Genomic DNA, 461,373 nt, shown 5'->3' with positions numbered 1-461,373 from the left:
CTTCGCAATGAGTGTCCTGTTCAAGAAGCGTCAGTCGCTGTTGCCCGGCGACACGGGCAAGTTCGCCGGCATCCTTTCCGGGTTCATTCTGCTGCTGGCGGTGTTGCCGATCCTGACCATGATCGTGATGTCGTTCAGCGGTGCGTCGAACCTCGATTTCCCGCCGAGCAGCTACAGCCTGCAATGGTACAAAGCGGCCTGGCACACCTTTGTCTCGCCGGACGCCAGCGATGTGCTGAGCCTCGGCCAGGCCATGGGCACCAGCCTGCTGGTGGCTTGCCTGACCATGATCTTCGCCACGCTGATCGCGGTGCCGGCCGCCTATGCACTGACCCGTTGCGAATTCCGCGGCAAAGCCGTGGCGCTGCAACTGATGTCGCTGCCGCTGGTGTTTCCGATGGTGGTGTTGGGGCTGGCGTTACTGTTGGTGTTCGACAGCCTGCCGTTCCACATGACCACCTCGCGGCTGGTGATTGCCCACGTGATTTTGGCGTTGCCGTTTGTGGTGAAGAACTGCACCGCCGCGATGCTTTCCATCGGCAGCGAAGTCGAAGAAGCGGCGCAGATGCTCGGCGCCTCACCGTTGCGGGCGATTGTCGATGTGGTGGTGCCGTTGATGAAGTCGGGGATTCTGGCGGGCATGCTGCTGGCGTTCATCGTCTCGTTCAACGAATTCACCGTGACCTATTTCCTCTACACCATCGACGTCATGACCGTGCCGATCTGGATGTACAGCCGCACCGTGTCATCGCTCGACCCTACCGTGTTCTCGTTTGCCGTGCTGATCGTGCTGATCGACTTCGTCCTGATCTGGGCGCTGGAGAAGCTGGTGGGCGAGGGCGGCGTTTCCTTTTGATTTGAGGTGCAACATGACTGGTCTGATTCTGGAAAACGTCGAGAAATTCTACGGCTCGGCTTGCGCGGTCAAAGACGTCAATCTGCATTTGCCGGAAGGCAAACTGGTGTGTTTTCTCGGCCCTTCGGGCTGCGGCAAAACCACTTTGCTGCGGATGATCGCCGGGCTGGAAACCCTCACCAGCGGCGAGATTCGCCTGGACGGCGAAAACATCGCCCACACCCCGGCGCACCTGCGCAACTTCGGCATGGTGTTCCAGTCGCTGGCGCTGTTCCCGCACATGACTGTCGGCGAAAACATCGCTTACCCGCTGAAACTGCGCGGCGTCAGCAAGGCCGATCAGCAGGCACGGGTGGTTGAACTGCTTGAGCTGATCCAGTTGCAGGCGATGATCGACCGTCCGGTGGCCAAACTCTCCGGCGGCCAACGCCAACGCGTGGCGATTGCCCGGGCGATTGCCTCGCACCCGAAAATCCTCTTGCTCGACGAACCGCTGTCGGCGCTCGACGCCAAGCTGCGCGAATCGATGCAGGTGGAAATTCGCCAACTGCAACAACGCCTGAACATCACCACGATCATGGTCACCCACGATCAGCGCGAAGCGATGACCATGGCCGACATCGTCGTGGTGCTGGGCGAGCACAAGGTGCAGCAGGTCGGTACGCCGATTGAAATCTACCGGCATCCGGCCAACGAATTCGTTGCCGACTTCATCGGTTCGGGCAACATTTTCCCGGCCACCGCGCTGGGCGACGGCATGGTCAGTTTGCCGGGTGGTGACGCATTGCAAGTGCCGATCTGCAGCAGCATCGTGGTCGGGCAGAAGTTGAAAATGCTGATTCGTCCGGAAGACCTGCAACTGTCGCCAGCGCAGGCAACGGCGGGCAACCGGTTGCTGGGCAAAGTGACGTTTGTGCGCGATATCGGCGCGACCATCGAAACCACGGTGGAGTGTTCGGGGGTGACGTTTACGGCGTTGAGTACACCGTGTCAGGGGATCGGGTTGGGGATCGGGCATCCGGTGTCGGTGACGTTGCCGGTGGAGGCGTGTCGGGTGTTGCGGGCTTGATCCAGTTTTTTTACTGTTTATACCGGCCTCTTCGCGAGCAGGCTCGCTCCCACAGGGGATTTGTGTCGATCACAGATTCAATGTGGGAGCGAGCCTGCTCGCGAAAGCGTCGGTCGATACAGCGCAATGTCTGGATCAGACTGACTGCCGCAACCGCGCCAGATCCCGCAATGGCGGCGCACCAAACAACCGGCTGTACTCACGGCTGAACTGCGACGGACTCTCATACCCCACCCGATACCCCGCCGCCGAAGCCTCCAGCCCTTCTGCCAGCATCAAGCGCCGCGCCTCTTGCAGGCGCAGTTGCTTCTGATACTGCAGCGGACTCATCGCCGTCATCGCCTTGAAGCGGTGATGCAATGTCGACACGCTGAGGTTCACTTCTTTGGCCAGATCATCAATGCGTAGCGGTTGTTCGAAGTTGCCGTTGAGCCATTTGATCGCTTGGCTGATGCGATGGCTCTGGCTGTTGGCAATCGCGATTTCATACAAACGATGGCCCTGCGGACTGCGCAGCAGGCGATAGAGGATCTCCCGGCGAATCAGCGGCGCGAGCATGGCGATGTCTTTTGGCGCATCGAGCAAACGCGCCAGGCGCAGCACAGCGTCGAGCATGGCGCTGTCGATTTTTTCGACGTACAAACCGCGTCCGGTCGGCCGGGTCGGCACGCCCAGGGGACCAGCGTCGGCGATCAGTGCGGTGATTTCCGCCGGGTCGATATCCAGGCGCACGGCGAGGATCGGGTCCTCTGGCGAGACATTGACCACGCGCCCGCTCAACGGCATCGATACCGAGACCACCAGGTAATTCAGTGGGTCGTAATTGAAGAACTCATCCGCCAGCCGCACCTCTTTACGCCCCTGGGCCATGATGCACAGCGCCGGTTGCGCCAGCACCGGGGCGAAGTCGTGGGATCGGGTGTGGCGCGACATGAACAGCGAACCGACAGCGGTGGCGTAACTACCATCGTCCGTGGTGTTGCGGCGGATGATCTCCGCGAGTTCCGCGCGCTGCTTTTCCATGTCTGCGGTGGGTTCGGCTTGAAAACGATCGAATGACGTCATGCACGGCATCCTCGGCAAGGGAGGTGGAATGGAGCAGAGCATATGTTTGTGCAATCGAGAGCGGTAGACACATTCTGTGAAATGCTTGCCTGATTCTGCACGGGGTCGCTGATGTGCCCAGGCATAGCAGGACACAGGCCGCCTAACTTGCTTGAACCTCGTATGACAGCCGTGTGACCGCAATTTACAGGTTGTTACAGGTCTTGCGTGCAGTCTCGCAGGATTGTGCAACGCGACGGCAGGAATCGACTAACGGCGTCTGGCGCGCGGCCCTTAACCTTTGATCCTGTCGCAGCCCGTCCGCTGGCTGCCACGCGACTCCCTGGGAGGGTTGAACAATGTCCAAGCAGATTCCCGTCAGTCATATGGCCTTCGTCCGAGCGCGTGCCGGGCGCTCGGCGGAACTCGGTGTACGCCTGAGCGCGCTGATCGAACCGTCTCGCGCCGCCCCCGGTTGCCTGAGCTTTGCCTTGCAGCATTCGCAGTGTGATCCCGAGTTGTGGCTGGTCTCCGGTTTCTGGAGCAATCAACAGATGATGACCGCGTACTTCAATAGTCCGTCGATGGAAATCTTCGCCGAGCTGGTGCAGGAGCTGGTGGTCAACAGTCTGGATTTCCACACTTTCAAAGAAGTCTCTGCGGCGCAGGCTCTCGGCCAGTGTTCGGCACCGGTACACAAACTCGCCGGTTGAGGGTTTAATATCCGGCTTATTTGTCTGAGCCGGGATGTATGACATGGCACGTAAAGAGTTCGAACACTTCGAAGCAGTCTCCGCAGTCGTCCCCGTCGAGTTGGGTGGCAACAAGGGCTATCACGCGGCAATCGCGGTCAAGGCCCTGGTCGATGGCGGTGCGCCACGCTTTCACAAACTGCTGGGTGACCAAGTGTTTCCCGGCGCCATCGCTGCCGATGAGGCCGCCATCAATGAGCTGGACCGCCTCAAGGGCGTCACTGAAGACGCCGAGCTGATCTGGTAATCAGTTATTTGACGGCACCCGGTCGCCACATTTTGAACAGGGCTTCAGGCCCCAACTGAAAATAGTCCGCCGGCCCACCGCCGCGCAGAATCGGTTCTGCCGCGGCGGTGTCGTAAATCCCATCCTTCAACAGCCACTTGGCGATATGCACGGCGACCACTTCGCCGAGGATCAGCCAGCTCGGCACCGTCTCGCCATCGGCGCGCTGCAACTGAATGATCTGGGTGACCTTGCACTCGAAGGACACCGGGCTTTCGGCGACCCGTGGCACTGAAATCACTTTTGACGCCACCGTCGTCAGTCCTGCCAATTCAAACTCGTTGACCTCAGGCGCGACCATCGCACAGCTCTGATTCATCTGCTCGGCCAGCGGGCGGGTGGCGAGGTTCCAGACGAATTCGCCAGTCTGTTCGATGTTGTTCAGGCTGTCTTTGCGCCCGACGCTGGAAAAACCAATGATCGGTGGAATGTAGTTGAAGGCGTTGAAGAAACTGTACGGCGCCAGGTTCAACTGGCCGTTGGCATCCTGTGAAGAGATCCAGCCGATAGGACGGGGGCCGACGATGGCGTTGAACGGATCGTGGGGCAGGCCGTGGCCGTTGGCGGGTTCGTAGAAGTGGATGTCATCGGGCATGGCTTGGAATCCAGGAAGGGCATTGGTCAGAGAGCAATAGTGCAAGTCCGGCCGTTGAAGATCAATTGTGGGAGCGAGCCTGCTCGCGAAGACAGCTCTTCAGTCGACATCAATGTTGAATGGGCTACCGCCTTCGCGAGCAGGCTCGCTCCCCACAGGGGATCGTGTGCATTCCAGACCTTTTCCATTCCCCAGAAATGACTAAGCCCGGCCGAAGCCGGGCTGTGCGCTTTACAACAGCAATCAGCTGATCGAAGCGGATTGGGTGCGGTCGTAGCCGTCAGCGGCGAAAGTGGCGGAACCGGTGCGGTCGTAACCATCTTCAGCGAAGGTAGCGGAGCCGGTGCGATCAAAGCCGTCTTCAGCGACAGTGGCCGAGCCGGTGCGGTCGTAGCCATCAGCGGCGACAGTGGCGGAACCGGTGCGGTCATAACCATCGGCAGCAACGGCCGAGCCGGTGCGATCAAAACCGTCAGCGGCAAAGGTGTTGGCGGCCAGTACGGACAGGGTCAGGGCGAGGATCAGTTTGGTTTTCATGTTCGTTACTCCAGATTCGTTGGCGGGTGTGTCTTGCATGGGTTTAATGCTACGCCAACTAAATTGATTAAAAAGCGCAAATTAATGCTAAAAACTATCGATTAACTAGATGTTAAGGGCGACGCATTAATTGGCTTCCATCATCAGGAGCGAACGTCGCGCAGGTAATCGATCAGGTGAGCACAGGATGCAGAGGCAGCATTAACCGGTGATTAATCGGCCATAAAACAAAAATCGCAGCCCCGACAGCCTCCTGTAGGAGCTGCCGAAGGCTGCGATCTTTTGATCTTGCGTAACTATCAGTCAGTCACGATCCGCGAATGTTTCTGGGTGTCTTTCATGGTGATGTACACCAGCAACGACACTGCGATGCATGCGGTCACGTACCAGTAGTAACCGGTTTCCATGCCAATGCTCTTGAACCACAGCGCGATGTATTCGGCGGTGCCACCGAAGATCGACACGGTCAGTGCGTACGGCAGGCCGACGCCCAGGGCGCGGATTTCGGTCGGGAACAGTTCGGCTTTCACCACTGCGTTGATCGAGGTGTAGCCACTGACAATGATCAGCGCCGCCATGATCAGGAAAAACGCACCCCACCAGGTCTGGATGGTGTGCAGGGTCATCAGGATCGGTACGGTGAAGATCGTCCCCAACACGCCGAAGGCGATCAGGATCGGACGACGGCCGATTTTATCGGACAGGCCACCGATGATCGGTTGCAGGCACATGAACAGGAACAGCGTGGCGGCAGAAATGGTGGTCGAGTCGGAGATGCTCATGCCGACGGTGTTCACCAGGTATTTCTGCATGTAGGTGGTGTAGGTGTAGAACGCCAGCGTACCGCCCATGGTCAGGCCGACCACGGTCAACAGTTCTTTGGGGTGGCGCATCAAGGTGCGCATGGCGCTTTCCTTGGCTTTCTCTTTTTTGGTGAACGATTCGGTCTCTTCCATACCGCGACGCAGGTACAGCGCAACGACTGCGCACAGTGCGCCGATGGCGAACGGAATACGCCAGCCCCACGCATACAGCTCTTCGGTGGTGAGGAAGTTCTGCAGCACGATCAGTACGCCGAGGGCGATGAGCTGGCCGGAGATCAGCGTCACGTACTGGAAGCTGGAGAAAAAGCCGCGACGTTCCTTGGTCGCCATCTCGGACAGGTAAGTCGCCGAGGTGCCGTACTCGCCTCCGACCGACAGGCCTTGTAGCAAGCGAGCGAACACCAGGAGGATCGGCGCGCCGACACCGATGGTTTCATAACCTGGGCTCAGGGCGATGATCAACGAGCCGAAGCACATCAGGTAAACCGAGGCCATCAGCGCTTTCTTGCGTCCGACCTTATCGGCATAAAGCCCCATCAGCCAGCCGCCGATCGGGCGCATCAAAAAGCCCACGGCGAAGATCGCGGCGGTGTTCAGCAGTTGGGCGGTGGTGTCGCCTTTGGGGAAGAAGGCTTTGGCGAAGTACAGCGAGAAGGCGGCATACACATACCAGTCGTACCACTCGACCATGTTGCCGACGGAACCGCTGAAGATCGATTTGATCCGGCTGGCGGTGGTTCTTTCTTTGGCCGGCACGGCAGCCGACCCAAGTGGCAGGGCGTTGGAGTTATCCATTGAAGGATCCTTCGTATAATTGTTTTTGTGGAGCGCGTCGAAACGCAGCCTGCGAGGGCTATAGCAGGAGCTGTGCCAACGGGGGGACGCCCGGTTTAGAGGGGCCGGGGAGATCGAGTGAGCGGAAATCCGCTTATGGCTGGATTGTGGTGAGCGGAAAATTGCTCATTCAGGCAGATGGATAATGGTTGGCTGTAACGGACCCTTCGCGAGCCTGCCATCAGCGACAACGAAAAACTCAGCTGTCCGGAACAAACATCTCCCGACTCAACCCATGCCGCTGCATCTTTTCATTGAAGGTGCGACGCGGCAGTTGCAGCTCTTCAAGCACCGCTTTCACATCGCCTTTGTGCCGGGTCAGCGCTGCACGCAAGCATTGCGCTTCAAACGCCTCTTGCTGCGCCGCCAGCGACTGGCCCGGATCAATCCCCGGCGCCGGTTCATCCAGCCCCAGCACCTGGCGTTCGGCGACGTTCGCCAGTTCGCGCACATTGCCCGGCCAGTCATGGCTGAGCAGGTGACTCAACTGCGCACCCGTCAACGGTGGGAAGGTGCGGCCAAGACGCTGAGCCGCGCTCTGGGCAAAGTTTTCGAACAGTAACGGAATGTCTTCGCGACGATCACGCAGCGGCGGCAAACGCAGCTCGGCAACGTTCAAGCGATACGCCAGGTCTTCACGAAAGCGTCCGGCCCGCGCTTCGTCGAGCAGGTCGGGTTTGGTCGCCGCGACGATGCGCAAATCCACCCGAATACTCTGATTCGAACCCAGGCGTTCAAGCTTCTGCTCCTGCAACACCCGCAGCAGTTTGACCTGCTGGGCCAGCGGCATGCTTTCGATTTCATCGAGAAACAGCGTGCCGCCATCGGCATATTCCAGCTTGCCGATGCGCTTGCCAGAGGCACCGGTAAACGCGCCGCTTTCATGGCCGAACAGTTCCGCTTCGAACAGCTGCTCAGGGATCGCCGCGCAGTTCAACGCCACGAACGGCTTGTCCGCACGCGGGCCGAAATCATGCAGGCAACGGGCAACCAGTTCCTTGCCGCTGCCGGTTTCGCCACGGATCAACACGTTGACCGGTAACGTCGCCAGATCCAGCACCTGCCGGCGCAAGGTCTGCAAACCACGGGACACGCCCAGCAGCGTTGCGTCGAGTCTGGCGCGGTGGTCGGCCTGCTCGTGCAGGGCACGGTTTTCCAGAATCAGGCGGCGCTTTTCCAGTGCCCGGCGCAGGCTGCCGAGCAGGGTTTCCGGGCTGAAGGGTTTTTCCAGAAAGTCGTAGGCGCCGTCGCGCATCGCTTCGACCGCCATCGGCACATCGCCGTGACCGGTGAGCAGGATCACCGGCAGATCGGCGTCGCGGCGCTGCACTTCGGCCAGCAGCTCCAGACCACTGAGGCCGGGCATGCGCACGTCGCTGACAATCACCCCGGGAAAGTGTGCGGGCAGGGCGGCGAGGCATTCTTCGGCGCGGCTGAACAGCTGCACTTCGAAGCCCGACAGGCTTAGCCATTGCTCGACTGCATTGCGAATGCTGCTTTCGTCATCGACCACCATCACCGAATTGAGCATCAGATGTGTGCCTCCAGATCGATTGGCAAGGTCAGGGCGAACACCGCGCCGTTCTCGCCATTTTCCACACTCAGGCGTCCACCGGATTCATGGACGATGGCGAACGACACCGCCAGCCCCAGGCCCAGCCCGTCACCCACAGGTTTAGTGGTGAAGAACGGATCGAACACCTGACCCAGATGTTCTTCGGCGATGCCGCCGCCATTGTCGCTGATGCTCAGCCGCCATAGTTGTTCATCGGCTTGCAGACGGATTTCCAGACGTTTGCACGGTTTGCCCTGCATCGCATCGAGGGCGTTGCGCAGCAGGTTGATCAGCACTTGTTCCAGGCGGATCGCGTCACCGCGTACCCACGCCGGACGCGTCAGGTGCAGCACCAGACTGACCTGTTCGTCACGCAGTCGCGCATCAAGCAGTTGCAAGGATTGATCAACCACGGTCGCCAGATCCAGACGCTCGCGCAAACCGCTGGGGCTCTTTCGCGCAAAGGTTTTCAGGTGACCGGTGAGGGCGGCCATGCGCGTGAGCATTTCGTCCACCGGTTTGAGTGCCTTGTAGGCATCATCGACGCGGCCATGGTCGAGCAGCAGGCGCAGGGTCGCCAGTTGCATGCGCTGGGCGGTCAGCGGTTGATTGATCTCGTGGGCGAGCGCGGCGGACATCTGGCCGAGTGCGGCGAGCTTGGCCGACTGCACCAGACCGTCCTGGGCGGTGCGCAGGTCGCGGGTGCGCTCCTCGACCAGTTGCTCCAGTTCTTCGCGGTTGCGTTGGCGGATTTTCGACAGCCGCCAGCGCTGATTGAGGAACAGCAGCAGAAACACCAGCGCCAGCCACACCCCGGCGGCTGCGAGACCGGCGTTACGCAAGTCTTCGAAGGCCACTTGCGGACGGCGCAACAGGTGCAGCGTCCAGCCTTCGGCCGTCAATGGCAGCGACTCCCAGAGATAGTCCGCCGTGCCTTGCGGGCCCTCGACCCGGCGCAGATCGCTGTTGTCATCGAAGCGGCGCAGTGACAGGTGGGTCAGTGGCTGCAGAGATTGCTTGTCGTACTGGCGCGTGGTTTTGATCTCTGCCAGATCGCTGGCACTCAACGGCCGCAACGCGCGATAGCGCCAGCCAGGCTGGTTGGCGATAAAGATGATGCCGCGCGCGTCGCTGACCAGCAGCGTGTCGCTGCCCTGGCTCCATTCGCGTTCCAGTTCGGGGAATTCCAGCTTGACCACCATCGCCCCGAGGAACTGCTCGTTATCACCGAGCACCGCACTGGACAGGAAATAACCGGGAATCCCGCTGGTCACACCGACCGCGTAGAAACGTCCGGTGCCCTGGGTGCGGGTCTGGCTGAAATAAGGACGAAAACCGTAATTGTGGCCGACATAGCTGCTCGGCAGGCGCCAGTTGCTGGCGGCCACGGCAAGGCCGGTGTGATCGAGCAGTTCAAGGGTCGAGGATTGCGCCGCACCGTTGATCTTTTCCAGCTTCAGATTCAGTGCCCGTTGCTGCTCGGCATCGACAGGGCCGGCCAGCGCCGAGCGTAACTGCGGGTCCAGTGCCAGCACGGCGGGGAGGGCGCGGTAGCGGTCGATCAGGGTGTGCAACGAATTGGCGTAGAGCGCCAATTGCTGGTTGGCGCGAGCGGCGTCCTCTTCCAGCGCCTGACGTTCGGCGTGGCGGATGGCGAGCGTTGCGGCAACAGCTGCGCCGGCGATGATCAGCAGGGTATACAACGACAGACGCAAGGTACGGGAAGTCGGCAGCATGCTGGGCAAACGGATGGCAGTCGGGCGGGCACGATAGCATGGGCGAGCGTGGCCCGGCGCGCTGTTCGGTCAGGCCATGGCGGTCACACGTATGTTTCGCCGACCGACACGCGACGAATGAATTTCGTCCGGGGTTTGGGCACGGGCCTTGGCCTCGGTTCTTCAATGATCGAGCGCTCTAGTTGTTGCAACCGGTCGTTGGCCTGTACGGCCTCGCTGACAATGCCTGGCACGTTCTCAATGACACTCTTTGCCTTTTCCATCGCCTGGAACGGCGAGACATTGTCTTCCAGCAGGCTATAGAATTTGAGTTTCTGCTCGTTCGTAAGGGCCTTCAATCCTTCGTTGAAGGTATCGCGCGCGTCCTGAGAGTATTCCTTTAGGGTGTCGGGAAGGTTCTTGAGACCATTGAACACTTGTGCCCCTCCTCGAAGCAGATCTCTTCCTGCCTCCATCGCGCTGGAAACGGCATTGCCCGCCGCGCTCACGCCGTCCTTGAGCTCCTGGGTGTGCAGCGTTTGTGCAAGCTTCAAACCTTTCTTGAAAAAGTAATAACGCAGCAACGGGAAAACGATCGCACCGACGATCGCACCCACGCCTGTACCAATGGCATTGCCAATCCCCGGCACCGCCGTGCCAAGAACGCTGCCGATCGCGGCCCCTTTCCCCGCGCCATAAAACGCGGATTTGATCCCGTGCCTGGACTTGAGAAACTTGCCGAGCGTCATGTTCTTGCGCAGCTCTTCGATATCCGCGCCTTCGGGAATCAGTCCGTCGAATTCGGAAGTCAGATTGTGCAACTGATCTGTCGCGGTTTTGGCTTTGTCGAAGATGCCGACAGCTCTTTTCGCCAGATCGAAAAGGATCCTGGAAGTACCTCTCTGGTCGACATAAACCATCGGGTTGTTGCCGACAAATCCATACAGATTCAACCCGTCTGCATCTCCCGCCGGGTCAGGGCTGACCCAACGCTGCAACCACGGCGCGTAATAGCGTGCGCCGTAGTAATACAGACCGCTGATATCCAACTCCTTGCCCGAATAGTGGATGAACCGGTAATCGACCTCGATTACTGATCTTGCGGCCATCCACGCGGTGGCGCCGAACGGATAATAGCCTTCGCTGCTGATGACCCGGGCGTCTTGATCCAGCTCCATGATGCAGGAACCCAAGTGGTCATCGAGGCTGTAGCGCAGTTGATCGTTTTCGATGTCCTGGGGCGGATTCTTTGCCCAGTGCAGGCAGCGCGCACCGCCAACACTGATCACGTGCAGTTCTTCGCCGTTGTCCTTGTCGCGAATTTCCAGCCCCGGCAGGTAACGTACTTGATGGAAATGTTCGGCGCTGTCGGTGAAGGTTTCATGGCGTTTGAACACCCGCACGCCCTGGCTGTAGTGGTAATACTCGGCGTCATCGCGATCATCTTCTCGGGCAATCAGCGTTACGCTTTGCAGTTCGTCGCGGGCGCTCCATCGCATGGCCTGTCCCGGTTGCGTCACCTGCTGATTACCGTGACGGTCGAACAGTTTCTCGAACTCCGGTGGCGGATCGCCCGGTTTCCAGCGCACGCCGCGGTTGCTGGTCGAGTCAATGCACATCTGGACGGTGTGACTGGCGCCATCGCGTACGTGGACAAGTTTTTCCAGATTGCCGCCAGCGTCGTAGGTGTAAGTCTGGGTGTAGTTGAGGCGGTTGTTCGGATCGGTCGGTTGAGGCAGGCCCGGAATGTCCGAGAGCGGGCCGTCGTCGTAACCGGTGGCGCAGGCCAGTCGATACAGTGAGTCATAGGTGAAATCACGGTGGCCATCGACGAGCTGATTGGCGAACCAGGCCGGTTGAAAAACGTGGTCTTCAATGCGGATGATGTTGCCGACCGAGTCGTGGAAATATTCCAGGCTTTGCAGCAGCGGGCCGGCGTCTTTCTGGTTGGACTGGGTGCGCAGCCGGCCATCGGCCTGATCGTAAGTCCAATGGCTGCGCACTCCATTGCCAGCCTGCTGTTCGATGATCTGGTCGGCAGCGTTGTATTGTGCGTCGAGTAAAACTGCCTGCCAGTCGGACTGTCCACTGACTAGCAGTTGTACATGCTTGAGCTGACCGGCGAGGCCGTAGCGCGATTGCTGCCGATGCCCACCAGCGTCGGTCTGTTCCAGCGTCGCGCCGAGGGGGCTTAACACTCGATGACTGGTGAACGTTTCAGCATCGCGAAAGGTGCGGGTTTCTGTCAGCGATTGGCCAGGCAGGGCGAAGCTGTCTGTACGCAGGGTGCCTGACCGGTCTTTCAACTCCCGCAACTGCCCACGCAGATTGTGTCCGGGGTCGGCCAAGCCATCGGCGTAGGTAAACACATCGACGTCGGCCTCGTCGTTTTCCTCAACCGCCACCACGCGCAACTGATTGTCGAACGTCGTGCGCCAGTGGTTGTCACGTTCATCCCAGCGCTCCAGTGTCTCACCGCCCAGGCCCGGCAAACTCAGGCGCCAGCCGGCATCGACGCTGTCGGACTTCAGCACGGCGCCACCCAAACCGTAAACCGTGGTCAAGCAGGGACCCGGCAGGCGTGGGTCCCACTGGGCGATCAAATGACCGATGGGATCGTGGCGCTGGCGGGTGATCTGGCACTCAACATCGGCGCCGGCGACTTTGCGTAAGTAGGCGACCTGGCTGACCGGCAGATCCCTGGCGTCATGCACTCGCAGGGTCGGCGTGCGCCAGTGGACTGTCTGAGTCATGACCGGATACTTGCGCACGTGATCATTTCAGCCGGCCTTTTTCTTCGCCGCACGCGCCTGCTTGAGCAAAAACTGATTGTCCGTGGTGCCCATTTCTTTGTATTGGGCAACCATAGCCTGGGTGCGTGCAATGTTGCTCAGTGTGGCGCTGTGCAAATCGCGCATGCCTGAGCGAGTGATGGGGGTAAGGGTTTCTCTGGATGTCAGGTTGTTGACGTTGGGCAGTAATCTGGCTGGATTGACGGTGTCTGTACCGTGCGCATCAAAGGCATTTTCGGCCCAGGCGAAACGTTGCTCGACCGCCGCTTTCCAGTCGGTCAGCATTTTTTCGATTTTTTCGATCTTCACCGGATCCAGTCGGTTCTTGATGTCCTCAGCCTCAATGGCTCTCGAAAACAGATTCAGGAAGTGGGGGATGATCGATATCCATGAGGCCATGACACGGTTCATGACGAATTCAGGATTGAGTACGGAATTGAGCGCCGGGTGAATCAGTTGCTCTTTCATGTCTGTCCACGAATTGATCTCGTTGACGGCATCACCGATGCCCAATCGCTCGTCAATTGCGCTCACTGACATTTTTGAGGTTTGCGGTATGAGCGGACCGAGCCCCAGTCCGACACCTTCCATCACCGGAGCGATCATGCCGCCGCCGATTTCGCCGCCCAGGTTGCCCCCGATTATCCCTCCACCCGTCAGATAAGGCGTTGGTTGAGGCAAGCCGGGTACTGCGAGGTCGAACGCTTCGGCACCGGCATTGCCTGCCTTGTAGGTCGCGCCAAACCAGTTAATACCTTCGACAACGGTGTTCAGCACCATTGTTTTGAAGTAGCTCTGGGGGGGATGAAGGATGTTATGGAATTGATCCATGGTCTGCTGGGAGTGCCCATTGACGGCTTCCAAGAACTGCGACGTCAACATGATCACGGCTTCCGCTCGGGTATTTCCGTCAGGATCGATAAATCGCATCGGGTTGTTCCCCACAAACCCATAAAGGTTCAAGCCATCGGCCTGCGATGGGTCGGCGCTGATCCAGCGCTGCAGCCAGGGCGCGTAAAAGCGTGCGCCGTAGTAATACAAACCGCTGACATCCATTTCCTTGCCCGAATAGCGGACGAATTTGTAACTCACCTCAATGGCCGATGCTGTGGCCATCCACGCCGTGGCGCCGAATGGGTAATAGCCTTCGTGGCTGATCACCTGTGCGCTCTGATCCAGTTCCATGACGCAGGAACCCAGGTGATCGTCGAGGCTGTAGCGCAGCTGATTGTCGTCGATGCCGCGCGGCGGATTTTTTGCCCAATGCAGGCAGCGTGCGTTGCCGACGCTGATGACGTGCAGTTCTTCGCCGTTGTCTTTGTTGCGAATCTCCAGGCCCGGCAAGTAGCGCACCTGATGAAAGTGTTCGGCGCTATCGGTAAAGAATTCATGCCGTTTGAACACCCGTGCGCCCTGGCTGTAGCGGTAATGTTCGGCATCATCGCGACCGCCTTCGCGGTGTATCAGGGTCACGCCTTGCAGTTCGTCGCGGGCGTTCCATTGCAGGGGCTGGCCGGGTTGTCCGGCTAGCCAGTTGCCGTGGCGGTCAAACAAGGTGTCGAACACGGGATCGGGGTCGCCCGGTTTCCAGCGCACCCCGCGATTGCTTTGCGGATCAATGCGCATCTCCCGTGTCTGGTTGGCGCCAGCACGTACGTGGCTCAACTCGATCAGGTTGCCACCGGAGTCGTAGTGGTAAGTCTGGGTGTAGTTGAGGCGGTTATTCGGGTCGCTCGGCTGCGGCAGTCCCGGAATGTCCGAGAGCGGGCCGTCGTCATAACCGCTGGCGCTGGTCAGTCGGTACAGCGAGTCGTAGGTGAAGTCGCGGTGACCATCGACCACCTGGTTGGCGAAGTAAACCGGCTTGAAGGCGTGATCCTCAATACGCAGAAGGTTGCCGACGCGGTCGTAAAAATATTCGAAGTCTTGCAGCACCGGCCCGGCGTCTTGGCGGCTGGACTGCGTGCGCAAGCGGCCATCGGCCGGGTCGTACGCCCAGTAGCTGTGCACATGGTTACCGGCCAGTTGCTCGATGATCTGTCCGCTGGCGTTGTACTGCGCATCGAGCAACGGCGTTTGCCAGTCTGGCTCGCCATTGACCAGCAGCTTCACCTGCTGAAGCTGCCCGGAGCGACCGTGGAACGATTGCTGGCGATGCCCGCCGGCGTCGATCTGTTCCAGCGTTGCGCCGAGCGCATTGAAAGACCGGCGACTGGTGAACGCTGCGCCATCGTGAAAAGTGCGGGTGTCTGCCAGTGGCTGGCCGCCCAGGGCAAAGCTGTCCGTGCGCAGCGTACCGGAGCGATCTTGCTGCTTTAGCAACTGCCCGCGCAGATTGTATTGCTTGTCGGCGGTGGCATCGGCATAGGTAAAAAGATCGACGCCTGCTTCGCCGTTTTCCTCGAGCGCCACCACCCGCAACTGAGCGTCGAAAGTCGTGTGCCAATGGTTGCCGCGCGCGTCCCAGCGCTCCAGCGGTTCACCCGCCAGCCCCGGCAGATTCAGGCGCCAGCCGGCGTCGACACTGTCGACTTTCAGCACTTGGCCAGCCAACCCGTAAACCGTTGATAGGTTCGGCTCGGACAAGCGCGGGTCCCATTGCGCCACGCTGCGTCCATTCACGTCGTGACGCTGACGGGTTATCAGCGCAGTCACGGGTTCACCGGCAACGCTGCGCAAATATTCGATCTGACGAACTGCCAGACCCCGGCCCTCACTCACCGTGAGTGAGGGCGTGCGCCAATGCACGGAGGCGTTCAACGCCGTGATGTCCGCTTCGGCGGCACCGGTTCAGCGGTGTCGTTGAAGTCTTCGCTGGCGTGGTACCACGGATGATAGGTCTCGCGAGAGAAGTCGCCCTTGGCGTTGAGCAATTTGACCGCACGCCCCAACGGGTCATAGAACAGCTGATCGAAGTACCCCAGATCGTGCAGCGACTGGTCGTTGATGTAACCGTGGGCATTGGCAATAAACGGCCGGAACTGGCGCACCGCCAAGCCTTTGTTGTTGTATTCGACACGCTCGCTGACGCGCCACCGTGGATTGGCTTGTACTTCAACGAACTTGCCGTCTTCAACGATCAGCGAGCCGTCGGTGTCCACCGCATAGGCCAGGCCGGGTTCAACCAACTGCTGGGATTGCAGCGCTCGACCAAAGCCGTCGACGCAGGCCTTGGTGATGTGGATCTGTGCCGGCACGGCGTCATCGGGGTAGCGGTCGGCGCTGAGGACGACGCTGTGTACCGGTTCGCGTCGGGTTGTTGCGATCGCCTCGCGCAAGTTCTGTTCTGTCGCCGTCAGATTGCCGATTCGCGCGAGTCGCCGGCGGGCGCTGGCACGAATATGGCCGCTGGGCAGGAGGTAACCGTTGGCGATCCATTCGCCGCTGGCGCGGTTGTCGGGCGGGATCTGCCCCATCCAGCTGAACAAGTCCTTGCGCAAGGTGCTGGCGGCTTTTTGCAGCGCCTCTTGCGGATCGTCAATCGCGGTATCCGGTCGATGGTCTTCGGGGCGGCGGTATTCGCTCAACGGTTTGAAACCGGCAGGCATCCCGTTTTCCGTACCGTGGAAACTGGTGGCCAGTGGTTGGCCGGAGGGTTCGTAAATCGCCTCCTCGACATTCTCGTTGGCATCGATGATACGCAGCGGTTGCAGCGCGTGGTAGTCGTATTCGACCTGGGTGGTGCAACCATCCGGCAACTCGACGCGGGTGATCGCCAGCCGATAGTCGTCGTATTCGGCGAGGGTTACGCCATGGCTCGGGGTTTCGTGGTAGCCGTGTACCTGGTGAAACCCTTTGAGGTCGGCGTACTCGGCGTAGCCGAATGTCGATGACCATAGATTTTCTTCGGCATCGTCCGGCTCTACCTCAAACAGCAACTGCATGGCGGTGTAACCGATTTTTTTCAGTTCGACACGGATATCGAACGGCGGCGGCAGCACGTTGTAGGCGTCCAGTGCGGTCTTGTCCAACTGCGCCAATTCCAGTGGCCCGGCCAGTGCTTCGAACTCGGCGACACCGTCGTCCAGCGGCGAGCCGTCCGCCTGCACATAACGCTGCACCGACTGTGTCGTCAGGACTCGTTGAGTGTTCCAGTGCGGCGAATCCTGATGCAAAGCCAGTTGCTCGAAACACACCTCACTCGCGGACAGTCCCTCAGGCAGTGGGCCTTTTGGCAAGACCAGCGCGTTGCCACGCTGTTGCCAGGGCAGGCCCAGTCGCCACTGTTGGGGATTACTGTCGAGGTTGATGTATCGCGCGCGGGTTTCGCTGATGTAGAAGGATTGCTGCGCCTCGTCATGAGCGTCGCGCCACCACTGTTGTTCATCGGGATCGCTGAACGGCGGCGTGTCCGAGTCGACAAGCCTGCGGGCGTAGCTCACGGCCAACGCATGGGTCGACAGACCGAAGTCGTTCCAGCGCAGATTGACCTCATGACGGCACAGCGGATCGTCGATAAACCGGTCGTACTGGTAGCTGATTTTTTCCAGTACCAACGGCAGCAATACCGCGGCCGCATATGGCCCTTTGGGCCGGACTTCGCGCACCAGATAACGTAGCTCTTGCACCGCATAAGGCGTGGCAATGCCAGGCTGATCCATATCCGCATCGGCATAGGTTTCGATGCGGGTGATCGAGCCGACCAGCGCTCGGGCTATCTGGTATTGACTGTCAGCGTCATGCGGCGAGATGGGCTCATCGATTTCGTCGCCGGCGTGGTAACGGCTGAACAGTGTGGTGCCCAGTGCGACGGCTTGCGCATCCTCATTGAAATAGCTATCACGCGCCCGATCCATTGACTGCCCGGTGTGGAACCAGGTGCAGACCCGAACCGGTTCGCTGAAGCCGACGTCATCATCGCCCGTGGCGCTTTCACTATCGGTTTGCTGCAACAGTCCGAAACCGCGGAACTCGCGTTCCTGGCCGTCGTAAACCCCTTCGCACCAAGTGAAAGACTGGGTCAGGCAGTTGCCGGTGACTTCATCCAGTTGCAGTTGTTTTTTGACCACCGCCACCGGGAACGGCAAGTGCGAAACCGGCAGACGCTTGAGCTTGAGCATCCGCTGTTTTTCATCCAGCCATTCCTGGGCGGAACTGCGATACACCACACTGGCGCTGCAACCCATGTTGTTGTTGCTGGCCGTCAGCAAATAGGGTTTGGCCGCGACGAAATCGTAGCGCCAGTGCTGCGGTGCGAGGTGCGGCACCGTCAGTATCAGGCTGGCACAGCCCAAACCTTGCAGGTCGGCGAAGCTCACCTGGCACAGGCGGTCATAACGCACACCTTGCGGCCAGGGCACGATCACCGGGATCTGTTCCAGCCCGTTGCCGCCGCGGTTCAGATAGATCTCGAACACATCGGACTTCAGATAGATCAGCGCCGGTGCCCCACAGCCATCGAGGTCGGCGAGGCGTACCCGCGATGAATCGAATTGCTCGTATGTGAAGGGCAGGTCACTGATCTTGTGACCTTCACCAAACCGGCCGTGACCCAGGTTCGGCCAGCAGCGGATTTCGTCATGACGAATGCGGCACAGTTCGGGCATGTCGCTGCCCAGCAGATTGCCGAGCAGCACCAGTTCAGTGGGCGAGTCGCTGAATAATGGCAAGCGGTCATCGGGTGGTGAATGCGGCACCTCTTCGGCCCGGGCGAACCCTTGCTCTCGCTGGTTGGCGTACAGGCGCACCGAGTTCGGGCCGATCAGGGCAATCGAGCTGAGGCCGTCACCGCTGAGATCCGCCAGTTGCACCAGCGTGTGGAAAAACTCCAGCGGAAACGCGTTGAACGGCACGAAATCGGCGAAGTTGCGTTGCGCATTCAGCGTGCGAAACCCGCTGGCGCCTGGTTGTGCGGTGATCCAGTCGAGACGTCCGTCACCGGTCAGATCGGTCAGCCATTGCATTACCGGCCGATTGCGATCAGCCAGCGGAATCCTGTCCAGCGCAGTCCATGGTCCATAGCTGATTTCATCACCACCTACTTTTGCGCGTAGCGGTTCGCGGTAGTACCAGCCTTGGTCATAGCGGCAGAGAAACCCCGGCACGCCTTCGCCGTAGAGGTCAACGCACTGGTAGAACCCGCCGTCTTCGACGCCCGGTTGCGTGTCTGTTGCCAGCAGGCGTGTCGGGGTTTTATTGATTTCGAAGGCTGAGTAGTCGAACTCCACCGGCGGCGTGTTTTCCACGTAACCGCTGGCATCGAAGGCTTGATAGTGGGCGGCGCTGATCTGACTGAACGCCCACTGCGTCATTCTTTGAAGGTCGTGATATTCCAGCAGCAGACGCCGAACCAGCAGAGGTTTGTCGCCCGGGGCTGTGGGGAAGTGATGAAACATCAGTACTTGCCGACAGAGCCGACGGGTGCCCACTTCAAAGCCCTGGCCATAGGTTGAAAAGGGATCCGGGCGCAGAGGCCACGGCAACAGTGTGGCGCCGTCGTAAACCGGGACTTCAGTCAGCGACGTAGTGCGCTCGCCGTAGTCGAAGATCAGCTGAAAATGCCAATCCGGTTGGGCCGCGTCCTCCGCCTCCCAGGCATACAATTTCTTGCTCGCCGTGAAGTTGCCGTAGCACACCCGCTCCAGATAGCGCTGGGCGCTGTAGTCATGGATCGGGTCGGGATCCTGATCATCGGCCTTGTACCGATAACAGATGTGTTCGCCGCGCGTGTTCATGCTTTCGCAGAGTAGCCAGGCGCCGACACGGCCCTGAGCCTGTGGGTCTTCACGGCGTGAGGCGGCTGTTTTGCCGTAGACGTGCAACGAACCATCGGCACCGTGTATCAGCCAGAAACCAGGCGTTGCGGCCTCCTTCGAAGCAGGCTCTCGTTGCCAGTATTCACGCAGGGAAAAGTCCGCTTCAACCCGTGGCCAGTAGCGCACCACACGGTGTAGGCCGATGTTCTCGCCGTCATAAGTGGATTCATGGCGGGACTTGATTGTGCCGTCGGCTTCCAGCTCCGGCATCCACACTTCGCCGTCATGGCCGATGATCTCGTCGTGTTCGGTATAGCGCGGTACGCCCTTGTTGGTGCGCCGGCTGATCTGACTGAGGGCAAGTCCCCAGCCAATCCCGAACGAGCCGTTACCGGTCTGGCTGCTGTAAGTCAGCGACAGTTGCGGATCCCAGCCACGCCCGGCGGACAGTGGCATCGGCAGCTCGAACGACGCTGCGCCGGTCGGCCCGACGGCCCCCCAACTTTTGCCGATGGTGGCAATCGACGAACTCTTGGCAATGGAAGGTGTGGTGATGTTCAGTTCCTGATCGGCCATGGTCTTGTCCGTTGCGCACGCGGAGGGCGAGGGTGGATAGACGCTAGCAACAATCAGGCGCGAGGTAACCTGTCAGACCTGACAGGTGCGCAAGACCGATTTGTATGCATGGGCGATGTTTTTATCGCCAAATCATTGAATAAACAAAAAGGCCGGCCCGTCGTATGACGGGCCGGCCTTTTTTACAGCGTTAAAGCGCTTACTGCACTTCGACCGCCAGGCTTTCGCTGATCTTCTGTTGCCAGATCGCAGGACCGGTGATGTGTACCGACTCACCGTTGCTGTCCACCGCTACGGTGACCGGCATGTCCTTGACCTCAAACTCGTAGATCGCTTCCATGCCCAGTTCGGCGAATGCCAGCACCTTGGACTTCTTGATGGCCTGGGCCACCAGATAAGCGGCGCCGCCAACGGCCATCAGGTACACAGCCTTGTTGTCCTTGATCGCTTCGATTGCGGTCGGGCCGCGCTCGGACTTGCCGATCATGCCCAGCAGGCCGGTTTGTTCAAGGATCTGACGGGTGAACTTGTCCATCCGCGTGGCGGTGGTCGGGCCAGCCGGGCCAACCACTTCGTCACCGACCGGATCAACCGGGCCGACGTAGTAGATGAAGCGACCTTTCAGATCGACCGGCAGGGTTTCACCTTTGTTGAGCATCTCGACCATGCGCTTGTGCGCCGCGTCGCGACCGGTGAGCATCTTGCCGTTGAGCAGCACGGTTTCGCCCGGCTTCCAGCTCTGCACGTCTTCCGGGGTCAGCGTGTCGAGGTTGACGCGACGGGCCGACGGGCCGGCTTCCCAGACGATTTCCGGGTAGGCGTCCAGCGGTGGCGCTTCCAGCGAGGCCGGGCCGGAACCGTCGAGCACGAAGTGCGCGTGACGGGTGGCAGCGCAGTTCGGGATCATGCACACCGGCAGCGAAGCGGCGTGGGTCGGGTAATCCATGATCTTCACGTCGAGCACGGTGGTCAGGCCACCGAGGCCCTGGGCGCCGATGCCCAACTGGTTGACCTTCTCGAACAGTTCCAGACGCATTTCTTCAATGCGGTTCTGTGGGCCACGGGCCTTCAGCTCGTGAATGTCGATGGATTCCATCAACACTTCTTTAGCCATGACAGCGGCTTTCTCGGCGGTGCCGCCGATGCCGATGCCCAGCATGCCCGGTGGGCACCAGCCGGCGCCCATGGTCGGAACGGTCTTGAGCACCCAGTCAACGATCGAGTCGGACGGGTTGAGCATGGCCATTTTCGACTTGTTCTCGGAACCGCCGCCCTTGGCCGCTACGTCCACTTCCACGGTGTTGCCCGGGACGATGGAGTAGTGGATGACCGCCGGAGTGTTGTCCTTGGTGTTTTTACGAGCGCCCGCCGGGTCGGCGAGGATCGAAGCACGCAGGACGTTTTCCGGCAGGTTGTAGGCGCGACGCACGCCTTCGTTGATCATGTCGTCCAGGCCCATGGTGGCGCCATCCCAACGCACGTCCATACCTACGCGGACAAACACGGTAACGATACCGGTGTCCTGGCAGATCGGCCGGTGGCCGGTGGCGCACATGCGCGAGTTGATCAGGATCTGCGCCATCGAGTCACGGGCCGCTGGCGATTCTTCGCGCAGGTAGGCTTCGTGCATCGCCTGGATGAAATCCACGGGGTGGTAATAGGAAATGAACTGTAGGGCGTCGGCAACGCTCTGAATCAGGTCGTCTTGCTTGATCACGGTCATGAGTCGCGCTCCTCTAAAAGACGGGAACATTCAATAAGGTGCCTGCGGCTTGGGTGTATCGGTCGGTCGCAAGCACCTTTCAAGGCACGCCGGGGCTGCTGGCGCGACGCTAAAAAGGCGCGGCAGTATAACGCGCATCAAAGGGGCGTACACGCGCAGGTAGTCATTCGTTGGTCGCATGGTTGGGCGAATATCGGACATCGGGTTTCACGTCTACATCGCCCGCTCAGCCCAGCCCTCTCCCTTGGGAGAGGGAGCCGATCCTCATGCTGTTCAAAAATGTGAGTCGGGCTCAGACAACTTGGGGGGAAGGGGAGCCGATTTGTGTCGTTTTCAAAACCTCGATTCGGCTCGGTATTTCAGGTCGGTGTAGCTTGTGAGAACCACGCGATCAGTCCCCTCTCCCACCGGGAGAGGGCTAGGGTGAGGGGCTTTTGAGGCCACACTTTTGACGTCAAATTTCGAGCCCGAAAATCGGTGGTCATTTATCGACTACGCCACTAAAGTGGCAGCCGGTCTGTAGAGTAGGACACTCGGTCAGCCTCCAATCGCACGGTGAGTCAACGATTGACCCATAACGCCATTCAACGTCTTTTGCTCAAACGCTTTGCCCTCGCTGCAGCCACCTATGGATTGGCTTTGGTGCTGTTGTGGCTGGCGTTTTTCACCGGGCATTACGACCAATCCTTGAGCACAGTGACCATCGGCAGCGCGCTGGTGGTGATCACTCAGGCCATCCTGTTCGGCCTGTTCTGGTCCGGCCGTAACCTGCGTTTTGCCGATCCCAGCCTGACCGAAGCGCAAGTGCTGCTCGGGCTCGGCTGGCAGACCTGGCTGATCGCCCATCTGGATGAAGCACGCAGCGCGTTTCTGGTGTTCTACGTGCTGATCCTGTTATTCGGTCTGTTTCATCTGAGTCGGCGGGCGTTTATTCGCTGTGCGCTGCTGGTGTTCTTCAGTTTCTGCGCAATTACCCTGTGGGACGGCTATCACATGCGCTTGCCGGAACCGGCGCTCGCAGCCTTGCAAGTGTGCGTCCTGGCGATGGTGCTGGCGTGGCTGGTGATTTACGCACGTTTCGTCCAGGTCTCGCGCCAACGCATGCGCCAGCGTCGCTTTGCCTTGCAGGCGCATCAGGACACCCTGCGCGGGATGATGCGCCAGCTTGAAGACCTGGTCGCCACCGACGAACTGACCGGCCTGTTCAATCGCCGGCATTTTCTGCGCCTGGCCTCGCGTGAACTGAATGCGATGGACAGCGACGTGTTGCACGGTCTGGCGCTGATCGACCTCGACCATTTCAAGCGCATCAACGACCTGCACGGCCATGCCGCCGGCGATCAGGTGTTGCAAGCCTTTGCCGGCGTTGCTCAAGCATGCCTGCGCGACGGCGATGTGCTGGCGCGTTATGGTGGTGAGGAATTCGTGGTGTTGCTGCCCGACTGCGACGCCGAACGCCTTACGGCTTGTTGTGAACGGCTGCGCATCGCCTTTACCGACGTCGAACTGATCGGTCTGAACGTGCGAGATCTCAGCCTCTCGGCCGGCATGACCTTATTGGCGCTGGACGATGATCTGGACGACGCCTTGCAGCGCGCCGATCAGGCGCTCTATCGAGCCAAGCGTGACGGGCGCAACCGCTGTGCGGCCGCGTGGGAGAACGTCGATGCCTGAACTTCGCGTCGGTGAACGGCACTGGTCGGTGGCGGCGGGCAGCAATCTGCTCGATGCACTCAACCAGAACGGCGTGGCTGTGCCCTACAGTTGTCGCGCCGGCAGTTGCCATGCCTGCCTGGTGCAGTGCGTACAAGGCCTGCCGGCAGATAACCGCCCGGATGCCTTGAGCGCCGAACAGCGTGAGCAGGGTTGGCGGCTGGCCTGCCAGTGTCAGGTGATCGAAGATTTGCAGGTGCACACCTTTGACCCGATCAAGGACGGTCGCCCGGCCGTCGTCGAAGCGCTGGACTGGCTCGGTGACAACGTCCTGCGTCTGCGCCTGACCCCGCAACGGCCCTTGCGCTACAGCGCCGGCCAACATCTGGTGCTGTGGATCGATCACATCGCGCGGCCGTATTCGCTGGCCAGCCTGCCGGAAGAAGACCGCTTTCTTGAGTTTCACCTCGACTGCCGCCAGCCCGGCGAATTCAGCGATGCGGCGCGGCGCTTGCAGATCGGTGACCCGATCCGCCTCGGCGAACTGCGCGGCGGCGCGCTGCATTACGACCCCGACTGGCATGCAAGACCGTTGTGGCTGCTGGCCGCCGGTACAGGTCTGGGCCCTTTGTTCGGTGTGCTGCGTGAAGCCTTGCGCCAGGATCACCAAGGCGCAATCCGCGTCATTCACCTGGCCCATGACGCCGGCGAGCACTATCTGGCCAAACCCCTTGCGGCACTGGCCGCGCAGCGGGAAAACCTGACCGTCGAACGCTGGACGGCGGCCGAGTCGCCCGCCGCTTTGGCGCAACTGCGCCTTGTTTCCCGGCAAACCCTGGCCTTAGTCTGCGGCTCACCGACCAGCGTAGACGCCTTTGCCCGGCGGCTGTACCTCGCTGGACTGCCGCGCAATCAACTGCTGGCCGACGTCTTCCTCAGCCGTGGTTGAGCGCTGATCCATCAGACGCGAGACACGCCATGCCCGAAGCCATCCTGCTGGAACGCGAACGCGGTTTACTGACCCTGCGCCTCAACCGCCCTGACAAGAAAAATGCCCTGACCCGGGCGATGTACAGTCGTCTCGCCGAGGCGCTGAAGAAGGCTGACAGCGATCCTGAAATCAACGCCGTGCTGATCACCGGCAGCGCCGAGTGCTTCACCGCCGGCAACGACATCGCCGACTTCATCCAGCAACCGCCGAGCGATCTCGACAGCCCGGTGTTCCACTTCATGCTCAACTTGCTTGAGTTCCGCAAACCAGTGATCGCTGCCGTGGCCGGGGCGGCGGTGGGGATTGGCACCACGCTGTTGCTGCACTGTGATCTGGTCTACGTCAGCCGTGATGCGCGCCTGCGCATGCCGTTCGTCAACCTTGGTTTGTGCCCGGAGTTCGGCTCCAGCCTGATCCTGCCGCGCTTGCTCGGCCAGGCCAAAGCAGCGGAGTTGTTGTTGCTCGGTGAAGGCTTCAGCGGTGAACAAGCCGCCGAGTGGGGCATTGCCAGCGAAGCGTTGGGCAGCGGCGAAGCGGCACTGGCCAAGGCGCGGGAAATGGCCCTGCGCTTCGATGAGTTGCCGCCCGAAGCCGTGCGCATCAGCAAGCAACTGATGAAAGCGCCGGATCGCGAGCTGATCCGCAAAGTGATCGAAGCGGAGGGCGCGTTGTTCACCCAAAGGCTGCGATCGCCCGAAGCGCTGGCGGCGTTGACCGGGTTTATCAAACGGCACTGAATCTTCGCGGCCTTGCCAGCGATGAGGGCCGAACAGGCGCCGCACCTGTTGGATCAGAATGCAAAAAGCCCCGCCATTCACATGGCGGGGCTTTCGCTTTTCAGCAACCGGTCACTCAGACCTGCGGGTCGCCCACGTGCAGGATCTTCATGCCGTTGGTGCCGCCGGTGGTGTGGTAGCTGTCGCCCTTGGTCAGGATGACCCAGTCGCCTTTTTCCACAACGCCGCGCTTGACCAGTTCGTCGATCGCCTTCTGGCTCACTTCGTGCGGCGGTAGCGATGCCGGGTCGAACGGCACGGTGTACACGCCACGGAACATGGCCGCACGGGCCTGAGTTTCACGGTGCGGAGAGAACGCGTAGATCGGCACCGAAGAACGGATGCGCGACATGATCAACGGCGTGTAGCCACTTTCGGTCAGGGCGATGATCGCTTTGACACCCGGGAAGTGGTTGGCGGTGTACATGGCTGCCAGCGCGATGCTCTGGTCGCAGCTTTCGAACACTTTGCCGATGCGGTGGCTGGAGGTTTTACCGGTCGGATGCTTTTCAGCGCCGACGCAGATGCGCGCCATCGCTTGCACGGCTTCCAGCGGGTACAGGCCTGCGGCGGATTCGGCCGAGAGCATCACGGCGTCGGTGTAGTCGAGCACGGCGTTGGCCACGTCGGACACTTCGGCGCGGGTTGGCATCGGGTTCTGGATCATCGACTCCATCATCTGGGTCGCAACGATCACAGCCTTGTTGTGGCGGCGTGCGTGCAGAATGATTTTCTTCTGAATGCCCACCAGTTCGGCGTCGCCGATTTCCACACCGAGGTCACCACGGGCAACCATCACTGCGTCGGACGCCTTGATCAGGCCGTCGAGGGTTTCGTCGTCGGCCACGGCTTCGGCGCGTTCGATCTTTGCCACCAGCCAGGCAGTACCGCCGGCTTCGTCGCGCAGTTGACGGGCGTATTCCATGTCGGCGGCGTCACGCGGGAAGGACACCGCGAGGTAGTCGACTTCCATTTCGGCGGCGAGCTTGATGTCGGCCTTGTCTTTTTCAGTCAGGGCCGGCGCGGTCAGGCCGCCACCGCGACGGTTGATGCCTTTGTGGTCGGACAGCGGGCCGCCGATGGTCACAGTGCAATGCAGTTCAGTGGCAGTGGCGGTATCAACGCGCATCACGACGCGACCGTCGTCGAGCAGCAGCTCGTCGCCCACGCCGCAGTCTTTCACCAGATCCGGGTAGTCGATGCCGACCACTTGCTGGTTGCCTTCGGTCAACGGATGGCTGGTGGAGAAGGTGAACTGGTCACCGATCTTCAGCTCGATCTTTTTGTTGGCGAATTTGGCGATACGGATTTTCGGGCCTTGCAGGTCACCGAGCAGGGCGACGAAGCGGCCGTGCTTGGCAGCGAGGTCACGCACCAGTTTCGCGCGAGCCTTGTGCTCGTCGGGGGTGCCGTGGGAGAAGTTCAGACGGGCAACGTCCAGACCAGCCAGAATCAGCTGTTCGAGAACTTCCGGCGAGTTACTGGCCGGGCCAAGGGTAGCGACGATTTTGGTACGACGGACGGACATGCAAAGACTCCTGAGTTCAAGCGCTAGCGAAGGCTACTATGCTCGAGGGGTGTAGTCATTGTTCGTTTGCACTACTTTCTATTTTCTTTATTGAACGCGGTAACTTTGGGACAAACGCGCCTGAAGATTTCCGACCAGGGGTCGATACAGAGCACAAGACAGGAGAACCCCCATGCGATTGTTGCCCATTGCCGCCCTTGCCCTCAGCGTCCTCGCCGTCACGGGCTGCACCCGTTGGTCGATGAACCATCATTTGAACAACGCCTACAGCGCCTATGATCGCGGCAATTGCGAGCAGGTGATGCTCGAACTGTCCAAGGTCGAACGCGCCAGCCGTGCCCGCCCGTATGTGTGGCCGGAAGTGTCGATGATGCGCGGCCAGTGCCTGGAACGGCAGAAGCTGTTTGTCGATGCCGCGCAGACCTACCAGTTCATCATCGCCTCGTACCCCAACAGCGAATACGCCTACCGCGCCCGCGCGCGCCTGGAAACCTTGCAGAGCCTGGGCCATTACCCGACCCGCAGTGCCGCAGCCGTGGTGCGTCCGACCCGTTTTTGATGGTGGTTGTCATACAAAAGCTGGCCGGTTGTACAAGCTGAGCTATAGTCGAATGAATCGGGTTTAGAGCCGTGTCTCTAATACCGTGCAACACCTGCGACTGGCCAGTTGTCAGGTGACGGCGATTTAGCGACCGTCACACCGGAAGCGGGGAGAGCGTGCCTGCCATACAGGTGCGTTCCGAAGCAAAGGTGCGGCTCTGTGATGGAGCCTTGCATGGCGAACTGCGCATGTTTACCGACCGCCGGATTGAACGGCATCAGCTGCCGTACTTCCTCAGAGTGTTCAACAGCGTCACCGACAAACCCATCGGCTTTCTCGGCAATGTGTCCGAAGACGGGCTGATGCTCATCAGCCAGTTGCCGATGATGATCGGTGCGGATTTCCATTTGCGTCTGAAGATCCCCTGCGGCGATGGCTGCCAGCAGGTGATCGATCTGGCTGCCTGCTGCCTTTGGTGCCACGAAGACGCGACCCCGCTGCACTACGACGCCGGCTTCAGCCTGCAACGACCGCCGGTGGAATACGGGCAACTGGTCGAGGCGCTACGGCAATACTTCAGTTTTCAGCCGTTGCCGGCTTCGGCCTGAGTTCTGCGGCGCCTTCACCATTGCAATCGCTGGCAAGCCAGCTCCCAAAGGGTTTGCGTCGTTCACTGATGTTGTGTCCGCTCGCTGAACCTGTGGGAGCGGGCTTGCCCGCGATGGCGTCAGTTCAGGCGCCGCATGGTTAACGATCAGGTAACGGCAATCGCCCGCTCGTTATCCAGCGCCTGCTCCGCCAGCAACAACCCCATTTCGCTCAATTGATAAATCGCCATCGCCAGATGTCGCGGCTTGTCGTCCAGGCTGTCCGCCAGATCCAGCAGCAGAATGCTCACCGACGAAAACGTCTCGTACGTCTGAATGGCCACGGCTTCGGGGTTGAGGTCGGGGGCGACCCTGAACATTTGCATGCCGCGATCAACGGAATTGCGCGGGTCGGGTTTCGGTTTGAGGTAATGGTCGAGGGCTTTTTCGGCGGCCTCGTGGAGTTTTTTTGATTCGGCGGATTTGTAGGGTGAAACCGAGTCGGTTTCGGGGGGATTCGGCGTGTCTTTGAACATGATCGTATTTCCTTTTAATGGAGCTGCCACCGTCTCGCGACTAAACGAGGGGGTGGCGGCTGGACGCAGGTTAGTCGACCGGGAGGAATACGAAAAAACCGGCGCGCCCGAGGGCGCCCTGCGCACAGCCACCATCGAGTGCGGGGATAGGGATTACCCGACTTGATGACGCTTATGCACCTTCATATACCTACCGGGCGACTAAACCCGACCACTGATTGGCAGCGGCACGGATCAAGTTACGGGGCATCAGCAAGGCGCACAAGCCGGCGGATTCTGAGGGATCTGTAGGCAATGGCGCAAGGCGCTGTAGTTTGCTGCGAGTGTCGGCGTAGGCTCGCGAAGTGGTATAGGTTTTGGTTATCAAATGGCCGTTTGCTAGATGAAACAGGTCTTTTGAACTGTCAGATCTGACAGTGGTTGGTCTTTGGGAAGGTAAGTATGTTTAGCGCAACGCGTCAGCTATCCATTGCCCGGAACCACTGAAATGAACGACAACATTGATGATGGCGGAAACAGTAAAGCCCTGCCGGATGGGGAAAGCACCCAGATAACCGGCGAGGCGGACACTGCTGCATTGGGAAACGGCGCCATTCAGGAAACGGGCGAGAGTGCGCAATTTTCAGAGGTTTTTTGGGCCAATGCCAATACCACCACTCTCCATCAGACACACCCCCGTGTACCGTCGTTGAAAACCGAAATGGTGTGTCAGTACAAGTTCGAAAACGGCCGGCTTTATGTAAGGACGTTGAAGTACAAGATGACCACGCGTGGTGACAACAAGTACAGGGCAAACATAGATGTTGCCCTTCATGCGCTTGAGTATGTACGTATTAACTCACCGGACAGCATGTCGCAAGACACACAGTGGCACGATTACGTGATTTATCTTGAGTCTCCCTATGGCCCGGCAGCTCAGTTGGGCGGGGGAAACAGAATGCATATCCGGGTCGACTATGACGGCTCGAACAACGATGTCGAGCCGCATGAGGGATGGGGCAATTTCGTATTTCCTGCAGCTCCACCGATCATCGAAGTACCGCGACTCAATACCGTGATTGGCAAGCAATTTGACGTCTCGGGGAGAAACGGCCTCGTGGGTGCCCGAGTGTATGTGAGGTATCTGTTGAGCGGCATGGAGAATACGATCGGATTTTCTGACGTAGGAAACTATGGGCAATGGCAAACGAATGTCAGTTTGCCGAGTCACGTCACGACCTTTTACGCTGTACAAATCGCTGGCAATGAAGTTTCCGTGCGGTCGAATGCCGTCACCATTCGTTTTCGCCCTCCACTGATCAAAGCACCGGCAAACGGCGTGTTGATCGCACTCAAGTCTGGTATGGAAATTACGTTAAGCGGGGAGGGTACGCACGGGCGAATCATCGACATCATGACGCCGGACGGTGCTGTTTTACACGGATCTACCACCGTCAAGGACAACGATACCTGGGAAGCATTGTTCAATCTGGCGAACTACCCCAGCGGCGGTCTGGTTGAAATGATGGCGGGCCACCGGGGCATGAATGACTGGTCACAACTGCATACCTTCACCTTGCTGGCTGCACCTCCCATCAGTCTCCCGATTTCCGCAAGTGTTACCGATCCGCGTGGCCCCATATCCGGCACCGGTTTCAAAGGCGCCATTGTCGAGGTGCTCAGAGACACGCAACACACATTCAAGATCGGTCAAGCCACGGTAGAACCCGACGGAAGCTGGGAGATCAAGACCTTCGACAATGAAATGCCGCCCGGCCCTTTTTCGATTGTCGCCCGCCAAACCTTTGCCAACGTCACGACTGACGTTGGCACCGCAAGAGGTTTCAAAGTTCGGCCATCTGCAATGGTCAAACCCGATACCACCTTCCCCACAGACGGCAGCATTAAGTTCTCGGGCACCACTGCCCATCCCGGCGCCACAGTCGTGATCACGGCCCCCGGTTCGTCTGTCACGCCGCCTGCGCCTGTTGTGGCGACGGGTGGCAACTGGACTACCACCGCTACCGCTTGGCCGTTCGGCACTTACAGTCTGCAAATCGTGCAAAAGGTGGGCGACGGTGCCAGTGGCTGGATCGAGTCGTTACCGTTTGAGTTTACGGTCGAAAATAGATTGCCTGATGTGAGTGAGTTGGCCTTCACCCCGGAATATCAACCGACCTTCAGCGGCAAGGGCAATGCTCGTGCGACCGTGTGGCTGTGGAAAATCGACAAGGACGAGGCGGTGGCGCCTCATGTGCCGCTGACGGTCAGTGGCAAATGGTCGAGCAAGGCCTCGGAAATCTGGGGGCCAACGCACAATCGACGAGTTCGTATCAAACAGGCGGGAGACGGGCAGGAAACAGAGTGGGTCTATCTGGATGTGACCATCCCGCCCTTGGCCCCCGGCCTGAACGACCCGGTGGAAGATGGTCTTTCCCCAAAGCTCAGCGGTACTTGCTGGCCAGGTGCAGCGGTCAAAATTCGGTACAGCGACGAAGAACAGGTCGAGCATGACGGGATTGTCAGTGGTGGTACCTGGCAGTTCCGGCGGGACAAGGAATTTGCGCCGGATGTGTCACATACCGTCACCGTCACCCAATTCGCCGCCGAGCAAACCTCGCCGCCGGTGTCAAAGACCTTCACTGTCAAAATACTCATGCTCCAACCGCTGATTACCCAGCCCGAGGACGGGGCGAAAGTCGGTCGCGTTGTCACGATCCAGGGTAAAAACGGTATGGAGGGCGCCACGATGCAGTTGCGTGACGTGCGTTTCGACCGCCCGCTCGGCAGTCCCAAGGTACTGGATAAGGACGGTGACTGGTCGATTGACCTCAGCGCTCTGGAGTTCAGGCTCTATACCTTCGACGCGCAGCAGACCCTGCTGGGCAGGCCTTCGGCTCGCAGTGATGCGCGCACTTTTGAAGTGGTGTTGCTGCCCCCGGAATTTCTCCAGCCGACGCAAAACGGCAAGCTGCCCCGCATGGCGAAGCTGGAGGGGCGCGGCATGGCGAACGGGCATGTCGAGATTTTTCTCGAAGGCCTCACCGAGCCTCTGCTCACGGATGTTCCGGTGAACCGGGAGGGCCATTGGGAAGCTGAAGTGACGTTGCCGGTAGGACATAAAACCATCTGGGCGCGGCAAACGTTCATGGATGAAACCGGCAAATTGCAGGAATCAGAAGACACGCCACTGCTGCAATTTGACCTCGTGCCGGCGGCGCCGTTTGTAGAGTCCCCAGTTGAAAATGACCAGGTCGGCCAGCAGGTCGTGGTGTCCGGCTTCGGTGTGCCGGGCGATACCGTCACTGTGCAGTTGAATCTTGGCACGCAAAGCACCGTCGTGCTGGAGGATCGCACCTGGTCGGTGAAGGTGACCTCCGGTGTGAGGAGCGGCTTTCACGTTTTGCAAGCGACGGCAATGTACAACAACTTCGAGTCGGATCCCGCGCAGCGAACGCTCGAACAGAGCACTTATCGACCCGTCATCGACGAGCCGGCAGCCGGGCGCTGGCTCAGTGATCCGGTGACGCTCGCCGGCAAGGGGCGCGCGGGCAGCGTGCATGTGGTGAGCTGGTTCAACCCGGACGTGAAATGGTCGCCGCCACTGGCTGTGTCCGGCGACGCATGGCGCGGCGAATCCGAAGTGCCACTGTCACCCGGAGGCAACTGGTGCCGCGTCGGGCAAACGCTTGTCGACGATCCTGCCGGGGTAGAGGCTTCGGACTGGGCGTTGAGCGCGCGCTTTGAGATCAAAAACTCAAAACCGACCTGAGCCAGACCATCCGACGAACGGTCAATAGACCTGTCAGATCTGACAGTAGACGTTGATCTTTTCAAAGCGCCAAATCGTACTCACTCAATACGCAGTCTGCCGGAAGCGGCAGGCTGTTCGGGCCAGTTGTCGCCTCAAGGAACCTGATCATGGTCGATTCGCGCCGCCCAGTCCTGCAACTGTTCGATCAGTTGTTTGCTGAGGAGCAACAAGTACAAAACATCGGGCTGGGAAACCTGAAAGCCTACCTCGAGAAGGGCGGATCGATTTTTCCTTTGGTGGAGAAGGGCGTTCAAGGCTTGGTCAGGGAACAGCGGGTAACCCCCGATGACGCGCGGCGGTTTCTGCGCTCGGCCAACAGCATGGCCACGTTTTTGCGTCGCCAGTTTATCGAGCAAACCCTGACCGGCGAAAAGACGACTGCAACACGTAGTTCAAGCGGTTTGTTATCAATGGTTGACGGCCCCAGTTATGAATATCTGATCGGTACACGTTTTGCAGCACTGTGTCCGCCGAATGCACTGGAGTCACTGTTGTCGCCAGTGGCTTATCTGATTGAACTGTTGCGCTGGATTCGAGACCGTATCGAGTCTGTAGACAATCCGCCGACGGAATTTCGACTGCATAACCGCCGTACTGATTTGCTGCCGTTGTCTGTCGACTTCAATGCGGTTTATCAGTCGATATCTTCGGTCGACATCATTGTCTCGGTGCTGGAAGCTTTCATTGTTGCGAACACGGAAAGCGAGAACAGTGCGTCGATTGAAGACGCGTTGATCGAAGCCCGCTACCCCAATGGCCTGCCGTACTACCAGCATTGGGTCACGCTTGATGGCATTGCCCAGTCTCATGGCCTGTCGGTGGGCGATTTCGAGCACAGGGTTGATCTAGCGTACCCGTATTTTCTGCAAGCCAGTGCCCGTGGCCCCAATACCGGTCCCGGTTTTGCTCATGCGTCGCGGCTAGGCCCTTATCAGCGGCAAATATTGACAGAGCCGCGTGCGGGGCTCGATGAGGCCGAGGCTTTCTACGCGCACAATTTCGGTACTGATAATCTCGATAAGTATCAAAACCTTAATCAGTTTGCGTTTTTAGGCCAGCGGACAAAGTTGACCAGTACGCAGATCGAAGCCTTGCTGTCGATTCGCGATTTTGCACCGGTACGTTCAGCCAATGTGACCTACCCGGATGAGGCGCCCGAGATACCGCAAAGCGAGCGTTCAGGATCGGTCTACATCAACAACAACACCTTTCCGCCGGTGCGTATCGACGACGAGTCATTGTTACTCCCTCGCCTGACAGCAAATCCCGACGACGAAACTGGCTTCAACCGCTATGACCGGATGAATCAGATGGTGCGTCTGGCCAATTGGGTCGGATTGCCTTTTGACGAGGTGGATGCAGTGTTGGTGGCAGCCATCAGGGCGGTGCCGCGCGGCAGTGGACCGAAAATCGATTTGCAACAAATGAACATGTCGAGCGGCGTCGTGCATGCACTTGGCCTGTTTCAGACCTTGCGCGAGCGCTACGAATGCACCGCCGCCGACTTTGCTGTGTTTATGGGCGAACTGGCGGTTTATGGCCGTGGCGACGCGCTCTCGCAGTTCGACCGGATTTTCAATAATCAGGTGGGCTATCGCGAACCCTTGAGACTCGACAACGGTGAGTTTGCACTGGCGCCGGTGCCGGGCGAGGTTGATTTGACGATCAGCCAGTTGTGCAGCGGTCTGGCGATCGACCTGCAGACTTATTACTACCTGGCAATGACGGTGGCCAACGCGCACGGCCTGACGGAAAAACTGACGCGCAGTCCGGCGATTATCAGCGCCTTTTACCGCCTGGTGAGACTGCCCCGACTGTTGAACATTACTCCCGTCGAAGGTGTGCTGATGCTGTCGTTGATGGGTGGGGATTCGTGGGTCAAAGGCGTGGCGGGTGTTCCTTATATCCACACCGTGCCGGCTGGTTCACCGGATGTGCTGGAACTGATCGAAGCCATGCAAAGCTGCGTTCAATGGTGCGCGCAAAGCAATCTGCCGGTGCTGTGGGTGTTGCAACACGCCGTCGCTGCGCAACCGGCGCTGGAACCGACTGAGCAGGACCTGCAGTTTTTCGAGCAACTGCGCAATTTGCTGCCGACGGCACTGTTGTCCAATAGCGCTTTTCTGATGGCGGGTGTGCCGCCTGCCGGGGCCGCCAACTGGCTGGAATTCCTCGCAATACATGCCAATAACCTGAGTCCGATTGTCGATACCTATGGTCTGGTATTGCCATATGTCGGAACTGCCGAGCAGTACCTGGTCTTTGTCCACGCAAAAATCGAGTGGGCGGTCGACAGTGCCTTGGGCGTGATCGAACCACTGTTGCGCCAGAACATCATCGACATCATGACCCGAGTGCTGTTGCAGGTCCGGGATGCTCAGACGTCGCTGGTGAAAGAGACGCTGGCCGTGTATGCCGGCGTGGGTGTGGAACAGGCAATACCGATCCTTAACTGGGCAAATGCCACGGTTCATCAGTTACTGCAACAAGTGCTTGAGCTAACAGACGCGAGTTCGGAGCAACCCGAACGAACGCGCATCCGCAATGCCAACCCGATGCTCGATCTGTTGGCGGAGGTACGACGCCGCAGCGAGGTAGTGACGACGCTGGGACTGAGTGCCGCGCTGTTGCTCGATTATCTGGATTACGGCTACAGGGATTGGCTCGCTCAGACCAACAAGCATGAGTTGTCGCTGCGCACGCTGTATTACCTGACGACGCTTACCCGGGCCTTCGGCTTGAGCGAACAGCCGGCGCAGAAGCTCTTGGACTACCTGCGCCAGGTGAATGCACTGCCCACCGTCACGGGGGATGCGATGAAGCTTGCCCAACAGGCTGCCGCCATCAAACTGGCCGACTTTTTTGGCTGGAGCGTGCAGGAAGTACGTGAGTGCGTCAGTCGCATTGATCCCACGGACCTCAAGGTGCTGAAAAACCTCAGTCAACTTGATCTGTTGATGCGGATCCGGGTGCTGTCCGCGGAAACCGGAATGGATGCGTTGACGATCTTCCTGATCGGCAGCTTGCCCGAGACCGTCGACAAACAAGCTTATGAAATCGCTGCCGAACTTGCCCTGTTGGGCGAGTCTCATACGCGCGCGCCAACGGTGCATGTGCCGGGCGACCTCAAGGCGCTGGTCACGACCACGTGCGAAGTGCAGGGTGACAACAACGTGGTGGCCAACAAGCCTGGCGAACACATCACTTATAAGGTGACCCTGTGCGATGCCAAAGGGGCTGCGCTCAGTGGTGTCAACGTTTACTGGCAGACCACCTTGGGCCGCATGGAAACAGGCGCGACCCAGATAGACGGAACGCTGTTGGCCGAGTTCATCCCAGGCAAGGTCATGGGCACCGAAACGCCAATCTTCTGGCTGGACTTGTTTGACCCGGAGTACGCCCCTCCTTTGGTGATCGGGTTCGAAGTCCAATCACTGTCTTTTCCGCTTGCGGAACTGTCGCCAACCCCCTTGGGGGATGTGCCGCAAGGCCAGGAAGTCGAACTCTATGCCCTGCTTGAGGACAGGTACGCAAACCGTGGAAAAAACTCGCTGGTCGAATGGTTTGCAGAGAGCGTCGGCCCCGAAAAAAATGCACTGGCGACGATACGGCCATCGCAGGGGTTCACCGACCAGCAGGGGCTCACACGGGCCTTTGTCTCCAGTTCGACGGGCGGCACCTTCATCTTCTCGGTTCGCACTCAAGGTGGAGATGCCGAAAGAACATTCGTCGACTCCATCACCTTTGCGAGTGGTTCGACACCGGGGTAAGCGATGTTGCTTGGCGAACGTTTGTCCCCGGGTTCTACCCCAAGGAGCTGAATCATGGCACTGAGTAATATTGGCGGGCTGCTGGAAAAGCGCCGTTCGGCGCTGCTCGAATACTGCATCGGCCAGGTTGGCAATGCGAAATACCCTTTTGTGAAAACGCCGACCGATTTGTTCGAACTGCTGCGCATGGATCCGCTGGACACCTATCAGGTGCAGAGCTCCTGGGTGGCCGAAGCAACAAGTTGTGCGCAGCAGTACATTCATGCGGTGTATCGCAAGCTTGAGCCAGGCTTTGAAACACAGCGGTTCGACAAGCGGCATCTGGAGGAGTGGGAGCTTTGCAACAACTACCCAGACTGGGCGGCGGTGCAGATGATTTCGTGCTACCCGGAAAACTTCATCAATCCCTTTGTGCGTCTGCGCAAGACCAGTCTGTTCAAAAACCTGGAAAACAACCTCAACCAGGCGCGTTTGAACAACGATTCCGTTCAGGCTGCCCTGCAGGACTATTTGCAGGACTTCGAAAAGACCTGCGATCTGGACGTGATCAGTTGCTACATGGAGGGCACAACGCCTGCCCGCGCCGATTATTACTTTGTCGGGCGTCAACGTGTGCAGCCGTTCCAGTATTTCTGGCGCAAGGCCGAAATTGAACTAGGCGCCTCCACCGTTGCAGTCAATCCGGCCGCCTGGAGTGAGTGGCAAGCCGTGGAGATTCCGTCCGGCAACCGCGTGCTGGATATTCGCCCGGTGGTGTGGAATGGCCGGTTGTGTCTGGTCTGGGCCGAATGGCGTGACAAGGTCGCCAGCAAAGAAGCGGGCGAATACACCCCGAACAAACTTGAAATCAATCTGGCGTTCATGGCGCAGAACGGCCAATGGTCGGCACCGTTGAACCTGCACAGTTCGGAGTATGACCGTGCGCTTTTGCCGGACACGCGGTTGATTGCGAGCGTGCGCACCGACTATCTGGATCCCAAGGGCAAGCTGGGTGTTTTGATGTCGGGCAAGTTCGTACCGGCAGGGTCTGAACCTGATGATCTGAGGGTTTACGCCGTATATGACGTACTGATGCGCCCCATCAGCGGCGACGGCGGGGGCTGGCTGGATTTGGCGCTGCAACACCGATTCGTCAGCAACGAAACGGTTCAGCACCCGCTGAGCAGTCAGGTGACGGTTGTTCCACGGGTGCAGGTACCGGGCGTCATGACGCCGTATCTGGATGTGCAGGTCATGGCTCTGCGGGTGGATGAAAGCGATCTACTGATGGTGCAGGGTTTTTGCCGGCCCACGGGACGTGACAGTGCCTTGCAAAAAATGACGTTGGGGATAAACCAGGCAGGCGGGGACCCAAGCCCGATAGTCCAGGATGTTGATGAGGCGGGCGGCTGGGTCACGGCGCCGTGGATAAGCAGTCGAGCCAAAGGATCATGGCCGAACCCGACCACGTTCTCATTAGGTTTTCCCAATTGGGCGGGGGGAGAAGTGTTGTTTGACCTGAGGATTGTCGACCTCATGGACTTCACCCCGCCGACCCTGCACAAAAATACCGTTGATGCCGCGCAGTTTCTTTCCTTCAACCAGACCGGACTTGCATTGAAGTTCACCCGGCTCAACTCATTGTTTGGGCCGGAACTGGTGCAGCGCTCGAATATTTCCGTGGATGCCGTACTGGACTGGGAAACCCAGTTCTTGCCGGAGCCACCGCCCACCGGTGTGGTGTTTGATGAACCCAACGGTGCGTTCAACGGGGCCAACGGCCTGTTTTTCTGGGAACTGTTTTTTCATCTGCCGCATTTGATGGCCACGCGCTTGCGCGATGAAGAGCGCTTCCGTGAAGCACAAAACTGGCTGCATTACCTGTTCGATCCTCAGGCACCTGCCGATCCTGTCACAGATCCACCCACTGCCAATCCGAAACCGAGGTATTGGCGCTGCCGCCCTTTGGACACCGTTCAAGGCGAGCCGGGTTGCGAAACGCAAGACCCCACAGACCCGGATGCCATTGGCTACGCCGCCCCCGCGCACTTCCAGATTCTGGTGTTCACCGATTATGTGAAAAACCTGATGGCCTGGGGTGACTGGTATTACCGGCAACTGACCCGTGACAGTCTGGTGGCGGCCAAGTTGTGCTACGTCCAGGCCGGGTTTCTGATGGGCGAGGCGCCCTCCGCCAGCACGGCAACCCGTTGGCAAACCAATACAGTCGAAAGCCTCTTGAATCAGAGCGCTTCGCGGCCCAGGCTCGAAGCTTTTGAGCAGACGCTGAATTTCAGCCTGGCGGATTTTCCGCTCGCCTCGGATACCCCGCCCATGCTCGGCCTGTTGGCGTGCGGGCCTTTTGAAATTCCGATCAATCAGTCGTTGCTCGACCTGTTCGAAGCCCCCCATCGACGGATGTATGGCCTGCGCAACAACCAGACCATTGATGGCAAACCGCTGGATATCCCCCTGTTCAGCCCCGCCACTGATCCCAATCAATTGTTGCGTGACCTGGCGTCCGGTGGCGTGGCCGGGCCTAGACCGATGGGCGGGCGGCTGGTGGTCAATGCGTTCCGCTGGCGCGTGACGTTCGAAGTCGCGCTGCGCGCGGTGCAGGCGTTGCAGGATTACGGCAGTCAGGTGCTGAATTTGCTTGAACGACGCGATCGCGCCGAGCAGGAAGAGTTGCAGCAAAACCATCTGGTGGAGTTGGGCAGCTACGCCGAGACGGTGCAGGAACAGTCCATCGCTCAGTTGGAGGCCAGCGTGACGGCGCTGCAGCATAGCCGGGCAGTGGCGCAGGAACGGGCCGATGCTTACGCAGCGCGCTACAACGACAACGTCTCGGCGATTGAGTATCAGGTCATGGCAAGCCTGAAACAGTCGAAAACATTCACCTTGCAGGCCAAAGTCGTCAAAACCGCAGGCGGGGTCATTGCGGCATTGCCAAAAATCTATGGTATGTCCAATGGTGGTTTCAAGCCCGAAAATGCATTCGATGCAGTCGCTTTCGGCCTGGAGGTTGCCTCTTCGCTATTGCAGATCGACGCCGATAGTCAGGCCACTACCGAAGGTTACCGTCGCCGCCGTGGCGAATGGGGCCTGCAACGCGACCAGGCGCTGGCGGAGGTGCGGGCCATCGATGCGCAGATCGTAGCGCAAACCCATTCAGTCACCGCTGCCCGATCCAACCTTGAGCAAACCCTCAGGGGCAACGCTCAGGCATTGACGGTTTACAACTACCTGAAAAAACGCGCCAGCAACGCCGAGCTGTTCGGCTGGATGCTCGGTCAGCTCAAGGCGCTGCATTATCAGGCTTACGATGCGGTGATCAGCCTGTGCCTCAGCGCCCAGGCTTCACTGGCTGCCGAAACCGGCGATTACGATGCGCAGATCCCCTTGCCCCAGGTCTGGCTCGACCACCGCCATGGTCTGACCGCCGGTGAGCAGTTGCGTGGGCATCTGCTGCGTCTGGAACGTGAACACCTGCAACGTCAGGAGCGACGGCTGGAACTGGTCAAAACCGTCTCCTTGCGGCACTTGTTCAGTGACGAAGTTGAGCGCCAGGTGGGGGTTGCCGACTGGGCGGATGCCTTGGAGCAATTGAAAGATACTGGCGTGCTGGAGTTCAAGCTGACCCAGTTGCTGTTTGATCGTGATCATCCGGGCCACTTCTGCCGGCAGATCAGTTCGGTGGAAGTCGATCTGCCGGTACTGACCGGACCCTTCGAAGATGTCCGCGCGACCTTGCTCCAGATCAGCAGTATGACGGCGACCCGATCGACCACGCAGTCGGTGCAGTACTTGCACAATCCGATCGGGGTCGCGCCATCGGATGTGGTGATCAATCTGCGTAGCGCTCAGCAAATAGCGTTGTCGCTCGGGCTTGCCGACAACGGCCTGAGCGCCATGAAGCCCGATGAGGGGATGCTTAATCCGTTTGAGAACACCGGTGCGATCTCCAGTTGGCAACTGAAGTGCCCGTGGCCGGAAAAACAGCCGCAGGCAGCAATGCTCGCCTCGTTGACCGACATCATTGTGCGCATCCGCTACACCGCCAAGGCTGGTGAGCAGACCTTCATCCAAAAAGTCATGGATCTGGTCACCGAGGCTGAAAACGCCAGGCTGGACAAACCGTTCAAAGGGGCACGCAGTCATGAATGATCCAGTCATCCAAGCGAATGAAAGTCTGGTGCGTAATGGCGATTTCAATGACCGGCTGAACGAGTGGACTCGAAAAGGCCAAGTAGGTTTGGCAGCGGAAATGTATGAGGGCTGGCTCACCAATTTTATGGATGTCGGGGTTGGAAGCTTTGCCACACAGGCCTTTGCGATCCCTAAAAAACCCGACGCCAATGCCCGGTACGAATTGTCGTTCCTCTGCGAACTGCGGCCCGGAGTGTCTTGGTCAGGCGATTCCGGCTGGTTGCGCATCCTTAAGGGCAACGACGTGTTAATGAGCATCGAGCTCAGGAAAGGGGATTCACGCAACCTTGAACAGGATCAAGCCCGGCTGGCGGCAGGGCAGCCGTTGGAGTTCCTGCCGATTGCCTATAGAGCGTCACTGGATGAGTTGGCGTTTGATAGTGGGGAGGAGCTGAGTGTTCAGGTCAGTGGTGTCGCGGCCAACCCTTTAGATACCCGTTCGTCTGTCTGTATCACCCGCATTGACCTCCAATTGCATCTGGAACCATTGAGGCTGCAAGAGATGCGCCTCGATGATCAGACTCTGGCGCCAGGCGCTGCGTTACACCTGTGCCTGGGAACGACGATCCTTGGCACTCCACATCGGTTGACGTTCTTGCCTGAGCCGGGAAATGCCTGGGAAAACACCGAGGCTTCGTTGAGCAGCGTCGGCAACCCTCGGGAAGCAATCATCGCGACACCTGATTGGGGTGTCGATCAATCGCTGGAATCCGAATGGCTGCTCGATTGCCCGTGGGTGGGGGATGAGGAGCGCTATGAGTTTGCGTTGACCTTGCGCAACCGGTACGCCGCCGAACCTTTCACTATCCCGATTTCACTGGGACATCACCGTCTGGCATTTCGTGATGAGCAGCAAGCCAGTCATTATCCGGTGCTTGAGTATGAAGACCAGGGCGTATGGCTGGGTGTGCGTGTGGTGTCGTATTACACCAGCCAGGCGATTGCAGACCAAACGGTGAACTGGTCGGTTGCAGGGCAAGGCGTCAAAGCCGCTTCGGTTACCAATGAGCAAGGCTGGGCCGAGTTCTATTACCAGCCGGAGGCGGCGGGTGATGTTGTTGTCACCGCAACGGTTGCCAGTCCTTACTACACCGAAGGCGAAGTCAGCATGCCGTTTGAGGTGAAGGTCCTGGCCACGGATCCGTGGAACGACCTGAAGGAAATCATTGGCGGAGCACCGACAGACTGGGACACCCCCGGGTACCCGAACCGGGGCTCGACTCATGAATTGCAGGTACGCCTGCCCGCCGACAGTCCTTTGCTGAACACCACGATGGCGTTGCGCTGGAGCGGCGATGGGCATGAGCAACTCGGTGTGGTTGTCGAACCGCCCGTCGGGTCCCCGGTGCTTGTTGAAACACCCGACATGGGCTGGACGCTGACCTGCGAGGATCGGCTGGACGGCCGGTTCAAACTGTCACTGGTTTGCTCAATGCTCAAATTGCCGGCTCCCGAAAAAATCATGTCGCTGGCGCGCAACATCGTACGGATTGCCGACGTGCGCGAGGCCAACAAGTATCCGGTGGTGGCGGATAGGGAAATTGTGGTGTTGCGCCTGCAAGTGGTGCATGTCACAGCAAGCGGCGACGGCGAGGGTGTCATCGACGCTCGGGTCGACTGGGACACCCTCGATGGCCCGTTTTCGACCCGCACCGGCACCGGTGGCTGGGCGAGTCTGTCTTTCGTGCCAAGACAGGTCGGCGAGCAGGTCGTCACCGCCAGCGTCAAGGCCTACGAAGGTGCGGTGGGCATTGAGCGCAAATTCGATGTGAAAGCGATTGCGACCAGTTCCTGGAAAGACAAGGTGGAGATCAAGGTGGATAACCTATCCATCCCCCATATCAAGGGAGTCGTGTGTTACCGAGGGGAGACACACACCTTGCAAGTCGAGGCGTTACCCGGCAGCCCATTGATTGGCCAAAACATTACGCTCGAGTGGCGGGGTAGCGAGCCGGGTATCGGCCTGGTGGCGAGTGACATCGGAACACCCAAGACTTTGCCCGCCGAGGGCGGCCTGAGCTGGACACTGGAGTCTGATCTTACGGGCAGCATCAGCAGCATGTTTGAGATGAGATTGACTTGTGCAGGGCTTGAAGATCGAGAATTTTTCGGGCGCCTGATGAAGCGTGATTTTCAGGATGAATTGTCCGTGGTACTGGATCAGATGACCACGACGAGGGGGCAGCAACTCTACCCATGTCTAGGGGCCAGGCACCGCTACACCCTGAGGCCTCACGCGTTGAGTCCTTTGGTGGGGTTGAATATCGCTCCGTTGTGGGTGAGTGGCGACACACCGGACAAGCTGGGTATCACGATCGAGCCTGCTTTGATAACTGAGCAGTGGCTGGAGGATGGTGGCGCAACCTGGACACTCGATTGTTCAAGCGCTCCGGCACCGGCTGATTTTTCCCTCCTTTTCCAGACGCCTTTGGGTCGAGTCGATGCCAACCAGATGAAGATGGGTCACAACAAATTCAGGATCGAGGCGTCGCACGAGTCAGCGGTGGATCCGGTTGTCGGGCAGGATCCCGCGTGGATGTGGGTGCAGCTGGTGTCTCATTTCACAGACCTTGCCGTGGATCAGGTACCAGTGAACTGGACCGTGGATGAAAAAAACCAAGAGCACAAAACCGCTGCTGACGGTTGGAGTGGCTTCCCCTTTGTGCCCGCCACGGGAGGTGGCAAAACGGTCGAGGCCCGGGTGATCAGTCCGTATGACGGCTTCGAAGAATCCCGTTCGATGACGGTCAATGCGCTGGCGAGTGATCCGTGGGAAGAGGTGACGCTCAATTTTGATGGGCAAGTGGAACAGTCATTGGGAACACAGGCGTTCTTCCCGCGGCGCAATGGAGAACACAGACTTGACGTGAAAGCCCCGCAGGGCAGTGCCTTGTTTGGCAAGTATCTGACGCTGGGCATGATGGACACCGGGCCAACGGAACTGGGCATACGCTTTGAAGAACCCAGGCTTGGCGAACCCAGGTATTTCAGCGAAGCAGGATTGACCTACCAATTCAGGGTAGGCGATCTCAAGGACGGAAGCTTTGGCCTGGGCCTCTCGTCCTCTCGGCTGGCGCGCCTGTCACCGGTCAACGCATTTTCGGTGGGTCAAGGCTCGCAGGTGGTGAAAATCGCCGAGCGCCAGCGGATCAACAAGACGCTGCTGTGGAGGGAGGTTGTGTCGGAACAGATCACCGTCATCTCGGTGGTCAGCGGCAAGCCGATGGTCGGGGTGACGGTGACGTGGCGCAGTCCTGATCTGGGTGTCGTGACGTCGACCACCAATTTTTACGGCGTGGCGAAAATAGCCTTTGTACCGACCACACCCGGGGCGTTTGCACTGACGGCAACGGTGGGGGATGAGCTGTATTCGGATTCGGTTTCGATGGCGTATTTTCTGAGCGAGCCTCGGCAGATCAGCGCGTTGGTCATTGATGAGCCCGGCGGCTATCCCGGCCAGCAAATGACCGCACAGGCATGGGTTGTTTCGGCAAATACCGGGGAGCCTATGGCAGATGTCGAGGTGATGTGGGAGCACGACAACACATCGATACCGGCAACACTGACGGATGCCGATGGCAAGGCAACGTGTAGTTTTACCTTCGGGTCATCGGGTGAGGCTGCTTTGTGGGCGTCGGTAAAGGGCGGTTTGGCTGGCTGGGATGTGAAAACGCTGTGGTTGACCGTCATTGAACGTCCAGCGGCAGTGGCCTCCGTTGTCGCTTCGCCCAATCCGGTTCCCTTGCAGACCTATGTAACGATGACTGCATTGATCGTGGGTAAGGAGTCTCGAGAGCCGATGCCTGACAGAAAGATCCAGGTCTCAAATAATGGAGCACCATTCTTCGAAACCACTACCGATCACAAGGGGCGATATCAGAGCCATTGGAGACCGATGGCTATAACGGATAACGTTTCCCTCGCCGTCAAGCTCGACAACCCAGATGGCACCTCGGACAGTGGTGCCGTGTATGTCACGGTCGTGAGCTGATCGACAGTTTAAAGCGCGGCACTTCGTTTCCAACTGAGATACCGCGTCACCAGTTCGGCCCCCAACTCCGCAGGCCGAACATCCACCACCGGAACTCCGTGAGCACTCAACCGCTCATGGAGTTCTGCCCGTTCATTCAGATAGCTCACCGTCCCGCAGTAGGTCAGTGCCTCAGGCAATGTTTGCACCGGCGTATGGCGCAGGGTATCGAGTATTTCCTCACGCAAACTCGCCACCAGTACTCGGTGTTGCGTGCTCAAGCGTTTGACGGCGCCGAGCAGTTCTTCATCGTCCTCATCGCGCAGGTTGCTGACCAGTACCACCAGCGCCCGGCGCTTTTGCCGGGCCAACAGCTGATTGGCGGCTGCCTGGTAATCGGCGGGGCGCTGGCTGCTGTCGAGGTCGTAGACACTGTTGAGCAGCGCGTTCAGTTGGCCGGTGCCTTTGACCGGCGCGAGATAGCGAGGTTGATCGCAGGCGAAAGTCATCAAGCCAACGGCATCACCCTGGCGCAAGGCGATGTAACTGAGCAGCAGACAGGCGTTGAGTGCGTGATCGAAGTGCGACAGTTCATCGTCCTGGCTGCGCATGCGCCGGCCGCAGTCGAGCAGGAAGATAATCTGCTGATCGCGTTCGTCCTGATACTCACGGGCAATCGGCGTGCGCTGGCGTGCCGTGGCTTTCCAGTCGATCTGGCGCAGGCTGTCGCCTTCACGGAATTCGCGCAGTTGATGGAATTCCAGGCCCTGGCCGCGACGTTGCCGCTGGCGCACGCCGAGTTGGCTGAGCCAGTTGTCCACCGCCAGCAACTGACCGCCGTATAGCCGGGCAAAGTCGGGGTAAACGCGGGTGCTATCGCTAACCTGCAACAGGCGTTTGCCTGACCATAGACCCAGCGGACTTGGCAGGTTGACTTCGCACACATCGACGCTGAAATGACCGCGTTTGAGTGGCCGCAGGCGATAACCGATCTGGCTGGTTTGACCGGGCCGCAACGCGACGCTGAGTGGCAGGTTTTCAACGCTCAGCCCATCGGGGACATGGTCGAAGATCTGAATGTTCAGGGGTTCGGCAAAGTCATGCTCAACCTCAAGCTGCACGTCTCCCCAGCGCCCAAGCGCAAGGCTGCCGGGCATCTGCCGTTTGATCCGCAGTGCCGGCAGGCGTTTGAGGCGCAGCGCGTCGAGCATTGCCAGCGCCAACAATGCCAGCAGCAATCCCCAGTTGATCGATAGCACGCTGGCCGGGATGTCGACCTCCAGTGCCCGCAAAGTGCCCAGCACCATGCCGATGACCAGCAGCATGGCCAGCCAGATCAGCAGCAGGCGTGCGGGTTTCACAGGCGCGGCGCCGGGATCTGGTCGAGGAGTTGCTGCAGCACCTGATCGACTTGCAGGCCTTCGATGTCCAGCTCCGGAGCAATGCGTACGCGATGGCGCAGCACGGCCAGTGCGCAGCCCTTGATGTCATCCGGGATCACGAACTCGCCGCCGCGCAACAACGCCCGTGCGCGGGCACAACGCACCAGTGCGATCGAGGCGCGCGGCCCGGCACCGAGGATCAGGCCTGGCCAGGTGCGGGTGCTGCGCGCCAGACGCACGGCGTAGTCGAGCACCTGATCGTCCAGCGGCAAATCACTGGCAATACGCTGCAAGGCTTGCACATCCTTGGCTTGCAGCACGGTGCGCAGTGGTTGCACATCGAGCATGTCGGCGCGGGTCGAACGGCTGACCTGTCGCACCATGTTCAATTCCTGATCCGCGTCCGGGTAGTCCATGCGCACCTTGAGCATGAAGCGGTCTAGTTCAGCTTCCGGCAGTGGATAAGTGCCTTCCTGTTCGATCGGGTTCTGCGTGGCCAACACCATGAACGGCTGAGCGATTGGCAGTGCGCGGCCTTCAAGGGTGACCTGGCGTTCCTGCATGGCTTCGAGCAGCGCGGCCTGAGTTTTCGCCGGGGCGCGGTTGATCTCGTCGGCCAGCAACAGATGGGTGAACAACGGGCCTTTGCGCAGCTTGAACTGCTCTGTCTGAAGGTCGTAGACCGCGTGGCCGGTGATGTCGCTGGGCATCAGGTCCGGGGTGAACTGAATGCGTGCGAACTCGCCGCCGAAGCACCGCGCCAATGCGCGTACCAACAGGGTTTTACCAAGTCCGGGAACGCCTTCAAGCAACACGTGGCCGCCGGCGATGAGTGCAGTGAGCACGTCGTCGATCACCGCGTTCTGGCCGATCACGGCTTTCTGCAATTCGCCACGCACCGCTTGGGCCAGTTGACTGGCACGCTGGCGTTGCTGGGCGGCGTGGCTGGCGCTGCCGGGCTCGATCTGTTCAGTCATAGCGTGTTCCTCAAGGTTTGCAGGTGGGCGACCTGGCGGCAGAAGTCGGCGCTGGACATCCGCCGGTTCGGCACCGGGCTCAAGGCCTGGCTGATGGCACGGGTGGGTTGCCGTGTCAGGCGCGACAGCGCCAGCCATTGTTCGGCGACGTTCAATTGATCAAAACCGGGATGCCGTCGCCGGGCACGACGCAATACGTCCTGTTGCAACGCCTGCAATAGCGACTGCTGTCCGTTGTGCCGGAGCATGAAATCGGCACTGGCACGCAGGTGTTCCTGCAACTGCCGACGGCCAGCCGAGGCGGGCGCCTGAAGCGGGCCGTGGCGTACGCCGGCTTGCCACAACCACAGGCCAATCAGTGCAAGCAGGGCGACGATGGCTTGTGGGAAATAGCGCCAGAGTAGCGTCAACAGGCCATCGTGCTCGGTGTTGTAGATCAGCGTGACGTCGGTGTCGGCGCTCAGATACCAGAGCAGCCAGGCGTTGTCGTACTGGGCGATGGCCGGGGTTTTCCACAACTCGGCATCGGTAACCACGGTGATCGAACCGAGGCTGTAGGGCAGTTGCATCATGTGCGTGGCCTTGGCGCTGTTGGCCCAGGCCTGGGCAAGATTTTTCGGATCATCGAGGTGAAAGTCGGTGTCGAACCCCGCATAGGCCGGCGCGTCTTCATCTTCCATATACAGCTTGGTCAATTTCGGAAAAGGGTCTTGTTCCTGATCGGTGGGTGGATCCTTCAGATCCTTGCTCAGGGATTGGTGCAGTTGCACATGATCAAGCAACAGGTCGTTGCTTTGTTTCGCCTGCTCATCCCAGAGCGATTCGGCGACAAACACCAGCCGCCCACCGGCCCGCGTCCAGTTCAACACTTGATCGACCTGACGCGGCGTCATTCGCGAACGATCGTTGAACAGCAGCAATGTGTGGCCCCGTGGATCGGTGTCCGGCAGCACCGCCAGACTTTCGGCATGGGCGACTTTGATGCCGCGCTCGCGCAAAAACATTTCTGCCGCCAGATAGGGATTGGCCTGCGCGGCTGGTGAGGGGCCGTGATCGATCTGCTCCTGATACGGCTTGGCGTTGAGGTACAGGAATATGCTCAGCGCAGCCAGCAGCGCGACGATCAATGCGCCAATCCACCACAGCGTGCGCCGGTTCAACGGCTGACTCCATGGCCGAACAGGGCGCGCCAGCCATCACACAACTCCTGTTGCAGATGCGCCGCCGGTATCCGATGCCCGTAGGCCATGCTCTGCCAGTGCGTGGTCAGCGTGCGGCTGAAGGCGAGCAATTCCGGACGCTGCAACTGTTCGACACGCGCCAGCACCTGGCTTTCGGTGTCGGCGTCTTTCAGGGGCAGAGCAAAGTCGTGCAGCAAATGGCTGAGCAGGCCCCGATAGAGCAAACTCAAGGCTGCGCGGGGCTGGCTCTGCCAGAGTTGTTCGGCGTGGGCGGCGATATCGTCTGGCAGGGTGTCGCGGTTCAGATCCAGGCCGAAGGCTTGCTGCGGGGGTGGTCGCTTGGCGCGGGCGGGCAGTTTCGGCCGGCTGACGAAGGTTTGCAGAAACTCCCGATAGCGCCAGACCAGCCAGCCGAGTCCCGCAATCAATGTGCCCCACAACACCACTTCGATCAGCGTGGCCAAGGTATTGAAGTGGCGGCCGTCGAGCCAGCCGAGCAGGGTCTTCAGCCACTGCGGAGCTTCACCGTCCTTCTCGGATTTGGCCGGGGCCGCCGGGTCGTCACCAAAGCGATAACGGGTAACGGACTCCTTGTTCTTGAATGGCGCTTGTTCAAGCAGGGCCTTGACGCTGTCACGTGATTCCTGACTGGTCAGCGGCTGATTCAACAAGCGCGGCGCATCCGGGCTGCTGACGGGCTCGGCCGCCCAGACCTGGGGCACATTCGGCAGCAGCAGACACACCGCCAGCAGCACGCCGACCACGCTGCTGTTCAGGCGTTGGCGCAAGCGGCGGAACACCAGTTCAATGTCCCATGCCTCCAGTTGTGTGCGCCGATTCAGATAGAGACTGAAACCGCAGGCCACGTAAATCGGCTCCCACACCACCAGCACCAGTGCATAAAAGGCGTTGGTCAGGTGCTCCAGCCAGCGCCAGTCCTGATCCGCCACGAGGATCAACGACTGCCAGTCCCAGTCGGTTTCGATCTGTTGCGGTAACAGCAGGTAGAACAGCACCATCAGGCCAATCCACAGCGCCGTTTCCAGATGCACGCCGATGATCGTCAGCCACTGCGCGGCGCCGGCGTTGCGTTGCAGCAACACCTGCAAACGCTGCTGACGGGCGTCGCCATCCAGACTTTCAAGTTGCACCACGGGCATGAGGAAACTGCGGCTCAAACTCAGGCGTCGCCAGGTCAGGCTGGCCAGCAGTTGCGGTTTGAGCAGGCGCGGCCACTCACGCAGGGCTTGTCTGAGCGTCGGCGTCTCGCCGAACAGCGCTTTGGACAGGATGTACAGTGGCAGGCGTTCATAGGCCGGCTTCAGCCACCAGAAAATAAACACCGCCAGTGACGGCGAATCCCACAGCAACACGCTGAGCAAGGCGAACAGCGGCAGGGTGACGATGGCCCAACTGGTCATCAACAAGCGTCGATGCTGCTGACTCATGAGCACGCCAAGATCCATGGCTTCCCAGGTGGTACGCGGACGGATGACCACGGTCGCGTCACTCAGGCGCATGGCGTGTCCTTCCGGCGAACAGCAAATAGCTCGCCACTAACATCCACAGAGCGGCACCGACCAGATATTTGGTGAGCGGAGCGACGCTGGTTTTCGACGACCAATAGGCTTCTATAAACGCGGCGATCAGCAGGAACAACATGACCCCACAGATCAGCAGCACGCTTTTGCGCGCGGCGCGTTTCAACGCTTCGGCACGGGTCAGGCGTCCCGGTGCGATCAACGCCCAGCCCAATTGCAGACCTGCCGCGCCGGCCAGGGCAATGGCTGTCAGTTCAAAGGCACCATGGGCGACCACGAATGACCAGAAGGTCTGGCCGTAGCCGATTTCACTCAGATGCCCGGCCACGGCGCCGATGACCAGGCCGTTGTAGAACAGGAAAAACGCACTGCCCACCCCCATCAGCAAACCACTGGCGAAGGTCTGAAAGGCGATGCCGATGTTGTGCATCACGTAGTAGCCGAACATCACCCAGTCTTCGCTGGCCGCGCGTTCGGCCGGGCGCCCGAGGTGACCGGCCACCGGGTCATACATGCCTTGCATCTCGCGCACCTGATCGGCGGGGAGCAGGTTGTAGACCAGTTCGGGAAACACATAGACCAGCACACCGACGCCGATCAGGCTGCCGAAAAACAACAGGCCGGCGGCCAGCACGAAACGCCATTCGGCACGCACCAGACGCGGGAAGTCGGCGAGGATGAAGCTCAACAGGTTGGCGCCCAAACGACTGCGATGCCGGTAAAGCTGTTGATGACCGCGCAATACCTGTTGTTGCAGCGAGTCGATGAGAAAACTGCTGTAACCGCGTTCCTGCGCCAGTGCCAGATGTTGGCAGAGGTGCCGATACGCTTTGGGGAAGCCTGCCACTTGTGAGGTTTCCTTACCCCGTTCGAGACGTTCAAGGGCCAGCGCAAAACGCTCCCATTCGGCCTTGTGTCGATTTTCGAAAAGGCTTTGCTTCATGTCGGACCCAACAAGCCGCGGGCGATGCCGTTGAGTTCGGTGACTGCCCTGGGCGCAGAAATATGCAGCGGCTGGGCCAGCAACGCCGCCAGTTCATTGACCCGCGCCGGTGTCAGCTCGGCCTGCCGCTCGGCGAATCCGAGCAGCGCTCGCTGTTCGCTGAGGGTGAGGGCAATCGGCGCGCGGCGCGGTTCGGCGGCGGGCAGTTGCGGGCGGGTTAGTGGGCGTTCGCTGTAGACCACCAGCGTGCCGGCGGCGATGTCGCCCAGACGCTTGAAGGTCGGGTGATTAAGGCAACTGAGGGTGCCGAGGAAATAACCGAATGGCAGCAGATCGACAAAGCGCAACAGGTTGCGCAGCAAGGACGCCGACCAGCCAATCGGCGTGCCGTCATCGTGTACCACGCGCAGGCCCATCCATTGCTTACCCGGCGAGCGTCCCTGGCGCAGCACTTCGAACAGCACCATATACCACCAGCTGACCGCAAACAGCAGCAGCGAGCCGAGGCCCATGCCGAGCTTGCCGAAAAACGCCAGGACGATGAACAGCACGCCCATGACCGCGCCGCGAATGCTCAGGTCAATCGCGAAGGCGATGGCCCGCACCATCAACCCGGCGGGTCGCAGCGGCAAGTCGATGCCTTCCGGCGTTTCGACCTGATGCCGCGTATCCAGCGGTGCTTTCCTTGGCGGTGCTGTGGGCTCGAGCATGGGCTTCCTGATGTTCGCCTGTTCGGGATGCAAGTGGGGCCGATGCTAGCAGCCTCTCGGGGGGAAACGACATAACTATGTATTGCACATCGTGTGACGCCAGGTGTTTGAATGACGCGAGGCTGGCCGCGACCGCGGTTGAACGCCTAGACTTCGCCGATCTTCAGTTCAGGAACCGCCCGTGACTTCCATCTTTTGGTACGACTACGAAACCACTGGCATCAATCCCCGCAACGACCGCCCGCTGCAGGTTGCCGGGATTCGCACCGATCATGACCTCAACGAAATCGATGAACCGGTCAATCTCTACTGCCAACCCAGCGAAGACATCCTGCCGCATCCGGCGGCATGCGTAATCACTGGCATTACTCCGAGCCAGCTCGCCGACAAGGGCTTGAGCGAGGCCGATTTCATGACCCGGGTGCATGCACAACTGGCGGCTCCCGGTACGTGCGGCGCCGGTTACAACACGTTGCGGTTCGACGACGAGATGACGCGCTACAGTTTGTACCGCAATTTCTTCGACCCATACGCGCGTGAATGGCAGGGTGGCAACAGTCGCTGGGATCTGATCGATGTGGTCCGCGCCGCGTATGCACTGCGTCCGGACGGGCTGGTCTGGCCGACCGATGACGAAGGTCGGGTAACGCTCAAGCTCGAGCGCCTGACGGCCGTGAACAATATTGATCATGGCCACGCCCACGAGGCCTTGTCGGACGTGCGCGCGACCATCGCGCTGGCGCGGCTGATCCGCGAGAAGCAGCCAAAACTGTATGACTGGTTGTTCCAGTTGCGCAGCAAGCAAAAGGTCATGGATCAGATTCGTCTGTTGCAGCCGCTGGTGCACATTTCAGGGCGCTTCTCGGCGGCGCGCAGTTATGTCGGCGTGGTGCTGCCGTTGGCCTGGCATCCGAAGAACCGCAACGCCTTGATCGTCTGCGATCTGCATCTGGATCCCCAGGGCTTGCTCGATCTCGATGCGCAGACCCTGCGCCAGCGCCTGTACACCCGCCGTGACGATTTGCTGGAAGGTGAGTTGCCGGTGCCGCTCAAACTGATTCATATCAATCGTTGCCCGGTGGTGGCGCCACTGTCGGTATTGCGTGCGCAAGATCAGCAGAGACTGGGGCTGGACATGGCGCTTTATCAGGACCGAGCGCTGCGACTAACTGACGCACAAGAAGTTTGGAAAGATAAAGTTGCGGCGATTTATGCCAGCGAAGACTTCACCCCGAGCGAGGATCCGGAACAACAGTTGTACGACGGATTTATCGGTGACCGCGACCGACGTCTATGTGAGCAAGTGAGAACGGCCGATCCTGCGCAATTAGCGCAAGAGCAATGGCCTTTCGATGATGAACGTTTGCCTGAATTACTCTTTCGATATCGAGCGCGTAACTTTCCCGACACCTTGAATTTTGAAGAGCAGGAACGTTGGCGAATATTTTGTCAGCAGCGTTTGTCCGCGCCTGAATGGGGGGCTCCAAATACCCTGACATCTTTTACAGAGGCCGCAGAGAAATGGGCGATTAGTGCGACGCCGGTGCAGAGTGCGGTGCTCAATGAATGGCAGAATTATGTCCAGGCATTACGCAAACGTTTGAATCTTTGAAATCGAACATGACCGGGTTAATTCCGGACATAAAAAAACGCCAGCATTCGCTGGCGTTTCATTTTCACCGCAGATCAGTCTGCGGCAGGCGTTGCAGCTTAGCCCAGCAGGGTAGCCCAGCCTTCAACCACGTCACCGCCCCACTTGGCTTTCCACTCTTTCAGAGTTTTATGGTTGCCACCTTTGGTTTCGATGACTTCGCCGTTGTGCGGGTTTTTGTATTGTTTAACTTTGCGAGCACGCTTGGTGCCGGTAGTTTTTACTGCGCCGCCGCGTGGAGCCTTGGTTTTGGATTCTGGATCCAGCAGGGCGATGATGTCACGCAGGGATTTGGAGTATTCGCCCATCAGGGTGCGCAGTTTGCCTTCGAATTCCAGCTCGGTTTGCAGTTTGTCGTCTTGCGACAGGTTCTTCAAACGGGCTTGCAGCTCTTTGATAGCTTCTTCGGTGGCGCGATATTCGTTGATCAAGGACATGATTACTACCTTAGTAGAGTGCTGAGTGGCAGGGGACAGTGCCGCAATAATAGTCAGGCTGTTTCATCAAGTAAACATTTAACCGGTGTTTTTATTTAAATTAGTTACAAGAATTAGCGGCAAATTGAATGTTCGGTTAAATAGTGTGATGCAGTCATCACAGATACTCACAGTTATCTGATCTAGCAGTACCTCCGAATCGCCGTCCCGTTGACGGTTGTCCCCGTCAAAAAGCTGTACGCCGGGGTGGGGCGAACGCCCCCGAGCTCATCAATACTGCAGTTTTGCTGCGCAGTCGCTAGAATGGCGGCCTTTGCGAAGTTCTGGAGTTTCCCCCTCATGCGCACTTTTCGGCTGGTGATTTCTTGCCCGGACCGCGTTGGCATTGTTGCCAAAGTCAGTAATTTTCTGGCATCCCATAATGGCTGGATCACCGAAGCGAGCCACCACTCGGATAATCAGATCGGTTGGTTCTTCATGCGTCACGAAATTCGTGCCGATTCGCTGCCGTTCGGTATTGAAGTCTTGCGCGAGAAGTTTGCACCGATCGCCGAAGAGTTCTCGATGGACTGGCGCATCACCGACACCGAGCAGAAAAAACGCGTGGTGCTGATGGCCAGCCGCGAATCCCATTGCCTGGCCGATCTGCTGCACCGCTGGCACAGCGATGAACTGGATTGCGAAATCTCCTGCGTGATTTCCAACCACGACGATCTGCGCAGCATGGTCGAGTGGCACGGCATTCCTTATTACCACGTCCCGGTCAATCCGCAGGACAAGGAACCGGCCTTCGCCGAAGTGTCGCGTCTGGTCAAACAACACGATGCCGAAGTGGTGGTGCTGGCGCGCTACATGCAAATCCTGCCGCCGGCGCTGTGCCGCGAATACGCGCACCAGGTCATCAACATTCACCACAGCTTCCTGCCGTCGTTCGTCGGTGCCAAGCCTTACCACCAGGCCTCCCTGCGTGGCGTGAAACTGATCGGTGCGACCTGCCACTACGTGACCGAAGAGCTGGACGCCGGTCCGATCATCGAGCAGGACGTTGTCCGCGTCAGCCACAGCGACAGCATCGAAGACATGGTGCGTTTCGGTCGTGACGTCGAGAAGATGGTGTTGGCGCGTGGCCTTCGTTATCACCTCGAAGATCGTGTGCTGGTACATGGCAACAAGACTGTAGTGTTCTGATCGAACCACTTCATGCTTGAAAAACGAAGGGCTTGGGCGTTGAATCGCCCAAGCCCTTCGCCGTTTCAGAATCAGAGGACATGCAGATGAGCGATCCACTGGACAAAGCCACTTCCAAAGCACCCGCGACATTGGGCGAGGGCTGTTTGAGTCGGTATGACCCGGATGACCTGAGTCCAGACGACGGGACGGAGTTTCCCGGTGCTGCCGAGTTGTGGGAGCAACTCAAGGATGAACAGAGCGAGCCTAAGAAGCCTGCCTGACCTTCAGCAGCTTTCTGAGTAGCGGCCGTCCGAGCATCAGCAGAAACACCGGCCCGCCCACCACCAGATAAAAGTAGAACGTCACCACCCGCCAGATCAGAATCGCCGCCGCGGCAGTGGATTTGCCGACCATCGGTGCCAATAGCGCCGCCGAGGTCAATTCTGCGGCACCTGCGCCGCCCGGCAGCAGGCTGAACTGGCCGGCGCCCAGCGAGAGCATCTGCACCAGAAAACTCCACGCCCACTGCAAATCCGCCCCCAGCCCACGCAGCGCCAGATACAGCACGCTATAGCGCAGTAGCCAGTGCACGCAGGTCAGGGCGAAGACTTTGCTCAAGGTCTGCCAAGGCAACTTCAGCGTATCGATGAACGCGGCAAGAAAATGCAGCAGCTTGCGTGCCCAACGGCGGCGGGTGCTGGCGCGCACGTTCATTCGGGCCAGCAGCCGTCCGCTCAGTCGAATCAGTTGGCGGTGGTAGCGCGCCAGCAGTACGCAACTGCACAAACCGCCGAACAGCGACACCGCGCTGACGATCAGCAGCCATTCCATGCGATCGCTGAGGTGCTGGAACAGTGCGTAAATCAGAATCCCGCTCAGGGCGCAGAGAAAAAACAGCAAATCGCTCAACTGATCCATGGCAAACACCGCGCTGCCCCGCGCCGGGCGCACGCCGCTGCGGGCCAGCAACGCCATGATCGTCAGCGGCCCGCCGCTACCGCCGGGTGTCGCGCAGTAGGCGAATTCGGCGGCCATGACCACGCCGAGGCTTTTCATCGGCGTGACGCGATCCCGTTGATCGCCGAGCAACAAACGCAGGCGCAAGGTGTTGATGCCCCAGCACAGCAGGATCATGCCGAACATGATCAGCAGCCATTGCAACGGAAAGCTCTGCAGGCGCGCCCAGATTTCGCTGCCGCCGAGCAGCAGCGGGATCGACACCGCCGCGAGCAGGCCGATCAACAACACAATGCCGCGACTCATGCGGCGTGTTCCTGTTGACCGCGCTGTTGGGCGAGCCAGTTCACTTTGGTCATCGGTACTCGTCCTTCATTCAGCAATCGTTCGAGAGTGTTCAGCCAGTAATGGCGGGAGAATTCGTGGCGCATGTCCACCGGGTGCAAGCCTAGCCGAATCACCGGCGCCTGGCGCCAGTGCTGTTCACGCTGGTCGCTGATGATCTTCGACAGGCCGCGACGCCATGCACTGCGGGCGCTCCAGACCAGCCCCGGCGCATCGATGGAGGTGAAGTCCGGTAAACGATAAAGATGCTGCGGGTCGCTGGTGTAGCTTAGCGGCAGTTCGCGCAGGGCCTGCCGTGTGCCGTCGCTCATCAGCCAGGCGGGGGCGACGAAACCCTGCAGCGGCCAGTCGTAACGCCGGAACAGGTCAATGCCGGCGCGCAGTCTGGCGAGAGCGGCTTCGCGAGACAAGTGATAAAACTCGCCTTCATGGGTATAAATGCGCCGCATGAACCAATCGCGCGGCGTGGTCGGGCCTGGCTCCTGGTCGTCGTGAAAGTAACCGTGCAGAGCCAACTCATCGCCGCGGGCGACGCGTGCGCTCAGCAGCCGGCGAAAGTCCTTGTGAGCATCGAGGTTGTTGTGGCGATGAAAATTCGGTACCACCAGCCAGGTCATTGGCACGTCACCCAAAGCATCGACGGCTTCAATAAAGGGTCGGTAATCCGTCCAGGTCGATGGGGCCACGTCGTGCAGCACCAGCAGCACGGCGGGCCGATTGAGCGAGTCAGCCATTAGCCACCCGTGGTATCGCATGGCCGAGGACGGCGTGATAGTGACTGAGCAGACTGTCGACCACCGTGTCCCAGGCGTAATGCCGTTCGACATGCTGGCGCGCTTGCTGGCCAAGTTTCACGCTGCCGCGACTGAACAATTCCCGCACGGCATTGGCCATGGCCTGGGGATTGTTCGGCGCACACAGCAGACCGCACGACTCAGTGACGATTTCTTCGAACGCTCCGGCCGCCACAGCGACCACTGGAATACCGCTGGCCATCGCTTCGAGGATCACCAGACCGAAGGTTTCCTGATCGCCGGCATGCAACAACGCATCGGCACTGGCCATCAGGCGTGCCACGGTCGGTGCCGGGCAGAACTCATCAATGACGCTGACGTTGTCCGGCACCGCGGCCGGCATTGCCGAGCCGACCAGCAACAAGTGATAGCGCGAGCCAAGGCGCTGCATGCACTTGAGCAAGACCGGCAGGTTTTTCTCTTTCGAACCGCGCCCGGCGAAGATCAGCAGGCGGGCGTCTTCGGCAATGCCCAGTTCGGCCCGCAAGTCCGGGTCGCGGGCGCCGGGGTGAAAGGTTTGCAGATCAACGCCCAACGGCTGTACGAAGACGTTGCGCACGCCCAGGCCTGTGAGCTTGTCAGCCATCACCTGACTGGGCGCGAGAACCCGGTCGAAGTTGCCATACAACTTGGTGACATAGGCCTCGACGTTGGGCGTGACCCAATGCCCCATGCGGTTGCTGACCAACAGCGGCAAGTCCGAGTGATAGAAACCGATCACCGGCACGTCCAGCTGCCGCCGGGCATCCAGAGCTGCCCACGCGGTGAGGTACGGATCGCCGACCTCGATCAGATCGGGCTGCAAATCCTGCAGGACATTTCGCCAGGGAGCCAGGCGTACCGGAAAGCGGTAGCCCTTGCCGAAGGGCAGGGCGGGGGCGGGAACCGTGTACACGCCATCGTGTTCACCGAAATGCGCGCCGGGGATCAGCAAACTGTGACGAATCCCGGGTTTGACGCTCAACCGACGGTGTTTTGCATCCAGATAAGTACGTACGCCACCGCTGGCCGGGGCGTAGAACATGGTGATGTCGGCGATATGCACGGTGATCGTCCCTCCGCAGCGTTGCTCTCCCTTGGTTGACCTTTATCCAGAATAGATGTTCGGTCGGGATTGCGCGGGGTAGGGTCGATGCGAAAAGATCGCAGCCTGCGGCAGCTCCTGCAGGGAAAACACATTCCAACTGCAAGAGCTGCCAAGGCTGCGATCTTTAGATTTTCAGATGCGGAAGCTGCCCACCAACTGCTTCAACCGCGAAGCCTGCTGTTCGAGATCCGAACAGGCACGCAATGTCGCGTGCAGGTTCTCCACCCCTTCCTGGTTCAGCGTATTGATCTCGGTGATATCGACGTTGATCGACTCGACCACGGCGGTTTGTTCCTCGGTCGCCGTAGCCACCGACTGGTTCATCCCATCGATCTCGCCAATGCGTTGGGTCACGCTGTTCAAGCGCTCGCCCGCGAGGTTGGCGATTTCCACGCTGTCCTGGCTGTGACGCTGGCTGTCGCTCATGGTGCTCACCGATTCCCGGGCGCCGACTTGCAGCTCCTCGATCATGGTTTGTACCTGCTGCGCCGATTCCTGGGTGCGGTGGGCGAGGTTACGCACTTCGTCCGCCACCACGGCAAATCCGCGCCCGGCCTCACCGGCACGCGCGGCTTCAATCGCCGCGTTGAGCGCCAGCAGGTTGGTTTGCTGGGAAATACTGGTGATCACTTCGAGAATCTGCCCGATGTTCACGGTTTTGCTGTTCAGCGACTCGATATTGCTGCTCGACGCGCTGAGCATGCTCGACAGTTGATTCATCGCCTTGATGCTGCGATCCACCACTTGCTGGCCGTCTTCGGCGAGGCCGCGGGCGTCGCTGGCCTGGTTCGAGGCTTGCGCGGCGTTGCGGGCGATTTCCTGGGCGGCGGCGCCAAGTTGGTTGATCGCGGCGGCGACACTGCTGGTGCGCGACGCCTGCTGATCGGAGTTGTACATCGACGAGTTCGACGCCGCGACCACACGCAGGGCGACTTCGTTAACCTGCCCGGTGGCCGACGACACTTCGCGGATCGAGCCATGAATACGCTCGACGAAACGGTTGAACGCGGTACCGAGTACACCGAATTCATCGTTATTGACGATGGTCAGGCGCTTGGTCAGGTCGCCTTCGCCATCGGCGATGTCTTCCATGGCGCGGATCATGACGTGCAGCGGCTGGATCAGGATGCGGATCAGCATGCCGAGCAGGGCAATGATGATCGCCACGGCAATCACCGTTGCGATTACTGCCGAGGTGCGGAACTCGCTGAGCATGGCGAACGCCTGGTCTTTGTCCACCGACAGGCCGATGTACCAGTTCACCGAGGGCAGGCCCTTGATCGGGGCGAAAGTGACGATGCGGGTCTTGCCATCGACAGTGACTTCACTGAAGTCGCTGCTGATGCGCGGAGTGTCCTGCGGATAGGCCTCCTTCAGTGATTTCATCACCAGGGCTTTGTCCGGGTGCACGAGGATCTTGCCATCGGCGCTGACCAGGAACACATAACCCATGCCGTCGAAATCCCGGGCGGCCAGGGTGTCGACCAGTGATTGCAGGCTCAAGTCACCGCCGACCACGCCAACGCTCTGACCAGCCTTTTTCGAGGCGGTGGCGATGGAGATGATCAACTGGCCGGTCGCGGCGTCGATGTACGGTTCGGTCAGGGTCGGTGTGCTGCTGCTCTCGGCACCTTTGTACCAAGGACGAACGCGTGGATCGAAACCGTCCGGCATCTTCACGTCCGGGCGGATGGTGAAGTGGCCGGTGGCATCGCCCAGATAGGTCGCCATGAATGTCGAGGTCAGGGACTTCTGTTCCAGCAGGCTGGCGACATTGGTCGCTTCCGGGTTGATGGCGATATTCTGGGCAGCGTTCTCGACCAGCAGAATGCGGCCATTGAGCCAGGTCTGGATATTGTCGGCGGTGACCTCGCCCATCTCGTTGAGATAGTTGTTCAGGTCATCGCGGATTGCGTTGCGCTGTAGCCAGTCGTTGTACAGCGTGAACGAGGCGAAAGCGGCGATGACGATGAGGGCGGCGGCAAGCAAAATTTTATGGCTGAAGCGCAGGTTTTTGTTCATGGCTTGGGGTTCCGCTAAGGTCTTAATGTCCTGGGCGTGCTTTTATAAAGACGCTCAATATGGGCAAGGGTGAAAAAAGCTGATATTTCCGTCTCTCCTTAGGGAAATGTCCGACCCGACTTTTCAGTCAGGTTCACGCCTTTATTTATCGGCCATCGCGAATTAAAGATTAACCATTGGGTGACAAAATGCCTGACTCATCGCAACTCGTAATCGGCGCCGATCTCGCGGGGCAACCGATAGCCCAGGCCATGCGCCTGGCCAACCGACATGGACTGGTTGCCGGCGCGACCGGCACCGGTAAAACCGTGACTTTGCAACGTCTGGCCGAAGCCTTCAGCGACGCGGGCGTCGCGGTGTTTGCCGCTGATATCAAGGGAGATCTGTGCGGCCTCGGTGCTGCCGGCAACCCGCAGGGTAAGGTCGCCGAGCGCATCGCCGGCATGCCATGGCTCAATTACAAACCGCAGGCTTATCCCGTGACCTTGTGGGACATTCACGGTCAGTCCGGTCATCCACTGCGCACCACGTTGAGTGAAATGGGGCCGCTGCTGATTGGCAGCCTGCTCGAGCTGACCGACAGTCAGCAGTCGGCGCTCTATGCGGCGTTCAAGGTCGCCGATCGCGAAGGCCTGTTGTTGCTGGATCTGAAGGATCTGAAAGCGCTGCTCAATCACCTCAAGGACAATCCACAGCTGTTGGGCGAAGACGCCGCGCTGATGACCACCGGTTCCAGTCAGGCACTGTTACGCCGCTTGGCAACGCTGGAGCAGCAGGGTGCCGAAGCCTTGTTTGGCGAGCCGGCGCTGCAACTGGAAGACATCCTGCAACCCGCTGCCGATGGCCGTGGGCGCATTCATCTGCTCGATGCCAGCCGTCTGGTACACGAGGCGCCGAAGGTTTATGCGACGTTTCTGTTATGGCTGCTGGCCGAACTGTTCGAGCAGTTGCCGGAGCGCGGCGATGCCGATAAACCGCTGCTGGCGCTGTTTTTCGATGAGGCGCACTTGTTGTTTGGCGATACGCCAAAGGCGTTGCAGGAGCGGCTGGAGCAGGTGGTGCGGTTGATCCGTTCCAAGGGCGTGGGTGTGTATTTCGTCACCCAGTCGCCGACTGACCTGCCGGACGACGTGTTGGCACAGTTGGGGCTGCGCATCCAGCACGGCCTGCGTGCATTCACTGCAAAAGAGCAGAAATCCCTGCGTGCCGTAGCCGATGGGTTTCGGCCTAATCCGGCGTTCGACAGTCTGTCGGTGCTGACCGAGCTTGGGATCGGTGAGGCGTTGGTCGGTACGCTTGCCGAGAAAGGCACGCCGGAAATGGTTCAGCGCGTGTTGGTCGCACCGCCGCAATCGCGGATCGGGCCGTTGACCGAAACCGAGCGAACAATGCTGATTGCCGGATCGCCGTTCAAGGGGCGCTATGACAAACCGATCGATCGGGAGTCGGCTTATGAAATCCTGATGGGGCGTAAAGGGTTGGCCCCGGAGGCTGAAGCGCCGGCAGCTACTCAAGAACCGAGTCTGGCGGACAGGGCTGGCGAGTTCCTGGGGACCGCGGCAGGGCAGGCGCTGAAGTCGGCGATGCGCCAAGCGGCCAACAACCTGGGCAAGCAACTGGTGCGTGGCCTGATGGGTTCGCTGCTCGGAGGCAGCAAACGCCGCTAAAAGCAAAGATCGTCCGATCGCGGCCCGAGCCTGCGGCACCTCCTACAGGGGATGCATTCCAGCTGTAGAAGCTGCCGCAGGCTGCGATCTTTTCAGGGCTTGGCTTTGGCGTGCGCCGCAAGGCGCTCCAGCGCCGCCCGCAGATTCGGATCACTGATCCCGTCCGCCGTGGCCTGAATGGTCGCCGCTGCATCCGTTGAAAGATCCATCGTATGCCCGGTTGCTCCACGCTGAACCGTCGGTGGTTGAACCTTGAACAGAATCCGCGTCAGGCTGGCGAACTCGTCGAACATCTGCAATTGCCGTTGCAAGCGCTTTTGCTGATAGCGCAGGCGAGTGGCCCAATGACCATCGGTGACAATTAACAGGAGACTGCCCTCACGCCACGACGCCACATGGCAATGTTCGCGGGCGGCGGGTTGCAGTTGGCTTTCGAGCAGGCGTTGCAGATGGCCCAGTCGCTGGGCATGGCCGAGGATGGCTTTGAGCGGCTTGGCTTCGCGTAGCAAAACGGCGGGTGCTTTGGCCGTAAGAGGGCGAAACGCCATGATCGAACACCTGAAAGTACAGAGGCGCCATGGTAGCAGAAAGCACCGAATTCACTCGCCCATTGCTTTTGCCCCTGCTTTGCCCATTAAATCAACGACTAACTTCTTTTGCGTACGACTTGAAGTTGAGCAAAACGCCCCTATTTTAAGTGAGCCCCGTCAAAGCGCAGTGCCAGCATCGTGGAACATCGCCACTTTCCTCACCACCGTTTCCGGGTAGAATGCTCGTTCGCATGCGGCCATGAGGGCTGCACGGGCGACTCACGGGGCCGCCCTCCATCCCTTTAGTGTGGAAGATCCTGCCGATATGTTTGCGCCTTTGTTAAAGAAACTTTTTGGAAGCAAGAACGAGCGTGAAGTCAAACGCATGCTCAAGACGGTGCAGCTCGTCAATGCCTTCGAAGAGCAAATGGTGGCCCTTTCGGACGATCAATTGCGCGCCAAGACCGATGAGTTCAAGGCCCGCATCGCCAAAGGGGAAACCCTCGACAAGCTGTTGCCAGAAGCCTTTGCGGTCGCCCGCGAAGCCGGCAAGCGCATCATGGGTATGCGCCACTTCGACGTGCAACTCGTCGGCGGCATGACCTTGCATGAAGGCAAAATCGCCGAAATGCGTACCGGTGAGGGTAAAACCCTCGTGGCTACCCTGGGTGTTTACCTCAACGCACTGTCCGGCAAGGGCGTGCACGTTGTGACGGTGAACGACTACCTGGCCCGTCGTGACGCCAACTGGATGCGCCCGCTGTATGAATTCCTCGGCCTGACCGTCGGCGTCGTGACGCCGTTCCAGCCGCCGGAAGAGAAGCGTCTCGCTTACGCCGCCGACATCACCTACGGCACCAACAACGAATTCGGTTTCGACTACCTGCGCGACAACATGGCGTTCAGCATGGAAGAGAAATTCCAGCGCGAACTCAATTTTGCCGTGATCGACGAAGTCGACTCCATCCTCATCGACGAAGCGCGTACCCCGCTGATCATTTCCGGTCAGGCCGAGGACAGCTCCAAGCTGTACACGGAGATCAACAAACTGATCCCGCAGCTGGAACTGCACGTCGAAGAAGTCGAAGGGGAAGTCACCAAGGCTGGCCACTACACCGTTGACGAGAAGACCCGTCAGGTCGAACTCAACGAAGCCGGTCATCAGTTCATCGAAGACATGCTCACCCGTGTCGGCCTGCTGGCTGAGGGCGAGAGCCTGTACTCGGCGCATAACCTGGGTCTGCTGACCCACGTTTATGCCGGTCTGCGTGCGCACAAGCTGTTCAATCGCAACATTGAATACATCGTGCAGGACGGTCAGGTCGTACTGGTCGACGAACACACCGGCCGTACCATGCCGGGCCGTCGTTTGTCCGAAGGTCTGCACCAGGCCATCGAAGCCAAAGAAGGCTTGAACATTCAGGCCGAGAGCCAGACCCTGGCATCGACCACGTTCCAGAACTACTTCCGTCTGTACACCAAGCTGTCCGGCATGACCGGTACCGCTGACACCGAAGCGTTCGAATTCCACCAGATCTATGGTCTGGAAGTGATGGTCATTCCGCCGAACAAGCCGTTGGCGCGTAAAGACTTCAACGACCTGGTGTTCCTGACAGCCGAAGAGAAGTACGCGGCGATCGTGACGGACATCAAGGAAAGCATGGCCGCTGGCCGTCCGGTGCTGGTGGGTACTGCGACCATCGAAACCTCCGAGCACATGTCCGCACTGCTCGTGAAGGAAGGCATCGAACACAAGGTTCTGAACGCCAAGTTCCACGAAAAAGAAGCCGAGATCATCGCGCAAGCCGGTCGTCCGGGCGCATTGACCATCGCCACCAACATGGCCGGTCGTGGTACCGACATCCTGTTGGGCGGTAACTGGGAAGTTGAAGTCGCATCGCTGGAAGACCCGACCCCTGAGCAGATCGCCCAAATCAAGGCCGACTGGCAGAAGCGTCACCAGCAAGTGCTGGAGTCCGGCGGTTTGCAGGTGATTGCATCCGAGCGTCACGAATCCCGTCGTATCGACAACCAGCTGCGTGGCCGTGCCGGCCGTCAGGGTGACGCCGGTTCCAGCCGCTTCTACCTGTCGCTGGAAGACAGCCTGATGCGTATCTTCGCCTCTGACCGGGTGAAGAACTTCATGAAAGCCCTGGGCATGCAGCCGGGCGAAGCGATTGAGCACCGCATGGTGACCAACGCGATCGAGAAGGCGCAGCGCAAGGTTGAAGGCCGCAACTTCGACATTCGTAAGCAACTGCTTGAGTTCGACGACGTTAACAACGAACAGCGTAAAGTGATTTATCACATGCGTAACACGTTGCTGGCCGCCGACAACATCGGTGAAACCATCGCCGACTTCCGTCAGGACGTACTCAACGCGACTGTCAGCGCCCACATTCCGCCGCAATCGCTGCCAGAACAGTGGGACGTCGCCGGTCTGGAAGCCTCGCTGCAGAGCGACTTCGGTGTGGCGTTGCCGATCCAGCAATGGCTCGACGAAGACGATCACCTGTACGAAGAAACCCTGCGCGAGAAGCTCATGACCGAGCTGATGGCCGCGTACAACGAGAAAGAAGATCAGGCCGGTGCCGAAGCACTGCGCTCCTTCGAGAAGCAAATCGTTCTGCGCGTGCTGGACGACCTGTGGAAAGACCACCTGTCGACCATGGATCACCTGCGTCACGGCATCCACCTGCGTGGCTACGCTCAGAAGAACCCGAAGCAGGAATACAAGCGCGAGTCGTTCACGCTGTTCTCCGAGCTGCTGGATTCGATCAAGCGCGACTCCATCCGTGTGCTGTCGCACGTTCAGGTTCGCCGTGAAGATCCGGAAGCCGAAGAGCAACGTCTGCGTCAGGAAGCCGAAGCACTGGCCGCCCGCATGCAGTTCGAACACGCCGAAGCCCCTGGTCTTGATCAGCCGGAAATCCTGGGTGAAGAGGTCGATGTGGCCCTCGCCACCGCCCCGGTTCGCAATGACCAGAAGCTAGGCCGCAACGAACTGTGCTACTGCGGTTCGGGCAAGAAATTCAAGCATTGCCACGGGCAGATTCAGTAACACCCGTTTCAATCGCTGATGTACCCGCGCCGCGACCGGCATAAGCCGTCGCGGCGTTTTGCCATTTAAACCACCGCTTTCAAATGGCGGTGCTGACTTCATTGAGTAAGGAGCGCATTCATGGCTGTTGGTCTTGGTCCTTTGCCAACGTTGCACCCGGTTGCCGGTTTTGAACTCGGTATCGCCTCGGCCGGCATCAAGCGCCCCGGGCGCAAGGATGTCGTGGTGATGCGCTGCGCCGAAGGTTCGACCGTGGCGGGCGTGTTCACTCTGAACGCCTTTTGTGCAGCACCGGTGATTCTGGCGAAAAAACGCGTGCAGAATGCTGTGCGCTACCTGCTGACCAACACCGGTAACGCCAACGCCGGTACCGGCGAACCAGGCCTGGCCGCTGCCGAGCGCACCTGCGCCAAACTGGCCGAACTGACCGGCGTTGCTGCTGAACAGATCCTGCCGTACTCAACGGGTGTCATCGGCGAGCCATTGCCGGTCGAGAAAATTGAAGGTGCCTTGCAAGCCGCACTGGACGATCTGTCGGAAAACAACTGGGAAGCGGCCGCCACCGGCATCATGACCACCGACACCCTGCCCAAAGGGGCCAGCCGCCAGTTCCAGCATGACGGCGTGACCATCACCGTTACCGGCATCAGCAAAGGCGCGGGCATGATTCGTCCGAACATGGCGACCATGCTCGGCTACATCGCCACCGACGCCAAAGTCTCCCGCGATGTCCTGCAAAACCTGATGCTCGACGGCGCCAACAAGTCGTTCAACCGCATCACTATCGACGGCGACACTTCGACTAACGACTGCTGCATGCTGATCGCCACCGGCAAGGCTGCACTGCCGGAAATCACCCGCGCGGAAGGCGAACTGTTCGCCAAACTCAAGCAAGCGGTGTTCGAAGTGTGCATGGACGTGGCCCAGGCCATCGTGCGAGACGGCGAAGGCGCAACCAAGTTCGTCACTGTTGAAGTCAACGGTGGCGGCAATCACCAGGAATGCCTGGACGTCGGCTACACCGTGGCGCACTCGCCGCTGATCAAGACCGCGCTGTTCGCCTCCGACCCGAACTGGGGACGCATCCTGGCCGCTGTCGGCCGTGCCGGCGTGCCGGATCTGGACGTGAGCAAGATCGACGTGTTCCTCGGCGATGTGTGTATCGCCAGCCGTGGCGCCCGCGCTGAGACCTACACTGAGGCGCAGGGCTCGGCGGTGATGCAGCAGGAAGAGATCACCATCCGTATCGAGTTGGGTCGCGGCGATTGCAGCGAAACCATCTGGACCACTGACCTGTCGCATGAATACGTGAAGATCAACGCCGAATACCGGACCTGATCCGAGACCGAGTCGCTGCCATCGCCAGCAGTCTGGCTCCCACAGGGTTTGTGTTCACTGAACATCTACCGTGGGAGCTAGCTTGCTAGCGATGGCGTCGGTTCAGGCATCGCAAGTCCCAAAGCTTTTCCACTGACGAAAAGGCGCCAAAACCATGTCTCTGCACCTGATCATCGGCGACAAACTGCTTTCCTCCTGGTCCCTGCGCGCCGCCCTGGCGCTCGAATTGACCGGCGCTCCCTACACCGAAGAGTTGATCAAACTCGGCAAGCCCGACACCCGCGAGCGTCTGCTCAAGCATTCGCCGACTGCCAAAGTACCGCTGCTGAAAACCGCACGCGGCACCGTGGCTGATTCCTTGGCTATCGCTGAGTACCTCGCCGAGCAGTTTGCGTCCGAGCAGCTTTGGCCAACCGACCTCTTCGCCCGCGCCCAGGCGCGATCCGCCTGTGCGCAAATGCACAGTGGCTTCTTCGCCATGCGCAACCACATGCCATTCAACCTGAGCCACAATGCGCCGCTGAACCCGGTGCCGCCGGAAGTGAAGGTCGATATCGAACGCATGCTCGCCTTGTGGGCTGAATGCCGTGCTGTCGCCACCGAGAGCGGGCCGTACCTGTTTGGTCGTTTGAGCCTGGCCGATGCGTTCTTCGCACCGATTGCCGTGCGTTTGCGCACCTATCAGGTGAAGCTGCCGGCCGCCGACGAAGCCTATGTTGAAACCGTCTACCAATGGCCGGCCTTCAAGGCATGGCAGAAGGCTGGACTGGAGGAGATGAACCCGTGAAACGTGTACACGTCGCGGCTGCCGTCATACGTGACGACAGTGGCAAAATTCTCATCGCCCGCCGTGCCGACACCCAGCATCAGGGTGGTTTGTGGGAGTTTCCCGGCGGCAAGGTCGAGGCTGACGAGTCGGTCGAAACCGCGCTGGCCCGTGAGCTGCACGAAGAGTTGGGCATTGCCGTTGGCAGCGCCCGCCCCTTGATCAAAGTGCGTCACGATTACCCGGACAAACAGGTGTTGCTGGATGTCTGGGAAGTCTCGGACTTCAGCGGCGAACCCCACGGTGCCGAAGGTCAGCCATTGGCCTGGGTAACCGCGAAGGAGCTGGCGAACTACGAGTTTCCGGCGGCCAACCAGCCAATCGTCGCAGCGGCACGTTTGCCAGCCGAATACCTGATTACTCCGGAAGATCTTGAAACCCCGGCGTTGTTACGGGGCATCCAGAAGGCGATTGCCGGCGGGATCAAATTGATCCAGCTGCGTGCGCCCAATGGCTATGACCCGAAGTACCGTGATCTGGCGGTGGATGCAGCGGGTCTGTGTGCCGGCAAGGCGCAGTTGATGATCAAGGGGCCGTTCGAATGGCTCGGTGATTTCCCGTCCGCCGGGTGGCACATCACCTCCGCGCAACTGCGCAAGTATGCGGCGGCGGGGCGACCGTTGCCGGCGGAGCGTTGGTTGGCGGCGTCTTGCCATAACGCCGAAGAACTGGCGCTGGCCGAACAGATGGGCGTGGATTTCGTGACCCTGTCGCCGGTGCAGCCGACGTTGACTCATCCGGATGCGCAGCCGTTGGGCTGGGAGCAGGCTTCGACGTTGATCGAGGGCTTCAGCAAACCGGTGTTCGTGTTGGGCGGGGTTGGCCCGGCTGAGCGTGAGAAGGCCTGGAGCTTTGGGGCTCAGGGTGTGGCAGGGATTCGGGCGTTCTGGCCAGAAGCCTGATTCTTTATTTAGGCTAAAGGCCCCATCGCGAGCAGGCTCACTCCTACAGTTGACCGCGTTTTGTCAGTAGACATGCGGTCAACTGTAGGAGTGAGCCTGCTCGCGATAGCGTCATATCTGGCGCTATTGATCTGAAGGCTTCGCCGCCGGCTGCCACAAAATCTCCGCAACCCCCTGCCGCCGCGCAATCACTCGCGCCGCCACAAACAACAGATCCGATAACCGATTGATATAGGCCAAACCAACCCCGGCCAACGGCTCGATCGCATTCAAATGCTGACAGCGCCGCTCGGCACTCCTCGCCAGACTCCGGCACACATGGGTCTGAGCAATCAGCATCGAGCCCCCCGGCAGAATGAAATTCTCCAGCGGCCCCAACTCCTCATTCCACACATCGATCGCCGCTTCCAATCGTTCGATTTCCGCCTCGTTCAGTGCCTGATATTCCGGCATTGCCAACTCGCCACCCAGATCGAACAGCCGATGCTGACACGGCGCCAACACCTCAATCAGCTCAGTCAAGCCAGGCGTAGCTTCACGTTCGGCAAGCAGCCCGGCCAACAACACGCCGACCTGACTGTTTAGCGTATCGACTTCACCAATCGCCTCGATACGCGGGTGATCCTTGGGCACACGGCGGCCATCGCCCAGGCCGGTTTCGCCTTTGTCGCCGGTGCGTGTGTAGATTTTCGACAGGCGAAAGCCCATGGGTTACCTCGATAATTGATTGGTTTCTGGAGCGATGGCAGTGGGTTGGGCCAGCGGCAGGCGCAAGGTGAAACATGTGCCTTGCCCGGGCGCTGACTGCACTTCCATCTGCCCTTTGTGGTTGTTGGTGATAATGAAGTACGACACTGACAAACCAAGTCCTGTGCCCTGACCGATTTCCTTGGTGGTGAAGAACGGTTCGAAGGTGCGTTTGCGCACGTTCTCGCTCATGCCGATGCCGTTGTCCTCGACCTGAATCTCGGCCCACGGCGGATTGAGTCGGGTACGCAGGATGATCCGCCCCGGTTCGCTGTCGTCTTCGCGCTGATGAATGGCCTGTGCGGCGTTTTTCAATAGATTGAGCAGCACTTGTTCCAGCTCGTTGGCGGTGCCCGGCACCGGACCCAGCGCCGGGTCGAATTGGCGGATGATCGCCTGACCCTTGAAATCAAAACCGATGGCCAGATCGAAGTCGTTGCCGGCGATTTCAACCGCTTGATCAATCAGTGCCGGCAAATCGCACGGGGCCATTTGCCGGGTGCTGCGGCGGCTGAAACTGAGCATGTGAGTGACGATTTTTGCTGCCCGCGCTCCGGCCTGTTGAATGCCATCGAGCAGTTTCGGGACTTCCCGGCCTTGCAGATAACGGTTGACCGTGTCCAGTTCGATGCCCAGTTGCTCGGCGGTTTCGAGGTTCTTCGGCAGATCCGCTGACAGGCGCCGGCGGATGTTCTGCACGTTATGCAGGATCGCGCCCAGCGGGTTGTTGATTTCGTGGGCCATGCCCGCTGCGAGGCCGCCGACCGAGAGCATTTTTTCCGACTGCACCATCATCTCTTCCAGCGACAGACGCTGGGTGATGTCGTCGATGCGGATCACCACACCACGCCCGGCGCCGCCCATCAGCGGGTAGAACGTCAGTGCGTAATGCTTGGGTTCGTCGTCCTTGAACCAGGTCACGCGTTCGATTTTCGCCACGGTGTGTTGCTCGACAGTCTGCTTGAGCTGCGGCAAAAACGGCTTGAGCGGTTCGAAGGCGAGGAAGATCGGCTGGTTCAGCGCTTCGTCGAGCCGGGTGCCGGAGAGGGCGCTGGCTTCCTGGTTCCATTGGGTGACGTAGAGCTGTTCATCAAGGGCGATCAGCGCCGACGGCATTGAGTCGATGATGCTGTTGAGGTAGTTCTGGAAACCGGTGAGTTTCTTCTCGATCTTGCTGCGTACCTGGACTTCCAGCTCCAGCTTGCGGTTGGTGTGGCGGGTTTCCTCGGCCAGGCCCTGGGCCTGATCGTAAGCCGCTTGTGAGTCGTCGCGGGCACGTTTGAGTTGCTGTTCGCGGGCTTCGATGCGCGACAGCATGGTATTGAACGCCTCGGCGAGGCTGCCGATTTCGTCGTGGTTGCCGCGTGAAGCGCGCAGTGCGTAGTTCTCTTCACGGGTCACCTGACGCGACAACTCTTCAAGTTGATGAATCGGTCGGGTGATCAGCCGCTTGATCTGCCGGGCAATCACCAGCCACAGCAGCACGCTGAAAATCAGGATGCCAAGACTGGCCGTCAGCGTGCCGGTGTAGAACGCCATGGGCAATTCGCTACTGGCGACCAGCAATAGATGACCCGGCGCTGTGCCGGGGCGGGGCAGTGTGATCAACTGGTTGCTGCGAAACTCGGTGAGTTGCCAAGCCTCAATGTGCCGGTAACGTTCCGGCAGGTCGAGTTTGTCGCCGTGCTGCACTTGCGCGAGCCTTTCGCCCTTGCCGTCATACAGGGCGGCAGCGCGCAGTGGAGAATAGCTGTCGAGCTCCTTGAGCAGACGTTCTGCACTCTGCGGTGATTGCAGGGCTTCGCTGACAAGACTTGGGTTGGAGATCAGTCGGCCGATGGTCTGCAAGGCCTGAGGGGCCATGCTTTCCTGGGAGATGTAATAGGCGGCGCTGATAAAGGTCAGGTTGGCGACCAGCAAGACAGTGGTCAACAGCACCAGCAGGGCGGCCAGCAGTTTCTGGCCGACCGGCAGGTTTTCGAGGCGCTGGCGCAATGGCATCAGGTTTATCGCAGCAAAGGAACAAGTGGCCAGCGTAGCCGCTGCTCAGTCGCTGGGCAATCCGAGGCTGTGCAGATGAGCGATCAGACGTTGCTGCAATTGACTGAGGTGCGGCAGGTTCAACTGGTGGCGCGCAGCGACTTTGCAGGCGTGGCCCAATAAATAGCTGATCTCGGTGCGGCGCTGGTTGGCCACGTCTTGATACATCGATGAGTAATTGGCCGCAGTGGCCTGAATCACTCGCTCGACTTCCTGTTGCAGATTGTCGGCGGCTGATGGTTGGCCGCAGCGCTGCAGCAGTTCGGTCAGTTCGACGCACAGCGTGGCGACTTCGCAATGATGCGCCTGCAATCCGCCGTTGCGGCAGTTATGCAGCACGGTCAGCGGATTGATCGCGCAGTTGAGCGCCAGTTTGCGCCACAGCCGGGTGAGGATGTCGGTGCTCCATTCGTGGGGGATTTTTGCGGCTTGCAGATCATCCAGCCAGATTGGCGCGACCGGATGCGCGACATCGCCGAGCCAGGTGTAACCGTGACCGGCAAACACCACGCGCCAGTCACCGTCGCGGAAGGCGCCTTCGGTACTGGAGGCGCTGATGCAGCGCGCCTGGGGCACTTGCGCGGCGACAGCGTCCTGACTGCCGAGGCCGTTTTGCAGCAGGATCAGTTCGGCATCGGGCGCCAGGCGTGGGGCGAGGCGGGCGACCGCGCTTTCGGCGTCGTAGGCTTTGCAGGCCACCAGCAGGCGTCGGATCGGTTCGGGGTTGTCCGGGGTTTCGCCGGGAACTGCATAGGTGCGGGCTTGTCCCTGTTCCACAAGGGTCAGTCCACCTGCCGCTTCATAGCTGTGCAAGCGCTCGGTATCGCGCACGATCAGCCTGACCGGTAATCCGGCCCGGGCCAGCCGCGTAGCCCAGAGTGTGCCGAGACTGCCGGCGCCGAGAACATGCCAAAGGGTGGACATCAGTTTTTTGCTCGAATGGGTGCAGGCATGTGCGGCTCGCCGTGTCGTCAGGAAAAGACCCGTTATAATGAGCCCGATTTTAACCGCAAGCCAAGCGCGCTCCATCCTCATCGAGCGCGCCTTTTTTATTGGAGAGATTACATGCCGTCGTTCGACGTGGTATCCGAACTGGACAAACACGAACTCACCAACGCGGTCGAGAACGCCGTGAAGGAACTCGATCGTCGTTATGACCTGAAAGGTAAAGGCAGCTTCGAGTTCAAGGAAAAAGACCTGACCGTCAACCTGACCGCTGAAGCCGATTTCCAGCTGGAAGCGATGATCGAGATCCTCAAGCTCGCCCTGGTCAAGCGCAAGATCGACGTGCAGTGCCTTGAAGTCAAAGACGCTTACGCATCGGGCAAGCTGATGAAGCAGGACGCCGTGCTCAAGGAAGGGATCGACAAGGAGCTGGCGAAGAAGATTGTCGGCCATATCAAGGATGCCAAGCTCAAGGTGCAGGCCGCCATTCAGGGCGAGCAGGTTCGTGTCACCGGCAAGAAGCGTGACGATCTGCAAGAAGCCATCGCGGCCCTGCGTGCCAAGGAATTCGGCATGCCACTGCAGTTCAACAACTTCCGCGACTAAGCTTTCTCATGCGGAACCTGTGGGAGCGGGCTTGCTCGCGAAAGCGGTGTGTCAGTCAACTTCATTATTGAATGGCACACCATTTTCGCGAGCAAGCTCGCTCCCACTTTTTATTTGTTTATAGCCCGGGTAGCCGGAAATCAGGAGATAGAACATGGATTTGAATGCTGAGGTGGACCACCTGGTCAAGGCATCCCAGGCGTGGATACCGATGATCATGGAATACGGCAGCCGCGTGCTGCTGGCAGTGATTACCCTGGCCATCGGCTGGTGGCTGATCAACAAGGTCACGCAAAAACTCGGCGGTCTGCTGGCCCTGCGTAACGCTGACCTGGCGCTGCAAGGCTTCATCAGCAGTCTCGCCAACATCATTCTCAAGGTGCTGCTGATTGTCAGCGTCGCTTCGATGATCGGTGTTGAAACCACCTCGTTCGTTGCGGCGATCGGTGCTGCCGGCCTGGCCATCGGTCTGGCCTTACAGGGCAGCCTGGCGAATTTCGCCGGCGGCGTGCTGATTCTGCTGTTCCGTCCGTTCCGTATCGGTGACTGGATCGAAGCCCAAGGTGTGTCAGGTACCGTCGATAGCATCCAGATTTTCCACACCGTGCTGCGTACCGGCGACAACAAGACCATCATCGTGCCGAACGGTAACCTGTCGAACGGCATCATCACCAACACCAACCGTCAGCCAACCCGCAAGGTTGTCTTCGATGTGGGCGTGGATTACGAAGCGGATCTGCAAAAGGCCCGTCAGGTGCTGCTGGATCTGGCCAAGGATGAGCGTGTTCTGCAGGACCCGGCACCGCAAGCCGTAATCTCGACACTGGGCGACAGTTCGATCACGGTTTCCCTGCGTGTTTGGGTTAAAACTGCAGACTATTGGGATGTGATGTTCATGTTTAACGAGCAGTCCCGCGATCGTTTAAAGACCGCAGGCATTGATATTCCGTTTCCGCAGCGGGTTATTCGTGTAGTTCAGGAAACAGCTGCACAGTAACAACATTGATACCTGGCCTCGCGGTCAGTTAATTAATGTCAGACCCAAGAGATGTTCACACTCTTGGGTTTTTTTATGTCTGTTGTGAAAGTTTGCTGGCTAATAGATAGCTGGCTAATGTTTTATGTCTGCAAACAAGTTAATGAGTGCATAAAAAAACCGCTCACCTGAATCCAGGTGAGCGGTTCTTGTTAGAGCAGGGCTCTAGTACGTCATCCTTACATCCCTATTAGAGGATGTTCAGAGGGTACTCAACGATCAGACGGGTGTCGTTATTGTCAGACGAGTAGCCGCTGTATGCGCCGTTGGAGCGGTACATGGCATAACGCAGACGGAACGACAGGTCTTTGGCTGGACCTTCCTGGATCACGTATTTGGACTCGGCGTTCCACTCGTTTTCCTTGCCTTCGCCCAAGCCGTTGGTGGTGATGTGGTCACCCATCACGTAACGGGTCATGAAGCTCAGGCCAGGTACGCCGTAAGTCTTCATGTTCAGGTCGTAGCGAGCTTGCCAGGAGCGCTCGTCGCGGCCCACGAAGTCGGAGATCTGAATGGAGTTGGCAACGAAGATGGTGCTGTTACCGTCAACGCCGTAGTAGTAAGCGTTGTCGCCGCTGGAGCGCTGGTGAGCGAGGGTAAACTTGTGAGCACCGATGCTGTACGCAGCAGCCAGGGACCACAGGTTGTTGTCCACACCAGTGGTGCCGTCGCCGATCGCGTCAACCAGGTCACCGCGGCTATCGCCTTTGGTGTGGTAGCCGTTGAAGTCGAAGTTCAGCGACTGCTCGTCGTTGATTGGCAAGGTGTAGTTCAGGTTGACGTAGTACTTCTTGAAGTAGTCGTCAGCGTCGGAAGCAGCCAGGGCACCGGTGAAGTTATCGGTGAAGGAGTAGCTGGCACCGAAGATGTTGATGTTGGTCAGGCCTTTGCCGCCATTGCCATCTTCATCTGGCAGGCCGCCGATGCTGTCACGGCCCATGCCTGTTTGCTTGCTCAGCGCTGTGAAGCGACCTGCGCTCAGTTCCAGACCTTTGATCTCTTTGGAAGTGATCAGGGTACCGGTGGCTACTTCTGGAATCAGACGGCTGTCGTCAGTGGCGAACACTGGGCTTGCAACAAATTGTTGGCCGTATTTCAGCACGGTGTCGGATACGCGGAATTTGACTGCGCCGCCGATTTTACCTTGGGATTTTTCAGGGTTGCCATCGCTGTCGTTGGCGAACAGGCCATTACCACGACGGCCCGAACCGCCGTCCAGTTTGACCGAACCCATGGCCATGGCATCGAGACCGAAACCTACGGTGCCTTGAGTGAAGCCCGACTCGTAAGTCAGCAGTTGGCTTACACCGGTGTCCTGGCGATAGCCACTTTTGAAAGTGCCGTCACCGTTGGAAACGTTACCCGCGCCGTTTTTGTAGTCGCGGTTCATGTATTCCATACGAGTCTTCAGTTTCAGACTCTGGTCTTCCAGGAAGCCTTTGGACTCGTCTTGGGAAGACGCCATTGCGAACTGCGAGGTGCCTGCTGCAACAGCCAGGGCGATCATGCTCCACTTCATCACGCGCATCGTGATTTGCTCCTTTGGTTTTTAGAAGAGTACTGCCGTCCCACCTGTTTTATTATCTGGGCGGCTCTTTCTTTTTGTGTCGGCGCAAACTTATATCACGCCGACATTGTTGGCGATACTTGCGAATCTAACCTTTCACCTTCTTTACGACGCTGTCGCAGATGGCTTGGTAGATGTCGCAAATTCACAGTACCGATGCAATCGGACCGGCAACTTTCTCGCTGTTTTTGTAGCCTTTTGCATCGCTAAAAAAGAGTCCCTGGCAAAACACTTGAATCTCCATCGGGCAACCCTGCCACTGTTTTTGTTGGGCTTAAGGCTCCCACTTCCCGTGGTGCGCTTATAGTCCATATGAGTACGAATGCAACAAACGTGCACAAACCGCGATATCGCTGCGGTTATTTTTCTGTGCACCTGTCTCTACCTGTAAAAACCTCATAAATACGGGGCGCCAAGCCGCTTTCTATCGGGGCTTGACGCGACTGTTCGTATGGTGTTGTCACACCGTGGCTGGCGCGCGACAACCAAAAACGTTACCGGTTCACCCCGCCAGTGAGTATTCGGCGGATGCCTGCCGCACTGAGCGTAGACGCACTGTGCGGTTTTGGTGCAAAAAAATTTACAGGCTGTACCGGATTCATACAGTTGAAGCATTGGGTGATTGTGAGCGGATCAGGGTTTTTCGGTCATTTGAGCTTGCTGCTCGCTCGTTCTGGTTCTGTGCTGGTGCAGGTTGTCGATAAATGTCACATGTCGGGGCGTTCGCCGGGTGACAAATGGGCGCTGTCGTCGTGAAGGTCGGCGCATTCGCAGGTATGCTGCCGGTCTGTCGCTTGGTTCGCCGCTCGGTATGAGGGCCGCTAAGCTAATTATTCGATCAGCCGGGAGTGCGCGCGGTGTTTGCTCTAGATTCACGACTTCAACAGGACACGCTGACCATAGGCGACTTCCCGCTCTGCCGGCTGCTGCTGTCCAACGACGCCAACTACCCGTGGTTCATCCTGGTGCCACGTCGGGACGATATCAGCGAGTTGTTTCAGTTGGATGTCGCCGATCAGCAGCAGCTCTGGCTGGAAACCACCGCGCTGGCGGAGTTGCTCAAGGACTTGTTCGATGCTGACAAGATGAACGTTGCGACCTTGGGTAATGTTGTCAGCCAGATGCACATGCATGTGATTGTGCGTAAACGCGATGATGCAGCGTGGCCGGCGCCGGTATGGGGCAAGCACGCGGCCAAACCTTATAGCGACGAACAGGTGGCCGCCATTCGCGAGCAATTGCGCGTGGTGCTGACCGAAGATTTCACATTTGTGGAGGGCTGAATCATGAGCCTTGAAGATCGCGTTACCGATCTGGAGAGCCGTCTGGCGTTTCAGGATGACACCATTCAGGCGTTGAACGACGTGCTGGTGGCGCAGCAGCGCGTGGTTGAGCGCCTGCAATTACAGATGGCTGCGCTGCTCAAGCGTCAGGAAGAGATGGTCGGCCAGTTCGAGTCCTTTGAAGAAGAAGCGCCGCCACCGCACTATTGAGGCGAGCGCTTTTCTTCGGGCATAAAAAAACCGCGAACAGCACGCTGCTCGCGGTTTTTTTTGGCCTTGGATCAGCGACGCGGCAGAGCGGCGATCACGTCCTCGGCTTGCAAACCCTTGTCCCGGTTCATCACCGAGAACTCGACGCGCTGGCCTTCGACCAGAACACGGTGGCCTTCGCCACGGATCGCACGAAAGTGCACGAAAATATCATCGCCGGAATCCCGGGAGATAAAGCCGAAGCCTTTGGAAGTGTTGAACCACTTGACGGTGCCGGTATCGCGGTTGGTCATGTCGTAGTTGGTCGGTGCGGCAGCCGGTGAAGATCGATAGAAGCTGACGGCCAGGTGCAGGATCACCGCAACCAGGGCAATCACCAGACTGAACAACACGGCGGGCTGGCCGGCGATGACAGGCATCGGTGCGATCAGGGTCAAGGTTTGCAGGACTACAGTCAGCACCAGAAGAGCGCTGACAAGGTTTTGCAGATGCTGGCGCGGGCCTTTGTTCCAGTAAGGAATCACTGGAGCGATCACCAGGTTCAGCAGGCCGAAAAAGGCCAGGTAAAGTGCATCGGGTTGTTGCAGGTAGGGAACGGCTTCGGATTTCAAACTAGGTATGAACGACAGCAGCAAGGCCGCTGCGCCCATTAGCAGGTGGACGATTTTCAACATTTTGATTGGCTCACGTTATGACGGCTCACAAGGAAGAGCTGAAGGCGCACGGTTCGCTTCGGAACAAAATAAGAGGCGGTGGACACGTACACGGCATCAGCCTATGCGCAACACCCCGGAAAATGGGGCATGGCGACACACTGCCTATTTAACAGCAAAGCCTGCAGCTACTCAAATCAGCCCGGCCAGCGGCAGCGGTACGGGCGATTTGTCGCAGCCTGTTCAGGTTTTCGGGGCTGCGGGGTGCCGGCAGCCTTGCTAGAGTGGGATTGCACCTGTTGGATGAATTCAATCGCCGCTAGGAGGTAAACATGGCAATCGATATCGGTATCAGTGAAGAGGATCGCAAGTCCATCGTTGAGGGGCTGTCGCGGCTGCTGTCGGACACCTACGTGCTGTATCTGAAAACCCATAACTTCCACTGGAACGTCACAGGCCCGATGTTTCGTACGTTGCACTTGATGTTCGAAGAGCAATACAACGAACTGGCGCTGGCCGTGGACTCGATTGCCGAGCGCATTCGCGCGCTGGGCTTTCCGGCGCCGGGCGCTTATGCGACTTACGCACGTCTGTCTTCTATTAAAGAGGAGGTGGGCGTACCAAGCGCCGAGGACATGATCAAGCAATTGGTCGACGGTCAGGAAGCTGTGACCCGCACCGCGCGCGGTATTTTCCCGCTGCTCGACAAGGTCAGTGATGAGCCGACGGCCGACCTGCTGACCCAGCGTATGCAGGTTCATGAGAAAACCGCGTGGATGTTGCGCGCTTTGCTGGAAGCGTAACCCGTAAGCGCGGGCTTGCCTGAGGCCGGCTCGCGCGCTGTCCGCAATCTTACCGCTATCGTTGGCTTATCCTACGGTGATGGTCAAAAAGTCATCTGGATATAACTTTGCGTCTGCGCTTTTATGAAGTCACAGCTTGTGGCTTCCAAAACAGGCAGAGATGACAAAGGAGTGTCACCGATATGGTAGAGGGAGACAGGCGAGGCGACAGGATTGTCGGCTTGCAGCATGAATTGAAATTCGATCCGTTCGTCAACGATTTCGACATGACATTGGTCCAGCCGCTTTCGCGATCCGTGCGTTTGAACGGATTCGCGACCTGCCTGCGACTGGAACAGGTTTATTGGAACATCCTTGGCAACATGGCAGCAGACAATTGTTGTTCGGTCAGTTCGTTATTGTCCCACGTCGACCGTGAAGTGCATCTGCGTCACGGCGGGGTGAAGAATTTCAGCGCGCTGGTGCGGGTAGTGTGCGTCATGAACAGCACCAAGGAAGCACTCCCATTGAAACAGCGGTTGTAAACGAGGTCGCGGCCTGTGCAGTCTTACGGCTGCACAGGCCGCATTTAATGGATATAATCCCGCTCTTTCGCCGCAAAGCCCTGCGCGCGGTGGCAATCTGATCGCAGAGACACCCCAATGCCGATGTACGATTACCAATGTGCTTCCTGTGGTCATCAGTTGGAAGCCATTCAAAAGATCAGCGAAGCACCGTTGGTCGACTGCCCTGCCTGCCAGGCGCCAGAGCTCAAGAAACAGCTGTCCATGCCGGGCTTTCGCCTCAGCGGCAGCGGTTGGTACGAAACCGATTTCAAGACCGGAACCAAGAAGAATCTGGCCGGTGGCGACAAATCTGACTAGGGTTCAAACCCAGGTCGAACGACACGCGTGAGTTTTCCGCACTACTTCAGTGCGCCGGGATCTCCACCGAATTTCGAATTACGAGAAGCGAACCACTACCATGATGCGCAGCCACTATTGCGGCCAACTGAACGAAAGCCTGGAAGGCCAGGAAATTACCCTTTGCGGATGGGTTCACCGTCGCCGCGACCACGGCGGGGTGATTTTCCTCGATATCCGTGATCGTGATGGTCTGGCTCAGGTAGTGTTCGATCCGGATCGCGCCGAGAGCTTCGCCGCCGCGGATCGCGTGCGCAGCGAATACGTCGTGAAGATCACCGGCAAGGTTCGCCTGCGTCCGGCCGGTGCCACCAACGCCAACATGGCGTCGGGCATGATCGAAGTGCTGGGCTACGAACTGGAAGTGCTGAACGAGTCGGAAACCCCGCCGTTCCCGCTGAACGAGTTCTCCGACGTCGGCGAAGAAACCCGCCTGCGTTATCGCTTCCTCGACCTGCGTCGTCCGGAAATGGCCGAGAAGCTGCGTCTGCGTTCGCGCATGACCACCAGCATCCGTCGCTTCCTCGACGAGAACGGCTTCCTCGACGTTGAGACACCAATCCTGACCCGCGCGACCCCGGAAGGTGCCCGTGACTACCTGGTGCCAAGTCGTACCCACGCCGGTTCGTTCTTTGCCTTGCCGCAATCGCCACAGCTGTTCAAGCAACTGCTGATGGTCGCTGGCTTCGACCGCTACTACCAGATCGCCAAGTGCTTCCGTGACGAAGACCTGCGTGCCGACCGTCAGCCGGAATTCACCCAGATCGACATCGAGACCAGCTTCCTCGATGAAAAAGAGATCATGGGCCTGACCGAGCAAATGATCCGCAACCTGTTCAAGGAAGTGCTGGGTCTGGAATTCGGTGATTTCCCGCACATGACTTTCGAAGAAGCCATGCGCCGCTACGGTTCCGACAAGCCAGACCTGCGTAACCCGCTGGAACTGGTAGACGTTGCCGATCAACTGAAAGAAGTCGACTTCAAGGTGTTCAGCGGCCCGGCCAACGACCCGAAATGCCGCATCGCCGCACTGCGCGTTCCAGGCGGGGCGAGCATGCCGCGCAAGCAGATCGACGACTACACCAAGTTCGTCGGCATCTACGGTGCCAAGGGCCTGGCGTACATCAAGGTCAACGAGCGTGCTGCCGGTGTTGAAGGTCTGCAATCGCCGATCGTGAAAAACATCCCGGAAGCCAACCTGAACGTGATCCTTGATCGCGTCGGCGCGGTTGATGGCGACATCGTGTTCTTCGGCGCCGACAAGGCCAAGATCGTCAGCGAAGCTTTGGGCGCACTGCGCATCAAGCTCGGTCATGACCTGAGCCTGCTGACTTGCGAATGGGCACCGATGTGGGTTGTCGACTTCCCGATGTTCGAAGAGAACGATGACGGCAGCTTCTCTGCGCTGCACCACCCGTTCACCGCGCCGAAGTGCACGCCGCAAGAGCTCGAAGCCAACCCGGCTGGCGCCCTGTCTCGCGCGTACGACATGGTGCTGAACGGCACCGAGCTGGGTGGCGGTTCGATCCGTATCCATCGCAAGGAAATGCAGCAGTCGGTGTTCCGTCTGCTGGGTATCAATGAAGCGGAACAGGAAGAGAAGTTCGGCTTCCTGCTCGACGCGCTGAAGTACGGTGCTCCGCCGCACGGTGGTCTGGCCTTCGGTCTGGATCGTCTGGTGATGCTGATGACCGGCGCCCAGTCGATCCGTGAAGTGATCGCCTTCCCGAAAACCCAGAGTGCTGCCGACGTGATGACGCAAGCACCGGGTGTGGTGGACGCCAAGGCACTGCGCGAGCTGCACATTCGTTTGCGCGAAACGCCAAAGGCTGAGTAAGACGGGCCTGAAGGCGCATCTTCGGATGCGCCTTTTTTCTTTCTATAGAGAAGAGAGCAGGTCGAGATTTTTTGGTTGCTGGCCGATGCATGAGCAGGCGGGCAACGTTTCAAAGAGAATTCGGAGCGAGTTATGGCAGGTCATTCCAAGTGGGCGAACATCAAGCACCGCAAAGAACGTCAGGATGCCAAGAGAGGCAAGATCTTCACCAAGTGGATCCGTGAACTGACCGTTGCGGCCCGTCAGGGCGGCGGTGATCCGGGCTCCAATCCGCGTCTGCGTCTGGCCCTGGACAAGGCGCTGAGCGCGAACATGAGTCGCGACATCATCGACCGTGCAGTGGCGCGCGGCGCCGGTGCGACAGAAGCGGACAATGTCGAAGAACTGACCTACGAAGGTTACGGCCCGGGCGGCGTGGCGGTAATGGTCGAGTGCATGACCGATAACCGCAACCGTACCGCAGCCGCTGTGCGCCATGCGTTCAGCAAGTGTGGCGGCAACCTTGGCACCGACGGTTCGGTCGCGTACCTGTTCGAGCGCAAGGGCCAGATCAGCTTCGCCCCGGGCATCGACGAAGACGCTCTGACCGAGGCGGCGCTGGAAGCCGACGCCGATGACGTGGTTACCCACGAAGACGGTTCGATCGATGTGTTCACCTCGTTCACCAGTTTCTACGCCGTGCGTAACGCCCTCGAAGCTGCTGGTTTCAAGGGTGATGATGCTGAGATCGTGATGCAGCCGACCACCAGCGCCGAGCTGGACCTGGAAGGCGCGGAGAAAGTCCTGAAGCTGATCGACATGCTTGAAGACCTGGATGACGTGCAGAACGTCTATTCCAACGCAGACATTCCGGAAGACGTGGCCGCTCAGCTCGGTTAAGAGCGACTACGATTCAATGTGGGAGCTGGCTTGCCAGCGATGGCGTCGGCACATCTGTTGAAGATGTTGCCTGACACACCGTCATCGCTGGCAGGCCAGCTCCCACATTTGTTATTCGTTGTATTGAATTTCGTGCTTTTTCCGAATCCGCAGGCGTTATGACTTTAATTCTTGGTATCGACCCCGGTTCGCGTATCACCGGTTACGGCATTGTTCGCGATACCGGCCGCGGTGGCTGTATCTACGTGGCCTCCGGTTGTATTCGCACTGGCGCGGGCGAGCTGCATGAGCGTCTGCAAATCGTCTATCGCGGCGTACGCGAAATCATTCAGACCTACGGCCCGGTCACCATGGGCATCGAAAAGGTGTTCATGGCGAAAAACGCCGATTCTGCGCTGAAACTGGGGCAGGCCCGCGGAGCCGCCATCGTCGCTGGCGCCGAAGAGAGTCTTGAAATCGCCGAATACACCGCGACCCAGGTCAAGCAGGCCGTGGTCGGTACCGGCGCAGCGAATAAGGAGCAAGTGCAGATGATGGTCATGCACATGCTCAAGCTGACCAGCAAACCGCAAATCGATGCTTCGGACGCTCTGGCGATTGCCATTTGTCACGCGCACACCCGTTCCAGCCTGCTGCCGCATGGCTTGGGAACGGCACGCAGTCGTGGCGGGCGCCTGCGTCTCTGATAGCATCAGCAATCAAATTTCCCGGAAGGTGGGTTTTGCGCCTGTGTCGTCGGCCTGAAGCTCGCCTTCCGTCAGTCGCCAGCCCACGGCTGGCCAACGCTCAAGGATCTGAAACGTGATTGGACGCTTGCGCGGCACCCTGGCTGAGAAACAGCCGCCGCACCTGATTCTGGATGTAAACGGCCTCGGATATGAGCTGGAAGTGCCCATGACCACTCTCTATCGGTTACCGTCGGTCGGTGAGCCGCTGACCCTGCACACCCATTTGGTCGTACGCGAAGACGCGCAATTGCTCTATGGTTTTGCCGGCAAGCGTGAGCGAGACTTTTTTCGCGAGTTGATCCGTCTCAATGGTGTGGGGCCGAAACTGGCTCTGGCATTGATGTCGAGTCTGGAAGTCGACGAGTTGATCCGCTGCGTGCAATCCCAGGACACCTCGGCCCTGACCAAGGTGCCGGGCGTTGGCAAGAAAACCGCCGAGCGTTTACTGGTCGAACTGAAAGATCGCTTCAAGGCCTGGGAAACCTCGCCGGCCATGTTTGCCCTGGTGCCGAACCAGCCGGACGGCCCGGCGCCGGTCAACACCGCCGAGAACGATGCGGTCAGCGCGCTGATTTCCCTGGGTTACAAGCCGCAGGAAGCGAGCAAGGCGATTTCCGCGATCAAGGACAAGAATTTGAGCAGTGAAGACATGATCCGCCGTGCCCTGAAGGGAATGATTTAAGTGATTGAAGCTGATCGTCTGATCGCCGCCGCGCACAGCCCGCGCGAGCGCGAAGAAGTCCAGGACCGGGCCATTCGCCCGGTCAGTCTGGCCGACTATATCGGCCAGCCGACCGTGCGCGAGCAGATGGAACTGTTCATCCAGGCCGCCCGTGGCCGTAGTGAATCCCTCGACCACACGCTGATCTTCGGCCCGCCTGGGCTGGGTAAAACCACGTTGGCCAATATCATCGCTCAGGAAATGGGTGTATCGATCAAGAGCACCTCGGGGCCGGTCCTCGAGCGTCCGGGTGATCTGGCGGCGTTGCTGACCAATCTTGAGCCGCACGATGTTTTGTTCATCGACGAAATCCATCGTCTGTCGCCGATCGTTGAAGAAGTGCTGTACCCGGCGATGGAAGATTTCCAACTCGACATCATGATCGGCGAAGGGCCGGCAGCGCGTTCGATCAAGCTCGATCTGCCGCCGTTCACGCTGGTCGGCGCGACCACTCGCGCCGGCATGCTGACCAACCCGTTGCGTGACCGCTTCGGTATCGTCCAGCGTCTTGAGTTCTACAGCACGGCTGACCTGTCGACGATTGTCAGTCGTTCGGCGAATATCCTCGGTCTGCCGCTGGATCCGGAAGGTGCCTTTGAAATCGCTCGCCGCGCCCGTGGTACGCCGCGGATCGCCAACCGTCTGCTGCGCCGGGTGCGCGATTTCGCCGAAGTTCGCGCCAAGGGGCACATCACCAAGTCGGTTGCCGATCTAGCGTTGAACCTGCTGGACGTCGACGAACACGGCTTCGATCATCAAGATCGGCGTTTGCTGCTGACCATGATCGAAAAGTTCGATGGCGGCCCGGTGGGGATCGACAGCCTCGCCGCTGCGATCAGCGAAGAGCGCCACACCATTGAAGATGTGCTTGAGCCATACCTGATTCAACAGGGCTACATCATGCGCACACCACGGGGCAGGGTGGTGACGCGGCATGCGTATCTGCATTTCGGTTTAAACATTCCGTCACGAATGGGTGAAATGCCCGTGGCAGACGAGTTTCTCGATGCTGTGGACGATTAATACACATTTGTTGTCGATTTATTCAGGGTTTGTACTGTCTGAGGACGGTACTTTTGCGGTAAAGCCTTTGAACAATGAAAAACAGTTGCCTGGCCGGATTGGCAACCTGAGGAGTAAGCACTAGAGTATGCGCGCGCAAAACGGGCTTGAGCCGTTCGCACATCGTTGTCGCGTTTATTACGAGGACACCGATGCGGGCGGCATCGTGTATTACGTTAATTACCTCAAGTTTATGGAACGGGCTCGAACCGAGCGGCTCCGCGAGCTGGGCTTTGCCCAATCGCAGCTGGCAGGGGAGGATCTGTTGTTTGTCGTGCATTCCAGCGAAGCGCGCTATCACGCGCCGGCGCGACTGGACGACGAGCTGCTGGTAAGCGCTGAAGTAATCGAATTGAACCGTGCCAGCCTGCGCTTTAAACAGCAGGTCAGGCGGGCTACGGATAATGTGCTGCTCTGCGAAGGGCAGTTTTTGGTGGCCTGTGTGCGCACTAACAGTTTGAAACCCCGGGCCCTTCCCGAAGACCTGCGTGCGGCCTTCGCCGACGCGGGCGGCCCGGGTACACACTCAAAGCAGGAGATAAAGCGTGGAAGCTAACGTCGTCGACCATTCCTCCATGTGGAGCCTGGTCAGCAATGCCAGCATCGTGGTGCAGTTGGTAATGTTGACTCTGGTGGCCGCATCGGTGACCTCATGGATCATGATCTTTCAGCGCAGCAACCTGCTGCGTGCCGGTCGACGCGCCCTGGAGAGCTTCGAGGAGCGCTTCTGGTCGGGTATCGATCTGTCCAAGCTGTACCGTCAGGCGGGTAGCAACCCGGATCCGGATTCGGGCGTCGAGCAAATCTTCCGCGCCGGTTTCAAAGAGTTCTCCCGTCTGCGTCAGCAGCCAGGCGTCGATCCTGAGGCGGTGATGGAAGGCGTGGCCCGTGCCATGCGTGTGGCCATCTCCCGCGAAGAAGAGAAGCTGGAGCAGAGCCTGCCGTTCCTCGCCACCGTTGGTTCGGTCAGCCCGTACATCGGCCTGTTCGGTACCGTGTGGGGCATCATGAACTCTTTCCGCGGTCTGGCCAGCGCCCAGCAAGCCACCCTGGCCACCGTGGCCCCGGGTATTGCCGAAGCACTGATCGCCACGGCGATCGGCCTGTTCGCGGCAATTCCTGCAGTAATCGCTTACAACCGTTTTGCAGCTCGCAGCGAAACCCTGCTGGGCCGTTACTACACCTTCGCCGATGAATTCCAGGCGATCCTGCACCGCAAAGTGCACACCAGCGAAGAATAAGCAGGTAATTTCCAATGGCTTTAATCGCTCGAGCTCGCAAAAAGCGCAAGCCGGTCGCCGAGATGAACGTGGTGCCTTACATCGACGTGATGTTGGTGCTGCTGGTCATCTTCATGGTAACCGCGCCGATGCTCAATCAGGGCGTGAAAGTTGATCTGCCCAAGGTTTCCAGCGAAGCCTTGCCGCAGGACAACAACACCCAGGTCCTGACCATTTCGATCAAGGCTGACAAGACCTATTACTGGAACCTTGGCAGCGAAGTCGACACCGAAAAGCAACAGGACAGGGCCATGACCCTGCCGCAGATGACCAGCGCGGTGACAAAAATCATCGCTGCCGGCAACGGTAACGGCAAGCGTACCCAGGTCTTCATTCGTGGCGACAAGACTGTCGATTACGGTTCCGTCATGGGCGCCATGGGCGGGTTGCAGAAAGCCGGGGTCGGGAATGTTGGCTTGATTACCGAGGCCCCCTGATGCAGCCACTGCGAGAGCCGTCTGCCTCGGAAAGCTTCTTCTGGCCTAGTGTCTGGGCGATTGTCTTGCACGTGCTGGTGTTCGGCATGCTGTTCGTCAGTTTCGCTTTTACACCTGAGCTGCCGCCGGCCAAGCCGATTGTCCAGGCGACCTTGTATCAACTGAAATCGAAAAGTCAGGCGACCACCCAGACCAATCAGAAGATTGCGGGTGAGGCGAAGAAATCCGCCGCGCGTCAGACCGAAGTCGAGCAGATGGAACAGAAAAAGGTCGAGCAGGAAGAGATCAAGGCCGCTGCGGAACAAAAGAAAGAAGAAGCGGCTCAAAAAGCCGAGGAAGCCAAGAAGGCCGACGAGTCTAAAAAAGCGGACGAGGCGAAAAAGGCTGATGAAGCCAAAAAAGCCGATGAAGCGAAGAAGACCGCCGAAGCCAAGAAGGCAGAAGAGAAACAATTGGCTGATATAGCCAAGAAGAAATCTGAAGAAGAAGCCAAAAAGGCTGCTGAAGAAGAGGCCAAGAAAGCGGCCGCTGAAGAAGCCAAGAAGAAGATTGTCGAAGACGCGAAGAAGAAAGCCGCCGAAGACGCCAAGAAGAAAGCTGAAGCTGAAGAGGCGAAGAAGAAAATCGCCGACGAAGCGAAGAAGAAAGCTGCTGCCGATGCTGCGAAGAAGAAAGCGCAGGATGCGGCACGTAAATCTACCGAAGACAAAAAGGCTCAGGCCCTGGCAGATTTGCTTTCCGACACGCCACAGCGTCAGCAGGCCTTGGCCGATGAGCAGGGTGACGAAGTCGCGGGCAGTTTCGATGACCTGATTCGTGCGCGAGCAGCAGAAGGCTGGGCTCGCCCACCTTCAGCACGCAAAGGCATGACGGTGGTGCTGCAAATCGGCATGTTGCCGGACGGTACGGTGACTTCGGTCAGCGTGGCCAAATCCAGTGGCGACGGTCCGTTCGATGCTTCGGCAGTCGCAGCGGTCAAGAATATTGGACGTTTGACAGAAATGCAGGGAATGAAGCCGAGCGATTTCGCTCCGTATCGTTCATTCAAGATGACATTCACACCTGAGGATCTAGCCTTGTGAGAAACCTTCTTCGAGGAATGCTGGTCGTGATCTGCTGCATGGCAGGGATCGCGATGGCTGATGAAAAGAACATTCTGGTCACCAGCGGCAGCGATCGGGCTACTCCGATCGCCGTTGTACCGTTCGGCATGCAGGGCGGTGCCGTGCTGCCGGACGACATGGCTGAAATCATTGGTAACGATTTGCGCAACTCGGGCTATTACTCGCCGATTCCAAAGCAAAACATGATCAGCCAGCCAAGCCAGCCGAGCGAAATCATCTTCCGTGACTGGAAGGCGGTGGGTGCTCAATACATGATGGTCGGCAGCATCGTTCCAGCGGGCGGTCGCTTGCAGGTGCAGTGGGCGCTGTTCAACGTTGCCACCGAACAGAAAGTGGCTGACGGCAGTGTTTCCGGCACTACCGAGCAATTGCGCGATATGGCGCACTTCATCTCGGACCAGTCGTTCGAAAAACTCACCGGTATTCAAGGTGCGTTTTCGACCCGTCTGTTGTACGTAACGGCTGAACGCTTCTCCGAGAAGAACACCCGTTACACCCTGCAGCGTTCGGACTATGACGGTGCGCGCGCCGTGACTCTGTTGCAATCGCGTGAGCCGATCCTGTCGCCGCGTTTCGCACCGGATGGCAAGCGCATCGCCTACGTGTCGTTTGAACAGAAGCGTCCGCGGATCTTCATGCAGAACATCGACACCGGTCGCCGTGAGCAAATCACCAACTTCGAAGGCCTGAATGGCGCACCCGCCTGGTCCCCGAATGGCGATCGTCTGGCGTTCGTGCTGTCGAAAGACGGTAACCCGGACATCTACGTGATGAACCTGGCTTCGCGTCAGATCAATCGTGTCACTGCGGGCCCGGGCATCAACACCGAACCGTACTGGGGCAAGGATGGTTCGACCATCTACTTCACCTCGGACCGTGGCGGCAAACCACAGATCTACAAAACCAGCGCCAGTGGCGGCGGTGCGGAGCGAGTGACCTTCATCGGTAACTACAACGCCAACCCGAAACTGTCGGCTGATGAAAAGACTTTGGTGATGATCCATCGTCAGGATGGTTTCACCAATTTCAAGGTGGCGGCCCAGGATTTGCAGCGAGGTAGTGTAAAGATCCTCACTGATAGCACTCTGGACGAGTCACCCACTGTTGCGCCCAACGGCACCATGGTAATCTACGCCACCCGCCAACAGGGCCGGGGAGTCTTGATGCTCGTGTCCATTAATGGACGCGTTAGGCTCCCGCTTCCTACCGCTCAAGGCGAAGTCAGAGAACCGTCCTGGTCCCCTTACCTGAAGTGAGCGGGCGCTACACGTTTTACTTAACACACTGGGGTTCATTAGGAGTTTCACGATGGAAATGCTGAAGTTTGGTAAATTTGCTGCGCTGGCTCTGGCCATGGCTGTAGCTGTAGGTTGCTCGTCCAAAGGCGGCGACAACGCCGGTGAAGGCGCTGTTGATCCAAACGCTGGTTACGGCGCAAACACTGGTGCCGTTGACGGTTCCCTGAGCGAAGAAGCTGCTCTGCGCGCAATCACCACCTTCTACTTCGAATACGACAGCTCGGACCTGAAGCCAGAAGCCATGCGCGCTCTGGACGTTCACGCCAAAGACCTGAAAGCAAACGGCGCTCGCGTTGTTCTGGAAGGCAACACCGACGAACGTGGTACTCGTGAGTACAACATGGCACTGGGCGAGCGTCGTGCGAAAGCCGTTCAACGCTACCTGGTACTGCAAGGTGTTTCCCCAGCTCAGCTGGAACTGGTTTCCTACGGCGAAGAGCGTCCAGTTGCTACCGGCAACGACGAGCAGTCCTGGGCTCAAAACCGTCGCGTCGAACTGCGTAAGTAATTCGATATGCGAACGTGCCGTCGTGCTGTAACTGTTCTGGCTCTCAGCCTCGCGCCGCTTGCGGCGTGGGCTGCGGTTCCTGTGGTCGATGACAACTCCGGTTATAACAATAGCGGGAGTAGTTATCCGCCTGCGGGTTACGGTACGAACGGCGCCTATGCCGGGGGAGCGGCTTCGGCCCCTGCCTCGGCACAAGGCATGCTGTTCAACCAACTGCAACAAATGCAGGATCAGATTTCGCGCCAGCAAGGTGTGATTGAAGAACTGCAGAATCAGGTTGCGCGCATGAAGCAAGAATCCCTGGAGCGATACCAGGATCTTGATCGGCGCATAGGATCCGGTGTTGCACCTGCCGCGACTCCTGAGAATTCTTCTACCGGTGGCGATGCAAGTGGTGCTGCCGGTGCTGCCGCTGGCGCCGGGGCTGCTGCCCAGGCACCTGCTGCGAGTAGCGAACCGGGTGATCCGGCCAAGGAAAAGCTGTATTACGATGCCGCTTTCGACCTGATCAAAGCCAAGGATTTCGACAAGGCCAGCCAGGCTTTCGCCGCTTTCCTGCGCAAATACCCGAACAGCCAATATGCGGGCAACGCCCAGTATTGGTTGGGTGAAGTGAACCTGGCCAAAGGTGATCTGCAAGGTGCAGGTCAAGCATTTGCCAAGGTTTCGCAGCTGTATCCCAAGCACGCCAAAGTGCCGGACTCGCTGTACAAGCTGGCTGATGTAGAGCGCCGCCTCGGTCATAACGACAAGGTAAAAGGCATTCTGCAGCAGGTTGTTGCCCAATATCCGGGCACATCTGCCGCTCAGTTGGCCCAACGCGATCTGCAACGCATGTAAGTTGCTTGACCCTTTGGAAGAAACCCGCGCCTGTCGCGGGTTTTTTCGTTAGAATTCACGCCCTTTTTCTGAAACACGCTTCTTGTGGTCTGCGCGTTGGCGGGATTGCCTGAAGTGCCTGACGGAGGCGGACAGCCTGTTTAGCTGTTACGCCCGTGGCGACTATGCAAGACACATTGAGAATCACCGAAGTTTTCTACTCTTTGCAGGGGGAAACGCGGACTGCCGGGCTGCCCACTGTTTTTGTGCGTCTGACCGGCTGCCCTTTGCGTTGCCAATACTGCGACAGTGCCTATGCGTTCAGTGGCGGCACCGTCCGCACCCTCGACGATATCCTCGAGCAAGTAGCCGGATTCCGTCCGCGCTATGTATGCGTCACCGGCGGTGAGCCGCTGGCACAGCCTAATGCCATTCCTTTACTCAAGCAGTTGTGTGATGCCGGTTACGAGGTCTCGCTGGAAACCAGCGGTGCTCTTGACGTTTCTGCTGTCGATCCGCGCGTCAGTCGCGTAGTCGACCTGAAAACACCGGGCTCGAAAGAAGCGCATCGCAACCGTTACGAGAATATCGAACTGCTGACTCCCAACGATCAGGTGAAGTTTGTCATCTGCTCGCGGGAAGACTACGACTGGGCCGTTTCCAAGTTGATCCAGTACGGACTCGACCGACGTGCCGGTGAAGTCCTGTTCTCGCCAAGTCACCACGACTTGAATGCGCGGGATCTGGCAGATTGGGTCGTAGCGGATAACCTGCCGGTACGCCTGCAATTGCAGCTGCATAAATATCTTTGGAATGACGAGCCGGGGCGCTGATATGACTGAGCAACTGAACACCACCGACAAACGCGCAGTCATTTTGCTGTCTGGCGGCCTCGACTCTGCGACTGTCGTAGCCATGGCTCGCGCCGAGGGCTATAGCTGCTACACGATGAGCTTCGATTACGGTCAGCGTTCGCACGCCGAATTGCACGCTGCTGCACGTGTTGCCCGCGACCTAGGTGTGATCGAGCACAAGGTGATCGGTCTGAATCTGAACGGCATGGGTGGTTCGGCCCTGACGGACACCAGCATCGAGATTCCTGAAGAGCTGGGCGAGGGCATCCCGGTGACTTACGTGCCGGCGCGCAATACCGTTTTCCTGTCGCTGGCACTGGGTTGGGCTGAAGTGCTTGGCGCCCGTGACATCTTTATTGGTGTGAATGCGGTGGATTATTCCGGTTATCCGGATTGCCGTCCCGAGTTTATCGAATCCTTCGAGCGCATGGCCAATCTGGCGACCAAGGCGGGGGTTGAAGGCAATGGCTTTCGCATTCAGGCGCCATTGCAGAACCTGAGCAAGGCGCAGATCGTCCAGGCGGGCGTGAAGCTCGGCGTCGATTATGGCCTCACCGTTTCCTGCTATCAGGCCGATGATAATGGCCGTGCATGCGGTAAATGCGACAGCTGCCGCCTGCGTGCGGAAGGCTTTGCGGCGGCCGGCGTGAGCGATCCAACACCTTATTTTTGATTATTTTCAAAAAGGTGTTGAATAGTCCTTAAAAATCAGTATTATACGCGCCATCACACAGCGGGTCGTTAGCTCAGTTGGTAGAGCAGTTGGCTTTTAACCAATTGGTCGTAGGTTCGAATCCCACACGACCCACCATATTTGGCGGTTTAGAAAATCCGGAAGGCCCACGAAAGTGAGGATTTCCGGGTTTTTTTTTTGCCTGCGATTCGGGTGCGCGTTCGATCGGTGCTGCCGGCGCTGACACAGGTCAGAATCATCTTTTGTATCAACCGGATATTCTGTAGCCTTGCGCAGCTTCAACGCTGTCCGTGCCTGATAAAACTCACTCTCCCGGCGGTACCCACAAGGGGTCCGGAGCCGGGTGTATACTCGACTTTCGCGCGAAAGCGCCTGCAGGTCTTGCGAACATGACGCAGATTTCCGAACGCCTTCTGGTTCAAGCTCACCTCGACGCGAAACAGCCCAAACCGCTGACCGCCGAGGAAGAGGCTTATTACCGTTCTGCCATCGCCGCCGAGCTCAAGGCTCAGGACGCGGTGCTGGTGGCCCACTTTTATTGCGATCCGGTGATTCAGGCTTTGGCCGAAGAAACCGGCGGCTGTGTCTCCGACTCCCTGGAAATGGCCCGCTTTGGCAACGCTCATCCGGCCAAGACCGTGGTGGTCGCCGGCGTGAAGTTCATGGGTGAGACCGCGAAGATTCTCAATCCGGAAAAACGTGTGCTGATGCCGACCCTGGAAGCGACGTGCTCCTTGGATCTGGGTTGTCCGGTAGACGAGTTCTCGGCGTTCTGCGATCAGCATCCGGAACGCACGGTGGTGGTTTACGCCAACACCTCTGCCGCCGTGAAAGCCCGGGCCGACTGGGTGGTGACGTCGAGTTGCGCGCTGGAGATCGTCGAAAGCCTGATGGACAACGGCGAAACCATCATCTGGGGGCCGGACAAACACCTGGGCACCTACATTCAGCGCAAGACCGGTGCCGACATGCTGCTCTGGGACGGTGCCTGCATCGTCCACGAAGAGTTCAAATCCAAACAGCTCGAGGACATGAAGGCGTTGTACCCGGATGCAGCGATTCTAGTGCACCCGGAGTCGCCGACATCGGTAATCGAACTGGCGGACGCCGTTGGTTCCACCAGCCAATTGATCGCCGCTGCGCAGTCCTTGCCGAACAAGACTCTGATCGTCGCCACGGACCGCGGCATTTTCTACAAGATGCAGCAGCTATGCCCGGACAAGGTCTTCATCGAGGCGCCAACGGCCGGTAACGGCGCAGCGTGCCGCAGTTGCGCACATTGCCCGTGGATGGCCATGAACACCCTTGAGCGCACGCTCAAGAGCTTGAAGGAAGGGACGAACGAGATCTTTGTTGATCCGGCGTTGATTCCGCAGGCGATTCGGCCTTTGAAGCGCATGCTGGATTTCACTCAGGCTGCGCGAATGAAGCTGGCCGGTAACGCTTAAGCGCAAAAAAGCAAAAGATCGCAGCCTGCGGCAGCTCCTACAGAAATCGTTGTAGGCGCTGCCGCAGGTTGCGATCTTTTTTATGTGCGCTACTTTTGCTTCTTCGGAACCCGGACGACCCGAGTATCGGAATAGATGTCATGCCACGTGCGCTTCTGCTTGTCATAGAGCGACCAGAAGAATCCCAGGCCGACGCACAGCCATGAAGCAATCGATACCATAAACCGCAACAGCGCCTGCCACAGGCTGATCGCCGTGCCGTTGGCGTTCTGCACACGAATGCCCCACACCTGCATGCCCAGCGTCTGACCGCCATGGGTCCAGAATTTGGCGAAGAAGGCAAACAGCACCAGGAGCAATACGGTGGAATACAGCGGATCGCCGTCCAGTTGCCCGGCATCGGTCATCACGCGCAGACGTTCTTCGCCGATGATCGCCGCCTGGATGAGCTTGTAGATGAAGCCGGTCACGATCAGAAGGGCGGTGCACAACAGAAAGTCATAGAACATCGCGGCCAGACGACGGCCAAGGCCAGCGGGAGGAAAGTCGCCTTGGGGCGTGAGCAGGTGTTTCGACATGGCGGCCTCTGGACGCGAAATGAAGCGCCATTTTACGGATTCGCGCGCACAAAAAAGCCCCTGATATCAATATCAGGGGCTTTTTCGTTACAGAAGGATCAAGCTTCTGCTTGTACTTCGTCAGCCTGCATGCCTTTCTGGCCTTGCACAGCAACGAAAGTCACTTTCTGGCCTTCTTTCAGGCTTTTGAAGCCGTTGCCCTGAATGGCGCGGAAATGCACGAACAGATCCGGACCGCTTTCTGGAGTGATAAAACCAAAACCTTTCTCGTCGTTAAACCACTTGACGGTACCGCTCTGACGTGTGGACATTTCTTATTTCCTTTGACGCATAAATTGATGACAGTCTCTTTCTCATGAAAGAGTACTGGGGCTGGTTGCAGGAGAGTAAGAAGACGTCGAACGGGATGTAGCTAACTTGTAGGCTACTGCCCAGGTCACGATTCAAAGCTGACCCATGCAAACACAGTGGATAAACTCTACGCCAACTACGGGAGAAAAAACAAGCCCCGTGAGGGCCCCGGTTTTGTTGCGCTTGCTGGCAGTTAGTCAGTTCACTAATGCGGCTTGGACGATTAGCTTTTTCAAAAGTTTTCGAACGTTATAAGCAAAGTTCATATTCGAATCAGTTGTTAGAAAATGCACTTTTTTGTGGCGATTGCGTTACACATTAGTGCACGCATAACGCAATCGCGTTACTTATAGAAACAGCCAATCAACCACGATAGTAGCGTTGTGGGACAAATGGCATTTTGCTTACAAGCATTTGCACCTTTTTCCCACGAACGATGGCCCAGACTGGCGTTTCGAGAGTGACATAAGCGCTGTCGAGGTAACCCATCGCCAATGGGCCGCCCAGTGTCGGGCCGAAGCCGCCGCTGCACACGCTGCCGATGATCTCGTCGGCTTCGTTGACGATTTCTGCGCCTTCACGCACCGGCGTGCGTTCCTGCGGCAGCAGGCCGACACGTTTGCGCGCGACGCCGTTCTGTTGTTGAGCGAAAACCTGCTCCGCCCCAGGGAAACCGCCGGCCCGCGCGCCGTCTGCACGGCGCGGCTTGGAAATCGCCCACAGCAGGCTGGCTTCGATTGGCGTGGTCTCGGTGTTCATGTCGTGGCCGTAGAGGCACAGGCCGGCTTCCAGACGCAGCGAGTCGCGCGCGCCGAGGCCGATGGCCTGGACTTCCGGTTCGGCCAACAGGGCGCGAGCGAGTTTTTCCGCATCGGCGGCCGGCACCGAGATTTCGAAACCGTCTTCACCGGTGTAGCCAGAACGGCTGACAAAGCAGTCCACGCCCAACAGGTTCACGCGGTTGAACTGCATGAAGGTCATCTTCGCCACGTCAGGAGCAAGGCGCGCCAGCACGGTCACTGCGGCCGGACCTTGCAGGGCGAGCAGGGCGCGCTCTTCGAACAGCGCCGTAATGGTGCACTGATCGCCGATGTGTTTTCGCAAGTGAGCCAGATCCTGATCCTTGCACGCAGCGTTCACTACGAGGAACAGCTCATCGTTACCGAGGTTGGCGACCATCAGGTCATCGAGAATGCCACCGCTCTCGTTGGTGAACATCGCGTAACGCTGCATGCCCACTGGCAGGTCGATGATGTCCACCGGCACCAAGGTTTCCAGGGCTTTGGCGGCGTTGGCGCCGGTCAGGCGGATCTGGCCCATGTGCGAAACATCGAACAGCCCGGCTTGCTCACGGGTGTGCTGGTGCTCCTTCATCACGCCGAGTGGGTATTGCACCGGCATGTCGTAGCCGGCGAACGGCACCATGCGGGCGCCGAGTTCGATGTGCAGAGCGTGCAGCGGGGTTTTCGACAGTTGTTCGGTGGACATGCGGAACTCCTTGATTCACACCAACCCTCTCCCGGAGGGAGAAGGGGCTAATTAGCATTCGATAATGTTGACCGCCAGACCGCCGCGAGCGGTCTCTTTGTATTTGCTTTTCATGTCGGCGCCGGTCTGGCGCATGGTGCGGATAACTTTGTCGAGGGAGACGAAATGTTGACCGTCGCCACGCATGGCCATGCGCACCGCGTTTATCGCTTTCACCGAGCCCATGGCATTGCGCTCGATGCACGGCACTTGCACCAACCCGCCAATCGGGTCGCAGGTCAGGCCGAGGTTGTGTTCCATGCCGATTTCCGCCGCGTTCTCGACTTGCTGCACGCTGCCACCGAGCACTTCGCACAACGCCCCGGCAGCCATTGAACAAGCCACACCGACCTCGCCCTGACAGCCGACTTCAGCACCGGAAATCGAAGCGTTTTCCTTGTACAGAATGCCTATGGCGGCGGCGGTCAGCAGAAATCGCACGACGCCGTCATCGGTGGAACCGGGGATAAAACGCATGTAGTAATGCAGCACGGCCGGAATGATCCCGGCCGCGCCGTTGGTTGGCGCGGTGACCACGCGCCCGCCGTTAGCGTTTTCTTCGTTGACCGCCAGCGCGTAGAGATTGACCCAGTCGAGCACCGACAGCGGATCGCGCAACGCCGACTCCGGGTTCTTGCACAGTTGCCGATGCAGCGCTGCCGCGCGACGTTTGACTTTCAAACCGCCCGGCAAGATGCCTTCGTTACGACAACCAGCAGCCACGCAGTCCTGCATCACTTGCCAGATCTTCAGCAGACCGGCACGGGTTTCCGCTTCCGGGCGCCAGGCGCTTTCGTTGGTCAGCATCACTTGGCTGATCGACAGACCGTAAGTGCTGCAATGCGTGAGCAAGTCCTTGGCGCTTTTGAACGGAAAAGTCAGCGGCGTGGCGTCTTCGACGATGCGGTCGGCACCGGCCGCGTCCTCATCGACAACAAAACCACCGCCGACCGAGTAGTACTCGCGGCTGCGGATCTGAATGCCCGCCGCGTCGAACGCGCGGAAAATCATGCCGTTGGGGTGATAGGCCAGCGGCTTGCGGATCATCGCCAGATGTTCTTTTTCGTTGAACGCGATGCTGTGTTCACCGAGCAGATTCAAGCGGCCGCTGCCGCGAATGTCTTGCAGACGGGCAGCGACGGTTTCGGTGTCGACGGTGTCCGGGTGTTCGCCTTCAAGGCCGAGCAACACGGCTTTGTCGCTGCCGTGCCCCTTGCCGGTGGCTCCGAGCGAGCCGTACAGCTCGACTCGAACGCTGGCGGTGGTGGTCAGCAGGTTTTCACGACGCAAGCCTTCGGCGAAGCGCGCGGCTGCGCGCATCGGGCCGACGGTGTGGGAACTGGAGGGGCCGATGCCAATCTTGAACAGGTCGAACACGCTTAACGACATGAGTGGTTCTCCGGTTTCTTGTTATAGGAATTGGCGCAATATCAGGCTGGTTACATCCCCCTGTAGGAGCTGCCGAAGGCTGCGATCTTTTGATCCTGATCTTTCAACAGCAAGATCAAAAGATCGCAGCCTTCGGCAGCTCCTACAGGTGAAGCGGTAGGGGCGAGTGGTTCGCCCCTTTCCGGTTTAAGCGTAGCTTTCGATCGACGGGCAGGCGCAGACCAGATTGCGGTCGCCGAACACGTTGTCGACGCGACCGACCGGCGGCCAGTACTTGCCTTCGATCAACGAGGCCACCGGGTACACGGCTTGCTCGCGGCTGTACGAGTGAGTCCACTCGCCAACCAGTTCGGCTGCGGTGTGCGGCGCGTTTTTCAACGGGTTGTCGTCCTTGTCCAAGGTGCCGTTTTCCACTGCGCGGATTTCTTCGCGGATGCGGATCATGGCGTCGCAGAAGCGGTCCAGTTCTTCCCTGGATTCGCTTTCGGTCGGCTCGATCATCAGCGTGCCGGCGACCGGGAACGACATGGTCGGGGCGTGGAAGCCAAAGTCGATCAGGCGCTTGGCAACGTCATCAACGCTGATGCCGCTGCTGTCTTTCAGTGGACGCAGATCGAGGATGCACTCGTGTGCCACCAGACCGTTGCTGCCGGTGTACAGCACTGGGTAGTGTTCTTCCAGGCGACGGGAAATGTAGTTAGCGTTGAGGATCGCCAGTTGCGAAGCGCGCTTCAGACCGGCGCCGCCCATCATCCGAATGTACATCCAGGTGATCGGCAGAATGCTCGCGCTGCCGAACGGTGCCGCGCAGACCGCGCCTTCTTTACGCTCCATGGTGCCGTGACCCGGCAGGAACGGCGTCAGGTGCGACTTGACGCCAATCGGGCCGACGCCCGGGCCGCCACCGCCGTGGGGGATGCAGAAAGTTTTGTGCAGGTTCAGGTGCGAGACGTCGCCACCGAACTTGCCCGGGGCGCAGAGACCGACCATTGCGTTCATGTTGGCGCCATCGATGTAAACCTGGCCGCCGTTGTCATGAATGATCCCGCAGATTTCGCGGATGCCTTCTTCGAACACGCCGTGAGTCGACGGGTAGGTGATCATCAGCGCAGCGAGGTGTTCGCGGTGCTCAATGGCTTTGGCGCGCAGGTCTTCGATGTCGACGTTGCCGCGAGCGTCGCACGCGGTCACGACCACACGCATGCCAGCCATGTTGGCGGTGGCCGGGTTGGTGCCGTGGGCGGACGACGGGATCAGGCAGATGTCGCGACGGTCATCGCCACGGCTCTGGTGATAGGCGCGGATGGCCAGCAGGCCCGCGTATTCACCTTGCGAACCGGCGTTCGGTTGCAGCGAGATCGAGTCGTAACCGGTGGCGGCGCAGAGCATCGCTTCCAGTTCATCGGTCAGTTGCTGATAGCCGGCGCTTTGCGCGGCCGGAGCGAACGGGTGCAGGGCACCGAATTCAGCCCAGGTCACCGGGATCATTTCGCTGGCAGCGTTGAGTTTCATGGTGCACGAACCCAGCGGGATCATGGTGCGATCCAGTGCCAGATCCTTGTCCGCCAGTTTGCGCAGGTAGCGCATCAGCTCGGTTTCCGAGTGATAACGGTTGAACACCGGGTGGCTGAGGATCGGCGACTGACGAACCAGCGCAGCTGGGATGGTGCTCTGCACCGAAGCGGCGAGGGCGGCGAAGTCCGGCAGGGTCTTGCCGTCGGCAAACACGCTCCACAGAGTTTCGATGTCAGCCTGCGTGGTGGTTTCGTCGACAGACAGACCGACACGCTGAGCATCGACGACGCGCAGGTTGATCTGCTGGGCGTGAGCCTTGTCGTGCAGCGCAGCGGTTTGCGCGCCGGTGGCCAGCGTCAGGGTGTCGAAGAAGCTTTCCTGCTCGACGTTCAAGCCCAGCGCGGTCAGGCCCTTGGCCAGAATCGCGGTCAGGTGATGCACGCGGTTGGCGATCTGGGTCAGGCCTTTCGGGCCGTGGTAGACGGCGTACATGCTGGCGATGTTGGCCAGCAGCACTTGCGCGGTGCAGATGTTCGACGTGGCCTTCTCGCGGCGGATGTGTTGCTCTCGGGTCTGCATCGCCAGACGCAGGGCCGGCTTGCCGAAACGGTCAACCGACACACCGACCAGACGGCCCGGCATGTCGCGCTTGAACGCATCTTTAGTCGAGAAGTAAGCCGCGTGCGGGCCACCGAAGCCCAGCGGCACACCGAAGCGTTGTGCGCTGCCGATGGCGACGTCCGCGCCGAACTCGCCCGGAGCGGTCAGCAGGGTCAGGGCCAGGAGGTCGGCAGCCACGGCCACCAGAGCGTTGGCGGCGTGGAAGCGTTCGGTCAGTTCGCGGTAGTCGAACACATCACCGTTGCTCGCCGGGTATTGCAGCAGGGCGCCGAAGAACGGGGTGACGTCGGTCAGTTCACGCTCATCGCCGACAACCACGTCGATGCCCAGCGGCTCGGCACGGGTGCGCAGCACGTCGAGGGTTTGCGGGTGGCTGTGGATCGAGGCGAAGAACTGGTGGCTGCCCTTGTTCTTGCTCAGGCGTTTGCAGAAGGTCATGGCTTCGGCAGCGGCGGTGGCTTCGTCGAGCAAGGATGCGTTGGCGATCGGCAGGCCGGTGAGGTCGCTGATCAGGGTCTGGAAGTTCAGCAGCGCTTCGAGACGGCCCTGGGAGATTTCTGGCTGGTACGGCGTGTAAGCGGTGTACCAGGCCGGGTTTTCCAGGAGGTTGCGCAGGATCGGCGACGGCGTGTGGCAGTTGTAATAGCCCTGGCCGATGTAGGTCTTGAAGAGTTGGTTCTTGCCGGCGATGGATTTGATCATCGCCAGTGCGTCGGCTTCGCTCAGGCCATCGTCCATGCCGAGTACGCTGGTGCCCTTGATGCTTTCCGGGATGACGCTGGCGCTCAGGGCTTCGAGCGAATCGAAGCCGAGGCTGTTGAGCATGGCTTGCTCGTCACCGGCGCGCGGGCCGATGTGACGGGCGATGAATTCGTTGGCGGTGCCAAGGTTTACTTGTGTCATGTCGGCTCTCCTCAGGCTTCGGCTTGGGCTTTGATCAGACGGTCGTAAGCGTCTTGATCCAGCAGTTTGCCGACAGCGGCGGCGTCGGATGGCTGGAAGCGGAAGAACCAGCCTTCGCCCAGCGGATCTTCGTTGACCAGTTCAGGGCTGTCTTCAAGCGCCGGGTTCACTTCCAGCACTTCGCCGTCGAGGGGCATGTACACGCCGCTGGCGGCTTTTACCGATTCCACGGTGGCGGCTTCGGCGCCTTTGTCGTAGGACTGCAGCTCAGGCAGTTGCACGAATACCACGTCGCCCAGGGCGTTCTGCGCAAAAGCGGTGATGCCGACAGTAACGCTGCCATCAGCTTCAGTGCGCAGCCATTCGTGATCTTCAGTAAAACGCAACTCGCTCATGGAAACTCCTCAGGGGCCGGACTCGTCCGGTGGACGCGGTGGAAAGCGTGGGCAGGGAAGCCCTTATTTATGAGCGGTTGATTAGCAAGAACGCGGCCAAGGTTTATTTATTGTTTTAAATCAATGGCTTGAGTGTTTATTTAGAAAGGGTGATTGATGCGTGCGTAGCGAAATCGCTACAGCATAGGGCGAGGAAAAAAGCTGAAGCGGATCAAAGCCTTGCACAGCGGTGGCTTGAACGGTGTGTATCGATATCGTTCCGCTGTAGCGCTTTCAGTACAGAAAGAGGTCGTTTTTGAACGGATTTCGAATCCGTTACATAACCGTGTTCAGGGTTTGTTGGGAATGCCGTATTTGCGCAATCGGTGGGCGATGGCTGTATGCGACGTTTGCAGGCGGCTGGCCAGTTGGCGGGTCGAGGGGTAGCTGACGTAGAGTTTTTCCAGCAGCGATCTTTCGAAGGACTCGACGGCTTGTTCGAGGCTATCGACATCGCTGTCGGTCTGTCGGGCCACCGAGGTGCCGGCGATGTCGAGGTCGCCGATGTCGACGAGGCTGCTTTCGCAGATCGCAGCGGCGCGGAAGATCACGTTCTGCAATTGCCGTACGTTGCCCGGCCAGCGGTTGCCGAGGAGTGCCGGATAGGTGCCGGGGGCGAGGCGGCAGACCGGGCGCTGGATCTGCGCGCAGGCCTGCTGCATGAAATAACGCGCCAACAACAGAATGTCCTGACCGCGTTCGCGCAGCGGCGGCACTTCGACGTTAAGCACGTTGAGGCGGTAGAACAGGTCTTCGCGGAACAGGCCTTCGCTGACCATTTTCTCCAGATCGCGGTGGGTTGCACTGAGGATTCGTACGTTGACCTTCACTTCTCGATCACCGCCGACCCGGCGGAAGCTGCCGTCATTCAAAAAACGCAGCAGTTTGGCCTGCAAGTACGGCGACATCTCGCCGATCTCGTCGAGAAACACCGTGCCCTGGTTCGCCAGCTCCATCAGCCCCGGTTTGCCACCGCGTGCGGCACCTGTGAAGGCGCCGGGGGCGTAGCCGAACAGTTCGCTCTCGGCGAGGTTCTCCGGCAGGGCCGCGCAGTTCAGGGCCAGAAACGGCGCACTGTGCCGCGTACTGATGGCGTGGCAGGCGCGGGCGACCAGTTCTTTACCGGTCCCGGTTTCGCCTTGAATCAGCAGCGGTGCATCGAGTGCGGCAACGCGTTGCGCGCGGGCCTTGAGGGTGCGGATCGCCGGGGATTCGCCGAGCAACGCATCGAAACCTTCGGCGTGGTCATGGTGCAGCGCCGAGAGTTGTTCACCGATGCGGTTCGGTTGATACAGGGTGAGCAGGGCGCCGGCGTCGGTAATCGGCGTGGCATCGAGCAGCAGGGTCTGGCCGTTGACGGTGATCTCGCGCAGCGGCAGGCGGAAACCTTGCTCAAGCAGGGTGTCGAGCAGGCCGGAGTCATTGAACAGTTCCGCGACACTTTCGCCCGCCGGTTCGCGACCGTACAGCGCGATCAATGCCGGGTTGGCCAATAGCACCTTGCCGGCGCTGTCGAGAGCGAGCACCGGGTCGGTCATCGCCGCGAGCAAGGCGTCGAGCTGCAAGTGCCGACGCTGGCCGGGGAGGATGTCGACCACCGTCACCGCTTCCACGCCGAGCACGCGAAACAGCGCATCCTTGAGTTCTTCGAGCACTTGCGGGCTGAGCGTTGGCGCGTCGATGTAGACGTTCGGCGGGATCATTTCCACCGCATCCAGATTGAGGTTGCGCCCACCGAGGATAGCCAGGACTTCCTGGGTGATGCCGACGCGGTCGATGAAGCTGACGTGGATACGCATGGGGCGGTTTAGTGTTCTGCAGTGCGGAGGGTGGCAAGTATGCCTTAAATCAAAAGCACCCTCACCCCAGCCCTCTCCCAAGGGGAGAGGGAGCTGACCGAGGTGTCTCGGGTTTGACATCGACCTGGAAGAGACAGTCGATTATGGATTCGGTAAAGCAGGATCAGGTCGGCGTAACTCTGCAGCATCCCCCAATCAATCCCCTCTCCCTTTGGGAGAGGGCTAGGGTGAGGGGCTTTTGAGGGTTATTCGAAGTGCTCAAGATTGACCGGGTCGCCGGATTTCATGTCCAGCTGCTTACGGATGTCTTCAAACATCATGTCGTAATGCTTGTGCACCGAACCGATCTGACTGTGAGTCTTGGGAATGCCGTACTGCTCGGCGATTTTCGTCACGTTGTTGGCAAAGTTGTAGGCCTCCTCCTTGGGCAGGAAGAAGGTCTCTTTCATGTCCTTTCCCTGAAGGTTGCCATGCATCGTGAACTGGATGCCTTTGCCTTTTTGCGGATCGGTGAACACTTCATAGTCGAGGTGCACGTTGTAACTGACATCGTCCGGGGTCAACGCATGTCGCTCGATGTGCAAATGACCGGGTTCAAACTGGGCCATGGGTTTCTCCTTTCAAGGCATGGGAGAAGGGCAGACCCTACATCTGCCCTCGGAGTTTCTAATTATCGATAGGTGATACCAGGCTTGGCAGTACTGACCCGTGTGCCGGCAGTACCCTGGACGATCGCTTCGATGTCCGCCAGCGAACCGATCACCGCGACCTTGCCAGTATGGCGCGCGAATTCACAAGCTGCCTGCACCTTCGGCCCCATGGAGCCGGCGGCGAAGCCGAGGCGTTCGAGTTCGTCCGGGTGCGCCTCAGCGATGGCTTTCTGGCTTGGTTTGCCGAAGTCGATGAAGGCGGCGTTGACGTCGGTGGCAATCACCAGCAACTCCGCTTCCAGTTGTTCAGCCAGCAGCGAGGAGCACAGATCCTTGTCGATCACCGCCTCGATGCCCTTGAGGTGGCGGTTCTCGTCGTACATGGTCGGAATGCCGCCGCCACCGGCGCAGATGACGATGCTGCCCTTGTCCAGCAGCCACTTGATCGGGCGGATCTCGAAGATGCGCTTCGGCCGTGGGCTGGCTACTACACGGCGGTACTTGTCGCCGTCAGGAGCGATGGCCCAGCCTTTTTCAGCAGCAAGTTTTTCCGCTTCAGCCTTGTCGTAGACCGGGCCGATGGGTTTGGTCGGGTTCTTGAACGCCGGGTCGTTGGCGTCGACTTCGACCTGGGTCAGCAGGGTGGCGAACGGCACTTCGAAGTCCAGCAGGTTGCCCAGTTCCTGTTCGATGATGTAGCCGATCATGCCTTCGGTTTCGGCGCCGAGCACGTCCAGCGGGTAAGGGGTGACGGAGGTGTAGGCTGCCGCTTGCAGCGACAGCAGGCCGACTTGCGGGCCATTGCCGTGGGCGATGACCAGTTGATTGCCGGGATGGATCTTGGCGATTTGCTCGGTGGCGATGCGGATGTTGGCGCGCTGATTGTCAGCGGTCATCGGTTCACCACGGCGGAGCAGGGCGTTACCGCCCAACGCTACGACGATACGCATGGTGCATGTCCTTCTGGAAAACAGTGATTTGTTGATCGTTCCCGCGCTCAGCGTGGGAATGCCGCCACTGACGCTCCGCGTCCGCTTTGACGCAGAGCGTCACGGGATGCATTCCCACGCGGGAGCGTGGGAACGATCACGGGTCAGTAGTGGTTAAAGATCAGCCAGCGCCGACACCAGAATTGCCTTGATGGTGTGCATGCGGTTTTCCGCTTGCTCGAAGGCGATGTTGGCCGGGGATTCGAACACGTCCTCCGTCACTTCGACGCCATTGGCCAAGTGTGGATAGCGTGCGGCAATGTCTTTGCCGACCTTGGTTTCGCTGTTATGGAACGCCGGCAGGCAGTGCATGAATTTCACGCGTGGGTTGCCGGAGGCTTTCATCATTTTGCTGTTGACCTGGTACGGCAGCAGTTGCTCGATACGCTCGTCCCACGCTTCGACCGGCTCGCCCATCGATACCCAGATGTCGGTGTGAATGAAGTCGACGCCTTTGACCGCTTCTTTCGGATCTTCGGTAATGGTGATGCGCGCGCCGCTTTCTTCGGCGAATTCTTTGCATTGCGCGATGAAGTCAGCGTGCGGCCACAGGGCTTTCGGTGCAGCGATGCGCACGTCCATACCGAGTTTGGCGCCGATCATCAGCAGCGAGTTACCCATGTTGTAACGGGCGTCGCCGAGGTAGGCGTAGCTGATGTCGTGCATCGGTTTGTCGCTGTGTTCGCGCATGGTCAGCACGTCGGCGATCATTTGTGTCGGATGGAATTCGGCGGTCAGACCGTTGAACACCGGCACTCCGGCGAACTTGGCCAGCTCTTCGACGATTTCCTGTTCGAAGCCACGGTACTCGATGGCATCAAACATCCGGCCGAGTACGCGGGCGGTGTCTTTCATGCTTTCTTTGTGGCCGATCTGCGACGACACCGGGTCAATGTAGGTGACGTGAGCGCCTTGGTCGTGCGCCGCGACTTCGAAGGCGCAACGGGTGCGGGTCGAGGTTTTTTCGAAGATCAGCGCGATGTTCTTGCCTTGCAGGTGTGGACGCTCGGTGCCGGTGTATTTGGCGCGTTTGAGGTCGCGGGACAGGTCGATCAGGTAGTTGATCTCGCGAGTGGTGTGGTGCATCAAACTCAGCAAGCTGCGGTTGCGCATATTAAAAGCCATGATGGATCTCCTTGCCCGACATTGTGAAAGCTACTGCAGGCTGTGCGCCTTCGGCGCTACGCTTTCACAGCGTCGGGTCGTCATTAGTCAAAAAATCAGTAATCGATCGGGTCGCGGATGATCGGGCAGGTCATGCAGTGGCCGCCGCCACGGCCACGGCCCAATTCCCCGGCGCTGATGGTTATGACCTCCACGCCAGCCTTGCGCAGCAGGGTGTTGGTGTAGGTGTTGCGGTCGTAGCCGATGACCACGCCCGGCTCCACGGCGACGACGTTGTTACCGTCGTCCCATTGCTCGCGTTCGGCGGCGAAGCTGTTGCCGCCGGTTTCCACCACGCGCAGCTTCGGCAGGTTGAGGGCGGCAGCCACGGTGTCGAGGAAGCTCGATTCTTCGCGGCGGATGTCGATGCCGCCCTGTTTGCTTTCGTCAGGTCGCAGGGTGAAGGCGACGATCTGGTTGACCACTTCCGGGAAAATCGTCACAAGGTCGCGGTCGCAGAAGCTGAACACGGTGTCCAGGTGCATCGCCGCGCGAGACTTTGGCAGACCGGCAACGATGACTTTTTCCACGGCTTTGTTCTTGAACAGGTTCAGCGCCAGTTGGCCGATGGCCTGACGGGATGAGCGCTCGCCCATGCCGATCAACACCACACCGTTGCCGATCGGCATCACGTCGCCGCCTTCAAGTGTGGAGTTGCCGTGATCCTTGTCCGGGTCGCCGTACCAGATCTCGAAATCGGCGTTGGTGAACTGCGGGTGGAATTTGTAGATGGCCGTGGCCAGCAGGGTTTCCTGACGACGCGCCGGCCAGTACATCGGGTTCAGCGTCACGCCGCCGTAGATCCAGCACGTGGTGTCGCGGGTGAACTGAGTGTTCGGCAGCGGTGGCAGGATGAAGCTGGAGTGGCCGAGGAAGTCGCGGAACATCTGGATGGTCTTGCCGCCGAAGCTGTCCGGCAGGTCATCGGCGGAGACGCCGCCAATCAGAAACTCGGCGATGTGCCGTGGTTCAAGGCTTTTCAGCCAGGATTTCACCTCGCTGATCAGGCCCAGGCCCACCGAATCGGCGGTGACCTTGCGATCGAGAATCCAGTCCAGTGCCTCAGGGATGGCGACGATGTCGGTCAGCAGGTTGTGCATTTCCAGCACATCGATCCCGCGTTCACGCATCTTGGTGACGAAGTCGAAGTGGTCGCGCTTGGCCTGGGCGACCCACAGCACATCGTCGAACAGCAGTTCATCGCAGTTGTTCGGGGTCAGGCGCTGATGGGCCAGACCAGGGGAGCAGACCATGACTTTGCGCAGTTTGCCGGCTTCGGAATGTACGCCGTACTTAACTTTTTCCGTGGTCATTGCAGTGATCCTCCAGATAACTAATCAATCAGGTGTTACAGAGTCAGGAAGCCGTCATACAGTCCGTAGGCCGCGACCAGCGCGCCCACAACCACTGCGGCGAAAATCAGCTTCTCGACGTTGGTGAAAACCGCTTGCTTGAGTTCGAGCTTGGCCTTGGCGAACAGGAACGCGCCGGGGGCATAAAGCAGGGCCGAGAGCAGCAGGTATTTGATGCCGCCGGCGTACAGCAGCCAGATCGCGTAGATCAGGGCGATCCCGCCGATGATCAGATCCTTGCGCCGCTCGGCCGCGAAGCCTTCGTAGGTTTCGCCGCGCACCGCCAGCAGTACGGCATAGGCCGCCGACCACAGGTACGGCACCAGAATCATCGAGGTGGCGAGGTAGATCAGCGACAGGTAAGTGCTGGCCGAGAACAGGGTGATGATCAGGAAAATCTGCACCATCGCGTTGGTCAGCCAGAGGGCGTTGACCGGCACGTGGTTGGCGTTCTCCTTGCGCAGGAACTCCGGCATGGTGTGGTCTTTGGCGGCGGCAAACATGATCTCCGCACACAACAACACCCACGACAACAGCGCCCCCAGCAGCGAGATGATCAGACCGACGCTGATCAGCACCGCGCCCCAGTGACCGACCACATGCTCAAGCACGGCGGCCATCGACGGGTTCTGCAGTTTGGCCAACTCTGGCTGAGTCATGATGCCCAGCGACAGCACGTTCACCAGCACCAGAAACAGCAGCACGGTGATGAAGCCGATCACGGTGGCCTTGCCCACGTCGGAGCGTTTTTCCGCCCGGGCCGAGAAGATGCTCGCGCCTTCGATGCCGATGAACACCCACACGGTGACCAGCATCATGTTGCGCACCTGATTCATCACACTGCCCAAATCAGGGTTTTTCACGCCCCAGATGTCAGCGGTGAAGATATCCAGTTTGAACGCGAAGAACGCGATCATCACGAACAACAGCAGTGGCACCACCTTGGCGACCGTGGTCACCAGGTTGATGAATGCCGCTTCCTTGATCCCGCGCAGCACCAGGAAATGCACGGCCCACAGCAGCACGGAGGCGCCAATCACCGCAGCGACGGTGTTGCCTTCGCCGAAAACCGGAAAGAAATAACCGAGGGTGCTGAACAACAGGACGAAGTAACCGACGTTGCCCAGCCAGGCACTGATCCAGTAACCCCAGGCCGAAGAGAAACCCATGTAATCGCCGAACCCGGCCTTGGCGTAGGCGTACACGCCGCCGTCCAGGTCAGGCTTGCGATTGGCGAGGGTTTGAAAGACAAAAGCGAGGGTGAGCATGCCGACAGCGGTGATGGCCCAACCGATCAGTACCGCGCCGACGTCGGCGCTGGCGGCCATGTTTTGTGGCAAAGAGAATATCCCGCCACCGATCATTGATCCGACGACCAAGGCAACCAGTGCACCTAATCGTAGTTTTCCGGGAGCTTCAGACATTGCATGACTCCATTGCAGGAGAGAAGAGTTCACAGCGTAGTTCTGTTGACTGATCAAACTACTGACTTAGATCAGTGCATAGGCACATTCCATTGTTAATGAATGACTTATGAAGCGCCTGATGGCATAAAGCGACTGCCTGAAAGGCCCATTCCAGAGGCTTTCGGCGATGGATTTGGGAATTGATCCTATTACTTTCGAACTATCACCCTAGTTCTTTTTCAGGTTTTGGCAAATTTCCTCATCTGTTTTCAGTACAGAATCGAATAATCAGGATCAGCAAATAAAGCGACTATCCGTGTTAGGCATTAGCGTCATTGGCTATATATAACGGGCATTAATTGGCGTTATTCAATAAACGTACTTACGCTTTATCCGTTTAGTTAAAAGCAACATCTTTTTGATAATTGCCAGAGCAGGAGAAGGGAGACTGGAATGTCGCAACCGACGCAAAAGCTGCGACTGGGTGCGTTGATCGCCCTGGTGGTGGGGTCGATGATTGGCGGGGGGATTTTCTCCCTGCCGCAAAACATGGCGGCACGGGCCGATGCCGGGGCGATTTTGATCGGTTGGGGCATCACCGCGATCGGCATGTTGACCCTTGCTTTCGTGTTCCAGACCCTGGCCAATCGCAAGCCCGAACTGGACTCGGGGGTCTATGCCTACGCCAAGGCCGGGTTTGGCGACTACATGGGGTTCTCGTCGGCGTGGGGTTACTGGATCAGCGCCTGGCTGGGTAACGTCGGCTATTTCGTCCTGCTCTTCAGCACCCTCGGCTACTTCTTTCCGGTGTTCGGCCAGGGCAACACACCGGTTGCCATCGGCTGCGCGTCGGTGCTGCTGTGGGCCGTGCATTTTCTGGTGATGCGCGGGATCAAGGAGGCGACGTTCATCAACCAGGTGACCACCGTGGCCAAGATCGTGCCGCTGATCATGTTCATCGTCATCGCTGCCGTGGCGTTCAAGGCTGACGTTTTTACCCGCGATATCTGGGGCCGCAGCAATCCGAGTTTTGGCGGGGTGATGGATCAGGTGCGCAACATGATGCTGGTGACAGTGTTTGTGTTCATCGGCATCGAAGGCGCCAGCGTGTACTCGGCACGGGCGCAGAAGCGCAGTGACGTCGGCCGTGCCACGGTGATCGGATTTATCGGCGTGCTGGCGTTGCTGGTGCTGGTCAACGTGCTGTCGCTGGGGATCATGAGCCAGCCGGAACTGGCCAACCTGCAGAACCCGTCGCTGGCGGCGGTGCTGGAACATATCGTCGGGCCGTGGGGCGCACTGCTGATCAGCCTCGGGCTGGCGGTTTCACTGCTGGGGGCGTTGTTGTCGTGGGCGTTGTTGTGCGCCGAAATCCTTTTCGCTACGGCCCGAGACAACACCATGCCGGCGTTCCTGAAAAAGGAAAACGCCAATCATGTGCCGGTCAATGCGTTGTGGCTGACCAACGTGATGATCCAGATTTTTCTGCTGATCACGCTGTTCTCGGCAGGCACTTACACCAGCCTGATCTACCTCGCCTCGTCGATGATTCTGGTGCCGTATCTGTGGTCGGCGGCGTACGCCGTGCTGTTGAGTGGGCGCGGCGAAACCTACGAACACGCCTCGGCCGAACGCACCAAGGATCTGCTGATCGGTGGCATCGCCCTGTGTTATGCGGTGTGGTTGTTGTACGCCGGCGGGGTGAAGTATTTGCTGTTGTCGGCGTTGCTGTATGCGCCGGGGGTGATCCTGTTTGCCAAAGCCAAGCATGAACAGGGTGAGCCGCTGTTCACCACGGTGGAGAAGGGTATTTTTACCGGCGTGATCATTGGGGCAGGGCTGGCGGCTTATGGGTTGTACAGCGGGGTGTTGTCGTTGTGAGGTTTCTCGCGTCGCGGCAGTGGTCGGCATAGACGGCGGATCTGGTGTGAAGGTGTTGTGGACGTCTTTGAACCGGGCTGATTGATCAGGTTTTTGTGCCCCGAACTGACCTCTTCGCGAGCAGGCTCGCTCCCACATTTGAAATGCGTTCCTCCTGTGGGAGCGGTGTAGCGATTAGACGCGGAACTGGTCCATCAACTTCATCTGCTGACTCGCCAAGGCGTTGAGCTGGCTGCTGATCGCTGCCGACTCAGTGGCTTGCTCGGTCAAGGTTTCGGTCACGGTACGAATCGCCGAAACGTTGCGATTGACCTCTTCAGCCACCGCGCTCTGCTGTTCGGCGGCGCTGGCGATTTGCAGGTTCATGTCGCTGATCACCGTGACCGCATCGCTGATCTTGCCCAGCGCATCCACGGCCTGACGGATCTGCCCGGCGTTGTTGTGCGCCTGGGTCTGGCTCGAATGCATGGTCGCGACCACGCCACGGGTGCCGGTCTGAATCCGCTCGATGACCACGCGAATTTCCTCCACCGAATCCTGCGTGCGCTTGGCCAGATTGCGCACTTCGTCGGCGACCACGGCAAACCCGCGACCGCTTTCACCGGCACGGGCTGCTTCAATGGCGGCGTTGAGAGCGAGCAAATTGGTCTGTTCGGCGATGCTGCGGATCACTTCCAGCACCGAGCCGATCTGCTCGCTGTTGACTGCCAGCGCTTCGACTTCGGTCACCGCTTTGCTGACTTCATCGGCCAGTTGATTGATGTCGCGGGTGCTGCGCTCGATGATCGACATGCCGTCCTTGGCCGACTGGTCGGCACCCTTGGCGGCGTTGGCCGCGTTCGATGCGCTGTTGGCAACGTCGTGGGCAGTGGCGCTCATTTCGTTGGAGGCGGTGGCAACCTGGTCGATTTCGCGGAACTGCACCTGCATGCCTTCGCTGGTCTGGCGGGCGATTTCCGAAGACTGGTCGGCGGTGCCGCGCGCCTCGGTGATGCTCTGTTTGATCTGCGCGATGGTCGGTTGCAGCTTGTCGAGGAAACGGTTGAACCAGTTCACCAGTTCGCCCAATTCATCTTGCTTGCTGTAGTTCAAGCGCTGAGTCAGATCGCCTTCACCGCTGGCGATGTTCTTCAGCATATCGGCGACGCTGTTGATCGGACGCGTGACGCCGGAAGCCGTGAGCCAGATCAGCAACAAGCCAATCAGCCCGGCAACAACAGCCACCGCCAGTGCGGTAAACACGCCGGTTTCCTGTGCATCGTCGAGCACCGCTTGCAGTTTGACCGAGTCGGCCAGCAGCACCTGTTTCGGCAGGTCGATGACCACGCCCCAGGCCCGCGAATTGCCAATCGGATCGACCGGGTACACGGCGCGGATCAGGTCGCCCTGTTCAAGAATCTTCGGCGTGCCACTGCCGAGCAGCTGCAGCACATCCTTGCCATCGGCACCGAGAGTGTCGCCGATCTTTTTGCCAACCTTGGCAGCATCCGAACTGTCCGCAGCCAACACGCCGCTGCCCGAGACGATAAGCATGTGCCCGGCGTTGTTGAACAGATTGCGCTGCGAGTCCACAGCCGCCGCTTGCAGGGCGTCGAGGGCGATATCAACACCGGCCACGCCGATGGCTTTACCATCGACGATCAACGGCACGGAAATGGTCGTCATGAGCATTTCCTTGCCACCGACGGTATCGGCATACGGGTCGAGCAGGCAGGTGCGCTTGTTGTCGCGAGGGCAGGTGTACCAACTGTTGTACGGCGTGCCGCTGACGCTTAGGGTGGTCTTGGTCAGGTCATCTTCGACCATGATCGTGTTCAGCGAGGCACCGCCGGCGCGGCTCCAGTAGGTGGAAAAACGTCCGGTTTCGTTGGACTGGCGGGCCGCGTCGTTGGCGAATTCGCTGTCCTTGCCGTCCAGCCCATTGGGTTCGAAGGCGAGCCAGATGCCGAGCACTTTGTCGTTGCGCTCGAACGCGGTTTTCAGGCTCAGGTTCAACTCTTCACGCAGAGCGCCAGCGTCCAGCGAACGCTTGCCCGCCATCACGCGCATGTCCTTGATCTGGTCGGCCACTGCGGTGATGACCGTCAGGCTTTCGCCGAAGGTCTTCTGCACCCGCACCGCTTGTTCGGCGGCCTTGGCTTGCAGCAGGTTCTGCACACTGGCGGTGAGCATCTTGCTGCTGGAGTTGCTGACCAGTTCGTCGTTCTGGTTGGTCTGGTAAATGTTCATGCCGACGATCAGCGCAACCACACCGAGCAGGCACAGACCGGAGAGCAGGACGATTTTCAGGCGAATGGAGAGAGAGTCGAACATGGGCGTTCTCGCGAATGAATAAACGGGTGGCTGTCGGGCATGAACTACCCGGTTCGCCAAATCCATTCAGCGCCATGCAATGCTCATCGGCGCGGAGCGAGGGCGCATGAGCGGCTTGCCGACGAACGGTCAGTGCTAAACGTTTGCGCAGGGGAATGTGCTGAAAAGGCGATTAATTACAGGGAAGTTTCAGTGTTGTTGCGCGGGTTCAGGAAGGGTTGGGCAAGGTTTCCGGTCGCGACCAGATCCACAGATTACCCAGGCTCATCCCGGCAATCGCCAGATAGACCGGCCAGCCGTGATCGAGCATCAGCAGCATCAGCGTCGCACACAGCAGCATGCTCACTGTGGCGCTGATTTTGGCTTTGCGCGCGATGATCTTACCGTTGCGCCAGTTGCTCAGGATCGGCCCGAACAGGCGATGGTTTTCCAGCCAGGCACTCAGGCGCGGCGAACTGCGGGTCGCGGCCCAGGCAGCGAGCAGGATGAACTCGGTGGTCGGCAGGCCGGGCACGACGATGGCAATCAGGCCAATCCCGAGGCTGACGTAGGCCAGCAGGCCGAACAGCAGACGGGCGAGTTTGGAGGAGGCGGGTTGCGGCATGGGCTCAGCGGTGGCTTCTGAAGCGGAATGGAGATCTTACAGGTTGTTGCAGTTCCCATGTGGGAGCGAGCCTGCTCGCGAAAGCGGTGGATCAGTCACATTAATGTTGAATGTGCTGCCGTCTTCGCGAGCAGGCTCGCTCCCACAAGGAATAGGTGTTGCTTCAGGCCAGTTCTGCTTCGGTGGCATAAGCCTGTTCCAGCAACACGGTGAAGCGGTTGAACGCGTCAATCGCGCCTTGCTCCACTTCAGCTTCTTCCTCGGCGCTGAACTCCAGCGAGTCGAGAGTTTTGACAAAGCGCTTCCAACCCTCGGCGCGTCCACCTTCAGGTTCACCCAAATGACGCGCACCAAAGGTTTCGCTCAGCTCCAGCGCCACGGCGCGTTTGATCAGGAACGCAGCACCGAGCTTCGAACCTTCAGAGACGAAGATCCAGCCCAGCGCCCGGGCCTTGCTCGGATTTTTCACTGCGCCGGCAACCGGCGCCGGGACCTCGGTGTCCAGATCCGCCAAGTCGGCCTTGGCGGCTTCAGCGCGGCAGCGAGCCGGCAAGTCCGCGACGATCTCTGTCAGCTCGGCATCGTTGTACAGACCGACCAGTTCCGACTGGAACAAGTATTGCGCTACGACGAACCGGGCGAAGTTGGCGCGGGTTTCGAATGGCGCGTGGGCTTTGACCAGGGCGTCGAGCTTGCTGTGCGGCTCGTGGGTGATCTGGTTCAGACGTTGCGAACGCAGGGCTTTTTGCGAAGTGGTCATGACATGTCCTTGATAAAAGAGGCGCTTGATAACGAGACGAACGGGATAGCGCCGGACAGTAAAAAAAGCCTCACTGCGCGGCGTATCAACACGCGCAGTGAGTTCGACGGGATCAGATGTCCCAGATCAGGTTGATCGCGAAGTTGCGACCCGGTTGGGTCAGGCGATCGAGGTTGGCCGGTTGCGTCACCGAGGCTTCGCCGACGCTGTCGTAACCGCGCACGTCATCCCACAGCCAGTATTTCTTGTCGGTCAGGTTGTAAATGCCGCCGCTGACGGTGACGTCGTCGGTGACTTTGTAGAACCCGGTCAGGTCAAGAAGGCCGAAGCCCGGCGACTTGAACTGGCTGCTGACGCCATCCGGCGACTTGAAGTTGGTGTCGTCGACGCGATCCTTCTTCTTCACCAACGTCCAGCTCAGCAGGCCACCGTAGTTGTCCTGGTCGTAACCCAGGCCGAACACGCCGGTCAGCGGATTAACACTGTTGAGCGGCTCGCCGCTGTCGTCGTTGCGACCGTAGGCGTAGGCGATCGAGCCTTGGGTGTACAGGCCTTGCGGCGCGCCGAACGAGTCCAGGTTCAGACGTCCTTTGACTTCGGCACCCTTGATGGTCGCGTGCTTGATGTTGTTGCTCTGGAAGGTCAGTTCGTCATCGCCCGGCTTCACCGCGTCTTCATTAATGAAGTCGCGATACTTGTTGTAGAACACCGCCACATCGAACGAGCCCGACTCGAAATTGCCGCGCAGACCGGTTTCATAGCTTTTGCTTTTTTCCGGTTCCAGATCCGGGTTCGGCGCCACGGTATAACCAGTGGTGTTGTTCTCGAAGCGACCGTACAGCGCTTTCGCGGTCGGGGTGCGGAAGCCTTCGGCGTATTGACCGTACCAGGTGTAGTTGTCGTTAAAGGCGTAGGTCAGGCCGAATTTCGGCGAGACTTTGTGCCAGGTCTTGTTCTTCTCGCTGACCGTGTCCGTGCCGTCAGCGTTCACGGTGTTGAGAAATTCCTGGGTGATGTGCGGCTTGAGCTGGGTGTAGTCGTAGCGCAGGCCCGGCAGGAAGGTCCAGTTGTTCCAGCTGATCTGATCCTGGGCGAACAGGCTGTAGGTGTTGATGGTCGGGTCCGGGAAGTCAGTGGCCTTGGCCAATACGTCAGCGGTACTGGTTGCACCAATCGCCGTGCAGCCACGACCGACCGCCAGACACGTGCCGTCGCCGCTGCGCGAGCCGGTGACTTTCTGCTGCTTGATGGTGGTGCCGTAAGTCAGCACGTGATCGGTGTCAGCGATGGCGAACGCCTTGTCCAGTTGCGCATCGAATACCCACTGCTTTTCCTCGTAAATCGTGTCGCGGGTGCGCAGCACTTTTCGGGTGATCGGGTAGTAATACTCTTCGGTGCTCTGGTCGGTTTTGGCGATCTGATGGTTGAGGCTCCACTTCACGTTGTCGACCAGCAGGCTGTCGAGGGCGAAGCTGTGTTCAATGCCAAAACGCTCACGGGTGATGGTGTCGTTACCGGTGCGCCACTGGTACATGCCGCCGGGCAGCACGCTGTTCGGAATGGTCGGGGCGCCATTGAAGTACGGGCCGCCGTAGGCACTTTTCTGATCGGTGTCGCGATCATCCTTGTACTTTTCGTAGGTCAGGCCAAGGCGCGAGTCGTCGCTGTAGTTCCAGCCGATCTTGGCCAGCACGTTGGTTGCCTTGACGTCTTCCGGGTTGGCGGCGGTGCGCTCAAGGCCTGTGCCGTTGTTACTGCCATAGGAGTCGGTTTCGTGGCCGTCGCGCTGGCTGTAGTGGAGCAAACCGTCGAACTGATCGGCACGGCCGGCGACGGTGGCGGATTTCAGCCAGCTGTCATCGGCCGAGCTGTAACCGGTTTTCAGGCGGGCGCCGACGTCTTTGCCGGGTTTGATGATGTCGTCCGGATCGAGTGTGTAATAGCTGACGGCGCCGCCGATGGCGTTGCTGCCGTACAGCACCGAGGCCGGGCCACGGAGAATTTCCACGCGTTTGACGATTTCCGGGTCAACGTAATTGCGCTGGGTCTTGGCGTACGGGCCGTTGAAGAAACCGTCCGGTACTTCGACGCCGTCAACCTGCGTGAGGATGCGGTCGCCGTCGATGCCACGGATGTTGTAGCCGCTGATGCCGCCACGCTGGCCGGCGCCGCCGACGGAAACACCTGGCTCGTAGCGCACCAGATCCTTGATCGTGTTGACGTTGTTACGATCCAGTTCTTCACGGGTGTGCACGGTGACGGTACTTGGCACGCTGTTCACCGACTGTTCCTGACGGGTGGCGCTGATGGTCACCTGATCCAGATTCAGTGCGCCGCTGCTACTGCGTTTTTCCAGCACGACGTTGTTGTTGCTCAGTTTGCGGAAGCTCAAGTTGGTCCCCACCAACAGGCGCTCAAGGGCTTTTTCCGGTGGCAGCGAGCCGCGCACGCCCGGCGACGATACGCCCTGACCCAGTTCTGCCGGCAAGCCGACTTGCCAGCCAGTGACGGTGGTGAAGGCGTTGAGTGCCGACACCAGCGGTTGCTGACCGATAGAGAACGAGTAATCGCCCATGTTGCGCGTCGGTTGCTCGGTGGCAGCCAGCAGCGGTGCCGTGCCGGCCATGAGGATGGCAGCGGTCAGCAGCGACAATACGCGGGAAGGGGAAGAGGTCTGGCGGGTAAGGCGTGAGGACATCGATAGCGCTCCGTGTCGCACGAATCTTTATAGGTGCTGATTAGCGTCCGAAGATGCGAATCAATTGCATTGGCTATAACTAGACGTACGTGCTTCGGCTATCGAGTAAAAATAATTCTCATTTAGTTCAGGATCACCAGCGCGGGGAATTCCTGCAGCCGCGCCGAGGTGATGTGGGCGAGGGAGCGCACCACGTCGAGGGGTTGATCGAGGCGGTAGTTACCCGTGACGTTGACGTCGGCCAACTGCTCGTTGGTGTTGATGATCCAACCCGGATAGTAGCGGCGCAGCTCGGCCAGCACCTGATTCAGCGGGCAGTTCTCGAACACCAGTCGACCTTGCACCCAGGCCAGATCGGTATTTGCGTCGAGCTTGGCCGGGCGGTCGAAACCGTTGGGGCCGATGCGGATGCTTTCCCCGGCGGAGAGACGCACCCGGGCATCGTTATGGGTGGCGCGCAAATCGACATCGCCGCGCTGCACATTGACCTGCGCAACGCCGTCCAGATAACGCACGGCAAATGCAGTGTCATGCACGCTGGCCTTGACCGGGCCGGCATCGATTTCCAGCGGCTGGTTGCGATTGGCCGCCACCTCGAAAAACGCTTCGCCCTGATACAGCCGTGCGAAGCGCTGCTGATCGTTGATGGTGCTGGAAAACGCCGAATTGGTATTGAGCAGGACTTTCGAGCCGTCCTCCAGTTGCAGGCGCTGGCGTTCGCCGACCACGGTCAGGTGATCGGCCTGCAAGCGCATCGGCAAATTACTGAAGCTGAACAACCCGAGCAGCAGCACCGCAGCGGTGGCCAGCGGTTTCCAGTGCGGACGCAGACGCTTGAGGACGGTAACTTTCGCAGGTCGCAAAGCCAGGGTTTGCGCGCATTGGGCGATTTGCGGGCCATCCCAGATCGCCTGTGCCTTGGCAAACGCCTCGGCATTCAACGGATCAGCCGACAGCCACGCGTGAAACTGCCGGGTCTGCTCTTCATTCGGACTGCCGAGTACGATGAGCCAGTCCAGTGCCTGGTCCATTGCAAGTGCAGCATCCTGCGCCGATTCGGGCGAAGGCGAGCGGTGGGTGTCCGTCACGGTGATTCCTCGGCAGTGTCTGCGCACGGCTGTTTTTTTTAGTGAAGCGTAAAAGTCGGGCAAGGGTAACAAAGCCCGATGATCAGTGCAGTCGAACCTGGCACTTACAGAAAGAGCCTACAGTCTCAGTCGCCATTCAAGCGCTCGGCGACGCCTATGCAAATGGTCATGATCAGTTTCAGTTCTTTCTGCACGGTGCTGAGCGAGACATTCAATTCGTCGGCGATTTCCTGGTAGCTGTGCCCGTGCAAACGGCTGAGGATGAAAATCTGCTGCTGACGCGGGCTGAGTTCACTGAGGCTCACGTTCAGGCGCTCCAGCAATTGTTCGGCGTGGGCGGCGTCTTCGGCGCTGCTGGCGGGGGCGGCGACGCTGTGCACCACGTCCTGCGGCACGTCATCGACCATGGTGCGCGAATGGATCTTGCGCGCACGCAAATGATCCAGCGCCAGATTGCGTGCGGTCTGGAAGACAAAGGGTTCGAGATGATCGATGGCCCGCTCGCTCAGCGCCCGCGTCACGCGCAGGTAGGTTTCCTGCAACAGGTCTTCAGCGGTGCTGTGATTGTTGACCATCCGTTCCAGCGTACGCAGCAGCGAGAGGCGCTGGGTGAGGAAGACGTGGTTGAAGTGTGATTGACTCACGGGGTGACCTGATCGATTTCAAGCGAATGATAATGCTTATCATCCGCCCGTATGGTCAAGCCTTGATTTCAAATTGAAATTGAAACCTGTGGGAGCGAGCCTGCTCGCGAAAGCGGTGTATCTGCCAACATAAATGTTGAATGACACATCGTATTCGCGAGCGGGCTCGCTCCCACAGGGATAGGGGATTCTTTGGATTACTCGGCGTTGCACAGCGCCAGGCAGTTATCCAGCATGCGGTTGGAGAACCCCCACTCGTTGTCATACCAAGCCAGCACTTTCAGTAGTTTGCCGCTGGATTTGGTGTGGTTGGCGTCGAAGATCGACGACAGCGGGTTGTGGTTGAAGTCACTGGAGACCAGCGGCAACGTGTTGTAACCCAAAATTTTCGAATGCTGGCTCGCTGCTTTGAGCAGGGCATTCGCTTCCTCGGCAGTGGCTTCTTTCTTCAACTGCACGGTCAGATCCACCAGCGACACATTGATCACCGGCACCCGCACGGCCATGCCGGTCAGTTTGCCTGCCAGTTCCGGCAGCACCAGGCCCACCGCTTCAGCGGCGCCGGTCTTGCTCGGGATCATGTTTTGCGTGGCCGAACGCGCGCGGTACGGGTCGGTGTGATAGACGTCGGTCAGGTTCTGATCGTTGGTGTAGGCGTGGATGGTGGTCATCAGGCCGCTTTCGATCCCCAGCTCGCGGTGCAGCACTTGCGCCACAGGCGCCAGGCAGTTGGTGGTGCACGAAGCGTTGGAGATGATCTGGTGCGACTGGCGCAGAATGTCGTGGTTAACACCGTAAACCACGGTGGCGTCGGCACCTTTGGCCGGGGCCGAGATGATTACTTTGCGTGCGCCGGCAGTAATATGCGCGGCGGCTTTGGCACGGTCGGTGAACAGACCGGTGCATTCGAAGACCACATCAATCTTTTCGGCAGCCCATGGCAGTTCGGCCGGGTTACGAATGGCGCTGACCGCAATGCGGTCGCCGTTGACAGTCAGGCTCTCGTTGTCATGCTCGACCTGTGCATCGAAAGTGCCGTGAACGGTGTCGTATTTAAGCAGATGCGCGTTGATCGAGCTGTCGCCCAGATCGTTGATGGCGACAATCTGCAAATCCTGTCGATAGCCTTGGGTATACAGTGCGCGCAGGACATTACGGCCGATGCGGCCAAAACCATTGATTGCGATTCGAAGAGTCATGAAACAGCGCCGCCGTCGTTTTGTTGTTGGAATTACAAGATTATTCGCATAAAAATAGAAAACAAGCCTTTTTAGTGGCAATATTTTGTTTTATCTACAACGAGTGACCTGAATCAACTGGTCCGAATGGTCAAAAAAGCCGTCTGTCATTCCAACAACAACGGCGTTTGATCAGCATAGACAATCAGGTCGCCACATCCGTTAGCCTGGAGTTCTACACATGCATCCCCGCGTTCTTGAGGTCACCGAACGGCTTATCGCCCGCAGCCGCGCTACGCGTCAGGCTTACCTTGCACTGATTCGCGGCGCCGCCACTGACGGCCCGATGCGCGGCAAGCTGCAATGCGCCAACTTCGCCCACGGCGTGGCCGGGTGTGGCAGCGAAGACAAGCACAGCCTGCGGATGATGAATTCGGCGAACATCGCCATTGTTTCTTCCTATAACGACATGCTCTCGGCGCATCAGCCGTACGAAGTCTTTCCTGAACAAATCAAAAACGCCCTGCGCGAAATCGGCTCGGTCGGCCAGTTTGCCGGCGGCACTCCGGCGATGTGCGACGGCGTGACCCAAGGCGAGCCGGGCATGGAACTGAGCCTGCCGAGCCGCGAAGTGATCGCCATGTCCACGGCGGTGGCGCTTTCCCACAACATGTTCGACGGCGCGCTGATGCTCGGCATCTGCGACAAGATCGTGCCGGGCCTGATGATGGGCTCCCTGCGTTTTGGTCATCTGCCGACAATTTTCGTCCCGGGCGGGCCGATGGTCTCGGGGATTTCCAACAAGGAAAAAGCCGACGTGCGGCAGAAGTACGCCGAAGGCAAGGCGACCCGCGAAGAGCTGCTGGAATCGGAGATGAAGTCCTACCACAGCCCGGGCACCTGCACCTTCTACGGCACCGCCAACACCAACCAGTTGCTGATGGAAGTCATGGGCCTGCACTTGCCTGGCGCATCCTTCGTCAATCCGAACACGCCGCTGCGTGATGCCTTGACCCGCGAAGCCGCACATCAAGTCACGCGACTGACCAAGCAGAACGGCAACTTCATGCCGATCGGCGAAATCGTCGACGAGAAGTCGCTGGTCAACTCGATTGTTGCGCTGCACGCCACCGGCGGTTCGACCAACCACACCCTGCACATGCCGGCCATCGCCATGGCCGCAGGCATTCAACTGACCTGGCAGGACATGGCCGACCTCTCTGAAGTCGTGCCGACCCTGAGCCACGTCTACCCGAACGGCAAAGCCGACATCAACCACTTCCAGGCCGCTGGCGGCATGTCGTTCCTGATCCGCGAACTGCTCGCGGCGGGCCTGCTGCACGAAGACGTCAACACCGTGCTCGGCCACGGCTTGAGCCAATACACCAAAGAACCGTTCCTCGATAACGGTCAACTGGTGTGGCGCGAAGGCCCGATCGACAGCCTCGACGAAAACATCCTGCGTCCAGTCGCTCGCGCATTCTCGGCGGAGGGTGGCTTGCGGGTAATGGAAGGCAACCTCGGTCGCGGTGTGATGAAAGTGTCGGCTGTAGCGCTGGAAAACCAGATCGTCGAAGCGCCGGCCATGGTGTTCCAGGATCAGCAGGATCTGGCCGATGCGTTCAAAGCCGGTTTGCTGGAGAAGGATTTCGTCGCTGTGATGCGCTTCCAGGGCCCGCGCTCCAACGGCATGCCGGAGCTGCACAAGATGACGCCGTTCCTCGGCGTGCTGCAGGATCGCGGCTTCAAAGTCGCGCTGGTGACCGACGGACGCATGTCCGGCGCCTCGGGGAAAATCCCGGCGGCGATCCACGTCAGTCCTGAAGCTTATGTCGGTGGCGCTTTGGCGCGAGTGCAAGAGGGCGATATCATCCGCGTCGATGGCGTCAAAGGCACTTTGGAACTCAAAGTGGACGCCGAAGAATTTGCCGCGCGCGAACCTGCCAAAGGCCTGTTGGGCAATAACATTGGCAGCGGTCGCGAACTGTTCGGCTTCATGCGTTTGGCCTTCAGCTCGGCGGAGCAGGGCGCCAGCGCCTTCACTTCTGCCCTGGAGACGCTTAATTGAAACTGGCTTTGGTCGGTGACATCGGAGGCACCAACGCGCGGTTTGCGTTGTGGAAAAATCAGCAACTCGAATCGATTCAAGTGCTGGCCACGGCCGACCACGCCAGCCCGGAGGAGGCGATCAGCCTCTATCTGAGCGGGCTCGGTCTGGCGCCAGGCTCGATCGGTTCGGTGTGCCTGTCAGTGGCTGGCCCCGTCAGCGGCGATGAATTCAAGTTCACCAACAACCACTGGCGCCTGAGTCGCAAGGCATTCTGCGAAACCTTGCAGGTCGAGCAGTTGTTGCTGGTCAACGACTTCTCGGCGATGGCGTTGGGCATGACCCGTTTGCAGCCCGATGAGTTTCGCGTGGTCTGCGAGGGCACGCCGGAGCCGTTGCGTCCGGCGGTGGTGATTGGGCCGGGTACTGGCCTTGGCGTCGGTACTTTGCTCGACTTGGGTGAAGGCCGTTTTGCCGCGTTGCCGGGCGAGGGCGGTCATGTCGATTTGCCGTTGAGCAGCCCGCGTGAAACCCAGCTCTGGCAGCACATCCATAACGAGATCGGCCATGTCAGCGCGGAAACCGCGTTGAGCGGCGGCGGCTTGCCGCGGGTTTACCGGGCGATCTGCGCAGTGGATGGCCATGAGCCGACACTGGATACCCCGGAATCGATCACCGCTGCGGGGCTGGCCGGTGATCCGATTGCCCTGGAAGTGCTGGAGCAGTTCTGCTGCTGGCTCGGGCGAGTGGCCGGCAACAACGTGCTGACCACCGGCGGGCGAGGTGGGGTGTACATCGTCGGTGGCGTGATTCCGCGCTTTGCCGATTTCTTCCTTGAGAGCGGTTTCGCCCGCAGCTTTGCCGACAAGGGTTGCATGAGTGATTACTTCAAGGGCATTCCGGTGTGGCTGGTGACGGCGCCGTATTCCGGTCTTGTGGGTGCCGGCGTTGCGCTGGATCAATCCATCCCGACCTGAAATGCAATCAAACTGTAGGTGTGACCCTTTGTGGTGAGGGGATTCATCTGTGGTGAGGGGATTTATCCCCGATGGCCTGCGCAGCAGGCCCAGCTTTTTGGGGACGCTGCGCGACCCATCGGGGATAAATCCCCTCACCACAGGTTTTGTTCCCACATTGGTTCTGTGGTGTTTGTAAGTTCGATGCTTAAGGCATAATCCGCCCCAATTCCAACAACAAGGATGCCTTCGAAGTGAGCTCAGTCAACAAGTCGATATTGTTGGTCGATGACGACCAGGAAATACGCGAGTTGCTGGAAACCTACCTGACCCGCGCCGGGTTTCAGGTGCGGGCCACAGCCGATGGCGCCAGTTTCCGTCAGGCGCTTAACGAGGCGCCAAGCGATCTGGTGATCCTCGATGTCATGCTCCCCGACGAAGACGGCTTCAGCCTCTGCCGTTGGGTGCGTCAGCATCCGCGTCAGGCGCAGGTGCCGATCATCATGCTCACCGCCAGTTCCGACGAAGCCGACCGGGTGATCGGTCTGGAACTCGGCGCCGACGACTACCTCGGCAAACCCTTCAGCCCCCGCGAACTGCAAGCGCGCATCAAAGCGCTGCTGCGCCGTGCGCAATTCGGTCAGGAACGCAGCGGCAGCGATGTGCTGGCATTCGATGAATGGCGACTGGACATGGTCAGCCATCGGCTGTTCCACACCGACGGCGAGGAAGTGATTCTCTCCGGCGCCGACTTCGCCCTGCTGAAACTGTTTCTCGACCACCCGCAGGAAATCCTCGACCGCGACACCATCGGCAACGCCACCCGTGGCCGTGATCTGATGCCGCTGGATCGCATCGTCGACATGGCCGTCAGCCGCTTGCGCCAACGCCTGCGCGACACGGAAAAACCGCCACGGCTGATCCGTACCGTGCGCGGCAGCGGCTACCAACTGGCAGCCAACGTGGTTGCCGGCAATGGTCACTGAGTCGCTGCGCAAACTCGCCGCCAAAGTACCGGTGCCACGTTCGCTGCTTGGGCGGATGTTGCTGCTGACCTTGCTCGCGGTGTTGTTCGCGCAAACCTTGTCGAGCGTGATCTGGGTTTCGCAACTGCGCGCCACCCAGCTCGAAGGGCTGGTTACCAGCGCCCGCAGCCTCGCCCATTCGATGACCGCCAGCGTCAGTTACTTTCGTTCGCTGCCGGTAGCGTATCGGCCGCTGGTACTCGACCAGTTGCGCAGCATGGGCGGCACCCGATTTGTCGTGACCCTCAACGACAAACCGTTGGGCATGGACGTGCTGCCGGTCACACCGCGTAAAGCGGCAGTGATGAAAGCGGTCGACGAAGTGCTGCGTCAATCCCTCGGCCATGACACTGATATCTCGGTGACCTTCGTCAGTCCGGAGGACCTGCGGATCTTCAACGCCGGCCTGAAGCTCGATGAGCTACCGCGGTCCTGGGCGCACTATGCGCTCACTCTTGAGCCGGTGAATCCACCGGTGCTGGTCACGCAGATTCAGATGGCGCCGGGCGAATGGCTGTACATCGCCTCGCTGTTGCCCGAGCCCTACACCAGCCTTGAAGAGCAGGGCCTGCCGTCGCAGCAGGTGTGGTTTATCGTCCTCACCAGCGGTTTTCTGCTGCTGTTTATCGGCTTGCTGGTGCATTGGCAGAGCCGACCGCTCAAGCGCCTGGCCCGCGCGGCGCGGGATCTGTCGCTGGGGGCCGACGTCGAGCCGGTGGCCGAGGGCGGCGGCAGTGAAGTGGTCGAAGTGGGCCGTGCGTTCAACACCATGCGCGAGCGCATCAGCCGTTACCTGACCGAACGCAGCCAGTTGTTCAGCGCGATTTCCCATGACCTGCGCACGCCGATCACTCGATTGCGCCTGCGCGTCGAACTGCTGGAAGACGAACAACTGCAAGCCAAGTTCGGCCGCGATCTGGACGAACTGGAGTTGCTGGTCAAAGGCGCGCTGCAATGCGTGAAAGACACTGACATCCACGAGAACATCGAACCGGTTGACCTCAACCATGTGCTCGATTGTCTGGTGGAGCCTTATCTGGCGCCGAACGGCAATGGCCGCGTGACTCAGCACGGGCGGGCACTGGCGGCGTATTCGGGCAAGCCTTTGGCGTTGAAGCGTTGCATCGGCAACCTGATCGACAACGCCTTGAAGTACGGGCAGAACGCACATCTGCACATCGATGACGATGAGAGTGCGTTTGTTCTGCATGTCGACGATGAAGGGCCGGGCGTGCCGGAGCAGCGGTTGGAGCAGGTGTTTGAACCGCACTTCAGGTTGGCGGGGCAACAGCAGGGGTATGGGCTAGGCCTCGGGATTGCGCGCAACATTGCTCATAGCCATGGCGGTGAGGTGACGTTGCAGAATTTGCGCGAGGGTGGTTTACGGGTCACGTTGCAACTACCCCGTTCGATGGACTGAAAATCAAAAGGCTTTGCTTTTAAATGTCACTGACTCGTGACAAAACCCGTCCCCTTCGTTACAAGCCCATCCCGGCCCGTTGTTTAGACTCCCCGCAGTCATAACAACAAAAAAGGCCACCCATGGATCTCTTCAACCCAGGCTTCAGCAGTTGGCTGAACGCCCCTGCCCACCAGCAATGGCTCGCCGCCGAAGGCCTGCGTCTGCTGGATTTCGCCAAGGCTTCAAAACTGCCTCAAGGCTTCGGCAACCTCGACGAACGCGGCCAGTTGCCAGCGAGCGCGCAGGCCGAAACCATGAACACCGCGCGCATGACCCACAGCTTCGCCATGGCCCATATTCAGGGCCTGCCGGGGTTTGCCGAGCTGATCGATCACGGTATCGCCGCCCTGCGCGGGCCGTTGCGGGATGCCTTGCACGGTGGCTGGTTTGCGGTGGCCGAACATCGCGACGACAACACCGGCAAGAACGCCTATCTGCACGCGTTCGTTGCACTGGCGGCGAGTTCTGCCGTTGTCGCGCAACGTCCCGGCGCCCAGGCTTTGCTGGATGACGCGATCGACATCATCGACACGTATTTCTGGAGCGAAGAAGAGGGCGCCATGCGCGAATTCTTCAACCGCGACTGGAGCGAAGAAGAAGCCTATCGCGGCGCCAACAGCAACATGCACGCCACCGAAGCCTTCCTCGCGCTGGCCGATGTCACTGAAGACCCGCGCTGGCTGGTACGCGCGCAACGCATCGTCGAGCGGGTGATCCACGGTCACGCTGCCGCCAATGATTACCTGGTGATCGAGCACTTTGATCGGCACTGGCAGCCGCTGCGCGAGTACAACCAGGACAATCCCGCTGACGGTTTCCGCCCTTACGGCACCACGCCGGGCCATGGTTTCGAGTGGGCGCGGCTGTTGCTGCACCTCGAAGCCGCGCGGGTCCAGGCCGGCATGCTTACGCCGGGTTGGCTGGCGACCGACGCGCAAAAGCTTTTCGACAACAACTGCCGTCATGGCTGGGACGTCGACGGCGCGTCTGGCATTGTCTACACCCTCGACTGGGACAACAAAGCCGTGGTCCGCCATCGCTTGCACTGGACTCACGCCGAAGCCAGCGCCGCTGCCAGCGCGTTGCTCAAGCGTACTGGCGATCAGCAATACGAAACCTGGTACCGGCTGTTCTGGGAGTTTTGCGAAATGAATTTCATCGACCGCTGCAATGGCAGTTGGTACCACGAACTCGATCCGCAAAACCGCCCAAGTGCCGATATCTGGCCGGGCAAGCCCGATCTCTATCACGCTTGGCAAGCGGTGCTGATTCCTCGTCTTCCCTTGGCACCGAGCATGGCTTCTGCCTTGGCGCAGTTGTCCCAGAGCGCTGCCATGTGACCAGCATGTGTAACCATGTGGTGACATTCGCGCGTCCCTTCGTTACCTGCGAAGGCAAACGTCCTGTTTAAACTCCTGTGCAGCGCAAGCACCAGACTTGCAATGCATAACAACAAGAAAGGTACATCTCAGATGAATGCGATTTCTCGCCTCGCTACTGTCATTTCTGTCGCCTCCCTGTTCCCGCTCGCAATTCTGCCTCTCAGTGTTTCCGCTGCCGAATCCAAAGGTTCGGTCGAAGTCGTGCACTGGTGGACGTCCGGTGGCGAAAAAGCTGCCGTTGATGTGCTCAAGGCTCAAGTCGAAAAAGACGGTTTCACCTGGAAAGACGGTGCTGTCGCCGGTGGTGGCGGTGCAACTGCCATGACCGTGCTGAAAAGCCGTGCCGTTGCAGGCAACCCACCGGGCGTTGCCCAGATCAAAGGCCCGGACATCCAGGAATGGGCGTCGACTGGCCTGCTCGACACCGACGTCTTGAAAGACGTTGCCAAAGAAGAGAAGTGGGACAGCCTGCTCGACAAGAAAGTCTCCGACACCGTGAAGTACGACGGTGATTACGTGGCCGTGCCGGTGAACATTCACCGCGTGAACTGGCTGTGGATCAACCCGGAAGTCTTCAAGAAAGCCGGCATCGAAAAAGCGCCAACCACCCTCGAAGAATTCTACGCCGCTGGCGACAAGCTCAAGGCTGCGGGATTCATTCCGTTGGCCCACGGCGGTCAGCCATGGCAGGACAGCACCGTGTTCGAAGCCGTTGTGCTGTCGGTCATGGGTGTTGATGGCTACAAGAAAGCCCTGGTCGATCTGGACAACAAAGCGCTGACCGGCCCGGAAATGGTCAAGGCCCTGACCGAGCTGAAGAAAGTCGCGACCTACATGGACGCTGACGGCAAAGGTCAGGACTGGAACCTGGAGGCGGCCAAAGTCATCAACGGCAAGGCCGGCATGCAGATCATGGGTGACTGGGCCAAGTCCGAATGGACTGCCGCGAAGAAAATCGCCGGCAAGGATTACCAGTGCGTAGCTTTCCCGGGCACCGACAAGGCGTTCACCTACAACATCGACTCCCTCGCTGTGTTCAAGCAGAAAGACGCCGGCACTGCCGCGGGTCAGAAGGACATTGCCAAGGTCGTGCTGGGTGAAAACTTCCAGAAGGTCTTCAGCATCAACAAAGGCTCGATCCCGGTTCGTATCGACATGTTGAACGACATGGAGAAACTCGGCTTCGACTCCTGCGCGCAGACGGCTGCCAAGGACTTCCTGGCAGACGCCAAGTCCGGTGGTTTGCAACCGAGCATGGCGCACAACATGGCGACCACGCTGGCGGTGCAGGGCGCGTTCTTTGACGTAGTGACCAACTACATCAACGACCCGAAAGCCGACCCGGCCGATGCGGCCAAGAAACTCGGCGCGGCGATTCAGTCGGCCAAGTAATGCTTGGCCCCTGTAGGAGTGAGCCTGTGGTGAGGGGATAAATCCCCTCACCACAGGCGGGCTCCCACAGGGAACCCAAATGCAACCCTAATCCCCTGTACTGGATTCCCCCATGAGTTCTGTTGCTGTGTTCAGCAAGGCCTCGCCGTTCGATGCATTGCAACGCTGGCTGCCAAAACTGGTGCTGGCGCCGAGCATGTTCATCGTGCTGGTGGGCTTCTATGGCTACATCCTGTGGACGTTCATTCTGTCGTTCACCACTTCGACGTTCCTGCCCAACTACAAGTGGGCCGGCCTGGCGCAGTATCAGCGGCTGTTCGACAACGATCGCTGGTGGGTCGCGAGCAAGAACCTCGCCCTGTTCGGTGGGATGTTCATCGGCATCACCCTGGTGATCGGCGTGTTGCTGGCGGTGTTCCTCGACCAGCGTATCCGCCGCGAAGGTTTCATCCGCACCATTTACCTGTATCCGATGGCGCTCTCGATGATCGTCACCGGTACCGCGTGGAAATGGCTGCTCAACCCGGGCATGGGCCTGGACAAATTGTTGCGTGACTGGGGCTGGGAAGGCTTCCGTCTCGACTGGCTGATCGACCCTGATCGCGTGGTCTATTGCCTGGTGATTGCCGCTGTCTGGCAAGCCTCGGGCTTCATCATGGCGATGTTCCTCGCCGGCCTGCGTGGGGTTGATCAGTCGATCATCCGTGCCGCGCAGATCGACGGCGCGAGCATGCCGACGATCTACTGGAAAGTGGTGCTGCCAAGTCTGCGTCCGGTGTTCTTCAGTGCGGTAATGATTCTGGCGCACATCGCGATCAAGAGCTTCGACCTGGTTGCCGCGATGACTGCCGGTGGCCCGGGTTATTCCTCTGATTTGCCGGCGATGTTCATGTACTCGTTCACGTTCAGTCGCGGCCAGATGGGCATGGGCTCGGCCAGTGCGATTCTGATGCTCGGTGCGATTCTCGCGATCATCGTGCCTTACCTGTATTCCGAGCTGAGGACCAAGCGCAATGACTAGTCTCGCTGCCAAACCTGCGATCAGCCTGAGTCGCATCGCGATTTACGCGGTGCTGATCTTCGCCGTGTTCCTTTATCTGGTGCCGCTGGTGGTCATGTTGCTGACCAGCTTCAAGACCCCGGAAGACATCAGCACCGGCAACCTGCTGAGCTGGCCGACCGTGGTCAGCGGCATCGGCTGGGTCAAGGCCTGGGCCACGGTTGATGGCTACTTCTGGAACTCGATCAAGATCACCGTCCCTGCCGTAATCATCTCCACCGCCATCGGTGCATTGAACGGTTACGTGCTGTCGATGTGGCGTTTCCGTGGCTCGCAACTGTTCTTCGGTCTGTTGTTGTTCGGCTGCTTCCTGCCGTTCCAGACCGTGCTGCTGCCGGCCTCGTTCACCCTCGGCAAGATGGGTCTGGCCAGCACCACTACTGGTCTGGTGTTCATCCACGTGGTTTACGGTCTGGCGTTCACCACGCTGTTCTTCCGTAACTACTACGTGAGCATTCCCGATGCGCTGGTGAAAGCCGCACGCCTCGATGGCGCGGGTTTCTTCACCATTTTCCGCCGGATCATTCTGCCGATGTCGACGCCGATCATCATGGTCTGCCTGATCTGGCAGTTCACTCAGATCTGGAACGACTTCCTGTTCGGTGTGGTGTTCTCCAGCGGTGATTCGCAGCCGATTACGGTGGCGCTGAACAACCTGGTCAACACCAGCACCGGCGCCAAGGAATACAACGTGGACATGGCAGCGGCGATGATCGCCGGCCTGCCGACCCTGCTGGTCTATGTGGTCGCAGGCAAGTATTTCGTGCGCGGGCTGACGGCCGGCGCAGTCAAGGGGTAATCATGGCTACGCTCGAACTTCGCAACGTAAACAAGACCTATGGTGCCGGCCTGCCGGACACCCTGAAGAACATCGAACTGTCGATCAAGGACGGTGAGTTCCTGATCCTCGTCGGCCCGTCGGGCTGCGGCAAGTCGACCCTGATGAACTGCATCGCCGGCCTGGAAACCATCACCGGCGGCGCGATCATGATCGGCGACCAGGACGTCAGCGGCATGAGCCCCAAGGATCGCGACATCGCCATGGTGTTCCAGTCCTACGCGCTGTACCCGACCATGAGCGTGCGCGAGAACATCGAGTTCGGTCTGAAGATTCGCAAGATGCCGCAGTCGGCGATCGACGAAGAAGTCGCCCGCGTGGCCAAGCTGTTGCAGATCGAACACCTGCTCAACCGCAAGCCGGGCCAGCTCTCCGGTGGTCAGCAACAACGTGTGGCGATGGGCCGTGCGTTGGCGCGTCGGCCGAAGATCTATCTGTTCGACGAACCGCTGTCCAACCTCGACGCCAAGCTGCGCGTCGAGATGCGCACCGAAATGAAACTGATGCACCAGCGCCTGAAAACCACCACGGTCTACGTGACCCACGACCAGATCGAAGCGATGACCCTGGGCGACAAAGTGGCGGTGATGAAGGACGGCATCATTCAGCAGTTCGGTACGCCAAAAGAGATCTACAACGACCCGGCCAACCTGTTCGTGGCGAGTTTCATTGGTTCGCCGCCGATGAACTTCATCCCGTTGCGGCTGCAACGCAAGGACGGTCGTCTGCTGGCGCTGCTCGACAGCGGCCAGGCGCGTTGCGAGTTGCCAATGGGTATGCAGGACGCCGGTCTCGAAGATCGCGAAGTGATCCTCGGCCTGCGCCCGGAACAGATCGTACTGGCGAACGGCGAGGGCAATGGCCTGCCGAGCATTCGCGCTGAAGTTCAGGTCACTGAACCGACCGGTCCGGACACTCTGGTGTTCGTCAACCTCAACGACACCAAGGTCTGCTGCCGTCTGGCACCGGACGTGGCACCGCAGGTGGGCGAGAGCCTGACGCTGCAATTCGATCCGTCGAAAGTTTTGTTGTTCGATGCCAAGACTGGCGAGCGGTTGGGTGTTGCCGGCCAACCGCAGACCGATGCGCGGTCTGCGAACGTTGCCCAGTTCAAAGGCCGCTGAATATCAACATGTGTGAGCAAACTTTTGTGGTGAGGGGATTTATCCCCGATGGGTCGCGAAGCGGCCCCAGAAGCCGGGTCTGCTGCGCAGAACATCGGGGATAAATCCCCTCGCCACAGGGTTCGATGCTGCACTTTATGTAAACCGCGTTAGATAAAAACAGTTAATAAAAATAAAGACGAGGATGTAGGGATGAAAAAGAAACACGTCAATGCCCGGTTGATCTGCCAAGTGTCAGCTGCGGCGGCATTGGTGCTGGCCGGCAATGCGATGGCAGCGGATGCCTTCAGTTCCGATTCGAAATGGATGACCGGCGACTGGGGTGGCGAGCGGACCAAGCTGATCGAGCAGGGTATCGACATCAAGGCGGACTACGTCGGTGAAATGGGCGCCAACCTGAACGGCGGCTACAACGACGACAAGACCGGCCGCTACAGCGACCAGTTCGGTCTGGGCGTGGCACTGGATCTGCAAAAGCTGTGGGGCTGGGACAACACCCAGGCCAAGATCCAACTGACCAACCGTAACGGTCAAAACATCTCCAACGACCGCGTGGGCGATCCGCGTGCCGGTACCTTGAGTTCGTCTCAGGAAGTTTACGGCCGTGGCCACATGGTACGTCTGACCCAGTTGTGGATTCAGCACCAGTTCTTCGACAACAAGCTCGACGTCAAGGCCGGTTACTTCGGTGAAGGCGAAGACTTCAACACCTTCCCGTGCGAATTCCAGAACCTGGCGTTCTGCGGTTCCCAGGTCGGTAACTGGGCCACCAACATCTGGTACAACTGGCCTGTCAGCCAAGCCGCGATCCGCGTGAAGTACAACATCAACGACGAGCTCTACGCGCAGATCGGCGCGTACAACCAGAACCCGTCGCAGCTGGAACACGGCAACGGCTTCAAACTCAGCGGCAGCGGCACCAAAGGCACCGTGTTGCCGGTCGAGCTGGTCTGGTCGCCGAAGGTCAACAGCCTGCCGGGCGAATACCGCGTCGGTTACTACAAGAGCACGGCGGATGCTGATGATGTTCGTGAAGACATCAATGGTTTCGACGCTGCCACTACTGGCAACGCCTACAAGACCCACAGCAGCAAAAGCGGCTACTGGTTCGTGGCGCAACAGCAACTCACCAGCCACAACGGTGACGCCTCGCGCGGTCTGAACATCGCGGCGAACGCCACGTTCCACGACAAGGACACCAACTTCATCGACAACTACCAGTCGGTGATGTTTGTCTACAAAGGCCCGTTCGACGCCCGTCCGAAGGATGACATCGGTATCGGCGCCGCCCGTATCCACGTCAATGATGACGTGAAGAAAAACGCCGAGCTGCTCAACGTGTCTAACGGTGTTTCGGACTACGACAATCCGGTGTTCTCGCCGATTCGTGAAACCGAATACAACTACGAGCTCAACTACGGCATCCATGTCACCAACTGGCTGACCGTACGTCCTAACCTGCAATACATCACCCATCCGGGCGGTGTGGATGCCGTGGACAACGCTTTGGTCGCCGGTCTGAAAATTCAGACCGTGTTCTAACGCGTCTGCGGTAAGCTCCTCTCTATGTGCGCATATTTGCGGACAGCCAAGGCTGTCCGCTTTTTTTTGCGATAGCCGTCCGGTGATATACCTGTGGCGAGGGGATTTATCCCCGATGGGTTGCGAAGCGACCCCAGACCTGCAACCGTTTTCACCCTGACATACCGTATGCAATTGGTTCAGGGCCGCTCCGCGCCCCATCGGGGATAAATCCCCTCGCCACAGTGTTCACTCTCACTGGGCACAAAGGTAATTGAGTACCCCAATGATTTTCAGGATCGTGGCCAATGCATGAGCATCCGCTACAACGCTTTTTCAAATCCCTGCGCGAACAACCGGTGTTCGCCTGGGAGCGCTATCAGATGCGCGACGTGTTGGTGATCGATCACCCGCTGTGTCAGGCGGTGTTCAGTCGTCAGGGCGCGCAGTTGCTGCACTTTCAGCCGCGCGGGCAAAAACCGTGGTTGTGGTGTGCGGCGAAGTGGCCGCATGTTGGGGCCATTCGTGGTGGTGTGCCGGTCTGCTGGCCGTGGTATGGCCGCCATCCGAGCGAAAATGCCTGGCCGTCCCATGGTTGGGCACGATTGCTCGACTGGAAACTGCTCGACAGCAGCAGCGCCGAGGATGGCGTGCGACTGCACTGGCAATTGCAGTTATGCGACTGGCAGGTCGACCTGCACGCTCACCTCGGTGAGCGCATGGAATTACGTCTGAGCACCGAGCATCAGGACGACATGCCTTGCCAGTTGAGCCAGGCTTTGCACGCTTACTGGCGTATTGGCGATGTTGGTGAGATAGCGCTGTCTGGCCTCGAAGGCGCGCAGGGTTATGACCAATTGAACCGCCAGGCTTGCCAGCAGGAAGGTGAGTTGCGGGTCGATGGCGGCTGTCAGCGGGTGTTCCAGCATGACGGCGAATTGCAGCTCAAGGATCACGCCTGGCAGCGCGAGTTGTGCATTGATACTGGCGACAGTGGCGATACGGTGGTGTGGCATCCCGGGTCGCGGCCGTTGTTGGGCGTGAGCTGGGATGAGGTCACGGAGTTTGTCTGTGTTGAGGCAGCCGCGGGTGGGACCGATAGCCTGCATCTGGCGCCGGGGGAGAAGGCGCATTTGAGTTTGCAGGCGTGGGCTGCGGCCTGATCCGAAGCCATGCGGTGAATCGGCTGGCCTCTTCGCGAGCAGGCTCGCTCCCACAGGGAAATGCATTCCAAATGTGGGAGCGAGCCTGCTCGCGAAGAGGGTGGATCAGTCAGCCGAGATTTTGGATCAGTTGAACTCATCCCCCACCGGATACCTGCTCGCATTCAAGCTCTCTTTGATCTTGCGCAAATGCGGCTGGAAATCCACCCCGCGACGCAGCGTCATCCCCGTCGCCAGCACATCCAGCACCGTCAACTGAATGATCCGCGAAGTCATCGGCATATAGATGTCGGTGTCTTCCGGCAGCGGAATGTTCAGGCTCAAGGTACTCGCCTTGGCCAACGGCGAATTCTCCGCCGTCAGGCCGAGCACCGAAGCACCGTTCTCCCGAGCAATGCGCGCCACTTCCACCAGCTCACGGGTGCGGCCGGTGTAGGAAATGATCACGAACAACTCGCCGGTGTGTGCCACCGAAGCAATCATTCGCTGCATCAGCACATCGGCATGCGCCGTCACCGCCAAGTTGAAACGGAAGAACTTGTGCTGCGCGTCGAGAGCCACTGGAGCTGACGCACCGAGGCCGAAGAAGTGGATCTGTCGGGCCTGAATCAACAGGTCGACGGCGCGGCTGATCAGGTTCGGGTCGAGTGCCTGGCAGGCGCTGTCGAGCGAAGCGATGGCGCTGCCGAAAATCTTCTGTGTATAGGCTTCGGGATTGTCATCGGCCTCGACCGCGCGGCTGACATACGCCGCGCCGCTGGCCAGGCTCTGGGCCAGTTGCAACTTGAGTTCGGGGTAGCCGCTGACGCCGAACGAACGGCAGAAACGGTTGACCGTCGGTTCGCTCACCGAGGCTGCCTGGGCGAGGGCGGCGATGCTGAAGCGGGTGGCCTGCTGCGGGTTGAGCAGGATCACTTCGGCGACTTTGCGTTCGGCCTTGTTCAGGTCTTCAAGGCGACTCTGGATCTGTTCCAGTAAATTTCGCACGCGGTCCATATGGAATTCCTAATTCACCTGCGCAAAGTGCGCCGGGCTATGCAAATTGGGCCTTTGATATGGCCGGTAACGGTGGCCTATCCTACTGATGGCTCCGACCGACCACCACTCGGAATCTGTATTTTGCGAAAATGTTGTGGTTATTACTACATTTTCCCTTGAGTGATGCCTTGAAAAAAGGTATTTGTAGCTTAACTTGATAAAAGAACAAACATCATGCCTTCGATTACGGTTGAACCGTGCACCTTTGCCTTGTTCGGCGCTCTTGGCGATCTCGCCCTGCGCAAGTTGTTTCCAGCCCTTTATCACCTTGACGGCGCCGACCTGCTGCACGAGGACACGCGCATCATCGCGTTGGCCCGTGAAGCGGGTTCCGAGCAAGAGCACATGGCGTTCATCGCCGCCGAACTGCGCCGCTACGTCGGCAAAGAACTGAACGAAGCCGTTGCCGAGCGCTTTCTCGCTCGCCTGACTTACCTGCACGTCGACTTCCTCAAGGCTGATGATTACGTCGCACTGGCCGAAATGGCCGGCAGCGCGCAACGCATGATTGCTTACTTCGCCACTCCGGCGGCGGTATACGGCGCGATCTGCGAGAACCTGGCGAAAGTCGGTCTGGCGGAAAACACCCGCGTAGTGCTGGAGAAACCGATCGGCTCCGATCTCGAATCCTCGCGCAAAGTGAATGATGCCGTGGCGCAGTTCTTCCCGGAGAACCGCACCTACCGTATCGATCACTACCTGGGCAAAGAGACCGTTCAAAACCTGATCGCCCTGCGTTTCGCCAACAGCCTGTTCGAAACCCAGTGGAACCAGAATTACATCTCCCACGTGGAAATCACCGTGGCCGAGAAGGTCGGCATCGAAGGCCGTTGGGGCTACTTCGACAAGGCCGGCCAGCTGCGCGACATGATTCAGAATCACCTGCTGCAACTGCTCTGCCTGATCGCCATGGACCCGCCGGCCGACCTGTCCGCCGACAGCATCCGTGACGAAAAAGTAAAAGTGCTCAAGGCCCTGGCGCCGATCAGCCCGGAAGGTCTGACCACCCAAGTGGTGCGCGGTCAATACATCGCTGGCCACAGCGAAGGCAAATCCGTACCGGGTTACCTCGAAGAACCGAACTCCAACACCCAGAGCGACACCGAAACCTTTGTCGCCCTGCGTGCCGACATCCGCAACTGGCGTTGGGCCGGTGTGCCGTTCTACCTGCGGACCGGCAAGCGTATGCCGCAGAAACTGTCGCAGATCGTCATCCACTTCAAGGAACCGTCGCACTACATCTTCGCCCCCGAGCAGCGCCTGCAGATCAGCAACAAACTGATCATCCGCCTGCAACCGGACGAAGGCATTTCCTTGCGCGTGATGACCAAAGAGCAGGGCCTGGACAAAGGCATGCAACTGCGCAGCGGCCCACTGCAACTGAATTTCTCCGACACCTGGCGTAGCGCGCGGATCCCCGATGCCTACGAGCGGTTGTTGCTGGAAGTGATGAACGGCAATCAGAACCTGTTTGTCCGTAAAGATGAAATCGAAGCCGCGTGGAAGTGGTGTGACCAGCTGATCGCCGGGTGGAAAAAATCCGGTGACGCGCCCAAGCCGTATGCGGCCGGGTCGTGGGGGCCGATGAGCTCCATTGCATTGATCACGCGGGACGGGAGGTCGTGGTATGGCGATATCTGATGTGAAACTGCCTGCGGGCGTGAACGCTCACGAATTCAAGAGCCCGGTGCTGTTGGCCGAAGGTCTGGCGCTGAACGTTGCCAAGCAGCTCGGCGATGCCATTGCGGCACGCGGCAACGCAGTGCTGGTGGTGTCCGGCGGGCGCAGCCCGGTGGCGTTTTTCCAGCACTTGGCCAAACAGGAACTGGACTGGTCGAAGGTCGTCGTGACCCTCGCCGATGAGCGCTGGGTACCGGTCGAACACGCCGACAGCAATGCCGGTCTGCTCAAGCAGTATCTGCTCAAAGGTCCGGCAGCCAAGGCACAGTTCCTCAGCCTCTACAGCGCTGCGGCGAATGTGGAACAGGCAGCGGAAAACGCCGACCGCTTGCTCGCGGAACTGCCAGCGATTGACGTACTGGTGCTGGGCATGGGCGACGACGGTCACACCGCTTCGCTGTTTCCTGACAGCCCGAACCTCGCTGAAGCGCTGCAAGCCGACGGCACGCGCCGTTGCTGGCCGATGCTGGCACCGAGCGTGCCGCGTCAGCGCCTGACCATGAGCCGTGCGCTACTGGCTTCGGCCAAGCACAAGATTCTGTCGATTTCCGGTCAATCGAAACTGACCACCCTGAATGCCGCGCTGGCGTCCGACGACGTCGCTGCCATGCCGGTTCGCGCGTTTCTGCAACCCACGTTAGAGATTTACTGGTGCCCATGAGCCAAGGAACAGCCGCTATGACAACCCCATCCCCGACCGTTTCCATGGCGGACAAAGTTGCCCTGATCGACAGCCTCTGTGCCAAGGCGCGGATCCTGCCGGTGATCACCATCGCTCGCGAACAGGACGTGCTGCCACTGGCCGACGCTCTGGCCGCCGGTGGCCTGACTGCACTGGAAGTGACTCTGCGTTCGCAATTCGGCCTCAAGGCGATCCAGATCCTGCGCGACCAGCGCCCGGAACTGATGACCGGCGCCGGCACCGTGCTCGATCGCAACATGCTCGCAGCGGCCGAAGCGGCGGGTTCGCAATTCATCGTTACCCCGGGCATCACCCGTGACCTGCTTGAAGCCAGCGTCGACAGCCCGATTCCGCTGTTGCCGGGTATCAGCAACGCCTCCGGCATCATGGAAGGCTACGGTCTGGGTTATCGCCGCTTCAAGCTGTTCCCGGCTGAAGTCAGCGGTGGCGTGGCAGCGATCAAGGCCCTCGGCGGCCCGTTTGGCGAAGTGAAATTCTGCCCGACCGGTGGCGTTGGCCCTGCCAATATCAAGAGCTACATGGCGCTGAAAAACGTCATGTGCGTGGGCGGTAGCTGGATGCTGGATCCGGAGTGGATCAAGAACGGCGACTGGGCCCGCATTCAGGAATGCACCGCCGAGGCGTTGGCGCTGCTGGACTGATTTTTATCCGACACTTCGTTGTGTGTTCTACGGCTTTACGGTGCGCTTGGTCGGTGCACCGTTTTTTTTTGCCCTGAAAAAGTTGCGGATACATTGCTCGATACATAGTTACCGCACGCTGACTTTTCCCCGCCGCTAATCTGCGCTCTTCTTATGGAAGAGAGCATGTGTCATGGATCGAGATCCCGCTTCACCCTCAACGCAATCGGTGTACCAACTGGCCCCCGAGCAAATTCCCGGGCCGTATTTTCGCAATCCAAAACTGTTGCGTCGCAACATCAGCGAAGGAGCCGAAGGCTTGCCGCTGGTCCTGCGCCTGACCATTGTCGATGCCATGACGGGTGAGCCGGTGAGTGGCGCCCTGGTGGACATCTGGCACTGCAACGCGCGAGGCGCTTACTCGGGTTGGAGTCGGATCAATCCGGATCTGGAAGCCGATGCCGAAACAATCGGTTCGATCCCGCGCACCGACGATGACACTTATCTGCGCGGCAGTCAGTTCTGTGACCATCGAGGGCAGGCGCGATTTACCACGATTTATCCGGGGTTCTATGCCGGTCGTGCGCTGCACATTCATGTCGCGGTGCGCATCGCGGCCGGTAGCGAATACCTGGAAGAGCGCAATGTGGCCTGGGTCGGTCAGCTGTACTTTCCCGAGGTCGTCTCTCGCTCGGTGCTCAATGCCAAAGCCTATCGCGGCCGTGCTTCGTTGCCACGCAACAACGCCGAGGACGACCTGTATGCCAGCATGAACGGTGAAGCGTCGACACTGACTGTCTGGCCCATTGGTCGCGATTCTTACGATGATGGGTTCTTCGGCCACCTCACCATCGGCATCGATACTTTTGCGGCGTCGTCGCAGATCAAACCCGAGGATTTCGACAAATACACCGTATAAGCGGCTCAGCGCAGTGCGTTGAGCGCACGGGTCAGCAACTGCATGTCGTCGGCTGTGGTCGTCAGTCCCGGCGTGATGCGGATGCATGGGCCGCACGCTGCACCGTTGCGCACTACGGTGAACAGGTTGTAGTCGTTGAGCAAACGTTCTGCCATCGCCTGTTGATTGTCGTGGCGGGTGAAACGCATTGACGTGATCCCGCAATACAACCGTGGATCGTCCGGGGTCATGACGTCGATGCCCGGCAAGTGCCGCACGGCGCTGACCCACAGATTGCGCAGGTAATTGAGCCGCGCACCTTTGGCTGCGGCGCCGCCCAGGGAGCGGTGCTCCTCGAACACCAGCGGCAAGGTCATCAGTGCTGGAATGTTCGGCGTGCTGTAAGACGTACGCGCACGGATGTCATTGGCTGGATAGTGCATCTCGCCCATGTCCGGATCGATATCGGCCAGACGTTGCGGGGCGATATAGAGAAAGCCGAGAGTCAGCGGTGCACCAATCCATTTGTGCAGGTTGTAGCCGGCGAAGGTAATGCCCAGCGCTTCGAGATTGAACTCCATCTGGCCGAGGGCGTGGGCGCCGTCAAGGATGATGTCCACGCCGTGTTCCTTGGCCAGTGTTGCGATTGCCTGCACCGGCATCACCAGGCCGGTGCGATGGGTGACATGGGTCAGCGCCATCAACTTCAGTTTCGGATGGCGGATGAATGTCTCGCGATACGTCTCCAGCAGGCTGTCGAAACTGGCCGGGTGCGTGTGGCTGATCTCGATCACCTCGACGCCGCGCTGCCGTGCCAGCCAGCGCATGGCGCCCTTGACCGTGTCGTATTCGAGATCGCAGATCAGCACCTGGTCGCCCGGCTGCAAGCGGTTGTAGTTGCGGATCAGCGATTGCAGGCCTTCGGTGGCGTTGCGGGTAAAGGCGACGCTTTGCGCGCGCACACCGATCAGTTCGGCCAGTTGCGCGCGAATGTCGAGGTTGTCGTGTTGTTCGAAGCGTTGGCGCACATACACCGAGTTGCTGTTGTTGATCAGTTCGATGTTGCGCTGGTACTCCTCGATCACCGTGCGCGACATGCGGCCGAAGTAACCGTTTTCCAGGTTCACTGGGCCGGGATGAACGTCGTAACGATCGGTGAACGTCTGCCAGAAGGCTTCGTCACGGGCGCGGCGGGTGTTATCGGGCATGATCGGGCTGAACTCTATAGAGGAGGGCGCTTCAGTGGCGCGGAGCAGGTTTGCCGTGTTTGGCGCGCAGCGGTTCAAGCAGATCAGACAAGCCGTTGTGGTCGATTTCCTGCATCAATGCCAGCAAGCCACCGAGTTCACCGTGGGGAAATCCCTCGCGGGCGAACCAGTTCAGGTAAGGGCCTGGCAGGTCGGCAATGATCCGGCCTTTGTACTTGCCGAAGGGCATTTCGCGGGTGATCAGCAGTTCGAGTTTTTCAGGATTCATCGAGTTTCGGTCTGGATTCAATTCAAACTGGAAAATACAGGCATTCTGCATGCAGGCCAAATGACAGATCATGCAAATAACCGTGATACAGATAGTTCCTTTATATTTAAGCTATTGATAAATAACGAATTATTTCAGAATAAAAAGCTGGCACGCTCACTGCAATATCCCTTGCATCTTCCATCGATCGCAAGGAATTGAAAAATGACCGACATGAATAAAGAAGCCATCTCTGTACTCAATGACCTGATTGAAACCAGCAAGGACGGTCAGGAAGGGTTTAAGACTTGCGCTGAAGACATTAAGCATCCAGAACTGAAAACCCTGTTTGTGTCCCGCTCTGCCGATTGCGCCACTGCCGCTGCTGAACTGCAAGCTGAAGTGCGTAAACTCGGCGGCGATCCGGAAACTTCCACCAGCGTCAGCGGTGACCTGCATCGCCGTTGGGTAGACGTCAAAGCCATGTTCACCGGCAAGGACGAAGAGGCTGTACTGAACGAAGCCGAGCGCGGTGAAGACCATGCGCTGAAGGCTTATCGTGAAGCCATGGAGAAAATCAACAAGCACAACCTGGTGGGTATTCGTGACCTGGTTGAACGCCAGTATCACGGCGTACAGCGCAATCACGATCAGGTGAAAGCCCTGCGTAACCAGGCTCGCGCACGCTCGTAAGCGTCACTGAAAAAACTGTGGGAGCGAGCCTGCTCGCGAATATGGTGTGTCATGCAACGATGATGTTGCTGACACGACCTCTTCGCGAGCAGGCTCGCTCCCACTTTTGTTTGACGCAATCAATCAGCCAATACTGATCGCCGGCAACGTCGGCAGCGTCACAGTTTGCTGCTTGCGTGGCGCAAGAATTTCCGCCTCGCCATCCACCACCAACTCATCACGCTGATTGAACACGCGAGTGGCAATGCGCACGCGAAATTTCGGCAGCTTCTCGAGAATTTCCAGACGCACCGTCAGTGTGTCGCCAATCTTCACCGGCTTCTGAAAGCTCATCTGCTGACCGATATAAATAGTGCCCGGCCCAGGCAGTTCGCAAGCCACCGCAGCACTGATCAGCGCGCCGCTGAACATGCCGTGGGCGATGCGTTCCTTGAACATGCTGGCGGCGGCGAATTCGGCGTCCAGGTGCACCGGGTTGTGGTCGCCGGACATCGCGGCGAACAACTGAATGTCACGCTCTTCGACAGTCTTGCTGTAGCTGGCGGTCTGGCCGACTTCGAGGGCTTCGTAAGGGATGTTGGTAACCTGGGTCATCGGTCTTGATTCCTGTGATGGATCAAATGAATCCACAAAAAATTATTCGCTACGTTGAGGGCGCGGATGGCTCAGGGCCTGGTCGATCCAGGCCAGCACATCGGTGATCACTTCGTCGCGATTGGTTTCGTTGAACAATTCGTGCCGCGCCTGCGGGTAGATCTTCAGTTGCAGGTTCTGGCTGCCGGCGGTGCGCAAGGCATTGGCCAGATCTGTCAGACGCTTGCCCTCGCTCACCGGATCACATTCACCACCAATCACCAGCAGCGGCAGGCCCGGGGCGATCTGGGCGAGAGTGGACGCTTTGCTGATTTGCTGCAAGCCGCCGAGCAAGTCGATCCACAGTTGATTGGTGCAGCGAAAGCCGCACAGCGGGTCGGCAGCGTACTGGTCGACTTCGGCCGGATCGCGGCTTAGCCAGTCAAACGGCGTACGCACCGGTTTGAATTTTTTGTTGAACGAGCCGAACGACAACCACTCGATCAGCGCGCTGCGACCCTTGCCACCCTGGCGCAGTTTTTCCAGGCGGGCGATCTGCCGCGCAGCGCCATAAAGCGCCACCGGTTGAAAGTTCGAGCCACTGAGAATCGCCCCGTGCAGGCTGGCGCTGTGGTGCAACAGATAGCCTTGGGCGAGGTAGCTGCCCATGCTGTGCCCGAGCAGAATGATCGGCACGCCGGGGTGCTGTTGGCCTATGTATTGATTGAGGCTGGCCAGATCACCGACGACTTTGCACCAGCCGTCATCGTCAGCGAAATGCCCGAGAGTGCCGTTATCGGCAGTTCTGCCATGTCCACGCAGGTCCGGGGCGTACACGCCGTAACCTTCGGCGCAGAACCGCTCTGCCAGCCGCTGGTATCGCGCGCTGTGCTCGGCCATGCCGTGGGCCAGCAGGATCACGGCCTTCAGCGGAGTGGCCGGCAACCACTGATTGACGAAGAGGCGACTGCGGTCACTCGCGTCCAGCCATAGGGTGTCGTGGATCATGGCGATTCCTTTGCTCATAGTCGAAACAGTGTATAGCGCATCTGTCGTCCGCCGTCTGATCAGCCCACGCCACGGCAGGAAGATTCACACGATCAATGACGGCTTTAGCCGTATTTGCCTGATTGGCCATAACTGCTAGTGTCCGTGAAGCTCCGCTTTTTGCTTTCTGTATTCAAGGGATGAACGAGAAATGACAGAAACGCGGCCCCGGATCGGCTCAGGTAAAGAGGACAAGAACAATGCAACCTGATTTCTGGAATGACAAACGCCCGGCCGGCGTACCGCTGGACATCGACATGGCTGAGTTCAAGTCGGTGATCGAGGTGTTCGAGCGTTCCTGCAAGAAGTTCGCGGATCGCCCGGCGTTCAGCAACATGGGCGTGACCCTGACTTACGCCGAACTCGAACGCCAGAGCGCCGCTTTCGCCGGTTATCTGCAAGCACATACCGATCTGGTGCCGGGGGATCGCATCGCGGTGCAGATGCCCAACATCCTGCATTACCCGATTGCCGTGTTCGGCGCCTTGCGCGCCGGGCTGATCGTGGTCAACACCAACCCGCTCTACACCGCGCGGGAGATGCGCCATCAGTTCAAGGACTCCGGCGCACGGGCGCTGGTGTACCTGAACATGTTCGGCCAGAAAGTCCAGGAAGTGCTGGCCGACACCGATATTCAATACCTGATCGAAGCGAAGATGGGCGACCTGATGCCTACCGCCAAAGGCTGGCTGGTCAACACCGTCGTCAGCAAGGTGAAGAAGATGGTGCCGGCGTATTCGCTGCCGCAGGCGGTCTCTTTCAAAAGCGCGTTGCGTCTGGGTCGGGGGCAGGGCATCAAGCCATTGAAAGTCGGTCTCGACGACATCGCCGTGCTGCAATACACCGGCGGCACCACCGGGCTGGCCAAGGGCGCGATGCTCACGCATGGCAATCTCGTGGCGAACATGCAGCAAGTGCGCGCCTGTCTCGCGCAACTGGGGCCTGATGGCCAGCCATTGCTGCGTGAAGGCCAGGAAGTGATGGTCGCGCCACTGCCGCTGTACCACATCTATGCTTTCACCGCGAACTGCATGTGCATGATGGTTTCCGGCAACCACAACGTGCTGATCACCAATCCGCGAGACATTGCCGGGTTCATCAAGGAGCTGAAGAACTGGCGCTTCTCCGCATTACTCGGCTTGAACACGCTGTTTGTCGCGCTGATGGAGCACCCGGATTTCAAGACCCTGGATTTCTCCAGCCTGAAACTGACCAACTCCGGCGGCACTGCGCTGGTGAAAGCCACGGCCGAACGCTGGGAGCAAATCACCGGTTGCCGTATCACCGAAGGCTATGGTCTGACCGAAACATCGCCGGTTGCCTGCACCAACCCATACGGCGACCAGTCGCGTCTGGGCACGGTTGGCTTGCCAGTGCCGGGCACGCTGTTGAAAGTCATCAACGATGACGGCGTCGAGCAGCCACTGGGCGAGCGGGGCGAGTTGTGCATCAAGGGCCCGCAGATCATGAAAGGCTACTGGCACAAACCCGAAGCCACCGCCGAAGTGCTGGATGCCGAGGGCTGGTTCAAGTCCGGCGACATCGCGGTGATCGAACCGGACGGCTTTGTGCGCATCGTCGATCGCAAGAAGGACATGATCATCGTCTCCGGTTTCAACGTGTACCCCAACGAGATCGAAGACGTGGTGATGGCCCACCCGAAAGTCGCCAACTGTGCGGTGATCGGCGTGCCGGACGAACGTTCGGGGGAGGCCGTGAAGCTGTTTGTGGTGGCGCGGGAAAGCGGTGTCAGTCTTGAAGAGCTGAAGGCTTACTGCAAAGAGAATTTCACGGCGTACAAGGTGCCGAAACACATAGTGTTGCGTGAGTCGTTGCCGATGACGCCTGTAGGGAAAATTCTGCGGCGTGAGTTGCGCGACATCGCCTGAAGATCAGAAGCGAAAAGATCGCAGCCTTCGGCAGCTCCTACATTGGAATGTGTTCCCTGTAGGAGCTGCCGAAGGCTGCGATCTTTTGCTTGGACGACCCGGAAAACCGGGGTTTCCAAGGTGATATAGGATTTTTGCTCTAAAATGACTGCTAGATAGTCTTGAGTCATCAATGTGACTGTAGGGGCCGCTTTTGGCTCTAGGCGACCCTCGGCAAAGCTGCTACTCTCGGCGCGCTTTGTGACTTCTCGGCCTCTGTAAAAGCCAGATTCACCAATACAAAACACACACCAATAATAATCGCATCAAATGCGGTGAAGAATTCGCGTTGCTGAGGAGTGGGCTTCCATGATCGAAGACTTTTGGAAGGATAAATACCCGGCTGGCATTGCTGCCGAGATCAATCCAGACGAGTATCCGAACATTCAGGCAGTGTTGAAGCAATCCTGCCAACGCTTCGCCAACAAACCGGCTTTCAGCAACCTGGGCAAGACAATCACCTACGGTGAGTTGTACGAATTGTCCGGTGCATTTGCCGCGTATCTGCAACAGCATACCGATTTGCAGCCCGGTGATCGAATCGCCGTGCAACTGCCCAACGTTCTGCAGTACCCGGTCGCTGTCTTCGGTGCGATACGCGCCGGGCTGATCGTGGTCAACACCAACCCGCTGTACACCGCGCGGGAAATGGAACACCAATTCAACGACTCCGGTGCCAAGGCGCTGGTGTGCCTGGCGAACATGGCGCACCTGGCCGAAGCCGTGGTGCCGAAAACCGGCGTCAAACACGTCATCGTCACTGAAGTCGCCGACTTGCTGCCGCCGATCAAGCGCTTGCTGATCAACAGCGTCATCAAGTACGTGAAGAAGATGGTGCCGGCCTATCACTTGCCAAAAGCCGTCAAGTTCAACGATGTGCTGAGCAAGGGCCAGGGTCAGCCTGTGGCTGAAGCCAACCCGGACAGCGGTGACGTCGCGGTGCTGCAATACACTGGCGGCACCACGGGCGTTGCCAAAGGCGCAATGCTGACCCACCGCAACCTCGTCGCCAACATGCTGCAGTGCAAGGCGCTGATGGGGTCCAACCTCAATGAAGGTTGCGAGATCCTGATCACGCCACTGCCGCTGTACCACATCTATGCGTTCACCTTTCATTGCATGGCGATGATGCTGATCGGCAACCACAACATCCTGATCAGCAACCCGCGTGATCTGCCGGCGATGGTCAAGGAACTGTCGAAGTGGAAGTTCAGCGGTTTCGTCGGCCTGAATACACTGTTCGTGGCGCTGTGCAACAACGAAGGCTTCCGTAAGCTGGATTTCTCCGCGCTCAAGGTCACCTTGTCCGGCGGCATGGCCCTGCAACTGGCCGCTGCCGAACGCTGGAAAGACGTGACCGGTTGCGCCATCTGCGAAGGTTACGGCATGACCGAAACCAGTCCGGTGGCCACGGTCAACCCGATCCAGCACATCCAGATCGGCACCATCGGCATTCCGGTGCCGTCGACCCTGTGCAAAGTCATCGACGATGCCGGTGTCGAGCAGCCGCTGGGTGAAATCGGCGAACTGTGCGTCAAGGGCCCGCAAGTGATGAAGGGCTACTGGCAGCGTCAGGAAGCCACCGATGAAATGCTCGACAGCGACGGCTGGCTGAAGACCGGTGACATTGCACTGATCCAGCCGGACGGCTACATGCGCATTGTCGATCGCAAGAAAGACATGATTCTGGTCTCCGGTTTCAACGTCTATCCGAACGAACTGGAAGACGTGCTGGCGACCTTGCCGGGCGTGTTGCAGTGCGCGGCCATTGGCGTCCCGGACGAGAAGTCGGGCGAGGCAATCAAGATCTTCATCGTCGTCAAACCGGGCGTAACGCTGACCAAAGAGCAGGTGATGGATCACATGCGCGCCAACGTCACCGGCTACAAGGTGCCGCGCTCGGTGGAGTTCCGTGATGCGCTGCCGACCACCAACGTCGGCAAGATCCTGCGCCGTGAGTTGCGTGATGAAGAGCTGAAGAAGATCAAGGCGAAGAACGCCGCGTAAAACAAGAAGCCCCGCAGATGCGGGGCTTTTTATTGAAGATCTTTGATCGTTCCCACGCTCCGCGTGGTAACGCATCCCGGGACGCTCTGCGTCCCTGCAGTGGTGGTCGCGGAGCGCCCGAGGCGGCATTCCCACGCAGAGCGTGGGAACGATCAAGTCTCACTGACGAAACGGCGCGAAGTTCACGTTGGTCCCCGCCGGACGCATGTCCTGCAGATACGAATCCTTGTCCGCACTCAACTCCAGGCTCAGCGCGGCTTTGCGCTTGCCCTCGTTGCGAATCACCAGACCCTCAAGCTTTTCACGCAGAAACACCGTCGGCACTTTCAAGTGCAGCAGTTCGTCGGTGGCCGGCGTGTGCATCAGCAGGTGAATCCACTCGTACTGACCAACGGCCAGGCGCGTCACCGGCAGGTCGAACCACCAGATGTTGCGATTGCGGTTCAGTTCGGCGAAGTGGCAGTTGTTGCTGCCGAGCACAGCGCCGCCCAGTTCCTGGTTTCGACGGGCAATGGCCTGCTTTTTATCGAGTTTCATAACATTCCTGCGGGATCGGTTCTCTGGCGCATGGCGCCCATATGGAGCGCATTCTCAAGGCAACGCTCGCAAACATAAAGCCCAACCTGCACGCCGCGACGAAATGAGCCGCTGAAAATAAATGAAACTCGCCGCAAACCCCGCCGGTCAATCATTACGTACTGACTTTTCCCCCTAATTGCACCAAGGAGAAACACCATGAGTAGCACAGGCGATAAAGTAAAAGGCATGGCCAACGAAGCAGTCGGCAACGTCAAACAAGGCGTCGGTAAAGCCACCGACAACACCAAGCTGCAAGCTGAGGGCAAGATTCAAGAGAAAAAAGGCGAAGCCCAGCAAGCCGTTGGCAAAGCCAAAGATGCAGTGAAGAAAACCGTCGACAAGGCGTAATTGCGTTGTGAACGAAAAACAGAAGCGGCCATCCAAGGATGGCCGTTTTTGTGTCTAAGCCCTGCGCTGGCCCACCACTGGTCGCCAAGTAGGCTACCGTGATGTAAAAACGGCCCCTGAGTCGCCACGACTTCAACCTGTATTGCGGCGAAAGGAGACGCGAATGATATTTCCGGACATGAAAGGTCTGCCCCTGCACCGGGTGATGGTGCGCACGGTCACTGAGTTCGTCGACGACGAGATGTCGACGTACGCCTCGGCTCTGGCTTACCAGATGCTGTTCTCGCTGTTCCCGTTCATTTTGTTCCTGATCGCCCTGATCGGTTTCCTGCACCTGCCGGACTTTTTCTCCTGGCTGCGCCTGCAATCGGAGCTGGTGCTGCCACCGCAGGCGCTGGAGCAGGTCAACCCGGTAATCGATCAATTGCAGCAGTCCAAGGGTGGGTTGCTGTCAGTGGGTATTGTCATCGCCCTCTACACCGCTTCCGCCGGTGTGCGCCTGATGATGAGCGCAATGAACGCGGCCTACGATGTGGTCGAGGGGCGCCCGATCTGGAAGCGGTTTCCACTGTCGATTTTCTATACCGTCGGCATTGCCGGCATGCTCCTGGTGGCTGCCGCGCTGATGGTGCTTGGGCCGCAGGTGATGGGCTGGATCGCGGCGCAGGTGGGGCTGGAAGAATTCATCGTCACCCTATGGACCATCGCGCGCTGGCCGGTGATCGTGATTCTGATGATGGTTGCCGTGGCACTGATCTATTACGTGATGCCCGACGTCAAACAGGAATTCCGCTTCATCACACCCGGCTCGGTATTGGCCGTAGTGGTGTGGATCATCGCTTCGTTGGGTTTCGCGTTCTACGTGAAAACCTTCGCCAACTACAACGCAATGTATGGCAGCATCGGTGCAATCATCGTTCTGTTGCTGTACTTCTACATCTCCGCTGCGGTCCTGTTGCTCGGTGCCGAGATGAATGCGGTGATTGAGCACATGTCCAGCGAAGGCAAGGATTCGGGTGAGAAAGTCCCCGGCGAACTCGATGAACATCCCAAACAACACGTCTCGGGCCTGGGCCGCGATCACTCGCTCAAGCCGGACACTGACGAAGTCTGATCAATGATCCGTGAAATCCTCAAAATGGGCGACGAGCGCCTGTTGCGTATTGCCCCACCCGTGCCAGCCGAGATGTTCGACAGCCCTGAGCTCTGGCAACTTATCGACGACATGTTCCAGACCATGGAAAGTGTCGGCGGTGTCGGCCTTGCCGCGCCGCAGATCGGTGTCGACCTGCAACTGGTGATCTTCGGTTTCGAGCACAGTGAACGTTACCCGGACGCCGAAGCGGTGCCGCAGACGATTTTGATCAACCCGCTGATCACACCGTTGAATCCATTGACGGAAGAGGGCTTCGAAGGATGCCTGTCAGTGCCGGGATTGCGTGGTGCGGTGGAGCGTTATCAGCAAATTCGCTACGAAGGTTTTGATCCGAAAGGCCAGCCGATCGTGCGCGTGGCTGCAGGTTTTCACGCGAGGGTGGTGCAGCATGAGTGCGATCACCTGATCGGCCGGTTGTATCCGTCGCGCATAACCGACTTCAGCAAGTTCGGCTTTACCGAAGTGATGTTCCCGGATCTCGATCCAGCCGCAGACGACTAGCAACAATCAAAAGATCTTATAAACGCCCCATCGCAATCATCGGCTTGCTCCGCGCATACCGGCTCAAGCGCTCCGCCATCGCCTGGGGCAGGGCAGGGTCGATACTGAATCCGCGTCGCTCATAAAACCCACGCAAATCCGGATGACAGAACAGCCACACCGGTTCTGTCACATCCTTCACTGCCGCCGTGATCAACTGCGCGGCAAGCCCTTGCTCACGACACGTCGGATCGACAAACAACCCGGTCAACCAACGCCCACCCGCCACCGGCCGCAAGCACAACGCCGCAACAATGTCGCCACGTCGCGCCACCCACAATTGCGCCTCGCGCACGGCTTTCATCGAGGATTGGTGGCTGCGGTAAAACTTGTTCATCAACGGCCAAAGCGACTCGTCGAGCAGTGTGTATTGGGTATCGGGCATGGGATCGGACTGGCGGTGAGGGAAGCGGCGATTATAAAAGAACGCGCGCCTTGGGATAGGTGTATACCTGAGCCTACAGCCCTGTGAGTGGAGACCCATCATGTCCAAAGGTATGGATTCAAAGAAAGCCGCGAAGAAGAAACCGGCCAAGACTGCGATTGAAAAACGTGCGGAAAAGAAAGCCAAGAAAGTCGACATTTTCGGCCATTGATCACGCCCCTCAGGAGCTCGATTCTCGGGCTCCTGCCTGAACCTGAAAATAATCTGCAAGATTTACCGCTGCCGTTGCACAGAGGGAGAAGATTCCCGTTCCGAGCAACGACATGGCCCATTACTTCGACGCCACCCATCGCCAACACATAGAAACCCTGCGTCAACGCTTTACCGCCCGCACCGAATGGCCGACCTGGCTGTTGCTGATCGGCGTGTATGGCGGCTGGTTCGCCATCATCTTCAATAGCGAATGGCTCGGTCGCGGCTTGACCACGGTGTTGCTGATCCCGCTGCTGGTGTTGTGGCTGTCGGTGCAGCATGAGTTGCTCCACGGTCATCCGACCCGCTCGACCCTCTTCAATAAAATCCTCGGCTACGCGCCATTTGCGGTGTGGTATCCGTACACCTTGTATCGCGACAGCCATTTGTTGCATCACCACGATGAGGATCTGACGGTTCCCGGTGTCGATCCGGAAAGTCGTTACCTGACGAGTGCAGGCTGGCAGGGCAGTTCTTTGTTCGAGCGCAGCCTGCACTGGTTGAACAAAACGGTGATCGGCCGTTTCGTGATTGGTGCACCGCTGGGACTTTTTGCACTGGCCGGCGAAGAACTGCAACGGTTGAAAAACGGCGAACGCCAAGCCTGGATAATGTGGCTGACCCATGGTGCCTGCACGCTGCTGATGCTCTGGCTCATCGCCCGTTACAGTGTGTTACCGGTGTGGCATTACCTGTTGCTGATCAGTGTGCCGGCGCTGTCGATCGCAATGATTCGCTCCTACTATGAACACCGCCCGCACGCTCCACCGGAGCGCCGCACGGTGCTCAACGAGGCCGGGTGGCCGTGGCGCTGGCTGTTTCTCAATCTCAACTTTCATCTGGTGCATCACGACTTGCCGGGGCTGGCGTGGTACGACTTGCCGCAGGTTTATCGGATGCATCGCGAGCAGTGGATCGCGCGCAGTGGCGGCTTTCTGGTGCAGGGGTATGGGCAGTTGTGGCGGCAGAACGGGTTGAGGCCGATCGACAGTCCCGAGCATCCGTTTCACTGATTTCAAAAGCACCACCGCTCCCACATTGGAAATTTGTTGTCCGGGAAGAATGTGCATGACCCAACGCCACATCGAACTGCTGATGTACACCGCCCCGGAGCCAATCCGGGCGGCCAATGACCGCTGGATCAAACGCATCCTCGACCATTTGGGCCACTCGCGTCTGAGCGCCGAAAGCCTGTCGTTGCCCGAACTGTGGTTATCACCGGATCTACTGCTGACCCAAACCTGCGGCTATCCCTTGATGACCTTGCTGCGCGGTCAGGTCCGCATCGTCGGTCGCCCACGCTACGAACTGCCCGACGCCAGCGCGGGCAACCATTGCAGCCTGATCCTCAGTCGCGCCGACGACTCACGCAAAACCCTGGTGGACTTTCGCCACAGCCGCGGGGTGATCAACAGCGAAGACTCCAACAGCGGCATGAACCTGCTGCGTCAGCGTCTGGTGTCATTGCAGCAGGACGGGCGTTTTTTCGCCTCGGTCGGCATCAGCGGCGGCCACCGCGAGAGCTTGCGCTGGTTGCGGGACAGTCGCGCCGATCTGGCGGCCATCGACAGCGTCACCTACGCCTGTCTCGCCCATTACGCGCCCGAGGAGGTAAGCGGATTGCGCGTGGTGGCGCGCAGTGCGTTGAGTCCGACGTTGCCGTTCATTACCGTCGCCGCCGCAACAGACAAACAGGTTGAACGGTTGCGCCAGGTCATGAACCTGTCTCTGAGCGAACTTCCCGACGTCGCACAGACCCTGGGTCTTGCCGAGGTGCTGCCAGCCAGCGAAAGCGACTATCAGATCGTGCTCGATTACCAGCGAGAGGCCGAGGCACTGGGCTACGGCCAATTACGCTAATTCGATAATCGAATATAAAAATAATATTTAAATATTATTAATGCATAAGGCGCCTTGCTAGGATCGCGCCACCGGACGACCGGACATTCAGCGACCCCTAACCCAGGAGCCCCTATGTCCGGCGCCGACGTATCCCATCGCAATCACTTGGACGGCCTCTTCCGCAGCCATTACCACTGGCTTTGCACGTACCTGCGCCGTCATTTGCACGATGCGGCAAGCGTGGAAGACATCGCCGCCGAAACCTTCGTGCAATTGCTCGAAGCGACCGGCCTGACCGCGCTCCGTGAACCCAGAGCCTTGCTCACCACCATCGCGCAGCGTCTGCTTTATCAGCGCTGGCGCCGCGCGGATCTCGAGCGTCAGCACCGACAGCAGATCGATGTGGAGTACGCCACCTCGCCCGAAGACATCGCGCAACTGACGCAAACCCTGAGCCGTCTCGACCGCAGCCTGCAACGGTTGCCGGGCAAAGTCCGCTCGACCTTCCTGCTCGCGCGCATCGACGGCCTGACCTACCCGCAAATCGCTGCCGAACTGGGCATCTCCCAGCGCTCGGTCAGCGTGTACATGACCCGTTCCCAGGCGCTGTGCGATCGCCACAGCGCCAACCAATTCCTACAAGACAAGAGGTCTGCATGAGATCGATCAAAACCCTGCTCGGCGGTTCAATACTGGCGTTGAGCCTGAGTGTCGGCGCGGTCTCGGCGGCGGAGAAAACCACGCCGATCCACTTCGGTGACATCACTTGGGAAAGTGGCAGTTTCATCACTGAAGTGCTGCGCCTGATTGTCGAGAAAGGCTATGGCTATTCGACCGATACGCTGCCGGGCAGCACCGTCAGCCTAGAAGCGGCGCTGGCAAAGAATGACATTCAGGTGATCGGCGAAGAGTGGGCGGGGCGCAGTCCTGCGTGGGTCAAAGCGGCCGCCGAAGGCAAAGTGTTTGGCCTCGGTGATACGGTCAAAGGTGCCACCGAAGGCTGGTGGGTGCCGGAATACGTGATCAAGGGTGATCCGGAACGCGGCATCAAACCTCTGGCGCCGGAACTGAAATCGGTAGCCGATCTGCCGCGCTACAAAGACGTGTTCCGCGATCCCGAAGACCCGAGCCGAGGGCGCTTTCTTAACAGCCCGACCGGCTGGACGTCAGAGATCGTCAACAGCCAGAAGCTCAAGGCGTATGCGCTGAATGACAGCTTCGTCAATTTTCGCACCGGCTCCGGCGCGGCGCTGGATGCCGAAGTGGCATCGTCGATTCGTCGGGGTAAGCCGGTGCTGTTCTACTACTGGTCGCCGACGCCGCTGCTCGGACGCTTCAAACTGGTGAAGCTCGAGGAGCCGCCGTTTGATGCCGAAGCCTGGAAGTCCCTCGCCGATGCCAATAACCCGAATCCCAAGGGCACCCGCTCGATGCCGGCAAGCTTGGCGATTGGCGTGTCGGCGCCGTTCAAGGCGCAGTATCCGGAACTGGTGACGTTCTTTGAGAAAGTCGATTTGCCGATTGATCTGCTCAACCAGACGCTGGCGCGGATGAGTGAAAAACGCCAGCAACCGCGGGCGGTGGCCGAGGCGTTTTTGCGCGATCAGCCGCAGGTCTGGAAACTTTGGGTGCCCGCAGAAGTGGCTACCAAGGTGAGCTCCCACCTCTAATCCGTCTGCCAACCCCCTGTAGGCGCTGCCGCAGGCTGAGATCTTTTGACTTTGTTTTTCAATAACAAGATCAAAAGATCTCAGCCTACGGCAGCGCCTACAGGGGCTTTTTTGTTTCTGGCTGAACCGTTTCTTGTGCAAAAAGTGCCAGATACTGGCCGACTAGTGGCCTTGCGCTAGGCTTTGCGATGGCTATGCTGACACCTAACTAACCATGTCGACCGTAATGTCACTGTCGGTCGGTTAGTCCGTGATTCATGCTGCCAGAGTGCGCAACCCGAGGCACCGACACTGAACCAACAAGGAGCGTCGTTTAAATGGAAGTTCTTCAACACGTTAGGGCTGGCCCGCGTGCGGGCTATCAAGAGAAGGATGTCTTGATTAGAACGTCGCTGCATGGACGCTCCGATTAATCATCATTTGTCACCTGACAACTTCCTCCTGTGGAGGAGTGCGTGTGCCTGTTCTTCGGAACGTAGTGGTGGATTCTGAAAGACCTGAACTTTCATCAAATCAAAAATCCGCGCGGAAGGTGATACAACCATGTTCAACCTACATCACAAGGCTGACCTGCAGGAAATCGAGCGATTCAGCTGTGCCCTGACCGAGACCAACGCCAAGCTGGATGCGATCAGCCGTTCAATGGCAATGATCGAGTTCACGCCCGAGGGCATCGTTCTGGATGCCAACGAAAACTTCTGCAAGACCATGGGTTATGGCGCCGAGGAAGTTCGCGGCAAGCATCATCGAATCTTTTGTGAAGAAGCGTTTTACCGCAGCGAGGAGTACGCCAAATTGTGGCGCGATCTGGCCCGTGGCGAACCCATCGGCGGAACGTTTCTGCGTCTGAACAAGAGTGGCAAAGAGGTCTGGCTCGAAGCCAGTTACATGCCGGTGTATGGCCCGGACAAGCAAGTCAGAAGTGTGATCAAAGTCGCCGCCGACATTACCGTGCGGATCAACAAGGAACACGAAGAGGAAAGCATGCTGGCGGCGATCGGCCGCTCCATGGCGGTGATTGAGTTCACTCCGGAAGGCAATGTGATTACTGCCAACGAAAACTTCCTGAAGACCATGCAGTACTCACTCAACGAAATCGTCGGCCACCACCACAGTCTGTTTTGCCATCGCGCCGATGCCGAATCAGCGCAGTACAAAGCATTCTGGGCCTCACTCAATCGCGGCGAATATCACTCGCACCGTTTCGAACGCAAGAACAAGTCCGGGCAGATGGTGTATCTGGAAGCCTCGTATAACCCCCTGTTTGATGCCAAGGGCCGGCTGTACAAAGTGGTGAAGTTCGCCAGTGATATCACCCATCAGATGACCACCCTGCAAAACGCCGCGGAATCGGCCCACAGCACATCGGTACAAAACGACGCCTGCGCGCAAAAAGGCTCACTGGTTGTGCAGCAAACGGTGCAGATCATTCAGGACATTTCCCGCGATCTCAACGAAGCGGCGGTGAGCATCGATGCGGTCAGCAAGCAGTCGGACATCATTGGCACCATCGTTCAGACCATTCGCGGCATCGCCGATCAGACCAACCTGCTGGCGCTCAACGCCGCCATCGAAGCAGCGCGGGCCGGTGAGCATGGACGCGGCTTTGCCGTGGTCGCCGATGAGGTGCGCAGTTTGGCGGCCCGCACCAGTCAGGCAACCCTGGAAATTGTCGAGGTGGTGCGCAAGAACCACGACTTGTCGTTGAGCGCCGTGTCGAGCATGCAATCGAGTCTGAGCCGCACCGGGCTCGGGGTGGAACTGGCGAACGAGGCGGGGGAGGTGATCCTGGAAATTCAACAGGGCTCGCGGCATGTGGTGGATGCGATCAGCCAGTTCAATGAGACGTTGCAGTTGAACTAGCAGCACATGACAACTGCAGGAGCTGTCGAGTAAAACGAAACTGCGATCTTTTGATCCTGATCTTTAAACCAAGATCAAAAGATCGCAGCGTACCGCAGCTCCAGCATTGGTTCTTATGCTGCCTTGAGATCAGAGCGCAGCGAGAAACTTGTCGGCCAGTTTGTCGCTGTCCTTGACGTCGTTGACGTTCTCTTTCTCCGACTGCGCCAGTTGCATCTTGTCCTGCAAGCGCTGGGCGATCTCTTTGCCGATGGCCAGTTGTTTCTCCGGCGGCATGTTCTTGATGTCTTCTTCGGTGATGCCCAAGTCCTTGAGGATACTGTCGCGCAGACGCTGTTCCGGCGTCTTGCTCATGTAGTCCTTGAACTCGTCGGTGGCGGAACCGGTGGCTTTGGTCGCATCCGAAGTATCGGTGGTTTGCAGGCCGACACGGGTCTTGGCGAACGCTTCGTCGACGTTGTCGCTGATGCGCGTGGCTTCGCTGACTTGCTGAGTGGCAATCTGCGTGGCCGAGTCCTGCACCTTGGCGGTGGCTTCGCTGTTTTGCGTCTGCACCTGGTTTTGCAGCGTTTGCAACATCGCGCCGTGCAGGCCGCCTTGCAGACCGGCAGCCGCTGTGGCGGTCGCGTCTTCTGCCAACCGCTTGGGCAGCGGCAGCATTTCCATTTGTTTGGCACTGACCAACATGATGAATTGACCTGTAGTTATGACTGACCGTCATAAAGGAGCAATTACTGTGCCTGAACAATAAAGCCTTTTATTTCATAGAGTTGTTGGATTCAGGCGATTGAGAAAGCGGTCATCCTTTGCCGATGAGCGGCAGTGGGTGACCGCCAAGCGTCAGCGATGGGCAATCCTCTCCAGCGCCAGATTCGTGTGCACGGCCAGTGCGGCGAATCGGGCAGACGCTTGCGCGGCCACCCGATAAACCAAATTACGAATTAGCGATTTATGCCGCAGCGGCAGAATCCGGCAACGCCGAGGCCGGTAAGCCGAACACCCGATCAAACAGCCAGTTGAAGGCAAACGTATAGCAAGGGATGAAGATGATCAGCGCCAGATCCAGCAGAAACGCCTGTACCAGACTGATGTTCATCCACCCCGCGATCAACGGAATCAGGAACACGATCAACGTCAGTTGAAAACCGACGGCATGGGCGATGCGTCGCTTGACTGTGCGGGTACGCGACTCCTGCCGACTTTCCCAGTGCTCAAACAGCGAGGTGTAGATGAAATTCCAGGTCACGGCGATGGTGGTGATGATCACCGCCAATGGCCCGGTGCTGCCCGGCGAGGTGCCGGACAACAAGGCCAGACCAAGGGCGGAGAAGGTCATGCCGATTACTTCGTAGAGCGACACATAGACCAGTTTGCGTTTGACGCCTTGCATGCAGATTTGCCTCTTATTTCAGATTCGATGGCCAGCGGGACTGGCGGAGGCGGCGAAAGATAGCTTCAATAGAGCTGACAGAAAAAGTCAGTAGCTTTCAGTTTTATTGATAGGTTGGGAATTGAACTTCAACAGCGACAGCATCGAACTGTTTCTCGCCGTGATCGAGCGCGGCTCCTTTTCCGCCGCCGCCCGGGCGTTGGGCAAAGTCCCGTCGGCGGTGAGTATGGGCATCGGCAACCTTGAGGCCGAACTGGGTTATCAACTGTTCGACCGTAGCCATCGCGAACCGCAACCGACGGCGATGGCGATGTCGCTGGTGCCTCACGCGCGGCTGATCGCCGAACAGCTCAAGCAACTGCAAGTACACGCGGTGGAATTGTCGCTGGGGCTGGAGAGCAAATTGTCGATCGGCGTGGTGGCGGACATTGATCGCCGACGTCTGCTGGCGGCAATCAAGGTGATTGCCGAGCGTCATCCGCTGCTCGACATCGAAGTGCTGACCGCGCCGCAGGATGACGTGCTGGCGATGTTGCACAGCGGTCGGGTCAGTGTGTGCCTGGCGTTCGCCGGACTGAGCGTGAACGTGCTCGAGCGTTTTCAGTTTGTCGGCAATGAACGAATGATCGCCACGCTGGCGGCGGACAGTCCGTTGTTGCAGGGCCAGGATCTGTTTCTTGAAGACCTGGTGCATGTGCGGCAAATTTTCGTCGCCAGCCGTGATTTGCCGATCAGCGAGACCCGGCCATTGGTGGCTGAGTCCTGTTGGCGAACCGACAGTCTGGAAACGGCGATGGAGATGGTCGAGGCGGGATTGGGCTGGGGCAACTTTCCGTTGTCGGTGGTGCAGTCGCGGCTGGATTCGGGGCGCCTTAAACGCCTGAATTTCCGCAACATCGAAAACGGCCTGGTGCTGCCGGTGCATGCGGTGTGGCTCAAGAGCCAGCCGTTGCAGAAGGGCGCGTTGGCGCTGGTCGAGTTACTCGGCCACTGACCCAATGATCGTTCCCACGCTCTGCGTGGGAATGATCAGCAAGGGAAGGGTGGTGTCAGGTACTTTCGCGGATCTTCAGTTCGAAGCCCATGTCTTCCACTGGCCGCGCCACGCTGTTGCCCGCCATCAAGGTCAACATCTGCTCCGCCGCCCGCCGGCCAATCGCCTCTCGCGGGGTATTGATGCTGCTCAGACGCGGCACCATGTGCTCGGACATTGGCAAGTCGTTGAAGCCCAGAATCGCCACTTGCTCGGGAATCTTGATGCCATTGCGCAGCGCCTCAAGCAAAGCACCCTGCGCCAAGTCGTCGTTACCAAAGAAGATCGCATCGACATCCGGATGCGCTGCCAGCAATTGCAGAAACAACTCCCCGCCTAAGCCAACAGAGGAGGAGCGCGGTGTCAGCACTTCCAGATCCGGATCGTAGCGCCCGGCCTTCTGCAACGCTTTGCGGAAACCTTCGCCACGCAACAAGGTGCGCTGATCAAGCTGTGCGCCGATGTACGCCAGACGCTTGCGCCCACGAGAGAGCAAATGCTCGGCGGCAGTTTCACCAGCGCTGAGCTGCGAGAAGCCGACGCAGTTCACGCCAGCGGCGCTGTCCAGTTCCATCATGTACACGCAGGGGATGTTGCTCGCTTCGATCATCCGCCGCGAACTTTCAGTGCGATCAAACCCGGTCAGCAGAAAGCCACGCGGCTGATAGGCCATGTAGTTGCGCAGCAGTTTTTCTTCTTCATCGCGCGAGTAGTGGAAGTTGCCGATCAGCACTTCGAAGCCCTTGGGCGTCAACACCCGATGAATGGCTTCCAGTGTGTCGATGAACAACAGGTTGGATAACGAAGGCACCAAAACCACCACCGAATGGCTCTGGGCAGAGGCCAGGGCACGGGCGGCGGGGTTGACCACGTAGTTGAGTTCGAGCGCAGCTTTCTGGACTTTCTCCACCAGCTCAGTGGCCACGGTGCTGACGCCGCGCAAGGCGCGGGAGGCGGTAATCGGGCTGACGCCGGCCAGGCGGGCAACTTCATTGAGGGTGGGACGGCCGGTGGTGCGGGTATTTTTATCGTTTTTAGAGGTGGTCATCGGGCGGCTTGCCAAACAAAAATCAAGGCACTAAGGTAGCGCTGTCCTGATGCAGCTGCAAATGCGTAAGCGAGGTCCTGCCTGATCTTCGCTTTTTGGCGTCGGGAACAAACCTGCTGCAACCCAAAAAAACGACAAGAAGGCGTCGGCAACTTCTACCTGTGCACTAGAGTCATAGCTAGCAAAGGTAGCGCTGTCTGCGCGCTGAGGTGTTATATGAGTCATCCCATCACCGCCCTGGTCATCATGGGCGTTGCCGGTTGCGGCAAGACGTGCGTCAGCGAGGCCCTGTGCCAATTGAGCGGCGCCACTGCCATTGAAGGCGATACTTTTCATCCGGCCGCGAACATCGAAAAGATGAGCGCGGGGATCCCCCTGAACGACGACGACCGCGCCGGCTGGCTCGACAGCCTGTGCGATGAATTGCGTCGCGTCGATGCCTCGGGCCAGCGCCCGGTGCTGACCTGCTCGGCCCTCAAACACAGTTACCGCGAAGTGCTGCGCAGTGCCTTGCCGGGCCTGGGCTTCGTGTTCCTGGAACTGACGCCTGAAGTGGCCGCCGAGCGTGTATCCCACCGCCCGGGCCATTTCATGCCGGCCACGTTGATCGAAAGCCAGTTCGCCACCCTCGAATCGCCCAAGGGCGAGCCGTTGACTCTGGCGTTGAATGCATCGATCCACAGTGTTGAAGAACTGGCTGAACAAGCTCACGTCTGGTGGCAGGCCAACGGCCTGAAACAGGCGGTATGAGTGTGTCCATGCAGATAGCGCTGTCCTCACGACTTCTGATTAACCCGCTTTAATAACAACAACAAACCAGGAGACACCCCCAATGTTTGGCATGTCCCACGACGCCTACCTGCTGCTTGATGCAGTGGTCACGGTGATCGGACTCATCATCCTGATCACCAAGTTCAAGATTCACCCGTTCATTGCCCTGACCATCGCCGCCGCGTTCCTCGGCCTGACGTCCGGCATGCCGATCGGCACCATCATCAAGGCGTTCCAGGACGGCTTTGGTGGCGTGCTGGGTTTCGTCGGCATCATCCTCGCGCTGGGCACCATGCTCGGCAAAATGATGGCCGAGTCGGGCGGGGCAGACCAGATTGCCCAAACCCTGATCCGCGCGTTCGGTAAAGACAAAGTCCAGTGGGCAATGATGTTCGCCGCGTTCCTGGTGGGCATTCCGCTGTTCTTTGAAATCGGCTTTGTATTGCTGATTCCGCTGGTGTTCATCGTTGCCCGCCGCACCGGCGTGTCGATCATCAAGATCGGTATCCCGCTGCTCGCCGGCCTGTCCGCCGTGCACGGTCTGGTGCCACCGCACCCGGGTCCGCTGCTGGCCATCGGCGTGTTCGGCGCTGATATCGGCAAGACCATCCTGTACGGTCTGATCGTTGCGCTGCCGACCGCCATCATTGCCGGCCCGATCTTCGGTACGTTCATCGCCAAGCACATTCCGGGTCACCCGAATCAGGAACTGGTTGATCAACTGGCCCGCGAAAACGATTCCGCCGTCCTGCCGAGCTTCAGCATCACCCTGATCACTGTGCTGCTGCCGGTGTTCCTGATGCTGCTGAAAACCTTTGCTGACGTGGCGCTGCCGGACGGTAACTTCTTCCGTACCTGGATGGACATGATCGGTCACCCGATCTCGGCACTGCTGCTGGCGTTGCTGCTGTCGCTGTACACCTTTGGCTACAAGCAGGGCATCGGCTCCAACCAAATGCTCAAGTGGCTTGATGCGAGCCTGGCGCCAACCGCGGCGATCATCCTGATCATCGGTGCTGGCGGCGGCTTCAAGCAGATGCTGGTGACCAGCGGCGTGGGCGACGTGATCGGCCACATGGCAGTCAGCGCGCAAATCTCGCCGATCCTGCTGGCGTGGCTGGTAGCGGCGGTGATTCGTATTGCTACCGGTTCGGCGACTGTGGCGACCATCACTGGCGCAGGCATTGTGGTGCCGGTGGTGGGGATGATTCCGGGCGTTAACCGTGAGCTTCTGGTGCTGGCCACCGGTGCCGGTTCGTTGATCCTGTCCCACGTCAACGACGCCGGTTTCTGGCTGGTGAAGCAATATTTCAACATGACCGTGGCCGAGACGTTCAAGACCTGGACCGCGATGGAAACCATCCTCTCCATCGTCGCGCTGGGCTTTATCCTGCTGCTGTCGCTGTTCGTTTAAGCGACTTTTTGCAGACACAAAAAAACCGCAGCGATGCGGTTTTTTTGTGCCTGGATCGTTCCTCAGGTAGTCGTTTTCGGTGCCAACCCGTCCGCCCGGAACATCCCGCGAATGCCGCGTACAGCCTGACGAATCCGGTCCTGGTTTTCGATCAGCGCGAAGCGCACATGATCGTCGCCATACTCACCGAATCCCACGCCCGGCGAGACGCAGACCTTGGCTTCGGCCAGCAGCTTCTTGGCGAACTCCAGCGAGCCCAAGTGCGCGTATGCCTCGGGAATCTTCGCCCAGACATACATCGACGCTTTCGGATTCTCGACCATCCAGCCCAGCTCATGCAGGCCTTTGACCAGCACGTTACGCCGCTGCCGATACTGCTCGGCGATGTCGCGCACGCACTGCTGATCGCCTTCCAGCGCAGCAATCGCTGCCACTTGCAGCGGGGTGAACGTGCCGTAGTCGTGGTAACTCTTGATCCGCGCCAGAGCGTTGACCAGTTCTGGATTGCCGACCATGAAGCCGATACGCCAACCGGCCATGTTGTAACTTTTCGACAGGGTGAAAAACTCTACGGCGATGTCCTTGGCGCCCGGCACCTGCATGATCGACGGGGCTTTCCAGCCGTCGTAGACGATGTCGGCGTACGCCAGGTCGTGGATCACCAGCACGTCGTATTGCTTGGCGAGGGCGATCACCCGTTCGAAGAAATCCAGCTCCACGCACTGCGCGGTCGGGTTGGACGGGAAGCCGAGGATCATCATTTTCGGCTTGGGGATCGAACCGCGAATCGCCCGCTCAAGCTCGGCGAAGAAGTCCACACCGGGCACCAGCGGCACCGAACGCACCTGGGCGCCAGCAATCACCGCGCCGTAGATATGAATCGGGTAGCTCGGGTTCGGCACGAGTACGGTGTCGCCCTGATCCAGCGTGGCCAGCATCAGATGCGCCAGGCCTTCCTTGGAACCGATGGTGACGATGGCCTCGCTTTCCGGGTCGATATCGACCTCGTAGCGTTGCTTGTACCAATTGGAAATAGCCCGGCGCAGGCGCGGAATGCCCTTGGACGTGGAATAGCCGTGGGTGTCTTCGCGTTGAGCAACTTGTACAAGTTTTTCGACAATGTGCGGCGGCGTAGCGCCGTCGGGGTTGCCCATGCTCAAGTCGATGATGTCTTCACCACGACGCCTGGCGGCCATCTTCAGCTCGGCGGTGATGTTGAAAACGTAAGGGGGGAGTCGATCTATGCGCGCAAAGCGGCGCGGCGAACCTTGTTCGGCCATTGTTGCCTCGGATAACGTAAGCGCCCGGAACCGTCCGAGCGACGCTGGTCACTGCGGTGACCTGTTGGCGAAGATAAGGGCAGTGATGGCAGACTGTCCAGTCTGTGCGTAAACAAATTTTTCCCAAGGAAATCGGTAGATGGAATTCACCAGCGGCTTCTTGCTGAGCCTTTCGCTGTGCCTGGATATCGGCGTGGCCAACATCGCAATGATCACTTTGGCGATGCAGCGCGGTTACTTTCAAGGCTTCGCGCTGGGCCTTGGCACTTGTGTCGGCGACTTGATCTACGCGGTGCTGGCGCTTGCCGGGATGACCGTGCTGCTGCAATACGAAACCGTGCGCTGGGTGCTGTGGATCGGCGGTTCGGCGCTGCTGATCTACTTTGCCGCGAAGATGATTTATTCGGCGATTCACCACGAAGCGCTGCTGGCTGAAACCGCCGAAGTGGGGCACAACTCCCATCGCAAGGAGTTCTTTCGCGGGATCTTCCTGGCCATGTCCTCGCCCAGTGCAATTCTGTGGTTCGCCGCAGTCGGTGGCACGCTGATCGCCCGTTCCGGTGGCGGTGGCCCAGTCAGTTCGGCGCTGTTCCTCGGTGGTTTTCTCTGCGCCGGGCTGCTGTGGTCAGCCGGTTTGTGCTTCGTCGCCAGCCACGGAGGCAAGCTGCTGGGCGACAAGCTGTTGCGCTACTCCTATATGGCATCTGCGGCGATCTTCTGCTATTTCGCGGTTTACGTGATCGTATCCGGCTACAACGAGTTTGTCGGCTCCGGTGCCGTCGAGCAGCTGCACGCACTGTAATCGTGCGAATCGGCATGGGCTTTCTATACTCACCAGCCGAACCCCTTTTTTGTTCCAGGAGTCGAGTCATGGATGAGCAAACACGCGTCGAAGTGGCTGAACCTCGCTTCGAACATGGACACTTTCTGCTGATAGCAGGTTTTCGCGGTCGATTTACCCAAGAGACCGCCAAGGATATCCCGGCGCTGTGGGAAAAATTCCTGCCGCACCTGGGGCGCATTCCTGGCCAAAAAGGCGAAGTGACCTACGGGGTCTGCTGCAATTTCGACGGCAAGGGTGGCTTCGATTACATCGCCGGGGTGGAAATCAGCAAGCTCGATGATCTGGATCAGAAGTTGTATCAATGGGTCGAAGTGTTACCCCGCCAGTACGCGGTGTTCGAACATACAGGGCCACTCGACCAGTTGCCGCAGACCCTGCAGTACATCTACAAAACCTGGCTGCCGAGCTCTCACTATGTGGAGCTGAACGCCCCGGAGCTGGAGCGCTACAGTGCGGACTTCAATCCGAAACTGCATACCGGCAAGCTGGAAATCTGCGTACCGGTCGACAGCAAATCCTGAGCCGACAACGCTGAGGCGGATCACTGATCCGCCTCTTGTTTTCAACGCTGTTTACGGCGCGCCCGCATCAGGTCGATGCCCAAGGTGATAAAGCCGAATGTACTGATGCCCAACACCATCAACAGGCCAATCTCAACGCTGCTCATAAGCGGTTCCCCCAAGGGTAGTCAGAGACACCCCACAGAAATAGCCCCGCGCGAACCCGAAGAAAAGCGCTTATACGCAGGCTTTACGCCGCCCGCGCGGATCGATATGCACACCTTATTCCTTTATGCTTTGCGCACTTTTCCCCGCTGATTTTCGAGCTGCCATGAACACCGTCATTCGCAACGTCACCGCCGCCGACCTGGATCGCTGCTACGCCATCGAAACCGTTGCCTATGAAGGCGACGAAGCTGCCACTCGCGAGAAGATCGCCACGCGCATTGCGACCTGGCCGGAGGGTTTCATCGTTGCCGAGGTGGACGGCGAGGTCGCGGGTTTCATCAACTCGGGCGCGGCGTTTGACGTGCAGATGTCGGACGAGGCGTTCAAGGAACTGATCGGCCACGACCCGGCCGGGCCGAACGTGGTGATCATGTCAGTGGTGGTGCATCCGGACTATCAGGGCCAAGGCCTGGCCAAGCGCTTGATGGCCGAGTTCATCGAGCGTATGCGAGGGATGGATAAAGCGACGATTCACTTGATGTGCAAGGAAAAGCACATCCCGCTGTATGGCGGGTTTGGCTTTGCCTACATCAAACCGTCTGAGTCGGACCATGGCGGCATGGCGTGGCACGAGATGATCCTGACCCTGTAAACACGTCCCCTGTAGGAGCTGCCGAAGGCTGCGATTTTTTGATTTTGGGTTTTAAGATCTAGATCAAAAGATCGCAGCCTTCGGCAGCTCCTACAGGGGATGGTGTCAGTAGAGGGTGTCTTGCACCCGCTTCGGCGCTTCGCGGTCGTAGCTGTCGGCATCGAACTGGCCGTCGTTGGATACGTTCGTTGTCCTTTTCTCTGTGCTGCCAGTGCCGGATCAACATCTAAAAAAATTACGAAGTCAGGTTTTCTAATCGTTGAGAACATTGCCAACGCATTCTCAGCCAAATCAGTACTCTTAAGCAGGAAGCGCGCTAGGTATTTATAGTGCCAACCATCGGAGATGCAGCTTGCGCCAGAATTGATCAAAGGTGTTATAGCCGCATGATCTGTGGCCTGAAACCACGCAGTGATGAGGCTCATCCAGTGTTTGTCACCTAATTGTTCAAGGGGAGCGTTGTCCGGATAATCCCATAAGACTTCACGTAGCCGAGACATATGAAACTCTGTATAGCCTGTAGGCACTGGAGGACGATTTTTGTCTATATAGTGCAATGCAGAATGGGACTGAAAAATTCTGTCATATGTTGCTCGCGCAACCGTTGATTTTCCTGCGCCATCGGTACCTTCGAATGCAATAAATACTCCCTTATCCAAAGAATAATTCATGCAAAACCTCCTAGGTAAGCTTCAGTATCTAAAGAGTTTCTTCCACTTCCTTCTATTAGCGGTCTAAAGCCTTCTCTTTGATAAATTTCTGACATTTTTTTACCGAGTGTATTTAGAAAGTCGACGGAAGGACGCGCTTTTGTGGAGTAGTGTGAGCCGGCGTCGGGGTGGAATACTGCAACCGCAGGCACCACTCCCATGTTTCCGAAATACTCGATTCCTTCAATTATTGACTCTAAAGGTTCCATGCCAGCTACAAAACCCGCGTAAGGCAAATGATGCGGCACTCAGCGAGTCGACAATGTAATGACCAATAAAGGAGAAGAAAATCAGTGATCCAATCATATCTCCCAATCTGGAAAATATTAGCGGTGCAGATAGTTTTAATATTTCCATACGATGGACCGCTTGTGGCATTCCAAGGGGAGCTAACTGTGAGTGTTTAATCCCATTCTTTGAGTAAGGTTGTTAGGCTTGGGGTCTGGGAAGCAGCAAAGTATTTTTTTCTGAAGTAGTACTCACACATTGAGGTTTTATGTTTGGTCTGTTTGCGCTCGTTGAACTCATTGTCTAGTGCGGCAAGAGAAGTTTTTGTCGTTGGATAGATGTCTTTTGTTTTTAGCAGGTCCTCAATTGCTAGGAATACCAAGTCCATGTAGTCCAGTATCTCTTGGATGTAGGATCTGCATTCCGTCTCTGTAGTTGCTCCTTGCCTGGCCAAAACAAAAAACTTGTTTTTGATGGTTTCGAATCCTTCAACTCGATACATATTTGAGTATACCCACTTATAGTGCTTGTTCGAAGTACCAGTGAGGTAGGTGAAACTCATGGACGTCTTTAGCATCATGTCTCTGGCTATCTCACAACCCATCCATAGATTTCCCGACTGCCAACAGCCTTGAATGTCCTGAAACGCGTAAAAGACGGGGAGTTTCTCACGATGTGCAATGTAGATATGCTTGTCTAAAGGGATTCTTGATTTTATAGATTTGAATCTTTCTTCGTTTGTAATGGCATGTCCGATAATAGAACGATGAATGATGTTGTTTTCTGTATTTGTTAGTATCGGGTTATATAGGAAGCGCTGATCAGAAATTACCTCGGTAAACGCCTTGTCGATTTTTTTGTATATGTCTTCAATTTCCGAGAAGGTGATGTAGTCAGCGTCAATGTGGATGCTGGTGTCTCCATAGAAGTCGGTTGTGTTGTGGACTTCTTCGTTTTTCGTGATATGGCGATAATCTTCGTCTGTGACAAACGCGTGTTCGATATCTTTAATGCTTCTCGCTGTAGGGCGTTGCTCGCAGAGAATGATGCAGTCGATGTCAGAGTGAATAGTTCCTATGCCCTCTATTAGAGAGCCAGAAACAATTAGAATGCTTGTCGGTTCTAAAAAAGCTTTCTCTAGAAGATAGTTTTTCGGTATGGAAGTTTTTCCATCCAGTATGATTATTTCATTATTGGTGATTTCTGATTTTGAAGTCTTAATTAGAGTGTTTGTCACACGGTGCTCCCCGGGGATATCGAGTGCTGCTGTGCTTTAAGTGTCGGTCTCCATGTCGGAGTCCGTTTTTCGAAAATGGTAATCTATTGAGTAATTAATAAATTGACTCATGGCTAAAACCTAGAGTGTTTGACAGTGGGTCGTCAATCTCTAGAATAAAAATCAGAATTTACTTACAGGGTTTTATAAGTTTTGGTGAGTTGAGGTTTTTTGCGTGGGATAACTCTTACAGGGTGATTACAAAATCCTGTAAGAGAACATCAGATCTGGTTTTTCAATAGAGGCTGTCACGCACTCTGGTCGGCGCCTCGCGGTCGTAGCTGTCGGCATCGAACTGGCCGTCGTTCAAACGCTTGTGAAAGGCTCCGGTCGTGGGCAGCGCCGAGCGCGGCAGATGCGTTTCAGGATTCCACGCATCCGAGCGCACAAACGCTTTCGAACAATGGAAATACGCCGCTTCCACCTTTACCAGCAACACGGTTTTCGCCGGTTTGCCGTTCACTGCAAAACTCTCCAGCAACGCCGGCTCGGCACTGATCGACGCCGTGCCGTTGACCCGCAACGTCTCGCCTATCCCCGGAATGATGAACAGCAGCGACACCCGTGGATCGTGCAGCACATTGCGCAACGTATCGATGCGGTTGTTGCCCGGACGATCCGGCAGGGCCAGGGTGCGTTCGTCGATGATCCGCACAAACCCCGGCGCATCACCGCGTGGCGAATTGTCGAGGCCATCAGCGCCCACCGAGCTGACAATCACCAACGGCGACACGCGCACCATCGCCTGATAGTCCTCGTTGAGAAAGGTGATCTGCTTGCGCACCGCACGCTCGTGGGGCAATCCGTAAATAGCTTCCAGTGCTTCAATTGAGTCGATCATCGTGCTTCCCTCGATGACTTAGAAAAACAGGCCCATGCGCCGCTCGTAGCCGATTCGGCCCTTGTAGGCTTCGCCGCTGTCGACGTAGCCATGTTTGGCGTACAGGGCGATGGCGGCGTCATTGTCGGCGTCCACCGACAATTCCAGCCCTTTGATCTCCGGCCATGCCTGGCGTGCGACTTTCGGCAGTGCTTGCAGGCATGCCTTGCCATAACCCTTGCCCTGCGCCCGGCGATCCACCTGCAATGCATGCAGCGTGGCGCTGTGTTCATCGGCCCAGGCCGGTAACACCGGCGGGCGCTTGAGCAGCAGGAACGCCACTGGCACTTCATCCGCCAGCAGCGCAAAACCCTTCACGCCGGGGCCGGGTTTCGACAGCAAGGTGTGCAACGCGCCATGAATGTCGCCGGAAAACTTGATCTGCTCGGGATGGATTTCAATCGCCTCGACTTGCTGACGCTGCAATGCGTTCAGGTTGTCGTACGGCACGAGTTGGGCTGACACGGGAATTTCCTTTTTCCTACAAAGATGAGTCCGGATTCTAGCGACTTTGCTTCCTTCGGAAATTTTTTGTTTCGTCTGTCGATCTGCCGATTGGCCGAACGACTAAAGGTGTCTTCACAACAACAATCACGGAGAACACCATGAGCGCACAGACTGAAATCCAGACCCTGATCGACACCTATCGACAGGCCGTCATGGCCAAGGACGTGGAGAAAGTCATGGCGTTGTACGCCGACGACATCGTCTCGTTCGATGCGATCAAGGCCCTGCAATTCAAGGGCAAACCGGCCTACCGCGCGCACTGGGTGGAATGCATGGAAATGTGCCCCGGCCCGCACATCTTCGAATTCCACGAGATCGTCATCGAGAGCGCCGACAACATTGCCTTCGCCCATTGGGTGGCCAATTGCGGCGGCACCAACGAGAAGGGCGAAACCCAGAGCTGCTGGATGCGCGTCACCGCGTGCTATCGGCAGGTCGGCGGGGCGTGGCGCATTGTCCACGAGCACTGGTCGGCACCGTTCGATCCGATGAGCGGCGCGACGCTGTTCGATGTGCAGCCCTGATCTTCAGCCATAGTTGATCCGTTCGTTTCAGGAGAACGCCATGAAATATCTCTGCCTGGTCTACAGCGATGAGCGCTTGCTGCATTCGTCGCCCGATAGCCCCGAAGACGCTGAATGCTGGGCCTACGCCGAGTCGATCGAGGGCAGCGGGCGGATGGTCGCGGCCGAAGCGCTGGAGTCGGTGCAGACCGCCACCACAGTGCGGATGCGCCACGGCAAACTGTCGATCACCGATGGCCCGTTCGCTGAAACCAAGGAGCAACTGGCCGGCTTCTACCTGATCGATGCCAAGGATCTCAACGAGGCGATCCAGATCGCCGGCAACATCCCGGCGGCCCGGGTTGGCAGCGTTGAAGTGCGTCCCGTGCGCCAGTTGAATGTCTGAAGTCAGGGCGCGGGTCGAGCAGGTCTATCGCGAAGACTCGCGGCGGATTCTGGCGACGCTGATTCGTCTGCTCGGTGATTTCGATCTCGCCGAAGAGGCCTTGCACGAGGCTTTTTTCGTCGCGGTCGAACGCTGGCAGCGCGACGGCGTGCCGGACAATCCGCGCACCTGGCTGGTGTCGACCGGGCGCTTCAAGGCCATTGATGTGTTGCGTCGTCGTGCACGGTTCAAGGCCTCGCAGCCGTTGTTGTTGGCGCAGCTGGAAGAGCTGGAGCAGGCCGACTGGAGTGACGAAGACGTGGAAGACGATCGCCTGCGGCTGATCTTCACCTGCTGTCACCCGGCGCTGGCGGCAGATGCGTAAGTGCCGCTGACCTTGCGCGAAGTCTGCGACCTGACCACCGAAGAAATCGCCCGCGCCTTTCTCTCGGCGCCGGCGGCGATTGCCCAGCGCATCGTACGGGCGAAAGCCAAGATCCGTGACGCGAAAATCCCTTATCAAGTGCCGAGCCTGAGCGAACTGCCCGAACGCCTGGACAGTGTGTTGCGGGTGATTTATCTGGTGTTCAACGAGGGCTATTCGGCGTCGATGGGCACTGAGTTAACGCGGGAAGATCTGACCCGTGAAGCGATCCGGCTAGGGCGGTTGTTGATGGAGTTGCTGCCGGAACCGGAGGTGATGGGGCTGTTGGCGCTGATGCTGCTGCACGAGTCGCGACGGCCGGCGCGCACCTCGCCGACAGGGGAGCTGGTGCTGCTGGATGATCAGGATCGCTTGCAGTGGGATGCCGGTTTGATTGCTGAAGGTTGTGCGCTGGTAGAAAGGGCGCTGACCACGCGGCGGTTCGGGTCGTACTGTCTGCAAGCGGCGATTGCGGCGGTGCATGCCGAAGCGCCGACCGCCGAGGACACCGATTGGGAGCAAATCGTTGGGCTGTATGACGTGCTGTCGCGGGCGGTGCCGTCGCCGGTGATCGAGTTGAACCGGGCAGTGGCGGTGGCCAAGCGTGACGGGGCGTTGGCCGGGTTGACGTTGATCGAGGGGATATTGGCGCGAGGGGAGTTGCAGGATTACCACCTGGCGCATTCGGCGCGGGCGGAGTTTTGTCGGCAGTTGGGCCGGGTTGAGGAGGCGCGGGCGAGTTATTTGCGGGCGCTGGAATTGACGCGGCAGGAGCCGGAGCGGCGGTTTATCGAGGCGCGGTTGAGCGAACTCGATTGATCTGAAATCTTCAATGGCAGCGCCGGCCTCATCGCTAGCAGGCTAGCTCCCACAGGGTTCGGGGTTGAACACTGCATTTGTGACCGACATCAATCACTGTGGGAGCTAGCCTGCTAGCGATTAAGGTCCGAAGGACCTTCGGCGTTTTGTCAGGCCTGCTGGCGGGTCGCAGCCATAACGATTTCGCGGATGCAAACGTTCTGCGGCTGCTCATACGCATAAGCAATCGCCGTCGCCACATCCTCGGCACTCAACACCGTCCCGCCCATTTCCTGCTTCCAGGCCTGATACCCGGTCTTGATCGCCTCATCCGTGGTGTGGCTCAACAATTCAGTCTCCACCGCCCCTGGCGCAATCGTGGTCACGCGCACGTTATGCGGCGCCAGTTCTTCACGCAGGTTTTCCGACAAACCATGCACGGCAAACTTGGTACCGACATACGCCACATGATTCGGGAAGGTCTTGCGCCCGGCCACCGAGCTGACGTTGATGATCGTCCCGTGTTTACGCTCGACCATCCCGGCCACCACCGCGTGCACACCGTTGAGCAAACCCTTCACATTGACGTCGAGCATCTGGTCCCACTGCGCCGGGTCCTGCTCTGTCATCGCGCCCAGCAGCATCACCCCGGCGTTGTTGATTAGCGCATCGGCCGGCCCGAATTGGGCCTCGGCTTCTGCCACCGCTGCGAGCAAAGCGGCGCGATCGGTGATGTCGACTTTACGGCTGAGGGTGTTCGGCAGCTCCAGCGCTTCAAGACGCTCAACCCGCCGCGCCAGCAACAGCAGCGGATGGCCGGCAGCACTCAAGCGGCGGGCGGTGGCTTCGCCGATGCCCGAACTGGCCCCGGTGATGATGATCAATGGCTTGCTCATGGCTGCACTCCTGAAATAAGAATTTAAAATGACTAAAGAATGGGCGCAGTATATTTAGCCCTGCCGAGGCTGAAAAATGCCTTATTCCTCTGTCTGTCATCGGAATTGCCTATGGATATCCGCCATCTCAAAGCCTTTCTCGCGGTGTTTGAGGAGCGCAACATCACTGCAGCCGCGCAGCGATTGTTCATCAGTCAGCCGACGCTGTCGGTGACCATCAAGCAGCTTGAAGAAGAACTCGGCGCTCCGCTGTTTGTCCGCCAGCCACGCGGGGTCGAGGTCAGCGATGAGGCGCGGTTGTTGTACCCGCAAGCGCGGCGCATGGTGGCGGAAGCCGAGGCCTTGAGCCGGATGTTTCGCGGTGGCGAAAACCGCCTGCCGTTGACCCTGGGTATCGAGGGCGATATTGCCGCCAGCCATATCGAAGCGTTCGTGCGCATGGCCCATCTGGCATTGCCGAATCTGTTGCTGACGCTGGAGGAAGGTTGCAGCGGTGAGGGTCGTTTGGCGGTCGAGGAGATGTGCTGCGAAGACGAGTTGTTCCTGCCGCTGTGGGAAGAACCCTATGTGATGGCGCTACCGCTGGATCATCCGATGGCGGCCGCGCAGGCCGGTTGGGCACCGATTGAAGACTGGATCACTTGCCCGCAGCATCCGTCGCATCAGCGTTTGATGGCGCTGTACGGGCGCTCGCCAGACGCGGTGGCGGGGCATGCCGGCTCGTTGCAGCAGGCGTTGCATATGGTCGCGGCGGGTGTCGGCGTGGCGATGTTGCCGCAGTCACTGGTGAACGGACATGGACGGGTGGTGGTGCGCGCGTTGCATCTGCCGGCGCCGACGCGGCGGGTGGGGTTGTGTTATGCGGCACAGGCGCTGGAGTTGCCGGCGATGCGTGGGTTGCATGAGTATTTTCAGGTGAATCGGCCGGCGGATATTGCTGCCGCCTGATCGGCCGCTATTCCAGCATCTTGCTCAGCAGCCAACTCCCCGCCGGCCCCGGCGGATAGAGCCGTGACCACAGGGCATCGACAAACACCGGTTTCGGCCAGCCGCGCACGTTCAATTCCACTAGCGTGCCATTGCCGAAACGTCCCACTAGCCAGCGCGGCAGTGGCGCCCAGCCGAAGCCCATCTCAGCCATTTCCATCAACATCAGATAACTCGGTGCCGACCACACGCGGCCCTGGGCGCGACTCTCGTAGGGATTGATGATCGTTGCCAGGCGCAGTTCGCGATGCTGTTCGAGGATGGCTTGATCGACATTTTTCAGCGTCGCCAGCGGATGTTCGCGGCTGACGAACAAGGCGATATCCGTGCGCTCGGCGACGGTCGAGGTCACCAGATCCGGCGGATACGTTTCCTGCATCTCGGCAAAGGCCAGATGCGCTCGACCGCGTTGCACCAGTTCGATCAAGTCATCGCATTCGGCGATCAGGCATTCCAGCTCCAGATCCGGATAACGCTGCTCGAAGCCCATCAACGCCGCTTCGAAACGCGCCGATTGGTAGGTGTCGGAAATCGCCACGGTCAGCTTGGGTTCGACACCTTGGGACAATTGTCGTGCGGTCATTTCCAGACGGCTGTTGGCTGCCAGAATCGCCTCGGCCCGTTGCAGCATCACGTGGCCAGCGGGGGTGAGGGTCGGTTTGCGGCTGCTGCGATCAAACAGGATCAGATCCAGATCAATCTCCAGACTCGCCACCGCCGCGCTGATGGTCGACTGACTGCGCCCGAGTTTGCGCGCCGCCGCCGAAAACGAACCCTGGGTTGCCGCCTGGACAAACGCCAACAGCACTTCTTGCGAAGCCATGAACTATCGCCTTGATCGATGGTTATTGGTTATGAAGTATCGGTGCGGGGGTGGATCATGGCAACCATCTTCACTCAAGGAGTCAGGCCATGACTGCCCCTAAATCCATCACTGAACGTATTTTCCAGGCCATCGGTTTCGAACTGCTGGCGATCCTGATTTGCACACCATTGCTGGCGTGGATCATGCAAAAACCGCTGCTCGACATGGGCGCGGTGACGGTACTGATCGCGATGCTGGCGCTGGGCTGGAACGTGGTGTTCAACCGTTTCTTCGACCGCATGCTGGCGCGCATGAACGTCGCGCACAACGCCTGGGTGCGGGTGGTGCATGCGTTGTTGTTCGAAGGTGGCTTGATCGTGATGGGTGTGCCGCTGATTGCCTGGTGGTTGTCGGTCAGTCTGTGGCAAGCGTTGTTGCTCGACATCGGCGTGTTGCTGTTCTTTCTGCCGTACACCTACGTGTATCACTGGGGCTATGACGTAATGCGCGAGCGCTTCCTGACCCGCAGCGCTTGTCAGGGTTGACCCCCATTCCCCTGTAGGAGCTGCCGAAGGCTGCGATCTTTTGATTTTGCTGTTTATAAGATCAAAAGATCGCAGCCTGCGGCAGCTCCTACAGAGGGACGTGTTAACTGTCAGAGAAACATCCCGCCCGACGCCTCAACCCGCTGCCCATTGATCCACTGCGCACCCGGCGACAGCAGCAGTGCCAGCGCTCCGCCAATATCGTCCGGCTGCCCCGCACGACCCAGCGCCGTATTGCTGGCAACCATCGCATTCACCGCCGGGTTGTCGCGCACAGTGCCGCCGCCAAAGTCGGTTTCAATCGCACCCGGCGCCAGCGTATTTACGGTGATCTGCCGTGAGCCCAGTTCCTTGGCCTGATAGCGGGTCAGTACTTCAATCGCGCCTTTCATCGCCGCATAAGCACTGGCGCCCGGGATGGTGAAGCGAGCAAGCCCGCTGGAGATGTTGATGATCCGCCCGCCATCGTTAATCAGTGGCAGCAGTTGCTGAGTCAGGAAGAACGGCCCTTTGAAATGCACGTTCATCAGCAGGTCGAATTGCTCCACGGTCGTTTCGGCGAAACCGACATGCAAACCGACCCCGGCATTGTTGATCAGGAAATCAAATCGCTGCCGATCAAAGTGCTGCAACGCCTGCTCGACCCGCGCGGCGAAGTCGGCAAAGGCTTCGCTGCGGCCGACATCCAGTTGCAGCATCACGGCTTTGCCGCCGAGTGCTTCGATTTCGCTTACCAGCGCCTGAGCTTCATCGGCGCGGCTGTTGTAGGTGCCGATGACGTCGATGCCGAGGGCTGCGAGGTGCAGGGCGGCGTTTTTGCCAAGGCCACGACTGGCGCCGGTGATCAATGCGATTTTGCGGTTCATGGGACTTCCTCGGTTGCGGTGAGTGGTGATGGATCTAAGTTTATTTATCCGCCGCCAGGTGATAAACAGACTGAAATCGGAATCACTGTTCGGATGATTCGAACAGTCAGAGAGTGGCCCCATGAACAAACTGGAACTGCTGCGCACCTTCGTCCGGGTCAGCGAGTTATCAAGTTTCACCCTCGCCGGAGAAAACCTCGGCCTGCCACGTTCAACGGTGTCCGAACATGTGCAGGCGCTGGAAGCCCTGCTCGGTACGCGTCTGTTGCAACGCACCACACGCAAGGTGCAAGCGACGCAGGACGGCCTGGTTTTGTATGAGCGCAGCAAGGATCTGCTCTCGCACATGGACGAGATCGAAGGCTTGTTCCGTCAGGACGAAGCGTCGCTGACCGGGCGAATTCGTGTCGACATGCCGAACATTCTCGCTCGGCGTGTAGTGATGCCACGGCTCCCGCAGTTCATGGATCGCCACCCGAACCTGGAACTGGAAATCAGCAGCACTGACCGCCGCGTCGATCTGCTCAGCGAAGGTTTTGATTGCGTGCTGCGCGTCGGCGCGCAACCGGATCAGTCGGTGGTGGCGCGGCACCTGTGCGACGTCAGCATGATCAACTGCGCCAGCCCTGCTTACCTTGAACGCTATGGCGTGCCACAGACCCTGGAAGATCTGGCGCAGCATCGACTGGTGCATTACGTCGGCGTGCTCGGTTCGCGTTCGGAAGGGTTTGTGTATGAGGAGGAGGGGCAGATACGGCGCGTGCCAATGGCCGGCAGTGTCACGGTCAACAGCACCGATGCTTACGAGTCGGCGTGTCTGGGCGGCTTCGGGATTGTGCAGGTGCCCAATACCGGCCTGCGCTCGCATCTGCAAACCGGCGAACTGGTGGCGGTGCTGCCGCAATACAACGCGCCGGCAATGGGCGTTTCGCTGTTGTACGCGCGGCAGCGGCATTTGCCGTTGCGGGTGCGGGCGTTTATGGATTGGTTGGGGGAGGTGATCCGTTCCACTCTCTAGCCCACTACACCAATCAAAATGCAGGAGTAAGGCTGCTCGCGATAGCGGTTCATCAGTCTAGATCTGCACCGACTGACGCTGCTTCATCGCAAGCAGGCTCGCTCCCACACGTTTGCTCACGGCATGATCAAACGTGGAAGTAACCCACGCACGAATCAAACGGCAGGCGCTTGAGTTCGATTTTGTTCAGGTCCAGCACTTCACGCAGCGCTTTGGTTTCACCCGGGAAGTTGCGATAAGCCACTTCGTCCAGTACCACGATCGCGCCTTTAGGCATGTAGGGCAGGAAAGTTTCCAGCGCGACCTTGGTCGACTCGTACAGGTCAGTGTCGAGAATCAACATGGCCACGACCAGGTCCGGACGCGTCTTGACCCACTCCGGCACGGTCTTGACGATGTCGCCCTTGACCAGTTCGCAACGCGGAATACGGTTGACCGGACGCAGCAAGTCATTGGCGTCGATCATGTCCTGGATCAGCGACTGGTCGGTATCGGCGAACATGGTTTCGTTGACGTCGGCCGGATCGTCGGTCTTGCTGATGCTCTGGAAGCCTTCGAAGGTATCGAAACCCACGATCGAACGGTTGATCGCGTAGGGTTCCAGAATCATCGACAGGTGCATGTAGAGCATCAGCGAGTTGCCCTTGTACACGCCGCACTCGATGATCGCGCCCGGAATCTCTGCGACTTTCTTGAACAGCTCCATCCGCGACAGGGCAGCGGTCACACCGATGCGGTTGGCGAATACAAACGGTGCGTCCGCTACGTACTCGGCATCCACGCGCTTGAGGACATTGGCGCGGGTTTCGTTGTACTGAGCCTCGGCTGGGGTGATGCGACGCTTGGTCATTGCTGGATTCCTTGGAAATTCGAAAAATCGTGGGCGTGGAAATAATCTTTGAAACCGGCACCGACATCCGGACAGGCGCTGTCGACATTGATCGCGCCGCGCTGATGTTTGAGGTCATCCAGGTGCATCAGGCGGAAATCCACGCTGAAGCGGGTTTGCTGAGTGTGATTGGCCACGGTGCCGTGCAGGTGTGAGCCGGAGAAAATCAGCATTTCGCCGGTATTGCCGGCGATACGCAGTTCGGACGCGGTATTGATCTCTTCCTGCGGCACCGGATGCACGCGGACTTCGTCCTTGAGGTTGTCCTTGGCCTTGTGCCGCTGGTTGCTGATCCAGTCCGACAGGCTCCACTGACTGGAGGTGTTTTTCACCGGCACATCGAAGTAGCCGGTGTTGATCATCATCGTTTGATCCGGGGAAATGGTGTGCACCGGCATCCAAGTGTTGATCTGGCAATCGACGCTGCCATACCAGGTGTCGCGATGCGGCTTGTAGGCGTAGCTGACCCCGGCGTGCAGGTAGTCGTAATTGGGTACGACGCGGATGCGCGGCACGTCGAAGATGTATTCACGCGGATCGGCGCCGATCTCTTCGATAAAACTCAAAATCAGTTCTTTGACGCGCAGGCTGTTGGTGAACTGGCCCTTGAGGCGAGTCACCAGCACGACGAACTCTTCCACCGGCATCAGCGTGTGCAGCGCCTGGTGTTGGGTTTCACCGTTGAATGCAGCCGTGATGCTCTCTTGAGCAAAGGCACACAGTTGGTGGGCAGCGCGCAGTTGCGTGTTCAGAAAGATATCGCCGGCGTAGATGGCTTCCTTGAAGTCAGCTCGTTGTTGAAGCTGATTGATGTACAAATTCACTGTTGCCCTCCTGGAGACGTCGAGTGACTTAATAATCGGCACCCGACCGACAAACTGAAGCGTTTTTTGACCACTGGCGCTTTGCGGCGAGGCTGGCAAGTTTCAAACCGACAAAAGAAATCCCGGTGTGCGCGGGGCCAGCCGGGATCTTTCGAGCGAATGTGAGCTTAGAACAATTGGGTGAACAACCAGTACAGGCTGCCCGACAACAAAATCGCCGCCGGCAACGTCAGCACCCACGCCATCAACAAATTGCGGATGGTCTTCATCTGTAATCCGCCGCCATTGGCAACCATGGTCCCGGCCACGCCCGAAGACAACACGTGCGTCGTCGACACCGGCAAACCGAACATGTCGGCTGCGCCAATGGTCAGCATTGCCACGGTTTCCGCCGACGCGCCTTGTGCGTAAGTCAGGTGGGTCTTGCCGATTTTCTCGCCGACCGTCACCACAATCCGCTTCCAGCCAACCATGGTGCCTAGCCCGAGCGCGATGGCCACGGCGATCTTCACCCACAGCGGAATAAATCGCGTCGCGTTATCGATCTGCTGCTTGAACAGTTGCAGTTTGCCGCTGGTGTCGGCGTCGAAGTTGCCGACCTTGTTCTTGTCCATCAGGCGAATGGTTTCGCTGGCCAGGTACATGTCGTTACGCACGTTGCCCATGGCTTCGGCCGGGACTTTCGCCAGCGAGCCGTAGCCTTTGACTTCTTCACCGATGTGCCCGGTGAGGGCGGCGAGGGCGGGGACCAATTGCGGCGAGGCTTCCTTGCTGCGCATGTAATCCGAGAGGATTGGGCGCGGATCGGCCGGCGCCGGCAGCGGTGAACTTTTGACCAGCGCTTGCTGGGTGACTTGCGCCACGGCGGCGAACTGCAGTGATTGTTCTTCCGGCATGGTGCGATTCAAGGCGTAGGCCATCGGCAAGGTGCCGACCAGAATCAGCATGATCAGGCCCATGCCTTTCTGCCCGTCGTTGGAGCCGTGGGCGAACGATACGCCGGTGCAGGTCAGGATCAGCAAACCGCGAATCCACCACGGTGGCGGGGTGTTGCCTTCAGGTGCCTTGTACAGCGAACGGTTCTTCACGAACGCGCGCAGCGCCAGCAGCAACAACGCCGCAAAACCGAAACCCACCAGCGGCGACAGCAGCAAGGCGTAACCGATCTTCGTTGCCTGCGCCCAGTCCACGCCAGAGGTGCCGTCGCGCCCGTGCATCAGCGCATTGGCCACGCCGACGCCGATGATCGAGCCGATCAACGTATGCGACGACGAGGCCGGCAAGCCCAGCCACCAGGTGCCGAGGTTCCACAGGATCGCCGCAATCAGCAGGGCGAAGATCATCGCGAACCCGGCGGACGAGCCGACCTGCAGGATCAGCTCCACCGGCAGCAACGCGATGATGCCGAACGCCACCGCGCCACTGGACAGCAGCACACCGAGGAAATTGAAGAACCCCGACCAGACCACCGCCACATTCGGCGGCAGCGAGTGGGTGTAGATCACTGTGGCCACGGCGTTGGCGGTGTCGTGGAAACCGTTGACGAACTCAAAGCCGAGCGCAATCAGCAGTGCCACGCCGAGCAGCAGGAACGGCGTCCACGTGGTGACCACGGTGCCGAGTTCGTGCATGTCGTGCATCAGGCTATAGGCCGTGAACAGCATCCCCATGGCCAGCACTGCGAAAAAGATCACGTAGGTGAACGGGCCGGTTTTCTTGTCGAGGGCGGGCCTGCCGCTGGGGGCAGACGTTTGGCGGGCGGTCAGGGAGGGAGTAGCCATGAGCGGACAATCCTGAGCGAGGGAAGGAATGTCGCCCATGATCGTTGCAGAATGTTACAGAGAGACTGCTTCAGGTCAGTGTTTGGTCTGTCAGCCGATTGATCACGACAACTGATGAAGTTCCCGGTGGCGAGGGGATTTATCCCCGATCGGCTGCGCAGCAGTCGTAAATACGGTGACCACTGTTTAACTGATAAACCAAGGTGTCGGGTTTTGGGGCTGCTTCGCAACCCATCGGGGATAAATCCCCTCACCACAAAAGCTGATGTCGCCCTGTAGAAGTTGCCGCAGGCTGCGATCTTTTGCTCTTAATAATCCCCGCGTTTGCGAAACGCCCAGCGCCCGGCAATCACGGTAAACGTCGCCACCAGCGCGACCAATATCCAGAACCCCTCCGGATCTTGCGACAACGGCACGCCCCCCACATTCATCCCGAAGAAACCGGCAATGATATTGATCGGCAGCGCCAGCACCGTCACCACGGTCAGGGTGAACAGTGTGCGGTTGCTCTGTTCGTTGAGGTTGGCGGCGATTTCTTCCTGAAGCAGTTTGATCCGCTCGCCGAGGGCAGTGAGGTCGTTGATGATCAGCGCAAATTCCTCGGTGGATTTGCGCAACTCCTTGACGTCCTCCTTCTGCAACCACGGCGGCGGGCGATTGAGCAGGCGCAGCAACGAACCCGGCTCCAGCGCCAACAGCCGCTGCAAACGCACCAGCACCCGTCGGTGGGCGCCGAGTTCGGCACGGTTGGTCGACAGCCGCGATGAGAGCAATTCGTCCTCGATCTGATCGACGCTGAGGCTGGTCTTGCGCACGATCTGCGTCAGCACTTCGCCCTGATCGCGCAGCAGGTGCACGAGCAATTCCGAGGGCGAGCGAAAGCGCTCGCCGGCCTTCACCGACGAACGCAATTTATCCACCGAATGCAGCGGTTGCAGGCGCGCACTGACGATCAGTTTGCTGCGCACGCACACCCACAGCGTCGACACATCAGAAGAGACCATGCTGCTGAGGTTGAACACCACGTCGTTGACCACCGCCAGCAATGCCGAGTCGACATGTTCGATGCGCGTCGAACGCGAGCCTTCGTGCAGCGCCTCAAAAAACTCGTCGGGCAATTGCAGATGGCTTTTCATCCAGCGCTCGCACGCCGCGTGCGCCAGGTTCAGGTGCAGCCAGAGGAATTCGCCGCTGTCGCTGTCGTCCTGCAGGCAGCGCAGTGCCGTCGCCGAATCGACCTCGCGGCCACGCTCACCGGGCAGAAAACGAAAGCCGTAGAGCAAGCCAAACAGGTCAGGATCGCGATGACTGATATCGAGGCTGTGGTTCATGAAGGCTCGCTGCGAGGTTGGCGTGAGACAGGGAATTCACAGATTCACCTGAACCGCATCATCGCAATGTCACATGACGTTTGTGTGACGGCAAAATGACGTCAAATCAGCGACTTACCGGCGGTCGGATTTTTCTCAAGAAGCGCTCTGGAACGCCGATCACAGGTGCATTAGGTTGCGCGCCATTGGCCACAGGCCAAGGTTCGCTGACAGGGAAGTCCGCACCATTTCACGCTCGTTTCGGGCGTGCCTCATCCCTGTCTTGAGTACCTGCGATGCTGCAAAAATCCCTGAGAGCGCAAATTCTCGCCCTGCTGAGTGGCAGCCTGTTGGCGATGCTGTTGATCGCGCTGGCCTGTTTCCATTTCCTGTCCAACGGCGTGCAAAGCTACAGCCAGTTGATCGCAGGCCCCTTGCACACTTCGCAACTGATCGACGAAGCCAACCTGCAATTCAAGGTGCAGGTGCAGGAATGGAAAAACGTCCTGCTGCGCGGCAAGCAACCGGCAGACCTGGCCAAGTACTGGGGCCAGTTCGAAGACCGTCAGCGCGATGTGCAGAACATTCTCGGTGAACTGGCCAGCCAGAAAGGTATCGAGCCAAGTCTGAAAAACCGTATCGATCGTTTGCGCGACGAGCACCGTCAGTTGGGCGCTGCTTACCAGAAGGGTCGCGACGCCTATGTAGCGGCGGGCGGCGATCCAACGGCGGGCGACGCCGCTGTCAAAGGCGTCGACCGCGCGACCAGCGAGCAGATGAGCGAACTGGTGACCGAGTTGCGCAAACAGGGCACCGAGCAGTCGGCGCTGATCAGTGCCGAGGCTGATCGCACGGTATTGCTAGGCACCCTGGTGATGCTTGCTTCAAGTTTGCTGATTGGTCTGCTCAGCTTGTGGCTGGTCAACCGCAATCTGGTCGATCCGATCCGTAAGCTGATTGATTACGTGACCCAGTTGAGCCGAGGCAAATTGGCCGAGCGCGTGTCCAGCGACCGTCAGGATGAATTGGGCAACCTCGCCGCCGCCGCCAATACGCTGCGCGATTTCCTCGCTGAAACCTTCACCCGTTTGCAGCGCAGTGCCAGTGACCTGGACAGCGCCAGCGGCGAGTTGAACGCCATCGCCACCACTATGGCCGGCGGCACCAACGAGCAATTCAACCGCACCGATCAAGTGGCCACGGCAATGAACGAAATGTCTGCCACCGCCCAGGAAGTGGCGCGTCACGCCGCCGATGCGGCGCGCGCTGCCGACGATGCCGACCAGTCCGCCCAGCAGGGTGAAAAGGTCATGCAAAGCACTATTCACACCATCACGCAGATGCGCGGCGAAATCGCCAACACCGCCACGGTGATCCGTCGTCTGGAAGCCGACAGCGGCCGTATCGGCAAGGTGCTGGAAGTGATTCGCGGCATTGCCGAGCAGACCAACCTGCTGGCGTTGAACGCCGCCATTGAAGCGGCGCGGGCCGGTGAGGCCGGGCGTGGTTTTGCTGTGGTCGCCGACGAAGTGCGCAACCTGGCGCAGCGTACGGCGGAGTCGATCATCGAGATCAACCAGATCATCCAGAGCGTGCAGACCGGCGCGGTGGACGCCGCTCAAGCCATCGATAGCGGCCAGACCCGCAGCGATGAAAGCGTCGAGCAGGTCACCCAGGCCGGCGCGATGCTGGAGCGCATCACCCACGCGGTGGAAGCGATTCGCGACATGAACCGCCAGATCGCCACCGCCGCCGAAGAGCAGACGTCGGTAGCCGAGGACATCTCACGCAATCTGACCGAGATCACCTCCATCGCCAGCACCAACCTCGAGAGCGTCCAGCGCACCGAAAGTGCCAGCCAGAACCTGCATGGGCTGTCGGGGCAACTGAACGAAGTCACCGCGCGCCTGAGCGCCTGAGCCGTTGACTGTGTACCGGTTCGGATACCGAGTCGGTACACAGTCGATCTCAATTCAATGCGGCCATGGTCGATGACCGGTTATCCATAACCGGCATTGGAGCATTCCCATGGTCAGCATCACCTCTGTTTCGATCAACCAGACCCTCACCACAGCGACCAGCAAGACGTCGATCAAAGACGTCAGCGAAGACACCTCGACCAGCGCAACGACGAGCAGCGAGGTAGCGGCCGATACCAGCACAGTCGCTGCGGGCGGCGGCGCGGCGCCGGCGGGCGACAGCAGTTCCAGCAGCAGTGAAGAATCGGACTCGGTGAAAGAGCTGCGCAAGCAGATTGCCGAGTTGCAAAAGCAATTGCAGGAACAGCAACAGGCGCTGCAAGCGGCGCAGGCGAAGCAGGAAAGTGCTGAGGCGAAGGCTGCGGATGTTGCGGCGGCACAGGCGCAAATCTCCAGCACCTCAGCCTCGTTGCAAACCGCCACGGCGGCGTTGTTGCAAGCGTTGCAGGATTCCGACAGCAGCACCTCCGGCTCACTGGTCAGTACCTCGGCCTGATCATCAGCGCACTTCCTGTGTGGGGGCAGGCTTTAGCGTCGTTCACCCGATCCTGTAGGAGCTGCGGCACGCTGCGATCTTTTGATTTTGTTTTTAAAGATCAAAAGATCGCAGCCTCGTTTCACTCGACAGCTCCTACAGGGATTTATGTCGCGCACAAAAAAGCCGCGCGATCGTTAGATCGCGCGGCTTTGGGTACGCGGTGTATCAGGTGTCTTGCTTGTTGCTCAGTACCTTGCCGGTGGTGGCGTCGAAGTCCACGTCGAACTCTTTGCCATCAGCGGTTTTCAATTCAACTTCGTACTCATAACCGTTGAAGTGGTTATCCAGGTCGGTGTCGGTGATGGTCGCACCCGGGTGCAGCTTCAGGGCTTCGGCGTTCATCGACTCCAGCGACTTGATCTTGCCGGACTTGACCAGCTCAGGGATCTGGTCGACGCGAACATCAGCCTGGGCCAGGCCAGCAGTCAGCGTCAGGGCAGCGGCGGTAAACAGGGCAGTCAAAGTTTTCATCGGTTCGTTCCTTGGGTTGCTTAAGTGCGTGTTCTGTTGAAGTGGGTTCAGATTAACCAGCGCAACTTAATTCACCCTTAAAACCCCGCATCGCGTGCAGGGCTCCTGTAGGAGTGAGCCTGCTCGCGATGCGGACAACCCGGTTTACCGATCAGAACCCGTTGTTCTTCAACACCTGATCAACGCTGGCAGCGGCCGGGCGTTTATAGAACTTCAACAGTTCGCTGGCGCGGTTGGTGAAGATACCGTCGACACCAGCAGCCATTACTTTTTCGAAGTCCACCGGCTCATCGACGGTATAGACGTGCACCAGCATGCCTTGGTCGTGGGTGTACTTGTTCATCCACGGCTGCACCAGATCGGAATAGCTCTGATCGCCACCCTTGGTCAGCTTCGCCGAAGGGCCGGTACCGATGGCGCCCTGAGCCTTGGCGTAATCGACCCACTGTTTGAACTCAGCTTCGGACTTCGGCTCCTGCTTGCCGTAGAAAGCGTTTTTGTCCTTCTCGCCCGACTCGGCAAACGTCACTTTGGATTTCGGCTCGATGCTGCCTTCGCCGACCCACAACAGCAGAATCTTCGGCACTTGCGGCATTTCCTTTTGCAGCAGTTCTAGGCTGTTCTTCTCGAAGGTCTGCAAAATCACCTTGCCTTTGCCCTGACCGACGCCCAGTGGGCTTTTCGCCAGTTTAGAACCCGCCGGGCTCAGCCAGCCGCGATCCTGCAGTTTGTCTTTCAGGTCTTTCTCGATCCCCGGAAACAGTTGCGGCTCCTTGGTTTCGATGTACAGGCCCGGCTTGTGCTGCGGGTTGGCCTGGGCGATGTCGATGATTTCATCCAGCGTCAGAATTTTCAGGCCCGCGTAGGAAGGGCGCGCGCGATCCGGGTAAGCCTTGTTGTACCAACTGCCGGCGTCGAGGGTTTTCAGTTCGGCCATGGTGAAAGCCGTGGCCGGGCTGTCCTTGCGCTCCGGGAACTTGGTGGCGACGTCGGTGGTGCGTTGCAGGTTGTTGTCGTGCAGGGCGAACAGCACGCCGTCCTTGCTGCGTTGCAGGTCCATTTCCAGGTAATCGGCGCCCAGATCGCGGGCCAGTTTGTAGGCCGCAGCGGTGGATTCCGGTGCATCAAAGGACGCGCCACGGTGGGCGATTACCGCCGGGTGCGGGATGCCATGCGTCGCAGCCACGGCGTCGGGCGTTGTCTGGCTGGCGGCATGCGCCTGACCGAAACCGAGCAACAGGCTCAGCATGAGGGCGCTTTTGGTGAAAGTGGCGGGCATGTTCGAATTCCTTTCGCAGGGCATTTTCAAAGACGTACCTTTTAACAACTGAATCGATTGCGTGCTATCGCGAGACCGACATAAACGTATTAAAAGCGATTTTTCCTGCACTTTTGTGGCGCTGTTTGCAGTACGCTTGCCCACGGCAGACGTCCCGGCAGAGGACGCGCCCACTGTTGCGCCCTGCGTGTAAACCATCGATCAACATTTCGTGAGGTTTACCATGCGCATCACCTCCCAACTCATCTGCCAGGCCGCCGACGACCTCAAGGGCTTTGTCGGCCTCAACCGCAAGACCGGTCAGTACATCGTGCGTTTCAGCGAAGATTCCTTCGGCATGGACGTGGCGGATGACGGCATCATTCCCACCAGCGAATTCGTCTGGGCCCGGGTTTCAGACACGACCATGACGTTGAAGCGCGAGTTGATTCAGTTGCTGCTGGATCAGAACATCGATGACCGGATCAACATCACCGAGCCGTTGCGGGTGTATATGCACAAGCAGGACGTGCCGGAGATTGTGGCGGTGCGCAGTCTGGTGCGCGGCTGAAATTTGCAGTGACCCTATTGCCGCCATCGCCAGCAGGCTGGCTCCCACATTGGATCTGTGGCGCTCACACATCCCCTGTGGGAGCCAGCCTGCTGGCGATGAGGCCAGTGAGTGCGCCGCCGCACTCACTGCCCAAACCGATACTCGCGCTCAACCTTGCACACCCGCGTTTGAAACGCCGAATACCAGATCGACCGCCCACGCTGCTGAATCACCTTATGTTCGGGATGCTCCCGCCACGCCAGAATCGCCGCCTCACTTTCCCAATAAGAAACAGTGATGCCGATGCCGTCCGCCCCGCGAATCGAGTCAATGCCCAGAAAACCCGGTTGTTTGGCAACCAGTTCCATCATGCGCTCAGCCGCCTCGGCATAGCCGTTGTCACCCTCGGTTCGAGTCGACGTAAAAATCACCGCAAAGCACAAAGTCATCAACGTGCCTCCGCACAAGCTTCGACAAACGCGCGCACCAGCGGTGGCATCTGCCCTATGAGCGCCGCACGTTCCGGTTGAAACAACGTGGCGACAAAAAACCGATGATCCCTGAGCTCGATTGCCCTCAAGTCGCCCGCTGAGTCATGACCCACCGCCTGTAGCCGATGTTTGAAAAGCTCCCGTTCGAACTGCGGATTCACACCGTAGCGGCAGCGATAGCCTTCGCGAATTTCAGACGTTTCGTACGCCTTGGCGATCAACGAACCCGGCACCAGATCAATGCTGTCCACGGTTTCCACCAGCGAACAGGTGAGCGGGGTGAGCACGGCTCTTTCGGATTCGGGCGAAGTCTCGCCATGTTCCGCATCAGCCCAGCCCAACACATTGCGGGAAAATTCCAGCACCGCATGCTGAAAACCGCCACAGGTGCCGAGGAAGGGGCGCTGTTGCTCGCGGGCAAAACGGATCGCTCGCAATGCGCCGGCTTCACTTTTGTAAGGGCTGGCCGGCACGCACCAGAAACCGTCGAAGCTTTGCAGCGGTGTATCGGCGTGGATTTGATCCGTGGCCAGCCATTGGTATTGCACATCGCGGCCGGTCTGCTCGGCGATCATGCCGAGCGCAACAGGGATCGCCTGGTGGGCGGTGACTTGCGGGTCGTAGTCGCCGATCAGGGCGATGGAAATGGCGTCCATGGATTTCCTTTATTTGAAAGCAGTGATGAATCTTTGTGGTGAGGGAATTTATCCCCGATGGGGCGCGAAGCGGCCCTCAAACATGGCCTGCTGCGCAGTCCATCGGGGATAAATCCCCTCGCCACAGTAAATGTGTGCAGTTGTCGATCACTGGAGCTCACTATAGATTGGCGTTCACGCACTCAATATTGGCGTTTCTCCAAGTGATCAATGCACCGACGCACTATCGGCTCGACTACCCGGATCTGGCGCTGATTCTCGCTTTGGTACGTGGCGGCTCTCTGGCCCGGGCTTCACAGCTGTTGAAGGTCGATGTCTCGACGGTGTTCCGTGCCGTTCGACGCCTTGAGGCTGCGCTCGGCCAGCAACTGTTCGAAAAAAGCCGCGCCGGTTATTTGCCAACGTCGCTTGCGCAGACACTGGCCGAGCAGGCCGAACGCGCCGAGCAGGCACTGGACGCCGCGCGGATCGGCGTGGAGCAGGGCGGTGAAGTCGTCAGCGGCACGGTGCGGCTGACCTGCACCGACTCGGTGTTGCAGGGCTTGCTGCTGCCGGCGCTGGCGCAGTTCATGCCCAACTATCCGGCGCTGACCATCGAATTAAGCACTTCCAACGATTTCGCCAACCTCAGCCGCCGCGATGCTGACATTGCCCTGCGCCTGACACGCACACCGCCGGAGCATTTGGTCGGACGGCAATTGGCGAAGATTTCCTACCGCGTCTGTGCCAGTGCGCGCTACTTGCAGAACGTGGATGCATCGGATCTGGCCGCACTGACCTGGATCGCCCCGGACGATTTCCTGCCCGATCACCCGACCATCGCCTGGCGCCGCCAGTACCTGCCCGGTGTGACCCCGGGTTATCGCTGCAACAGCATGCTTTCGGTGACAGAGTTGGTGCGCGCCGGCCTCGGCGTGGCGGCGTTGCCCGACTTTTTGATCAACGATGGCTTGCAGGCGTTAAGCGAACCGCTGCACGGCTACGATACGGCGCTGTGGTTGCTGACCCGTCCGGATTGCCGGGCATTGCGTTCGGTGGTCACGTTGTTCGATGAACTCGGGCGGGCGCTGCGTTTGCCGTGATCAGCGCTGTGGGTTCTGGCACACGTGCGCGTGCAACTCGCTGGTCAGGCCTTCGATGCGTTCGGTCAGGCTTTTGGTCATCTCGGTGAGGCGCGTGTTCTGTTCCAACAGCTCAAGCAGTTGCGCGGTGTTCTGCGCTGCCTGTGCCTGGCGTTCGGTGTTGGCTTGCGCCAGGGCTTCGCGGTGCAGGGCGTCGGCGTCGGCTTGTGCTTTGTCGCGCGCGGCCTGGCGGGTTTGTGCGAGCAGGATCAGTGGCGCGGCGTAGGCCGATTGCAGGCTGAACGCCAGGTTTAAGAGGATGAACGGGTAAACGTCGAACGTGGTCACGCCAAACGCGTTGAGACTGATCCACAACACCACGATCAGGGTTTGCGCGCCAAGAAAGGTTGGCGTGCCGAAGAACCGCGCAAAGGCTTCGGCGCGCAGGGCGAAGGTGTCGTTGCCGAAGGTTGTGTTCAGGTGGGCGTGGGGGCGGTGGAAGCGCAGGTGATCGACGGGGGGCGCGGATGGTCCGGGTTTTTCGTTGTTCATGGTGTGCTCGGCAGGGCTTGGGACTGAAGGCCACTATAGTCCTGCATTGCCGCTGACACCGCCTTCGCGAGCAGGCTCGCTCCTACATTGAAATACAATCCACTGTGGGAGCGAGCCTGCTCGCGATGGCCGCGACTCGGTTTCCAGCCTCAGCCAGGCGCCCGCTCATTGGCAAACATACTCACCGCCTGCACCGCCTCACTGGCGCCATCACGAATCTGCAGGATTACCGTGCCGGCCTGATCCGCCAGTTCCACGCCCTGCGCCGCGCGATCGCGGGTGCCGTCCATGCTCTTGATCGCCTGGCGAGTTTCGGTCTGGATCAACCCGATCATGTTGGAAATCTCCGCTGTCGAGCCGCTGGTGCGTGCCGCCAACTGCCGTACTTCATCGGCCACCACGGCAAAACCGCGGCCCTGTTCACCGGCGCGGGCGGCTTCGATCGCCGCGTTGAGCGCCAGCAAGTTGGTTTGATCGGCGATCCCACGGATGGTGTTGACGATGGCCGTGATCTGCTCGGAGCGCTCACCCAGTTGTGCGATCAGTGTCGAAGACTCGGCAATGTCCTGGGCAATTTCACGCATCTCGCTGGCCGCTTGCTGAATGACCTGAGTGCCTTGTTCGGCGACTTTCCGCGTCTCTACCGAGATGTGATAGGCGGCGCTGGCACTGCGCGCGTCTTGCGCGTGTTGTTCGACCCGAGCGGTGACGTCCGAGGCGAATTTCACCACTTTGCACAGACGTCCGGAAGCGTCGTAAACCGGGTTGTAATTGGCCTCCAGCCAAACAGTCTGCCCGCGCTTGTCGACGCGTTCGAACTGGCCTTGAAAGAACTCACCCTGATTCAGCCGTCGCCAGAAATCCTGATAGGCGCTGCTGTTGACCAATTCTGCGGTGCAGAACAAACGGTGATGTTTACCTTTGAGCTCGGCCAGTGAGTAACCCATGCGCGTCAGAAAATTCTGGTTGGCGGTGATTACGCTGCCGTCGAGGTTGAATTCAATCACCGCCATCGCCCGGTCGATGGCTTCCAACTTGGCGTTGACCTCGCTTTCCTGCTGCACCTTGGTCGTCACGTCCATGGCGTACTTGACCACTTTCACCACCCGTCCGGAGGCATCCTTGATCGGGTTGTAGCTGGCTTCGAGCCAGACTGGCTGGCCTTTGCTGTCGACCCGTTCAAACGTCCCTGACTGAAACTCCCCGTTTTTCAGGCGCGACCACAACTCGCTGTACCGAGCGCTGCGACCAAACTCAGGGGTGCAGAACAACCGATGGGGCTGGCCGATCGCTTGTTCGGCGCGGTAACCCATGGTTTTGAGGAAGTTGTCGTTCGCACTTAAAACCACACCGTCGAGATCGAATTCAATCACCGCCATGGAGCGGTTGATGGCATCGAGCAGGCCACTTTGTTGAGTGAGGGTGTGTTGAAGGTCATCGAGGGCGGCTTTGTGGCGATTAAAGAACATGTCGCAGTACCTGGAAGTAGGGAAAGACTGGGGTTGTGTCCCTGTTTCCGCGGGGGCAGGCCAAGCCGATGGATGTATGCATTGACCGCAAAGTGCCAGCATCCAGGCTGACGGCTGAATCTTATACAGACTTATTGGTTCTGTACAAGAAACTGCTGTTTCGAAATTGTACGAAAGTGCTCATATGCCCAGCGCCAGATTCATCCTGAAATACTTTGCCGTATTTTTTTCGGACGGATCTTGCGTCGGACATTGTCATTTATTCCAACGGAATCGCTGCCGGGGCATTCAATCGAAGGAGCGCGCAGGAGAGTGGCGATTCAGAGCTGATAACGCGCCAGAAACATCTCCAGTGCCGAGTCGGCCACGGTGTTTTGCGTCGCGGTGTCGAGCGGTGGCTGACCCATGGAAATCTGCGGCCAGAAACCGAACGACTTCAGCAGGCCCTGCACCTGTTGCGCGGCGAAAACCGCGTCCACCGCTTTAATCCGGCCATCAGCCTGAGCGGCACGGATCCAAACGGTCAGGCCTTCTTCCCGCTCGCCCATGCGCGCGACCATGTTCTGCGCACGCTCCGGTGAGTGGATGGTCGCGGCAATCGCCACGCGCGCCAGGCTGAGGAAGTTGTCATCGGCCATCAGTTGCAGTTTGGCCAACAACATCTGTCGCAACTGATCAGATAACGGCTGATCAGGGCTGTACGCGACCGACTGCTCGGCGCTGATCCGCGCCCATAACTGGTTGAGAATTTCGGCGAACAGCTCTTCTTTGCTAGGGAAATGGTTGTACACCGTGCGCTTGGACACACCGGCGGTGGCCGCGATTTTGTCCATGCTCGTGATCTCGAAACCGTTGGCACGGAATTCGGCAATCGCCGCTTGAATAATGGCTTCGCGTTTACGGTCGGTGAGGCGCTGTGGAGCTGTCATAAGTACGCTTCGGTAGGAAGAGGGTGAAATTACACTTGGCAGTTTACTTGTCATCTCGTTTGATGCAACCTAGAAACTACACCGATGAGTGTAATGTTGCGTTAATCCTCGCAACCTAAAAAACAGACAGTTCGGCTAATGCGTGCGTGCCTTGGCCATTTATCGTCCCACCTTGGAAAACCGTAAATTGCGCGGTTTTCTGGAGTCATTCAGTCATGGCCAATCCAGTTTCTGTTACGGACAACACCTCCACGCCTGAAGCCTCTCGACAGGATCAAGGCCTGTTCCGCAATCATGCGCCAGTTCAACGCGAAGGCGTGCGCAAAATGCTGCGCATCATGTGGAACATGATCTTCCACAAACCGCGCAACACCCGGCCGGCCGCAGCGATCCCGGTACAACCGCTGACCCGCGAAGACCTGCTGGCAGCGCCTGACCACAGCGTCTGGCGCCTCGGTCACTCGACCCTGTTGCTGAAGATGCAGGACAAGTTCTGGATCACCGACCCGGTGTTCGCCGAACGCGCTTCGCCGGTGCAATGGGCCGGTCCGAAACGCTTCCACCAGCCGCCGATCAGCCTCGACCAGTTGCCGCCGATCGAAGCGGTGATCCTGTCCCACAACCACTACGACCACCTCGATTACGAGGCCGTGCTGCGGCTGGCGGTGAAAACCAATCTGTTCCTGACCCCGCTGGGCGTCGGCGACACCCTGATCAAATGGGGCATCGACGCCAGCAAGGTTCGCCAGTTCGACTGGTGGGAAGGCACGGAAATCGCCGGCATCCGTTTCATCGCCACGCCGTCGCAACACTTCTCCGGTCGTGGCCTGTTCGACAGCAACAGCACCTTATGGGCGTCATGGGTAATGATCGACGGCGACACCCGCATTTTCTTCAGCGGCGACAGTGGCTACTTCGACGGTTTCAAACGCATCGGCGAACAGTACGGCCCCTTCGACCTGACCCTGATGGAAACCGGCGCCTACAACGTCGAATGGCCGCACGTTCACATGCAGCCCGAACAAACCCTGCAAGCCCACATCGACCTCAAGGGCCGCTGGCTGTTTCCGATCCACAACGGCACCTTCGACCTGGCGATGCATGCCTGGCATGAACCGTTCGACCGGATCTTGGCGCTGGCCTGGGAACGCAGTGTTTCGATTACTACGCCGCAGATGGGGGAGGCGTTCAACATCGCTCAGCCCCAGCGTGGGAATGCGTGGTGGTTGGGGGTTGAAGGGGAGAGTGAGGGGGTGGTTCAGAACGCTTAACGAGTTTTAGGTTAAGCAAACACCACTTCAATTCGGCCCTCTTTCCGTGATCGGGGGGCCGATTTCACTACGATTTGCACGTCTCGCCCAAGATGTGAAAGACATTCCATCATTTTGGCTTCACTGATCCCTCGAAATTTCCCGCGCAGCATTTCGGAAAGTTTTGGCTGGGATAATCCAAGAATTTCAGACGCCTGAATCTGAGTAAGATGGCGAGCTTTGATGATCTCGCCGATCTTTGCCGCGAGCTGCGACTTAACCTGCATTTCACTGGCATTGGGCAGTTCGAGGTCTTGGTAGACGTTCCCGATACCTTCTTCAATTTCTATCATGTTGTGATCCTTTCGCGTGATCCTGAGCGGCTCGAAGTCTGTTTCGGATCAGATCAATGTCGGACTGAGCCGTTTTGATTCCAGCAGTCGACTTCTTCTGAAAGCAGTGCAATACATAAATGGCACTGCCGAAACGAACCGTATAAATGGCACGGTAGGTGTTGGTGTCGAAGTCTTCGATCAGCTCCAGTACACCTGCGCCTCCAAACCCTTTCAGGGGTTTTGCATCTGGGTGCTTCAAGCCACTTTGAGCCAAGTCCAATGCATAACCAAAAACATCCTGTACGTCTGTGGGCATCTGCTTGAGATCTTTCTTGCTACTGCAGACCCAAAAGAGCGGCTTCCTTGCACTCATGCGAAAATATACCTATTTAGGGATAAAGATCAACTTGCCTTTTCAATCAGCCATGGCGTAGTCCCCATGCCCCACAGACTCCGATGCTGAGTTCGTAACACTCACTGATCGCCCCGGCGCAAACCCCGGAAAGAACACCAACCCCCGCGACTCAAACCGATACGCCAGCGCCAGACGCGCCGCATCCGCCACCTCTTGCTGTGCCTCGAACCGTTGAATGTCGGCTACCGAAACTTCAGCTTCCCGCGACAGCTGTTCCACGCTCCAGCCCAGCATCGCTCGGGCCTGGACGCAGTGGGTCGGGGTGAACTGGAAAAGGGCAATGCGTTCGAGGATGTGGTTCATCGCAAGAGAGGCCATGGTGTGCTCCGGGCTCAAGAGTGCTGATTGAAAATGTACTGTGTTTTTGTACAGTTGTTTTCGGCCGGGATCAAACGTATTTTTTGATTTGCCCTAATTCGCCGCCTCCAACCAGACGGACGGTGCCTGACCGAGGATGCGCCGGAACATTGTCGAGAACGCTGCCGGGCTCTCGTAACCGAAATCCAGGGCAATCCGCGTCACTGCTTCACCCGCCGCCAGCCGCGCCAGTGCCAGCACCACGCAAGCCTGCTGGCGCCATTGGCTGAAGCTCAATCCGGTTTGCTGCCGAAACATTCTGTTGAATGTACGCAAGCTTATGTGTAACTGGTCAGCCCAGTGCTGCGGCGACTGGTGGGCGTTCGGCTGATGCAGAAAGTTCTGACACAACGCGAGGAGCTTTCCGTCAGACGGCAACGGAATGTGCAACGGCAGCGGGGCACTGCGCACAACTTCATGCAGCAACAGATCGACCAGCGCGCCGTCGCGGCCGCTCAGGTCATATTCCAATGGCACTTCCACCGCTTCCATCAGCAAGTGCCGCATCAACGGCGAGACATTGATCACCTGGCAGCGCTCCCCCAAATCCACCGCCCCGGGTTCGATGTACACACTGCGAGTGCTTACGCCCAGCATCAACACCTCATGCGCCACCCCCGGCGGAATCCACACCGCGCGCTGTGGCGGCACCACCCAATTGCCGTCATGGGTGCTGACCTGCATCACCCCGGTCGCGCCGTACAACAATTGCGCGCGCCGATGTGTATGAAACGGCAACAGGTGACCGTGGGAATAATCCGTACCGATCGCCACCACTGGGCGCGGCGTGTCATCCAGCAGATTGATCGAAACATTGCGCATCGAGCGGCACCGAGTGGTTGGCGTAAACGCAAACATTATTGGCTGACTTGCTGAAGCAGGCCAAGCCAAGTCTCACTATCGTCGACCGCTCCACCCGAACGGACGACGCATCATGTTCTATCTCCTCCTGACCCTTTTCGGCAGCCTCACCGGCATAACAGCCGTGCTCTTCGGCTTCGGCGGCGGCTTCGTCGTCGTGCCATTGCTCTATCGCATGCTCACCGCCAGCCACGGCGCCGACGACCCCATCAGCCAATCGGCCATGCACATCGCCGTCGCGACCTCGACCTGCGTGATGATCGTCAGCGCCCTGATCGCCACCGACAAACACCGCCGCGCCGGAAATCTCGTCCGTCATTATCTGTGGCCGCTCGGCGGCTTCATCGGTTTGGGTGCAATCGTCGGTGCAATCGCGGCGGTGTGGGTCAGTGGCGAAGTCATCCGCTACGCCTTCATCGCCTACCTCGGGCTAGCCATCATCGACTGCCTGCTACGGCGCGGATTTATCACGCAATCGGCCACTGTCATCCCACGCCGACTGGGCAGGGCGGAAACATCCGCCGGCGGTGCAGGCATCGGCGCCATCGCGACGTTTCTCGGCGTAGGAGGAAGCGTCATGACCGTGCCGCTCCTGAGACGCTGTGGACTGAGCATGTCCCAAGCGACGTCCATGGCCAATCCGCTGAGTGTGCCGGTTGCATTGGCGGGAACGCTGACCTACATGGCGCTGGCAGGATTCAGCGAGACAGATCTGGGCGCATGGTTTGTCGGCTATGTGGACCTGCTGGCGTTTGCGGTGCTGACGGTTGGATCACTGATAGGGATACGAATTGCTACGCCGTGGATTGGGCGGATTCCGGATCGGGTGCATGCTTGGGTGTACATCGGACTACTACTGATGGTGATGATCAGCATGTGCTTGAGCTGAGGGCAAAGACGCTCGATTCCCCAGCGCAACCTCGACATAATCCGCGACGTTTTCTCCGGGCAACCACCCGCTCACTCAAGGACGAAATGATGTATCGCGCACTGATGCGTCTCTGCGGCATGTTGATGCTCGCCAGTTTGTTGATCTCAACCCGGACATGGGCTGATGAAAGCAAGCAGGTGTACACCGGCACTCTCGGCAAAGCAGCTATTGTTCTGGAACTGGACTCTCGCTACAGCGAGGGTCGTTACTTCTACAAAAAGTACCGCACAGACCTGGCGCTTGATGTCAGCAAAGAGGGCGACATACTGGTGATGATTGAAGGCGCGGCCATGGATGGTGATTCGCGTCCGACCTTACGCTTGCAGCCCAAACTCAATGGTTGGAGCGGCGAGTGGAGCAACCCGGCCGGTAAAACCCTGAAGGTGGAATTACAGCGCGCCACGCTTCCAGACGTCCCCGCCGGTGCCTTGCCGTATCTGTTCGAGCTTCATGACAAGAACCCATACGAGTACTTGCGATTACAAGGTCTGCAACTGAAAAAGGGAAAAACCGAAACCTTCATGGGCTACACGCTGCAATGGTGGAGCGAGGAGCAATCGCAGGCTTCACTGTTTGAAGTGATATCGGGATATTCCCCGCAAGCGCGGGAGCTTATCAATCAGCACTTGATGGCGCGTTTGTGGGGATATGTGTCGGGTTACTACAGCTGCTCGGGTGGTTATTCGCAATCCAGTCAGCCGCTTTGGATGACGCCGACATTGATGAGTGCGCGCATTTCCAACGAATTTTACTGTGAGGGCGCTGCGCACCCGAATGAAGATATTGAATCGCTCAACTTTGATGCCCAAACAGGGAAGTTGCTGACCCTTGAGGATGTTCTATGGGTAGAGCAGGGCAAGCCAATACACCAACAATATGAGCCCGAGGATTCGTCCGGGTCTTACTACCACTACCGCACCAAAGTGTTTGCCCCGTGGCTGGTTGCACAACTGTTGAAACTGTACCCGAAAGAAATGACCCTCACGCCAGAAGGCGAGAACGACTGCGGCTACGATGAAGAGAGTCCTTGGCAATTCCCCTCCTGGTACTTCACCGATAGAGGCATCAAGCTGATGCCCACGTATCCGCATGGCGCGGCAGTGTGCGGATATGTCGATTGGGGCATCCTGCCCTATAAGCAGGTCAGGCAGCATCCCGGCGGCGTTGCGCTGCAACTGCCCTGACTCGCGGAGCAAACAGAACCTCGATTCCTGCAAGCATCCCCGCCATAATCCGCATTGTATTTTTCCAGCGTCAGTCGCGAGACCTCGGCGCTGCCAACGCCTCCTTCAAGGATTGATTCATGCTCAAGGGACTGCTGCGCCTGGCACCTTACGCCGCTGCGCTGTTCACACTGATTTCCACCGCCCACGCCGAAGATGGCCGGCAGGTATTCACCGGTACTTTGGGCAAAACCCCAATCGTGGTGGAGTTGAACACCGAACAGCCGGGCGAAGTGACCGGCCGTTATTTCTACGAAAAATACCATCGCGACCTGCCCCTCAGCGGTGCGTTGCAAGGCAACACACTGACCCTGACCGAAGGCAACAATCGCTACGGCGACGACAAACCGCTGCCGACCTTGAAACTGCAAGAAACCGGCAACGGCTGGCAGGGCGAGTGGCAAAGTCCGAAGGGTAAAAAACTGCAGGTGAACCTGACCGAGGCCAAACTTCCGGCGCTGCCTGCCAATGCCGTGCCCGTCATTGCCTCACTGCCCAATGGCGAGGCGTATGAATACTTGCGCCTGCAAGGGCTGAAGCTCAAACCCACCAAGAAAGAAAACTTCATGGGCTACACCCTGCAATGGTGGACCGAGCCTGAAACGAAGATCTCTCTGTTCAGCGTGGAATCCGGCCTGCCGAAAGATGATCAACAGCGGGTTAACCAGCAACTACTGGGCAGACTCTGGCTTGAAGTCATCAGCTATCACGGCTGCCAACTTCAGGGCGGAGAAAACGTCGAGTTCATGCAACAGGCAGAACCGAAAATGATCTCGCCAGCCGTGGTCAGCCTGAACATCTCGACCAGCTATTACTGCGGCGGCGCGCATCCGGACTTCGGTGATTCCCCGCTCAACATCGACGTTAAAACCGGCCACCCATTGTCGCTCGAAGATGTGCTGTGGGTCGGTGAGGGCAAGCCACTTCTGCATGCCGAGCGTGACAGCCTGGGTGACAAACCTCTGAGCGAGGCCGAAAGTGACGCGCGTTATCAGTATGAAAGCAAAGAGTTGGTGCCATGGATCATCAAGCAACTCACCGCCCTGTACCCCACAGAAATGAAGAAACCGACGCAAGAAGACGACTGCGACTTCACGGATGAAAGCATCTGGGGTTCTTCGCCGTGGTACTTCACCGAGAAAGGCTTGTACCTGGGTGCCTACTTCGCTCGCGTACAACGCTCTTGCGACAGACCAGACTGGTCGGTCTTGCCGTACTCGCTAGTCAAACAACACCCCGGCGCCGTCAAACTGCAACTGCCCCAAGGCTGACCGTCACGCCAAACCCGGCGCTTCACGAATGATGAAGTGATCCAGGTTCTCGATATCGGCATTGAAGACCTCGAAAGGCTTTTCGGGGTTCTTCTTGCCCGGCACCTGTTTCAACTCCGGCGTCACGCCATAGAAGAAACAGAACAACTCCTTATCACTGTCGACCGCCTGCTTGATCTCTTCCAGAAACGCCTTGCGCTTGCGGTAGTTGTCGATCAGCTTCTTGTTCAGATAGACGCTCACCGGATAAGGCTTCTTCTTGCTGTCTTCAGGCTTCTTCCACCAGACCCTGTCCTCGAAGTCGATACGAAAGCTGACCCCCCCGTGAAAGTCCTCGATCTTCTTGATCCGGCCCCAGTAAATCAGCCCCTTGTTGTCCATCAAGTACTCAACTTTCTTGAAGAACGAACTGTACGGCGCCGTGTGCTCGCCAATCTTCAACGGCATACGCTTGAGCAACTCCTTGTCGGCGAAGTTCGACACAAAACACTCCACCGGATGCGCGAACACACTGGTCTTGTCCGGCGCCGTCTCACGACTCGCCGACTCCTTACCACTCACCGCCGCCGCCCGCACCGGATCATCGCGCAACACATCCGCTTCAACCGCAGGCGCGGCAGGCTTACGCACATACTCACGCCGCGTCAGCAACAACTCCGACGGAAAATGCTCCTCCCGCCCGTCGTCCCCCTCGCCATCCGCCGTCTCAACGCCAGACGCCGACGCCTTCAAACTCACATACGGACAACCCGCCACATGCTGCGTGCCCGGCAGATTCTTGAAGTGCGGCGTGCGCACGTAATTCACATTCTTGGCGTTGAACGTCCCCAACTCGTTCGACGCATCGAACGCCGAACGACAGGCATCGTTGGGGCACTGGAACTGTTCCTTGGCAGAATCGAACGCCACCGTCTCATCGAAATTGAGATCGCGAACGTCATAGATCGACAACTTGTCGTCGAGGCTGAGGCAGTAGGCGAGATCGAATTTCATGGTGGGGCTCGGATCCTTGAGTGGGGGAGGGGTATTAATAGCGGGAGGCGGCGCGGGTTGCACTGATTGTTTTCAGGATGATGCAAAAGCTGTGGGAGCCAGCTTGCTGGCGATTGGTGGGATCAACTCAATCTCGAATCCAGACACCCACCCAGCAGCAACACCTCTCAATTGTGGTGAGGGGATTTATCCCCGATGGGCAGCGAAGCTGTCCCAAATCCAGCAAATGCGGTTATCCAGACAAACCGCAATTATTCTTTTTCGAGTCTTCCAACGTTGTCATACAGCCAAGCAGTGAAAGCCTCTTTGTCGTCCGAATGGTGGCAACGTTGGTGACAGTTGGGACACAGCGCCACGACATTCGAAGGCTGGTCCGATCCTTCTTGCGACATATGCTTAACGTGATGCACTTCCAGAAACGGCTTCCCATCCTTTTGAAATGGAGCGGGTTTGCCACAGCCTTCGCACTTGCCGTTTGTCTGCTGACGAACCCACCCCCTCAATTCGGGGTCACGAAAGTAAGTCTTTCTGGTGGACTCGGTCCAAACAGGATTCTTTATCCCTTTTGGGATGTACAGAAATGGTTGCCGCTCAAATTTGGCTGCTCGTTGTTCCAGCTTTGCATCGTCCGCTGTGGGATTTGAATCCTCAGGAGTAACAACGTTTGAACCATCGAGTGCCTTACGAATGCTGAGCGCAACATTCGCGCCGACATTCTTGGCAGGTTTGTAACCCTTGATAGGCGCACGGCCCAATTCGACCATGACAGAAGAAATGTTCTGCATCCGAAATTCGATAGAACTCTTGGTTCGGTCAGCCAGTACGCCCTCGCGAAGTACGCGATTCTCGTGTGCCTTGTTGTATGCCTGTTCTTTCTGTTCACACGACCACATACGGAGATAGGCATCGACCGCCGCCTGAATCTCTACGTCACTCCAGTCGCTGTTACTTTTTTCCATAACCATACAGTCGCCGAGGGTTGAAAACCCTCGGACGATACTGAGTGGCCATTACTGCTGTCTACGAAAATTCCTACAAAAAATAGCGACGGATCTCGCATGTGATCCTACAAGCGTATCGCTTACCCCATCGAATGCTTCGACGACTGAAACGCCTGAGCCACCCTTCGCCACCAAGGCTTCGTGCCCATCGCTTTTCGTGGTGTCTGATCGCTCAACAGATAGGGCATGTCTCGCAGCCGAATCCAACCCTCGTTCTGCCAATGCAACAGACTCAACGACATCTCCGGCCAATCCAACAGACTTAACATCGGCCTATCTGAATGTCCCGAGGGCTCCGCATCGCGCAGGGCTGGCACAACCTGATGAGTAAGCCACTCACGCAGCAACCGATTGCCCGGGACGTAGTGATAAACCAGCAGCGCATAGACGCCGGATTCACTGAGCATCAGTTGCTTTTCGGGTTGCCGGAAATACTCAATCGACAGAACGCGACGTTGATCCTTGTCTAGCTTGTTGACCATGCGTTCGCTCAGATGCACACCCATCAAGCGACCGATGTCGCGGGCGCAGAACCATGGTTGGTTTTCAAGGAGAAGGGCGTGGAGAGAGAGGTTGTGGCGGGTGAAAAGTGTGGGGTTGTGTGAGTCAGACATTGCATGCCTCCATACCTAGAAGCATGCAGAATGTGGAGCGTGTGGAGCCGATTACCTTCGTACAGAAGGAGACATTCTTAGGCATATCCTTTACCTCTGTGTGATGTCAGCTTTCTTAGGGCTGGGTGCCGGGAGCTAAGAAACCCCACACAGAGGGCCGGACATATTCCCCTTTCGGGTCTTGTATTCGCCCACTCCCGGCATAACAGAGTTTTTTGATGCGCACGGGGAAACCGTAGGCACAAAAAAGCCGCGACTGTCGGGTGCGGTGAGTCCGCTGTGTGAGGTGTTTCTTAGGCACCAGGCAGCGAGCGTATGGGGATGAGCCTCAGTTGTCCAGCCAGCGATTCCCATTGTTGTAACCATACGTGAGAGGGGGATTTGCTCTATTAGCCCGTATGATTTCTCCCGTATCATGCGATCTTCTATAAATCTTTGAAAGGGAACTCAGATGCTCAACTGGACTAAGCTCTTGAATGAGAGTCGTAGAAAGGACAGGTTGAAGGCCGTAGATGTATCTGCTACTGCAAATGGTAGATTTGAAATTGAGCGGGATTATGATCGGATTTTATTTTCCGCACCGACAAGAAGGCTGGCAGATAAAACACAAGTTTTTCCTTTAGATAAAAATGACAGTGTTAGAAATAGACTCACGCATTCACATGAAGTCGCCACTTTGGCGAGAAGTATTGGGCTGCGTTTAGTGTATGAAAACGAAGGGATTTTTTGTAAAGCTGGGTCGAGTGAGTTTTTGCAAAGAAGCATTCCTGCATTACTCGCTGCTATAGGGCTAGTGCATGATATGGGCAATCCGCCCTTTGGTCATCAGGGCGAGTACGCGATCAGAAATTGGTTTGTAAAAAATAAGTCGGAAATTTTTGGTGAGAGTGATGATGGAGCGTCCGATTTTTTAAATTTTGATGGTAATGCGCAGACCGTGCGACTTGTTTCAAAATTACAGATTTTGAATGATCAGTTTGGCCTTAATTTGACATATGCCACACTTGCGGCTTTGATAAAGTACCCGGTATCGACAGAGGGAATTGATAAGGGAAAGTGGAAGAAACAAGGTTTCTTTAAATCGGAAGCTGAAATTGTCGCGGAGGTCTGGGAGGCTACCGGTTTGTCAGCGGGTATTAGGCATCCGTTAACCTATATAATGGAAGCCTGCGATGATATTGCTTATTCCGTTCTGGATGCAGAGGATACTGTGAAGAAGGGGCTTGCGTCCTATTATGATCTTCTTAGGTATCTAGAAAAAAATTGTTCTGAAGATCCCGTAGCTCAAGGAGTAGTCTTTGCAGCGAGGAAACATAGCTCTGAGTTTGAGCAAGGCTCGCTTAGTCCTCAAGAGTTAAATGATTGCTCGATGCAGATGTTTCGAGTTCATGCAATTACGGCAATGGTCAAGGCAGTTGTCGAGCAATTCTCTATATTGTCAAATGATTTTGTGGGCGGGCAACAAATTTATAAGGGGATTATGAGTGTGTCCTCGGCGGCGAAATTCTGTAGTGTCTTAAAAGATTTTGATATGGCATACGGCTTCAAACATAAAAGTGTGCTGGAGTTGGAGTTGAGAGGTAATAATTACATTGAAGAAACGATGGATATGCTGTGGGTAGGGATACACGGTAGGTTGAACAAGGGCTTTAAATCTGAAACTCCATTTGGGAAATATGTGTATTCAAGGATTTCTGAAAGCTACCGCCGTATATTCTCTGATCCGGGCAACGATTTGTCTGTAGGTTATAAAGAAGCTCAACTTCTTGCGGATGCAATCTCTGGTATGACGGATAGTTATTTAATTACATTGCACTCAGAATTAAAGCCACTCTATGATAGACATTGCAGCTAACAATCAGGCTTTTAAGAAGCGAGTCTTAAGATTTTTCGACTCACAAAAAAGAGCTGATGTGATTGATTTTATTGAGCGCCTTTCCGACGTTGGAGAGGTGCTGGTTTTTGGCGGCCTTCTGAGAGATATCGCACTTTTTGGGGCTAAAGATTTTAACTCAGATATCGATTTGGTTGTAGATTGCTCCGTTGATTCATTAACGGTTTTTTTCTCACGCGAAATTGAAGAGTTCCATAGAAATAAGTTTGGTGGTTATCGGCTTGAGGTAGGTGGGTGGACAGTTGATGTGTGGCCTATTCGTGAGACTTGGGCCTTCAAGAATAATTACGTTGCATACACTGGTCGAGATAGTTTGCTTCTTACGACTATAACCAATTGGGATGCTGTAGCTTATTCTTTTAAAGAAAAAAAAATAATCTCGTCATCTTCTTACTTGGAGTGTCTTAGGTTAGGTGAGTTGGATATTGTGTTGGCCGACAATCCTAATGAGGCGGGGGTTTTGATGCGAGTGATTCGGGCTATATGTGACAAGCATGCGAGAATTTTGATGCCCAGGGTTGTTAAGTATTTAAAACAAGAGTTGCCAAAGTGGAGTGCCGATGAGATTGCCGCAACCCAAGATAAAGTACTAGGTAGAATATATTTATCTCGGCAAGATTTTTATAATTTTAGAGATGAGATTTTTTCCCTTAAAGAAGATTTGTTTGGGAGCCAAGTTTTGATCAAGGGGCGAAACTTTTCTCTTGCTTTTGATGAGTGATGGTTTGACGTTGGGCGGGGGTATTCCAGTTTGGGGATTTTAATTTGAAATTTGGTAGGAGGGGTGATGTATTTAACCGGAAGGGGGCGTAAGCCTTTTTTAGAGTTTTTGAGGAACTTAACTCCACAAGCGCTAATGTTGTCGATATCATTTGTCGCATTTTTGAAGGTTCGTGAGTTTGGTGTGCAGTTTGATAATCCTACATTTGCAAGGGTTTTTACTGGTGTATTTTGCTTTGCAATGTTTGTGGTTGCTGCTTATGCAAATGCCTCATGTTTTTTGGAGGATGCATTTAAAGTCGATGAAGTAAGAAAGGTAGAGAAGCTATCGCTAAAAGATCAGTTGAAGAGTGTTGTCGAAAAAATCAGTCGAGCTTGGCGAACTAGTCGATTTCTTTTTGTTGAAATCGTGCTTATGACTTTGGTGGTTGAGTTTGGGTTGGTTGCGGTTTTGTATATGTCTGTAGTATCTGCTCTGAAAATGTCTAGTAGTTAGCTGTGGTGGGTGTCTAAGACAAGATCTTGAGCGACTTAGGTTGGGTATGTTTCATAAAAAAACCTCGCACATGGCGAGGTTTTTATACTAAAAATCTGAAAGACTAATCAATCCCAGCTCAACGCCCCACCAGTCTGATACTCAATAACCCGCGTCTCAAAGAAATTCTTCTCTTTCTTCAAGTCCATAATCTCGCTCATCCAAGGGAACGGGTTAGTCGTCCCTGGGTACTCTTCCTTCAAACCAATCTGGCTCAAACGACGGTTAGCGATGAACTTCAGGTAGTCCTCCATCATCGCCGCGTTCATGCCCAGTACGCCGCGAGGCATGGTGTCGCGGGCGTATTCGATCTCCAGTTGCGTACCCTGCAGGATCATCTGGGTCGCTTCTTCCTTCATTTCGGCATCCCACAGGTGTGGGTTTTCGATTTTGATCTGGTTGATCACGTCGATGCCGAAGTTCAGGTGCATGGATTCGTCGCGCAGGATGTATTGGAACTGCTCGGCGACGCCGGTCATTTTGTTGCGGCGGCCCATGGAGAGGATTTGGGTGAAGCCGCAGTAGAAGAAGATGCCTTCCAGAACGCAGTAGTAGGCGATCAGGTTGCGCAGCAACTCTTTGTCGGTTTCGACGGTGCCGGTTTCGAACTTCGGATCGGAGATCGAGCGGGTGTATTTCAGGCCCCAGGTGGCTTTTTTCGCGACCGATGGGATCTCGTGGTACATGTTGAAGATCTCGCCTTCATCCATGGCCAGCGATTCGATGCAGTACTGGTAAGCGTGGGTGTGGATCGCCTCTTCGAAGGCCTGGCGCAGGATGTACTGGCGGCATTCCGGGTTGGTGATCAGGCGGTACACGGCCAGCACCAGGTTGTTGGCAACCAGGGAGTCGGCGGTGGAGAAGAAGCCGAGGTTGCGCATGACGATGCGGCGCTCGTCGTCGGTCAGGCCTTCCGGGTCTTTCCAGAGGGCGATGTCGGCGGTCATGTTGACTTCTTGCGGCATCCAGTGGTTTGCGCAACCATCCAGGTACTTCTGCCAGGCCCAGTCGTACTTGAATGGCACGAGTTGGTTGAGGTCGGCGCGGCAGTTGATCATGCGCTTTTCGTCAACGGCGACACGGGCGGAGGCGCCTTCGAGTTCGGCGAGGCCTTCGGCGACGTCGAGGGAGTTCAGTGCAGCCTTGGCGCGGGCCACGGCGGCCGAGTCAGCGGCGGTGACGGCGCGGGCTTCCAGCGCTGCGGCACCGCCAGCGTTGTCGAGGCGGTCCATGTTGGCTTCAGTAGCGTGGCCGGCGTTGGCGCCTTTCACTGCTGCTACTTCACTGTCTTCTTTGTCGAATTCGTCCCAGCTCAGCATGACGTGTCGTCTCCTGCGTGAGGGCCTGTCGCCCCGTGTGAAACCTGATTGGTTGGTTTTTCACACGGTCGTACAGACCGCGTTGGATCTTAAGGAATCGTTTTTTGCAGCAGCTAAGGCAGGCAATAAAACAGAATTTTGTACGGGGTTCCGAGAGCCTCTGACGGGCGCAGCTCGCGTTGAACGCTGCTGCGGGGCTTCAGATTGGCTGTTCATCCCTGTAAGGGAATATTGCTGTCCCGATTAGGGCGGCATTATAGGGAAAAAAAACGGGCCGTGCTGAGGCGAATCCGCGCATGGAGCGGTCGGGGAGGGTGGTTTTTCAGTGAGAGCGTTGGTTTACAGGGCTTTGCCGGGGAAAGATTTTTTTTCGAAGAAATTTCGTATTTGTGGATTTGCTCAAAAAATAAACAAAAAATCGCGTTTTTCACTACATCTAGTGTTTTGCAAGCATTTTTGACGGCTCCAGACACAACTGAGCCCGACCGAAGTCGGGCTGGAATCGACCCTCATTGATGCGCTGAGAGATCCAATTCGGTGCAGTCTGAGCTCATCAATTGGTGCAACCGTTGCCCATGACGCTGTAACGCAGGATGTGACGCTGGCCTGTGGAGTCGTCGTATTCCATTTTCATCGGAACCACTTCGCAGACGTTTGGCACTTCGCTCATGGAAACAACGTTGGCGATGTCCAGGTGGGTGGAGTAGGTGTACTCCTCAATAGCCGGTTGTTGCTGTGCGACATCAGTCGGGCCCTCGTTTGCCATGGCGGTTGCGCACAGACTGCTGAGGGCCAGAACCAATAAAGCTTTCATTTCAAATGTACCTTTTTGAGGTCGAGTGGGGTCACGCAACCTTTTTGGGGTTGCGTGTGGAACTTCAGTGCTTTGTTTCATTACTTGGAGAGCGGGATTAACGGCCTTCGTGGGGGCTGTAACGTTGTTAATCGCTTTGCCTTGTCGGCGAGGTGAATTTTAGGGAGGTGGGGCGGGGGTAAACAGAGCGGGTTTTGATAAACACCTTTGGCAGATTTGGTAACAATCGCCGGAAGATCAAAAGATCGCAGCCTTCGGCAGCTCCTACAAGGGCCGTGGGGCGTGGGGTTGAGGGTTTTGGTCCGGTAACGCCACGACTTGTAGGGGCTTGTTACTACCATCGTCGAATGGTTCTATGGGGCCGCTCCGGCTACAACGGGGTCATACAAAAACAACTATTACACCGAGGTAGGAAAGATGAGTGCGGCTTCTCTGTATCCCGTTCGTCCCGAGGTTCTGGCTAATACGCTGACTGATGAGGCGACCTACAAAGCCATGTACCAGCAGTCGGTCGTCAACCCTGACGGCTTCTGGCGCGAGCAAGCCAAGCGTCTTGACTGGATCAAGCCTTTCACCACGGTGAAGCAGACTTCTTTCGACGATCACCATGTCGACATCAAGTGGTTCGCCGACGGCACCTTGAACGTTTCCTACAACTGCCTCGACCGTCATCTGGCCGAGCGCGGCGATCAAGTCGCGATCATCTGGGAAGGTGACGATCCTTCCGAGAGCCGCAACATCACCTACCGCGAACTGCACGAGCAAGTGTGCAAACTCGCCAACGCCCTGCGTGGTCAGGACGTACACCGCGGCGACGTGGTGACTATCTATATGCCGATGATTCCCGAAGCCGTGGTCGCCATGCTGGCCTGCACCCGGATCGGCGCGATTCACTCGGTGGTGTTCGGTGGTTTCTCGCCGGAAGCCCTGGCTGGTCGCATCATCGACTGCAAATCGAAAGTGGTGATTACCGCTGACGAAGGCATTCGTGCTGGCAAGAAGATTCCGCTCAAGGCTAACGTCGACGACGCGCTGACCAATCCGGAAACCAGCAGCATCCAGAAAGTCATCGTGTGCAAGCGCACCGGTGGCGACATCAAGTGGAACCAGCATCGCGACATCTGGTACGAAGACCTGATGAAAGTGGCGGGCACCGTGTGTGCGCCGAAAGAGATGGGCGCTGAAGAAGCGCTGTTCATCCTTTATACCTCCGGCTCGACCGGCAAGCCGAAGGGTGTGCAGCACACCACCGGCGGGTATCTGCTGTATGCGGCGATGACTCACGAGCGCGTTTTCGATTACCGCCCGGGCGAAGTCTACTGGTGCACCGCCGACGTCGGCTGGGTCACCGGCCACAGTTACATCGTCTATGGCCCGCTGGCCAATGGCGCGACCACGCTGCTGTTCGAAGGCGTGCCGAACTATCCGGACATCACCCGGGTGGCGAAAATCGTCGACAAGCACAAGGTCAACATCCTCTACACCGCGCCGACCGCGATCCGCGCGATGATGGCGTCCGGCACCGCTGCTGTTGAAGGCGCGGACGGCAGCAGCTTGCGTCTGCTCGGTTCGGTCGGTGAGCCGATCAACCCGGAAGCCTGGGACTGGTACTACAAGAATGTCGGCAAGTCGCGTTGCCCGATCGTTGATACCTGGTGGCAGACCGAGACGGGCGGCAACATGATGAGTCCGTTGCCGGGCGCCCATGCGTTGAAACCGGGTTCGGCGGCACGGCCGTTCTTCGGTGTGGTGCCGGCGCTGGTCGACAACCTCGGTAACATTATTGAGGGCGAGGCTGAAGGCAATCTGGTGATTCTCGATTCGTGGCCGGGTCAGGCGCGCACGCTGTATGGCGACCATGACCGTTTCGTCGATACCTACTTCAAGACGTTCCGTGGCATGTATTTCACCGGTGACGGCGCGCGGCGTGACGCCGATGGTTACTACTGGATCACCGGGCGTGTGGATGACGTGCTTAACGTGTCTGGCCACCGCATGGGCACGGCCGAGATCGAAAGCGCGATGGTTGCTCACCCGAAAGTCGCCGAAGCGGCGGTGGTCGGGGTGCCGCACGACATCAAGGGGCAGGGCATTTATGTCTATGTCACGTTGAAGAATGGCGAGGAACCGAGCGAGCAATTGCGTCTGGAGTTGAAAAACTGGGTGCGTAAAGAGATCGGGCCGATTGCTTCGCCGGACGTGATCCAGTGGGCGCCGGGGCTGCCGAAGACCCGTTCGGGCAAGATCATGCGCCGGATTCTGCGCAAGATCGCGACCGCTGAATATGATGGGTTGGGGGATATTTCGACCCTGGCGGATCCGGGTGTGGTGCAGCATTTGATTGATACGCACAAGACCATGAATGTTGCTTAAGCGTTAGAAGCATAGGAGCCCTGTCCGGTTTTGCCGGGCGGGGCTTTTTTGTGTCTGGTGGATTTGTGTCGATCGGGCCGGCCCCTTCGCGAGCAGGCTCGCTCCCACAGTTTGACCGAGTACCTTCAGACAAAATGCAGATCCCTGCGGGAGCGAGCCTGCTCGCGAAGGCAATTTGTCGGACGCCGAGGTAGTCCGCTGTCGGAACGCGGACTCACCCAACCAATAATTATCGATTTCAGCCGTAGGGCATTTCCCGCTGTTACCTCCTGCCTTCCACGTAACCGAATGTGTAACCGCCCGCGCCAAACCGGGGCAAAGGGAAACGCATCGCCCCGTTTTAGCGCCTTTAAACACCTCGTGAAAAATAAGACACAACGCTGCGCTTGCCGGATTAGAAGGGTTTGCGAATAATAGGCCCGCAATTTGCAGCATAGATCGGTTTACAATCTTTCGCTCCTGCATGAATTTGCAGGGCTGTCAATGTGCTCAAGTCGCTTTCTCTGTGCATCTGTAATTAGTTGTCGCATTGAAGAAATATCGGCTTCGGGCCTGTCGTTAGAATGCCGATCACTCGCTCATCGTTGCTTACGTTGAAACCTCCGACGGTTTCAATAGGAAATTTCCCACCGATGCAGCAACCGATTTCCGATTCACCATTCGCATATTGGGCTGTTGCTCACTCTGCCGTTTTTGCCCTTTACCGATGGAGTCCCAAGATGAAGAAACTTGTGCTGCTTGGCGCCCTGGCACTGTCCGTGCTGTCGCTGAATTCCTTCGCGGATGAAAAACCTCTGAAGATCGGTATCGAAGCGGCTTACCCTCCGTTCGCATCGAAAGCGCCGGATGGCAGCATCGTTGGTTTCGATTACGACATCGGCAACGCGCTGTGCGAGCAGATGCAGGTCAAGTGTGTATGGGTCGAGCAAGAGTTCGACGGTCTGATCCCGGCACTGAAAGTGCGCAAGATCGACGCGATCCTGTCGTCCATGTCGATCACTGAAGATCGCAAGAAGTCCGTGGACTTCACCAACAAGTACTACAACACCCCGGCTCGTCTGGTCATGAAGGCCGGTACTCAGGTCAGCGAAGGTCTGGCTGAGCTGAAGGGCAAGAACATCGGCGTGCAACGTGGTTCGATCCACGAGCGTTTCGCCCGCGAAGTCCTGGCCCCGCTGGGTGCCGAGATCAAGCCATACGGTTCGCAGAACGAAATCTACCTCGACGTGGCTGCCGGTCGCCTCGACGGCACCGTGGCTGACGCTACGCTGTTGGATGACGGTTTCCTGAAAACCGACGCTGGCAAAGGTTTCGCCTTCGTTGGCCCGGCATTCACCGACGTCAAATACTTCGGCGACGGCGTAGGCATCGCAGTGCGCAAGGGCGACGCTGTGAAAGACAAGATCAATGCTGCCATCGCGGCCATTCGCGAAAACGGCAAATACAAAGCTATCCAGGACAAGTACTTCGCCTTCGATATCTACGGCAAGTAAGACGTCTCTGCGACAAGTCCGAAATGGCGCAAGCAACAGAATCTCTGCGGTTTGCGCCATTTTTTCATCCCAACTTTCGAGGACCTGAATCATGTTGAAAGGCTACGGGGCTGTCATCCTCGATGGCGCATGGCTGACGCTTCAGCTCGCCTTGTCGTCCATGGCTCTGGCCATCGTTCTGGGGCTGATCGGTGTCGCGCTGCGCCTGTCGCCGGTGCGCTGGCTGGCATGGCTGGGCGATCTGTATTCCACGGTGATCCGCGGGATTCCCGATCTGGTGCTGATCCTGCTGATCTTCTACGGCGGTCAGGACTTGCTTAACCGCGTGGCGCCGATGCTCGGCTATGACGACTACATCGACCTGAACCCGTTGGCCGCCGGTATCGGCACCCTGGGTTTCATCTTCGGTGCGTACCTGTCGGAAACCTTCCGGGGTGCGTTCATGGCCATTCCGAAAGGTCAGGCCGAAGCGGGCATGGCGTACGGCATGAGCAGTTTTCAGGTGTTCTTCCGGGTGATGGTGCCGCAGATGATTCGTCTGGCGATTCCCGGCTTCACCAACAACTGGCTGGTACTGACCAAGGCCACTGCGCTGATTTCCGTGGTCGGTCTGCAAGACATGATGTTCAAGGCCAAGCAGGCGGCAGACGCCACCCGCGAGCCTTTTACCTTCTTCCTCGCAGTGGCGGCGATGTACCTGGTGATCACCAGCGTTTCGTTGCTGATCCTGCGTCAACTTGAGAAGCGCTACTCGGTAGGCGTAAGGGCGGCTGATCTATGATCTTCGACTACAACGTCATTTGGGAGGCTCTGCCGCTGTACCTCGGCGGCCTGGTGACTACCCTCAAATTGCTCGCGCTGTCGCTGTTTTTTGGTCTGCTGGCGGCACTGCCGCTGGGCCTGATGCGCGTCTCGAAGAACCCGATCGTCAACGGCGCCGCGTGGTTGTACACCTACGTGATTCGCGGCACGCCGATGCTGGTTCAGCTGTTTTTGATCTACTACGGTCTGGCGCAGTTCGAAGCCGTACGTGAAAGCTTCCTCTGGCCGTGGCTGTCCAGCGCCACGTTCTGTGCGTGCCTGGCCTTCGCGGTCAACACCAGCGCCTACACCGCAGAAATCATCGCCGGCAGCCTCAAGGCCACGCCGAACGGTGAGATCGAAGCGGCCAAGGCCATGGGCATGTCGCGCTTCAAACTGTACAAACGCATCTTGCTGCCGTCGGCCCTGCGCCGGGCGCTGCCGCAGTACAGCAACGAAGTGATCATGATGCTGCAGACCACCAGTCTGGCGTCCATCGTGACCTTGATCGACATCACCGGCGCGGCCCGTACCGTCAACGCGCAGTACTACCTGCCGTTCGAGGCGTACATCACCGCTGGCGTGTTCTATCTGTGCCTGACCTTCATTCTGGTCAAGCTGTTCAAGCTGGCCGAGCGTCGCTGGTTGAGCTACCTCGCTCCGCGGAAGCACTGATATGGAACGCATCGACCACGTTTTGCCGTGGAGCCACTTAGGCAGCGAGCGCAAGATTTCGGTCTTCCGTTTCGGTAGCGGTGAGCGCAAGGCCTACATTCAGGCCAGCCTGCACGCTGACGAATTGCCGGGCATGCGTACGGCCTGGGAGCTGAAAAAGCGCTTGGGCGAACTCGAAGCCAAAGGCCTGCTCAACGGTGTGATCGAGCTGGTGCCGGTGGCCAATCCGTTGGGTCTTGGGCAATTGCTGCAAGGCAATTTCCAGGGCCGTTTCGAGGCAGGCAGCGGTAAGAATTTCAACCGTGATTTCGTTGAACTGAGCGCGCCGGTAGCGGCAGCGTTGGCGGACAGCCTCGGCGATGATCCGCACGCCAACATTCGTCTGATCCGTCAGGCGATGGCTGATCACTTGGCCGCATTGCCGCCAGCGAGCAGCCAGTTGCAGGGCATGCAGCGCGTTTTGCTCAGTCATGCCTGCACCGCCGACGTGGTGCTCGACTTGCACTGCGACGCCGAAGCCGCGCTGCACCTGTATGCGCTGCCGCAGCACTGGCCGCAGTGGCGTTCGCTGGCCGCGCACCTGAATGTGAAGGTTGGCTTGCTGGCGGAAGATTCCGGCGGCAGCTCTTTTGATGAAGCGTGCTCACTGCCGTGGCTGCGTCTGTCGCGGCAGTTCCCGGATGCGCAGATTCCGCTGGCGTGTCTGGCGACGACCATCGAGCTGGGCGGTCAGGCTGACACTGGCCGTGCCGAGGCCGAGGCGTATGCTGAAGGCATTCTGGCGTTCCTCGCCGAGCAAGGTTTGATTACCGGCGAGTGGCCCGATCCTGCCAACGAGCCGTGCGAAGGCATGCCGTTCGAAGGCACCGAATTGCTGCTTGCGCCGCACCCTGGCGTGGTGAGTTTTCTGCGTAAACCCGGCGAGTGGGTCGAGGCCGGTGACGAGATTTTTGAAGTGATCGACCCTGTGTCCGATCGGGTCAGCACGGTATGTGCTGGTACGTCCGGGGTGCTGTTTGCCATTGAACGGCTGCGCTATGCCCAACCCGGTTTCTGGCTGGCCAAGGTGGCGGGGCGCGAAGCGCTGCGTCACGGGCGCTTGCTCAACGACTGACTGACTGTTTTTGTGAGAACCGACCGCATGTACAAACTTGAAGTCCAAGACCTGCATAAACGCTATGGCAGTCACGAAGTGCTCAAGGGTGTTTCCCTGAAAGCGGCAGCCGGCGATGTGATCAGCATCATCGGCTCCAGTGGCTCCGGCAAAAGTACTTTCCTGCGTTGCATCAACCTGCTTGAGCAGCCGCACGCGGGCAAGATTCTGCTCAATAACGAAGAGCTGAAACTGGTGGCCAACAAGGACGGCGCGCTGAAAGCTGCTGATCCGAAACAGCTGCAGCGCATGCGTTCGCGTCTGTCGATGGTGTTCCAGCATTTCAACCTGTGGTCGCACATGACCGCGATTGAAAACATCATGGAAGCGCCGGTCCACGTACTGGGCGTGTCCAAGGCTGAAGCCCGCGAGAAAGCCGAGCACTACCTGAACAAGGTTGGCGTGGCTCATCGTAAGGATGCGTTCCCGGGGCACATGTCCGGTGGCGAGCAGCAGCGTGTGGCGATTGCCCGTGCGCTGGCGATGGAGCCGGAAGTGATGCTGTTCGACGAACCGACTTCGGCGCTTGACCCGGAACTGGTGGGCGACGTGCTCAAGGTGATGCAGGCGCTGGCTCAGGAAGGCCGCACCATGGTTGTGGTGACGCACGAAATGGGCTTTGCCCGTGAAGTGTCGAACCAGTTGGTGTTCCTGCACAAAGGTGTTGTTGAAGAAAGCGGCAACCCGCGCGAAGTGCTGGTTAATCCGCAGTCGGAGCGCCTGCAACAGTTCCTCTCGGGTAGCCTCAAGTAATCAGGACTGCCGGTATGCACCGGAATAGTGCATGCTTCGCCGACCGGGTTCCCCTGTAGGAGCTGCCGCAGGCTGCGATCTTTTGATCTTCAAAAACCAAAATCAAAAGATCGCAGCCTCGTTTCACTCGACAGCTCCTACAGGTGATCTCCGTCAGACTCAAGATTTGTGTTCATTTTCGGGCTAGCATTGGCCCTTGCCTTCATCACCGTTCCTCGTTTCGGATTGCCCGCCCATGACTGCCCATCGAATTGGTTTCCTGATTTGGCCCAGCACTAAAGCGTTGACGCTGGCGCTGGCGGAGGAGGCCTTGCGTGTTGCGCAGCGGGTGCACCCGGACGTGGTTTACGAACTGTCGTTCTTGCAGGCCGAGCCGCCCGTCGAAGGCGCCTGGCAATTACCCGGCGAACCGTGGGCCGGCAAGCTCGAGAACTTCCAGAAACTGTTCCTGCTTGCCGATGAGCCGCCAACTTCGCTGGCCTCGCCACTGAGCAGCGCGCTCAAGCAACTGGTGCGTGCCGGTTGTGTGATCGGCGGTCTGTCGGCCGGCGTGTATCCGTTGGCGCAGCTCGGTTTGCTCGATGGTTATCGCGCCGCCGTGCACTGGCGCTGGCAGGACGATTTCGCCGAACGCTTCCCGAAAGTCATCGCCACCAGTCATCTGTTCGATTGGGATCGCGATCGCCTGACCGCGTGCGGCGGCATGTCGGTGCTCGATTTGTTGCTGGCAGTGCTGGCCCGTGACCACGGTGCGGAGCTGGCCGGTGCGGTGTCGGAAGAGCTGGTGGTCGAGCGCATCCGCGAGGGCGGCGAGCGTCAGCGTATTCCGTTGCAGAACCGTCTCGGCTCTAGCCATCCGAAGCTCACGCAAGCCGTGTTGCTGATGGAAGCCAACATCGAAGAGCCGCTGACCACCGACGAGATTGCCCAGCATGTGTGCGTATCCCGTCGGCAATTGGAGCGGATCTTCAAGCAGTACCTCAACCGCGTGCCGAGCCAGTACTACCTGGAACTGCGCCTGAACAAGGCCCGGCAGATGTTGATGCAAACCAGCAAGTCGATCATCCAGATCGGCCTGTCGTGCGGCTTCTCCTCGGGGCCGCATTTCTCCAGTGCCTACCGCAACTTCTTCGGCGCCACACCGCGGGAAGATCGCAACCAGCGGCGCAGCAGCAGTCCGTTTGAATTGTCGTCGGTGCCGCCCGAGCGCGGCTAGACGCTAGTCGACGACCAGGTCACCTGAACTCTGCGAAGAGTCGATGTAAGACCTGGCTTCAGCGCCACTGGAAAACGAGTCGTCTTCGAACTCTTCGAAATGGCGACCAATTCTTTGTGGGATCTGCAGTCTGACAGCCCTTCTGCTGGCATAAACACTCAGTGCTTGCTGGCTACTAGGGGAGAGCAGATCGCCGCTGAAGATGAATTCGGTGGTGTCGGCCTCCATTATCTCGATGGGCAATTCGACAATGGAGTTGTTGGCCAGGTCGGCATACACAAGGTCCGGGCGATTGAACAAGCCCGGCGGAATTTCCGTAAGTCCTGTGTTGTTCAAGTTCAGTCTGGCCAGTGACGTCATCTGACTGAGGTCGGGGGTTCGGCCCAGCGCGTTATCCCTCAAGGCGAGTCGCGTGAGGTTACTCATGCCGCGCAACGCATTCGCGCTTTCCTGAGTGAGGGTGATCTGACAATTGACCAGGCTGAGTTCCGTCAAACTTTCCATGGCTGGAATGGCGCCAGGAATGTCGCCCAGATGATAGCTCTCTATGGTAAGCGAACGCAGATGGGGGAAGCGCTCCAGGAATCGACCGACGCGAGGGAGCTTGAATCTGTTACCCGCCAGGATCAGCGTGCGAATATGCCAAAAATCCGCCGACAGCGTTGGTAGTTCGCCTGTAATTGGCAGATGGAACGTAAAGTCGAACTCGGATCGGCCTTCCCTCACTATCCGGCGCCAGCATTGTTCGAGACTTTCCTTGAATCGCATTCTGCAATCTTGTTCCTCGATCAGGCTATCGCCCGTCAAGGGTGTGTTGGTGCCGGGGGCGAGGGGAATTTCATTCGTCCACGCCTCAAGATCATTGATCAGTGTGGTGATCTCTGTTTGTCTGCGGATCAGTTCCAGATGCCCATCGGCCAAAGTACCGGGCAGGCCGTAGACGATTTCGTCGAGGCGCGCGTCGGTCAGATGCGGATACAACGCACGGGCCAGCAAACTATCTTCCTGAGGTACGGAAACGCCAAAATCAATGCCCAGCGCTTGATGATGGGTTTTTATCCGTTCGCGCGTGGCTGGCAACAGCGGGTTGCGATTCAAGTCAAAGCCATTGCTGGCGTCGGCGGGCAGTTGAAAAAGTGCCTCTGGCAACTCGCTGATGAGGTTTTCATGGAGTATCGCCGTTTCCAGAACCGGCAGTTCGAGTAGGCTGGGCGGTAGATGGTCGATCCCGGTTCGGGATAGATCGATGAACGTCAGTGCTCTCAGCGCCGAAACGTCTGGGGCGCTGCCCAGCGGGTTGTTGTACATATCCAGCATTGTCAGTCGGGATAACGAGGACAAGGCCGCTTGCCCCGATTCATCAAAAGCAATGCCGCAGCTGCTCAGTACCAGGGTTTTGAGTTGGGGCATGCGGGACACGGCCAGGGGGAATTGATCCAAGGCAAAGCGGCGCATTTCCAGTGCCTCCAGCCCGGTAAAGCAATTCAGGAAACCCTCGACCCCCGTCAGCTTTTCGCTACCCTGCAAGGTCATTTGGGTGACGTGACTGAAATCAGCACTCAGCGCTGGCAGATCACCGATCACCCTGAGGTGGGCGTCGAAAGCGTTGAGCCTGAGCTCTGTTTTGCTGTTTTGTCTGCTGCGCCAGAAATGTTCCAGTTGTACGCTGAACGCTCGGCGCTCGAACCGCTGTGTCGCTCTGTCAGCGGCGGTCATGTTCAAACCCGCCAGACCCGCAGGTGCGCGATCGGACCATTCGGTAAGGTCACTGACCATCTGCGTGAGTTCAGCCTCCCAGTGCGCCAGTTGGGCGCTGCCGTCTGCCAGCGTTCCAGGCAATTCATAGATCACGTGCGTGACATCTTCGATGTCCAGATCGGGAAACAGTGCTTGTGCCTTGGCGATGTCGGCCAGGTCGGGGAGTACACCGAAGTCATAGCCGATGGCAGCGTAGTGGGACTTGATACGCTCACGCGTGGACGGGGACAAAGGATTGTTTGCCAGATCTATGCCGTCAGCCAGATCAATGTCCACCGCGAAAAACGATTCGGGCAGATCCGTGATCGCGTTGTCGTTGAGCAGTGCATTGCGCAGGTTCGGATGAGAGCTCAAACCATTGGGTACGTTGCCAATGCCGGTGTTGGTCAGGCGAACATCGTTCAGCATGGGCAGCGCCGCCAGATCTGGAATCTGCACCAGTGTGTTATGGCTCAGGTTCAGGAGTTCAAGTTCGTTCAGCGATTGCAGAAGGGTCTGCCCCTCGGCCGTGAGGGTAATGTTGCAGTGGGTCAGCATCAGCTCCTTGAGCTGCGACAGGTGTCCGAGGTTGGCTGGTATTTGTCCCAATTCGAAGTTGCGCATCTCAAGGACGTGCAGGTTGGGAAACAGTTCCACGAACGAGGCGATGTCATTCACCGACGCAGTGCCCATCAGGTTCAGACTCGACACATGGCTGAAATCTACGTTCAGCCGTGGCATGTCCCCCGTGAAGGCCAGGTTCGCGATAAAGTGATCGTCGCGCATGCTGGAGGTGGTCGAACGACTTTGCCAGAAATCCTGCAGCCGCTGGGCAAACTCCGATCGGGCCGTGTAGTTGTTGAACATTTCGACAGCATCGATCGCCGCCCCCGTCACAGGGTTCTGATGTGGTACCTCAACGGCCCATGTGCGCAGATCCTGCTCCAGCCCGCTCAGCTCCATTTGCCAGATATTGAGCTGAATCCGACTGTCCGCCAGGGTGCCGGGCAGGTCATAGATCACTTCACTGGCTTCGACGGTATCCAGCGTCGGGAACAGCCGCTTCGCCAAGGCGATATCTGTTGGATCTGCCAGCACGTCGAAATCATGCCCGGTTTTGCGGTAATAGTTTTTTATCTGGTTGCGAGCGTTCGAGGAGAGCCTCGGATTCTCGGCCAGATCAATTCCGTCACTGCGCTCGGCCGGCAGATCGAACAAGGCATCGGGCAATTCGACAATATTGTTTTCACTGAACAATGCGGTTGCCAGGTTGTGATTGTCGGTGATTCCGGCTGGAAGCTCGGAGAGTCCGGTGTCTGACAGGTCGAGGTGCTTGAGCGAGGGCAGCAGATTCAGATCAAAGAAGGATCCGAGCGGGTTGCCGCGTAACTCGAGTATCTCCAGTTGGCTCATGGCGCAGAGTGCTGCTTGATTTTCCGGGGTGATCACGACCCCGCAGTTCTTGAGCCGCAGTGTGACCAGTTGCTGGGCATTGATGGATTCCAAGGTGGCCGGTTCCAGGTCAAAAAAACTCAGCTCCAGGTCGGTCAGATTCTGGAAACGTTGCAGGAAGGGCAGTACGGTCGAAACGTTTTTGTTGCCATCGAGCGTCAGTTCAGCAACGTGGCTGAAGTCAGCGTCGAGTACTGGCATGTCTCCGATAAACTCGACGCTCGCTACCAGACGGCTACTGCGAGAGTTGGGGGATACAGGGCTTCTTTCGTGCCAGAACTGTTCGAGTTTGATACTGAATCGCTGCCGGGCGAGACGCTCGTTCACCCGCTCACTGATAGTCAGCGCCTGGCCGGTTTCGGGGTGGTGGTCAGGAACGTTATTGGTCCATTGCGCCAGGTCGTTTTGCATTCGGTGGGCTTCGGTTTCCCATCCGGCGAGGTGGACGCGACCGTCAACCAGTGTGCCGGGCAGTTGATAGAGCAACTCGGCGGCCTGCTCGGTGTCGAGGGCAGGAAAGAGGTTCATGGCCCGATTCATATCGGCTCGCTCCGGCAAGATGCCGAAGTGTTTTCCGGTTTGCTGGTAGTACGCTTTCACCCGCTCCCGACTGATTGGAGACAGTGGGTTGTTGGCAAAACTGAAGCCATCGCTCAGCGCCGGGGGCAAGTCGAAAAAAGCCTTGGGAATGTCAGTGATCTGATTGCCGTCGAATCTGCCATTGCTCAGCCGTGGATGATCCAGCAGACCGTCTGGCAGCTTCGTGATTCCCGTGTTTTCGAGATTGATGTAGCGCAACGAAGGTATCGTGTGTACCTCGGGCGCAGCGCCTAATCGGTTGCCTTGCAGGTCCAGGATAAGGAGTTCGGACAAGGGTGAAAATAGCGCTCGGCTGTCGGCGGGCAGAACAATGCCGCAGTTGCGCAGGATCAGATTTCGCAATCGTGGCATCGAGCGAATGGCGGGCGGCAGATTCGGCACATTCAGGTTTTGCATGTCGAGGTAAAACAGTTGCGGGAATTGCTGCAAAAACCCATCGACGGCGCCGGTGCGGGCGCTGCCATTGATGCTCAGCAAGGTGACATGACTGAAGTCTGCATTCAACACAGGCAGGTCGCCAATGATCGGCTCCCTGATCTGCAGCGTGTAACCGGTAGAGCTGCGTAGCTCCCTGCGCCAGCAGCGTTCAATGTCGACCCTGAGTCGCGCTCGGCTTTGCCTTGCAGCCCGCAGTTCAATCACCGTCAATGGAAGGCCGGTGTCGGGATTGTTCACGGGGATCCGGGTTTCCCACAGCCGCAGGTCATCCTGAAGTTGACTGAGTTCACCCCTCAGACGGGTCAGTTCGTTTCTGATTGCTACCGGGTCCTGATTGAATCGGGTCGCAAAGTCTTCGGCCTCCTGAGTGGTGTAGCCGCGATAGATCACCTGAACAGGATCCAGTGGCTGGGGCTCTATGATTGCGCCCGGATGCACGTAGGCGTCAGGCAGACCGAATGTTGGCTGGCGACCGCCACGCCCGACCAGGCGCAGAGTATCCAGTTGCGGTTGCGGAGCCGGGGGCAGTGATATCGCTACGCGCAGATCCTCCCGAGCCAGTGGCCGGGCGCGGATCGCACTTTTCAGTTGTTCCGGCTGGCCAATCTGAATGTTCAGGGCCTGACGTTCGGTATCCGGCAGGGCGTACAGAATGCTGGAATAAATATCGGTGGCCGAATGCAGTTCCTGGCCGCGGTCGTCGAACGGCTGATAGAGGTCATCGGTTTGTCTGACCAGAATTTTTTGCACCGGCGCATCCACTCGCCCGGTGCTGTCGAGCACCTTGCCCTCATAGGCGCCGTCGCGAATTTCCAGGCGCACATTACCGCTCCAGCCAGGCACTTGCCTGAGGCTGTGCAGTACCAAAGTGTCGGTATCCGGATTACTCACCGAGCCCATCTCCAGTCCTTCATATGCGCGCGCGACGCGTACCTCTTCGCTGGCAATCTGGATAAGGTTTTGCTGGCGCTGGGGTAACTGCCCTTCACTGATCAGCAATAGCTCATCGCCGGTGGCGTTGTTGAGCAGTTCCTCCGTGATGCGCCGGGGGAGCGTTGGTTCGTGCTGCGTAAGGCGGCTGATCAGCGGATCGTCGGGCGTTTCGAGAGCCTGGTAGCGTGCTTCGAACAGTGTCCCGCGTTGCGTTTTGGCATGGTGCAGCAGTTGCTTGCGCAAATGGCGGGTGCGGACCTCCAGTGTCAGATCCGGACCGGCGAAGTCTTCGCCCAGCAGCGCTTTGGCGTCCTGTTCGTCCAGGGTTTGCAGCAGTGTCTTCAGGACATCGCCGTCCACCAGTCCGTCCGAGCGAATATCGGTGAGGGGAAGCGTTTCGTCTGCTGAGGACTGCCAGGTGACAGCCTGTTGTTGGTCCATCAGGCGCAGGCGTTTGTTGCCAGGCCAGCGTCCGTAATCATTGAGCAGTTGCAGTTGCGTCAGCGGGTCGGCACTGCGTTGCTGTTCGGGCAACTCGCTGCCCATTTGCTCGATTAACAGTTGCAGATCCTGGTCGATCTTGAAGCGCGCAATACTGTCCGCCAGCAACGGCGGTAACGGCTCCTGGTCGGCATGCATGTGACGAAGAGCGTTGTGGTCGAAGCCGCTGATCTGAAGGACTCGTTCACGTTGAACGGGTGAGAAGGACTCGACCGAGTGGCCAATCCGCCGCAACGCCGTGGGGGCGTCCCACTCCAGCGGCTGTTCGACCTCGGTGTGCCACGCACCGTCGCCGTTATGGCGCACCAGCGGCTTATAGGCGTCGGGCCGGGTTGGATGATCGATTCGATATTGGCCGGGAATCGGAGTTTCTTTGACGGCATAGTGGCCTTGATCAATGGGTAGCAATAGCTTGCCCTGATGTTCGTGCAGGCCCAGTCGCGAAGGGGATGAACCTGGCGTCGGCAGGTTTTTTTGCTGGTAGGCGGACAGATCCGGTTTCCAATAAAGGGTTTTGCCGTTGGGCATCTGTACCGGTTTGAAACTGTCGATGAAGGCGACTATTTCTTTGGGCAGCACGTTGCGGAACTCGCCCAGGGCAACGACACCGCCGGCGACAAATGCGCCGAGTTGAACCAGCGACTCAAGGCAGCCGAACAGGTGCGTCAGCGCTTCGGTGTTCTGGCCTTGCGTCCACTCGACAATGCCTTCGAACATTTCGTCGAGAAACTGGTAGGCCATGTACGCCATCATCATTTCGCCCAGAACCGGCACGAACGGCGCAATGATGAATGCGGCGGTCTGCACAATCGTCGAGGCGATACCGACGAACGAATCCCACAGTGCCCAGCGCACTTTTGAATCGACTGTGGCGGTCGCGACGGCAATGACTTGGGCGTCATTGAGGATCTTGTTCAGTTTGCCTTGATAGAGGTGCTCCCATAACTCGGCGCTGATTGGCGTGGCGGCCAGTTGCAGGTCCGGTTTGTCGAATGGTTCGTCTCGCCACACCGGCTGCGTGCTGCCCGGCACGGGTTCGTGCCACGTCACCCGGCTCAGGCGAGCGTTCAGGCTGGAGAAGAAAAAGCCACGCTGTTCGTGGTTGACGAAGCGACTGAAGAATTTCTGATAGTCGCGTGAGCGCAGTTGCCTGGTCAGTTCGACTTCCAGCTCTGCTGAGGAGGCGTATTCCTTGATCGGATGTTCAGGGTCATCCGGCACCCAGGCCACCACCCGCGCCACGTTTTGCGGTTCATCTGCCGGCGGGGCGAACACCGCGATGCCGGTGAGTGGGGCCTCCATCATCGTCAGGCTGTTACACAGCAGGGACTGGCCATTGATCCGCAGGTGCGGTACGCCTTCGGCCAGTGCGGTGATCGTACGAAAGTAGCCCTCGCTGATATCGTCGTTCATGCGGGCGAGTTGCAGGGCGGCTTTCAGGGCGGCTTGCTGGCTCTTGTCGACCTTGAGGCGCAGCGCCGAGGCTTTCGCTTCATCGCCAAACCCCAGATGGTCTTCCAGCCAGGTTTTGTACTGCGCGCCGATATCCAGCGTTCGGCAGAGCCGGGTGAATGCGGCGATGCTCAGCGTTTGCTTGATCGCAGGCAGGGTGTCGAACTGGCCGGTCGCCGAGGGTTGGGTAATGAAGGTGGATTCGGCTTCATAGGCATCGTCCTCGGTTTCCTTCTCCTCGAAGTTATGCAGCGCGGCGTCCAGTAGCGACACCGTCCAGGTGCGGGCGCCGGTCTTGATCGAAAACAGTGGCGTGGTGGCCGGGATGTACAGGTGCAGGTACGTGGTTCTGACGTCCAGATCCAGAGCGAACTGTTCTTTCAACGCGGCTTTGAGCAGGGGCTCGGCGAAGGTGCTGGCATCCTGGAAATGTTCGAGCTGTTGGTCGACATCGTTTTGGGCGGTCCAGTGCGCGGCATTGAGCGCCTTCAGCGCCTGATGGTGGGCGACCGATACCGCTCGCAGCTTGGAGGGCAGTGCGGGTTGCGTGGTCTTGAGGGCGTTGCGCCTGGCCGCCGAAGCGTTGCCCAACCAGTCGGGCATGCTGGCTTTGAGGTGCAGGTAATGGACGTCGGGCTGCTGTGAATCGACGTTGTGACTGGTGGCGGTGTGCTGCTCGTCGGTCGGATGCATCGGGCCAATCCTTGGCGTTTGAAAGCGCCAATCAAATCAGAGCGATGCACCGTCGGTGCGGTACATATTTATACCGGTGGGAAGGTCTTAAGTTGATATCCTTGCCCGCCTGCCGCAAATCGGCAGCGCCGGTTTAAACTGCGCCTTTGCGACGCTATATGTCGCATTGCCGTAAACCCGGGAAAATCCGGGGTTTGCGCTATAAGAAGTTGTCGCTTGGCGGCAAGGCCGGGCTGAAAACTGTCCTTACAATCCCCCCATCGCTCGCCAGTTTCAGGCGGGTGGCCCTCATCAGGAGACTCCGATGTCCGTTGAGCACGCTGCGGTACAACGCGCCGATTTCGACCAGGTTATGGTTCCCAACTACGCGCCTGCCGCTTTCATTCCGGTGCGTGGCGCCGGTTCCCGCGTCTGGGATCAGGCCGGCCGCGAGCTGATCGACTTTGCTGGCGGCATCGCCGTCAACGTATTGGGCCACGCGCACCCGGCGCTGGTCGGTGCCTTGACCGAGCAAGCGAACAAGCTGTGGCACGTATCGAACGTGTTCACCAACGAGCCGGCCCTGCGTCTGGCGCACAAGCTGATCGACGCCACGTTCGCCGAGCGCGTGTTCTTCTGCAACTCTGGCGCCGAAGCCAACGAGGCCGCGTTCAAGCTGGCCCGTCGCGTGGCGTTCGACCGTTTCGGCAGCGAGAAGTACGAAATCATCGCCGCGCTGAACAGCTTCCACGGCCGTACCCTGTTCACCGTTAACGTCGGTGGCCAGTCGAAGTACTCCGACGGTTTCGGCCCGAAAATCACCGGCATCACCCACGTTCCTTATAACGACCTGGCTGCGCTGAAAGCTGCGGTTTCCGACAAGACCTGCGCGGTCGTGCTGGAGCCGATCCAGGGCGAGGGCGGCGTACTGCCGGCCGAACTGGCTTACCTGCAAGGTGCCCGCGAACTGTGCGACGCAAACAACGCGCTGCTGGTGTTCGATGAAGTGCAAACCGGCATGGGCCGCAGCGGCAAGCTGTTCGCCTACCAGCATTACGGCGTGACTCCGGACATCCTGACCAGCGCCAAGAGCCTGGGCGGCGGTTTCCCGATCGCGGCGATGCTGACCACCGAAGCGCTGGCCAAACATCTGGTCGTCGGCACCCACGGCACCACTTACGGCGGCAACCCGCTGGCGTGCGCCGTCGCGGAAGCGGTGATCGACGTGATCAACACCCCTGAAGTGTTGAATGGCGTGAATGCCAAGCACGACAAGTTCAAGACGCGTCTGCAGCAGATCGGCGAGAAGTACGGCCTGTTCACTCAGGTGCGTGGCCTTGGTCTGCTGATCGGTTGCGTACTGAGCGATGCCTGGAAAGGCAAGGCCAAGGACATCTTCAACGCCGCTGAAAAAGAAGGCCTGATGATTCTGCAAGCCGGCCCGGACGTAATCCGTTTCGCCCCGAGCCTGGTGGTGGAAGACGCCGACATCGATGCCGGCCTGGACCGCTTCGAACGTGCTGCAGCGAAATTGACGCAAGCTTGATAGACCTTTCGACGCCTGAGCATTTCAGGCGTCGAAGCCAATTTTTGTTTCGGGCCAGATTGATTTGGGAGTGAGCCCCTGTGGCGAGGGGATTTATCCCCGTTGGGTGGCGCAGCCGCCCTAAATCCAGTCACCGCGCACGCAATTGTGCGGGGACGGGTTCAGGGGCGCTTCGCACCCCAACGGGGATAAATCCCCTCGCCACAAACAGCTTTTCCCCTGTTTCCCCTGGGAAGTGGCCCGAGATTTTCATCTTCTGTGAATTGATAAGAGAAAAGGAGTGACACCATGCTGGTGATGCGCCCCGCGCAAATGGCTGATCTGGGCGAGGTACAGCGTCTGGCTGCGGACAGCCCGATTGGTGTCACTTCCTTGCCGGATGACGTGGAACGTCTGAGCGACAAGATCGCCGCGAGCGAAGCCTCGTTCGCCGCCGAAGTGAGCTTTAACGGTGAAGAGAGCTACTTCTTCGTCCTTGAAGACACCGCCACCGGCAAACTGGTCGGCTGCTCGGCCATCGTTGCCTCGGCGGGTTATTCGGAGCCGTTCTACAGCTTCCGCAACGAGACCTTCGTCCACGCATCCCGCGAATTGAAGATCCACAACAAGATCCACGTGCTTTCGCAATGCCACGACCTGACCGGCAACAGCTTGCTGACCAGTTTCTATGTGCAGCGCGAGTTGGTGGGTTCGCCTTGGTCGGAGCTCAACTCCCGTGGCCGTCTGCTGTTTGTCGCCAGCCACCCGGAGCGGTTCGCTGATTCGGTGGTGACCGAGATCGTCGGTTACAGCGACGAGAATGGCGACTCGCCGTTCTGGGACGCCATTGGTCGCAACTTCTTCGACCTCAACTACGCCGAGGCCGAGCGCCTGTGCGGGCTGAAAAGCCGTACGTTCCTCGCCGAGCTGATGCCGCATTACCCGATCTACGTGCCGCTGCTGCCGGATTCCGCTCAAGAAGCGATGGGCCAGGTGCACCCGCGTGCGCAGATCACCTTCGACATCCTGATGCGCGAAGGCTTTGAGACCGACCACTACATCGACATTTTCGACGGTGGCCCGACCCTGCATGCGCGTGTTTCGGGGATCCGTTCGATCGCCCAGAGCCGCGTGGTGCCAGTGAAGATCGGCGAGCCGGTCAAAGGTGCCGGGCGCCAGTATCTGGTGGCCAACGCCCAGTTGCAGGATTACCGCGCCGTGTTGCTTGAGCTGGACTACGCGCCGGGCAAACCGGTGACGCTGGATATGGAAGCGGCCGAAGCCTTGGGCGTCGGTGAAGGTGCCAGCGTGCGCCTGGTGGCGGTTTAACGCCTTAGCGAGTTTCACGGGTGGCGAAGGCGGCCCGTTTGAGGAGATAGCATGATTGTTCGTCCCGTACGCAGCAGCGATTTATCCGCGCTGATCGACCTGGCCCGCAGCACCGGCACCGGCCTGACCACATTGCCGGCCAACGAAGAGCGCCTGACCCATCGGGTCGGCTGGGCCGAGAAGACCTTTCGCGGCGAAGCCGGCCGTGGCGACGCGGACTACCTGTTCGTGCTCGAAGATGACAACGGCCGCGTGGTGGGGATTTCTGCCATTGCCGGCGCGGTCGGTCTGCGTGAGCCCTGGTACAACTTCCGTGTCGGCCTCACTGTCAGCGCTTCGCAAGAGCTGAACATCTATCGCGAGATCCCGACGCTGTTCCTCGCCAACGACCTGACCGGCAACTCCGAGCTGTGCTCGCTGTTTCTGCACGCCGATTACCGCACTGGCCTCAACGGCCGCATGTTGTCCAAGGCGCGGATGCTGTTCATCGCCGAGTTCCCGGAACTGTTCGGCAACAAGATCATCGCCGAGATGCGTGGTGTGTCGGATGAAGCCGGTCGCTCGCCGTTCTGGGAAAGTCTGGGCCGGCACTTCTTCAAGATGGAATTCAGCCAGGCCGATTACCTGACCGGTGTCGGCAACAAGGCCTTCATCGCTGAACTGATGCCGAAATTCCCGCTGTACACCTGCTTCCTGTCTCCGGACGCACGCAATGTCATCGGTCAGGTTCACCCGGACACCGAGCCGGCGCTGGCGATGCTCAAGAGTGAAGGTTTCAGCTATCAGGGCTACGTCGACATCTTCGACGCCGGCCCGGCCATCGAATGCGAAACCAGCAAGATCCGCGCTGTGCGTGACAGCGAAGCGCTGGTGCTGGCCGTGGGTACGCCGGGCGACGACGCCACGCCGTTCATCATCCATAACCGCAAGCGCGAAGACTGCCGCATCACTGCCGCGCCGGCACGTCTGGCCGCCGGCACTCTGGTGGTCGATCAGCAGACCGCCAAACGTCTTCAACTCAACGCTGGCGATCAAGTGCGCGCCGTGGCGTTGTCCGCTGCTCGGGAGTCGAAATAATGAATTCGCTATACATTGCAGGTGAATGGCTGGCCGGTCAGGGTGAAGCTTTTCAATCGCTGAACCCGGTGACCCAGCAAGTGCTGTGGTCGGGGGAGGGCGCCACCGCGGCTCAGGTCGAGTCGGCCGTGCAGGCTGCGCGTCAGGCATTTCCGGGCTGGGCTCGTCGTTCGCTGGAAGATCGCATCAGCGTTCTGGAAGCTTTCGCCGCCGCGCTGAAAAACCACGCCGACGAACTGGCCCGCACCATCGGTGAGGAAACCGGCAAGCCACTGTGGGAAGCCGCGACTGAAGTCACCAGCATGGTCAACAAGATCGCGATCTCGGTGCAGAGCTACCGCGAACGTACCGGCGAGAAGAGCGGCCCGCTGGGCGACGCCACCGCCGTGCTGCGCCACAAGCCCCACGGCGTGGTCGCGGTGTTTGGCCCTTACAACTTCCCGGGTCATTTGCCGAACGGCCACATCGTGCCGGCGCTGCTGGCCGGTAACAGCGTGCTGTTCAAGCCAAGCGAGCTGACCCCGAAAGTCGCCGAGCTGACGGTCAAGTGCTGGATCGAAGCCGGTCTGCCGGCCGGCGTCCTGAACCTGCTGCAAGGTGCCCGCGAAACCGGCATCGCGCTGGCGGCGAACCCGGGCATCGACGGTCTGTTCTTTACCGGCTCCAGCCGCACCGGCAACCATCTGCACCAGCAATTCGCCGGGCGCCCGGACAAGATTCTTGCGCTGGAAATGGGCGGCAACAACCCGCTGGTGGTCGATCAGGTCGCCGATCTGGATGCGGCGGTTTACACGATCATTCAGTCGGCGTTCATTTCTGCCGGCCAGCGCTGCACCTGCGCCCGTCGCTTGCTGGTGCCGCAAGGCGCGTGGGGCGACAGCCTGCTCAAGCGTCTGGTGGAAGTCAGCGCGACCATCGAGGTCGGTGCATTCGATCAGCAACCGGCACCGTTCATGGGCTCAGTGATTTCCCTCGGCGCGGCGAAAGCGCTGATGGATGCCCAGGAACATCTGCTGGCCAACGGCGCCGTGTCGCTGCTGGAGATGACTCAGCCGCAGGCGCAGTCGGCGCTGCTGACTCCGGGCATTGTTGATGTGACGGCTGTGGCCGAGCGCCCGGACGAAGAACTGTTTGGCCCGTTGCTGCAAGTGATCCGCTACACCGATTTCGCTGCCGCGATCAGTGAGGCCAACGACACCGCTTACGGCTTGGCCGCGGGTCTGCTGTCCGATTCCGAAGATCGCTATCAGCAGTTCTGGCTGGAAAGCCGCGCCGGTATCGTCAACTGGAACAAACAACTGACCGGTGCTGCGAGCAGCGCACCGTTCGGCGGTGTCGGTGCCTCGGGCAACCATCGCGCCAGTGCCTACTACGCGGCGGATTACTGCGCGTACCCGGTGGCGTCGCTGGAAACACCGAGCCTGGTGTTGCCTGCCACCCTGACGCCTGGCGTGAAGATGGCGTGATATCCATTCGCGAGCAGGCTCGCTCCCACAGGATTTGTGTCGTACACAACATGTATGTCACCGCCAAACCTGTAGGAGTGAGCCTGCTCGCGAAGGCCGCACCTCGGTCGCACTGAACAGTTAGTTACTGAAGCCTATAACAACAGATTCTCGTGGAGCCTCGCTGATGAAATCCTATGAAGTCAATTTTGACGGTCTAGTGGGGCCGACCCATAACTACGGCGGTCTGTCCTACGGCAACGTGGCGTCCCAGAGCAACAGCCAGCAATCCTCGAATCCGAAGGAAGCCGCGCTGCAAGGCCTGGCGAAAATGAAAGCGCTGATGGAAATGGGCTTTCAGCAAGGTGTGCTGGCGCCACAGGAGCGTCCGGACGTGGCCGCTCTGCGCCGTCTGGGTTTCAGCGGCACCGACGCTCAAGTGATCGAGCGCGCCGCCAAAGAAGCCATGCCGTTGCTGGTTGCCAGTTGCTCGGCGTCGAGCATGTGGGTGGCCAACGCCGCCACGGTCAGCCCGAGTGCCGACACCGCTGACGGTCGCGTGCATTTCACTGCCGCCAACCTCAACTGCAAATATCACCGCAGTATCGAGCACCCGACCACCAGCCGTGTACTCGGCGCGATGTTCGCCAATCAGCAACACTTCGCCCATCACGCGGCATTGCCGGCGGTGGCGCAGTTCGGCGACGAAGGCGCGGCCAACCACACGCGTTTCTGCCGCGAGTACGGCGAGGCCGGTGTCGAGTTCTTCGTGTTCGGTCGCAGTGCTTTCGACAATCGTTTCCCGGCACCGCAAAAGTACCCGGCCCGTCAGACCCTCGAAGCCTCGCAAGCGGTTGCGCGTCTGCACGGTCTGCGTGACGAAGGCGTGGTTTACGCCCAGCAAAACCCGAACGTGATCGATCAGGGTGTGTTCCACAACGATGTGATCGCGGTGGGCAACGGCGAGGCGCTGTTCTATCACGAGGACGCGTTCCTCAACACCGAGCAGATGCTGGCCGAGTTGCAAGGCAAACTGGCCAAGGTCGGCGGCAACTTCCAGTCGATCTGCGTGCCGCGTTCGGCGGTCACCGTGGATGACGCGGTGCGTTCGTACCTGTTCAACAGCCAGTTGTTGTCGCGCCCTGATGGCTCGATGCTGTTGATCGTGCCGCAAGAGTGCCAGGCCAACGAGCGCGTGTGGGCCTACCTGCAAAGCCTGACCAGCTCCGGCGGTCTGATCCGCGAAGTGAAAGTCTTCGACCTCAAGCAAAGCATGCAGAACGGTGGTGGCCCGGCGTGCCTGCGTCTACGCGTCGCGCTCAATGAAACTGAACTGGCGGCGGTCAACCCAGGCGTTATCATGACGGCCCCGTTGTACGGTTCGTTGACCGCATGGGTTGAAAAGCACTACCGCGACCGCCTGAGCGAAACCGATCTGGCGGACCCGCAATTGCTGCTTGAATGCCGGACGGCACTGGATGAACTGACGCAAATCCTTAAACTGGGCGCGGTTTATCCATTCCAGATCAATTGATGGCCGGCGCGTCGCCTGAACGCGGCGCGCGGTTTATCTCCCCAAGAGAGTAAAAACATGAGCGATTCCCTGCAGCTGATCCTTGAAGATACCGACGGCACGCAACTGCAAACCTCGTGCACCCGCGTCGCGGTCATGTGGCAAGGCAAAGAGCTGTGGATCCAGCAGGACGGCCGTGGCCAACTGCTGATCGGCGTGGACGTCGAAGAAGGCGACGCCGAGTACGCCAACCTGCTGCTGCGCCCATTGGCGACTAATCTGGTAAGTCTGCAACTGGAAATGGAACCGGCTGACGTCGGCGACGACGAAGACCACGTGCACGGCCCGGATTGCAACCACGACCACTAAGGAAACCGCTCTATGCTCGCCCTCGGCAAACTGCTTGAACTGACCCTCGCCGGCCGCGAACCGGCGGAGAAGACTCAACTGACTGTCGAAGGCGTGCGGATGCGCTGGTTGAGCGAAGGTGCGCTGGAAGTCCGGCCACCGGAAGCACGCGACAATGGCCTGGATCTACTGCTATCGGCGGGGATCCATGGCAACGAAACAGCGCCGATCGAGTTGCTTGACCGGCTGCTGCACGACATCGCACGCGGCGATTTGAAACCGCGCGCACGCATTCTGTTCCTGTTCGGCAACCCGGAAGCGATTCGCAAGGGTGAGCGCTTCGTCGAGCAGGACGTCAATCGGCTGTTCAACGGCCGTCATGAACAAACCAGCGGTTCTGAGGCCATACGCGCCTGTGAGCTGGAACGACTGGCGGCGAGCTTCTTCAGCCTGCCGGATCGTCAGCGACTTCACTATGACCTGCATACGGCCATTCGCGGTTCGAAGATCGAGCAGTTCGCTTTGTACCCGTGGAAGGAAGGTCGCCAGCATTCCCGCCGCGAACTGGCACGCCTGCGCGCGGCCGGCATGGAGGCGGTGCTGTTGCAGAACAAACCGTCGATCGTGTTCAGCTCATACACCTACGACAAGCTCGATGCCGAGGCCTTCACGTTGGAACTGGGCAAGGCGCGACCGTTCGGGCAAAACGACGGGGTCAATGTGTCGCTGCTGGAAACCCGCCTGAAGCAGATCATCGAAGGCAACGAACCGGCCGCCGAGGAGGGCCTGGACGGTTTGCAACTGTTCAGCGTGGCGCGGGAAATCATCAAGCACAGCGATGCGTTCCGCCTGAACCTGCCGCAGGACATCGAAAACTTTTCCGAGCTGGAAGTGGGTTATGTGCTGGCCGAAGATCTGGCCAATACCCGCTGGATCATCGAGGAAGAGGGCGCGCGGATCATCTTCCCCAATCCCAAGGTCAAGAATGGCCTGCGGGCGGGCATCCTGATCGTCCCGGCCACCGACGAAAACCTGGCCTGATGTGATGATCGTTCCCACGCAGAGCGTGGGAACGCCTCAATGGAGGGTCAGACCGCTACTGCACGCGGCTCTGTGCGACGCAACGCACGAACCTTCTGCAACGTATCCGCGCAAGTCTTCGCCGCTTCCTGGCCCTTGTGCACAAAGTGCTCCAAGAAGAACTTCTGATGTTCTTCACCGGCATGGAAGTGATGCGGGGTCAGGGACACCGAGAACACCGGTACTTCGGTTTCCAGCTGAACCTGCATCAGGCCGCTGACCACCGACTGGGCGACGAACTCGTGACGATAGATGCCGCCGTCCACTACCAGGGCTGCCGCGACGATACCGGCATAACGACCGGTCTTGGCCAGTAGCTTGGCATGCAAGGGCATTTCAAAGGCGCCGCCGACTTCGAAAAAGTCGATGTCCGATTCCTGATAACCATGAACGAGCATTTCAGCGACGAAGCCTTTACGGCTCTGGTCGACGATTTCCTTGTGCCAGCAAGCCTGGATGAACGCGACGCGCTCGCCGTGAGGGTGTTTGGTTTTGCTATCGAAAGCGGTGGGTTGCATGTTCTGACTCCTGTTTGTGTGAAAAACAGGGCGTTATGAATCGAATGGGATTCAAGGGTGCGCACGCTCGCACGAATGCACGCGGACGGCCCTTTAGCGTCAATCCCGTTCTCTCTTCATCCGGACTATGACCGTCGGCCCCGGAATCACACCGGGTCTGCTGACCTTGCCGCCATCCACCGCCGAAGCCGTGGCCGCCGCCAAGCGCTCGCGGGCTATGCGCATTGCGCGCAATTACCGCCGGTGGGGAATTGCACCCCGCCCTGAGAACGTTTTGCCGCCCTTTTGTGGGCGGCGCAGCGTTTTTAACACAGATTGTGTGTCTGCGCATTGCGCCTTTGCGATGATTGCTATCGAGTTTTTTGAACGCTCTTTGGGTGTTTTCCTGCGCCAAGGGTTGATTAATCGGTGCGATGACCGCAGTAATTCACCTCCATAAAGGGATTTCCCCTGCTGACTTGAGGCCAGGTTCATGAGCGTTATCGATCTTCGCAGCGACACCGTCACTCAACCGACTCCCGCCATGCTCGACGCGATGACTGCGGCGGACACCGGTGATGACGTGTACGGCGAAGATCCGACGGTCAATCGTCTGGAGGCCGAATTGGCGAAACGGCTGGGTTTCGCCGCTGCGCTGTTTGTGCCGACCGGCACCATGAGCAACTTGCTCGGCTTGATGGCGCATTGTGAGCGGGGTGACGAATACATCGTTGGTCAACAGGCGCACACCTATAAGTACGAGGGCGGTGGCGCGGCGGTGCTCGGTTCGATCCAGCCACAGCCGCTGGAGGTGCAGGCCGATGGCTCGCTGGATCTGGATCAGGTCGCCGCCGCGATCAAACCGGATGACTTCCACTTCGCCCGGACGCGATTGCTGGCGCTGGAAAACACCATGCAAGGCAAAGTGCTGCCGCTGGAGTATCTGGCGCGGGCGCGCAAGTTCACGCAGGACAATGGCTTGCAACTGCACCTGGACGGCGCGCGGTTGTACAACGCAGCCGTCAAGCTGGGCGTTGATGCCCGGCAAATCACTCAGCACTTCGATTCGGTGTCGGTGTGCCTGTCCAAGGGCCTTGGCGCGCCGGTCGGTTCGGTGTTATGCGGATCGGTCGAGTTGATCGGCAAGGCGCGTCGCTTGCGCAAGATGGTCGGCGGCGGCATGCGTCAGGCCGGATTGCTGGCTGCGGCGGGGTTGTATGCGCTGGATCACAACGTCGAGCGCCTGGCCGATGACCACGCCAACGCGCACTTGCTCGCCGAAGGCCTGCGTGAAGCCGGTTTCACTGTCGAACCCGTGCAGACCAACATGGTTTACGTGCAAATGGGTGATAAAGCGGAGGCGCTCAAGGCGTTTGCGGCCGAGCGCGGGATCAAATTGAGCGCCGCCTCCCGTCTGCGCATGGTCACGCACATGGACGTCAATCGCTCGCAAATCGATCAAGTGATCGCGACATTCGTCGAGTTTTCGCGCAAGTGACAGCGTTAGCCGTCCAATTGACCGTTTCTATCGTATAAACACGCTGTACCCCGCGCGCTGGGCCGATATAATGCGGCCCTTTGCCGTCGCTTCGTCTGTTGACGTTTCGCACAGGCCTTTGGCCGCAGCCTCCGTGGAAGAACCTAATGAAAAGCGCAGAAATCCGTGAAGCCTTCCTTCGCTTCTTCGAAGAGCAAGGCCACACCCGTGTAGCCTCCAGCTCTTTGATTCCGGGCAACGACCCAACCCTGCTGTTCACCAACGCGGGGATGAACCAGTTCAAGGACTGCTTCCTGGGCCAGGAAAAACGTGCGTACACCCGTGCGACCAGCAGCCAGAAATGCGTGCGTGCCGGTGGCAAGAACAGCGACCTGGAAAACGTCGGTTATACCGCTCGTCACCACACGTTCTTCGAAATGCTCGGTAACTTCAGCTTCGGTGACTATTTCAAGCACGACGCGATTACCTTCGCCTGGACCTTCCTGACCGGCGTTCTGAAACTGCCGAAGGAAAAACTCTGGGTCACCGTCTACGCCTCCGACGACGAAGCGTATGACATCTGGACCAAGCAAATCGGTGTGCCAGTCGAGCGCATGATCCGCATCGGCGACAACAAAGGCGCGCCTTACGCCTCCGACAACTTCTGGACCATGGGCGATACCGGCCCTTGCGGCCCGTGCACCGAGATTTTCTACGATCACGGCGACCACATCTGGGGCGGCCCACCGGGTTCGCCGGAAGAAGACGGCGACCGTTACATCGAGATCTGGAACAACGTGTTCATGCAGTTCAACCGCACCGCCGATGGCGTGTTGCATCCGTTGCCAGCGCCGTCGGTGGATACCGGCATGGGCCTGGAACGGATCAGTGCGGTGATGCAGCACGTCAATTCCAACTATGACATCGACCTGTTCAAGAACCTGTTGAAAGCTTCGGCTGAGGCAATCGGCTGCGAAAATGGCGATCAGTCTTCGCTGAAGGTTGTTTCCGACCACATTCGTTCGTGCGGTTTCCTCATCGCCGACGGCGTGCTGCCGTCCAACGAAGGTCGTGGTTACGTGCTGCGCCGGATCATTCGTCGCGCCTGCCGTCACGGCAACAAGCTCGGCGCCACCGGCAGCTTTTTCTACAAGATCGTTGCGGCGCTGGTCGCCGAGATGGGCGAAGCGTTCCCGGAGCTGAAGAAGCAGCAGAGCAACATCGAGCGCGTACTTAAAGCCGAAGAAGAGCAGTTCTCCAAGACCCTGGAGCACGGTCTGAAGATTCTCGAGCAGGATCTGGCCGAACTCAAAGGCACTGTGGTGCCGGGCGACGTCGTGTTCAAACTCTACGACACCTACGGTTTCCCGATGGACCTGACCGCGGACATCGCCCGCGAGCGCAGCCTGACCGTCGACGAAGCCGGTTTCGAGCGTGAGATGGAAGCCCAGCGAGTGCGCGCACGTTCGGCCAGCTCGTTCGGTCTGGACTACAACACGCTGGTCAAGGTTGATGTGGCCACCGAGTTCACTGGCTACAAAGACACCAGCGGTTCGGCAAAAATTGTCGCTATTTATAAAGATGGCCAGTCGGTTGACGTCTTGAATGAAGGCGAAGAGGCGGTGATCGTTCTGAACCAGACGCCGTTCTACGCTGAATCCGGCGGCCAGATTGGCGACTGCGGTTTCCTGCAGGCGGGCAACGCGCGTTTCGACGTACGTGACACCACCAAAACCGGTGGCGCATTCCTGCACCACGGTGTGCTGGATTCGGGCAGCCTGACCATCGGTGCTCCAGTGGAAACCCACGTGGATGCCGAGGTGCGTCACGCGACTTCGCTGAACCACTCGGCCACTCACTTGCTGCATGCCGCATTGCGTCAGGTACTGGGCGAGCACGTTCAGCAGAAAGGTTCGTTGGTCGACAGTCAGCGTCTGCGTTTCGACTTCAGCCACTTTGAAGCGATCAAGCCTGAACAAATCAAAGCGCTGGAAGATATCGTCAACGCCGAGATTCGCAAGAACTCTGCCGTTGAAACCGAAGAAACCGACATCGAAACCGCCAAGAACAAAGGCGCCATGGCGCTGTTCGGCGAGAAGTACGGCGACAACGTGCGCGTGCTGAGCATGGGCGGCGATTTCTCCGTCGAGCTGTGCGGCGGTATCCACGCCAACCGTACTGGCGACATCGGCCTGCTGAAAATCATCAGCGAAGGCGGTGTGGCATCGGGCGTGCGTCGTATCGAGGCAGTCACCGGTGCCGCGGCACTGGCCTACTTGAACGCGGCAGAAGAACAACTCAAGGAAGCGGCCAGCCTGGTCAAGGGCAGTCGCGACAACCTGATCGACAAGCTGTCGGCAGTGCTCGAGCGCAACCGTGCGCTGGAAAAGCAACTCGAGCAGTTGCAGGCCAAGGCTGCAAGCGCCGCGGGCGACGATCTGTCGAGCTCGGCGCTGGACGTCAAAGGCGTGAAGGTTCTGGCCGCACGTCTGGATGGTCAGGACGCCAAGGCGCTGCTGGCGCTGGTCGATCAGCTGAAAAACAAACTCGGTCGCGCAGTGATCCTGCTCGGCAGTGTCCATGAGGAAAAGGTCGTTCTGGTTGCAGGCGTAACCAAAGACCTGACTGGCCAACTCAAAGCCGGTGATTTGATGAAACAGGCTGCTGCGGCAGTGGGCGGGAAGGGCGGTGGTCGTCCGGACATGGCGCAGGGCGGCGGTGTCGACGCCGGCGCGCTGGATGGCGCACTGGCGCTGACCGTTCCATTCGTCGAGCAAGCTTTATAAGGCGGCGCGCCGGGCCCGCAGTCTAGTGGCGGGCCCGACGGCTGTTTGAGTGATTATTTGGGCGCCCTTCATGGGCAGAGGCGGCTTTGAAATGGCTTTGATCGTACAGAAATTTGGAGGCACCTCGGTCGGCACTGTCGAGAGAATCGAGCAGGTCGCCGACAAGGTTAAGAAATTCCGCGATGCCGGCGATGACCTGGTGGTCGTGCTGTCTGCAATGAGCGGTGAAACCAACCGTCTGATCGATCTGGCCAAGCAAATCAGTGGCGACACTCAACCGGTTCCGCGTGAACTGGACGTGATCGTTTCCACCGGTGAGCAGGTGACGATTGCCCTGTTGGCCATGGCGCTGATCAAGCGCGGTGTGCCGGCGGTGTCGTACACCGGTAATCAGGTGCGGATCCTGACGGACAGTGCGCACAATAAAGCGCGTATCTTGCAGATTGATGACCAGAAGATCCGTGGTGATCTGAAGGCCGGTCGCGTTGTTGTAGTCGCCGGTTTCCAGGGCGTCGACGAGCACGGCAACATCACTACGCTGGGTCGTGGCGGTTCCGACACTACCGGTGTGGCACTCGCTGCTGCGCTGAAAGCTGACGAATGCCAGATCTACACTGACGTCGATGGTGTCTATACCACCGACCCGCGTGTGGTGCCGGTCGCTCAGCGTCTGGACAAGATTACCTTCGAAGAGATGCTGGAAATGGCCAGCCTCGGCTCCAAGGTGTTGCAGATCCGTGCGGTGGAATTCGCCGGCAAGTACAACGTTCCGCTGCGCGTACTGCACAGCTTCAAGGAGGGTCCGGGCACCCTCATTACTATTGATGAAGAGGAAACCATGGAACAGCCGATCATTTCCGGCATCGCTTTCAACCGCGATGAAGCCAAGCTGACCATCCGTGGCGTGCCAGACACCCCGGGTGTGGCGTTCAAGATTCTCGGCCCGATCAGTGCCGCGAACATCGAAGTCGACATGATCGTGCAGAACGTTGCGCACGATAACACCACCGACTTCACCTTCACCGTGCACCGCAACGACTACCAGGCCGCACAGACCGTGCTGGAAAACACTGCTCGCGAGATCGGTGCCCGTGAAGTGGTTGGCGACACCAAGATTGCCAAGGTCTCGATCGTCGGCGTCGGCATGCGTTCCCACGCAGGCGTGGCCAGCCGCATGTTCGAATCCCTGGCCAAGGAAAGCATCAACATTCAGATGATCTCGACCTCGGAAATCAAGGTTTCCGTGGTGATCGAAGAGAAGTACCTGGAACTGGCCGTGCGCGCTCTGCACACGGCTTTCGAACTGGATGCTCCGGCCCGTCAGGGCGAGTAATTCGGTTTCTTGAAGGGCGCGGTCTGACCGCGCCCTTTATTTTTGAATGGCGCGAGCCCTGAACTGTTCTTTTGCTCGCGCTGGTCAATACTCAGGCATGTAGGGCTACGATCGCTCCGGTTGTAGGTCGGGTGCCTTTTTTTTGCAGACTGTTGTCCCTGAAATGAAATGCGTGAGGAGAAAGGTATGCTGATTCTGACTCGTCGGTGCGCAGAAAGCCTGATTATCGGTGATGGCGAAATCACCGTGACCGTGCTCGGCGTTAAAGGAAATCAAGTGCGTATCGGCGTCAATGCCCCGAAAGAGGTTGCCGTGCACCGTGAGGAAATTTACCTGCGTATAAAGAAAGAGAAGGACGAAGAACCAAGCCATTAATTTTTATCGTTTTTTATGTTTGCAAACGGGGAAAAGGTTGGTTAAGATACGCCCCGTGTTGCGGAGAGCTGGCCGAGTGGCCGAAGGCGCTCCCCTGCTAAGGGAGTACACCTCAAAAGGGTGTCGGGGGTTCGAATCCCCCGTTCTCCGCCATTATTTGCTTAGTACGTCGTAATCTGGCTTTTTCGGTAAGTTCTTGAATTTACTAGAAAAAGTTGTTGGAATAGAGATTAGACGGGCTATAATGCGGCGCAACAAATGCACTCGTAGCTCAGCTGGATAGAGTACTCGGCTACGAACCGAGCGGTCACAGGTTCGAATCCTGTCGAGTGCACCATTTAAGAGTTACTTATAGCAATATAAGTGGCTTTGCTTTAGCCAGTTGTGATCTGGTTTAAAAACACAAATGCACTCGTAGCTCAGCTGGATAGAGTACTCGGCTACGAACCGAGCGGTCACAGGTTCGAATCCTGTCGAGTGCACCATTTAAGAGTTAGTTGCAGCAATGCAGGTAGCTTTGCTTCAGCCAGTTGTGATCTGGTCTAAAAACACAAATGCACTCGTAGCTCAGCTGGATAGAGTACTCGGCTACGAACCGAGCGGTCACAGGTTCGAATCCTGTCGAGTGCACCATATACCAAGAAGCCCGCGTTTAACGCGGGCTTTTTGCTGTCCGGGGTTTGGCTTTTCCTTTCACGCATCCCTTCTCGTCGAAGTCGACTTGGGCACTACGGCCGCGCTTGAGGTCGTATCGATAGCTCGTCGTCGAAGTCCGGATATTCACCTTGTCCGGCTTGCCCAGCGCGCTTTCAACATCCTGCTGGCTCATGCCGGCGATCACGCGTTGATTGATGATTGCCTCGCGGCGTTGTCTGGCGTCGATCAGGTTGCCGCATTTGTCTTCTACTCCGCCCACAAGGCCTGGTTCTGCGCTTCTGATTTTCATACCGGATATTTCTTCGTGGTTGTGTTCCGGCATGATTGCCACAACCGATCCGGGCAAATAGGGGTGTACTTCCTGCACTGAAAGTTGCTCGCCGAGCGCACAGCTCATGCTGGTAAACGTTATGCCGCCATCGGGCGCTTCGCAACGATGAAGGCTGGTCGCAGCCCCGGCGGGCGGCAGGCAAAGCAGGCTGGTGAGTAAAAAACGAGTGGTTTTTGATGGCATTCGACGTCCTCCATGACGATCTATGCTCAAGGGTAGTCGCTGCATTTTTCATTGCCGGTGTGTTTTCTTTTCAGGATGAGTCGTCGCATCTGCATGGGTCAGGACAGCGCTCAGGTTTGTTTCGCAAGCGCTTGTTTCGGCCGCGATTTTTTAACGTTTAAAACCGTCAGGCGGTGTATCATTGCGCCCGTCAGCCCCGCCGGGGCTTATGGAATACCTCCATGGACTTACCCAGTAGTTACTCAGTAACCCGTTTCACCAATCATGAATTGACTGATTGATCCTTCCGGCGTGCCCCGCTGCTGGGAGTGGAGTTCGCCTATGTCTGAAATCGAAGTAAAGAAAACACAGGAAAGCCTGCAGGATCGCCTGGCTCAAGTCGTTGAGCTGCTGCAGCGTCAACGGGTTGTTGAAGACCTGACTCATCGCCAGGAAGGCGCGCATCACGACCGGGTGGAAAACCTGGTTCACCGGCAAAATCTGGTCGAGCTGCAACGCAAGCTCGATGATCTGCACTCCGCCGACGTCGCCTACATTCTTGAAGCCTTGCCGCTGGACGACCGTCTGACGCTCTGGCAACTGGTCAAGGCCGATCGCGACGGCGACATTCTTCTCGAAGTATCCGATTCCGTCCGTGAAACGCTGATCGCCGACATGGACGATCACGAGCTCCTGGCTGCCGCCAAGGACATGGATGCCGACGAACTCGCTGACCTGGCCTCCGAGCTGCCGCGAGACGTCGTCCATGAGCTGATGGAGAGTCTGGATAACCAGCAGCGCGAGCGCGTGCGTTCGGCCCTGTCCTATGACGAGGAACAGGTCGGTGCGCTGATGGACTTCGAGATGGTGACGATCCGTGAGGATGTCAGTCTCGAGGTGGTTCTGCGTTACCTGCGCCGTCTCAAAGAGCTTCCTGGTCACACCGACAAACTGTTCGTGGTCGATTACGACGGCGTGCTCAAGGGTGTGCTGCCGATCAAGCGTCTGCTGGTCAACGATCCGGATAAGCAGGTGGCTGATGTCATGGCCAGCGATCCGGTGAGTTTCCATCCCGACGAAGACGCCTACGACGCCGCTCAGGCGTTCGAGCGTTACGACTTGATCTCCGCCCCGGTGGTCGACAAGAACGGCAAGCTGATCGGTCGTCTGACCATCGATGAAATGGTTGACCTGATCCGTGAGGAGAGCGAAAGCGAAGTCCTCAACATGGCCGGTTTGCGTGAAGAGGAAGACATCTTCGCTTCCGTGTGGAAATCGCTTCGCAACCGTTGGGCGTGGCTGGCGATCAACTTGATCACAGCGTTCATCGCTTCCCGGGTGATCGGCCTGTTTGAAGGCTCGATCGAGAAGCTGGTAGCGCTCGCGGCTTTGATGCCGATCGTGGCCGGTATTGGCGGCAACTCCGGTAACCAGACAATCACCATGATTGTGCGCGCCATGGCGCTCGATCAGGTCAGTACCGGCAACACTTCGCGCCTGATGCGCAAAGAGCTGGCAGTGGGGCTGATTAACGGTCTGGTCTGGGGCGGGGTGATCGGTGTGGTCGCTTACCTGCTCTACGGCAGTTGGTCACTGGGCGTAGTGATGACGGCGGCGATGACGCTTAACTTGTTGCTGGCGGCGCTGATGGGGGTGTTGATCCCGATGACCCTGGCGAAGATGGGTCGCGACCCGGCGATGGGTGCCAGCGTGATGATCACCGCGATGACGGACAGCGGTGGTTTCTTCATCTTCCTTGGTTTGGCGACCATCTTCCTGCTCTGATCGGCCGTAAACAAACAGCCCGCCAATCGGTGGGCTTTTTTGTGTTCGCGAAAACTCAAATTCCAGGCAAAAAAAAGCCAGCAATCATGCTGGCTTGAGATGCTCGGTATGACTCAGGACGCGTCTGCGGCCATTTCGGCGTCGTGGGCGATCAAGGACACCAATGCGTTCTGCTGACGGTGAGACAGCTGACGGAAGCGTTGCAGCAGCTCGCGTTCGTGCAACGACAGCTCGGGGCTGTCCAGGCGCATGCTCAGCTCTTCGCCCAATGCACCTTCCTGAATAAGACTCTGCTCAAGGCGCGCAATGATCTCGGAGTTCATGCTGCGATGATGATTGCGAGCCACCTCGGCAATGCGTTCACGCATTCCGTCTGGCAGACGTACGACGAACTTGTCAGCCGTACGGCTGGAATAAATTGCCTGTTTCAATGGGCGCATATATTTAACCGGTTAGTTCAGGGGAGCGGTTCTCGGGATTGGCCGCAGGATGTGTGGTAGGACAAGCATCCGCGCCAAATGGTTCAACCTGAATTGTTAAGAGGCCCGCATCATGCCTCAAAATTGCCAGATCATTGGCGTCAATTCTGTGACAAATATTGATCCGGGTAAAGGCGTAATGCCAGCACCAATTATCAGAAATGCGGACTGGTTTGAAAACTTTGCCTTCGCCCGCATCATTGTCCGCTTACTGGTACACATCAATTGATGTCCGAAGACCTCAGAACGTGCATCCTATGCGGCGTTCGATCCGTGATCCTTATCTGTACAGGATAGTGGCAATTTGCCGATTTACTAGCGTTGAAGCAGGCCGGAGGGCGTTTTCAAGATGGATGGCAGGCTTATTTATCTGATGGGACCGTCCGGGTCAGGCAAGGACAGCCTGATTGACGCTGCGCGCGAGCCACTGCGCGAATTGAACTGTTCAGTGATGCGCCGGGTAATCACGCGCTCGGCCGAATCGGTAGGCGAGGACGCGATCGGTGTAACGCCAGAAGAATTCGAAAAGCGTAAACGCAGCGGTGATTTTTCCCTGGCATGGCAGGCCAATGGACTTGCCTATGGCATCCCGGTGGAAATGGACGAATGGTTGAAAGCCGGAAGGCATGTATTGGTGAACGGCTCTCGCGCCAACCTGCGCCAAGCGCTTGAGCGGTACCCGACACTGCTGCCGGTTTTGTTGACGGTGAAGGATGACGTATTGCGTGAGCGCCTACTCAGACGCGGCCGAGAAACGATTGACCAGATCGACGCAAGGCTTGCCCGCAACGGGTTGTTCAAGGACAGGAGATCAAGTGATGCTCCTGTTCACCTGATCGACAACTCGGGCGCGTTGACTGACGCCGTCAATCAATTGCTGGATTGGGTAAAAATCAACGCAATACCGGATCAAACTTGATCCTGCGCCCGGCAACCAGTGCCAGCACGAACAACACCGCAAACACGCCGCAGCCAACCAGGGGCAGGGTGACTTCGGTTTCCTCGAACAGCGAAAAATGCACGACGCCACTCAATAAGGCGAGGATCAGAAATCCTGCTGCTGATTTGGACATGCTGTACTCCTGAAGATATTTCAAAAAACCAGACGTTCGGTAGCAAGTGCTGGCAAAGCCTGCTGAGGTTCGCTGACCGCTTGCGGTGCGAAGCTCTGATCGCTCAACACCGCCAACTGCGGTGCCCTCTGCACCTGCAAGTAGTGCGGCATGCGCTGGGCGACCGGCTCAGCACCCTCGGGGATAAAGTGGAAGCCCACCAAAACGGCCAATGCGATTGCGTTTGCAAGCAAGAGAGTGCTGTTCATGGGACGGTGCTCCGGTTGTTCTTCTATGGAACAGACAAAGCAGCCGTCGTGCCAACAGTCTAACCGCTGTTAAGTCCTTTAAAAACAAGCATTTGGAAGGGATTTTCGGAAGGTTCGGGTTGCAATCTGCAATGATGGCGTTTTGCAGGAGTGCAAAATGCACGGTAAATTTTCCCGCAGCATTGCAAGGTGCCTGCCTACACTTAAAAAGCCCCACGGACGACATGACAAATCAGGGCTCGGCCGTTAACATGCACGCCGTCCGTCGCGCAGCGTTCAGCCCGTGATAACTCAGTGTCTCAGTAGCTCAATTGGATAGAGCATCCCCCTCCTAAGGGGAAGGTTGGCAGTTCGAACCTGCCCTGGGACACCATCAAATTCAAACAGAAAGCCCCGGTGCAATTTCGATTGCACCGGGGCTTTTTGCAAACCGTGTGTTTCCAGCTTCAGATTGCTGTTGGCAGCGCGCGCCTTGTGATTTGGCTAGTTGTCACCGTTCTCCTCGAACGTGCCAATCGAAGTGCTTACCTCGGCCTTCGAAGCTTTCGTGCAGTCCATTCCGGCCGCCGCTACGTGCTGGATAAACAGCAGCGCACAGGCGGACACGATGTAGCGTCCTTTGATGTACACGAGGTCAGCCTTGTATTGAGCAGTGGGCAGACGCGCAGGGTAATCGCAGTGAGAGGAATCTTGAAGCGCCCGCTTCAGAGAACGCCACTTGTGGCCGATAACCCAAACGGTGAGTTCAGACTCGCGCGAAATCGCTTGATGGCATTTGGCCGGCGGCTATCATCTGCGCGCCTGAATTTTGCCTCGGTTCATCTACTTCAATTGCCTGGAAATCCTCGATGCTGTCGTATCACCAAAAGAGTTTTCTGATCGTCGATGATTTCTCGGATTTCCGCAGTTCCGTGCGCTCGATGTTGCGCGAGCTGGGGGTCAAGGACGTGGACACCGCCGACACCGGTGAGCAGGCGCTGAAGATGTGTGCGCAGAAGTCCTACGATTTCATCCTGCAGGATTTCCATCTCGGCGATGGCAAGAAGAACGGCCAGCAGGTTCTTGAAGACCTGATGTCGGAAAAGCTCATCAGCCACGAAGCCGTGTTTGTCATGGTGACGGCCGAAACCAGTCAGGCGATGGTGCTCAGTGCTCTGGAGCACGAGCCGGATGCGTACCTGACCAAGCCGTTCAACCGTTCCGGCCTGGCCCAGCGGCTGGAGCGTCTGGAGCAGCGCAAGACGTTGCTCAAACCGATTCTGCAAGCCCTCGACCGTGGCAAGCCGGCCGAGGTGCTTAACGCCTGCATCGCTCTGTGCAAGCAGGACATCCGTTATTCGCCGCTGTGCCTGCGCTACCGCGCCGATGCCTTGCGCGACATGAACCAGAACGAAGCACTGGAACGTCTCTACGACAGCATCATCGCTGACCGACCGTTGCCGTGGGCGTTTGCCGGGTTGGGCAAACTGCTGTTCAAGCGTGGGCAAGTGGCGCAGGCCAAAGGCGTCTACGAAAAAGCCTTGAAGGTGTTCCCGATGATGCCGGCGCTGTATGACGGCATGGCCGATGTGCTGGTTTCCGAGGGCGACACCAAAGGCGCGCAGCGGGTGCTGGAAGAGGCAATTCGCCTTTCGCCGCTAGCGGTGCGTCGGCAGGCATTGCTCGGCAAGCTGGCGATGGCTAACGAAGATTTTGATACCGCCTCGCGGGCTTATCGCCAAGCCGTGTCGCAGGGCGCGCAGTCGCGCTTTAAAGACCCGGAAAGCAATCTCGGCCTGGCCCATGCGCTGATCAGCAAGGGCAGTGAGCGCGGTCTCGACACGCGGACCCGCCTGGAGATCAACACAACGCTGAGCGCCGTGGCCAAAGAGAACCCGACCGACCCCGGTTTGCAGATTCGTGCGCGTCTGATGAAAGCCACCAGCCTGCTGCTGAACGATGCTGAAACCGCCGACAAGCTTACCGAGCAAGCCATGATGCGTCTCGACGGCATGGAGCAGTTCATGAGTCCGGAAGCAGCGCTGCTCGTCGCCAAACAGTTGCAGATGCTCGGTCAGGCCGAGGCGGGCACGTCGATGCTCAAGAGCTGTGCGGAAATCTACGGCGATGATCCGGCGGTGATGAAAGACATCGCCAAGCTCACTGATGACCCGACGATTCTCAGTTCCAGCAATGCCGCCGCCGACCTCAACCGTCAGGGCGTGCGCGTGTACAAGACCGGCAACCTGGTGGAGGCCCGCGAGGTGTTCCGCAAGGCGCTGAAGATGCAACCGAAGAACATCAGTATCGCGCTGAACATGGCCCAGTCGCTGCTGCACGGCACCGACACCAGTGTGCTGTCGGCGGAACTGGAAGAATGTCGGGCCTGCCTGAAACTGGTTGGCCTGATGCCCGATACCGACGCGCGTTACTCGCGTTATCAGAAGCTGAAAAGCAAGGCGTTTGGCGAATGAACCACTCTGATCCGGCTTTGGATTTTTCCACGGTGATCGCCTCCACCGTTCATGACATGAAGAACTCGCTGGCCATGCTGATGCAGGCCCACAGCCAATGGCTGGCGCGCTTGCCCCAAGAGCTGCGTTCCGGCACGGAGCAGGGCGTGATCGACTTCGAGTTCGCCCACCTCAACGGCATGCTGGTGCAGTTGCTCGGGCTGTATAAGCTCGGCGTCAACCAGATGCCGCTGCAACCGGCCTATCACGAACTGGATGATTTCATCGAAGCACAACTGGCGGCGCATCAAGAGGTGTTCGCCAGTCGCGCAATTGTCGCGACATATGAAGTCGATCCGCTGAGCCCGCTGGGTTTCTTCGACCGTGAACTGATCGCGTCGGTGCTGGGTAACTGCATCAACAACGCCATTCGTTATGCTCGTGAGTCGCTGCTGATCACCGTCAGCGACGAGGCCGGGCAATTGGTGTTGAGCATCAACGATGACGGCGACGGTTACCCGGCCGAGATGCTCGAACGTCAGGCCGATTACGTGCAGGGCATCAATCACAGCAGCGGCAGCACCGGGCTCGGCTTGTATTTCGCGGCTCGTATTGCGGCGTTGCATCAACGCAATGGTGTTGAAGGGCGCACGGAAATCCGTAACGGCGGCCCGCTGGGCGGTGGGGTATTCAGTCTCTACCTGCCGTGATGCGGGCTTTTTGCATGACGCCGCTTGATATTCCGAACAGGCGGAGCCTATTTTGTTCGGGTCGCCGTTCGCGGCTCGCACAACAACAAGGATTGCGTCATGACAACCGATGGCCAGCGTTCACTCGCGCAGCGATTGACGGGCATTGATGAGATTGAATGTGTCACGCCGGATTTGAATGGCGTACCGCGCGGCAAGGTGATGACTGCCGAAGGTTTCCTCGAAGGGCGGCGTTTGCAGTTGGCGCGGGGAGTGCTGCTGCAATGCATCATGGGTGGATATCCTGCGGCGCGGTTTTACGGCAGCGATGATGGCGACCTCGCATTGGTCGCCGACCCTGGGCAGATTCATCCGTTGCCATGGAGCGACGAGCCACGCGCCCTGGCGATTTGCGATGCCGACGAACTGACCGGCGAAAGCTCCAACCTGTCGACCCGTGGCCAGCTGAAGAAAGTCATCGCCCGTTACGCGGCGCGAGGCCTGGCGCCTGTGGTGGCGACCGAGCTGGAATTCTTTGTTTTCGCCCCGAACACCGATCCGACTCAGCCGTTCCGCCCGCCAGTTGGCCTCGACGGCCGCCGCGAGGATGGCTTGTCAGCCTTCAGCGTCAGCTCCAACAACGGTCTGCGGCCGTTTTTCAGCGAAGTTTATAAATGCATGGCGGCCCTCGGTTTGCCGCGCGATACCTTCATGCACGAGATGGGCGTCAGCCAGTTCGAGATCAACCTGTTGCACGGTGATCCACTGTTGCTGGCCGATCAGACGTTCCTGTTCAAGCATCTGCTCAAGGAGGTCGCGCTCAAACATGGCTTGACCGTGGTGTGCATGGCCAAACCGCTGGCGCACACGCCGGGCAGTTCGATGCACATTCACCAGAGCCTCGTCGAAATTGCTACCGGCAAGAACGTTTTCAGTGACGAGAAAGGTGAGCCGACCGCAATGTTCCGCCATTTCATTGGTGGGCAGCAGGCGGGCATGGCCGACTTCACTGCGCTGTTTGCACCGAATGTGAACTCTTATCAGCGTCTGTGTCACCCGTACGCTTCGCCGAATAACGCTTGCTGGTCGCACGATAACCGCGCTGCAGGGCTGCGGATTCCGGCCAGTGCGCCGGTTGCCCGGCGGGTCGAAAACCGTTTGCCGGGCGCTGACGCCAACCCATATCTGGCGATCGCCGCCAGTCTGGCCGCGGGTTTGCATGGGATCGAGCATGAGCTTGAACCGAGCGAAGCGATTCAGGGCGAGTTCGCGGTGCCGGATAATCTTTCGTTGCCGTGTACCTTGCATGCCGCGCTCGAACGTCTGAAACGTAGCCAATTGGCCAGGGAACTGTTCGGACAGGAGTTCATCGAAGGCTACATCGCTTCGAAGACCATGGAGTTGACCAGCTTCTTTGATGAGATAACTCCCTGGGAACGGCGTGTTCTAGCAGCCCAGGCCTGACGAACCGTCGCCATAGGGCTATCGTTTTGGTAGCCCGATATTCACTGCAAGGAGCCGCTCGGAACGCCGATGCGCCAAATCTGGAAATCCTTTCGAGCGCTGTATTTCGCCTCGCTGATGATGTTGATCGGCTCGGGCCTTTTGTCTACTTATCTGGCTTTGCGCCTGGCCGCTGACAATGTCGATGGACTGTGGGTCGGTGCGCTGATGGCGGCCAACTATTTCGGTCTGGTACTGGGCGGCAAGATCGGCCACCGGCTGATCGCCCGGGTTGGGCATATCCGTGCATATTCCGCGTGTGCCGGGATCGTCGGCGCGGCGGTGCTGGGCCACGGTCTGGTGGACTGGCTGCCGGCGTGGCTGGTGCTGCGGACGATTGTCGGTCTGGGCATGATGTGCCAGTACATGGTGATCGAGAGCTGGCTCAATGAGCAGGCCGACGCCAATCAGCGCGGCCTGGTGTTCAGCGGCTACATGATCGCTTCGTATCTGGGGCTGGTGCTGGGTCAGTTGATTCTGGTCATGCACCCGGGCCTGGGCCTGGAACTGCTGATGCTGGTCGCCCTGTGCTTTGCGCTGTGTCTGGTACCGGTGACGCTGACCCGGCGGATTCACCCGGCGCCGCTGCATCCGGCACCGATGGAGCCGCGTTTCTTCATCAAGCGTGTGCCGCAATCGTTGAGCACGGTGCTCGGTGCGGGTCTGATCATCGGCTCGTTCTATGGTCTGGCGCCGCTGTATGCCTCGCAGCAGGGGCTGTCGACCGAGCAGGTCGGTCTGTTCATGGGTAGCTGCATTTTTGCCGGATTGCTGGTGCAGTGGCCGCTGGGCTGGTTGTCCGATCGCTATGATCGGGCGCTTTTGATCCGCTGCTTTGCCGGGTTTCTCGCGGTGGCGGCCTTGCCGCTGGCGATCCTGCCGCAGGTGCCGCTGGAGGTGCTGTTTGTGGTCGGCTTCCTCTGTTCGCTGGTGCAGTTCTGTCTGTATCCGCTGGCGGTGGCGTTTTCCAACGACCACGTAGAGGGTGATCGCCGGGTGTCGCTGACGGCCATGTTGCTGGTGACTTACGGGGTTGGCGCCAGTATCGGCCCGCTGGCCGCTGGTGTGTTGATGAAATTCTTCGGCAGTCAGAGCCTGTACGCGTTCTTCAGCTTCTTTGCGCTGGTGCTGGTATGGCGGATACGGCCGAAAGCCGTCACCAATCTGCATCAGGTCGACGACGCGCCGCTGCATCACGTGGCAATGCCGGACAGCATGTCCAGCTCGCCGCTGGTGGCGGCCCTCGACCCGCGTGTTGATGAGCAGGTGGTGCAGGAGCAGATGCAGAATACGGTCACGCCGGAACCAGAACCAGAACCTGAGATAGAACCGGAGTCTGAGCCGGCAGCAAGTCCGGATGACGACAGCGACAAACCCACCCCGGATATCAGTGGCGCCAGGCCTTGAAGCATCGCCGGAAGTAAAAAAGGGCAGTCCCGCCAAGGACTGCCCTTTTCATTTGCATGTTCGAATCACATGTCGTCTTTATCGAAACGCCGTGCTTCACGCTGCAACTGATAGACGAAGCGTTCAACGTTACGTGCCGCCTGACCACTGATGTTGTGGAAGCGCAGACCGGCAAACGTGATGTTGAGTTTTTCTTCGAAGTGCAGATAACGCAGTTCTACGGAGACCGGCTGATTGCCGAACAGCGGCGGGGCGATCATGCGGTCGTAGACTTGGCCCAGTTGCAGGCGCTCGGTGATGTCACCTTCGAAGCGCAGTTTGCAACCGGTGGCGGAAATATCCAGCAGCTTGCCGTTGATTGGCGCCTTGAGCTTTTCACCGCCCAGTTCGACGCCGACCAGGTCGGTCAGCTTCAATGCGGCGCGGAAGGCGTTGCGGCGTTGGTGGTAAACCACCTCGGTCGGCAGCTCGCCAGTGTAAAAGCGGTCGCCGTCGGATTCTTCGATGTTCAGCGTGCCGGTGCATTCCCAGGCAATGCGTACACCTTCATGAAAACCTTCGATCTTGAACGGTTCGCCGGCGAGCAGGAAGCGCTCGCCATCGCGCGGGATCATTTCGTCCAGAGCCATTGATGCGGTGTCGCGGTCGACTTTGATCAGGTAGGTCTGGAAACGCTGGCTGCGTTCATGGAACGTGATGATCAGCGGGTCGTGGCTATCTTGCAGCTGGCGCAGGTTGCTGGAGATTTCCAGTGGCGTGGTGAGCACCTTTGGGGGCTGCGGAGCATCATCCGCGCTTAGCGTGTTGGACACGGTTTATCACTCTCCAGACAAAATATGACGACTGGCCAGTATTTTGCCAGTATGTTTCGCGAGTTGATAGGGCTGGCGCATCAACGGCTCATGCCTGGCTGAATGTACGCGGCTTGGCGGGTTTGGCAAAAGTGCCGCTGGCGTCATACAGCGCTGGCGGTTCGCCCCCGTTGAGGATTTTCAGCTGATTGGCCGTGGCGGCCTGCTGTACCTGGATCGACTGGCCATTGTTGACGTTGGCCGCCTGGCATTGGGCGATGAGGTCAGTCAACAAGTCGCTCTTGCTGAGCAACTGCTCGCCGATGCTCGACTGGCTGGCGAGTTGCTCAAGACCCTGCCGATTGGTCGGCAGGTTGAGGCTGGCGAGGATTTCGCTGCGTTTGCGGCCATGCTGTTCAAGCAGAATGATCAATGCCTGTTTGCGCGCCAGAATTTCTTCCAGCAGTGGCATGTCGCGACCGTGCAAGGCGAGGGATTCGGTTTGCAGTAACTCCAGCAATTGTTGAGCTGGAGCAAAGTCGTCGATGATCAGTTGCAGTAAATTAGTGTCGTGCATGGCTGGCCTTGGGTTTTAAGCGTCCAAAAGCCTGGCGCAGGCAAAAGCCTAGCGCTGGGCTTCGAAGTTGAGCAGTTTGCTGGCTACACGGTTGCTGTCGACTTTATAGCTGCCATCGGCAATCGCGGCTTTCAACTCGGCCACACGGGCTTTGTCGACAGCAGGTTGATCGCGCAGCTTGTCAGTGACCTTCTGCAACTGTTGAGCCTCATTGCTGAGGTGTACCGATTCCCCGCTCTTTGCGGTACTGGCCGATTCGGCCTGGGTATTCAGCGGCGCGGAGGTGCCGGTTTCGGCGGTTTCCTTGGCGTTGCTGGTACGTGTACTGCCCGTAAGTGACGAGGAGCTGTTCAAACGGCTGAAATCGATGACCATGATAAAAACCTCTGGGAATTTGGACGCTTGCCATGTTTTCGGCCATCCCCTGGAAAACTTTAGGCCCATTTATCAATGAGCTTGCATGCGCCGGCGCGCGTCCTGCTGCGGCACAGTTTAGGGAAGCGACGGGGTCCGCGCCAGTTTTCTCATCAGCGTTTTACATGGCCACTTCCACCTGGCCCGGCGCGGTGACCTGCGCCTTGATGACTCGTTGGGAGTTAAGGTTTTTCACCCGGATCTGTTCTTTCAGGCCGCCATTGGCCAGGGCTTCACCGGGCATGCGCACGGCGAGCGTGCCGCTGCGGGCGGTGATGACCACTTGATCACCCTTGCGCACGACTTCGGCCTGTTCCAGATGCACCAGGGTAATGACCTGATCAGCGACCGTTGGTCGGGTTAATTTTTGCCCGATCGCTTCGTCCACCGACGTCAAGAAACCTTGATTGATCACGCTGACGTCGCGCTCGCGCAAGGTCACGTCCTGAGGTTCGATTATCCCGGCGCGTTTGAGCGGTCGGGTGGTGGTCACAATCTCGCGAAACAGGCGGACTTGAGCGGGCACGAACACCGTCCAGGGCGAGGCGCCTTCACAGCGAACCTTCACGGTTACCCGGCCCAGCGGACGTGCCGGACTCTCCAGAGACGCTGTCAATTCCTTGTCGCACATAGGCATGCGCATACGGGGGTCGAGCTGGTTGACTTCGATTTCGTAGCGGCCTTCCGTTTGACTGGTTGCCAGATAGTCTTCTACGGTGAACTCAAGAAAGCCCTGAGTGACGCCGATAAGCATGTCAGGCAAGGTAACCGCATCAGCAATGGCAGGGCTGCCGGCGAAGAAGAAGCAAACGGCGGACACCGCGCAAAGCCCTCTGCGAAGGGGAGATGTCAGGCGTCGGAAAAATGTCGTTTGAGCGTTCATACGAGTTAAAAAGCAAGCGCCGTGCCGTTTAGCAATGAATGTGCGTCGCAACAACACTTGGCGTTGGTGTAGGAGTCTGGGCATGGCTGGTGTAATGGATTCGGTGAACCAGCGCACGCAACTGGTAGGGCAGAATCGCCTGGAGCTGTTGTTGTTCCGTCTCGACGGCCAGCAGCTCTATGGAATCAACGTGTTCAAGGTGCGGGAAGTGCTGCAATGCCCGTCGCTTACGTTGATGCCCAAGTCCAGTCCTGTCGTGTGCGGGGTGGCGAATATCCGGGGGGCGACCATTCCGATCCTTGATCTGGCAATGGCGACCGGTTCCGGGGCGTTGAAAGACAAGAAAAATCCGTTCGTGATCATCACGGAGTACAACACCAAGACCCAGGGATTCCTGGTCCGCTCGGTGGAGCGCATCGTCAACATGAACTGGGAAGAGATCCATCCACCGCCCAAGGGCACGGGTCGCGATCATTACCTGACCGCTGTGACTCGGGTGGACAATCAGTTAGTCGAAATCATCGACGTCGAGAAGGTACTGGCCGAAGTTGCGCCAACGCCGGAAGCGATCTCGGTGGGTGTGGTTGATGTCGAGACGCAGACCAAGGCGTTGTCGCTGCGGGTGCTGACCGTCGATGACTCGTCGGTGGCGCGCAAGCAGGTCACGCGTTGCCTGCAGACGATCGGCGTCGAAGTGGTGGCGTTGAACGACGGCAAGCAGGCGCTGGATTACCTGCGCAAGCTGGTCGACGAGGGCAAGAAGCCGGAAGAAGAGTTCCTGATGATGATCTCCGACATCGAGATGCCGGAGATGGACGGGTACACCCTGACGGCGGAAATCCGCGGCGACGCGCGCATGCAAAAGCTTCATATCATCCTGCATACTTCGTTGTCTGGGGTATTCAATCAGGCGATGGTCAAGAAAGTCGGTGCCGATGACTTTTTGGCCAAATTCCGTCCTGATGACCTGGCATCCCGGGTAGTCGACCGGATCAAAGCAGCAGATATCAGCTAGGGGCCTTTTGTCCCTGGCGGTCAACACGATTTAAGAGGCGGCATCATTGTCTACGGGTAATTTGGATTTCGAACAGTTCCGGGTCTTCCTGGAAAAAGCCTGTGGCATTTTGCTCGGTGAAAACAAGCAGTACCTGGTCTCGAGCCGTCTCAACAAACTGATGGAGCAGCAAGGCATCAAGTCGCTGGGTGAACTGGTCCAGCGCATCCAGACCCAGCCGCGCAGCGGTTTGCGCGAGCAGGTGGTCGATGCCATGACGACCAACGAAACCCTGTGGTTTCGTGACACCTATCCGTTTGAAGTCTTGAAGAACAAGGTGCTGCCCGAGGCCATTAAGGCCAGCCCCAACCAGCGTCTGCGGATCTGGTCGGCGGCCTGCTCGTCGGGTCAGGAACCGTACTCGCTGTCGATGTCGATCGACGAGTTCGAGCGGACCAACCTCGGCCAGTTGAAGATGGGCGTGCAGATTGTTGCCACGGACTTGTCCGGCCTCATGCTGAACAACTGCAAGACCGGCGAGTACGACAGCCTGGCGATCGGGCGCGGTTTGTCCCCCGATCGTTTGCAGCGTTACTTCGACCCGAAAGGGCCGGGGCGCTGGGTGATCAAGGCGCCGATCAAGAACCGGGTGGAGTTTCGCTCGTTCAACTTGCTCGACAGCTATGCCGCGCTGGGCAAGTTCGACATCGTGTTCTGCCGCAACGTGCTGATCTACTTCTCCGCCGAGGTGAAGAAAGACATCCTGTTGCGCATTCACAGCACGTTGAAGCCGGGCGGTTATCTGTTCCTTGGCGCTTCCGAAGCGCTGAACGGTTTGCCGGATCATTACCAGATGGTCCAGTGCAGCCCGGGGATCATTTACCAGGCGAAATGATTGCATCGGCAACACAAAAAAGACGGGAGGCCCTCAAAGCCTCCCGTTTTTTTATGCCCGATGATTCTGCTTCATGTAGGAGCTGCCGAAGGCTGCGATCTTTTGATTTTGTTTTTGAAGATCAAAAGATCGCAGCCTTCGGCAGCTCCTACAGGGCAAGGGCAGGGCTGAGAGCGGCAGAAAAGCGGCATCTGGCGGAAACCGGTTGCCGCTTTTCTGGCATTGCCGCTTTGCCGATGCCCGGCAAAGCCCCGGTTTACGGGGACTTCTCGCATTGGCACGCCGCTTGCTAAAGCTCAGTTACGAAAAACCGGTCACCCGAAGGTTCCCGACATGAGCATCAGCTTCGATAAAGCGCTCGGCATTCACGAAAAAGCCCTGGGCTTCCGCGCCCAGCGTGCCGAAGTCCTGGCCAACAACATCGCCAACGCCGATACCCCGAACTACAAGGCGCGGGATCTGGAATTCTCCAAAGTGCTCGAAGCACAGACCGAGAAAAACAAGAGCGGTGGCACGTTTGCCCTGAACATGACCAACAGCCGTCACATCGAGGCTGAAGGACTGGGCAACGGCGACGAGTCGCTGATGTATCGCACGCCGATGCAACCGTCGATCGACCAGAACACCGTGGATGCACAACTGGAACAGTCGAATTACGCGGAAAACGCCGTCGGCTTCCAGGCCAGCTTCACGCTGCTCAACAGCAAATTCAAAGGGCTGGTATCAGCCCTGCGCGGAGAGTAATCCATGTCCCTGTCCAGCGTTTTCAACATTGCCGGTAGCGGCATGAGCGCACAAACCACGCGTCTGAACACCGTGGCTTCGAACATCGCCAACGCCGAAACCGTCTCTTCGAGCATCGACCAGACCTACCGCGCCCGTCACCCGGTGTTCGCCACCATGTTCCAGGGTGGCCAGAACAGCGGCAGCAACTCGCTGTTCCAGAGCCAGGATGCGGCCGGTCAAGGCGTGCAGGTACTCGGTGTGGTCGAAGACCAGAGCAACCTCGAAGCGCGTTACGAGCCGAACCATCCGGCCGCTGACGGCAAAGGCTACGTCTACTACCCGAACGTCAACGTGGTGGAAGAAATGGCTGACATGATTTCCGCGAGCCGTTCCTTCCAGACCAACGCCGAAATGATGAACACCGCCAAAACCATGATGCAGAAGGTACTGACCCTCGGTCAGTAATAAGGGGCGACTGCCATGAGTGTTTCCGATTCCACCAGCGGCGTAAGCATCAAAGACGTTCTGGCCAATTCTTCGGTCAAGACCGGGACGACCACTGATGGTCTGGCTGCGGCCACCAACAGCGCCACCGGCAAGCAGGCTTTGGGCAAAGATGCCTTCCTGCAACTGCTGGTCACCCAACTGAAGAACCAGAACCCGCTCGATCCGCAGGACAACAGCGAGTTCGTCGCTCAGTTGGCGCAGTTCAGCAGCCTGGAAGGCATCACTACGCTGAACGACACCGTCACCGGCATTGCCGGCAACTACAACTCCTCGCAAGCATTGCAGGCGTCGTCGCTGGTTGGCCGTTCGGTCATCGCGCAGACCGACAAGGCTGTAGTCGACACCAGCAAAAGCCTCAATGGCACCGTCGTGGTTCCGGCCTCCGGCGCAGTTTCGCTCTCGATCAAAGATGCCGATGGCAAAGTCGTGCGCACCATCGACATGGGCACCCAGAAAGCCGGCAACGCCAGCTTCATCTGGGACGGCAAGGACGCTTCCGGTGCGGTCGCGAAGGCGGGCACTTACACGTTCACCGCCAGCGCCACTTACGACGGCAAGGCCACTTCGCTGGTGACTTACCTGCCAGCGACCGTCAACAGCGTGACCATCAGCCAGACCGGCGGTGAGTTGATGCTGAACCTGGCGGGCCTGGGCAGCGTTGCGCTGTCCAAAGTACAAACCATTGGTATATAGAGCCGACTAACCGGCACAAAGGAGTGGAATATGTCTTTCAATATCGGCCTTAGCGGTCTCTATGCTGCCAACAAGCAACTGGACGTGACCGGCAACAACATCGCCAACGTTGCGACCACCGGTTTCAAATCGTCCCGTGCAGAATTCGAAGACGTGTACTCGGCCACTCGCCTGGGTACCGGTAGCAAAACCGTCGGTAACGGCGTGCGTCTGGCCAACGTTTCCCAGCAGTTCGGCCAAGGTGATGTGAACAACACCGGCAACGTGCTGGACATGGGTATCCAGGGCAACGGTTTCTTCATCCTCAGCGACAACGGTTCCCTGAGCTACACCCGCGCCGGTGCATTCAAGACCGACGCTGAAAACTACGTGGTCGATAACAACGGCAACCGTCTGCAAGGTTACGGCGTTGATGCCAACGGCAAGATCATGACCGGCGTGCTGACTGACCTGAAGATCGATACTTCGGCCCTCAAACCGAACGCGACGTCCAAGATCGATCAGACCATGAACGTGAACTCGGAGGACACCTTGCCTACCGTGACCACGTTCAGCCCGACTGACCTGAACAGCTACAACAAGCTCATTTCCACGCCGGTCTACGATACTCAGGGTAACGAGCACCGCATGGATCAGTACTACGTGAAAACGGGTACCAATGCCTGGCGCGTCTACACCTACATGGATGGTCGTACCCCATCGGATCCGGCCAACAACACCCTGACACCGATGACCCACGACCTCACGTTCAACTCTGATGGTTCCATCGCGACCCTGACGGCGGGCGCTGGCTGGACCAAAACCGGCAACACCCTGACCATGAGCGGCTGGATTCCAGGTGTGGTGACAAACGCGACGACCTCGCCAGTGACCTGGGGCCCGAACGGTTCCAAGGCCAACTCGACCGGTATCGCGTTCAACACCGCGTTGACCACGTCCTATAACGCTCCGACCGCGCGTACTGCGCAGTATCAGGACGGTTATGCGACTGGCCAGATCTCCAGCCTGACCATCGATTCGACCGGTGTGATGACGGCTAACTTCAGCAACCAGCAGACCAAGGCGATTGGTCAGGTGGCGGTGGCGAGCTTTGCCAACGAGCAGGGTTTGCAGCCGATTGGCGGTACGCGCTGGAAGGAGACGTTCGCGTCGGGTGTGGCCGGGGTTGATTCGCCGAAGACCGGTACGCTGGGTTCGATCGTGTCGAACTCGCTGGAAGAGTCGAACGTTAACCTGACCAATGAGCTGGTGGATCTGATCAAGGCGCAGAGCAACTATCAGGCGAACGCCAAGACCATCTCCACCCAGAGCACCATCATGCAGACCATCATTCAGATGACTTGATGCTGGTTGGCGCTGCATAAGAAGCCCCTCGTCAGAGGGGCTTTTTTTTGCCTGGTGGAATCAGGATCAAAAGATCTTAAAAGGCAGGCAAAAGAAAACCCCCGACAATCCAGAGGACTGATCGGGGGTTTCAGGTCAGCGCCTTGCAGCGCTCACCGGCTCAGCTTATTGGCAAGCTTCGCAATCCGGCTCGTCAATCGCGCAAGCCTTTGGCACTGGAGCGGGACCGGCCGGAGCTGCCAGAACCGAATCATCACCATGGTTGCCGCCGCTGGAAACAGCGTTCAGCTTGCCGGTGTTGATGGTCGACTTCTCGGTGCTGGTCGCGGCCAGGGCACGGAGGTAGTAGGTGGTTTTCAGACCACGGTACCAAGCCATGCGGTAGGTCACGTCGAGTTTCTTGCCCGATGCGCCGGCGATGTACAGGTTCAGCGACTGGGCCTGGTCGATCCACTTCTGACGACGGCTGGCCGCGTCAACGATCCACTTGGTGTCCACTTCGAACGCGGTCGCGTAGAGCTCTTTGAGTTCTTGCGGGATGCGCTCGATCTGCTGAACCGAACCGTCGTAGTACTTCAGGTCGTTGATCATGACCGAGTCCCACAGACCGCGAGCCTTGAGGTCGCGAACCAGGTACGGGTTGATCACGGTGAATTCGCCCGACAGGTTCGATTTCACATACAGGTTCTGGTAGGTCGGTTCGATCGACTGCGATACGCCAGTGATGTTGGCGATGGTCGCGGTCGGTGCGATGGCCATGATGTTGGAGTTACGAATGCCTTTCTGTACACGGGCGCGAACCGGTGCCCAGTCCAGGGTTTCGTTCAGGTCAACGTCGATGTACTTCTGGCCGCGTTGCTCGATCAGGATCTGTTGCGAATCCAGAGGCAGGATGCCTTTGGACCAAAGCGAACCGTTGAAGGTCTCGTACGCGCCGCGCTCGTCGGCCAGGTCGCAGGACGCCTGGATCGCGTAGTAGCTGACCGCTTCCATCGACTTGTCTGCGAACTCGACGGCAGCGTCGGAGCCGTAGGCGATGTGCTGCAGGTACAAAGCGTCCTGGAAGCCCATGATGCCCAGACCTACCGGACGGTGACGGAAGTTGGAGTTCTTCGCTTGCGGCACCGAGTAGTAGTTGATGTCGATCACGTTGTCGAGCATGCGCACGGCGGTGTTCACGGTGCGTTGCAGCTTGGCGGTGTCCAGCTTGCCGTCGACGATGTGGTTCGGCAGGTTGATCGAGCCCAGGTTGCAAACAGCGATTTCATCCTTGTTGGTGTTCAAGGTGATCTCGGTGCACAGGTTCGAGCTGTGAACCACGCCGACGTGCTGCTGCGGGCTACGCAGGTTGCACGGGTCTTTGAAAGTCAGCCATGGGTGGCCGGTTTCGAACAGCATGGACAGCATTTTGCGCCACAGGTCTTTGGCCTGGATGGTCTTGAACAACTTGATCTTGCCCGGGTACTCGGACAGCGCTTCGTAGTACTCGTAACGCTCTTCGAAGGCTTTACCGGTCAGGTCGTGCAGGTCCGGTACTTCGGATGGCGAGAACAGGGTCCACTTGCCGTCATCGAAGACACGCTTCATGAACAGGTCAGGGATCCAGTTGGCGGTGTTCATGTCGTGGGTACGGCGACGATCATCACCGGTGTTCTTGCGCAGCTCGATGAACTCTTCGATGTCCATGTGCCAGGTTTCCAGGTAGGCACACACAGCGCCTTTGCGCTTGCCACCCTGGTTAACGGCTACAGCGGTGTCGTTCACGACTTTCAGGAACGGAACAACGCCTTGCGACTTGCCGTTGGTGCCTTTGATGTACGAACCCAACGCACGGACAGGCGTCCAGTCGTTGCCCAGGCCACCGGCGAATTTCGACAGCATGGCGTTGTCGTGGATCGCGTGGTAGATGCCCGACAGGTCATCCGGAACGGTGGTCAGGTAGCAGCTCGACAGCTGTGGACGCAGGGTGCCGGCGTTGAACAGTGTTGGAGTCGAGGCCATGTAGTCGAAGGACGACAACAGGTTGTAGAACTCGATCGCACGGTCTTCTTTGTTCTTCTCTTCGATCGCCAGGCCCATGGCCACGCGCATGAAGAAGATCTGCGGCAGTTCGAAACGCACGCCATCCTTGTGGATGAAGTAACGGTCGTACAGGGTTTGCAGACCCAGGTAGGTGAATTGCTGATCACGCTCGTGGTTGATCGCCTTGCCCAGTTTTTCCAGGTCGAAGGTGGCCAGCACAGGGTTCAGCAGTTCGAACTCGATACCTTTGGCGATGTAGGCCGGCAGGGCCTTGGCGTACAGGTCGGCCATTTCGTGATGGGTGGCGCTTTCGGCGACTTCGAGGAAGTTCAGGCCTTCGGCACGCAGGGTGTCCATCAGCAGGCGGGCGGTCACGAACGAGTAGTTCGGCTCACGCTCAACCAGGGTACGGGCGGTCATCACCAGGGCGGTGTTGACGTCGGTCAGGGCCACGCCGTCGTACAGGTTTTTCAGGGTTTCGCGCTGGATCAGGTCGCCGTCGACTTCTTCCAGACCTTCGCAGGCCTCGGTGACGATGGTGTTCAGGCGGCCCATGTCCAGCGGCGCCAGGCTGCCGTCGGCACGGGTGATGCGGATCGACGGGTGCGCGTTGACCGCTTCTTCGGCCGGCGCGTGGGCAGCGCGTTCTTTCGAACGGCCGTCACGGTAGATCACGTAGTCGCGAGCGACTTTCTGCTCGCCGGCACGCATCAGGGCCAGTTCGACCTGGTCCTGGATTTCTTCGATGTGGATGGTGCCGCCCGAAGGCATGCGACGCTTGAAGGTCGCGGTGACTTGTTCGGTCAGGCGGGCAACGGTGTCGTGGATTCGCGACGAGGCGGCAGCGGTGCCGCCCTCAACTGCGAGAAACGCTTTGGTGATAGCGACGGTGATCTTGTCATCGGTGTAAGGAACGACAGTGCCATTGCGCTTGATCACGCGCAGTTGACCAGGCGCGGTAGCTGCCAGATCCGAATTCGAATCGGCGGCCTGCGGCAAGGTGCCCTGCGGGTTCTCGCGAGTTGTGTCGGTTTGCATGGGGGATTGTCTCCACATTCTCTATGTTTGTTTGAGCACCATCATGGTGCTCACCGTTCTGTCCCGAAGCACTACAACCGACGAGCGTCGGCCTAACAACTTCGGAGCAGTAGGAAAAAGGCTACATCGCCGCGTCCCTGCCGAAGTTTTGGTTGCGAGCCTGCGCTCGAACCGGATTCCTTCCCGGGTGACAGTAATGACTGCAACACCCATACCGTTCTTTGCCATTTGGAGCTAAAAAAACGGTGCCATCCGCAAGCGCGGTTTGGGCTTCAAAAAACTTGTTTCGTTCAACCCGAAACTTGCCATAAAGCGCTTGAGTTTCAGGTCTGAAATGTGGTTGGGCGTTTCAGTCGAAAACCCCATATGTAGGGTCTCCGTTTTCGCCGTGCTACAAGATAATGCGTTTCAGGGGAGGAATGCAACGGACAGCCTGTGGATAAACCTGTGCGTAAATTGTGTAAGAAAGCAGGAATTCACGTGTAGGCCGCGAACCCACTGAGCTAGACCGTTTGTCACTGTTCTTTCAACCGGAAAAACGCTTCAGCGGATTTTTAAGGGCGCGAACCCTATCACAAAAAACCGCCTTGTCCGAACGCATTTACCGACTTGTGTTCTGGCTGTACGCCGTTTATACAATCGGCCCATGCGCAGGCATTCTTATCCTCCAGAAAGATGACAAAAAGACCGGAGGATCCCTTCTTTTATTAGTAAACCTGGCAAGCAGAGGTCACCCGTGGAGCAACAAGCCTTTCAGGTATTGATAGTCGAGGACGATCAGCGTCTGGCCGAACTCACTCGCGACTACCTGCAAGCCAATGGATTGCGCGTCGGAATCGAAGGCAACGGTGCGCTGGCGGCGGCGCGGATTATCCAGGAACAGCCGGATCTGGTGATCCTTGATCTGATGCTGCCCGGTGAAGATGGTCTGAGCATTTGCCGCAAGGTGCGTGACCGTTATGACGGCCCCATCCTGATGCTCACCGCGCGCACCGATGACGCCGACCAGATCCAGGGGCTTGATCTCGGCGCCGACGATTACGTGTGCAAACCGGTGCGCCCACGGCTGTTGCTGGCGCGGATTCAGGCGTTGCTGCGACGCAGTGACACACCGGAGCCGAGCGCGGAAAAAAGCCGCCGTCTGCAATTCGGCCCGCTGGTGGTCGACAACGCCTTGCGCGAAGCCTGGTTGAGCGACAACGGCATCGAACTGACCAGCGCCGAGTTCGACCTGCTCTGGTTGCTGGTGTCCAATGCCGGGCGAATCCTCTCCCGCGAAGAAATCTTCACGGCGTTGCGCGGCATCGGCTACGACGGCCAGGACCGCTCGATCGATGTACGCATCTCGCGCATCCGCCCGAAAATCGGCGATGACCCTGACCATCCGCGCCTGATCAAGACCATCCGCAGCAAAGGCTATCTGTTCGTCCCTGAAGCCTGCGTAGACCTGACGTTGTGAACTCGATCTTCCTGCGCATCTACGGCGGCATGTGCGCCGCGCTGATTCTGGTGGCGGTGCTCGGCGTGCTGGCGCTGAACCTGCTCAACCAGGTGCGCAGCGAGCAATACCGCGAACGGCTGGCCCATGGCACGTTCTCGCTGATGGCCGACAACCTGCAACCGATGAACCAGACCGAGCGCCATCGTGCGCTGCTGGTGTGGGAGCGGTTGCTCGGGATTCCGCTGGCGCTGAAGAAGTTTGCCGAGACCGATCTCGACCTGACCCAGCGCACCCGCGTGCTGCGCGGTTCGGCGTTGGTGGAGCAGACCGGCCCGCACGCGGCGAAGGTTTACCGACTGGTCAGTGACAAAGAACAGTTGGTGCTCACGGGCGAGGTGCAGCAGATCAGTGAGCAATTGGCCCGCGCGACTATTTACCTGTTGGCCGATGAGCTGGTGCGCGTGCCAGTGGCCGAGCAGCCCAAGCGGTTGGCGCAGATAAAGGAAGACAAGGGCTTCGGTTTCGATCTGCGTCTGGTCACGGTGAACGACGCCGACATGGACGAAGACCAGAGCCGTCGCGTGGCCGAGGGCGACACGGTGATGGCGTTGGGCAAGGGTGGTGATTCGATCCGGGTGTTTGCCGGCATGGTCGGCACGCCGTGGGTGCTGGAAATCGGTCCGTTGTATCAGATGAATCCGTATCCACCGGAGTGGCTGGTGTTGATCGCTGCGCTTGGCCTCAGTTTGATCGGTCTGATCGTTTATCTATTGGTGCGCCAACTGGAGCGGCGCTTGCGCGGCCTCGAAGCGGCGGCCACGCGGATCGCCAAGGGCAGTCTGGAAACCCGCGTGCCGGCGCGCGGTGCCGACTCGGTCGGGCGGCTGGCTTCGGCGTTCAATGGCATGGCGGAGCACTTGCAGCAATTGCTGGCGATCCAGCGCGAACTGGTGCGCGCGGTGTCCCATGAGCTGCGCACGCCGGTGGCGCGGTTGCGTTTTGGCCTGGAGATGATCGGCTCGGCGACCACACCGCAAGCGCTGGAAAAGTACCGTGAAGGCATGGATCACGACATCGAAGACCTCGATAAGCTGGTCGATGAAATGCTCACTTATGCACGACTGGAGCAGGGTTCGCCGGCGCTGACATTCCAACGCATCGACCTTGATGCGCTGGTCAATCAAGTGATTGAAGAGTTGGCGCCGCTGCGTGCCGAGGTCACGGTGCAGCGCGGCTTGTGCCTGTCGGCCGCCGACAATGACGATGCCTGGGTCGAGGCCGAGCCGCGTTACCTGCACCGGGCGCTGCAGAATCTGGTGAGCAACGCCATGCGCCATGCAGGCTCGAAGGTCACGGTGAGTTATCAGGTCGGCCAGTTGCGTTGCCGGGTAGACGTCGAGGACGACGGGCCGGGTGTGCCGGAAGTGGCGTGGGAGCGGATTTTTACGCCGTTTCTACGGCTGGATGACAGCCGCACGCGGGCGTCAGGCGGGCATGGATTGGGCTTGTCGATTGTGCGACGGATCATCCATTGGCATGACGGCCGGGCGATCATTGGCAAGAGCAAAAGTCTGGGTGGGGCTTGTTTCAGTTTGAGTTGGCCGAGGAATCAGGAGCGCCGCTGAGCCCCGCAGTGGCTGGACGATAGCTTTCGCGAGCAGGCTCGCTCCCACAGGTGAAATGCATTCCAAATGTGGGAGCGAGCCTGCTCGCGAAGAGGGCTGCACAGGCGCCGAAAATCTTCAGGCTTTGATGCTGACCAGACTCAGCAACTGCCCATCCTGCACACCAAACTGCGCATCCAGCTCCGTCCCGTTGCGCCATTCACTCGACAGATCCGTCAACAGGCGCAACCGCACCTCACCCTGTTCAGTCCACTCCAGCACTTCGGCGTGCTCAAAGTAAAAGCGCTTCTGCACGATCGGGTACAGCGCCTTGAACAAACTCTCTTTCACCGAAAACGTCAGCGTCACCCACAGCGCCAACTGATCCCGCGAACCCGCCGCCATGCGTTGCATCTCCGGCGGCGTGAGGATTTCCCCGGCCAGTCGTTCGGCACGTTCGGTATTGAGCAGGTTTTCCAGATCCATACCCAGACCGCGCCAATGTTGCTTGTTGGCGACAATCGCCGCCGCGCGGCCGGTGCTGTGGGTGATCGAGCCGCAGATGTGCGCCGGCCATACCGGCGCGCGATCTTCGCCAATCGCCGGGATCGCCCCCTTGCCTTCCAATTGCTGCAACGCCGCACGGGCGCAGACTCGCCCGGCGAGAAACTCCGCCTGTCGCTTGGCCACGGATCGCTGAATACTCGGCGGCGGCTCGATGGCGCTGCGTTGGAAATCATCGCCGAGCAGTTGTGACGGATCGAAATGGGTGCTGAGCAGCACCGTGTCAGGCAACACCGTCGGCAACGGCCAGTGGGCATCGAACGGGGTGCAGCAGGCGGGGAGGGCAGGGGTGAGATTCATGGCGGGCATTTTGCCGGTTAGTCGAGACAAGGTCGAGATCAGCGGTGCGGCTTTCGCGAGCAGGCTCGCTCCCACACTGGATCAATGTCGCACAGAAGATCCTATGTGGGAGCGAGCCTGCTCGCGAAGGCCGCGCCTCGGTTTCTACAGACTCAACCAAATATCTTCTGAAAGAACGCCTTCATATCCGCCCAGGATTTTTCATCGGCTGCCTTGTTGTAGCCGATATCCGGGCCACCGTGCTCACCATGACCCAAGCGATCCGCATCCGGATTGGTAAAACCATGCTTGGCCCCATCCAGGCTGACGAACTTGTAGTCCGCCCCGGCCTTGTCCATTTCGGCTTTGAACGCGCTGACGTTTGCGGGTGTGACCATGCTGTCCAGTGCGCCATGCTCCACCAGAATCTTCGCCTTCACACTGCCGGGCGTGGCCGGTGTCTTGGTCGCCAGTGCGCCGTGGAAACTCACCACGCCCGCCAGTGGCTCCCCCTGTCGCGCGGCATTCAGCACCACGGCGCCGCCGAAGCAATAACCGATGGCGGCGAGTTTGTTCACGTCGGTCTGCGGTTGTTTCTTCAGCAGGTTCAGCCCGGCCTCGAAGCGCTTGCTGGAGGCGGCCGCGTCCTGCGTCGCCGCCTGCATGAACGCCATCGCATCTTTCGGGTGCTCGGTGTTCTTGCCCTCGCCGTACATATCAATCGCCAATGCGCTGTAGCCGAGTTCGGCCAGATCCCGCGCGCGGCGCTTGGCGTAGTCGTTCAGGCCCCACCATTCGTGCACCACAACGACTCCCGGGCGCTTGCCTTTGATAGCGTCGTCGTAGGCGTAGTAGCCGATCAGCTTGGTGCCGTCGGCACTCTGGTAGGGGATTTCTTCGGTCTTGATCGCCGCCTGGGTGAGGCTGCTGACGGCCAGCAAGGTGAGGGCGAGGAACAGGCGCATGGTCGTTGTCCTTATCGAAAAGTGGTCAGAACAGCCTAGTCGATTTGGTTCAGGTCAGGTTCAGAGAGCGTTCAGGGTCGGTACAGGGGAGGGTCAGTAACCTTGCGCCATACCCAAACAGCACTGTGAAAGAGGAAATACCCATGACTCGTTTAAACAAACTGCTGCTGGCAATGACCGTTATGAGCGCCAGTATCGCGGCCCAGGCCGACACCACTTCGAACTTCGCCGGCCTGACCTTCGGCCAGACCAGCAACAAAATCGACAAATCCCATGCTCTGAACAACAACCTCGATCACCCTAACGCCACTGGCGCGATCGACGGCAACAACACCTACGGCGTACGCCTCGGTCAGCAAAACTCGCAAGGTCGCTACTACGCCACCTACGACAACGTGTCCGGTTCGCACAATGGCATTAAACTGCGCCAGGAAAACCTGCTGGGCAGCTACGATCTGTTCTACCCGGTGGGCAGTACCACCAAACTGTTCGGCGGTGCGACGGCCGGTCTGACCAAACTGACCCAGGAGTCGCCAGGCTATAGCCGCGACAGTGACATCGGTTACGCCGTCGGCGGCCAGTTCGGTGTGTTGCAGCAAGTATCGCAAAACACCTCGGTGGAACTCGGTTACCGTTACCTGATGAGCAACGCGAGCACCGAGATGAGCGAACGCGGTGGCAGCAAGCAAGGCTCGCTGGATCTGAACAGCAGCGCGCAGACTTACCTGTCGGCCAACTACAATTTCTAAGGAGTTGCCGCCAAATTCAATGTGGGAGCGAGCCTGCTCGCGAAGCGATGTGTCAGTCGACATCTTCATTGACTGACTCACCGCTTTCGCGAGCAGGCTCGCTCCCACAGATGTGTAGTCGGAGATGTTTGATTTGCCCGGGAGAGCAATATGAAACTGTTGGTCGTCGAAGATGAAGCGCTGTTGCGCCATCACCTGCAAACCCGTCTGACGGAGAGCGGTCACGTGGTCGAGTCCGTGGCCAATGCCGAGGAGGCGCTGTATCAGACCGGACAGTTCAACTTTGACCTGGCGGTGATCGATCTCGGCCTGCCGGGCATGGGCGGCCTCGACCTGATCCGTCAGCTGCGTTCGGGCGGCAAGACCTTCCCGATCCTGATCCTCACCGCGCGCGGCAACTGGCAGGACAAGGTCGAAGGTCTGGCTGCCGGCGCCGACGATTACGTGGTCAAACCGTTCCAGTTCGAAGAACTCGACGCGCGCCTGAATGCCTTGCTGCGTCGCTCCAGCGGCTTCACCCAGTCGACCATCGTCGCCGGCCCTCTGTTGCTCGATCTCAATCGCAAGCAAGCGAGCCTCGACGAGCAACCGCTGGCGCTGACCGCCTACGAATACCGCATTCTTGAATACCTGATGCGTCATCACCAGCAGGTGGTGCCCAAGGATCGCCTGATGGAACAACTCTATCCGGATGACGACGAGCGCGATCCGAACGTGATCGAAGTGCTGGTCGGCCGCTTGCGCCGCAAACTCGAAGGCCCCGCAGGGTTCAAGCCGATCGACACCGTGCGTGGCCTCGGCTACCTGTTCAATGAGAGCTGCACTTGATTCGTTCCCTTCGCGTCCGTTTGATGCTCGCCGCCACTACGTTGGCGGTGTTGTTCATGCTCGCCTTGCTGCCGGCGATGCAGGGCGCGTTCAGCCTCGCGTTGCAGGACTCGATCGAGCAACGTCTGGCGTCGGACGTCACCACGCTGATCTCTGCCGCGCGTATTGAAAACGGCAAACTGGTCATGCCTTCGCAGTTGCCGGATGAGCGTTTCAACCTCACCGACTTCCGTCTGCTGGGTTACATCTACGACCGCGAAGGTCATCTGGTCTGGCGCTCGAAAGCCACTCAGGAAGAGCAGATCAACTACAAGCCGCGCTACGACGGGCTCGGTAATGAGTTCGCGCGGATTCGCGAGAGCAACGGTCAGGAATTCTTCGTTTACGACGTTGAAGTGAAACTGCTCGGCGGTAAGAGCGCGGCATTCAGCATCGTCGCCCTGCAACCGGTGCGCGAGTACGAAACCACCCTCGAAGGCCTGCGCGAGAATCTGTATCTGGGCTTTGGCGCAGCCTTGCTTGTGCTGTTGGCGCTGCTGTGGATCGGCTTGACCTGGGGCTTGAAGGCCTTGCGCCAACTCAGCCAGGAACTCGACGAAATCGAGGGCGGCACCCGCGAAAGCCTCACGGAAAAACACCCGCGCGAATTGCTGCGTCTGACTGGCTCGCTCAACCGCTTGCTGCTCAGTGAGCGCCAGCAGCGCAGCCGTTATCGCGACTCTCTCGACGACTTGGCCCATAGCCTGAAAACGCCGTTGGCGGTGTTGCAGGGTGTCAGTGAGGACATGGCTCAGCGGCCCAAAGACATCGATCAGGCGTGGGTGCTGCAAAGTCAGATCGAACGGATGAGTCAGCAGATCAGTTATCAGCTGCAACGGGCGAGTTTGCGTAAAAGCGGTTTGGTGCGACATCAGGTGCGGCTGCGTCCGGTGCTGCAAAGCCTGTGCGATACGCTGGACAAGGTGTATCGCGACAAGCGTGTGCAGGTGGCGTTTGATCTGCCGGAGCATTGTTATGTGCCGATCGAGCAGGGTGCCTTGTTGGAGATGATGGGGAATTTGCTGGAGAACGCTTATCGGCTGTGTCTTGGGGAAGTGCGCATTAGTGTGCGTGAGACGCTCGCCGGGGTTGAGTTGTGTGTTGAGGATGATGGGCCGGGGGTGCCGCCGGATCAGCGGGCGCGGATTCTTGAGCGCGGTGAGCGTTTGGATCGGCAGCATCCGGGGCAGGGGATTGGGTTGGCGGTGGTCAAGGACATCATCGAAAGCTATAACGCCAAGCTGACCTTGGGCGATTCACCGATGGGCGGGGCTGCGTTTCGGATTCATTTTCCGGCTGTGTGATTTGGTTTTGGGTGTATATCCGTTGCTGCGGGTGTTGCTGATTAGGGTTCCGCCCTTACGGCGGGTCACTTTTGGCAAACGCCCCAAAAGTAACCAAAAGGTCTGTGCCCTGACGTTCGGCCCCTCGCTGAGGCTCGGGGTTCCTTCGTTCCGGGATTGATCCGGGGGCATCGCCTCCGGTTTGCTTCGCTGCACCTCCTCTCGATGTGTTCGACTTCGTCGAACGGTCGCTGCGCTCCCACCCCCGGATCAATCCCTCCACTCAGCCTACCGACGGGCGCTTTAGGATCAAAAGCGGTACTCGAGCTAACGCTCATTGTGATGAGTGGTGCGGCTTTGCCGCTTGGGTTGTACGCAGTTAAAACTGTAGGAGCCAGCCTGACAGCCGACCAATCTCTGGCAGGTGCACCCATTCCAATTGTAGGAGCTGCCGAAGGCTGCGATCTTTTGATCTGTTTTGGCTTTGGCTTTGGCTTTGGCTTTGGCTTTTGATCTTGCTCTTGATCTTGCTCTTGCTCTTCAGCCCATCGGCAGGCCGAGCGTAGGTGTTCATCCGGGGGGTAGGCGCGCAGCGCCGTGTGGCGAAGCCGCATACATCGAGAGGAGGTGCAGCGCAGCAAACCGGAGGCGATGCCCCCGGATGGACACCGTAGCGAGGGAACACTGAGCCTCAGCGAAGTGCCGTACGTCAGGGGGCAGCCTTTTTGGTTACTTTTTCGGCGTCTGGAAAAAGTGACCCGCCGTAAGGGCGGAACCCTAATCAGCAACACCCGCAGCAACGGATATACACCCAAATCCAACCCCAACCCCAACCCCAACCCCAAAAAATCCCAGACAAACAAAACCACCTCAGGAATCTACGGCGATTCAGAGGGCGGGATCTTTAAGCCGCCTCACTGCTCCTGCGCCCGATAAGCCCCCGGCGTCAGCCCCGTCCACTTCTTGAACGCCCGGTGAAACGCCGACGGTTCGGAAAACCCCAACTGCTCGGCAATCTGTTGCAACGACAGATCCGCCCGCCCCAAATGATAGATGGCGATATCCCGCCGCAGTTGATCCTTCAGCTCCTGAAAACTGGTGCCTTCGTCACGCAAGTGCCGGCGCAGGGTCTGTGGGCTGATGTGCAGATGAGCGGCCACCGCTTCCAGATCCGGCCAGCGCGCACTGTCGCGGCTGAGCAAGCGGCGCAGGCGACTGCTGAGGCTGTCGCCATCATCCGGGCGTGACAGCAAGTCAGCGGGGGAGCGTTCGAGGAAGTGTTTGAGAGTGCGTTCGTCCTGCAAAAGTGGCATGTGCAAGTAGCGGCTGTGGAACAGCAGGCTGCTTTGCTGCGCTGAAAATTCCAGAGGGCAGGGGAATAGCAGATCGTATTCAGCGCCATGCGCAGGTTTTGCATAGCTGAAGGTTGCCTGCTCCAGACGGATTCGCTGGCCGATCAGCCAACTGCCGAGGCGGTGCCAGATCACCAGCAGGCTTTCGCTGAGAAAGTGATCCGGGTCCCATAACTGCGAATCGTCGAGGCTCAGGCGCACCCATTCGTCTTCGCGGGTGAGGCTCAAGCGGGGGGCTTCGGGGAATAGGCTATAAAACATTAAGCCGCGTTGCAGGGCCTTCTCCAGATTGCGGCAGTGAATCGAGGCATGGCACATCATTGCGAAGCTGCCGGGTTTGCTCGGTGCCTTGCCAAAACCGAGGTATTCGTCGTCCAGCGCCAGCCACAGGCCCTGGATCAACCGGGTGAACTGCTCCGGGGCGATGCGCGCACGAGGCTCATCGAGCAATTCAGGGCTGATTCCCAGGTGCTGCAACAGGCCCGCGTAGTCGAACCCCAGGCGGCGTGCGCCACCGAGGGCGGCACGGGCGAAATGACTGGCAATGGTGCGTTCGCGCATAAGCGGCAAATCCTTCCTCAAGCGCCGGATGGTAGCCGTGGGTGGCATGGGCAACAAGGCGGATTTCCGCCAAATTGTAGGACGAGACTCGGTGAGTTGGCGGAAATCCGCCATACGTGGGTAACCGGACGGTGACACAAATGAACCTGTAGTACCTGATATCAAAAGGCTGGCAGTGAATTGCACCAATGTGGCACGAGGTTTGCGATAAGAGCGACAGAAGCGTGCGTTTATCCCTCAGGAGAAAGCGCCGTTCCAACAACAAATCCCTCCAGTGCAGGAGGGTTCGCAATTTAAGGTTTCGCGGACAACAGATGGATGTTGCCCCGTGGGACTCTTGAGGAAATTTGCAATGACGACTCGTCAGCCACTCTACAAATCCCTGTACTTCCAGGTGATCGTTGCAATCGCCATCGGCATTCTGCTCGGTCACTTCTACCCACAGACCGGTGTGGCCCTCAAGCCGCTGGGTGACGGGTTCATCAAACTGATCAAAATGGTCATCGCCCCGATCATTTTCTGTACCGTTGTCAGCGGCATCGCCGGCATGCAGAACATGAAATCGGTGGGCAAGACTGGCGGCTACGCGCTGCTGTACTTCGAAATCGTTTCCACCATCGCCTTGCTGATCGGTCTGGTCGTGGTCAACGTCGTGCAACCGGGCGCCGGCATGCACATCGACGTGACCACCCTGGACGCTTCGAAAATCGCCACTTATGTGACGGCCAGTAAAGACCAGAGCATTGTCGGCTTCCTGCTTAACGTGATCCCGAACACCATTGTCGGTGCATTCGCCACGGGCGATATCCTGCAAGTGCTGATGTTCTCGGTGATCTTCGGTTATGCCTTGCATCGCCTGGGCTCCTACGGCCGACCGCTGCTGGACATGATCGATCGCTTCGCCCACGTGATGTTCAACATCATCAACATGATCATGAAACTGGCGCCACTCGGTGCGTTCGGTGCCATGGCGTTCACCATCGGTGCCTACGGTGTCGGCTCGCTGGTGCAGTTGGGTCAGTTGATGATCTGCTTCTACATCACCTGCGTGCTGTTCGTGGTGGTGGTGCTGGGCGCGATCTGCCGCGCGCACGGTTTCAGTGTTTTGAAACTGATTCGCTACATCCGCGAAGAGCTGCTGATCGTACTGGGCACTTCGTCCTCTGAATCGGCACTGCCGCGCATGCTGATCAAGATGGAGCGTCTGGGTGCGAAGAAATCGGTAGTCGGTCTGGTGATTCCGACCGGTTACTCGTTCAACCTCGACGGTACCTCGATCTACCTGACCATGGCGGCTGTGTTTATCGCTCAGGCGACCGACACCCAAATGGACATCACTCACCAGATCACCCTGCTGCTGGTGCTGCTGCTGTCCTCCAAAGGCGCTGCCGGTGTGACCGGTTCGGGCTTCATCGTGCTGGCGGCCACTCTGTCGGCCGTAGGTCACTTGCCGGTGGCCGGTCTGGCGCTGATCCTGGGTATCGACCGCTTCATGTCCGAAGCCCGCGCGCTGACCAACCTGGTGGGTAACGCCGTTGCGACCATCGTTGTTGCCAAGTGGGTGAAAGAGCTGGACACCGATGTACTGCAAGCCGAACTGGCTTCTGGCGGTCGCGGTATCTCTGATGAGCGTGAAGAAGACGACCTGGGTGTGGCTGAAGGCCCAACCCCGAGCAATGTGAAGTAAGCATCGCTTGAAAGAAAAAACCCGCTTCGGCGGGTTTTTTCTTGCCCGGGATTTGAGCGCAACGGTCACTGCGCCTGATGGATCCGGTGATTGCTGTAAGCGCCATCGCTGCCTAGGCTGGGTGCATCGCACAAGGAGTTCGCCCATGTCCGCACCGCTGGCCTCACTCAAGATTCTGGATTTCTCGACCCTGTTGCCGGGGCCGTTCGCCTCGCTGCTGTTGGCGGACATGGGCGCCGAGGTGCTGCGCATCGAATCGCCGACGCGCCTGGATCTGCTGCGGGTGTTGCCGCCACATGATCAGGGAATGTCGGCCAGTCACGCGTATCTCAACCGCAACAAGCGCAGTCTGGCGCTGGATCTGAAACAGCCCGAAGCACTTGAAGTGGTCAAGCAACTGCTCGCCGATTACGACATCGTCCTGGAGCAGTTTCGCCCCGGCGTGATGGAGCGCCTGGGCCTGGGTTATGAGGCTCTGAAAGCAATCAACCCGAAGCTGATTTACGTGTCGATCACCGGTTACGGCCAGACCGGCCCGTACAAGGATCGCGCCGGTCACGACATCAATTATCTGGCGCTGGCCGGGCTTGCCAGCTACACCGGCCGGGCTGACAGCGGGCCGCTGCCACTGGGCATGCAGGTGGCGGATGTCGCTGGCGGTTCGCTGCACGGGGTGATCGGCTTGCTGGCGGCGGTGATTGCTCGCCAGCAGAGCGGGCAGGGCACGCATCTGGATGTGAGCATGACTGATTGCGCGTTCAGCCTGAACGCCATGGCCGGCGCCGGGTATCTGGCCTGTGGTGAGGAGCCGGGCTGGGAAGACCAGATGCTCAATGGCGGCAGCTTTTATGACTACTACCGATCTCGCGATGGGCGCTGGATGTCGGTGGGCAGTCTTGAGCCGGGATTCATGCAGCCATTGTGTGCGGCGCTGGGCCGGCCTGAGTTGGCGGCGCAAGGCTTGTCACCCAAACCGGAGCAACAGCAGGCGCTGAAGGAGGCGTTGAAGGTCGAGTTCGAGAAGCATGACTTTGCAGAGCTGTGTACGTTGTTTGCCGGGATTGATGCGTGTGTCGAGCCGGTGTTGAGTCTGAGCGAGGCAGTAAAACATCCGCAATTGCAGGCGCGGGAGCTGGTGACGCAGGTGCCGCGGGGTGATGGGACGATGCAGGCGCAGATTGCTTGTCCGTTGAAGTTTTCCGAGGATTTGCCTGCTCCCCGGCATGTCGGGGCGGGGTTGGGGCAGCATACGGATCAGGTGTTGGGGGAGCTGGGGTTTAGTGCTGAGCGGATTGCCGAACTGCGCCGAGCCAAGGTCATTCTCTAGTGTCTGTACCTGCCCTTTCGCGAGCAGGCTCGCTCCCACAGGTGACTGAATTCCAGGGTGGGAGCGAGCCTGCTCGCGAAGAGGTCAATGTGAAGGACACAAACCTCAATTATTCGACCCGCATCTCACCACTGAACACCAAGGTATTCCGGCAGCGGCGACACAAATACCGCCGCCCCTGCCTGACCAGGCTATGGCGCTGCGCCGAAAACGGGAAATCACTGTCCGCGCATGGGCACTTGTAGATGTAGCGCGTCACGCTGCGGCGTTTGATTGCGTAGGTGTGGCAGCGATCCGGCGGCAGTTCGTAAACGCCGCGCATGATCAGTTGCCACTCCTCGCCGTGGGGCTGGATGCGGTCGCCGAACAACTGATGGGCGATCAGGTGCGCGACTTCGTGGGCCACGGTCTGCTTGAGGAAGTGTTCGGTGTTTTCCCGGTACAGCTGCGGGTTGAAGCGCAGCAGGTTCTCGTGCAGATGCGCGACCCCGGCTTTTTGCCCGCGCAGCTTGAGACTCACCACAGGGCGTTGGAAATGACGTTTGAAAAAGGATTCAGCGAGTTGGTAACAGTCTTCGACGCGGGTATTGAGTTGCTCGGGCATGCTTGATGGATCTCCAGAGGCGTCGAGTATGCCGCAACCCTCGGGACTTGCGAATCGCTGAACTGCCGAATGGTCATCCTCCACACGAGAAGGCCGCCTTGCGGCGGCCTGTATTGGCAGATCTTGTTTTTCTCGGTGAGTCATTGCGCTAGTTGGTATAGACGGGCCCCACGCCCAGTCCCCAGACGATCACGGTGAACGCCATGATGGCCACCAGCACCACCAGACCCACCGCCAGCACTGAGCTGGAAAACAGAAAGCCTTCATCTGACGGAATATTCATGAAGGTCGGCAACCCGACATACAGTAGATACACCGTGTAGCAGATGGCGGCCGTGCCGACGATCATCCCCAGCCACATGTGCGGATATAGCGCTGCCAGCCCGCCGACAAACAACGGTGTCGCGGTGTAAGTGGCAAACGCCACGCAACGGGCCAGGCTCGGGTTGGCGTCATAAGTGCGGGCCATCCAGTGCACAAAGGCGCCCATGACCGCGACACCGCCGAGCATTGCCAGGTACGACATGACCGTCATCCAGATGGCGCTTTCAACGGTGAGCATGACCGGCGCGCGGTTGCCGATCACCCAACCGACCTGCGTGGTGCCGATGAAGGCCGACACGGCCGGGATTGCCGCCAGAATCAGCGTGTGCGTCAGATACATGTGGCTGATGCTTTCCTCTTGGTCGCCACGGATTTCCTTCCATTCCTGATCGGGGTGGGTAAAAAGTCCCACTACGTGATGGATCATGCCAGTCACTCCTCTTGTTATTGCCGTCGCCCCCCAGCGGAGCGCTTTCGGGCCAATGAGGCCGAGCAAATTCAGGTCTTCAGATGTATGCGACCTTATGTCGCAGTATAGAAAGGTCTTAACCGCACAGGCACTAGGGGCTTAGAGCAAATCGCGCTGTAAACGCTGGGCTTAATCGCCGCAGGGTCTTGGCATCAGCTCTGTTTTATCTTTGAAATGCATTTGTGGTGAGGGGATTTATCCCCGATGGGGTGCGGAGGAGCCCTAAAACCTCAGAACTCTATTTTCCCGATACTTCCCGTTGGATGGCTTGACGACTGCTGCGCAGCCGATCGGGGATAAATCCCCTCGCCACAGACGGTAATGCAGACCTCGGAAGAATGGGACAGACCCGCGGCCCTTCGCCCCCACGACGTTTTTGCGTAAAATGCCCGCCTTTCGTCACACCTCACGGATTTCGCGTCATGGGCACTCTTACGGTCAACCAGAACAAACTGCAAAAGCGCCTGCGCCGCCTGGCCGGCGAAGCTGTTGCCGACTTCAACATGATCGAAGACGGCGACAAGGTCATGGTCTGCCTGTCCGGGGGCAAGGACAGCTACACCATGCTCGACGTGCTGATGCACCTGCAGAAGGTTGCACCGATCAAGTTCGAGATCGTCGCCGTGAACATGGACCAGAAGCAGCCGGGCTTCCCCGAGCACGTGCTGCCGGCCTACCTCAAAACGCTGGGCATCGAGTACCACATCGTCGAGAAAGACACCTACTCGGTGGTCAAGGAGCTGATTCCGGAAGGCAAGACCACGTGCTCGCTGTGCTCGCGTCTGCGTCGCGGCACGCTGTACACCTTTGCCGACGAAATCGGCGCGACCAAAATGGCCCTCGGTCATCATCGCGACGACATCGTCGAGACGTTCTTCCTCAACATGTTCTTCAACGGCAGCCTCAAGGCGATGCCGCCGAAGCTGCGCGCCGATGATGGCCGCAACGTGGTGATCCGTCCGCTGGCGTACTGCAACGAGAAAGACATTCAGGCTTACTCGGACTTGAAGGAATTCCCGATCATCCCGTGCAACCTCTGCGGCTCGCAGGAAAACCTGCAGCGTCAGGTGGTCAAGGAAATGCTCCAGGACTGGGACCGCAAGACCCCGGGCCGTACCGAAAGCATCTTCCGCAGCCTGCAGAACGTGGTGCCGTCGCAACTGGCCGACCGCAACCTGTTCGACTTCACCAGCCTCAAGATCGACGAAACCGCGGCGTCGCGCTTCGTCAATGTCGTGAACCTCTGACGGTTTCGGCAGCTCTGACTTACGGCGCTTGCGGGCGCCGTTTTTATTTTCATTTCAAGGAGAGGGCATGCGCGATTACAAGTGGCTGCACGAATACTGTCTGAACCGCTTTGGTTCAGCGGCTGAACTGGAAGCCCATCTGCCCGTTCCCAAGACCCCGGCACAACTGCGCAGGATCAGCGACGACCGTTACCTCTCGACCATGGCCCTGCGTGTGTTTCGCGCCGGGCTCAAGCACAGTCTGGTGGACGCCAAGTGGCCGGCCTTCGAAGAAGTGTTCTTCAAGTTCGATCCGGAAAAAGTCGTACTGATGAGTGCCGAACATCTTGAGCGGCTGATGCAGGATGCGCGGATTATTCGTCACCTGGGCAAGCTCAAGAGTGTGCCGCGCAATGCGCAGTTCATTCTGGATGTGGAGAAAGAGAAGGGCAGTTTCGGCGCGTTGATCGCCGACTGGCCGGTGACCGATATCGTCGGCCTGTGGACATACCTGAAAAAGCACGGCCATCAATTGGGCGGGCTGTCGGCGCCACGGTTTTTGCGCATGGTCGGCAAGGATACGTTTGTACCGAGCTACGACGTGGTCGCTGCACTGAATGCGCAGAAGATCGTCGACAAGGCGCCGACCAGTCTGCGCGATCTGGCGATTGTGCAGAACGTGTTCAACCAGTGGCATGAGGAGAGTGGCGGGCGGCCGATGAGCCAGATTTCGATGATGCTGGCCTACACCGTCAATCACTGAGATCGCGTCGCCCCATTCGCGAGCAGGCTCGCTCCCACAGGGGGAATACATTTCAAATGTGGGAGCGAGCCTGCTCGCGAAGGCGTCAGATCAGGTGGCGCTGATCTCGCCTTCACCCGCCAACTTGCGATTCAACTGGTACCGCCACCGCACATACAGCAGTGCCGAGCAGAACACCGCCAAACTCGCGAGCATCTCCAGCACACCAAACCAGTGTCGGTTCGGGTCATACGCCGCCAGTGCGCCTTTGATGAAGTACAGATTCACCACAAAACACATCCACGAATGACCGCGGGCACTGCCCATGATCATCGCCGGGGCGAGGACGAGCCACGGGATCAGTTCGACCAGCAGAATCACCCACGGTCGCGCGCCATGCAGGTCGGCGAATATCAGGTAGTAAGCGGCGAGCAATCCGGCCAGGGCAAAAAAGCTCAGCAGGCTGAGCACCCGCATCGCTTTTACCCGCGGCTCAAGCCACTCGACGGAGGGCAGGACTTTCGGCTTCTTCGCCACGTCAGCCCTCCAGTTTCTGTGCAGTCTTGGCCAGACGCAGGCCAAGCGCTCGGCACAGCGCCACTTCGTGCTGATCGAGACCGCTTTTGCCATCCGCCCCGGCGTGATGGCTGGCACCGTAAGGCGTACCGCCGCCCTGGGTTTCCAGCAGCGCCGACTCACTGTAAGGCAGGCCGGTGATCAGCATGCCGTGGTGCAGCAGCGGCAGCATCATCGATAGCAGGGTGGTTTCCTGGCCGCCATGCAGGCTGGCGGTGGAGGTGAACACCCCGGCCGGTTTGCCGACCAGCGCCCCGGTCAGCCACAGGTTGCTGGTGCCGTCGAGGAAGTATTTGAGCGGCGCGGCCATGTTGCCGAAGCGGGTCGGACTGCCCAGCGCCAGACCGGCGCAGTTTTTCAGATCATCGAGAGTGGCGTAGAGCGCGCCTTCGTCCGGTATGTCCGGGGACACCGCTTCGCACTCGGTGGAGATCGCCGGCACGGTGCGCAGACGCGCTTCCATGCCTGCCTGCTCAACGCCGCGAGCGATCTGCCGCGCCATCTCGTTGGTCGAGCCGTTGCGGCTGTAACACAGAACGAGAATGTACGGCGCGCTCACGGCAGCAACTCCAGGATCTGCTCAGGTGGACGGCCAATGACGGCTCTGTCGCCGACTTCAAGAATCGGACGCTCCATCAGCTTGGGATGGGCCGCGATCGCTTCGACCAATTGTTTCTCGGTGAGACTGGCGTCTGCCAGGTTCAGGGTTTTGTATTCATCTTCCCCGGTGCGCAGCAGTTGTCGCGCAGTGATCCCGAGTTTGCCAAGCAGGGCCTTGATTTGCGCGGCATCCAGCGGGGTTTCGAGGTAGCGCACGACGGTCGGGGTCAGGCCGCGGGCTTCAAGCAGTTCCAGTGCGCCGCGGGATTTCGAGCAGCGCGGATTGTGATAAAGCGTCAGATCGGTCATGGCGGGTCGCTTCTGGCGTAAAGTGGCGGCTATTCTAACTGTGCAGCGCGCAATCCAGAACCTTCAGAGGCGATAGGTCGCAGGCGCATTCAAATTTTCACAAGGAACACGACATGACACGGCGATTGGCAGCAGCATTGACGATAATCGGGGCGTTGATGCTGGGGGGCTGCGGCAACGACTATGGCATTGACCAGAACGGTCAGAAGGTTGCGTCCGAGCGCCTCGACAAACAATGGGTGGTGCTCAATTACTGGGCTGAATGGTGTGGACCGTGCCGGACCGAGATCCCGGAACTCAATCATCTGGCCGATGAGCTCAAGAGCAAAAACGTCGGTGTGTTCGGGGTCAACTTCGACAACGTGCAGGGTGAAGAACTGAAGAGCGCCAGCGAGAAACTGGGCATCAAGTTCACCGTGCTGGCGCAGGATCCGGCAGAGTTGTTCGACTTGCCGCGCAGTGAGGCCTTGCCGGTGACGTACATCATCGACAACAAGGGCAAGGTGCGGGAACAGTTGTTGGGCGAGCAGACGGCGGCGGGAGTGATGGCGAAGCTAGAGGCGTTGCAGTCGATCCAGTAGGCCATGAAAAAAAGATCGCAGCCTTCGGCAGTTCCTACATGGATTGAGTACACCTTGTAGGCGCTGTCGAAGGCTGCGATCTTTTTTGTGGCTGAATGATCAACCCTCTTCCAGCCACCACCGCAAAGGCTTGCCTTGGGCCGGCCAGAAGCGCATCTGCTCGATCGGCGAGATGTCCCAGCGCTGCACGCCTTCCAGCGCTTGCAGGAAGCGTTCTTCCTGCTCCATCAACGCCGGCGCGCACAGCTTGCGAGTCTTGCCGATTTTGCCGAAAGTCAGCTTGTCGCCATCCAGCGTGTACGGCGCGAACCAATGGTTGCAGCCGCCGTTGCCGTAGGCGCGACCATCATCGCCGAGGGTCACGGTCAGATGGCTGTAATCCATCAATGGCCGCTCGCCGATCCACTCCAGAATGTAGCTGCGGTTCTGTTGCAGTTGCACAGGCTCTGCGGCGCAACCCGCCAGGCCAACACCGACCAGAACGGTCAGGGCAAGGCGTTTCATCACGCAGGCTCCTGGCATTTCGGGCACAGGTGCTTGTCGCCAACGGCTTTCCAGCCCAGCTCGGCGATACGCGCAGTGGCGGCCGGTTTTTCTGCGTTTTTACCCAGTTTGGCGTCCACGGCGAATTCAAAGCTGAGCTCTTTGGCGCAGCTGTCGCAGTTGACCTGCCAGGTATGAATGGCCAGTTCGCCGAACACCGGGCCTGTGGTCATCGCGGTCCATTGGCCCGGCGGATTGATCAGGTGGCGGACGGTTTCGACGGTCAGGCGCATGGACAAGTCCTTGCTGCCTTTGAGGGTGACCAACAGGGCGTCACCGATGCGGATCGAGCCACCGTTGCCGGTGACCTGATAGCGGCCCGGAACGAGGGCGCGGCATTCGGTGAGGGTGTGTTGCGGGTTCATCAGGTTGTAGCGGAAATCGTGTTCGACCATGGGTCCTCCAAATATGCGCGACATGCTAGCACGGGCCACGTTGCAGAATGATGTGCGCTTGCGACCTTCGATCCGGTTCAAATCGACCGGCGCACATGGCAAACTGCCGCCCTCGACTCTGAAGGAACGGAACATGGCGCTGATCGAATGTTATGAATGCAAGCGGAGCATCAGCTCCGAAGCCCAAGCGTGTATTCATTGTGGAGCTCCGATGGCGGAGCAGCCGGCCCACGCACAAGCGCAGGCAGCAGCGGCACCGGCTCAGGCGTCGACGATTTCCTTCGGCAGTCTGCCGCGCAACCGGGCTGTGCCCGAGGCGGTTGTCCCTCACGCGCCAGAGCCTTTACCGAAAGTCATGCCGGCCGCAGCGGGGCGTCGGCGTCGGCAACAGGCCGAAACGGTTGCGCCGCAAATCAATGAGGATGGCAGCCGTCCGGTGGAAGGCTGGCTGAAGATCATGGTGTTTCTGCTGCCGATGGTGTTCGTCTGGTTCCTGCTGCGCAGTGGTCACTCGGCGAAGCAGCGTTTGTTCGGCTTCGGCTGGCTGGCGCTATTGATTCTGGCGTCCTCGCTGTCGCCGAAATAAGCGTCAACCCTCGACTTGGTTCTGCGGCGACCCCGCCGCCCAGGTCGCGATGTTGTGCAGGGTGGTCGCGGCAATCGCGCCCAGCGCCTCGTGGGTCAGAAAGGCCTGGTGCGCGGTGATGATCACGTTGGGAAAGGTCAGCAAACGCGCCAGCACGTCGTCCTGCAATGGCAGGTCGGAACGATCCTCGAAAAACAGCTGCGCCTCTTCTTCATACACATCCAGCCCCAGATAGCCGAGCTGACCGTCCTTCAACGCGTCGATCAGTGCCGGCGTATCGACCAGTCCGCCGCGACCGGTGTTAATGAGCATGGCACCCGCTTGCAGGTGCGCCAGTGAATCGCGGTTGATCAGGTGTTTGCTCTGCGCGTTGAGCGGGCAGTGCAGGCTGATGATTCGCGACTGCGCGAGCAATTCCGGCAGGCTCAGATAACGCGCGCCCAATGCCAGAACGTCGGGATTCGGATACGGGTCGTATGCCAGCAACTCACAGCCGAAACCGTGCATGATTTTCGCGAATGTGGCGCCGATCTGCCCGGTGCCGACGATGCCGACAGTTTTGCCCACCAGATCGAAACCGGTCAGCCCGTGCAGCGTGAAATCGCCCTCACGGGTGCGGTTGTAGGCGCGGTGCAAGCGACGGTTGAGGGCGAGAATCAGCGCGACAGCATGTTCGGCAACGGCATGGGGTGAGTAAGCCGGGACACGCACCACGGCCAGTCCCAGGCGTTTCGCGGCGAGCAGATCGACATGGTTGTAACCGGCCGAACGCAAGGCGATCAATCGCGTGCCGCCGGCGGCCAGACGTTCCAGCACCGTAGCACTGAGGTCGTCATTGATAAAGGCGCAGACCACTTCGTGTTGGTCGGCCAGTGCCGCGGTGTCGAGACTGAGCCGGGCCGATTGAAAGTGCAGTTCGATACTGGCAGGGCAATCGGCGCCGAGGAAACTGTCTCGGTCGTAGGCCTGGCTACTGAAAACGATCGTACGCATGACATCCTCCTGGAACATGGACTCGGGTGGCATCACCCGAGTCCACTGTAGCCGGATCGGCGTTGGCCGGCATTGCGCTGGGTCAGGCGCTGATCTTCGCCTGCGCGGCGAGGCGGTTGATTGCCCGCTCCAGCTCATCCAGCGCTGTCGACGCTTTCGGATCTTCCTGTTTGAGCAGGGTTTCACTGCGCTGACAGGCCGCACGCAATTGCGGCACGCCGCAGTAACGCGTGGCGCCGTGCAAGCGATGCACACGTTCAATCAGGGCATTCTGGTCGTGGCTGTCGCGGGCGCTGCGAATGGCTTCGCGGTCGGCTTCCAGCGAAGCCAGCAACATCGCCAGCATGTCTGCTGCCAGATCCGCTTTACCGGCAGCCAGACGCAAGCCTTCCTCGTGATCGAGCACCGGCAATTCGTTGCTGCCCGCCGCGCTGTCGCTGACCCGCTCCGGTGCCTGATTGCGCAGGGCCAGGCCGGTCCACTTCAGCACCACTTGCGCCAGTTGCCGCTCGCTGATCGGTTTGGTCAGGTAGTCGTCCATGCCGCTTTGCAGCAGCGCACGTTTTTCGTTGGCCATGGCGTGGGCGGTGAGGGCGACGATCGGCAGCGGCGTGCAATGCCGCTCGCTCTCCCACTGGCGGATGGTTTCGGTACTCTGGCGGCCGTCCATGCCCGGCATCTGCACATCCATCAGCACCAGATCGAAGGACTCGGTCTGCACAGCTTTCACCGCCGCATATCCGCTTTCCACGGCAAGCACTTTGGCGCCCATGTCTTCGAGCAGGGTCTGCACCAGCAAAAGGTTGGCCGGGTTGTCGTCGACGCAAAGCACTCGCGGCGCGCGACTCGACAGGGGTTCGCCGGGTTCGTTGCGTGGTTGGCGCGGGTTGGCCAGATCCGACAGCGCGCGGCGCAGTTTGCGCGTGCAGGCCGGTTTGGCCTGCAACTGGCTGTGGGGATTGGGTACCGACAAATGGAACAGCGTCTGCTCGGTGGTCGGGCACAGCACCAGCACTTTGCAGCCGAGGTGTTCGAGATCCCAGATGTGCTGGTTCAGGCGCTCCGGCAACATGTCGTTGCTGGTGATGCCGATGACCGCCAGATCAATCGCCTGATCGGTCTGGTGCGCGCCAGTGACGCCATTGGTCAGGGTTTCCAGTGTATTGAACGGCGTGACAATGAGGCCACAGTCTTCCAACTGATGCTGCAAGGCCTGACGTGCCAGTTCGTGGTTTTCCAGTACCGCCACCCGACGTCCGAGCAGTGGCGCCGAAGGCAGGTCTTCGGCGTCGTCGCGGGTTTTCGGCAGGCTCAGGCTGATCCAGAATTCCGAGCCTTCGCCCGGCGTGCTGTCGACGCCGATCTCGCCGCCCATCTGTTCGATCAGACGCTTGGAAATCACCAGCCCCAGACCGGTGCCGCCGGGCTGGCGCGACAACGAGTTGTCGGCCTGACTGAAGGCCTGAAACAACGCACGCACGTCCTGATTCGACAGGCCAATGCCGGTGTCCTGAATGCTGATGCGCAGTTGCACGCTGTCTTCGTGTTCTTCTTCGAGCATCGCCCGGGCAACGATAGTGCCTTCGCGGGTGAACTTGATCGCGTTGCTGACCAGGTTGGTGAGGATCTGCTTCAAGCGCAGCGGGTCACCGACCAGCGACAGCGGCGTATCGCGATAGACCAGACTGACCAGCTCAAGCTGCTTGGCGTGAGCGGCGGGGGCGAGAATGGTCAAGGTGTCTTGCAGCAAGTCGCGCAGGTTGAACGGGATGTGGTCGAGCACCAGTTTGCCGGCTTCGATTTTCGAGAAGTCGAGGATCTCGTTGATGATCCCGAGCAGGCTGTCGGCGGACTTTTCAATGGTGCCGAGATAGTCGAGCTGGCGCGGGGTCAGTTCGCTTTTTTGCAACAGATGGGTGAAGCCGAGAATGCCATTGAGCGGCGTGCGGATCTCGTGGCTCATGTTGGCGAGGAACTCGGATTTGATCCGGCTCGCCTCCAGCGCCTCTTTGCGGGCCAGATCCAGCTCGATGTTCTGGATTTCGATGGTTTCCAGATTCTGGCGCACATCTTCGGTGGCCTGATCGACGCTGTGCTGCAATTCTTCGCGGGCGTTCTGCAAGGTACCGGCCATGCGGTTGATGCCCGATGCCAGTTCATCCAGCTCCTGACTGCCGAGCGGCGGCAGGCGGGTTTCCAGATGACCGTCCTTTAATTGCGCGACGGCCTGCTTGATCTGGCCCAGCGGCCGATTGATCGTGCGGCCCATGCGCAACGCGAGCAGCGCGGCACCGGCCAGGCCTGCGGCGATCAGCAACAGGCTTGCGAACAGGCTGCGATAACCGCGCAGCAGCATGCCGTTGTGCGACAGCTCCAGTTCGACCCAGCCGAGCAGGCGGTCTGACTCTTCGGGGATCAGTTCGCCGGCGAGGTTGCGATGCTTGCCGAAGACCGGCATCAGATAACGGGTCGCGTCATTGCCGCTGCGCCGTTGCAGGTGCGCGCTGTCACCGCTTGGCGCCTGATTGAGCATGGTCGGGCCGGCGTGGGCCAGCGGCGTGCGATCCGGCGCAAGGAAAGTCACCGCGCGCATGTCCGGTTGTTCGAGGGACTGGGTGGCAATGCGCTCAAGCAGTTCGCTGTTGCCATGGCCCATCGCGGGCGCCACCAGCGGCGCCAGTTGCTCGGCGATCATCTCGCCGCGCTGCATCAATTGGCTCTGCAAGTCGGCCTGCTGCGTCCAGGTGAAATAACCACCCAGCACCAGCGCCATCAGGCTGGTCGGCAACAAGGTCAGCAACAACACGCGACCTTTGATTCCCAGTTTCTTGAGCACGCCTATCTCCTGCATCCCGCTGATCTGTTGACTCATGCGTGCATCCGGCACGCGACATGGGCGCAGTGTAGCGATTTGCTCGCAGGCAATCTCCGGAAAAATGGTGACGTTGTCGGTCCTTGTGCAGACGCGCGTTCGTCCGGCCGCTCAACCATGAGTTGCCCGATGCCTGGCAATCTTGAATAATCGCGCTCAACTGAGAATGACTTGCAGATACTCATGACTCCTGTTTCCGTTGGCCAGCCACGCATACTTTCCATTGAGGACGATCCGATCCTCGGTGCCTATGTTCACGAACATCTGGGCCGCAGCGGCTTTCAGGTGACCTGGTGCCAGAACGGTCAGGAAGGCTTGAGCATCGCCAAACGCCAGCCTTTCGACGTGGTGTTGATGGATATTCTGCTGCCGGGCCTGGACGGTCTGAACGTACTGACGCAATTGCGGCAGAGCCATTCGACGCCGGTGCTGCTGATGTCGGCGCTCGGTGCCGAGGCGGATCGCATCAGCGGTTTTCGTTTGGGCGCCGACGATTATTTGCCCAAGCCGTTCAGCATGGCCGAGCTGCATGTGCGCATCGAAGCGATCCTGCGCCGGGTGGCACTCGACCGCCGCCCGGCTGCCATTGCCGTGCCAGTGGCGACAGGCACACTGCATTTCGACGATGAGCAATGCGACGTGTTTTTCCGTGAGCAAGCGGCCGGCCTGACCCGCAGCGAATACCGTCTGCTGGAAACCCTCAATCGCAACGATGAAGAAGTGCTGAGCAAGGCCTTCCTTTATCAGCACGTCCTGCAACGCGGTTATGCGGCCCATGATCGCAGTCTCGACATGCACATCAGCCAGATCCGCCGCAAACTCAAGGCCATTGGTTACACCGAGCGCGAGGTGCGCACGGTGTGGGGCAAGGGTTACGTGCTGAGTGGCGCTGATGAAAGTGTCTGAATTGCCCGGGCGCCATTCGCTGTTCTGGAAACTCGCCTGTCTGCTGGTGGCGTTCTGTCTGCTGATGATCTGGCTGAGCTGGTCGTGGGGCCGGTATATGGAGGAGCGCAACCAGTTCCTCTCCGATGAAGCTCGCGGCACCCTCACACGTTATGCCGCTGAAGCCGAGCGGGCGTGGCAGCGCGGTCAGCGTGACGGCGTCGATAGCTGGTTGCAGAGCATGGAATTGCGCGAGGCTGCTTGGGTCGGTGTGATTGGCGGTAATTTGCAGTCGCTGAGCAATGAGCCGCTGAACGAGCAGGAAGTCCAGCGCCTGACTTTTTTGCGTGGGCTCGATTGGCCGATTCACAAACAAGGTCGGCCATGGCTGCGTATCCCGTTTCCCGAGGAACCGGCCGCCGGCAGTCTGGTGATCGAATTGCCCGAGCGCTTCTTGCCGGGCAAGTATCGAGTGTTCTGGCGGGTGATTACCAACGGCGTGATTCCCGGTCTATTCACCCTGTTGCTGTGCGTCGGCTTGTATCGCTTGCTGGTGGTGCCGCTGAACAACTTGCGTGAGCAGGCCAACGCCTGGCGCGCCGATCAACTGAATGTGCGCTTGTCGAGTGGCATCACTCAGCGACCGGACGAACTCGGTGAACTGGCCCGGGCGTTCGACTCGATGTCCGAACGCCTGCAAAGCACCGTCGCGCTGCAGCAGCAATTGCTGCGCGACCTCTCCCATGAACTGCGCACGCCACTGAGCCGATTGCGCGTGGCCAGTGAAAGTGAGCAGGGGCTTGTGCAATTGCGCGAGCGCATCGGTCGCGAGGTCGACGGCATGCAACGGTTGGTCGAGGACACCCTGCAACTGGCCTGGCTCGACACCGACCGCTCGCCACTCCCCGATGAAGCAATCCAGATTCAGGCCCTGTGGGAAATGCTCACCGAAAACGCCTGCTACGAAAGCGGTTGGCCGAGTTTGCAATTGCAGTGCGCGGTCGACTCGTCGTGCTGGGTGCGCGGTAATCTCAACACCCTGGCGCAGGCGCTGGAGAACATTGTGCGCAATGCCATTCGTCATTCGCCTGAGGGCGGGATCGTGCGGCTGGATGGACGGCGGGAGGGCGATTACTGGCATCTGTGGCTGGAAGATCAGGGCGGCGGGGTGGCTGACGGGGATCTTGAGCGGATCTTCTCGCCATTCACTCGACTGGACGGCTCGCGGCCGGGGGATGGCGGGTTCGGGTTGGGATTGAGCATTGCCCGCAATGCGGTGCAGCGCCAGGGCGGGATGTTGTGGGCGGACAACAGCGGGGCGGGGTTGCGGCTCAATCTGCGACTGCTTGCTGATGACAGCGCTGTCAGTCCCGACACCATCGCTGGCTTGCCAGCGATGAGGCCAGTCGCATCGCCTCAACTCAAAAGTCTCACCGCTGGTGAGACTTTTGCTGCTTATTCCCATAAACCATAAGCACCGCACTTTGCGTGATATGGCCTGCGCGGGTTTGCCGGTATGATAGGCGCCCCCGCACGTCTGGATTGCGAATACGCCATGACCCTGCAGTACCCAACCATCGCCGATTGCGTCGGCAACACTCCGCTGGTGCGTTTGCAGCGCCTGCCCGGTGCCACCAGCAACACCCTATTGCTCAAGCTCGAAGGGAATAACCCGGCGGGTTCGGTCAAGGACCGTCCGGCGCTGTCGATGATCACCCGTGCCGAGTTGCGCGGGCAGATCCACGCTGGCGACACCTTGATCGAAGCGACCTCGGGCAATACCGGGATCGCCCTGGCGATGGCTGCCGCGATCAAGGGTTACAAGATGATCCTGATCATGCCGGACAACTCCAGCGCAGAGCGCAAGGCGGCAATGACCGCTTACGGTGCCGAGCTGATTCTGGTCAGTCAGGAAGAGGGCATGGAAGGCGCTCGCGATCTCGCCCAACGGATGGAAGCCGAAGGCCGTGGCAAGGTGCTCGATCAGTTCGCCAATGGCGACAACCCTGAAGCGCATTACACCAGCACCGGCCCGGAAATCTGGCGCCAGACCCAGGGCACCATCACCCATTTCGTCAGCTCCATGGGCACCACCGGCACCATCATGGGCGTTTCGCGCTACTTGAAAGAGCAGAGCGACACCGTGCAGATCGTCGGTCTGCAACCGATGGAAGGCTCGGCCATTCCCGGCATTCGCCGCTGGCCGCAGGAATACCTGCCGAAGATTTATCAGGCCGACCGCGTCGACCGCATCGTCGACATGGCACAAAGCGAAGCCGAGGACGTCACCCGGCGTCTGGCTCGCGAAGAAGGCATCTTCTGCGGCGTGTCCTCGGGCGGTGCGGTGGCAGCGATGCTGCGCCTGTCCAAAGAAGTTGAAAACGCGGTGATCGTCGCGATCATCTGCGACCGTGGCGACCGTTATCTGTCGACCGGCATTTTCGACGCGCCCAACTGATGGCCAAGCACGAGAGAGGCCTGCGCTTCCAGCCCACCGGCGGCAGCAAGGCCCCGCAAATCCCGACCGGCAAAAAGCAGCGCTTGAGCATTGAGCGACTGGCCAATGACGGTCGCGGCATCGCGTTTTTCGAAGGCCGCACCTGGTTCGTCCTCGGCGCCCTGGCCGGTGAAGAGATCGAGGCACGGGTGCTCGGCACCCATGGCAAAGTGGTCGAAGCGCGCACCGAGCGCGTATTCACCGCCAGCGAACTGCGCCGTCCGGCGCCGTGTCAGCACGCCGGCCGTTGCGGCGGCTGCAGCGTCCAGCATTTGCCCCACAGCGAACAGCTTGCCCTGAAACAGCGCATGCTTGCCGAGCAATTATCGAAGGTCGCCGGTGTCGAACCGCAAGAGTGGGCAGCCCCGTTGACCGGCCCCGAGTTCGGCTATCGCCGTCGTGCCCGCATCGCTGTGCGCTGGGACATGAAAGCCAAGACGCTCGAAGTCGGTTTCCGCGCCGCCGGCAGTCAGGACATTGTCGCGATCAGTGAGTGCCCGGTGCTGGTACAGCCCTTGCAACCGATCATGACCCGTTTGCCGGAGATGCTTCGCCGTTTGAGCAAGCCTCAGGCGCTGGGCCATGTGGAATTGTTCAGCGGTTCATCGCTGGCAGTGTTGCTGCGGCACATGGCGCCGCTGTCCGAGGCGGATCTGACGATTCTCAAGGACTTCTGCCAGTTCCATGAAGCGCAACTGTGGCTGCATGGTGAAGGTGAGCCGCAACCGGTCGACGCCGCGCAGTCGCTGGGCTATCGCCTGGAACAGTGGGATCTGGATCTGGCTTACCGGCCGGGGGATTTCATTCAGGTCAACGCCGGCGTCAACGAAGCAATGGTCGCGCAGGCGCTGGATTGGCTGAAACCGACCCGCGACGAGCGTGTGCTGGACCTGTTCTGCGGTCTTGGCAACTTCGCTTTGCCGCTGGCCAAAACCGCACGCGAAGTGGTGGCAGTGGAGGGCGTGCAGACCATGGTCGAGCGCGCCGCTGCGAACGCCGCTAGTAACAATTTGCATAACACAAAGTTTTTTCAAGCCGATTTATCCCAGCCTCTGGCCGATGCCGAGTGGATCGCAAACGGCTTTTCTGCGGTACTCTTGGACCCACCGCGTGACGGTGCTTTCGAGGTGGTGCGCAAGCTCGCGACCCTGGGTGCCAAGCGGCTGGTTTACGTGTCGTGCAACCCGGCAACGCTGGCGCGCGATACGGTCGAATTGTTAAAGCAGGGCTACCGGTTAAAACGTGCCGGGATTCTCGATATGTTTCCACAGACGGCACATGTCGAGGCCATGGCGTTATTTGAAGCGAGCCAGGATGGCTCGTCTGAATCCGTCTGATCTGTCCGTGCCGCGCTCGCAATAGCCCCGCGAGCGCAAACGGGCGTTGAAGATCAGCGATTTGACGCATTGAATCTGCGTCGTAGGGAAGGTAAAGCAAGATGGTACAGGTGAGAGCACACCAGCCGATCAACACTGACGGCAGTATCAATCTCGAGGCTTGGCTCGATCACGCGGTCAGTGTCGATCTGGCACTGGATCGCGAAGCCTTGAAAGAAGCCTGCGAGTTCGCTCGCGAGGCCGAACAACAGTCCAATGCCAAGAAGAATCTGTGGGCCGAAGGCTCCGGCAGTTTCAGCGCCGGCCTGGAAATCGCCGAGATTCTCGCCGACCTCAAGCTCGATCAGGATTCGCTGGTCGCGGCGGTCCTCTATCGTGGCGTACGCGAAGGCCAGATCGAGCTGGCGGCAATCAGCCAGCGCTTTGGCCCGGTGGTTGCCAAGCTGATTGACGGCGTGCAGCGCATGGCCGCCATCAGCGCCAGTCTCAGTCCGCGTCAGTCGATGGTCATGGGCACGCAAGGGCAGGTGGAAAACCTGCGCAAGATGCTCGTGGCGATGGTCGATGACGTCCGCGTCGCGCTGATCAAGCTGGCCGAACGCACCTGCGCCATTCGTGCGGTGAAAACCGCCGACGACGAAAAACGTAACCGTGTCGCCCGGGAAGTCTTCGACATCTATGCGCCGCTCGCGCACCGGCTCGGCATCGGTCATATCAAATGGGAACTGGAGGACTTGTCCTTCCGGTACCTCGAGCCTGATCAATACAAACAGATCGCCAAGCTGCTCCATGAGCGACGGCTGGATCGTGAGCGTTTCATCGCCGATGTGATGACCCAGCTCAAGGATGAATTGCAGGCTACCGGCGTGGATGCGGATATCAGCGGCCGGGCCAAACACATCTATTCGATCTGGCGCAAAATGCAGCGCAAAGGTCTGGAATTCAGCCAGATCTACGACGTGCGCGCCGTGCGTGTGCTGGTGCCGGAAATGCGCGACTGCTACACCGCGCTCGGCATCGTCCACACCCTGTGGCGGCACATTCCGAAAGAGTTCGACGACTACATCGCCAACCCCAAAGAGAACGGCTATCGCTCGCTGCACACCGCCGTGATCGGCCCGGAAGGCAAAGTGCTGGAAGTGCAGATTCGCACCCACTCCATGCACGAAGAAGCCGAACTCGGGGTTTGCGCGCACTGGCGCTACAAAGGCACCGACGTCAAATCCGGCTCCAATCATTACGAAGAGAAAATCTCCTGGCTGCGTCAGGTGCTCGAGTGGCATGAAGAGCTGGGCGATATCGGTGGTCTGGCTGAACAGTTGCGGGTCGATATCGAGCCGGATCGGGTTTACATCTTCACTCCCGACGGTCACGCCATTGACTTGCCCAAAGGCGCAACCCCGCTGGACTTCGCCTACCGCGTGCACACCGAAATCGGTCACAACTGCCGTGGCGCGAAGATCAACGGGCGCATCGTGCCGCTCAACTACAGCCTGCAGACCGGTGAGCAGGTCGAGATCATCACCAGCAAACATGGCACGCCAAGTCGTGACTGGCTGAACTCGAACCTGGGTTACGTCACCACGTCGCGGGCGCGGGCGAAGATCGTTCACTGGTTCAAGTTGCAGGCCCGTGACCAGAACGTTGCCGCCGGTAAAACCCTGATCGAGCGCGAACTGACGCGTCTCGGTCTGCCAGCGGTGGATTTCGACAAGTTGGCGGACAAGGCCAACATGAAAACCGCCGAAGACATGTTTGCCGCACTCGGTGCCGGCGATCTGCGTCTGGCGCAACTGGTCAACCTCGCGCAGCAGTTGGTCGAGCCGGAACGCGGCAACGAACAGTTGGAACTGATCCCGCGCAAAGCCACCGGTTACAAACCGGGCAAGCGTGGCGACATCCAGATCCAGGGCGTCGGCAACCTGATGACGCAAATGGCGGGCTGCTGCCAGCCGCTGCCGGGCGATGCGATTGTCGGTTACATCACTCAGGGGCGTGGCGTGAGCATTCACCGTCAGGATTGCGCTTCGGTGCTGCAACTGGGCGGGCGCGAGCCGGAGCGGATCATTCAGGTCAGCTGGGGCCCGGTGCCGGTGCTCACCTATCCGGTGGATATCGTTATCCGCGCTTACGACCGTTCCGGTCTGCTGCGTGACGTCTCGCAGGTGCTGCTCAACGAGCGGATCAACGTACTGGCGGTCAACACCCGCTCGAACAAGGAAGACAACACCGCGCTGATGTCCCTGACCATCGAGATCCCGGGTCTGGATGCGCTGGGGCGGCTGCTGGGGCGGATTTCCCAGTTGCCGAACATCATCGAAACGCGGCGTAACCGCACCCCTTGAAGATTGATCGTTGATCGTTCCCATGCTCCGCGTGGGAACGATCAAGATCGCAAAGGGTTGAGTGAGATTTTTTATGTACAGCCTCGAAGACCTGCTCCATCTGATGAGCCGCCTGCGCGATCCTCAGTACGGTTGCCCGTGGGACATCAGACAAACCTACGCGACCATCGTCCCGCACACTCTCGAAGAAGCCTACGAAGTGGCCGATGCCATCGAACGCGGCGACTTCGATCACTTGCAGGGCGAGTTGGGAGATCTGCTGTTTCAGGTCGTCTATTACAGCCAGTTGGCTCGCGAAGAAGGGCGCTTCGAATTCGCCGGGGTGATCGACAGCATCACCCGCAAGCTGATTCGCCGTCATCCCCATGTTTTCCCTAGCGGCGATCTGTATGCGCCGCTGGATGTGCCGCGTTTGACCGAAGAGCAGGTCAAGCAGCGTTGGGAGGAAATCAAGGCCGAAGAACGTGCCGAGAAATCCGCCGCACCCGAGCAACTGTCACTGCTCGACGACGTGCCTGCCACGTTGCCCGCATTGTCGCGCTCGGCCAAATTGCAGAAGCGTGCAGGGCAGGTCGGTTTCGACTGGCCGGATGCCTTGCCGGTGCTCGACAAAGTGCGCGAAGAGCTCGACGAAGTGCTCGAGGCCATGTCTGAAAACGATCCCGTCGCGGTGGCTGACGAGATCGGCGATCTGCTGTTTTCCGTGGTCAATCTGGCCCGGCATTTGAAGGTCGACCCGGAAACCGCACTGCGTGGCGCCAACGGCAAGTTCGAAAGACGTTTCCGATTTATCGAACAGGCATTGCGCGACACCCACCGTCCCATAGAAGATTGCACCCTCGAAGAGTTGGACGCCCTGTGGGGTGAAGCCAAACGTCAGGAAAAGAATTTGCCTAGCTGCGGCTGAGCAACTGCCCAAGTGAGTAAGCACCATGAGTATTTCCCTTCGCGATCAGTTGCTCAAAGCAGGCCTGGTCAACCAAAAGCAGGCCAAACAGGTCAGCAAGGACAAGCAGAAACAGCAGCGTCTGGCCCACAAAGGTCAGATCGAGCTGGATGACTCGCAGCAGCGCGCCGCCCAGGAAGCCATGGCCGAGAAGGTCAAGCGCGACCAGGAGCTCAACCGTCAGCAGAAAGAGAAAGCCGAGGCCAAGGCCCGTGCCGCGCAGGTCAAGCAGTTGATCGAAGTCTCGCGTCTGCCGAAGCTGACCACCGAGGATTACTACAACTTCGTCGACGACAAGAAGGTCAAGCGTATCTCGGTCAACACGCTGATGCGCAACAAGCTCAGCAGTGGTTCGCTGGCGATCGTCCATCATGCCGGCGGCTACGAAGTGATCCCGCGTGAGGCGGCCCTGAAGATCCAGGAGCGCGACCCGCAACGCATCGTGCAGCTCAACGTGCAGACCGAAGAAGTCAGCACCGAGGACGATCCGTACGCGGCCTACCAGATCCCTGACGATCTGATGTGGTAAATCGATAAGCTCTAACAACGACAAACCCCGCTCATGGCGGGGTTTGTCGTTTTCAATGCTGTGGTTGCTTCAGGCGGAGCATAAATCCCGTTGCTGTTCTTGCAGTTCCAGTTCGGCCTTATAGTTGTGGGCGTCGTTCTCGTTATGGAACATCCCGACCAGCAGGTCTTGTTGATGCACGTCCCAGATCCGGATACCGGCGGCTACGCCTTCATGGGACATGTGTGAATCGTCGCGTTCAGTTACTTTTACAGTCATCTGCTAGCTCCAAATCTCAAGTTATCTGCAGCAAGGCGTGTGCAGGACTCTGTTATAGAATTTGTTAGGAGGCTAAGTAAACGGCTGATTCGCGCAAGGTGTTGTTGCGTTTTTTGCAACAGTGCTGCAGGCCGCTAAATCCGCGACATTCGGTCGCAGGGCGGTAAGTTGCATGACAGAAGTTTCATTTTCCGCCTCACACAATCCCATGTAGGAGCTGCCGAAGGCTGCGATCTTTTGATCTTGTCTTTTAAAAATCACAGTCAAAAGATCGCAGCCTTCGGCAGCTCCTACATGGGGGATTTGTGTCGGCCATGAGTTTTCTGCAGACCAAAAAAAACGCCCCGAACCAGTCGGGGCGTTTTCAGGTGTGGCTCAAGCCAGGGGAATTACTTGCCTTCCCAGCGCTTCAGTACCAGCGTGGCGTTGGTGCCGCCGAAGCCGAAGCTGTTGCTCATCACGGTGTTGATGGTGGCGTTCTCGCGGGTCTTGGTCAGCACCGGCAGATCGGCCACTTCAGGGTCCAGCTCGTCGATGTTGGCGGAACCGGCAATGAAGTTGCCTTCCATCATCAGCATGCAGTAGATCGCTTCGTGAACGCCGGCGGCGCCCAGGGAGTGACCGGACAGGCTCTTGGTCGAGCTGATCGCTGGAGCCTTGTCGCCGAACACTTCACGCACACCTTTCATTTCCGCAACGTCGCCGACCGGAGTCGAAGTGCCGTGGGTGTTCAGGTAGTCGATCGGGGTATCAACGGTGGACATCGCCATCTGCATGCAGCGGATCGCGCCTTCGCCACTCGGGGCAACCATGTCGTAGCCATCGGACGTCGCGCCGTAGCCAACGATTTCGGCGTAGATCTTCGCGCCACGGGCCAAGGCGTGTTCCAGCTCTTCAACCACGACCATGCCGCCACCGCCAGCGATGACGAAACCGTCACGGTCGGCGTCGTAGGCGCGGGAGGCTTTTTCCGGGGTGTCGTTACGCTTGCTGGACAGAGCGCCCATTGCGTCGAACAGGAACGACTGGCTCCAGTGCTCTTCTTCACCGCCACCGGCGAAAACGATGTCCTGCTTGCCCATCTGGATCTGTTCCATGGCGGTACCGATGCAGTGAGCACTGGTGGCGCAGGCAGAAGCGATGGAGTAGTTCAGGCCTTTGATCTTGAATGGCGTGGCCAGGCAAGCGGAAACGGTGCTGCTCATGGTCCGCGTTACGCGGTATGGGCCGACGCGCTTCACGCCTTTCTCGCGCAGGATGTCCAGCGCTTCCATCTGGTTCAGCGTGGAAGCACCGCCGGAGCCGGCAACCAGGCCGGTACGCGGGTTGGACACTTGCTCTTCGGTCAGGCCGGAGTCAGCAATGGCGTCTTTCATGGCCAGGTAGGCGTAAGCCGCTGCGTGGCCGACGAAGCGATAGATCTTGCGATCGATCAGCTCTTCAAGGTTGAGGTCGATGGAGCCGGAAACCTGGCTACGCAGACCCATTTCGGCATATTCCGGGTTGAACCGGATGCCAGGGCGGCTTGCACGCAGGTTAGCGGAGACGGTCTCTTTGTCATTGCCCAGGCACGAAACAATGCCCAGACCAGTGATAACGACGCGGCGCATGCGAATAACCCTTAGAAGTTGTCAGTGGAGGTGAACACGCCGACGCGAAGGCCTTCGGCGGTGTAGATTTCGCGACCGTCGACAGTCACCGAACCATCGGCGATGGCCAGGTTCAGCTTGCCTTTGAGGACGCGTTTGATATGAATGTTGTAGGTGACTTTCTTGGCGGTCGGCAGCACCTGACCGAAGAACTTCACTTCGCCCGAACCCAGCGCACGGCCGCGGCCCGGCAGGCCTTGCCAGCCCAGGAAGAAGCCGACCAGTTGCCACATGGCATCCAGACCCAGGCAGCCCGGCATCACCGGATCGCCTTCGAAGTGGCAAGCGAAGAACCACAGGTCAGGGTTGATATCCAGTTCGGCGACCAATTCACCTTTGCCGTACTTGCCGCCTTCTTCACTGATCAGAGTGATGCGATCGACCATCAGCATGTTCGGGGCGGGCAGTTGCGCGTTACCTGGGCCGAACAGCTCACCGCGACTGCAGCGCAGCAGATCTTCCCGAGTAAAGGCGTTTTGTTTGGTCATGCGAGCTCCTCAATAATCCCATGCGGCAGGTGGGGCAAATCTTCCCGACCGTTCGAAGCGTTCATGCCTCGAACCGGCAGCCTACTCATAGACTATTGCGTTGTGGTGAAAGTCACAGCACCAAGGACATGAATGTACACTTGTGCACTGAAATTTTTATTCAAGCCTCTTTTGAGGCTCGTTCGGGTGCCTAAGACTGCCGCACTTTCGCTTTTCACGCCAGTCGCAGATGGTCGAAAAGCCGTCACTACGACACCCATCGCTGCAGAATCTGCTGCAAGTCATTGCGTTTGAACGGCTTGGCCAGATAATCGTTCATGCCCGCCGACAGGCAGGTTTCCCGGTCACCCTGCAAAGCGTTTGCCGTCAATGCGATGATCGGTACATCGCTGCGTCCGTGCAGACAGCGAATCTGCCGCGTCGCCTCGTAGCCATCGATGATCGGCAGGCGACAGTCCATCAGGATCACTTCGAAATCACTGCTCTCGGCACTGCGCACCGCTTGCGCGCCATCAGTGGCGACACTGACAGTAAAGCCCAGACTGCGCAGCATCGCTTCAATCACGGTCTGGTTGACCGGATTATCTTCCACCAACAATACTCTGCGCCCCTCGCCATGGTCGTTGCCATTCAGTGCCCGTGGTGCGGCCAGTTGTGGTAACGCCTGCTTATATAAGGCCAGTGGAATTTCCAGGGTGAACACCGAGCCACGACCTTCTTCGCTCTGCGCACGCAAGGTGCCGCCCATGCGTTCGGCGAGGGTGCGGGCGATCGGCAGGCCGAGACCGGTGCCGCCGTAGCGTCGCGAGATCGAACTGTCGGCCTGCTGGAACGCGTTGAACATCAGCTCCAGGCTTTCGGACGAAATGCCGATGCCACTGTCGCGTACCGAGCAGGTGAACCACAGCAGTTCGTGATCCAGCGATTGCCACTGCGCTTCGATACTGACCCGGCCCTGTTCGGTGAACTTCAGGGCATTGCCGACCAGGTTCACCAGAATCTGCCGAATCCGCGTCGGGTCGCCCTGCACCTGCAAGCCGCGCATGTCCTCGGGAATTCGCAGATCAAGCGCCAGACCACGCTGCACCGCGCTGTGTTGGAACGACTGCGCGCAGGCCCCGATTACTTCAGCGAGATTGAACGGAATGTGTTCCATCTCAAGCTCGGAACGTTCGATGCGCGAAAAGTCGAGGATGTCGTTGATCACCTTGAGCAAGTGCTCGGTGGATTCCGAGGCTAGCGCGGCGTATTCGATTTGCTCCTCGGTCATTTCTGTTGTTTCAAGCAGTTGCAGCATGCCCAACACGCCATTCATCGGCGTGCGCAGTTCATGGCTCATCATCGCCAGAAAATCGGATTTGGCGTTGTTGGCCTTTTCCGCTTCCTCGCGGGTCTGGATCAATTGCGCCATGGCCTGCTGCTGTTCACGACTGGCCTGCTCCAGCGCCTGAGCGAGGTTGTTGATGTGCTGCGACAGGGCACCCAGTTCGGTGTCGTCGACAATCGGCAGCGGTGTTTTGAAGTCGCCGTCCTGAATCGCCTTGACCGCATTGCCGATATCGCGGATCGGCTGCGACAGACTGCCCGCCAGGCGTCGCGCCACGACGAAGGTGAAGAGCAGGGCGAACATCGCGAGAATCCCGGCCTTGAGCAGGATTTCCTGCTGACGCTGACTGAAGGCATCGTTGGAAAGACCGACGATCACACGCCCCAGATAATCCTCGTTGGCCGCACCACTGCTGGCTTTTGCGTCCTGAAAAAAATCATTGTTCAAAGCGATTCGTTGCAACCGCACCGGCGCCTGGAACACTTCGACCTGATGCGGGCGACGGTGTACATCCGCCGGTTGTTCGACGTACGCCAGAATTCGGTTGGCGCTGTCCTGTACCTCAAGAAACCGCACGTTGGGCGTTGCCAGCGTGGCCTTGAGCAGGCTTTCCAACACTTCGTTGTTGCCGGAAATCACTCCGTATTCGGTGGCGGGGGCCAGTTGGTTGGCGATCAGTTGGCCGGTGTGGTTCAGCTCCTGACGCAAATCCTGAATGCGTACAAAGGTGAAGAAACTGATCAGCATTAAGGTCAGCAACAGCGCCGGGCCCAGGCTGATCATCTGGGTGCGGGTGTTGATGTCCCAACGGCGACGAAAACTCATGGGCGGCGTTCTCCTTCAGCCAAAGCGCTGGCGACAGACGCGTCATCAAGCGGTTCGATCCCTAAGGAACGAGCCACCTGCGCATTACTTGAGACTTTAAAGTGTGCGGGATAGAGCGTTCTCGGCCAATTGGCAGGCGCTTGGTCGAGCAAATGGTCGAGCACGCTCAGCCAGTCGCTCTGGTCGCTGTAAGTGCTCGCCAGGCTGCCAGCACGGACAAACGCGGCGTTGGGGCCGACCAGCGCCAATTGCCTTGAGTAACTGCTGAGCAGCAGGTTTTTCGCGGTTTTCGGGTTGTACAGATCCGGGTCGTCGAGGCCCAGCAGCACGTCGCTGTTTTTCAGCACCTCTTGCAGTGGGCGGCTGTCGTGGGTGTTGTCCCAGCGTTGACTGACGATTTCCAGGTCCAAGGGGCGGGCTGCCAGTTGCAGTTCTTTAAGGAGGAACTCGCTGTGCTGATCGAACAACACGCCAACCCGTCGGGCCTGGGGCAGGATTCGCCGGATCAGTTGCAACTGCCGGCCCAGAGGTGGATCGCTCCACAGCAAGCTCAGGTGCGACGGCAGTGCCGAGCCAAGACGTTGCCGGGCTTGCAAACGGCTGATGCGCAAGACTAGCGTGGGCGGGCCTTGCGACTCTTGCAGACGCCAGTCGAGGCTCGGCAGGTCGAGCAAAATCAGGCGCAGGCTGGAGGGGAGTTTGCCCGGCACCGGCAGACTGGCCAATGGCTGGAAACGCACATTATCGGTCGGGCGCAACTCACTCAGCGCCTGAGCGAAGGCCTGCACGCCGGGGCTTTCTTCGGCGCCGGTCAATAGAATGTCGGCCGCCTGCACCGCCACGCCATGCAGCCATGCGGTCAAAAACAGGCACAGCACGGCCAGCCAGTGGCCAAGGGTCGGCGTCTTCCGTGACAGGCCGAAGCGCATCCTAGAACTCCAACTCGGCGCTGAAGTACATCACGCGGCGTTCGTCATAGTTGTTGTCGACGAACGTGGTCGGTTCGTTGTCGAGCCGCTGTTGCAACACGCCGGCCAGTTGCAGTTGGGCCTTGCCCAAAGCGATGCGTTTGGCGATGCGCGTGTCGACCCGTTCGAAGCGGTAGCCGTTGAGGGCGTTGTCGCCGTAATAGAAGAGGGCGCTGTTCCAGCCGTGCCCCCAATCGCGCAGCCAGCCGGCGGAACCGCTGTTGCTCGCGGTGAATTGCTGATCCAGCGGATTGCTCGCTTCGGCGTCGACGTAGGCGTAAGTGAAACGCAAGCGGTCGACCCTGCTCACGCGCCAGTCGAGTTGTGCTTCGCTGCCGCGAAACCGTGAGCTGTTGGCGTTGCTGGCGATGTATTGGTTGTTGCGCAGTGGCTCACTGATCATGCCGGTGATTTCGTCGTAGAACAGCTTCACATCCAGCGCTAGGCCTTGCTCGGGGAAATAGCCGTTGTAGCCGAGTTCGCGCGAACGCATATGTTCCTTGTCGAGATCGCCAGGGCCGCGAGTCTTGACGAAATAGCGCGCCGACGACTGGCCGTAGGCCGAAGGCCGCAGCTTGGTCACCTGATAGCTCCAGTTGACGTTGTTCTCGAACATGTCCGGCGAGCGGATCGCCTCCGAGTACACCGCACGCAGGCCGTGGCGCGGATTGATCAGGTAATTGACGGCGAAGCGCGGGGTCAGCGAACTGCCGATCAGTTGGGTGTCTTCGAACATCGCTCCGCCCTGCAACAACCAGTGTTCAGTCGCGCGCCACTCCAATTGGCCGAATGCACGCCAGGTGGTGTCATCCAGCGTGCCGTTGAAGTAGGTCTCGGAATCGGCCCGGTCGTAACGATAGTTCATGCCGCTGACCAGACGCAGGCTGTCAGACAGGCTGAGGGTGTCTTGCAGTTCGAGGTCGTAGCGCGACTCGCGGGCACTCTGATCGATATCGCCGCACAGGGTTTGACTGGCGCCGTTGCGCCACTGATCGAGCACACGATTGGCCAGCGCCATTTGCTGCGGCGTGCCGGATTCCGGGCCGGGGCCGAGGAAACGGTTGATATTGCGTGCCAGGCGTTCGGTGTAATTCGGGTCGATTTGCCACAGTTGCGTCAACTCGGGGCTGAACGACACCTCGGCGTCGCAGGCGCGCCAGGTTTGCTGGCGATCCCAGTGTTGCGCCGAGCCTTGGATATAGAGGCTGTGTTCGGGATTGATGTCGAGGTTCCAGCGCACCGAACCGGCGTAGTCCTTGGCTATCACGTCGGAATTGTTCCCGGCGGCGGTAATCCCCGAGAACACCGGGCGGTAGGTGTAGGGCCGCTGGTTGGTGCCGTCCTTTGCGTTGACCTGCCAGTCGATACTCTGGTTGTCACTGAGGGTTTGGCTGACGGCGAGACTGAAACGATTCAAGCGACGATTGTCACGGTAATCGGCACCGGTTCGATCGGTGTCGAACCCATCATCTTCCTGACCGGACAGCGACAGGCGCAGGTCGCCGCCATTCCATCCCGTGCCCTGGCTGGCATAGAAGTCATTGATGCCGCGCTGGCCGCGAGTAATCTTCAGCCGCGTGCCGTGGCTGTCCGCCGGGTTGCGGGTGATGATGTTGACCACCGCCATCAACGCGTTGGCACCGTAGCTGACGGTGTTAGGGCCACGAAAGACTTCGATGCGCTCGATGTCCTCGATGGCCACCGGAATATCGCTCCAGTCCACCGTGGCCAGGCCTGCGCGGTACACCGAACGACCATCGATCAACACCTGCATGCGCCGTGCTTCGCTGGCGTTGGTGCCGTGATAATTGACCGCTGCCTGATTGCCGCTGATGTTGCCGACCATCATCCCCGGCACCAGACGCAGCAGTTCGCTGATGTCGCGGGCGCCGCTGGCGGTGATCAATTCGCTGTCGAGCACGGTCATGCTCCCCGGCACTTCCGAAGGCGTCTGTTTCAACCGAGTGGCCGTCAGCACCTGTGGCAGCGCTTCGCTGTCCATGAACAGATCGTCCGCCTGCAACAAAGGGCTGAACAGCAGCGCCAGCAGCAGAGAGGAACGTGATGGGGAAGGGCCAGAAAACACGACACAGCCTATAGAGTGAAGAATTGGCGCGCATGTTAACCGAGGGCTGCGACTTTTCCAGTCACGTTGCAGGCATTTTCCTAGGTTTTATTGGTCTTCTTCCTACAAGTGTCGGTAATTGACGTGGGGGCTGGCCGCGACCGGGTCGCCCCGTATAATGCCGCCATCGCCACTGGTATGGATTAACGGATTGCATATGACTGAACAGCGCCCGATTGCGGTCCTGGGAGGCGGAAGTTTTGGTACCGCCGTGGCCAATCTTCTGGCCGAGAACGGCCATCAAGTCTTGCAGTGGATGCGTGACCCGGAGCAGGCCGAGGCCATCCGGGTCAATCGCGAAAACCCGCGTTACCTCAAAGGCATCAAGATTCTGCCGGGCGTGACTGCGGTCACTGACCTGCAAGCCACTCTCGACGCCTGCGACCTGTGCTTTGTCGCGCTGCCGTCCAGCGCGTTGCGCACGGTGCTGGCGGCTCACGCCGAGCGGCTGAGCGGCAAAATGCTGGTCAGCCTGACCAAAGGCATCGAAGCCCACACCTTCAAACTGATGAGCCAGATCCTCGAAGAGATCGCCCCGCAGGCACGCATCGGCGTGTTGTCCGGGCCGAATCTGGCGCGGGAAATCGCCGAACACGCGCTGACCGCCACGGTGGTTGCCAGTGAGGACGAAGAACTGTGCAAGCAGGTGCAAGCGGCGCTGCATGGCCGCACCTTCCGCGTTTATGCCAGCGCCGACCGTTTCGGTGTCGAGCTGGGCGGGGCCTTGAAAAACGTTTACGCGATCATCGCCGGCATGGCGGTGGCGCTGGAAATGGGCGAGAACACCAAGAGTATGCTGATCACTCGCGCCTTGGCCGAGATGACCCGGTTTGCGGTCAATCAGGGCGCCAACCCGATGACCTTCCTTGGCTTGGCCGGCGTTGGCGATCTTATCGTCACGTGCTCGTCGCCCAAGAGCCGCAACTATCAGGTCGGATTCGCCCTCGGTCAGGGCCTGAGCCTTGAAGAAGCGGTATCGCGCCTCGGTGAAGTCGCCGAAGGGGTGAACACCCTGAAGGTGCTCAAAGCCAAATCCCAGGAGGTTGGCGTGTACATGCCGCTGGTCGCCGGGCTGCACGCCATTCTGTTCGAAGGACGCACGCTGGAGCAGGTGATTGGTCTACTGATGCGGGCCGAGCCGAAAACCGACGTCGACTTTATTTCCACCAGTGGTTTCAACTGATTCACAGGAAACGACATATGAACGATCCGAAAACCGAAGCCAAGTACGAATCCATCCTTCTGCGGGTGTTGTGGATGATCGTCTACGTGCTGGTCTGGCAAGTGGCGCAGTTCATCCTCGGCGCGGTGGTGCTGGTGCAACTGATCTATCGTTTGATCTATGGCGCCCCGAGCGCCAGCCTGATGAATTTCGGCGACAGCCTGAGCCAGTTTCTGGCGCAGATCGGCCGCTTCGGCAGCTTCCACAGCGACCAGAAACCCTGGCCGTTCGCCGACTGGCCAACGCCGCGTACCCCGGAAGGTGAAGCGCCGCACGCCGTGCCGCCAGCACCGCATCCGGCCCGAGATGAGGAACCCAAGCTATGAAACTCTGGGTGTTGCGTCACGGCGAGGCCGTGCCTTATGGCTCGCGCCCCGATTCCGAGCGCGAGCTGACCCAGCACGGTCGCAAAGAAGTCCTGCGCAGTGCGGCCCACCTGAAGGGCAAGCCATTGACCGCGATCTACGCCAGCCCTTATCTGCGCGCGCAGCAGACCGCACAGATTGTCCGCGAGGTGCTGAAATTCGAGCCGGAGATTCGCACGGTCGAGTGGCTGACGCCGGAAGTTGATCCGGACAAGGTCACCGATCAGCTGGTGTCGGTGAGCAATGTACTGCTGGTCAGTCACAACCCGTTGGTGGGCAATCTGTTGAGCTATCTGCAACATGGCGCCGGGTATCCGCCGGAGCGGGTCAGCACGGCGGGGTTGGCTGAGCTTGAGAGTCCTGAACTGCTGATCGGCTCGATGACCCTCAACAGCCTCAAGCACCCATAACGCTGATCCCTTTGTGGGAGCGAGCCTGCTCGCGAAAGCGGAGTGTCATTCACAACTTATGTGCCTGACACCCTGCATTCGCGAGCAGGCTCGCTCCCACATGTTCTCTGTGTCGTCGGAAATTATTTGTGTGAATTTTCCAACCAAGCACTTGCTTGGTTGACTACGCTTGCTCCAGACCAAAAAAACAGGAGCGAGTCGCATGTCTGCCGCATTCCGTTTGCCGCTGGACGTGTTTTACGAACGCGAGGGCCGGCACCCGCGCCAGCGCTTCCTCGTGCAACCTGTCGGCGGTGGGCAGGTCGAGACCCTGACCTGGGCCGACGTCGGTCATCAGGCCCGCTGCGCTGCGCACTGGCTGCGTGCCCGGGAATTGCCGCAAGGCAGCCACATCGCCCTGATCTCGAAAAACTCCGCACACTGGATCATTGCCGATCTGGCGATCTGGATGGCCGGGCACGTTTCGGTGCCGCTGTATCCCAACCTCACCGCCGACTCCGTGGCTCAAGTACTCAATCACTCGGAAAGCGTCTTGGTGTTCATCGGCAAACTCGATGACTGGCCGGGCATGTCCAAAGGTGTGCCGGCAGATCTGCCGACCATCAGCCTGCCGCTGCATCCGCCCGGCGAGTTCGATTTCAGTTGGGATGACCTGCAGCGCAGTTCGCCAATTCAAGACGACCCGCGTCCCGCCGCCGAGCAACTGGCGACCATCATCTACACCTCCGGCACCACTGGCCTGCCCAAAGGCGTGATGCACAGCTTTGCCAATCTCGGGTTCGCGACGACCCGGGGCACGCAGTTGTTCGGGCTCAACGAGAGTGATCGACTGCTGTCGTACCTGCCGTTGTGCCACGTCGCCGAGCGCATGTTCGTTGAGCTGGCTTCGATCTACACCGGGCAGACCGTGTTCTTTGCTGAAAGCCTCGACACTTTTATCACTGACCTCAAGCGTGCGCGGCCGACGGCGATGTTCGGCGTGCCGCGGATCTGGACCAAATTCCAGATGGGCGTCTACAGCAAGATCCCGGCCAAGCGTCTGGATTTCCTCCTCGGCCTGCCGTTCATTGGCAAACGGGTAGGGCACAAAGTGCTGGCAGGCCTGGGGCTTGATGCCTTGCGCGTTGCTCTGTCCGGCGCAGCACCGGTGCCGCAGACTTTGCTCACCTGGTATCAGAAGCTCGGGCTCGATGTGCTGGAGGTCTATGGCATGACCGAGAGTTGCGGCTACTCGCACATCTGCCTGCCGGGCCAGTACAAACAGGGCTGGATCGGCAAACCGTGCCCGGATGTCGAGGTGCGCATCGATGAGTCAGGCGAGGTGCAGGTGCGCAGTCGGGCGAACATGCTCGGCTATTTCAAGGAACCGCAGAAAACCGCTGAAACCCTCACAGAAGATGGCTTCCTGCGTACTGGCGACAAGGGCGAGCAGGATGCCGAGGGACGTCTGCGATTAACCGGGCGGTTGAAGGAGATTTTCAAGACCAGCAAAGGCAAGTACGTGGCGCCGGCACCGATCGAAAACCGTCTGGCGGTGCATTCGCGAATCGAGCAGGTGTGCGTGGTCGGTGATGGCCTGAGTGCGCCGCTGGGCTTGTGCGTACTCTCAAGCGTCAATCAGGAGGAGCCGCGTGCGAGTCTGCATTCGAGCCTGGAAAAACTTCTGGAAGACGTCAATGCCGTGCTCGACAAACACGAACGCCTGCGTCGGTTAGTGGTGGTCAAGGACAGTTGGGCGGTGGAAAACGGCTTTCTCACGCCGACCCTGAAAATCAAACGCAACGTCATCGAAGACACCTACGGCGCCCGCTTCGAAGAATGGAGCGAGCGCAGTGAGGCAGTGCTGTGGCAGGATTGAGCGACCACTAAAAACAACAAAGGAAGTCTGCGATGAGTCTGTGGCGCACCATCCCGAACATCGAGCAGTTGAACGCGATCCAGAAAAACACCATCGGCGAAGTGCTGGATATCCGCTTCGAAGCGTTCGATGAAGAATCGCTGACCGCGAGCATGGTCATCGACCATCGCACTCACCAGCCTTACGGATTGCTGCATGGCGGCGCATCGGTGGTGCTGGCGGAAACCGTCGGTTCGATGGCCAGCTATTTGTGCATCGACGCGAGCAAGTTTTACTGCGTGGGGCTGGAGATCAACGCCAACCATTTGCGCGGCTTGCGCAGTGGTCGGGTGACGGCGGTGGCCAAGCCGATTCATATCGGCCGCACGACGCACGTGTGGGATATCCGTCTGACCAGCGATGAAGGCAAGGCCAGTTGTGTGTCGCGATTGACCATGGCGGTGGTGCCTTTGGGGCAGACGCCACCTTCGAGTTGAGTCATACGCTACCTCGTCTGATCACACTCATGGGCAGGTCGCCCGCGTTCGGTGTTTCCGGGTGATAACCGGCGGGTGTCGCATCTCTCCAAATCCGGTTCGCTGGAGTGAAACGATCCAGAGTGAAGTCCCCATCATCGTGCCTGGCCAGCTCGAAGGCGCCACGCTGCACATGCTGTCCCACGTATGTCCGGGCCTCGGTGGGAGTGGCCAGGCTTGTGATGACGGCTGAGCGCAAGTGGGCATTGTCGATGGCGCTTGTCAGAGGTTCGGCGAGCAATGTCAGTGATGCGGTCAAGGTCGAGCCGGCGGTGCGCGTCACTACGCCATATAGCCATTCCGCGCCGTTTGGCAGAGAAAGCTCAGAGTGTTCCGGACTGCGATACTCCCCCCCACGCAATGAATTGATCGTGGTGATGGATACGCCATCCACACCTTCGACGACAGCACTGATCATGAAATCAACGCCGGGGGCGAGCCCTGCCGTGAGCGCACCGTCTGCCAAAAGAACACCCCCATAGAAGGCCGTGCGCCATGCCGTTGTGGTGCCGGAAGGAGCAATCGTAACGCTGGGGCCGACGTTGGCGAGCGCGCGTTGGCCTGCTTCCCTAGTCATGCCCCCCGGCACGCTGGCAAGAATACTGATGGCTGTGAGATTTAAGGCTTCCCCGTCGGCCAGGTACGCATAAAGCGGGGCAGCCGCTCCCGCCGCAGCGCCCGCCAGCCCCAAGATGCCGGCCATGACTTTCTGTGTGGTGCGGCTGTAGTTACGGCTGCTGGCAATACGACTGCCTGCTCCTATCCCCATGGATCCACCGGCCAATGCACCCGCCATGCTGCCCGCTATGGTCAATCCCAGATTGACACCCGGGTCTGGCGGTGTGTGCGGGTCGTCGCTTGCCCATCCCTCCAGTCCTTTTGCTGCAAAATATTTAATCGCCCCCCCGGCCAGTGCACTCAGACTGTCGCGGGCAAAGGTTGCGAGCGCCGCGCCCGTGCCCTCTCTTACAGTGACCAGCCCCTGAAAGTCGATATGCCCTATAGGGTTGCCGTGCACCATGGCAAACAGATTCAGGCCATCGGTTGCACCTAGTGGGTCTGCATTGATCCAGCGTTGAAACCAAGGCGGGTAGTAACGAAAACCGTAGTAATACAGTCCGCTGGCATCCCGTTCTTTTCCTGAATAGCGCTGGGTCTTGTAGTTCGCTTCGACCAGGCTTCGGCCCGCCCACCAACAGGTACCGCCAAAGGGGTAGTAGCTTTCGCGCGAGATAATCTGTGCCTGTGCGTCCAGTTCAACGGTGCTGGAGTTCAAGTGATCGGTGAAGCTGTAGCGTTGCTGATCTTGCTTCATGTCGCCTGGTGGAGTTTTTTCCCAGTGCAGCACCTGGACTGTCGCGCGACCGGCCTTGATCGTCATGACGTGGACTATCTGATCCGGCTCTGTGCGAATTTCCAGACCGGGCAGGTAACGGGTTTCATTGAAACGTTGCACTGCGCCAGTGTAAGCCTGACGGATTTTTCGCTGGCGCTGACCGCCGCTGTCGTAAACGTAAAATTCGAGATCATTCGGCTCATCCTCACGAACCACCTGATCGACCTGCTGCAACTCATTGCGTGGATTCCACTGCAGGACTTGTCCGCGTTGCAGAAACACGCGGTTTCCATTGGCGTCGTAAGCGGCGGCAATCGCCTGCTCATCGGGCAACTGGCCGTCGGGAGGGGCCGGCAGGCTGCGATTGCTGGCGCTGGCCACAACCGTGCGCTCGGTGCGGTTTCCACTGGCGGCGCGGTGCTCCATCAATAGCAGATTGCCGGCCGGATCATAGGTGTAGGTACGCGTATAGTTTTCCAGTTGTCCCGGATCGGCGGGAGAGATAAATGCGGGTAACTGTGGCCCACCGGGAGCGTTACGGATCTGCCGGCCACTGGCTTGGATCAAGCGCGAGAGACTGTCGTAACGGTAGCTGCAGATCGCCTCGGATCGCTGGTTGCGGTGATAGGTCACCGCTTCTGCAGTATCGGTGATGCGGGTGATGTTGCCGATCGCATCATACGCGTAGGACAGATCCTGCAGGATCGAGCCATTGCTGGTCTGACTCGTCAGATGTTGCAGGCGACCATCGTCGAGGCTGAATGTCGCGTGGGAGATCACGTCATTTCCAGCGCGCTGCTGTTCAATAAGCCCGAAGGCGTTGTAGCGGATATCGCTGACCAGCATCTGGCTGTCGTCGTTTGCAGCCAGTGTCAGACGGGTTTCTTTCAATTGGCCGGCCAGGTCTTGCAGCAGCGTTTGCCGATTACCCATGGCATCAGTCTGGCCAATCAACTCGCCCATGGCGTTGTAGCTGAAATGGGTCGTGGCGGGGAGAGCTTCAAGAAATACATCCCGCTCGGCTTCCATTTTCGGCCAGTTCACTGGCCAGCCGGGGTCGGCGCTGAAGGCGCGATGAAGTTGCAGTGGCTGGCCACTCATGTTGAATTCGGGGAAGTGCAGGGTGCCTGCAGTGTCATCATGGCGAATCAATCGGCCCAGGCGGTTATGGTCGTCTTCAGCCGTTCCGTCGAAGTAAGTGAAGCGCTCCGTGCAGTGTTCAGGCTCGCCCGCAGACTGCTCGAAAGTGGCGCTCGGTCGTCGCAAAGGATCATGGTGGGTACGGCTGTGGTTGCGCTTCTGATCCCAGCCTTCAACATGGGCGCCGTCCTCTGCGAGCAAGCTCGAGCGCCAGCCGGCGTCGGTATTTTCGCTCGACAGCAAGGCTCCCGACAGGCTGAACACATTGCTCTGATTCGCAGGGCCCGGCTTTTCAGATGTGTGCTCGCGGAACAGTCGTGGGTCGCGGCTGAATACCGTGCGGCCAGCCGCGTCATGCGTATGGTGAATGATGTAACGCTCAGGCGCCGAGGTCTCATCGCGACGATGGTAATTCACGCCGCGCAGTACCAGGCCTCGAGCGTCAAAGGCTTGGATGGCAGGTGTATTCGCGTGAGTCATGGGCGCCGGCAATGTTAATGAGGATGATGTTCTTATCAGCCTGAACGCGGATTGGGTCAACTGACAGAACTGACAGTTGACAACAGCACCCTCGCGGCGACGGCTGAGCTATAGCCATGGCGTGACTGTCATCATTCCTGGCAGTTACGGTCATTGCCGCCGGCTTCGGTCTTACGGACAATCAACGCCACGTTTCCCGCTCATGGATTTACCGGTATGTCGCAACCGATCTTTTTCGCCCACGCCAACGGTTTCCCTTCGGGCACCTATGGCAAGTTGTTCGCGGCGCTGGCGCCCGAGTATCGGGTCGCGCATCTGGAGCAGCATGCCCATGACCCGCGTTTCCCGGCGGATGACAACTGGTACAACCTCGTTGACGAGTTGATCCACCATCTCAAACAGCAAGACCAGCCGGTGTGGGGCGTCGGTCATTCCTTCGGTGGTGTGCTGCATTTACACGCGGCGCTGCGTTGCCCTGAGTTGTATCGCGGCGTGGTGATGCTCGATTCGCCGGTGCTGACCCGCACGGATCAATGGGTGATTCGCGCCGCCAAGCGCTTTGGTTTCATCGATCGATTGACTCCGGCCGGCCGCACACTCGGGCGCCGCGAAGAGTTCGCCGACCTCGACAGCGCGCGCAGTTACTTCGCCGGCAAGAGCCTGTTTCGTGGCTTTGACCCGGAATGCTTCGACGCTTACCTGCAACATGGCCTGCACAAGGTCGGCGACAAGCTGCGTCTGCGTTTCGATCCGGCCACCGAGATCAGCATCTATCGCGGCGTGCCGCACACCAGCCCGGGGCGCACTCGTCAGTTGCAGGTACCGCTGGCGGTGGTGCGTGGGCACAAGAGTCGCGTGGTGATGCGCCATCACACCCACTTTGTTTCACGCCTTGCCCAGGGAGAGGCGCTGAGTATGCCCGGTGGCCATATGTTTCCCCTTGAGCGACCGCAAGACACCGCGCGGCTGCTGAAGAATCTGTTCACTCGCTGGGAAAACCGTCAGGACAAGGATTGCGCATGAGCCAGACAGTCGAAGAGGTGCGCCTGAGCCTGCCGCATATCGAGTTGGCAGCGCATTTGTTCGGCCCTGAGGATGGCTTGCCGGTGATCGCCCTGCATGGCTGGCTCGACAACGCCAACAGCTTCGCGCGCCTGGCGCCCAAGCTCAAAGGCCTGCGCATTATTGCGCTGGACATGGCTGGGCATGGGCATTCCGGGCATCGACCGAAGGGCGCCGGTTATGCGCTGTGGGACTACGCCCATGATGTGCTGCAAGTTGCCGAACAACTGGGCTGGAAACGGTTCGGCCTGCTCGGGCATTCGATGGGCGCCATCGTTTCACTGGTGCTGGCGGGCTCGCTCCCGGAGCGTATCAGCCATCTGGCTTTGATCGACGGGGTGATTCCTCCTACAGACAAAGGCGAAAACGCTGCCGAGCGCATGGGCATGGCCCTGCAAGCGCATCTGGATCTGCGCGAGAAGCGCAAACCGGTCTACAACACCCTCGACCGTGCCATCGAAGCGCGAATGAAAGGCTTGGTGGCGGTCAGTCGTGAGGCTGCAGAGTTGTTGGCTCAACGCGGTTTGATGCCGGTGCCCGGCGGTTACACCTGGCGCACCGACAATCGCCTGACCCTGCCTTCGCCATTGCGCCTGACTCAGGAGCAGGCGATGGCATTCGTCCAGCGCATCGGTTGCCCGGCGCAATTGGTGGTCGCGGCCGACGGCATGCTGGCCAAACATCCGGAGCTGCTGGAGCGTCTACCCTTTAGCAGGGAACAGCTGCCGGGCGGGCACCATTTGCACCTCAACGACGAGGCCGGTGCCGACCTTGTCGCAGACTGTTTCAATCGGTTCTTCGCCATTCCTTGACTTGCAGCGGGCAACTGTCGAGGCTGGGCGGGTTGAAATGGGAGACAACCACGATGGATTTCTATACCGCTGCGACCCCGAATAGCCAAGTCATGCCGATCCGATGAGCCTGACTATGCGGTCACTCAGTCTGTTGGCGCTGTGCTGTTTCAGTTCCGTTTCGTTCGCCGCCGATGTGCCCGGCAGTCAGGATTTGCAGATCGTGCCGCGTCTGGCCGATGCGCAAATCGTCGACTATCGCCCGCCCGTGGAGCTGGAGCGAATCTACCCGCTGGGCTCGATTCGCAAGATCAGCGGCCAGTTGCGCTTTGACGGCCAAGTCACTGCCCGTGGACAGACCACCTCGGTCACTTACGAGTTGCCGCCCGAACATTCCGCCACCGAAGCCTTCACCGCTGCCCGCGAGGCCCTGCAAAAGCAGGATGCCGAGTTGCTGTTCTGGTGTCAGGCGCGCGACTGTGGCGAAAGCAGTCTGTGGGCTAATGAGGTGTTCGGTAATGCCAAGCTGTATGGCTCCGACGAGCAACAGGCCTATCTGTTGCTGAGGTTGGCGGCACCGAAGGACAACACGCTGGTGGCGCTCTACAGCATCACGCGCGGCAATCGCAAAGCCTATCTGCATGTTGAACAGTTCGATGCGGGGGCGCCATTGGGCGAGTTGCTGCCGACTTCGGCGACCTTGTTGCGCCAACTCAAGAGCACCGGCGAGCTGGATTTCCCAAAACTCGTCAATGATCCGGATGACACCTGGTTGCGCTTGATTTCCCGTGGCTTGAACCTCGATACCACTCTGCGAGTCACGGTGTCCGGCCCTAAAGCCGAGGCCTGGCGCCAGGCGCTGATCAATCAGGGCGTACGCGCGGCGCGGATGGAAACCGGCAATGTCGACGGCGTTGGCCTGCGCATTGATCTGTTGCGATAAGCTCTGGCGGGCGAGCATGCGCGGCATGTTCGCCTACTCTTGGCCTGACTGACTTTTTCGAGACTTTACATGCTCAATAACGATCGACTGCTGGTGCAGATCCTGCTGCTGGTGTTGTTTGGCGCCAGCCTGTGGGTGATGGCGCCGTTCTGGTCGGCGCTTTTCTGGGGGGCAGTGCTGGCGTTTGCCAGTTGGCCGCTGATGCGTCTTTTGACTCGGCTGCTCAATGGTCGTGAGTCGCTGGCTGCCGCGATTCTGACGTTGGGTTGGATGCTGCTGGTGGCAGTGCCGCTGGTCTGGCTGGGGTTCAACCTGGCCGATCATGTACGCGATGCCACGGCGTTCATCAAGGATGTGCAGGTTGATGGTTTGCCGGAGGCGCCAGCCTGGCTGGGCGCTGTGCCGTTTGTGGGCGGGCGGCTGCTCGGGATCTGGAACAGCATCGATCAGCAGGGCGCGGCGTTGATGGTGTCGATCAAGCCTTATCTGGGGCAAGTCGGTAACTGGTTGCTGGCGCGCAGTGCGCAGATCGGCGGCGGGATTCTCGAGCTGACGTTGAGCATTGTCTTTGTGTTCTTTTTCTATCGTGACGGGCCGCGTCTGGCGGCGTTCGTGCACGGTCTGCTGGAGCGTTTGATCGGCGATCGTGCCGGGTACTACATCGAGCTGGTGGCCGGTACGGTGCAGCGGGTGGTCAACGGGGTAATCGGCACGGCGGCGGCACAGGCGGTTCTGGCGTTGATCGGGTTTTTGATTGCCGGGGTGCCGGGTGCATTGGTGTTGGGGATCGTGACTTTCCTGCTGAGTCTGATTCCGATGGGGCCACCGTTGGTCTGGGTACCGGCAACGGCTTGGCTGGCGTGGAAGGGTGAGTATGGGATGGCGGTGTTTCTCGGGATCTGGGGGACGTTCATCATCAGTGGCGTGGATAACGTGCTGAAGCCTTATCTGATCAGTCGTGGCGGGAATTTGCCGTTGGTGATTGTGTTGCTTGGGGTGTTTGGCGGGTTGATTGCGTTTGGGTTTATCGGGTTGTTTATCGGGCCTACGCTTTTGGCGGTTGCTTATAGTTTGTTGACGGATTGGAGTAAGAGTCAGGCTCGGGTTTAGGTTCGCTGTTGGGGTTTTTGATTGGGGGTATATCCGTTGCTGCGGGTGTTGCGGCTTGCGGTTCCGCCCTTACGGCGGGTCACTTTGGCAAACGCCCCAAAGTAACCAAAGGTCTTTGCCCTGACGTGCGGCCCTCGCTGTGGCTCGGGTTCCTTCGCTGCGGGATTGATCCGGGCGCATCGCCTCCGGTTTGCTTCGCTGCACCTCCTCTCGATGTGTTTGGCTTCGCCAAACGGTCGCTGCGCTCCCACCCCCGGATCAATCCCTCCACTCAGCCTTCCGACGGGCGTTTGAGATCAAGAGCTTTACTCGAGCTAACGCTCATTGTGTTGAGTGGGGCGGCATGCGCCGCGTGCGGGGTGTACTCATTTTCATGTGGGAGCTGGCTTGCCAGCGATGGCGGCCTGATAGCCGACCAGGCTCTGGTAGGTGTACTCACTCCTTTGTAGGAGCTGCCGAAGGCTGCGATCTTTTGATCTGCTTTGGCTTTGGCTTTGGCTTTGGCTTTGGCTTTGGCTTCGGCTTCGGCTTCGGCTTTGCTTTTGTTCTTGATCTTGCTCTTCAGCCCATCGGCAGGCCGAGCGTAGGTGTTCATCAGGGGGGAGGCGCGCAGCGCCGTGCGGCGAAGCCGCATACATCGAGAGGAGGTGCAGCGCAGCAAACCGGAGGCGATGCCCCCGGATGGACACCGTAGCGAGGGAACACTGAGCCTCAGCGAAGTGCCGTACGTCAGGGGGCAGCCTTTTGGGTTACCTTTTCGGCGTTTGGAAAAGGTGACCCGCCGTAAGGGCGGAACCCTAAGCAGCCGTTACCGCAGCAACGGATATGCCCCCAACCCCCAACCCCCAACCCCACACACACATGCAAGAACCGCCAAACGCCACGATCTGTTGATCTTGCTAATAATTCAAAAAGCAAAATCAAAAGATCGCAGCTTCGTTGCACTCGACAGCTCCTACAACAGGCGGGTTACGTAGCGACGTTGAGGTACTTACCCACCGGCGCCGCATTATCCAACGAGTACTGCTTGCTCAAGTTCGCAATCATGCGGTTCAGCGCTTCTGCGCTGGTCTGAGCGCTGGCGGTCTGCTCCTCATCCAGACGTTCACGTCCAGACTGCAAAGCTGCCTTCAACTCATCGCTGCTGACGCCACCGCTACTGTCGCTATCCAGAACCTTGAGCAGCGCGGCGCTGGTGTCGGTGCTGGCGGTCGAGGTGCTGTCGCTGGCCTGCAACACGCTGCTCAGTTCGGTCGCGGTTACGCTTCCGTCACCGTCGGCATCAAGCTGGCTGAACAGTTCATCGCTGTTCACTTGTGGCGGAGGCGGTGGCGGCGGGGTCAGGCTGGCGGTGAGTTCGTCCTGGCTGACGACGCCGTCTTCGTTCTTGTCCAGTGCCGAGAAGATTTCGTTGCTGTCGGCGGTGCTGCCGGCGCTGGTCAGGCCGGTGCTCAGTTCGTCGCTGCTGATGGCACCGTCGCCGTCAATGTCGAGTGCGCTGATCAGGGCGTCGGCCAGGTCGGTATTGGGCGCTTGATCTCGTGGCGGTGGGGGCGCCATGGCGGTCATTTCTTCGGCACTCAGGCTACCGCTGCCGTCGCTGTCCAGATCACCGAACTGTTTGCTCAGGTTGACCAGCAGGCCGTCATCGGATTTTTGAGACAGGGCGCTGTTCAGTTCGTCCTGATCCACCGCGCCGTCGCCGTTGCTGTCGAGTTTGGCGAACAGTTCTTTTTGCAGTTGCTGGCTGCGGGCGTTTTGCGTAGTGGTGCTGCTGGTGCTGGTATAGCTCGTGTAGTTGCTGACGCTACCGATCATCGGACTCACTCCCTGGAATGGAAAGCCGGTGGGTGTACCGGCTTATGCAGCCTCAAGGCGTAAGTTGTCGTGGGTATGTGGGGTTTGTACCGATTGGTACACAGATGTGTTCTCAGGTGCGGGGCAAACGGATGATTGCCGTCAGGCCGCCACCCGGTGTTTCTTCCAGGTTCAATTGCCCACCCAAACGCTGCGCTGCCTCGCGGGCGATGGTCATGCCCAAGCCCACGCCACCGGAATTGCGGTTGCGCGAACCTTCCAGGCGATAGAACGGTTCGAACACCGCCTCGCGCTTGTCCTCGGCAATCCCCGGCCCGTGGTCGATCACGCGGATCAGCAGTTGCTCGCGCTGATCCTGCAATTCGATGCGCGCCTGCCCGGCATAGCGCAGGGCATTGTCCATCAGGTTGTTGATACACGAACGCAGCGCCATCGGCTGCACCTGCATCGGTGCGCAATGGCCGCTGACTTGCACGTCAGCGCCTTGATCCTGAGCGTTTTCGCACAACGATTCGACCAGCGCCTGCACGTCCATCAGTTGCAGCGCTTCGCTGGTACGTTGTTCGTGCAGGTAGGTGAGGGTGGCGTCGAGCATGCCGATCATGTCGTTCAGATCCTGACGCATCTGGCTTTGCAACTTGTCGTCGCTGATGTTTTCCAGACGCAGTTTCAGGCGTGACAGCGGTGTGCGCAGATCGTGGGAGACGGCGCCGAGCATGCGTGCGCGCTGTTGAACCTGTTCGCGAATGCGATGCTGCATCAGGTTGAAGGTGTGCGCCGCTTGCCTGGCTTCGCGCGGGCCGGATTCGTCGAGCGGTGGGCTGTCGAGGTCTTCGCTGAGGCGTTCGGCCGCGTCGCTCAGGCGCTGGATCGGCCGACTCAGCAGTTTGGCGCCGTACCACGCGGCAATTATCAGCGAGACAAACTGAAACGTCAGCGGCACGATCGGCCCACCAAACCACGGGCGAGGCGGGCGTGGCGGGTATCGCGGATCCTGGGGCGGACGTTGCCCCTCGGCGTTCTGGGAAAACTCCGGTGGCGGCGGAGGCGGTGGCGGGCCGTAGAGGCGAAACCAGGTAAACGCCAACAGGTGCGCCAGGACGATCGCCGCGAACAGCATGCCAAACAGGCGGCCGAACAGCGTGTCGAAGCGCGCCCGCATCAGCCGATGTCCCTGGCGTCGAACAGGTAGCCCTCACCGCGAACGGTCTTGATCAACTGCGGGGCTTTTGGATCGTCGCCGAGTTTTTGCCGCAGGCGCGAGACCAGCAGGTCGATACTGCGGTCGAACGCTTCGATCGAGCGCCCGCGGGCGGCGTCGAGCAATTGTTCGCGGCTGAGCACTCGGCGCGGGCGTTCGATGAAAACCCAAAGCAAACGGAATTCGGCGTTGGACAGGGGCACCACAAGGCCGTTGTCGGCGATCAGTTGGCGCAGGACGCTGTTCAGGCGCCAGTTGTCGAAGCGGATGTTCGCCCGCTGTTCGGTGCGATCATCGCGTACGCGGCGCAGAATGGTCTGGATCCGCGCCACCAGTTCACGCGGTTCAAACGGTTTGGCCATATAGTCATCAGCGCCCAGTTCCAGGCCGATGATGCGGTCAGTGGGCTCGCAGCGGGCGGTGAGCATCAGGATCGGGATGTCCGATTCGGCGCGTAGCCAGCGGCACAGCGACAAGCCGTCTTCGCCTGGCAGCATCAGATCCAGCACCACCACATCAAAATGTTCGGCCTGCATCGCCTGGCGCATCGCCGCGCCGTCGGTGACGCCGCTGGCGTGAATGTTGAAACGGGCGAGGTAGTCGATCATCAACTCGCGGATCGGCACGTCATCGTCGACGATCAGGGCCCGGATGCTCCAGCGCTTGTCGTCTTTTTGCTCATCATTCACGGTGGTTTGGTTGTTGTGCATGGGGCTGTTTATCTGCCAGTAGGCCGCCAACCACAAAGATGGGCTGCGAGGTGGTGGTTTCAGCATAGGCGTCCGGCCGTGGGGCGGGAAGTGCTGATGTAAGGACGTGTTGCGGCTGGCGAGGCTAGCGCGGGTGCTTGTTGGTGGCGTGTCGGTTGTGTATCGGAGTCGACACAATAGCAGCGAGCGCTATGCTGATCACGGTTGGCGCGACGAATTACCGATCATCGGGTGCCGCGCCGCCGCCGGTTCCGCTACAATGCGCGCCGATTTCGACCTGCCTGAGAGCCCATCCATGTCCGTCTGCCAGACTCCTATCATCGTCGCCCTGGATTTCCCCACCCGTGACGCCGCACTGAAGCTGGCCGACCAGTTGGACCCGAAACTGTGCCGGGTCAAAGTGGGCAAGGAACTGTTCACCAGTTGCGCCGCGGAAATCGTCGGCACCCTGCGTGACAAGGGTTTTGAAGTGTTTCTTGACCTGAAATTCCACGACATCCCGAACACCACGGCGATGGCCGTCAAAGCCGCTGCCGAGATGGGTGTGTGGATGGTCAACGTGCATTGCTCCGGTGGCATGCGCATGATGGCTGCCTGCCGTGAAGAGCTGGACAAGCGCAGTGGCCCGCAACCGCTGCTGATCGGCGTGACGGTGCTGACCAGCATGGAGCGCGAGGATCTGGCCGGTATCGGTCTGGATATCGAACCGCAGGAGCAGGTATTGCGTCTGGCGGCACTGGCCGAGAAGGCCGGGATGGACGGACTGGTGTGCTCGGCACTGGAAGCCCAGGCCCTGAAAACCGCACATCCGTCGCTGCAACTGGTGACCCCGGGGATTCGTCCGGCGGGCAGCGCGCAGGACGACCAGCGTCGCATTCTGACCCCGCGTCAGGCGCTGGATGCCGGTTCCGATTACCTGGTGATCGGCCGCCCGATTAGCCAGGCGGCGGATCCGGCCAAGGCGTTGGCCTCCGTAGTGGCCGAAATCGCCTGAAAGCCCGAACGCAAAACCCTGTAGGAGCTGGCGCAGCCTGCGATCTTTTGATCTTGCCCGTGTTTTTTGAATAGGCCGGTATCGCCAAAAGATCGCAGCCTTCGGCAGCTCCTACAGTGGTTGTGAGTTAAACCTTCAACACCAACTTGCCAAAGTTCTCACCGCTGAACAGTTTCATCAGCGTCTCCGGGAATGTCTCCAGTCCTTCGACGATGTCTTCCTTGCTCTTGAGCTGCCCCTTGGCCATCCACCCGGCCATTTCCTGCGCGGCACTCGCGTACTGCGCCGCATAGTCCATCACCACAAAACCCTCCATGCGCGCACGATTGACCAACAACGACAAATAGTTGGCCGGGCCTTTTACCGCCTCTTTATTGTTGTACTGGCTGATGGCGCCGCAGATCACCACCCGCGCTTTCGGGGCCAGGCGACTCAGCACCGCATCGAGAATGTCGCCGCCAACGTTATCGAAATACACGTCCACACCTTTCGGACATTCACGCTTGAGCCCGGCCAGCACGTCTTCGTTTTTGTAGTCGATGGCGCCGTCAAAGCCCAGTTCATCTATCAGGTATTTGCTCTTGTCGGCACCGCCGGCAATGCCGATCACCCGGCAGCCTTTGATCTTGGCGATCTGCCCGGCGATGCTGCCCACCGCACCGGCCGCGCCGGAAAGCACCACGGTGTCACCAGCCTTCGGTGCACCGACGTCGAGTAAGGCGAAGTACGCGGTCATGCCGGTCATGCCCAGCGCGGACAAATACACCGGCAACGGCGCCAGTTTCGGATCGACCTTGTAGAAACCTCGCGGCTCGCCGAGGAAATAATCCTGCACGCCGATCGCGCCGTTGACGTAGTCCCCGACCGCGAACCCCGAATTGTTCGAAGCGATGACTTTGCCGACGCCCAAGGCGCGCATGACTTCACCGATGCCGACCGGCGGGATGTAGGACTTGCCTTCATTCATCCAGCCACGCATGGCCGGGTCGAGGGACAGGTATTCGTTCTTCACCAGTATCTGTCCCGCCGCCGGTTCGCCCACCGGTACTTCCTGATAAGTGAAAGTCTCGCGAGTCGCAGCACCCACCGGGCGTTTGGCGAGCAGGAACTGGCGATTGGTCTGGTTGGTCATGGCAGGCACTCGAGCTGAATGAAGCCTTGTTGATAGACCTTCAGCGGCGATGTCGCAAGGTTGGCTGATGCGGCGAATGCATTCCAATCCAGTGCAGTGATAGTTATTGGTGGGGTTCTATCACTGCGGCGCATGGGGGCATAAACAGCCTTCTGATAGTGCTGACGTCCGTCCACGCCCAATGGCTATGCTGCAAATCTCCAACTCTCTCCCTGCATCATTCCCTTCGAGGACATAACAATGAGCATGACGTTTTCCGGTCAGGTTGCTGTAGTCACCGGAGCCGCCAACGGCATCGGCCGAGCGACCGCCCAGGCATTCGCCGCCGAAGGCTTGAAAGTGGTGGTGGCCGATCTGGACGCGGCCGGGGGCGAGGGCACGGTGGCGCTGATTCGTACAGCCGGTGGCGAAGCGACTTTCGTGCGTTGCAACGTTACCGTCGAAAGCGAAGTAAAAGATCTGATGGACGAGGTGATCAATACCTACGGCCGTCTCGACTATGCCTTCAATAATGCCGGTATCGAAATCGAGAAAGGCAAACTGGCCGAAAGCTCGATGGATGAGTTCGACGCCATCATCGGCGTCAACGTCAAAGGCGTCTGGCTGTGCATGAAGTATCAATTGCCGCTGTTGCTGGCGCAGGGCGGCGGGGCGATCGTCAACACCGCATCGGTGGCGGGGCTCGGGGCGGCGCCGAAGATGAGTATTTACGCGGCGTCGAAACACGCGGTGATCGGTCTGACCAAGTCGGCCGCCATCGAGTACGCGAAAAAGAAAATCCGCGTCAATGCGGTGTGCCCGGCGGTAATCGACACTGACATGTTCCGCCGTGCCTACGAGGCCGATCCGAAGAAGGGCGAGTTCGCCAACGCGATGCACCCGGTAGGCCGCATCGGCAAGGTCGAGGAAATTGCCAGTGCAGTGTTGTACCTGTGCAGCGACGGCGCGGCATTCACCACCGGACATTCGCTGGCCGTGGATGGCGGCGTGACCGCGTTCTGAAAGGTTGCTGCTGAACAAAGCCCGCATTCGTGCGGGCTTTTTTTGCGCCGCTTTCAGTTCCCTTAAACGGCTAAACAATGTGTATCAAAGGATTAGATCGGTCGCTTTTGGCGGCGTTGTCGCACAGCCTGTGCGACGTGGCTGTGATTTACTGCCGCCAGCAAAACGGACAGGAGTTTGCTTGCTCATGGAATTGAGAATTGATCGACAGGCAATGGTGCCGGTCGTGCAGCAGATTGTTGACGGACTGACTGACTGGATACTGCAAAGCGGAGTACCACCGGCCACCCGTTTGCCCTCCGTTCGGCAGATCGCCCGGGGCAATCTGCTCAGCCAGTCGTGTGTTGTCGAGGCTTGTGAGCGGTTGGTGTCGCAGGGCGTTCTGAGCACGCGTCAGGGTGCTGGTTTTATCGTGGCAGCGTCGCCTTCCAGGGAGGGCGCGGAGGACGAGTTGCTGTCAATCGAGGGGCGACATGCCTGGTGCGATGCGGTGTGCGGCGCAACAAGCGGATTGAAACTCGGTGGTGGTGGTTTGCCGGAGAGCTGGCGCGAGCCCGACGATCTCAGCTACGCATTGCGTGAAGTGGCGCGTACCGACATGGCCAGTCTGTTCAACTACAGCACGCCACTGGGCCTCGCGGCGTTGCGCGAGCAGATCGTCAAACGCCTCAAGCTATTCAGTATCGAGGCCCGCAGCACGCAGTTGTTGAGCACATGTGGTGCCAGCCACGCGCTGGATCTGATCGTCCGTACGTTGTTCAAGGCCGGCGACTGCGTGGTGGTCGAGACGCCCGGTTATGCGCCGCTGTTCGACCTTTTGCGCCTGCATGGCGTGCGCATGCTCGAAGTGCGTCGTACGCCCAGCGGGCCGGATCTCGAGGCGCTCGAGGTTTTGCTGCAACAGTTTCAGCCCGGCGCATTCTTCATCAACAGCCATCATCACAATCCCACCGGCAGTTGCCTGACGCCGGCGGTGGCTCAGCGGGTCATGCAACTGAGCAAACTCTACGATGTGCGCCTGATCGAAGACGATGTCTACGCTGACTTGCACACGGGTAACGGTGCGCGTCTGGCCGCACTGGATGACGATGGGCGTGTCATCTATGTGGGCAGTTTTTCCAAGACACTGAGTAGTTCGTTGCGGGTCGGTTTTGTGAAGGCCGACAGTAAGCTGATTGAGCGGCTGGCTCAGGTGAAGATGATCAGTGGCCTGGGAGGCTCGAGGTTTTCCGAGGCGGTGTTGACCAGCCTGTTGGCGACGGGTGCTTACCGCAAACTCGTAAACCGTCAGCGGCAGCGCCTGAATGCCGATCGCGCCGCCGCGCTGCAGGCGCTGGAGGACGCCGACTGGGAAGTATTCGGCAAGCCGACTGGCGGGTTGTTCATCTGGGCTCGTTCACGAATGACCGATCAGGCACAGGTGTATCAGTTGGCTCAACGTTGCGGCGTATTGCTGTCGACCCCTGATGCCTTCAGTCCCAATGGCGAAGCCGGCGATTGGCTGCGCATCAACGTGGCTTACGCCTGCGATCCGCGTGCCCGACAGTTTTTTCGCAATACCCGTTCGGATCGACCTCAAGTGTTCTGAAAACGACGCAGGCGTAGCTTTTTGCCATTATTCCGACGCCAGAGACTTGTGCTGGTTCATGGCCATTGCGACTCTTCGTCAACAGACTTTGGCAGGGGACTACGCGCAATGATTTCAGCCGTGCAAGGACGTTTTGCCAACCTCGGTATGGCGAAAAAACTGGGTATCGGGTTTGTGCTGGTTTTGCTGCTGACCGCGCTGGTGGCGGCCATTGGCGTCTGGTCCCTGCAAACCATCAGTCTGCGCTTCGACGGGCTGAAACAGATGTCCTCGCTCAATAGCAGCCTGCTCAAGGTTCGTCTGCTTGAGCAGGAATACGCCTTACGCGGTAACCCGAAAACCGCCGATGCCTTGCGCGAAGGCGTGGATGGTTTGATGGCTCAGGCCAACGCGCTCAAGGCACAATCGCCGGCCAACGTCCCGGTAATGACCGATGTCGAGCAATCGCTGGGTGCCTATCGCAAGTCGTTCGATGAGTTCGTCTCGTTGACCCAGGCCAAGGATCTGGCTTTGGAAATGGCCAGTTGGTCGGTCTCCAGTGTGGCCAACAACCTCGACGTGTTGCAGGCCGGGTTGGCCGATGACGGTGCGTATACCTTGAAGGACAGCGAGGGTAAGGACGGTGCGCAGTTCATCGAGCAGGCCAATCAGGTCAGTCAGGTGTCGAGGCTGATGCTGCAAGCGATGAATGAGGCGCGGATTCGTCTGGATCAAAGCCGCAAGGGCGATACCGACAGTGCGGGCAAGGGCAATATCGAACAGGCCGCCCAGGCACAGACTCAAGCCGAAGAGTTGAAATCCATGGTCAAGGATGAGGGTTATCTGACGGTGCTTAATGAGGTCTCCGGGCATATCGCCGGCTTCAACGACAAACTGGCCGAGTACACCGGGTTGCTGGATCAGGAAAAGACGGTGTACGAACAATTGCACCAGCGTGCTGCGCAAGTGGTGAAAAGGGTGGATCAGGCTTACGTTGCCGAAGACGCAGCCATGCAGGCGGAACTGAAAAAGAATTCGGTGTTGATTGTGGGCTCTTCGGCGCTGGCACTGCTGGTCGGGTTGATTGCGGCGTGGGTGATTACTCGACTGATCGTCGCACCGTTACGCAGTGTGATCACTGTTGCGCAGCGGATTGCGGCCGGGGATCTGAGCGCGACTGTCGAGGTGACCCGGCGTGACGAGATTGGCCAGTTGATGTTGGCGATGCAGCAGATGGGCGCAGGCCTCAGCACTATTGTCAGCGGCTTGCAGGCCGGTATCGAGCAACTGGCCAGTTCTGCGCAATCACTGTCGGCAGTGACCGAACAGACCAATCTTGAGGTCAGCAGTCAGAAGGAGGAAACCGAGCAGGTGGCCACGGCGATGAATCAGATGACCGCCACCGTCCACGATGTTGCGCGCAACGCTGAAGAGGCGGCGTTGGCGGCGCAGACTGCGGACGACAAGGTCGAGAGCGGTCAGCAGGTGGTGCGCCAGAGCATGGCACGGATCGAACAGCTGGCGGATTCGGCGACGTCGGCCAGTTCCAGCATCGAGAGCCTCAGTGCTGAAATCCAGAATATCGGTACGGTGCTGGAGGTGATCAAAAGCGTGGCCGAGCAGACCAATCTGTTGGCGTTGAATGCGGCGATCGAGGCGGCGCGGGCAGGGGAGCAGGGCAGGGGCTTTGCTGTGGTGGCGGATGAGGTTCGTGCGCTGGCCAGACGCACGCAACAATCGACCGAGGAGATCGAGCGGTTGGTCAGTGCGTTGCGCTCAGCGGCGCATTCGTCGGTGCAGCAGATTCAGAGCAGTGGTGAGTTGGTGAAGTTGGCGGTGAGTGATGCGTTGCAGACGGAAAGTGCGTTGGGGAGTATTGCGGCGGCGGTTTCGTTGATTCAGCAGATGAATCAGCAGATTGCGGCGGCTGCCGAGGAGCAGAGTTCGGTGGCCGAGGAGATTAATCGCAGTGTGACGAGTATTCGCGCGAGTGCGGATCAGTCTTCGATTGCGATGCGCGGGAATGCGGCTTCGAGTATTGAGCTGGCGCAGTTGGGGGGGGAGTTGCGGGGGATGGTTGGGCATTTTCGGCTTTGAGCCTTGGCGGCCTTAGGGCCGACCAGGTTCATGGTTTTTTGTGAATATCCGTTTTTTGTGGTGTTGCGGATTACGGTTCCGCCCTTACGGCGGGTCACCTTTTCCAAACGCCGAAAAGGTAACCCAAAAGGCTTTACCCTGACGTTCGGCCCTCGCTGTGGCTCGGGTTCCTTCGCTACGGGATTGATCCGGGCGCATCGCCTCCGGTTTGCTGCGCTGCACCTCCTCTCGATGTGTTTGGCTTCGCCAAACGGTCGCTGCGCTCCCACCCCCGGATCAATCCCTCCACTCAGCCTTCCGACGGGCTTTAAGATCAAAAGCTGCACTCGAGCTAACGCTCATTGTGTTGAGTGGGGCGGCTTTGCCGCATGGGGCGCACACAAATTGAAACTGTAGGAGCCAGCCTGCTGGCGATGGCGGCCTTACAGCCGACCGGTCTCTGGCAGGGGGCATGCAGTTCACTGTAGGAGCGAGCCTGCTCGCGAACCGGTTTATCAAACAACCCATCTCTTTCAGTCTTCCCCAATCAAGAGCCACAAAAAAGCCACCTCTCGGTGGCTTCTCTTTCAGCATCTTTGATCAGTCGTAGATCGCTTTCTTCTTCCAGTCTGCATCGGCTTCAACATCTTTGAGCCCTGCAGTCAGTTGGTTTTCTTCACCTTCAACCGGTGCAATCTTGTCCATGACCTGGGCGTTGGCGCGGGCCAGCAGTTTTTCCAGGTATTGAAGTTGTTCGGAATAGATTTGCGGGTCCTGCTGTTTGCGCAGGTATTGCACGCCGCGTTCGAAAGCGAGGCGGGCCTGGCCGGGCTGGTTTTGTTGCAGGGACTGCTGGCCGAGGTTGTTGAAGAACTCGATGTGCAGCAGGACCAGAATGTGGCGGACTTCACGCACCCAGTGTTTGGCTTCGTTCGGCGGCAGGAAGCCGTCGTGCGCGGCGCGGGTGATCTGGCCGTGGAGGGCTTCGAGCAGGAAGCGTACATCTTTGGCTTTGGCTTCGGTCAGGATCGGCGCCGGCGGATTGTTGACCGGGATCGATTCGCCCTGGGCCACCAGCGCGTTGAGTTCGGTGATGCGTGCTTTGGTTGTAGCGCTGGTTTTTTCCAGGTTCAGCAGACGCTGGCAGACGTTCAGTTCCAGTCGGGTCAGCAGCAGCTTGAGTGCCGGGGTCATGAACTGGCCGGGGAAGGTCTCGGTCAGTTCGCCGCAGCGGCGCAGGCGGTCGTTGAGTTCGACCTTGGTACGGATCTTCTCTACCTTGTTGTTTTCCACCACATGGTTCATGTAGCCAATGGCGATCAGAATTGCGATCCCGGCTATGACAAGCAGGGTGATCATGAGTGGTGTCACCGGTAAGACCTCTTTATAGGATTCGCATGCGAGTGTAGTGGCTGGGCATTTGTGCGCCTAGCGCCGCTCGACGAGTTGGATCGGTTGGTTCAATCTGTATCGGCCGCGCACTGCTTATATGAATGCTGGCGCTTAATGTTCAAATTGCCATCACTGTGTTGCGGACTATAGCGTCTTGGCGAGTGTCGGAATATAGGCGTCAAACCTCAAGCGACGGAAAAGCTTGCGAGGGCCCTTAAAGCAGGTCGAAGTCATTGATTTAAATAAATTTATATCAGGGGGTTGACGACCTCCCAATCCATCCATAGAATGCGCGCCACTTACAGCGTAAAGCACACAGCGAAACGCGGTAGGGAGTGAATGTTGTAGCGTGTCCCCTTCGTCTAGTGGCCTAGGACACCGCCCTTTCACGGCGGTAACAGGGGTTCGAGTCCCCTAGGGGACGCCAATGCGGGAATAGCTCAGTTGGTAGAGCACGACCTTGCCAAGGTCGGGGTCGCGAGTTCGAGTCTCGTTTCCCGCTCCATTTTTAAACAGCACTGCTTTAGGGCGGGGCTGAGTGAAACCAGAACCAAGTCTTCGGACGCGGATCTGGACACCGAAACACACACCATGTGTTCCGGGTAGCGTGTCCCCTTCGTCTAGTGGCCTAGGACACCGCCCTTTCACGGCGGTAACAGGGGTTCGAGTCCCCTAGGGGACGCCATTTGCGGGAATAGCTCAGTTGGTAGAGCACGACCTTGCCAAGGTCGGGGTCGCGAGTTCGAGTCTCGTTTCCCGCTCCAATTTCACAAAAACGCCGCTCATTCATGAGCGGCGTTTTTGTTTGTGCGTTTTTTGTATTTTCCCTGCCCGTTTCATCCATAGCAGTCGGCTCAGGTTCGTGGCTGTCAGTTGAAAAAAAGGCCCGCCGATGAAAATCGGCGGGCCTTTTGCTTTGTGGGGAAAATTACCAGGACATCATCAATCGACCGGCAAACAGAATCAGCACGACGCCCATGGTGCGCTCGAACCAATGGCCCATGCGCATGAACAGCAAGCGCACTTTGTTGCTGGAGAAAAACAGCGCAACGATCACGAACCACAACGCGTTTACAAAACACATCCACAAGCCATAGAGCGCCTGGATTTGCAGCGGCGTATTGGCGCTGATGATCGTGGTGAAGATAGCCAGGAAAAACAGTGTGGCTTTGGGGTTGGTGGCATTGGTCAGAAAACCGGTACTGAAGGCCTTGAACAGGGTTTGCTCGACGATCGGTTCGTCTTTGTTTTTATCCCCTTCAAGTGTCGATTTCGGTTTGCTGCGCAGCAGGCTGACACCCAGGTACAAGATGTAAGCGCCACCAATCACCTTGGCGACAGTCAACAACCACGGCGTTGTATGCATCAAGGCGCCGACGCCCAGCAGGGTGTAGAGCACGTGCACGGAAATGCCCGCGCCGATGCCCAGCGCCGTGCAAATACCCACAATTCGGCCAAAACGCACACTCTGGCGAATGGTCACGGCGAAGTCAGGGCCAGGAGCGACCACAGCCAAAAAGTGAATGGTGGCCAGCGCCAGAAACTCGCCCAGGTAATTCGATAACATCTCAGCTCCAGAAGGTCAGGGGTGAAGCATTGCCGCGATAGCCGACAAAGAAGGAAAGGCTCAAGCGCGGATCCGCCACACCTGGCGTCACCGAGTGCATGCAGCGCGAATTGAACATGATGAAATCGCCGGGCTCGGGCCGCACTTCAAGGGTCGGCGGGCCAAGCAGTGCGGGGTCGATGCCGTAACTGTCGCCGCGCATTTCGTCGAACTGATCGGGAGAAATGTCGTCGTCCCACATTTGCAATGCGCCGCCCTCGGTCGGCATGTTCAAGTAAACGTTGCAGGCAAATTGCGCTTCGAGGCTGCGGGCCTGAAAGCTCTCCGGTGCGTCCTTGGCGAAAATGTCGTGATGGGCAAGGAAGCACACGCCCGGCTTCACCACCCGCGACAGGCCGATATACATCTTGCGACCGTAGAGGTTTTCCAGATGGGCACCGGCCGGCCAGGATTCGTCGAGCATGCAGCGCAAGGTGTCGACCGGCGAGGAATAGGGCGCACAGCGATTACGCAATTCAGCGATGTTGCTGGTGGCGCGTTCGAAGTAATCCTCGATCAACAGCGGTTGGTTTTCTGCCTCGTAAAACGCCATGCCGATGCGGCCGATACTCGGTGCGTTGATGTAGCCCTCAAAGCCTGGAGCGAGAATCTTGTCGCCAATCTGGATCGCCAGCGGCTCGGGCAAAAAGCCTTTGACGCGGATGGCGAGGACTTCTTCGTTGGCCAGTTTTTTTATGCACGTCTCATCGAGACGCTCGACGTCTAGCATCATTTTTTTAGGTCCATCTATCGATAGTCAACGGAACCGGCGAGTGCGGTTCCCCGGCGCCGGACGCTGCGCAGGGCAGCGTCCGAAATGCTCAATCCACGCTGTAGTGGACGGACAACGTGCCTTTCTTCTGCGAAAGGGACGCGATCGTGACTGTGCCCAGATCCTTCAGGCTGCGTACATGGGTGCCACCGCAGCCATAGGCCGGCAGTTCACCAAAACCGATTTCCCGCGCGCCTTCGCGCAGCGAGGTCAGGCGCGGCAGATCGTCTTCGATCCACTGGCCGATGCCGTGTTGAACGGTTTGTGCATCAACTTCTTGAGCCGCATCGCCCGGCTTGAATTGCACCCGGCCCTCATCCGGCCAGTGGTGCGCCTTGATTGGCATCCAGCCCATGGCCTGGACGAAATGCCCGATCAGGTGCCCGGCCGAATGCATGCGCGTGTTGAAGCAGCGGCGTTGTTCATCGACCCGGATACAGGTCATGCCAAGTTTTACCGGTCGGTCGACAAAATGAATGATCCGGTCCGGTTCCTGTACGACGCGCAGCACCTGGCTTTCGCCAATCCAGCCGGTGTCGCAGGGTTGGCCGCCACCTTGCGGGTGAAACAGAGTGGCGCGCAGCACTACGGCAAATTCGTTCTCGTAGGGCGTGCAGTCGAGGACTTCCACATTGGCCTTGAGGTCATCACTATGGAAAAAGAGGCGAAGCGTCATATTCCATGCCCTTATTAAAGTTTCTATTTTTATTATATGAATCGTGCAATAACGTGATAATCCGTTCAAACATCAAAGGACTTGTGCGCTGTGAGCATCAATCTTCCCTTGCCATTGCTCGGCGAAATGGCGATTTTCGTCAAGGTCGTGGAGACCGGCAGCTTTTCTGAAGCGGCTCGCCAACTGGGTTCGTCGCCGTCGGCGATCAGTCGCAGTATTTCGCGACTGGAAAAGGCCTTGGCCACTCGCTTGTTGCAGCGCACTACTCGCAAGTTGCGCCTGAGTGATGGCGGGGAAGAGGTGTTCAAACGCTGTCAGGAGATGGTCAGCGCTGCCAAGTCAGTGATGGAAATCAGCGGGCAATTCACTCATGAAGCCGAGGGCCTGGTGCGGGTCAGCGTGCCGAAGGCGGTGGGGCGTTTTGTCATTCATCCACACATGCCCGAGTTTTTGCGGCGTTATCCCAAGGTTGATGTGGAGTTGCTGCTGGAGGATAGGCAAGTCGATCTGATTGACGACCATGTCGACCTGGCGATTCGAATTACTGATCGGCCGCCAGCCGGGTTGGTCGGGCGGCAGTTGCTGACCATTGATCATTTGCTCTGCGCCACTCCGCAATATCTGGCCGAACACGGCACGCCGACGCATCCTCATGATTTGCTCAATCACAGCTGCATTTATCTGGGCGAAACCCCGAGTGATGCGCGCTGGAAATTCAAGAAAGGCAGCAAAGCGGTGACGGTTGGTGTGCGTGGTCGATATGCCGCCAACCACACTGGCGTGCGCCTGGGGGCGGTGTTACAGCACATCGGCATTGGCAGCCTGCCGTATTTCACTGCGCGTTATGCGCTGGAGCAAAAGTTGGTGGTGCAGGTGCTGCCGGACTGGACGTTCCTGGCTTCCTACCACGGTGGTCTGTGGCTGCTGCATTCGCCTACGCGCTACTTGCCGCCAAAACTGCGGGTGTTTATCGATTATCTGGTGGAGTGTCTGGACAAAGAGCCGACCTTGAGCAAACCGGGAAAGGCAGGCAATACCAGTAATGCAGCGATGGCCTACGAGCTGCCGGAGAGCGAGGGATTGCTTTAAAAGCTGAAGATCAAAAAAAGGCCCGCATGAATGGTCATGCGGGCCTTTTCATTACTCGATGAGTATCAGTGCTTGCTGTCCTGAGCGGACATCGCCAACAGCTGCTTTTCCTGGTTCCAGTCGAACGGCTCATCGTTCTGTTCAGCTTCAAAGCGACGTTCTTCCAGCGCCTGATACATGTCGATTTCTTCATCGGCCAGGTAGTGCAGGCAGTCGCCGGCGAAGAACCACAGCAGATCCCGCGGGATCAAGTGGGCAATTTGCGGGTAACGGGTAATCACTTGAGTCAGGATGTCCTGGCCCAGGTATTGGCTTTCGATCGGATCGATCGGCAATGACGCCAGCAGTTCGTCGAAGCGCTCCAGGAACAAGGCATGGCTTTCTTCGGGAACCTGTTCGGCCTCACCTACGGCGACCAGGATACTGCGCAGGTGGTCGAGCAAAACAAGATGATCGGCAACGACGTTGGACACGAGATAAGTCCTCAAGAGCAAAACGGACGCGGGAGTATAAAGCGCCCGCGCCCATTTTTCACAAATAAACAGCTATACGCTGGAAGGGATCAGCGGACTTTCCCCTCAGCCAGCGTCAGCTCCTCTTTGTCGAAGTCATCGACGTCGATCACCTTGCGCCGCGCCGCTTCGGCATCGCGCAAGCTCTGCGCTTCCACCGGTTGCAACACGCCGGCCTCCAACGCCGCATCGATAGCATGTTCGCCTGCGGCCGTTTTGACCTGACCGCTTTTCAGCGACGTGTGCAGTTTTTTATGCAGCGGTTGCGCGGCGTGCAGCAAGTCGCTGGCGTGCTGCAGGGCACCCACTGCATCGTTTGCCGATTGCGGGCGATAGCAGCCGGCAAGCAGTTCTTCCAGTGCCGGATCACCCTTGGCACGGCCAATGACACCTGCGACCTCGGCACCGAGTTTGTCCGACGGACCTTTGTGACGACGACCGAACGGGAACACGATGACCCGCAATACACAGCCGAAGACTTTGTTCGGGAAGTTTCTCAGCAGTTCATCCAGTGCGCGTTCCGACTGGCCGAGGCTTTCTTCCATCGCCCAGCGGAACAGCGGCTCCATGTAAGCCGGCGAATCCAGATCGTGATATCGCTTGAGCGCGGCGGAGGCCAGATACAGGTTGCTCAATACATCGCCCAGACGTGCCGACAAGCGTTCGCGACGTTTCAGTTCGCCACCCAGCAACATCATGCTGAAGTCGGCCAGCATCGCGAACGCCGCGGCCTGACGATTGAGTGCGCGGAAGTAGCCTTGGCTGATTTTGTCCCCCGGCGCGTGTTCGAAGTGGCCGATACCCAGGTTCAGCACCAGCGTGCTGGCGGCATTGCTCACGGCGAACCCGATGTGTTTGAGCAGCAGGCCGTCGAACTCTTTCAGCGCCTGATCCTTGTCCTCGCGACCGGCGAGGGCCATTTCCTTGAGCACGAACGGATGGCAGCGAATCGCGCCCTGACCGAAGATCATCAGGTTGCGCGACAGAATGTTCGCACCTTCCACGGTGATGAAAATCGGCGCACCGTTCCAGCTGCGCCCAAGGTAGTTGTTCGGGCCCATGATGATCGCCTTGCCACCGTGCACATCCATGGCGTGGCTGATGCACTCGCGACCGCGTTCGGTGAGGTGGTACTTGAGGATCGCCGACAGCACCGACGGTTTCTCGCCCAGATCCACCGCGTTGGCGGTGAGCATGCGTGCGGCGTCCATCATCCAGGCGTTGCCGCCGATACGCGCCATCGCCTCTTGAATACCTTCGAAGGCCGACAGCGGCACATTGAACTGCTCGCGAATCTGCGCATATTGCCCGGTCACCAGACTGGTGAACTTGGCCGCGCCGGTGCCGACCGCCGGGAGCGAGATCGAACGCCCGACCGACAGGCAGTTCATCAGCATCATCCAGCCTTTGCCGAGCATCTCCTGACCACCGATGAGGAAGTCCAGCGGGATGAACACGTCTTTGCCCGAGTTCGGGCCGTTCATGAACGCAGCGCCCAGCGGCAGGTGCCGACGGCCGATTTCCACGCCCGCGGTATCAGTCGGAATCAGCGCCAGGCTGATACCGAGGTCTTCCTTGTCGCCCAGCAGGTGATCCGGGTCATACGCTTTGAAGGCCAGGCCGAGCAGGGTGGCCACCGGGCCGAGGGTGATGTAGCGCTTTTCCCAGTTCAGACGCAGGCCAAGGACTTCCTGACCCTCCCACTGACCTTTGCAGATGATCCCGGTGTCGGGCATTGCGCCGGCGTCCGAACCAGCGAGCGGGCCGGTGAGGGCGAAGCACGGGATGTCATCGCCACGGGCGAGCCGCGGCAGATAGTGATTGCGTTGCTCGTCAGTGCCGTAATGCAGCAGCAATTCGGCTGGGCCTAGCGAGTTGGGCACCATGACCGTGGACGCGAGATCGCCGCTGCGGGTGGCGAGTTTCATCGCTACTTGGGAGTGAGCGTAGGCGGAGAAGCCTTTACCGCCGAATTCCTTGGGAATGATCAGGGCGAAGAAGCCGTGTTCCTTGATGTGCGTCCACGCTTCTGGGGGCAGATCCATCGACTGGCCGATCTGCCAGTCAGTGACCATCGCACAGAGTTCTTCGGTCGGGCCGTCGATAAAGGCCTGCTCTTCTTCGCTCAATTGCACCTTGGGATAGGACAGCAGTTTGTCCCAGTCCGGACGGCCGCTGAACAGTTCACCGTCCCACCAGACCGTGCCGGCATCGATCGCGTCGCGTTCGGTCTGCGACATCGGCGGCAGGGTTTTCTGGAACCAGTTGAACAGCGGCGCAGTGAAGTGTTTACGACGCAGGTCGGGCAGCAGCAGCGGCGCGGCAACCACCGCCAGGACGACCCAGAACACCAGCAGCAGCCAGCCCGGCGCGTGACTGAAAATCCCCATTGCCAGCAGGTAGACGGCAACGATGCCCAACGCGGGCAGCGGGGCGATGCGCCGGTGGGCGAGATACGCCACGCCAACGATCAAAACCAGTATCCACAACAACAGCATATTTCAGTCCTCCGTGAACCAAGGCAAATCGACCCTCCAGAGCTTAGACGGCATCTGCAAAAGCGGGTGGTCAGAGCAAGGTGATTGAAATCGTGGGAAACCCCGGACGGTTTTCGTAGGTTCGGTGGGCAACGCGTGTGGGAAATCGTTCGCCAGTCCCGCGTCTTTGCGTCCAAGTTTGGCCGAAACGTCGTTATCTCTGTGCTTGAGCTGTCGCTAGACTCGGGGCTCACCCAGGAGATCTGTCGTCATGCACGAGTATCTGAGTCCCGGCCGCTTCATCGATAGTGACCACCCGGCGGTGGTGGAGTTCGCCGAAATGCATCGTGGTGCCAGCCGCGATCCACTCGCGCAGGCGGTCAGTCTGTATTACGCGGTGCGTGAGGCGGTGCGCTACAACCCTTACACCTTCAGTCGCGATCCGCAAACGTTGCGCGGCAGCTATGCGCTGGCGACAGGGGAAAGCTACTGCGTGCCGAAAGCCACGCTGCTCGCCGGGTGTGCTCGACATTGTGGAATCCCGGCGCGCATCGGTCTGGCCGATGTCCGCAATCATCTGTCGACCCCGCGTCTGCTTGAGCTTCTGAAAAGCGATATGTTCGCCATGCATGGCTATACCGAGTTGTTTCTCAATGGTCGCTGGGTCAAGGCAACACCGGCGTTCAACCAGAAACTCTGCGAATTGTTCAATGTGGCACCGCTGGAGTTCGACGGCATCAACGACAGCGTTTTCCACCCGTTCAACCGTGACGGTGCGCAACTGATGGAGTATCTGGTCGATCACGGCCAGTTCGCCGATGTGCCGGAAACCTTCTTCTTTGAACACCTGGAGAAGTGCTATCCACACCTGTTCGGTGATCATCAGCCGCAACTGTTGGGTGACATGCACAGTGATGTCAGGCTCGTCTGATCCGGCGTATGCTGCCTGCCCACTCATTTGCAAAGAGGCGGTCATGCTGAAGATCTGGGGACGGAAAAACTCATCGAATGTCAGGAAGCCACTGTGGGCTGCCGAGGAATTGGGCCTGGCTTACGAGGCGATTGATGCCGGTGGTGCGTTCGGCGTGGTCGACACGCCCGAGTACCGCGCGATGAACCCGAACGGTCGGGTGCCGGTGATTGAGGATGACGGCTTCGTGCTGTGGGAATCCAACGCCATCGTCCGCTATCTGCTGGCCAAACATGCGCCCGATAGCGCGTGGTATCCGGCGGATGCGCAGGCCCGGGCAACCGCCGACAAGTGGATGGACTGGACCACCTCGAGTTTTGCCGGGCCGTTCCGCACAGTGTTCTGGGGCGTGTTGCGTACCCCGGTGGACAAACAGGACTGGCCCGCCATCAATGCGGCGATTAAAGAATGTAATGAGTTGCTGAGCATGGCCGATCAGGCACTTGCCAGCCAACCGTACTTGTCCGGCAACGAAATCGGCATGGGCGATATTCCGCTCGGCAGTTTCATTTATGCCTGGTTCGAGATGCCTATCGAACGCGCGGCACAACCGAATCTGCAAGCCTGGTACGAGCGCCTGAAACAGCGTCCGGCGTATCAGAAAGCAGTCATGACCGCGTTGACTTAATACCTACTATCGACACACTTGACTGTACTTGTGCGGCGACGGCAAGCACCATTGCGCTCGTGCGCCGCGGTTGTATCCCTCGCCGCCCGCCCTTATTTATGTCTTTCTTCCCTTCACCATGGTGCGTAAATCAGATATGAGTTCCGCTCTGTCCATCCGGCAGCTAACCAAAACCTACGGCAACGGGTTCCAGGCCTTGAGTGGTATCGATCTGGACGTCGCCGAAGGTGACTTCTTCGCCTTGCTCGGCCCCAACGGTGCCGGCAAATCCACGACCATCGGCATTCTCTCGACCCTGGTGAACAAGACCAGCGGCACGGTGAATATCTTTGGCAATGACCTGGACAAGAACCCGGCAGCGCTCAAGCGCTCGATCGGCGTGGTGCCCCAGGAATTCAACTTCAACCAGTTCGAAAAAACGTTCGATATCGTCGTGACCCAGGCCGGTTACTACGGCATTCCGGCGAAGATCGCCAAGGAACGCGCCGAGCAGTACCTGACCCAGCTCGGCCTGTGGGACAAGCGTGATGTGCCGTCGCGTTCGCTGTCCGGCGGCATGAAGCGTCGCTTGATGATTGCCCGTGCGCTGGTGCATGAACCGCGCCTGCTGATCCTCGACGAACCGACTGCCGGGGTCGACATCGAGCTGCGCCGTTCGATGTGGACGTTCCTCACCGAACTGAATCAGAAAGGCATCACCATCATCCTCACCACGCACTATCTGGAAGAGGCTGAGCAGTTATGCCGCAACATCGGCATCATCGACCACGGCACGATCGTCGAAAATACCAGCATGAAACAACTGCTGGGCCAGTTGCACGTTGAAACCTTCCTGCTGGACCTGAAAAACGACTTGAATGCCGCGCCGCAATTGATCGGCTATCCCGCCCGGTTGATCGACAGCCATACCCTGGAAGTCCAGGTCGACAAGTCCATGGGCATCACCGCGCTGTTCGGCCAACTGGCCCTGCAGAGCATCGAGGTGCTGAGCCTGCGTAATAAAACCAATCGCCTCGAGGAACTGTTCGTGTCCCTGGTGGAGAAAAATCTGTCGAAGGTGGCGGTATGAGTTCCGAATTCCGTCCCAACCTAGTCGCACTCCAAACCATCGTTTACCGCGAGGTCAAACGCTTTACCCGGATCTGGCCGCAGACGTTGCTGCCGCCGGCGATCACCATGGTTCTGTACTTCGTGATCTTCGGCAACCTGATCGGCCGGCAGATCGGCGACATGGGTGGCTTCACCTACATGGAGTACATCGTGCCGGGGCTGATCATGATGTCGGTGATCACCAACTCATACGGCAACGTGGTGTCGAGTTTCTTCGGCAGCAAATTCCAGCGTTCCATCGAAGAGTTGATGGTCTCGCCGGTGTCGCCGCACACGATCCTGATTGGCTACACCTGCGGTGGCGTGCTGCGCGGGTTGATGGTCGGCGTCATCGTGACCATCCTGTCGCTGTTCTTCACCCATTTGCAGGTGCATCACCTGGGTGTGACCATTCTGGTGGTGGTACTGACGGCAACAATCTTCTCGTTGCTGGGTTTCATCAACGCCGTGTTTGCACGCAACTTCGATGACATTTCGATCATCCCGACGTTCGTGCTGACGCCGCTGACCTATCTGGGGGGCGTGTTCTACTCGATCACTCTGCTGCCGCCTTTCTGGCAGACCGTATCGCTGGCCAACCCGGTGTTGCACATGGTCAACGCCTTTCGCTACGGCATTCTTGGGGTGTCGGATATCCGCATCGGCATTGCGATCACCTTCATGCTGGTAGCGACCGTGGTGCTGTATTTCGGTTGCGCGCGGTTGCTGGTGAGTGGGCGCGGGATGCGTACTTAAGAGCGCACAATATCCCTGTAGGATTGATGGCGTCAGTCCAGGCAGCACAAAAAAACGGCCTCCCATTGCGGAGGCCGTTTTGCATTCACGACATTCGTTTCTTTTTGCGCCGTGCCCATTGCCGCGCTACCCACCAGCGCCAATACATCATCACCGCGCAATAGGCGAGGGCACCAAGCACCAGCCCTACTACCACCGAACCCAGCAAAAACGGTTGCCACAACGTCGACAGCTCGCCGCTGATCCATTCCCACGTCAACTCATCCGGCAGATGCCGTGCCGGCACATCCATCAACCACGCCCCGGCCTGATAGGTGCAGAAAAACACCGCGGGCATGGTGATCGGATTAGTCAGCCAGACCAGGCTGACGGCGATTGGCATGTTGCCACGCACGATGATGGCCAGCGCTGCTGCAACCAGCATCTGCGCCGGAATCGGCAGAAACGCAGCAAACAGCCCGACCGCCATCGCGCGAGCCACCGAGTGACGATTGAGGTGCCAGAGGTTCGGGTCATGCAGCAACTTGCCGAGAAAGCGTAAGGATTTGTGTTCCCTGATGCTCGTCGGGTCGGGCATGTAACGTTTGAATAAGCGCCGGGGCATAAGGCTTCTCGGTCGGTTAAGGCGGCAAGTATGTCTGGATTCTACGAAGCCCCCATTCAGACTTTGTGACAATTGTTGACGACGGTCGTGCGAAAGAGCCGCTATGCCTAAGAGCGGGACTCTCAAGGACGGGCTTATGCGCACAGGGATGATGGCGCTGGCAGTCGGTCTGCTTGCCTCTGTTTTTATGCCGGCGTTACCGCCGGTCTGGTTGTTGCTGTTGTTGCCGATCGCCGGTTTGATGTTGCTGCCGTTTCGCAGCTATCCATTGGCTTTTTTGCTGTTTGGGTTCACTTGGGCCTGTGTCGGCGCGCAATGGGCATTGAATGATCGATTGCCGGTCAAACTCGACGGTGAGACCCGCTGGCTTGAAGGGCGGGTGGTCGGCTTGCCGCAAATCAGCGAAGGTGTGGTGCGTTTTGAATTGGCTGATGCGCGCTCGCGTCACGGCAAACTGCCGCCGCTGATGCGTCTGGCGTGGTACGCCGGGCCGCCGGTCAACAGTGGCGAACGCTGGCGCCTGGCGGTCAAGCTCAAGCGTCCTGGCGGTTTACTCAATGCTGATGCCTTCGATTACGAAGCCTGGTTGCTGGCGCAACGCATCGGCGCAACCGGCACGATCAAGGATGGCCAGCGCCTGAGCGAAGCGCGATGGGCGTGGCGCGACAGCATTCGTCAGCGTTTGCTTGAGGTGGACGCCCAGGGGCGGGCAGGCGCGTTGGCGGCCTTGGTACTGGGCGATGGCTCCGGGCTCAGTCGCGAGGATTGGCAGATCCTGCAGGACACCGGCACCGTGCATTTGCTGGTGATCTCCGGCCAGCACATCGGCATGTTGGCGGCGGTGATGTACTTGCTGGTCGCCGGGTTGGCCCGATATGGGCTGTGGCCGTTGCGTTGGCCTTGGCTGTCGTGGGCCTGTGGTCTGGCATTCGCTGCCGCGCTCGGTTACGGGCTGCTCGCCGGATTTGATGTGCCAGTGCGCCGGGCCTGCGTGATGGTCGGGCTGGTGCTGTTATGGCGCCTGCGTTTTCGCCATCTCGGCGCGTGGTGGCCGCTGTTGTTGGCGTTCAACTGCGTGCTGTTGCTCGATCCGCTAGCCAGTTTACGGCCCGGTTTTTGGCTGTCCTTCGCGGCGGTGGCGGTGCTTGTCTTCATTTTTGGCGGTCGCCTCGGGGCGTGGCGCTGGTGGCAGACGTGGACGCGGGCGCAATGGCTGATTGCGATCGGTTTGTGTCCGGTGCTGATGGCGCTGAACCTGCCGATCAGTCTCAGTGGGCCGTTGGCGAATTTGCTCGCAGTGCCCTGGGTCAGCCTGGTGGTGTTGCCACCGGCACTGCTCGGAACGTTGTTGCTGCCGGTGCCGTATGTCGGTGAGGGGCTGTTGTGGCTGTCCGGTGGTTTGATCGACTGGCTATTTCAGGGGCTGGCGGTAATCGCCGGGCACTGGCCCGCGTGGATTGCGCCGTCGATTCCCATGTGGGCGTTGGCCATCGGCAGTCTCGGTGCCGTGCTGCTGCTATTGCCCCGTGGGGTGCCGCTGCGTCCGCTGGGTTGGCCCTTGCTGATAGTCCTTGTGGTACCGCCAAGAGAGCGACTGGACGCAGGATTGGCCGATATCTGGCAGCTCGATGTTGGTCAGGGGCTGGCGATTCTGATCCGCACCCGGCATCACACCTTGCTTTACGACGCCGGGCCGCGTTTCGGTGATTTCGATCTCGGTGAGCGTGTTGTGCTGCCGGCCTTGCGCAAATTGAGGGTCGAGAAACTTGATTTGATGCTGCTCAGCCACGCCGATGCCGATCATGCCGGTGGGGCCCTGGCAGTGGCGCGCAGCTTGAAGGTGGATCGAGTCATCAGTGGTGACCCACCGGGATTGCCCGCCGAATTGAATGCCGAAGCCTGCGAAAGCGCACGCCAGTGGCACTGGGATGGCGTCAGTTTTCAGCTCTGGCAATGGTCGGATGCCCACGACAGTAATCAGCGCTCCTGCGTATTGCAGATCGAGGCTAATGGTGAGCGCCTGCTGTTGACCGGTGATATCGACACCCATGCCGAGCGCGTCTTGCTGGAAAGTCCATTGGCGGTGCCTACGCAATGGCTGCAAGCGCCGCACCACGGCAGTCGCAGTTCCTCTTCAATGGCCTTGCTCAAAGCCTTGAACCCCGACGCTGTGCTGATTTCTCGAGGCCACGGCAATTCCTTCGGGCATCCGCACCCCACCGTGCTCGCCCGCTATCGCAAACAGGGTCTGCGCATCTACGACAGTGCCGTGCATGGCGCCATTCATCTGCAACTCGGTACCTTCAAACCGCCCAGGACAATGCGCCAACACCGACGCTTCTGGCGTGATCCGCCCGCTTTTGCCCGTTGATCGGGGGGCGCACGAATGCGGCATCACGGTCGTCGGAGCGGCGGGTCTTAATCGCGAACCGGTATGGTAAAGTGGCGCACTTTTTCGAGGGGACTGTCACTGTGTGGGAATTGGTCAAATCCGGCGGCTGGATGATGTTGCCGATCATTCTGAGTTCCATCGCGGCCATGGCGATTGTCGCCGAGCGCCTGTGGACCCTGCGCGCCAGCCGCGTTACCCCCGAGCATCTGCTGGGCCAAGTCTGGGTCTGGATCAAGGACAAACAGCTCAATAAAGAAAAACTCAAGGAATTGCGCGCCAATTCGCCGCTGGGTGAAATCCTCGCGGCGGGCCTGGCCAACTCCAAGCATGGTCGCGAGATCATGAAAGAGTGCATCGAAGAAGCCGCCGGCCGGGTGATCCACGAACTCGAGCGCTACGTCAATGCACTCGGCACCATTGCTGCCATGGCGCCGTTGCTGGGTCTGTTGGGTACGGTGTTGGGCATGATCGATATTTTCAGTGCTTTTACCGGATCAGGCATGACCACTAATGCTTCGGTGCTGGCCGGCGGTATTTCCAAAGCGCTGATCACCACTGCGGCAGGCCTGATGGTGGGTATTCCGGCGGTGTTCTTCCACCGTTTCCTGCAACGTCGCATCGATGAGTTGGTGGTGGGCATGGAGCAGGAAGCAATCAAACTGGTTGAAGTGGTGCAGGGCGACCGTGACGTCGACCTGGCCGAGGGCCGCGCGTGAAATTCCGTCGCAAGCCCCGGGAAACCGTGGACATCAACCTCGCGTCACTGATCGACGTGGTGTTCATCCTGCTGCTGTTTTTCGTCGTGACCACCACGTTTACCCGCGAGACCCAGTTGCGTGTCGATCTGCCGGAAGCGGTCAGTGGTTCGCCGGCCGAAGATCAGCAGGTCAAGCAGATCGACGTCGCCATCAGCGCCGAGGGCGTGTTTTCGGTGAACAACAAGATTCTGCCGAAAAACGATCTGCCGACTTTGATGGAAGCCATGCAGAAGGAATCCAACGGTGACACCAATATGCCGTTGTCGATCAGCGCTGATGGCAAGACTCAGCATCAATCGGTGATCACCGCCATGGACGCGGCCGGCAAGCTCGGTTTCAGCCATCTGCGCATGACCACGGTCGAGGCGGCGCCCAAATCCTGATGAGCCTGTCTGATCGTTTGCTCGCCGCGTGGTATCAGGGGCACCCGGCCCTGACGCTGTTGCGGCCGCTGGAAATGCTCTATCGCCGCGTCGTCGTGGGCAAGCGTCAGCGCTTTCTCGATGGCGAGGGCGAAATCTATCAGCCGCCAGTGCCGTTGATCGTGGTGGGCAATATCACTGTCGGCGGCACCGGCAAGACGCCAATGATCCTCTGGCTCATCGAACATTGCCGACGCCGCGGTTTGCGCGTCGGTGTGGTCAGCCGTGGCTACGGCGCCAAACCGCCGCAACTGCCGTGGCGGGTCGAAGCGGAGCAAAGCGCTGACATTGCAGGCGACGAGCCATTGCTGATCGTCCAGCGCACCGGCGTGCCGCTGATGATCGATCCTGATCGCAGCGCGGCGGTCAAAGCCTTGCTCGCCAGCGAACCGCTGGACCTGATCCTGTCCGACGACGGTATGCAGCATTACCGCCTAGGCCGGGATCTGGAACTGGTGTTGATTGACGCCGCCCGGGGTCTGGGCAATAAGCGTTGCCTGCCCGCCGGGCCTTTGCGCGAGCCGATCGAACGTTTGCAAAGCGTCGACGGCGTGCTGTTCAACGGCGCGACGGACGATCGCGAGGACGGGTTCGCCTTCCGCCTGCAACCCACCGCGCTGGTCAATCTGCGCAGTGGCGAGCGCAAGCCGCTCGATCATTTTTCTGCCGGTCAAAGCGTGCATGCGGTCGCCGGGATTGGCAATCCGCAACGTTTCTTCAATACCCTCGAAGCGCTAGACTGGCGCCCAGTCCCCCATGCGTTTGCCGACCACGCCGAGTACAGCGTGCAGGCCTTGAATTTCACGCCGTCATTGCCGTTGGTGATGACCGAAAAGGACGCGGTGAAGTGCCGTGCCTTCGCTGCTGCCGATTGGTGGTATCTGGCGGTCGATGCGGTGCCGTCGCCGGCCTTTGTGGCCTGGTTCGACATCCAACTGATGCGTCTGTTACCGGACCGGCTTTTGCCTTAACTCTTTATTCCAGGGAATGTTCATGGACACCAAATTGCTCGATATCCTCGCGTGCCCTATCTGCAAAGGCCCGCTCAAGCTCAGCGCCGACAAGACCGAGCTGATCAGTAAGGGCGCCGGTCTGGCATATCCGATCCGCGACGGCATCCCGGTGATGCTCGAAACTGAAGCCCGCACCCTGACCACCGACGAGCGCCTGGATAAATGACCACAGCCTTCACCGTTGTCATCCCGTCGCGGTACGCCTCCACTCGGCTGCCGGGCAAACCGTTGCTGTTGATTGCCGGCAAGCCGATGATCCAGCACGTCTGGGAACAGGCGAGCAAAAGCAGCGCCAGCCGCGTAGTCGTCGCGACCGACGATGCGCGTATCGTCGAGGCCTGCAAGGGCTTTGGTGCCGAAGTGGTGCTGACCCGTGAAGATCACAATTCCGGCACCGATCGTCTGGCCGAAGTCGCGGCGAAACTGGGCCTTGAGGCCGACGCGATCGTGGTCAACGTGCAGGGCGACGAGCCGTTGATCCCGCCGAGCGTGATCGATCAGGTCGCCGCCAACCTTGCCGCCCACACCGAAGCGCGCATGGCCACCCTGGCCGAGCCGATCGAAGACGTGGAAACCCTGTTCAATCCGAACGTGGTCAAAGTTGTCAGCGACGTTAATGGTCTGGCGCTGACCTTCAGCCGTGCAACCTTGCCGTGGGCGCGCGATGCGTTCGCCAAGAATCGCGAGCAATTGCCAGAAGGCGTGCCTTATCGTCGCCACATCGGCATTTATGCCTACCGCGCCGGTTTCCTCCAGGATTTCGTGAGCTGGGGCCCTTGCTGGCTGGAAAACACTGAATCCCTGGAGCAACTGCGTGCCCTGTGGCACGGCGTGCGGATTCATGTCGCCGACGCGCTGATCGCACCGCCAACCGGTGTCGACACCGTCGAAGACCTCGAACGCGTTCGTCGCCTGCTGGAGGCCTGATGCGCGTTTTGTTTGTGTGCCTGGGCAACATCTGCCGGTCACCCACAGCGGAAGGCGTGTTGCGCCAAAAACTGCGTGAAGCGGGGCTGGCGGATCAGGTCGAAGTGGCCTCCGCCGGCACTGGTGACTGGCACGTCGGCAATCCGCCGGACAAACGCAGCCAGGCCGCAGCCAAAGTGCGCGGTTATGACTTGTCGGCGCAACGCGCGCAGCAGGTCAGTCGTGCCGACTTCGCCAGTTATGACCTGATCCTGGCCATGGACAACAGCAATCTGCGCAATCTCAAGGCGTTGCAACCGTCCACCGGCAAGGCGGAGCTGGATCTGTTCCTGCGTCGTTATGCCGGGTTGGTCGATGAAGTACCTGATCCGTATTACGACGGTGATCAGGGGTTCGAGCAGGTCCTGGACCTGATCGAAGCGGCCTGTGACCAACTGTTGATCGAAGTGAAGGGGCGGTTATGAGTTTGTTGGTACAACCGCAGGTTTCCCTGAAACCGTTCAACAGTTTTGGTGTGGAGGTTCGCGCGCAATTGTTTGCCGAAGCCCACAGCGATGATGATGTACGCGAAGCCTTGGCGTATGCCGAGTCCCGCGATGTGCCATTGCTGGTGATCGGTGGTGGCAGCAACCTGCTGTTGACCGCTGATATCCCGGCGCTGGTACTGCGCATGGCCACTCGCGGTATTCGCGTGATCAGTGATGACGGCAACCGCGTGGTGATCGAAGCCGAAGCCGGCGAACCGTGGCATCCGTTCGTGCAACACACCCTGGCGCAGGGGTTGTCCGGGCTGGAAAACCTCAGTCTGATTCCCGGCACCGTCGGCGCTGCGCCGATGCAGAACATCGGTGCCTACGGTGTCGAGATCAAGGATGTGTTCGCCGGGCTCACGGCGCTGGATCGCCAGACCGGCGAGCTGCGCGATTTCAGCCTGGAGGAATGCAACTTCGCCTACCGCGACAGCCTGTTCAAGCAGGAGCCGGGACGTTGGTTGATTCTGCGGGTGCGCTTCAAGCTCGACCGCGTCGCTCATTTGCATCTGGAATACGGTCCGGTGCGTCAGCGTCTGAACGAGCAGGGCATCGAACAACCGACGCCTACTGACGTCAGCCGCGCAATTTGCAGCATCCGCAGCGAAAAACTCCCGGACCCGGCGGTGCTCGGCAATGCCGGCAGCTTCTTCAAGAACCCGCTGGTGTCGGCGGCGCTGGTTGAGCAGATCAAGGCTCAACACCCGGATCTGGTGGCCTATGCGCAGCCGGATGGGCAGATGAAATTGGCCGCCGGTTGGCTGATCGAGCGCGCAGGCTGGAAAGGTTTCCGTGAGGCCGATGCCGGCGTGCATAAATTGCAGGCGCTGGTGCTGGTCAATTACGGCGCGGCGACCGGGCTGCAATTGCTCGATCTGGCGCAGCGTATCCAGAAAGATATTTCCGAGCGTTTCAATGTCGAACTGGAAATGGAGCCCAATCGTTATTGAGGCTAAGCTTTCAAGGCGCCATCCAAAGCCCTGCACTGATAAAAAGTGCAGGGCTTTTTTGTTAATGCTGGGTTAACTTAGCGAGCTAACGATACCAGCCATTTGCTCCACCAAAGGCCCGGTGCAGACGTTTTCGTCGTCGCAAGAGAGCCTGACTAGCCTGAGTCGATCTGCGAACCCACCGCTGATGTTTCCGGCGGCAGATTGCTCGACCCCATAACCTCCAAAAATATGCGGGCGTGCCCATGATTACCCTGAAACTCAACGGTCAAGACCATCCCCTCGATGTCACTGAAGACATGCCGCTGCTCTGGGCAATTCGTGACGTCGCCGGTTACAACGGCACCAAGTTCGGTTGCGGCATGGGCCTGTGCGGCGCCTGCACCATTCATATCGACGGCTTGCCCGCGCGCAGTTGCATCACGCCGATCGGCTCGGTGGTCGGGCAGAACGTGACCACCATCGACAACCTTCATGCTGACCCAGTCGGGCAAGTCGTCCAGCAGGCCTGGCTCGACAGCGCCGTGGCCCAGTGCGGTTTCTGTCAGGGTGGCCAGATCATGTCTGCCACCGCGCTACTGAAAACCAATCCGAACCCTAGCGACGAGCAGATCGAAGAAGCGATGGTCGGCAACATTTGCCGCTGCGGCACCTACAACCGGATCAAAACCGCGATCCGTCAGGCTTCCACTCATCTGAAGGAGGCCAAGGCATGAGTCGCCTACCGAATGATTTCGCCCTGAGCAACCTCAGCCGCCGTGGGTTTCTCAAAGGCGTCAGCGCCACCGGCGCGCTGGTGCTGGCGGCAAGTTGGGGCTGGCAGGATGCGTTGGCCGAAGACAAACCGAAGAAATTTGGCGCCGATGGCATGCCCAACGGCTGGATCGATGATCCTAAGGTCTACGTCAGCATCGCTGCTGACGGCACGGTAACCGTGGTGTGCAACCGTTCCGAGATGGGCCAGGGCGTGCGTACCAGCCTGACCATGGTCGTCGCTGATGAGCTGGAAGCCGATTGGGCCAAGGTCAAAGTGCAGCAGGCGCCGGGCGATGAAGTGCGCTTCGGCAACCAGGACACCGACGGTTCGCGCAGTATGCGTCACTGGTACGAGCCGATGCGTCGCTGTGGCGCCGCTGCCCGGACCATGCTTGAGCAAGCGGCGGCTGAGCAGTGGAAAGTGCCGGTCGGCGAGTGCCACGCACAGTTGCACAAAGTTCTGCACAAACCGTCCGGCCGCGAGCTGGGCTATGGCGAACTTGCCGCCGCCGCCAGTGCCTTGGCAGTACCGGCGCGCGACAGCTTGCGCCTCAAGCAGCCGTCGGAGTTTCGCTACATCGGCAAGGACGGCACCAAAGCCATCGACGGCGACGACATCGTCAATGGCCGCGCGGTTTACGGCGCCGACGTGCATTTCGACGGCATGCTGTATGCGACCATCGCCCGTCCGGCGGTTTACGGCGGCAAGGTCAAATCGGTCGATGACAGCGCTGCACTGAAAGTCCCCGGTGTGCTTAAAGTCATTCAGATCGAAAGCCGCCCGCTACCTTCAGAGTTTCAGCCATTGGGCGGTGTGGCAGTTATCGCCAGTAACACCTGGGCGGCCATCAAGGGCCGCGAAGCGCTGAAAATCGAGTGGGACGATGGCCCGAACGCCAGTTACGACTCGATTGCCTATCGCAAAGAGCTGGAAGCCGCTTCGCTGAAGCCCGGCAAAGTGGTGCGCAATACCGGCGATATCGATAAAGCCCTGAGCGGTGCTGCCAGCACCCTCGAAGCTTCTTATTATTTGCCGCACCTGGCGCAGGCGCCGATGGAGCCGATGGTTGCCATCGCCCGTTTCAAGGACGGTGTCTGCGAAGCCTGGGCGCCGAGTCAGGCGCCGCAGGTGACTCGCGAACGAATCGCTGAGCGCCTCGGTCTGCCGTTCGATAGCGTCACGTTCAATGTGACGCTGCTGGGTGGTGGTTTCGGTCGTAAATCAAAACCGGACTTCGTCGTTGAAGCCGCGATTCTCGCCAAAGAATTCCCTGGCAAAGCTGTGCGGGTGCAATGGACGCGCGAGGACGATATCCACAACTCGTATTTCCACACCGTGTCCGCCGAATACCTGAAGGCCGGTGTTGGCAAGGACGGCATGCCGTCCGGCTGGCTGCATCGCACCGTGGCGCCGAGCATCACTGCGCTGTTCGCTCCCGGTATGAACCATGAAGCGGCGTTCGAACTGGGCATGGGTTTCACCAACATGGCCTATGCCATTCCCAACGTGCGCCTGGAAAACCCCGAAGCCACGGTGCATACGCGGGTCGGCTGGTATCGCTCGGTGTCGAACATTCCCCACGGGTTCGCGATCCAGAGCTTTGTCGATGAACTGGCGCACAAGGCCGGTGTTGATCCGCTCAAGTACCAGGTCAAGTTGCTTGGCCCGGATCGACAGATCGATCCGCGCACCTTGAGCGAAGAGTGGAACTACGGCGAATCCCCTGAGCGCTATCCGATCGACACCGGGCGCATGCGCACCGTACTGGAAACCGCGGCCAAGGCTGCCGGTTGGGGTCGCAAGTTACCCAAGGGCCGGGGTTTGGGGCTGGCGGTGCATTACAGCTTCGTCACCTATGTGGCCGCAGTGATCGAAGTCGAGGTCAAGGACGATGGCACGCTGATCGTGCACAAGGCTGACATCGCCGTCGATTGCGGGCCGCAGATCAACCCTGAGCGCATCCGTTCGCAGTTCGAGGGCGCCTGCGTCATGGGCCTTGGTAACGCGGTGCTGGGTGAGATCAGCTTCAAGGACGGCAAGGTGCAGCAGGACAACTTCCATATGTACGAGGTCGCGCGCATGTCGCTGGGGCCGAAGGAAGTCGCGGTGCATCTGGTGACGCCACCGGGCGACGTACCGTTGGGTGGTGTCGGTGAACCGGGTGTGCCGCCGATTGCGCCGGCGCTGTGCAATGCGATTTTCGCGGCCACCGGCCAACGCATCCGCAACCTGCCAGTGCGTTATCAGTTGCAGGGCTGGCAGAAGGCGCAGGCGTAATGGACAGCGTCGACCTCAACGTCCTGCGCAGCGTGCTCGAATGGCGCCGCGCCGGGCAGCGGGTGGTGCTGTTCAGCGTGGTGCAGACCTGGGGCACCGCGCCTCGGTCACCCGGCGCCATGCTGGCATTGCGTGAGGATGGCGTGGTGATCGGCTCGGTGTCGGGCGGGTGTGTCGAGGATGACTTGATCGCCCGCCTGCACGACGGGCGCATCGTTACCGATGGGCCACCGGTGCAATTGATCACCTACGGCGTCACCCGCGAAGAGGCGGCGCGGTTTGGCCTGCCTTGCGGCGGTACGCTGCGTCTGACCGAGGAGCGTGTCGGTGATCCATCATGGGTTGCCGAACTGCTCGCGCGTTGCGAAGCCCATGAAATTGTTGCCCGTGAGCTGGACATTGAAACCGGTGAAGTGGTTTTGACTGGCGCCAGCAAGTCAGATTCTTTGGTGTTCGACGGCAAGGTCCTGCGCGCCATTTATGGCCCGCGCTGGCGTCTGCTGTTGATCGGCGCCGGACAGCTGTCGCGGTACGTGGCGGACATGGCGCGGTTGCTGGATTTCGAAGTGCTGATTTGTGATCCGCGCACCGAATTCGTCTACGGTTGGGAAGAGCATCACGGTCGTTTCGTCCCAGGGATGCCGGATGACGCGGTATTGAGCATTCAGACCGATGAGCGCACGGCAATTGTCGCGCTGACTCACGATCCGCGCCTGGATGACATGGCCTTGCTGACCGCCCTCGATTCGCCGGCCTTTTATGTCGGCGCGCTGGGTTCGCGGGTCAATAGTCAGAAGCGTCGCGAGAATCTGGCTCAGCTAGGTTTGTCGGAACAGGCCATCGCTCGGTTGCACGGGCCGATCGGTTTGCATATCGGCAGTCATTCGCCGGCGGAAATCGCTTTGTCCCTTTTGGCGGAAATTGTCGCGATCAAGAACGGCGTTGAATTGAAGCAGAAGAAGTCACTGGAGGGCGCATGAGTCGATCCATCGGTGTGATTGTGCTGGCGGCGGGCGAGGGCAGTCGCTTTCGCCAAGTGGCGGGTGCGGACAAGGACAAATTGCTGGCCGATTGCACCGGGCGTGATGGCGCTGTGCGCTCGGTGATCGAGCAGGTGTTGGTGAACCTGCCGGCTAGCCTCGACAAGCGCGTGCTGGTGACCACTGAGGCTCGACCGCAGGCAATGCGCATGGCGCAGGCCTATGGCTGTAATGTGGTTTCGATTGAATCGACTGGCATGGGCGACAGTATTGCTGTGGGTGTGGCGGCTTGCCCGGATGTGGATGGCTGGTTGATCGTGTTGGGAGATATGCCGTTTATCTTGCCGTCGAGCATCGAGCGGGTGGTCGCGGCGATGGCTGACGATGCGGTGAGCGTGCCGGTGCACGATGGCGAGTTTGGGCATCCAGTGGGGTTTGGTCGTTCGTTTGGTTTGGAGTTGTTGGCGTTGTCCGGTGATCGCGGGGCCAGGCCTTTGTTCAAGCAGGGAAGGGTGGTGGAAGTGGTGGTCGATGATCCGGGGGTGTTGTGGGATATCGATGTGCCTGAGGCGTTGGTGTTCAAGTAACAGCAAGATCAAAAGGCATAAAAAAGCCCCGCCTGAATCATCAGGCGGGGCTTTTTATTGGCTTAAGGAATCAGACGAGAGGTTTAGGCTCGTGTTCTTTTTCCTGGGCCTCTTCGTTGTGCTCGACCGCGTCCTGAACGGAGCGTGGTGCTTCAGCGATCACCGATTCAACCACGGCTTCTTCAGCAACCGGTGCAGGCGCTGCCTCGACCACTTCAGCAACCACTGGCTCGGCAACAACCGGAGCAGCAGCGGCGGCCAGTTCGGCTTCCTTCGCCAGACGCTCTTCTTCACGCTTGCGACGACGCACTTCACGTGGGTCGTTTGGCGCGCGACCGTTTGGCGCCAGAGCGCTGACCGGAGCCGCTTCAACGACCGGAGCAGGTGCTTCGGCAACCACTGGCGCTTCGACGACCGGTGCTTCAACGACTGGCGCTGGAGCAGGTTCGGCAGCCTTGGCTTCTTCAAAAACTGGCGCTTCGAATGCAGGCGCTGGTGTTTCAGCGGCGGCAGGCTCGGCAACCCAGTTGAATGCGGTCTGCTCTTCGCGAACTTCACGCACGGTTTCGGTCACGGTTTCAGCGACGGTTTCGACAACCGGCTCTGCAACAACGACTGGCGCTTCGGCGACTACTGCAGGTTCAGCAGCAGGTTCAGCAAAAGCTTCGAACTGCGGCTGAGCTTCGCGAACCGGTGCTACTTCGACTTCCGGAGCAACAGTCACTTCTACCGGAGTCGTTACTTCAACAACCGGTGCTTCGACTGGAGCGGTTTCCAGAGTAGCGGCGGTGGCGCGTTCGGCTTGCTCGTGAGCCTGTGCTTCGGCCGGAGCGCTGATCACAGTGCTGGCGACAGCGGCGGTTACAACCAGGCCGGCAGCCAGATCGGCAGTGTCCGGCGCTTCAGCGTTTTCGCCGGACTCGGACTCTTCCGAACCTTCGATCACGTTGCCGTTGGCATCACGCTGACGCTCACGACGGTTGCTGCGACGACGCTGGCCGCGGGAGCGACGACGTGGGCGATCGCCTTCGGCGTTCTCCGAACCGTCTTCCGGCAGTTGCTCTTCGTTGCTGATCACTTCTTCTTCAGCGACGGCAGCAGCGGCCTGTTCGGCGCGCGGTTGACGCTCTTCACGCGGTGGACGCGGAGCGCGTTCTTCACGTGGCTGACGGGCCGGACGCTCTTCAGCGGTCACTTCGGCAACGGCCGCAGCAACGGGAGCGGCGTCCAGAGGCTCGCGCAGTTCACGCACGCGTTCTTCACGCTCGCCACGTGGCTTGCGGTCTTCGCGTGGAGCGCGCGGTGCACGTTCTTCACGAGGGGCGCGTGGTGCGCGTTCTTCGCGGGCGGCTGGGGCTTCAGTGCGGGCTTCACGCGGCTCGCGGACTTCACGGGCTTCACGTGGCTGACGCTCTTCACGCGGCTCGCGTGGGGCGCGCTCTTCACGCGGTGCACGTTCTTCGCGCGGCTTGCGTTCTTCATCGCGGCGACCGTTACGGTTGCGGCTCTGCTGACGACCGTTGCGACGCTCTTCGTTGCGGGCCGGACGTTCGGTAGCCGGTTTTTCAACCACAACCGGAGCGGCAGGCTCTTCTTTAGTAGCGAACAGGCTGACCAGCGACTTCACCAGGCCTTTGAACAGGCTAGGCTCTGGTACGGCAACTGGCGCAGGCGCTGGTGCGGCAGGGGCGGCAGCTTCGGTCGGAACCGGAGCATTGGCGCGTGCCGGAGCAGTCTTGACCGCGGCTTCCTGGCGAACCAGGGTGCGGGTCGCAGCGGCTGGCTGGACTTCTTCGACTTCGGCAGCGGCAGCAGCGATTTCGTAGCTGGACTGGTTGGTCGCGGCTTCCGGGCTGTCGTCACGCAGGCGCTGAACTTCGAAGTGCGGCGTTTCGAGGTGATCGTTCGGCAGGATGATGATACGGGCACGGGTGCGCAGTTCGATCTTGGTGATCGAGTTGCGTTTTTCGTTGAGCAGGAACGCGGCCACCGGGATCGGCACTTGTGCGCGAACTTCAGCAGTGCGGTCTTTCAGGGCTTCTTCTTCGATCAGGCGCAGGATCGCCAGCGACAGCGATTCGACGTCACGGATGATGCCGGTGCCGTTGCAACGCGGGCAGACGATGCCGCTGCTTTCGCCCAGCGATGGACGCAGGCGCTGACGGGACATTTCCAGCAGGCCGAAGCGCGAGATGCGGCCGATCTGCACGCGAGCGCGGTCGGCTTCCAGGCATTCGCGGACTTTCTCTTCCACGGCGCGCTGGTTCTTGGCAGGGGTCATGTCGATGAAGTCGATGACGATCAGGCCGCCGATGTCGCGCAGGCGCAACTGACGGGCGATTTCTTCGGCGGCTTCAAGGTTGGTCTGCAGGGCGGTTTCTTCGATGTCGCTGCCTTTGGTGGCGCGCGCCGAGTTGATGTCGATGGACACCAGGGCTTCGGTCGGATCGATAACGATGGAGCCGCCGGAAGGCAGTTCAACGACGCGCTGGAAAGCGGTCTCGATCTGGCTTTCGATCTGGAAGCGGTTGAACAGCGGAACGCTGTCTTCGTACAGCTTGATCTTGCTGGCGTACTGCGGCATCACCTGGCGGATGAACGTCAGGGCTTCGTCCTGGGCTTCAACGCTGTCGATCAGCACTTCGCCGATGTCCTGGCGCAGGTAATCACGGATGGCGCGGATGATCACGTTGCTTTCCTGATAGATCAGGAATGGCGCGGAGCGATCCAGCGAGGCTTCTTTGATGGCGGTCCACAGTTGCAGCAGGTAGTCGAGGTCCCACTGCATTTCTTCGCTGCTGCGGCCCAGGCCGGCAGTACGCACGATCAGACCCATGTCGGCTGGTGCAACCAGGCCGTTCAGCGCTTCACGCAGTTCGTTGCGCTCTTCGCCTTCGATGCGACGGGAGATACCGCCGGCACGCGGGTTGTTCGGCATCAGTACGAGGTAGCGACCGGCCAGGCTGATGAAGGTGGTCAGGGCTGCGCCCTTGTTGCCACGTTCTTCTTTTTCGACCTGAACGATGACTTCCTGGCCTTCGCTCAGGACGTCCTTGATGTTGACGCGGCCTTCAGGAGCTTTCTTGAAGTATTCGCGGGAGATTTCTTTGAGTGGCAGGAAGCCGTGGCGCTCGGAGCCGAAATCGACAAAGGCAGCCTCAAGGCTTGGTTCGATGCGAGTGATGCGGCCTTTATAGATGTTGGCCTTCTTCTGCTCGCGTGCACCGGATTCGATGTCCAGGTCGTAGAGGCGTTGGCCATCTACCAGTGCAACACGCAACTCTTCGGGTTGAGTTGCGTTAATCAGCATTCTTTTCATGTAGTACCGTCGGTTTCCGGGCTGCCGGAAACGGCGTTCGGCACACACGACTTCTCACGGTCGGTGTCAGGTGCGTCGGGAGTGGTTGGCCATTCCCGTGTCCAGCGATGTGCGACCAATTGGGCCGATACCGCGACGTACGCGTCCTGCTTGCTGTGGCTACTTAAGCACTCAGTCAGGAGGAGGAATCAACCAGCGGCTGTGGACGAGATGAAGCGTCTTGATAAAGCCTATTGCTACACAGTCCAGCGGTTGTGCATCTCCACCCTACACGTATCCCTGATAATTCGGGTGCTGCCGCGCGCAGAATCCGCAGCGGGTTGGCATTTACCGTGAGCTCCGAAAGGGGAGGTCACGCATCATGGCTAATTTAGGCAGTGTTTCCGAAGCGTTCGCTCGAGGTCATTCGCAGCTGACTGCACTTTGTGAACTGGCCTTGAATGTTTGCCTGCCAGGCGAGTTAAAACTCTGCTCGGCGGTGTGATTCAGGCCTCATGTCACCTGCGCTTGTTACAACTGCAAACTCCACCGTTACGTAGCGAAAGCCCCGTAGGACGGCCTCGCGTCCTGGTGAATTGCGTTGGTCAGGGCCGGTTTTTGACCGTGGTGCCGCTGTCCAGGCCGCTTTTGGCGGCGTTCGCGACTATAGCAGCAATGATTAAGTGCTTCAATTCCATAAAAATTGTTATCATCCGCGCCATGACAACTACTGCCCCTTCGACTCCAGGCGTTCAACTGCTTGAAGTCTCGCCGGAGTATGCCGGCCAACGAATCGACAATTTCCTCCTCGCCCGGCTCAAAGGCGTGCCCAAGACCTTGATTTACCGCATTTTGCGCAAAGGCGAAGTGCGTGTGAACAAAGGTCGGATCAAGCCCGAATACAAGCTGCAGGCCGGCGATATCGTGCGTGTGCCGCCAGTTCGCGTGCCGGAGCGTGACGAGCCGGTGCCTCTGGCCCAAGGCCTTTTGCAGCGCCTGGAAGCCTCGATTGTCTACGAAGACAAAGCGCTGATCGTGATCAACAAGCCCGCCGGCATTGCGGTTCACGGCGGCAGCGGTTTGAATTTCGGCGTAATCGAAGCCTTTCGTCAGTTGCGTCCGGATGCCAAGGAGCTGGAACTGGTTCACCGTCTCGATCGCGACACCTCCGGCCTGCTGATGATCGCCAAGAAGCGCAGCATGCTGCGTCACTTGCACGAAAAACTGCGTGGCGATGGCGTCGATAAACGCTACATGGCGCTGGTTCGCGGTAACTGGGCGACCTCGATCAAGCAGGTCAGTGCGCCGTTGCTCAAGAGCAATCTGCGTTCCGGCGAGCGCATGGTCGAAGTCAACGATGAAGGCAAAGAAGCCCTGACCGTGTTCAAGGTGCTGCGCCGCTTCGGCGATTTCGCCACCATGGTCGAGGCCAAGCCTGTTACCGGGCGTACCCACCAGATTCGCGTCCATACCTTGCACGCCGGGCATTGCATTGCCGGTGACAGCAAGTACGGCGATGACGACTTCACCAAGGAAATCCGTGATCTGGGCGGCAAGCGCCTGTTCCTGCACGCTTACATGCTGACCGTGCCCCTGCCCGATGGCGGCAAGCTGACCTTGCAGGCCCCGGTCGATGAGATGTGGGCCAAAACTGTGGAGCGCCTGAGTGCAGCACCCTGATTACAAATTGCTGATTTTTGATTGGGACGGCACGCTGGCTGACTCCATTGGTCGGATTGTCGAGGCGATGCACGTTGCGTCCGAACGTTCCGGTTTTCAGTTGCGTGACGATTTTGCCGTCAAAGGCATTATTGGTCTGGGCTTGCCGGAGGCGATACGCACGCTGTATCCCGAGATCGGCGATGCCGAGCTGATTGCATTCCGTGAGTTTTACGCTGAGCACTACATCGCCGCGGAGGCCGTACCTTCGCCGTTGTTCGAAGGTGTTGTCGAGTCGATGGCCTCGTTTCGTGATGATGGCTATCACTTGGCTGTCGCGACTGGTAAGGCCCGTCGCGGGCTGGATCGCGTACTCAAGGCGCACGGCTGGGAAGATTATTTCGATATCACCCGCGCTGCCGATGAAACTGCCAGCAAGCCGCACCCTCTGATGCTTGAGCAGATTCTCGCCCATTGCGGCGTACGTCCCGAGCAGGCGCTAATGGTCGGGGATTCGTCCTTCGATCTCGAAATGGCGCGCAACGCAGGGATGGGCTCGGTAGCCGTCAGCTATGGCGCGCAATCGATCGAGGCGTTGAAGCTATTTGAGCCGCGCCTGTCGATCGACCGTTTTTCCGAATTGCATGCCTGGCTGGGGAAGCAGGCTTAATACGTTTTTGCTGGGGTGGATGGCATGACCGACGAATGGAAAGCACCGGCCAAGGCAAGTGCCGACGGCGGTGACGAGAAAAGCTGGAAGCTGTTGGAGAAGACCCTTCTGGCAGGTGTGCAGGAGCAGCGTCGCTCGCGGCGTTGGGGGATTTTCTTCAAGCTGCTGACGTTTGTTTATCTGTTTGTTGCGCTGATCCTGTTCACGCCGCTGATGGACATGGAAAAGAGCGCCACGCGCGGCACCAATTACACCGCTTTGATCGATGTCACTGGCGTGATCGCCGACAAGGAGCCGGCCAGTGCCGATAATATTGTCGGTAGCCTGCGTGCTGCATTCGAAGACAAGAAGGTCAAGGGTGTCATCCTGCGGATCAACAGCCCGGGCGGCAGTCCGGTGCAGTCGGGTTATGTGTATGACGAGATCAAACGCCTGCGAGCGCTGCATCCGGATACCAAGTTGTATGCGGTGATCTCCGATCTCGGCGCGTCGGGTGCGTATTACATCGCCAGCGCGGCGGATCAGATCTATGCCGACAAAGCGAGTCTGGTTGGCTCCATTGGTGTGACGGCGGCGGGTTATGGCTTTGTCGGGACCATGGAGAAGCTCGGTGTCGAGCGTCGTACGTATACGTCCGGCGAGCACAAGTCGTTCCTTGATCCGTTCCAGCCACAGAAGCCTGAAGAAACTGCGTTCTGGCAAAGCGTGCTGGACACTACGCACAAGCAGTTCATCAATAGCGTCAAGCAAGGGCGTGGCGACCGTCTGAAGGACAAAGAGCATCCGGAGCTATTCTCAGGGCTGGTCTGGTCGGGCGAGCAAGCACTGCCGCTTGGGCTGATTGATGGCTTGGGTAATGCCAGTTCCGTGGCGCGTGACGTGATCGGCGAGAAAGAACTGGTGGATTTCACTGTTCAGGAATCACCGTTCGACCGTTTCTCGAAGAAGCTTGGTGCCAGCGTGGCTGAGCAGTTGGCGATGTGGATGGGTTTCCACGGGCCTTCGTTGCGCTGAGTTGTCGATGCATAAAAAAACCGGCCTTGATGGCCGGTTTTTTGTGGTCATGGGATTTGCACGCCCTCGACCAGCAGCATGTCGATCAGGCGAATCAGCGGCAGGCCGATCAGGCTGGTGGCGTCCGGGCCTTCAGTGGACTGGAACAGGCTCACGCCGAGGCCTTCGGCCTTGAAGCTGCCAGCGCAGTCGTAAGGCTGTTCGATGCGCAGGTAGCGCTCGATGCGAGCCACGTCGAGTTGACGCATGTGTACGGTGAATGGCACGCAATCGACCTGACATTGGCCGGTCTGGCTATTGAGAAGGGCCAGGCCGGTCAAGAAGGTCACGCTGGCGCCGCTGGCAGCCAACAGCTGTTCGCGGGCCTTCTCGAAGGTGTGCGGCTTGCCGATGATCTGAGCGCCGAGGACGGCCACCTGGTCCGAGCCGATAATCAGATGAGCTGGATGGCTGTCGGCAAGTGCGCGGGCTTTTTGTTCGGCGAGGCGTTTGACCAGATCGATTGCCAATTCGCCTGGGCGGTGGCTTTCATCTATATCTGGCGAGCTGCAGACGAACGGCAGGTGCAGGCGGGCGAGTAATTCGCGGCGATAAGTCGAGCTTGAAGCGAGTAATAAAGGCAGCATTCGCGTCTCCTGAGGCAGGTGCGGATTCTAGCGGAGGCACGCAAGTGACGGACAGGGCACAATTTCCTTTGACATGGGTGGGTGCATCCCTATAATGCTGCGCCTATGTTGAATGACCCGATTCCACCTCACGTTGACCCGCGCAAATTGGCTGACCGTGGCACCACCCTTCAAGGTGAACTGCTGCTGGCCGATTTGAAGAGACTCTGCGACCCGCTTTCCGACAATGTCGGTACGGTGCAGGCGAAATTCGTTTTTGAACGAGATGAACGTAAATCTGTGGTAATCCACAGCTTTATCGACACCGAAGTCAAAATGGTTTGCCAGCGTTGTCTTGAGCTGGTCACCCTGCCGATCCACAGCGAATGCAGTTACGCTGTAGTGAAGGAGGGTGCGAATACCCAGTCGTTACCGAAAGGTTATGACGTGCTGGAACTGGGCGAAGATCCATTGGATCTGCAGTCACTGGTCGAGGAAGAGCTTTTGCTCGCTTTGCCCATTGTGCCTGCTCATCATCCGGAAGAATGCCAGCAGCCGGCGGGAGCAGATGAGCCCGAACCGAGCGAGGACGAGGTAACGCGGTCCAACCCGTTCAGTGTATTGGCGCAGTTAAAGCGTGACCCAAACGTTTAGGAGTTAATCAATTATGGCTGTTCAGCAGAACAAAAAATCCCGCTCTGCCCGTGACATGCGCCGTTCGCACGACGCTCTCGAGGCTAGCACCCTGTCTGTAGAAAAAACCACTGGTGAAGTTCACCTGCGTCACCACGTATCGCCAGAAGGCGTATACCGTGGCCGTAAAGTGATCGACAAGGGCGCTGACGAGTAATCACTTGTCCGCTCAAGTCATCGCGATTGACGCAATGGGCGGGGACTTCGGTCCCCGCAGCATTGTTCAGGCCAGCCTTGCTTGCCTGTCTGCTACGCCCTCGCTGCGCCTGACCCTCGTCGGTCAACCCTCCCTTCTTGAAGAATTGATCAACGGCCAATCGGCTGCCGATCGCGCGCGCCTGACGATTTTTCCGGCGTCCGAGGTCATCACCATGGACGAAAAGCCGACTCAGGCCTTGCGTGGCAAGCCCGATTCGTCGATGCGTGTCGCCCTTGAGCTGGTGCGTGATGGCAAGGCCCAGGCCTGCGTCAGTGCCGGCAATACCGGTGCGCTGATGGCTCTGTCGCGATTTGTACTCAAGACGTTGCCCGGCATCGACCGGCCGGCGATGGTTGCTGCTATCCCCACGCAGAAAGGTTATTGCCAGTTACTCGACCTGGGCGCCAACGTAGATTGCAGTGCAGAGCACCTTTTGCAGTTTGCGGTGATGGGTTCGGTGGCCGCGCAGACGCTCGGCATTGCCCGTCCACGTGTGGCGTTGCTGAATATCGGTACCGAGGACATCAAAGGCAATCAGCAGGTCAAGCTGGCTGCTACTCTGCTGCAGGCTGCCCGAGGCATCAATTACATCGGTTTCGTCGAAGGTGACGGGTTGTATCGTGGCGAAGCGGACGTCGTGGTCTGCGATGGATTTGTCGGGAATATCCTGCTCAAGTCCAGTGAAGGCCTGGCGACGATGATTGCTGCGCGCATCGAGGCGCTGTTCAAAAAGAATCTTGCCTCCCGCGCTGTCGGTGCCCTGGCGTTGCCGCTGATGAAGCGGTTGCAGGCTGATCTGGCGCCGGCGCGACATAATGGCGCAAGCTTCCTCGGCTTGCAGGGTATCGTGGTGAAAAGTCACGGTTCGGCTGGGGTTCAGGGCTTTCAGAGTGCGATTTCCCGTGCCCTGATCGAGATTCAGGAGAATCTTCCCGAGCGCCTCCACGGTCGTCTGGAGGATTTGTTGTCTTAGGCGTTTTCGTCGGACAATGCTTAAATGTGACCGCCCGGTTCAAAGGGCCATCCAACTGTCAGTTTCTTGCGTCCCCAAGCGGGGCGTCATTCTCCGACGACAAGATCATTAGGGGCTTGTTACATGTCTGCTTCCCTCGCATTCGTCTTTCCAGGACAGGGTTCGCAGTCCCTCGGCATGCTGGCCGAGCTGGGCGCGCAACATCCGTTGATCCTCGAAACTTTCAAAGAAGCATCCGATGCTCTGGGCTATGACCTGTGGGCACTGACCCAGCAGGGGCCGGAAGAGCTGCTCAATCAAACCGATAAAACCCAACCGGCCATTCTGACCGCCTCGATCGCCCTGTGGCGTCTGTGGCTGGCTGAAGGTGGTGCGCGTCCGGCCTTTGTTGCCGGTCACAGCCTGGGTGAATACAGCGCCCTGGTTGCTGCTGGCAGTCTGACACTGGCTGACGCGGTGAAACTCGTCGAGCGCCGTGGTCAGCTGATGCAGGAAGCTGTTCCGGCCGGGCAGGGCGGCATGGCTGCCATCCTCGGTCTGGAAGATGCCGACGTGCTGGCTGCCTGTGCCGAAGCGGCACAAGGCGAAGTGGTCAGTGCCGTCAACTTCAACTCGCCTGGCCAGGTCGTGATTGCCGGTGCCAAGGCTGCCGTTGAGCGTGCCATCGAAGGTTGCAAGGCCCGTGGCGCCAAGCGCGCCATGCCGCTGCCGGTGAGCGTGCCGTCGCACTGCGAACTGATGCGTCCGGCTGCCGAGCGCTTTGCCGAATCCATCGCCGCCATCGACTGGCAGGTGCCGCAGATCCCGGTGGTGCAGAACGTCAGCGCGCAAGTGCCGGCCGATCTGGAAACCCTCAAGCGTGATCTGCTCGAACAACTGTACAAGCCGGTTCGCTGGGTCGAGTCGGTACAGACTCTGGCCGCGAAGGGCGCGACCAATCTGGTCGAATGCGGTCCGGGCAAAGTACTGGCCGGTCTGAACAAACGTTGCGCCGAAGGCGTTGCGACTTCCAACCTCAATACCCCAGACGCTTTCGCTGCCGCTCGCGCAGCGCAAGCCTGAATCAGGAGAAGCTTGCATGAGTCTGCAAGGTAAAGTTGCACTGGTAACCGGTGCAAGTCGCGGTATCGGCCAGGCTATCGCACTGGAACTGGGTCGTCAGGGCGCCATCGTTATTGGCACCGCGACCTCTGCCAAGGGTGCCGAGGCGATTGCCGCCACTCTGAAAGAGCACGGCATTCAGGGCACCGGTCTGGAACTGAACGTGACCAGTGACGAGTCGGTCAGCAAAGTGATCGCGAGCATTCAGGAACAGTTCGGTGCGCCGGCGATTCTGGTCAATAATGCCGGTATCACCCGCGATAACCTGATGATGCGCATGAAAGACGATGAATGGTACGACGTGATCGATACCAACCTGAACAGTCTATATCGCCTGTCCAAGGGCGTTCTGCGCGGCATGACCAAGGCGCGTTGGGGTCGAATTATCAGTATTGGCTCGGTGGTGGGTGCCATGGGCAACGCAGGCCAAGTAAACTATGCAGCCGCCAAGGCCGGTCTGGAAGGTTTCAGCCGTGCAATGGCGCGTGAAGTCGGTTCGCGTTCGATTACGGTCAACTCGGTAACCCCAGGGTTTATCGACACCGATATGACCCGCGAGCTGCCTGAAGCACAGCGTGAAGCCTTGCAGACGCAGATTCCGCTGGGTCGTCTGGGACAAGCTCAAGAGATCGCGTCTGTGGTCGCTTTTCTTGCATCCGACGGTGCGGCATACGTTACTGGGGCTACAATCCCGGTGAACGGTGGGATGTACATGTAAGTAAAATGTGACGGATTGCTTCAAAAAAATGTCATACGAGCTGTCTAAAATCCGTTATAAAGCTGCAATCTATTTATAGGCAGAGGGTCGCAGGGTTTGAGGAGTGAAGCTTTCAGTTGAAAAGCTGAAAAGTCTTTCTATACACTTACCCACTGGCCAGCTGCCTGAATTTGTCCATTAGGAGTGAAAACAAGGTATGAGCACCATCGAAGAGCGCGTCAAGAAAATCGTTGCCGAGCAACTGGGTGTTAAAGAAGAAGAAGTGGTCAACACCGCTTCCTTCGTAGAAGACCTGGGTGCCGACTCCCTTGACACCGTTGAGCTGGTGATGGCTCTGGAAGAGGAATTCGAGACCGAAATCCCTGACGAAGAAGCTGAGAAGATCACTACTGTACAAGCTGCAATCGATTACGTTACTAACCACCAGGCTTAATAGCTTGTAATCGTTGCTTGCTGTCATGGAAAAACCGCACTGCCATCATGGCGTGCGGTTTTTTCTTTAGGCCTGATGCAAAATCGTCATTTGAAAAAGGAGAGTGCTGTGTCGCGTAGACGCGTCGTAGTCACCGGTATGGGTATGTTGTCGCCACTGGGCACGGATGTGCCGAGCAGTTGGCAGGGCATTCTGGCTGGCCGCAGTGGCATTGGTCTGATCGAACACACCGACCTTTCTGCCTATTCCACCCGCTTTGGCGGCTCGGTGAAGGGCTTCAATGTCGAGGAATACCTGTCGGTCAAGGAAGCGCGCAAGCTCGATCTGTTCATTCAGTACGGTCTCGCGGCAGGCTTTCAAGCCGTACGCAATGCCGGTCTGGAAGTCACTGACGCCAACCGTGAACGCATTGGCGTGGCCATGGGTTCGGGGATCGGCGGCCTGACCAACATCGAAGAAACCAGCCGTACTCTGCATGAGACGGGCCCGCGTCGAATTTCTCCATTCTTCGTGCCAGGCTCGATCATCAATATGATTTCCGGTTTCCTGTCCATCCATCTGGGTGCACAGGGGCCTAACTACGCCATCGCCACAGCGTGTACCACTGGTACGCACTGCATCGGCATGGCAGCGCGCAACATCATGTACGACGAAGCTGACGTGATGATCGCCGGCGGTGCCGAAATGGCCGCGTGCGGTCTGGGTATGGGTGGCTTCGGCGCATCCCGTGCGCTGTCGACCCGCAACGACGAGCCAACTCGCGCCAGTCGTCCGTGGGACAAGGGCCGTGACGGCTTTGTGTTGTCCGACGGTGCTGGTGCTCTGGTGCTCGAAGAACTTGAGCACGCCAAGGCCCGCGGCGCGACCATCTACGCCGAGCTGATCGGTTTTGGCACCAGCGGCGATGCGTTCCACATGACTTCGCCCCCCGCCGATGGCGCCGGTGCGGCTCGTTGCATCACCAATGCGCTGCGCGATGCAAAAATCAACGCCGATCAAGTGCAATACATCAACGCCCACGGCACTTCGACCTCGGCCGGCGACCTCGCCGAAGCCAACGCGATCAAGTCGGTGTTTGGCGATCACGCCTACAAGCTGGCGGTCAGTTCGACCAAGTCCATGACCGGTCACCTGTTGGGTGCGGCGGGCGCAGTCGAGGCGATCTTCAGCGTACTGGCGATCAACAGTCAGGTGGCACCACCGACCATCAACCTTGAAGAGCCTGATGAGGGCTGTGATCTCGATTTTGTGCCGCACACCGCGCGCAACATGGACATCGATGTCGTGCTCTCCAACTCCTTCGGTTTTGGCGGTACCAACGGCACCTTGGCGTTCCGTCGGTTCGCGGGCTGATGGACAGCTGGGTCGACGGTCAACCGGCTGACGCTCTGTCGCTGAAGGATCGCGGCCTGGCTTACGGCGATGGTCTGTTCGAGACCATTGCCGTGCGTGGCGGCCAACCGTTATTGCTGGATCGACACCTGATGCGATTGGCCGATGGCTGCACGCGTCTGGCCATTGCGGCCGATATCGAGCTGATTCGCCAGGAGCTGCTGAGCTATGCGGCAGCGATGAGCGAGGGCGTGCTCAAGCTCATCCTCACCCGTGGCGACGGTTTGCGCGGTTATGCGCCCGATCCCGCGGCGCCGGGCCGACGCATTCTGCAAGGCAACCCACCCGCCGCTTATCCCGCCGTCCATGCCGAACAGGGCGTTCGCCTGTTTCCGTGCAGCACGCGATTGTCCAAACAACCTTTGCTGGCTGGACTCAAACACCTCAATCGACTGGAACAAGTGCTCGCTCGCGCCGAATGGCAAGACAGCGAACACGCCGAAGGCTTGATGCTCGATCAGGCTGGTCGGGTCATTGAGGGTGTTTTCAGCAATCTGTTTCTGGTGCGTGATGGTGTATTGGTCACGCCCGATCTGAAGCGTTGCGGGGTCGCTGGTGTGATGCGCGCAGAAATATTGTTTCAGGCCGAGTCATTGGCCATCCCCACTCAAATCGCCGACATCAGCCTTGATCAACTGCAATGGGCCGATGAAGTGTTTGTCTGCAACAGCGTGTATGGCGTCTGGCCGGTACGTGCCTACGCTGCACTGAGCTGGCCGGTTGGCCCGCTCACCCGTAAACTGCAAACCATTTCCCGCGCCCTACTGGATGCCTGATTCGTGAGACGTAAACTTTTGCTGCTGCTGGAAACCGGACTGGTTCTGGCAGGGCTGTTGTTGGGCGCCAGCGCCTGGAAGATTCACTCCGCACTGGAACAGCCTCTGAACATCACGCAGGAAGAACTGCTGGATGTGCCGAAAGGCTCCACACCGACCCGTACTTTCCTCGAACTTGAAACCGATGGCGTCATCAAGGACGCTTTCTGGCTTCGGGTCTATTGGCGTTTCAATCTTGCCGGTACGCCGATCCACACCGGTGAATACCGCATGCAACCCGGCATGACCGTCAATGGACTGATCGATTCGTGGAAGCGTGGCGACGTGGTGCAGTACAGCCTGACCTTGGTCGAAGGCTGGAATTTTCATCAGGTGCGCGCCGCTTTGGCGAAAGATGAAAAGATCGAGCAGACCCTCAATGGTTTGAGCGACAGTGACGTGATGGCGAAGATTGGCCACAAGGGCTTGTTCCCGGAAGGTCGTTTCTTCCCTGATACCTACCGCTTCGTACGCGGAGTTTCTGATACCGAACTGCTGAAAAAGGCTTTTGATCGTCTTGATGAAGTGCTGGCCAAGGAGTGGGAAAAGCGCTCCGTCGATGCGCCTTACAAGGAACCCTATCAAGCGCTGATCATGGCCTCGCTGGTCGAGAAAGAAACCGGTGTGCCGCAAGAGCGCGGTGAGATTGCCGGGGTTTTCGTGCGCCGGATGGCGCTTGGTATGCAGTTGCAGACCGATCCCACCGTGATCTACGGGTTGGGTGATCGCTACACCGGCAAGTTGACCCGCGCTCATCTCAAGGAGCCGACGCCGTATAACACCTATGTGATTCCTGGCTTGCCGCCGACGCCGATTGCGATGGTCGGGCGCGAAGCGATTCATGCGGCACTGAACCCGGTGGACGGTAGCAGTCTCTATTTTGTAGCTCGTGGCGACGGCAGCCATGTGTTCTCTGACGACCTCGATGCCCATAACAGCGCGGTGCGAGAGTTCCAGCTCAAGCGACGTGCGGATTACCGCTCAAGCCCGGCGCCAGTGACGACGCCTGAAGCGGCTCCGGCCACAGAGGAAGCGATTCCAGCGGCATCACCGGATACTGCGCCAGAGTCGCTGCCATCGGTTCCTCCCCAGGAACCTGCACCGGACGCAGCAGCACCACAAAACACGCAATGACTTTGATTAAGGACTGCCTGTGACTGGCTTGTTTATTACCCTGGAAGGGCCGGAAGGCGCCGGTAAAAGCACCAACCGCGAATACCTCGCCGAGCGCCTGCGCGCCGCCGGTATCGAAGTGGTGCTGACCCGCGAGCCCGGCGGAACACCGTTGGCCGAGCGGATTCGCGACGTGCTGCTGGCCCCGGCCGACGAAGTCATGAACCCGGACACTGAGCTGTTGCTGGTATTCGCCGCGCGCGCTCAGCATCTGGCTGAAGTGATCCGCCCGGCACTGGCACGCGGTGCGGTGGTGTTGTGCGATCGTTTCACTGATTCGACTTACGCCTATCAGGGCGGCGGCCGCGGTTTGTCGCTGGAGCGGATCGCCGCGCTGGAAACCTTTGTGCAAGGTGATCTGCGTCCGGACCTGACCCTGATTTTCGACCTGCCGGTAGAAATCGGTCTGGCTCGCGCCAGCGCTCGTGGTCGTCTCGATCGTTTCGAACTGGAAGGCCGGGCATTTTTTGAAGCGGTGCGTAGCGCATTCCTGAAGCGGGCTGAAGCCGATCCTGCGCGCTATGTGCGGATCGACGCCGGTCAGCCATTGGTCAAGGTTCAGCAATCGCTGGATACGTTGCTCCCCAACTTGCTGGAGCTGGCCCGTGGCTGAGGCCTACCCATGGCAAGACAGCCTCTGGCAGCAACTGGCCGGACGTAAGCAGCACGCACATGCCTATCTGATGCATGGCCCGGCCGGGATCGGCAAACGGGCATTGGCGGAGCGGTTGATGGCCAGTCTGCTGTGCCAGCGGCCCACGCCCGAAGCGTGCGGCGAATGCAAATCCTGTCTGTTGCTCAGGGCCGGGAGCCATCCGGACAATTACATCCTCGAGCCGGAAGAAGCCGACAAGGCAATCAAGGTCGATCAGGTGCGCGATCTGGTCAGTTTCGTGGTGCAGACCGCGCAACTGGGCGGTCGCAAGGTCGTATTGATCGAGCCGGTGGAGTCGATGAACATCAACGCCGCCAACGCCTTGCTCAAAAGTCTTGAAGAGCCTTCCGGCGATACCGTGCTGTTGCTGGTCAGTCACCAGCCGAGCCGGTTGTTGCCGACCATCAAGAGCCGTTGCGTGCAGCAGGCCTGTCCGCTGCCGGGCGAGGCCATGAGCCTGCAATGGCTGGCGCAGGCGCTGCCGGAATGTTCCGCAGAGGAGCGTGTCGAGCTGTTGACGTTGGCGGCCGGTTCGCCACTGGCGGCGGTCAGTCTTCAATCCCAAGGCGTTCGCGAACAGCGCGCGCAGGTAGTTGAAGGGGTGAAGAAACTGCTCAAGCAGCAGCAATCGCCGACGCAACTGGCCGAAGAATGGAAAAGCATTCCGATGCTGCGTCTGTTCGACTGGTTCTGCGACTGGTCGAGCTTGATCCTGCGTTATCAACTGACTCAGGATGAAGCCGGGCTCGGTCTGACCGACATGCGCAAGGTGGTGCAGTATCTCGCGCAGAAAAGTGCGCAGGGTAAAGTGCTCGATATTCAGGACTGGATTCTCGCTCAACGGCAGAAAGTCATGAGCAAGGCCAACCTTAATCCGGCGTTGCTGCTGGAAGCGTTGTTGGTGCAATGGGCAGGATTGCCTGGCCAAAGATAAGAATGTGTACCTAGACTCTGAACATCAGCAGTGGAGGTCAACATGAATGAACCCGTCAGCCCGGGGCCGCGCAACGGCATTTTGTCCCTGACCATCAAGGACAAGTCAGTGCTTTACGCGGCCTACATGCCGTTCATCAAGAACGGTGGTCTGTTCATCCCGACCAACAAGAGCTACAAGTTGGGCGATGAGGTGTTCATGTTGCTGAACCTGATGGACGAGGCGGAGAAGATTCCGGTGGCCGGTAAAGTCGCCTGGATTACCCCCAAAGGTGCGCAAGGCAACCGCGCGGCGGGTGTCGGCGTGCAGTTCAACGATGGCGACAACACCGCGCGCAGTCGCATCGAAACCCATCTGGCCGGAGCCCTCAAGTCCGACCGTCCCACTCATACGATGTAAGTTGCAGTCTCTTTTATGCTCGTAGATTCCCATTGTCACCTTGATCGCCTCGACCTCGCCGTCCATGACGGCTCGCTGGATGCTGCACTCGATGCCGCCCGCGAGCGCGGGGTAGGGCACTTTCTGTGCATCGGCGTCAGCGCCGACAACGCCGCTGACGTCAAAGCCCTGGCCGACCGATACGAAGACGTCGATTGTTCGGTCGGGGTGCATCCGTTGGATGTGCAGCCCGGCGCGGCGCCAGCGCTGGACTGGTTGCTGCACGAACTCAATCACCCGAAAGTGGTGGCGATCGGCGAAACCGGTCTGGACTATCACTACGAGCCGGAAGCCGCCGAGCTGCAACAGGCGTCGTTCCGCCTGCACCTGCAAGCGGCGCAGCAGACCGGCAAACCGGTGATCATCCATACCCGTGGCGCCCGCGCCGATACCCTTGAGCTGCTGCGTGAAGCGGCGTTGCCCCAGGCCGGCGTACTGCATTGCTTCACCGAAGACTGGGACATGGCCAAAGCAGCGCTGGACATGGGTTATTACATTTCGCTGTCGGGCATTGTCACGTTCCGCAATGCCGACGCCTTGCGCGATGTGGCGAGCAAAGTCCCTGCGGATCGCCTGCTGGTGGAGACCGATTCGCCGTATCTGGCGCCGATCCCTTATCGCGGCAAACCGAACCTGCCGCAATATGTGCGCGAAGTGGCGGAGTTTCTGGCGATGCTGCGCGGTGAAAACTATGAGCGTTTTGCCGAGCAGACCACCGAGAACTTCAAGCGGTTGTTCCCGTTGGCCCATGTAAAAGGCTGAATCGCAGGCAAAAAAAACCCGGGTTCTGGGGGGTGAATCCGGGTTAAGACCATTAGGAGTAAAACAAAGGCACGCGGTCCTTTGGTACCTTTATCGGCGCGGCACTTGGGGGAGATGCCGCCCGACAGTTCAAGTATTGATCAGTCTGGCGTGCAGTCCAGTTAGCCGGTCGGGGTTTTTAAACAAATTTGGAATACGTTCGCTTCAGTTGAGTTCTCATTGCACCCCAAACGTTCCCAAAACGAACAAGAAACACAGATATGGTCGGATGATCCGTGCATTTTTGCGCAAGTTAGGCATAATACGCGGCTTCGAATTTTGACCCTTCAGACCTTTTCTTATGCACAAAGAACCTCGTAAGGTCCGTGAGTTTCGTCGCCGCGAGCAAGAAATTCTCGATACCGCGCTCAAGCTGTTCCTCGACCAAGGTGAAGACAGTGTCACCGTCGAGATGATTGCTGATGCCGTGGGTATCGGCAAAGGCACGATTTACAAGCACTTCAAGTCCAAGGCCGAGATCTATTTGCGCCTGATGCTCGATTACGAGCGCGATTTGAACGAGCTGCTGCATTCCGCCGATGTCGATAAGGACAAGGAAGCGCTGTCCCGCGCCTACTTCGAATTCCGCATGCGTGACCCTCAGCGTTATCGCCTGTTTGATCGCCTCGAAGAAAAGGTGGTCAAGGGCAATCAGGTGCCGGAGATGGTCGAGGAGCTGCACAAGATCCGTGCCTCGAATTTCGAACGCCTCACCTTGCTGATCAAGGGCCGCATCAGCGAAGGCAAGCTGGAAGATGTGCCGCCGTATTTCCACTATTGCGCTTCCTGGGCGTTGGTGCACGGCGCAGTGGCGCTGTATCACTCGCCGTTCTGGAGCAATGTGCTGGAAGATCAGGAAGGTTTCTTCCAGTTCCTGATGGATATCGGGGTGCGCATGGGCAACAAGCGCAAGCGCGACCCGGAAACGCCGAGCAGCTGAGCCATTCACTTCCCTTATTGCGCCATGATTTCGCTACATGGCGCAGTACCGCAGGAATATACTCAGGCATAGGGCTTGCTAAAACTTGATTTGTGAGTCAAGTTTTAGCGGCTCGATTTTCAATCGCCGGAGTGATCATGATCGTTGACCGTCAAGGCAGGCGTTTTCGCAATTTGCGGATCAGTCTGACCTCAGCCTGCAATTACGCCTGTACCTACTGCGTGCCCAACGGCAAGCGGCTGGTCGCTGCGCAGGATGAACTGTCGGCCGAAGCCATGGCACGCGGCGTGGCCTATCTGATCGAAGCCGCAGGCATCGAGCGCCTGCGTATTACCGGCGGCGAGCCGCTGGTCAGCCCCAAACTCGAATCGTTCATGACCGCCGTTGGCAAGATGGGGCTGGACGACATCAGCCTGACCACCAATGGTCAGCTGCTCGCCAAAAAGCTCCCGCTGCTGTTAGACGCCGGTCTGCGCCGGATCAATGTTTCCCTCGATACTCTCGACGCCAGTGCGTTTCGCAGTATTGCCCGTGGCGGCGACCTGGCCACAGTGCTCGACGGCATGGATCAGGCCGCAGCGGCCGGAATGAAGATCAAGGTCAACATGGTGCCGTTGCGCGGGCAGAATCTCGATCAGGTGATGCCGCTGCTTGATTACTGTCTTGAGCGTGGATTTGAACTGCGTTTCATCGAGCTGATGCGCATGGGCCACCTGGCCAAAGACTCCAATGCTTTCCTGCAACAGTTTGTCAGTCTGCAACAGTTGCTGGAGCTCATTGGCGAGCGTTATGAGTACGCGCAAACCGATGCGCCCGTGGACGCCACGGCCGTGCGTTACTCTATTCCCGGGTTGGGTAACTTCGGCGTGATTGCCAACGAAAGCGTGCCGTTTTGCCGGACTTGCTCGCGGTTGCGCTTGTCGTCGACCGGTTGGTTGCACGGTTGCCTGTCGTCGAGCAATCGCCATTACGTCGGCGATCTGCTGGATAAACCACGTCATCAAGCGCTGCCGGCGCTGCAAAGGCTGCTGGTCAAAGCCTTGGGTGACAAGCAGGAAGTGGCGTTCTCTGGCGGCGCGACGGTCATGAAAATCATCGGCGGCTGAAGAACCGCATTCGCCATACCCTCGAGCTGGCGCAAAAGCTGCATTCAACGGCCATTCGCCGGTTTTCCGTCACCGGCTTCTGGAGGATGAGGATGCGTAGCCTGGTTTTGCTGCTGGCCGTTTTGGCGCTTGGCGGCTGCATGAATGTCAGCGATATGGCCGAAGGCACTCGCTACCACATGAGCGACGCGGGGCTGCTGGATCACAGCGACAGCCGCCGCGTGAACAACTTCCGCATTCAGCCGGACTCGTTCATCTACATCGCTCAGGGCGCCTTTGCACCACCGGGTGGTTCGTATCCGCGACCGAACGTAGTGGCAGAGGAAGCCTTCAAGGGTTTTGTCGAGTATTTCCCGATGGTCCGTCGCGCGCGCGCGCCCGAAGGCCTTGATCAGGCAATGGGTGAAGCCCGCGATGCGGGGGCTCATTACCTGCTGTACACGCGTTTCGCCAAGGCCGACGACCGCATTGGTAACTCCGATGAATGGCTTGATCAGGAATACGTGGATCGCCTCGGCATCGATGGCGGCGTGATTCAGATCATGTTGATCGAGACCAGCACCCAGTATTTGATTGATACTGCACGTATCAAGAGTCGTGGCGGTTTACTGACGTTCCACGACAACAAACCCGAAGACCTGATCGGCCCTCCGCTTGCTCAATATGCACGCAGCCTGTTGGGGGTCGGCGACCAATAAGCCAAGGAGTACGCCATGAGTGGCCCGCAAAAAGCCAATGACCTGTTGGGACAGATCCCCAAAACCAAAGGCCTGCCGCCGGTGCACTTGTGGAATCCGGACTTCTGCGGCGACATCGACATGCGCATCGCCCGAGACGGCACCTGGTATTACCTGGGCACGCCGATCGGGCGCAAGCCGATGGTCAAATTGTTCTCCACGATCATCCGCCGCGACGGCGATGATTATTTCCTGATTACCCCGGTCGAAAAGGTCGGGATCAAAGTCGACGACGCGCCGTTTGTAGCGATTGCCGTGGAGGTTGAAGGCGAGGGCGAGGCGCAGGTGCTGCGTTTTACCACCAACGTCGACGAAACCGCCGAGGCGGGGCCCGAGCATCCGATCCGCGTCGAGATTGATCCCGCCACGCAAGAGCCTGCGCCATACGTGCATGTGCGCACCAACCTCGAAGCGCTGATCCACCGCAATGTGTTCTACCAATTGGTGGAGTTAGCGGTCAGTCGCGAAATCGATGGCCAGCGCTGGCTTGGGGTTTGGAGCAGCGGTGAGTTCTTCCGCATCGGCCTCGAGCCCTAAAAGATCGCAGCCTTCGGCAGCTCCTACATTTGGAATGCAATCTCCTGTAGATACCGTCTTGCCCCTCATCGGGCAAGGGCAATTTTCGGGTCAAATGGCTGGCCCGATTTAAGAACGGCGTAGACAAAATGTAGGAGTTTGCGCATCGCTGCACAGATGATTTGCTTGGGGGCCTTGCCGTTGGCCTTCAAGCGGTCCTTCATGGCGATGATTGCCTTGTTGTGCTTCAGTGCAACCAACCCAGGCATGTATAGACCCGCCCGAACGCGAGCCGATCCGATCCTCGAAATCACTGTTCTGCCTTTGAATTTTCCCGAGTCCTGCAGCTTTGGGTTCAACCCGGCGGCAGCGACCAGCTTGCGAGGGTCGTCATATTTACGCAGGTCGCCCAACTCGGCCAGCAGCCGCTCAAGGGTTTTCTGGCCGATACCGTCGATGGTCACGATCAAGTCGCGCATTTGGCGCATGTCTGGATCATCGTCGATGTGTTTTTTGATTGATTTGTGAGTTTCAACGATCTCTTTCTCGATGTGACGCAGCACAGAGTTGATCGAGTCTTTGACCTTTTCGTCGGATACATCCAGGCGATTGAGCTCCATTTGCTCCATTTCCTGAAGGTCATCCAAGCGACGTACCATCGCCTTTAGCTGACGATATTTCAGCGGCTCTGGAGCCCAAAGCTGAAGCTTTTCAGCCTTTTCCCGAGCAAAGTCAGCGATCAATTTGGCGTCGCTTTTGTCGGTTTTGATCCGGCGCAGCTCGCTGTCGGCGTAAGCGTGGGTCGTAGCCGGATTGACGACGCAGACCCGGTAACCCTTGTTGTAGACGAACTCGGCAAGTTCCAGGTGATAAACGCTGGTGGCTTCCATCACGATCAGAGCTGTAGGCTCGACCTGCTTGTTCAGCCAGGCGTCAAACTCTTTGAAACCTTTTGAGTCGTTAGCCAGTTTGGCCTTGGTTTTGTGCTTGCCGTTTGGCAGGTGAGTGGCGATATCAAAGGTATTTTTAGCGACATCGACGCCGACGAAATTGGACATGACCGTTTCTCCATTAATCCGTTTTCGATCATCACTGCACTCTGTCCAACCTTGCGAATGCGGGCTCTCGCCAGAGACGGGCCCAAGATACCGTTCGAACTATACGAGTGAGTGTGGAGGGCTGGAGCACGATCTACATCACAGGCAAAAAGCCTAAGGAGCTGCACGGCTTCCAAGTCCCTCCCTCGATGATCAGTCGAGAACTATCGCTCCTGACGGAGCGATAGTCGAGATACAAGGAGCTGCCGAAGGCTGCGATCTTTTTTGTCGTTGACACTCAATCGTATGATGATTAGCGTAGGCACCCATCGCGATCCGCTTTGAGGTGTTCATGTCCAGCAGCTTTCATGCGTCAACGGTCGACTGGCTCGGCAGTTGGATCGCCGCTGGCCAGGTGAAACCTGGGCAGACCATCAAGGTCGAGGCCGATCTGGGCGAACAGCTCGGGGTTAGCCGCACGGTCATCCGCGAAGCCATCAAAACCCTCGTCGCCAAAGGCATGCTTGAAGTCGGGCCGAAAGTCGGTACTCGCGTCTTGCCGGTGCGGCGCTGGAATCTGTTCGATCCGCAAGTCGTCGGTTGGCTGTCGCGCAACGGCCTGCCGGAAAACTTCGTTGATGACCTGCTTGATTTGCGCCGCACCATCGAACCCATGGCCGTGCGCTGGGCTTGCGAGCGAGCGACCCTCGAACAGATCGAGGCGGTGCAACTGGCCTATAACGCGCTGGAGCGGGCGGTCGACAGCAGCAAGGATTACAACCGCGCCGACCAGACGTTCCACGAATGCATTCTCGCTGCCAGCCACAATCAGTTCATCGAACAAATGGTTCCGGCCCTGGGCGCCTTGCTTGCGGTGTCGTTCGAAGTCTCCGCCGCCGACCCCGATGAACTGCGTCGCACCTTGCCGATCCACAAAGACATGGCCGACGCCATCGCCGCTCGCGATTCCGCGCGGGGCGTATGGGCCTGCATGACGCTGATCGACAATGCGGACCTGGCGATCAAACGCTTTTACCCCAAAGTCATGGCTGACAAAAAAGCCGGCTAAATACCCACACACTAAAAACAACAAAGAAGGATCGCCATGACCTGGACCGCACTGACCCAACACCGCGCCAAACTCGGCGAAGGCCCGTTCTGGGACGCACCAACGCAAGCGCTGTACTGGGTCGATATTGCTGGCAAGCAAGCCCTGCGCCTGATCGGCCAGAACGTGCAGATCTGGCAAATGCCCGAGCATGTGTCGGCGTTCATTCCTTGTACCAGCGGTGATGCGCTGGTGACTCTGAGCAGTGGCGTCTATCGCCTCGATCTCGATTCTCCGGGACTCGACCCGCGCCTGACCCTGTTCTGCGTTGCTGATCCGCAACCCGGCAACCGCGCCAACGAAGCTCGCTGTGATGCACTGGGCCGGTTATGGCTCAGCACCATGCAAAACAACATCGGCGAGCAGGGCGAAGACCTGCCGATCATCCGCCGCTCGGGTGGACTGTTCCGTATTGATCCGGATAAACGCGTCACGCCGCTGCTGCGCGGTTTGGGGATTCCCAACACGCTGCTGTGGAGCGACGACGGCAGCACGCTGCTGTTCGGTGACAGCCTCGACAGCACGCTTTATCGCTATTTCGTTCACACCGACGGCAATCTTGACACCGCTTACATCTGGTACGGCCCCGATCAACAGGGCGGTCCGGACGGTTCGGCGATGGATAGTGAAGGCTATGTGTGGAACGCGCGTTGGGATGGCAGTTGCCTGTTGCGCCTGACGCCTGAAGGCAAAGTCGATCGCAAGATTGATTTGCCGATCAGCCGACCCACCAGTTGCGTATTCGGCGGCGAAGATCTGAAAACCCTGTACATCACCAGCGCCCACAGCCCGCTCAACCATCCATTGGACGGCGCCGTGCTGTCATTGCGGGTCGATGTCGCAGGAAAGCTCTGTACGCGTTTTGCGAGCTAGATCCCAAAATATGGGATGTAAAATTATATATTGAGATTATTTGCTGGTCGGGTTTATAGTCGGCTCCAGCAGTAACACGCACTCACACTTAAAAAGAACAAAACAGGTGAAGTGATGCAGCGAATTTCTATCGCACTCCTCAACGGAGTCGGCGTCTCGCAACAGCTCAATGCTGTCATCGGCGCCTGCCTGTTTTGTTTCAAACGCTTTCCAGACCGGACATCGTCAGATGCCCGGTTTTTTTGCGCTTGCGAACAGGAGTCCTGATTCATGGCTGAACCTCTTTCCCTGCCGCCGGTGCCCGCACCGCCCAAGGGTGAGCGCCTGAAAAACAAAGTCGTGCTGCTGACCGGCGCTGCCCAAGGCATCGGTGAAGCCATCGTCGCGGCCTTCGCCTCGCAGCAAGCGAAACTGCTGATCAGCGATCTTCAAGTCGAGAAGGTCGAGAAGGTTGCCGCCCACTGGCGCGAGCAGGGCGCGGACGTGCAGGCGCTCAAGGCAGATGTGTCGCGCCAGAAGGATCTCCACGCCATGGCCAGACTCGCTGTCGAACGGCATGGGCGCATCGACGTGTTGGTCAACTGCGCTGGGGTCAACGTGTTCCGTGATCCGCTGCAGATGAGCGAAGAAGACTGGCATCGCTGTTTCGCCATTGATCTGGACGGCGCCTGGTACGGTTGCAAAGCGGTATTGCCGCAGATGATCGAGCAGGGCGTCGGCAGCATCATCAACATCGCCTCGACCCATTCTTCACACATCATTCCCGGCTGCTTCCCGTACCCGGTGGCCAAGCACGGCCTGCTCGGTCTGACCCGTGCGCTGGGCATCGAATACGCGGCCAAGGGCATTCGCGTCAATGCCATCGCGCCCGGCTACATCGAAACCCAACTCAACGTTGATTACTGGAACGGTTTCGCCGACCCGCACGCCGAGCGTCAGCGCGCCTTCGATCTGCATCCGCCGAAACGCATTGGCCAGCCGCTGGAAGTGGCGATGACGGCAGTATTTCTGGCCAGTGACGAAGCACCTTTTATCAACGCTTCATGCATCACCATTGATGGTGGTCGCTCGGTGATGTACCACGACTGAGCGAACGGGTTTCAGGCGGATAAGTCCGCTTGAAATCCAATCATCATACGATATGACTATTTTCGACAGGCTTTGCAGTAACACGCTTCAAACGCATTAACGCTTTTCAAATATTGCTCAAAAAAAATAACAAGGAGTCAGCTTATGAAACGTCGTTTCGGGATTCGTACCCTGTGCACTACCGCGCTGGCGGTCAGCGCATTCAGCCTGAGCAGTGCGCTGCTCGCTGCCGATACCGTGAAAATCGGCTTTCTGGTCAAACAGGCCGAAGAACCGTGGTTCCAGACCGAATGGGCCTTCGCCGAGAAAGCCGCCAAGGACAAGGGTTTTGAACTGATCAAGATCGCCGTGCCGGATGGCGAGAAGACGTTGTCGGCCATCGATAGCCTGGCCGCCAACGGCGCCAAGGGCTTTGTGATTTGCCCTCCGGACGTTTCCCTCGGCCCGGCCATCATGGCTAAAGCCAAACTCAATGACCTCAAAGTGATTGCCGTCGACGATCGTTTCGTCGACGCCAACGGCAAGTTCATGGAAGACGTGCCGTACCTCGGCATGGCCGCGTTCGAAGTCGGTCAGAAGCAGGGCGCCGCGATGGCCGCCGAAGCGAAAAAACGCAATTGGGAATGGAAAGACACCTACGCGGTGGTCAACACCTACAACGAACTCGACACCGGCAAGAAGCGCACCGACGGCTCGGTCAAAGCCCTGGAAGAGGCCGGCATGCCGAAAGACCACATCCTCTTCGCCGCCCTGAAAACCCTCGACGTGCCGGGCAGCATGGACGCGACCAACTCGGCGCTGGTGAAACTGCCGAGTGCGGCGAAGAACCTGATTATCGGCGGCATGAACGACAACACCGTGCTTGGCGGCGTGCGCGCCACCGAAGCCGCCGGGTTTGCTGCGGCCAACGTGATCGGTATCGGCATCAACGGCACCGACGCCATCGGCGAACTGAAAAAGCCCAACAGCGGCTTCTACGGTTCGATGCTGCCGAGCCCGCACATCGAAGGCTACAAGACCGCCGAGATGATGTACGAGTGGGTCACCACCGGCAAAGAGCCACCGAAGTACACCGCTATGGACGACGTCACCCTGATCACCCGCGAGAACTTCAAGCAAGAGCTGGAAAAAATCGGCTTGTGGAACTGACGGCAACGCCGGCCCGGGCAACCGGGCCGTTTGATCAGGCCGTTATGAACACGGCGATGAGGTGGCTTAAATGCACGCGCAAGTACAAACAACACAATACAACGCTGGCGGCAGCCTGCGCTTCAACGGGATCGGCAAAACCTTTCCCGGCGTGAAAGCGCTGGACGGCATCAGCTTCGTCGCCCATCCCGGCCAAGTCCACGCCTTGATGGGCGAGAACGGCGCCGGTAAATCGACCCTGCTGAAAATCCTCGGTGGCGCTTACATCCCCAGCAGCGGCGAGTTGCAGATCGGCGAGCAGACGATGGCGTTTAAATCGACTGCCGACAGCATCGGCAGCGGCGTGGCGGTGATTCACCAGGAACTGCATCTGGTGCCCGAAATGACCGTGGCAGAGAACCTGTTTCTCGGTCACTTGCCCGCCAGTTTCGGCCTGATCAATCGCGGCGTTTTACGTCAGCAAGCCCTGAGCTGCCTCAAAGGCCTGGCTGACGAAATCGATCCGCAGACCAAGGTCGGACGCTTGTCCCTTGGCCAGCGGCAATTGGTGGAAATCGCCAAGGCCCTGTCGCGCGGCGCCCATGTCATCGCCTTCGACGAGCCGACCAGCAGCCTTTCGGCCCGTGAGATCGACCGCTTGATGGCGATCATCGGGCGCTTGCGTGACGAGGGTAAAGTCGTGCTCTACGTCTCGCATCGCATGGAAGAAGTGTTCCGCATTTGCGACGCGGTGACCGTGTTCAAGGACGGTCGCTACGTGCGTACTTTCGAGGACATGAGCCAGTTGACCCACGATCAACTGGTGACCTGCATGGTCGGACGCGACATTCAGGACATCTACGATTATCGCAATCGCCCGCGCGGCGCGGTGGCGCTGAAAGTTGACGGCTTGCTCGGGCCGGGCCTGCGCGAGCCGATCAGTTTCGAGGCGCACAAAGGCGAGATTCTCGGGTTGTTCGGACTGGTCGGGGCAGGGCGCACCGAGCTGTTTCGTTTGCTCAGTGGCCTGGAGCGCAATACCGCCGGACGCCTCGAACTGCGTGGCCACGAGCTGAAGTTACGTTCACCCCGCGATGCGATTGCTGCCGGGATTCTGCTGTGCCCGGAGGATCGTAAAAAGGAAGGGATCATCCCGCTGGCCAGCGTCGCCGAGAACATCAATATCAGCGCCCGTGGCGCGCACTCCGGTCTCGGTTGCCTGTTGCGCGGACTCTGGGAAAAGACCAACGCCGAGAAGCAGATCAAGGCGCTGAAAGTGAAAACGCCCCACGCCGGCCAGCAGATCAAATTCCTTTCCGGTGGCAATCAGCAGAAGGCCATTCTCGGCCGCTGGTTGTCGATGCCAATGAAAGTCCTGCTGCTCGACGAACCGACCCGTGGCATCGACATCGGTGCCAAAGCCGAGATCTACCAGATCATCCATAACCTGGCCGCTGACGGCATTTCGGTGATCGTGGTGTCCAGCGACCTGATGGAAGTGATGGGCATTTCCGACCGCATCCTGGTGCTGTGCGAAGGCGCCCTGCGCGGCGAAGTCAGCCGTGACCAGGCCAATGAATCCAACCTGCTGCAACTGGCTTTGCCACGCCACCGCGCTGACGGCGTGGCGAACTGAGAGGTGACTATGATGACAACCCAGAAAGAAACCCTGCCGACCGAGCGCAAACCTTTGGATATGCGGCGCTTCCTCGATGACTGGGTCATGCTGTTGGCAGCCGTCGGCATCTTCGTGGCCTGCACGCTGCTGATCGACAACTTTCTCTCGCCGCTGAACATGCGTGGCCTTGGCCTGGCGATTTCCACCACCGGGATTGCCGCGTGCACCATGCTGTATTGCCTGGCGTCCGGGCACTTCGACTTGTCGGTAGGCTCGGTGATTGCCTGCGCCGGCGTGGTCGCGGCGGTGGTCATGCGTGACACCAACAGCGTGTTCCTCGGCGTCAGTGCGGCGCTGGCGATGGGGCTGATTGTCGGGCTGATCAACGGCATCGTGATTGCCAAGTTACGGGTCAATGCGTTGATCACCACGTTGGCGACCATGCAGATTGTCCGTGGTCTGGCCTACATTTTTGCCAACGGCAAAGCGGTCGGCGTGTCGCAGGAATCGTTCTTCGTCTTCGGCAATGGCCAGTTGTTCGGCGTGCCGGTGCCGATCCTGATCACCATCGTCTGCTTCCTGTTTTTCGGCTGGTTGCTGAACTACACCACCTACGGGCGCAACACCATGGCCATCGGTGGCAACCAGGAAGCGGCGTTGCTGGCGGGTGTGAACGTTGATCGGACCAAAATCATCATCTTCGCCGTGCATGGCGTGATCGGTGCGTTGGCCGGTGTGATTCTGGCATCGCGCATGACTTCCGGGCAGCCGATGATCGGCCAAGGTTTTGAGCTGACGGTGATCTCGGCTTGCGTGTTGGGCGGGGTGTCGCTGAGCGGCGGGATCGGCATGATTCGGCATGTGATTGCCGGGGTGTTGATTCTGGCGATCATCGAGAATGCGATGAACCTGAAGAATATCGATACGTTTTATCAGTATGTGATTCGTGGGTCGATTTTGTTGTTGGCTGTGGTTATTGACCGTCTGAAACAGCGCTGAGACCAAAAGCCCCTCACCCCAGCCCTCTCCCGGAGGGAGAGGGGGCCGACCGAGGTGTCTTGCGCTCTACATTGACCTGAAGAATCCAGTCGATTGTGGATTCGTTAAAGCACGCTCAGGTCGGCGTATCTCTGAAGCATCCCCCAATCAGTCCCCTCTCCCTCCGGGAGAGGGCTAGGGTGAGGGTGATCACTCCCAAAAAATATCTCTTGCCCACACAACCCCGTTTCGGTTATCACTTTGTACATGATTAGACAGGTACGATTTGACAAGAAACAACGGGTGGTCGACGAACTCGTCCGGCGCATCGAAAGCGGCCTCATGGAGGACGGCTTTCTGTTGCCCGGCGAGCATCAGTTGGCTCAAGAATTCAAGGTCAGCCGTGGCACCTTGCGTGAAGCGCTGGCCGAATTGAAGCGGCGCAAATACATCGCCACGCAAAGCGGGGTCGGCTCCATCGTCACGTTTGACGGTGTTGTGCTCGACCAGCGCAGCGGCTGGGCGCAGGCGCTGGCCGACAGCGGGGCGCTGGTCAATACCGAAGTGTTGCGCCTGGAAGCCGTGACTCGGACTGACTTGCTGTCGCGTTTCGGCACCGACCAATTCATCACCCTCGACCGCCGTCGCCGTTCCAGCGACGGCACGCTGGTGTCCCTCGAACGTTCTTTGATGCCGGCCACCGGCGGCCTGGAAAGCCTGCCGCGAGTCGGTCTGATCGATAATTCCCTGACCATCACCTTGGCCGCCTACGGCTACATCGGCGAGCGTGGCGATCAGTGGATCGGCGCCGAACCGTTGAATGCCGAAGACGCCGAACTGCTCGGCCGTCCCGTCGGCACCGTATTCCTCAAGGCACTGCGTACCACTTACGACCGGCAGAACCGTTTCATGGAGCAGGTCGAAAGCCTGCTCGACCCGGTGCATTTCCGCATGCACCTGCAATTTGGAGAATCAAAATGACCACGCTTAACCGTGCCCTTGGCGCTTTCTATGGCTTGGCCCTCGGTGATGCGCTGGGCATGCCGACGCAATCGCTGAACCGCGAAACGATCAAGGCCCGCTTCGGCCAGATCACCGATCTGCAGGATGCTGGCCCGCTGCAACCGATCGCTGCAAACATGCCCAAAGGCTCGATCACCGACGACACCGAACAGGCGATTCTGGTTGGCGAATTGTTGATCGAAGGCAAGGGCCGGATCGAGCCGGCGATCCTTGCGCAACGGCTGATCGAATGGGAAGCCGAAATGCAGGCCAAGGGCTCGCAGGATTTGCTTGGCCCGTCGACCAAACGCGCTATTGAAATGATCCTCGCCGGGCATTCGCCGGAAGAGGCCGGACGCTACGGCACCACCAACGGCGCGGCGATGCGCATCACCCCGGTGGGGATTGCGGCGGACGTTGCCGATCCCGAGCGCTTTATCGCGGCGGTGGTGCAGGCCTGTCAGGTGACCCACAACACCACGCTGGGGATTTCCAGCGCGGCGGCGGTGGCGGCAGTGGTTTCCGCCGGCATTAATGGCATGGATCTGGGCGAGGCGTTGAACCTCGGTCAGCAGATTGCTCAACAAGCGGAGTCGCACGGGCACTGGGTGGCCGGTGGGCGCATCGCGTCGCGCATCAGTTGGGCACGCAGCATCAGCGTCGACAGCGACAAAGCGTTGCTGGCGGATCTGCTCTACGACGTGATCGGCACTTCGGTGGCGTCGCAGGAGTCGGTGGTGGTGTCGTTCGCGCTGGCGCAGCAAGTGGCCGTCGGTGAGATGAGCGCGTTTGAAGCGTTGTGCATGGCTGCCAGTCTTGGCGGAGACACTGACACCATCGCCGCGATACTCGGGGCAATGCTTGGGGCCTGCCTTGGTCTTGAGAGTTGGCCTGCGCCGATGATCGAGACGGTGAAAACCGTCAATGCTCTTGAGCTGGAACCGTTGGTGCAAGGACTCCTTACTCTGCGCTGAGCACCCCCTGTGTAGGAGCTGCCGGAGGCTGCGATCTTTTGATCTTCAACAGTCTTCAGCCCGCCACAAAATCAAGGTCAAAAGATCGCAGCCTGCGGCAGCTCCTACAGGGGATGTGCAGGTTATTGAATTGCCCATAAACACAAAAAAGGCAACAGGAGCACTTTCATGAGTTCATCAAACGTCGGGCAAAGCGCCGGGCAACTGGAAACCCGCGGCATCGAGCCGGTCCCGGAAGCCGAGTGCAACGGGCATCCGCTGCAACTGTTCTGGGTCTGGTTTGCGGCTAACATTTCCATTCTCGGCCTGCCGCTGGGTGCCACGCTGGTTGCGTTTCGCGGCTTGGCGATCTGGCAGGCGATCATCGTCGCGATCATCGGCGCTGCCGGTTCGTTTGCGGTGGTCGGGATCATCTCCATCGCTGGCCGTCGAGGTCGAGCGCCGAGCCTGACCCTGTCGCGAGCGATCTTCGGTGTGCGGGGCAACATCGGCCCGACGCTGGTCTCGCTGATGTCGCGGCTGGGCTGGGAAACCGTCAACACCACCACCGCCGCGTTCGTCTTGTTGTCGCTGTGCTCGATCCTGTTCGGCTCGCCGGTTGAAGCGAAAAGTGCGCCGGTGCTGACGCTGATCTTCATCGCGATTTTCGTCCTGCTGACCCTGTCAGTCTCTGGCCTCGGCCATGCCACGTTGCTGGTAATCCAGAAGTGGGCGACCTACGTGTTCGGCGCGTTGAACATTCTGGTCGGCGGCTTCCTCTGCGCGACCATCGACTGGAGCGCGGTGTTCAACGCTACACCTGCGCCGATGAGCGCAATGATCATCGGCATCGGCACCATGGCCGCCGGCACCGGTATCGGCTGGGCCAACGCGGGCGCCGACATGTCGCGCTATCAACATCGCAGCGTCAAAGCCGCGCGTCTGGTGGCCTCGGCGGCGTTCGGCGCCGGCATTCCGCTGGTGCTGCTGATCACCCTCGGCGGCCTGCTCTCGGTGGGCAACAACGACCTCGCGTCGGCGACTGACCCGATCGTGGCGATCCGCGACATGCTGCCGACCTGGATGGCCGTGCCATACCTGATCACCGCGTTCGGTGGTCTGCTGCTGTCGAATAACCTCTCGGTGTACTCCGCCGGTTTGACCACGCTGACCCTCGGCCTGAAGGTCAAACGCGTCTACGCGGTGGTGGTCGATATCGTTGCGATCTTTGCCGGTTCGATCTACTTCATGTTGATCGCCGACAGCTTTTACGGCCCGTTTATCACTTTCATTTCCTTGCTGGCGGTGCCGATCACGGCGTGGGTCGGGATCTTCGTGGTCGACTTGATTCACCGTCACTACTACAGCCCGACAGACTTGCTCGACGTCAGCCCGAGCAGCGCTTACTGGTATCGCGGCGGCGTCGAGTGGCGTGCGTTCGGCGCGTGGGCGATTGCTATCGTGCTCGGTTTCAGCTTCACCACCATCGGCACCACCGCGGAAAATGTCTGGTTCAAAGGCTTCCTGTCCGACTCGTGGCTGGGCCACAACGGCCTCGGCTGGATCGTGACGTTCGTGGTCGCCGGTGGCATTTACTTTGTACTGGGCGGGGCGAAAGATCGCCGTGCCGCGCAAACCGAGAATGCTCATGCCTAAGATGTTGCACACCGGCCAGGTCATCATCGACCTGGTCATGGCCGTGGATAAACTGCCACAAATCGGCGGCGACGTGCTGGCGCAGTCCGCCGGTTTCGAGACCGGCGGCGGCTTCAACGTAATGGCTGCGGCAGTGCGTAATGGCCTGCCGGTGGTTTATCTCGGTCGCCATGGCACGGGGCGTTTCGGTGATCTGGCGCGCCAGGCGATGGACGCTGAAGGCATTCACATTGGCATCAGCACGGCGGCACAACGCGACACTGGTTTGTGTGTGGCGTTGACCGATGCGTCGGCCGAGCGCAGTTTCATTTCCTACATCGGCGCTGAAGGTGAGGTGACGGTCGAGGATTTGAACAGCGTCCCCGCCGAAGCCGGGGACTATGTTTACGTCAGCGGTTACAGCCTGTTGCATGAAGGCAAGGCTAAGCCGTTGCTCGACTGGACGCTGGCGTTGCCGGCCACGATCAACGTGGTGTTCGATCCGGGGCCGCTGGTGGAGTCGCCGGATTCACCGTTGATGCAGGCATTGCTGCCGCGCATCGATGTGTGGACCAGCAACAGTGTCGAGGCGTTGCGGTTTACCGGGGCTGAAGACATTGGCGTGGCGCTGGATCGTCTGGCCGAGCATCTGCCTAAGCAGGCGCTGATGGTGGTGCGCGATGGGCCGCAGGGTTGCTGGATTCACCAGCGTGGCGAGCGTCGGCATGTGCCGGGTTTTGCCGTGAAAGCGGTGGACAGCAATGGTGCCGGAGATGCCCATGCGGGAGTATTTGTCGCGGGGTTGGCGCAAGGGTTGTCAGCCCATGAAGCGGCGCGGCGGGCGAATGCGGCGGCGGCACTGGCGGTGACGCGGTGGGGGCCGGCTACATCGCCGGGGAGTGCTGAGGTTGATGCGTTAATCCGCGAATCCTGCGGTGACTGATCCATAGCTATCGCTAGCAGGCTAGCTCCCACATTGCATCTTTGCCAATCACAGGCCCTTGTAGGAGCAGCCTGCGGCGACTCCTACAGGGTCAGACGGTGTCAGCTATCGAGTTTGCGCGCCGCTTCAACCCCGGCGGCACTGAGCTTGATCGGCAGGTGCAATGAATGTTCGCCGGCCTCGTTGCAGGTCACATGACCATGGTGAATCAGTCCACGTTCCTGCAAAGCGGCGAGGGCGCTGGCCACGACTTTCTCGCCCCGGTAATTGTCCAGCACCTCCTTGCCCAGTCCACTCGGGTGAGCGTGCAGCAGGCGGGTGAGGACTTCTTTTTCCAGGTTTTTATCGACGTTCATGGTTACCTCTTCATGGATGTGAATAGGACGCTCGCGTCGGCGAACTACTGCTGACCGGACCCTTCGGAACCCGAGCCACCGGTGGTGGTTTTCGAGCCGACGCCGGGGCCGGCGTTGTCTGGCGTTGCAGGGGAATCCGGGGTGTTCATGCCGCCCTGGCGACCGGGATCACTGCCTTGCGTGCGAGGATCGGTGCCGGTGGCTGGGGGCTGGTTGATCAACGGAACACCCGAGCCATCGGTATTCATGCCGGGGGCACTGTTGATGGCGGGGGCTCGCGGAGGGGTCGGATCTGTAGGGCCGGTACCTGCCGCCGTTGCAGCGAAGGCTGCGGGGCAGAGCAGGGCGGTGAAGACAAGAGCGGTCAACCTTGACGGAATCATAGGGCTTCTCCAGTGATTGGAATCCTTACCTTGTGTTGGTCTGCCCTGGTTTTGGATTGGTGCCTGATGATCGACGAACGGTCTACATCGCCTGTGCGGTTTTGACATTGATCCCGCGCCAGAGTAATCGGCCGAGGGTGATCAACCAGTTCAGCAGCGCGACCGCCAACACCGTGAGTAGCAGCGTCGCCATGCCGTGTTCAACGATGATTTTCCCGGCCAATAATGGAAAGCCAAAAACGCCAACGAAATAGGAAAGACTGAACAGCAGCAACGCCTGCGAAGTCGTGCCATTCGGTGCTTCGTTGGCGGCCAGTCCGTTGATCACCGAATAAGTAAGTCCGTAACCGACACCCAGCATCACCGCCGCCAGCAGATAAGCGAAACCGCTGTGTACGCCGAACGCAAACAGCACAATCGAGCCGAGCATCAGCCCCGACAGCAGACACGACGCACGCAGTGGATCACGCTTGACCACGAAGCCGGCGATCAGCATCCGGCTGCTGATTGCCGCGCTCATGAAGCCGAGAAAGAACAGCGAATAATCCAGCGAGCGGGTAGCGGCATAAGTGGTCTGGAAGCTCGACAGGCCACCGAACACGCAACCGCCGAGACCGACCATGATGATCGGAAACATCGCGCGGGAACCGAGTACTTGAGTGGTCGCTCGCCAAGTGATTCTGGCGGAGGACATGGTTTGGGGGCTTTGCAGGCGAGCACCGAGCCGCCAGAACAACAACACGCCGATCAGGCTCGCCAGTGCCGCCAGATAGAACGCCGACGTCACCGGCAAGCCCAGCGCATTGGCCACCCTTCCGAGCAACGGGCCGCTGCCGATTCCGGTCATCATGCTCCCCGATAGCAAGGCAAAATATTTCGCCCGCTGCGCCGGGGTCACCAGACTGGCGACAATGATCGGCCCCAAGGTGTAAAACACCCCCCAGCCCAACCCCAGCAACAAACCGAAAAACAGCAACAGATGACCGAACCCCGGCGTCATCGCAAAGCCCAGGCTGGCCGCCACCAGCAGCAGACCGAACAACGCAATCGAACGCGCCGCGCCAAGCAGATCCGAGAGGTGCCCGGACACCAGCACTGCCGCAAACGTGCTGAACATCGCCGCAGAAATCACGCTGCCGGCGTCGTGTTCATTGCCGCCGCGCGAGCCGATCAACAACGACAGCAGAAACGTCGAACCGTAGGACAGCGACAGCAGGTAACTGGCGAGGCAGAACAGGCCGAACAGCTTGCCCGACACCTTGGGTGTGGCTTGAGACATTGACGCGTTCCTTGACCGGAGCATTGAGCGTCATCTATCTAACACGCCCGGCGCCAGGCTTAGGTCTGAGCTTGGTGAAGTCAGGATCGTTGCGGGCCGGAGTAATGCGTTCAGGCGATACCAATCTCTTCCTTGAACTGCTCCATGAAGCCTTTCAGGCGTTGATGACGAATCTGCGCCAGGCGCTGGCCGGCGGCGGTCTGGAAACCGTCGGCGAGGTGCAGCAGTTTGGTCTGGAAGTGATCGAGGCAGAACCGTGTGTCGTTGTAATCGCGATGTCTCGCCTCCGGATCCTGTGGGTCGTACAACGCCGATCCCATGCGCCCGGCCACGTAGAAGGTGCGGGCGACGCCGAGCATACCGAGGGAATCGAGACGGTCGGCATCCTGGACGATTTTTGCTTCGAGGGTGATTGGCGTGATGTTGGCGGAAAAGCTGTGGGCTTCGATGGCGTGGGCGACGGTGTTGATTTTGTCTTCGGGCCACTTCAGGTCGGCCAACACTGCCCAGGCTTTTTCCGCTGCCAGGCGCGAGGCTTGCGAGCGCAACGGCGAGTTCTTTTCAATGGCGACGCAATCGTGCAACAGCACCGCCGCCAGCAATACTTCAAGATCCCCGCCTTCCTCGGCCTGCAACGTACGCACGTTGTGCCAGACCCGTTGCAGGTGGGCGAGGTCGTGAGCACCGTCGTCTGAGGGTTCGAGCGCGTGGGGTAGCAGATCTTCCGCAAGAGTCATCAGTGGAGTAAAAGCGCTGGCAGACATAAACACTCTTTCAGTTGAGGTGGGTGTCTGTGGCGAGGGAGCAAGCTCTCTCGCCACAAAAGCAATGGCGCCTTAGTATGGCGCTTTCCATTTTCCAACAAGGCCCGTCCATGACGATCGAGATCCGCCCGGCGACCCCCAGCGATGCTCCACAAATCCTCGCGTTCATCACCGAACTGGCAGATTTCGAAAAAGCCCGCCACGAAGTTATCGCCAGCGTTACCGACATCGAGCGCAGCCTGTTCGGCGAAGGCGCCACCGCCCATGGCCTGATCTGCCTGCGCGACGGCCTGCCCATTGGTTTCGCCGTGTTCTTCTTCAGCTACTCCACCTGGCTCGGCAGCAACTGCCTGTACCTCGAAGACCTCTACATCACCCCCGAGCAACGTGGCGGCGGCGCCGGCAAAACCCTGCTGCGCCATCTGGCAAAAATCGCCTGCGACAACGACTGCGGACGCTTCGAGTGGAGTGTCCTGGAATGGAACACGCCGGCCATCGACTTCTACAAATCCCTCGGTGCCCAGCCGCAGGAAGAATGGGTGAGGTATCGCATGGATGGCAAGGTGTTGCGCGAGTTCGCCGAGGGCTGAACAACAATGATGGCGATCTAGTGCTAATTCGATTGTCGCCAGCCCTCTAGTCCGGCATTCTACGCGCCATTTTTGCGCGCTCACGGACGACACCTGCAATGCCTCTGGCAAAATTTCTCCACGCCCGTGGAGCCTTCGCTGCGTCAATGAGTGACCGGCGATGAGCGGATTACGGGCGTCAATGCGTTTGTATGGCCTGGTGAAAAACTCGGGCTCCAGCGACAACCCCCAGCGTCAACCGGTAGACATCCTCTGCGTCGTCAGTCGCACGGGCGGCAAAGCCATCCGTGCGTTTGTGTCTCGGCTCGACGCCGAGTTGATGGCGCGCAGCGAAGGGCTCGATGCTTATCGCGTGATCCCCCTGCGCAGCTTTGATCCCACAGTGTTTATCGACGTCCAACAAGGCTGGCTGACGCTGCACATTTGCTGCGGCTTCGTTGCCCCGGCCGGGCATTCGTTGCTCAAGGACGGCGCGCTGATGCCGATGGGGTGGTACGTCTACTCCGAGATTGGCCAGTGGACTGCCGAACATCATCTGGACCTCGGCGCGCAAATGGCCGAGTTGCTGCAATCAACCTACGACCTGATTCACCTGCACAATTACAACGCTTGGCTCAACGAACTCGATGACGCCACGCCTGCCGAGCTGGCGTGGTACGTCGATGAAGCCTGGCGACATCTGCCAACCGCTGCATCCCCAGACAGCCGTGAGCATTGCCACGCTCTGTTCGACCCAGTCGACAACCGCTGGCGCTTCGCCGCGACCGACATCGATATCCATCAGCCGCACCCGGAACCTCTGAAGCAAGGAGCTTTGAATTGAGTGGTAAACCCGCCGCACGCGTCACCGACCCGACCGCCTGCCCACTGCCTGGCCATGGCACCAACCCGATCGTCTCCGGCTCGCCGAACGTCTTCTTCGACGGCCTCGCCGCTGCGCGCATGACCGACAAGTCGGCGTGTGGCAGTCCGATTACTGGCGCTGTCTCCGGCACTGTGTTCATCAACGGCCTGAACGCCGCCACACTGGATAGCACCGGCGGGCACGGCAATGTCGTGGTCGGCGGTTCGGGGACTGTGATTATTGGCCAGAGCGGCGGAGGCGCGGCGTTTAGTGGGTTGTTGCCGATGCCGGTGCATTTTAATGATCGGATGCAGATCGTTGATGAAACCAGCGGCGAACCGCTTTCCTATATCGCGTATGTCATCGAGCGGGCGGATGGAACGCTGGAGCGAGGCGTCACCGACGCAGCGGGGCACACCCACACTGTTAGCTCGCATCTCAAAGAAACAATCAAACTGTACGTGGAGTAACACCGATGGGAGCCCAAGCCGGAGCCGTTCAAGGATGCATCGGGAGACTGGTAGCCAGCCACGAACTCACAACCAAAGAAGACCAGACCGCCAAACCTGTGACGCTTGCGAGAGAAGTCGTAGCGTTTTTCATCGGTGGGGCAGGTGATTCGGAAAGTTACTATGGCGATGGTCCGAGTAACTACACCTTAAGGGCCATGGAGGCGTTGGAGGGGCGACTGGGGCCGAAATACGGCGATAAATTCCAACGGCATTACATGGGCTACAACGACGTCAAAGGGGATTCCGATCTTGAGGAATTTGTGTTTTCCAAGCTTCCTCACAAGTCCGCGCACGTGTACATCGTTGGTCACAGCCTGGGTGGATGGAACGGCGCGCATTTGTCTCAGATTCTGACCGACAAAGGTTACATCGTTAAAATGCTCGTTACGTTGGACCCCGTTGGTGAAGGAGTGATGGTTGCATTGATCTCGGATATTTATTGGTCGGAGCCAACACCCAAGGCTGAAAAATGGATCAATGTTCGAGCCGAGCCTGTTGAGATGGATCGGACCGACGTCGTTGCCTGGATGGGGGGTAAGTGGGATATCGAGTCAGGTCCGGATGTCATGGGGATTGTCAGGTTCAACCACTATTCGGCGAGAGTTCTGTATGAAACCCGGTTGGAGTGCGGGCAATCTGCTTTGGACTTATCTGCGGACTCTATCGCTGGTTATTTGGGAGAAGGAGCATGAGATTTGCACTGCTGATCGTGGCGTCGCTGCTGTGCGTATCCTGCGCGAAGTCCCATGACATCAGGTCGGCGAAGTTGGAATTCGAATCGATTCAATCTCGTTCGGAAAACATTTTTTTTGATGTGAATTTTTATTCGGATATGGAATTGCTGGAGCTTTTCAGGCGAGAAAAGAAAGCGAACAGCTATGACCAGGTTTTCATCTGTGCGTTAGGCGAGGATACGGATTTCTCTGTTGAACACACGATTTCAAAAGCCGCGATGGGGTTAATCGAAGAAAACAAAGAACCTTTGAGGCAAGCAGGATTTGCTTACACGGCAAGGATTGCCGTCAAGAACGTGGCAGAAAAGAAAAGATCGTCGACGTATTTGAGTCGGGAGGAGTTGGAAAAACTATTGGTAGGTAAGCAAAGTATTCCATGCAAGGTGGTCATCACGGCCACAGGTTATAAGGCTTACTACACGCAATCGATGTTTATTCCTGTTGCAGACATTCTGTCTGCCTTGGTGGACGACTCAGTCAAAGGTGAAACGGTATCCCCCGCGTCCGAGTAATCCATCATCCGCGGTGACGGACGCCAGGAGCCCGGAATAACTGACGACAAAGGCCACACACATGAGGTGGGTTCCAGCGAGCACGAAACGGTAAGGGTCCTGATTAACAAGAATCTGGACGTCGTTCAGCGGTGGCCAAAATGAACTGATTTAATCCCATAATATGGGATGTAAAATTACATATTGAGATTTACTGTTTGAGAGGTCTATAGTCCGTCGCACTCACTGCCAAAAACAAAACAGGTGAAGCGATGCTGGCGCAATTGATCGCGCTCGATTGGGGGACGACCTCATTACGTGCTTACAAACTCGCGGCGGGCGGTGTGGTGCTGGAGCAGCGTTCGCTGTCGTCCGGGATCATGCAGTTGCCGAAGACCCCGCGAGTCATCAACGGTCGCGAATGTGCCGACGGTTTTGAACTGGCCTTTGACGAGGCTTGTGGCGACTGGCTCGATGCACAGCCGGATCTGCCGGTGATCGCCTGCGGCATGGTCGGCAGCGCGCAGGGCTGGCGTGAAGCGGCCTACTGCGAAACGCCGGCGAACGTCGCCAATCTCGGAAACTCCCTACAAACAGTTGTCAGTCTTCGCGGCACGCGGGTGCATATCGTGCCGGGCGTGATTCAGCGTTCGCGACTGCCGAATGTGATGCGTGGCGAAGAGACTCAAGTCCTCGGTGTTCTGCAGAATCTTCCGGTGGAGGCGGGCAACGAAGTGTTGATCGGCCTGCCGGGCAGTCATTCGAAATGGGTGGAAGTGGTCGATGGCCGCATCACGCATTTCGACACCTTCATGACCGGCGAAGTGTTCGCCGTGCTCAGTGATCACAGCATCCTCGGCCGTACTCAACAGCAAGGCGCGACGTTCGATGGTCAGGCGTTTGACCGGGGCGTGCAGGTTGCGCTGTCGGCGGACGGTGAGCTCGGCGTGCTCTCGACTTTATTCAGTGCGCGAACGCTGGGCCTGACCGGCGAACTCAGCCCGACGGCGCAAGCGGATTACCTGTCCGGCCTGATGATTGGCCATGAACTGGCGGCACTCGCCACGGTTCAGCGGCATCGACGCAACAGCGTGCATCTTCCTTCGATCGTCCTTATCGGCAACGCGCAACTCTGCGCGCGCTATAGCCGTGCCCTCGATGCCTGCGGGTTCGCCAAGGTGACGCTGGCCGAGCAGGCCACCGAGCGTGGCTTATGGCAACTGGCGCTGGCCGCCGGACTGATCGATTCCTCATCCCGTTAACCCTGACTGGAGGCCTGACATGCTCAAGCAAGCATTGGCACAGAACGGTCTGATCGCGATTCTGCGCGGCCTGCATCCGCAGGAAGCTGCCGCTGTCGGAGAAGTCCTGTATGCCGCCGGATTTCGCGTCATCGAAGTACCGCTCAATTCCCCTTCGCCGTACGAAAGTATCCGCATCCTGCGCACGACGTTGCCCGCCGATTGCCTGATCGGCGCCGGCACGGTGTTGACCCCGGAGCAGGTCGAGCAAGTGAAAGAGGCTGGCGGCCAGGTGATCGTCATGCCGCACAGCGATGCCAAGGTCTTGCGTGCAGCAAAAGCGGCGGGTTTGTTCCTCTCGCCAGGCGTGGCCACACCGACTGAAGCGTTCGCGGCGCTGGAGGAGGGCGCGGACATTCTCAAGCTGTTCCCGGCCGAGCAGATGGGCCCGGCAGTCGTCAAAGCCTGGCTGGCGGTGTTGCCTTCTGGAACGGTGCTGGCGCCGGTCGGCGGGATCACGCCGGACAACATGCAGGCGTTTATTGACGCGGGTGTGAAAGGCTTCGGACTCGGTTCCGGCCTGTTCAAACCGGGCATGACGCCGGAGCAGGTTGCGGTCAATGCCAAGGCCTACGTCGCTGCCTGGAAAGCCCTTCGCTAAGAACTTTTGGCGCTGCGTGCGCTGCATCTATAAGAGCTGCATTTACAAAAAGAGAGCAGAGATGAAAATCACCAAACTCACCACCTTCATCGTCCCGCCGCGCTGGTGCTTCCTCAAGGTTGAAACCGATGAGGGCGTGACCGGTTGGGGCGAGCCTGTCGTCGAGGGTCGCGCACACACCGTTGCCGCTGCCGTTGAAGAATTGTCCGACTACCTGATCGGCAAAGACCCACGCAACATCGAAGATATCTGGACGGTGTTGTACCGCGGCGGTTTCTATCGCGGCGGCGCGATTCACATGAGCGCACTGGCCGGTATCGACCAGGCGTTGTGGGACATCAAGGGCAAGGCGCTCGGTGTCTCGGTCAGCGATCTGCTGGGCGGTCAGGTGCGCGACAAGATCCGTGTGTATTCGTGGATCGGCGGCGACCGTCCGGCCGACACCGCACGCGCGGCGAAAGAAGCGGTGAGCCGTGGTTTTACCGCGGTGAAGATGAACGGCACCGAAGAGCTGCAGTTCCTCGATACTTTCGAAAAAATCGACCTCGCCTTGGCTAACGTGGCCGCCGTGCGTGATGCGGTCGGGCCGAACGTCGGCATTGGCGTCGACTTCCATGGCCGGGTACACAAGCCGATGGCCAAGGTGCTGATGAAGGAACTCGACCCGTACAAACTGATGTTTATCGAAGAGCCAGTGCTTAGCGAAAACTACGAAGCACTGAAAGAACTGGCGCCGTTGACCAGCACGCCGATTGCTCTCGGTGAGCGGCTGTTCTCGCGCTGGGACTTTAAACGGGTGTTGAGTGAAGGTTACGTCGACATCATTCAGCCGGATGCGTCGCATGCCGGCGGCATCACCGAAACCCGCAAGATCGCCAACATGGCCGAAGCCTACGACGTGGCGCTGGCGCTGCATTGCCCGCTGGGGCCGATTGCACTGGCAGCGTGTTTGCAACTCGACGCGGTTTGTTACAACGCGTTTATCCAGGAGCAAAGCCTGGGTATCCATTACAACGAGAGCAACGACTTGCTCGACTACGTGAAGGATCCGCGAGTGTTCGATTACGACAAGGGCTTCGTGAAGATTCCGAACGGGCCGGGGTTGGGCATCGAGATCAACGAGGAATACGTGATCGAGCGTGCGGCCGTCGGTCACCGCTGGCGCAACCCGATCTGGCGTCACGCCGATGGCAGTTTTGCCGAGTGGTGAGTCATCCCTGACCCACCGCTGGCGGTGCTGATCGTTCCCGCGCTCTGCGTGGGAACGCCTCATTGGATGCTTTGCGTCCGCTGTTGGGACGCGGAGCGTCCCGTGCTGCATTCCCACGCAGAGCGTGGGAGCGATCTTCTGACCTCAATAAACATAAAAAGAGGCACTCCCCATGCAACCGCAAACCCTCACCGGGCAGGCGTCTTTAGTCACGCCTAGCCGTAAGCGGTTTTTCATCATGGTGTTGCTGTTTATCACCGTGGTTATCAACTACCTCGACCGCAGTAACCTGTCGATTGCCGCACCGGCGCTGACCAGTGAGCTGGGCATCGATCCAATTCATGTCGGCCTGATTTTCTCGGCGTTCGGCTGGACTTACGCCGCCATGCAGATCCCCGGCGGCTGGCTGGTGGATCGGGTGCCGCCACGCATTCTTTATAGCGTAGCGCTGTTGTTGTGGTCGATCGCCACGGTGATGCTCGGTTTCGCTGCCAGTTTCATCGCGCTGTTCGTGTTGCGCATGGCGGTCGGTGCGCTGGAAGCACCGGCCTATCCGATCAACAGCCGCGTGGTCACGACGTGGTTTCCCGAGCGCGAGCGCGCCACGGCGATTGGTTTCTACACGTCTGGACAGTTCGTCGGATTGGCGTTCCTCACCCCGGTGCTAGCCTGGCTGCAACACGAATTCGGCTGGCACATGGTGTTCATTGCAACCGGCGCGGTGGGCATTGTCTGGGCGGCGATCTGGTACGCGGTGTATCGCGAGCCGCGTGATTTCAAAGGCGTCAACGATGCAGAAATCGACCTGATCCGCGAGGGCGGCGGGTTGGTGGATATTCAGGCCGAGAGCGCCAAGGTCAAAGCCAAATTCAGTTGGACCGATCTCGGCATCGTTCTCACTAAACGCAAGTTGTGGGGCATCTATCTCGGCCAGTTCTGCCTGAACTCGACGCTGTGGTTTTTCCTGACGTGGTTCCCGACCTACCTCGTGAAATATCGCGGCATGGACTTCATCAAATCCGGCCTGTTGGCGTCGCTGCCGTTTCTTGCCGCGTTTATCGGCGTGTTGTGTTCGGGGTTCTTTTCCGACTTTTTGATCCGTCGTGGTTACACCGTCGGTTTCGCGCGCAAGTTGCCGATCATTGGCGGGCTGCTGATTTCCACCTCGATCATTGGCGCCAACTTCGTTGAGTCGACGCCGCTGGTGATTGCGTTTCTGGCGCTGGCGTTTTTCGGTAATGGGTTGGCGTCGATCACCTGGTCGCTGGTGTCGACACTGGCACCGGCACGCCTGCTCGGCTTGACCGGTGGGGTGTTTAATTTCATCGGTAACCTGTCGGCGATTGCCACGCCGATCGTGATCGGTTTCCTCGCCAGCGGTGATTCCTTTGCCCCGGCGATCACTTATATCGCGGTTCTCGCATTGATCGGCGCTTTGTCCTACGTGCTGCTGGTGGGCAAGGTCGAACGTATCGAGTTGTAGTGCTCAGCGTCGGGCGACCATAATGCCGCCCGTTCCCTCGCTCAACGGTAAAGGCTGGATATGCAGGAAGACGCCCCGGAAAAAACCAAGGACGCCGCGCCCACCGGCACTCAGACGCTACTGCGCGGGCTGGGTGTGGTGCAGGCCGTGGCCAGTGGCGCGCGGGATCTCAAGGAGATCGCCCGGCTGATCGGCACCACGCGCAGCACCACCCATCGTCTGGCCAGCTGTCTGGTGGATGAGCGTTATCTGCGTGTTGTACCGCAAATCGGTTATCTGTTGGGGCCGAAGCTGATCGAGCTGGGTTTCCAGGCACGCGAAGAGTTGCCGCTGGTGACGTTGGCCGGGCCGTATCTGGATGAGTTGTCGGCACTGACCGGTGACACGGTTCACCTGGGGATTCGTGAAGGCGACGAAGTGCTGTATCTGTTGAAGAATCCAGGGCGCAACGGCCCGGAGATGCGTTCGCGGGTTGGCCATCGCATGCCTCTGGCACGCACCGGGATCGGCAAGGCGTTGATGCTCGACGACACGCCGCAGGATTGGCAGCGTCTGTACGACATCAGTCTTCCAGCGGGTGGGAAAAGTCAGTTCTGGCCGCAGCATCCACAGCAGTCGTGGGAACAGGTTGAACAACGGATGACCGAGTATGTGGTCGGTGGCTACGCGTTCGATCTGGAAGACAACGAACCGTCGATCCGTTGTGTGGCGGCGCCGATCCGTGATGCGAGCAAGCGCATTGTGGCGGCGATCAGTATCGCCAGCACTGTGCCGTACATGCCGCTGGAGAAGATGGCCGAGCTGATTCCCCTGATCAAAGGGGTCACAGCCCGGCTATCGGCGGAGCTGGGATTGAAGGTCTGAAGGATCAGACTTTCAGGGTCGCCATGTCGATCACGAAGCGGTATTTCACGTCACCGGCAATCATGCGGGCGTACGCCTCATTGATCTCGCGGATGTCGAGCATTTCAATGTCGCAGGTGATGTTGTGCTCGGCGCAAAAATCCAGCACCTCCTGGGTTTCGGCGACGCCACCGATCAGCGAACCGGCCAGCACGCGGCGACTCATCACCAGTTTGCCGGCGTGTACCGGTGGATCAACCGGCTCGATCAGACCGACCAGAATGTGCACACCGTCGAAACGCAGGGTGTCGAGGTACGGGTTCAGGTCGTGCTGCACCGGAATGGTGTCGAGCAGGAAGTCGAAGTAACCCGCCGCAGCTTTCATCTGCTCGGCATCGGTGGACACGATCACATGATCGGCGCCCTGACGACGGCCTTCTTCAGCTTTGCTTGCCGAACGGGTGAACAGCGTCACTTCGGCGCCCATCGCCTTGGCGAACTTGATGCCCATATGGCCGAGGCCGCCCATGCCGAGAATCCCGACCTTGTCGCCAGCCTTCACGCCGTAGTGCTTGAGCGGCGAATAAGTGGTGATGCCGGCGCAGAGGATCGGCGCGGCGCTGGCCAACGCCAGACGCTCCGGAATGCGTACAACAAAGTGCTCGCTGACGACGATGCTGTCGGAGTAGCCGCCCATGGTGTTGCTGCCGTCGACCCGGTCCGGGGTCGCGTAAGTCATGGTCGGACCTTCGAGGCAGTATTGCTCAAGGTTCGCTTGGCAGGCTTCGCAGGAGCGGCAGGAGTCAACCATGCAGCCAACGCCGACCAGATCGCCTACTTTGTGTTTAGTGACATTCGCACCGATGGCGGTGACTTTTCCGACGATCTCGTGGCCGGGCATCAACGGGTAAACAGCGATGCCCCATTCGTTGCGCGCCTGGTGAATGTCGGAGTGGCAGACGCCGCAATACAGGATCTCGATCGCCACGTCGTCGGCCCGAGGGCTGCGGCGTTCGAATTTCATCGGGGCGAGGGGCGTGGTGGCCGATTGGGCGGCATAGCCGATGGCGGTATACATGTGAAACCTCGCAAAAGCAGTAACAAGTGAGGCGGCGCATTTTGGGCGCCGTCCGCCTGTCCGGCCATGACGATTCCTCCGGGTCTCATGCCTAATCCTCCGGCATGCGGCTTTGATCGGTCGCATTGGCAAAAGGATCTGCGATGATGCTTTCATCCCTTTTTCCGTGATTTTTGTGAAGAACATGTCGATGCAATTGACCCGTCACCTTGATGCCAACGCCACGCTGGTTTCGTTGATCGAACCGCTGGCGCTGCGCGACGGTTATTCCCAGACCGGGCTGCCGGGTGTGCAGGTGTTGCGCGCCAGTTGCGACGTTGCCCGTGGCCCGCACATTTATGAGCCGAGCCTGATGATCATCGCCCAGGGCAGCAAACTGGCGTTTCTCGGGCCGCGCACCATGGAGTATGGCGCCGGGCACTATCTGATTCAGGCGCTGCCGGTGCCTTTCGAATGCGAAACCTTTGCCTTGCCGGATGCGCCGTTACTGGGGATTTCGGTGGCGATCGACCGTGTCTTGCTGGGTGAATTGGTATTGGCGATGGGGCTGGCGCCGGGGCGGCATATTCCAGCGCAGACACCTGAGTCGATGACCTCGGTGGTGCTTGACGATGACATGCGGGGTTGCGTCGAGCGGCTGCTGCAATGTCTGCACGATCCGCTGGAATGCCAGATTCTCGGGCCGGCGCGGATTCGCGAATTGCTCTTCGTCGCCCTGCGCGGTCCGCAGGCTGATGTGTTGCGGGCATTGGTCGAGCAGCAGGGGCAGTTTGCCCGGGTCGCGGCGTCGATCAGTCATTTGCACGCGCACTACACCGAGCCGTTGAACGTCGAGACCCTGGCCAGTTGCGCGAACATGAGCGTTTCGACGTTTCATGAACATTTCAAGCGCAGCACGTTGTTGTCGCCGGTGCAGTATCTGAAGCGCCTGCGCTTGCTTAAGGCGCAAACGCTGCTGGTGGCGGAGGGCCTGGGTGTGGCGCAGGTGGCGCATCGGGTCGGGTATCAGAGTACTTCGCAGTTCAGCCGTGAATATAAGCGTTACTTTGAGCGCAGCCCTGGAGAGGAGCGCGCGGCCTGAGGATTTACACAATCCCTGTGGGAGTGAGCCTGCTCGCGATAGCGGCGTACCAGATGACATGATGTCGACTGGTTTACCGCTATCGCGAGCAGGCTCACTCCTACAGTTGTTTTTGGTGAGACAAAAATTTTGGGCAACAAAAAGGCCCCCGTTTCGGGAGCCTTGTTGTTCAGCGGTTCAGCTTACATATTTGGATAGGTCGGGCCGCCGGCGCCTTCCGGCGTGACCCAGGTGATGTTCTGCGAAGGGTCCTTGATGTCACAGGTCTTGCAGTGCACGCAGTTCTGGGCGTTGATCTGGAAGCGCTTCTCGCCGTCTTCCTTGGTGATGACTTCGTATACGCCGGCCGGGCAGTAGCGCTGCGCCGGTTCGTCGTACAGCGGCAGGTTTTTGCTGATCGGGATGCTCGGGTCGGTCAGCTTCAGGTGGCACGGCTGTTCTTCTTCGTGGTTGGTACCGGAGATGAACACCGAGCTGAGTTTGTCGAAGCTGAGCTTACCGTCGGGTTTCGGGTAGTCGATCTTCTTGCAGTCGGCCGCGAGCTTGAGGCAGGCGTAGTCCGGCTTGGTGTCGTGCAGGGTGAACGGCAGTTTGCCGCCGAAGATGTTCTGGTCCAGCCAGTTGAAGCCGCCACCGACAATGGCGCCGAACTTATGGACGGCCGGGCCGAAGTTGCGGCTGGCGAACAGTTCGTCGTAGAGCCAGCTCTTCTTGAAGGCGTCGACGTAAGTGGTCAGCTCTTCAGTGCCGTCCTTTTCAGCGAACAGCGCGTCAGCCACCGATTCAGCGGCGATCATGCCGGACTTCATCGCGGTGTGGCTGCCTTTGATCTTGGCGAAGTTCAGGGTGCCGAGGTCGCAACCGATCAGCGCGCCGCCCTTGAAGACCATTTTTGGCAACGAGTTCAGGCCGCCCTTGCAGATCGCGCGGGCGCCGTAGCTGACGCGCTTGCCGCCTTCCAGGTACTGAGCCAGTACCGGGTGATGCTTGAGGCGCTGGAACTCGTCGAACGGCGACAGGTAAGTGTTGCTGTAGGACAGATCGACGATCAGACCGACCACCACCTGGTTGTTTTCCAAGTGATAGAGGAACGAGCCACCGGTGTTCTCGGTGCCCATGATGTCCAGCGGCCAACCGGCGGTGTGCACCACCAGGCCTGGCTGGTGTTTGGCCGGATCGATTTCCCAGATTTCTTTCAGGCCGATGCCGTAGTGCTGCGCGTCGGCATCGCTGTCGAGGTTGAAGCGCTTGATCAGTTGCTTGCCGATGTGGCCACGGCAGCCTTCGGCGAACAGCGTGTATTTGCCACGCAGTTCCATGCCCGGGGTGTACAGGCCTTCTTTCGGATTGCCTTCGCGGTCAACGCCCAGATCACCGGTGATGATCCCGCGCACGATGCCGCTTTCGTCGATCAGCGCCTCCTGAGCGGCGAAGCCCGGGTAGATTTCCACACCCAGGTTTTCAGCCTGTTGGGCCAGCCAGCGGCAAAGGTTGCCGAGGGAGATGATGTAGTTGCCTTCGTTGTGCATGGTCTTGGGCACAAAGAAGTCAGGAATCTTCTGCGCGCTTTCGGCGTTTTTCAGCACGAAAATATCGTCGCGGGTGACTGGCGTGTTCAGCGGGGCGCCGAGTTCTTTCCAGTCCGGGAACAATTCGCTCAGAGCGCGTGGTTCGAACACGGCACCGGAAAGGATGTGTGCGCCGACTTCGGAGCCTTTTTCGACCACGCAGACGCTGATTTCCTTACCGGCTTCGGCGGCCTTCTGCTTCAGACGGCAGGCGGCGGACAGGCCAGCGGGGCCGGCACCGACGATGACCACGTCGAATTCCATGTATTCGCGTTCCACAGGCTATCTCCTACTCAAGGCTCAACAGTTTTTTTTCTAATTTGGAGGTTCGGTGTCGCATCCGTATTGCCTTTACGTTAACGTCAAGGGCAGCAATGGAAAACCCACCTTTCTCTCTAGGGGGCGCATTATATCTACACCACTCTGAGCGTCCAATACAAACGTTTGTTTGAATTGGCTCCAGCCCAGAGAAATCAAAGAAGCGCGGCTTATGAGTGACCATTTTGCCGTATTGACCGGAATAGGCGTTCCGGTCAAGATACGGGCGGTTTTGCGCTCGCCGTAGGCAGACTGGCGGTTTCAAGAGCACCTCTAAAGACAGGGCGTAGGCAGTACAAGGTGATGCGCAGCGCAGGTCTGGCGCGCAGTTTACACACCGTGAAGATCAATGACTTGTCGGTCACCACTGACGAACGGTCATCGCACTTCGCAGCGTGTAATCACCCTATACACAAGCCGGCGTTTTTAGAGGTGCCCTTGTAGCCCGATGAGCATCATCCGCCAGGTTCGCCTAGGCGACTTTCTTTTCACCGGAGAGTAACGAGGAATCCATGAAGGTTCTTGTAGCTGTCAAACGCGTTGTGGATTACAACGTCAAGGTTCGCGTCAAGGCGGACAATTCCGGCGTAGACCTCGCCAACGTCAAGATGTCGATGAACCCGTTCTGCGAAATCGCAGTGGAAGAAGCCGTGCGCCTGAAAGAGAAAGGCGTTGCGACTGAAATCGTCGTCGTCTCCATCGGCCCGACCACTGCTCAGGAACAGCTGCGTACCGCACTGGCTCTGGGTGCCGACCGCGCCATCCTCGTCGAATCCGCTGAAGATCTGACGTCCCTGGCCGTTGCCAAACTGTTGAAAGCGGTTGTCGACAAGGAACAGCCTCAGCTCGTGATTCTGGGCAAGCAGGCAATCGACAGCGATAACAACCAGACCGGCCAGATGCTCGCTGCACTGAGCGGCTACGGTCAGGGCACTTTCGCATCGAAAGTCGAAGTCTCCGGCGACAGCGTTGCCGTGACCCGCGAAATCGACGGCGGCGCGCAGACCGTTTCGCTGAAACTGCCTGCGATCGTCACCACCGACCTGCGTTTGAACGAGCCGCGCTACGCGTCCCTGCCAAACATCATGAAAGCCAAGAAGAAGCCTCTCGAAGTGCTGACTCCGGATGCTTTGGGCGTTTCCACCGCCTCCACCAACAAGACTCTGAAAGTCGAAGCGCCGGCTGCACGCAGCGCGGGTATCAAGGTCAAGTCGGTGGCTGAACTGGTCGAGAAACTGAAAAACGAAGCGAAGGTAATCTAATCATGACTATCTTGGTAATCGCCGAACACGACAACAAAGTGCTGGCTCCGGCCACGCTGAACACTGTTGCTGCCGCTGCCAAAATCGGCGGTGACATCCACATTCTGGTTGCCGGCCAAGGCGCTGGCGCCGTGGCTGAAGCCGCTGCGAAAATCGCGGGAGTGAGCAAAGTCCTGAACGCTGACAACGCCGCTTACGCGCATCAGTTGCCGGAAAACGTTGCTCCTCTGGTGGCCGAACTCGGCGCTGGCTACAGCCACATCCTGGCTGCCGCCACTTCCAACGGCAAAAACATCCTGCCGCGCGTTGCCGCTGCGCTGGACGTTGACCAGATCTCCGAGATCATCTCGGTAGAGAGCGCTGATACTTTCAAGCGCCCGATCTACGCCGGTAACGCCATCGCTACCGTGCAATCGACCGCTGCGATCAAAGTGATCACCGTGCGTGCCACCGGTTTCGACCCGGTTGCTGCTGAAGGTGGTTCGGCTGCCGTTGAAGCGGTTGCTGCTGCGCACAACGCTGGGACTTCGAGCTTCGTTGGCGAAGAACTGGCCAAGTCTGATCGTCCAGAACTGACTGCTGCCAAGATCGTCGTTTCCGGCGGCCGCGGCATGCAGAACGGCGACAATTTCAAACACCTGTACGCCCTGGCAGACAAACTGGGCGCTGCCGTCGGTGCTTCGCGCGCCGCGGTCGACGCAGGTTTCGTACCGAACGACATGCAGGTCGGTCAGACCGGCAAGATCGTTGCGCCACAGTTGTACATCGCGGTCGGTATCTCTGGCGCGATCCAGCACTTGGCCGGGATGAAAGACTCCAAAGTGATCGTTGCGATCAACAAGGACGAAGAAGCCCCGATCTTCCAGGTGGCCGATTACGGTCTGGTGGCGGATCTGTTCGAAGCCGTACCTGAGCTGGAGAAGCTGGTCTAATCCAGCGGCTTCACTTATAAAGAGCCCGACCTTTTGGTCGGGCTTTTTTTTGTCTCGGTTCTGAGTGGGAGCGTTTTGCCATGGATCTGCGCTGCGGATTGTTATTGGGATTGGCCCTATTGCCTGGGTTGGCAACGGCCGCCGGCAAGTGCGAGCGCCTCGTCGTCACCGGCAGCCCGGACGCGCCGCCGTACCTGTGGCAGGATCCGCAGAATCCCAAGCAATTGATCGGTGCCAGTGCCGATCTGTTGCAGCAAGTGGCCAAAGACCTGGGTATCAAGGTCGAGTTGCTCTACGCGGGCAAACGATCCCAGGCCCTCGATGAAGTGCGCAGTGGCCGTATGGATATGCTGGCCGATGCGCCACTGACCCTCAACGAGCTGGAAAACTTCGACTACATCCATCCGCCGCTGCTGGAAAACGATTACCTGGTGTGGACACGTAAAGGCTCGACTCTGGCCTACACCGAAGCCAAAGACCTGCACGGCCATTCCGGTGGCTTGTCGGAAAAGTCTCGAATGACCCAGGCATTTGGCACCTTCGCCGATCAGCGATTGACCCTTACTCGGACAGCAAACCTCACCCAGGCCTTTCAGAAATTGCTCCTGGGTGAAGTGGAATATGTACTCGCCGGACGTTACTCGGGCATGGCCGCCGCGCAGGCGTTGGGCATGGCCAATGACTTGCTGGCCTTCGAGCAACCCATTGATCGACCGGGGCTGTATCTGGCGGTTTCTCATAACTCGGCGTGCAACGATCCGTGGTTGCGCGGACAGTTGGCCAAAAAGATGACAGAATTGCCCGCGTCCGGACTGACGGAAACCGCGCTGCAACGCAATATCGAGCGCTGGAAAGCGCAGCAGCAACAGCCGCAACAACCTGTCAGTGCCCCAAAACAGTAGGGATTCTTAGTGAGTATTCGACCTCTTTTCGCGGCGATGGCCGTTCTGGCCATGGCCGGTTGCGCGACCGATCCGGCACCCAATGAACAAATGCGCCTGACCGAACAAACAATCGCCCAGGCCAAGGCCGTCGGCGCGACCGCCGATGATGTGCCGGAAATGAAACTGGCCGAAACCAAGTACAACCGGGCCAAGGGCAACATGGCCGATGAGTCCTACCGAAACGCGCGCATGCGCGCCGAACAGGCCGAACTCGACGCGCGTCTGGCAGAAGCCAAAGTGCTGACGCAAAAGAGCGAAGCACAACTGAACGTGCTCAACACCCGCATCACCCGTCTGCGCAAGCAACTGGGAGATGCCCAATGAGCCTCAAGTCCAAAGTTCTCGGTGGTGTGATCCTCGCCGGTTGCGCCAGCCTGTATGGCTGCGCCGGTCAACACAGCGAATCCGCTCTGCAAGAGGCCAGCGCCGACTTCCAGAAGGTCAAGGAAGATTCCAACGTGCTGCGTATCGCGCCGAAGGACGTGATACGCGCCGGCGAATCCCTGGCCCGTGCCGATCGCCTGTCCACTTATTGGGGTAGCGGTTCGGACGTGGTGCATTACGCCTACCTGAGTCAGCGATACAGCGAAATTGCTCGCGAACACACCAATAAGGTGCTCAATGAAGAGCGCGCAGCCAAACTCGAACTGGAGCGTCAGCGCCTTCAACTGGCGCTGCGCGAATCGAAACTGTTGAGCGTTCAGCAGCAGGGCAAATGGCTTGAAGAACAGATCGTCGCTCTGGCCACCACGCAGACTGATCGCGGTTTGGTGATGACTCTTGGCGATGTGCTGTTCGATACGGGTGAAGCGGAGCTGAAAAACTCGGCCAACCGCGTCGTTCTGAAGATCGTGCAGTTCCTGCAATTGAATCCGAAACGCGTGGTGCGTATCGAGGGTTACGCCGACAGCACTGGCGGCAAACAGGAAAACCTCAAGCTGTCCCGCGACCGCGCGCAGTCGGTAGCCGATGTGCTTATGGACCTGGGCATCGACGACAAACGCATTCAGGTCGAAGGTTACGGCGACGAATACCCGGTGGATGCCAACGCTTCCGAGCGTGGACGCGCACAGAACCGTCGGGTGGAAATTGTCTTCTCCGACGAAAAAGGCCAGCTCGGCGCCGCCCGTTAAGGGTTGCGTCTCTGGAAAGCCCGGGCTGTCATGCAGCGCCGGGCTTTTTTACGTCTGTCGAATAGCTCGCAAATCAATACAGTTGTGGCAGACACTGCACTGTATGGTCGACTAGAGTGACAACTGTCCCAGTACACTTCTAAACTGTTCCGGTATTGTTTCACACAAGAATAAAATGCCCGTGAAATCGAGTGCTGCGTCATGACCAATCTCTTGCTCTACCAACGTATTGCTCAGCAACTGGCCGAAGACATCCGCCGTGGTGTCTACCAACCGGGAGAACGCGTGCCATCGGTGCGCAAGATGAGCTCGCAGCTCAACGTCAGCCATGCAACGGTGTTGCAGGCTTACGCCAACCTCGAAGATCAGGGCCTGATTCGCGCGCGGCCACAGTCCGGTTATTACGTGCACCAGACCCCGGCGCTGACGGCGCCTACGCCGGATATAGCCCGGGTCGAACGGCCTGGTCTGGTCACGCGCAGCAGCATCATCCAACAAGTTCTGGTCGAGTCGCGCCGCGAAGGTGTGTTCCCGTTGGGCGCCGCCGTACCGAGCGTTGACTATCTGCCAGTGCGCGCGCTGCATCAGCAACTGGCCAAAGTCACTCGCTTCCACAGTCCACGGGCCTTCAGCTACATGTTCAGCCCGGGCTTCGAACCGCTTCGCCGGCAAGTGGCGATCCGCATGCGCGACGCGGGCGTGGTGGTTGATCCCTCGGAAATCGTGATCACCCACGGTTGTGTCGATGCCTTGCAGATGTCATTGCGCGTGCTGACCCGACCGGGCGACCTGATCGCCGCCGAGTCGCCAACCTATTACGGACTGTTGCAACTGGCCGACCTGCTGGGCCTGAAAGTCATCGAGATTCCCAGCGATCCTGCCACCGGCATGAGCCTCGAAGCACTGCAACTGGCCGCCAACCAGTGGTCGATCAAGGCGCTTGTGCTGACCACACGCCTGAGCAATCCGCTGGGCGGCACCATGCCTGAAGAGCGGCAGAAACAACTGCTGCGCCTGGCTTCGGATTTCGATATTCAGATCGTCGAAGACGATATCTACGGCGAATTGATGTTCGAACAGGGCCGCACCAAAGCGCTGAAGGCTTACGACCGGCTTGACCGAGTCATCTACTGCTCAAGCTTCTCCAAAACCCTGTCGCCCGGTGTACGCATCGGCTGGATGATCGCCGGCAAGTATCAGCAGGAAATTCAGCGCTTGCAGACCTTCAGCACGCATTCGGCGTGCAGCGTGACGCAGATGGCGATTGCCGCTTATCTGGAAAACGGCGGTTATGACCGGCATTTACGGTACATCCGCCAGGAATACCGAAAAAACCTCAGCGCTTTCCAGCTGGCGGTGCAGCAGTACTTCCCCGAAGGCACGCAGATGTCCCGGCCCACGGGCGGTTTCATCCTGTGGGTGAGTCTGCCGGGACGGGTCAATACTCAGGAATTGCATGTCCGCGCATTGCAGCAGGGCATCAGCATCGCACCGGGCCTGATCTTCAGTAATACCGAGCAGTTCAACCACTGTATCCGCCTGAACTGCGGCATTCCGTGGAACCGCGAAGCGGAGAGGGCGTTGATGACGCTGGGCCTGCTGGCAACCCAACTGTGCCAGGAAACGGCTGGCGGATTCTGAACGAGTGGCCGGTGATGCTTGTCTTGTGGCGCTCAACAAGCGAGCATATGGCCCTCTGCCGTTAGTGTCGTTGGGTCCATGAAAGCGATTTTTTCTGCCGCCGGGATTGTGCTTTTTTCGCTGATGATCAGTCATGCGCCAGAGGTCATGGCGGCTGCGGTTCAGGATAAACCGGCAGCGACGACCCCGGCGCAAAAGCCGGCGGCGAACAAAAAAGCCGTCCCGGTAAAAAAAGCGCAACCCAAGAAAGCCGCGCCGGTGAAGAAACGCAAGCCGGTGGCTTCCAAGTCCAAACCCGCCAGTGAAATAGCAAAGTCGAAATTGCCGCCAGCCAAATTGGACCTGAGTCTGCCCAGGGACATGGTCCAGGAATTGAAACCTGAAGGCGCTGTCCCGCTGCCCAAACGTGAAGCGATCCTGCCGCAGATGTTTGGCGAGAAAAACAGCGGATTCCAGCTCAACGGCCGTTTGCTCAGCAACGAAATGCAGCTGCAGTTGCGCAACGATGAGCGCCGGGACGTGGAAGGCGCGGCGCTGGATTTCGAATTCAAACAGTAAAAGCCACCCATCTGTGACCCGCGAAGCAGACGCTTTGTCGGAGACTGGTCAGTCATTTTCACTTATCCGTAAAAACCCCGGTTCAGGGAATTTGAAACAGCCGTTTTAGCGGTTACCCTGTCCGCGTCTCTTTTTACACATTACCCGTTGCGAGGACTTGTTCGTCATGAAATGCCGTGAAGGCTGTGGCGCTTGCTGCATTGCCCCTTCCATCAGCTCGGCGATTCCCGGCATGCCTGATGGCAAACCTGCCGGCGAACGTTGCGTGCAACTCTCGGTCGAAAACCTGTGCAGCATTTTCGGCCGCCCGGAGCGCCCGGCAGTCTGTTCCGGCTTCGCTGCCGATGTCGAGGTGTGTGGCAGCAGTTCGGAAGAAGCGATCAGGTTGATCGGCTGGTGGGAGCAAATGACGGCGGCGTGATGTGTCAAACGAACGGAACTTCAACAATAAGGAATAAGACTATGGGTTCGCTGCACCGTATCGCTGTGTTGTGTGGTTTGACTGCCGTGCTGGCGACTTCGGCCGCTCAGGCTGAAGACTGGAAGGTCGCCAAGAACGAGGACGGCATCAAGGTTTCCCTGAGTGAGGTGCCGGGTTCGGACTACAAGTCCTATCAGGGCGTCGCCCTGATGAAGACCACCATCGCCAAACTGCGCGCACTGCAGGAAGACGTCTCCGGCGCCTGTGCGTGGATTCACGAGTGCAAGACCCAGAAACTGCTTAAGCACGAGGGCGATCAGAGCTGGACTTACAGCCAGTTCAACACGCCTTGGCCAGTCACCCCGCGTGATTCGGTGCTGCGCATCACCACTGTTGAGGGCGCCGATGGCAGCCTGACTCGCAACCTTGAAGGCGTACCGAAGTACATTCCTGAAGAGAAAGGTTTTGTCCGCGTGGTCAAGGTCGAGGGTTTCTGGAAGTTCGTGCCCAAGGGCGATCAGGTCGAAGTGACCTACCAGGTGCACACCGAGCCAGGCGGCAGTGTGCCGTCGATGATTGCCAACAAGTTTGTCGTCGACGCCCCGTTCAACACCCTTAAATCTCTGAAAGAACGTGCCGAGAAGTAATCGCCGCGCTTGCAGTAAAACGCCCCGAACAATTCGGGGCGTTTTGTTTTGGAGCTTTATTGTGTTTCCAGATATGCGTTGAACGAAATTTTCACAATGCGTTCAAGACAATTCGCCCGCGCTGTTTGCATGCTGTACCTGTCTGCTGCGGCATTAAATGAGAGTGTCCAGCGGCGTGGTAGTAATCAATGGCAATGGCGCGGGTGATCGTGCAACATTTGCGCACCGCGCACGCCCCAGGGTCGGGAATGACCAATAGAGGGCATGGCGCCCCTGTATTTTTGCAACTTCAACTTCCAATGGGTCCTAAAACGACATGGCAAACCCGGACGCCCTGAATCAGCAGCGATCTTCCAGTCGCCTGCTGCAACCGACCGTCAAATCGCATCTGGCCTACACGCTGCTTTGTGCGCTGGTCATGATGGTGATGTTTTCCGTGCTGCGCCTCGCGCTGCTGGTCTACAACCGCGAGATGATCCTCGATACCCCGGCTTCGACGTTCCTCGAAGCCTTCGCCAACGGCCTGCGTTTCGACCTGCGCCTGGTGGTCTACCTCTGCATTCCGCTGGTGCTGTCACTGTTCAGTGCGCGGGCCATGGCAGCGCGCGGTTTCTTCCGTCTGTGGCTGACCGTTGCCTCGAGCATCGCGCTGTTCCTCGGCCTGATGGAGATGGACTTCTACCGCGAGTTTCACCAGCGCCTCAACGGCCTGGTGTTCCAGTACGTGAAGGAAGACCCGAAAACCGTGATGAGCATGCTCTGGTACGGTTTCCCGGTGGTGCGCTATCTGCTGGCCTGGGTCATCGGCACTGTGATCCTGACTCTGGCGTTCAAAGGCGCCGACCGTGCCACGCGTCCACGTGGGCCATTCAGCGGTGGCAGCGTCAGCACTCGCCAAGTGGCGCCGTGGTATACGCGCCTTGCGGTGTTCGTGGTTTGCCTGCTGATCTGCGTAGTCGCGGCCCGTGGCACTCTGCGCCAAGGTCCGCCGATGCGCTGGGGTGATGTCTACACCACCGATTCCAACTTCGCCAACCAGCTCGGCCTTAACGCCACGCTGTCGCTGATCGAGGCCGCCAAGTCCCGCATGGGCGAGGATCGCGACAACATCTGGAAAGCCACGCTGCCGCAAGAGCAGGCGCAGAAAGTCGTACGCGACATGCTGCTGATGCCGGACGAAAAACTGGTCGATGCCGATATTGCCGCCGTGCGCCGTGATTACACGCCGCCGACCGACAAGACCCTGCCGATCAAGAACGTCGTTGTGATCCTGATGGAAAGCATGGCCGGTCACTCGGTTGGCGCCTTGGGCGCTCCGGGCAACATCACGCCTTACCTGGACAAGCTGTCCAAGGAAGGCCTGCTGTTCGACCGTTTCTTCTCCAACGGTACGCATACCCACCAGGGCATGTTCGCGACCATGGCCTGCTTCCCGAACCTGCCGGGCTTCGAATACCTGATGCAGACGCCGGAAGGCAGCCACAAGCTGTCTGGCCTGCCGCAGGTGCTCAGCGCCCGTAATTACGACGATGTGTACGTCTACAACGGCGACTTCGCCTGGGACAACCAGTCGGGCTTCTTCAGCAACCAGGGCATGACCAACTTCGTTGGCCGTAATGACTTCGTCAATCCGGTGTTCTCCGATCCGACCTGGGGCGTGTCCGACCAGGACATGTTCGACCGTGGTCTGCAGGAGCTCAAGGCGCGGGAAAACGGCAAGCCGTTCTACGCGCTGCTGCAAACCCTGTCCAACCACACGCCGTACGCCTTGCCGACGCCATTGCCGGTCGAGCGCGTGACCGATCGTGGCTCGCTCAACGAGCATTTGACCGCCATGCGTTACGCCGACTGGGCGTTGGGTCAGTTCTTCGAGAAGGCCCGCAAGGAGCCGTACTTCAAAGAGACCCTGTTCGTAGTCGTCGGCGACCACGGTTTCGGTAACGAGCGTCAGATCACTGAAATGGACCTGGGCCGCTTCAACGTGCCGATGCTGATGATCGCACCGGGCATCCAGGAGAAATTCGGTACCCGTGACCACACCGTGGGCACGCAGATCGACATCGTGCCGACCATCATGGGGCGTCTGGGTGGTGAAGTGCGCCATCAGTGCTGGGGTCGTGACCTGCTCAACCTGCCGGAAGGCGACACCGGTTTTGGTGTGATCAAGCCGTCGGGCAGCGAGCAGACCACCGCGATCGTTACAGCCGACCAGATTCTGGTGCTGCCGAGAGACAAGGACATGGGTCCGAAGATGTGGCAGTACCAACTGGGGGCCAATCCGCACGCCGAGGTCGTTCCGAATGCACCGCGCACTGCCGAGTTGAAACTCAAACTCGAGGCGTTCCTGCAAACGGCGACCAAGAGCCTGATGGATAACACCGCTGGTGTGATCCACGGCAAGCCGGACTGATCGATCTGTAAAAGAAAGCTGCGCGCAATAAAAAAGAGGCCCTGAAAAGGGCCTCTTTTTTTACGCTTGAATCGTTATATCCGACCGAGTAGCAATAGCACCAGCAGCACGACCAACACCACGCCGATAATGCCCGATGGACCGTAACCCCAACTTCTGGAGTGTGGGAAGACTGGCAGACCACCGATCAGCAACAGGATCAGGATAATGATAAGAATTGTGCCCATGTCTATTTCCTTGTTGAAAGTGTTCGAGAAGTCTTGGTGTTCAAGGGCGACTGGAGACTAAGTAATTCCAGGCAGCTTATAAATTCCGACCGGTGCGAATGAAAGAAAATTCAATGTTTTTTTAATGTATTTGGATTGCGTCCTTATTTCCTTTAAAGCAAAAGATCAAAAGCTCGCAGCCTTCGGCAGCTCCTACAGAAATCAGTGTAGAAGCTGCCGAAGGTTGCGATCTTTTGATCCTCCATTCAGCAACTTGATGGAGCGTGGGCGCGTGCCGAACCTTCGCTACACTCCGCGCATCTTCCCCGGAACAACAAGGCTGTCTGCTATGCAAAATCGCATGATGATCACTGGCGCGGGCTCAGGTTTAGGTCGCGAAATCGCGCTGCGCTGGGCGCGTGAAGGCTGGCAACTGGCCTTGTCCGACGTCAGCGAGCCCGGCCTGCAAGAAACCCTGAAAATGGTGCGCGAGGCGGGCGGCGACGGGTTTATTCAGCGTTGCGATGTGCGTGATTACAGCCAGCTCACTGCGTTCGCCCAGGCCTGCGAAGAGAAACTCGGCGGCATCGACATTATCGTCAACAATGCCGGCGTGGCCTCAGGCGGGTTCTTCAGCGAACTGTCGCTGGAAGACTGGGACTGGCAGATCGCGATCAACCTGATGGGCGTGGTCAAGGGCTGCAAAGCGTTCCTGCCATTGCTTGAACAAAGCAAAGGCAAGATTATCAACATCGCCTCCATGGCCGCGTTGATGCAGGGCCCGGCGATGAGCAACTACAACGTGGCCAAGGCGGGCGTGGTGGCCTTGTCGGAGAGTCTGTTGATCGAACTCGCGCAGCAGGAAGTCGGCGTGCATGTGGTGTGCCCGTCATTCTTCCAGACCAATCTGCTTGATTCTTTCCGTGGCCCGACTCCGGCGATGAAAGCCCAGGTTGGCAAGTTGCTGGAGAGTTCACCGATCAGTGCAGCCGACATAGCCGACTACATCTATCAGCAAGTCGCTGCTGGCGAATTCATGATCCTGCCTCACGAACAGGGCCGTATGGCTTGGGCGATCAAGCAGAAGAACCCGCAACTGCTTTACAACGAAATGACGTCAATGGCCGAGAAAATGCGCGCCAAGGCCAAACAGAGCAACGGCTGAACTTGCCCCTGAAGTGCGGCGTGGTTAGGGTGGCCGCAATGGTCACCCTGTCGAGACGTGTCAATGCTCAATTATTTGTGGTTCTTCCTTGCGGCGCTGTTTGAAATCGCCGGTTGTTTTGCTTTCTTCATGTGGCTGCGTCAGGGCAAAAGTGCCCTGTGGGTGATCCCGGCGCTGCTCAGTCTGACCCTGTTCGCGCTGTTGTTGACGCGCGTCGAAGCGGCCTACGCCGGTCGCGCCTATGCCGCTTATGGCGGGATCTACATCGTGGCTTCGATTGGTTGGCTGGCCGTGGTCGAGCGAGTTCGTCCATTGGGTTCGGACTGGATCGGCGTGGCGTTGTGCGTGATCGGTGCCAGCGTGATTCTGTTCGGCCCACGCTTTTCCGCCGCTTGAGGCGAAGGCTGTTTAACGATTTGCGGGAAATGTCTGAAGGTCAGCGCGCCTGACGCTGTAGGGCATTACTGATTTGCCCGCAACGCATTGTAGAGCCGCCGCAAGCCGCGCATCTTCAGGGTTCGCTAACCCTGAAGGACGAATCTCATGCTTGTACTCAGCCGTGTCGTTGGTGAGTTGATTTCAATCGGTGATGACATCACCTTGCGCGTTCTGTCAGTGAACGGTTCCAGCGTGCGCTTCGGCGTCGAGGCGCCACAGAAAGTCAATGTGCATCGTGCGGAGGTCTACGAGCGGATCCAGCGCAAACAGGCTACGCAAAAGGTTCGCTGAGGATTTCAGTCAAACAGATGCTTGGGCACGTCGTGCTTGAGCATCAACTGGCACTGTTCGCTTTCCGGGTCGAAGACAATCAGCGCCTGGCCCTTGGTCAGTGCCTGGCGTACGCGCAATACGCGGGTTTCCAGCGGCGTGTCGTCGCCGTTATCGGTGCCGTCGCGTGTGACGAAATCTTCGATGAGGCGGGTGAGGGTGTCGACTTCAAGAGCGTCGTAAGGGATGAGCATGGGCACCTCGGCTGAATCAATGGCGGGATGCTACGGCGATTGGTGGTTGCCTGCCAGTTTTGTGTTGCCTGATCTGGCCCCTTCGCGAGCAGGCTCGCTCCCACATTTAGAATGCGTTTCCCTGTAGGAGCGAGCCTGCTCGCGAAGGCGATGGTTCTGCCAACAATGATTTAACTGTCGGAACGCTGCCCCACCAGACTGTCCACTGGCGGCACTCGCGTTTCGCTCTCCATCTGCGTGTCGTGCTCGATCTGATGACTGAAGCGGTCCAGCGATGCATTGGCCGGCGCCGCGTCGCTGGCAAATACCGGCGGACTCAGGATGTAAGCCCCGAGCAAGCGACTGAGCGCCGCCAGACTGTCGATGTGCGTGCGCTCATAACCATGGGTCGCATCGCAGCCAAAGGCGAGCAGGGCAGTGCGGATGTCGTGGCCGGCAGTCACCGCCGAATGCGCATCGCTGAAGTAGTAGCGGAACAGGTCGCGGCGCACCGGCAGTTCGTTTTCACCGGCCAGACGCAGCAGGTGGCGCGACAGGTGATAGTCGTATGGGCCGCCGGAATCCTGCATCGCCACACTCACCGCGTGTTCACTGGAATGCTGCCCCGGCGCGACCGGCGCAATGTCGATGCCAACGAACTCGCTGACGTCCCACGGCAAAGCCGCCGCCGCACCGCTGCCGGTTTCCTCGGTGATGGTGAACAGCGGGTGGCAGTCGATCATCAGTTCCTGACCGCTATCGACGATGGCTTTGAGTGCCGCCAGCAACGCGGCGACGCCAGCCTTGTCATCGAGGTGACGGGCGCTGATATGGCCGCTTTCGGTGAATTCCGGCAGCGGATCAAACGCCACCACATCACCGACGCTGATACCCAGCGAGTCGCAATCGGCCTTGGTTGCGCAGTAGGCGTCCAGGCGCAGTTCGACGTGATCCCAACTGATCGGCATCTCGTCCACCGCGGTATTGAACGCATGCCCGGAAGCCATGAGGGGCAACACACTGCCGCGAATCACGCCTTTGTCGGTGAACAGGCTGACGCGACTGCCCTCGGCAAAACGGCTCGACCAGCATCCGACCGGTGCAAGGGTCAGGCGACCGTTGTCTTTGACCGCCCGGACAGCAGCGCCGATAGTGTCCAGATGCGCGGAAACGGCGCGGTCGGGGCTGTTTTTTCGACCCTTGAGCGTCGCGCGAATGGTGCCGCGCCGGGTCATTTCGAAAGGGATGCCGAGTTCTTCCAGACGCTCGGCGACGTAACGCACGATGGTGTCGGTGAACCCGGTGGGGCTGGGAATGGCGAGCATTTCCAGCAGGACTTTTTGCAGGTAGTTGAGATCCGGTTCGGGGATTTGTGTGGTCATGGAAACTCCTGATGGGTTGAGCACATCGATGGTTTCGATGAGGAGAAAAATTTGTAGCGCCTGAGGCGGCCCCTTCGCGAGCAGGCTCGCTCCCACAGGGGACCGCATTTCAAATGTGGGAGCGAGCCTGCTCGCGAAGGCGTCAGTAGATGCACCACATGATCAAGAAACTGCCGGCTTGCTGTGCGGAAACAACAAATCGACAAACCGCTCGGCAGTCGGCTGCGGTTCATGATTCGCCAGACCGGCCCGCTCGTTGGCTTCGATAAACACGTACTCCGGTTGATCTGGCGCCGGCACCATCAGGTCGAGGCCGACCATCGGAATATCCAGCGCCCGCGCCGCCCGCACGGCGGCATCGATCAGGGTCGGATGCAGAATCGCCGTGACATCCTCCAGCGTGCCACCGGTGTGCAGATTCGCCGTGCGCCGCACAAACAAATGCTCGCCCGCCGGCAAGATGCTGCTGTAGTCGTAACCGGCCGCATGCAAGGTGCGCTGGGTTTCGTGATCCAGCGGGATTTTGCTCTCGCCGCCTGTAGCCGCTTGCCGGCGTCGGCTCTGGGCTTCGATCAGCGCACCAATCGAATGCTGACCATCACCGATCACTTCCGCCGGACGACGAATTGCCGCCGCCACCACTTCAAAACCGATCACCAGAATCCGCAGATCCAGACCTTCGTGGAAGCTTTCCAACAGCACTCGGCTATCGAATTGCTTGGCCGCTTCGATGGCCTGCTGCACCTCCTCGATGCTCTGCAAATCCACTGCCACGCCTTGACCCTGTTCACCATCGAGCGGCTTGACCACCACCCGCTGATGCTCATCGAGAAACTCTAAATTGTCATCGGCGTTGCCCGCCAATTGCTGCGAGGGCAGCTTCAGTCCGGCAGCCTTCAACACTTTGTGGGTCAGGCTTTTGTCCTGACACAGACTCATGCTGATCGCGCTGGTCAGATCGCTCAACGATTCGCGGCAACGCACGCGGCGCCCGCCATGGCTGAGGGTGAACAGTCCGGCCTCGGCGTCATCCACTTGCACGTCGATGCCACGGCGATGGGCTTCTTCGACGATGATCCGCGCATAGGGATTGAAATTGGCTTCCGGCCCTGGACCCAGGAACAGCGTCTGGTTGATGCCATTCTTGCGCTTGATCGCGAAGGTCGAGAGGTTGCGGAAACCGAGTTTGGCGTAGAGGTTTTTCGCCTGACGGTTGTCGTGCAACACCGACAGATCGAGATAGCTCAAGCCGCGACTCATGAAGTGCTCGATCAAGTGGCGCACCAGCACTTCGCCGACACCGGGGCGCGAGCACTGCGGGTCCACCGCAAGGCACCAGAGGCTGCTGCCGTTTTCCGGATCGTTGAAGGCCTTGTGGTGATTCAGGCCCATGACGCTGCCGATCACCGCGCCGCTGTCTTCATCCTCGGCCAGCCAGTAAACCGGGCCGCCCTGATGATGCGGGGTGAGCAGCGCCGGATCGATCGGCAACATGCCGCGCGCCTGATACAGGTGATTGATTGCCTGCCAGTCTGCTTCGCTTTGTGCACGACGAATACGAAAGCCGCGAAACACGCGGGTGGCCTGGCGATAGTCGCTGAACCACAGGCGCAGGGTGTCGGACGGGTCGAGAAACAATTGCGTCGGTTCGAGGCCGAGAATCTGCTGCGGTGCGGCGACGTACAGGGCAATGTCACGCTCGCCGGGCTGCTCGTTGAGCAGCTCTCGGGCCAGTGTTGCCGGGTCGGGAAAAGTGTGGCCGATCAGCAACCGGCCCCAGCCGCAATGCACTGCAATCGGCGCAGTTGCGAGTTCGCTGCCGTCTTCGGCCAGGCGCGCCTGCAAACGCTCATACGACGGCGTCTGGCCGCGTATCAGGCGTTGGTTAATGGCCGTGGCGTGGGGTTTCATCAATCAGATTCCTTGTTCACTGAGCCACAGGTTCAGGGCCGCGAGTTGCCACAGTTTCGAACCGCGCAACGGCGTCAGTTGGCCTTGCGGATCAGTCAGTAATTTGTCGAGCATGGCCGGGTTGAACAGGCCGCGATCCTGGCTTGGATCGAGCAGCAGTTCGCGCACCCAGTTCAAGGTGTCGCCTTGCAAATGTTTGAGGCCGGGCACCGGGAAGTAGCCTTTCTTGCGGTCGATCACTTCGCTTGGAATGACCCGTCGCGCCGCTTCTTTCAGCACTTGTTTGCCGCCATCGGGCAGCTTGAATTTGCCGGGAACCCGCGCCGACAGTTCGACCAGTCGATAGTCGAGAAACGGCGTGCGCGCCTCCAGGCCCCAGGCCATGGTCATGTTGTCGACGCGTTTGACCGGGTCGTCTACCAGCATCACGGTGCTGTCCAGACGCAGGGCCTTGTCCACCGCGGCATCGGCGCCGGGTTGGGCGAAATGCTCTTTCACGTAGTCACCGGCGGCGTCATTGGCGGTCAGCCATTTCGGTTGCACGGTGGCGGCGTAGTCGTCATAGCTGCGGTCGAAAAACGCTTCGCGGTAGGCCGCGTAAGGATCGGCCGCGCCGTCCACTTGCGGGTACCAGTGATAACCGGCGAACAGTTCATCTGCGCCTTGGCCGCTCTGCACCACTTTGCAATGCTTGGCCACTTCGCGAGACAACAGATAGAAAGCGATGCAGTCGTGGCTGACCATCGGCTCGCTCATCGCGCGGAATGCGGCGGGCAGTTGTTCGATGATCTCTTTCTCGTCGATACGCAGTTGGTGATGCTGAGTGCCGTAGTGTTTGGCGATCAGGTCGGAATACTGAAATTCGTCGCCGCGCTCGCCACCGGCATCCTGGAAACCGATAGAGAAGGTCGACAGATTTTCTACACCGACTTCACGCAACAGACCGACGAGCATGCTCGAGTCGACACCGCCCGACAGCAGCACGCCAACATCCACTGCCGCACGTTGACGAATTGCCACGGCTTCGCGGGTGCTGTCGAGTACGCGGTCGACCCAGTCTTCGAGCTGCAGGTTTTTCTCGTCCTCGTGTGGGCCGTAGGGCAGGGTCCACCAGGTTTTCTGCTCGGTGGTGCCGTCCGCTTCAACGCGCATCCAGGTCGCTGGCGGCAGTTTCTCGATGCCAGCCAACAGCGTGCGTGGCGCAGGCACCACGGCGTGGAAGTTCAGGTAATGGTTGAGCGCGACGGGATCGAGGATCGGGTTGATGTCGCCACCCTTGAGCAGCGCCGGCAGGGCCGAGGCAAAACGCAAACGCTGGCCGGTACGTGACAGGTACAGCGGCTTCACGCCGAGACGGTCACGGGCGATGAACAGACGCTGCGCATCGCGCTCCCAGATGGCGAATGCAAACATGCCGTTGAGTTTTGGCAGCAGCGCTTCGCCCCAGGCGTGATAACCCTTGAGCAGCACTTCGGTGTCGCCACCGGAATAGAAGGCGTAGCCCAGTGCTTCAAGTTCGGCACGCAGCTCCGGGAAGTTGTAGATCGCGCCGTTGAAGGCCAGTGACAGGCCCAACTGGCTGTCGATCATCGGCTGCGCCGAGCCGTCCGACAGGTCCATGATTTTCAGGCGACGATGGCCCAGGGCAATCGGCCCTTGGGCGTGGAAGCCCCACGCGTCAGGGCCGCGAGGGGCCAGGTGATGGGTGATTCGCTCAATGGCTGCAAGGTCTGCAGGTTGTTGATCAAAACGTAACTCGCCAGCTAATCCGCACATAAAATCCTTACCGGTTTTTCCGTTGGGGAGGGTGTCAAGCCATGCCTCGCCAAAAGGGCAGGCACTCAGAAACTGACCCGCCCCGGTAAGTGGAGTTTTAGAACGATAAGTTATAAGGCCGTTGTTGTATCTATCCGCGCTCCGGAATAAGCGGGCGTTGACCCTTCGCTGTTTGCTGATAACTGAAGGGTTTGATCGACGATGGTTTTGTAGCGGGTTATCAGTCGGCGTCTACCTGCAAACCCTCGAGATCGGTATCAGGCGAGGACAATCGTTTTTTCAGATCCAGCAGGCGTGACAGGGCATTGTACTTCTCGATGGCGGTCCAACTGCCCAGACCGGCGAACACGGAGCCCAGCAATTCATCTGTGGCGTAAGTGCGCAAGCGGCTGCTGAAATTATGGGTCGGGCTGGTGGAAAGTCGCTCGCTCTTACCCAAGGTATGAACGTCGCGCCTGTTGGCGTAGGCGGGCTCGTTGACATTGGCGAGTGGCACGGCAATGTCCCTGGCATCTGCGGACAACTTATCCAGATAGCGGTCGAAGAGATGTTTGCACAGCCCTTTCTTTAGCGGGATAAACGTTATGTCGTTGACAGCCGAAATGTTAGTCAGGTCCTTTGCCTTTATTTCATTTTGTTCGGTATTGGTAAGTTGGGAGAAGATGAGTTTTTGGAATTCGTTATTTGCTAGGAAGTTGATGGCGAATCGATATTTTGACTGGTCTTCGCTATCGTCTGTGTAGAAGCCGTCACCCGTATCGTTGGGGAAGTACACGATGCAATGGTCTTTTCGCGACGGGTCAGGCCGGCGGCATGTGATCAGAATTGCATCGGTGGTGTACTTGCCAAATAACTGTATCGACTGCAGTTCTGTTTTGCCGTTATTAAAATTGGCACCATAGAAAATATCTCCGTTTCCATTGGTCAGATCCAACAGGGTGAAAAGCCGGTGCAGAGGAAAAACGGGATTTTTGAAATACTTTTCATAGGCGCTGAGTTTCATGTTGAATTTGTGCAGGCGCGTGCCGATCAATTCAATAGTTGAAACTTTAAACGTTCTGGCGATGTGTTTCTGGTATTGACCTCCCAGATCCAGTTTGCGACTCAGAGTAGCAAACTCTTGTGCGGACACCTTGATCGCGTCAGGGGCGTCGCCTGTTGCCTGGCCAAGAATGTCCAAAATCTCGCTGTCGTTCGAGAAATAACCGGGAGCCGCTTCTTCGTCGGTGAAATTCAACATCGCCGCCTGCAGCAGGGTGTAGGTATAGGACGCAACATCCGTAGTGTTTTCAGGCTTGAGCCTGATGCTGTCGTTGACGCTGAAGCGTGTCCCATAGGTTTGCTTGAGTTCATGGCGAAGTTCGCGTCTGCAGAAATTCTCCAGTGTTTCCAGTTTGCCTGCCAACTCATCAATATAATCCTGATAGGGCAGCGCTTCATCGAGCGTTGCGCGAAAACCGGCCAGCCTCGTGGGGTCGTCTTTTGCCATGCCGTGGGTGATGAATCGTTGCACGGCAGTTGCCTTGTCCTGATCTTTGACGACATCGAAGATGTTCCCGATGGCGTCAGCGTCCGATATCGTGGCGGGCGGGTTATTTGTAGGTGAAGTCATACTGGAAGTCTCTTTTTTATATGAGATGCCATGTTATGTTCGGCTGTCGTGATAAAAAAGTTCTTTTATTGAATGGTTTCTTGTGTGCTTTGCGTTAGTATTTGAATGTTTAATATAAATATATACCGCACGGTCTTTGGTGAGGTGTGTTTGCTGTAATGTAATTTAAATGAGTTAGGGTTACATGTTTTAATTTGTAGTGAATGTGGATAAGGTTGAAGTTCAATCCTGCAATAAAGGACTATTGCCGATGAACACCACACAGGATAAATCCGCACCGCGCGCATTGACTCAAAATGAAGTACTCAGCGCTTTGTTCGAAGCCACAGGCGACCTGGACAGCGCCGAGGCGCTGCAAAAAAACCTGCCCGATATGCTGCTCAAGAGTTCGGTCGCCACTTTGGCCGCACTCGACCAGACCGCGCGCGACCTGCACGCCGCTCAGCTCAAGGTCGAGAAGGATCTACTGCTGCTCAAACCCCTGAAAAGCTTCTGCATTGCCGAATTGACCAAGGCGTTGAGTCGCAAGTGGTCGGCGAGCTTCAATGTCGAGAAGGATCTGTTGAGTCTGCCGGGGATCGATTGCGGTTGCCCGCCGACCTCAACCGACGCCCAAGGTATTGAAACCTTTGCGCACGCTTCACAAACATTGCTGCACGCGGCGATGCAGAACTTCAGCGAGGACGAAGAGGCCGACAATTATCCTGTCGGCAGTTTGATCCAGGTGCATGGCGCACCCTCAGGCGTGGCCGGGTTGACCCCGGCATCGTTCGCCAGATTCTGTCGCGAACTGGATCTGGGTAAACGCTACCAGGAACATTTCCAGCAGGTGTTCGGCCTGGCCGACAGCGACGGCAAAGTGGTTGCGACCAGCCCGATGACTCGCGATATCGCGACGCTGAAAAAACACCTGCTGCAACTGGATATGCATTTGGCCGGGCTAAGGCAGCACATCACGCCGCAAGGCCTGCAAACGATCCAGAGGCTGATTGCCGCTGATGGCGAGGTCTCGTCGAAAACACTGCATTACAAGAAGCGTGCATTGCTCATGCAGGGCATTGAGGTGCTCGACAGTTGCGTCTGGGGTGTTGTGGTGTTTTCCGCCCGGTCGTTCGAGTTGTACCCGGACGAATGGTGCCTGGTGTACATGGCCAACGAGCCGCAAAGGCCTTTGTACGAGTACGCCAGTTTCAACGCATTCAAGCAGTACCTCACGCAGAAATTGAATGTGAAAAGCTACAAGGACTATTTCGCCAACAGTCTTGACGAAGATGACAAGGCCGACTTCTTCAAAACCTTCGCCGATAAAGCTGATCTGGGCCACATCCGGCAGTTGCCGATCACCGTGCCACTGTTCGAGTTCATGGTGCAAAGTCACGTCGGCAAGATGCAGATCGACGCTCGCAAGCTCGCCGTGCCGACCGCCGATGTTGATGAAGAGGTGCGTCAGAAACGCTTTCTCGATTTTCTCGAACTGGGTGTGACGATTGCGACGGTGGCAGGTTTTTTCGTTCCGGTAGTCGGCCAATTGATGATGGGGGTCGCGCTCGGGCAACTGTTGGCGGAGGTGTACGAAGGGGTCGAAGACTGGCGTCGGGGCGATCAGCAGGAGGCTTTGTCACATGTGCTCAGCGTGGTCGAAAATATTCTGCTGATGGGCGTTTTCGCCGGTGCGCAGAAGGCGGTCGGTGCGTTGGGAAGCAAACTGGTTCGTGCCCATCCGGAGTTTTTCGACCAGTTCACCGCGATTCTCGACCCGACCGGCAAACCACGCCTGTGGAAGCCCGATCTGAGGACGTATGAGCATCAGCTTCCATCGGGATTTACGGTGGCGGATGGCTCTGAGGAGCTCTATCAGATCCGGGACAAAACCGTGGCTCGGGTTGACCATCGGATATTTTCCGGAAGCATCGATCCAGTCAGTCGGGTCTGGCGTCTTGACCATCCTGAGCGCCCTCAAGCCTATGCCGCCGAGCTTGAACGGCACATCGAGGGTGGCTGGCGCCTGGCGGCTGAAGATGTCGAAAAGTGGAAAAGCGCGCCCTATACCCTCAAACGCATTGATCCGCATCTGAGCGAGTTCGGGGATACGGATCTGGAGATGATTCGCCGAATCAGCAACATCCCGCACGATGAATTGCAGCGCGCCTTTACTGACAACCTGGTCTTGCCTGCCCGGTTACGCGACACCGTGGAGCGCTTGCGGATCGAGCGTCGGTTACGCCAATTCATCATCGAACTGCAAAGCGGCGAAACCCACGCTGGCCAGCCACTGCCGGAGCAGTTGCACGGCCTGCCGAAACTGCCGGGCTGGCCTACTGATCGCTACATCGCAGTCAGTGATCCCGAAGGCACAATCACTGCAACCTATCCAACGACCACCCTCCTCGATGAAGAACTCAGCGTGGCTGTCAGCCAGGATCAACTGGAGGAGGGGCAGTTGCTCCAGACGGTAATCGATGGCCTGTTTCAGCACGAGGTCGATACGTTGCTGGGAGCCAGGGTCAGCCCTGAGTCGCAAAGGCCAGCGTTGGCGAAAAAACTGGGGGCGGCGTTCAAGGCTGATCGTCGCGCGGTTTTTGAGCGAATGTACCAGCGACATGACCAGAGTGATGCGGACGAGGTGAAGAAGCTGCGTAGCGTGTTCGCCGATATTCCCGCGCGCTATGCGCAACGCCTGATTGATCAGGCGTCGAGTGTTGATCGTTTGCATTTGCGCTCCACCGGGCGGGTGCCCTTGCGGCTGGCGCAAAAAGCCCGCGAAGCTAGCGCCCAAGTGCGACTCGATCGCGCGCTAAGCGGGTTTCACGTACCGCAGATCGCCAATGCCGACTGTGAAAAACTGGCCATCCAGTTGCTGCCCCGTTTGAGTGGATGGGACGCTGAACTGCGCCTGTCGGTGCGTGACAAGACACTGACCGGGCCGATATTGGAAGCCATCGGTAATGAATCGGCGACACCCCTGAACACCTGCACGCTGGTCAAATCCAGCAACGGCTACGAAGCGTTTGGCGGGGACGGTAAATCCCTCGGGATTACCGCAGCAGGTCCCGACAGCCTTTATGCCGCGATCCTCAAGGCACTCCCTCCGCGCCAGCGCATCGCCGCCGGCTTCGCCGATCCTGTGGACGCCGACAGTGCGCGGCTGCGCAGCAAATTACTCAACGTTGCGCTGGATGAGCGTGAGACCAGTGCCCAGCTATTGGCCGGCGGCGAGTTTGCACCGCTGAGCGCTGAACTCGGCTGTTTTCAAGCTGACCATGCAGCGACGGCGACCACGCATCCGCGAGCACTGATCCGCAAGGTGAGAAAACTCTATCCACGTTTCTCCCAAGCGCAGGCCATCGAGCTTATCGATCAGTTGGGCGACGACCCGTTGACACGCGCGGCCCGGGTCAAAGGTCTGCGCCATGAACTGCTGCAATTGCGTGAGGTGCTGGACGTCTGGAGTGAGGACATAGCTGCGATGAGGGCGCTGGGCGGTGACTTGCGTGAAGAGTGGTACAGCCGCAAGTTGACGGCAGGGCTGATTGAAGACGGGTTTCGGCGGCTGTTTCTGGCGACCGATGAAAGTGGCCAATCGGTCTGTGTGCTGAATCTCGACGGAATGCGGGTGGGGGCATTGCCCACGTTACCGCCGGAGTTGAACTTCGATCATATTCAGCAGTTGTCGATGAAAAACATGGCGCAGGGTGATGATCTCGTTTATTTCCTCAAGTCATTCAAAAAGGTCGAGTCCCTGCAACTCGACAACAATAAAATCACGCGGCTGCCCGAGATTCTGTCGCACATGCCCAATCTCGCCCGGTTGAGTCTGGCGGGTAACCAGATCAAGCTGACCGAACAGTCTCTGGTGAAGCTGAGCAACATACGCACAATGTGCAACTTGAACCTGAGCAGTAACCCGTTGGGCGCGACCCCGGACGTGAGCAAGATGTTTGACCTGCACTCCCTGTCCTTGCGTGAGACGGGTGCCACCGAATTACCCAAAGGCCTTGCACGCCTGCCTTATCTGGACTGGGTGGATCTGCGCAACAACGACATCAAGGAGCTGCCGAACTGGCTGTTCAAAACATCGAAACGTTTCAGTCAGGCCGTCAACCTGCGCGGTAATCCCTTGTCGAGCACCAGCGCCACTCATCTGGCCGATTATCGAAACAACGTCGGTATCGGCATGGGCTATCTGGAAGACGATATCGCTCGACTCGATGAACAGCAGGCGCGCTCACTGTGGTTTAAGGACGGAGCCGGAGAGGACTGGGGCCGGCGTAACCGGATCTGGACAGCCTTCAAGGACGATCCACGGGCCGAGGGCCTGTTTCATTTGCTGGCGGAGGTCGGCAATACGGCCGACTCTGAAAAGGTCAGCGACGACATGCATCGCCGGGTTTGGGCGATCCTTGAAGCCGCGGAATCCGACGCAGAGCTGTGCGAGCAAGTGCTCAATCTGGCCGCCAACCCGATCAACTGTACGGATACGGCGGCGATGAATTTCAGCCATATTGAAGTCGCCGTGGAAGTCGACAGGGTGACCAGCCTCGCCGGCGGCCGAACCACCAGTGCGAAGCCTTTGCTCCAACTGGGCAGGGGCCTGTTCCGGCTGGACAAACTGGACCACATCGCCCAAGAGCATGTGCGCAAGAACCCGACTGCCGATCCGCTTGAGGTGAACCTTGCGTATCGTACGGGCCTTGCCGATGACCTTGATCTGCCGGGGCAGCCTCGGCATATGCGGTTTGCCGTGTTGGGCGGGGTGACCGAAGCGGATCTGGCTACGGCAAAAAATGCGGTCAATACCGCTGAACTGTCCTCCGAATGGCTGACATTCATGCTGCGTCAGCCATTCTGGTGCGAGTACCTCAAGCGCACGTTTCCGCGATCGTTCAACAGCATTGAGCAAACGTTCGCATCGCAAATCGATGCCGTTTTTGATCAGGCAACCAAGCTGACCACCGGGGATTACCTGAACCAGATGGATGCGATCAAACTCAAACGCGAGGAGGCCGAAGAAACAGTGGTCACCCGCCTGACCAACGATGCGATACGGCTGATGGACCTGGGCATCTGTGCGATGCCCGGTGATTGAAGCTTTACTTGCCGCGTATCAGCTGACGTAACGCGAAACGGTTGGGGTGACAGGCCTCGGCAACGCTTCTTGGTAGTGGCAACGGCTCATCGTTCAACCAGGCCGCGAGCAGTTCGCCAGAGAGTGGCGCGGTGATCAGACCGCGCGAGCCATGGCCGCTGTTGACGTATAGACCGTCGAGCCAAGGGCAGGCGATGTCCGGCACTTGTCGGGCATCCTTGCTCAGCGCCGCGTACGCGTGAGTGAACGCGGCACGGTCGGCGAGGGGGCCGACGATCGGCAGGTAGTCCGGGCTTGTGCAGCGGAAAGCCGCGCGGCCCAGTAGGTTCTCAACATCCTGTTCACTGATGATCAGGCGTGAGACGAGGTCGCTGGAAATCTCTTCGAGCATCGCCAGATTGCCCAGGTGTTCGGCGGTGGTCGGGGTCAGGTCGTCGCTGTTGAAATCGAAACTGGCGCCGAGGGTGTGTTCACCCAGTCGTGCGGGTGCGACGTAGCCTTCAGCGCACACCACTGTGGCCAGTGCCTGGCTTTGTTCCGTCTGCGCCAGGCGTGTGATCTGTCCGCGAATACGCTTGAGGGGTAACTCGGCGCTTTGCGCGAAACGTTTGATCTCGGCAGCACCGGCCAGCACCACGACGGGAGCGCTGGCGAGCAAACGGTCGCCGTCGAAGGCTTGCCATTGATCATCCACCTTGCGCAGTTCCAGCACTTCGCGATGGCTGAGCAATTCGATGTTCGGTTGCATGGCCTGTGCCTGACACAGCGCGGGTGGATGCACCCAACCCCCTTCGGGATAGTACAAACCACCATGCTCCAGACCCACGCCGGCGCGGGCCTGCGCTTGAGGCTGGTCGAGCCACTGCAACAGGTCTGTCGGGAAGGCTTCTGCCAGTTGAGCGTGGCGTTCGGCTTCCTTGGCATTGAACGCCAGTTGCAGCACGCCGCAATCGTCCCAGTCGGTACCGCGTTGCAGACTTTCGAGCAGGCGGCGGGTGTAACCGAAGCCGCTGACAATCAGTTGCGATAGTGCGGTGCCATGGGCCGACAGTTTCAGATACAGCACACCTTGCGGGTTGCCCGAGGCTTCTTGCGCCACGGCGTCGTGGCGTTCGAGCAAACTCACCTGCCAGCCGCGCGCTGCAAGGCTGGCCGCCGTGGCGCAGCCCGCCAGACCTGCGCCAATCACCAGCGCCCGGCGCTCACCGGTCAGAGGAGCAGGGCGCGCGAACCAGGGTTTCTCGGGGGCTGGTGGTGGCACTTCCTGTGGCCAGCCGAGGAACTCGCCACGCAGAATTTCCCACTTGTGGCCGATGCCCGGCGTGCGTTTCATCTTGAACCCGGCAGTGTTAAGCAAGCGCCGCACCCAACCGGTGCTGGTAAAGGTACTGATGGTCGAGCCGGGGGCCGCCAGTCGGGCCAGTTCGACGAACAGCTCGGCGGTCCACATGTCCGGGTTTTTTGCCGGGGCAAAACCGTCGAGGAACCACGCATCGATCTGTGCATCCAGCTGTGGCAATTGTTCCAGGGCATCGCCGATCAGCAGCGTCAACGTCACCCGACCGTCGGCCAGCGTGATCCGTTGGAAGCCTTGATGAATGGCCACGTAATGCTTGAGCAACTGATCGGCCAGCGGTTTGAGTTCTGGCCACAAGGCCAACGCGCGTTGCAGGTCGGCCGGGCTCAACGGGTACTTTTCGACACTGACAAAATGCAGCCTGGAACCCGCCACCGCGTGTTGCTCGAACAGTTGCCAGGCGCAGAGAAAATTCAGCCCGGTACCGAACCCGGTTTCACCGATGACCAGGCGCCCATTCTCCGGCAACGCGGCAAAACGCTCGGCCAAACGGTTCTGTTCAAGGAACACATAACGGGTTTCATCCAGCCCCGACTTGTCGGAAAAATATACGTCATCGAACACTCGCGAACGCGGGCGTCCCTGATCATCCCAGTCGAGTTGGGCGTGGGGCATTACAGGTTTCATGGCAGGCTCGGCAACGACAAGGCGGCCATTCTAGCCGATCGCGCAGGCGCTGCTTGATCCATGGCAAGGCTTGCTCGCGATGTCTCAAGGACAATCCGCCACCCGCGGGAATTTCCGCGCCGCGCCTGTGCCCAATCCGCTAGTCTTGCTGAACCCTGGAAGGAGCCGTCCAATGTTTGAATCCGCTGAAATCGGTCACGCCATCGACAAAGACACTTACGAGGCCGCCGTCCCGGCACTGCGTGAGGCGTTGCTGGAAGCCCAGTTCGAATTGCAGCAGCAAAAGCGTTTCCCGGTGATCATTTTGATCAACGGCATCGAAGGTGCGGGCAAGGGCGAGACGGTCAAGCTGCTCAACGAGTGGATGGACCCGCGCCTGATTGAGGTGCGCACCTTCGACCAGCAGACTGATGAAGAGCTGGCGCACCCACCGGCGTGGCGCTATTGGCGGATGCTGCCGGCCAAGGGGCGTATGGGGGTTTTCTTCGGTAACTGGTACAGCCAGATGCTGCAGGGGCGGGTGCACGGTTTATTCAAGGATCCGCGCCTGGATCAGGCGATCAACGCCGCCGAACGCCTGGAAAAAATGCTCTGCGATGAAGGCGCGCTGATCTTCAAGTTCTGGTTTCACCTGTCCAAGAAGCAGATGAAAGCGCGGCTCAAGTCTCTCGCCGATGACCCGCTGCACAGCTGGCGCATCAGCCCGCTGGACTGGCAGCAATCGCAAACCTACGACAAGTTCGTCAAATACGGCGAGCGCGTGCTGCGCCGCACCAGTCGCGACTACGCACCGTGGCATGTCATTGAAGGCATGGACGCCAACTACCGCAGTCTGGCGGTCGGCAAGATTCTCCTTGAGGGCCTGCAAAATGCCCTGAAGCGCCCGGATGTGCACGCCGAGGAAGTCAACGCAGCACCGTTGGGCACGGCGGTCGATCAGTTGAACCTGCTTGACAGCCTCGACCTGACTCAGCGCCTGGAGAAGAAAGACTACGAAGAGCAACTGATCACCGAGCAGGCGCGACTGTCGGGGCTGATGCGCGACAAACGCATGCGCCGCCACGCTTTGGTGGCCGTGTTTGAAGGTAACGATGCGGCGGGCAAGGGCGGGGCGATTCGCCGGGTGGCGGCTGCGCTCGATCCACGTCAGTACAGCATCGTGCCGATTGCCGCGCCGACCGAAGAGGAGCGGGCGCAGCCGTATTTGTGGCGCTTCTGGCGGCATCTGCCGGCGCGGGGCAAGTTCACCGTGTTCGACCGCTCGTGGTATGGCCGGGTGCTGGTGGAACGCATCGAAGGCTTTTGCAGCCCGGCCGACTGGCTGCGCGCCTACAGCGAAATCAATGATTATGAAGAGCAGATCGCTGACGCCGGGGTGATCGTCGTCAAGTTCTGGCTGGCCATCGACAAGGACACGCAGATGGAGCGCTTTCAGGCGCGCGAAGAAATTCCGTTCAAACGCTTCAAAATCACCGAAGACGACTGGCGCAACCGCGACAAGTGGGACGCCTACCGTGCTGCCGTGGGCGACATGGTCGACCGCACCAGCACCGAGATTTCTCCGTGGACATTGGTCGAGGCCAACGACAAACGCTGGGCGCGGGTCAAGGTGTTGCGCACGATCAACCTCGCGCTGGAAGAGGCTTTCGAGAAGTCCGACAAGAAGGCCAAAAAGCACAAGGACTGAAGCGATGGGCACGCATACGCGGGGTGAATGATTGTCGCGGTCGGTCATTTGGTGGGCTTATGCTCGAGCCACTCTCAACCGACAACAACAATGAGGTATGCCATGCGTGAAGTGGTGATCGTCGACAGCGTACGAACCGGGCTGGCCAAGTCCTTTCGCGGCAAGTTCAACCAGACCCGTCCCGATGACATGGCAGCGCATTGCGTCAATGCACTGCTTGAGCGCAACGACATCGACCCGGCCAGCGTCGAGGACTGCATCGTCGGTGCCGGTTCCAACGAGGGCGCGCAGGGCTACAACATCGGCCGCAACGTCGCGGTGCTCTCGCAATTGGGCACCGGCGTTGCCGGGATGACCCTCAACCGTTTCTGTTCTTCCGGTTTGCAGGCGATTGCGATCGCCGCCAACCAGATCGCTTCGGGTTGCAGCGACATCATCGTCGCCGGCGGCGTCGAGTCGATCAGCCTGACCCTGAAAAGCGTCAACACCGATCACTTGATCAACCCGTTGCTCAAGCAGCAGACACCGGGCATCTACTACACGATGGGCCAGACCGCTGAAGTGGTGGCACGGCGTTATGGCGTCAGCCGCGAAGCCCAGGATCGCTATTCGCTGCAAAGTCAGCTGCGCACTGCGCAGGCGCAGGCGGCTGGGTTGTTTGATGATGAAATCGTGCCGATGGCGGTGAAATACCGGGTCGAGGACAAGAACAGCGGCGAAGTGCAGATCCTCGATGGCATCGTCGAGCGCGACGACTGCAACCGTCCGGACACCACTTACGAAAGCCTCGCCGGATTGAAGCCGGTGTTTGCTGACGACGGTTCGGTAACGGCGGGCAACTCGTCGCAACTGTCCGACGGTGCATCGATGACCTTGGTCATGAGCCTGGAAAAGGCCCTGCAACTGGGGCTCAAGCCGAAAGCGTTTTTCCGTGGTTTCACCGTCGCCGGTTGCGAGCCGGACGAGATGGGCATCGGCCCGGTGTTCTCGGTGCCGAAACTGCTCAAGGCCAAGGGTTTGCAAGTAGCGGACATAGATTTGTGGGAACTGAACGAGGCCTTTGCTTCGCAGTGCCTGTACGCCCGGGATCGGCTGGAGATCGACAATGACAAATACAACGTCAATGGCGGGTCGATTTCCATTGGCCATCCGTTCGGCATGACCGGGTCGCGGCAGGTAGGGCATCTGGTGAGGGAGTTGCAGCGGCGCAATCTGCGTTACGGCATCGTCACCATGTGTGTCGGCGGCGGGATGGGTGCTACGGGGTTGTTTGAGGCTGTGCGCTAGGCTCCAAAGAGTTTGTTGTTCGTTCTAGCGCTTTCGCGAGCAGGCTCGCTCCCACATTTGGAATGCATTTCAACTGTGGGAGCGAGCCTGCTCGCGAAGGAAGCACCGCAGTTTATCTGTTGGAATCCATAACCTGCATCCGCGCGATATAAGCTTTTATCCCCCGCTCGGCGCTCTCGTGACTGTCGAAAGGCCCTTCCAGGGTGTTTTCCCGAGTGCTGAAAAACAATTCGCCATTCACTCGGCATACGCGGTCGCTGCGAAACTGAGTGGCGGGGGCAGGGTCTTGGGCGCGCATGCCTAACATGACGGGTCTCCTGACGTGCATTGATTGCGAGTGGATCCAATGAGCTTATGCCTGAAGCACTTACCTTGCCTGCCCAGCCGATCAACGGCGCCTCGTCAATTTAATGCTGCGACCTGCACAGTTTCATTCGCGGCGTGTCTCCAACTGTCCCTGTGTCGCGTTCGGCACTGCGCCTAGAATGACGGCTCTTGTCAGCAGCCGTCGGGGTTCGCATGCACATTTCATCGGGGCGCTGGGTATATGGCTTGTGCCTGGCGCTGCTGACCGCATTTTTGTGGGGCATCCTGCCGATCAAACTCAAACAGGTACTGCTGGTGATGGAACCGGTCACCGTGACCTGGTTTCGCTTGCTGGTGTCCGGCGGCTGCCTGTTCATTTATCTGGCGGCGACCAGACGCCTGCCGAGTCGTAAAGTGCTCGGCCCCAAGGGCGGCTGGCTGGTGCTGATGGCGGTGCTTGGCCTGGTCGGTAACTACGTGCTGTACCTGATGGGCCTCAATCTGCTCAGTCCCGGCACCGCGCAATTGGTGGTGCAGATGGGGCCGATCATGTTGCTGATCGCCAGTCTGTTCGTGTTCAAGGAGCGATTCAGTATCGGTCAGGGCATCGGTCTGGCAGTGTTGCTGATCGGTTTTGTGTTGTTCTTCAATCAGCGTCTCGCGGAGTTGCTGACTTCGCTGTCGGATTACACCGCCGGGGTGTTGCTGGTGTTATTGGCGTCGACGGTCTGGACCTTCTATGCGCTGGGCCAGAAGCAATTGCTGACGGTGTGGAATTCGCTGCAGGTGATGATGGTGATCTACCTGTTCTGCGCGTTGTTGCTGACGCCGTGGGTGCATCCGCTCGAAGCGCTGCAATTGAGTCCGCTGCAAGGCTGGCTGCTGCTGGCATGCTGCATGAATACGCTGATCGCTTATGGCGCGTTTGCCGAAGCGCTGGCGCATTGGGAGGCATCGCGGGTCAGTGCGACGTTGGCGATAACGCCGTTGGTGACGTTCGGTGCAGTGGCGATTGCGGCGTGGATATGGCCGGACTATGTGCATGCCGAGCAGATCAACGGCCTGGGTTATGGCGGGGCGGTGCTGGTGGTGTTGGGCTCGGCGCTGGTGGCGCTGGGGCCTTCGTTGATCGCCGGGCTGAAGGCGCGGCGGCTGCGCATGGCTTGAAGATCAAAGGATCGCAGCGTGCCGCAGCTCCTACATTTGGAATGCGTTTCCCTGTAGGAGCTGCGGCACGCTGCGATCTTTTTGCTGTTAGCCCTTGGCCCCGGCCTCGATCATGTTCTCCGGACGCACCCACGCATCGAATTGTTCATCGGTCAGATAACCCAACTCAAGCGCCGCCTCACGCAAAGTCTTTCCTTCGCTGTAAGCCTTCTTGGCGATTTCCGCCGACTTGTCGTAACCGATGTGCGGATTCAACGCCGTCACCAGCATCAGCCCACGCTCCAGATGTTTGGCCATGACATCGGCGTCCGGTTCGAGCCCGGCAATGCAGTGCTGCTGGAAGTTGCTGCAACCATCGCCGAGCAGGCGGATCGATTGCAGCAGATTGTGGATGATCACCGGTTTGAACACGTTCAACTGCAAGTGGCCCTGGCTCGCGGCAATGCCGATCGTCACGTCGTTGCCCAGCACCTGGCAGGCGAGCATCGATAGCGCTTCGCACTGGGTCGGGTTGACCTTGCCGGGCATGATCGAACTGCCCGGTTCGTTGGCCGGCAGCCGCACTTCAGCAAAGCCTGCGCGTGGACCGGAACCGAGCAGACGCAGATCATTGGCGATTTTCATCAGTGCCACGGCGAGGGTTTTCAAGGCGCCGGACAGGCTGGTCAGCGGCTCGTGCCCGGCCAGCGCCGCGAACTTGTTCGGTGCGGTGACGAAGGGCAAACCGGACAATGCCGCCAGTTCTGCGGCAATGGCCTCGCCAAAACCGTGCGGCGAGTTCAGTCCGGTGCCGACGGCGGTGCCGCCCTGTGCCAGTTCACAGACTGCCGGCAGTGCCGCGCGGATCGCTCGTTCGGCGTAATCCAGTTGCGCGATGAAGCCGGACAGTTCCTGGCCGAAGGTGATTGGCGTCGCATCCATCATGTGCGTGCGGCCGGTTTTCACCAGCTTCATGTGCCGCGCAGCGAGTTCGGCCAAGCCGCCGGACAGCTCGGCGATCGCTGGCAACAGTTGTTCCTGTACAGCTTTCGCTGTGGCGATGCTCATGGCGGTGGGGAAGCAGTCGTTGGAGCTTTGCGAGCGGTTGACGTGGTCGTTCGGGTGCACCGGGATTTTGCCGCCGCGCGGGTTGCCGGCCAGTTCATTGGCGCGACCGGCGATCACTTCGTTGACGTTCATGTTGCTCTGGGTGCCGCTGCCGGTCTGCCAGACCACCAGCGGGAACTGATCGTCGTGCTGGCCGTCGAGCACTTCGTCGGCGGCTTGTTCGATCAGGCGCGCGATGTCGGCGGGCAGGTCGCCATTACGGTCGTTGACCCGGGCGGCGGCTTTCTTGATCAGGGCCAGAGCGTGCAGCACCGGCAGTGGCATGCGCTCCTGGCCAATGGCGAAGTTGATCAGCGAGCGTTGCGTCTGAGCACCCCAGTAGGCGTCGTCCGGGACTTCGATCTGGCCAAGGCTGTCGGTTTCGATACGGCTCATCGTGCACACTCCTGTTGGTCTGTTTGCGCTGATTAGGCCGGCGTCGGCCCAGGTGGTTCCATCAATCCGATTGTTGACCGGTAAAACCCCGCCAATCAAGCGCGGCAAGGCGCGGGGGTTGAGCCATAGCGTTTTTTAGGCGCAGAATGGTCGCCCTTGGGGTTTTACCTCGTTAGCTAGAAAAGGAAACTCGATGACTCGTCTTCGTGCCATCTGTACCGCGGTTGCACTGGTTTGCGCCAGCGGCCAGGTGCTTGCCGATACCGCCAGCCACAACGCCAGTGCCGAAGCTTTCCTGACCCTGGCGCACGCTGACAAACTGGGCACTCCGGTGTACATGCAAGTGCAGCAAATGTTCGCCCAGCGTTTTGAACAGACCAAGGCCCCTGAATCCAAGAAAGCCACGCTGGAAACCTACCAGGCCAAGGCCAACGCTGCCCTGGATCAGGCCATTGGCTGGAACAAGCTGAAGCCCGACATGGTCAAGCTCTACACCAGCAACTTCAGCGAATCCGAGCTCAAAGACCTGGTCGCTTTCTACAAGTCGCCACTGGGCAAAAAAGTCCTGGAAAAAATGCCGCAGCTGACCCAGCAATCGGCCCAGATGACCCAGGCCAAACTGGAAAGCGCCGTTCCTGTCGTCAACAAGTTGCTCGAAGACATGACCAACGAGCTGGCACCGAAAGGCGCTGCTCCGGCCAAGAAAAAGCCATAAGCGGAGTTCGTGATGACCATGCAACAACGCATCGAATCGACGCTGGCCCTGCTTCAGCCTGAGCATCTGCAAGTGCTGGATGAAAGCCACATGCACAGTCGCGGGTTGCAAACCCACTACAAGGCTGTGGTGGTCAGCGCGCAGTTCGACGGCCTGAACCGGGTCAAGCGCCACCAGAAAGTCTATGGCACGCTCGGCGAGCTGATGGGCGAGTTCCATGCGTTGGCGCTGCACACCTACACCCCGCAGGAATGGGCAGAGATCGGCGCCGCCCCGGCGTCGCCGACCTGTGCCGGCGGTAGCAAACATTAAGATCAAAAGATCGCAGCCTGCGGCAGCTCCTACAGGTGGCTGCCGCAGAGGGTGATGTTTTTGCTAGAATCCGCAACGCGCCGCTCACCCGGCGCGTTTTTTTTTCGTATCCGGTTCACCCTTTGCGAGGGTAGCCACCTGGAGAAATACCCATGACACAACCGATTGTCGTGGCGGCACTGTATAAGTTCGTCACCCTCGAAGATTACGTCAACCTGCGCGAGCCACTGCTGCAAGCGATGGTCGACAATGCCATCAAAGGCACCCTGCTGATCGCCGAAGAAGGCATCAACGGCACGGTTTCCGGCACGCGTGAAGGCATCGACGGCCTGCTCGCCTGGCTCAAGAACGATCCGCGCATGATCGACATCGATCACAAGGAATCGTACTGCGACGAGCAGCCGTTCTACCGCACCAAGGTCAAGCTCAAGAAAGAGATCGTCACCCTCGGTGTCGAAGGCGTCGACCCGAACAAGAAGGTCGGCACCTACGTTGATCCGCAAGACTGGAACGCGTTGATCAGCGACCCTGAAGTGCTGTTGATCGATACCCGCAACGATTACGAAGTGTCGATCGGCACCTTCGAAGGCGCCATCGATCCGAAAACCACCGGTTTTCGCGAATTCCCCGACTACATCAAAGAACACTTCGATCCGGCCGTGCACAAGAAGGTCGCGATGTTCTGCACGGGCGGCATTCGCTGCGAGAAGGCCTCGAGCTACATGCTGGGCGAGGGTTTCGAAGAGGTTTATCACCTCAAGGGCGGCATTCTGAAGTACCTCGAAGAGGTGCCGCAGGAAGAAACCAAGTGGCAGGGCGACTGCTTTGTGTTCGACAACCGTGTGACCGTGCGACACGACCTCAGCGAAGGCGACTACGATCAATGTCATGCCTGCCGCACACCGGTTAGCGTTGAAGATCGTACCTCCGAGCATTACGTGGCCGGCGTCAGTTGCCCGCACTGCTGGGACACCCTGAGCGAGAAAACCCGCCGCAGCGCCATCGATCGGCAGAAGCAGATTGAACTGGCCAAGGCCCGCAACCAGCCGCACCCGATCGGCTACAACTATAAGCAAGCATCCACCGAGGCTTAACCATGTCTGCGCGCCTGCTCTATGTAATGGACCCGATGTGTTCCTGGTGCTGGGGGTTCGCTCCGGTGGCCAAGGCACTGGTCGAACAGGCGCAGGCAGCCGGGGTCGAGTTGCATCTTGTCGTTGGCGGATTGCGCACTGGCAGCGGTGCGGCGCTGGAGCCGACCACCCGACGCTACATTCTTGAACACTGGCAGGCAGTCACCGAGGCCACCGGCCAGCCGTTCAAGTTTGACGGCGCGTTGCCTGATGGTTTTGTCTACGACACCGAGCCTGCTTGCCGGGCGATTGTCACGGCACGTAGCCTGGCGCCGGATTGCGCGTGGACACTGGTCGGACTGATCCAGCAGGCGTTCTACGCTGAAGGTCGCGATGTCACCGAGGCCAGCGTGCTGGTCGAACTGGCAGAGCAGGCCGGTGTGCCGCGTATCGAATTTGCCGCGTTGTTCGATCATGCCGATCAACACAAAGCGACTCAGGCTGATTTCAGTTGGGTGCAGGATCTGGGCATCGCCGGTTTCCCGACCTTGCTCGCCGAACGCAACGGCCAACTGGCGTTGCTGACCAACGGTTATCAACCGCTCAGCGAATTGTCGCCACTGCTCGGTCGTTGGCTGGAGCGCGCAGCCTGTGCCTGACCGAGCCGATGACACGCCAGCCGTAAAGCGTGTCGACCGGCTGAGCTGGGCAGAAGTCCGGCGACTGGCACTCCATCACAAAAAATCCCTGTGGATCGCCAACGGCGTGGCTGTGCTGGCGACGCTGTGCAGCGTGCCGATTCCGTTGCTGCTGCCATTGCTGGTGGACGAAGTCCTGCTCGGCCACGGCGACGCCGCGCTGAAAATCATGAACCATGTACTGCCGAGCATGTGGCAGCAAGCAGCGGGTTATATCGGCTTGATGCTGGTGCTCACCCTGACTCTGCGTTGCAGCGCGTTGTGCTTTGGTGTGTTGCAATCGCGGTTGTTTGCGCGGCTGGCCAAGGACATCGTCTATCGCATTCGCGTGCGCCTGATCGAACGGCTCAAACGCATTTCCCTCGGCGAATACGAGAGTCTCGGCAGCGGCACGGTGACCACGCACCTGGTTACCGATCTGGATACCCTCGACAAGTTTGTCGGCGAAACCCTCAGTCGGTTCCTGGTGGCGATGCTGACGCTGGTCGGCACCGCGAGCATCCTGATGTGGATGCACTGGAAACTGGCGCTGCTGATTCTGCTGTTCAATCCGCTGGTGATCTACGCCACGGTGCAGTTGGGCAAACGGGTCAAACACCTGAAGAAACTGGAGAACGACAGTACGGCGCGCTTCACTCAGGCGCTGAGCGAAACCCTCGATTCGATCCAGGAAGTGCGCGCGGGCAACCGTCAGGGCTACTTCCTTGGCCGGCTCGGCCTGCGAGCGCAGGAAGTGCGCAACTACGCAGTCAACTCGCAGTGGAAAACCGACGCCTCCAATCGCGCCAGCGGGCTGCTGTTCCAGTTCGGCATCGACATTTTCCGCGCAGCGGCGATGCTCACCGTGTTGTTCTCTGACCTGTCGATCGGTCAGATGCTCGCGGTATTCAGTTACCTGTGGTTCATGATCGGCCCCGTGGAGCAACTGCTGAATCTGCAATACGCCTACTACGCGGCCGGCGGCGCGCTGGCACGGATCAATGAATTGCTGGCCCGGGCTGATGAGCCGCAATATCCGGGTGGTGTTGATCCGTTCAAGGGCCGCGACACCGTGGGCATTCAGGTGCAAGGCCTGAGCTTCGGTTACGGCGATGAACTGGTGCTGAATCAGCTCAACCTGTCCATCGCCCCGGGGGAGAAAGTGGCGATTGTCGGCGCCAGCGGCGGCGGCAAAAGTACCCTGGTGCAATTGCTGCTTGGGTTGTACACGCCGCTGGCCGGCACCATCCGTTTTGGCGGTTCGACCCAGCAGGAAATCGGGCTGGAGACCGTTCGGGAAAACGTCGCGGTGGTATTGCAACACCCTGCGCTGTTCAACGATACCGTGCGCGCCAACCTGACCATGGGCCGCACGCGCAGTGACGAAGCCTGCTGGCATGCACTGGAAATCGCTCAGCTCGAACCCACCATCCGCGCCTTGCCGGATGGCCTGGACAGCATCGTCGGGCGTTCCGGCGTGCGCTTGTCCGGCGGTCAGCGCCAGCGTCTGGCGATTGCTCGGATGATCCTCGCCGAGCCGAAAGTGGTAATCCTCGACGAAGCCACCTCAGCCCTTGATGCGGCCACCGAATACAACCTGCATCAGGCCATGGCGCGGTTCCTCAATGGTCGCACCACACTGATCATCGCCCACCGCTTGTCGGCGGTGAAGCAAGCGGATCGGGTCTTGGTGTTCGACGGCGGGCAAGTGGCCGAAGACGGCGATCATCAGCAGTTGATTGCTGACGGCGGGCTGTACGCGAAACTCTACGGTCACTTGCAACAAATCCAGCGCCCTTGAGTTTTGTCCGCGTTTCTGTGCTTAGTGCTTGAATTGCTTCGAATAAAAACACCCGGATTACCTCCCCGTACAGCCAGGTTGCACGATCGGCATAGAGGACGGCACAGCTGTCCCTTGGACATGTCGAAAATTAGCCTAGGCTGAGCTGTCAGGAGCGGTATTTTCCGGTGCTCATCTGGCAGTGCTTGCGCAAGGGATCTCATGAAGCAAAAGCGGACTCTCGGAACGCCACGGTTGTTGGGCATCGTCTGGCCATTTATTGCCGTCGTGTTGTTTCAGGCGTTGTTGGGCGGGGTGAGTCTTTACGTGCTCTCGGCCGTTCGCGGTTACGTGGCGGGGGAAAGTCTCTGGTCCAAGGGCCAGAAAGACGCCATTTACTACCTCAATCTGTACGCCGACAGTCGTGACGAGGCGATTTTTCTCAAATACCAAAGTGCGATTGCCGTGCCCCAGGGCGGTCATCAGTTGCGCGTGGCGCTGGACCGTCAGCCGCCGGATCTGCAATCGGCGCGTGACGGCATTCTCAAGGGCGGCAACCATCCTGACGACGTCTCCAGCGTGATCTGGCTGTACCTCAACTTCCGTCACTTCAGTTACCTGGAAACCGCTATTGATCGCTGGACGGTCGGTGATGCTTATCTGATCGAACTTCATGACGTGGCGCGCGAGATGCATCAACGTATCGTCGACAATGCTGCTACCGAGGCTGATATCCAGCGCTGGAAGGCGCGGATCTTTGCGATCAACGATGGCGTGACCCCGGCCGCGAAAGCGTTCAGCGATGCCCTGGGCGAAGGCTCGCGGATGATCCTGCGGCTGCTGCTGTTCACCAACCTTGCCACGGCGCTTGGGCTGATCGTGCTGGCCTTGTGGCGTACCCACAAATTGCTCAAGCAGCGCCATGCCTTTGCCGAGGCGTTGCAGATGGAAAAAGATCGTGCGCATGTGACGTTGCAATCAATTGGTGATGGCGTCATCACCACCGACGTCACCGGCGCCATTGACTACATGAACCCCGCCGCTGAAGCCATGACCCACTGGAAGGCCGAGCAGGCCGCCGGTTTGCCCTTGGCGGCGCTGTTCAATTTGCTCGACGACAACGCCCAGGCCGAAGGCCTGACCCTGATCGAGCACATTCTCAGCGGCCAGCTCAGCGGCGGCAGCGAGCACTCCAAGCTGATTCAGCGCCTGGATGGCAGCACGCTTTCGGTGACGCTGGTCGGAGCGCCGATCCGCAATGCCGGCAAGGTCAGTGGCACGGTGCTGGTGCTGCACGACATGACCCAGGAACGGCAATACATCGCCAATCTTTCCTGGCAGGCCACCCATGATGCGCTGACCGGGCTGGCGAATCGTCGTGAGTTTGAATATCGCCTGGAGCAGGCGCTGCACAACCTCACGCGCCAGTCCGGGCGGCATGCGCTGATGTTCCTGGATCTGGATCAGTTCAAACTGGTCAACGATACCTGCGGCCATGCTGCGGGCGATGAGCTGTTGCGGCACATCTGCACCTTGCTGCAATCGGGGCTGCGCGAAGGCGATACGCTGGCGCGGCTTGGCGGTGACGAATTTGGCATTCTGCTGGAAAACTGCGCGCCGGAAGCGGCTGAGAAGATCGCCGAGGCACTGCGCCAGACCGTGCAGAACCTGCACTTTGTCTGGAAAGGGCGGCCATTCCTGACCACGGTGAGTATAGGCCTGGTGCATGTTGCACAAAACCCGACGACGCTTGAAGCCTCGCTGCGTGCTGCCGATATGGCCTGCTACATGGCCAAGGAAAAAGGCCGCAACAGGGTCCAGGTTTACCACCCTGACGACTCCGAACTCTCACTGCGCTTTGGTGAAATGGCCTGGGTGCAACGTTTGCATATGGCGCTGGAAGAGAATCGCTTCTGCCTTTATGCCCAGGAAATCGCGCCGTTGAAACAGGGTGGCGGCGACAGAGGACACATTGAAATCCTTCTGCGTCTGCACGATGAAGCCGGTCGGATGATTCTGCCGAACAGTTTTATTCCTGCCGCCGAACGCTATGGCTTGATGAGTCAACTGGATCGTTGGGTAGTGCAAAACGTATTCAAGGTTATTGCTCAATGTATTGCGCAAGAACATGAAGGGCCATTAGCGATGTGTGCGATTAATCTGTCAGGCATTACTATAGGAGATGACGCGTTTTTGCACTTTCTGCGCGAACAGTTTGTTAACTATTCGATACCGCCTGAAATGATTTGTTTTGAAATTACTGAAACCAGTGCAATTTCAAACTTGGGCAGCGCAATTAGATTTATTAATGAACTCAAGGGCTTAGGTTGTTATTTTTCGTTAGATGACTTTTGTGCCGGAATGTCTTCATTCGCTTACCTGAAACATTTGCCTGTAGACTTCCTGAAGATCGACGGGAGTTTCGTAAAGGATATGCTGGACGATCCGATTAACCGCGCAATGGTCGAAGTGATCAATCACATCGGGCATGTCATGGGTAAGCAGACAATTGCCGAGTTTGTTGAAACAACCCAGATCGAGCAGGCACTGCTTGAAATTGGTGTGGATTACGCTCAGGGTTACGTTATCGAACGCCCGCAATTGTTTACCTGCGACAGTTTGCAAAGTCGGCCCGCCAGGCCGCAGCCGCTGTTATTCAAAGCGCCTGGCACGTTCCGTTGAAGTCTCTCGCCGATCCTTACAATCACAAATCAAAAGGAGCCGAACAGTGATCGACACATTCAACCGAACCGGACCACTCATGGAAGCTGCAAGTTATCCTGCCTGGGCACAACAGCTCATTGAGGATTGCAGCGAGAGCAAGCGCCGGGTTGTCGAACATGAACTTTACCTGCGCATGCGTGATAACAAACTCAGCGCCAAAACCATGCGCCAGTACCTGATCGGGGGCTGGCCGGTAGTTGAGCAGTTCGCGTTGTACATGGCGCAGAACCTGACCAAAACCAAATTCGCCCGTCACCCCGGTGAAGACATGGCGCGGCGTTGGCTGATGCGCAACATTCGCGTTGAACTCAATCACGCCGACTACTGGGTGCACTGGAGTCGCGCACACGGTGTGAGTCTGGAAGATCTCCAGGCCCAGCACGTACCGCCTGAGTTGCATGCCTTGAGTCATTGGTGCTGGCACACCAGCTCCGCCGACTCACTGATTGTGGCCATTGCCGCCACCAATTATGCCATCGAGGGTGCGACCGGGGAGTGGTCGGCGGTCGTCTGTTCTACCGGGGTGTACGCCGCAGCGTTCCCCGAAGAAGACCGCAAGCGTGCGATGAAATGGCTGAAAATGCATGCCCAGTATGACGATGCTCATCCGTGGGAAGCGCTGGAAATCATCTGCACCCTGGCGGGCATGAACCCGAGCAAGGCCTTGCAGGCCGAGTTGCGCCAAGCGATCTGCAAGAGCTACGACTACATGTACCTGTTCCTGGAGCGGTGCATGCAGCTTGAGACTTCCGAGCGTTTGCTGGTAACCCGTGAGCGCAGGACTGTGGTCGAGAGCTGAACCTGACAACACTGCGCAAAAAAATGTGGGAGCGAGCCTGCTCCCACATTGATTTTTGAAACTCAGCCCGCCATCGCCAATCGATTCCGCCCCTCGCGCTTGGCCACGTACAGCGCGCTGTCAGCGCGGCGCAACAGGCTTTCTGCCGACTCACCCGGCAGCAGGGTCGAGCAGCCCAGGCTGACCGTCAGCTCTATCAACTTTCCATCGGCGTAATACTCCGCCGCCTGCGCCGCATAACGCAGACGCTCGCCAACCATCGCCGCCGCTTCCCGGCTGGTATTGGACAGCAGGATCAGAAACTCTTCCCCGCCATAGCGAAACACCATGTCGACGTTGCGCAACTGACCCTTGATCGACGCGGCCACGGCTTTAAGCACGTCATCACCAGTGCTGTGACCATGACTGTCGTTGACCCGTTTGAAGTGGTCGATGTCCAGCATCAACACCGACAACGGCTGCAGGTGTCGGCGGGACATCTCGATCTCGCGTTGCAGTGTCTGCTCCATCGCGATGCGGTTGCCGGCGCCGGTCAGTGGATCGCGCAGGGCGCTTTGGGTGGCGGCGCGGTACAGCAGAGCGTTGCGCATCGGATACAGCAGTGACGATAGCAGCGATTCTAGATTGCCCTGTTCCTGCTCGTTGAAACGTTGGTTGCGGCGAAACATCAGTTCGCCCATATGCTCGCCTTCGTGGCTCAAGGTGTAGCTGACCGAATGATGGCCGCGAGCGCCGAACTCCAGGCGCAGGTCACTGCCTTGGTGCACGTAACTCAAGGCATCCAGCGGCACGAGACGCTGAACTTCACGGAAAAACAGACCGAGGATGCGTTGTGGTTCAAGACTGGTTTGCAGTTGCAGGCTCAGTTGCTGGCGCAATTGCGCGAGACTGGCGGGCCGCTCCAGAAGAGGCGGCTGCTGACCGAAACCCAGGCGTTGCAATTTGGCGCTGTCAAAGTCAATTGCATTGGTCTGGGAAGGTGATTTCATATGGCGTGAGCCCCTAAGCAGTAAGTCTGTCTTACAGGCTGGGTGAGAGCGGCTTTGGGCTGCGTGTCGTACTGATCCATCAGTCCCGTAGGACATTTGACGTAAGTCTAGTCTGCCTGATGACGATTAGTAAGCTATCGAACCAGGCCTTGCCCCATTGCCTTCACACGGCATGCTTTGAGGAAATTTAGAGCGAAAGTCGTGCCATTCAGTTCGTTTTTATTTAACCCGTTATGAATCAAAGGGTTGAACGTAAATGAGAGAGAGGGGTGCTGGATATTTGACTATATTGTGACGGCTAATTGCGTTAAATGACTGCCGCGACGGGAATCCGCCACGGCAACAAATGCGACGTATGGCATTACTGCGCGTTGAATGCCTGGCCGTTGATCCCGGTGCTGTCCGGACCCATCAGGTAGAGGTAGACCGGCATGATCTCCTCCGGCGTCGGGTTGTTCAGCGGGTTTTCCCCCGGATAAGCCTGCGCACGCATGCTGGTGCGAGTACCGCCCGGGTTGATGCTGTTGGAGCGTACCGGAGCAACGCCGTCGACTTCGTCGGCCAGGGTTTGCATCAGGCCTTCGGTGGCGAACTTCGACACACCGTAAGCGCCCCAGTAAGCGCGACCCTTGCGGCCGACGCTGCTGGAGGTGAACACCACCGAAGCATCCTGCGACAGCTTGAGCAGCGGCAACAACGTGCTGGTCAGCATGAACATCGCATTGACGTTGACCTGCATGACGCGCATGAAGTTTTCGCCCGACAGCTGTTCGATCGGCGTGCGCGGGCCAATGATCGAGGCGTTGTGCAGCAGGCCGTCGAGGTGGCCGAACTCGGTCTCGATCATCGCTGCCAGCTCATCGTACTGATGGGGCAGGGCGGTCTCGAGGTTGAAGGGAATCACTGCCGGTTGCGGATGGCCCGCAGCTTCGATCTCGTCGTAGACCTGTGTCAGATTGGCTTCTGTCTTGCCCAGCAGCAGGACTGTCGCGCCGTGAGCCGCGTAGGTTTTCGCGGCAGCCGCGCCGATACCGCGACCGGCGCCGGTGACCAGAATGACCCGATCCTTGAGCAATTCGGGACGAGCGGAGTAATCAAACATAAACACCTCATCAACAGTCAGATCGTTCCCATGCGCAGCAAAGGAATGCAGCCAATGACGCTCTGCGTCAGGTCTCAGCAGCTGCAAAGCGCGCTATCAAGCACCTTGCGCAACTCCAGCGGATGATCCACCACCACATCCGCACCCCAATGCCGCGGGTTGTCGTCCGGGTGAATGTAGCCATAGGTCACTGCGGCCGTTTTGGTCCCGGCATCACGCCCCGACTCGATATCGCGCAGATCATCGCCCACAAACAGAACCGTCGACGGATCCAGATCAAGCATCTTGCACGCAAGGATCAACGGCTCCGGATCCGGCTTGCTCTTCGTCACGTGATCCGGGCAGATCAACAATGCCGAGCGCTCGGCCAGCCCCAGCTGTTGCATGATCGGCTCGGCGAAGCGCAATGGCTTATTGGTGACCACGCCCCAGATCAGGTTGGCTTTTTCAATGTCGGCCAGCAGTTCTTCCATGCCGTCGAACAGCTTGCTGTGCACAGCGCAGCCTACGAGGTAGCGGCTGAGAAACTCCTGGCGCAGATCTTCGAAGCCCGGTGATTCCGGGTCCATCGAGAATGTCACCGCAACCATGGACATCGCACCGCCGGAAATCTCGTCGCGGATGTGCTTGTCATTGATCGGAGGCAAACCACGATCCGCGCGCATCGCCTGGCAGATGGCGATGAAATCCGGCGCGGTGTCGAGCAGGGTGCCGTCCATGTCGAAAAGAACTGCTCTGATGGCCATCGGCCTACTCCTCGCGCAGGGTCTGGATCATGTAGTTGACGTCAACGTCGCTGGCCAGTTTGTAGTGCTTGGTCAGCGGGTTGTAGGTCAGGCCGATGATGTCCTTGACGGTCAGGCCGGCCATGCGACTCCAGGCGCCCAGCTCGGATGGACGAATAAATTTCTTGAAGTCGTGGGTGCCGCGCGGCAACAGCTTCATGATGTATTCGGCGCCGATGATGGCGAACAGGTAGGCCTTCGGGTTGCGGTTGATGGTCGAGAAGAACACTTGGCCGCCCGGCTTGACCATGCGGAAGCAGGCGCGGATGACCGAAGAAGGGTCCGGTACGTGCTCAAGCATTTCCAGGCAGGTCACCACGTCGAACTGCTCAGGCATCTCTTCGGCCAGGGCTTCGGCGGTGATCTGGCGGTACTCGACGCTGACGCCGGATTCCAACTGATGCAGTTGCGCAACTGCCAGCGGCGCTTCGCCCATGTCGATACCCATCACGGTGGCACCACGTTGCGCCATGGCTTCGCTCAAGATGCCGCCACCGCAACCAACGTCGAGGACTTTCTTGCCGGCCAGATTGACCCGTTCGTCAATCCAGTTGACCCGCAGCGGGTTAATGTCGTGCAGCGGTTTGAATTCGCTTTCGCGATCCCACCAACGATGGGCCAGGGCTTCGAATTTGGCGATTTCAGCGTGGTCGACGTTGCTCATGTTCAATTCCTCGAAAAACTTGAAAAAGGCTGTAGCCCTGGCGTGTTTGCCAGGATGTTTACGATTCGGTGTGGCCGCTGATGCGCTGGCCCCAGGCTCGCGCAGTAGCGCCAAGCTGTTCTTCATCCATGCGGGTCAGGCGCCGTTCGTCAAGCAATTGTTTGCCGGCGACCCACAGGTGTTTCACGCAATCGCGACCGGTGGCGTATATAAGCTGTGAAACCGGGTCGTACACCGGTTGCTGCGCCAGGCCAGACAGGTCGAAGGCGACAATGTCCGCGGCTTTGCCGATTTCCAGCGAGCCCGTTTCGCTTTCGATCCCCAAGGCGCGTGCGCCGTTCAGTGTGGCCATGCGCAGGGCGCGATGGGCGTCGAGCGCGGTAGCCGAGCCGGCGACGGCTTTGGCCAGCAAGGCAGCGGTGCGGGTCTCGCCGAGCAGATCCAGATCATTGTTGCTGGCCGCGCCATCAGTGCCGACCGCAACGTTGACCCCGGCTTGCCACAGACGCTCGACGGGACAGAAGCCGCTGGCGAGTTTCAGGTTCGATTCCGGGCAATGGATGATGTTGGTGTTGCTTTCTACCAGCAACGCCAGGTCTTCATCGCTGATCTGGGTCATGTGCACGGCCTGGAAGCGCGGGCCGAGCAGGCCCAGACGGCCGAGGCGGGCGAGTGGCCGTTCGCCGTGCTGTTCAACCGCTTGCTGCACTTCGAAGGCGGTTTCGTGGACGTGCATGTGGATCGACGCGTCCAGCTCCTCGGCAATCACGCGGATTTTCTCAAGGTTCTCGTCGCCGACGGTGTAGGGTGCATGAGGGCCGAAGGTGATCTTGATCCGTTCGTGATGCTTCAGATCGCCGAACAACTCGACGCCCTGACGAATGGCCTCATCCGCGTTGCTGGCGCCAGGAATCGGGAAGTCGAGGATCGGAATGGCGATCTGTGCGCGGATGCCGCTGTTGTGCACGCGCTCGCTGGCAACTTTCGGGAAGAAGTACATGTCCGAAAAGCAGGTGATGCCGCCCTTGATCTGCTCGGCGATTGCGAGGTCGGTGCCATCACGGACGAAGTCTTCATCGACCCATTTGGCTTCGGCCGGCCAAATGTGGTTTTCCAGCCAGGTCATCAGCGGCAGATCATCGGCCAGGCCGCGGAACAACGTCATTGCGGCGTGGCCATGGGCGTTGATCAGACCGGGGCTGAGCAGAACATCCGGCAATTCGCGCACTTGCGTGGCATTACACTTCAACGCTTCGGCGCGTGGGCCGATAAACACGATGCGACCGTCGCGGATGCCCAGGCCATGCTCCTTGAGCACAACGCCTGCGGGTTCGACGGGTACCAGCCAGGTCGGCAGCAATAATAAGTCGAGCGCAATGGCAGGTTTCGGCATCGAGGGTCGGTTCCAGTGCTTTTGTAAAGGATGGCGAAGTATACCCGAGCGTCTTCGCGGGGGGATCGCTATAATCGGCGGCTTTTGTTCATGAGTGCGGGGTGAGGGATGCGCGATCGACTGTTGGCTGCGGAGAAAGTAAAGGCCATCGATTGGCGAGATGGCGCGCTCCACCTGCTGGATCAGCGTATTTTGCCGTTCGAGGAAACCTGGATTGCCTACACCAGCGCCGCCGGCGTGGCCGAGGCGATTCGCTCGATGGTGGTGCGTGGCGCGCCGGCCATCGGTATCAGCGCGGCTTATGGCATCGTGCTCGCGGCCCGCGCACGGATTGCCGAAGGTGGCGACTGGTATGCGGCGCTGGAAGAGGATTTCGCCCTGTTGGCCGATTCCCGTCCGACCGCAGTCAATCTGTTCTGGGCGCTGGGTCGCATGCACGATCGGCTGGATCGTCTGAAAGAAAATGCCGATCCTCTTGCGGCCCTGGAAGCCGAAGCTATCGCCATACATGAAAGTGACCGCGAAGCAAACCTGACCATGGCGCAATTGGGTGTCGATCTGATCCGCAAGCATCAGGGCAACGCGCAGGCGATTCTCACCCACTGCAACACCGGTGCCCTTGCCACCGGCGGTTTCGGCACGGCGCTGGGGGTCATTCGAGCGGCTTTCCTTGAGGGGATGGTTGAACGCGTTTATGCAGACGAAACCCGGCCTTGGCTGCAAGGTTCGCGCCTGACCGCGTGGGAACTGGCCAACGAAGGCATTCCTGTGACCCTCAATGCTGACTCCGCCGCCGCGCACATCATGAAAACCAAAGGTGTGACCTGGGTGATCGTCGGCGCTGACCGCATTACCGCCAATGGTGATGTGGCCAACAAGATCGGCACCTATCAACTGGCGGTCAACGCCATGCACCACGGTGTGCGTTTCATGGTGGTGGCGCCGAGTTCGACCATCGACATGAATCTGGCCAGTGGTGATGACATTCCGATCGAAGAGCGTGACGGCGCCGAGCTGCTGGAAGTCGGTGGCAAGCGTGTCGGGGCGGACGTTGAAGCGTTCAACCCAGTGTTTGACGTGACGCCGGCAGACTTGATCGATGCGATTGTTACCGAGAAGGGCATCGTCGAGCGTCCGGACACCGCGAAAATGGCGCAGTTGATGTGCCGCAAGCGCCTGCATTAATTGTCACTGGCGCCTGAAAAGACGGCATCGCCAGCAGGCTGGCCCCCACAGGATTTGTGATCGACCCAAATCAATGTGCAAACCAAGCTGCTGGCAATGAGGCGCTATAAGTCAATAAACAAGCGTAAACCCAGCTCGAAATCTCTATTCAATAACTCTCTAAGCTTCTCTCGTCCCCCTTTCAGGCGATTACCGGTCAACTAACTATGCTCCATGCGCTTGTGGGGGATAGGTGCGTGGCGGCGATTGTGGTAGCATCCGGCGTTTTCCGAGGCAGTCCCACAGGGTTGTCTTCACTGCGCAAATCCAGGGTTCAACTTGTTGATTTGTCGTAAGTCGGCGCATGGCACTCAGTCTGCATCGACGAGCTTCGTGATCCCTATGGATATGACGAGGTTTCACCAGAAAAAGGAATCAGGCTTCTCATGGGCGAACTGGCCAAAGAAATCCTCCCGGTCAATATCGAAGACGAGCTGAAACAGTCCTACCTCGATTACGCGATGAGCGTGATCGTCGGCCGTGCACTGCCGGATGCGCGCGATGGCTTGAAGCCCGTGCACCGCCGCGTGCTGTTCGCGATGAGCGAGCTGGGCAACGACTTCAACAAGCCGTACAAGAAATCTGCCCGTGTTGTCGGTGACGTGATCGGTAAATATCACCCGCACGGTGACACTGCCGTCTACGACACCATCGTACGTATGGCTCAGCCTTTCTCCCTGCGCTACCTGTTAGTCGACGGTCAGGGCAACTTCGGTTCGGTGGACGGCGACAACGCTGCAGCCATGCGATACACCGAAGTGCGCATGACCAAGCTGGCTCACGAGCTGCTGGCTGACTTGCATAAGGAAACCGTGGATTGGGTGCCGAACTACGACGGCACGGAAATGATCCCGGCGGTCATGCCGACCCGTATTCCCAACCTGCTGGTCAACGGTTCCAGCGGTATCGCTGTGGGCATGGCAACCAACATCCCGCCGCACAACCTCGGTGAAGTCATCGACGGTTGCCTGGCGCTCATCGACAATCCCGAGCTGACTGTCGACGAGCTGATGCAATACATCCCCGGTCCGGACTTCCCGACCGCCGCGATCATCAACGGTCGCGCCGGTATCATCGAAGCCTACCGCACCGGTCGTGGGCGCATTTACATGCGTGCGCGTTCGATCGTTGAAGACATCGACAAGGTCGGCGGTCGTCAGCAGATCGTTATCACCGAACTTCCTTACCAGTTGAACAAGGCGCGTCTGATCGAGAAGATCGCCGAGCTGGTAAAAGAGAAGAAGCTTGAAGGCATCACTGAACTGCGCGACGAGTCCGACAAGGACGGTATGCGCGTCGTGATCGAGCTGCGTCGCGGCGAAGTGCCTGAGGTGATCCTCAACAACCTCTACGCCCAGACCCAGCTGCAATCGGTATTCGGTATCAACATCGTTGCGCTGATCGACGGCCGTCCGCGGATTCTGAATCTCAAGGATCTGCTGGAAGCCTTCGTTCGTCACCGTCGCGAAGTCGTTACCCGCCGTACCGTGTTCGAACTGCGCAAGGCGCGCGAGCGTGGTCACATCCTTGAAGGCCAGGCCGTTGCCCTGTCGAACATCGACCCGGTGATCGCCCTGATCAAAGCTTCGCCAACCCCATCGGAAGCCAAGGAAGCGCTGATCAGCACCCCTTGGGAATCCTCGGCGGTAGTGGCGATGGTTGAACGTGCCGGTGCCGATTCGTGCCGTCCGGAAAACCTCGATCCGCAATACGGTCTGCGCGAAGGCAAGTACTTCCTTTCGCCAGAACAGGCGCAAGCCATTCTGGAACTGCGTCTGCACCGTCTGACCGGTCTGGAGCACGAGAAGCTGCTGGCCGAGTATCAAGAGATCCTCAACCAGATCGGCGAGCTGATCCGCATCCTCAACAGTGCCGTGCGCCTGATGGAAGTGATCCGCGAAGAGCTGGAAGTGATCCGCGCCGAATACGGCGATCAGCGTCGCACCGAGATTCTCGATGCACGCCTCGACCTGACTCTGGGCGACATGATCCCGGAAGAAGAGCGCGTCGTGACCATCTCCCACGGTGGCTACGCCAAGACCCAGCCGCTGGCTGCGTACCAGGCTCAGCGTCGTGGCGGTAAAGGCAAGTCGGCGACCGGCGTCAAGGATGAGGACTACATTGCTCACCTGCTGGTTGCCAACAGTCACTCCACGCTGTTGCTGTTCTCCAGCAAAGGCAAGGTTTACTGGCTGAAGACTTACGAAATCCCTGAAGCATCGCGTGCTGCACGTGGTCGTCCGCTGGTCAATCTGCTGCCGCTGGAAGCCGATGAAACCATCACCACCATGCTGCAGATCGATCTCGAGGCCCTGCAAAAACGTGCCGGTGCTGACGATGAGGATGATGCTGACGATGTGATCATCGAAGGCGAAGTAGTCGAAGCTGAAGAAGCTGCCGAGCTTGAAGAGATCGACGGCGAAACAGCCGAACTGGTGGCTGAGCCGACCGGCGAATTCATCTTCATGGCCACGGCTTCCGGTACCGTCAAGAAGACCCCGCTGGCACGCTTCGCCCGTCCGCGCTCCAATGGCTTGATCGCCTTGAAGTTGAAGGAAGGCGATACGCTGATTGCAGCTGCCATCACTGATGGCGCGAAAGAAATCATGCTGTTCTCTGACGCTGGCAAGGTGATTCGTTTCGCTGAAGCCGCAGTGCGTGAAATGGGTCGTGGTGCACGCGGTATTCGCGGCATGCGGATCCTCAAGGATCAGAAACTGATCTCCATGCTGATTCCTGAGTCGGGCGCGCAGATTCTGACCGCTTCCGAGCGTGGTTTCGGCAAGCGCACCGCCCTGAGCAAATTCCCTCGCCGCGGTCGCGGTGGTCAGGGTGTGATTGCCATGGTCACCAAAGAGCGCAACGGCAAACTCGTCGGTGCGATCCAGGTGCAGGAAGGCGAGGAAATCATGCTGATTTCCGACCAGGGCACACTGGTGCGGACTCGTGTTGATGAAGTGTCCAGCCTGGGTCGCAACACCCAGGGTGTGACCCTGATCAAGCTGGCCACTGATGAAACGCTGGTCGGTCTGGAGCGGGTTCAGGAGCCGTCGGAAGTCGAGGGCGAAGAGCTCGAAGGTGAAGAAGGGTTGGTGTCTGGCGCGGAGGTCGTGATTGACGACGTTGCCGAAGACCAGCAACTTGACGCCGCAGCTGACGAAGAACCGCAGGAATAAGCGGACAAGCGAGGGGGCGGATGAGAATTCGCCCCCTTGTTATTTGTCCGGTATGAAAGTTTCTGAAGTGCAGAGTTACCGAATTACAGATTTATTGTGTATCACCAAGTCAGAGCGAGATTGGATGTGAGCAAGCGAGCCTATAACTTCTGCGCCGGCCCTGCGGCGCTTCCCGAAGCTGTCCTGCAGCGCGCCCAAGGTGAACTCCTTGACTGGCACGGCAAGGGTCTGTCGGTTATGGAAATGAGCCATCGCAGCGATGAGTTCGTGTCCATTGCCAATCAGGCCGAGCAGGATCTGCGTGACCTGCTGAATATCCCTTCGAACTATAAAGTGCTGTTTCTGCAGGGCGGCGCCAGCCAGCAGTTTGCGCAGATCCCGCTGAATCTGTTGCCTGAAGGCGGCTCGGCTGACTATATCGACACCGGTATCTGGTCGCAGAAAGCCATCGAAGAAGCTTCGCGTTACGGTCACGTCAACGTTGCCGCTACCGCCAAGCCTTATGACTATTTCGCCATCCCGGGTCAGAACGAGTGGAACCTGTCCAAGGATGCCGCTTACGTTCACTACGCACCGAACGAAACCATCGGCGGTCTGGAATTCCAGTGGATCCCGGAAACCGGCGACGTGCCATTGGTTGCTGACATGTCTTCGGACATCCTCTCGCGTCCAGTCGACATTTCGCGTTTCGGCATGATCTACGCGGGCGCGCAGAAGAACATCGGCCCGAGCGGCATCGTGGTCAACATTATCCGCGAAGACCTGTTGGGCAAGGCGCGTTCGCTGTGCCCGACCATGCTCAACTACAAAGTCGCGGCCGATAACGGCTCGATGTACAACACTCCGCCGACCCTGGCCTGGTACCTGTCCGGTCTGGTGTTCCAGTGGCTGAAAGAACAGGGCGGCGTCGAAGCGATTGCTAAACTGAACGACGTCAAACAGCGCACGCTGTATGACTTCATCGATGCCAGCGGCCTCTACAGCAACCCAATCAACAAGTCGGATCGCTCGTGGATGAACGTGCCGTTCCGCCTCGCTGATGATCGTCTGGACAAGCCATTCCTGGTCGGTGCCGAGGAGCGCGGTCTGCTCAACCTCAAGGGCCACCGCTCCGTGGGCGGCATGCGCGCCTCCATCTACAACGCCGTCGACATCACCGCCGTCAATGCGCTGGTGGCGTACATGGCTGAATTCGAGAAGGAACACGGCTGATGTCCGAGCAAGAACTCAAGGCACTGCGCGTTCGCATTGACGCTCTGGACGCCAAGGTCATGGAGCTGATCAGTGAGCGTGCGCGTTGCGCCCAGGAAGTCGCGCGAGTAAAGATGGCCTCGCTGGCCGAAGGCGAAGTGCCGGTGTTCTATCGTCCCGAGCGTGAAGCTCAGGTGCTCAAGCGGGTGATGGAGCGTAACCAGGGGCCGCTGGGCAACGAAGAGATGGCGCGGTTGTTCCGCGAAATCATGTCTTCGTGCCTGGCGCTGGAGCAGCCGCTGAAAGTGGCTTACCTCGGCCCTGAAGGCACCTTTACCCAAGCGGCGGCCATGAAGCACTTCGGTCACGCGGTGATCAGCAAGCCGATGGCGGCGATCGACGAAGTGTTCCGTGAAGTGGCCGCCGGTGCGGTGAACTTTGGCGTGGTGCCAGTGGAGAACTCCACCGAAGGCGCGGTCAACCACACGCTGGACAGCTTCCTTGAACACGACATGGTGATCTGTGGCGAAGTCGAGCTGCGCATCCACCATCACCTGTTGGTCGGTGAAAACACCAAGACCGACAGCATCAGCCGCATCTATTCCCACGCTCAGTCGCTGGCGCAGTGCCGCAAGTGGCTGGACGCGCATTACCCGAATGTCGAGCGCGTGGCGGTGTCGAGCAATGCCGAAGCGGCCAAGCGGGTTAAAGGCGAGTGGAATTCGGCGGCGATTGCCGGTGACATGGCGGCTGGCCTCTATGGCCTGACCCGTCTGGCCGAGAAAATCGAAGATCGCCCGGACAACTCCACGCGCTTCCTGATGATCGGCAACCAGGAAGTGCCGCCGACCGGCGACGACAAGACGTCGATCATCGTTTCCATGAGCAACAAGCCCGGCGCGCTTCATGAGCTGTTGGTGCCGTTCCATGACAACGGTATCGACCTGACCCGCATCGAAACCCGTCCGTCGCGCAGCGGTAAGTGGACCTACGTGTTCTTCATCGACTTCGTCGGCCACCACCGTGATCCGTTGATCAAAGGTGTGTTGGAAAAGATCAGTCAGGAAGCAGTAGCACTCAAAGTGCTGGGTTCCTACCCGAAAGCAGTTCTGTAAGGGGCGGTAGTAAATGAGTGGCAATTTCCTCGCTCTGGCACAGCCGGGCGTGCAACAACTTTCGCCGTACGTTCCGGGCAAGCCTGTGGACGAACTGGCGCGCGAGCTGGATCTGGATCCGGCGAAAATCGTCAAACTGGCCAGCAACGAAAACCCGCTGGGCGCCAGTCCGAAAGCCTTGGTGGCGATCCGCGAAGAGCTGGCCGAGCTGACCCGTTATCCGGACGGCAACGGCTTCGCGCTGAAGTCCCTGTTGGCTGAGCAGTGCCGCGTTGAGCTGAATCAAGTCACCCTTGGCAACGGCTCCAACGACATTCTCGAACTGGTCGCGCGTGCCTATCTGGCGCCGGGCCTGAATGCCGTGTTCAGTGAGCACGCGTTCGCGGTGTATCCGATCGCCACCCAGGCAGTCGGCGCGCAGGCCAAAGTGGTGCCGGCCAAGGATTGGGGGCACGACCTGCCTGCCATGCTCGCCGCTATCGACGCCAACACCCGCGTGGTGTTCATCGCCAACCCGAACAACCCGACCGGTACCTGGTTCGGCGCCGAAGCGCTGGACGAGTTCCTGCAGGATGTTCCAGAGCATGTGTTGGTGGTGCTGGACGAGGCGTACATCGAGTATGCCGAAGGCAGCGACTTGCCGGATGGTCTGGATTTCCTTGCGGCGTATCCGAACCTGCTGGTCTCGCGCACCTTCTCCAAAGCCTATGGTCTGGCGGCGTTGCGCGTCGGCTATGGCCTGTCCACTCCGGTAGTGGCGGATGTGCTGAACCGTGTTCGCCAGCCGTTCAACGTCAACAGCCTGGCTTTGGCTGCGGCGTGTGCGGCGTTGAAAGACGAAGAATATCTGGCGCAAAGCCGTCAGCTCAACGAGTCAGGCATGCAGCAACTGCAAGCCGGTTTCCGGGAGCTGGATTTGGGCTGGATCGAGTCCAAGGGCAACTTCATTTGCGTCGATCTCGGTCAGGTGGCGGCTCCAGTGTTCCAGGGCTTGCTGCGCGAAGGCGTGATCGTGCGTCCCGTGGCCAATTACGGCATGCCGAACCACCTGCGGGTGACGATCGGTCTGCCCGCGGAAAACAGCCGCTTCCTCGACGCACTGCGTAAGGTTCTGGCTCGTGGGTGATTTCACTGCACTGCAATCTGCTGCACCTATGATCGGTCGCCTGGTGGTGGTCGGTCTGGGATTGATCGGTGGTTCGTTTGCCAAAGGCTTGCGTGAAAGCGGCGTGTGCCGCGAAGTGGTCGGCGTCGATCTCGACCCGCAATCGCGCAAGCTGGCGGTCGAGTTGGGTGTAGTGGATCGCTGCGAGGATGACTTGGCAGCTGCATGCCAAGGCGCGGACGTGATTCAGCTGGCAGTGCCGATTCTGGCCATGGAGAAAGTGCTCGCGCGTTTGGCGAGCATGGATCTGGGGCAGGCGATTCTGACCGATGTTGGCAGCGCCAAAGGTAATGTGGTGCGCGCGGCGACCGAGGCTTTTGGCGGTATGCCGGCGCGCTTCGTGCCCGGGCATCCGATTGCTGGATCCGAGCAGAGTGGGGTAGAAGCCTCAAATGCCGAGCTGTTCCGTCGACACAAAGTGATCCTGACGCCGCTTGAGCAAACCGATCCGGCGGCACTCGCTGTGGTCGATCGTCTGTGGCGTGAACTGGGTGCTGATGTGGAGCATATGCAGGTCGAACGTCACGACGAAGTGCTGGCTGCGACCAGCCATCTGCCGCACCTGCTGGCCTTCGGTCTGGTCGACTCGTTGGCCAAACGCAATGAAAACCTTGAGATCTTCCGTTACGCTGCCGGTGGTTTCCGCGATTTCACAAGAATCGCCGGAAGCGACCCGGTGATGTGGCACGACATCTTCCTCGCCAACCGCGAGGCTGTTCTGCGCACACTTGATACATTTCGCAGCGACCTCGACGCCTTGCGCGACGCGGTCGATGCAGGGGATGGGCACCAATTGTTGGGCGTTTTCACTCGCGCCCGGGTTGCCCGCGAGCATTTCAGTAAAATCCTGGCCCGCAGGGCCTATGTGGACGCTATGAATTCCAACGATCTGATCTTCCTGGCTCAACCTGGTGGCCGCCTGTCCGGTCGGATTCGCGTACCGGGTGACAAATCGATTTCCCACCGTTCGATCATGCTCGGCTCGCTGGCCGAAGGCGTCACCGAAGTCGAAGGCTTCCTCGAGGGCGAAGACGCCCTGGCGACCTTGCAGGCGTTCCGCGACATGGGCGTGGTCATCGAAGGTCCGCACCACGGTCGCGTGACCATTCACGGTGTTGGCCTGCACGGCCTGAAACCTGCGCCGGGCCCGATCTATCTGGGCAACTCCGGTACGTCGATGCGTCTGCTGTCCGGCCTGCTGGCCGCGCAGAACTTCGACAGCACCCTGACCGGCGATGCTTCGCTTTCCAAGCGTCCGATGAACCGCGTGGCCAATCCGCTGCGTGAAATGGGCGCCGTGATCGAAACCGCTGCCGAAGGTCGTCCGCCGATGACTATCCGTGGTGGCCACAAGCTCAAGGGTCTGACCTACACCATGCCGATGGCCAGTGCTCAGGTGAAGTCCTGCCTGCTGCTGGCCGGTCTGTACGCTGAAGGCAAGACCACCGTTACCGAACCTGCGCCGACCCGTGACCACACCGAGCGCATGCTGCGCGGCTTCGGCTACCCGGTAAGCGTTGATGGTGCGACTTCATCGGTCGAATCCGGTGGCAAGTTGACAGCGACCCATATCGAAGTGCCGGGCGACATCTCGTCGTCGGCGTTCTTCCTGGTCGCGGCTTCGATCGCTGAAGGCTCGGAGCTGGTGCTGGAACACGTTGGCATCAACCCGACCCGTACCGGTGTCATCGATATCCTGCGTCTGATGGGTGCCGATATCACTTTGGAGAACCAGCGTGAAGTCGGCGGCGAGCCTGTGGCTGACCTGCGCGTGCGGGCAGCTAAACTCAAAGGTATCGAGATTCCGGAAGAGCTGGTTCCGTTGGCCATCGATGAATTCCCGGTGCTGTTCGTGGCCGCCGCCTGTGCCGAAGGGCGCACCGTGCTGACTGGCGCCGAAGAGCTGCGGGTCAAGGAATCGGATCGTATCCAGGTCATGGCGGACGGTTTGCTGGCGCTGGGCGTCAAATGCGAACCGACGCCGGACGGCATCATCATCGACGGCGGCCAGATTGGCGGCGGCGAAGTGCATGGTCACGGCGATCACCGTATCGCCATGGCATTCAGCGTGGCATCGCTGCGCGCCACTGCACCGATCCGCATCCATGATTGCGCCAACGTCGCGACGTCGTTCCCGAACTTCCTCGCGCTGTGCGGGCAGGTCGGTATTCGTGTGGCACAAGAGGCTCAGTCGTGAAGAACATTGCACCGGTCATCACCATTGATGGGCCAAGCGGCTCGGGCAAAGGCACGGTAGCCGGGATTCTGGCCAAGCGTCTGGGCTGGAACCTGCTGGATTCCGGTGCGCTTTACCGGTTGCTGGCGTTCGCTGCGCACAATCATGGTGTCGACCTGACCAATGAAGAGCTGCTGAAGACTCTTGCCGCTCATCTGGATGTGCAATTCATTGCGGCGACCGACGGTCAGTTGCAGCGCATCATTCTGGAAGGTGACGAAGTCAGCGATGTCATTCGTACTGAAAGCGTCGGTTCCGGCGCTTCTCAAGTGGCTGCATTGCCGGCGGTACGCGAGGCGCTGCTGCAGCGCCAGCGTGCTTTCCAGGAAGCGCCGGGTCTTGTGGCCGATGGTCGCGACATGGGTACGGTGGTTTTCCCGAGTGCGCCGCTGAAGATTTTCCTGACCGCCAGTGCCGAGGAGCGGGCGCGCCGTCGATATTTGCAGTTGAAGGGCAAAGTCGAGGGTGTTAGTCTGTCGAGTCTGCTAGATGAGATCCGTGCACGCGATGAGCGTGACACCCAGCGAGCGGTAGCCCCGCTTAAGCCGGCGGCTGACGCCATACAGCTGGATTCCACGGAGTTGTCCATCGATCAGGTGCTTGAACGCATCATGAGCGAGATCGCCATTCGCGATATCGCCGGGTGACCAAGAAGGTTGCAGGGGACCAGTCATAGTCCTGTGGCGCTTCTTCTATATGAAACTAACCCACACCGTCTGGGGTGTGGAGATGGGCGTATCCTTCGCCCTCATTTACAGGAATTAAAATGAGCGAAAGCTTTGCGGAACTCTTTGAAGAAAGCCTAAAAACCCTGAACCTTCAGGCAGGCTCCATCATCACCGGTGTTATCGTTGATATCGATTACCAAGCTCGCTGGGTAACCGTTCACGCTGGCCTGAAGTCTGAAGCACTCATCCCGCTTGAGCAGTTCTACAACGACGCTGGCGATCTGACTATCAATGTCGGTGACGAAGTTCACGTTGCTCTGGACTCGGTTGAAGATGGTTTCGGTGAAACCAAGCTGTCCCGTGAAAAAGCCAAGCGCGCTGAGTGCTGGATCGTTCTGGAAGCTGCCTTCGCAGCCGAGGAAGTGGTCAAGGGCGTTATCAACGGTAAGGTTAAAGGCGGCTTCACTGTCGACGTTAACGGCATCCGTGCGTTCCTGCCAGGTTCCCTGGTTGACGTCCGTCCAGTGCGCGACACCACGCACCTGGAAGGCAAAGAGCTGGAATTCAAGGTCATCAAGCTGGACCAGAAGCGCAACAACGTTGTCGTTTCCCGTCGCAGCGTCCTGGAAGCCGAGAACTCCGCCGAGCGTGAAGCTCTGCTGGAATCCCTGCAGGAAGGCCAGCAAGTCAAAGGTATCGTCAAAAACCTCACCGATTACGGCGCATTCGTCGATCTGGGTGGCGTGGACGGCCTGCTGCACATCACCGACATGGCCTGGAAGCGCATCAAGCATCCTTCCGAGATCGTCAACGTTGGTGACGAAATCGACGTTAAGGTTCTGAAATACGATCGCGAACGCAACCGTGTTTCCCTGGGCCTGAAGCAACTGGGTGAAGATCCATGGGTTGCTATCAAAGCTCGTTACCCAGAAAGCACCCGCGTTACCGCTCGTGTAACCAACCTGACCGACTACGGCTGCTTCGCTGAGCTGGAAGAAGGCGTTGAAGGTCTGGTACACGTTTCCGAAATGGACTGGACCAACAAGAACATCCACCCTTCGAAAGTCGTACAAGTCGGCGACGAAGTGGAAGTTATGGTTCTGGACATCGACGAAGAACGTCGTCGTATCTCCCTGGGCATCAAGCAGTGCAAATCTAACCCGTGGGAAGATTTCTCTGGCCAGTTCAACAAGGGCGATAAAATCTCCGGCACCATCAAGTCGATCACCGATTTCGGTATCTTCATTGGTCTGGACGGCGGCATCGACGGTCTGGTTCACCTGTCCGACATCTCCTGGAACGAAGTTGGCGAAGAAGCTGTTCGTCGTTTCAAGAAGGGCGACGAGCTGGACACCGTTATCCTGTCGGTTGACCCAGAGCGCGAGCGTATCTCCCTGGGTATCAAGCAACTGGAAAGCGATCCGTTCTCCGAGTACGTCTCGGTTAACGACAAAGGCGCAATCGTTACTGGCACCGTGAAAGAAGTTGACGCCAAAGGCGCCATCATCGTTCTGGCCGACGATATCGAAGCGACTCTGAAAGCCTCCGAAATCAGCCGTGACCGCGTTGAAGACGCGCGCAACGTTCTGAAAGAAGGCCAGGAAGTAGAAGCCAAGATCATCAGCGTTGATCGCAAGAGCCGCGTGATCCAACTCTCCATCAAGTCGAAAGATGATGCTGAAGAGAAAGAAGCTATCCAGAGCCTGAAAGAGACTCCGGAAGCTGCTACCGGCGACACCACCATGGCGGCACTGCTGCGCCAGGCAATGGCCAAACAGAACTAAGTTCTGCTTGATCATTAAAAAGGGCGACTTCGGTCGCCCTTTTTTGTGCCTGCGATTTGGTGAGTTGCGTGTGCTGTGAGGGTTGTGGTGAAACCAATCTCACTCCGGAGTTGTCTGTTTCTTTAATCGGATCAATCGCCTATTCGCGACTAAGCTTGGTCTTAAGCGTGTGGTAGTCGGGCGTCGCCTGGCATAAGGAAGTGGATGAACAAGTTTATTGCCCTCATGGCTGTATTGGTTTTGGCAGGCTGCACCACCAGCGCCAAGACCCATGCGGTGCGCGGTGTCAGTGGTATAGAGGTCGACTGCTCTGGATTGGGCTCCAGTTGGGAGAAGTGCCAGAAGCGAGCGGCGAAGGAGTGCAAAGGGGCTGGGTATAAAGTCATTACCCGATCTGATGATGCCAAGGATGAAGATGAGTTTCCTTTTGGCTTCAATCCGGCTGGCTACGTGACGCGAACCATGCTGGTCATCTGTCGTTGAGCTTGTTTGTAGTGGTCAACTAATCCCGGACACGACGTTAAGTTTTTCCTCGGCCCGCGCTGGTGCCAACCCCTTGTTGAACTGGTGAGGCCGAATCCAGTTGTAGCGATGCATCAAAAAGTTGCTGATATCGCGCTGTGCTTCCTGCGCAGTTCGATAGCCCACGGTCGGTATCCATTCTGTTTTCAAGCTACGAAATACGCGCTCCATCGGTGCGTTATCCCAGCAGTTTCCTCGTCGACTCATGCTCTGACGCATGCGGTATCGCCACAACCGCTGGCGAAAGAGTCGGCTTGCATATTGCGATCCCTGGTCCGAGTGGAATAGCAGATCCGAAGGCCTGCCACGCTGCTCGTAAGCCATATCCAGCGCTTTGATCACCAGCTCAGCGTCTGGCTTTTCCGACAGCGCCCAGCCCACGATCCGACGCGTACAAAGATCCAGGACGACAGCCAGGTAATGCCACTTTCCTTGTGCCCAAATGTAGGTGATATCGCCGCACCAGACTTGATTGGGCGCAGGCACGTCGAACTCGCGGTTCAATGTGTTCGGGATATCCAGTCTTTCTACTGTTGCTCGTTTGTAGGCATGGGAGCCGGGTTGTTTGCTGACTAAATCAAGCTCGCGCATCAAGCTACGCACTTTGAATCGACCGAGTTGCTCACCGTCTTCACGCATCAGTGACAGGATGCTGCGACTGCCCGCAGAGCTGCGACTTTGCGAGAACAGCTCACTTACGCGACTACGCAATCGAAGCCGTTCGACATCCGGCGTGCGGCGCCGCGGGCGCTGGGCGTAGTAACACGAGCGAGTGACGTCAAACACCTTGCACAGCCAATCAACCGGCTCATGTGCCCTCAACTGGTCAATCAGCGCGAACGCTCGTGATCTTCCGACATCAAGAGCGCGGTAGCCTTTTTTAGTATTGATTTCTCTCGCTCAAGCCGAGCAATCCGGGCTTCCAGCTCCTGAATTTTTTGCTGTTCCGGAGTCAGTGCCTTGCTCTGCGGAGTGACGCCTTTATGTTCTTTCTGAATCTGGTCAACCCAGCGGCGCAATGCCGACTCACCAATGCCGAGCGAACGGCTGGCTTCGATGTAGCTGTAGTTTTGTTTGAGCACAAGGTCAGCAGCCTCGCGCTTGAATTCAGGAGTAAAGGAGCGGCGTTGTTTAGTCATCTGACACCTCGATCTGGCGAGCATTCTCGCCTAAATGGGTGTCCGGTTTCATTAGACCACTACAGTTTGTTGATTTTATGCCCTGAAAATGGGCGTTTTGACGCTGAGGAAGATATGTCAATCCCTGGGCTGTTCAAAATCTTCCGGGCGTGCTAAAACCTTTCAAGCGCTGATCTAGCTGCTTGAAAAAGAAGGGAAAAATATGACGAAGTCGGAGTTGATCGAACGAATTGTCACCCATCAAGGGCTGCTCTCATCCAAGGATGTAGAGCTGGCCATCAAGACCATGCTTGAACAAATGTCCCAATGTCTGGCCACCGGTGATCGTATCGAGATCCGTGGATTCGGCAGCTTCTCCCTGCACTACCGTGCGCCGCGTGTTGGTCGCAATCCTAAAACCGGTCAATCTGTCAGCCTTGACGGTAAATTCGTTCCGCATTTCAAGCCGGGTAAGGAATTGCGTGATCGGGTGAATGAGGAAGAGGAGGAGGGGGTTTGATTTCCATTGCCTCTCGAGGGAGCGTGCATGCGTAAATTCAAACACATCGTTCTCTGTGGTTTCATTCTGTTACTTATATTGCTGGTTCTGGCTTTCATGCTGGAAAATCAGCAGTCGGTAGCGCTTGTGTTCATCGGTTGGTCGAGCCCTCAATTACCCGTTTCGTTGATACTGATGCTGGCGCTGCTGATCGGCATGCTCGCAGGGCCAGTGATCAGTTGGCTTCTCGGTCGTTCGTCGAGAGCTTCCCGCAAGCGCATTGCCTGACTGTATCGGAAGCAACTGCGAGAGCGAATTTGCGCCACGGCTTGTCTATATCCATTCGTAAATCGTTCATTAAGCTGTAAAATGCCGCCCTGATTTGATGGTGGCATGTTCGCACTTCGTTCAGGACTGACTTTGACAGAAGCCATTTGAACTAAGGGCTTTTGCTTTCATGGATTAGACAGCGCTGGGTTGGCGGCCCTGTCAGCTACTCGAGGGTATGGTTTCGCGTGAAAATTCTAGTAACCGGCGGGGCGGGTTTCATTGGCTCGGCAGTCATTCGTCACATCATCTCCAGTACCACCGACGCAGTGATCAATGTCGATAAGCTTACTTATGCCGGTAATCTTGAGTCGTTGGCAACAGTCAGCAATGATTCGCGATATGCGTTCGAGCGCGTCGACATCTGCGATCGCGATGAGGTCGACCGTGTTTTGCGCGAGCATCAGCCGGATGCAATCATGCACCTTGCTGCAGAATCTCACGTAGACCGCTCGATTTCTGGTCCGTCCGAATTTATCCAGACCAACATTATTGGCACTTATACCTTGCTAGAAGCGGCCCGTCGTTATTGGTCGGATATGGATGATATTCGCAAGGACGGTTTTCGCTTTCACCATATCTCGACAGACGAGGTTTATGGCGATCTTGAGGGGCCGGAAGATCTCTTTACCGAAAACACTCCCTATCAGCCAAGTTCACCGTATTCGGCCAGCAAGGCCAGTTCCGATCACCTGGTTCGCGCGTGGGCCCGTACCTATGGTCTGCCGACACTGGTGACCAATTGCTCGAACAATTACGGCCCCTGTCATTTTCCCGAGAAGCTGATTCCGCTGATTATCCTGAATGCTTTGGAGGGCAAGTCATTGCCGGTGTATGGCAAAGGCAATCAGGTTCGGGACTGGCTTTACGTCGAGGATCATGCGCGTGCGCTTTACAAGGTTGTGACTGAAGGCGTAATCGGTGAGACCTATAACATCGGCGGCCATAACGAAAAGCAGAACATTGAAGTGGTGCATGCACTCTGCACCTTGCTCGATGAGTTGCGTCCAGAGTCCGCTCATCGCCCTCATGCGGACTTGATTACTTACGTCCAGGATCGTCCGGGTCACGATCAGCGCTATGCAATTGATGCCAGCAAGATTCAGCGTGAGCTGAACTGGACGCCGCAAGAAACCTTCGAAACCGGTATTCGTAAGACGGTCGAGTGGTATCTGAATAATACTGATTGGGTCGCGCACGTGAAGAGCGGTAGCTACCAGCAGTGGATAGACCAGAATTATTCGGACCGTTCGGACAAGTCATGAAAATCCTCTTGCTGGGAAAAAACGGTCAGGTTGGGTGGGAGCTGCAGCGCTCTCTGGCTCCGCTTGGCGAGTTGATTTCCCTGGACCGCCACGGTACAGAATTTCTTTGCGGCGACCTTACCGATCTTGCTGGATTGCGCTCCACCATTCAGCGCACGCGTCCAGACATCATCGTCAACGCGGCGGCCTACACGGCTGTCGACAAAGCGGAGGTCGAGAGCGACCTGGCGGATCTCGTGAATTTCAGCGCCTGCCAGCTCATGGCGCAAGAAGCTCTGGCTACGGGCGCATGGTTGATTCATATCTCCACGGACTACGTTTTCAACGGTCAGGGCTCAACGCCCTGGCTGGAAACGGACCCTGTTGCTCCGTTGAATCGGTACGGCGCGAGCAAGGCAGCAGGTGAGCAGGCAATTATCGGTTCCGGCTGTAAGTACCTGATCTTTCGTACAAGTTGGTGTTATGGCGCTCGCGACGATAACTTTGCCAAGATCATGCTCAAACTGGCTCGCGAGCGTGAAACCCTAGAGATCGTCGCGGATCAGATCGGTGCACCCACGGGCGCGGATTTAATCGCCGACGTGACGGCATTGGCTATCTTGCAGGTTTTGCAGCGACCCGAACTGGCTGGTGTGTATCACTTGGTCGCCAGCGGTGAAGTGTCGCGGCAAGGCTATGCGTCTTTTGTGATTGATGTCGCCCGCGGCCTTGGCGAGACACTCATGGTCAAGGCCATCAATCCTATAAGCACCGAGGCCTTTCCAACACCCGCACGCCGGCCGTTGAACTCTCGTTTGAATACGCAGAAGCTGCGCGACAACTTTTCTCTGCACTTGCCGGATTGGCAAAGTGGTGTAACCCGAATGCTTAGGGAAACCCTGAACAAATGATCAAGACAAACCGTAAAGGCATCATTCTGGCCGGTGGCTCAGGTACGCGGTTGCATCCGGTCACTTTGGGTGTGTCCAAACAACTGCTTCCGATTTACGACAAACCGATGATTTTCTATCCGTTGTCGGTGCTGATGCTGGCAGGCATGCGCGAAATCCTGATCATTTCCACCCCCGAGGACTTGCCCAATTTCCGCAAACTGTTGGGTGATGGCAGCCTCTACGGTGTCCAGCTGAGTTACGCCGAGCAGCCTAGTCCTGACGGTCTGGCCCAGGCATTCATCATTGGCGAGGAGTTCATTGGCAAAGATCCATGCTGCCTGATCCTTGGCGATAATATCTTTTACGGCCAGAACTTCACGCACAATCTTCTTTCGGCCAGTGCCCAGGCTGCGGGTGCCACCGTATTCGGTTATCACGTCAGCGACCCGGAGCGCTTCGGGGTCGTGGAATTCGACGCAGCAGGCAGGGCTCTGAGCATCGAAGAAAAGCCGCAGAAACCGAAATCCAACTACGCTGTTACCGGTCTGTATTTCTACGACAACGACGTGATTGAAATCGCTAAAAGCATCAAGCCTTCCGAGCGCGGCGAGCTGGAAATCACCGATATCAACCGAGCTTATCTGGAACAGAAGACGCTTAACGTCGAGATGCTGGGCCGCGGTTTCGCCTGGCTGGACACTGGCACGCACGACTCCCTGCTGGAAGCGAGTCACTTCGTCCATACAATCGAACACCGGCAGGGCCTGAAAGTCGCTTGTCTCGAGGAAATTGCCTACAACAATGGGTGGATAGCCGCTGAGCAGGTGGCAACTCAGGCCGAGCGTCTGAAAAAGACCGGCTACGGGCAATACCTGCAGAAGTTACTGGATAATCCTTCGGCTTGATGGCGGTTGGCGTCCGACTGGTAGTTTGCCGAGTTATCTATTCAAGCCCGCTGTAGAATGGCTGACAGGTTTTGATGGTAGAGCAATGCTTTTGCACTGAGTTCGGTGCAGGAACGACTGAAAATATAACTGAACCCGCTTTTCTGATGACATCAACAGGAAAGGGGATTAAGGATTTCGAGCATGGAACTGATTCCCGTAATTTTGTCTGGCGGAGTGGGCAGCCGGTTGTGGCCTGTTTCCCGTGAAGCCCACCCCAAGCCGTTCATGGATTTGCCAGACGGCCAGAATCTTATCCAGAAGACGTTCTTGCGTGCTTCGCGTCTGGAGGGCGTTGTCGAAGTCCTCACGGTGACCAACCGTGAACTGTTGTTCAAGACTGAAGACGAGTACGGCGTGGTTAACACCGCCAAGCACGCTCAAGGGTTCATCCTTGAACCTTTCGGACGTAATACCGCGGCAGCAGTCGCTGCGGCGGCCCTTCAGCTCGAAGCTACCCATGGCGCTGATGCGCAAATGCTGGTGCTGGCCGCCGATCACCTGATCAAGGATGAAAAAGCGTTTGCCGCCGCAGTGGCCCAGGCAGGCGCGCTTGCCGCTGAGGGCTGGCTGGTCACGTTCGGTATTCAGCCGACCTATCCGGAAACCGGCTTCGGTTACATCGAAGCGCAAAAAGACACCCCGCTAGAGGGAGGCCTGAAAGTTGCGCGGTTTGTCGAGAAACCGAACCTGGAAACTGCTCAGGGGTATGTCAAGGCCGGTAACTATTTCTGGAACTCAGGCATGTTCTGCTTCCGCGTGGGTACGGTTCTGGAAGAGCTTCGCCAGCATGCTCCCGACGTCGTCGAAGCCGTTGCCAGGACAATCGAGGCTTCGCGCCTGACTTCTTCCGACAAGTATCGGTGTCTGGCACTGGACAGCGACGCCTTCGCCAAGGTACCGGATATCTCCATTGACTATGCGTTGATGGAGCGTTCCAGCAAGGTTGCGACCATCCCTTGTGACATTGGCTGGAGCGATATCGGCTCCTGGAATGCCGTGAGTGAACTGACCGAGCCTGACGAAAACGGCAACCGTTTCGAAGGCGAAGTCCTCTCCCATGGTTCGCGTAACAATTATGTGAACAGCGAATCTCGCCTGACGGCCCTGGTGGGTGTCGAAGACTTGTTGGTAATCGACACGCCTGATGCAGTGATGATCGCCCACAAGGATCATGCTCAGGACGTGAAACATATCGTCAACCAGCTAAAGGCCTGCAGTCATACGGTGCACTTGCTGCACCGTACGGTCCATCGACCATGGGGCACCTACACCACTCTGGAGGAGGGCGAGCGTTTCAAGATCAAGCGTATCGTGGTCAAACCGAAGGCGTCCCTGTCCTTGCAGATGCATCACCATCGCAGTGAACACTGGATTGTCGTCAAGGGCATGGCTGTGGTGGTCAACGACCAGCAGGAGCTGATGTTGAACACCAACGAGTCCACGTTCATTCGTGCAGGCCATCAACATCGTCTCAGTAATCCGGGGGTGATTGACCTGGTGATGATTGAAGTGCAGAGCGGCGAATATCTGGGTGAAGACGATATCGTGCGCTTCGAAGATATCTACGGCCGCGTCGACCAGTAATTGCCTGTCGGCTGTCATAAGCCTGATCGGTGATTCATTGACCGGTCAGGCTTATTTGCATGTATATACCTCACATCTCATTCAATATCGATGACGCACGACGGCAGCTCCGGGTGTTTCGTCTTCAGATTTCCAACCAAGAGACCAGAATGCATACCCCTATCAAAACCCGATGCTTCAAGGCTTATGACATCCGTGGCCAGGTACCGTCCGACCTGAACGAAGATGTGGCTTATCGGATTGGCCGCGCGATGGTCACCGAGCTGCAGGGCAAGAGCATCGTACTGGGTCGGGACATGCGGCTGGAGAGCCCGATGCTGGCGGATGCGATGACCCGTGGCTTGCTGGAGGGCGGCGCGGACGTCATTGACATCGGTCTGTGCGGGACTGAAGAGGTCTACTTCGCTACCAGCGCGTTCAATGCGGACGGTGGGGTGATGATTACTGCAAGCCACAATCCCAAAGGCTACAACGGGATGAAGCTGGTCAAATCGCAGTCGCGTCCGATCAGCGGCGATACAGGCCTCAATGCAATCCGGGACCGAGTGGAAAGCGGTGACCTGGGCGCATTGGCGGACACGCCGGGCAATGTTCGCCATGAGCAGGACAAGGCTGGTTACATCAATCATCTGTTGACCTATGTTGACACTGCGCAACTCAAACCGTTGAAAGTGCTGGCCGATCCTGGCAACGGCGCGGCGGGTCCGGTTCTACAGGCGTTGATCGGCAAGCTGCCGTTTGAATGGGTGCTGATCAATGGCGAGCCCGACGGTAATTTCCCTAATGGCGTGCCCAACCCGTTGCTGCCGGAAAACCGTGAGCTCACACGTCAGGCGCTGCTCGATAACGGTTGTGATCTCGGGCTGGCGTGGGATGGCGACTTTGACCGCTGTTTCTTCTTTGACGAAACAGGTCGGTTCATTGAAGGCTATTATCTGGTGGGCCTGCTGGCCGAAATGCTGCTCAAGCAGCACCCGGGCAGCAAGATCATTCATGACCCGCGACTGACCTGGAACACAATCGATCAAGTTGAACAGGCGGGGGGCGTACCGGTGCTGTGCAAAACTGGTCACGCATTTATCAAAGAGCGTATGCGTCTTGAAGATGCGATCTATGGCGGTGAGATGAGTGCCCACCACTATTTCCGCGATTTTGCCTATTGCGACAGTGGCATGATTCCATGGTTATTGGTGACTGCCTTGATGTCCAGCGGCGGCAAGACACTTGCGCAACTGGTGGACGAGCGTATCGCGGCCTATCCGTGCACTGGCGAGATCAATTACCGCGTTGAAGATGTGCCCGCGATGCTGCAAAAGGTACTGACGCATTTTCTTCCGCAAGGCCCTGAACTGGATAAGACCGACGGCATCAGCGTTTCTTTTGCCGATTGGCGCTTCAATCTGCGGGGGTCCAACACCGAGCCGTTGTTGCGGCTCAATGTTGAAGCCAAAGGCGACCAGGCATTGATGTGGACGCGCTTGAAGGAAATCGAAACATTGATTCAAGAGGCTTGAGAGCTTCGACTCTCTAGTATCCAACGGCGCCCGTACTTCGGTAGTTGAAACATCGCGGTGCGGTCGTGGGTTGTGAAGTATCAATTTTATAGGTTCTTATTTTGAAAACGGTTTTACTGCTCAGTACCTACCCTATTGCCAGTCCCCGACACGGTGGTCAGGTCAGGGTCGCCAATATTGCTAAAACCTTCACAGACAGCGGTTGGAGCGTCACTCATCTGGCCGTCTACGAGCCAGAAGGGTATCCGCCGTCGACATTGGGCGCCAATGACGTCAAGTTTCCAGTCGACAGCCGCTTCCGAAAGTACAAGGGTACTTATGTGCCATTGATCAACGACCTGCTTTCGGGCGAGTTCGCTGCATCGGATCAAGGCGGTTTCGCCGAGATCCTCAAGAAGCTGCCACCCGTCATCGATGTGATCCATGTCGAGCAACCCTGGCTCTGGCCTCTGGTGCTGAAAATCCAGCAGATGCCTCAGTACCGTAATGCATGCTTGATTTATGGTTCGCAAAATATCGAGTCACCGTTGAAGCAGGAAATCCTCGACAGCTACGGCATTACGGGCGCTGATTCAGTAATTGCCGATATCGAAGCGCTGGAACGCAAGGCAACACTCGAAGCCGACATCGCCGTGGCAGTTACTCAGGCTGATCACGACATACTCAATGCTTGGGGTGCGAAACTGCCTTTGCTCGCTCCCAATGGCATTGCGCCGTGGACGGCCAAGGCCGAAGTTCTGGAGACCTGGAAGGCACGTCTTCCCGAGTCGCCGTGGATTCTCTATGTCGCCAGTGCGCATCCACCGAACTTCAAGGGGTTCAATGAGTGCCTGGGGAGTTCCTTGGCGTGTATCCCTCCCGATAGCAAGCTGGTGGTGGTCGGAAGTGTCTGCGAGCACCTTGAAACGACCCTGCGAAACAGTCGTTGGGGCCAGTTGAATCTGTCGCGCCTGCAGTTGCTGTACATGCTGCCGGATGATGATCTGGATGCGGTGAAAACCCTCGCCCATGCTTTCCTGCTGCCAATCCCACACGGCGGTGGTTCTAACATCAAAACCGCTGAAGCGATTTATTCGGGTAAGTACGTCATTGGCACTGAGTCGGCTTTTCGCGGTTTCGAGCAGCATTTGAGTTCGCCGGAGATCAGCGTCGCACGCACGCCTGGCGAATTCCATGCAGCCATTCGCAATCGCCTGACGGGGAGGGCAGCAACAGATGGCCAAGGTCCGGACCGTGAGTCCCGCGAGCCGTTGACGTGGGCCCGCAGTCTCGAAGCGATCCCCCGTGCAGCAGTAGAAGTCATTGAAAAGAAGGCGCAACAGGTATGACGACCTGGTTTGATGTGACAACGATCCTGGGCTGGCGCCGACCGGCTGTAGGCATTATTCGTACCGAAGCAGAAGCGGCTGCCCATGCGCTTGAGCTGATCGCTGCCGGTGAGGACGTCAAGTTCTGTTTCTTCAGTCATGCTACCGGCTACAGTGCTATCGCCGCTGGCGATGTCGCCGCCACGCTGAAGAGAATTTCGGGCGCGCATGTTGCGAGTTCCGGCAAGACTGCCAGCGCCAGCTCGAACAAAAGCTCGATAGAAGCCCGCCTCAAAAGCAAAGCGATGAAAGTGCTCAACCGACTGCCTACCAGTATCAGCGGACGCATTTATCAGTTTTTCCAGCAGCGGCGCGTTTCGATCGTTGAGGCAGTTATTGGCGTTCGCCATTTGCGCTCCGCGGCCAAGGCGTTTCTCAAACCTGCCAATCGCGGACATGTGTTCAACCCGTCGTTGCGCAAGGCCAGTACCAGTGGCCACCCGTTCTCCCGAGGCGATAGCTACATTTCCGTTGGGCTGGATTGGGATAACAAGGATCTGCCGCATCTTTATGAATTGAAAAAACAGGTCGGTCTGCGGGTTGTACTTTTCTGCTACGACGTGATTCCTGTGCGCCTTCCGCATCTGTGTGTGGGCGATGTGGCTGCCAAGTTTGCAAACTATTTTGCCGATGTCGCCTGGTGTGCGGACAAGATTCTGTGCATTTCCGAGTGCACCCGCAAAGATCTGGTCTCGCTGCTGAGTGAACTGGGCGCACCGATTCCCGAGACGGAAGTAGTCAAGCTTGGCTGTCAGTTGTCCCATGAACTCAGCGACAGCATCAGCGCTGACGTCAAGGCACTGTTGAGCGAACGCTTTGTATTATTCGTTTCGACGATTGAGCGCCGCAAGAACCATGAAGTGCTTTACCGTGCCTACACGCGCCTGATCGATGACGGAGTGCAGGACCTGCCCAAGCTGGTGTTTGTAGGTATGCCGGGTTGGGGGGTGGGCGATCTGCTGAAGGATCTTGAGCTGGATCCGCGGACGAAGGATTACATCCGCATCCTCAATAACGTCTCTGACTCCGACCTGATGCATCTGTATCGGCATTGCATGATGACGGCGTTCCCGTCTCTGTATGAAGGATGGGGCTTACCGGTTGCGGAGAGTCTGGCAGCGGGTAAGTACTGTCTTGCCTCAAATGCGGCGTCGATACCGGAAGTCGGGGGTGAATTGCTGGATTATCTCGATCCGTGGAACGTCTCGGCATGGGCGGCGGAGCTGGAGAAGTATGCATTCGATCCAGTGGCGCTGTCGGCCAAGGAAGAAGCGATCAAGCGCGGATACAAGCCAGTTGCGTGGTCAGAGACTGCGCAGTTTGTATTCGAAAGTTTGAACTAGCGCAACGACCTTCTCGGAGCATGGGGTGGATCAAAGACTGATCCACCCCATGCTCCGGTTATACGATTGTGTTGGTATTGAAGATACTCAATGGCTTGAGAATTTCGGGAGTTCCGAGCAATTCGGGATTGGCAGACCAATTGCCGATGATAGTCGCAAAATGATCGACCGCTGAAATGATCACCTGGGCTCGCAACACAACAGGGATAGCCTGTTCAAGTATATGGACATAGTTTTCAGCCGTGAACGTTTCACTCGCCCACGCTTGCGCAAGCTTGCCGATGGCGGCGGCGGCGGGAGGATTGCTTTGCAGCGACAAAAAAGTCCTTTTCAGATCCTCGATTTCGTTGTTAGCCGAGATCTTCAGTACATACTGGTTAGGCAATTCTTTGTAAAAACCAGTGTCTGTAACCACCGTGGCTTTGCCGTATAGCATCGCTTCAATTGCGGACGCTGACGCTGCTTCCAGGCTTGGCCAGCGCAGGCAGGTGATGACGTCGGCATCCCTGATGGCTTCTGACAACGCTGCATCATCTACTTCGTTTGAAATGATCAACTCGACGCCATTTTTATGCGCGAGTTCGCTGAGGCGCTGTTCAACGTCGGGCTGAATCGCTCCGACAAGTCGATAACTGACGTCCTTGCGCAGCGATTCGTTGCTGCCAATTGCCTTGATACAGCTCTCGACACGTTTATTGGGATTCACATGGCCTATAGTCAGCAGTTTTAGCTTGTCCCCGGATTTGCGTTCTCTCTCAATGGCGATGGCTCCGGGTGCATCATAAGCAAGCGGAGTGACAAAGACGGGACCTGCACAGGCAGCCATGACCCGGTCGCAGCCCCAGGTGCTGTGGGTGATTACGCCAGTGGCCATCGAGCTGATCCACTCTGTCAGCGGTGCCGTTTCCCGTGTCGTACCGATGAAAGTCGCGCTGTCGCTAAAGTTGAAGTACTCGGCTGCAATCTTGGGCCCGTACCACTGGGTCAACATGTCGCTTGCTTGTGCTCGTCGCTGCTGCGCCCAGCCCCAGAACAAATGGCCGAGAAAAAAATCATGTAGGCAGACAATTCCAGGAGCTTTCTGCAGCCATGCAACGCCGCCCTCATGAAACTCGTAGTTGTCGCCGATCTGGTAGATGAGGCAATCTGCGCTCTGAACTTCCAAGGTTACCAGCGCTTCATCCGTCCAAGACAGTACGTTGCAGCCAAAGTCGTGAGGTTCTTTGCCCAGTAAATGAGCACCTTCGGTCCGGATCAATACAATCTCATGACGTTGAGTCAGCAGTGCGCGAACCACGAGGCGAGTCATTCGGCCGATGGCCGATGATTTGATGCCTGGTGCAAATATGACAAGTTTCATTTGAGTAGCGCCTCGATAGTCTCGGGCCAATTGATACCCAGGCTGTCCCACAGTGCCTGGGCACCTTCGCCATACTGTTTGGTTAGCACTCGGCTCTCAAACGCTGCGTTCATCGCTTGCGCAAGGCCTTCTACAGTCGGCTCGGCTATCCAGCCGGTTTCCATAGGCTTGACAAGGCCGAGGATCCCACCGCTATCTGTGGTAGTAATCAACGCTTTACGAGCGGTTGCGGCTTCCATGGCAACATATCCCAAGGAATCCTCATCGAACGGGATGTAAGCCACCGCCCGGGAATTATTCACGTAATCGACGTAGGTCGCTCGCGGTAAAAACCGCAGATCAAGTTTTACGCGATCCTGCAGGCCGAACTCTTCCACAATTGCATGGAGTTTTTGCGCGTCGGCCGCAGACTCCGGCGGCCCAGCGATGATCAGTTTGACTTGTTTATCCGCTTTGGCCAGCGCCTGCAGAAGCAAGTATTGGCGCTTCATGCCGTTTACCCGGCCACCTGCAAAAATGTAGTCGCCTGATTCCCCGCCGATAAACGCTTGTGGATCGTTGACGGGTGGCAGCAGTACACTGGAGTCAAAACCGTTGTACTTCAGCAGGCGTTGGCGCGTGATTTCGGAGTTGGTATAGATATGCCGGCTCTCAGCGAAGCTTTCGTTGTCAGCATTGATGATCGCGTTACGGATATCCGCGCCGCTCTGATCCGCCGGCAGATTCGTCTGGCCGACGTCATACAGGTCATAGGCCTGGCGATATTGGTGAAGTAACCACAATGACTTTCTATGGTGCCGAACCAGGTACGCCGGAAATTTCAAGGCGATGACGTGATCGGTGTTGAATACTTCCAGGGTGCGCGCCAGCAGCATCTGCGACGGAATTGTCGATGCGGGCTCCCATTGAAACGGTATTCGCATGATTTCGGCATCATGACCTGCGACGATCAGGTTTTTCTGCAGGTTAACCGCTAGTTCTTCAGCCCCCCCCCAGAGGAATGGGGCCATGTTGTTTACAATCAATACTTTCATGCCAACAGGCGCTCCAGAACGTGCGACCAGGAAATTTTCAAGTCGACCAGTCGCTGTTTCGCATTCTTGCCCATGGCTTGCGTCATGTTTCTGTCCGTGAAGAGCTTGTCCATTGCAGTGGCCAACGACTCGGGGGTAGGGTCGGCGATGTATCCGTTGTAGCCATCCTGAACCAACTCTAGTACGCCACCCGAATCAGTGGTGGTAAGGATCGGTTTCTCGGCGTGACTGGCTTCCAGGCTTGGATAGCCATAGGAGTCTTCGTCGACCGGCAGATAAGCAGCAGCGAGACATGTCGATAGACAAGCGACTTTTTCTTCTTCGGTGATCCAGCGGTCATCGAGGATTACGCGATCTGCCAGATTGCTTTCTTCGATTTGCTGGTGAAGGGCAATGGCATAGTCGGGACCAGCACCGGTTCCCAGCAGGCGCAGACGAACCGGGGTGGTCGTATAGCTAAGCGCCTCGATCAGCAGATGCTGACGTTTGTGGTGTTCGAGGCGGCAGATGTATGCAATCTCGTCGTTGTGACCCGCACTGAAGAACCGCTCCGACTCGAACACGGGAGGGTAGAGCACTTCACTATCGACATCGTTGTAGGTCTTGAGTCGGCCGGACACGACTTTCGAGTTGGTGAAGATCGCCTTGGCTTCGCCCAGTGCTCGGGAGTCCGCATCAAA

At 58.8% G+C, this 461,373-nt stretch carries 410 protein-coding genes, 10 tRNA genes, 7 pseudogenes and 1 riboswitch (2 of these 428 cut by a window edge); of the genes and pseudogenes, 268 read left to right on the top strand and 159 right to left on the bottom strand.

Translation table 11 applies throughout. The features are described 5' to 3' along the window. The 3 genes in view from ACA043_RS23270 to ACA043_RS23260 are tightly spaced (at most 13 nt apart) and all read left to right on the top strand, a layout consistent with a single transcriptional unit that may run on beyond the window. Positions 1-11 carry the 3' portion of an ABC transporter permease gene (locus ACA043_RS23270; RefSeq protein ID WP_187678128.1) on the top strand. The gene continues 898 nt to the left of window position 1, outside the view, so the window shows 11 of its 909 coding nt (coding positions 899-909); its start codon lies beyond the left edge, outside the window; it ends in the stop codon at positions 9-11. Then, positions 8-856 (top strand): ABC transporter permease, encoded by an 849-nt coding sequence (locus ACA043_RS23265; protein WP_187678127.1) that lies wholly within the window; start codon positions 8-10, stop codon positions 854-856. Before ACA043_RS23270 ends, ACA043_RS23265 begins: the two co-directional genes overlap by 4 nt. 13 nt (positions 857-869) lie before the next feature. Beyond that, complete coding sequence (locus tag ACA043_RS23260; RefSeq protein WP_497615233.1) at positions 870-1,925, top strand: ABC transporter ATP-binding protein; 1,056 nt, start codon at positions 870-872, stop codon at positions 1,923-1,925. A gap of 135 nt (positions 1,926-2,060) precedes the next feature. Here the strand turns inward: ACA043_RS23260 and ACA043_RS23255 are convergent, their stop codons facing one another. Further along, positions 2,061-2,990, bottom strand: a complete 930-nt coding sequence (locus ACA043_RS23255) for an AraC family transcriptional regulator (protein WP_497657997.1) — start codon at positions 2,988-2,990, stop codon at positions 2,061-2,063. Between the two features lie 338 nt (positions 2,991-3,328). On the opposite strand from ACA043_RS23255, the gene ACA043_RS23250 reads away from it, so the two are divergent. Next, positions 3,329-3,682 carry a putative quinol monooxygenase gene (locus ACA043_RS23250; RefSeq protein WP_187678124.1) on the top strand — a complete coding sequence of 118 codons (354 nt, stop codon included), beginning with the start codon at positions 3,329-3,331 and terminating at the stop codon, positions 3,680-3,682. A 43-nt stretch (positions 3,683-3,725) separates the two neighbouring features. Continuing rightward, entirely contained in the window at positions 3,726-3,968 is a 243-nt protein-coding gene (locus ACA043_RS23245; protein WP_100845234.1) for a hypothetical protein, read from the top strand. A 4-nt stretch (positions 3,969-3,972) separates the two neighbouring features. Here the strand turns inward: ACA043_RS23245 and ACA043_RS23240 are convergent, their stop codons facing one another. From ACA043_RS23240 to ACA043_RS23200, 9 genes are all read right to left on the bottom strand, one after another. After that, positions 3,973-4,602 carry a flavin reductase family protein gene (locus ACA043_RS23240; RefSeq protein ID WP_187678122.1) on the bottom strand — a complete coding sequence of 210 codons (630 nt, stop codon included), beginning with the start codon at positions 4,600-4,602 and terminating at the stop codon, positions 3,973-3,975. Between the two features lie 243 nt (positions 4,603-4,845). After that, complete coding sequence (locus ACA043_RS23235) at positions 4,846-5,139, bottom strand: hypothetical protein (protein ID WP_489878851.1); 294 nt, start codon at positions 5,137-5,139, stop codon at positions 4,846-4,848. A gap of 299 nt (positions 5,140-5,438) precedes the next feature. Beyond that, positions 5,439-6,758: an MFS transporter gene (locus tag ACA043_RS23230; RefSeq protein WP_401271649.1), complete on the bottom strand. Its 1,320-nt coding sequence runs from the start codon at positions 6,756-6,758 to the stop codon at positions 5,439-5,441. A 238-nt stretch (positions 6,759-6,996) separates the two neighbouring features. Continuing rightward, positions 6,997-8,328 carry a sigma-54-dependent transcriptional regulator gene (locus tag ACA043_RS23225; RefSeq protein WP_489878852.1) on the bottom strand — a complete coding sequence of 444 codons (1,332 nt, stop codon included), beginning with the start codon at positions 8,326-8,328 and terminating at the stop codon, positions 6,997-6,999. Beyond that, entirely contained in the window at positions 8,328-10,088 is a 1,761-nt protein-coding gene (locus ACA043_RS23220; protein WP_401271654.1) for a sensor histidine kinase, read from the bottom strand. The genes ACA043_RS23225 and ACA043_RS23220 overlap by 1 nt, the downstream gene beginning before the upstream one ends. A gap of 83 nt (positions 10,089-10,171) precedes the next feature. Further along, the gene (locus tag ACA043_RS23215; RefSeq protein ID WP_497657996.1) at positions 10,172-12,820 is read right to left on the bottom strand and encodes an RHS repeat-associated core domain-containing protein; all 2,649 of its coding nucleotides are present in this window, start codon (positions 12,818-12,820) and stop codon (positions 10,172-10,174) included. A 27-nt stretch (positions 12,821-12,847) separates the two neighbouring features. Beyond that, the gene (locus ACA043_RS23210) at positions 12,848-15,619 is read right to left on the bottom strand and encodes an RHS repeat domain-containing protein (protein WP_497657995.1); all 2,772 of its coding nucleotides are present in this window, start codon (positions 15,617-15,619) and stop codon (positions 12,848-12,850) included. After that, complete coding sequence (locus tag ACA043_RS23205; protein ID WP_497657994.1) at positions 15,616-20,130, bottom strand: SpvB/TcaC N-terminal domain-containing protein; 4,515 nt, start codon at positions 20,128-20,130, stop codon at positions 15,616-15,618. Before ACA043_RS23205 ends, ACA043_RS23210 begins: the two co-directional genes overlap by 4 nt. A 199-nt stretch (positions 20,131-20,329) precedes the next feature. Then, a complete protein-coding gene (locus ACA043_RS23200; protein WP_133340783.1) occupies positions 20,330-21,853 on the bottom strand; it encodes a fumarate hydratase in 1,524 nt (507 codons plus the stop codon). 567 nt (positions 21,854-22,420) lie between these two features. On the opposite strand from ACA043_RS23200, the gene ACA043_RS23195 reads away from it, so the two are divergent. From ACA043_RS23195 to ACA043_RS23185, 3 genes are read left to right on the top strand one after another with little or no spacing between them, the layout of a single operon-like run. Continuing rightward, the gene (locus tag ACA043_RS23195) at positions 22,421-23,527 is read left to right on the top strand and encodes a GGDEF domain-containing protein (protein WP_489878857.1); all 1,107 of its coding nucleotides are present in this window, start codon (positions 22,421-22,423) and stop codon (positions 23,525-23,527) included. After that, positions 23,520-24,455 (top strand): iron-sulfur-binding ferredoxin reductase, encoded by a 936-nt coding sequence (locus ACA043_RS23190; protein ID WP_497657993.1) that lies wholly within the window; start codon positions 23,520-23,522, stop codon positions 24,453-24,455. Before ACA043_RS23195 ends, ACA043_RS23190 begins: the two co-directional genes overlap by 8 nt. Before the next feature lie 29 nt (positions 24,456-24,484). Further along, positions 24,485-25,234, top strand: coding sequence for an enoyl-CoA hydratase-related protein (locus ACA043_RS23185; RefSeq protein WP_497657992.1), 750 nt, complete (start codon positions 24,485-24,487; stop codon positions 25,232-25,234). 115 nt (positions 25,235-25,349) lie between these two features. On the opposite strand, the gene pyk is transcribed toward ACA043_RS23185, so the two are convergent. Continuing rightward, the gene (pyk, locus tag ACA043_RS23180; RefSeq protein ID WP_187678108.1) at positions 25,350-26,801 is read right to left on the bottom strand and encodes a pyruvate kinase; all 1,452 of its coding nucleotides are present in this window, start codon (positions 26,799-26,801) and stop codon (positions 25,350-25,352) included. Positions 26,802-26,973: 172 nt separating this feature from the next. Here pyk and ACA043_RS23175 point away from each other — a divergent pair, with 172 nt between their 5' ends. Both ACA043_RS23175 and ACA043_RS23170 read left to right on the top strand, forming a co-directional pair. Then, positions 26,974-27,360 carry a tetratricopeptide repeat protein gene (locus ACA043_RS23175; RefSeq protein ID WP_401268686.1) on the top strand — a complete coding sequence of 129 codons (387 nt, stop codon included), beginning with the start codon at positions 26,974-26,976 and terminating at the stop codon, positions 27,358-27,360. A gap of 230 nt (positions 27,361-27,590) precedes the next feature. Further along, positions 27,591-27,950, top strand: coding sequence for a PilZ domain-containing protein (locus tag ACA043_RS23170; protein ID WP_187678107.1), 360 nt, complete (start codon positions 27,591-27,593; stop codon positions 27,948-27,950). 146 nt (positions 27,951-28,096) lie between these two features. Here ACA043_RS23170 and ACA043_RS23165 read toward each other — a convergent pair whose 3' ends face one another. Next, a complete protein-coding gene (locus tag ACA043_RS23165; protein ID WP_401268683.1) occupies positions 28,097-28,465 on the bottom strand; it encodes a DUF6124 family protein in 369 nt (122 codons plus the stop codon). Positions 28,466-28,952: 487 nt separating this feature from the next. Here ACA043_RS23165 and ACA043_RS23160 point away from each other — a divergent pair, with 487 nt between their 5' ends. From ACA043_RS23160 to ACA043_RS23145, 4 genes are all read left to right on the top strand, one after another. Continuing rightward, complete coding sequence (locus ACA043_RS23160) at positions 28,953-32,216, top strand: hypothetical protein (RefSeq protein WP_497657991.1); 3,264 nt, start codon at positions 28,953-28,955, stop codon at positions 32,214-32,216. A gap of 149 nt (positions 32,217-32,365) precedes the next feature. Next, complete coding sequence (locus ACA043_RS23155) at positions 32,366-36,028, top strand: Tc toxin subunit A (RefSeq protein ID WP_497657990.1); 3,663 nt, start codon at positions 32,366-32,368, stop codon at positions 36,026-36,028. Positions 36,029-36,082: 54 nt separating this feature from the next. Continuing rightward, on the top strand, positions 36,083-40,174 hold the full coding sequence (locus tag ACA043_RS23150) for a Tc toxin subunit A-related protein (RefSeq protein ID WP_497657989.1): 4,092 nt from the start codon (positions 36,083-36,085) through the stop codon (positions 40,172-40,174). Next, positions 40,167-44,207, top strand: a complete 4,041-nt coding sequence (locus ACA043_RS23145; protein WP_497657988.1) for an Ig-like domain-containing protein — start codon at positions 40,167-40,169, stop codon at positions 44,205-44,207. Before ACA043_RS23150 ends, ACA043_RS23145 begins: the two co-directional genes overlap by 8 nt. An 8-nt stretch (positions 44,208-44,215) precedes the next feature. On the opposite strand, the gene ACA043_RS23140 is transcribed toward ACA043_RS23145, so the two are convergent. The 6 genes from ACA043_RS23140 to ACA043_RS23115 are packed head-to-tail and all read right to left on the bottom strand — an operon-like array spanning position 44,216 to position 50,920. Beyond that, complete coding sequence (locus ACA043_RS23140; protein WP_497657987.1) at positions 44,216-45,547, bottom strand: DUF58 domain-containing protein; 1,332 nt, start codon at positions 45,545-45,547, stop codon at positions 44,216-44,218. Further along, on the bottom strand, positions 45,544-46,545 hold the full coding sequence (locus ACA043_RS23135; protein WP_489878865.1) for an AAA family ATPase: 1,002 nt from the start codon (positions 46,543-46,545) through the stop codon (positions 45,544-45,546). Before ACA043_RS23135 ends, ACA043_RS23140 begins: the two co-directional genes overlap by 4 nt. Continuing rightward, positions 46,542-47,705 carry a DUF4350 domain-containing protein gene (locus tag ACA043_RS23130; RefSeq protein ID WP_497657986.1) on the bottom strand — a complete coding sequence of 388 codons (1,164 nt, stop codon included), beginning with the start codon at positions 47,703-47,705 and terminating at the stop codon, positions 46,542-46,544. Before ACA043_RS23130 ends, ACA043_RS23135 begins: the two co-directional genes overlap by 4 nt. Further along, positions 47,702-49,246: a DUF4129 domain-containing protein gene (locus ACA043_RS23125; protein ID WP_497657985.1), complete on the bottom strand. Its 1,545-nt coding sequence runs from the start codon at positions 49,244-49,246 to the stop codon at positions 47,702-47,704. The genes ACA043_RS23130 and ACA043_RS23125 overlap by 4 nt, the downstream gene beginning before the upstream one ends. Then, on the bottom strand, positions 49,233-50,210 hold the full coding sequence (locus tag ACA043_RS23120; protein WP_187678098.1) for a stage II sporulation protein M: 978 nt from the start codon (positions 50,208-50,210) through the stop codon (positions 49,233-49,235). Before ACA043_RS23120 ends, ACA043_RS23125 begins: the two co-directional genes overlap by 14 nt. Then, positions 50,207-50,920, bottom strand: coding sequence for an RDD family protein (locus tag ACA043_RS23115; RefSeq protein ID WP_401268662.1), 714 nt, complete (start codon positions 50,918-50,920; stop codon positions 50,207-50,209). The genes ACA043_RS23120 and ACA043_RS23115 overlap by 4 nt, the downstream gene beginning before the upstream one ends. 181 nt (positions 50,921-51,101) lie before the next feature. Between ACA043_RS23115 and sbcB the strand changes: the two genes are divergently transcribed. Continuing rightward, positions 51,102-52,532, top strand: coding sequence for an exodeoxyribonuclease I (gene sbcB / locus ACA043_RS23110; protein ID WP_497657984.1), 1,431 nt, complete (start codon positions 51,102-51,104; stop codon positions 52,530-52,532). 98 nt (positions 52,533-52,630) lie between these two features. On the opposite strand, the gene mvaT is transcribed toward sbcB, so the two are convergent. Continuing rightward, on the bottom strand, positions 52,631-53,008 hold the full coding sequence (gene mvaT / locus ACA043_RS23105) for a histone-like nucleoid-structuring protein MvaT (protein ID WP_007933316.1): 378 nt from the start codon (positions 53,006-53,008) through the stop codon (positions 52,631-52,633). A gap of 339 nt (positions 53,009-53,347) precedes the next feature. Here mvaT and purU point away from each other — a divergent pair, with 339 nt between their 5' ends. Then, a complete protein-coding gene (purU, locus tag ACA043_RS23100) occupies positions 53,348-54,196 on the top strand; it encodes a formyltetrahydrofolate deformylase (protein WP_187678095.1) in 849 nt (282 codons plus the stop codon). Between the two features lie 86 nt (positions 54,197-54,282). Next, positions 54,283-54,459, top strand: coding sequence for a hypothetical protein (locus ACA043_RS23095; RefSeq protein WP_401268656.1), 177 nt, complete (start codon positions 54,283-54,285; stop codon positions 54,457-54,459). Here ACA043_RS23095 and gpgF read toward each other — a convergent pair. The 5 genes and pseudogenes from gpgF to ACA043_RS23070 all read right to left on the bottom strand — a co-directional run. Further along, positions 54,443-55,441, bottom strand: coding sequence for a glucosaminyl phosphatidylglycerol flippase (gpgF, locus tag ACA043_RS23090; RefSeq protein ID WP_497615215.1), 999 nt, complete (start codon positions 55,439-55,441; stop codon positions 54,443-54,445). The genes ACA043_RS23095 and gpgF overlap by 17 nt on opposite strands. Beyond that, complete coding sequence (gpgD, locus tag ACA043_RS23085; protein WP_497657983.1) at positions 55,438-56,214, bottom strand: N-acetylglucosaminyl phosphatidylglycerol deacetylase; 777 nt, start codon at positions 56,212-56,214, stop codon at positions 55,438-55,440. The genes gpgF and gpgD overlap by 4 nt, the downstream gene beginning before the upstream one ends. Further along, complete coding sequence (gpgS, locus tag ACA043_RS23080; protein ID WP_497657982.1) at positions 56,207-57,319, bottom strand: N-acetylglucosaminyl phosphatidylglycerol synthase; 1,113 nt, start codon at positions 57,317-57,319, stop codon at positions 56,207-56,209. The genes gpgD and gpgS overlap by 8 nt, the downstream gene beginning before the upstream one ends. Positions 57,320-57,493: 174 nt before the next feature. Next, on the bottom strand, positions 57,494-58,258 hold the full coding sequence (locus ACA043_RS23075) for a methyl-accepting chemotaxis protein (protein ID WP_370872677.1): 765 nt from the start codon (positions 58,256-58,258) through the stop codon (positions 57,494-57,496). A gap of 93 nt (positions 58,259-58,351) precedes the next feature. Further along, a pseudogene (locus ACA043_RS23070) lies at positions 58,352-59,383 on the bottom strand (HAMP domain-containing protein); the annotation flags it as partial. Positions 59,384-59,571: 188 nt separating this feature from the next. On the opposite strand from ACA043_RS23070, the gene ACA043_RS23065 reads away from it, so the two are divergent. Then, positions 59,572-61,050 carry a helicase HerA-like domain-containing protein gene (locus ACA043_RS23065; protein WP_401268647.1) on the top strand — a complete coding sequence of 493 codons (1,479 nt, stop codon included), beginning with the start codon at positions 59,572-59,574 and terminating at the stop codon, positions 61,048-61,050. A gap of 92 nt (positions 61,051-61,142) precedes the next feature. Here the strand turns inward: ACA043_RS23065 and ACA043_RS23060 are convergent, their stop codons facing one another. Continuing rightward, positions 61,143-61,598 (bottom strand): DUF721 domain-containing protein, encoded by a 456-nt coding sequence (locus ACA043_RS23060; RefSeq protein ID WP_187678089.1) that lies wholly within the window; start codon positions 61,596-61,598, stop codon positions 61,143-61,145. A gap of 307 nt (positions 61,599-61,905) precedes the next feature. Between ACA043_RS23060 and secA the strand changes: the two genes are divergently transcribed. The 4 genes from secA (at position 61,906) to ACA043_RS23040 (ending at position 67,707) form a co-directional block, all read left to right on the top strand. Further along, a complete protein-coding gene (gene secA / locus ACA043_RS23055) occupies positions 61,906-64,641 on the top strand; it encodes a preprotein translocase subunit SecA (protein ID WP_497657981.1) in 2,736 nt (911 codons plus the stop codon). Between the two features lie 120 nt (positions 64,642-64,761). Beyond that, entirely contained in the window at positions 64,762-65,979 is a 1,218-nt protein-coding gene (gene argJ / locus ACA043_RS23050) for a bifunctional glutamate N-acetyltransferase/amino-acid acetyltransferase ArgJ (RefSeq protein WP_187678087.1), read from the top strand. A 154-nt stretch (positions 65,980-66,133) separates the two neighbouring features. Further along, positions 66,134-66,766: a glutathione S-transferase family protein gene (locus tag ACA043_RS23045; RefSeq protein WP_489878874.1), complete on the top strand. Its 633-nt coding sequence runs from the start codon at positions 66,134-66,136 to the stop codon at positions 66,764-66,766. Next, positions 66,763-67,707: a Nudix family hydrolase gene (locus ACA043_RS23040; protein WP_497657980.1), complete on the top strand. Its 945-nt coding sequence runs from the start codon at positions 66,763-66,765 to the stop codon at positions 67,705-67,707. The genes ACA043_RS23045 and ACA043_RS23040 overlap by 4 nt, the downstream gene beginning before the upstream one ends. A gap of 123 nt (positions 67,708-67,830) precedes the next feature. Here ACA043_RS23040 and ACA043_RS23035 read toward each other — a convergent pair whose 3' ends face one another. The 3 genes from ACA043_RS23035 to ACA043_RS23025 are packed head-to-tail and all read right to left on the bottom strand — an operon-like array spanning position 67,831 to position 71,418. Beyond that, positions 67,831-68,415: a cob(I)yrinic acid a,c-diamide adenosyltransferase gene (locus ACA043_RS23035; protein ID WP_497657979.1), complete on the bottom strand. Its 585-nt coding sequence runs from the start codon at positions 68,413-68,415 to the stop codon at positions 67,831-67,833. Between the two features lie 3 nt (positions 68,416-68,418). Next, on the bottom strand, positions 68,419-70,455 hold the full coding sequence (locus tag ACA043_RS23030; protein WP_187679776.1) for a sensor histidine kinase: 2,037 nt from the start codon (positions 70,453-70,455) through the stop codon (positions 68,419-68,421). Between the two features lie 45 nt (positions 70,456-70,500). Continuing rightward, positions 70,501-71,418 (bottom strand): putative 2-dehydropantoate 2-reductase, encoded by a 918-nt coding sequence (locus ACA043_RS23025; RefSeq protein ID WP_497657978.1) that lies wholly within the window; start codon positions 71,416-71,418, stop codon positions 70,501-70,503. Positions 71,419-71,559: 141 nt separating this feature from the next. On the opposite strand from ACA043_RS23025, the gene ACA043_RS23020 reads away from it, so the two are divergent. Further along, positions 71,560-72,045 (top strand): YajQ family cyclic di-GMP-binding protein, encoded by a 486-nt coding sequence (locus ACA043_RS23020; protein ID WP_027619814.1) that lies wholly within the window; start codon positions 71,560-71,562, stop codon positions 72,043-72,045. A 154-nt stretch (positions 72,046-72,199) separates the two neighbouring features. Further along, positions 72,200-73,042: a mechanosensitive ion channel family protein gene (locus ACA043_RS23015; RefSeq protein ID WP_489878879.1), complete on the top strand. Its 843-nt coding sequence runs from the start codon at positions 72,200-72,202 to the stop codon at positions 73,040-73,042. 229 nt (positions 73,043-73,271) lie between these two features. Here ACA043_RS23015 and ACA043_RS23010 read toward each other — a convergent pair whose 3' ends face one another. Further along, positions 73,272-74,609 carry an OprD family porin gene (locus ACA043_RS23010; RefSeq protein ID WP_305439443.1) on the bottom strand — a complete coding sequence of 446 codons (1,338 nt, stop codon included), beginning with the start codon at positions 74,607-74,609 and terminating at the stop codon, positions 73,272-73,274. 567 nt (positions 74,610-75,176) lie between these two features. Between ACA043_RS23010 and ACA043_RS23005 the strand changes: the two genes are divergently transcribed. The 3 genes from ACA043_RS23005 to ACA043_RS22995 all read left to right on the top strand — a co-directional run bounded on the left by ACA043_RS23005 (position 75,177) and on the right by ACA043_RS22995 (position 76,141). Continuing rightward, positions 75,177-75,404 (top strand): hypothetical protein, encoded by a 228-nt coding sequence (locus ACA043_RS23005; RefSeq protein WP_497615209.1) that lies wholly within the window; start codon positions 75,177-75,179, stop codon positions 75,402-75,404. 101 nt (positions 75,405-75,505) lie between these two features. Continuing rightward, the gene (locus ACA043_RS23000; protein ID WP_401268630.1) at positions 75,506-75,931 is read left to right on the top strand and encodes an HIT domain-containing protein; all 426 of its coding nucleotides are present in this window, start codon (positions 75,506-75,508) and stop codon (positions 75,929-75,931) included. Between the two features lie 3 nt (positions 75,932-75,934). Next, positions 75,935-76,141, top strand: a complete 207-nt coding sequence (locus ACA043_RS22995; RefSeq protein WP_095188019.1) for a SlyX family protein — start codon at positions 75,935-75,937, stop codon at positions 76,139-76,141. A 71-nt stretch (positions 76,142-76,212) separates the two neighbouring features. Here ACA043_RS22995 and ACA043_RS22990 read toward each other — a convergent pair whose 3' ends face one another. Continuing rightward, positions 76,213-76,815, bottom strand: coding sequence for a cold shock domain-containing protein membrane protein (locus tag ACA043_RS22990; protein WP_401268629.1), 603 nt, complete (start codon positions 76,813-76,815; stop codon positions 76,213-76,215). A 311-nt stretch (positions 76,816-77,126) separates the two neighbouring features. On the opposite strand from ACA043_RS22990, the gene ACA043_RS22985 reads away from it, so the two are divergent. The 19 genes from ACA043_RS22985 to nadA all read left to right on the top strand — a co-directional run bounded on the left by ACA043_RS22985 (position 77,127) and on the right by nadA (position 92,188). After that, positions 77,127-77,597 (top strand): Dps family protein, encoded by a 471-nt coding sequence (locus ACA043_RS22985; protein ID WP_034153422.1) that lies wholly within the window; start codon positions 77,127-77,129, stop codon positions 77,595-77,597. A 182-nt stretch (positions 77,598-77,779) separates the two neighbouring features. Beyond that, positions 77,780-78,121, top strand: coding sequence for a ribbon-helix-helix domain-containing protein (locus tag ACA043_RS22980; RefSeq protein ID WP_401268627.1), 342 nt, complete (start codon positions 77,780-77,782; stop codon positions 78,119-78,121). 117 nt (positions 78,122-78,238) lie between these two features. Beyond that, entirely contained in the window at positions 78,239-78,460 is a 222-nt protein-coding gene (locus ACA043_RS22975; protein ID WP_064119106.1) for an FmdB family zinc ribbon protein, read from the top strand. 100 nt (positions 78,461-78,560) lie between these two features. Continuing rightward, positions 78,561-80,336 carry an aspartate--tRNA ligase gene (gene aspS / locus ACA043_RS22970; protein WP_187679768.1) on the top strand — a complete coding sequence of 592 codons (1,776 nt, stop codon included), beginning with the start codon at positions 78,561-78,563 and terminating at the stop codon, positions 80,334-80,336. Between the two features lie 132 nt (positions 80,337-80,468). Then, positions 80,469-81,215 (top strand): YebC/PmpR family DNA-binding transcriptional regulator, encoded by a 747-nt coding sequence (locus ACA043_RS22965; protein ID WP_095188024.1) that lies wholly within the window; start codon positions 80,469-80,471, stop codon positions 81,213-81,215. Positions 81,216-81,373: 158 nt separating this feature from the next. Then, positions 81,374-81,901 (top strand): crossover junction endodeoxyribonuclease RuvC, encoded by a 528-nt coding sequence (gene ruvC, locus ACA043_RS22960; RefSeq protein WP_007951206.1) that lies wholly within the window; start codon positions 81,374-81,376, stop codon positions 81,899-81,901. A gap of 115 nt (positions 81,902-82,016) precedes the next feature. Next, positions 82,017-82,625, top strand: a complete 609-nt coding sequence (gene ruvA, locus ACA043_RS22955) for a Holliday junction branch migration protein RuvA (protein WP_123467207.1) — start codon at positions 82,017-82,019, stop codon at positions 82,623-82,625. Further along, positions 82,626-83,687 (top strand): Holliday junction branch migration DNA helicase RuvB, encoded by a 1,062-nt coding sequence (gene ruvB / locus ACA043_RS22950; protein WP_187679767.1) that lies wholly within the window; start codon positions 82,626-82,628, stop codon positions 83,685-83,687. It abuts the gene before it with no gap. Between the two features lie 127 nt (positions 83,688-83,814). Beyond that, a complete protein-coding gene (ybgC, locus tag ACA043_RS22945; RefSeq protein ID WP_123530109.1) occupies positions 83,815-84,282 on the top strand; it encodes a tol-pal system-associated acyl-CoA thioesterase in 468 nt (155 codons plus the stop codon). Beyond that, positions 84,272-84,967, top strand: coding sequence for a protein TolQ (gene tolQ / locus ACA043_RS22940; protein ID WP_008080223.1), 696 nt, complete (start codon positions 84,272-84,274; stop codon positions 84,965-84,967). Before ybgC ends, tolQ begins: the two co-directional genes overlap by 11 nt. Positions 84,968-84,990: 23 nt before the next feature. After that, positions 84,991-85,443, top strand: a complete 453-nt coding sequence (gene tolR / locus ACA043_RS22935; protein ID WP_401268701.1) for a protein TolR — start codon at positions 84,991-84,993, stop codon at positions 85,441-85,443. After that, positions 85,443-86,525: a cell envelope integrity protein TolA gene (tolA, locus tag ACA043_RS22930; protein WP_187679766.1), complete on the top strand. Its 1,083-nt coding sequence runs from the start codon at positions 85,443-85,445 to the stop codon at positions 86,523-86,525. The genes tolR and tolA overlap by 1 nt, the downstream gene beginning before the upstream one ends. A 17-nt stretch (positions 86,526-86,542) precedes the next feature. Next, positions 86,543-87,823 (top strand): Tol-Pal system beta propeller repeat protein TolB, encoded by a 1,281-nt coding sequence (gene tolB, locus ACA043_RS22925; protein WP_187679778.1) that lies wholly within the window; start codon positions 86,543-86,545, stop codon positions 87,821-87,823. 52 nt (positions 87,824-87,875) lie between these two features. Beyond that, entirely contained in the window at positions 87,876-88,373 is a 498-nt protein-coding gene (gene pal, locus ACA043_RS22920; RefSeq protein ID WP_003178634.1) for a peptidoglycan-associated lipoprotein Pal, read from the top strand. A gap of 6 nt (positions 88,374-88,379) precedes the next feature. Beyond that, on the top strand, positions 88,380-89,213 hold the full coding sequence (gene ybgF / locus ACA043_RS22915; RefSeq protein WP_497657977.1) for a tol-pal system protein YbgF: 834 nt from the start codon (positions 88,380-88,382) through the stop codon (positions 89,211-89,213). A gap of 164 nt (positions 89,214-89,377) precedes the next feature. Then, the gene (gene queE, locus ACA043_RS22910; RefSeq protein WP_008080230.1) at positions 89,378-90,025 is read left to right on the top strand and encodes a 7-carboxy-7-deazaguanine synthase QueE; all 648 of its coding nucleotides are present in this window, start codon (positions 89,378-89,380) and stop codon (positions 90,023-90,025) included. 1 nt (position 90,026) lies between these two features. Then, positions 90,027-90,719, top strand: a complete 693-nt coding sequence (gene queC / locus ACA043_RS22905; RefSeq protein ID WP_305439430.1) for a 7-cyano-7-deazaguanine synthase QueC — start codon at positions 90,027-90,029, stop codon at positions 90,717-90,719. A gap of 62 nt (positions 90,720-90,781) precedes the next feature. Further along, positions 90,782-90,857: transfer RNA gene (locus tag ACA043_RS22900), tRNA-Lys, on the top strand. Positions 90,858-91,129: 272 nt separating this feature from the next. Then, complete coding sequence (gene nadA, locus ACA043_RS22895; RefSeq protein ID WP_016773509.1) at positions 91,130-92,188, top strand: quinolinate synthase NadA; 1,059 nt, start codon at positions 91,130-91,132, stop codon at positions 92,186-92,188. An 89-nt stretch (positions 92,189-92,277) separates the two neighbouring features. On the opposite strand, the gene ACA043_RS22890 is transcribed toward nadA, so the two are convergent. From ACA043_RS22890 to arcD (ACA043_RS22835), 12 genes are all read right to left on the bottom strand, one after another. Next, complete coding sequence (locus tag ACA043_RS22890; RefSeq protein WP_401272208.1) at positions 92,278-92,766, bottom strand: RDD family protein; 489 nt, start codon at positions 92,764-92,766, stop codon at positions 92,278-92,280. A 98-nt stretch (positions 92,767-92,864) separates the two neighbouring features. Beyond that, entirely contained in the window at positions 92,865-93,077 is a 213-nt protein-coding gene (locus tag ACA043_RS22885) for a cold-shock protein (RefSeq protein ID WP_003227496.1), read from the bottom strand. A 403-nt stretch (positions 93,078-93,480) separates the two neighbouring features. Continuing rightward, positions 93,481-94,605 carry a glycine cleavage system aminomethyltransferase GcvT gene (gene gcvT / locus ACA043_RS22880; RefSeq protein WP_187679762.1) on the bottom strand — a complete coding sequence of 375 codons (1,125 nt, stop codon included), beginning with the start codon at positions 94,603-94,605 and terminating at the stop codon, positions 93,481-93,483. 51 nt (positions 94,606-94,656) lie between these two features. Beyond that, entirely contained in the window at positions 94,657-96,033 is a 1,377-nt protein-coding gene (locus tag ACA043_RS22875) for an L-serine ammonia-lyase (RefSeq protein ID WP_187679761.1), read from the bottom strand. Positions 96,034-96,219: 186 nt separating this feature from the next. Next, positions 96,220-99,072 carry an aminomethyl-transferring glycine dehydrogenase gene (gcvP, locus tag ACA043_RS22870; RefSeq protein ID WP_497657976.1) on the bottom strand — a complete coding sequence of 951 codons (2,853 nt, stop codon included), beginning with the start codon at positions 99,070-99,072 and terminating at the stop codon, positions 96,220-96,222. Between the two features lie 11 nt (positions 99,073-99,083). Further along, positions 99,084-99,467, bottom strand: a complete 384-nt coding sequence (gcvH, locus tag ACA043_RS22865; protein ID WP_187679759.1) for a glycine cleavage system protein GcvH — start codon at positions 99,465-99,467, stop codon at positions 99,084-99,086. A gap of 329 nt (positions 99,468-99,796) precedes the next feature. After that, positions 99,797-101,305 carry a transcriptional regulator GcsR gene (gcsR, locus tag ACA043_RS22860; protein ID WP_401271174.1) on the bottom strand — a complete coding sequence of 503 codons (1,509 nt, stop codon included), beginning with the start codon at positions 101,303-101,305 and terminating at the stop codon, positions 99,797-99,799. Positions 101,306-101,550: 245 nt separating this feature from the next. Continuing rightward, positions 101,551-101,913 carry a DUF5064 family protein gene (locus ACA043_RS22855; RefSeq protein ID WP_401271172.1) on the bottom strand — a complete coding sequence of 121 codons (363 nt, stop codon included), beginning with the start codon at positions 101,911-101,913 and terminating at the stop codon, positions 101,551-101,553. A gap of 62 nt (positions 101,914-101,975) precedes the next feature. Further along, entirely contained in the window at positions 101,976-102,905 is a 930-nt protein-coding gene (gene arcC, locus ACA043_RS22850; RefSeq protein ID WP_497657975.1) for a carbamate kinase, read from the bottom strand. 153 nt (positions 102,906-103,058) lie between these two features. Beyond that, positions 103,059-104,069 (bottom strand): ornithine carbamoyltransferase, encoded by a 1,011-nt coding sequence (locus ACA043_RS22845; RefSeq protein WP_401271167.1) that lies wholly within the window; start codon positions 104,067-104,069, stop codon positions 103,059-103,061. 95 nt (positions 104,070-104,164) lie between these two features. Next, positions 104,165-105,421, bottom strand: a complete 1,257-nt coding sequence (arcA, locus tag ACA043_RS22840; RefSeq protein ID WP_187679754.1) for an arginine deiminase — start codon at positions 105,419-105,421, stop codon at positions 104,165-104,167. Between the two features lie 35 nt (positions 105,422-105,456). After that, the gene (arcD, locus tag ACA043_RS22835) at positions 105,457-106,884 is read right to left on the bottom strand and encodes an arginine-ornithine antiporter (RefSeq protein ID WP_401271162.1); all 1,428 of its coding nucleotides are present in this window, start codon (positions 106,882-106,884) and stop codon (positions 105,457-105,459) included. Between the two features lie 435 nt (positions 106,885-107,319). Between arcD (ACA043_RS22835) and arcD (ACA043_RS22830) the strand changes: the two genes are divergently transcribed. Continuing rightward, entirely contained in the window at positions 107,320-108,747 is a 1,428-nt protein-coding gene (gene arcD, locus ACA043_RS22830) for an arginine-ornithine antiporter (RefSeq protein ID WP_497615204.1), read from the top strand. 174 nt (positions 108,748-108,921) lie between these two features. Here arcD (ACA043_RS22830) and ACA043_RS22825 read toward each other — a convergent pair whose 3' ends face one another. From ACA043_RS22825 to gap, 8 genes and pseudogenes are all read right to left on the bottom strand, one after another. Continuing rightward, entirely contained in the window at positions 108,922-109,677 is a 756-nt protein-coding gene (locus ACA043_RS22825; protein ID WP_371919311.1) for a methyl-accepting chemotaxis protein, read from the bottom strand. A gap of 102 nt (positions 109,678-109,779) precedes the next feature. Continuing rightward, positions 109,780-110,787, bottom strand: a pseudogene (locus ACA043_RS22820) (methyl-accepting chemotaxis protein); the annotation flags it as partial. Positions 110,788-111,268: 481 nt separating this feature from the next. Beyond that, on the bottom strand, positions 111,269-111,664 hold the full coding sequence (locus ACA043_RS22815; RefSeq protein ID WP_497657974.1) for a YbaN family protein: 396 nt from the start codon (positions 111,662-111,664) through the stop codon (positions 111,269-111,271). Positions 111,665-111,827: 163 nt separating this feature from the next. Further along, positions 111,828-112,424 carry a biliverdin-producing heme oxygenase gene (locus ACA043_RS22810; protein WP_489878889.1) on the bottom strand — a complete coding sequence of 199 codons (597 nt, stop codon included), beginning with the start codon at positions 112,422-112,424 and terminating at the stop codon, positions 111,828-111,830. A 112-nt stretch (positions 112,425-112,536) separates the two neighbouring features. Then, positions 112,537-115,122, bottom strand: coding sequence for a TonB-dependent receptor (locus ACA043_RS22805; RefSeq protein WP_497657973.1), 2,586 nt, complete (start codon positions 115,120-115,122; stop codon positions 112,537-112,539). Between the two features lie 122 nt (positions 115,123-115,244). Beyond that, on the bottom strand, positions 115,245-116,210 hold the full coding sequence (locus ACA043_RS22800; protein ID WP_497657972.1) for a FecR family protein: 966 nt from the start codon (positions 116,208-116,210) through the stop codon (positions 115,245-115,247). A 125-nt stretch (positions 116,211-116,335) separates the two neighbouring features. After that, positions 116,336-116,854 carry an RNA polymerase sigma factor gene (locus ACA043_RS22795; RefSeq protein WP_401271145.1) on the bottom strand — a complete coding sequence of 173 codons (519 nt, stop codon included), beginning with the start codon at positions 116,852-116,854 and terminating at the stop codon, positions 116,336-116,338. 197 nt (positions 116,855-117,051) lie between these two features. After that, positions 117,052-118,053 carry a type I glyceraldehyde-3-phosphate dehydrogenase gene (gene gap, locus ACA043_RS22790; RefSeq protein ID WP_497657971.1) on the bottom strand — a complete coding sequence of 334 codons (1,002 nt, stop codon included), beginning with the start codon at positions 118,051-118,053 and terminating at the stop codon, positions 117,052-117,054. A gap of 220 nt (positions 118,054-118,273) precedes the next feature. On the opposite strand from gap, the gene edd reads away from it, so the two are divergent. The 11 genes from edd (at position 118,274) to ACA043_RS22735 (ending at position 132,002) form a co-directional block, all read left to right on the top strand. Then, complete coding sequence (edd, locus tag ACA043_RS22785; protein WP_187679743.1) at positions 118,274-120,100, top strand: phosphogluconate dehydratase; 1,827 nt, start codon at positions 118,274-118,276, stop codon at positions 120,098-120,100. Further along, complete coding sequence (locus ACA043_RS22780; protein WP_401271141.1) at positions 120,097-121,056, top strand: glucokinase; 960 nt, start codon at positions 120,097-120,099, stop codon at positions 121,054-121,056. The genes edd and ACA043_RS22780 overlap by 4 nt, the downstream gene beginning before the upstream one ends. Positions 121,057-121,289: 233 nt before the next feature. Next, positions 121,290-122,021, top strand: a complete 732-nt coding sequence (locus ACA043_RS22775; protein ID WP_003227460.1) for a response regulator — start codon at positions 121,290-121,292, stop codon at positions 122,019-122,021. After that, a complete protein-coding gene (locus tag ACA043_RS22770) occupies positions 122,011-123,480 on the top strand; it encodes an ATP-binding protein (protein WP_187679741.1) in 1,470 nt (489 codons plus the stop codon). The genes ACA043_RS22775 and ACA043_RS22770 overlap by 11 nt, the downstream gene beginning before the upstream one ends. A 122-nt stretch (positions 123,481-123,602) precedes the next feature. Further along, a complete protein-coding gene (locus tag ACA043_RS22765; RefSeq protein ID WP_497657970.1) occupies positions 123,603-124,862 on the top strand; it encodes a D-mannose isomerase in 1,260 nt (419 codons plus the stop codon). A 132-nt stretch (positions 124,863-124,994) separates the two neighbouring features. Further along, the gene (locus ACA043_RS22760) at positions 124,995-126,296 is read left to right on the top strand and encodes an ABC transporter substrate-binding protein (RefSeq protein WP_497657969.1); all 1,302 of its coding nucleotides are present in this window, start codon (positions 124,995-124,997) and stop codon (positions 126,294-126,296) included. Positions 126,297-126,408: 112 nt separating this feature from the next. Next, positions 126,409-127,317, top strand: a complete 909-nt coding sequence (locus ACA043_RS22755) for a carbohydrate ABC transporter permease (RefSeq protein ID WP_187679738.1) — start codon at positions 126,409-126,411, stop codon at positions 127,315-127,317. Beyond that, positions 127,310-128,155: a carbohydrate ABC transporter permease gene (locus tag ACA043_RS22750; RefSeq protein WP_187679737.1), complete on the top strand. Its 846-nt coding sequence runs from the start codon at positions 127,310-127,312 to the stop codon at positions 128,153-128,155. Before ACA043_RS22755 ends, ACA043_RS22750 begins: the two co-directional genes overlap by 8 nt. Positions 128,156-128,157: 2 nt before the next feature. Continuing rightward, positions 128,158-129,318, top strand: a complete 1,161-nt coding sequence (locus tag ACA043_RS22745; protein WP_489878893.1) for an ABC transporter ATP-binding protein — start codon at positions 128,158-128,160, stop codon at positions 129,316-129,318. Between the two features lie 192 nt (positions 129,319-129,510). Next, on the top strand, positions 129,511-130,860 hold the full coding sequence (locus ACA043_RS22740; RefSeq protein WP_489878894.1) for a carbohydrate porin: 1,350 nt from the start codon (positions 129,511-129,513) through the stop codon (positions 130,858-130,860). Between the two features lie 287 nt (positions 130,861-131,147). Beyond that, on the top strand, positions 131,148-132,002 hold the full coding sequence (locus ACA043_RS22735; RefSeq protein ID WP_305439395.1) for a D-hexose-6-phosphate mutarotase: 855 nt from the start codon (positions 131,148-131,150) through the stop codon (positions 132,000-132,002). A 126-nt stretch (positions 132,003-132,128) separates the two neighbouring features. Here ACA043_RS22735 and ACA043_RS22730 read toward each other — a convergent pair whose 3' ends face one another. Beyond that, complete coding sequence (locus tag ACA043_RS22730; protein WP_171057240.1) at positions 132,129-132,989, bottom strand: MurR/RpiR family transcriptional regulator; 861 nt, start codon at positions 132,987-132,989, stop codon at positions 132,129-132,131. 225 nt (positions 132,990-133,214) lie between these two features. Here ACA043_RS22730 and zwf point away from each other — a divergent pair, with 225 nt between their 5' ends. The 4 genes from zwf (at position 133,215) to ACA043_RS22710 (ending at position 136,962) form a co-directional block, all read left to right on the top strand. Further along, a complete protein-coding gene (gene zwf / locus ACA043_RS22725) occupies positions 133,215-134,681 on the top strand; it encodes a glucose-6-phosphate dehydrogenase (RefSeq protein ID WP_187679733.1) in 1,467 nt (488 codons plus the stop codon). Further along, entirely contained in the window at positions 134,668-135,381 is a 714-nt protein-coding gene (gene pgl / locus ACA043_RS22720; protein WP_401267943.1) for a 6-phosphogluconolactonase, read from the top strand. The genes zwf and pgl overlap by 14 nt, the downstream gene beginning before the upstream one ends. Before the next feature lie 17 nt (positions 135,382-135,398). Then, on the top strand, positions 135,399-136,064 hold the full coding sequence (locus ACA043_RS22715) for a bifunctional 4-hydroxy-2-oxoglutarate aldolase/2-dehydro-3-deoxy-phosphogluconate aldolase (protein ID WP_008082815.1): 666 nt from the start codon (positions 135,399-135,401) through the stop codon (positions 136,062-136,064). A gap of 172 nt (positions 136,065-136,236) precedes the next feature. Then, positions 136,237-136,962 (top strand): intradiol ring-cleavage dioxygenase, encoded by a 726-nt coding sequence (locus ACA043_RS22710; protein WP_497657968.1) that lies wholly within the window; start codon positions 136,237-136,239, stop codon positions 136,960-136,962. Between the two features lie 5 nt (positions 136,963-136,967). On the opposite strand, the gene ACA043_RS22705 is transcribed toward ACA043_RS22710, so the two are convergent. Both ACA043_RS22705 and ACA043_RS22700 read right to left on the bottom strand, forming a co-directional pair. Further along, entirely contained in the window at positions 136,968-138,149 is a 1,182-nt protein-coding gene (locus ACA043_RS22705) for an aminotransferase class V-fold PLP-dependent enzyme (protein ID WP_489878897.1), read from the bottom strand. A gap of 31 nt (positions 138,150-138,180) precedes the next feature. Beyond that, positions 138,181-138,417, bottom strand: coding sequence for a DUF3820 family protein (locus ACA043_RS22700; RefSeq protein ID WP_003227425.1), 237 nt, complete (start codon positions 138,415-138,417; stop codon positions 138,181-138,183). A 204-nt stretch (positions 138,418-138,621) separates the two neighbouring features. Between ACA043_RS22700 and ACA043_RS22695 the strand changes: the two genes are divergently transcribed. Continuing rightward, the gene (locus ACA043_RS22695; protein ID WP_401267951.1) at positions 138,622-139,089 is read left to right on the top strand and encodes a ferritin-like domain-containing protein; all 468 of its coding nucleotides are present in this window, start codon (positions 138,622-138,624) and stop codon (positions 139,087-139,089) included. 123 nt (positions 139,090-139,212) lie between these two features. Here ACA043_RS22695 and ACA043_RS22690 read toward each other — a convergent pair whose 3' ends face one another. Both ACA043_RS22690 and ACA043_RS22685 read right to left on the bottom strand, forming a co-directional pair. Next, positions 139,213-139,683 (bottom strand): MaoC family dehydratase, encoded by a 471-nt coding sequence (locus ACA043_RS22690; protein ID WP_003227420.1) that lies wholly within the window; start codon positions 139,681-139,683, stop codon positions 139,213-139,215. A 42-nt stretch (positions 139,684-139,725) separates the two neighbouring features. Further along, positions 139,726-140,670, bottom strand: coding sequence for an alpha/beta hydrolase (locus tag ACA043_RS22685; protein ID WP_489878899.1), 945 nt, complete (start codon positions 140,668-140,670; stop codon positions 139,726-139,728). Between the two features lie 239 nt (positions 140,671-140,909). On the opposite strand from ACA043_RS22685, the gene fadD2 reads away from it, so the two are divergent. Together fadD2 and fadD1 are read left to right on the top strand one after the other, a co-directional pair. Further along, the gene (fadD2, locus tag ACA043_RS22680; protein WP_187679727.1) at positions 140,910-142,598 is read left to right on the top strand and encodes a long-chain-fatty-acid--CoA ligase FadD2; all 1,689 of its coding nucleotides are present in this window, start codon (positions 140,910-140,912) and stop codon (positions 142,596-142,598) included. A gap of 348 nt (positions 142,599-142,946) precedes the next feature. Next, positions 142,947-144,644 (top strand): long-chain-fatty-acid--CoA ligase FadD1, encoded by a 1,698-nt coding sequence (gene fadD1 / locus ACA043_RS22675; RefSeq protein ID WP_401267960.1) that lies wholly within the window; start codon positions 142,947-142,949, stop codon positions 144,642-144,644. A 159-nt stretch (positions 144,645-144,803) separates the two neighbouring features. On the opposite strand, the gene ACA043_RS22670 is transcribed toward fadD1, so the two are convergent. Continuing rightward, positions 144,804-145,181 (bottom strand): hypothetical protein, encoded by a 378-nt coding sequence (locus ACA043_RS22670; protein WP_095188066.1) that lies wholly within the window; start codon positions 145,179-145,181, stop codon positions 144,804-144,806. A 198-nt stretch (positions 145,182-145,379) separates the two neighbouring features. Between ACA043_RS22670 and ACA043_RS22665 the strand changes: the two genes are divergently transcribed. The 3 genes from ACA043_RS22665 (at position 145,380) to def (ending at position 147,228) form a co-directional block, all read left to right on the top strand. Beyond that, on the top strand, positions 145,380-145,571 hold the full coding sequence (locus ACA043_RS22665; RefSeq protein ID WP_187679725.1) for a CsbD family protein: 192 nt from the start codon (positions 145,380-145,382) through the stop codon (positions 145,569-145,571). Between the two features lie 163 nt (positions 145,572-145,734). After that, positions 145,735-146,685, top strand: coding sequence for a YihY/virulence factor BrkB family protein (locus ACA043_RS22660; RefSeq protein ID WP_187679724.1), 951 nt, complete (start codon positions 145,735-145,737; stop codon positions 146,683-146,685). Between the two features lie 3 nt (positions 146,686-146,688). Further along, a complete protein-coding gene (gene def / locus ACA043_RS22655; protein WP_187679723.1) occupies positions 146,689-147,228 on the top strand; it encodes a peptide deformylase in 540 nt (179 codons plus the stop codon). A 16-nt stretch (positions 147,229-147,244) separates the two neighbouring features. Here the strand turns inward: def and ACA043_RS22650 are convergent, their stop codons facing one another. After that, on the bottom strand, positions 147,245-147,652 hold the full coding sequence (locus ACA043_RS22650; RefSeq protein ID WP_187679722.1) for a GNAT family N-acetyltransferase: 408 nt from the start codon (positions 147,650-147,652) through the stop codon (positions 147,245-147,247). A 323-nt stretch (positions 147,653-147,975) separates the two neighbouring features. Here ACA043_RS22650 and ACA043_RS22645 point away from each other — a divergent pair, with 323 nt between their 5' ends. The 6 genes and pseudogenes from ACA043_RS22645 to ACA043_RS22620 all read left to right on the top strand — a co-directional run bounded on the left by ACA043_RS22645 (position 147,976) and on the right by ACA043_RS22620 (position 153,279). Continuing rightward, positions 147,976-148,917, top strand: coding sequence for a fatty acid desaturase (locus ACA043_RS22645; protein WP_497657967.1), 942 nt, complete (start codon positions 147,976-147,978; stop codon positions 148,915-148,917). 55 nt (positions 148,918-148,972) lie between these two features. Continuing rightward, entirely contained in the window at positions 148,973-149,764 is a 792-nt protein-coding gene (locus tag ACA043_RS22640; RefSeq protein ID WP_497657966.1) for a phosphate/phosphite/phosphonate ABC transporter substrate-binding protein, read from the top strand. Positions 149,765-149,878: 114 nt separating this feature from the next. Beyond that, positions 149,879-150,406 (top strand): sigma-70 family RNA polymerase sigma factor, encoded by a 528-nt coding sequence (locus ACA043_RS22635; RefSeq protein ID WP_497657965.1) that lies wholly within the window; start codon positions 149,879-149,881, stop codon positions 150,404-150,406. Beyond that, positions 150,403-151,416, top strand: a complete 1,014-nt coding sequence (locus ACA043_RS22630; RefSeq protein ID WP_497657964.1) for an ABC transporter substrate-binding protein — start codon at positions 150,403-150,405, stop codon at positions 151,414-151,416. The genes ACA043_RS22635 and ACA043_RS22630 overlap by 4 nt, the downstream gene beginning before the upstream one ends. A 543-nt stretch (positions 151,417-151,959) precedes the next feature. Further along, positions 151,960-152,736 (top strand): annotated as a pseudogene (locus tag ACA043_RS22625) (PAS domain-containing protein); the annotation flags it as partial. Between the two features lie 3 nt (positions 152,737-152,739). Further along, positions 152,740-153,279 carry a methyl-accepting chemotaxis protein gene (locus ACA043_RS22620; RefSeq protein ID WP_489884248.1) on the top strand — a complete coding sequence of 180 codons (540 nt, stop codon included), beginning with the start codon at positions 152,740-152,742 and terminating at the stop codon, positions 153,277-153,279. Between the two features lie 129 nt (positions 153,280-153,408). On the opposite strand, the gene ACA043_RS22615 is transcribed toward ACA043_RS22620, so the two are convergent. Next, on the bottom strand, positions 153,409-153,966 hold the full coding sequence (locus ACA043_RS22615; RefSeq protein WP_497657963.1) for a hypothetical protein: 558 nt from the start codon (positions 153,964-153,966) through the stop codon (positions 153,409-153,411). A gap of 262 nt (positions 153,967-154,228) precedes the next feature. Next, positions 154,229-154,669, bottom strand: coding sequence for a PACE efflux transporter (locus ACA043_RS22610; protein ID WP_497657962.1), 441 nt, complete (start codon positions 154,667-154,669; stop codon positions 154,229-154,231). Between the two features lie 121 nt (positions 154,670-154,790). On the opposite strand from ACA043_RS22610, the gene ACA043_RS22605 reads away from it, so the two are divergent. Beyond that, complete coding sequence (locus ACA043_RS22605; RefSeq protein ID WP_497657961.1) at positions 154,791-155,663, top strand: LysR family transcriptional regulator; 873 nt, start codon at positions 154,791-154,793, stop codon at positions 155,661-155,663. A 55-nt stretch (positions 155,664-155,718) separates the two neighbouring features. On the opposite strand, the gene gntR is transcribed toward ACA043_RS22605, so the two are convergent. Next, entirely contained in the window at positions 155,719-156,750 is a 1,032-nt protein-coding gene (gene gntR / locus ACA043_RS22600) for an HTH-type transcriptional regulator GntR (RefSeq protein ID WP_489878910.1), read from the bottom strand. Positions 156,751-156,966: 216 nt separating this feature from the next. On the opposite strand from gntR, the gene ACA043_RS22595 reads away from it, so the two are divergent. Together ACA043_RS22595 and ACA043_RS22590 are read left to right on the top strand one after the other, a co-directional pair. Next, a complete protein-coding gene (locus ACA043_RS22595; protein ID WP_187679336.1) occupies positions 156,967-157,500 on the top strand; it encodes a gluconokinase in 534 nt (177 codons plus the stop codon). Positions 157,501-157,582: 82 nt separating this feature from the next. Further along, the gene (locus ACA043_RS22590; RefSeq protein ID WP_187679335.1) at positions 157,583-158,935 is read left to right on the top strand and encodes a GntP family permease; all 1,353 of its coding nucleotides are present in this window, start codon (positions 157,583-157,585) and stop codon (positions 158,933-158,935) included. A gap of 62 nt (positions 158,936-158,997) precedes the next feature. On the opposite strand, the gene alaC is transcribed toward ACA043_RS22590, so the two are convergent. Next, positions 158,998-160,215 carry an alanine transaminase gene (gene alaC, locus ACA043_RS22585; protein ID WP_489878911.1) on the bottom strand — a complete coding sequence of 406 codons (1,218 nt, stop codon included), beginning with the start codon at positions 160,213-160,215 and terminating at the stop codon, positions 158,998-159,000. Positions 160,216-160,354: 139 nt separating this feature from the next. On the opposite strand from alaC, the gene ACA043_RS22580 reads away from it, so the two are divergent. The 3 genes from ACA043_RS22580 (at position 160,355) to ACA043_RS22570 (ending at position 162,379) form a co-directional block, all read left to right on the top strand. Then, on the top strand, positions 160,355-161,017 hold the full coding sequence (locus ACA043_RS22580; protein WP_497657960.1) for a LysE family translocator: 663 nt from the start codon (positions 160,355-160,357) through the stop codon (positions 161,015-161,017). Between the two features lie 68 nt (positions 161,018-161,085). Continuing rightward, a complete protein-coding gene (locus tag ACA043_RS22575) occupies positions 161,086-161,580 on the top strand; it encodes a GyrI-like domain-containing protein (protein WP_401267995.1) in 495 nt (164 codons plus the stop codon). A 310-nt stretch (positions 161,581-161,890) separates the two neighbouring features. Beyond that, complete coding sequence (locus ACA043_RS22570) at positions 161,891-162,379, top strand: GNAT family N-acetyltransferase (RefSeq protein ID WP_497657959.1); 489 nt, start codon at positions 161,891-161,893, stop codon at positions 162,377-162,379. On the opposite strand, the gene ACA043_RS22565 is transcribed toward ACA043_RS22570, so the two are convergent. From ACA043_RS22565 to ACA043_RS22545, 5 genes are all read right to left on the bottom strand, one after another. Then, positions 162,313-163,050, bottom strand: a complete 738-nt coding sequence (locus ACA043_RS22565) for a dTMP kinase (RefSeq protein ID WP_497657958.1) — start codon at positions 163,048-163,050, stop codon at positions 162,313-162,315. The two genes, ACA043_RS22570 and ACA043_RS22565, sit on opposite strands and share 67 nt — an antisense overlap. Continuing rightward, the gene (locus ACA043_RS22560; protein ID WP_497657957.1) at positions 163,047-163,298 is read right to left on the bottom strand and encodes an immunoglobulin domain-containing protein; all 252 of its coding nucleotides are present in this window, start codon (positions 163,296-163,298) and stop codon (positions 163,047-163,049) included. Before ACA043_RS22560 ends, ACA043_RS22565 begins: the two co-directional genes overlap by 4 nt. Positions 163,299-163,492: 194 nt before the next feature. Beyond that, positions 163,493-164,554, bottom strand: a complete 1,062-nt coding sequence (locus ACA043_RS22555; protein ID WP_497657956.1) for a hypothetical protein — start codon at positions 164,552-164,554, stop codon at positions 163,493-163,495. A 274-nt stretch (positions 164,555-164,828) separates the two neighbouring features. After that, the gene (locus ACA043_RS22550) at positions 164,829-165,434 is read right to left on the bottom strand and encodes a pyridoxamine 5'-phosphate oxidase family protein (RefSeq protein WP_497657955.1); all 606 of its coding nucleotides are present in this window, start codon (positions 165,432-165,434) and stop codon (positions 164,829-164,831) included. 18 nt (positions 165,435-165,452) lie between these two features. Continuing rightward, on the bottom strand, positions 165,453-165,938 hold the full coding sequence (locus ACA043_RS22545; RefSeq protein ID WP_187679329.1) for a GNAT family N-acetyltransferase: 486 nt from the start codon (positions 165,936-165,938) through the stop codon (positions 165,453-165,455). 140 nt (positions 165,939-166,078) lie between these two features. On the opposite strand from ACA043_RS22545, the gene ACA043_RS22540 reads away from it, so the two are divergent. The 3 genes and pseudogenes from ACA043_RS22540 to ACA043_RS22530 all read left to right on the top strand — a co-directional run bounded on the left by ACA043_RS22540 (position 166,079) and on the right by ACA043_RS22530 (position 168,111). Next, the gene (locus ACA043_RS22540; RefSeq protein WP_497615181.1) at positions 166,079-166,504 is read left to right on the top strand and encodes a YybH family protein; all 426 of its coding nucleotides are present in this window, start codon (positions 166,079-166,081) and stop codon (positions 166,502-166,504) included. Positions 166,505-166,544: 40 nt separating this feature from the next. Then, positions 166,545-166,889 (top strand): YciI family protein, encoded by a 345-nt coding sequence (locus ACA043_RS22535; RefSeq protein WP_497657954.1) that lies wholly within the window; start codon positions 166,545-166,547, stop codon positions 166,887-166,889. Further along, positions 166,882-168,111, top strand: a pseudogene (locus ACA043_RS22530) (RNA polymerase sigma factor). Before ACA043_RS22535 ends, ACA043_RS22530 begins: the two are co-directional and overlap by 8 nt. A gap of 149 nt (positions 168,112-168,260) precedes the next feature. Here the strand turns inward: ACA043_RS22530 and ACA043_RS22525 are convergent. Beyond that, positions 168,261-168,986 (bottom strand): SDR family oxidoreductase, encoded by a 726-nt coding sequence (locus ACA043_RS22525; RefSeq protein ID WP_401268018.1) that lies wholly within the window; start codon positions 168,984-168,986, stop codon positions 168,261-168,263. A 111-nt stretch (positions 168,987-169,097) separates the two neighbouring features. Between ACA043_RS22525 and ACA043_RS22520 the strand changes: the two genes are divergently transcribed. Then, on the top strand, positions 169,098-169,934 hold the full coding sequence (locus ACA043_RS22520) for a LysR family transcriptional regulator (RefSeq protein WP_401268021.1): 837 nt from the start codon (positions 169,098-169,100) through the stop codon (positions 169,932-169,934). A 7-nt stretch (positions 169,935-169,941) separates the two neighbouring features. Here the strand turns inward: ACA043_RS22520 and ACA043_RS22515 are convergent, their stop codons facing one another. Then, positions 169,942-170,796 carry a LysR family transcriptional regulator gene (locus tag ACA043_RS22515; protein WP_497657953.1) on the bottom strand — a complete coding sequence of 285 codons (855 nt, stop codon included), beginning with the start codon at positions 170,794-170,796 and terminating at the stop codon, positions 169,942-169,944. 89 nt (positions 170,797-170,885) lie between these two features. Between ACA043_RS22515 and ACA043_RS22510 the strand changes: the two genes are divergently transcribed. Beyond that, positions 170,886-171,323, top strand: a complete 438-nt coding sequence (locus ACA043_RS22510) for a multidrug/biocide efflux PACE transporter (RefSeq protein ID WP_187679322.1) — start codon at positions 170,886-170,888, stop codon at positions 171,321-171,323. A 110-nt stretch (positions 171,324-171,433) separates the two neighbouring features. Here the strand turns inward: ACA043_RS22510 and ACA043_RS22505 are convergent, their stop codons facing one another. Next, positions 171,434-172,189, bottom strand: a complete 756-nt coding sequence (locus ACA043_RS22505) for an SDR family NAD(P)-dependent oxidoreductase (protein ID WP_497657952.1) — start codon at positions 172,187-172,189, stop codon at positions 171,434-171,436. Between the two features lie 121 nt (positions 172,190-172,310). Here ACA043_RS22505 and ACA043_RS22500 point away from each other — a divergent pair, with 121 nt between their 5' ends. Next, positions 172,311-173,207, top strand: coding sequence for a LysR family transcriptional regulator (locus ACA043_RS22500; protein WP_401268029.1), 897 nt, complete (start codon positions 172,311-172,313; stop codon positions 173,205-173,207). Positions 173,208-173,334: 127 nt separating this feature from the next. Here ACA043_RS22500 and ACA043_RS22495 read toward each other — a convergent pair whose 3' ends face one another. From ACA043_RS22495 to ACA043_RS22480, 4 genes are all read right to left on the bottom strand, one after another. Next, positions 173,335-174,057, bottom strand: coding sequence for a TylF/MycF/NovP-related O-methyltransferase (locus ACA043_RS22495; RefSeq protein WP_187679319.1), 723 nt, complete (start codon positions 174,055-174,057; stop codon positions 173,335-173,337). Further along, a complete protein-coding gene (locus tag ACA043_RS22490) occupies positions 174,054-174,920 on the bottom strand; it encodes a 2OG-Fe(II) oxygenase family protein (protein ID WP_497657951.1) in 867 nt (288 codons plus the stop codon). Before ACA043_RS22490 ends, ACA043_RS22495 begins: the two co-directional genes overlap by 4 nt. A 167-nt stretch (positions 174,921-175,087) precedes the next feature. Next, the gene (locus tag ACA043_RS22485) at positions 175,088-176,701 is read right to left on the bottom strand and encodes an inorganic phosphate transporter (RefSeq protein WP_187679317.1); all 1,614 of its coding nucleotides are present in this window, start codon (positions 176,699-176,701) and stop codon (positions 175,088-175,090) included. 308 nt (positions 176,702-177,009) lie between these two features. Beyond that, positions 177,010-178,032 carry a transporter gene (locus ACA043_RS22480; protein ID WP_497615175.1) on the bottom strand — a complete coding sequence of 341 codons (1,023 nt, stop codon included), beginning with the start codon at positions 178,030-178,032 and terminating at the stop codon, positions 177,010-177,012. Between the two features lie 275 nt (positions 178,033-178,307). On the opposite strand from ACA043_RS22480, the gene ACA043_RS22475 reads away from it, so the two are divergent. Together ACA043_RS22475 and ACA043_RS22470 are read left to right on the top strand one after the other, a co-directional pair. Beyond that, positions 178,308-179,930: a methyl-accepting chemotaxis protein gene (locus ACA043_RS22475; RefSeq protein ID WP_497657950.1), complete on the top strand. Its 1,623-nt coding sequence runs from the start codon at positions 178,308-178,310 to the stop codon at positions 179,928-179,930. Between the two features lie 109 nt (positions 179,931-180,039). Further along, positions 180,040-180,486, top strand: a complete 447-nt coding sequence (locus ACA043_RS22470; protein WP_497657949.1) for a hypothetical protein — start codon at positions 180,040-180,042, stop codon at positions 180,484-180,486. Positions 180,487-180,693: 207 nt separating this feature from the next. On the opposite strand, the gene ACA043_RS22465 is transcribed toward ACA043_RS22470, so the two are convergent. Both ACA043_RS22465 and ACA043_RS22460 read right to left on the bottom strand, forming a co-directional pair. Beyond that, the gene (locus ACA043_RS22465; RefSeq protein ID WP_007917758.1) at positions 180,694-180,999 is read right to left on the bottom strand and encodes a PepSY domain-containing protein; all 306 of its coding nucleotides are present in this window, start codon (positions 180,997-180,999) and stop codon (positions 180,694-180,696) included. 151 nt (positions 181,000-181,150) lie between these two features. After that, positions 181,151-182,278 (bottom strand): glycerophosphodiester phosphodiesterase, encoded by a 1,128-nt coding sequence (locus ACA043_RS22460; protein WP_401268041.1) that lies wholly within the window; start codon positions 182,276-182,278, stop codon positions 181,151-181,153. 223 nt (positions 182,279-182,501) lie between these two features. On the opposite strand from ACA043_RS22460, the gene ACA043_RS22455 reads away from it, so the two are divergent. Next, the gene (locus ACA043_RS22455; RefSeq protein WP_401268043.1) at positions 182,502-182,828 is read left to right on the top strand and encodes a DUF2025 family protein; all 327 of its coding nucleotides are present in this window, start codon (positions 182,502-182,504) and stop codon (positions 182,826-182,828) included. A gap of 125 nt (positions 182,829-182,953) precedes the next feature. Here ACA043_RS22455 and ACA043_RS22450 read toward each other — a convergent pair whose 3' ends face one another. After that, a complete protein-coding gene (locus ACA043_RS22450) occupies positions 182,954-183,259 on the bottom strand; it encodes an antibiotic biosynthesis monooxygenase family protein (RefSeq protein WP_497615171.1) in 306 nt (101 codons plus the stop codon). Next, the gene (locus tag ACA043_RS22445) at positions 183,259-183,957 is read right to left on the bottom strand and encodes a CTP synthase C-terminal region-related (seleno)protein (RefSeq protein WP_497657948.1); all 699 of its coding nucleotides are present in this window, start codon (positions 183,955-183,957) and stop codon (positions 183,259-183,261) included. The genes ACA043_RS22450 and ACA043_RS22445 overlap by 1 nt, the downstream gene beginning before the upstream one ends. Positions 183,958-184,097: 140 nt before the next feature. Between ACA043_RS22445 and ACA043_RS22440 the strand changes: the two genes are divergently transcribed. Then, the gene (locus ACA043_RS22440; RefSeq protein WP_497657947.1) at positions 184,098-185,039 is read left to right on the top strand and encodes a LysR family transcriptional regulator; all 942 of its coding nucleotides are present in this window, start codon (positions 184,098-184,100) and stop codon (positions 185,037-185,039) included. On the opposite strand, the gene ACA043_RS22435 is transcribed toward ACA043_RS22440, so the two are convergent. The 4 genes and pseudogenes from ACA043_RS22435 to ACA043_RS22420 form a co-directional block, all read right to left on the bottom strand. Next, positions 185,040-185,570 (bottom strand): DUF1003 domain-containing protein, encoded by a 531-nt coding sequence (locus ACA043_RS22435; RefSeq protein ID WP_401268053.1) that lies wholly within the window; start codon positions 185,568-185,570, stop codon positions 185,040-185,042. A 149-nt stretch (positions 185,571-185,719) separates the two neighbouring features. Then, positions 185,720-186,157, bottom strand: a pseudogene (locus ACA043_RS22430) (methyl-accepting chemotaxis protein); the annotation flags it as partial. A gap of 114 nt (positions 186,158-186,271) precedes the next feature. Continuing rightward, positions 186,272-186,949, bottom strand: a pseudogene (locus ACA043_RS22425) (PAS domain-containing protein); the annotation flags it as partial. A 410-nt stretch (positions 186,950-187,359) separates the two neighbouring features. Beyond that, positions 187,360-187,968 (bottom strand): TetR/AcrR family transcriptional regulator, encoded by a 609-nt coding sequence (locus tag ACA043_RS22420; protein WP_489878929.1) that lies wholly within the window; start codon positions 187,966-187,968, stop codon positions 187,360-187,362. Between the two features lie 215 nt (positions 187,969-188,183). Between ACA043_RS22420 and ACA043_RS22415 the strand changes: the two genes are divergently transcribed. Continuing rightward, entirely contained in the window at positions 188,184-189,239 is a 1,056-nt protein-coding gene (locus ACA043_RS22415; RefSeq protein WP_497657946.1) for an MBL fold metallo-hydrolase, read from the top strand. Positions 189,240-189,250: 11 nt separating this feature from the next. Here ACA043_RS22415 and ACA043_RS22410 read toward each other — a convergent pair whose 3' ends face one another. From ACA043_RS22410 to ACA043_RS22395, 4 genes are all read right to left on the bottom strand, one after another. Beyond that, a complete protein-coding gene (locus tag ACA043_RS22410) occupies positions 189,251-189,571 on the bottom strand; it encodes a helix-turn-helix domain-containing protein (protein ID WP_187679304.1) in 321 nt (106 codons plus the stop codon). Continuing rightward, the gene (locus tag ACA043_RS22405; RefSeq protein ID WP_187679303.1) at positions 189,558-189,926 is read right to left on the bottom strand and encodes a type II toxin-antitoxin system RelE/ParE family toxin; all 369 of its coding nucleotides are present in this window, start codon (positions 189,924-189,926) and stop codon (positions 189,558-189,560) included. Before ACA043_RS22405 ends, ACA043_RS22410 begins: the two co-directional genes overlap by 14 nt. Positions 189,927-189,968: 42 nt before the next feature. Then, positions 189,969-190,286, bottom strand: a complete 318-nt coding sequence (locus ACA043_RS22400) for a helix-turn-helix domain-containing protein (RefSeq protein WP_187679302.1) — start codon at positions 190,284-190,286, stop codon at positions 189,969-189,971. Between the two features lie 93 nt (positions 190,287-190,379). Then, the gene (locus ACA043_RS22395; protein ID WP_401268062.1) at positions 190,380-191,147 is read right to left on the bottom strand and encodes an AraC family transcriptional regulator; all 768 of its coding nucleotides are present in this window, start codon (positions 191,145-191,147) and stop codon (positions 190,380-190,382) included. A 112-nt stretch (positions 191,148-191,259) separates the two neighbouring features. On the opposite strand from ACA043_RS22395, the gene ACA043_RS22390 reads away from it, so the two are divergent. The 3 genes from ACA043_RS22390 to ACA043_RS22380 all read left to right on the top strand — a co-directional run bounded on the left by ACA043_RS22390 (position 191,260) and on the right by ACA043_RS22380 (position 194,611). Then, positions 191,260-192,075, top strand: a complete 816-nt coding sequence (locus ACA043_RS22390; protein WP_497657945.1) for a sulfite exporter TauE/SafE family protein — start codon at positions 191,260-191,262, stop codon at positions 192,073-192,075. An 89-nt stretch (positions 192,076-192,164) separates the two neighbouring features. After that, on the top strand, positions 192,165-193,301 hold the full coding sequence (locus ACA043_RS22385; protein ID WP_497657944.1) for a hypothetical protein: 1,137 nt from the start codon (positions 192,165-192,167) through the stop codon (positions 193,299-193,301). A gap of 119 nt (positions 193,302-193,420) precedes the next feature. Further along, positions 193,421-194,611 carry a hypothetical protein gene (locus tag ACA043_RS22380; RefSeq protein WP_401268068.1) on the top strand — a complete coding sequence of 397 codons (1,191 nt, stop codon included), beginning with the start codon at positions 193,421-193,423 and terminating at the stop codon, positions 194,609-194,611. Between the two features lie 3 nt (positions 194,612-194,614). On the opposite strand, the gene ACA043_RS22375 is transcribed toward ACA043_RS22380, so the two are convergent. The 3 genes from ACA043_RS22375 to ACA043_RS22365 form a co-directional block, all read right to left on the bottom strand. Continuing rightward, complete coding sequence (locus ACA043_RS22375; RefSeq protein WP_497657943.1) at positions 194,615-195,604, bottom strand: hypothetical protein; 990 nt, start codon at positions 195,602-195,604, stop codon at positions 194,615-194,617. Positions 195,605-195,855: 251 nt separating this feature from the next. After that, the gene (locus ACA043_RS22370; RefSeq protein ID WP_497657942.1) at positions 195,856-196,563 is read right to left on the bottom strand and encodes an HNH endonuclease; all 708 of its coding nucleotides are present in this window, start codon (positions 196,561-196,563) and stop codon (positions 195,856-195,858) included. A 122-nt stretch (positions 196,564-196,685) separates the two neighbouring features. Further along, positions 196,686-197,219 (bottom strand): BRO-N domain-containing protein, encoded by a 534-nt coding sequence (locus ACA043_RS22365; protein WP_497657941.1) that lies wholly within the window; start codon positions 197,217-197,219, stop codon positions 196,686-196,688. 451 nt (positions 197,220-197,670) lie between these two features. Between ACA043_RS22365 and dgt the strand changes: the two genes are divergently transcribed. The 3 genes from dgt (at position 197,671) to ACA043_RS22350 (ending at position 200,329) form a co-directional block, all read left to right on the top strand. Then, entirely contained in the window at positions 197,671-199,074 is a 1,404-nt protein-coding gene (gene dgt, locus ACA043_RS22360; protein WP_497657940.1) for a dGTP triphosphohydrolase, read from the top strand. Then, complete coding sequence (locus tag ACA043_RS22355; protein ID WP_497657939.1) at positions 199,055-199,834, top strand: hypothetical protein; 780 nt, start codon at positions 199,055-199,057, stop codon at positions 199,832-199,834. The genes dgt and ACA043_RS22355 overlap by 20 nt, the downstream gene beginning before the upstream one ends. Positions 199,835-199,900: 66 nt before the next feature. Continuing rightward, positions 199,901-200,329, top strand: a complete 429-nt coding sequence (locus tag ACA043_RS22350) for a hypothetical protein (protein ID WP_497657938.1) — start codon at positions 199,901-199,903, stop codon at positions 200,327-200,329. Positions 200,330-200,436: 107 nt separating this feature from the next. On the opposite strand, the gene ACA043_RS22345 is transcribed toward ACA043_RS22350, so the two are convergent. Together ACA043_RS22345 and ACA043_RS22340 are read right to left on the bottom strand one after the other, a co-directional pair. Continuing rightward, entirely contained in the window at positions 200,437-201,687 is a 1,251-nt protein-coding gene (locus ACA043_RS22345; protein WP_187679290.1) for a ribonucleotide-diphosphate reductase subunit beta, read from the bottom strand. A gap of 553 nt (positions 201,688-202,240) precedes the next feature. After that, complete coding sequence (locus ACA043_RS22340; RefSeq protein ID WP_401271958.1) at positions 202,241-202,501, bottom strand: DUF2790 domain-containing protein; 261 nt, start codon at positions 202,499-202,501, stop codon at positions 202,241-202,243. 417 nt (positions 202,502-202,918) lie between these two features. On the opposite strand from ACA043_RS22340, the gene acs reads away from it, so the two are divergent. The 7 genes from acs to ACA043_RS22305 all read left to right on the top strand — a co-directional run bounded on the left by acs (position 202,919) and on the right by ACA043_RS22305 (position 210,965). Continuing rightward, the gene (acs, locus tag ACA043_RS22335; protein WP_497244512.1) at positions 202,919-204,874 is read left to right on the top strand and encodes an acetate--CoA ligase; all 1,956 of its coding nucleotides are present in this window, start codon (positions 202,919-202,921) and stop codon (positions 204,872-204,874) included. A gap of 719 nt (positions 204,875-205,593) precedes the next feature. Next, complete coding sequence (locus ACA043_RS22330) at positions 205,594-206,367, top strand: ABC transporter substrate-binding protein (RefSeq protein ID WP_497657937.1); 774 nt, start codon at positions 205,594-205,596, stop codon at positions 206,365-206,367. A gap of 91 nt (positions 206,368-206,458) precedes the next feature. Continuing rightward, the gene (locus tag ACA043_RS22325; RefSeq protein WP_007912702.1) at positions 206,459-207,148 is read left to right on the top strand and encodes an ABC transporter permease; all 690 of its coding nucleotides are present in this window, start codon (positions 206,459-206,461) and stop codon (positions 207,146-207,148) included. Then, entirely contained in the window at positions 207,145-207,843 is a 699-nt protein-coding gene (locus tag ACA043_RS22320; RefSeq protein ID WP_187679286.1) for an ABC transporter permease, read from the top strand. Before ACA043_RS22325 ends, ACA043_RS22320 begins: the two co-directional genes overlap by 4 nt. Before the next feature lies 1 nt (position 207,844). Then, positions 207,845-208,957: a M14 family metallopeptidase gene (locus tag ACA043_RS22315; protein ID WP_497657936.1), complete on the top strand. Its 1,113-nt coding sequence runs from the start codon at positions 207,845-207,847 to the stop codon at positions 208,955-208,957. Between the two features lie 27 nt (positions 208,958-208,984). Further along, a complete protein-coding gene (locus ACA043_RS22310; RefSeq protein ID WP_102354226.1) occupies positions 208,985-209,749 on the top strand; it encodes an ABC transporter ATP-binding protein in 765 nt (254 codons plus the stop codon). Between the two features lie 235 nt (positions 209,750-209,984). Continuing rightward, positions 209,985-210,965, top strand: coding sequence for a GlxA family transcriptional regulator (locus tag ACA043_RS22305; RefSeq protein ID WP_187679284.1), 981 nt, complete (start codon positions 209,985-209,987; stop codon positions 210,963-210,965). A gap of 3 nt (positions 210,966-210,968) precedes the next feature. Here ACA043_RS22305 and ACA043_RS22300 read toward each other — a convergent pair whose 3' ends face one another. Continuing rightward, positions 210,969-218,771 (bottom strand): dermonecrotic toxin domain-containing protein, encoded by a 7,803-nt coding sequence (locus tag ACA043_RS22300; protein WP_497657935.1) that lies wholly within the window; start codon positions 218,769-218,771, stop codon positions 210,969-210,971. 304 nt (positions 218,772-219,075) lie between these two features. Between ACA043_RS22300 and ACA043_RS22295 the strand changes: the two genes are divergently transcribed. The 7 genes from ACA043_RS22295 to astE all read left to right on the top strand — a co-directional run bounded on the left by ACA043_RS22295 (position 219,076) and on the right by astE (position 227,028). Then, positions 219,076-220,296, top strand: a complete 1,221-nt coding sequence (locus ACA043_RS22295; RefSeq protein ID WP_187679282.1) for an aspartate aminotransferase family protein — start codon at positions 219,076-219,078, stop codon at positions 220,294-220,296. Between the two features lie 288 nt (positions 220,297-220,584). Then, the gene (gene aruF, locus ACA043_RS22290) at positions 220,585-221,604 is read left to right on the top strand and encodes an arginine/ornithine succinyltransferase subunit alpha (protein ID WP_100847631.1); all 1,020 of its coding nucleotides are present in this window, start codon (positions 220,585-220,587) and stop codon (positions 221,602-221,604) included. Positions 221,605-221,655: 51 nt separating this feature from the next. Further along, on the top strand, positions 221,656-222,681 hold the full coding sequence (astA, locus tag ACA043_RS22285; protein ID WP_187679281.1) for an arginine N-succinyltransferase: 1,026 nt from the start codon (positions 221,656-221,658) through the stop codon (positions 222,679-222,681). Continuing rightward, positions 222,678-224,147, top strand: a complete 1,470-nt coding sequence (gene astD, locus ACA043_RS22280) for a succinylglutamate-semialdehyde dehydrogenase (RefSeq protein WP_187679342.1) — start codon at positions 222,678-222,680, stop codon at positions 224,145-224,147. The genes astA and astD overlap by 4 nt, the downstream gene beginning before the upstream one ends. Positions 224,148-224,313: 166 nt before the next feature. Then, entirely contained in the window at positions 224,314-225,660 is a 1,347-nt protein-coding gene (gene astB / locus ACA043_RS22275; protein WP_187679280.1) for an N-succinylarginine dihydrolase, read from the top strand. 57 nt (positions 225,661-225,717) lie between these two features. Next, positions 225,718-226,008, top strand: a complete 291-nt coding sequence (locus ACA043_RS22270; RefSeq protein ID WP_016983958.1) for a hypothetical protein — start codon at positions 225,718-225,720, stop codon at positions 226,006-226,008. Between the two features lie 12 nt (positions 226,009-226,020). After that, on the top strand, positions 226,021-227,028 hold the full coding sequence (gene astE / locus ACA043_RS22265; protein WP_401272013.1) for a succinylglutamate desuccinylase: 1,008 nt from the start codon (positions 226,021-226,023) through the stop codon (positions 227,026-227,028). A gap of 47 nt (positions 227,029-227,075) precedes the next feature. Here the strand turns inward: astE and ACA043_RS22260 are convergent, their stop codons facing one another. Continuing rightward, positions 227,076-227,585, bottom strand: coding sequence for a 6,7-dimethyl-8-ribityllumazine synthase (locus ACA043_RS22260; protein WP_497657934.1), 510 nt, complete (start codon positions 227,583-227,585; stop codon positions 227,076-227,078). Between the two features lie 103 nt (positions 227,586-227,688). Beyond that, positions 227,689-227,860, bottom strand: a riboswitch (FMN riboswitch). Between the two features lie 197 nt (positions 227,861-228,057). On the opposite strand from ACA043_RS22260, the gene ltaE reads away from it, so the two are divergent. The 8 genes from ltaE (at position 228,058) to ACA043_RS22220 (ending at position 234,168) form a co-directional block, all read left to right on the top strand. Continuing rightward, entirely contained in the window at positions 228,058-229,062 is a 1,005-nt protein-coding gene (ltaE, locus tag ACA043_RS22255) for a low-specificity L-threonine aldolase (RefSeq protein ID WP_497657933.1), read from the top strand. A 146-nt stretch (positions 229,063-229,208) separates the two neighbouring features. Continuing rightward, entirely contained in the window at positions 229,209-231,827 is a 2,619-nt protein-coding gene (gene alaS, locus ACA043_RS22250) for an alanine--tRNA ligase (RefSeq protein WP_187679276.1), read from the top strand. A 91-nt stretch (positions 231,828-231,918) separates the two neighbouring features. Continuing rightward, positions 231,919-233,160, top strand: coding sequence for an aspartate kinase (locus tag ACA043_RS22245; RefSeq protein WP_007919332.1), 1,242 nt, complete (start codon positions 231,919-231,921; stop codon positions 233,158-233,160). 186 nt (positions 233,161-233,346) lie between these two features. Next, a complete protein-coding gene (csrA, locus tag ACA043_RS22240) occupies positions 233,347-233,535 on the top strand; it encodes a carbon storage regulator CsrA (protein ID WP_002554426.1) in 189 nt (62 codons plus the stop codon). Between the two features lie 62 nt (positions 233,536-233,597). Further along, positions 233,598-233,688: transfer RNA gene (locus ACA043_RS22235), tRNA-Ser, on the top strand. A gap of 107 nt (positions 233,689-233,795) precedes the next feature. Next, positions 233,796-233,872, top strand: a tRNA-Arg gene (locus ACA043_RS22230). A 71-nt stretch (positions 233,873-233,943) separates the two neighbouring features. After that, positions 233,944-234,020: transfer RNA gene (locus ACA043_RS22225), tRNA-Arg, on the top strand. Positions 234,021-234,091: 71 nt separating this feature from the next. Then, positions 234,092-234,168: transfer RNA gene (locus tag ACA043_RS22220), tRNA-Arg, on the top strand. Positions 234,169-234,187: 19 nt separating this feature from the next. On the opposite strand, the gene ACA043_RS22215 is transcribed toward ACA043_RS22220, so the two are convergent. Then, a complete protein-coding gene (locus tag ACA043_RS22215) occupies positions 234,188-234,706 on the bottom strand; it encodes a cell envelope protein SmpA (protein ID WP_497657932.1) in 519 nt (172 codons plus the stop codon). Positions 234,707-235,027: 321 nt separating this feature from the next. Between ACA043_RS22215 and mgtE the strand changes: the two genes are divergently transcribed. After that, on the top strand, positions 235,028-236,470 hold the full coding sequence (gene mgtE / locus ACA043_RS22210) for a magnesium transporter (protein ID WP_187679273.1): 1,443 nt from the start codon (positions 235,028-235,030) through the stop codon (positions 236,468-236,470). Between the two features lie 113 nt (positions 236,471-236,583). Here mgtE and ACA043_RS22205 read toward each other — a convergent pair whose 3' ends face one another. After that, positions 236,584-236,910, bottom strand: a complete 327-nt coding sequence (locus ACA043_RS22205) for an Arc family DNA-binding protein (RefSeq protein ID WP_003178899.1) — start codon at positions 236,908-236,910, stop codon at positions 236,584-236,586. 388 nt (positions 236,911-237,298) lie between these two features. On the opposite strand from ACA043_RS22205, the gene phnN reads away from it, so the two are divergent. After that, positions 237,299-237,868: a phosphonate metabolism protein/1,5-bisphosphokinase (PRPP-forming) PhnN gene (gene phnN / locus ACA043_RS22200; RefSeq protein WP_401271945.1), complete on the top strand. Its 570-nt coding sequence runs from the start codon at positions 237,299-237,301 to the stop codon at positions 237,866-237,868. Here the strand turns inward: phnN and ACA043_RS22195 are convergent. After that, positions 237,843-238,022 (bottom strand): PA3371 family protein, encoded by a 180-nt coding sequence (locus tag ACA043_RS22195; protein WP_401271944.1) that lies wholly within the window; start codon positions 238,020-238,022, stop codon positions 237,843-237,845. The genes phnN and ACA043_RS22195 overlap by 26 nt on opposite strands. Positions 238,023-238,042: 20 nt before the next feature. Then, positions 238,043-238,270: a hypothetical protein gene (locus ACA043_RS22190; protein WP_305439312.1), complete on the bottom strand. Its 228-nt coding sequence runs from the start codon at positions 238,268-238,270 to the stop codon at positions 238,043-238,045. A 296-nt stretch (positions 238,271-238,566) separates the two neighbouring features. Here ACA043_RS22190 and ACA043_RS22185 point away from each other — a divergent pair. The 5 genes from ACA043_RS22185 (at position 238,567) to ACA043_RS22165 (ending at position 244,301) form a co-directional block, all read left to right on the top strand. Then, positions 238,567-238,643: transfer RNA gene (locus tag ACA043_RS22185), tRNA-Arg, on the top strand. A 475-nt stretch (positions 238,644-239,118) separates the two neighbouring features. Then, a complete protein-coding gene (locus tag ACA043_RS22180) occupies positions 239,119-240,723 on the top strand; it encodes a response regulator (RefSeq protein ID WP_401271943.1) in 1,605 nt (534 codons plus the stop codon). Beyond that, positions 240,720-241,412, top strand: coding sequence for a sensor histidine kinase (locus ACA043_RS22175; protein WP_401271942.1), 693 nt, complete (start codon positions 240,720-240,722; stop codon positions 241,410-241,412). The genes ACA043_RS22180 and ACA043_RS22175 overlap by 4 nt, the downstream gene beginning before the upstream one ends. Before the next feature lie 201 nt (positions 241,413-241,613). Further along, positions 241,614-242,855: a glutamine synthetase family protein gene (locus ACA043_RS22170; RefSeq protein WP_497659672.1), complete on the top strand. Its 1,242-nt coding sequence runs from the start codon at positions 241,614-241,616 to the stop codon at positions 242,853-242,855. Between the two features lie 69 nt (positions 242,856-242,924). Continuing rightward, complete coding sequence (locus tag ACA043_RS22165) at positions 242,925-244,301, top strand: MFS transporter (protein WP_497657931.1); 1,377 nt, start codon at positions 242,925-242,927, stop codon at positions 244,299-244,301. Between the two features lie 65 nt (positions 244,302-244,366). Here the strand turns inward: ACA043_RS22165 and ACA043_RS22160 are convergent, their stop codons facing one another. From ACA043_RS22160 to flgA, 4 genes are all read right to left on the bottom strand, one after another. Beyond that, positions 244,367-245,113: a flagellar brake protein gene (locus tag ACA043_RS22160; protein WP_401271940.1), complete on the bottom strand. Its 747-nt coding sequence runs from the start codon at positions 245,111-245,113 to the stop codon at positions 244,367-244,369. An 88-nt stretch (positions 245,114-245,201) separates the two neighbouring features. Continuing rightward, on the bottom strand, positions 245,202-245,669 hold the full coding sequence (locus ACA043_RS22155) for a flagella synthesis protein FlgN (RefSeq protein WP_401271939.1): 468 nt from the start codon (positions 245,667-245,669) through the stop codon (positions 245,202-245,204). A gap of 48 nt (positions 245,670-245,717) precedes the next feature. Then, entirely contained in the window at positions 245,718-246,044 is a 327-nt protein-coding gene (gene flgM, locus ACA043_RS22150; protein ID WP_187679263.1) for a flagellar biosynthesis anti-sigma factor FlgM, read from the bottom strand. Between the two features lie 160 nt (positions 246,045-246,204). Beyond that, entirely contained in the window at positions 246,205-246,966 is a 762-nt protein-coding gene (gene flgA / locus ACA043_RS22145) for a flagellar basal body P-ring formation chaperone FlgA (protein WP_187679262.1), read from the bottom strand. Positions 246,967-247,048: 82 nt separating this feature from the next. Between flgA and ACA043_RS22140 the strand changes: the two genes are divergently transcribed. From ACA043_RS22140 to flgE, 6 genes are all read left to right on the top strand, one after another. After that, entirely contained in the window at positions 247,049-247,981 is a 933-nt protein-coding gene (locus ACA043_RS22140; protein WP_103304087.1) for a chemotaxis protein CheV, read from the top strand. 46 nt (positions 247,982-248,027) lie between these two features. Next, positions 248,028-248,855 (top strand): protein-glutamate O-methyltransferase CheR, encoded by an 828-nt coding sequence (cheR, locus tag ACA043_RS22135; protein WP_187679261.1) that lies wholly within the window; start codon positions 248,028-248,030, stop codon positions 248,853-248,855. 333 nt (positions 248,856-249,188) lie between these two features. After that, the gene (gene flgB / locus ACA043_RS22130; RefSeq protein WP_497657930.1) at positions 249,189-249,599 is read left to right on the top strand and encodes a flagellar basal body rod protein FlgB; all 411 of its coding nucleotides are present in this window, start codon (positions 249,189-249,191) and stop codon (positions 249,597-249,599) included. A gap of 3 nt (positions 249,600-249,602) precedes the next feature. Continuing rightward, positions 249,603-250,046 (top strand): flagellar basal body rod protein FlgC, encoded by a 444-nt coding sequence (gene flgC, locus ACA043_RS22125; protein ID WP_187680888.1) that lies wholly within the window; start codon positions 249,603-249,605, stop codon positions 250,044-250,046. 15 nt (positions 250,047-250,061) lie between these two features. After that, positions 250,062-250,781 (top strand): flagellar hook assembly protein FlgD, encoded by a 720-nt coding sequence (gene flgD, locus ACA043_RS22120; protein ID WP_401271937.1) that lies wholly within the window; start codon positions 250,062-250,064, stop codon positions 250,779-250,781. A 30-nt stretch (positions 250,782-250,811) separates the two neighbouring features. Further along, entirely contained in the window at positions 250,812-252,125 is a 1,314-nt protein-coding gene (gene flgE, locus ACA043_RS22115) for a flagellar hook protein FlgE (RefSeq protein ID WP_401271936.1), read from the top strand. 165 nt (positions 252,126-252,290) lie between these two features. Here flgE and ACA043_RS22110 read toward each other — a convergent pair whose 3' ends face one another. Next, entirely contained in the window at positions 252,291-255,185 is a 2,895-nt protein-coding gene (locus tag ACA043_RS22110; protein ID WP_187680891.1) for a ribonucleoside-diphosphate reductase subunit alpha, read from the bottom strand. Positions 255,186-255,921: 736 nt separating this feature from the next. Between ACA043_RS22110 and ACA043_RS22105 the strand changes: the two genes are divergently transcribed. Both ACA043_RS22105 and ACA043_RS22100 read left to right on the top strand, forming a co-directional pair. After that, the gene (locus ACA043_RS22105) at positions 255,922-256,644 is read left to right on the top strand and encodes a response regulator (protein WP_401271230.1); all 723 of its coding nucleotides are present in this window, start codon (positions 255,922-255,924) and stop codon (positions 256,642-256,644) included. Continuing rightward, positions 256,641-258,251: an ATP-binding protein gene (locus ACA043_RS22100; RefSeq protein WP_187680893.1), complete on the top strand. Its 1,611-nt coding sequence runs from the start codon at positions 256,641-256,643 to the stop codon at positions 258,249-258,251. Before ACA043_RS22105 ends, ACA043_RS22100 begins: the two co-directional genes overlap by 4 nt. A 117-nt stretch (positions 258,252-258,368) precedes the next feature. Here ACA043_RS22100 and ACA043_RS22095 read toward each other — a convergent pair whose 3' ends face one another. Further along, a complete protein-coding gene (locus ACA043_RS22095) occupies positions 258,369-259,094 on the bottom strand; it encodes a 4'-phosphopantetheinyl transferase family protein (protein ID WP_497657929.1) in 726 nt (241 codons plus the stop codon). A 152-nt stretch (positions 259,095-259,246) separates the two neighbouring features. After that, positions 259,247-260,038 (bottom strand): dienelactone hydrolase family protein, encoded by a 792-nt coding sequence (locus tag ACA043_RS22090; RefSeq protein WP_497657928.1) that lies wholly within the window; start codon positions 260,036-260,038, stop codon positions 259,247-259,249. Positions 260,039-260,181: 143 nt separating this feature from the next. Here ACA043_RS22090 and ACA043_RS22085 point away from each other — a divergent pair, with 143 nt between their 5' ends. The 3 genes from ACA043_RS22085 (at position 260,182) to ACA043_RS22075 (ending at position 262,958) form a co-directional block, all read left to right on the top strand. Continuing rightward, positions 260,182-260,787, top strand: a complete 606-nt coding sequence (locus tag ACA043_RS22085) for a hypothetical protein (RefSeq protein ID WP_401271223.1) — start codon at positions 260,182-260,184, stop codon at positions 260,785-260,787. A gap of 150 nt (positions 260,788-260,937) precedes the next feature. After that, on the top strand, positions 260,938-261,615 hold the full coding sequence (locus ACA043_RS22080; protein ID WP_497657927.1) for a response regulator: 678 nt from the start codon (positions 260,938-260,940) through the stop codon (positions 261,613-261,615). Then, a complete protein-coding gene (locus tag ACA043_RS22075) occupies positions 261,612-262,958 on the top strand; it encodes an ATP-binding protein (RefSeq protein ID WP_497657926.1) in 1,347 nt (448 codons plus the stop codon). The genes ACA043_RS22080 and ACA043_RS22075 overlap by 4 nt, the downstream gene beginning before the upstream one ends. Before the next feature lie 893 nt (positions 262,959-263,851). Here ACA043_RS22075 and ACA043_RS22070 read toward each other — a convergent pair. Then, the gene (locus ACA043_RS22070; RefSeq protein ID WP_489878962.1) at positions 263,852-264,850 is read right to left on the bottom strand and encodes an AraC family transcriptional regulator; all 999 of its coding nucleotides are present in this window, start codon (positions 264,848-264,850) and stop codon (positions 263,852-263,854) included. 352 nt (positions 264,851-265,202) lie between these two features. Here ACA043_RS22070 and ACA043_RS22065 point away from each other — a divergent pair, with 352 nt between their 5' ends. Beyond that, positions 265,203-266,537 carry a dicarboxylate/amino acid:cation symporter gene (locus ACA043_RS22065; RefSeq protein WP_187680899.1) on the top strand — a complete coding sequence of 445 codons (1,335 nt, stop codon included), beginning with the start codon at positions 265,203-265,205 and terminating at the stop codon, positions 266,535-266,537. 145 nt (positions 266,538-266,682) lie between these two features. After that, a complete protein-coding gene (locus ACA043_RS22060) occupies positions 266,683-267,864 on the top strand; it encodes a CaiB/BaiF CoA transferase family protein (protein ID WP_401271212.1) in 1,182 nt (393 codons plus the stop codon). Between the two features lie 109 nt (positions 267,865-267,973). On the opposite strand, the gene ACA043_RS22055 is transcribed toward ACA043_RS22060, so the two are convergent. Both ACA043_RS22055 and ACA043_RS22050 read right to left on the bottom strand, forming a co-directional pair. Next, on the bottom strand, positions 267,974-268,468 hold the full coding sequence (locus tag ACA043_RS22055; RefSeq protein ID WP_025112945.1) for a SprT family zinc-dependent metalloprotease: 495 nt from the start codon (positions 268,466-268,468) through the stop codon (positions 267,974-267,976). Positions 268,469-268,616: 148 nt separating this feature from the next. Further along, positions 268,617-269,219, bottom strand: coding sequence for a Yip1 family protein (locus ACA043_RS22050; protein WP_007917515.1), 603 nt, complete (start codon positions 269,217-269,219; stop codon positions 268,617-268,619). A 464-nt stretch (positions 269,220-269,683) separates the two neighbouring features. On the opposite strand from ACA043_RS22050, the gene ttcA reads away from it, so the two are divergent. Then, positions 269,684-270,508 carry a tRNA 2-thiocytidine(32) synthetase TtcA gene (ttcA, locus tag ACA043_RS22045; protein ID WP_187680901.1) on the top strand — a complete coding sequence of 275 codons (825 nt, stop codon included), beginning with the start codon at positions 269,684-269,686 and terminating at the stop codon, positions 270,506-270,508. Between the two features lie 67 nt (positions 270,509-270,575). Next, positions 270,576-271,250, top strand: coding sequence for a DNA-3-methyladenine glycosylase I (locus ACA043_RS22040; RefSeq protein WP_187680902.1), 675 nt, complete (start codon positions 270,576-270,578; stop codon positions 271,248-271,250). A gap of 90 nt (positions 271,251-271,340) precedes the next feature. Here the strand turns inward: ACA043_RS22040 and ACA043_RS22035 are convergent, their stop codons facing one another. The 3 genes from ACA043_RS22035 to arsC are packed head-to-tail and all read right to left on the bottom strand — an operon-like array spanning position 271,341 to position 272,714. Further along, positions 271,341-271,766, bottom strand: a complete 426-nt coding sequence (locus ACA043_RS22035) for a DUF2069 domain-containing protein (protein ID WP_497657925.1) — start codon at positions 271,764-271,766, stop codon at positions 271,341-271,343. 1 nt (position 271,767) lies between these two features. Beyond that, on the bottom strand, positions 271,768-272,364 hold the full coding sequence (gene wrbA, locus ACA043_RS22030; protein ID WP_497657924.1) for an NAD(P)H:quinone oxidoreductase: 597 nt from the start codon (positions 272,362-272,364) through the stop codon (positions 271,768-271,770). Next, complete coding sequence (gene arsC / locus ACA043_RS22025; protein ID WP_401271205.1) at positions 272,361-272,714, bottom strand: arsenate reductase (glutaredoxin); 354 nt, start codon at positions 272,712-272,714, stop codon at positions 272,361-272,363. The genes wrbA and arsC overlap by 4 nt, the downstream gene beginning before the upstream one ends. Before the next feature lie 113 nt (positions 272,715-272,827). Here arsC and ACA043_RS22020 point away from each other — a divergent pair, with 113 nt between their 5' ends. Then, positions 272,828-273,295 (top strand): TlpA disulfide reductase family protein, encoded by a 468-nt coding sequence (locus ACA043_RS22020; protein WP_497657923.1) that lies wholly within the window; start codon positions 272,828-272,830, stop codon positions 273,293-273,295. Positions 273,296-273,394: 99 nt separating this feature from the next. On the opposite strand, the gene ACA043_RS22015 is transcribed toward ACA043_RS22020, so the two are convergent. Beyond that, positions 273,395-273,799 carry an META domain-containing protein gene (locus tag ACA043_RS22015; RefSeq protein ID WP_187680907.1) on the bottom strand — a complete coding sequence of 135 codons (405 nt, stop codon included), beginning with the start codon at positions 273,797-273,799 and terminating at the stop codon, positions 273,395-273,397. Continuing rightward, positions 273,799-274,233: a hypothetical protein gene (locus tag ACA043_RS22010; protein WP_401271200.1), complete on the bottom strand. Its 435-nt coding sequence runs from the start codon at positions 274,231-274,233 to the stop codon at positions 273,799-273,801. Before ACA043_RS22010 ends, ACA043_RS22015 begins: the two co-directional genes overlap by 1 nt. A gap of 133 nt (positions 274,234-274,366) precedes the next feature. Here ACA043_RS22010 and ACA043_RS22005 point away from each other — a divergent pair, with 133 nt between their 5' ends. Beyond that, positions 274,367-274,819: a hypothetical protein gene (locus tag ACA043_RS22005; RefSeq protein ID WP_401271197.1), complete on the top strand. Its 453-nt coding sequence runs from the start codon at positions 274,367-274,369 to the stop codon at positions 274,817-274,819. Positions 274,820-274,822: 3 nt separating this feature from the next. On the opposite strand, the gene ACA043_RS22000 is transcribed toward ACA043_RS22005, so the two are convergent. Beyond that, positions 274,823-275,812 carry a 2-hydroxyacid dehydrogenase gene (locus ACA043_RS22000; protein ID WP_497657922.1) on the bottom strand — a complete coding sequence of 330 codons (990 nt, stop codon included), beginning with the start codon at positions 275,810-275,812 and terminating at the stop codon, positions 274,823-274,825. 82 nt (positions 275,813-275,894) lie between these two features. Next, complete coding sequence (locus tag ACA043_RS21995) at positions 275,895-278,648, bottom strand: response regulator (protein WP_497659671.1); 2,754 nt, start codon at positions 278,646-278,648, stop codon at positions 275,895-275,897. Between the two features lie 219 nt (positions 278,649-278,867). Between ACA043_RS21995 and ACA043_RS21990 the strand changes: the two genes are divergently transcribed. The 7 genes from ACA043_RS21990 to ACA043_RS21960 all read left to right on the top strand — a co-directional run bounded on the left by ACA043_RS21990 (position 278,868) and on the right by ACA043_RS21960 (position 287,223). After that, positions 278,868-279,590: a response regulator transcription factor gene (locus tag ACA043_RS21990; RefSeq protein ID WP_401271193.1), complete on the top strand. Its 723-nt coding sequence runs from the start codon at positions 278,868-278,870 to the stop codon at positions 279,588-279,590. Continuing rightward, a complete protein-coding gene (locus tag ACA043_RS21985) occupies positions 279,577-281,043 on the top strand; it encodes a sensor histidine kinase (protein WP_497657921.1) in 1,467 nt (488 codons plus the stop codon). Before ACA043_RS21990 ends, ACA043_RS21985 begins: the two co-directional genes overlap by 14 nt. A gap of 81 nt (positions 281,044-281,124) precedes the next feature. After that, on the top strand, positions 281,125-282,027 hold the full coding sequence (gene cysM, locus ACA043_RS21980; RefSeq protein ID WP_187680918.1) for a cysteine synthase CysM: 903 nt from the start codon (positions 281,125-281,127) through the stop codon (positions 282,025-282,027). Further along, positions 282,027-283,403: a 23S rRNA (uracil(1939)-C(5))-methyltransferase RlmD gene (gene rlmD, locus ACA043_RS21975; protein WP_497615141.1), complete on the top strand. Its 1,377-nt coding sequence runs from the start codon at positions 282,027-282,029 to the stop codon at positions 283,401-283,403. Before cysM ends, rlmD begins: the two co-directional genes overlap by 1 nt. Positions 283,404-283,504: 101 nt before the next feature. Next, complete coding sequence (gene relA, locus ACA043_RS21970) at positions 283,505-285,748, top strand: GTP diphosphokinase (protein WP_401271187.1); 2,244 nt, start codon at positions 283,505-283,507, stop codon at positions 285,746-285,748. Between the two features lie 73 nt (positions 285,749-285,821). After that, a complete protein-coding gene (gene mazG / locus ACA043_RS21965; RefSeq protein WP_401271185.1) occupies positions 285,822-286,655 on the top strand; it encodes a nucleoside triphosphate pyrophosphohydrolase in 834 nt (277 codons plus the stop codon). A gap of 25 nt (positions 286,656-286,680) precedes the next feature. Further along, positions 286,681-287,223, top strand: a complete 543-nt coding sequence (locus ACA043_RS21960) for a DUF2058 domain-containing protein (RefSeq protein WP_016987455.1) — start codon at positions 286,681-286,683, stop codon at positions 287,221-287,223. Positions 287,224-287,292: 69 nt separating this feature from the next. Here ACA043_RS21960 and ACA043_RS21955 read toward each other — a convergent pair whose 3' ends face one another. From ACA043_RS21955 to ACA043_RS21930, 6 genes are all read right to left on the bottom strand, one after another. Next, complete coding sequence (locus ACA043_RS21955) at positions 287,293-287,481, bottom strand: hypothetical protein (RefSeq protein ID WP_187680916.1); 189 nt, start codon at positions 287,479-287,481, stop codon at positions 287,293-287,295. Between the two features lie 389 nt (positions 287,482-287,870). Beyond that, entirely contained in the window at positions 287,871-289,091 is a 1,221-nt protein-coding gene (fabB, locus tag ACA043_RS21950) for a beta-ketoacyl-ACP synthase I (protein WP_187681291.1), read from the bottom strand. Between the two features lie 11 nt (positions 289,092-289,102). Next, positions 289,103-289,618, bottom strand: coding sequence for a 3-hydroxyacyl-[acyl-carrier-protein] dehydratase FabA (gene fabA / locus ACA043_RS21945; protein ID WP_003227150.1), 516 nt, complete (start codon positions 289,616-289,618; stop codon positions 289,103-289,105). A gap of 247 nt (positions 289,619-289,865) precedes the next feature. Continuing rightward, positions 289,866-291,770 (bottom strand): ATP-binding protein, encoded by a 1,905-nt coding sequence (locus tag ACA043_RS21940; RefSeq protein ID WP_497657920.1) that lies wholly within the window; start codon positions 291,768-291,770, stop codon positions 289,866-289,868. Continuing rightward, a complete protein-coding gene (locus tag ACA043_RS21935) occupies positions 291,767-292,699 on the bottom strand; it encodes an ABC transporter substrate-binding protein (protein ID WP_497657919.1) in 933 nt (310 codons plus the stop codon). The genes ACA043_RS21940 and ACA043_RS21935 overlap by 4 nt, the downstream gene beginning before the upstream one ends. 1 nt (position 292,700) lies before the next feature. Beyond that, a complete protein-coding gene (locus ACA043_RS21930) occupies positions 292,701-294,824 on the bottom strand; it encodes a TonB-dependent receptor plug domain-containing protein (protein ID WP_497657918.1) in 2,124 nt (707 codons plus the stop codon). 196 nt (positions 294,825-295,020) lie between these two features. Between ACA043_RS21930 and ACA043_RS21925 the strand changes: the two genes are divergently transcribed. The 5 genes from ACA043_RS21925 (at position 295,021) to ACA043_RS21905 (ending at position 299,194) form a co-directional block, all read left to right on the top strand. Continuing rightward, positions 295,021-296,046 (top strand): NAD(P)H-dependent glycerol-3-phosphate dehydrogenase, encoded by a 1,026-nt coding sequence (locus ACA043_RS21925; RefSeq protein WP_187681295.1) that lies wholly within the window; start codon positions 295,021-295,023, stop codon positions 296,044-296,046. A 17-nt stretch (positions 296,047-296,063) separates the two neighbouring features. Beyond that, positions 296,064-296,411 carry a DUF4389 domain-containing protein gene (locus ACA043_RS21920; RefSeq protein WP_095137170.1) on the top strand — a complete coding sequence of 116 codons (348 nt, stop codon included), beginning with the start codon at positions 296,064-296,066 and terminating at the stop codon, positions 296,409-296,411. Further along, entirely contained in the window at positions 296,408-296,860 is a 453-nt protein-coding gene (gene sixA, locus ACA043_RS21915; protein WP_489878976.1) for a phosphohistidine phosphatase SixA, read from the top strand. The genes ACA043_RS21920 and sixA overlap by 4 nt, the downstream gene beginning before the upstream one ends. Before the next feature lie 202 nt (positions 296,861-297,062). Continuing rightward, positions 297,063-298,718 (top strand): AMP-binding protein, encoded by a 1,656-nt coding sequence (locus ACA043_RS21910; RefSeq protein WP_497657917.1) that lies wholly within the window; start codon positions 297,063-297,065, stop codon positions 298,716-298,718. Positions 298,719-298,750: 32 nt separating this feature from the next. Then, positions 298,751-299,194: a hotdog fold thioesterase gene (locus ACA043_RS21905; protein WP_497657916.1), complete on the top strand. Its 444-nt coding sequence runs from the start codon at positions 298,751-298,753 to the stop codon at positions 299,192-299,194. Between the two features lies 1 nt (position 299,195). Here the strand turns inward: ACA043_RS21905 and ACA043_RS21900 are convergent, their stop codons facing one another. After that, positions 299,196-302,126, bottom strand: a complete 2,931-nt coding sequence (locus ACA043_RS21900; protein ID WP_497657915.1) for an RHS repeat-associated core domain-containing protein — start codon at positions 302,124-302,126, stop codon at positions 299,196-299,198. Positions 302,127-302,405: 279 nt separating this feature from the next. Between ACA043_RS21900 and ACA043_RS21895 the strand changes: the two genes are divergently transcribed. From ACA043_RS21895 to ACA043_RS21880, 4 genes are all read left to right on the top strand, one after another. Further along, complete coding sequence (locus tag ACA043_RS21895) at positions 302,406-303,212, top strand: alpha/beta fold hydrolase (protein ID WP_187681298.1); 807 nt, start codon at positions 302,406-302,408, stop codon at positions 303,210-303,212. Then, positions 303,209-304,063: an alpha/beta hydrolase gene (locus ACA043_RS21890; RefSeq protein WP_497657914.1), complete on the top strand. Its 855-nt coding sequence runs from the start codon at positions 303,209-303,211 to the stop codon at positions 304,061-304,063. Before ACA043_RS21895 ends, ACA043_RS21890 begins: the two co-directional genes overlap by 4 nt. Before the next feature lie 115 nt (positions 304,064-304,178). Further along, entirely contained in the window at positions 304,179-304,985 is an 807-nt protein-coding gene (locus ACA043_RS21885; RefSeq protein WP_497657913.1) for a DUF4892 domain-containing protein, read from the top strand. Positions 304,986-305,054: 69 nt separating this feature from the next. Continuing rightward, on the top strand, positions 305,055-306,095 hold the full coding sequence (locus ACA043_RS21880) for an AI-2E family transporter (RefSeq protein ID WP_187681301.1): 1,041 nt from the start codon (positions 305,055-305,057) through the stop codon (positions 306,093-306,095). 271 nt (positions 306,096-306,366) lie between these two features. Here ACA043_RS21880 and ACA043_RS21875 read toward each other — a convergent pair whose 3' ends face one another. The 4 genes from ACA043_RS21875 to ACA043_RS21860 form a co-directional block, all read right to left on the bottom strand. Then, a complete protein-coding gene (locus ACA043_RS21875) occupies positions 306,367-306,690 on the bottom strand; it encodes a hypothetical protein (protein WP_497657912.1) in 324 nt (107 codons plus the stop codon). 374 nt (positions 306,691-307,064) lie between these two features. Then, the gene (gene xopAW / locus ACA043_RS21870; protein ID WP_497615133.1) at positions 307,065-307,913 is read right to left on the bottom strand and encodes a XopAW family type III secretion system calcium-binding effector; all 849 of its coding nucleotides are present in this window, start codon (positions 307,911-307,913) and stop codon (positions 307,065-307,067) included. 112 nt (positions 307,914-308,025) lie between these two features. Further along, positions 308,026-309,075: a sensor histidine kinase gene (locus tag ACA043_RS21865; protein WP_497657911.1), complete on the bottom strand. Its 1,050-nt coding sequence runs from the start codon at positions 309,073-309,075 to the stop codon at positions 308,026-308,028. Beyond that, positions 309,075-309,824 (bottom strand): response regulator, encoded by a 750-nt coding sequence (locus ACA043_RS21860; RefSeq protein ID WP_187677829.1) that lies wholly within the window; start codon positions 309,822-309,824, stop codon positions 309,075-309,077. The genes ACA043_RS21865 and ACA043_RS21860 overlap by 1 nt, the downstream gene beginning before the upstream one ends. Positions 309,825-310,119: 295 nt before the next feature. Here ACA043_RS21860 and pyrF point away from each other — a divergent pair, with 295 nt between their 5' ends. Next, on the top strand, positions 310,120-310,818 hold the full coding sequence (pyrF, locus tag ACA043_RS21855) for an orotidine-5'-phosphate decarboxylase (RefSeq protein ID WP_187677828.1): 699 nt from the start codon (positions 310,120-310,122) through the stop codon (positions 310,816-310,818). A gap of 127 nt (positions 310,819-310,945) precedes the next feature. Here pyrF and ACA043_RS21850 read toward each other — a convergent pair whose 3' ends face one another. Beyond that, on the bottom strand, positions 310,946-311,950 hold the full coding sequence (locus tag ACA043_RS21850; RefSeq protein WP_497615131.1) for an NADP-dependent oxidoreductase: 1,005 nt from the start codon (positions 311,948-311,950) through the stop codon (positions 310,946-310,948). Positions 311,951-312,190: 240 nt separating this feature from the next. Between ACA043_RS21850 and ACA043_RS21845 the strand changes: the two genes are divergently transcribed. From ACA043_RS21845 to ACA043_RS21830, 4 genes and pseudogenes are all read left to right on the top strand, one after another. After that, positions 312,191-312,952, top strand: coding sequence for an SDR family oxidoreductase (locus ACA043_RS21845; RefSeq protein WP_497657910.1), 762 nt, complete (start codon positions 312,191-312,193; stop codon positions 312,950-312,952). Positions 312,953-313,139: 187 nt separating this feature from the next. Further along, positions 313,140-314,540: an aminotransferase-like domain-containing protein gene (locus ACA043_RS21840; protein ID WP_489878985.1), complete on the top strand. Its 1,401-nt coding sequence runs from the start codon at positions 313,140-313,142 to the stop codon at positions 314,538-314,540. Between the two features lie 108 nt (positions 314,541-314,648). After that, positions 314,649-315,755: pseudogene (locus ACA043_RS21835) on the top strand (HAMP domain-containing protein); the annotation flags it as partial. Next, a complete protein-coding gene (locus tag ACA043_RS21830) occupies positions 315,735-316,616 on the top strand; it encodes a methyl-accepting chemotaxis protein (protein WP_401270200.1) in 882 nt (293 codons plus the stop codon). The pseudogene ACA043_RS21835 and the gene ACA043_RS21830, both read left to right, overlap by 21 nt. A 579-nt stretch (positions 316,617-317,195) precedes the next feature. On the opposite strand, the gene ACA043_RS21825 is transcribed toward ACA043_RS21830, so the two are convergent. Beyond that, positions 317,196-317,954 carry a hypothetical protein gene (locus tag ACA043_RS21825; RefSeq protein ID WP_187677823.1) on the bottom strand — a complete coding sequence of 253 codons (759 nt, stop codon included), beginning with the start codon at positions 317,952-317,954 and terminating at the stop codon, positions 317,196-317,198. A 384-nt stretch (positions 317,955-318,338) separates the two neighbouring features. Here ACA043_RS21825 and ACA043_RS21820 point away from each other — a divergent pair. The 4 genes from ACA043_RS21820 to ACA043_RS21805 all read left to right on the top strand — a co-directional run bounded on the left by ACA043_RS21820 (position 318,339) and on the right by ACA043_RS21805 (position 318,751). Beyond that, positions 318,339-318,414, top strand: a tRNA-Glu gene (locus ACA043_RS21820). Positions 318,415-318,416: 2 nt separating this feature from the next. Beyond that, positions 318,417-318,492, top strand: a tRNA-Gly gene (locus ACA043_RS21815). Between the two features lie 104 nt (positions 318,493-318,596). Next, a tRNA-Glu gene (locus ACA043_RS21810) sits at positions 318,597-318,672 on the top strand. A 3-nt stretch (positions 318,673-318,675) separates the two neighbouring features. Next, a tRNA-Gly gene (locus tag ACA043_RS21805) sits at positions 318,676-318,751 on the top strand. 164 nt (positions 318,752-318,915) lie between these two features. Here the strand turns inward: ACA043_RS21805 and ACA043_RS21800 are convergent. The 3 genes from ACA043_RS21800 to ACA043_RS21790 form a co-directional block, all read right to left on the bottom strand. After that, a complete protein-coding gene (locus tag ACA043_RS21800; RefSeq protein WP_401270164.1) occupies positions 318,916-319,554 on the bottom strand; it encodes a LysE family translocator in 639 nt (212 codons plus the stop codon). A 1-nt stretch (position 319,555) separates the two neighbouring features. Continuing rightward, on the bottom strand, positions 319,556-320,326 hold the full coding sequence (locus ACA043_RS21795; RefSeq protein WP_497657909.1) for a 2OG-Fe(II) oxygenase: 771 nt from the start codon (positions 320,324-320,326) through the stop codon (positions 319,556-319,558). Positions 320,327-320,414: 88 nt separating this feature from the next. After that, on the bottom strand, positions 320,415-321,041 hold the full coding sequence (locus tag ACA043_RS21790; protein WP_489878987.1) for an alanyl-tRNA editing protein: 627 nt from the start codon (positions 321,039-321,041) through the stop codon (positions 320,415-320,417). A gap of 90 nt (positions 321,042-321,131) precedes the next feature. Between ACA043_RS21790 and ACA043_RS21785 the strand changes: the two genes are divergently transcribed. Then, positions 321,132-322,130 (top strand): LysR family transcriptional regulator, encoded by a 999-nt coding sequence (locus ACA043_RS21785; protein ID WP_497657908.1) that lies wholly within the window; start codon positions 321,132-321,134, stop codon positions 322,128-322,130. Between the two features lie 65 nt (positions 322,131-322,195). Here the strand turns inward: ACA043_RS21785 and ACA043_RS21780 are convergent, their stop codons facing one another. Together ACA043_RS21780 and ACA043_RS21775 are read right to left on the bottom strand one after the other, a co-directional pair. After that, positions 322,196-322,603: a PA2817 family protein gene (locus tag ACA043_RS21780; protein WP_305439164.1), complete on the bottom strand. Its 408-nt coding sequence runs from the start codon at positions 322,601-322,603 to the stop codon at positions 322,196-322,198. A gap of 89 nt (positions 322,604-322,692) precedes the next feature. Continuing rightward, positions 322,693-325,140, bottom strand: coding sequence for an acyl-CoA dehydrogenase (locus ACA043_RS21775; protein ID WP_497657907.1), 2,448 nt, complete (start codon positions 325,138-325,140; stop codon positions 322,693-322,695). Positions 325,141-325,390: 250 nt separating this feature from the next. Between ACA043_RS21775 and ACA043_RS21770 the strand changes: the two genes are divergently transcribed. The 4 genes from ACA043_RS21770 to ACA043_RS21755 all read left to right on the top strand — a co-directional run bounded on the left by ACA043_RS21770 (position 325,391) and on the right by ACA043_RS21755 (position 328,562). Then, a complete protein-coding gene (locus ACA043_RS21770; RefSeq protein WP_187677815.1) occupies positions 325,391-326,050 on the top strand; it encodes a transglutaminase-like domain-containing protein in 660 nt (219 codons plus the stop codon). A 43-nt stretch (positions 326,051-326,093) separates the two neighbouring features. Continuing rightward, positions 326,094-326,717 carry a glutathione S-transferase family protein gene (locus ACA043_RS21765; RefSeq protein WP_497657906.1) on the top strand — a complete coding sequence of 208 codons (624 nt, stop codon included), beginning with the start codon at positions 326,094-326,096 and terminating at the stop codon, positions 326,715-326,717. Positions 326,718-326,853: 136 nt separating this feature from the next. Then, positions 326,854-327,786: an ABC transporter ATP-binding protein gene (locus tag ACA043_RS21760; protein WP_489878991.1), complete on the top strand. Its 933-nt coding sequence runs from the start codon at positions 326,854-326,856 to the stop codon at positions 327,784-327,786. After that, positions 327,783-328,562: an ABC transporter permease gene (locus tag ACA043_RS21755; RefSeq protein WP_187677812.1), complete on the top strand. Its 780-nt coding sequence runs from the start codon at positions 327,783-327,785 to the stop codon at positions 328,560-328,562. Before ACA043_RS21760 ends, ACA043_RS21755 begins: the two co-directional genes overlap by 4 nt. Positions 328,563-328,647: 85 nt before the next feature. On the opposite strand, the gene ACA043_RS21750 is transcribed toward ACA043_RS21755, so the two are convergent. Further along, positions 328,648-329,166, bottom strand: a complete 519-nt coding sequence (locus ACA043_RS21750) for a DUF2062 domain-containing protein (protein ID WP_187677811.1) — start codon at positions 329,164-329,166, stop codon at positions 328,648-328,650. A 136-nt stretch (positions 329,167-329,302) separates the two neighbouring features. Here ACA043_RS21750 and ACA043_RS21745 point away from each other — a divergent pair, with 136 nt between their 5' ends. The 12 genes from ACA043_RS21745 (at position 329,303) to ACA043_RS21690 (ending at position 340,759) form a co-directional block, all read left to right on the top strand. Further along, a complete protein-coding gene (locus ACA043_RS21745; protein WP_497657905.1) occupies positions 329,303-331,537 on the top strand; it encodes a DNA internalization-related competence protein ComEC/Rec2 in 2,235 nt (744 codons plus the stop codon). Positions 331,538-331,638: 101 nt separating this feature from the next. Further along, complete coding sequence (pocA, locus tag ACA043_RS21740) at positions 331,639-332,274, top strand: flagellar polar localization protein PocA (RefSeq protein ID WP_167394894.1); 636 nt, start codon at positions 331,639-331,641, stop codon at positions 332,272-332,274. After that, positions 332,271-332,699: a flagellar polar localization protein PocB gene (pocB, locus tag ACA043_RS21735; protein ID WP_489878993.1), complete on the top strand. Its 429-nt coding sequence runs from the start codon at positions 332,271-332,273 to the stop codon at positions 332,697-332,699. Before pocA ends, pocB begins: the two co-directional genes overlap by 4 nt. Then, complete coding sequence (gene lpxK, locus ACA043_RS21730) at positions 332,699-333,709, top strand: tetraacyldisaccharide 4'-kinase (RefSeq protein ID WP_401270138.1); 1,011 nt, start codon at positions 332,699-332,701, stop codon at positions 333,707-333,709. The genes pocB and lpxK overlap by 1 nt, the downstream gene beginning before the upstream one ends. Before the next feature lie 22 nt (positions 333,710-333,731). After that, positions 333,732-333,917: a Trm112 family protein gene (locus ACA043_RS21725; protein WP_187677807.1), complete on the top strand. Its 186-nt coding sequence runs from the start codon at positions 333,732-333,734 to the stop codon at positions 333,915-333,917. Then, positions 333,914-334,678, top strand: coding sequence for a 3-deoxy-manno-octulosonate cytidylyltransferase (kdsB, locus tag ACA043_RS21720; protein WP_187677806.1), 765 nt, complete (start codon positions 333,914-333,916; stop codon positions 334,676-334,678). The genes ACA043_RS21725 and kdsB overlap by 4 nt, the downstream gene beginning before the upstream one ends. Then, positions 334,678-335,142, top strand: a complete 465-nt coding sequence (locus ACA043_RS21715) for a low molecular weight protein-tyrosine-phosphatase (RefSeq protein ID WP_305439152.1) — start codon at positions 334,678-334,680, stop codon at positions 335,140-335,142. Before kdsB ends, ACA043_RS21715 begins: the two co-directional genes overlap by 1 nt. Beyond that, positions 335,139-336,158: a UDP-N-acetylmuramate dehydrogenase gene (gene murB / locus ACA043_RS21710; protein WP_497657904.1), complete on the top strand. Its 1,020-nt coding sequence runs from the start codon at positions 335,139-335,141 to the stop codon at positions 336,156-336,158. The genes ACA043_RS21715 and murB overlap by 4 nt, the downstream gene beginning before the upstream one ends. A 245-nt stretch (positions 336,159-336,403) precedes the next feature. After that, complete coding sequence (locus ACA043_RS21705) at positions 336,404-336,874, top strand: (2Fe-2S)-binding protein (protein ID WP_123466814.1); 471 nt, start codon at positions 336,404-336,406, stop codon at positions 336,872-336,874. Next, entirely contained in the window at positions 336,871-339,192 is a 2,322-nt protein-coding gene (locus tag ACA043_RS21700; protein WP_497657903.1) for a xanthine dehydrogenase family protein molybdopterin-binding subunit, read from the top strand. The genes ACA043_RS21705 and ACA043_RS21700 overlap by 4 nt, the downstream gene beginning before the upstream one ends. After that, positions 339,192-340,172: an XdhC family protein gene (locus ACA043_RS21695; RefSeq protein WP_489878998.1), complete on the top strand. Its 981-nt coding sequence runs from the start codon at positions 339,192-339,194 to the stop codon at positions 340,170-340,172. The genes ACA043_RS21700 and ACA043_RS21695 overlap by 1 nt, the downstream gene beginning before the upstream one ends. Continuing rightward, on the top strand, positions 340,169-340,759 hold the full coding sequence (locus ACA043_RS21690; RefSeq protein ID WP_497657902.1) for a nucleotidyltransferase family protein: 591 nt from the start codon (positions 340,169-340,171) through the stop codon (positions 340,757-340,759). The genes ACA043_RS21695 and ACA043_RS21690 overlap by 4 nt, the downstream gene beginning before the upstream one ends. Positions 340,760-340,829: 70 nt before the next feature. Here ACA043_RS21690 and rne read toward each other — a convergent pair whose 3' ends face one another. Next, the gene (rne, locus tag ACA043_RS21685; RefSeq protein WP_497657901.1) at positions 340,830-344,078 is read right to left on the bottom strand and encodes a ribonuclease E; all 3,249 of its coding nucleotides are present in this window, start codon (positions 344,076-344,078) and stop codon (positions 340,830-340,832) included. A gap of 699 nt (positions 344,079-344,777) precedes the next feature. Here rne and rluC point away from each other — a divergent pair. Genes rluC through sppA form a run of 3 tightly spaced genes read left to right on the top strand, consistent with a single transcriptional unit; the run spans position 344,778 to position 347,400 of the window. Continuing rightward, complete coding sequence (gene rluC, locus ACA043_RS21680) at positions 344,778-345,737, top strand: 23S rRNA pseudouridine(955/2504/2580) synthase RluC (RefSeq protein ID WP_187677799.1); 960 nt, start codon at positions 344,778-344,780, stop codon at positions 345,735-345,737. Beyond that, positions 345,724-346,386 (top strand): HAD-IA family hydrolase, encoded by a 663-nt coding sequence (locus tag ACA043_RS21675; protein ID WP_401272227.1) that lies wholly within the window; start codon positions 345,724-345,726, stop codon positions 346,384-346,386. The genes rluC and ACA043_RS21675 overlap by 14 nt, the downstream gene beginning before the upstream one ends. 24 nt (positions 346,387-346,410) lie before the next feature. Further along, positions 346,411-347,400 (top strand): signal peptide peptidase SppA, encoded by a 990-nt coding sequence (sppA, locus tag ACA043_RS21670; protein WP_497657900.1) that lies wholly within the window; start codon positions 346,411-346,413, stop codon positions 347,398-347,400. A gap of 47 nt (positions 347,401-347,447) precedes the next feature. On the opposite strand, the gene ACA043_RS21665 is transcribed toward sppA, so the two are convergent. Continuing rightward, complete coding sequence (locus tag ACA043_RS21665; protein ID WP_497657899.1) at positions 347,448-348,026, bottom strand: Maf family protein; 579 nt, start codon at positions 348,024-348,026, stop codon at positions 347,448-347,450. Between the two features lie 105 nt (positions 348,027-348,131). Between ACA043_RS21665 and ACA043_RS21660 the strand changes: the two genes are divergently transcribed. The 17 genes from ACA043_RS21660 to ACA043_RS21580 all read left to right on the top strand — a co-directional run bounded on the left by ACA043_RS21660 (position 348,132) and on the right by ACA043_RS21580 (position 361,650). Beyond that, complete coding sequence (locus ACA043_RS21660; RefSeq protein ID WP_095188591.1) at positions 348,132-348,659, top strand: YceD family protein; 528 nt, start codon at positions 348,132-348,134, stop codon at positions 348,657-348,659. 13 nt (positions 348,660-348,672) lie between these two features. Next, positions 348,673-348,855 (top strand): 50S ribosomal protein L32, encoded by a 183-nt coding sequence (gene rpmF, locus ACA043_RS21655; protein WP_003179396.1) that lies wholly within the window; start codon positions 348,673-348,675, stop codon positions 348,853-348,855. A 4-nt stretch (positions 348,856-348,859) separates the two neighbouring features. After that, on the top strand, positions 348,860-349,870 hold the full coding sequence (plsX, locus tag ACA043_RS21650; protein ID WP_497657898.1) for a phosphate acyltransferase PlsX: 1,011 nt from the start codon (positions 348,860-348,862) through the stop codon (positions 349,868-349,870). 123 nt (positions 349,871-349,993) lie between these two features. Beyond that, positions 349,994-350,932 (top strand): ACP S-malonyltransferase, encoded by a 939-nt coding sequence (gene fabD, locus ACA043_RS21645; RefSeq protein ID WP_187677794.1) that lies wholly within the window; start codon positions 349,994-349,996, stop codon positions 350,930-350,932. A gap of 16 nt (positions 350,933-350,948) precedes the next feature. Continuing rightward, positions 350,949-351,689, top strand: a complete 741-nt coding sequence (gene fabG / locus ACA043_RS21640; protein WP_095188588.1) for a 3-oxoacyl-ACP reductase FabG — start codon at positions 350,949-350,951, stop codon at positions 351,687-351,689. 196 nt (positions 351,690-351,885) lie between these two features. After that, positions 351,886-352,122 (top strand): acyl carrier protein, encoded by a 237-nt coding sequence (acpP, locus tag ACA043_RS21635; protein ID WP_003442511.1) that lies wholly within the window; start codon positions 351,886-351,888, stop codon positions 352,120-352,122. A gap of 108 nt (positions 352,123-352,230) precedes the next feature. Then, positions 352,231-353,475 carry a beta-ketoacyl-ACP synthase II gene (gene fabF / locus ACA043_RS21630; RefSeq protein WP_187677793.1) on the top strand — a complete coding sequence of 415 codons (1,245 nt, stop codon included), beginning with the start codon at positions 352,231-352,233 and terminating at the stop codon, positions 353,473-353,475. Beyond that, entirely contained in the window at positions 353,475-354,290 is an 816-nt protein-coding gene (pabC, locus tag ACA043_RS21625; RefSeq protein ID WP_489879005.1) for an aminodeoxychorismate lyase, read from the top strand. The genes fabF and pabC overlap by 1 nt, the downstream gene beginning before the upstream one ends. Positions 354,291-354,293: 3 nt before the next feature. Then, on the top strand, positions 354,294-355,463 hold the full coding sequence (gene mltG / locus ACA043_RS21620; RefSeq protein WP_497657897.1) for an endolytic transglycosylase MltG: 1,170 nt from the start codon (positions 354,294-354,296) through the stop codon (positions 355,461-355,463). Between the two features lie 19 nt (positions 355,464-355,482). After that, the gene (tmk, locus tag ACA043_RS21615; protein WP_187677790.1) at positions 355,483-356,115 is read left to right on the top strand and encodes a dTMP kinase; all 633 of its coding nucleotides are present in this window, start codon (positions 355,483-355,485) and stop codon (positions 356,113-356,115) included. Further along, the gene (locus ACA043_RS21610) at positions 356,108-357,091 is read left to right on the top strand and encodes a DNA polymerase III subunit delta' (RefSeq protein ID WP_187677789.1); all 984 of its coding nucleotides are present in this window, start codon (positions 356,108-356,110) and stop codon (positions 357,089-357,091) included. The genes tmk and ACA043_RS21610 overlap by 8 nt, the downstream gene beginning before the upstream one ends. Before the next feature lie 42 nt (positions 357,092-357,133). Further along, entirely contained in the window at positions 357,134-357,490 is a 357-nt protein-coding gene (locus ACA043_RS21605; protein ID WP_007950801.1) for a PilZ domain-containing protein, read from the top strand. 15 nt (positions 357,491-357,505) lie between these two features. Continuing rightward, on the top strand, positions 357,506-358,291 hold the full coding sequence (locus ACA043_RS21600) for a TatD family hydrolase (RefSeq protein ID WP_401270858.1): 786 nt from the start codon (positions 357,506-357,508) through the stop codon (positions 358,289-358,291). A 340-nt stretch (positions 358,292-358,631) separates the two neighbouring features. After that, a complete protein-coding gene (locus ACA043_RS21595) occupies positions 358,632-359,270 on the top strand; it encodes a TetR/AcrR family transcriptional regulator (RefSeq protein WP_007908276.1) in 639 nt (212 codons plus the stop codon). Between the two features lie 137 nt (positions 359,271-359,407). Further along, a complete protein-coding gene (locus ACA043_RS21590) occupies positions 359,408-360,376 on the top strand; it encodes a GTP 3',8-cyclase MoaA (RefSeq protein WP_497657896.1) in 969 nt (322 codons plus the stop codon). A gap of 92 nt (positions 360,377-360,468) precedes the next feature. After that, on the top strand, positions 360,469-361,074 hold the full coding sequence (locus tag ACA043_RS21585) for a DUF4823 domain-containing protein (protein WP_187677786.1): 606 nt from the start codon (positions 360,469-360,471) through the stop codon (positions 361,072-361,074). 15 nt (positions 361,075-361,089) lie between these two features. After that, a complete protein-coding gene (locus ACA043_RS21580; RefSeq protein WP_187677785.1) occupies positions 361,090-361,650 on the top strand; it encodes a DUF1285 domain-containing protein in 561 nt (186 codons plus the stop codon). Positions 361,651-361,715: 65 nt separating this feature from the next. Here the strand turns inward: ACA043_RS21580 and ACA043_RS21575 are convergent, their stop codons facing one another. Next, complete coding sequence (locus ACA043_RS21575; protein ID WP_497657778.1) at positions 361,716-362,687, bottom strand: IS110 family RNA-guided transposase; 972 nt, start codon at positions 362,685-362,687, stop codon at positions 361,716-361,718. A 331-nt stretch (positions 362,688-363,018) separates the two neighbouring features. Here ACA043_RS21575 and ACA043_RS21570 point away from each other — a divergent pair, with 331 nt between their 5' ends. The 10 genes from ACA043_RS21570 to ACA043_RS21525 all read left to right on the top strand — a co-directional run bounded on the left by ACA043_RS21570 (position 363,019) and on the right by ACA043_RS21525 (position 373,993). Further along, positions 363,019-363,735, top strand: a complete 717-nt coding sequence (locus ACA043_RS21570; RefSeq protein WP_187677784.1) for a FadR/GntR family transcriptional regulator — start codon at positions 363,019-363,021, stop codon at positions 363,733-363,735. 36 nt (positions 363,736-363,771) lie between these two features. Then, positions 363,772-364,647 (top strand): SMP-30/gluconolactonase/LRE family protein, encoded by an 876-nt coding sequence (locus ACA043_RS21565; protein WP_497657895.1) that lies wholly within the window; start codon positions 363,772-363,774, stop codon positions 364,645-364,647. A 270-nt stretch (positions 364,648-364,917) separates the two neighbouring features. Beyond that, the gene (locus tag ACA043_RS21560; RefSeq protein ID WP_497657894.1) at positions 364,918-365,736 is read left to right on the top strand and encodes an SDR family oxidoreductase; all 819 of its coding nucleotides are present in this window, start codon (positions 364,918-364,920) and stop codon (positions 365,734-365,736) included. Between the two features lie 144 nt (positions 365,737-365,880). Beyond that, complete coding sequence (locus ACA043_RS21555; RefSeq protein WP_497657893.1) at positions 365,881-366,885, top strand: substrate-binding domain-containing protein; 1,005 nt, start codon at positions 365,881-365,883, stop codon at positions 366,883-366,885. A 70-nt stretch (positions 366,886-366,955) separates the two neighbouring features. Beyond that, complete coding sequence (gene araG, locus ACA043_RS21550) at positions 366,956-368,500, top strand: L-arabinose ABC transporter ATP-binding protein AraG (RefSeq protein WP_497657892.1); 1,545 nt, start codon at positions 366,956-366,958, stop codon at positions 368,498-368,500. Between the two features lie 12 nt (positions 368,501-368,512). Continuing rightward, complete coding sequence (araH, locus tag ACA043_RS21545; protein WP_497657891.1) at positions 368,513-369,481, top strand: L-arabinose ABC transporter permease AraH; 969 nt, start codon at positions 368,513-368,515, stop codon at positions 369,479-369,481. A gap of 246 nt (positions 369,482-369,727) precedes the next feature. Beyond that, entirely contained in the window at positions 369,728-370,441 is a 714-nt protein-coding gene (locus tag ACA043_RS21540) for a GntR family transcriptional regulator (RefSeq protein WP_497657890.1), read from the top strand. Next, entirely contained in the window at positions 370,438-371,436 is a 999-nt protein-coding gene (locus ACA043_RS21535; protein ID WP_497657889.1) for an ADP-ribosylglycohydrolase family protein, read from the top strand. The genes ACA043_RS21540 and ACA043_RS21535 overlap by 4 nt, the downstream gene beginning before the upstream one ends. Before the next feature lie 168 nt (positions 371,437-371,604). Beyond that, on the top strand, positions 371,605-373,071 hold the full coding sequence (locus ACA043_RS21530) for a purine-cytosine permease family protein (RefSeq protein ID WP_497657888.1): 1,467 nt from the start codon (positions 371,605-371,607) through the stop codon (positions 373,069-373,071). Beyond that, entirely contained in the window at positions 373,064-373,993 is a 930-nt protein-coding gene (locus ACA043_RS21525; protein WP_497657887.1) for a PfkB family carbohydrate kinase, read from the top strand. Before ACA043_RS21530 ends, ACA043_RS21525 begins: the two co-directional genes overlap by 8 nt. A gap of 101 nt (positions 373,994-374,094) precedes the next feature. Here ACA043_RS21525 and ACA043_RS21520 read toward each other — a convergent pair whose 3' ends face one another. The 4 genes from ACA043_RS21520 to ACA043_RS21505 form a co-directional block, all read right to left on the bottom strand. Next, positions 374,095-374,349 carry a hypothetical protein gene (locus ACA043_RS21520; RefSeq protein ID WP_123453211.1) on the bottom strand — a complete coding sequence of 85 codons (255 nt, stop codon included), beginning with the start codon at positions 374,347-374,349 and terminating at the stop codon, positions 374,095-374,097. A 44-nt stretch (positions 374,350-374,393) separates the two neighbouring features. Continuing rightward, on the bottom strand, positions 374,394-374,732 hold the full coding sequence (locus tag ACA043_RS21515; protein WP_187677775.1) for a hypothetical protein: 339 nt from the start codon (positions 374,730-374,732) through the stop codon (positions 374,394-374,396). Between the two features lie 82 nt (positions 374,733-374,814). Further along, complete coding sequence (locus tag ACA043_RS21510) at positions 374,815-376,011, bottom strand: MFS transporter (protein ID WP_497657886.1); 1,197 nt, start codon at positions 376,009-376,011, stop codon at positions 374,815-374,817. A gap of 110 nt (positions 376,012-376,121) precedes the next feature. Beyond that, complete coding sequence (locus ACA043_RS21505; protein WP_497657885.1) at positions 376,122-376,775, bottom strand: HD domain-containing protein; 654 nt, start codon at positions 376,773-376,775, stop codon at positions 376,122-376,124. Between the two features lie 110 nt (positions 376,776-376,885). Here ACA043_RS21505 and ACA043_RS21500 point away from each other — a divergent pair, with 110 nt between their 5' ends. The 10 genes from ACA043_RS21500 (at position 376,886) to ACA043_RS21455 (ending at position 385,405) form a co-directional block, all read left to right on the top strand. Further along, complete coding sequence (locus tag ACA043_RS21500) at positions 376,886-377,365, top strand: GNAT family N-acetyltransferase (protein WP_064588662.1); 480 nt, start codon at positions 376,886-376,888, stop codon at positions 377,363-377,365. A gap of 160 nt (positions 377,366-377,525) precedes the next feature. Then, positions 377,526-378,188, top strand: coding sequence for a hypothetical protein (locus tag ACA043_RS21495; RefSeq protein WP_497657884.1), 663 nt, complete (start codon positions 377,526-377,528; stop codon positions 378,186-378,188). Next, entirely contained in the window at positions 378,185-378,679 is a 495-nt protein-coding gene (locus ACA043_RS21490; RefSeq protein WP_401270825.1) for a PAAR domain-containing protein, read from the top strand. The genes ACA043_RS21495 and ACA043_RS21490 overlap by 4 nt, the downstream gene beginning before the upstream one ends. 5 nt (positions 378,680-378,684) lie before the next feature. Further along, complete coding sequence (locus tag ACA043_RS21485) at positions 378,685-379,413, top strand: alpha/beta hydrolase (protein ID WP_401270822.1); 729 nt, start codon at positions 378,685-378,687, stop codon at positions 379,411-379,413. Continuing rightward, entirely contained in the window at positions 379,410-379,967 is a 558-nt protein-coding gene (locus ACA043_RS21480; protein ID WP_401270820.1) for a hypothetical protein, read from the top strand. Before ACA043_RS21485 ends, ACA043_RS21480 begins: the two co-directional genes overlap by 4 nt. Before the next feature lie 251 nt (positions 379,968-380,218). Next, positions 380,219-381,208, top strand: a complete 990-nt coding sequence (locus ACA043_RS21475) for a 2-dehydro-3-deoxygalactonokinase (RefSeq protein WP_497615111.1) — start codon at positions 380,219-380,221, stop codon at positions 381,206-381,208. 19 nt (positions 381,209-381,227) lie between these two features. Beyond that, a complete protein-coding gene (locus ACA043_RS21470; RefSeq protein ID WP_497657883.1) occupies positions 381,228-381,848 on the top strand; it encodes a 2-dehydro-3-deoxy-6-phosphogalactonate aldolase in 621 nt (206 codons plus the stop codon). 61 nt (positions 381,849-381,909) lie between these two features. Further along, a complete protein-coding gene (gene dgoD, locus ACA043_RS21465; RefSeq protein WP_497657882.1) occupies positions 381,910-383,058 on the top strand; it encodes a galactonate dehydratase in 1,149 nt (382 codons plus the stop codon). 172 nt (positions 383,059-383,230) lie between these two features. Further along, a complete protein-coding gene (locus tag ACA043_RS21460) occupies positions 383,231-384,541 on the top strand; it encodes an MFS transporter (protein ID WP_497657881.1) in 1,311 nt (436 codons plus the stop codon). A 60-nt stretch (positions 384,542-384,601) separates the two neighbouring features. Beyond that, a complete protein-coding gene (locus ACA043_RS21455) occupies positions 384,602-385,405 on the top strand; it encodes an IclR family transcriptional regulator (protein ID WP_187677764.1) in 804 nt (267 codons plus the stop codon). A gap of 4 nt (positions 385,406-385,409) precedes the next feature. On the opposite strand, the gene ACA043_RS21450 is transcribed toward ACA043_RS21455, so the two are convergent. Continuing rightward, positions 385,410-386,462 (bottom strand): NAD(P)-dependent alcohol dehydrogenase, encoded by a 1,053-nt coding sequence (locus ACA043_RS21450; protein WP_305439102.1) that lies wholly within the window; start codon positions 386,460-386,462, stop codon positions 385,410-385,412. Between the two features lie 190 nt (positions 386,463-386,652). Here ACA043_RS21450 and ACA043_RS21445 point away from each other — a divergent pair, with 190 nt between their 5' ends. Beyond that, positions 386,653-387,543, top strand: coding sequence for an AraC family transcriptional regulator (locus tag ACA043_RS21445; protein ID WP_489879021.1), 891 nt, complete (start codon positions 386,653-386,655; stop codon positions 387,541-387,543). Between the two features lie 182 nt (positions 387,544-387,725). Here the strand turns inward: ACA043_RS21445 and ACA043_RS21440 are convergent, their stop codons facing one another. Then, complete coding sequence (locus ACA043_RS21440; RefSeq protein ID WP_497657880.1) at positions 387,726-389,390, bottom strand: electron transfer flavoprotein-ubiquinone oxidoreductase; 1,665 nt, start codon at positions 389,388-389,390, stop codon at positions 387,726-387,728. A 551-nt stretch (positions 389,391-389,941) separates the two neighbouring features. On the opposite strand from ACA043_RS21440, the gene ACA043_RS21435 reads away from it, so the two are divergent. The 10 genes from ACA043_RS21435 to ACA043_RS21390 all read left to right on the top strand — a co-directional run bounded on the left by ACA043_RS21435 (position 389,942) and on the right by ACA043_RS21390 (position 399,377). Then, positions 389,942-390,691: an electron transfer flavoprotein subunit beta/FixA family protein gene (locus ACA043_RS21435; protein WP_007908338.1), complete on the top strand. Its 750-nt coding sequence runs from the start codon at positions 389,942-389,944 to the stop codon at positions 390,689-390,691. Positions 390,692-390,693: 2 nt separating this feature from the next. Further along, complete coding sequence (locus tag ACA043_RS21430; RefSeq protein WP_497657879.1) at positions 390,694-391,623, top strand: electron transfer flavoprotein subunit alpha/FixB family protein; 930 nt, start codon at positions 390,694-390,696, stop codon at positions 391,621-391,623. A gap of 80 nt (positions 391,624-391,703) precedes the next feature. Beyond that, a complete protein-coding gene (locus tag ACA043_RS21425; RefSeq protein ID WP_489879023.1) occupies positions 391,704-392,525 on the top strand; it encodes a substrate-binding periplasmic protein in 822 nt (273 codons plus the stop codon). A 9-nt stretch (positions 392,526-392,534) separates the two neighbouring features. Further along, positions 392,535-392,891: a DUF4398 domain-containing protein gene (locus tag ACA043_RS21420; RefSeq protein WP_489879024.1), complete on the top strand. Its 357-nt coding sequence runs from the start codon at positions 392,535-392,537 to the stop codon at positions 392,889-392,891. After that, on the top strand, positions 392,888-393,700 hold the full coding sequence (locus ACA043_RS21415) for an OmpA family protein (protein ID WP_305439095.1): 813 nt from the start codon (positions 392,888-392,890) through the stop codon (positions 393,698-393,700). The genes ACA043_RS21420 and ACA043_RS21415 overlap by 4 nt, the downstream gene beginning before the upstream one ends. Before the next feature lie 201 nt (positions 393,701-393,901). Then, positions 393,902-395,341: an aminotransferase-like domain-containing protein gene (locus ACA043_RS21410; protein ID WP_187677756.1), complete on the top strand. Its 1,440-nt coding sequence runs from the start codon at positions 393,902-393,904 to the stop codon at positions 395,339-395,341. A 78-nt stretch (positions 395,342-395,419) separates the two neighbouring features. Beyond that, positions 395,420-395,899 (top strand): translation initiation factor 2, encoded by a 480-nt coding sequence (locus ACA043_RS21405; RefSeq protein WP_497657878.1) that lies wholly within the window; start codon positions 395,420-395,422, stop codon positions 395,897-395,899. Positions 395,900-396,065: 166 nt separating this feature from the next. Then, positions 396,066-396,320 (top strand): YkgJ family cysteine cluster protein, encoded by a 255-nt coding sequence (locus tag ACA043_RS21400; protein ID WP_187677754.1) that lies wholly within the window; start codon positions 396,066-396,068, stop codon positions 396,318-396,320. Between the two features lie 41 nt (positions 396,321-396,361). After that, positions 396,362-396,967, top strand: a complete 606-nt coding sequence (locus ACA043_RS21395; RefSeq protein WP_497657877.1) for an START domain-containing protein — start codon at positions 396,362-396,364, stop codon at positions 396,965-396,967. Between the two features lie 316 nt (positions 396,968-397,283). Next, positions 397,284-399,377, top strand: coding sequence for an LTA synthase family protein (locus tag ACA043_RS21390; protein ID WP_497657876.1), 2,094 nt, complete (start codon positions 397,284-397,286; stop codon positions 399,375-399,377). Positions 399,378-399,451: 74 nt separating this feature from the next. On the opposite strand, the gene ACA043_RS21385 is transcribed toward ACA043_RS21390, so the two are convergent. Further along, positions 399,452-399,610 (bottom strand): DUF3309 family protein, encoded by a 159-nt coding sequence (locus ACA043_RS21385; protein ID WP_169432680.1) that lies wholly within the window; start codon positions 399,608-399,610, stop codon positions 399,452-399,454. Between the two features lie 322 nt (positions 399,611-399,932). On the opposite strand from ACA043_RS21385, the gene ACA043_RS21380 reads away from it, so the two are divergent. From ACA043_RS21380 to csrA (ACA043_RS21370), 3 genes are all read left to right on the top strand, one after another. Beyond that, complete coding sequence (locus tag ACA043_RS21380; protein ID WP_489879027.1) at positions 399,933-400,748, top strand: SDR family oxidoreductase; 816 nt, start codon at positions 399,933-399,935, stop codon at positions 400,746-400,748. A gap of 63 nt (positions 400,749-400,811) precedes the next feature. Beyond that, entirely contained in the window at positions 400,812-401,144 is a 333-nt protein-coding gene (locus ACA043_RS21375) for a YnfA family protein (protein ID WP_003226957.1), read from the top strand. 147 nt (positions 401,145-401,291) lie between these two features. Further along, positions 401,292-401,477 (top strand): carbon storage regulator CsrA, encoded by a 186-nt coding sequence (gene csrA / locus ACA043_RS21370; RefSeq protein ID WP_077574041.1) that lies wholly within the window; start codon positions 401,292-401,294, stop codon positions 401,475-401,477. A 5-nt stretch (positions 401,478-401,482) separates the two neighbouring features. On the opposite strand, the gene ACA043_RS21365 is transcribed toward csrA (ACA043_RS21370), so the two are convergent. From ACA043_RS21365 to ACA043_RS21345, 5 genes are all read right to left on the bottom strand, one after another. Continuing rightward, positions 401,483-401,710, bottom strand: coding sequence for a YheU family protein (locus ACA043_RS21365; protein WP_003192759.1), 228 nt, complete (start codon positions 401,708-401,710; stop codon positions 401,483-401,485). Between the two features lie 170 nt (positions 401,711-401,880). Next, a complete protein-coding gene (locus ACA043_RS21360; RefSeq protein WP_497657875.1) occupies positions 401,881-403,071 on the bottom strand; it encodes an osmoprotectant NAGGN system M42 family peptidase in 1,191 nt (396 codons plus the stop codon). Positions 403,072-403,233: 162 nt separating this feature from the next. Then, positions 403,234-404,982: an N-acetylglutaminylglutamine synthetase gene (ngg, locus tag ACA043_RS21355; protein WP_497657874.1), complete on the bottom strand. Its 1,749-nt coding sequence runs from the start codon at positions 404,980-404,982 to the stop codon at positions 403,234-403,236. A 3-nt stretch (positions 404,983-404,985) separates the two neighbouring features. Then, a complete protein-coding gene (locus tag ACA043_RS21350; RefSeq protein ID WP_401271010.1) occupies positions 404,986-406,758 on the bottom strand; it encodes an N-acetylglutaminylglutamine amidotransferase in 1,773 nt (590 codons plus the stop codon). Between the two features lie 220 nt (positions 406,759-406,978). Then, positions 406,979-408,370, bottom strand: a complete 1,392-nt coding sequence (locus ACA043_RS21345; RefSeq protein WP_497657873.1) for a dermonecrotic toxin domain-containing protein — start codon at positions 408,368-408,370, stop codon at positions 406,979-406,981. A 250-nt stretch (positions 408,371-408,620) separates the two neighbouring features. Between ACA043_RS21345 and ACA043_RS21340 the strand changes: the two genes are divergently transcribed. Then, positions 408,621-413,456: an NEL-type E3 ubiquitin ligase domain-containing protein gene (locus ACA043_RS21340; RefSeq protein ID WP_497657872.1), complete on the top strand. Its 4,836-nt coding sequence runs from the start codon at positions 408,621-408,623 to the stop codon at positions 413,454-413,456. A 4-nt stretch (positions 413,457-413,460) separates the two neighbouring features. On the opposite strand, the gene mnmC is transcribed toward ACA043_RS21340, so the two are convergent. Then, positions 413,461-415,440 carry a bifunctional tRNA (5-methylaminomethyl-2-thiouridine)(34)-methyltransferase MnmC2/FAD-dependent 5-carboxymethylaminomethyl-2-thiouridine(34) oxidoreductase MnmC1 gene (mnmC, locus tag ACA043_RS21335; RefSeq protein WP_497657871.1) on the bottom strand — a complete coding sequence of 660 codons (1,980 nt, stop codon included), beginning with the start codon at positions 415,438-415,440 and terminating at the stop codon, positions 413,461-413,463. Positions 415,441-415,612: 172 nt separating this feature from the next. Here mnmC and pap point away from each other — a divergent pair, with 172 nt between their 5' ends. Both pap and ACA043_RS21325 read left to right on the top strand, forming a co-directional pair. Then, positions 415,613-417,127 carry a polyphosphate:AMP phosphotransferase gene (gene pap / locus ACA043_RS21330; RefSeq protein WP_187677744.1) on the top strand — a complete coding sequence of 505 codons (1,515 nt, stop codon included), beginning with the start codon at positions 415,613-415,615 and terminating at the stop codon, positions 417,125-417,127. 102 nt (positions 417,128-417,229) lie between these two features. Further along, positions 417,230-418,414, top strand: a complete 1,185-nt coding sequence (locus ACA043_RS21325; protein ID WP_305439075.1) for a thiolase family protein — start codon at positions 417,230-417,232, stop codon at positions 418,412-418,414. A 112-nt stretch (positions 418,415-418,526) separates the two neighbouring features. On the opposite strand, the gene ACA043_RS21320 is transcribed toward ACA043_RS21325, so the two are convergent. Continuing rightward, positions 418,527-418,721, bottom strand: coding sequence for a DUF6316 family protein (locus ACA043_RS21320; protein WP_401270999.1), 195 nt, complete (start codon positions 418,719-418,721; stop codon positions 418,527-418,529). 212 nt (positions 418,722-418,933) lie between these two features. On the opposite strand from ACA043_RS21320, the gene ACA043_RS21315 reads away from it, so the two are divergent. Next, positions 418,934-419,887, top strand: coding sequence for a DMT family transporter (locus tag ACA043_RS21315; protein ID WP_497657870.1), 954 nt, complete (start codon positions 418,934-418,936; stop codon positions 419,885-419,887). An 87-nt stretch (positions 419,888-419,974) separates the two neighbouring features. On the opposite strand, the gene ACA043_RS21310 is transcribed toward ACA043_RS21315, so the two are convergent. Beyond that, positions 419,975-421,369: a class II fumarate hydratase gene (locus ACA043_RS21310; protein WP_489879034.1), complete on the bottom strand. Its 1,395-nt coding sequence runs from the start codon at positions 421,367-421,369 to the stop codon at positions 419,975-419,977. 193 nt (positions 421,370-421,562) lie between these two features. Here ACA043_RS21310 and ACA043_RS21305 point away from each other — a divergent pair, with 193 nt between their 5' ends. From ACA043_RS21305 to ACA043_RS21275, 7 genes are all read left to right on the top strand, one after another. Continuing rightward, the gene (locus ACA043_RS21305) at positions 421,563-422,084 is read left to right on the top strand and encodes a DUF2059 domain-containing protein (RefSeq protein ID WP_095189242.1); all 522 of its coding nucleotides are present in this window, start codon (positions 421,563-421,565) and stop codon (positions 422,082-422,084) included. A 12-nt stretch (positions 422,085-422,096) separates the two neighbouring features. After that, positions 422,097-422,396, top strand: coding sequence for a BolA family protein (locus ACA043_RS21300; protein ID WP_064391455.1), 300 nt, complete (start codon positions 422,097-422,099; stop codon positions 422,394-422,396). A 152-nt stretch (positions 422,397-422,548) separates the two neighbouring features. Then, on the top strand, positions 422,549-423,490 hold the full coding sequence (gene trhO, locus ACA043_RS21295; protein ID WP_497657869.1) for an oxygen-dependent tRNA uridine(34) hydroxylase TrhO: 942 nt from the start codon (positions 422,549-422,551) through the stop codon (positions 423,488-423,490). 35 nt (positions 423,491-423,525) lie between these two features. Next, a complete protein-coding gene (locus ACA043_RS21290; protein ID WP_489879132.1) occupies positions 423,526-424,128 on the top strand; it encodes a DsbA family protein in 603 nt (200 codons plus the stop codon). Next, positions 424,121-425,947, top strand: a complete 1,827-nt coding sequence (locus ACA043_RS21285) for an ABC transporter ATP-binding protein (protein WP_497657868.1) — start codon at positions 424,121-424,123, stop codon at positions 425,945-425,947. The genes ACA043_RS21290 and ACA043_RS21285 overlap by 8 nt, the downstream gene beginning before the upstream one ends. A gap of 201 nt (positions 425,948-426,148) precedes the next feature. After that, the gene (locus ACA043_RS21280) at positions 426,149-428,608 is read left to right on the top strand and encodes an EAL domain-containing protein (protein WP_401270992.1); all 2,460 of its coding nucleotides are present in this window, start codon (positions 426,149-426,151) and stop codon (positions 428,606-428,608) included. Between the two features lie 79 nt (positions 428,609-428,687). After that, a complete protein-coding gene (locus ACA043_RS21275; RefSeq protein ID WP_401270990.1) occupies positions 428,688-429,449 on the top strand; it encodes an iron-containing redox enzyme family protein in 762 nt (253 codons plus the stop codon). Positions 429,450-429,511: 62 nt separating this feature from the next. On the opposite strand, the gene ACA043_RS21270 is transcribed toward ACA043_RS21275, so the two are convergent. The 5 genes from ACA043_RS21270 to ACA043_RS21250 form a co-directional block, all read right to left on the bottom strand. Beyond that, entirely contained in the window at positions 429,512-430,438 is a 927-nt protein-coding gene (locus ACA043_RS21270; protein ID WP_489879036.1) for a GGDEF domain-containing protein, read from the bottom strand. A gap of 361 nt (positions 430,439-430,799) precedes the next feature. Continuing rightward, complete coding sequence (locus ACA043_RS21265) at positions 430,800-431,540, bottom strand: YciK family oxidoreductase (RefSeq protein ID WP_025113079.1); 741 nt, start codon at positions 431,538-431,540, stop codon at positions 430,800-430,802. A 74-nt stretch (positions 431,541-431,614) separates the two neighbouring features. After that, positions 431,615-432,286: an N-acetylmuramic acid 6-phosphate phosphatase MupP gene (gene mupP / locus ACA043_RS21260; protein WP_497657867.1), complete on the bottom strand. Its 672-nt coding sequence runs from the start codon at positions 432,284-432,286 to the stop codon at positions 431,615-431,617. A gap of 4 nt (positions 432,287-432,290) precedes the next feature. Further along, positions 432,291-432,989: a bifunctional 2-polyprenyl-6-hydroxyphenol methylase/3-demethylubiquinol 3-O-methyltransferase UbiG gene (ubiG, locus tag ACA043_RS21255; RefSeq protein ID WP_093435309.1), complete on the bottom strand. Its 699-nt coding sequence runs from the start codon at positions 432,987-432,989 to the stop codon at positions 432,291-432,293. Between the two features lie 58 nt (positions 432,990-433,047). Continuing rightward, positions 433,048-434,382 (bottom strand): TRZ/ATZ family hydrolase, encoded by a 1,335-nt coding sequence (locus ACA043_RS21250; RefSeq protein ID WP_489879038.1) that lies wholly within the window; start codon positions 434,380-434,382, stop codon positions 433,048-433,050. Positions 434,383-434,490: 108 nt separating this feature from the next. On the opposite strand from ACA043_RS21250, the gene mtnA reads away from it, so the two are divergent. The 9 genes from mtnA to ACA043_RS21205 all read left to right on the top strand — a co-directional run bounded on the left by mtnA (position 434,491) and on the right by ACA043_RS21205 (position 447,424). Further along, the gene (mtnA, locus tag ACA043_RS21245) at positions 434,491-435,567 is read left to right on the top strand and encodes an S-methyl-5-thioribose-1-phosphate isomerase (RefSeq protein ID WP_016986961.1); all 1,077 of its coding nucleotides are present in this window, start codon (positions 434,491-434,493) and stop codon (positions 435,565-435,567) included. 425 nt (positions 435,568-435,992) lie between these two features. Further along, entirely contained in the window at positions 435,993-438,782 is a 2,790-nt protein-coding gene (gene gyrA / locus ACA043_RS21240) for a DNA gyrase subunit A (protein WP_401272130.1), read from the top strand. A 126-nt stretch (positions 438,783-438,908) separates the two neighbouring features. Next, complete coding sequence (gene serC / locus ACA043_RS21235) at positions 438,909-439,994, top strand: 3-phosphoserine/phosphohydroxythreonine transaminase (RefSeq protein ID WP_187677723.1); 1,086 nt, start codon at positions 438,909-438,911, stop codon at positions 439,992-439,994. Continuing rightward, a complete protein-coding gene (pheA, locus tag ACA043_RS21230) occupies positions 439,994-441,088 on the top strand; it encodes a prephenate dehydratase (protein ID WP_497657866.1) in 1,095 nt (364 codons plus the stop codon). Before serC ends, pheA begins: the two co-directional genes overlap by 1 nt. Positions 441,089-441,101: 13 nt before the next feature. Next, complete coding sequence (gene hisC / locus ACA043_RS21225) at positions 441,102-442,214, top strand: histidinol-phosphate transaminase (RefSeq protein ID WP_489879041.1); 1,113 nt, start codon at positions 441,102-441,104, stop codon at positions 442,212-442,214. 28 nt (positions 442,215-442,242) lie between these two features. After that, positions 442,243-444,450 carry a bifunctional prephenate dehydrogenase/3-phosphoshikimate 1-carboxyvinyltransferase gene (locus ACA043_RS21220; RefSeq protein WP_489879133.1) on the top strand — a complete coding sequence of 736 codons (2,208 nt, stop codon included), beginning with the start codon at positions 442,243-442,245 and terminating at the stop codon, positions 444,448-444,450. After that, positions 444,447-445,136, top strand: coding sequence for a (d)CMP kinase (gene cmk, locus ACA043_RS21215; RefSeq protein WP_187677720.1), 690 nt, complete (start codon positions 444,447-444,449; stop codon positions 445,134-445,136). The genes ACA043_RS21220 and cmk overlap by 4 nt, the downstream gene beginning before the upstream one ends. Before the next feature lie 119 nt (positions 445,137-445,255). Then, positions 445,256-446,941, top strand: coding sequence for a 30S ribosomal protein S1 (rpsA, locus tag ACA043_RS21210; RefSeq protein ID WP_100847732.1), 1,686 nt, complete (start codon positions 445,256-445,258; stop codon positions 446,939-446,941). A 204-nt stretch (positions 446,942-447,145) separates the two neighbouring features. Next, a complete protein-coding gene (locus ACA043_RS21205; protein WP_187677719.1) occupies positions 447,146-447,424 on the top strand; it encodes a hypothetical protein in 279 nt (92 codons plus the stop codon). 15 nt (positions 447,425-447,439) lie between these two features. Here ACA043_RS21205 and ACA043_RS21200 read toward each other — a convergent pair. Continuing rightward, positions 447,440-448,602 (bottom strand): IS3 family transposase gene (locus ACA043_RS21200; protein WP_497659659.1). Its coding sequence is split into 2 segments (ribosomal slippage): positions 447,440-448,347 and positions 448,347-448,602, totalling 1,164 coding nucleotides; the frame shifts between segments, so codons are not numbered across the junction. A 202-nt stretch (positions 448,603-448,804) separates the two neighbouring features. Between ACA043_RS21200 and ihfB the strand changes: the two genes are divergently transcribed. From ihfB to ACA043_RS21155, 9 genes are all read left to right on the top strand, one after another. Further along, complete coding sequence (gene ihfB, locus ACA043_RS21195) at positions 448,805-449,101, top strand: integration host factor subunit beta (RefSeq protein ID WP_003189779.1); 297 nt, start codon at positions 448,805-448,807, stop codon at positions 449,099-449,101. A 27-nt stretch (positions 449,102-449,128) separates the two neighbouring features. Next, positions 449,129-449,368 (top strand): LapA family protein, encoded by a 240-nt coding sequence (locus ACA043_RS21190; protein ID WP_489879042.1) that lies wholly within the window; start codon positions 449,129-449,131, stop codon positions 449,366-449,368. 227 nt (positions 449,369-449,595) lie between these two features. After that, the gene (gene rfbB, locus ACA043_RS21185) at positions 449,596-450,672 is read left to right on the top strand and encodes a dTDP-glucose 4,6-dehydratase (protein ID WP_489879043.1); all 1,077 of its coding nucleotides are present in this window, start codon (positions 449,596-449,598) and stop codon (positions 450,670-450,672) included. After that, positions 450,669-451,562 carry a dTDP-4-dehydrorhamnose reductase gene (gene rfbD, locus ACA043_RS21180; RefSeq protein ID WP_497615099.1) on the top strand — a complete coding sequence of 298 codons (894 nt, stop codon included), beginning with the start codon at positions 450,669-450,671 and terminating at the stop codon, positions 451,560-451,562. The genes rfbB and rfbD overlap by 4 nt, the downstream gene beginning before the upstream one ends. After that, a complete protein-coding gene (gene rfbA / locus ACA043_RS21175) occupies positions 451,559-452,449 on the top strand; it encodes a glucose-1-phosphate thymidylyltransferase RfbA (protein WP_489879045.1) in 891 nt (296 codons plus the stop codon). The genes rfbD and rfbA overlap by 4 nt, the downstream gene beginning before the upstream one ends. 183 nt (positions 452,450-452,632) lie before the next feature. After that, positions 452,633-454,075: a mannose-1-phosphate guanylyltransferase/mannose-6-phosphate isomerase gene (locus ACA043_RS21170; RefSeq protein WP_489879046.1), complete on the top strand. Its 1,443-nt coding sequence runs from the start codon at positions 452,633-452,635 to the stop codon at positions 454,073-454,075. Positions 454,076-454,224: 149 nt separating this feature from the next. Continuing rightward, positions 454,225-455,589, top strand: a complete 1,365-nt coding sequence (locus tag ACA043_RS21165) for a phosphohexomutase domain-containing protein (protein WP_497657865.1) — start codon at positions 454,225-454,227, stop codon at positions 455,587-455,589. A gap of 101 nt (positions 455,590-455,690) precedes the next feature. After that, a complete protein-coding gene (locus tag ACA043_RS21160) occupies positions 455,691-456,917 on the top strand; it encodes a glycosyltransferase family protein (RefSeq protein ID WP_489879048.1) in 1,227 nt (408 codons plus the stop codon). Then, a complete protein-coding gene (locus tag ACA043_RS21155; RefSeq protein WP_497657864.1) occupies positions 456,914-458,299 on the top strand; it encodes a glycosyltransferase family 4 protein in 1,386 nt (461 codons plus the stop codon). Before ACA043_RS21160 ends, ACA043_RS21155 begins: the two co-directional genes overlap by 4 nt. 58 nt (positions 458,300-458,357) lie before the next feature. On the opposite strand, the gene ACA043_RS21150 is transcribed toward ACA043_RS21155, so the two are convergent. The 3 genes in view from ACA043_RS21150 to ACA043_RS21140 are tightly spaced (each overlapping or abutting the next) and all read right to left on the bottom strand, a layout consistent with a single transcriptional unit that may run on beyond the window. Then, positions 458,358-459,659, bottom strand: coding sequence for a glycosyltransferase (locus ACA043_RS21150; RefSeq protein WP_489879050.1), 1,302 nt, complete (start codon positions 459,657-459,659; stop codon positions 458,358-458,360). After that, positions 459,656-460,693 (bottom strand): glycosyltransferase family 4 protein, encoded by a 1,038-nt coding sequence (locus tag ACA043_RS21145; protein WP_489879051.1) that lies wholly within the window; start codon positions 460,691-460,693, stop codon positions 459,656-459,658. Before ACA043_RS21145 ends, ACA043_RS21150 begins: the two co-directional genes overlap by 4 nt. After that, a protein-coding gene (locus ACA043_RS21140) for a glycosyltransferase family 4 protein (protein ID WP_497657863.1) crosses the window boundary here: on the bottom strand, positions 460,690-461,373 show its 3' portion. Its footprint extends 351 nt past the window's final position; only the last 684 of its 1,035 coding nucleotides appear in the window; its start codon lies off the right edge, out of view; its stop codon occupies positions 460,690-460,692. Before ACA043_RS21140 ends, ACA043_RS21145 begins: the two co-directional genes overlap by 4 nt.

The organism is Pseudomonas sp. LBUM1648, assembly GCF_059716145.1.
The sequence above is the reverse complement of the archived record's forward strand: the minus strand, read 5'-3'. Positions and strand labels throughout refer to the sequence as shown.

Bases quoted from the DNA above. Each gene is read 5' to 3' on its own strand.
- ACA043_RS23265 (WP_187678127.1), top strand. From the start codon at position 8: ATGAGTGTCCTGTTCAAGAAGCGTCAGTCGCTGTTGCCCGGCGACACG.
- ACA043_RS23260 (WP_497615233.1), top strand. From the start codon at position 870: ATGACTGGTCTGATTCTGGAAAACGTCGAGAAATTCTACGGCTCGGCT.
- ACA043_RS23255 (WP_497657997.1), bottom strand. From the start codon at position 2,990: ATGACGTCATTCGATCGTTTTCAAGCCGAACCCACCGCAGACATGGAA.
- ACA043_RS23250 (WP_187678124.1), top strand. From the start codon at position 3,329: ATGTCCAAGCAGATTCCCGTCAGTCATATGGCCTTCGTCCGAGCGCGT.
- ACA043_RS23245 (WP_100845234.1), top strand. From the start codon at position 3,726: ATGGCACGTAAAGAGTTCGAACACTTCGAAGCAGTCTCCGCAGTCGTC.
- ACA043_RS23240 (WP_187678122.1), bottom strand. From the start codon at position 4,602: ATGCCCGATGACATCCACTTCTACGAACCCGCCAACGGCCACGGCCTG.
- ACA043_RS23235 (WP_489878851.1), bottom strand. From the start codon at position 5,139: ATGAAAACCAAACTGATCCTCGCCCTGACCCTGTCCGTACTGGCCGCC.
- ACA043_RS23230 (WP_401271649.1), bottom strand. From the start codon at position 6,758: ATGGATAACTCCAACGCCCTGCCACTTGGGTCGGCTGCCGTGCCGGCC.
- ACA043_RS23225 (WP_489878852.1), bottom strand. From the start codon at position 8,328: ATGCTCAATTCGGTGATGGTGGTCGATGACGAAAGCAGCATTCGCAAT.
- ACA043_RS23220 (WP_401271654.1), bottom strand. From the start codon at position 10,088: ATGCTGCCGACTTCCCGTACCTTGCGTCTGTCGTTGTATACCCTGCTG.
- ACA043_RS23215 (WP_497657996.1), bottom strand. From the start codon at position 12,820: ATGACTCAGACAGTCCACTGGCGCACGCCGACCCTGCGAGTGCATGAC.
- ACA043_RS23205 (WP_497657994.1), bottom strand. From the start codon at position 20,130: ATGGCCGATCAGGAACTGAACATCACCACACCTTCCATTGCCAAGAGT.
- ACA043_RS23200 (WP_133340783.1), bottom strand. From the start codon at position 21,853: ATGACCGTGATCAAGCAAGACGACCTGATTCAGAGCGTTGCCGACGCC.
- ACA043_RS23190 (WP_497657993.1), top strand. From the start codon at position 23,520: ATGCCTGAACTTCGCGTCGGTGAACGGCACTGGTCGGTGGCGGCGGGC.
- ACA043_RS23185 (WP_497657992.1), top strand. From the start codon at position 24,485: ATGCCCGAAGCCATCCTGCTGGAACGCGAACGCGGTTTACTGACCCTG.
- pyk (WP_187678108.1), bottom strand. From the start codon at position 26,801: ATGTCCGTCCGTCGTACCAAAATCGTCGCTACCCTTGGCCCGGCCAGT.
- ACA043_RS23175 (WP_401268686.1), top strand. From the start codon at position 26,974: ATGCGATTGTTGCCCATTGCCGCCCTTGCCCTCAGCGTCCTCGCCGTC.
- ACA043_RS23170 (WP_187678107.1), top strand. From the start codon at position 27,591: ATGTTTACCGACCGCCGGATTGAACGGCATCAGCTGCCGTACTTCCTC.
- ACA043_RS23165 (WP_401268683.1), bottom strand. From the start codon at position 28,465: ATGTTCAAAGACACGCCGAATCCCCCCGAAACCGACTCGGTTTCACCC.
- ACA043_RS23160 (WP_497657991.1), top strand. From the start codon at position 28,953: ATGAACGACAACATTGATGATGGCGGAAACAGTAAAGCCCTGCCGGAT.
- ACA043_RS23155 (WP_497657990.1), top strand. From the start codon at position 32,366: ATGGTCGATTCGCGCCGCCCAGTCCTGCAACTGTTCGATCAGTTGTTT.
- ACA043_RS23150 (WP_497657989.1), top strand. From the start codon at position 36,083: ATGGCACTGAGTAATATTGGCGGGCTGCTGGAAAAGCGCCGTTCGGCG.
- ACA043_RS23145 (WP_497657988.1), top strand. From the start codon at position 40,167: ATGAATGATCCAGTCATCCAAGCGAATGAAAGTCTGGTGCGTAATGGC.
- ACA043_RS23135 (WP_489878865.1), bottom strand. From the start codon at position 46,545: ATGACTGAACAGATCGAGCCCGGCAGCGCCAGCCACGCCGCCCAGCAA.
- ACA043_RS23125 (WP_497657985.1), bottom strand. From the start codon at position 49,246: ATGCGCCTGAGTGACGCGACCGTGGTCATCCGTCCGCGTACCACCTGG.
- ACA043_RS23120 (WP_187678098.1), bottom strand. From the start codon at position 50,210: ATGAAGCAAAGCCTTTTCGAAAATCGACACAAGGCCGAATGGGAGCGT.
- ACA043_RS23115 (WP_401268662.1), bottom strand. From the start codon at position 50,920: ATGCTCGAGCCCACAGCACCGCCAAGGAAAGCACCGCTGGATACGCGG.
- mvaT (WP_007933316.1), bottom strand. From the start codon at position 53,008: ATGTCCTTGATCAACGAATATCGCGCCACCGAAGAAGCTATCAAAGAG.
- purU (WP_187678095.1), top strand. From the start codon at position 53,348: ATGCGCACTTTTCGGCTGGTGATTTCTTGCCCGGACCGCGTTGGCATT.
- ACA043_RS23095 (WP_401268656.1), top strand. From the start codon at position 54,283: ATGAGCGATCCACTGGACAAAGCCACTTCCAAAGCACCCGCGACATTG.
- gpgF (WP_497615215.1), bottom strand. From the start codon at position 55,441: ATGAGTCGCGGCATTGTGTTGTTGATCGGCCTGCTCGCGGCGGTGTCG.
- gpgD (WP_497657983.1), bottom strand. From the start codon at position 56,214: ATGGCTGACTCGCTCAATCGGCCCGCCGTGCTGCTGGTGCTGCACGAC.
- ACA043_RS23075 (WP_370872677.1), bottom strand. From the start codon at position 58,258: ATGTACAACTCCGATCAGCAGGCGTCGCGCACCAGCAGTGTCGCCGCC.
- ACA043_RS23065 (WP_401268647.1), top strand. From the start codon at position 59,572: ATGCCTGACTCATCGCAACTCGTAATCGGCGCCGATCTCGCGGGGCAA.
- ACA043_RS23060 (WP_187678089.1), bottom strand. From the start codon at position 61,598: ATGGCGTTTCGCCCTCTTACGGCCAAAGCACCCGCCGTTTTGCTACGC.
- secA (WP_497657981.1), top strand. From the start codon at position 61,906: ATGTTTGCGCCTTTGTTAAAGAAACTTTTTGGAAGCAAGAACGAGCGT.
- argJ (WP_187678087.1), top strand. From the start codon at position 64,762: ATGGCTGTTGGTCTTGGTCCTTTGCCAACGTTGCACCCGGTTGCCGGT.
- ACA043_RS23045 (WP_489878874.1), top strand. From the start codon at position 66,134: ATGTCTCTGCACCTGATCATCGGCGACAAACTGCTTTCCTCCTGGTCC.
- ACA043_RS23035 (WP_497657979.1), bottom strand. From the start codon at position 68,415: ATGGGCTTTCGCCTGTCGAAAATCTACACACGCACCGGCGACAAAGGC.
- ACA043_RS23030 (WP_187679776.1), bottom strand. From the start codon at position 70,455: ATGCCATTGCGCCAGCGCCTCGAAAACCTGCCGGTCGGCCAGAAACTG.
- ACA043_RS23025 (WP_497657978.1), bottom strand. From the start codon at position 71,418: ATGTCCACCCTTTGGCATGTTCTCGGCGCCGGCAGTCTCGGCACACTC.
- ACA043_RS23020 (WP_027619814.1), top strand. From the start codon at position 71,560: ATGCCGTCGTTCGACGTGGTATCCGAACTGGACAAACACGAACTCACC.
- ACA043_RS23015 (WP_489878879.1), top strand. From the start codon at position 72,200: ATGGATTTGAATGCTGAGGTGGACCACCTGGTCAAGGCATCCCAGGCG.
- ACA043_RS23010 (WP_305439443.1), bottom strand. From the start codon at position 74,609: ATGCGCGTGATGAAGTGGAGCATGATCGCCCTGGCTGTTGCAGCAGGC.
- ACA043_RS23005 (WP_497615209.1), top strand. From the start codon at position 75,177: ATGCCTGCCGCACTGAGCGTAGACGCACTGTGCGGTTTTGGTGCAAAA.
- ACA043_RS22995 (WP_095188019.1), top strand. From the start codon at position 75,935: ATGAGCCTTGAAGATCGCGTTACCGATCTGGAGAGCCGTCTGGCGTTT.
- ACA043_RS22990 (WP_401268629.1), bottom strand. From the start codon at position 76,815: ATGTTGAAAATCGTCCACCTGCTAATGGGCGCAGCGGCCTTGCTGCTG.
- ACA043_RS22985 (WP_034153422.1), top strand. From the start codon at position 77,127: ATGGCAATCGATATCGGTATCAGTGAAGAGGATCGCAAGTCCATCGTT.
- ACA043_RS22980 (WP_401268627.1), top strand. From the start codon at position 77,780: ATGGTAGAGGGAGACAGGCGAGGCGACAGGATTGTCGGCTTGCAGCAT.
- ACA043_RS22975 (WP_064119106.1), top strand. From the start codon at position 78,239: ATGCCGATGTACGATTACCAATGTGCTTCCTGTGGTCATCAGTTGGAA.
- aspS (WP_187679768.1), top strand. From the start codon at position 78,561: ATGATGCGCAGCCACTATTGCGGCCAACTGAACGAAAGCCTGGAAGGC.
- ACA043_RS22965 (WP_095188024.1), top strand. From the start codon at position 80,469: ATGGCAGGTCATTCCAAGTGGGCGAACATCAAGCACCGCAAAGAACGT.
- ruvC (WP_007951206.1), top strand. From the start codon at position 81,374: ATGACTTTAATTCTTGGTATCGACCCCGGTTCGCGTATCACCGGTTAC.
- ybgC (WP_123530109.1), top strand. From the start codon at position 83,815: ATGCGCGCGCAAAACGGGCTTGAGCCGTTCGCACATCGTTGTCGCGTT.
- tolA (WP_187679766.1), top strand. From the start codon at position 85,443: ATGCAGCCACTGCGAGAGCCGTCTGCCTCGGAAAGCTTCTTCTGGCCT.
- tolB (WP_187679778.1), top strand. From the start codon at position 86,543: ATGCTGGTCGTGATCTGCTGCATGGCAGGGATCGCGATGGCTGATGAA.
- pal (WP_003178634.1), top strand. From the start codon at position 87,876: ATGGAAATGCTGAAGTTTGGTAAATTTGCTGCGCTGGCTCTGGCCATG.
- ybgF (WP_497657977.1), top strand. From the start codon at position 88,380: ATGCGAACGTGCCGTCGTGCTGTAACTGTTCTGGCTCTCAGCCTCGCG.
- queE (WP_008080230.1), top strand. From the start codon at position 89,378: ATGCAAGACACATTGAGAATCACCGAAGTTTTCTACTCTTTGCAGGGG.
- queC (WP_305439430.1), top strand. From the start codon at position 90,027: ATGACTGAGCAACTGAACACCACCGACAAACGCGCAGTCATTTTGCTG.
- nadA (WP_016773509.1), top strand. From the start codon at position 91,130: ATGACGCAGATTTCCGAACGCCTTCTGGTTCAAGCTCACCTCGACGCG.
- ACA043_RS22890 (WP_401272208.1), bottom strand. From the start codon at position 92,766: ATGTCGAAACACCTGCTCACGCCCCAAGGCGACTTTCCTCCCGCTGGC.
- ACA043_RS22885 (WP_003227496.1), bottom strand. From the start codon at position 93,077: ATGTCCACACGTCAGAGCGGTACCGTCAAGTGGTTTAACGACGAGAAA.
- gcvT (WP_187679762.1), bottom strand. From the start codon at position 94,605: ATGTCCACCGAACAACTGTCGAAAACCCCGCTGCACGCTCTGCACATC.
- ACA043_RS22875 (WP_187679761.1), bottom strand. From the start codon at position 96,033: ATGTCGTTAAGCGTGTTCGACCTGTTCAAGATTGGCATCGGCCCCTCC.
- gcvP (WP_497657976.1), bottom strand. From the start codon at position 99,072: ATGACACAAGTAAACCTTGGCACCGCCAACGAATTCATCGCCCGTCAC.
- gcvH (WP_187679759.1), bottom strand. From the start codon at position 99,467: ATGAGCGAGTTGCGTTTTACTGAAGATCACGAATGGCTGCGCACTGAA.
- gcsR (WP_401271174.1), bottom strand. From the start codon at position 101,305: ATGCGTATCCACGTCAGCTTCATCGACCGCGTCGGCATCACCCAGGAA.
- ACA043_RS22855 (WP_401271172.1), bottom strand. From the start codon at position 101,913: ATGGCCCAGTTTGAACCCGGTCATTTGCACATCGAGCGACATGCGTTG.
- arcC (WP_497657975.1), bottom strand. From the start codon at position 102,905: ATGCGTATCGTCGTAGCGTTGGGCGGTAACGCCCTGCTCCGCCGTGGT.
- ACA043_RS22845 (WP_401271167.1), bottom strand. From the start codon at position 104,069: ATGGCTTTTAATATGCGCAACCGCAGCTTGCTGAGTTTGATGCACCAC.
- arcA (WP_187679754.1), bottom strand. From the start codon at position 105,421: ATGACCACGGAAAAAGTTAAGTACGGCGTACATTCCGAAGCCGGCAAA.
- arcD (WP_401271162.1), bottom strand. From the start codon at position 106,884: ATGTCTGAAGCTCCCGGAAAACTACGATTAGGTGCACTGGTTGCCTTG.
- arcD (WP_497615204.1), top strand. From the start codon at position 107,320: ATGTCGCAACCGACGCAAAAGCTGCGACTGGGTGCGTTGATCGCCCTG.
- ACA043_RS22825 (WP_371919311.1), bottom strand. From the start codon at position 109,677: ATGCAGGTGCAGTTCCGCGAAATCGACCAGGTTGCCACCGCCTCCAAC.
- ACA043_RS22815 (WP_497657974.1), bottom strand. From the start codon at position 111,664: ATGCCGCAACCCGCCTCCTCCAAACTCGCCCGTCTGCTGTTCGGCCTG.
- ACA043_RS22810 (WP_489878889.1), bottom strand. From the start codon at position 112,424: ATGACCACTTCGCAAAAAGCCCTGCGTTCGCAACGTCTGAACCAGATC.
- ACA043_RS22805 (WP_497657973.1), bottom strand. From the start codon at position 115,122: ATGTCCTCACGCCTTACCCGCCAGACCTCTTCCCCTTCCCGCGTATTG.
- gap (WP_497657971.1), bottom strand. From the start codon at position 118,053: ATGACTCTTCGAATCGCAATCAATGGTTTTGGCCGCATCGGCCGTAAT.
- edd (WP_187679743.1), top strand. From the start codon at position 118,274: ATGCATCCCCGCGTTCTTGAGGTCACCGAACGGCTTATCGCCCGCAGC.
- ACA043_RS22770 (WP_187679741.1), top strand. From the start codon at position 122,011: ATGGTCACTGAGTCGCTGCGCAAACTCGCCGCCAAAGTACCGGTGCCA.
- ACA043_RS22765 (WP_497657970.1), top strand. From the start codon at position 123,603: ATGGATCTCTTCAACCCAGGCTTCAGCAGTTGGCTGAACGCCCCTGCC.
- ACA043_RS22760 (WP_497657969.1), top strand. From the start codon at position 124,995: ATGAATGCGATTTCTCGCCTCGCTACTGTCATTTCTGTCGCCTCCCTG.
- ACA043_RS22755 (WP_187679738.1), top strand. From the start codon at position 126,409: ATGAGTTCTGTTGCTGTGTTCAGCAAGGCCTCGCCGTTCGATGCATTG.
- ACA043_RS22750 (WP_187679737.1), top strand. From the start codon at position 127,310: ATGACTAGTCTCGCTGCCAAACCTGCGATCAGCCTGAGTCGCATCGCG.
- ACA043_RS22745 (WP_489878893.1), top strand. From the start codon at position 128,158: ATGGCTACGCTCGAACTTCGCAACGTAAACAAGACCTATGGTGCCGGC.
- ACA043_RS22740 (WP_489878894.1), top strand. From the start codon at position 129,511: ATGAAAAAGAAACACGTCAATGCCCGGTTGATCTGCCAAGTGTCAGCT.
- ACA043_RS22735 (WP_305439395.1), top strand. From the start codon at position 131,148: ATGCATGAGCATCCGCTACAACGCTTTTTCAAATCCCTGCGCGAACAA.
- zwf (WP_187679733.1), top strand. From the start codon at position 133,215: ATGCCTTCGATTACGGTTGAACCGTGCACCTTTGCCTTGTTCGGCGCT.
- pgl (WP_401267943.1), top strand. From the start codon at position 134,668: ATGGCGATATCTGATGTGAAACTGCCTGCGGGCGTGAACGCTCACGAA.
- ACA043_RS22715 (WP_008082815.1), top strand. From the start codon at position 135,399: ATGACAACCCCATCCCCGACCGTTTCCATGGCGGACAAAGTTGCCCTG.
- ACA043_RS22710 (WP_497657968.1), top strand. From the start codon at position 136,237: ATGGATCGAGATCCCGCTTCACCCTCAACGCAATCGGTGTACCAACTG.
- ACA043_RS22705 (WP_489878897.1), bottom strand. From the start codon at position 138,149: ATGCCCGATAACACCCGCCGCGCCCGTGACGAAGCCTTCTGGCAGACG.
- ACA043_RS22700 (WP_003227425.1), bottom strand. From the start codon at position 138,417: ATGAATCCTGAAAAACTCGAACTGCTGATCACCCGCGAAATGCCCTTC.
- ACA043_RS22695 (WP_401267951.1), top strand. From the start codon at position 138,622: ATGACCGACATGAATAAAGAAGCCATCTCTGTACTCAATGACCTGATT.
- ACA043_RS22690 (WP_003227420.1), bottom strand. From the start codon at position 139,683: ATGACCCAGGTTACCAACATCCCTTACGAAGCCCTCGAAGTCGGCCAG.
- ACA043_RS22685 (WP_489878899.1), bottom strand. From the start codon at position 140,670: ATGATCCACGACACCCTATGGCTGGACGCGAGTGACCGCAGTCGCCTC.
- fadD2 (WP_187679727.1), top strand. From the start codon at position 140,910: ATGCAACCTGATTTCTGGAATGACAAACGCCCGGCCGGCGTACCGCTG.
- fadD1 (WP_401267960.1), top strand. From the start codon at position 142,947: ATGATCGAAGACTTTTGGAAGGATAAATACCCGGCTGGCATTGCTGCC.
- ACA043_RS22670 (WP_095188066.1), bottom strand. From the start codon at position 145,181: ATGAAACTCGATAAAAAGCAGGCCATTGCCCGTCGAAACCAGGAACTG.
- ACA043_RS22665 (WP_187679725.1), top strand. From the start codon at position 145,380: ATGAGTAGCACAGGCGATAAAGTAAAAGGCATGGCCAACGAAGCAGTC.
- ACA043_RS22660 (WP_187679724.1), top strand. From the start codon at position 145,735: ATGATATTTCCGGACATGAAAGGTCTGCCCCTGCACCGGGTGATGGTG.
- def (WP_187679723.1), top strand. From the start codon at position 146,689: ATGATCCGTGAAATCCTCAAAATGGGCGACGAGCGCCTGTTGCGTATT.
- ACA043_RS22650 (WP_187679722.1), bottom strand. From the start codon at position 147,652: ATGCCCGATACCCAATACACACTGCTCGACGAGTCGCTTTGGCCGTTG.
- ACA043_RS22645 (WP_497657967.1), top strand. From the start codon at position 147,976: ATGGCCCATTACTTCGACGCCACCCATCGCCAACACATAGAAACCCTG.
- ACA043_RS22640 (WP_497657966.1), top strand. From the start codon at position 148,973: ATGACCCAACGCCACATCGAACTGCTGATGTACACCGCCCCGGAGCCA.
- ACA043_RS22635 (WP_497657965.1), top strand. From the start codon at position 149,879: ATGTCCGGCGCCGACGTATCCCATCGCAATCACTTGGACGGCCTCTTC.
- ACA043_RS22630 (WP_497657964.1), top strand. From the start codon at position 150,403: ATGAGATCGATCAAAACCCTGCTCGGCGGTTCAATACTGGCGTTGAGC.
- ACA043_RS22620 (WP_489884248.1), top strand. From the start codon at position 152,740: ATGACCACCCTGCAAAACGCCGCGGAATCGGCCCACAGCACATCGGTA.
- ACA043_RS22615 (WP_497657963.1), bottom strand. From the start codon at position 153,966: ATGTTGGTCAGTGCCAAACAAATGGAAATGCTGCCGCTGCCCAAGCGG.
- ACA043_RS22610 (WP_497657962.1), bottom strand. From the start codon at position 154,669: ATGCAAGGCGTCAAACGCAAACTGGTCTATGTGTCGCTCTACGAAGTA.
- gntR (WP_489878910.1), bottom strand. From the start codon at position 156,750: ATGACCACCTCTAAAAACGATAAAAATACCCGCACCACCGGCCGTCCC.
- ACA043_RS22595 (WP_187679336.1), top strand. From the start codon at position 156,967: ATGAGTCATCCCATCACCGCCCTGGTCATCATGGGCGTTGCCGGTTGC.
- ACA043_RS22590 (WP_187679335.1), top strand. From the start codon at position 157,583: ATGTTTGGCATGTCCCACGACGCCTACCTGCTGCTTGATGCAGTGGTC.
- alaC (WP_489878911.1), bottom strand. From the start codon at position 160,215: ATGGCCGAACAAGGTTCGCCGCGCCGCTTTGCGCGCATAGATCGACTC.
- ACA043_RS22580 (WP_497657960.1), top strand. From the start codon at position 160,355: ATGGAATTCACCAGCGGCTTCTTGCTGAGCCTTTCGCTGTGCCTGGAT.
- ACA043_RS22575 (WP_401267995.1), top strand. From the start codon at position 161,086: ATGGATGAGCAAACACGCGTCGAAGTGGCTGAACCTCGCTTCGAACAT.
- ACA043_RS22570 (WP_497657959.1), top strand. From the start codon at position 161,891: ATGAACACCGTCATTCGCAACGTCACCGCCGCCGACCTGGATCGCTGC.
- ACA043_RS22565 (WP_497657958.1), bottom strand. From the start codon at position 163,050: ATGAATTATTCTTTGGATAAGGGAGTATTTATTGCATTCGAAGGTACC.
- ACA043_RS22560 (WP_497657957.1), bottom strand. From the start codon at position 163,298: ATGGAACCTTTAGAGTCAATAATTGAAGGAATCGAGTATTTCGGAAAC.
- ACA043_RS22550 (WP_497657955.1), bottom strand. From the start codon at position 165,434: ATGATCGACTCAATTGAAGCACTGGAAGCTATTTACGGATTGCCCCAC.
- ACA043_RS22540 (WP_497615181.1), top strand. From the start codon at position 166,079: ATGAGCGCACAGACTGAAATCCAGACCCTGATCGACACCTATCGACAG.
- ACA043_RS22535 (WP_497657954.1), top strand. From the start codon at position 166,545: ATGAAATATCTCTGCCTGGTCTACAGCGATGAGCGCTTGCTGCATTCG.
- ACA043_RS22525 (WP_401268018.1), bottom strand. From the start codon at position 168,986: ATGAGCAAGCCATTGATCATCATCACCGGGGCCAGTTCGGGCATCGGC.
- ACA043_RS22520 (WP_401268021.1), top strand. From the start codon at position 169,098: ATGGATATCCGCCATCTCAAAGCCTTTCTCGCGGTGTTTGAGGAGCGC.
- ACA043_RS22515 (WP_497657953.1), bottom strand. From the start codon at position 170,796: ATGGCTTCGCAAGAAGTGCTGTTGGCGTTTGTCCAGGCGGCAACCCAG.
- ACA043_RS22510 (WP_187679322.1), top strand. From the start codon at position 170,886: ATGACTGCCCCTAAATCCATCACTGAACGTATTTTCCAGGCCATCGGT.
- ACA043_RS22505 (WP_497657952.1), bottom strand. From the start codon at position 172,189: ATGAACCGCAAAATCGCATTGATCACCGGCGCCAGTCGTGGCCTTGGC.
- ACA043_RS22500 (WP_401268029.1), top strand. From the start codon at position 172,311: ATGAACAAACTGGAACTGCTGCGCACCTTCGTCCGGGTCAGCGAGTTA.
- ACA043_RS22495 (WP_187679319.1), bottom strand. From the start codon at position 174,057: ATGACCAAGCGTCGCATCACCCCAGCCGAGGCTCAGTACAACGAAACC.
- ACA043_RS22485 (WP_187679317.1), bottom strand. From the start codon at position 176,701: ATGGCTACTCCCTCCCTGACCGCCCGCCAAACGTCTGCCCCCAGCGGC.
- ACA043_RS22480 (WP_497615175.1), bottom strand. From the start codon at position 178,032: ATGAACCACAGCCTCGATATCAGTCATCGCGATCCTGACCTGTTTGGC.
- ACA043_RS22475 (WP_497657950.1), top strand. From the start codon at position 178,308: ATGCTGCAAAAATCCCTGAGAGCGCAAATTCTCGCCCTGCTGAGTGGC.
- ACA043_RS22470 (WP_497657949.1), top strand. From the start codon at position 180,040: ATGGTCAGCATCACCTCTGTTTCGATCAACCAGACCCTCACCACAGCG.
- ACA043_RS22465 (WP_007917758.1), bottom strand. From the start codon at position 180,999: ATGAAAACTTTGACTGCCCTGTTTACCGCCGCTGCCCTGACGCTGACT.
- ACA043_RS22460 (WP_401268041.1), bottom strand. From the start codon at position 182,278: ATGCCCGCCACTTTCACCAAAAGCGCCCTCATGCTGAGCCTGTTGCTC.
- ACA043_RS22455 (WP_401268043.1), top strand. From the start codon at position 182,502: ATGCGCATCACCTCCCAACTCATCTGCCAGGCCGCCGACGACCTCAAG.
- ACA043_RS22450 (WP_497615171.1), bottom strand. From the start codon at position 183,259: ATGACTTTGTGCTTTGCGGTGATTTTTACGTCGACTCGAACCGAGGGT.
- ACA043_RS22445 (WP_497657948.1), bottom strand. From the start codon at position 183,957: ATGGACGCCATTTCCATCGCCCTGATCGGCGACTACGACCCGCAAGTC.
- ACA043_RS22435 (WP_401268053.1), bottom strand. From the start codon at position 185,570: ATGAACAACGAAAAACCCGGACCATCCGCGCCCCCCGTCGATCACCTG.
- ACA043_RS22420 (WP_489878929.1), bottom strand. From the start codon at position 187,968: ATGACAGCTCCACAGCGCCTCACCGACCGTAAACGCGAAGCCATTATT.
- ACA043_RS22415 (WP_497657946.1), top strand. From the start codon at position 188,184: ATGGCCAATCCAGTTTCTGTTACGGACAACACCTCCACGCCTGAAGCC.
- ACA043_RS22410 (WP_187679304.1), bottom strand. From the start codon at position 189,571: ATGATAGAAATTGAAGAAGGTATCGGGAACGTCTACCAAGACCTCGAA.
- ACA043_RS22405 (WP_187679303.1), bottom strand. From the start codon at position 189,926: ATGAGTGCAAGGAAGCCGCTCTTTTGGGTCTGCAGTAGCAAGAAAGAT.
- ACA043_RS22400 (WP_187679302.1), bottom strand. From the start codon at position 190,286: ATGGCCTCTCTTGCGATGAACCACATCCTCGAACGCATTGCCCTTTTC.
- ACA043_RS22395 (WP_401268062.1), bottom strand. From the start codon at position 191,147: ATGCGCAATGTTTCGATCAATCTGCTGGATGACACGCCGCGCCCAGTG.
- ACA043_RS22390 (WP_497657945.1), top strand. From the start codon at position 191,260: ATGTTCTATCTCCTCCTGACCCTTTTCGGCAGCCTCACCGGCATAACA.
- ACA043_RS22385 (WP_497657944.1), top strand. From the start codon at position 192,165: ATGTATCGCGCACTGATGCGTCTCTGCGGCATGTTGATGCTCGCCAGT.
- ACA043_RS22380 (WP_401268068.1), top strand. From the start codon at position 193,421: ATGCTCAAGGGACTGCTGCGCCTGGCACCTTACGCCGCTGCGCTGTTC.
- ACA043_RS22375 (WP_497657943.1), bottom strand. From the start codon at position 195,604: ATGAAATTCGATCTCGCCTACTGCCTCAGCCTCGACGACAAGTTGTCG.
- ACA043_RS22370 (WP_497657942.1), bottom strand. From the start codon at position 196,563: ATGGAAAAAAGTAACAGCGACTGGAGTGACGTAGAGATTCAGGCGGCG.
- ACA043_RS22365 (WP_497657941.1), bottom strand. From the start codon at position 197,219: ATGTCTGACTCACACAACCCCACACTTTTCACCCGCCACAACCTCTCT.
- dgt (WP_497657940.1), top strand. From the start codon at position 197,671: ATGCTCAACTGGACTAAGCTCTTGAATGAGAGTCGTAGAAAGGACAGG.
- ACA043_RS22355 (WP_497657939.1), top strand. From the start codon at position 199,055: ATGATAGACATTGCAGCTAACAATCAGGCTTTTAAGAAGCGAGTCTTA.
- ACA043_RS22350 (WP_497657938.1), top strand. From the start codon at position 199,901: ATGTATTTAACCGGAAGGGGGCGTAAGCCTTTTTTAGAGTTTTTGAGG.
- ACA043_RS22345 (WP_187679290.1), bottom strand. From the start codon at position 201,687: ATGCTGAGCTGGGACGAATTCGACAAAGAAGACAGTGAAGTAGCAGCA.
- ACA043_RS22340 (WP_401271958.1), bottom strand. From the start codon at position 202,501: ATGAAAGCTTTATTGGTTCTGGCCCTCAGCAGTCTGTGCGCAACCGCC.
- acs (WP_497244512.1), top strand. From the start codon at position 202,919: ATGAGTGCGGCTTCTCTGTATCCCGTTCGTCCCGAGGTTCTGGCTAAT.
- ACA043_RS22330 (WP_497657937.1), top strand. From the start codon at position 205,594: ATGAAGAAACTTGTGCTGCTTGGCGCCCTGGCACTGTCCGTGCTGTCG.
- ACA043_RS22325 (WP_007912702.1), top strand. From the start codon at position 206,459: ATGTTGAAAGGCTACGGGGCTGTCATCCTCGATGGCGCATGGCTGACG.
- ACA043_RS22320 (WP_187679286.1), top strand. From the start codon at position 207,145: ATGATCTTCGACTACAACGTCATTTGGGAGGCTCTGCCGCTGTACCTC.
- ACA043_RS22315 (WP_497657936.1), top strand. From the start codon at position 207,845: ATGGAACGCATCGACCACGTTTTGCCGTGGAGCCACTTAGGCAGCGAG.
- ACA043_RS22310 (WP_102354226.1), top strand. From the start codon at position 208,985: ATGTACAAACTTGAAGTCCAAGACCTGCATAAACGCTATGGCAGTCAC.
- ACA043_RS22305 (WP_187679284.1), top strand. From the start codon at position 209,985: ATGACTGCCCATCGAATTGGTTTCCTGATTTGGCCCAGCACTAAAGCG.
- ACA043_RS22300 (WP_497657935.1), bottom strand. From the start codon at position 218,771: ATGCATCCGACCGACGAGCAGCACACCGCCACCAGTCACAACGTCGAT.
- ACA043_RS22295 (WP_187679282.1), top strand. From the start codon at position 219,076: ATGTCCGTTGAGCACGCTGCGGTACAACGCGCCGATTTCGACCAGGTT.
- aruF (WP_100847631.1), top strand. From the start codon at position 220,585: ATGCTGGTGATGCGCCCCGCGCAAATGGCTGATCTGGGCGAGGTACAG.
- astA (WP_187679281.1), top strand. From the start codon at position 221,656: ATGATTGTTCGTCCCGTACGCAGCAGCGATTTATCCGCGCTGATCGAC.
- astB (WP_187679280.1), top strand. From the start codon at position 224,314: ATGAAATCCTATGAAGTCAATTTTGACGGTCTAGTGGGGCCGACCCAT.
- ACA043_RS22270 (WP_016983958.1), top strand. From the start codon at position 225,718: ATGAGCGATTCCCTGCAGCTGATCCTTGAAGATACCGACGGCACGCAA.
- astE (WP_401272013.1), top strand. From the start codon at position 226,021: ATGCTCGCCCTCGGCAAACTGCTTGAACTGACCCTCGCCGGCCGCGAA.
- ACA043_RS22260 (WP_497657934.1), bottom strand. From the start codon at position 227,585: ATGCAACCCACCGCTTTCGATAGCAAAACCAAACACCCTCACGGCGAG.
- ltaE (WP_497657933.1), top strand. From the start codon at position 228,058: ATGAGCGTTATCGATCTTCGCAGCGACACCGTCACTCAACCGACTCCC.
- alaS (WP_187679276.1), top strand. From the start codon at position 229,209: ATGAAAAGCGCAGAAATCCGTGAAGCCTTCCTTCGCTTCTTCGAAGAG.
- ACA043_RS22245 (WP_007919332.1), top strand. From the start codon at position 231,919: ATGGCTTTGATCGTACAGAAATTTGGAGGCACCTCGGTCGGCACTGTC.
- csrA (WP_002554426.1), top strand. From the start codon at position 233,347: ATGCTGATTCTGACTCGTCGGTGCGCAGAAAGCCTGATTATCGGTGAT.
- ACA043_RS22215 (WP_497657932.1), bottom strand. From the start codon at position 234,706: ATGCCATCAAAAACCACTCGTTTTTTACTCACCAGCCTGCTTTGCCTG.
- mgtE (WP_187679273.1), top strand. From the start codon at position 235,028: ATGTCTGAAATCGAAGTAAAGAAAACACAGGAAAGCCTGCAGGATCGC.
- ACA043_RS22205 (WP_003178899.1), bottom strand. From the start codon at position 236,910: ATGCGCCCATTGAAACAGGCAATTTATTCCAGCCGTACGGCTGACAAG.
- phnN (WP_401271945.1), top strand. From the start codon at position 237,299: ATGGATGGCAGGCTTATTTATCTGATGGGACCGTCCGGGTCAGGCAAG.
- ACA043_RS22195 (WP_401271944.1), bottom strand. From the start codon at position 238,022: ATGTCCAAATCAGCAGCAGGATTTCTGATCCTCGCCTTATTGAGTGGC.
- ACA043_RS22190 (WP_305439312.1), bottom strand. From the start codon at position 238,270: ATGAACAGCACTCTCTTGCTTGCAAACGCAATCGCATTGGCCGTTTTG.
- ACA043_RS22180 (WP_401271943.1), top strand. From the start codon at position 239,119: ATGCTGTCGTATCACCAAAAGAGTTTTCTGATCGTCGATGATTTCTCG.
- ACA043_RS22175 (WP_401271942.1), top strand. From the start codon at position 240,720: ATGAACCACTCTGATCCGGCTTTGGATTTTTCCACGGTGATCGCCTCC.
- ACA043_RS22170 (WP_497659672.1), top strand. From the start codon at position 241,614: ATGACTGCCGAAGGTTTCCTCGAAGGGCGGCGTTTGCAGTTGGCGCGG.
- ACA043_RS22165 (WP_497657931.1), top strand. From the start codon at position 242,925: ATGCGCCAAATCTGGAAATCCTTTCGAGCGCTGTATTTCGCCTCGCTG.
- ACA043_RS22155 (WP_401271939.1), bottom strand. From the start codon at position 245,669: ATGCACGACACTAATTTACTGCAACTGATCATCGACGACTTTGCTCCA.
- flgM (WP_187679263.1), bottom strand. From the start codon at position 246,044: ATGGTCATCGATTTCAGCCGTTTGAACAGCTCCTCGTCACTTACGGGC.
- flgA (WP_187679262.1), bottom strand. From the start codon at position 246,966: ATGAACGCTCAAACGACATTTTTCCGACGCCTGACATCTCCCCTTCGC.
- ACA043_RS22140 (WP_103304087.1), top strand. From the start codon at position 247,049: ATGGCTGGTGTAATGGATTCGGTGAACCAGCGCACGCAACTGGTAGGG.
- flgB (WP_497657930.1), top strand. From the start codon at position 249,189: ATGAGCATCAGCTTCGATAAAGCGCTCGGCATTCACGAAAAAGCCCTG.
- flgC (WP_187680888.1), top strand. From the start codon at position 249,603: ATGTCCCTGTCCAGCGTTTTCAACATTGCCGGTAGCGGCATGAGCGCA.
- flgD (WP_401271937.1), top strand. From the start codon at position 250,062: ATGAGTGTTTCCGATTCCACCAGCGGCGTAAGCATCAAAGACGTTCTG.
- flgE (WP_401271936.1), top strand. From the start codon at position 250,812: ATGTCTTTCAATATCGGCCTTAGCGGTCTCTATGCTGCCAACAAGCAA.
- ACA043_RS22110 (WP_187680891.1), bottom strand. From the start codon at position 255,185: ATGCAAACCGACACAACTCGCGAGAACCCGCAGGGCACCTTGCCGCAG.
- ACA043_RS22095 (WP_497657929.1), bottom strand. From the start codon at position 259,094: ATGAATCTCACCCCTGCCCTCCCCGCCTGCTGCACCCCGTTCGATGCC.
- ACA043_RS22090 (WP_497657928.1), bottom strand. From the start codon at position 260,038: ATGCGCCTGTTCCTCGCCCTCACCTTGCTGGCCGTCAGCAGCCTCACC.
- ACA043_RS22085 (WP_401271223.1), top strand. From the start codon at position 260,182: ATGACTCGTTTAAACAAACTGCTGCTGGCAATGACCGTTATGAGCGCC.
- ACA043_RS22080 (WP_497657927.1), top strand. From the start codon at position 260,938: ATGAAACTGTTGGTCGTCGAAGATGAAGCGCTGTTGCGCCATCACCTG.
- ACA043_RS22070 (WP_489878962.1), bottom strand. From the start codon at position 264,850: ATGCGCGAACGCACCATTGCCAGTCATTTCGCCCGTGCCGCCCTCGGT.
- ACA043_RS22065 (WP_187680899.1), top strand. From the start codon at position 265,203: ATGACGACTCGTCAGCCACTCTACAAATCCCTGTACTTCCAGGTGATC.
- ACA043_RS22060 (WP_401271212.1), top strand. From the start codon at position 266,683: ATGTCCGCACCGCTGGCCTCACTCAAGATTCTGGATTTCTCGACCCTG.
- ACA043_RS22055 (WP_025112945.1), bottom strand. From the start codon at position 268,468: ATGCCCGAGCAACTCAATACCCGCGTCGAAGACTGTTACCAACTCGCT.
- ACA043_RS22050 (WP_007917515.1), bottom strand. From the start codon at position 269,219: ATGATCCATCACGTAGTGGGACTTTTTACCCACCCCGATCAGGAATGG.
- ttcA (WP_187680901.1), top strand. From the start codon at position 269,684: ATGGGCACTCTTACGGTCAACCAGAACAAACTGCAAAAGCGCCTGCGC.
- ACA043_RS22040 (WP_187680902.1), top strand. From the start codon at position 270,576: ATGCGCGATTACAAGTGGCTGCACGAATACTGTCTGAACCGCTTTGGT.
- arsC (WP_401271205.1), bottom strand. From the start codon at position 272,714: ATGACCGATCTGACGCTTTATCACAATCCGCGCTGCTCGAAATCCCGC.
- ACA043_RS22020 (WP_497657923.1), top strand. From the start codon at position 272,828: ATGACACGGCGATTGGCAGCAGCATTGACGATAATCGGGGCGTTGATG.
- ACA043_RS22015 (WP_187680907.1), bottom strand. From the start codon at position 273,799: ATGAAACGCCTTGCCCTGACCGTTCTGGTCGGTGTTGGCCTGGCGGGT.
- ACA043_RS22010 (WP_401271200.1), bottom strand. From the start codon at position 274,233: ATGGTCGAACACGATTTCCGCTACAACCTGATGAACCCGCAACACACC.
- ACA043_RS22005 (WP_401271197.1), top strand. From the start codon at position 274,367: ATGGCGCTGATCGAATGTTATGAATGCAAGCGGAGCATCAGCTCCGAA.
- ACA043_RS22000 (WP_497657922.1), bottom strand. From the start codon at position 275,812: ATGCGTACGATCGTTTTCAGTAGCCAGGCCTACGACCGAGACAGTTTC.
- ACA043_RS21990 (WP_401271193.1), top strand. From the start codon at position 278,868: ATGACTCCTGTTTCCGTTGGCCAGCCACGCATACTTTCCATTGAGGAC.
- ACA043_RS21985 (WP_497657921.1), top strand. From the start codon at position 279,577: ATGAAAGTGTCTGAATTGCCCGGGCGCCATTCGCTGTTCTGGAAACTC.
- cysM (WP_187680918.1), top strand. From the start codon at position 281,125: ATGACCCTGCAGTACCCAACCATCGCCGATTGCGTCGGCAACACTCCG.
- rlmD (WP_497615141.1), top strand. From the start codon at position 282,027: ATGGCCAAGCACGAGAGAGGCCTGCGCTTCCAGCCCACCGGCGGCAGC.
- relA (WP_401271187.1), top strand. From the start codon at position 283,505: ATGGTACAGGTGAGAGCACACCAGCCGATCAACACTGACGGCAGTATC.
- mazG (WP_401271185.1), top strand. From the start codon at position 285,822: ATGTACAGCCTCGAAGACCTGCTCCATCTGATGAGCCGCCTGCGCGAT.
- ACA043_RS21960 (WP_016987455.1), top strand. From the start codon at position 286,681: ATGAGTATTTCCCTTCGCGATCAGTTGCTCAAAGCAGGCCTGGTCAAC.
- ACA043_RS21955 (WP_187680916.1), bottom strand. From the start codon at position 287,481: ATGACTGTAAAAGTAACTGAACGCGACGATTCACACATGTCCCATGAA.
- fabB (WP_187681291.1), bottom strand. From the start codon at position 289,091: ATGCGCCGCGTCGTTATCACTGGTCTGGGCATTGTTTCGTGCCTGGGC.
- fabA (WP_003227150.1), bottom strand. From the start codon at position 289,618: ATGACCAAACAAAACGCCTTTACTCGGGAAGATCTGCTGCGCTGCAGT.
- ACA043_RS21940 (WP_497657920.1), bottom strand. From the start codon at position 291,770: ATGAGTTTTCGTCGCCGTTGGGACATCAACACCCGCACCCAGATGATC.
- ACA043_RS21935 (WP_497657919.1), bottom strand. From the start codon at position 292,699: ATGCGCTTCGGCCTGTCACGGAAGACGCCGACCCTTGGCCACTGGCTG.
- ACA043_RS21925 (WP_187681295.1), top strand. From the start codon at position 295,021: ATGACTGAACAGCGCCCGATTGCGGTCCTGGGAGGCGGAAGTTTTGGT.
- ACA043_RS21920 (WP_095137170.1), top strand. From the start codon at position 296,064: ATGAACGATCCGAAAACCGAAGCCAAGTACGAATCCATCCTTCTGCGG.
- sixA (WP_489878976.1), top strand. From the start codon at position 296,408: ATGAAACTCTGGGTGTTGCGTCACGGCGAGGCCGTGCCTTATGGCTCG.
- ACA043_RS21910 (WP_497657917.1), top strand. From the start codon at position 297,063: ATGTCTGCCGCATTCCGTTTGCCGCTGGACGTGTTTTACGAACGCGAG.
- ACA043_RS21905 (WP_497657916.1), top strand. From the start codon at position 298,751: ATGAGTCTGTGGCGCACCATCCCGAACATCGAGCAGTTGAACGCGATC.
- ACA043_RS21895 (WP_187681298.1), top strand. From the start codon at position 302,406: ATGTCGCAACCGATCTTTTTCGCCCACGCCAACGGTTTCCCTTCGGGC.
- ACA043_RS21890 (WP_497657914.1), top strand. From the start codon at position 303,209: ATGAGCCAGACAGTCGAAGAGGTGCGCCTGAGCCTGCCGCATATCGAG.
- ACA043_RS21885 (WP_497657913.1), top strand. From the start codon at position 304,179: ATGCGGTCACTCAGTCTGTTGGCGCTGTGCTGTTTCAGTTCCGTTTCG.
- ACA043_RS21880 (WP_187681301.1), top strand. From the start codon at position 305,055: ATGCTCAATAACGATCGACTGCTGGTGCAGATCCTGCTGCTGGTGTTG.
- ACA043_RS21875 (WP_497657912.1), bottom strand. From the start codon at position 306,690: ATGAACACCTACGCTCGGCCTGCCGATGGGCTGAAGAGCAAGATCAAG.
- xopAW (WP_497615133.1), bottom strand. From the start codon at position 307,913: ATGATCGGTAGCGTCAGCAACTACACGAGCTATACCAGCACCAGCAGC.
- ACA043_RS21865 (WP_497657911.1), bottom strand. From the start codon at position 309,075: ATGCGGGCGCGCTTCGACACGCTGTTCGGCCGCCTGTTTGGCATGCTG.
- ACA043_RS21860 (WP_187677829.1), bottom strand. From the start codon at position 309,824: ATGCACAACAACCAAACCACCGTGAATGATGAGCAAAAAGACGACAAG.
- pyrF (WP_187677828.1), top strand. From the start codon at position 310,120: ATGTCCGTCTGCCAGACTCCTATCATCGTCGCCCTGGATTTCCCCACC.
- ACA043_RS21850 (WP_497615131.1), bottom strand. From the start codon at position 311,950: ATGACCAACCAGACCAATCGCCAGTTCCTGCTCGCCAAACGCCCGGTG.
- ACA043_RS21845 (WP_497657910.1), top strand. From the start codon at position 312,191: ATGAGCATGACGTTTTCCGGTCAGGTTGCTGTAGTCACCGGAGCCGCC.
- ACA043_RS21840 (WP_489878985.1), top strand. From the start codon at position 313,140: ATGGAATTGAGAATTGATCGACAGGCAATGGTGCCGGTCGTGCAGCAG.
- ACA043_RS21830 (WP_401270200.1), top strand. From the start codon at position 315,735: ATGTTGGCGATGCAGCAGATGGGCGCAGGCCTCAGCACTATTGTCAGC.
- ACA043_RS21825 (WP_187677823.1), bottom strand. From the start codon at position 317,954: ATGATCACCCTGCTTGTCATAGCCGGGATCGCAATTCTGATCGCCATT.
- ACA043_RS21800 (WP_401270164.1), bottom strand. From the start codon at position 319,554: ATGTTATCGAATTACCTGGGCGAGTTTCTGGCGCTGGCCACCATTCAC.
- ACA043_RS21795 (WP_497657909.1), bottom strand. From the start codon at position 320,326: ATGATGCTAGACGTCGAGCGTCTCGATGAGACGTGCATAAAAAAACTG.
- ACA043_RS21790 (WP_489878987.1), bottom strand. From the start codon at position 321,041: ATGACGCTTCGCCTCTTTTTCCATAGTGATGACCTCAAGGCCAATGTG.
- ACA043_RS21775 (WP_497657907.1), bottom strand. From the start codon at position 325,140: ATGCTGTTGTTGTGGATACTGGTTTTGATCGTTGGCGTGGCGTATCTC.
- ACA043_RS21770 (WP_187677815.1), top strand. From the start codon at position 325,391: ATGCACGAGTATCTGAGTCCCGGCCGCTTCATCGATAGTGACCACCCG.
- ACA043_RS21765 (WP_497657906.1), top strand. From the start codon at position 326,094: ATGCTGAAGATCTGGGGACGGAAAAACTCATCGAATGTCAGGAAGCCA.
- ACA043_RS21760 (WP_489878991.1), top strand. From the start codon at position 326,854: ATGAGTTCCGCTCTGTCCATCCGGCAGCTAACCAAAACCTACGGCAAC.
- ACA043_RS21755 (WP_187677812.1), top strand. From the start codon at position 327,783: ATGAGTTCCGAATTCCGTCCCAACCTAGTCGCACTCCAAACCATCGTT.
- ACA043_RS21750 (WP_187677811.1), bottom strand. From the start codon at position 329,166: ATGCCCCGGCGCTTATTCAAACGTTACATGCCCGACCCGACGAGCATC.
- ACA043_RS21745 (WP_497657905.1), top strand. From the start codon at position 329,303: ATGCGCACAGGGATGATGGCGCTGGCAGTCGGTCTGCTTGCCTCTGTT.
- lpxK (WP_401270138.1), top strand. From the start codon at position 332,699: ATGAGCCTGTCTGATCGTTTGCTCGCCGCGTGGTATCAGGGGCACCCG.
- ACA043_RS21725 (WP_187677807.1), top strand. From the start codon at position 333,732: ATGGACACCAAATTGCTCGATATCCTCGCGTGCCCTATCTGCAAAGGC.
- kdsB (WP_187677806.1), top strand. From the start codon at position 333,914: ATGACCACAGCCTTCACCGTTGTCATCCCGTCGCGGTACGCCTCCACT.
- ACA043_RS21715 (WP_305439152.1), top strand. From the start codon at position 334,678: ATGCGCGTTTTGTTTGTGTGCCTGGGCAACATCTGCCGGTCACCCACA.
- murB (WP_497657904.1), top strand. From the start codon at position 335,139: ATGAGTTTGTTGGTACAACCGCAGGTTTCCCTGAAACCGTTCAACAGT.
- ACA043_RS21705 (WP_123466814.1), top strand. From the start codon at position 336,404: ATGATTACCCTGAAACTCAACGGTCAAGACCATCCCCTCGATGTCACT.
- ACA043_RS21700 (WP_497657903.1), top strand. From the start codon at position 336,871: ATGAGTCGCCTACCGAATGATTTCGCCCTGAGCAACCTCAGCCGCCGT.
- ACA043_RS21695 (WP_489878998.1), top strand. From the start codon at position 339,192: ATGGACAGCGTCGACCTCAACGTCCTGCGCAGCGTGCTCGAATGGCGC.
- ACA043_RS21690 (WP_497657902.1), top strand. From the start codon at position 340,169: ATGAGTCGATCCATCGGTGTGATTGTGCTGGCGGCGGGCGAGGGCAGT.
- rne (WP_497657901.1), bottom strand. From the start codon at position 344,078: ATGAAAAGAATGCTGATTAACGCAACTCAACCCGAAGAGTTGCGTGTT.
- rluC (WP_187677799.1), top strand. From the start codon at position 344,778: ATGACAACTACTGCCCCTTCGACTCCAGGCGTTCAACTGCTTGAAGTC.
- sppA (WP_497657900.1), top strand. From the start codon at position 346,411: ATGACCGACGAATGGAAAGCACCGGCCAAGGCAAGTGCCGACGGCGGT.
- ACA043_RS21665 (WP_497657899.1), bottom strand. From the start codon at position 348,026: ATGCTGCCTTTATTACTCGCTTCAAGCTCGACTTATCGCCGCGAATTA.
- ACA043_RS21660 (WP_095188591.1), top strand. From the start codon at position 348,132: ATGTTGAATGACCCGATTCCACCTCACGTTGACCCGCGCAAATTGGCT.
- rpmF (WP_003179396.1), top strand. From the start codon at position 348,673: ATGGCTGTTCAGCAGAACAAAAAATCCCGCTCTGCCCGTGACATGCGC.
- fabD (WP_187677794.1), top strand. From the start codon at position 349,994: ATGTCTGCTTCCCTCGCATTCGTCTTTCCAGGACAGGGTTCGCAGTCC.
- fabG (WP_095188588.1), top strand. From the start codon at position 350,949: ATGAGTCTGCAAGGTAAAGTTGCACTGGTAACCGGTGCAAGTCGCGGT.
- acpP (WP_003442511.1), top strand. From the start codon at position 351,886: ATGAGCACCATCGAAGAGCGCGTCAAGAAAATCGTTGCCGAGCAACTG.
- pabC (WP_489879005.1), top strand. From the start codon at position 353,475: ATGGACAGCTGGGTCGACGGTCAACCGGCTGACGCTCTGTCGCTGAAG.
- ACA043_RS21605 (WP_007950801.1), top strand. From the start codon at position 357,134: ATGAATGAACCCGTCAGCCCGGGGCCGCGCAACGGCATTTTGTCCCTG.
- ACA043_RS21600 (WP_401270858.1), top strand. From the start codon at position 357,506: ATGCTCGTAGATTCCCATTGTCACCTTGATCGCCTCGACCTCGCCGTC.
- ACA043_RS21595 (WP_007908276.1), top strand. From the start codon at position 358,632: ATGCACAAAGAACCTCGTAAGGTCCGTGAGTTTCGTCGCCGCGAGCAA.
- ACA043_RS21590 (WP_497657896.1), top strand. From the start codon at position 359,408: ATGATCGTTGACCGTCAAGGCAGGCGTTTTCGCAATTTGCGGATCAGT.
- ACA043_RS21585 (WP_187677786.1), top strand. From the start codon at position 360,469: ATGCGTAGCCTGGTTTTGCTGCTGGCCGTTTTGGCGCTTGGCGGCTGC.
- ACA043_RS21580 (WP_187677785.1), top strand. From the start codon at position 361,090: ATGAGTGGCCCGCAAAAAGCCAATGACCTGTTGGGACAGATCCCCAAA.
- ACA043_RS21575 (WP_497657778.1), bottom strand. From the start codon at position 362,687: ATGTCCAATTTCGTCGGCGTCGATGTCGCTAAAAATACCTTTGATATC.
- ACA043_RS21570 (WP_187677784.1), top strand. From the start codon at position 363,019: ATGTCCAGCAGCTTTCATGCGTCAACGGTCGACTGGCTCGGCAGTTGG.
- ACA043_RS21565 (WP_497657895.1), top strand. From the start codon at position 363,772: ATGACCTGGACCGCACTGACCCAACACCGCGCCAAACTCGGCGAAGGC.
- ACA043_RS21560 (WP_497657894.1), top strand. From the start codon at position 364,918: ATGGCTGAACCTCTTTCCCTGCCGCCGGTGCCCGCACCGCCCAAGGGT.
- ACA043_RS21555 (WP_497657893.1), top strand. From the start codon at position 365,881: ATGAAACGTCGTTTCGGGATTCGTACCCTGTGCACTACCGCGCTGGCG.
- araG (WP_497657892.1), top strand. From the start codon at position 366,956: ATGCACGCGCAAGTACAAACAACACAATACAACGCTGGCGGCAGCCTG.
- araH (WP_497657891.1), top strand. From the start codon at position 368,513: ATGACAACCCAGAAAGAAACCCTGCCGACCGAGCGCAAACCTTTGGAT.
- ACA043_RS21540 (WP_497657890.1), top strand. From the start codon at position 369,728: ATGATTAGACAGGTACGATTTGACAAGAAACAACGGGTGGTCGACGAA.
- ACA043_RS21535 (WP_497657889.1), top strand. From the start codon at position 370,438: ATGACCACGCTTAACCGTGCCCTTGGCGCTTTCTATGGCTTGGCCCTC.
- ACA043_RS21530 (WP_497657888.1), top strand. From the start codon at position 371,605: ATGAGTTCATCAAACGTCGGGCAAAGCGCCGGGCAACTGGAAACCCGC.
- ACA043_RS21525 (WP_497657887.1), top strand. From the start codon at position 373,064: ATGCCTAAGATGTTGCACACCGGCCAGGTCATCATCGACCTGGTCATG.
- ACA043_RS21520 (WP_123453211.1), bottom strand. From the start codon at position 374,349: ATGAACGTCGATAAAAACCTGGAAAAAGAAGTCCTCACCCGCCTGCTG.
- ACA043_RS21515 (WP_187677775.1), bottom strand. From the start codon at position 374,732: ATGATTCCGTCAAGGTTGACCGCTCTTGTCTTCACCGCCCTGCTCTGC.
- ACA043_RS21510 (WP_497657886.1), bottom strand. From the start codon at position 376,011: ATGTCTCAAGCCACACCCAAGGTGTCGGGCAAGCTGTTCGGCCTGTTC.
- ACA043_RS21505 (WP_497657885.1), bottom strand. From the start codon at position 376,775: ATGTCTGCCAGCGCTTTTACTCCACTGATGACTCTTGCGGAAGATCTG.
- ACA043_RS21500 (WP_064588662.1), top strand. From the start codon at position 376,886: ATGACGATCGAGATCCGCCCGGCGACCCCCAGCGATGCTCCACAAATC.
- ACA043_RS21495 (WP_497657884.1), top strand. From the start codon at position 377,526: ATGAGCGGATTACGGGCGTCAATGCGTTTGTATGGCCTGGTGAAAAAC.
- ACA043_RS21485 (WP_401270822.1), top strand. From the start codon at position 378,685: ATGGGAGCCCAAGCCGGAGCCGTTCAAGGATGCATCGGGAGACTGGTA.
- ACA043_RS21480 (WP_401270820.1), top strand. From the start codon at position 379,410: ATGAGATTTGCACTGCTGATCGTGGCGTCGCTGCTGTGCGTATCCTGC.
- ACA043_RS21475 (WP_497615111.1), top strand. From the start codon at position 380,219: ATGCTGGCGCAATTGATCGCGCTCGATTGGGGGACGACCTCATTACGT.
- ACA043_RS21470 (WP_497657883.1), top strand. From the start codon at position 381,228: ATGCTCAAGCAAGCATTGGCACAGAACGGTCTGATCGCGATTCTGCGC.
- dgoD (WP_497657882.1), top strand. From the start codon at position 381,910: ATGAAAATCACCAAACTCACCACCTTCATCGTCCCGCCGCGCTGGTGC.
- ACA043_RS21460 (WP_497657881.1), top strand. From the start codon at position 383,231: ATGCAACCGCAAACCCTCACCGGGCAGGCGTCTTTAGTCACGCCTAGC.
- ACA043_RS21455 (WP_187677764.1), top strand. From the start codon at position 384,602: ATGCAGGAAGACGCCCCGGAAAAAACCAAGGACGCCGCGCCCACCGGC.
- ACA043_RS21450 (WP_305439102.1), bottom strand. From the start codon at position 386,462: ATGTATACCGCCATCGGCTATGCCGCCCAATCGGCCACCACGCCCCTC.
- ACA043_RS21445 (WP_489879021.1), top strand. From the start codon at position 386,653: ATGCAATTGACCCGTCACCTTGATGCCAACGCCACGCTGGTTTCGTTG.
- ACA043_RS21435 (WP_007908338.1), top strand. From the start codon at position 389,942: ATGAAGGTTCTTGTAGCTGTCAAACGCGTTGTGGATTACAACGTCAAG.
- ACA043_RS21430 (WP_497657879.1), top strand. From the start codon at position 390,694: ATGACTATCTTGGTAATCGCCGAACACGACAACAAAGTGCTGGCTCCG.
- ACA043_RS21425 (WP_489879023.1), top strand. From the start codon at position 391,704: ATGGATCTGCGCTGCGGATTGTTATTGGGATTGGCCCTATTGCCTGGG.
- ACA043_RS21415 (WP_305439095.1), top strand. From the start codon at position 392,888: ATGAGCCTCAAGTCCAAAGTTCTCGGTGGTGTGATCCTCGCCGGTTGC.
- ACA043_RS21410 (WP_187677756.1), top strand. From the start codon at position 393,902: ATGACCAATCTCTTGCTCTACCAACGTATTGCTCAGCAACTGGCCGAA.
- ACA043_RS21405 (WP_497657878.1), top strand. From the start codon at position 395,420: ATGAAAGCGATTTTTTCTGCCGCCGGGATTGTGCTTTTTTCGCTGATG.
- ACA043_RS21400 (WP_187677754.1), top strand. From the start codon at position 396,066: ATGAAATGCCGTGAAGGCTGTGGCGCTTGCTGCATTGCCCCTTCCATC.
- ACA043_RS21395 (WP_497657877.1), top strand. From the start codon at position 396,362: ATGGGTTCGCTGCACCGTATCGCTGTGTTGTGTGGTTTGACTGCCGTG.
- ACA043_RS21390 (WP_497657876.1), top strand. From the start codon at position 397,284: ATGGCAAACCCGGACGCCCTGAATCAGCAGCGATCTTCCAGTCGCCTG.
- ACA043_RS21380 (WP_489879027.1), top strand. From the start codon at position 399,933: ATGCAAAATCGCATGATGATCACTGGCGCGGGCTCAGGTTTAGGTCGC.
- ACA043_RS21375 (WP_003226957.1), top strand. From the start codon at position 400,812: ATGCTCAATTATTTGTGGTTCTTCCTTGCGGCGCTGTTTGAAATCGCC.
- csrA (WP_077574041.1), top strand. From the start codon at position 401,292: ATGCTTGTACTCAGCCGTGTCGTTGGTGAGTTGATTTCAATCGGTGAT.
- ACA043_RS21365 (WP_003192759.1), bottom strand. From the start codon at position 401,710: ATGCTCATCCCTTACGACGCTCTTGAAGTCGACACCCTCACCCGCCTC.
- ACA043_RS21360 (WP_497657875.1), bottom strand. From the start codon at position 403,071: ATGACCACACAAATCCCCGAACCGGATCTCAACTACCTGCAAAAAGTC.
- ngg (WP_497657874.1), bottom strand. From the start codon at position 404,982: ATGAAACCCCACGCCACGGCCATTAACCAACGCCTGATACGCGGCCAG.
- ACA043_RS21350 (WP_401271010.1), bottom strand. From the start codon at position 406,758: ATGTGCGGATTAGCTGGCGAGTTACGTTTTGATCAACAACCTGCAGAC.
- ACA043_RS21345 (WP_497657873.1), bottom strand. From the start codon at position 408,370: ATGACTTCACCTACAAATAACCCGCCCGCCACGATATCGGACGCTGAC.
- ACA043_RS21340 (WP_497657872.1), top strand. From the start codon at position 408,621: ATGAACACCACACAGGATAAATCCGCACCGCGCGCATTGACTCAAAAT.
- mnmC (WP_497657871.1), bottom strand. From the start codon at position 415,440: ATGAAACCTGTAATGCCCCACGCCCAACTCGACTGGGATGATCAGGGA.
- pap (WP_187677744.1), top strand. From the start codon at position 415,613: ATGTTTGAATCCGCTGAAATCGGTCACGCCATCGACAAAGACACTTAC.
- ACA043_RS21325 (WP_305439075.1), top strand. From the start codon at position 417,230: ATGCGTGAAGTGGTGATCGTCGACAGCGTACGAACCGGGCTGGCCAAG.
- ACA043_RS21320 (WP_401270999.1), bottom strand. From the start codon at position 418,721: ATGTTAGGCATGCGCGCCCAAGACCCTGCCCCCGCCACTCAGTTTCGC.
- ACA043_RS21315 (WP_497657870.1), top strand. From the start codon at position 418,934: ATGCACATTTCATCGGGGCGCTGGGTATATGGCTTGTGCCTGGCGCTG.
- ACA043_RS21310 (WP_489879034.1), bottom strand. From the start codon at position 421,369: ATGAGCCGTATCGAAACCGACAGCCTTGGCCAGATCGAAGTCCCGGAC.
- ACA043_RS21305 (WP_095189242.1), top strand. From the start codon at position 421,563: ATGACTCGTCTTCGTGCCATCTGTACCGCGGTTGCACTGGTTTGCGCC.
- ACA043_RS21300 (WP_064391455.1), top strand. From the start codon at position 422,097: ATGACCATGCAACAACGCATCGAATCGACGCTGGCCCTGCTTCAGCCT.
- trhO (WP_497657869.1), top strand. From the start codon at position 422,549: ATGACACAACCGATTGTCGTGGCGGCACTGTATAAGTTCGTCACCCTC.
- ACA043_RS21290 (WP_489879132.1), top strand. From the start codon at position 423,526: ATGTGTTCCTGGTGCTGGGGGTTCGCTCCGGTGGCCAAGGCACTGGTC.
- ACA043_RS21280 (WP_401270992.1), top strand. From the start codon at position 426,149: ATGAAGCAAAAGCGGACTCTCGGAACGCCACGGTTGTTGGGCATCGTC.
- ACA043_RS21275 (WP_401270990.1), top strand. From the start codon at position 428,688: ATGGAAGCTGCAAGTTATCCTGCCTGGGCACAACAGCTCATTGAGGAT.
- ACA043_RS21270 (WP_489879036.1), bottom strand. From the start codon at position 430,438: ATGAAATCACCTTCCCAGACCAATGCAATTGACTTTGACAGCGCCAAA.
- ACA043_RS21265 (WP_025113079.1), bottom strand. From the start codon at position 431,540: ATGTTTGATTACTCCGCTCGTCCCGAATTGCTCAAGGATCGGGTCATT.
- mupP (WP_497657867.1), bottom strand. From the start codon at position 432,286: ATGGCCATCAGAGCAGTTCTTTTCGACATGGACGGCACCCTGCTCGAC.
- ubiG (WP_093435309.1), bottom strand. From the start codon at position 432,989: ATGAGCAACGTCGACCACGCTGAAATCGCCAAATTCGAAGCCCTGGCC.
- ACA043_RS21250 (WP_489879038.1), bottom strand. From the start codon at position 434,382: ATGCCGAAACCTGCCATTGCGCTCGACTTATTATTGCTGCCGACCTGG.
- mtnA (WP_016986961.1), top strand. From the start codon at position 434,491: ATGCGCGATCGACTGTTGGCTGCGGAGAAAGTAAAGGCCATCGATTGG.
- gyrA (WP_401272130.1), top strand. From the start codon at position 435,993: ATGGGCGAACTGGCCAAAGAAATCCTCCCGGTCAATATCGAAGACGAG.
- pheA (WP_497657866.1), top strand. From the start codon at position 439,994: ATGTCCGAGCAAGAACTCAAGGCACTGCGCGTTCGCATTGACGCTCTG.
- hisC (WP_489879041.1), top strand. From the start codon at position 441,102: ATGAGTGGCAATTTCCTCGCTCTGGCACAGCCGGGCGTGCAACAACTT.
- ACA043_RS21220 (WP_489879133.1), top strand. From the start codon at position 442,243: ATGATCGGTCGCCTGGTGGTGGTCGGTCTGGGATTGATCGGTGGTTCG.
- rpsA (WP_100847732.1), top strand. From the start codon at position 445,256: ATGAGCGAAAGCTTTGCGGAACTCTTTGAAGAAAGCCTAAAAACCCTG.
- ACA043_RS21205 (WP_187677719.1), top strand. From the start codon at position 447,146: ATGAACAAGTTTATTGCCCTCATGGCTGTATTGGTTTTGGCAGGCTGC.
- ihfB (WP_003189779.1), top strand. From the start codon at position 448,805: ATGACGAAGTCGGAGTTGATCGAACGAATTGTCACCCATCAAGGGCTG.
- ACA043_RS21190 (WP_489879042.1), top strand. From the start codon at position 449,129: ATGCGTAAATTCAAACACATCGTTCTCTGTGGTTTCATTCTGTTACTT.
- rfbD (WP_497615099.1), top strand. From the start codon at position 450,669: ATGAAAATCCTCTTGCTGGGAAAAAACGGTCAGGTTGGGTGGGAGCTG.
- rfbA (WP_489879045.1), top strand. From the start codon at position 451,559: ATGATCAAGACAAACCGTAAAGGCATCATTCTGGCCGGTGGCTCAGGT.
- ACA043_RS21170 (WP_489879046.1), top strand. From the start codon at position 452,633: ATGGAACTGATTCCCGTAATTTTGTCTGGCGGAGTGGGCAGCCGGTTG.
- ACA043_RS21165 (WP_497657865.1), top strand. From the start codon at position 454,225: ATGCATACCCCTATCAAAACCCGATGCTTCAAGGCTTATGACATCCGT.
- ACA043_RS21155 (WP_497657864.1), top strand. From the start codon at position 456,914: ATGACGACCTGGTTTGATGTGACAACGATCCTGGGCTGGCGCCGACCG.
- ACA043_RS21150 (WP_489879050.1), bottom strand. From the start codon at position 459,659: ATGAAACTTGTCATATTTGCACCAGGCATCAAATCATCGGCCATCGGC.
- ACA043_RS21145 (WP_489879051.1), bottom strand. From the start codon at position 460,693: ATGAAAGTATTGATTGTAAACAACATGGCCCCATTCCTCTGGGGGGGG.